The sequence below is a fragment of the Nocardia fodinahabitans genome (assembly GCF_052983615.1).
In genome coordinates this window covers 6,342,903-6,800,185 of sequence record NZ_JBRJJC010000001.1, presented here as the reverse complement: position 1 = coordinate 6,800,185, position 457,283 = coordinate 6,342,903, and the positions used below count along the sequence as shown (strand labels likewise).

436 protein-coding genes, 1 tRNA gene, 19 pseudogenes and 1 riboswitch (2 of these 457 cut by a window edge) are annotated in these 457,283 nt (G+C 69.0%); of the genes and pseudogenes, 212 read left to right on the top strand and 244 right to left on the bottom strand.

What is annotated here, in order from left to right; genetic code table 11:
* On the bottom strand, positions 1–34 hold the beginning of the coding sequence (locus NV348_RS32135) for a Vgb family protein (protein WP_447150236.1). The gene continues 815 nt to the left of window position 1, outside the view; the window shows 34 of its 849 coding nt (coding positions 1–34); it begins with the start codon at positions 32–34; the stop codon falls past the left edge of the window.
* Complete coding sequence (locus tag NV348_RS32130) at positions 27–1,505, bottom strand: ABC-F family ATP-binding cassette domain-containing protein (RefSeq protein WP_447150235.1); 1,479 nt, start codon at positions 1,503–1,505, stop codon at positions 27–29. Before NV348_RS32130 ends, NV348_RS32135 begins: the two co-directional genes overlap by 8 nt.
* 73 nt (positions 1,506–1,578) lie before the next feature.
* On the opposite strand from NV348_RS32130, the gene NV348_RS32125 reads away from it, so the two are divergent.
* Positions 1,579–2,181 (top strand): TetR/AcrR family transcriptional regulator, encoded by a 603-nt coding sequence (locus tag NV348_RS32125; protein ID WP_447150234.1) that lies wholly within the window; start codon positions 1,579–1,581, stop codon positions 2,179–2,181.
* A 67-nt stretch (positions 2,182–2,248) separates the two neighbouring features.
* On the opposite strand, the gene gcvP is transcribed toward NV348_RS32125, so the two are convergent.
* From gcvP to NV348_RS32090, 7 genes are all read right to left on the bottom strand, one after another.
* Positions 2,249–5,059 (bottom strand): aminomethyl-transferring glycine dehydrogenase, encoded by a 2,811-nt coding sequence (gene gcvP, locus NV348_RS32120; protein WP_447150233.1) that lies wholly within the window; start codon positions 5,057–5,059, stop codon positions 2,249–2,251.
* Between the two features lie 158 nt (positions 5,060–5,217).
* A riboswitch (glycine riboswitch) is annotated at positions 5,218–5,316 on the bottom strand.
* Positions 5,317–5,522: 206 nt separating this feature from the next.
* Positions 5,523–6,080 (bottom strand): MerR family transcriptional regulator, encoded by a 558-nt coding sequence (locus tag NV348_RS32115; RefSeq protein WP_218716388.1) that lies wholly within the window; start codon positions 6,078–6,080, stop codon positions 5,523–5,525.
* Positions 6,081–6,249: 169 nt separating this feature from the next.
* Positions 6,250–6,723, bottom strand: coding sequence for a bifunctional nuclease family protein (locus NV348_RS32110; RefSeq protein WP_019046780.1), 474 nt, complete (start codon positions 6,721–6,723; stop codon positions 6,250–6,252).
* Between the two features lie 154 nt (positions 6,724–6,877).
* Positions 6,878–7,669 carry a transcriptional regulator FtsR gene (ftsR, locus tag NV348_RS32105; RefSeq protein ID WP_447150232.1) on the bottom strand — a complete coding sequence of 264 codons (792 nt, stop codon included), beginning with the start codon at positions 7,667–7,669 and terminating at the stop codon, positions 6,878–6,880.
* A gap of 70 nt (positions 7,670–7,739) precedes the next feature.
* Positions 7,740–8,225 carry an oxoglutarate dehydrogenase inhibitor Odhl gene (odhI, locus tag NV348_RS32100; RefSeq protein WP_110041099.1) on the bottom strand — a complete coding sequence of 162 codons (486 nt, stop codon included), beginning with the start codon at positions 8,223–8,225 and terminating at the stop codon, positions 7,740–7,742.
* 178 nt (positions 8,226–8,403) lie between these two features.
* Complete coding sequence (gcvH, locus tag NV348_RS32095) at positions 8,404–8,802, bottom strand: glycine cleavage system protein GcvH (protein WP_447150231.1); 399 nt, start codon at positions 8,800–8,802, stop codon at positions 8,404–8,406.
* Between the two features lie 42 nt (positions 8,803–8,844).
* Positions 8,845–9,480 carry a CDP-alcohol phosphatidyltransferase family protein gene (locus NV348_RS32090; protein ID WP_447150230.1) on the bottom strand — a complete coding sequence of 212 codons (636 nt, stop codon included), beginning with the start codon at positions 9,478–9,480 and terminating at the stop codon, positions 8,845–8,847.
* Between the two features lie 122 nt (positions 9,481–9,602).
* On the opposite strand from NV348_RS32090, the gene NV348_RS32085 reads away from it, so the two are divergent.
* The 3 genes from NV348_RS32085 (at position 9,603) to NV348_RS32075 (ending at position 12,623) form a co-directional block, all read left to right on the top strand.
* Entirely contained in the window at positions 9,603–10,991 is a 1,389-nt protein-coding gene (locus tag NV348_RS32085; protein ID WP_447150229.1) for a DUF2252 domain-containing protein, read from the top strand.
* 112 nt (positions 10,992–11,103) lie between these two features.
* The gene (locus NV348_RS32080) at positions 11,104–11,982 is read left to right on the top strand and encodes a nuclease-related domain-containing protein (RefSeq protein WP_447150228.1); all 879 of its coding nucleotides are present in this window, start codon (positions 11,104–11,106) and stop codon (positions 11,980–11,982) included.
* 32 nt (positions 11,983–12,014) lie between these two features.
* Positions 12,015–12,623, top strand: a complete 609-nt coding sequence (locus tag NV348_RS32075) for a phosphatase PAP2 family protein (protein WP_447150227.1) — start codon at positions 12,015–12,017, stop codon at positions 12,621–12,623.
* Here the strand turns inward: NV348_RS32075 and NV348_RS32070 are convergent.
* The 4 genes from NV348_RS32070 to NV348_RS32055 form a co-directional block, all read right to left on the bottom strand.
* The gene (locus tag NV348_RS32070; protein WP_447150226.1) at positions 12,620–14,551 is read right to left on the bottom strand and encodes an acyl-CoA dehydrogenase family protein; all 1,932 of its coding nucleotides are present in this window, start codon (positions 14,549–14,551) and stop codon (positions 12,620–12,622) included. The genes NV348_RS32075 and NV348_RS32070 overlap by 4 nt on opposite strands.
* Before the next feature lie 75 nt (positions 14,552–14,626).
* Complete coding sequence (locus tag NV348_RS32065) at positions 14,627–15,601, bottom strand: NAD-dependent epimerase/dehydratase family protein (RefSeq protein ID WP_447150225.1); 975 nt, start codon at positions 15,599–15,601, stop codon at positions 14,627–14,629.
* Complete coding sequence (locus NV348_RS32060) at positions 15,598–16,776, bottom strand: NADH:flavin oxidoreductase (RefSeq protein WP_447150224.1); 1,179 nt, start codon at positions 16,774–16,776, stop codon at positions 15,598–15,600. Before NV348_RS32060 ends, NV348_RS32065 begins: the two co-directional genes overlap by 4 nt.
* A complete protein-coding gene (locus NV348_RS32055; protein ID WP_447150223.1) occupies positions 16,773–17,354 on the bottom strand; it encodes a TetR family transcriptional regulator in 582 nt (193 codons plus the stop codon). Before NV348_RS32055 ends, NV348_RS32060 begins: the two co-directional genes overlap by 4 nt.
* Positions 17,355–17,472: 118 nt before the next feature.
* Between NV348_RS32055 and NV348_RS32050 the strand changes: the two genes are divergently transcribed.
* The 4 genes from NV348_RS32050 (at position 17,473) to NV348_RS32035 (ending at position 23,066) form a co-directional block, all read left to right on the top strand.
* Positions 17,473–18,120: a TetR/AcrR family transcriptional regulator gene (locus tag NV348_RS32050; RefSeq protein WP_447150222.1), complete on the top strand. Its 648-nt coding sequence runs from the start codon at positions 17,473–17,475 to the stop codon at positions 18,118–18,120.
* A gap of 3 nt (positions 18,121–18,123) precedes the next feature.
* Positions 18,124–19,059, top strand: a complete 936-nt coding sequence (locus NV348_RS32045) for an ABC transporter ATP-binding protein (protein ID WP_447150221.1) — start codon at positions 18,124–18,126, stop codon at positions 19,057–19,059.
* On the top strand, positions 19,056–20,687 hold the full coding sequence (locus NV348_RS32040; protein WP_447150220.1) for an ABC transporter permease: 1,632 nt from the start codon (positions 19,056–19,058) through the stop codon (positions 20,685–20,687). Before NV348_RS32045 ends, NV348_RS32040 begins: the two co-directional genes overlap by 4 nt.
* A 354-nt stretch (positions 20,688–21,041) precedes the next feature.
* Complete coding sequence (locus tag NV348_RS32035) at positions 21,042–23,066, top strand: SDR family oxidoreductase (protein WP_447150219.1); 2,025 nt, start codon at positions 21,042–21,044, stop codon at positions 23,064–23,066.
* A gap of 79 nt (positions 23,067–23,145) precedes the next feature.
* On the opposite strand, the gene NV348_RS32030 is transcribed toward NV348_RS32035, so the two are convergent.
* The 4 genes from NV348_RS32030 to NV348_RS32015 are packed head-to-tail and all read right to left on the bottom strand — an operon-like array spanning position 23,146 to position 25,908.
* Complete coding sequence (locus tag NV348_RS32030; protein WP_447150218.1) at positions 23,146–24,330, bottom strand: NAD(P)/FAD-dependent oxidoreductase; 1,185 nt, start codon at positions 24,328–24,330, stop codon at positions 23,146–23,148.
* On the bottom strand, positions 24,327–24,509 hold the full coding sequence (locus tag NV348_RS32025) for a rubredoxin (protein ID WP_447150217.1): 183 nt from the start codon (positions 24,507–24,509) through the stop codon (positions 24,327–24,329). The genes NV348_RS32030 and NV348_RS32025 overlap by 4 nt, the downstream gene beginning before the upstream one ends.
* Positions 24,506–24,682: a rubredoxin gene (locus NV348_RS32020; RefSeq protein ID WP_447150216.1), complete on the bottom strand. Its 177-nt coding sequence runs from the start codon at positions 24,680–24,682 to the stop codon at positions 24,506–24,508. The genes NV348_RS32025 and NV348_RS32020 overlap by 4 nt, the downstream gene beginning before the upstream one ends.
* Positions 24,682–25,908, bottom strand: coding sequence for an alkane 1-monooxygenase (locus NV348_RS32015; RefSeq protein WP_447150215.1), 1,227 nt, complete (start codon positions 25,906–25,908; stop codon positions 24,682–24,684). The genes NV348_RS32020 and NV348_RS32015 overlap by 1 nt, the downstream gene beginning before the upstream one ends.
* A 142-nt stretch (positions 25,909–26,050) precedes the next feature.
* On the opposite strand from NV348_RS32015, the gene NV348_RS32010 reads away from it, so the two are divergent.
* A complete protein-coding gene (locus tag NV348_RS32010; protein WP_447150214.1) occupies positions 26,051–26,653 on the top strand; it encodes a TetR/AcrR family transcriptional regulator in 603 nt (200 codons plus the stop codon).
* 18 nt (positions 26,654–26,671) lie between these two features.
* Here the strand turns inward: NV348_RS32010 and NV348_RS32005 are convergent, their stop codons facing one another.
* Positions 26,672–27,244 (bottom strand): cutinase family protein, encoded by a 573-nt coding sequence (locus tag NV348_RS32005; protein ID WP_447150213.1) that lies wholly within the window; start codon positions 27,242–27,244, stop codon positions 26,672–26,674.
* 274 nt (positions 27,245–27,518) lie between these two features.
* Positions 27,519–27,734, bottom strand: a complete 216-nt coding sequence (locus tag NV348_RS32000; protein WP_447150212.1) for a hypothetical protein — start codon at positions 27,732–27,734, stop codon at positions 27,519–27,521.
* 95 nt (positions 27,735–27,829) lie between these two features.
* Between NV348_RS32000 and NV348_RS31995 the strand changes: the two genes are divergently transcribed.
* Positions 27,830–29,524, top strand: a complete 1,695-nt coding sequence (locus NV348_RS31995; RefSeq protein ID WP_447150211.1) for an FAD-binding dehydrogenase — start codon at positions 27,830–27,832, stop codon at positions 29,522–29,524.
* 4 nt (positions 29,525–29,528) lie between these two features.
* Here NV348_RS31995 and NV348_RS31990 read toward each other — a convergent pair whose 3' ends face one another.
* From NV348_RS31990 to NV348_RS31935, 12 genes and pseudogenes are all read right to left on the bottom strand, one after another.
* A complete protein-coding gene (locus NV348_RS31990; RefSeq protein ID WP_447150210.1) occupies positions 29,529–30,359 on the bottom strand; it encodes an IclR family transcriptional regulator in 831 nt (276 codons plus the stop codon).
* Positions 30,360–30,412: 53 nt separating this feature from the next.
* The gene (locus NV348_RS31985) at positions 30,413–31,576 is read right to left on the bottom strand and encodes an Mrp/NBP35 family ATP-binding protein (protein WP_447150209.1); all 1,164 of its coding nucleotides are present in this window, start codon (positions 31,574–31,576) and stop codon (positions 30,413–30,415) included.
* An 11-nt stretch (positions 31,577–31,587) separates the two neighbouring features.
* Entirely contained in the window at positions 31,588–32,943 is a 1,356-nt protein-coding gene (locus NV348_RS31980; RefSeq protein ID WP_447150208.1) for an FAD-dependent oxidoreductase, read from the bottom strand.
* On the bottom strand, positions 32,940–33,275 hold the full coding sequence (fdxA, locus tag NV348_RS31975) for a ferredoxin (RefSeq protein ID WP_447150207.1): 336 nt from the start codon (positions 33,273–33,275) through the stop codon (positions 32,940–32,942). The genes NV348_RS31980 and fdxA overlap by 4 nt, the downstream gene beginning before the upstream one ends.
* Positions 33,272–34,027: an ABC transporter ATP-binding protein gene (locus tag NV348_RS31970; protein WP_447150206.1), complete on the bottom strand. Its 756-nt coding sequence runs from the start codon at positions 34,025–34,027 to the stop codon at positions 33,272–33,274. The genes fdxA and NV348_RS31970 overlap by 4 nt, the downstream gene beginning before the upstream one ends.
* Positions 34,024–34,887, bottom strand: a complete 864-nt coding sequence (locus tag NV348_RS31965) for an ABC transporter permease (protein WP_447150205.1) — start codon at positions 34,885–34,887, stop codon at positions 34,024–34,026. Before NV348_RS31965 ends, NV348_RS31970 begins: the two co-directional genes overlap by 4 nt.
* Positions 34,888–34,916: 29 nt before the next feature.
* Positions 34,917–36,338: an ABC transporter substrate-binding protein gene (locus NV348_RS31960; RefSeq protein WP_447150204.1), complete on the bottom strand. Its 1,422-nt coding sequence runs from the start codon at positions 36,336–36,338 to the stop codon at positions 34,917–34,919.
* Between the two features lie 21 nt (positions 36,339–36,359).
* Complete coding sequence (locus NV348_RS31955) at positions 36,360–36,587, bottom strand: 4Fe-4S dicluster domain-containing protein (protein WP_110038620.1); 228 nt, start codon at positions 36,585–36,587, stop codon at positions 36,360–36,362.
* Positions 36,587–39,252: pseudogene (locus NV348_RS31950) on the bottom strand (fumarate reductase/succinate dehydrogenase flavoprotein subunit). Before NV348_RS31950 ends, NV348_RS31955 begins: the two are co-directional and overlap by 1 nt.
* Positions 39,253–39,257: 5 nt before the next feature.
* A complete protein-coding gene (locus NV348_RS31945; protein WP_447150203.1) occupies positions 39,258–40,073 on the bottom strand; it encodes a GntR family transcriptional regulator in 816 nt (271 codons plus the stop codon).
* A 66-nt stretch (positions 40,074–40,139) separates the two neighbouring features.
* Entirely contained in the window at positions 40,140–41,123 is a 984-nt protein-coding gene (locus tag NV348_RS31940) for a LysR family transcriptional regulator (RefSeq protein WP_447150202.1), read from the bottom strand.
* Positions 41,124–41,159: 36 nt separating this feature from the next.
* Positions 41,160–41,765: a YdcF family protein gene (locus NV348_RS31935; RefSeq protein ID WP_447150201.1), complete on the bottom strand. Its 606-nt coding sequence runs from the start codon at positions 41,763–41,765 to the stop codon at positions 41,160–41,162.
* A 107-nt stretch (positions 41,766–41,872) separates the two neighbouring features.
* Here NV348_RS31935 and NV348_RS31930 point away from each other — a divergent pair, with 107 nt between their 5' ends.
* Positions 41,873–42,880, top strand: a complete 1,008-nt coding sequence (locus NV348_RS31930) for a YeiH family protein (protein ID WP_447150200.1) — start codon at positions 41,873–41,875, stop codon at positions 42,878–42,880.
* A 45-nt stretch (positions 42,881–42,925) separates the two neighbouring features.
* On the opposite strand, the pseudogene NV348_RS31925 reads toward NV348_RS31930, so the two are convergent.
* Positions 42,926–44,283 (bottom strand): annotated as a pseudogene (locus NV348_RS31925) (2-isopropylmalate synthase).
* A gap of 404 nt (positions 44,284–44,687) precedes the next feature.
* Between NV348_RS31925 and NV348_RS31920 the strand changes: the two are divergent.
* The 3 genes and pseudogenes from NV348_RS31920 (at position 44,688) to NV348_RS31910 (ending at position 46,291) form a co-directional block, all read left to right on the top strand.
* Positions 44,688–45,359: a FadR/GntR family transcriptional regulator gene (locus tag NV348_RS31920; RefSeq protein WP_447150199.1), complete on the top strand. Its 672-nt coding sequence runs from the start codon at positions 44,688–44,690 to the stop codon at positions 45,357–45,359.
* Positions 45,350–45,963: pseudogene (locus NV348_RS31915) on the top strand (ABC transporter ATP-binding protein); the annotation flags it as partial. The gene NV348_RS31920 and the pseudogene NV348_RS31915, both read left to right, overlap by 10 nt.
* A 64-nt stretch (positions 45,964–46,027) precedes the next feature.
* Positions 46,028–46,291: a hypothetical protein gene (locus NV348_RS31910; protein ID WP_447150198.1), complete on the top strand. Its 264-nt coding sequence runs from the start codon at positions 46,028–46,030 to the stop codon at positions 46,289–46,291.
* Here the strand turns inward: NV348_RS31910 and NV348_RS31905 are convergent.
* The gene (locus tag NV348_RS31905; protein WP_447150197.1) at positions 46,288–46,773 is read right to left on the bottom strand and encodes a hypothetical protein; all 486 of its coding nucleotides are present in this window, start codon (positions 46,771–46,773) and stop codon (positions 46,288–46,290) included. The genes NV348_RS31910 and NV348_RS31905 overlap by 4 nt on opposite strands.
* 110 nt (positions 46,774–46,883) lie before the next feature.
* On the opposite strand from NV348_RS31905, the gene NV348_RS31900 reads away from it, so the two are divergent.
* Both NV348_RS31900 and NV348_RS31895 read left to right on the top strand, forming a co-directional pair.
* On the top strand, positions 46,884–47,516 hold the full coding sequence (locus tag NV348_RS31900) for a maleylpyruvate isomerase family mycothiol-dependent enzyme (RefSeq protein ID WP_447150196.1): 633 nt from the start codon (positions 46,884–46,886) through the stop codon (positions 47,514–47,516).
* A 41-nt stretch (positions 47,517–47,557) separates the two neighbouring features.
* The gene (locus tag NV348_RS31895; protein WP_447150195.1) at positions 47,558–48,082 is read left to right on the top strand and encodes a DinB family protein; all 525 of its coding nucleotides are present in this window, start codon (positions 47,558–47,560) and stop codon (positions 48,080–48,082) included.
* A gap of 6 nt (positions 48,083–48,088) precedes the next feature.
* Here the strand turns inward: NV348_RS31895 and NV348_RS31890 are convergent, their stop codons facing one another.
* A complete protein-coding gene (locus tag NV348_RS31890; RefSeq protein ID WP_447150194.1) occupies positions 48,089–48,745 on the bottom strand; it encodes an HAD family hydrolase in 657 nt (218 codons plus the stop codon).
* A gap of 190 nt (positions 48,746–48,935) precedes the next feature.
* Between NV348_RS31890 and NV348_RS31885 the strand changes: the two genes are divergently transcribed.
* The gene (locus NV348_RS31885) at positions 48,936–49,610 is read left to right on the top strand and encodes a PaaI family thioesterase (protein WP_447150193.1); all 675 of its coding nucleotides are present in this window, start codon (positions 48,936–48,938) and stop codon (positions 49,608–49,610) included.
* A 183-nt stretch (positions 49,611–49,793) separates the two neighbouring features.
* The gene (locus tag NV348_RS31880; protein ID WP_447150192.1) at positions 49,794–51,047 is read left to right on the top strand and encodes a serine hydrolase; all 1,254 of its coding nucleotides are present in this window, start codon (positions 49,794–49,796) and stop codon (positions 51,045–51,047) included.
* 310 nt (positions 51,048–51,357) lie between these two features.
* Here NV348_RS31880 and NV348_RS31875 read toward each other — a convergent pair whose 3' ends face one another.
* Complete coding sequence (locus tag NV348_RS31875; RefSeq protein WP_447150191.1) at positions 51,358–51,765, bottom strand: NAD-dependent epimerase/dehydratase family protein; 408 nt, start codon at positions 51,763–51,765, stop codon at positions 51,358–51,360.
* A gap of 41 nt (positions 51,766–51,806) precedes the next feature.
* On the bottom strand, positions 51,807–52,088 hold the full coding sequence (locus NV348_RS31870; protein WP_019046714.1) for a hypothetical protein: 282 nt from the start codon (positions 52,086–52,088) through the stop codon (positions 51,807–51,809).
* Positions 52,089–52,385: 297 nt separating this feature from the next.
* Here NV348_RS31870 and NV348_RS31865 point away from each other — a divergent pair, with 297 nt between their 5' ends.
* Positions 52,386–52,532, top strand: a complete 147-nt coding sequence (locus tag NV348_RS31865; protein ID WP_447150190.1) for a hypothetical protein — start codon at positions 52,386–52,388, stop codon at positions 52,530–52,532.
* Positions 52,533–52,599: 67 nt separating this feature from the next.
* Here NV348_RS31865 and NV348_RS31860 read toward each other — a convergent pair whose 3' ends face one another.
* Together NV348_RS31860 and NV348_RS31855 are read right to left on the bottom strand one after the other, a co-directional pair.
* A complete protein-coding gene (locus NV348_RS31860) occupies positions 52,600–53,244 on the bottom strand; it encodes a response regulator (protein WP_447150189.1) in 645 nt (214 codons plus the stop codon).
* Positions 53,241–54,389: a sensor histidine kinase gene (locus NV348_RS31855; protein WP_447150188.1), complete on the bottom strand. Its 1,149-nt coding sequence runs from the start codon at positions 54,387–54,389 to the stop codon at positions 53,241–53,243. Before NV348_RS31855 ends, NV348_RS31860 begins: the two co-directional genes overlap by 4 nt.
* 108 nt (positions 54,390–54,497) lie before the next feature.
* Between NV348_RS31855 and NV348_RS31850 the strand changes: the two genes are divergently transcribed.
* From NV348_RS31850 to NV348_RS31840, 3 genes are all read left to right on the top strand, one after another.
* Positions 54,498–55,046, top strand: a complete 549-nt coding sequence (locus NV348_RS31850; protein ID WP_447150187.1) for a hypothetical protein — start codon at positions 54,498–54,500, stop codon at positions 55,044–55,046.
* Positions 55,047–55,269: 223 nt separating this feature from the next.
* On the top strand, positions 55,270–56,703 hold the full coding sequence (locus NV348_RS31845) for an MFS transporter (protein ID WP_447150186.1): 1,434 nt from the start codon (positions 55,270–55,272) through the stop codon (positions 56,701–56,703).
* Between the two features lie 181 nt (positions 56,704–56,884).
* Entirely contained in the window at positions 56,885–57,700 is an 816-nt protein-coding gene (locus NV348_RS31840; RefSeq protein ID WP_447150185.1) for a class I SAM-dependent methyltransferase, read from the top strand.
* Between the two features lie 3 nt (positions 57,701–57,703).
* Here NV348_RS31840 and NV348_RS31835 read toward each other — a convergent pair whose 3' ends face one another.
* Positions 57,704–58,711: a hypothetical protein gene (locus NV348_RS31835; protein ID WP_447150184.1), complete on the bottom strand. Its 1,008-nt coding sequence runs from the start codon at positions 58,709–58,711 to the stop codon at positions 57,704–57,706.
* 137 nt (positions 58,712–58,848) lie between these two features.
* Positions 58,849–60,264 carry an amino acid permease gene (locus tag NV348_RS31830; protein WP_447150183.1) on the bottom strand — a complete coding sequence of 472 codons (1,416 nt, stop codon included), beginning with the start codon at positions 60,262–60,264 and terminating at the stop codon, positions 58,849–58,851.
* 146 nt (positions 60,265–60,410) lie between these two features.
* Between NV348_RS31830 and NV348_RS31825 the strand changes: the two genes are divergently transcribed.
* The 3 genes from NV348_RS31825 (at position 60,411) to NV348_RS31815 (ending at position 63,077) form a co-directional block, all read left to right on the top strand.
* Complete coding sequence (locus NV348_RS31825; RefSeq protein ID WP_447150182.1) at positions 60,411–61,403, top strand: LLM class flavin-dependent oxidoreductase; 993 nt, start codon at positions 60,411–60,413, stop codon at positions 61,401–61,403.
* A gap of 312 nt (positions 61,404–61,715) precedes the next feature.
* Positions 61,716–62,321: a pyridoxamine 5'-phosphate oxidase family protein gene (locus tag NV348_RS31820; protein ID WP_447150181.1), complete on the top strand. Its 606-nt coding sequence runs from the start codon at positions 61,716–61,718 to the stop codon at positions 62,319–62,321.
* 9 nt (positions 62,322–62,330) lie between these two features.
* Positions 62,331–63,077, top strand: coding sequence for a M50 family metallopeptidase (locus NV348_RS31815; protein WP_447150180.1), 747 nt, complete (start codon positions 62,331–62,333; stop codon positions 63,075–63,077).
* Here NV348_RS31815 and NV348_RS31810 read toward each other — a convergent pair.
* Positions 63,068–63,550, bottom strand: a complete 483-nt coding sequence (locus tag NV348_RS31810) for a gluconokinase (RefSeq protein WP_447151202.1) — start codon at positions 63,548–63,550, stop codon at positions 63,068–63,070. The two genes, NV348_RS31815 and NV348_RS31810, sit on opposite strands and share 10 nt — an antisense overlap.
* 121 nt (positions 63,551–63,671) lie before the next feature.
* Positions 63,672–65,711, bottom strand: a complete 2,040-nt coding sequence (locus NV348_RS31805; protein ID WP_447150179.1) for a CocE/NonD family hydrolase — start codon at positions 65,709–65,711, stop codon at positions 63,672–63,674.
* Positions 65,712–65,964: 253 nt separating this feature from the next.
* On the opposite strand from NV348_RS31805, the gene NV348_RS31800 reads away from it, so the two are divergent.
* The gene (locus tag NV348_RS31800; RefSeq protein ID WP_447150178.1) at positions 65,965–66,765 is read left to right on the top strand and encodes a VOC family protein; all 801 of its coding nucleotides are present in this window, start codon (positions 65,965–65,967) and stop codon (positions 66,763–66,765) included.
* A gap of 255 nt (positions 66,766–67,020) precedes the next feature.
* A complete protein-coding gene (locus NV348_RS31795; protein ID WP_447150177.1) occupies positions 67,021–67,383 on the top strand; it encodes a cupin domain-containing protein in 363 nt (120 codons plus the stop codon).
* 3 nt (positions 67,384–67,386) lie between these two features.
* Here the strand turns inward: NV348_RS31795 and NV348_RS31790 are convergent, their stop codons facing one another.
* Both NV348_RS31790 and NV348_RS31785 read right to left on the bottom strand, forming a co-directional pair.
* The gene (locus NV348_RS31790; RefSeq protein ID WP_447150176.1) at positions 67,387–69,429 is read right to left on the bottom strand and encodes an alkyl/aryl-sulfatase; all 2,043 of its coding nucleotides are present in this window, start codon (positions 69,427–69,429) and stop codon (positions 67,387–67,389) included.
* Between the two features lie 84 nt (positions 69,430–69,513).
* A complete protein-coding gene (locus tag NV348_RS31785) occupies positions 69,514–71,136 on the bottom strand; it encodes a PucR family transcriptional regulator (protein WP_447150175.1) in 1,623 nt (540 codons plus the stop codon).
* Between the two features lie 134 nt (positions 71,137–71,270).
* Between NV348_RS31785 and pruA the strand changes: the two genes are divergently transcribed.
* The 4 genes from pruA to NV348_RS31765 all read left to right on the top strand — a co-directional run bounded on the left by pruA (position 71,271) and on the right by NV348_RS31765 (position 76,110).
* The gene (gene pruA, locus NV348_RS31780) at positions 71,271–72,923 is read left to right on the top strand and encodes an L-glutamate gamma-semialdehyde dehydrogenase (protein ID WP_447150174.1); all 1,653 of its coding nucleotides are present in this window, start codon (positions 71,271–71,273) and stop codon (positions 72,921–72,923) included.
* On the top strand, positions 72,923–73,885 hold the full coding sequence (locus NV348_RS31775; RefSeq protein ID WP_447150173.1) for a proline dehydrogenase family protein: 963 nt from the start codon (positions 72,923–72,925) through the stop codon (positions 73,883–73,885). The genes pruA and NV348_RS31775 overlap by 1 nt, the downstream gene beginning before the upstream one ends.
* 151 nt (positions 73,886–74,036) lie before the next feature.
* The gene (locus NV348_RS31770) at positions 74,037–75,464 is read left to right on the top strand and encodes an amino acid permease (RefSeq protein WP_447150172.1); all 1,428 of its coding nucleotides are present in this window, start codon (positions 74,037–74,039) and stop codon (positions 75,462–75,464) included.
* Between the two features lie 34 nt (positions 75,465–75,498).
* Positions 75,499–76,110 carry a TetR/AcrR family transcriptional regulator gene (locus NV348_RS31765; protein WP_447150171.1) on the top strand — a complete coding sequence of 204 codons (612 nt, stop codon included), beginning with the start codon at positions 75,499–75,501 and terminating at the stop codon, positions 76,108–76,110.
* On the opposite strand, the gene NV348_RS31760 is transcribed toward NV348_RS31765, so the two are convergent.
* Complete coding sequence (locus NV348_RS31760; RefSeq protein WP_447150170.1) at positions 76,093–78,159, bottom strand: AMP-binding protein; 2,067 nt, start codon at positions 78,157–78,159, stop codon at positions 76,093–76,095. The two genes, NV348_RS31765 and NV348_RS31760, sit on opposite strands and share 18 nt — an antisense overlap.
* Before the next feature lie 312 nt (positions 78,160–78,471).
* On the opposite strand from NV348_RS31760, the gene NV348_RS31755 reads away from it, so the two are divergent.
* Positions 78,472–81,054 carry an ATP-dependent Clp protease ATP-binding subunit gene (locus NV348_RS31755; protein ID WP_447150169.1) on the top strand — a complete coding sequence of 861 codons (2,583 nt, stop codon included), beginning with the start codon at positions 78,472–78,474 and terminating at the stop codon, positions 81,052–81,054.
* A gap of 54 nt (positions 81,055–81,108) precedes the next feature.
* Here NV348_RS31755 and NV348_RS31750 read toward each other — a convergent pair whose 3' ends face one another.
* The 6 genes from NV348_RS31750 to NV348_RS31725 all read right to left on the bottom strand — a co-directional run bounded on the left by NV348_RS31750 (position 81,109) and on the right by NV348_RS31725 (position 84,612).
* Positions 81,109–81,501 (bottom strand): hypothetical protein, encoded by a 393-nt coding sequence (locus tag NV348_RS31750; protein ID WP_447150168.1) that lies wholly within the window; start codon positions 81,499–81,501, stop codon positions 81,109–81,111.
* 120 nt (positions 81,502–81,621) lie between these two features.
* Positions 81,622–81,735, bottom strand: coding sequence for a carbohydrate-binding protein (locus NV348_RS31745; RefSeq protein WP_447151201.1), 114 nt, complete (start codon positions 81,733–81,735; stop codon positions 81,622–81,624).
* 11 nt (positions 81,736–81,746) lie between these two features.
* Positions 81,747–81,869, bottom strand: a complete 123-nt coding sequence (locus tag NV348_RS31740; protein WP_447151235.1) for a hypothetical protein — start codon at positions 81,867–81,869, stop codon at positions 81,747–81,749.
* 423 nt (positions 81,870–82,292) lie between these two features.
* Entirely contained in the window at positions 82,293–83,105 is an 813-nt protein-coding gene (locus tag NV348_RS31735; RefSeq protein ID WP_447150167.1) for an N-acetylmuramoyl-L-alanine amidase, read from the bottom strand.
* Positions 83,106–83,132: 27 nt separating this feature from the next.
* A complete protein-coding gene (locus NV348_RS31730) occupies positions 83,133–83,297 on the bottom strand; it encodes an SGNH/GDSL hydrolase family protein (RefSeq protein WP_447150166.1) in 165 nt (54 codons plus the stop codon).
* A 73-nt stretch (positions 83,298–83,370) separates the two neighbouring features.
* Positions 83,371–84,612 carry a cytochrome P450 gene (locus tag NV348_RS31725; RefSeq protein ID WP_447150165.1) on the bottom strand — a complete coding sequence of 414 codons (1,242 nt, stop codon included), beginning with the start codon at positions 84,610–84,612 and terminating at the stop codon, positions 83,371–83,373.
* A 122-nt stretch (positions 84,613–84,734) separates the two neighbouring features.
* Between NV348_RS31725 and NV348_RS31720 the strand changes: the two genes are divergently transcribed.
* The gene (locus NV348_RS31720) at positions 84,735–85,283 is read left to right on the top strand and encodes a TetR/AcrR family transcriptional regulator (protein WP_447150164.1); all 549 of its coding nucleotides are present in this window, start codon (positions 84,735–84,737) and stop codon (positions 85,281–85,283) included.
* A gap of 7 nt (positions 85,284–85,290) precedes the next feature.
* On the opposite strand, the gene NV348_RS31715 is transcribed toward NV348_RS31720, so the two are convergent.
* The 5 genes from NV348_RS31715 to NV348_RS31695 are packed head-to-tail and all read right to left on the bottom strand — an operon-like array spanning position 85,291 to position 89,199.
* The gene (locus NV348_RS31715) at positions 85,291–86,496 is read right to left on the bottom strand and encodes a cytochrome P450 family protein (RefSeq protein ID WP_447150163.1); all 1,206 of its coding nucleotides are present in this window, start codon (positions 86,494–86,496) and stop codon (positions 85,291–85,293) included.
* Positions 86,493–87,095 (bottom strand): GTP-binding protein, encoded by a 603-nt coding sequence (locus tag NV348_RS31710; RefSeq protein ID WP_447150162.1) that lies wholly within the window; start codon positions 87,093–87,095, stop codon positions 86,493–86,495. The genes NV348_RS31715 and NV348_RS31710 overlap by 4 nt, the downstream gene beginning before the upstream one ends.
* Positions 87,070–87,420, bottom strand: coding sequence for a DUF742 domain-containing protein (locus NV348_RS31705; protein WP_218717406.1), 351 nt, complete (start codon positions 87,418–87,420; stop codon positions 87,070–87,072). The genes NV348_RS31710 and NV348_RS31705 overlap by 26 nt, the downstream gene beginning before the upstream one ends.
* The gene (locus tag NV348_RS31700) at positions 87,420–87,830 is read right to left on the bottom strand and encodes a roadblock/LC7 domain-containing protein (RefSeq protein WP_447150161.1); all 411 of its coding nucleotides are present in this window, start codon (positions 87,828–87,830) and stop codon (positions 87,420–87,422) included. The genes NV348_RS31705 and NV348_RS31700 overlap by 1 nt, the downstream gene beginning before the upstream one ends.
* Positions 87,808–89,199 carry an ATP-binding protein gene (locus NV348_RS31695; protein WP_447150160.1) on the bottom strand — a complete coding sequence of 464 codons (1,392 nt, stop codon included), beginning with the start codon at positions 89,197–89,199 and terminating at the stop codon, positions 87,808–87,810. The genes NV348_RS31700 and NV348_RS31695 overlap by 23 nt, the downstream gene beginning before the upstream one ends.
* 287 nt (positions 89,200–89,486) lie before the next feature.
* Between NV348_RS31695 and NV348_RS31690 the strand changes: the two genes are divergently transcribed.
* Positions 89,487–89,918: a type II toxin-antitoxin system Rv0910 family toxin gene (locus tag NV348_RS31690; RefSeq protein ID WP_447150159.1), complete on the top strand. Its 432-nt coding sequence runs from the start codon at positions 89,487–89,489 to the stop codon at positions 89,916–89,918.
* A 118-nt stretch (positions 89,919–90,036) separates the two neighbouring features.
* On the opposite strand, the gene NV348_RS31685 is transcribed toward NV348_RS31690, so the two are convergent.
* Both NV348_RS31685 and dapA read right to left on the bottom strand, forming a co-directional pair.
* Positions 90,037–91,563 carry a DHA2 family efflux MFS transporter permease subunit gene (locus NV348_RS31685; protein ID WP_447150158.1) on the bottom strand — a complete coding sequence of 509 codons (1,527 nt, stop codon included), beginning with the start codon at positions 91,561–91,563 and terminating at the stop codon, positions 90,037–90,039.
* On the bottom strand, positions 91,560–92,486 hold the full coding sequence (gene dapA / locus NV348_RS31680; RefSeq protein ID WP_447150157.1) for a 4-hydroxy-tetrahydrodipicolinate synthase: 927 nt from the start codon (positions 92,484–92,486) through the stop codon (positions 91,560–91,562). Before dapA ends, NV348_RS31685 begins: the two co-directional genes overlap by 4 nt.
* Positions 92,487–92,556: 70 nt before the next feature.
* Between dapA and NV348_RS31675 the strand changes: the two genes are divergently transcribed.
* Entirely contained in the window at positions 92,557–93,450 is an 894-nt protein-coding gene (locus NV348_RS31675) for a LysR family transcriptional regulator (RefSeq protein WP_447150156.1), read from the top strand.
* Positions 93,451–93,538: 88 nt separating this feature from the next.
* Here NV348_RS31675 and NV348_RS31670 read toward each other — a convergent pair whose 3' ends face one another.
* Positions 93,539–94,285 carry a GntR family transcriptional regulator gene (locus tag NV348_RS31670; RefSeq protein WP_447150155.1) on the bottom strand — a complete coding sequence of 249 codons (747 nt, stop codon included), beginning with the start codon at positions 94,283–94,285 and terminating at the stop codon, positions 93,539–93,541.
* A 136-nt stretch (positions 94,286–94,421) separates the two neighbouring features.
* Here NV348_RS31670 and NV348_RS31665 point away from each other — a divergent pair, with 136 nt between their 5' ends.
* Genes NV348_RS31665 through NV348_RS31640 form a run of 6 tightly spaced genes read left to right on the top strand, consistent with a single transcriptional unit; the run spans position 94,422 to position 100,527 of the window.
* Positions 94,422–95,414, top strand: coding sequence for a BMP family protein (locus NV348_RS31665; protein WP_447150154.1), 993 nt, complete (start codon positions 94,422–94,424; stop codon positions 95,412–95,414).
* A gap of 5 nt (positions 95,415–95,419) precedes the next feature.
* Positions 95,420–96,979: an ABC transporter ATP-binding protein gene (locus NV348_RS31660; RefSeq protein WP_447150153.1), complete on the top strand. Its 1,560-nt coding sequence runs from the start codon at positions 95,420–95,422 to the stop codon at positions 96,977–96,979.
* Positions 96,976–98,121, top strand: a complete 1,146-nt coding sequence (locus NV348_RS31655) for an ABC transporter permease (protein ID WP_447150152.1) — start codon at positions 96,976–96,978, stop codon at positions 98,119–98,121. Before NV348_RS31660 ends, NV348_RS31655 begins: the two co-directional genes overlap by 4 nt.
* Positions 98,118–99,044: an ABC transporter permease gene (locus NV348_RS31650; RefSeq protein WP_447150151.1), complete on the top strand. Its 927-nt coding sequence runs from the start codon at positions 98,118–98,120 to the stop codon at positions 99,042–99,044. The genes NV348_RS31655 and NV348_RS31650 overlap by 4 nt, the downstream gene beginning before the upstream one ends.
* 29 nt (positions 99,045–99,073) lie before the next feature.
* Positions 99,074–100,054, top strand: a complete 981-nt coding sequence (locus tag NV348_RS31645) for an ornithine cyclodeaminase family protein (protein ID WP_447150150.1) — start codon at positions 99,074–99,076, stop codon at positions 100,052–100,054.
* Positions 100,051–100,527 carry a nucleoside deaminase gene (locus tag NV348_RS31640; RefSeq protein WP_447150149.1) on the top strand — a complete coding sequence of 159 codons (477 nt, stop codon included), beginning with the start codon at positions 100,051–100,053 and terminating at the stop codon, positions 100,525–100,527. The genes NV348_RS31645 and NV348_RS31640 overlap by 4 nt, the downstream gene beginning before the upstream one ends.
* Positions 100,528–100,565: 38 nt before the next feature.
* Here the strand turns inward: NV348_RS31640 and NV348_RS31635 are convergent, their stop codons facing one another.
* On the bottom strand, positions 100,566–101,921 hold the full coding sequence (locus tag NV348_RS31635; RefSeq protein WP_447150148.1) for an MFS transporter: 1,356 nt from the start codon (positions 101,919–101,921) through the stop codon (positions 100,566–100,568).
* A 75-nt stretch (positions 101,922–101,996) separates the two neighbouring features.
* Here NV348_RS31635 and NV348_RS31630 point away from each other — a divergent pair, with 75 nt between their 5' ends.
* Complete coding sequence (locus NV348_RS31630) at positions 101,997–102,233, top strand: hypothetical protein (RefSeq protein WP_447150147.1); 237 nt, start codon at positions 101,997–101,999, stop codon at positions 102,231–102,233.
* Here NV348_RS31630 and NV348_RS31625 read toward each other — a convergent pair.
* Both NV348_RS31625 and NV348_RS31620 read right to left on the bottom strand, forming a co-directional pair.
* Positions 102,217–103,503 carry an RNA polymerase sigma factor gene (locus tag NV348_RS31625; protein ID WP_447150146.1) on the bottom strand — a complete coding sequence of 429 codons (1,287 nt, stop codon included), beginning with the start codon at positions 103,501–103,503 and terminating at the stop codon, positions 102,217–102,219. The two genes, NV348_RS31630 and NV348_RS31625, sit on opposite strands and share 17 nt — an antisense overlap.
* An 11-nt stretch (positions 103,504–103,514) precedes the next feature.
* Positions 103,515–103,934 carry a YciI family protein gene (locus tag NV348_RS31620; protein WP_447150145.1) on the bottom strand — a complete coding sequence of 140 codons (420 nt, stop codon included), beginning with the start codon at positions 103,932–103,934 and terminating at the stop codon, positions 103,515–103,517.
* A 243-nt stretch (positions 103,935–104,177) separates the two neighbouring features.
* Here NV348_RS31620 and NV348_RS31615 point away from each other — a divergent pair, with 243 nt between their 5' ends.
* A complete protein-coding gene (locus tag NV348_RS31615; protein ID WP_447150144.1) occupies positions 104,178–104,957 on the top strand; it encodes a crotonase/enoyl-CoA hydratase family protein in 780 nt (259 codons plus the stop codon).
* A gap of 5 nt (positions 104,958–104,962) precedes the next feature.
* A complete protein-coding gene (locus NV348_RS31610; RefSeq protein WP_447150143.1) occupies positions 104,963–105,796 on the top strand; it encodes an SDR family oxidoreductase in 834 nt (277 codons plus the stop codon).
* On the opposite strand, the gene NV348_RS31605 is transcribed toward NV348_RS31610, so the two are convergent.
* Positions 105,762–106,382, bottom strand: a complete 621-nt coding sequence (locus NV348_RS31605; RefSeq protein ID WP_447151200.1) for a TetR/AcrR family transcriptional regulator — start codon at positions 106,380–106,382, stop codon at positions 105,762–105,764. The genes NV348_RS31610 and NV348_RS31605 overlap by 35 nt on opposite strands.
* A 134-nt stretch (positions 106,383–106,516) precedes the next feature.
* Between NV348_RS31605 and NV348_RS31600 the strand changes: the two genes are divergently transcribed.
* From NV348_RS31600 to NV348_RS31590, 3 genes are all read left to right on the top strand, one after another.
* Positions 106,517–107,443: a metal-dependent hydrolase gene (locus tag NV348_RS31600; protein WP_447150142.1), complete on the top strand. Its 927-nt coding sequence runs from the start codon at positions 106,517–106,519 to the stop codon at positions 107,441–107,443.
* Between the two features lie 10 nt (positions 107,444–107,453).
* Entirely contained in the window at positions 107,454–108,605 is a 1,152-nt protein-coding gene (locus NV348_RS31595) for a hypothetical protein (protein ID WP_447150141.1), read from the top strand.
* Between the two features lie 303 nt (positions 108,606–108,908).
* Positions 108,909–110,165, top strand: a complete 1,257-nt coding sequence (locus NV348_RS31590) for a TetR/AcrR family transcriptional regulator (protein ID WP_447150140.1) — start codon at positions 108,909–108,911, stop codon at positions 110,163–110,165.
* 52 nt (positions 110,166–110,217) lie between these two features.
* Here the strand turns inward: NV348_RS31590 and NV348_RS31585 are convergent, their stop codons facing one another.
* A complete protein-coding gene (locus NV348_RS31585; protein WP_357349925.1) occupies positions 110,218–111,363 on the bottom strand; it encodes an acyl-CoA dehydrogenase family protein in 1,146 nt (381 codons plus the stop codon).
* 38 nt (positions 111,364–111,401) lie between these two features.
* Positions 111,402–112,910 (bottom strand): aldehyde dehydrogenase family protein, encoded by a 1,509-nt coding sequence (locus NV348_RS31580; RefSeq protein WP_447150139.1) that lies wholly within the window; start codon positions 112,908–112,910, stop codon positions 111,402–111,404.
* A gap of 221 nt (positions 112,911–113,131) precedes the next feature.
* Here NV348_RS31580 and NV348_RS31575 point away from each other — a divergent pair, with 221 nt between their 5' ends.
* The 3 genes from NV348_RS31575 to fadD5 are packed head-to-tail and all read left to right on the top strand — an operon-like array spanning position 113,132 to position 116,515.
* Entirely contained in the window at positions 113,132–114,118 is a 987-nt protein-coding gene (locus NV348_RS31575) for an NAD(P)H-dependent flavin oxidoreductase (protein ID WP_447150138.1), read from the top strand.
* On the top strand, positions 114,115–114,921 hold the full coding sequence (locus NV348_RS31570; protein WP_447150137.1) for an enoyl-CoA hydratase-related protein: 807 nt from the start codon (positions 114,115–114,117) through the stop codon (positions 114,919–114,921). The genes NV348_RS31575 and NV348_RS31570 overlap by 4 nt, the downstream gene beginning before the upstream one ends.
* 19 nt (positions 114,922–114,940) lie before the next feature.
* Positions 114,941–116,515 carry a fatty-acid--CoA ligase FadD5 gene (fadD5, locus tag NV348_RS31565; protein ID WP_447150136.1) on the top strand — a complete coding sequence of 525 codons (1,575 nt, stop codon included), beginning with the start codon at positions 114,941–114,943 and terminating at the stop codon, positions 116,513–116,515.
* 74 nt (positions 116,516–116,589) lie between these two features.
* On the opposite strand, the gene NV348_RS31560 is transcribed toward fadD5, so the two are convergent.
* From NV348_RS31560 to NV348_RS31540, 5 genes are all read right to left on the bottom strand, one after another.
* Entirely contained in the window at positions 116,590–117,072 is a 483-nt protein-coding gene (locus NV348_RS31560) for a hypothetical protein (RefSeq protein WP_447150135.1), read from the bottom strand.
* The gene (locus tag NV348_RS31555; RefSeq protein WP_447150134.1) at positions 117,057–117,296 is read right to left on the bottom strand and encodes a hypothetical protein; all 240 of its coding nucleotides are present in this window, start codon (positions 117,294–117,296) and stop codon (positions 117,057–117,059) included. Before NV348_RS31555 ends, NV348_RS31560 begins: the two co-directional genes overlap by 16 nt.
* A gap of 101 nt (positions 117,297–117,397) precedes the next feature.
* Complete coding sequence (locus NV348_RS31550; protein WP_447150133.1) at positions 117,398–118,747, bottom strand: lipase family protein; 1,350 nt, start codon at positions 118,745–118,747, stop codon at positions 117,398–117,400.
* Positions 118,748–118,820: 73 nt separating this feature from the next.
* On the bottom strand, positions 118,821–119,807 hold the full coding sequence (locus NV348_RS31545) for an AurF N-oxygenase family protein (protein ID WP_447150132.1): 987 nt from the start codon (positions 119,805–119,807) through the stop codon (positions 118,821–118,823).
* Between the two features lie 98 nt (positions 119,808–119,905).
* Positions 119,906–120,766, bottom strand: coding sequence for an oxygenase MpaB family protein (locus NV348_RS31540; RefSeq protein ID WP_447150131.1), 861 nt, complete (start codon positions 120,764–120,766; stop codon positions 119,906–119,908).
* A gap of 156 nt (positions 120,767–120,922) precedes the next feature.
* Between NV348_RS31540 and NV348_RS31535 the strand changes: the two genes are divergently transcribed.
* Positions 120,923–121,687: an oxygenase MpaB family protein gene (locus NV348_RS31535; RefSeq protein ID WP_447150130.1), complete on the top strand. Its 765-nt coding sequence runs from the start codon at positions 120,923–120,925 to the stop codon at positions 121,685–121,687.
* A 47-nt stretch (positions 121,688–121,734) separates the two neighbouring features.
* Here NV348_RS31535 and NV348_RS31530 read toward each other — a convergent pair whose 3' ends face one another.
* Together NV348_RS31530 and NV348_RS31525 are read right to left on the bottom strand one after the other, a co-directional pair.
* On the bottom strand, positions 121,735–122,736 hold the full coding sequence (locus tag NV348_RS31530; RefSeq protein ID WP_447150129.1) for an oxygenase MpaB family protein: 1,002 nt from the start codon (positions 122,734–122,736) through the stop codon (positions 121,735–121,737).
* 5 nt (positions 122,737–122,741) lie between these two features.
* A complete protein-coding gene (locus tag NV348_RS31525) occupies positions 122,742–123,908 on the bottom strand; it encodes a thiolase family protein (RefSeq protein ID WP_447150128.1) in 1,167 nt (388 codons plus the stop codon).
* 473 nt (positions 123,909–124,381) lie between these two features.
* On the opposite strand from NV348_RS31525, the gene NV348_RS31520 reads away from it, so the two are divergent.
* The 12 genes from NV348_RS31520 to NV348_RS31465 are packed head-to-tail and all read left to right on the top strand — an operon-like array spanning position 124,382 to position 135,321.
* A complete protein-coding gene (locus NV348_RS31520; protein ID WP_447150127.1) occupies positions 124,382–124,606 on the top strand; it encodes a hypothetical protein in 225 nt (74 codons plus the stop codon).
* On the top strand, positions 124,606–124,791 hold the full coding sequence (locus NV348_RS31515) for a hypothetical protein (protein WP_447150126.1): 186 nt from the start codon (positions 124,606–124,608) through the stop codon (positions 124,789–124,791). The genes NV348_RS31520 and NV348_RS31515 overlap by 1 nt, the downstream gene beginning before the upstream one ends.
* Before the next feature lie 41 nt (positions 124,792–124,832).
* On the top strand, positions 124,833–125,705 hold the full coding sequence (locus tag NV348_RS31510; RefSeq protein WP_447150125.1) for an MlaE family ABC transporter permease: 873 nt from the start codon (positions 124,833–124,835) through the stop codon (positions 125,703–125,705).
* A gap of 1 nt (position 125,706) precedes the next feature.
* On the top strand, positions 125,707–126,570 hold the full coding sequence (locus NV348_RS31505; RefSeq protein ID WP_447150124.1) for an ABC transporter permease: 864 nt from the start codon (positions 125,707–125,709) through the stop codon (positions 126,568–126,570).
* Between the two features lie 9 nt (positions 126,571–126,579).
* Positions 126,580–128,004 carry an MlaD family protein gene (locus NV348_RS31500; RefSeq protein WP_447150123.1) on the top strand — a complete coding sequence of 475 codons (1,425 nt, stop codon included), beginning with the start codon at positions 126,580–126,582 and terminating at the stop codon, positions 128,002–128,004.
* Positions 128,001–129,026 (top strand): MCE family protein, encoded by a 1,026-nt coding sequence (locus tag NV348_RS31495; protein ID WP_447150122.1) that lies wholly within the window; start codon positions 128,001–128,003, stop codon positions 129,024–129,026. The genes NV348_RS31500 and NV348_RS31495 overlap by 4 nt, the downstream gene beginning before the upstream one ends.
* Positions 129,023–130,036: an MCE family protein gene (locus tag NV348_RS31490; protein ID WP_447150121.1), complete on the top strand. Its 1,014-nt coding sequence runs from the start codon at positions 129,023–129,025 to the stop codon at positions 130,034–130,036. Before NV348_RS31495 ends, NV348_RS31490 begins: the two co-directional genes overlap by 4 nt.
* A complete protein-coding gene (locus NV348_RS31485) occupies positions 130,036–131,136 on the top strand; it encodes an MCE family protein (protein WP_447150120.1) in 1,101 nt (366 codons plus the stop codon). The genes NV348_RS31490 and NV348_RS31485 overlap by 1 nt, the downstream gene beginning before the upstream one ends.
* Positions 131,133–132,245, top strand: a complete 1,113-nt coding sequence (locus tag NV348_RS31480) for an MCE family protein (protein ID WP_447150119.1) — start codon at positions 131,133–131,135, stop codon at positions 132,243–132,245. The genes NV348_RS31485 and NV348_RS31480 overlap by 4 nt, the downstream gene beginning before the upstream one ends.
* Entirely contained in the window at positions 132,242–133,426 is a 1,185-nt protein-coding gene (locus NV348_RS31475) for an MCE family protein (protein WP_447150118.1), read from the top strand. The genes NV348_RS31480 and NV348_RS31475 overlap by 4 nt, the downstream gene beginning before the upstream one ends.
* 12 nt (positions 133,427–133,438) lie before the next feature.
* A complete protein-coding gene (locus NV348_RS31470) occupies positions 133,439–134,053 on the top strand; it encodes an Rv1363c family protein (protein WP_447150117.1) in 615 nt (204 codons plus the stop codon).
* Positions 134,050–135,321, top strand: coding sequence for a TetR/AcrR family transcriptional regulator (locus tag NV348_RS31465; RefSeq protein ID WP_447150116.1), 1,272 nt, complete (start codon positions 134,050–134,052; stop codon positions 135,319–135,321). Before NV348_RS31470 ends, NV348_RS31465 begins: the two co-directional genes overlap by 4 nt.
* Before the next feature lie 29 nt (positions 135,322–135,350).
* On the opposite strand, the gene NV348_RS31460 is transcribed toward NV348_RS31465, so the two are convergent.
* A complete protein-coding gene (locus NV348_RS31460) occupies positions 135,351–135,695 on the bottom strand; it encodes a hypothetical protein (RefSeq protein ID WP_447150115.1) in 345 nt (114 codons plus the stop codon).
* A gap of 268 nt (positions 135,696–135,963) precedes the next feature.
* Positions 135,964–136,758: a TetR/AcrR family transcriptional regulator gene (locus tag NV348_RS31455; protein ID WP_447150114.1), complete on the bottom strand. Its 795-nt coding sequence runs from the start codon at positions 136,756–136,758 to the stop codon at positions 135,964–135,966.
* 53 nt (positions 136,759–136,811) lie between these two features.
* Here NV348_RS31455 and NV348_RS31450 point away from each other — a divergent pair, with 53 nt between their 5' ends.
* Positions 136,812–137,246 carry a hypothetical protein gene (locus tag NV348_RS31450; RefSeq protein ID WP_447150113.1) on the top strand — a complete coding sequence of 145 codons (435 nt, stop codon included), beginning with the start codon at positions 136,812–136,814 and terminating at the stop codon, positions 137,244–137,246.
* Positions 137,247–137,300: 54 nt separating this feature from the next.
* Positions 137,301–138,728: an amidase gene (locus NV348_RS31445; protein WP_447150112.1), complete on the top strand. Its 1,428-nt coding sequence runs from the start codon at positions 137,301–137,303 to the stop codon at positions 138,726–138,728.
* A gap of 6 nt (positions 138,729–138,734) precedes the next feature.
* On the opposite strand, the gene NV348_RS31440 is transcribed toward NV348_RS31445, so the two are convergent.
* The 7 genes from NV348_RS31440 to NV348_RS31410 form a co-directional block, all read right to left on the bottom strand.
* Positions 138,735–140,948, bottom strand: a complete 2,214-nt coding sequence (locus tag NV348_RS31440; protein WP_447150111.1) for an acyl-CoA dehydrogenase family protein — start codon at positions 140,946–140,948, stop codon at positions 138,735–138,737.
* A gap of 2 nt (positions 140,949–140,950) precedes the next feature.
* A complete protein-coding gene (locus NV348_RS31435; protein WP_447150110.1) occupies positions 140,951–141,829 on the bottom strand; it encodes an SDR family oxidoreductase in 879 nt (292 codons plus the stop codon).
* Positions 141,816–142,712: a MaoC/PaaZ C-terminal domain-containing protein gene (locus NV348_RS31430; RefSeq protein ID WP_447150109.1), complete on the bottom strand. Its 897-nt coding sequence runs from the start codon at positions 142,710–142,712 to the stop codon at positions 141,816–141,818. Before NV348_RS31430 ends, NV348_RS31435 begins: the two co-directional genes overlap by 14 nt.
* A complete protein-coding gene (locus tag NV348_RS31425) occupies positions 142,709–143,149 on the bottom strand; it encodes a type II toxin-antitoxin system Rv0910 family toxin (RefSeq protein ID WP_447150108.1) in 441 nt (146 codons plus the stop codon). The genes NV348_RS31430 and NV348_RS31425 overlap by 4 nt, the downstream gene beginning before the upstream one ends.
* A gap of 33 nt (positions 143,150–143,182) precedes the next feature.
* Entirely contained in the window at positions 143,183–144,373 is a 1,191-nt protein-coding gene (locus NV348_RS31420; RefSeq protein WP_447150107.1) for a lipid-transfer protein, read from the bottom strand.
* Between the two features lie 231 nt (positions 144,374–144,604).
* Positions 144,605–144,793 (bottom strand): hypothetical protein, encoded by a 189-nt coding sequence (locus NV348_RS31415; RefSeq protein ID WP_447150106.1) that lies wholly within the window; start codon positions 144,791–144,793, stop codon positions 144,605–144,607.
* 71 nt (positions 144,794–144,864) lie between these two features.
* Positions 144,865–145,086, bottom strand: coding sequence for a hypothetical protein (locus tag NV348_RS31410; protein WP_447150105.1), 222 nt, complete (start codon positions 145,084–145,086; stop codon positions 144,865–144,867).
* 260 nt (positions 145,087–145,346) lie between these two features.
* Here NV348_RS31410 and NV348_RS31405 point away from each other — a divergent pair, with 260 nt between their 5' ends.
* The 3 genes from NV348_RS31405 (at position 145,347) to NV348_RS31395 (ending at position 147,193) form a co-directional block, all read left to right on the top strand.
* Positions 145,347–145,547 (top strand): response regulator, encoded by a 201-nt coding sequence (locus NV348_RS31405; protein WP_447150104.1) that lies wholly within the window; start codon positions 145,347–145,349, stop codon positions 145,545–145,547.
* 450 nt (positions 145,548–145,997) lie between these two features.
* Positions 145,998–146,468, top strand: a complete 471-nt coding sequence (locus tag NV348_RS31400; protein ID WP_447150103.1) for a sensor histidine kinase — start codon at positions 145,998–146,000, stop codon at positions 146,466–146,468.
* A gap of 80 nt (positions 146,469–146,548) precedes the next feature.
* Positions 146,549–147,193, top strand: coding sequence for a dihydrofolate reductase family protein (locus NV348_RS31395; protein ID WP_447150102.1), 645 nt, complete (start codon positions 146,549–146,551; stop codon positions 147,191–147,193).
* A 139-nt stretch (positions 147,194–147,332) separates the two neighbouring features.
* On the opposite strand, the gene NV348_RS31390 is transcribed toward NV348_RS31395, so the two are convergent.
* Positions 147,333–148,541: a glycosyltransferase gene (locus tag NV348_RS31390; RefSeq protein WP_447150101.1), complete on the bottom strand. Its 1,209-nt coding sequence runs from the start codon at positions 148,539–148,541 to the stop codon at positions 147,333–147,335.
* Positions 148,542–148,554: 13 nt separating this feature from the next.
* Entirely contained in the window at positions 148,555–149,844 is a 1,290-nt protein-coding gene (locus NV348_RS31385) for a glycosyltransferase (protein WP_447150100.1), read from the bottom strand.
* Between the two features lie 41 nt (positions 149,845–149,885).
* Here NV348_RS31385 and NV348_RS31380 point away from each other — a divergent pair, with 41 nt between their 5' ends.
* Positions 149,886–150,890, top strand: coding sequence for a Gfo/Idh/MocA family protein (locus tag NV348_RS31380; protein WP_447150099.1), 1,005 nt, complete (start codon positions 149,886–149,888; stop codon positions 150,888–150,890).
* Here NV348_RS31380 and NV348_RS31375 read toward each other — a convergent pair.
* The 3 genes from NV348_RS31375 to NV348_RS31365 are packed head-to-tail and all read right to left on the bottom strand — an operon-like array spanning position 150,873 to position 164,433.
* Positions 150,873–151,925: an alpha/beta hydrolase gene (locus NV348_RS31375; protein WP_447150098.1), complete on the bottom strand. Its 1,053-nt coding sequence runs from the start codon at positions 151,923–151,925 to the stop codon at positions 150,873–150,875. The two genes, NV348_RS31380 and NV348_RS31375, sit on opposite strands and share 18 nt — an antisense overlap.
* The gene (locus NV348_RS31370) at positions 151,922–154,375 is read right to left on the bottom strand and encodes a thioester reductase domain-containing protein (protein WP_447150097.1); all 2,454 of its coding nucleotides are present in this window, start codon (positions 154,373–154,375) and stop codon (positions 151,922–151,924) included. Before NV348_RS31370 ends, NV348_RS31375 begins: the two co-directional genes overlap by 4 nt.
* A complete protein-coding gene (locus NV348_RS31365; protein ID WP_447150096.1) occupies positions 154,372–164,433 on the bottom strand; it encodes an HAD-IIIC family phosphatase in 10,062 nt (3,353 codons plus the stop codon). Before NV348_RS31365 ends, NV348_RS31370 begins: the two co-directional genes overlap by 4 nt.
* Positions 164,434–164,605: 172 nt before the next feature.
* Between NV348_RS31365 and NV348_RS31360 the strand changes: the two genes are divergently transcribed.
* The 4 genes and pseudogenes from NV348_RS31360 (at position 164,606) to NV348_RS31345 (ending at position 169,137) form a co-directional block, all read left to right on the top strand.
* Positions 164,606–165,934 carry a cytochrome P450 gene (locus tag NV348_RS31360; RefSeq protein WP_447150095.1) on the top strand — a complete coding sequence of 443 codons (1,329 nt, stop codon included), beginning with the start codon at positions 164,606–164,608 and terminating at the stop codon, positions 165,932–165,934.
* Between the two features lie 413 nt (positions 165,935–166,347).
* A pseudogene (locus NV348_RS31355) lies at positions 166,348–166,527 on the top strand (magnesium transporter); the annotation flags it as partial.
* A gap of 171 nt (positions 166,528–166,698) precedes the next feature.
* A complete protein-coding gene (locus tag NV348_RS31350; RefSeq protein ID WP_447151199.1) occupies positions 166,699–167,103 on the top strand; it encodes a hypothetical protein in 405 nt (134 codons plus the stop codon).
* Positions 167,104–167,541: 438 nt separating this feature from the next.
* A complete protein-coding gene (locus tag NV348_RS31345) occupies positions 167,542–169,137 on the top strand; it encodes an ABC-F family ATP-binding cassette domain-containing protein (protein ID WP_447150094.1) in 1,596 nt (531 codons plus the stop codon).
* 40 nt (positions 169,138–169,177) lie between these two features.
* Here the strand turns inward: NV348_RS31345 and NV348_RS31340 are convergent, their stop codons facing one another.
* Positions 169,178–169,318 (bottom strand): hypothetical protein, encoded by a 141-nt coding sequence (locus NV348_RS31340; RefSeq protein WP_447150093.1) that lies wholly within the window; start codon positions 169,316–169,318, stop codon positions 169,178–169,180.
* 25 nt (positions 169,319–169,343) lie between these two features.
* A complete protein-coding gene (locus NV348_RS31335; RefSeq protein ID WP_447150092.1) occupies positions 169,344–172,058 on the bottom strand; it encodes an ATP-binding protein in 2,715 nt (904 codons plus the stop codon).
* A 245-nt stretch (positions 172,059–172,303) separates the two neighbouring features.
* Here NV348_RS31335 and NV348_RS31330 point away from each other — a divergent pair, with 245 nt between their 5' ends.
* The 3 genes from NV348_RS31330 (at position 172,304) to NV348_RS31320 (ending at position 177,514) form a co-directional block, all read left to right on the top strand.
* A complete protein-coding gene (locus NV348_RS31330; RefSeq protein WP_447150091.1) occupies positions 172,304–173,527 on the top strand; it encodes a TetR/AcrR family transcriptional regulator in 1,224 nt (407 codons plus the stop codon).
* A 212-nt stretch (positions 173,528–173,739) separates the two neighbouring features.
* A complete protein-coding gene (locus tag NV348_RS31325; protein ID WP_447150090.1) occupies positions 173,740–175,569 on the top strand; it encodes an acyl-CoA dehydrogenase in 1,830 nt (609 codons plus the stop codon).
* Positions 175,570–175,717: 148 nt separating this feature from the next.
* Positions 175,718–177,514, top strand: a complete 1,797-nt coding sequence (locus NV348_RS31320; protein WP_447151198.1) for an acyl-CoA dehydrogenase — start codon at positions 175,718–175,720, stop codon at positions 177,512–177,514.
* Between the two features lie 7 nt (positions 177,515–177,521).
* On the opposite strand, the gene NV348_RS31315 is transcribed toward NV348_RS31320, so the two are convergent.
* Both NV348_RS31315 and NV348_RS31310 read right to left on the bottom strand, forming a co-directional pair.
* Entirely contained in the window at positions 177,522–178,181 is a 660-nt protein-coding gene (locus NV348_RS31315) for a LuxR C-terminal-related transcriptional regulator (RefSeq protein WP_447150089.1), read from the bottom strand.
* On the bottom strand, positions 178,178–179,575 hold the full coding sequence (locus NV348_RS31310; protein WP_447150088.1) for a sensor histidine kinase: 1,398 nt from the start codon (positions 179,573–179,575) through the stop codon (positions 178,178–178,180). Before NV348_RS31310 ends, NV348_RS31315 begins: the two co-directional genes overlap by 4 nt.
* 213 nt (positions 179,576–179,788) lie before the next feature.
* Here NV348_RS31310 and NV348_RS31305 point away from each other — a divergent pair, with 213 nt between their 5' ends.
* On the top strand, positions 179,789–180,673 hold the full coding sequence (locus NV348_RS31305; protein WP_447150087.1) for an alpha/beta fold hydrolase: 885 nt from the start codon (positions 179,789–179,791) through the stop codon (positions 180,671–180,673).
* Positions 180,674–180,729: 56 nt separating this feature from the next.
* Here NV348_RS31305 and NV348_RS31300 read toward each other — a convergent pair whose 3' ends face one another.
* From NV348_RS31300 to NV348_RS31290, 3 genes are all read right to left on the bottom strand, one after another.
* A complete protein-coding gene (locus NV348_RS31300) occupies positions 180,730–182,118 on the bottom strand; it encodes a WS/DGAT/MGAT family O-acyltransferase (RefSeq protein WP_447150086.1) in 1,389 nt (462 codons plus the stop codon).
* 190 nt (positions 182,119–182,308) lie between these two features.
* The gene (locus tag NV348_RS31295) at positions 182,309–182,563 is read right to left on the bottom strand and encodes a hypothetical protein (protein WP_447150085.1); all 255 of its coding nucleotides are present in this window, start codon (positions 182,561–182,563) and stop codon (positions 182,309–182,311) included.
* Between the two features lie 50 nt (positions 182,564–182,613).
* Positions 182,614–182,895 (bottom strand): hypothetical protein, encoded by a 282-nt coding sequence (locus tag NV348_RS31290; protein ID WP_447150084.1) that lies wholly within the window; start codon positions 182,893–182,895, stop codon positions 182,614–182,616.
* A gap of 156 nt (positions 182,896–183,051) precedes the next feature.
* Here NV348_RS31290 and NV348_RS31285 point away from each other — a divergent pair, with 156 nt between their 5' ends.
* Positions 183,052–183,765 carry a cutinase family protein gene (locus NV348_RS31285; RefSeq protein WP_447150083.1) on the top strand — a complete coding sequence of 238 codons (714 nt, stop codon included), beginning with the start codon at positions 183,052–183,054 and terminating at the stop codon, positions 183,763–183,765.
* Between the two features lie 31 nt (positions 183,766–183,796).
* Here NV348_RS31285 and NV348_RS31280 read toward each other — a convergent pair whose 3' ends face one another.
* The 4 genes from NV348_RS31280 to NV348_RS31265 all read right to left on the bottom strand — a co-directional run bounded on the left by NV348_RS31280 (position 183,797) and on the right by NV348_RS31265 (position 186,908).
* Complete coding sequence (locus tag NV348_RS31280) at positions 183,797–184,183, bottom strand: beta-sandwich lipoprotein (RefSeq protein WP_447150082.1); 387 nt, start codon at positions 184,181–184,183, stop codon at positions 183,797–183,799.
* A gap of 164 nt (positions 184,184–184,347) precedes the next feature.
* Positions 184,348–185,493 (bottom strand): TetR/AcrR family transcriptional regulator, encoded by a 1,146-nt coding sequence (locus tag NV348_RS31275; RefSeq protein ID WP_447150081.1) that lies wholly within the window; start codon positions 185,491–185,493, stop codon positions 184,348–184,350.
* A 17-nt stretch (positions 185,494–185,510) separates the two neighbouring features.
* Entirely contained in the window at positions 185,511–185,645 is a 135-nt protein-coding gene (locus tag NV348_RS31270) for a hypothetical protein (protein ID WP_447150080.1), read from the bottom strand.
* 87 nt (positions 185,646–185,732) lie between these two features.
* The gene (locus NV348_RS31265) at positions 185,733–186,908 is read right to left on the bottom strand and encodes a lipid-transfer protein (RefSeq protein WP_447150079.1); all 1,176 of its coding nucleotides are present in this window, start codon (positions 186,906–186,908) and stop codon (positions 185,733–185,735) included.
* Between the two features lie 127 nt (positions 186,909–187,035).
* Between NV348_RS31265 and NV348_RS31260 the strand changes: the two genes are divergently transcribed.
* The gene (locus tag NV348_RS31260) at positions 187,036–188,583 is read left to right on the top strand and encodes a long-chain-fatty-acid--CoA ligase (RefSeq protein WP_447150078.1); all 1,548 of its coding nucleotides are present in this window, start codon (positions 187,036–187,038) and stop codon (positions 188,581–188,583) included.
* A 143-nt stretch (positions 188,584–188,726) separates the two neighbouring features.
* Positions 188,727–189,887, top strand: coding sequence for a zinc-binding dehydrogenase (locus NV348_RS31255; RefSeq protein WP_447150077.1), 1,161 nt, complete (start codon positions 188,727–188,729; stop codon positions 189,885–189,887).
* A 946-nt stretch (positions 189,888–190,833) separates the two neighbouring features.
* On the opposite strand, the gene NV348_RS31250 is transcribed toward NV348_RS31255, so the two are convergent.
* Entirely contained in the window at positions 190,834–191,445 is a 612-nt protein-coding gene (locus NV348_RS31250; protein ID WP_447150076.1) for a hypothetical protein, read from the bottom strand.
* A gap of 113 nt (positions 191,446–191,558) precedes the next feature.
* The gene (locus NV348_RS31245; protein ID WP_447150075.1) at positions 191,559–192,203 is read right to left on the bottom strand and encodes an LppU/SCO3897 family protein; all 645 of its coding nucleotides are present in this window, start codon (positions 192,201–192,203) and stop codon (positions 191,559–191,561) included.
* A 271-nt stretch (positions 192,204–192,474) separates the two neighbouring features.
* On the opposite strand from NV348_RS31245, the gene NV348_RS31240 reads away from it, so the two are divergent.
* From NV348_RS31240 to NV348_RS31220, 5 genes are all read left to right on the top strand, one after another.
* Positions 192,475–193,083 (top strand): DUF8020 domain-containing protein, encoded by a 609-nt coding sequence (locus tag NV348_RS31240; RefSeq protein WP_447150074.1) that lies wholly within the window; start codon positions 192,475–192,477, stop codon positions 193,081–193,083.
* 122 nt (positions 193,084–193,205) lie between these two features.
* Positions 193,206–193,679: a hypothetical protein gene (locus NV348_RS31235; protein WP_447150073.1), complete on the top strand. Its 474-nt coding sequence runs from the start codon at positions 193,206–193,208 to the stop codon at positions 193,677–193,679.
* Positions 193,680–193,739: 60 nt separating this feature from the next.
* Positions 193,740–195,023, top strand: coding sequence for a class I SAM-dependent methyltransferase (locus tag NV348_RS31230; RefSeq protein ID WP_447150072.1), 1,284 nt, complete (start codon positions 193,740–193,742; stop codon positions 195,021–195,023).
* Between the two features lie 134 nt (positions 195,024–195,157).
* Positions 195,158–195,895 carry a VOC family protein gene (locus tag NV348_RS31225; protein WP_447150071.1) on the top strand — a complete coding sequence of 246 codons (738 nt, stop codon included), beginning with the start codon at positions 195,158–195,160 and terminating at the stop codon, positions 195,893–195,895.
* Positions 195,896–195,993: 98 nt separating this feature from the next.
* A complete protein-coding gene (locus NV348_RS31220) occupies positions 195,994–197,118 on the top strand; it encodes a serine hydrolase domain-containing protein (RefSeq protein ID WP_447150070.1) in 1,125 nt (374 codons plus the stop codon).
* A 21-nt stretch (positions 197,119–197,139) separates the two neighbouring features.
* Here the strand turns inward: NV348_RS31220 and NV348_RS31215 are convergent, their stop codons facing one another.
* A complete protein-coding gene (locus tag NV348_RS31215; protein WP_447150069.1) occupies positions 197,140–198,402 on the bottom strand; it encodes an APC family permease in 1,263 nt (420 codons plus the stop codon).
* Between the two features lie 72 nt (positions 198,403–198,474).
* On the opposite strand from NV348_RS31215, the gene NV348_RS31210 reads away from it, so the two are divergent.
* Both NV348_RS31210 and NV348_RS31205 read left to right on the top strand, forming a co-directional pair.
* Positions 198,475–199,236 carry an arsenate reductase/protein-tyrosine-phosphatase family protein gene (locus tag NV348_RS31210; protein ID WP_447150068.1) on the top strand — a complete coding sequence of 254 codons (762 nt, stop codon included), beginning with the start codon at positions 198,475–198,477 and terminating at the stop codon, positions 199,234–199,236.
* Positions 199,233–199,631 (top strand): VOC family protein, encoded by a 399-nt coding sequence (locus NV348_RS31205; protein ID WP_447150067.1) that lies wholly within the window; start codon positions 199,233–199,235, stop codon positions 199,629–199,631. Before NV348_RS31210 ends, NV348_RS31205 begins: the two co-directional genes overlap by 4 nt.
* Positions 199,632–199,651: 20 nt before the next feature.
* On the opposite strand, the gene NV348_RS31200 is transcribed toward NV348_RS31205, so the two are convergent.
* Together NV348_RS31200 and NV348_RS31195 are read right to left on the bottom strand one after the other, a co-directional pair.
* Positions 199,652–199,783 carry a hypothetical protein gene (locus NV348_RS31200; protein ID WP_447150066.1) on the bottom strand — a complete coding sequence of 44 codons (132 nt, stop codon included), beginning with the start codon at positions 199,781–199,783 and terminating at the stop codon, positions 199,652–199,654.
* A 50-nt stretch (positions 199,784–199,833) separates the two neighbouring features.
* A complete protein-coding gene (locus NV348_RS31195) occupies positions 199,834–200,733 on the bottom strand; it encodes a DUF5994 family protein (RefSeq protein WP_447150065.1) in 900 nt (299 codons plus the stop codon).
* 145 nt (positions 200,734–200,878) lie between these two features.
* On the opposite strand from NV348_RS31195, the gene NV348_RS31190 reads away from it, so the two are divergent.
* Positions 200,879–201,571 (top strand): TetR/AcrR family transcriptional regulator C-terminal domain-containing protein, encoded by a 693-nt coding sequence (locus NV348_RS31190; RefSeq protein WP_447150064.1) that lies wholly within the window; start codon positions 200,879–200,881, stop codon positions 201,569–201,571.
* Positions 201,572–201,668: 97 nt separating this feature from the next.
* Positions 201,669–202,856: a fatty acid desaturase family protein gene (locus NV348_RS31185; protein WP_447150063.1), complete on the top strand. Its 1,188-nt coding sequence runs from the start codon at positions 201,669–201,671 to the stop codon at positions 202,854–202,856.
* 20 nt (positions 202,857–202,876) lie between these two features.
* Here the strand turns inward: NV348_RS31185 and NV348_RS31180 are convergent, their stop codons facing one another.
* Entirely contained in the window at positions 202,877–203,632 is a 756-nt protein-coding gene (locus NV348_RS31180; RefSeq protein WP_447150062.1) for a hypothetical protein, read from the bottom strand.
* A 27-nt stretch (positions 203,633–203,659) separates the two neighbouring features.
* On the opposite strand from NV348_RS31180, the gene NV348_RS31175 reads away from it, so the two are divergent.
* Positions 203,660–206,875 (top strand): ATP-binding protein, encoded by a 3,216-nt coding sequence (locus tag NV348_RS31175; protein WP_447150061.1) that lies wholly within the window; start codon positions 203,660–203,662, stop codon positions 206,873–206,875.
* A gap of 106 nt (positions 206,876–206,981) precedes the next feature.
* On the opposite strand, the gene NV348_RS31170 is transcribed toward NV348_RS31175, so the two are convergent.
* The 5 genes from NV348_RS31170 to NV348_RS31150 form a co-directional block, all read right to left on the bottom strand.
* Positions 206,982–207,593: a hypothetical protein gene (locus NV348_RS31170; RefSeq protein ID WP_447150060.1), complete on the bottom strand. Its 612-nt coding sequence runs from the start codon at positions 207,591–207,593 to the stop codon at positions 206,982–206,984.
* A gap of 125 nt (positions 207,594–207,718) precedes the next feature.
* Positions 207,719–209,260 carry a molybdopterin-dependent oxidoreductase gene (locus NV348_RS31165; protein ID WP_447150059.1) on the bottom strand — a complete coding sequence of 514 codons (1,542 nt, stop codon included), beginning with the start codon at positions 209,258–209,260 and terminating at the stop codon, positions 207,719–207,721.
* 49 nt (positions 209,261–209,309) lie between these two features.
* Positions 209,310–210,044 carry an anti-sigma factor gene (locus NV348_RS31160; RefSeq protein ID WP_447150058.1) on the bottom strand — a complete coding sequence of 245 codons (735 nt, stop codon included), beginning with the start codon at positions 210,042–210,044 and terminating at the stop codon, positions 209,310–209,312.
* Positions 210,041–210,688 carry an ECF RNA polymerase sigma factor SigK gene (gene sigK, locus NV348_RS31155; RefSeq protein WP_447150057.1) on the bottom strand — a complete coding sequence of 216 codons (648 nt, stop codon included), beginning with the start codon at positions 210,686–210,688 and terminating at the stop codon, positions 210,041–210,043. Before sigK ends, NV348_RS31160 begins: the two co-directional genes overlap by 4 nt.
* 122 nt (positions 210,689–210,810) lie before the next feature.
* A complete protein-coding gene (locus NV348_RS31150) occupies positions 210,811–211,464 on the bottom strand; it encodes a fasciclin domain-containing protein (RefSeq protein WP_447151197.1) in 654 nt (217 codons plus the stop codon).
* 184 nt (positions 211,465–211,648) lie between these two features.
* Here NV348_RS31150 and NV348_RS31145 point away from each other — a divergent pair, with 184 nt between their 5' ends.
* Entirely contained in the window at positions 211,649–212,272 is a 624-nt protein-coding gene (locus NV348_RS31145) for a carbonic anhydrase (protein ID WP_447150056.1), read from the top strand.
* A gap of 99 nt (positions 212,273–212,371) precedes the next feature.
* Here the strand turns inward: NV348_RS31145 and NV348_RS31140 are convergent, their stop codons facing one another.
* On the bottom strand, positions 212,372–213,994 hold the full coding sequence (locus NV348_RS31140) for a sigma-54-dependent Fis family transcriptional regulator (protein ID WP_447150055.1): 1,623 nt from the start codon (positions 213,992–213,994) through the stop codon (positions 212,372–212,374).
* 153 nt (positions 213,995–214,147) lie between these two features.
* Between NV348_RS31140 and NV348_RS31135 the strand changes: the two genes are divergently transcribed.
* Both NV348_RS31135 and NV348_RS31130 read left to right on the top strand, forming a co-directional pair.
* Positions 214,148–215,263 (top strand): NDMA-dependent alcohol dehydrogenase, encoded by a 1,116-nt coding sequence (locus NV348_RS31135; protein ID WP_189028321.1) that lies wholly within the window; start codon positions 214,148–214,150, stop codon positions 215,261–215,263.
* Between the two features lie 15 nt (positions 215,264–215,278).
* The gene (locus NV348_RS31130) at positions 215,279–216,787 is read left to right on the top strand and encodes an aldehyde dehydrogenase family protein (protein WP_447150054.1); all 1,509 of its coding nucleotides are present in this window, start codon (positions 215,279–215,281) and stop codon (positions 216,785–216,787) included.
* A 70-nt stretch (positions 216,788–216,857) separates the two neighbouring features.
* Here NV348_RS31130 and NV348_RS31125 read toward each other — a convergent pair whose 3' ends face one another.
* Positions 216,858–217,199, bottom strand: coding sequence for an LGFP repeat-containing protein (locus tag NV348_RS31125; protein WP_447150053.1), 342 nt, complete (start codon positions 217,197–217,199; stop codon positions 216,858–216,860).
* A gap of 346 nt (positions 217,200–217,545) precedes the next feature.
* Between NV348_RS31125 and NV348_RS31120 the strand changes: the two are divergent.
* The 3 genes and pseudogenes from NV348_RS31120 to ilvD all read left to right on the top strand — a co-directional run.
* A pseudogene (locus NV348_RS31120) lies at positions 217,546–217,713 on the top strand (TetR/AcrR family transcriptional regulator); the annotation flags it as partial.
* 392 nt (positions 217,714–218,105) lie between these two features.
* A complete protein-coding gene (locus tag NV348_RS31115) occupies positions 218,106–218,618 on the top strand; it encodes a hypothetical protein (protein WP_447151234.1) in 513 nt (170 codons plus the stop codon).
* Between the two features lie 148 nt (positions 218,619–218,766).
* Positions 218,767–220,458: a dihydroxy-acid dehydratase gene (gene ilvD / locus NV348_RS31110; RefSeq protein WP_447150052.1), complete on the top strand. Its 1,692-nt coding sequence runs from the start codon at positions 218,767–218,769 to the stop codon at positions 220,456–220,458.
* 492 nt (positions 220,459–220,950) lie between these two features.
* On the opposite strand, the gene NV348_RS31105 is transcribed toward ilvD, so the two are convergent.
* Complete coding sequence (locus NV348_RS31105) at positions 220,951–221,892, bottom strand: ABC transporter substrate-binding protein (protein ID WP_447150051.1); 942 nt, start codon at positions 221,890–221,892, stop codon at positions 220,951–220,953.
* Positions 221,893–222,183: 291 nt separating this feature from the next.
* On the opposite strand from NV348_RS31105, the gene NV348_RS31100 reads away from it, so the two are divergent.
* Genes NV348_RS31100 through NV348_RS31090 form a run of 3 tightly spaced genes read left to right on the top strand, consistent with a single transcriptional unit; the run spans position 222,184 to position 224,850 of the window.
* The gene (locus NV348_RS31100) at positions 222,184–223,158 is read left to right on the top strand and encodes a 4Fe-4S binding protein (protein ID WP_447150050.1); all 975 of its coding nucleotides are present in this window, start codon (positions 222,184–222,186) and stop codon (positions 223,156–223,158) included.
* Entirely contained in the window at positions 223,155–224,264 is a 1,110-nt protein-coding gene (locus NV348_RS31095) for a 4Fe-4S binding protein (protein WP_447150049.1), read from the top strand. Before NV348_RS31100 ends, NV348_RS31095 begins: the two co-directional genes overlap by 4 nt.
* Positions 224,254–224,850: a cupin domain-containing protein gene (locus NV348_RS31090; RefSeq protein WP_447150048.1), complete on the top strand. Its 597-nt coding sequence runs from the start codon at positions 224,254–224,256 to the stop codon at positions 224,848–224,850. Before NV348_RS31095 ends, NV348_RS31090 begins: the two co-directional genes overlap by 11 nt.
* Positions 224,851–224,917: 67 nt before the next feature.
* Here NV348_RS31090 and NV348_RS31085 read toward each other — a convergent pair whose 3' ends face one another.
* The 20 genes and pseudogenes from NV348_RS31085 to NV348_RS30990 all read right to left on the bottom strand — a co-directional run.
* Positions 224,918–225,640: a DUF6390 family protein gene (locus NV348_RS31085; protein ID WP_447150047.1), complete on the bottom strand. Its 723-nt coding sequence runs from the start codon at positions 225,638–225,640 to the stop codon at positions 224,918–224,920.
* Between the two features lie 29 nt (positions 225,641–225,669).
* Positions 225,670–226,743, bottom strand: a complete 1,074-nt coding sequence (gene hypE / locus NV348_RS31080) for a hydrogenase expression/formation protein HypE (protein WP_447150046.1) — start codon at positions 226,741–226,743, stop codon at positions 225,670–225,672.
* Positions 226,736–227,848: a hydrogenase formation protein HypD gene (hypD, locus tag NV348_RS31075; protein WP_447150045.1), complete on the bottom strand. Its 1,113-nt coding sequence runs from the start codon at positions 227,846–227,848 to the stop codon at positions 226,736–226,738. The genes hypE and hypD overlap by 8 nt, the downstream gene beginning before the upstream one ends.
* On the bottom strand, positions 227,845–228,189 hold the full coding sequence (locus NV348_RS31070) for a HypC/HybG/HupF family hydrogenase formation chaperone (protein ID WP_063002942.1): 345 nt from the start codon (positions 228,187–228,189) through the stop codon (positions 227,845–227,847). The genes hypD and NV348_RS31070 overlap by 4 nt, the downstream gene beginning before the upstream one ends.
* Positions 228,190–228,206: 17 nt before the next feature.
* Complete coding sequence (gene hypF / locus NV348_RS31065; RefSeq protein ID WP_447150044.1) at positions 228,207–230,633, bottom strand: carbamoyltransferase HypF; 2,427 nt, start codon at positions 230,631–230,633, stop codon at positions 228,207–228,209.
* Positions 230,630–230,872 (bottom strand): HypC/HybG/HupF family hydrogenase formation chaperone, encoded by a 243-nt coding sequence (locus tag NV348_RS31060; RefSeq protein ID WP_447150043.1) that lies wholly within the window; start codon positions 230,870–230,872, stop codon positions 230,630–230,632. The genes hypF and NV348_RS31060 overlap by 4 nt, the downstream gene beginning before the upstream one ends.
* 3 nt (positions 230,873–230,875) lie before the next feature.
* Entirely contained in the window at positions 230,876–231,439 is a 564-nt protein-coding gene (locus tag NV348_RS31055) for a hydrogenase maturation protease (RefSeq protein ID WP_447150042.1), read from the bottom strand.
* Between the two features lies 1 nt (position 231,440).
* Positions 231,441–231,560, bottom strand: coding sequence for a DUF6893 family small protein (locus NV348_RS31050; protein WP_447150041.1), 120 nt, complete (start codon positions 231,558–231,560; stop codon positions 231,441–231,443).
* 13 nt (positions 231,561–231,573) lie between these two features.
* Entirely contained in the window at positions 231,574–232,908 is a 1,335-nt protein-coding gene (locus tag NV348_RS31045) for a hypothetical protein (RefSeq protein ID WP_447150040.1), read from the bottom strand.
* Positions 232,905–233,552 (bottom strand): DUF6084 family protein, encoded by a 648-nt coding sequence (locus NV348_RS31040; protein WP_447150039.1) that lies wholly within the window; start codon positions 233,550–233,552, stop codon positions 232,905–232,907. Before NV348_RS31040 ends, NV348_RS31045 begins: the two co-directional genes overlap by 4 nt.
* Positions 233,552–234,184: a DUF5947 family protein gene (locus tag NV348_RS31035; protein ID WP_447150038.1), complete on the bottom strand. Its 633-nt coding sequence runs from the start codon at positions 234,182–234,184 to the stop codon at positions 233,552–233,554. Before NV348_RS31035 ends, NV348_RS31040 begins: the two co-directional genes overlap by 1 nt.
* Positions 234,181–235,110, bottom strand: a complete 930-nt coding sequence (locus NV348_RS31030; RefSeq protein WP_447150037.1) for a NifU family protein — start codon at positions 235,108–235,110, stop codon at positions 234,181–234,183. Before NV348_RS31030 ends, NV348_RS31035 begins: the two co-directional genes overlap by 4 nt.
* A gap of 5 nt (positions 235,111–235,115) precedes the next feature.
* Entirely contained in the window at positions 235,116–236,912 is a 1,797-nt protein-coding gene (locus tag NV348_RS31025; protein ID WP_447150036.1) for a nickel-dependent hydrogenase large subunit, read from the bottom strand.
* A gap of 12 nt (positions 236,913–236,924) precedes the next feature.
* Entirely contained in the window at positions 236,925–237,980 is a 1,056-nt protein-coding gene (locus NV348_RS31020) for an NADH-quinone oxidoreductase subunit B family protein (RefSeq protein WP_447151196.1), read from the bottom strand.
* Between the two features lie 74 nt (positions 237,981–238,054).
* On the bottom strand, positions 238,055–238,891 hold the full coding sequence (gene hypB / locus NV348_RS31015) for a hydrogenase nickel incorporation protein HypB (protein WP_447150035.1): 837 nt from the start codon (positions 238,889–238,891) through the stop codon (positions 238,055–238,057).
* Positions 238,849–239,223, bottom strand: a complete 375-nt coding sequence (locus tag NV348_RS31010; RefSeq protein WP_447150034.1) for a hydrogenase maturation nickel metallochaperone HypA/HybF — start codon at positions 239,221–239,223, stop codon at positions 238,849–238,851. Before NV348_RS31010 ends, hypB begins: the two co-directional genes overlap by 43 nt.
* An 87-nt stretch (positions 239,224–239,310) precedes the next feature.
* Positions 239,311–240,030, bottom strand: a complete 720-nt coding sequence (locus tag NV348_RS31005; protein WP_447150033.1) for an energy-coupling factor ABC transporter ATP-binding protein — start codon at positions 240,028–240,030, stop codon at positions 239,311–239,313.
* The gene (cbiQ, locus tag NV348_RS31000) at positions 240,027–240,788 is read right to left on the bottom strand and encodes a cobalt ECF transporter T component CbiQ (protein WP_447150032.1); all 762 of its coding nucleotides are present in this window, start codon (positions 240,786–240,788) and stop codon (positions 240,027–240,029) included. Before cbiQ ends, NV348_RS31005 begins: the two co-directional genes overlap by 4 nt.
* Positions 240,789–241,205 (bottom strand): PDGLE domain-containing protein, encoded by a 417-nt coding sequence (locus NV348_RS30995; protein ID WP_447151195.1) that lies wholly within the window; start codon positions 241,203–241,205, stop codon positions 240,789–240,791.
* Between the two features lie 9 nt (positions 241,206–241,214).
* Positions 241,215–241,859 (bottom strand): annotated as a pseudogene (locus NV348_RS30990) (energy-coupling factor ABC transporter permease); the annotation flags it as partial.
* A gap of 122 nt (positions 241,860–241,981) precedes the next feature.
* Between NV348_RS30990 and NV348_RS30985 the strand changes: the two are divergent.
* Both NV348_RS30985 and NV348_RS30980 read left to right on the top strand, forming a co-directional pair.
* Positions 241,982–242,275 carry a low affinity iron permease family protein gene (locus tag NV348_RS30985; RefSeq protein WP_447150031.1) on the top strand — a complete coding sequence of 98 codons (294 nt, stop codon included), beginning with the start codon at positions 241,982–241,984 and terminating at the stop codon, positions 242,273–242,275.
* A 160-nt stretch (positions 242,276–242,435) separates the two neighbouring features.
* Positions 242,436–242,882 (top strand): NUDIX hydrolase, encoded by a 447-nt coding sequence (locus NV348_RS30980; RefSeq protein WP_447150030.1) that lies wholly within the window; start codon positions 242,436–242,438, stop codon positions 242,880–242,882.
* A gap of 45 nt (positions 242,883–242,927) precedes the next feature.
* On the opposite strand, the gene NV348_RS30975 is transcribed toward NV348_RS30980, so the two are convergent.
* Entirely contained in the window at positions 242,928–243,296 is a 369-nt protein-coding gene (locus tag NV348_RS30975; RefSeq protein ID WP_447150029.1) for a VOC family protein, read from the bottom strand.
* A 63-nt stretch (positions 243,297–243,359) separates the two neighbouring features.
* On the opposite strand from NV348_RS30975, the gene NV348_RS30970 reads away from it, so the two are divergent.
* Positions 243,360–243,818: a MarR family winged helix-turn-helix transcriptional regulator gene (locus tag NV348_RS30970; protein ID WP_447150028.1), complete on the top strand. Its 459-nt coding sequence runs from the start codon at positions 243,360–243,362 to the stop codon at positions 243,816–243,818.
* Positions 243,819–243,897: 79 nt separating this feature from the next.
* Positions 243,898–244,062, top strand: coding sequence for a hypothetical protein (locus NV348_RS30965; RefSeq protein WP_447150027.1), 165 nt, complete (start codon positions 243,898–243,900; stop codon positions 244,060–244,062).
* Between the two features lie 88 nt (positions 244,063–244,150).
* Here NV348_RS30965 and NV348_RS30960 read toward each other — a convergent pair whose 3' ends face one another.
* Positions 244,151–245,269 (bottom strand): winged helix-turn-helix transcriptional regulator, encoded by a 1,119-nt coding sequence (locus NV348_RS30960; RefSeq protein WP_447150026.1) that lies wholly within the window; start codon positions 245,267–245,269, stop codon positions 244,151–244,153.
* A gap of 76 nt (positions 245,270–245,345) precedes the next feature.
* Here NV348_RS30960 and NV348_RS30955 point away from each other — a divergent pair, with 76 nt between their 5' ends.
* A complete protein-coding gene (locus NV348_RS30955) occupies positions 245,346–246,593 on the top strand; it encodes an acetyl-CoA acetyltransferase (protein ID WP_447150025.1) in 1,248 nt (415 codons plus the stop codon).
* Positions 246,594–246,697: 104 nt separating this feature from the next.
* Here the strand turns inward: NV348_RS30955 and NV348_RS30950 are convergent, their stop codons facing one another.
* From NV348_RS30950 to NV348_RS30920, 7 genes are all read right to left on the bottom strand, one after another.
* Positions 246,698–248,176 carry a carotenoid oxygenase family protein gene (locus tag NV348_RS30950; RefSeq protein WP_447150024.1) on the bottom strand — a complete coding sequence of 493 codons (1,479 nt, stop codon included), beginning with the start codon at positions 248,174–248,176 and terminating at the stop codon, positions 246,698–246,700.
* Entirely contained in the window at positions 248,173–248,655 is a 483-nt protein-coding gene (locus tag NV348_RS30945) for a PaaI family thioesterase (RefSeq protein ID WP_447150023.1), read from the bottom strand. Before NV348_RS30945 ends, NV348_RS30950 begins: the two co-directional genes overlap by 4 nt.
* A gap of 31 nt (positions 248,656–248,686) precedes the next feature.
* Positions 248,687–250,426, bottom strand: coding sequence for a class I adenylate-forming enzyme family protein (locus tag NV348_RS30940; RefSeq protein WP_447150022.1), 1,740 nt, complete (start codon positions 250,424–250,426; stop codon positions 248,687–248,689).
* 34 nt (positions 250,427–250,460) lie between these two features.
* Complete coding sequence (locus NV348_RS30935; RefSeq protein ID WP_447151194.1) at positions 250,461–251,657, bottom strand: thiolase family protein; 1,197 nt, start codon at positions 251,655–251,657, stop codon at positions 250,461–250,463.
* Between the two features lie 2 nt (positions 251,658–251,659).
* A complete protein-coding gene (locus NV348_RS30930) occupies positions 251,660–253,321 on the bottom strand; it encodes an aldehyde dehydrogenase family protein (protein ID WP_447150021.1) in 1,662 nt (553 codons plus the stop codon).
* Positions 253,322–253,497: 176 nt separating this feature from the next.
* Positions 253,498–254,439, bottom strand: a complete 942-nt coding sequence (locus NV348_RS30925) for a winged helix-turn-helix transcriptional regulator (protein WP_447150020.1) — start codon at positions 254,437–254,439, stop codon at positions 253,498–253,500.
* 53 nt (positions 254,440–254,492) lie between these two features.
* Positions 254,493–255,686, bottom strand: a complete 1,194-nt coding sequence (locus NV348_RS30920) for a thiolase family protein (protein ID WP_447150019.1) — start codon at positions 255,684–255,686, stop codon at positions 254,493–254,495.
* 89 nt (positions 255,687–255,775) lie between these two features.
* Here NV348_RS30920 and NV348_RS30915 point away from each other — a divergent pair, with 89 nt between their 5' ends.
* Positions 255,776–257,332, top strand: coding sequence for a class I adenylate-forming enzyme family protein (locus NV348_RS30915; protein WP_447150018.1), 1,557 nt, complete (start codon positions 255,776–255,778; stop codon positions 257,330–257,332).
* A 41-nt stretch (positions 257,333–257,373) separates the two neighbouring features.
* Positions 257,374–258,339: an NAD(P)H-dependent flavin oxidoreductase gene (locus tag NV348_RS30910; protein WP_447150017.1), complete on the top strand. Its 966-nt coding sequence runs from the start codon at positions 257,374–257,376 to the stop codon at positions 258,337–258,339.
* 109 nt (positions 258,340–258,448) lie between these two features.
* Here NV348_RS30910 and NV348_RS30905 read toward each other — a convergent pair whose 3' ends face one another.
* Positions 258,449–259,828 (bottom strand): MBL fold metallo-hydrolase, encoded by a 1,380-nt coding sequence (locus NV348_RS30905; RefSeq protein WP_447151193.1) that lies wholly within the window; start codon positions 259,826–259,828, stop codon positions 258,449–258,451.
* Positions 259,829–260,062: 234 nt separating this feature from the next.
* Between NV348_RS30905 and NV348_RS30900 the strand changes: the two genes are divergently transcribed.
* From NV348_RS30900 to NV348_RS30875, 6 genes are all read left to right on the top strand, one after another.
* Complete coding sequence (locus tag NV348_RS30900; RefSeq protein WP_447150016.1) at positions 260,063–260,233, top strand: DUF8730 family Cys-rich protein; 171 nt, start codon at positions 260,063–260,065, stop codon at positions 260,231–260,233.
* A 151-nt stretch (positions 260,234–260,384) separates the two neighbouring features.
* Positions 260,385–262,571, top strand: coding sequence for an MMPL family transporter (locus tag NV348_RS30895; protein ID WP_447150015.1), 2,187 nt, complete (start codon positions 260,385–260,387; stop codon positions 262,569–262,571).
* 85 nt (positions 262,572–262,656) lie between these two features.
* Positions 262,657–262,926 (top strand): metal-sensitive transcriptional regulator, encoded by a 270-nt coding sequence (locus tag NV348_RS30890; RefSeq protein ID WP_447150014.1) that lies wholly within the window; start codon positions 262,657–262,659, stop codon positions 262,924–262,926.
* A 26-nt stretch (positions 262,927–262,952) separates the two neighbouring features.
* Positions 262,953–263,198: a YgaP family membrane protein gene (locus NV348_RS30885; RefSeq protein WP_447150013.1), complete on the top strand. Its 246-nt coding sequence runs from the start codon at positions 262,953–262,955 to the stop codon at positions 263,196–263,198.
* Positions 263,199–263,240: 42 nt separating this feature from the next.
* A complete protein-coding gene (locus NV348_RS30880) occupies positions 263,241–263,645 on the top strand; it encodes a DUF302 domain-containing protein (protein WP_447150012.1) in 405 nt (134 codons plus the stop codon).
* A 64-nt stretch (positions 263,646–263,709) separates the two neighbouring features.
* The gene (locus tag NV348_RS30875; protein WP_447150011.1) at positions 263,710–264,483 is read left to right on the top strand and encodes a sulfite exporter TauE/SafE family protein; all 774 of its coding nucleotides are present in this window, start codon (positions 263,710–263,712) and stop codon (positions 264,481–264,483) included.
* 64 nt (positions 264,484–264,547) lie between these two features.
* Here the strand turns inward: NV348_RS30875 and NV348_RS30870 are convergent, their stop codons facing one another.
* The gene (locus NV348_RS30870; protein ID WP_447150010.1) at positions 264,548–264,958 is read right to left on the bottom strand and encodes a hypothetical protein; all 411 of its coding nucleotides are present in this window, start codon (positions 264,956–264,958) and stop codon (positions 264,548–264,550) included.
* A gap of 340 nt (positions 264,959–265,298) precedes the next feature.
* Positions 265,299–265,490, bottom strand: a pseudogene (locus NV348_RS30865) (diiron oxygenase); the annotation flags it as partial.
* Positions 265,491–265,769: 279 nt separating this feature from the next.
* On the opposite strand from NV348_RS30865, the gene NV348_RS30860 reads away from it, so the two are divergent.
* The gene (locus NV348_RS30860) at positions 265,770–267,143 is read left to right on the top strand and encodes a cutinase family protein (RefSeq protein ID WP_447150009.1); all 1,374 of its coding nucleotides are present in this window, start codon (positions 265,770–265,772) and stop codon (positions 267,141–267,143) included.
* Between the two features lie 69 nt (positions 267,144–267,212).
* Here the strand turns inward: NV348_RS30860 and NV348_RS30855 are convergent, their stop codons facing one another.
* The 4 genes from NV348_RS30855 to NV348_RS30840 all read right to left on the bottom strand — a co-directional run bounded on the left by NV348_RS30855 (position 267,213) and on the right by NV348_RS30840 (position 270,431).
* The gene (locus tag NV348_RS30855; protein ID WP_358187256.1) at positions 267,213–267,425 is read right to left on the bottom strand and encodes a helix-turn-helix domain-containing protein; all 213 of its coding nucleotides are present in this window, start codon (positions 267,423–267,425) and stop codon (positions 267,213–267,215) included.
* Between the two features lie 199 nt (positions 267,426–267,624).
* Positions 267,625–268,599, bottom strand: a complete 975-nt coding sequence (locus tag NV348_RS30850; RefSeq protein WP_447150008.1) for an AraC family transcriptional regulator — start codon at positions 268,597–268,599, stop codon at positions 267,625–267,627.
* Positions 268,600–268,770: 171 nt separating this feature from the next.
* Positions 268,771–269,403: a GNAT family N-acetyltransferase gene (locus NV348_RS30845; protein ID WP_447150007.1), complete on the bottom strand. Its 633-nt coding sequence runs from the start codon at positions 269,401–269,403 to the stop codon at positions 268,771–268,773.
* Positions 269,400–270,431: a ThiF family adenylyltransferase gene (locus tag NV348_RS30840; RefSeq protein WP_447150006.1), complete on the bottom strand. Its 1,032-nt coding sequence runs from the start codon at positions 270,429–270,431 to the stop codon at positions 269,400–269,402. The genes NV348_RS30845 and NV348_RS30840 overlap by 4 nt, the downstream gene beginning before the upstream one ends.
* Positions 270,432–271,104: 673 nt before the next feature.
* On the opposite strand from NV348_RS30840, the gene NV348_RS30835 reads away from it, so the two are divergent.
* From NV348_RS30835 to NV348_RS30825, 3 genes are all read left to right on the top strand, one after another.
* The gene (locus tag NV348_RS30835) at positions 271,105–271,944 is read left to right on the top strand and encodes an SDR family oxidoreductase (protein WP_447150005.1); all 840 of its coding nucleotides are present in this window, start codon (positions 271,105–271,107) and stop codon (positions 271,942–271,944) included.
* 23 nt (positions 271,945–271,967) lie between these two features.
* Complete coding sequence (locus NV348_RS30830; RefSeq protein ID WP_447150004.1) at positions 271,968–274,115, top strand: catalase; 2,148 nt, start codon at positions 271,968–271,970, stop codon at positions 274,113–274,115.
* A 74-nt stretch (positions 274,116–274,189) separates the two neighbouring features.
* Complete coding sequence (locus NV348_RS30825) at positions 274,190–275,653, top strand: aminotransferase class I/II-fold pyridoxal phosphate-dependent enzyme (RefSeq protein WP_447150003.1); 1,464 nt, start codon at positions 274,190–274,192, stop codon at positions 275,651–275,653.
* Positions 275,654–275,672: 19 nt separating this feature from the next.
* Here the strand turns inward: NV348_RS30825 and NV348_RS30820 are convergent, their stop codons facing one another.
* Entirely contained in the window at positions 275,673–276,488 is an 816-nt protein-coding gene (locus NV348_RS30820) for an ANTAR domain-containing protein (protein WP_447150002.1), read from the bottom strand.
* On the bottom strand, positions 276,485–277,264 hold the full coding sequence (locus tag NV348_RS30815; protein WP_447150001.1) for a GAF and ANTAR domain-containing protein: 780 nt from the start codon (positions 277,262–277,264) through the stop codon (positions 276,485–276,487). The genes NV348_RS30820 and NV348_RS30815 overlap by 4 nt, the downstream gene beginning before the upstream one ends.
* A 280-nt stretch (positions 277,265–277,544) precedes the next feature.
* Between NV348_RS30815 and NV348_RS30810 the strand changes: the two genes are divergently transcribed.
* Complete coding sequence (locus NV348_RS30810) at positions 277,545–277,811, top strand: hypothetical protein (protein WP_447151192.1); 267 nt, start codon at positions 277,545–277,547, stop codon at positions 277,809–277,811.
* Between the two features lie 35 nt (positions 277,812–277,846).
* Here NV348_RS30810 and NV348_RS30805 read toward each other — a convergent pair whose 3' ends face one another.
* Positions 277,847–279,325 carry an FAD-dependent oxidoreductase gene (locus NV348_RS30805; RefSeq protein ID WP_447150000.1) on the bottom strand — a complete coding sequence of 493 codons (1,479 nt, stop codon included), beginning with the start codon at positions 279,323–279,325 and terminating at the stop codon, positions 277,847–277,849.
* Positions 279,326–279,559: 234 nt separating this feature from the next.
* Between NV348_RS30805 and NV348_RS30800 the strand changes: the two genes are divergently transcribed.
* Positions 279,560–280,048, top strand: coding sequence for a DUF6328 family protein (locus NV348_RS30800; protein WP_447149999.1), 489 nt, complete (start codon positions 279,560–279,562; stop codon positions 280,046–280,048).
* Positions 280,049–280,053: 5 nt separating this feature from the next.
* Here NV348_RS30800 and NV348_RS30795 read toward each other — a convergent pair whose 3' ends face one another.
* The gene (locus NV348_RS30795; RefSeq protein ID WP_447149998.1) at positions 280,054–280,401 is read right to left on the bottom strand and encodes a hypothetical protein; all 348 of its coding nucleotides are present in this window, start codon (positions 280,399–280,401) and stop codon (positions 280,054–280,056) included.
* A gap of 214 nt (positions 280,402–280,615) precedes the next feature.
* On the opposite strand from NV348_RS30795, the gene NV348_RS30790 reads away from it, so the two are divergent.
* Both NV348_RS30790 and NV348_RS30785 read left to right on the top strand, forming a co-directional pair.
* Positions 280,616–280,861 carry a CDGSH iron-sulfur domain-containing protein gene (locus NV348_RS30790; protein WP_447149997.1) on the top strand — a complete coding sequence of 82 codons (246 nt, stop codon included), beginning with the start codon at positions 280,616–280,618 and terminating at the stop codon, positions 280,859–280,861.
* A gap of 39 nt (positions 280,862–280,900) precedes the next feature.
* Positions 280,901–281,868, top strand: a pseudogene (locus NV348_RS30785) (iron-containing redox enzyme family protein).
* 250 nt (positions 281,869–282,118) lie between these two features.
* On the opposite strand, the gene NV348_RS30780 reads toward NV348_RS30785, so the two are convergent.
* On the bottom strand, positions 282,119–282,805 hold the full coding sequence (locus tag NV348_RS30780) for a PAS and ANTAR domain-containing protein (RefSeq protein ID WP_447149996.1): 687 nt from the start codon (positions 282,803–282,805) through the stop codon (positions 282,119–282,121).
* Positions 282,806–283,788: 983 nt separating this feature from the next.
* On the opposite strand from NV348_RS30780, the gene NV348_RS30775 reads away from it, so the two are divergent.
* Positions 283,789–284,325 (top strand): hypothetical protein, encoded by a 537-nt coding sequence (locus tag NV348_RS30775; RefSeq protein WP_447149995.1) that lies wholly within the window; start codon positions 283,789–283,791, stop codon positions 284,323–284,325.
* Between the two features lie 20 nt (positions 284,326–284,345).
* The gene (locus NV348_RS30770; protein WP_447149994.1) at positions 284,346–284,552 is read left to right on the top strand and encodes a hypothetical protein; all 207 of its coding nucleotides are present in this window, start codon (positions 284,346–284,348) and stop codon (positions 284,550–284,552) included.
* Positions 284,553–284,996: 444 nt separating this feature from the next.
* Here NV348_RS30770 and NV348_RS30765 read toward each other — a convergent pair whose 3' ends face one another.
* A complete protein-coding gene (locus NV348_RS30765) occupies positions 284,997–285,230 on the bottom strand; it encodes a metallothionein (RefSeq protein ID WP_447149993.1) in 234 nt (77 codons plus the stop codon).
* Positions 285,231–285,426: 196 nt separating this feature from the next.
* Here NV348_RS30765 and NV348_RS30760 point away from each other — a divergent pair, with 196 nt between their 5' ends.
* Both NV348_RS30760 and NV348_RS30755 read left to right on the top strand, forming a co-directional pair.
* Positions 285,427–285,759: a hypothetical protein gene (locus tag NV348_RS30760; protein ID WP_447149992.1), complete on the top strand. Its 333-nt coding sequence runs from the start codon at positions 285,427–285,429 to the stop codon at positions 285,757–285,759.
* A gap of 37 nt (positions 285,760–285,796) precedes the next feature.
* Positions 285,797–286,135, top strand: a complete 339-nt coding sequence (locus tag NV348_RS30755) for a hypothetical protein (protein WP_447149991.1) — start codon at positions 285,797–285,799, stop codon at positions 286,133–286,135.
* 433 nt (positions 286,136–286,568) lie between these two features.
* Here NV348_RS30755 and NV348_RS30750 read toward each other — a convergent pair whose 3' ends face one another.
* Positions 286,569–287,033, bottom strand: a complete 465-nt coding sequence (locus NV348_RS30750) for an STAS domain-containing protein (RefSeq protein WP_447149990.1) — start codon at positions 287,031–287,033, stop codon at positions 286,569–286,571.
* Between the two features lie 457 nt (positions 287,034–287,490).
* Between NV348_RS30750 and NV348_RS30745 the strand changes: the two genes are divergently transcribed.
* Positions 287,491–288,165 carry a HemK2/MTQ2 family protein methyltransferase gene (locus NV348_RS30745; RefSeq protein WP_447149989.1) on the top strand — a complete coding sequence of 225 codons (675 nt, stop codon included), beginning with the start codon at positions 287,491–287,493 and terminating at the stop codon, positions 288,163–288,165.
* Between the two features lie 239 nt (positions 288,166–288,404).
* Positions 288,405–288,857: an SRPBCC family protein gene (locus NV348_RS30740; protein ID WP_447149988.1), complete on the top strand. Its 453-nt coding sequence runs from the start codon at positions 288,405–288,407 to the stop codon at positions 288,855–288,857.
* 65 nt (positions 288,858–288,922) lie between these two features.
* Here NV348_RS30740 and NV348_RS30735 read toward each other — a convergent pair whose 3' ends face one another.
* Both NV348_RS30735 and NV348_RS30730 read right to left on the bottom strand, forming a co-directional pair.
* A complete protein-coding gene (locus NV348_RS30735; protein ID WP_447149987.1) occupies positions 288,923–289,153 on the bottom strand; it encodes a DUF6480 family protein in 231 nt (76 codons plus the stop codon).
* Between the two features lie 193 nt (positions 289,154–289,346).
* Positions 289,347–289,694, bottom strand: a pseudogene (locus NV348_RS30730) (DJ-1/PfpI family protein); the annotation flags it as partial.
* A 70-nt stretch (positions 289,695–289,764) separates the two neighbouring features.
* On the opposite strand from NV348_RS30730, the gene NV348_RS30725 reads away from it, so the two are divergent.
* A complete protein-coding gene (locus tag NV348_RS30725; protein ID WP_447149986.1) occupies positions 289,765–290,229 on the top strand; it encodes a CinA family protein in 465 nt (154 codons plus the stop codon).
* Between the two features lie 87 nt (positions 290,230–290,316).
* Here NV348_RS30725 and NV348_RS30720 read toward each other — a convergent pair whose 3' ends face one another.
* From NV348_RS30720 to NV348_RS30705, 4 genes and pseudogenes are all read right to left on the bottom strand, one after another.
* Positions 290,317–290,928: a UdgX family uracil-DNA binding protein gene (locus NV348_RS30720; protein WP_447149985.1), complete on the bottom strand. Its 612-nt coding sequence runs from the start codon at positions 290,926–290,928 to the stop codon at positions 290,317–290,319.
* 106 nt (positions 290,929–291,034) lie between these two features.
* Positions 291,035–291,486: pseudogene (locus NV348_RS30715) on the bottom strand (LLM class flavin-dependent oxidoreductase).
* A gap of 22 nt (positions 291,487–291,508) precedes the next feature.
* Positions 291,509–291,829, bottom strand: a complete 321-nt coding sequence (locus NV348_RS30710) for a plasmid stabilization protein (protein WP_447149984.1) — start codon at positions 291,827–291,829, stop codon at positions 291,509–291,511.
* A 126-nt stretch (positions 291,830–291,955) separates the two neighbouring features.
* Positions 291,956–292,915 carry a phosphodiesterase gene (locus NV348_RS30705; protein ID WP_447149983.1) on the bottom strand — a complete coding sequence of 320 codons (960 nt, stop codon included), beginning with the start codon at positions 292,913–292,915 and terminating at the stop codon, positions 291,956–291,958.
* Positions 292,916–293,102: 187 nt separating this feature from the next.
* Between NV348_RS30705 and NV348_RS30700 the strand changes: the two genes are divergently transcribed.
* The 3 genes from NV348_RS30700 to NV348_RS30690 all read left to right on the top strand — a co-directional run bounded on the left by NV348_RS30700 (position 293,103) and on the right by NV348_RS30690 (position 295,734).
* Entirely contained in the window at positions 293,103–294,101 is a 999-nt protein-coding gene (locus NV348_RS30700; protein ID WP_447149982.1) for an NADP-dependent oxidoreductase, read from the top strand.
* 25 nt (positions 294,102–294,126) lie between these two features.
* Positions 294,127–294,981 (top strand): alpha/beta fold hydrolase, encoded by an 855-nt coding sequence (locus tag NV348_RS30695; RefSeq protein WP_447149981.1) that lies wholly within the window; start codon positions 294,127–294,129, stop codon positions 294,979–294,981.
* A 111-nt stretch (positions 294,982–295,092) separates the two neighbouring features.
* Entirely contained in the window at positions 295,093–295,734 is a 642-nt protein-coding gene (locus NV348_RS30690; protein ID WP_447149980.1) for a TetR/AcrR family transcriptional regulator, read from the top strand.
* Here the strand turns inward: NV348_RS30690 and NV348_RS30685 are convergent.
* The 4 genes from NV348_RS30685 to NV348_RS30670 form a co-directional block, all read right to left on the bottom strand.
* Positions 295,728–296,024, bottom strand: a complete 297-nt coding sequence (locus NV348_RS30685; protein WP_447149979.1) for a hypothetical protein — start codon at positions 296,022–296,024, stop codon at positions 295,728–295,730. The two genes, NV348_RS30690 and NV348_RS30685, sit on opposite strands and share 7 nt — an antisense overlap.
* A gap of 62 nt (positions 296,025–296,086) precedes the next feature.
* A complete protein-coding gene (locus tag NV348_RS30680; RefSeq protein WP_447149978.1) occupies positions 296,087–297,328 on the bottom strand; it encodes an oxygenase MpaB family protein in 1,242 nt (413 codons plus the stop codon).
* Between the two features lie 381 nt (positions 297,329–297,709).
* A complete protein-coding gene (locus tag NV348_RS30675) occupies positions 297,710–298,054 on the bottom strand; it encodes a DUF6653 family protein (protein WP_495885076.1) in 345 nt (114 codons plus the stop codon).
* Positions 298,055–298,196: 142 nt separating this feature from the next.
* Complete coding sequence (locus tag NV348_RS30670; RefSeq protein ID WP_447149976.1) at positions 298,197–298,664, bottom strand: GbsR/MarR family transcriptional regulator; 468 nt, start codon at positions 298,662–298,664, stop codon at positions 298,197–298,199.
* A 73-nt stretch (positions 298,665–298,737) separates the two neighbouring features.
* Between NV348_RS30670 and NV348_RS30665 the strand changes: the two genes are divergently transcribed.
* The 7 genes from NV348_RS30665 (at position 298,738) to NV348_RS30635 (ending at position 305,713) form a co-directional block, all read left to right on the top strand.
* Entirely contained in the window at positions 298,738–299,655 is a 918-nt protein-coding gene (locus NV348_RS30665) for an ABC transporter ATP-binding protein (RefSeq protein ID WP_447149975.1), read from the top strand.
* A gap of 36 nt (positions 299,656–299,691) precedes the next feature.
* Positions 299,692–300,501 (top strand): ABC transporter permease subunit, encoded by an 810-nt coding sequence (locus tag NV348_RS30660; protein ID WP_447149974.1) that lies wholly within the window; start codon positions 299,692–299,694, stop codon positions 300,499–300,501.
* Between the two features lie 336 nt (positions 300,502–300,837).
* Entirely contained in the window at positions 300,838–302,148 is a 1,311-nt protein-coding gene (locus tag NV348_RS30655) for a TrkH family potassium uptake protein (RefSeq protein ID WP_447149973.1), read from the top strand.
* A complete protein-coding gene (locus NV348_RS30650; RefSeq protein WP_447149972.1) occupies positions 302,138–302,812 on the top strand; it encodes a potassium channel family protein in 675 nt (224 codons plus the stop codon). The genes NV348_RS30655 and NV348_RS30650 overlap by 11 nt, the downstream gene beginning before the upstream one ends.
* Positions 302,813–303,063: 251 nt before the next feature.
* Positions 303,064–304,368 carry a Na+/H+ antiporter NhaA gene (nhaA, locus tag NV348_RS30645; RefSeq protein WP_447149971.1) on the top strand — a complete coding sequence of 435 codons (1,305 nt, stop codon included), beginning with the start codon at positions 303,064–303,066 and terminating at the stop codon, positions 304,366–304,368.
* A gap of 52 nt (positions 304,369–304,420) precedes the next feature.
* Complete coding sequence (locus NV348_RS30640) at positions 304,421–304,975, top strand: TerD family protein (RefSeq protein ID WP_447149970.1); 555 nt, start codon at positions 304,421–304,423, stop codon at positions 304,973–304,975.
* Positions 304,976–305,137: 162 nt separating this feature from the next.
* Entirely contained in the window at positions 305,138–305,713 is a 576-nt protein-coding gene (locus tag NV348_RS30635; RefSeq protein WP_447149969.1) for a TerD family protein, read from the top strand.
* A gap of 88 nt (positions 305,714–305,801) precedes the next feature.
* Here the strand turns inward: NV348_RS30635 and NV348_RS30630 are convergent, their stop codons facing one another.
* Positions 305,802–306,200 carry a MerR family transcriptional regulator gene (locus NV348_RS30630; protein ID WP_447149968.1) on the bottom strand — a complete coding sequence of 133 codons (399 nt, stop codon included), beginning with the start codon at positions 306,198–306,200 and terminating at the stop codon, positions 305,802–305,804.
* Between the two features lie 352 nt (positions 306,201–306,552).
* Here NV348_RS30630 and NV348_RS30625 point away from each other — a divergent pair, with 352 nt between their 5' ends.
* The 3 genes and pseudogenes from NV348_RS30625 to NV348_RS30615 form a co-directional block, all read left to right on the top strand.
* Positions 306,553–307,917: a hemolysin family protein gene (locus NV348_RS30625; protein WP_447149967.1), complete on the top strand. Its 1,365-nt coding sequence runs from the start codon at positions 306,553–306,555 to the stop codon at positions 307,915–307,917.
* A complete protein-coding gene (locus tag NV348_RS30620; protein WP_447149966.1) occupies positions 307,910–308,926 on the top strand; it encodes a CNNM domain-containing protein in 1,017 nt (338 codons plus the stop codon). Before NV348_RS30625 ends, NV348_RS30620 begins: the two co-directional genes overlap by 8 nt.
* A gap of 27 nt (positions 308,927–308,953) precedes the next feature.
* Positions 308,954–309,658: pseudogene (locus tag NV348_RS30615) on the top strand (PP2C family protein-serine/threonine phosphatase); the annotation flags it as partial.
* Here NV348_RS30615 and NV348_RS30610 read toward each other — a convergent pair.
* Positions 309,642–311,117, bottom strand: coding sequence for a serine hydrolase domain-containing protein (locus tag NV348_RS30610; RefSeq protein WP_447149965.1), 1,476 nt, complete (start codon positions 311,115–311,117; stop codon positions 309,642–309,644). The pseudogene NV348_RS30615 and the gene NV348_RS30610 sit on opposite strands and share 17 nt — an antisense overlap.
* A gap of 35 nt (positions 311,118–311,152) precedes the next feature.
* Here NV348_RS30610 and NV348_RS30605 point away from each other — a divergent pair, with 35 nt between their 5' ends.
* From NV348_RS30605 to NV348_RS30595, 3 genes are all read left to right on the top strand, one after another.
* Positions 311,153–311,782, top strand: a complete 630-nt coding sequence (locus tag NV348_RS30605) for a TetR/AcrR family transcriptional regulator (protein WP_447149964.1) — start codon at positions 311,153–311,155, stop codon at positions 311,780–311,782.
* Between the two features lie 296 nt (positions 311,783–312,078).
* A complete protein-coding gene (locus tag NV348_RS30600; protein ID WP_447149963.1) occupies positions 312,079–312,948 on the top strand; it encodes an alpha/beta fold hydrolase in 870 nt (289 codons plus the stop codon).
* Positions 312,949–313,044: 96 nt separating this feature from the next.
* Positions 313,045–313,410: a DUF427 domain-containing protein gene (locus tag NV348_RS30595; protein WP_447149962.1), complete on the top strand. Its 366-nt coding sequence runs from the start codon at positions 313,045–313,047 to the stop codon at positions 313,408–313,410.
* 291 nt (positions 313,411–313,701) lie between these two features.
* Here NV348_RS30595 and NV348_RS30590 read toward each other — a convergent pair whose 3' ends face one another.
* Positions 313,702–314,262, bottom strand: coding sequence for a TetR/AcrR family transcriptional regulator (locus NV348_RS30590; protein ID WP_447149961.1), 561 nt, complete (start codon positions 314,260–314,262; stop codon positions 313,702–313,704).
* Positions 314,263–314,373: 111 nt separating this feature from the next.
* On the opposite strand from NV348_RS30590, the gene NV348_RS30585 reads away from it, so the two are divergent.
* Both NV348_RS30585 and NV348_RS30580 read left to right on the top strand, forming a co-directional pair.
* On the top strand, positions 314,374–314,808 hold the full coding sequence (locus NV348_RS30585) for a tautomerase family protein (RefSeq protein WP_447149960.1): 435 nt from the start codon (positions 314,374–314,376) through the stop codon (positions 314,806–314,808).
* A gap of 76 nt (positions 314,809–314,884) precedes the next feature.
* On the top strand, positions 314,885–315,436 hold the full coding sequence (locus tag NV348_RS30580; RefSeq protein ID WP_447149959.1) for a type 1 glutamine amidotransferase domain-containing protein: 552 nt from the start codon (positions 314,885–314,887) through the stop codon (positions 315,434–315,436).
* 244 nt (positions 315,437–315,680) lie between these two features.
* Here NV348_RS30580 and NV348_RS30575 read toward each other — a convergent pair whose 3' ends face one another.
* Both NV348_RS30575 and NV348_RS30570 read right to left on the bottom strand, forming a co-directional pair.
* Positions 315,681–316,262, bottom strand: coding sequence for a peroxiredoxin-like family protein (locus tag NV348_RS30575; protein WP_447149958.1), 582 nt, complete (start codon positions 316,260–316,262; stop codon positions 315,681–315,683).
* Between the two features lie 310 nt (positions 316,263–316,572).
* Positions 316,573–317,115, bottom strand: a complete 543-nt coding sequence (locus NV348_RS30570; RefSeq protein WP_447149957.1) for a hypothetical protein — start codon at positions 317,113–317,115, stop codon at positions 316,573–316,575.
* Between the two features lie 148 nt (positions 317,116–317,263).
* Between NV348_RS30570 and NV348_RS30565 the strand changes: the two genes are divergently transcribed.
* From NV348_RS30565 to NV348_RS30555, 3 genes are all read left to right on the top strand, one after another.
* Positions 317,264–317,995, top strand: coding sequence for a Crp/Fnr family transcriptional regulator (locus tag NV348_RS30565; protein ID WP_447149956.1), 732 nt, complete (start codon positions 317,264–317,266; stop codon positions 317,993–317,995).
* 263 nt (positions 317,996–318,258) lie between these two features.
* On the top strand, positions 318,259–318,804 hold the full coding sequence (locus NV348_RS30560) for a carboxymuconolactone decarboxylase family protein (RefSeq protein ID WP_447149955.1): 546 nt from the start codon (positions 318,259–318,261) through the stop codon (positions 318,802–318,804).
* Positions 318,805–319,011: 207 nt separating this feature from the next.
* Positions 319,012–319,347 (top strand): class I SAM-dependent methyltransferase, encoded by a 336-nt coding sequence (locus NV348_RS30555; RefSeq protein ID WP_447149954.1) that lies wholly within the window; start codon positions 319,012–319,014, stop codon positions 319,345–319,347.
* A 98-nt stretch (positions 319,348–319,445) separates the two neighbouring features.
* Here the strand turns inward: NV348_RS30555 and NV348_RS30550 are convergent, their stop codons facing one another.
* Positions 319,446–320,117: an ArsR/SmtB family transcription factor gene (locus tag NV348_RS30550; RefSeq protein WP_447149953.1), complete on the bottom strand. Its 672-nt coding sequence runs from the start codon at positions 320,115–320,117 to the stop codon at positions 319,446–319,448.
* 167 nt (positions 320,118–320,284) lie between these two features.
* On the opposite strand from NV348_RS30550, the gene NV348_RS30545 reads away from it, so the two are divergent.
* The 4 genes from NV348_RS30545 to NV348_RS30530 all read left to right on the top strand — a co-directional run bounded on the left by NV348_RS30545 (position 320,285) and on the right by NV348_RS30530 (position 325,221).
* Positions 320,285–321,652, top strand: a complete 1,368-nt coding sequence (locus NV348_RS30545) for an MBL fold metallo-hydrolase (protein ID WP_447149952.1) — start codon at positions 320,285–320,287, stop codon at positions 321,650–321,652.
* Positions 321,649–322,932: an MFS transporter gene (locus NV348_RS30540; RefSeq protein ID WP_447149951.1), complete on the top strand. Its 1,284-nt coding sequence runs from the start codon at positions 321,649–321,651 to the stop codon at positions 322,930–322,932. The genes NV348_RS30545 and NV348_RS30540 overlap by 4 nt, the downstream gene beginning before the upstream one ends.
* Before the next feature lie 362 nt (positions 322,933–323,294).
* Positions 323,295–324,812, top strand: a complete 1,518-nt coding sequence (locus NV348_RS30535) for a SulP family inorganic anion transporter (RefSeq protein WP_447149950.1) — start codon at positions 323,295–323,297, stop codon at positions 324,810–324,812.
* A gap of 1 nt (position 324,813) precedes the next feature.
* A complete protein-coding gene (locus NV348_RS30530; protein WP_447149949.1) occupies positions 324,814–325,221 on the top strand; it encodes a MerR family transcriptional regulator in 408 nt (135 codons plus the stop codon).
* Positions 325,222–325,635: 414 nt separating this feature from the next.
* Here NV348_RS30530 and NV348_RS30525 read toward each other — a convergent pair whose 3' ends face one another.
* Together NV348_RS30525 and NV348_RS30520 are read right to left on the bottom strand one after the other, a co-directional pair.
* On the bottom strand, positions 325,636–327,195 hold the full coding sequence (locus tag NV348_RS30525) for an FAD-dependent monooxygenase (protein WP_447149948.1): 1,560 nt from the start codon (positions 327,193–327,195) through the stop codon (positions 325,636–325,638).
* A gap of 36 nt (positions 327,196–327,231) precedes the next feature.
* Complete coding sequence (locus NV348_RS30520; RefSeq protein WP_447149947.1) at positions 327,232–328,017, bottom strand: glycoside hydrolase family 113 protein; 786 nt, start codon at positions 328,015–328,017, stop codon at positions 327,232–327,234.
* A 102-nt stretch (positions 328,018–328,119) separates the two neighbouring features.
* On the opposite strand from NV348_RS30520, the gene NV348_RS30515 reads away from it, so the two are divergent.
* On the top strand, positions 328,120–328,764 hold the full coding sequence (locus NV348_RS30515; protein ID WP_447149946.1) for a TetR/AcrR family transcriptional regulator: 645 nt from the start codon (positions 328,120–328,122) through the stop codon (positions 328,762–328,764).
* Between the two features lie 254 nt (positions 328,765–329,018).
* Here NV348_RS30515 and NV348_RS30510 read toward each other — a convergent pair.
* The 8 genes and pseudogenes from NV348_RS30510 to NV348_RS30475 form a co-directional block, all read right to left on the bottom strand.
* Positions 329,019–329,339, bottom strand: a pseudogene (locus tag NV348_RS30510) (ATP-binding protein); the annotation flags it as partial.
* 23 nt (positions 329,340–329,362) lie between these two features.
* Complete coding sequence (locus NV348_RS30505) at positions 329,363–329,893, bottom strand: hypothetical protein (protein ID WP_447149945.1); 531 nt, start codon at positions 329,891–329,893, stop codon at positions 329,363–329,365.
* A gap of 53 nt (positions 329,894–329,946) precedes the next feature.
* Positions 329,947–330,300: a MerR family transcriptional regulator gene (locus NV348_RS30500; RefSeq protein ID WP_447149252.1), complete on the bottom strand. Its 354-nt coding sequence runs from the start codon at positions 330,298–330,300 to the stop codon at positions 329,947–329,949.
* Positions 330,301–330,731: 431 nt separating this feature from the next.
* Positions 330,732–330,884 (bottom strand): hypothetical protein, encoded by a 153-nt coding sequence (locus NV348_RS30495; RefSeq protein ID WP_447149944.1) that lies wholly within the window; start codon positions 330,882–330,884, stop codon positions 330,732–330,734.
* A gap of 32 nt (positions 330,885–330,916) precedes the next feature.
* Entirely contained in the window at positions 330,917–331,300 is a 384-nt protein-coding gene (locus NV348_RS30490) for a cold-shock protein (RefSeq protein WP_447149943.1), read from the bottom strand.
* Positions 331,266–331,475 carry an Rv3202a family protein gene (locus tag NV348_RS30485; protein ID WP_447149942.1) on the bottom strand — a complete coding sequence of 70 codons (210 nt, stop codon included), beginning with the start codon at positions 331,473–331,475 and terminating at the stop codon, positions 331,266–331,268. Before NV348_RS30485 ends, NV348_RS30490 begins: the two co-directional genes overlap by 35 nt.
* A 183-nt stretch (positions 331,476–331,658) precedes the next feature.
* The gene (locus NV348_RS30480) at positions 331,659–331,928 is read right to left on the bottom strand and encodes a hypothetical protein (RefSeq protein ID WP_447149941.1); all 270 of its coding nucleotides are present in this window, start codon (positions 331,926–331,928) and stop codon (positions 331,659–331,661) included.
* 20 nt (positions 331,929–331,948) lie between these two features.
* Positions 331,949–332,368 carry an Hsp20/alpha crystallin family protein gene (locus NV348_RS30475; RefSeq protein ID WP_447149940.1) on the bottom strand — a complete coding sequence of 140 codons (420 nt, stop codon included), beginning with the start codon at positions 332,366–332,368 and terminating at the stop codon, positions 331,949–331,951.
* 156 nt (positions 332,369–332,524) lie between these two features.
* Between NV348_RS30475 and NV348_RS30470 the strand changes: the two genes are divergently transcribed.
* Together NV348_RS30470 and NV348_RS30465 are read left to right on the top strand one after the other, a co-directional pair.
* Positions 332,525–332,830 carry a MerR family transcriptional regulator gene (locus NV348_RS30470; protein WP_447151191.1) on the top strand — a complete coding sequence of 102 codons (306 nt, stop codon included), beginning with the start codon at positions 332,525–332,527 and terminating at the stop codon, positions 332,828–332,830.
* 247 nt (positions 332,831–333,077) lie between these two features.
* Positions 333,078–333,698, top strand: a complete 621-nt coding sequence (locus tag NV348_RS30465) for a CBS domain-containing protein (RefSeq protein WP_447149939.1) — start codon at positions 333,078–333,080, stop codon at positions 333,696–333,698.
* A gap of 43 nt (positions 333,699–333,741) precedes the next feature.
* Here NV348_RS30465 and NV348_RS30460 read toward each other — a convergent pair whose 3' ends face one another.
* From NV348_RS30460 to NV348_RS30430, 7 genes and pseudogenes are all read right to left on the bottom strand, one after another.
* The gene (locus NV348_RS30460) at positions 333,742–333,996 is read right to left on the bottom strand and encodes an acyl carrier protein (protein ID WP_447149938.1); all 255 of its coding nucleotides are present in this window, start codon (positions 333,994–333,996) and stop codon (positions 333,742–333,744) included.
* Between the two features lie 21 nt (positions 333,997–334,017).
* Positions 334,018–335,418, bottom strand: a complete 1,401-nt coding sequence (locus NV348_RS30455; RefSeq protein WP_447149937.1) for a dihydrolipoamide acetyltransferase family protein — start codon at positions 335,416–335,418, stop codon at positions 334,018–334,020.
* Positions 335,418–336,392 (bottom strand): alpha-ketoacid dehydrogenase subunit beta, encoded by a 975-nt coding sequence (locus tag NV348_RS30450; RefSeq protein WP_447149936.1) that lies wholly within the window; start codon positions 336,390–336,392, stop codon positions 335,418–335,420. Before NV348_RS30450 ends, NV348_RS30455 begins: the two co-directional genes overlap by 1 nt.
* Positions 336,389–337,316: pseudogene (pdhA, locus tag NV348_RS30445) on the bottom strand (pyruvate dehydrogenase (acetyl-transferring) E1 component subunit alpha). The gene NV348_RS30450 and the pseudogene pdhA overlap by 4 nt, the downstream one beginning before the upstream one ends.
* A 53-nt stretch (positions 337,317–337,369) precedes the next feature.
* Positions 337,370–339,160 (bottom strand): acetate--CoA ligase, encoded by a 1,791-nt coding sequence (acsA, locus tag NV348_RS30440; RefSeq protein ID WP_447149935.1) that lies wholly within the window; start codon positions 339,158–339,160, stop codon positions 337,370–337,372.
* Between the two features lie 46 nt (positions 339,161–339,206).
* Positions 339,207–339,467, bottom strand: a complete 261-nt coding sequence (locus NV348_RS30435) for a DUF1918 domain-containing protein (protein ID WP_447149934.1) — start codon at positions 339,465–339,467, stop codon at positions 339,207–339,209.
* An 86-nt stretch (positions 339,468–339,553) separates the two neighbouring features.
* Positions 339,554–339,982, bottom strand: coding sequence for an Hsp20/alpha crystallin family protein (locus NV348_RS30430; RefSeq protein ID WP_447149933.1), 429 nt, complete (start codon positions 339,980–339,982; stop codon positions 339,554–339,556).
* Positions 339,983–340,253: 271 nt separating this feature from the next.
* Between NV348_RS30430 and NV348_RS30425 the strand changes: the two genes are divergently transcribed.
* The 4 genes from NV348_RS30425 to NV348_RS30410 all read left to right on the top strand — a co-directional run bounded on the left by NV348_RS30425 (position 340,254) and on the right by NV348_RS30410 (position 344,669).
* A complete protein-coding gene (locus NV348_RS30425; protein ID WP_447149932.1) occupies positions 340,254–340,967 on the top strand; it encodes a dienelactone hydrolase family protein in 714 nt (237 codons plus the stop codon).
* Positions 340,968–341,019: 52 nt separating this feature from the next.
* Positions 341,020–341,403: a hypothetical protein gene (locus tag NV348_RS30420; protein ID WP_447149931.1), complete on the top strand. Its 384-nt coding sequence runs from the start codon at positions 341,020–341,022 to the stop codon at positions 341,401–341,403.
* A gap of 14 nt (positions 341,404–341,417) precedes the next feature.
* Complete coding sequence (locus NV348_RS30415) at positions 341,418–343,487, top strand: NAD(+) synthase (RefSeq protein ID WP_447149930.1); 2,070 nt, start codon at positions 341,418–341,420, stop codon at positions 343,485–343,487.
* Positions 343,488–343,619: 132 nt separating this feature from the next.
* A complete protein-coding gene (locus tag NV348_RS30410; RefSeq protein WP_447149929.1) occupies positions 343,620–344,669 on the top strand; it encodes an Acg family FMN-binding oxidoreductase in 1,050 nt (349 codons plus the stop codon).
* Positions 344,670–344,797: 128 nt separating this feature from the next.
* Here the strand turns inward: NV348_RS30410 and NV348_RS30405 are convergent.
* Positions 344,798–345,454: pseudogene (locus NV348_RS30405) on the bottom strand (DUF4389 domain-containing protein); the annotation flags it as partial.
* A gap of 279 nt (positions 345,455–345,733) precedes the next feature.
* Here NV348_RS30405 and NV348_RS30400 point away from each other — a divergent pair.
* Complete coding sequence (locus NV348_RS30400; protein WP_447149928.1) at positions 345,734–346,012, top strand: hypothetical protein; 279 nt, start codon at positions 345,734–345,736, stop codon at positions 346,010–346,012.
* Positions 346,013–346,721: 709 nt separating this feature from the next.
* Here the strand turns inward: NV348_RS30400 and NV348_RS30395 are convergent.
* Positions 346,722–347,267: a carboxymuconolactone decarboxylase family protein gene (locus tag NV348_RS30395; RefSeq protein WP_447149927.1), complete on the bottom strand. Its 546-nt coding sequence runs from the start codon at positions 347,265–347,267 to the stop codon at positions 346,722–346,724.
* 118 nt (positions 347,268–347,385) lie between these two features.
* Between NV348_RS30395 and NV348_RS30390 the strand changes: the two genes are divergently transcribed.
* Positions 347,386–347,937: a TetR/AcrR family transcriptional regulator gene (locus NV348_RS30390; protein ID WP_447149926.1), complete on the top strand. Its 552-nt coding sequence runs from the start codon at positions 347,386–347,388 to the stop codon at positions 347,935–347,937.
* Between the two features lie 214 nt (positions 347,938–348,151).
* Here NV348_RS30390 and NV348_RS30385 read toward each other — a convergent pair whose 3' ends face one another.
* Entirely contained in the window at positions 348,152–349,552 is a 1,401-nt protein-coding gene (locus NV348_RS30385) for an ammonium transporter (RefSeq protein ID WP_447151190.1), read from the bottom strand.
* A gap of 348 nt (positions 349,553–349,900) precedes the next feature.
* On the opposite strand from NV348_RS30385, the gene NV348_RS30380 reads away from it, so the two are divergent.
* A tRNA-Pro gene (locus tag NV348_RS30380) sits at positions 349,901–349,974 on the top strand.
* Positions 349,975–350,887: 913 nt separating this feature from the next.
* Here NV348_RS30380 and NV348_RS30375 read toward each other — a convergent pair.
* The 3 genes from NV348_RS30375 to NV348_RS30365 all read right to left on the bottom strand — a co-directional run bounded on the left by NV348_RS30375 (position 350,888) and on the right by NV348_RS30365 (position 352,396).
* Positions 350,888–351,424, bottom strand: a complete 537-nt coding sequence (locus NV348_RS30375; RefSeq protein ID WP_447149925.1) for an IS630 family transposase — start codon at positions 351,422–351,424, stop codon at positions 350,888–350,890.
* A gap of 5 nt (positions 351,425–351,429) precedes the next feature.
* Positions 351,430–351,990 (bottom strand): helix-turn-helix domain-containing protein, encoded by a 561-nt coding sequence (locus NV348_RS30370; RefSeq protein WP_447149924.1) that lies wholly within the window; start codon positions 351,988–351,990, stop codon positions 351,430–351,432.
* A 175-nt stretch (positions 351,991–352,165) separates the two neighbouring features.
* The gene (locus NV348_RS30365) at positions 352,166–352,396 is read right to left on the bottom strand and encodes a DUF7336 domain-containing protein (protein WP_447149923.1); all 231 of its coding nucleotides are present in this window, start codon (positions 352,394–352,396) and stop codon (positions 352,166–352,168) included.
* Positions 352,397–352,992: 596 nt separating this feature from the next.
* Between NV348_RS30365 and NV348_RS30360 the strand changes: the two are divergent.
* Positions 352,993–353,381 (top strand): annotated as a pseudogene (locus tag NV348_RS30360) (ATP-binding protein); the annotation flags it as partial.
* Between the two features lie 97 nt (positions 353,382–353,478).
* Here the strand turns inward: NV348_RS30360 and NV348_RS30355 are convergent.
* Entirely contained in the window at positions 353,479–353,688 is a 210-nt protein-coding gene (locus tag NV348_RS30355; protein WP_447149922.1) for a hypothetical protein, read from the bottom strand.
* Between the two features lie 7 nt (positions 353,689–353,695).
* Positions 353,696–354,067: an HD domain-containing protein gene (locus tag NV348_RS30350; protein ID WP_447149921.1), complete on the bottom strand. Its 372-nt coding sequence runs from the start codon at positions 354,065–354,067 to the stop codon at positions 353,696–353,698.
* 166 nt (positions 354,068–354,233) lie between these two features.
* On the opposite strand from NV348_RS30350, the gene NV348_RS30345 reads away from it, so the two are divergent.
* From NV348_RS30345 to NV348_RS30330, 4 genes are all read left to right on the top strand, one after another.
* The gene (locus NV348_RS30345; RefSeq protein WP_447149920.1) at positions 354,234–354,440 is read left to right on the top strand and encodes a ribonucleotide reductase barrel domain-containing protein; all 207 of its coding nucleotides are present in this window, start codon (positions 354,234–354,236) and stop codon (positions 354,438–354,440) included.
* Between the two features lie 325 nt (positions 354,441–354,765).
* Positions 354,766–355,674 (top strand): universal stress protein, encoded by a 909-nt coding sequence (locus NV348_RS30340; protein ID WP_447149919.1) that lies wholly within the window; start codon positions 354,766–354,768, stop codon positions 355,672–355,674.
* A gap of 351 nt (positions 355,675–356,025) precedes the next feature.
* Entirely contained in the window at positions 356,026–357,045 is a 1,020-nt protein-coding gene (locus tag NV348_RS30335; RefSeq protein ID WP_447149918.1) for a universal stress protein, read from the top strand.
* Positions 356,927–357,376, top strand: a complete 450-nt coding sequence (locus NV348_RS30330) for a CBS domain-containing protein (RefSeq protein WP_447149917.1) — start codon at positions 356,927–356,929, stop codon at positions 357,374–357,376. The genes NV348_RS30335 and NV348_RS30330 overlap by 119 nt, the downstream gene beginning before the upstream one ends.
* A gap of 238 nt (positions 357,377–357,614) precedes the next feature.
* On the opposite strand, the gene NV348_RS30325 is transcribed toward NV348_RS30330, so the two are convergent.
* Positions 357,615–358,322 (bottom strand): PIG-L deacetylase family protein, encoded by a 708-nt coding sequence (locus NV348_RS30325; protein ID WP_447149916.1) that lies wholly within the window; start codon positions 358,320–358,322, stop codon positions 357,615–357,617.
* Positions 358,323–358,417: 95 nt separating this feature from the next.
* Between NV348_RS30325 and NV348_RS30320 the strand changes: the two genes are divergently transcribed.
* On the top strand, positions 358,418–359,596 hold the full coding sequence (locus NV348_RS30320; protein WP_447149915.1) for an acyl-CoA dehydrogenase family protein: 1,179 nt from the start codon (positions 358,418–358,420) through the stop codon (positions 359,594–359,596).
* A gap of 19 nt (positions 359,597–359,615) precedes the next feature.
* On the opposite strand, the gene NV348_RS30315 is transcribed toward NV348_RS30320, so the two are convergent.
* Positions 359,616–362,417, bottom strand: a complete 2,802-nt coding sequence (locus NV348_RS30315) for an ATP-binding protein (RefSeq protein ID WP_447149914.1) — start codon at positions 362,415–362,417, stop codon at positions 359,616–359,618.
* A 285-nt stretch (positions 362,418–362,702) separates the two neighbouring features.
* Between NV348_RS30315 and NV348_RS30310 the strand changes: the two genes are divergently transcribed.
* Both NV348_RS30310 and NV348_RS30305 read left to right on the top strand, forming a co-directional pair.
* Complete coding sequence (locus NV348_RS30310) at positions 362,703–363,359, top strand: 2OG-Fe dioxygenase family protein (RefSeq protein WP_447149913.1); 657 nt, start codon at positions 362,703–362,705, stop codon at positions 363,357–363,359.
* 88 nt (positions 363,360–363,447) lie between these two features.
* A complete protein-coding gene (locus NV348_RS30305; RefSeq protein ID WP_447149912.1) occupies positions 363,448–365,016 on the top strand; it encodes an MFS transporter in 1,569 nt (522 codons plus the stop codon).
* 285 nt (positions 365,017–365,301) lie between these two features.
* Here the strand turns inward: NV348_RS30305 and NV348_RS30300 are convergent, their stop codons facing one another.
* The 4 genes from NV348_RS30300 to NV348_RS30285 form a co-directional block, all read right to left on the bottom strand.
* On the bottom strand, positions 365,302–365,601 hold the full coding sequence (locus NV348_RS30300) for a hypothetical protein (protein ID WP_447149911.1): 300 nt from the start codon (positions 365,599–365,601) through the stop codon (positions 365,302–365,304).
* Entirely contained in the window at positions 365,598–366,071 is a 474-nt protein-coding gene (locus tag NV348_RS30295) for a hypothetical protein (protein ID WP_447149910.1), read from the bottom strand. The genes NV348_RS30300 and NV348_RS30295 overlap by 4 nt, the downstream gene beginning before the upstream one ends.
* Positions 366,068–366,385 carry a hypothetical protein gene (locus NV348_RS30290; RefSeq protein ID WP_447149909.1) on the bottom strand — a complete coding sequence of 106 codons (318 nt, stop codon included), beginning with the start codon at positions 366,383–366,385 and terminating at the stop codon, positions 366,068–366,070. Before NV348_RS30290 ends, NV348_RS30295 begins: the two co-directional genes overlap by 4 nt.
* A 69-nt stretch (positions 366,386–366,454) precedes the next feature.
* Positions 366,455–367,144: a DJ-1/PfpI family protein gene (locus NV348_RS30285; protein ID WP_447149908.1), complete on the bottom strand. Its 690-nt coding sequence runs from the start codon at positions 367,142–367,144 to the stop codon at positions 366,455–366,457.
* A gap of 198 nt (positions 367,145–367,342) precedes the next feature.
* On the opposite strand from NV348_RS30285, the gene NV348_RS30280 reads away from it, so the two are divergent.
* The 6 genes from NV348_RS30280 to NV348_RS30255 all read left to right on the top strand — a co-directional run bounded on the left by NV348_RS30280 (position 367,343) and on the right by NV348_RS30255 (position 371,754).
* A complete protein-coding gene (locus tag NV348_RS30280) occupies positions 367,343–368,281 on the top strand; it encodes a GlxA family transcriptional regulator (protein ID WP_447149907.1) in 939 nt (312 codons plus the stop codon).
* A gap of 644 nt (positions 368,282–368,925) precedes the next feature.
* Complete coding sequence (locus tag NV348_RS30275; RefSeq protein ID WP_447149906.1) at positions 368,926–369,552, top strand: helix-turn-helix transcriptional regulator; 627 nt, start codon at positions 368,926–368,928, stop codon at positions 369,550–369,552.
* A 66-nt stretch (positions 369,553–369,618) separates the two neighbouring features.
* The gene (locus tag NV348_RS30270; RefSeq protein WP_447149905.1) at positions 369,619–370,491 is read left to right on the top strand and encodes an alpha/beta hydrolase; all 873 of its coding nucleotides are present in this window, start codon (positions 369,619–369,621) and stop codon (positions 370,489–370,491) included.
* Positions 370,492–370,499: 8 nt separating this feature from the next.
* On the top strand, positions 370,500–370,817 hold the full coding sequence (locus NV348_RS30265; RefSeq protein WP_447149904.1) for a response regulator: 318 nt from the start codon (positions 370,500–370,502) through the stop codon (positions 370,815–370,817).
* 35 nt (positions 370,818–370,852) lie between these two features.
* Complete coding sequence (locus NV348_RS30260; protein WP_447149903.1) at positions 370,853–371,203, top strand: alpha/beta hydrolase family protein; 351 nt, start codon at positions 370,853–370,855, stop codon at positions 371,201–371,203.
* Complete coding sequence (locus NV348_RS30255) at positions 371,200–371,754, top strand: alpha/beta hydrolase family protein (protein WP_447149902.1); 555 nt, start codon at positions 371,200–371,202, stop codon at positions 371,752–371,754. The genes NV348_RS30260 and NV348_RS30255 overlap by 4 nt, the downstream gene beginning before the upstream one ends.
* Before the next feature lie 263 nt (positions 371,755–372,017).
* Here the strand turns inward: NV348_RS30255 and NV348_RS30250 are convergent, their stop codons facing one another.
* From NV348_RS30250 to NV348_RS30240, 3 genes and pseudogenes are all read right to left on the bottom strand, one after another.
* Positions 372,018–373,346, bottom strand: coding sequence for a DUF1254 domain-containing protein (locus NV348_RS30250; protein WP_447151189.1), 1,329 nt, complete (start codon positions 373,344–373,346; stop codon positions 372,018–372,020).
* Positions 373,347–373,598: 252 nt separating this feature from the next.
* The gene (locus tag NV348_RS30245; protein ID WP_447149901.1) at positions 373,599–374,570 is read right to left on the bottom strand and encodes an HAAS signaling domain-containing protein; all 972 of its coding nucleotides are present in this window, start codon (positions 374,568–374,570) and stop codon (positions 373,599–373,601) included.
* A 457-nt stretch (positions 374,571–375,027) separates the two neighbouring features.
* A pseudogene (locus NV348_RS30240) lies at positions 375,028–375,611 on the bottom strand (P-type ATPase actuator domain-containing protein); the annotation flags it as partial.
* A 580-nt stretch (positions 375,612–376,191) separates the two neighbouring features.
* Here NV348_RS30240 and NV348_RS30235 point away from each other — a divergent pair.
* Positions 376,192–379,356, top strand: coding sequence for an HAD-IA family hydrolase (locus NV348_RS30235; protein WP_447151188.1), 3,165 nt, complete (start codon positions 376,192–376,194; stop codon positions 379,354–379,356).
* A gap of 110 nt (positions 379,357–379,466) precedes the next feature.
* Here NV348_RS30235 and NV348_RS30230 read toward each other — a convergent pair whose 3' ends face one another.
* The 7 genes from NV348_RS30230 to NV348_RS30200 form a co-directional block, all read right to left on the bottom strand.
* Entirely contained in the window at positions 379,467–380,459 is a 993-nt protein-coding gene (locus NV348_RS30230; RefSeq protein WP_447149900.1) for a DUF4862 family protein, read from the bottom strand.
* Positions 380,456–381,160, bottom strand: a complete 705-nt coding sequence (locus NV348_RS30225) for a fumarylacetoacetate hydrolase family protein (RefSeq protein ID WP_447149899.1) — start codon at positions 381,158–381,160, stop codon at positions 380,456–380,458. Before NV348_RS30225 ends, NV348_RS30230 begins: the two co-directional genes overlap by 4 nt.
* A gap of 1 nt (position 381,161) precedes the next feature.
* The gene (locus tag NV348_RS30220; protein WP_447149898.1) at positions 381,162–381,911 is read right to left on the bottom strand and encodes an amino acid ABC transporter ATP-binding protein; all 750 of its coding nucleotides are present in this window, start codon (positions 381,909–381,911) and stop codon (positions 381,162–381,164) included.
* Positions 381,908–382,606, bottom strand: a complete 699-nt coding sequence (locus tag NV348_RS30215) for an amino acid ABC transporter permease (protein WP_447149897.1) — start codon at positions 382,604–382,606, stop codon at positions 381,908–381,910. Before NV348_RS30215 ends, NV348_RS30220 begins: the two co-directional genes overlap by 4 nt.
* Positions 382,607–382,612: 6 nt before the next feature.
* Positions 382,613–383,407, bottom strand: coding sequence for a transporter substrate-binding domain-containing protein (locus tag NV348_RS30210; protein ID WP_447149896.1), 795 nt, complete (start codon positions 383,405–383,407; stop codon positions 382,613–382,615).
* A 126-nt stretch (positions 383,408–383,533) separates the two neighbouring features.
* On the bottom strand, positions 383,534–384,940 hold the full coding sequence (locus NV348_RS30205) for an amidase (protein ID WP_447149895.1): 1,407 nt from the start codon (positions 384,938–384,940) through the stop codon (positions 383,534–383,536).
* Positions 384,937–385,596 (bottom strand): GntR family transcriptional regulator, encoded by a 660-nt coding sequence (locus NV348_RS30200; RefSeq protein ID WP_447149894.1) that lies wholly within the window; start codon positions 385,594–385,596, stop codon positions 384,937–384,939. Before NV348_RS30200 ends, NV348_RS30205 begins: the two co-directional genes overlap by 4 nt.
* 91 nt (positions 385,597–385,687) lie before the next feature.
* Here NV348_RS30200 and NV348_RS30195 point away from each other — a divergent pair, with 91 nt between their 5' ends.
* The 3 genes from NV348_RS30195 to NV348_RS30185 all read left to right on the top strand — a co-directional run bounded on the left by NV348_RS30195 (position 385,688) and on the right by NV348_RS30185 (position 388,241).
* Complete coding sequence (locus tag NV348_RS30195) at positions 385,688–386,677, top strand: bile acid:sodium symporter family protein (protein WP_447149893.1); 990 nt, start codon at positions 385,688–385,690, stop codon at positions 386,675–386,677.
* A gap of 187 nt (positions 386,678–386,864) precedes the next feature.
* Positions 386,865–387,245: a DUF5313 family protein gene (locus NV348_RS30190; protein WP_447149892.1), complete on the top strand. Its 381-nt coding sequence runs from the start codon at positions 386,865–386,867 to the stop codon at positions 387,243–387,245.
* 531 nt (positions 387,246–387,776) lie between these two features.
* Positions 387,777–388,241: a pyridoxamine 5'-phosphate oxidase family protein gene (locus NV348_RS30185; protein WP_447149891.1), complete on the top strand. Its 465-nt coding sequence runs from the start codon at positions 387,777–387,779 to the stop codon at positions 388,239–388,241.
* 46 nt (positions 388,242–388,287) lie between these two features.
* Here NV348_RS30185 and NV348_RS30180 read toward each other — a convergent pair whose 3' ends face one another.
* Positions 388,288–389,526: a PucR family transcriptional regulator gene (locus tag NV348_RS30180; protein ID WP_447149890.1), complete on the bottom strand. Its 1,239-nt coding sequence runs from the start codon at positions 389,524–389,526 to the stop codon at positions 388,288–388,290.
* Positions 389,527–389,667: 141 nt separating this feature from the next.
* Here NV348_RS30180 and NV348_RS30175 point away from each other — a divergent pair, with 141 nt between their 5' ends.
* Positions 389,668–391,194 (top strand): flavin-containing monooxygenase, encoded by a 1,527-nt coding sequence (locus tag NV348_RS30175; RefSeq protein WP_447149889.1) that lies wholly within the window; start codon positions 389,668–389,670, stop codon positions 391,192–391,194.
* An 83-nt stretch (positions 391,195–391,277) separates the two neighbouring features.
* Complete coding sequence (locus NV348_RS30170; RefSeq protein WP_447149888.1) at positions 391,278–391,817, top strand: nitroreductase family protein; 540 nt, start codon at positions 391,278–391,280, stop codon at positions 391,815–391,817.
* Between the two features lie 201 nt (positions 391,818–392,018).
* Here NV348_RS30170 and NV348_RS30165 read toward each other — a convergent pair whose 3' ends face one another.
* The gene (locus tag NV348_RS30165) at positions 392,019–393,194 is read right to left on the bottom strand and encodes a cytochrome P450 (RefSeq protein ID WP_447149887.1); all 1,176 of its coding nucleotides are present in this window, start codon (positions 393,192–393,194) and stop codon (positions 392,019–392,021) included.
* A 237-nt stretch (positions 393,195–393,431) separates the two neighbouring features.
* On the opposite strand from NV348_RS30165, the gene NV348_RS30160 reads away from it, so the two are divergent.
* From NV348_RS30160 to NV348_RS30140, 5 genes and pseudogenes are all read left to right on the top strand, one after another.
* Positions 393,432–394,616 carry an MFS transporter gene (locus NV348_RS30160; RefSeq protein ID WP_447149886.1) on the top strand — a complete coding sequence of 395 codons (1,185 nt, stop codon included), beginning with the start codon at positions 393,432–393,434 and terminating at the stop codon, positions 394,614–394,616.
* Positions 394,617–394,728: 112 nt separating this feature from the next.
* A complete protein-coding gene (locus NV348_RS30155; RefSeq protein WP_447149885.1) occupies positions 394,729–395,079 on the top strand; it encodes a histone-like nucleoid-structuring protein Lsr2 in 351 nt (116 codons plus the stop codon).
* 98 nt (positions 395,080–395,177) lie between these two features.
* Positions 395,178–395,333, top strand: a complete 156-nt coding sequence (locus tag NV348_RS30150) for a hypothetical protein (protein WP_447149884.1) — start codon at positions 395,178–395,180, stop codon at positions 395,331–395,333.
* 5 nt (positions 395,334–395,338) lie between these two features.
* Positions 395,339–395,761: pseudogene (locus NV348_RS30145) on the top strand (RNA polymerase sigma factor); the annotation flags it as partial.
* A 23-nt stretch (positions 395,762–395,784) separates the two neighbouring features.
* Positions 395,785–396,288: pseudogene (locus tag NV348_RS30140) on the top strand (methylated-DNA--[protein]-cysteine S-methyltransferase); the annotation flags it as partial.
* 28 nt (positions 396,289–396,316) lie between these two features.
* Here the strand turns inward: NV348_RS30140 and NV348_RS30135 are convergent.
* Positions 396,317–398,113: a hydroxysqualene dehydroxylase gene (locus NV348_RS30135; RefSeq protein ID WP_447149883.1), complete on the bottom strand. Its 1,797-nt coding sequence runs from the start codon at positions 398,111–398,113 to the stop codon at positions 396,317–396,319.
* A gap of 101 nt (positions 398,114–398,214) precedes the next feature.
* Here NV348_RS30135 and NV348_RS30130 point away from each other — a divergent pair, with 101 nt between their 5' ends.
* A complete protein-coding gene (locus NV348_RS30130; protein WP_447149882.1) occupies positions 398,215–398,895 on the top strand; it encodes a TetR/AcrR family transcriptional regulator in 681 nt (226 codons plus the stop codon).
* A gap of 27 nt (positions 398,896–398,922) precedes the next feature.
* Here the strand turns inward: NV348_RS30130 and NV348_RS30125 are convergent, their stop codons facing one another.
* Positions 398,923–400,983, bottom strand: coding sequence for an AMP-binding protein (locus NV348_RS30125; RefSeq protein WP_447149881.1), 2,061 nt, complete (start codon positions 400,981–400,983; stop codon positions 398,923–398,925).
* 418 nt (positions 400,984–401,401) lie between these two features.
* Between NV348_RS30125 and casI the strand changes: the two genes are divergently transcribed.
* Both casI and NV348_RS30115 read left to right on the top strand, forming a co-directional pair.
* The gene (gene casI / locus NV348_RS30120) at positions 401,402–403,066 is read left to right on the top strand and encodes a steroid-22-oyl-CoA synthetase (protein WP_447149880.1); all 1,665 of its coding nucleotides are present in this window, start codon (positions 401,402–401,404) and stop codon (positions 403,064–403,066) included.
* A gap of 429 nt (positions 403,067–403,495) precedes the next feature.
* Positions 403,496–403,765, top strand: coding sequence for a hypothetical protein (locus NV348_RS30115; RefSeq protein WP_447149879.1), 270 nt, complete (start codon positions 403,496–403,498; stop codon positions 403,763–403,765).
* Positions 403,766–403,774: 9 nt separating this feature from the next.
* Here the strand turns inward: NV348_RS30115 and NV348_RS30110 are convergent, their stop codons facing one another.
* Positions 403,775–404,536 carry a glucose 1-dehydrogenase gene (locus tag NV348_RS30110; protein ID WP_447149878.1) on the bottom strand — a complete coding sequence of 254 codons (762 nt, stop codon included), beginning with the start codon at positions 404,534–404,536 and terminating at the stop codon, positions 403,775–403,777.
* Positions 404,536–405,426 carry an SDR family NAD(P)-dependent oxidoreductase gene (locus tag NV348_RS30105; RefSeq protein WP_447149877.1) on the bottom strand — a complete coding sequence of 297 codons (891 nt, stop codon included), beginning with the start codon at positions 405,424–405,426 and terminating at the stop codon, positions 404,536–404,538. The genes NV348_RS30110 and NV348_RS30105 overlap by 1 nt, the downstream gene beginning before the upstream one ends.
* 193 nt (positions 405,427–405,619) lie before the next feature.
* On the opposite strand from NV348_RS30105, the gene NV348_RS30100 reads away from it, so the two are divergent.
* From NV348_RS30100 to NV348_RS30090, 3 genes are all read left to right on the top strand, one after another.
* On the top strand, positions 405,620–405,871 hold the full coding sequence (locus NV348_RS30100) for a hypothetical protein (protein ID WP_447149876.1): 252 nt from the start codon (positions 405,620–405,622) through the stop codon (positions 405,869–405,871).
* Between the two features lie 83 nt (positions 405,872–405,954).
* Entirely contained in the window at positions 405,955–406,650 is a 696-nt protein-coding gene (locus NV348_RS30095; RefSeq protein WP_447149875.1) for an LmeA family phospholipid-binding protein, read from the top strand.
* Positions 406,651–406,901: 251 nt separating this feature from the next.
* The gene (locus tag NV348_RS30090; RefSeq protein WP_447149874.1) at positions 406,902–407,888 is read left to right on the top strand and encodes an Acg family FMN-binding oxidoreductase; all 987 of its coding nucleotides are present in this window, start codon (positions 406,902–406,904) and stop codon (positions 407,886–407,888) included.
* Positions 407,889–407,940: 52 nt separating this feature from the next.
* On the opposite strand, the gene NV348_RS30085 is transcribed toward NV348_RS30090, so the two are convergent.
* Complete coding sequence (locus NV348_RS30085) at positions 407,941–408,336, bottom strand: RidA family protein (protein WP_447151187.1); 396 nt, start codon at positions 408,334–408,336, stop codon at positions 407,941–407,943.
* Between the two features lie 133 nt (positions 408,337–408,469).
* Here NV348_RS30085 and NV348_RS30080 point away from each other — a divergent pair, with 133 nt between their 5' ends.
* Both NV348_RS30080 and NV348_RS30075 read left to right on the top strand, forming a co-directional pair.
* Entirely contained in the window at positions 408,470–409,468 is a 999-nt protein-coding gene (locus tag NV348_RS30080; protein WP_447149873.1) for a helix-turn-helix transcriptional regulator, read from the top strand.
* 145 nt (positions 409,469–409,613) lie between these two features.
* Entirely contained in the window at positions 409,614–410,999 is a 1,386-nt protein-coding gene (locus NV348_RS30075; RefSeq protein WP_447149872.1) for a DUF1214 domain-containing protein, read from the top strand.
* A gap of 79 nt (positions 411,000–411,078) precedes the next feature.
* Here the strand turns inward: NV348_RS30075 and NV348_RS30070 are convergent, their stop codons facing one another.
* Complete coding sequence (locus NV348_RS30070) at positions 411,079–411,660, bottom strand: ASCH domain-containing protein (RefSeq protein ID WP_447149871.1); 582 nt, start codon at positions 411,658–411,660, stop codon at positions 411,079–411,081.
* An 80-nt stretch (positions 411,661–411,740) separates the two neighbouring features.
* On the opposite strand from NV348_RS30070, the gene NV348_RS30065 reads away from it, so the two are divergent.
* Complete coding sequence (locus NV348_RS30065) at positions 411,741–412,505, top strand: GTP pyrophosphokinase (RefSeq protein WP_447149870.1); 765 nt, start codon at positions 411,741–411,743, stop codon at positions 412,503–412,505.
* A gap of 68 nt (positions 412,506–412,573) precedes the next feature.
* On the opposite strand, the gene NV348_RS30060 is transcribed toward NV348_RS30065, so the two are convergent.
* Positions 412,574–413,488, bottom strand: a complete 915-nt coding sequence (locus NV348_RS30060) for a D-alanyl-D-alanine carboxypeptidase family protein (RefSeq protein WP_447149869.1) — start codon at positions 413,486–413,488, stop codon at positions 412,574–412,576.
* A 225-nt stretch (positions 413,489–413,713) separates the two neighbouring features.
* Between NV348_RS30060 and NV348_RS30055 the strand changes: the two genes are divergently transcribed.
* Positions 413,714–413,995 carry a hypothetical protein gene (locus NV348_RS30055; protein WP_447151186.1) on the top strand — a complete coding sequence of 94 codons (282 nt, stop codon included), beginning with the start codon at positions 413,714–413,716 and terminating at the stop codon, positions 413,993–413,995.
* A gap of 47 nt (positions 413,996–414,042) precedes the next feature.
* Positions 414,043–414,648 carry a class I SAM-dependent methyltransferase gene (locus NV348_RS30050; protein ID WP_447149868.1) on the top strand — a complete coding sequence of 202 codons (606 nt, stop codon included), beginning with the start codon at positions 414,043–414,045 and terminating at the stop codon, positions 414,646–414,648.
* A 68-nt stretch (positions 414,649–414,716) separates the two neighbouring features.
* Here NV348_RS30050 and NV348_RS30045 read toward each other — a convergent pair whose 3' ends face one another.
* Positions 414,717–416,090: an FAD-dependent oxidoreductase gene (locus tag NV348_RS30045; RefSeq protein ID WP_447149867.1), complete on the bottom strand. Its 1,374-nt coding sequence runs from the start codon at positions 416,088–416,090 to the stop codon at positions 414,717–414,719.
* A gap of 39 nt (positions 416,091–416,129) precedes the next feature.
* Positions 416,130–416,675 carry a hypothetical protein gene (locus NV348_RS30040; protein WP_447149866.1) on the bottom strand — a complete coding sequence of 182 codons (546 nt, stop codon included), beginning with the start codon at positions 416,673–416,675 and terminating at the stop codon, positions 416,130–416,132.
* Between the two features lie 537 nt (positions 416,676–417,212).
* Here NV348_RS30040 and NV348_RS30035 point away from each other — a divergent pair.
* Together NV348_RS30035 and NV348_RS30030 are read left to right on the top strand one after the other, a co-directional pair.
* Complete coding sequence (locus NV348_RS30035) at positions 417,213–417,761, top strand: dihydrofolate reductase family protein (RefSeq protein WP_447149865.1); 549 nt, start codon at positions 417,213–417,215, stop codon at positions 417,759–417,761.
* Between the two features lie 95 nt (positions 417,762–417,856).
* Positions 417,857–418,309: a MarR family transcriptional regulator gene (locus tag NV348_RS30030; RefSeq protein ID WP_447149864.1), complete on the top strand. Its 453-nt coding sequence runs from the start codon at positions 417,857–417,859 to the stop codon at positions 418,307–418,309.
* A 56-nt stretch (positions 418,310–418,365) separates the two neighbouring features.
* Here the strand turns inward: NV348_RS30030 and NV348_RS30025 are convergent, their stop codons facing one another.
* The gene (locus NV348_RS30025) at positions 418,366–418,533 is read right to left on the bottom strand and encodes a DUF4236 domain-containing protein (protein WP_218721039.1); all 168 of its coding nucleotides are present in this window, start codon (positions 418,531–418,533) and stop codon (positions 418,366–418,368) included.
* A gap of 141 nt (positions 418,534–418,674) precedes the next feature.
* Here NV348_RS30025 and NV348_RS30020 point away from each other — a divergent pair, with 141 nt between their 5' ends.
* Complete coding sequence (locus NV348_RS30020) at positions 418,675–419,142, top strand: hypothetical protein (RefSeq protein WP_447149863.1); 468 nt, start codon at positions 418,675–418,677, stop codon at positions 419,140–419,142.
* A 202-nt stretch (positions 419,143–419,344) separates the two neighbouring features.
* Positions 419,345–419,605 (top strand): hypothetical protein, encoded by a 261-nt coding sequence (locus NV348_RS30015; RefSeq protein ID WP_447149862.1) that lies wholly within the window; start codon positions 419,345–419,347, stop codon positions 419,603–419,605.
* A gap of 75 nt (positions 419,606–419,680) precedes the next feature.
* Here the strand turns inward: NV348_RS30015 and NV348_RS30010 are convergent, their stop codons facing one another.
* Positions 419,681–419,839, bottom strand: coding sequence for a hypothetical protein (locus NV348_RS30010; RefSeq protein WP_447149861.1), 159 nt, complete (start codon positions 419,837–419,839; stop codon positions 419,681–419,683).
* Between the two features lie 33 nt (positions 419,840–419,872).
* The gene (locus NV348_RS30005; RefSeq protein ID WP_447149860.1) at positions 419,873–420,703 is read right to left on the bottom strand and encodes a DNA/RNA non-specific endonuclease; all 831 of its coding nucleotides are present in this window, start codon (positions 420,701–420,703) and stop codon (positions 419,873–419,875) included.
* 275 nt (positions 420,704–420,978) lie between these two features.
* Between NV348_RS30005 and NV348_RS30000 the strand changes: the two genes are divergently transcribed.
* From NV348_RS30000 to NV348_RS29990, 3 genes are all read left to right on the top strand, one after another.
* Positions 420,979–421,182, top strand: coding sequence for a hypothetical protein (locus NV348_RS30000; RefSeq protein WP_447149859.1), 204 nt, complete (start codon positions 420,979–420,981; stop codon positions 421,180–421,182).
* A gap of 84 nt (positions 421,183–421,266) precedes the next feature.
* Positions 421,267–421,737 (top strand): RrF2 family transcriptional regulator, encoded by a 471-nt coding sequence (locus NV348_RS29995; RefSeq protein WP_447149858.1) that lies wholly within the window; start codon positions 421,267–421,269, stop codon positions 421,735–421,737.
* A complete protein-coding gene (locus NV348_RS29990; protein WP_447149857.1) occupies positions 421,737–422,963 on the top strand; it encodes a globin domain-containing protein in 1,227 nt (408 codons plus the stop codon). Before NV348_RS29995 ends, NV348_RS29990 begins: the two co-directional genes overlap by 1 nt.
* Before the next feature lie 599 nt (positions 422,964–423,562).
* On the opposite strand, the gene NV348_RS29985 is transcribed toward NV348_RS29990, so the two are convergent.
* From NV348_RS29985 to NV348_RS29975, 3 genes and pseudogenes are all read right to left on the bottom strand, one after another.
* On the bottom strand, positions 423,563–424,195 hold the full coding sequence (locus tag NV348_RS29985) for a maleylpyruvate isomerase family mycothiol-dependent enzyme (protein ID WP_447149856.1): 633 nt from the start codon (positions 424,193–424,195) through the stop codon (positions 423,563–423,565).
* Positions 424,196–424,492: 297 nt separating this feature from the next.
* The gene (locus NV348_RS29980; protein ID WP_447149855.1) at positions 424,493–429,958 is read right to left on the bottom strand and encodes an ATP-binding protein; all 5,466 of its coding nucleotides are present in this window, start codon (positions 429,956–429,958) and stop codon (positions 424,493–424,495) included.
* A 273-nt stretch (positions 429,959–430,231) separates the two neighbouring features.
* Positions 430,232–430,357: pseudogene (locus tag NV348_RS29975) on the bottom strand (LysE family translocator); the annotation flags it as partial.
* Positions 430,358–430,586: 229 nt separating this feature from the next.
* Here NV348_RS29975 and trxA point away from each other — a divergent pair.
* On the top strand, positions 430,587–430,913 hold the full coding sequence (gene trxA / locus NV348_RS29970) for a thioredoxin (RefSeq protein WP_447149854.1): 327 nt from the start codon (positions 430,587–430,589) through the stop codon (positions 430,911–430,913).
* Between the two features lie 6 nt (positions 430,914–430,919).
* Here trxA and NV348_RS29965 read toward each other — a convergent pair whose 3' ends face one another.
* A complete protein-coding gene (locus NV348_RS29965) occupies positions 430,920–431,510 on the bottom strand; it encodes a TetR/AcrR family transcriptional regulator (protein WP_447149853.1) in 591 nt (196 codons plus the stop codon).
* A 189-nt stretch (positions 431,511–431,699) separates the two neighbouring features.
* Between NV348_RS29965 and NV348_RS29960 the strand changes: the two genes are divergently transcribed.
* On the top strand, positions 431,700–432,710 hold the full coding sequence (locus NV348_RS29960) for a DUF6670 family protein (protein ID WP_447149852.1): 1,011 nt from the start codon (positions 431,700–431,702) through the stop codon (positions 432,708–432,710).
* A gap of 56 nt (positions 432,711–432,766) precedes the next feature.
* Here NV348_RS29960 and NV348_RS29955 read toward each other — a convergent pair whose 3' ends face one another.
* Genes NV348_RS29955 through NV348_RS29940 form a run of 4 tightly spaced genes read right to left on the bottom strand, consistent with a single transcriptional unit; the run spans position 432,767 to position 439,421 of the window.
* The gene (locus tag NV348_RS29955; protein WP_447149851.1) at positions 432,767–433,864 is read right to left on the bottom strand and encodes a PQQ-dependent sugar dehydrogenase; all 1,098 of its coding nucleotides are present in this window, start codon (positions 433,862–433,864) and stop codon (positions 432,767–432,769) included.
* 12 nt (positions 433,865–433,876) lie between these two features.
* Positions 433,877–436,459: a helix-turn-helix transcriptional regulator gene (locus NV348_RS29950; protein WP_447149850.1), complete on the bottom strand. Its 2,583-nt coding sequence runs from the start codon at positions 436,457–436,459 to the stop codon at positions 433,877–433,879.
* A gap of 53 nt (positions 436,460–436,512) precedes the next feature.
* Entirely contained in the window at positions 436,513–437,607 is a 1,095-nt protein-coding gene (locus NV348_RS29945) for a catalase family protein (RefSeq protein ID WP_447149849.1), read from the bottom strand.
* Positions 437,604–439,421 (bottom strand): peroxidase family protein, encoded by a 1,818-nt coding sequence (locus NV348_RS29940; protein ID WP_447149848.1) that lies wholly within the window; start codon positions 439,419–439,421, stop codon positions 437,604–437,606. Before NV348_RS29940 ends, NV348_RS29945 begins: the two co-directional genes overlap by 4 nt.
* Before the next feature lie 220 nt (positions 439,422–439,641).
* Between NV348_RS29940 and NV348_RS29935 the strand changes: the two genes are divergently transcribed.
* Positions 439,642–440,397: a hypothetical protein gene (locus NV348_RS29935; RefSeq protein WP_447149847.1), complete on the top strand. Its 756-nt coding sequence runs from the start codon at positions 439,642–439,644 to the stop codon at positions 440,395–440,397.
* Between the two features lie 4 nt (positions 440,398–440,401).
* Here the strand turns inward: NV348_RS29935 and NV348_RS29930 are convergent, their stop codons facing one another.
* The 3 genes from NV348_RS29930 to NV348_RS29920 form a co-directional block, all read right to left on the bottom strand.
* A complete protein-coding gene (locus NV348_RS29930) occupies positions 440,402–443,104 on the bottom strand; it encodes a patatin-like phospholipase domain-containing protein (protein WP_447149846.1) in 2,703 nt (900 codons plus the stop codon).
* On the bottom strand, positions 443,101–443,397 hold the full coding sequence (locus tag NV348_RS29925; protein ID WP_447149845.1) for a hypothetical protein: 297 nt from the start codon (positions 443,395–443,397) through the stop codon (positions 443,101–443,103). Before NV348_RS29925 ends, NV348_RS29930 begins: the two co-directional genes overlap by 4 nt.
* 214 nt (positions 443,398–443,611) lie before the next feature.
* Entirely contained in the window at positions 443,612–445,594 is a 1,983-nt protein-coding gene (locus tag NV348_RS29920; protein ID WP_447149844.1) for a trypsin-like serine peptidase, read from the bottom strand.
* Between the two features lie 182 nt (positions 445,595–445,776).
* Between NV348_RS29920 and NV348_RS29915 the strand changes: the two genes are divergently transcribed.
* Positions 445,777–446,190 carry a hypothetical protein gene (locus NV348_RS29915; RefSeq protein WP_447149843.1) on the top strand — a complete coding sequence of 138 codons (414 nt, stop codon included), beginning with the start codon at positions 445,777–445,779 and terminating at the stop codon, positions 446,188–446,190.
* 1 nt (position 446,191) lies between these two features.
* Here NV348_RS29915 and NV348_RS29910 read toward each other — a convergent pair whose 3' ends face one another.
* Together NV348_RS29910 and NV348_RS29905 are read right to left on the bottom strand one after the other, a co-directional pair.
* The gene (locus NV348_RS29910) at positions 446,192–446,620 is read right to left on the bottom strand and encodes a hypothetical protein (protein WP_447149842.1); all 429 of its coding nucleotides are present in this window, start codon (positions 446,618–446,620) and stop codon (positions 446,192–446,194) included.
* Positions 446,621–446,836: 216 nt separating this feature from the next.
* On the bottom strand, positions 446,837–448,015 hold the full coding sequence (locus NV348_RS29905; RefSeq protein ID WP_447149841.1) for a cytochrome P450: 1,179 nt from the start codon (positions 448,013–448,015) through the stop codon (positions 446,837–446,839).
* A 95-nt stretch (positions 448,016–448,110) separates the two neighbouring features.
* Between NV348_RS29905 and NV348_RS29900 the strand changes: the two genes are divergently transcribed.
* Positions 448,111–448,923, top strand: coding sequence for an SAM-dependent methyltransferase (locus tag NV348_RS29900; RefSeq protein ID WP_447149840.1), 813 nt, complete (start codon positions 448,111–448,113; stop codon positions 448,921–448,923).
* Here the strand turns inward: NV348_RS29900 and NV348_RS29895 are convergent.
* Both NV348_RS29895 and NV348_RS29890 read right to left on the bottom strand, forming a co-directional pair.
* Positions 448,920–449,765, bottom strand: coding sequence for an alpha/beta fold hydrolase (locus NV348_RS29895; RefSeq protein ID WP_447149839.1), 846 nt, complete (start codon positions 449,763–449,765; stop codon positions 448,920–448,922). The two genes, NV348_RS29900 and NV348_RS29895, sit on opposite strands and share 4 nt — an antisense overlap.
* 47 nt (positions 449,766–449,812) lie before the next feature.
* On the bottom strand, positions 449,813–451,282 hold the full coding sequence (locus NV348_RS29890; RefSeq protein ID WP_447151185.1) for a long-chain-fatty-acid--CoA ligase: 1,470 nt from the start codon (positions 451,280–451,282) through the stop codon (positions 449,813–449,815).
* Positions 451,283–451,395: 113 nt separating this feature from the next.
* Here NV348_RS29890 and NV348_RS29885 point away from each other — a divergent pair, with 113 nt between their 5' ends.
* Entirely contained in the window at positions 451,396–452,595 is a 1,200-nt protein-coding gene (locus NV348_RS29885; protein ID WP_447149838.1) for a PucR family transcriptional regulator, read from the top strand.
* 8 nt (positions 452,596–452,603) lie between these two features.
* Here NV348_RS29885 and NV348_RS29880 read toward each other — a convergent pair whose 3' ends face one another.
* Positions 452,604–455,072, bottom strand: coding sequence for a molybdopterin-dependent oxidoreductase (locus NV348_RS29880; protein WP_447149837.1), 2,469 nt, complete (start codon positions 455,070–455,072; stop codon positions 452,604–452,606).
* Between the two features lie 130 nt (positions 455,073–455,202).
* On the opposite strand from NV348_RS29880, the gene NV348_RS29875 reads away from it, so the two are divergent.
* Positions 455,203–455,820 carry a TetR/AcrR family transcriptional regulator gene (locus tag NV348_RS29875; protein ID WP_447149836.1) on the top strand — a complete coding sequence of 206 codons (618 nt, stop codon included), beginning with the start codon at positions 455,203–455,205 and terminating at the stop codon, positions 455,818–455,820.
* 72 nt (positions 455,821–455,892) lie between these two features.
* Here the strand turns inward: NV348_RS29875 and NV348_RS29870 are convergent, their stop codons facing one another.
* The 3 genes from NV348_RS29870 to NV348_RS29860 all read right to left on the bottom strand — a co-directional run.
* Entirely contained in the window at positions 455,893–456,270 is a 378-nt protein-coding gene (locus NV348_RS29870) for a DUF5313 family protein (protein ID WP_447149835.1), read from the bottom strand.
* Entirely contained in the window at positions 456,267–456,728 is a 462-nt protein-coding gene (locus NV348_RS29865; protein ID WP_447149834.1) for a MarR family winged helix-turn-helix transcriptional regulator, read from the bottom strand. Before NV348_RS29865 ends, NV348_RS29870 begins: the two co-directional genes overlap by 4 nt.
* 98 nt (positions 456,729–456,826) lie before the next feature.
* Positions 456,827–457,283: the 3' portion of a siderophore-interacting protein gene (locus NV348_RS29860; RefSeq protein ID WP_447149833.1), read on the bottom strand. Its footprint extends 419 nt past the window's final position; only the last 457 of its 876 coding nucleotides appear in the window; its start codon lies beyond the right edge, outside the window; its stop codon occupies positions 456,827–456,829.

Sequence of the window (457,283 nt, the reverse complement as noted above, 5' to 3'; positions counted from 1 at the left end):
CCGGCACCTCGATCACCTGCACGATGTCAGCCAAAGTCCTGAATTCCCTTCTGTATTCCCCGGAATCGCCGACGCAGCGCCCGGTCGTGCGAGACCACGACCACCGCGCCCCGGTAGTCGTGCAGCGCGCGTTCGATCTCGTCGACCACCGTGAGCGACAGGTGGTTGGTGGGCTCGTCGAGCAGCAGTAGATCGTGTTCGCCCGCGAGCACCCGCGCCAGGGACAGCCTGCGCCGCTGCCCCTCCGACAAGCTGCCGACGGGACGATCCAGCAGTTCCGGCGCGAACAGCCCGGTCGCCAGCAGCGCGGCCCGGCCGAAACCGTAGGCCTCGGTGACGCTGCGGTCCGGATCGAAGCGTTCCTCCTGACGCAGGTATCCCACCCGGCCCGGCGCCCCCGCGTGGATCGCGTCGAGCAACGTCGACTTTCCCGCGCCGTTGGGACCGTGGATGAGCAGCCGTCCCCGGGCGCCCAGCGTCACGGGACCGATGGTGAATTCCGCCGCCGACCCGGCCGTCGCGAACCGTCCGCGGAACCGCAGTGGTTCGGGCGGGCAGGGCACCGGGTGCTCCCGCAACCGGCGCAGGCGCTCGGCAGTCCGGCGCACCCGGGACGCGACCGAACTCTGGACCCGGCCGGCGTTGCGGTCGTAGGCCATCTTGTTGTTGTCCGTCATCGCCCGGCCGTGCGCCACCTGCAGGGCGGTCGTGGTCGCGAACTCCTCCAAGCGCCCGATCTCGGTGCGCCACTGCGCGTATGCCTGCTCCCAGCGCACCCGCGCCGCCGCCTTCTCGGACAGGAACCCGCTGTAGCCGCCGCCGAACCGGGTCAGGCCCCGGTCGGCCACCTCGATGATCGCGGTCGCCACGCGGTCGAGAAAGATCCGGTCGTGCGAGACCAGGACGACCGTGCCGCGGTGGGTGCGCAGCCGCTCCTCGAGCCAGGACAGCGCGCTCTCGTCGAGGTGATTGGTGGGCTCGTCGAGCAGCAGCACCTCCGGCGAGGCGGCGAGCAGGCAGGCCAGGCCGAGCCGGGCCCGCTCGCCGCCCGAGAGACTGTCCAGCCGCCGCGACCGGTCGATCCCGGCCAGCCCGAGCCCGTGCGTCGATGCCTCCACCCTGGCGTCGGCCGCGTAGCCGTCGCGCGCCTCGAAGCGGGTGAGCAGTTCGCCGTAGCGCTCCATGTCCTGCGCCTCGGCGGCGGCCTGCATGTCGCGCTCGAGCCCGCGTAGCTCCGCCAGCGCCGCTTCGACGGCCGCCTCGACGGTGTCGCCGGACAGGGTTTGCGCGAGGTGGCCGACGCCACCGTCGGCGGTGACGCTGATCGATCCGGCGTCGGCATGCTCGGCCCCGGCCAGCAGCCGCAGCAATGTCGACTTCCCTGATCCGTTCTCCCCGACGATGCCGACCCGCTCACCGGGCCGGATGGTCGCGGTGACCGCGTCCAGCACCGGCAGGTCCGCGTAGGACTTCGACACGCCCCGCAAGGTCAGTTGAGTGGTCAAACAGCGCTCCAATCGCAACTTGTGTAGCTTTAAATGTACAAACCTCCGCCAACTAACGCAACAGGAGTTGATTTTGGAACCGCAACGGCGCCCCGGTGGGCGAAGCGCGCGAGTGCGGGAAGCCGTCCTCGATGCGACGACGGCCGAGCTCGCCGAGCACGGCTACCAGGGTCTGACCGTCGACGCTGTCGCACAGCGAGCGGGGGTGCACAAGACCACCGTCTACCGGCGCTGGCGGAGCCCCGAGGGCCTGGTCGCCGACGCACTCGACCGGGCCGCGGGTCGCTCGTGGGCGATCCCGGACACCGGCAGCCTCACCGGCGACCTGCGCGCGCTCGCCGAGCTGCTGCGCACCGGTTTCACCGATCACGAATCAGGAACGGTGGCAACAGCTTTCGTCATCGCGGGCATGCAGAACCCGGTGGCTGCAGACGCCCTGCGGACGTTCTACGCGGCCCGGCACCGGGAGGCGGCGGTCATCATCGATCGGGCGGTCGCGCGAGGCGAACTCGCATCCGAGGTGGCCGGGACCGAGGTCGTCCGGTTCGCGGTGGCGCCCCTGTTCCACCGGCTGTTCGTCACCCACGAGCCGGTGACGGCCGCGCACGCGCGCCAGGCCGCCGACGCGGCGGTCGTGCTCGCCCGATCGGGCCTGCTGGCCGCGGCACCCGAATAGTCCCCGAACCGGTACAGACGACACGGGCCCCGCCGAACGGTGTCGGCGGGGCCCGTTTCCGGAGTTATCAGCCCTCGTACGCGTCCAGCGGCGGGCACGAGCAGACCAGGTTGCGGTCACCGAACGCGCCGTCGATGCGACGCACCGACGGCCACACCTTCGGGCGGGTGTGCCCGATGCCGCGCGGGTAGACCGCGACCTCGCGGCTGTAGGGGTGATCCCACTCGCCGACCAGGCTCGCCGCGGTGTGCGGTGCGCCGCGCAGCGGGTTGTCGGTCACCGGCCACACGCCGGCGCCGACCTGATCGATCTCGCCGCGGATGGCGATCATGGCCGCGATGAACTCGTCGAGTTCCTCGAGGTTCTCGCTCTCGGTGGGCTCCACCATCAGGGTGCCCGCCACCGGGAAGCTCATGGTGGGGGCGTGGAAGCCGTAGTCGGCCAGGCGCTTGGCCACGTCGTCGACGGTGACACCGGTCTGCTTGGTGATCTCGCGCAGATCGAGGATGCACTCGTGGGCGACCATGCCGTTCTCGCCGGTGTAGAGCACCGGGAAGTAGGCGTCGAGGCGGCGGGCGATGTAGTTGGCCGAGGCGATCGCGGTCAGCGTCGCCGCGCGCAGGCCCTGCGCGCCCATCATCCGGATGTAGGCCCAGGTGATCGGCAGGATCGAGGCCGAGCCGTAGTTCGCCGCCGACACCGCGTGCGAGCCCGCTTCGCGCGGGTCGCCGGGCAGGTACTGGGCCAGGTGCGAGCGCACCGCCACCGGGCCGACACCGGGACCGCCGCCACCGTGCGGGATGCAGAAGGTCTTGTGCAGGTTCAGGTGGCTGACGTCGCCGCCGAAGCGGCCCGGACGGGCCAGGCCGACCAGAGCGTTGAGGTTGGCACCGTCGACGTAGACCTGACCGCCGGCGTCGTGCACGAGCGCGCACAGCTCGGCGACCTCGTGCTCGTACACGCCGTGGGTGGACGGGTAGGTGATCATGATGCAGGCCAGCCGGTCGGCGTGGTCGGCGATCTTGGCGCGCAGGTCGTCGAGGTCGACATCGCCGTTCTCGCGGCATTTGACCACCTCGACCCGCATGCCGACCATGGCCGCCGAGGCCGCGTTGGTGCCGTGCGCGCTGGACGGGATCAGGCAGGTGTCACGGTGGTCGTCGCCGCGATCGAGGTGGTAGCGGCGGATCGCCAGCAGGCCCGCGTACTCGCCCTGGCTGCCGGCGTTGGGCTGCAGGCTCACCGCGTCGTAGCCGGTGATCTCCGACAGCCACTGCTCCAGGTCGCCGATCAGCTTCAGGATGCCGGGCACGTCCTCGGTGGGCGCGAACGGGTGCAGGCGGGCGAAGCCGGGCCAGGTAATGGCCTCCATCTCGGCGGTCGCGTTGAGCTTCATGGTGCAGGAACCGAGCGGAATCATGCTGCGGTCCAACGCGATGTCCTTGTCCGACAGCGAACGCAGGTAGCGCAGCATGGCGGTCTCGGTGTGGTGGCGGGTGAACGCCGGATGCGTCAGGTAGTCCGAGGTGCGGGTCTCGATCGCGGTGGGCTGGACACTGCTGCTCGCGTCGGGGGCCTGTGCGGTGCCGAAGGATTCGACGACGGCGGCCACGTGCGCGTCGGTGGTGGCCTCGTCGCAGGCGATCGCGACGTGGTCGGCGTCGACCAGGCGCAGGTTGATTCCCTGCGACTTCGCCTTGGCGACAACGGCTTCCGCGCCGCCGGGCACGTGTGCCAGCACGGTGTCGAAGAAGGTGTCGTGCACCAGCGCCGCGCCGATCCCGGACGCCACGGCCGCCGCGTGCGCGTGCACCCGGCGGGCGATGGCGCGCAGCCCGTTCGCACCGTGGTAGCTGGCGTACATGGCGGCGACGATGGCCAGCAGCACCTGCGCGGTACAGATGTTGGAGGTGGCCTTCTCACGGCGGATGTGCTGCTCCCGCGTCTGCAGGGCCAGGCGGTAGGCGGGGGCGCCGTCGGCGTCGACCGACACGCCGACCAGCCGGCCGGGCAGCTGCCGGGCGAAGGTGGTGCGCACGGCGAGGTAGCCGGCATGCGGGCCGCCGAAGCCCATCGGCACGCCGAAACGCTGGGTGGTGCCGAAGCACACGTCGGCGCCCTGCTCGCCGGGCGGGGTGATCAGGGTCAGGGCCAGCAGGTCGGCGCCCGCGGCGACCAGCGCGCCGCGCTCGTGGGCGGCACTGAACAGCGCGGTCCAGTCGGCGATCCGGCCGGACGCACCCGGGGTCTGCACGATGACGCCGAAGAAATCACCGTCGGGCAGCACGCCGGTCGACAGGTCGGCCTCGACAAGTTCGATGCCCAGCGGCTCGGCCCTGGTGCCGATGATGGTCTTGGTCTGCGGGAACAGGTCGGCGTCGAGGAGCAGCCGGTTCGACGTGGACTTGCCCGCGCGGCGCAGCAGCGTCATCGCCTCGGCGGCGGCGGTGGCCTCGTCGAGCATGGAGGCGTTGGCGACGTCCATGCCGGTCAGATCCGACACCATGGTCTGGAAGTTGAGCAGCGCCTCGAGGCGGCCCTGGCTGATCTCGGGCTGGTACGGGGTGTAAGCGGTGTACCACGCCGGGTTCTCCAGCAGGTTGCGCACCAGCACCGGCGGGGTGAGCGTGTCGTAGTAGCCCAGGCCGATCATCGAGGTGGCGACGGTGTTGGAGTGCGCCAGCGCGGCCAGTTCGGCGAGCACCTCGTGCTCGGTGCCGGGCGCGGGCAGGGCGCCGAGACCGGACTCGTCGAGGATGGTCGCGGGCAGCGCCGTGGTCGCGAGCGCGTCGAGGGACTCGACGCCGACGGTCGCGAGGATCCGGGCGAGTTCGTCGGAATCGGGTCCGATGTGGCGGTCGGCGAACGAACGGGTCACGGCAGCTCCAAGGTCGGGCGGGTCGACCAGGTGGTCGACGGGTACCAGCCCTCCCCCTCTGTCGTGGCGCCTGAGAGATTCGGTGACCCGACCGCGGACGGCCGTGCCCCTTTCCCCGTGGGCGGGCAGCCTGAAGCCACCGCTTTCCAGAGGCGTCGAATCACCGTGCGGTCCCTGTTGCCTGAGAGATTGACGGGGAGGTGCTGCTCCTTCGGCGCCCGGACTCTACGAACCCAAGACTCTCCCGCACGGCGGCGACGCTCACCCAGTCTAATGGCACGGCGAACCACCGCTGTCACGCACACGATGTAGTGCTCGTCACGCAAGCCACGATCACGCAAGCGCATGGGTAACTCACCGGGAACATCGAACCCGCACCCACATCACCGCCGGCCGCGTGCGCTCGCTGGCCCGCGCCTGAGTCCGCCCCGAAAACGCGGGGTGGCGGACCAAGCGCTCGTCACTAACCGGTCTTGCGGTTCTCCCGCACCTTGCGGCGGTAGGACAGTTCGTCCTCGGGTCGATCGGTGATCTCGGTGGCCCGCTCGGCCGGGAAGTCGGCGATCGCGCCGGTCAGTTCCCGCATGGCGCCGCTGACCGCGATCCCGAAGACACCCTGCCCGCCCTGCAGTAAATCGACGACCTCCTCGGGCGAGGTGCACTCGTACACCGTGGTCCCGTCGGAGAAGAGCGTGATCCCGGCCAGATCCTGCACGCCGCGGCTGCGCAGATGATCGACGGCGATCCGGATGTTCTGTAAAGAGACGCCCGCGTCCAGCAGCCGCTTCACGATCTTGAGGACCAGGATGTCCTTGAACGAGTACAGCCGCTGGCTACCCGACCCGGCGGCGCCACGGATCGACGGTACGACCAGCCCGGTCCGTGCCCAGTAGTCGAGCTGACGGTAGGTGATGCCCGCGACCTGACACGCGCTCGGCACCCGGTAGCCGACCAGATCGTCCGGAACCGAGTCGTCCGGGAACAAGCCAGGCTGCACCACATCCTGCGATTGCTCTTCCACTGACCACTCCTTGCTCTGCCGACGTTCTCGAGTACCGGAGTCACGACGGATGTTGCCCGACTTTCGAGGTTACTCCTGCCATTGTCGGACCTGCACCGTTGTCGCACCAAGCACCGCGCGCGGCGATTCCCTCGACCTCTACTTCAGGTCTAGAAGATCGGGATGTGAATCAGCTGTCCGTGGCTTTGAAGTCGTCGGGTGAGACGGACTCGAGGAATTCCTTGAACTTCTCCACCTCGTCCTCGCGCTCGTCGGGCATCACCAGCCCGGCCTCGGCGAGTACCGGTTCCTCGGCGAAGATCGGGCAGCCGACGCGCAGCGCGATGGCCACCGAGTCCGACGGCCGCGCCGAGACCCGCAGGTCGCCGTCGAAGACCAGATCGGCGTAGAAGGTGCCCTCCTGCAGATCGACGATCCGCACTTCCTTGAGGGTATGCCCGAGCTCGGTGATCAGAATCTTGATCAGATCGTGAGTGAGCGGACGGATCGGCGTGACGCCCTCCTGCTCGAGCACGATCGCGGTGGCCTCGGCCTGCCCGATCCAGATCGGCAGGTAGCGCTCGCCCGCCGCCTCCCGCAGCAGCAGCACGGGCTGGTTCTGTGGCTGCTCGACACGGATGCCGATGACGCGCATCTCGCTCATGAAGTCTGCCTCCCATACTCGCCGCCGGCCGGCAGGAGCACTGCCCAGCTCGCCGTACACACGAGTCTAGGCGAATTCCGGGCGGTGCAACGAGGACGCCCGAGCCGAAATCGGCGTGTTGCCGGGGTGATACCCGATCCGGCGCTCGGGTGTGTCAGTTACCGAGGGCGGCCCGCACGGCCGCCTTCACCAGTGCCGCGTGCAGATTCAGCGACAATGCCGCCAGTTCGCGGACGGTCTCCTCGGCGCGGGCGCGCGCGTCGGCGTCGCGGCTCTTGGCGATCGGCGCGGCGATCTGGGCGACCAGGGCCGCCTCGCGATCGGCGGCCAGCTTGAACGCGCGCAGATGCCGGGCCTCCAGCCCGAATTCGGCCATCGACTTGGCCGCGCGGGCCAGCGTCACCGCGTCGGATTCGAAGAAGCCGCCCGCACCGGGGACGATCAGTCCGGCGCGCAGCAGGTCGTCGAGAAAACGGTCGTCGATGCCCGCTTTGGCGAGCAGATCGCCCCGAGTGAGCCGGACCCCGACGTCGAAGCGCAATTCGTCCGGCGTGATCTCGCCGGGAACGACACCGAGCCTGCGGGGCTGGGCCGGACTGGGCTCGCCGTCGGTGTCCGCGCGCGCGGAGCCGGACAGCGACTGCCCGGCCTCCGCGGCGCTGTGGCGGGAGTGCGCCCTGGCGCGCGCTTCACGCACGCCCAGGGTCGCCGCACCACTGTCGATCGCTTCGAGCTGCTCCTTGATCACCTTCAGCGGCAGGTACTGATCGCGTTGCGCGGTCAGTACGAAGCGCAGCCGTTCGTAATCGGCCACCGAGAACCGCCGGTACCCCGACGGCGTTCGTTCCGGCCGGATCAGGCCCTCGGATTCGAGGAACCGGATCTTCGAGATGGTGATGTCAGGAAAATCTGGTCGCAGCAGGTCGAGCACGGAGCCGATCGACATTCCTCCGCGCGCCCACTGCGCCGCCCCCGTCACAGCACTGCGCCCCGCACGGACACCAGCACCGTAGGGGTCATCGCGACCCCGCGCCCGACGCCGACTCGTTCGCCTGCGCGCGCGGACCGGTCAGGAAGACCAGCCGGAACTTGCCGATCTGGACCTCGTCGCCGTTCTGCAGCTCCGAGGAGTCCACCGGCTCCCGATTGACGTAGGTGCCGTTGAGGCTGCCCACATCGACGACCTGGAACGAGTCGTCGTCCTGGCGGAACTCCGCGTGCCGGCGGCTGACGGTGACGTCGTCGAGAAAGATGTCACTGTCGGGATGGCGACCGGCCGAGGTGGTCGGCTGATCCAGCAGGAAGCGCGAGCCCGCGTTCGGGCCGCGCTTGACCACCAGGAGGGCCGCGCCGACCGGCAGGCCCTCGACGCCCTGCACCGGCTGTTCGCCGGTCGGCTCTCCGGAGCGCGACGCGTCGACCTCGTTGAGGAAGTCCGCGCGGAAGACCGACGTCGTCTCGGCCGCGGTCTCCCCGTAACCCGGGTCCCTGTTCTCGCTCACCGTTTCTCTCCTCCTCGAACCTGATTATCCATGCAAGCAGGTGCTGTATTCGGCGACACGACCGGCGCGATCACATCGCCAGGAAAAAATTCCCGGCGTCGATTCCCCGACGTATCCGCTTGGCTTTGACCGTACCCTGCCGGGGCGTGCCCGTGCAGGGAGAACTGTGAAGGCTTACTCAGCCCCCGATAACTCCTTGATAACCCGCCGCATCCAGCAGTTCACCGAGTGCGGAATCGAGGGTGGCCGCGTCGTCGAAGGCGAGTTCGAACAGCCAGCCCTCGTCGTACGGATCGCTGTTGAGCGTCTCCGGTGCCGAGACCAGATCCTCGTTCACCGCAACGACTTTGCCGCTCAGCGGGGCGTAGATGTCGGACACGCTCTTGGTCGACTCGACCTCGGCGACGCTCTCACCCGCGGTCACGTCCTTGTCGACGTCGGGCAGCTGTACGAACACGACGTCACCCAGCTGTGACTGGGCGTAGTCGGTGATGCCGACACGAACCGCCGTGGGGCCGGTCCGCCGCACCCATTCGTGCTCCTCGGTGTAGCGCAGATCCTCAGGGGTCCGGGTCACAGGACGTCCTTTCGTCGTCAACGTTGCACGCAACAGTATCGACTAGCTCCCGCGGTGCGGCACAGGCGGTATCGATCGCGCGACCGCGACCGCCAGCCCCGCGTAGAGCACCCCCGTCCAGACGTAGAGCGCGGTGCCCCAGATCAGCAGTGCCCAGCCGAATGCCCAGCCGAAACCTGCCCCTGCCCAGTCCATCTCCCCCGTGAGCAGCCACGGCAGGGCCGACATCAGCGCGAAGGTGGCCGCCTTGCCCAGGTAGATCACCTCGGGGGCGGGCAGGTCACGGCGCTTGTATACCGACAGGGTCACGGTGAGTACCAGATCGCGACCGATCAGGATCACGGCGATCCACCACGGGATCAGGCCGCGTGCGACGAACGCCACGAGCGTCGTCACGAGGTATAACCGGTCCACTAGCGGATCGAGCAGCGCGCCCAGCCGGGAGGACTGGTCGAGCAGGCGGGCCAGTTTGCCGTCGAGGAAATCGGTGACACCGCTCGCGATCAGCAGCGTGAACGCCCAGCCGTCCGCGTGGCGGACCAGCATCAACCACAGGAATATCGGGATACCGATCAGCCGGAGCAGGCTCAGCACGTTGGGCACGGTCAGGATGCGGTCGCTGAACACGCCACCGGTTTCGGTGTCGTTGGTGCCCGGCGTTCCCGATTCGGTTGCCACGCCCCTGCATACCGCACCGACCCCCGCTCGCGCCATCCGGCCACGCCGAAAACCCTCGGGCGTGTCCGGTTGCCGCGCGGTCGCGATGCCCACGGTCCCCCGACCCGCTAGCCTGGGCAGTTGTGTCCGACAGTGGTCCAGATCTGCGCTCCTACGTTTCCGCCGAGGACGCTCGCGAGCGCGGCCGCGCCGCGCGCGAGCGCGTGCCGGTCGATACGCGCGACCGGGCCGTCGCGAGCCCCGACCGGCCGACCGTGCTCGAGTTCGTCGAGGCGAGCAACCGGGGCCGGATCGAGCGGCTGGTCCCCCTGCGGATCGGCCGGATGGCCGCGTCCCCGTTCACCTTCTTCCGTGGCGCCGCCGGGCTGATGGCGGCCGACCTGGCCGCGGGTCCCGACAGCGGACTGGCCGCCCAGATCTGCGGCGATGCCCACGCCGCCAACTTCGGCCTCTACGGCACCCAGCGCGGCGAGATCGTCATGGACATCAACGATTTCGACGAGACCGTGCTCGGGCCCTGGGAATGGGACCTGGAGCGGCTGGCCGCCAGCCTGGTCCTGGCCGGGCGCGAGAGCGGCGCCGCCGAGGACGACTGCGTGCGGGCCGCGCGCGACGCCGCCCGTTTCTACCGGCAGACCGCCGCCGAGCTCGCCGAGATGCCGTTCATGCAGTCCTGGACCGCGCTGCCCGACGAGTCGATCCTGGGCAAGGCCAAGGCCGACGACCTGATCGACGACTTCAAGAAGGCCGCCAAGAAGGCCCGCAAGAACACCAGCGCCAAGGTCGTGGCGAAGTGGACCGAGCACCTCGACGATCACGAGACCGGCATCCGCAAGCACCGCTTCGTCAGCGATCCGCCGATCCTGACCCCGGTCGACGCCGCGGTCGCCGACGCTGTGATCGACGGCCTGGAGCGGTACGCGAGCACCATCCGCGAGTCGCGTCGCGCCCTGCTGGCGCGCTTCGCGGTCTCGGATGTGGCGTTCCGGATCGTCGGCACCGGCAGTGTCGGCCTGCACAGCTATGTGGCGCTGCTGCACGGCAACGACGGCGAGTCGCTGGTGCTGCAGGTCAAGCAGGCCAGGCCGTCCGCGCTGGCGCCCTTCCTGCCGCCGGTCGCGGCACGCCACGAAGGCGAGCGGATCGCGGCGGGCGCGCGCAGCGTGCAGTCCGAGACCGACATCCTGCTCGGCTGGACCACCGTCGACCTGGACGAGCCGCTGCCGTTCATCGTCCGCCAGTTCCGCAATCTCAAGGGCAGCATCGACCCGGCCGGGCTCTCCGCCGACGACCTCGACGACTACGGCAGGCTCGCGGGCGCACTGCTGGCCAGGGCGCACTCGCGCTCGCTGGACCCGCGCACCCTGGCCGGCTATTTCGAGGCCGACGACGAGGCGTTCGACGAGGCGGTGGCCGCCTACGCGGTACGTTATGCCGACCGGACCGAGGCCGATCACGCCGAGCTGGTCGCGGCCGTCGCGGCGGGCCGGATCGCCGCCGAACCGAGCTGAACACCAGCGGCATCCTGCCGGGCATCCACCGGTTGTCGAGCTACGATGTACGCCAACGGTTCTCGGCCCGCGGCGCCAACGACCCAGAAGGGCGGACTCCATGCTCGTGCGCGTGCAGAATGCGGCAGGCACCGATGCCGAGCTGGCACTGATCGATTGGCTGCGCACGTGGAAGGATCCGGCCAGCCCGCACGGCGTCGCCACGATCAACTGCGGCCTGTTCCACAACGACCGCCTGCACCAGCTCGACGCGGTGGTGTGGACGCCGACCAGTTGCGTGATCATCGAGGCCGAGACCTTCGCCGTGCCGCAGGACGGTGTGCTGGAGATCCCGCTCAACGGCCCGTGGATGGTCTCCGGTGAGCTCGCCCAGTTCACCGGCGGGGAAAAGTCGACGCCGCTGGAGCGCTCACGGGAACACACCTTCGCCCTGCAGGACTATCTCGCCGCGCGCGGACTCGGCCAGCGGGCGGTGCACGGGCTCGGTGTGATCGTGCCGCAGCCGGGCGCGCAGATCGACGTGCACCAGGGCTGGAACGATCCGAGCTTCGATGTGATAGTCACCGACGATCCGCACCGGCTCGAGCAGTACTTCGAGATGCTGGCCGCCAAGGAACACAATCTCTGGACGGCCAACGACATAGCCATCGCGTTCCGCGGCCTGGGCATCCTGCCGTACCTGCCCGCCCCGCAGGACCTGCTCAACGAGGGTTTCCTCGGCCCGATCGATGTGACGTTGTGGCACGGCGGCCCCACCCAGGCCCAGGCCGAGCAGTACGCCGAGGAACAGGCCCAACTCGAGCGCGAGCTGGCCTCGCGTGGCCTGGTGGCGCCCTGGTACAGCCCGTGGAAGCTCTACCCGCGCGTCGGCGGCGACCTGGACTTCGGTCGCGCGTTCCTGCGGATCACCCTGGCGATCGGCATGATCGTGGCGATCGCGTGGGTGCTGTGGTTCGTGGTGACCGCGGTGCTCACCTACGGCCCGGCCTGAGACATCGCCACGCGACGGCTATCGTCGCGTCGGTGATCGACCACGTTTCCCCGCGGACCGCCACCGTCATCCGTGCGACGGCCATCGGGGCGGGCGCCGTGCTCACCGCCGCGCTTCCGCTCACCTTCCCCGCCGATGACGGACCCTCCGGACTGGACTCGGCCGTCGCCGACCCGATCGCCGAGGTGGTCTCCCCCGGCCTCGCCGAGGTGCTGGTCGCGCCGAGCAACGCGCCGGTCGTGCTCGTCCTGTTGCTGGCGGCGGTCGGCTGGTTCGCGGTGCGGCGCCGGTGGTGGGCGGCACTCACCATGCTGGTGGTTCCCGAGCTCGCGCTGGCGATCAACACGGTGGTGCTGAAACCGCTGTGGGACAGGCAGATGCACGACTACCTGGCCTATCCGAGCGGCCATACTGTCCATTTGGTCGCTGTCGCAACGACTTTCGCGTGTCTGGTGACAACTCTCACAGCGCGGATCGCGGTCGCGGCGCTCACCGTCCTCGCGATCGTCGCGATCATCCCCGGCATGGTCGAACTCGGCTACCACCGCCCCACCGATGTCCTCGGTGGGGCGGCAGCGGCGGCCTCGATGGCGCTGACCCTGTGCTGGCTCGCCGGGACGCTGCGCGCCAGGGTGGGTTAGGACCGGTCGAAAACGCTGGCGTCGGACAGCATTTCGGCGCGCAGCATGCTCTCCGGCACGCCCATCGCCTCGACCAGCGTGAGCGCGTCCGGACGCAACCGGTCGACGAGTTCGTTCACGCCGCGGCGCACCGCCTTGGCCCGCTCCACCGACATGAACCGGTGCATGATGTACCAGGACAGGTTCTCCTCCAGCGTCGCGTACACGTAGAGGTCGCAGACGGTTTCGGCGAGCGCCTTGGCGTCGGGGTCATCGATGGCGGCGATCCCGTCGACGAATTCCTCGAGCACCAGCCGGTCGATGTGCGCGGCGCCGGCGGCGAGGATGTGGTCCTGGGCGTTGTTGAACGCTTCGAACGGGCCGGTGTCGGCGGCCCGGGCGCGCAGCCGGTGGGCGGCGGTCCGCAGCAGGTAGTCCTCGCGGTCGGCGAACAGCTGCAGCTGCACCGAGCGCTTGGACAGGTCGCCCTCGTCGACGGACTCGTCGGAGCGGTCACGCAGGGTCTGGATCAGCTGGCGCACGCCGGATCGCTTGCGTACCACGTCGCCGGCCATGGTGGCGGCGAACTTCACCCAGCCCAGTGCGTCGAGGTCGCGGACCTCGTCGGAGTAGGCGGTGAGCAGTTCCTTGGCGACGAGCTGGGTGAGGACGACATTGTCACCTTCGAAGGTGGTGAACACATCGGTGTCGGCCTTGAGCGTGACGAGCCGATTCTCGGTGAGATATCCCGCACCCCCGCAGGCTTCGCGACATTCCTGGATGGCCCGGGTGGCGTGCCGGGTCTGCGCGACCTTGAAGCCGGCGGCGCGCTTCTCCAGCGCGCGCTGGGCGCCGGGCTCGACGTCGCGGCCGCTCTGCACCAGATCCATCCGGCGCACCAGGTCGTTCTGGGCGAAGGCCAGCGCGAAGGACTTGGCGACCAGCGGCAGCAGCCTGCGCTGATGGCTGCGGTAGTCCATCAGCAGCGTTTCCGCGCCGGTGTCGGGGTCGGCGAACTGGCGCCGGGCCAGCGCGTAGCGCACCGCGATGCTCAGCGCCACGCGCGCGCCCGCCGCGGCCGCGCCGCCGACACTGACCCGCCCGCGCACCAACGTGCCCAGGGTGGTGAAGAAGCGGCGGCTGGGGTTCTCGATCTCCGACGAGTAGGTGCCGTCGGGCTCGACGTCGGCGTAGCGATTGAGCAGGTTCTCCCTGGGCACCCGGACCTGGTCGAACACGATGCGGCCGTTGTCCACGCCGGGCAGTCCGCCCTTGAGACCGTCGTCGTAGGTGGTCACACCGGGCAGGTCGGCGCCGAGTTCGTCGCGGATCGGGACGAGCAGGCAGTGCACGCCCTTGCTCTCGCCGCCGGTGATCAGCTGCGCGAACACCGCGGCCATGCGCGCGTGCACCGCCGCGCCGCCGATGTAGTCCTTGCGCGCCGACGGGGTCGGGGTGTGGATCACGAATTCCTGGGTGGCCGGGTCGTAGGTGGCCGTGGTCTCCAGATTGGCGACATCGCTGCCGTGGCCGGACTCGGTCATCGCGAAGCAGCCGAGCAGGTCGAGGGAGATCAGCCGCTTGATGTACTCGCGGTGCCGTTCGGTGCCCAGGTTCTCCACGGCGCCGCCGAACAGTCCCCACTGCACACCGGATTTCACCCACAGCGAGAGGTCGGCGTAGGCCAGCATCTCCAGGCCGATCACGGCTCCGCCCGGGTCGCCGGTGCCGCCGTTCTCGGTGCGGAATCCGCGATCGGGATAGCCCATGGTCGCGATGACCCGCATCTGGTCGAGCACGCGGGCCCTGGCGGCGTGGATGTCGAGTTCGGGATCGCCGATGAAGCGGTCGTCGGCGAGCTGGACTCGAGCCTGGTCTCTGACCGCGCGCCACGGTCCGTCCAGCGCTGCGCGGAGATGTTCTGCCGTCGTCGATGTGCCGGTAGCCATGTTTCGACCATAATCCGTGGACAGTGCCCGGCGGCGGATTCGCGTTCTCCCTCACATCGCGCCCACGCCCCGCCCTCAGCCGGTGAACATGTCCCGCATCGACGCCGCGGTGGGCCGCCAGGTCAGTCCGAGCTCGGTCAGCGCGGCCGAGTCGTCGGTCGGGGTGTCGGCAGTGAGCAGCCACGCCGCCTCGTAACCGAACGCGGCGTCGACCTCGACGAACCGCGAGGCGACATCGGCGGCTCGGCCCAGCGCCCGGAACATGCCGGGGCGCACCGGAATCCGGCGGATCCGGCGCCCGGAAGCGGCGGCGAGCAGGTCGATGGCCGCGTCGAACGGGACCTGGTGCCCGCCACACAGATACCGACGCGGACCCTGACCGGGGACCATCGCCGCCGCGTGCAGCTCGGCCACGTCGCGGACGTCGATCATCGCCATCCCGCCGTCGAGCCGGGGCGCGAATCCACTGCGCAGCATGGTGTTCCAGCCGCGCTCGGTGATGCCACGCGTGCCGGCGAGACCCGGTCCGATCACACTCGAGGGATAGGTGATCACCACCGGTGCGCCACTGCGCTGCAGGGCCCGCGCGACCCGGTCGGCGGCGGACTTGGTGCGACCGTAGGCGCTGCGCCCCGTCGCGGTGGGACTGTCCGGGGTCATGACCGGGTCCGGGCACGGGAACAGCGCGCTGTAGCTGGCCACGTGCACGATGGGGTCGAGTCCGGCCAGGGCCGCACGGCACAGGATCTCGGCGGTGGCGTCGACATTGACCTGCCACATCAACGGTTCGCGGCGGTCGTCGGTGGCCACGATGCCTGCCGCGTGCAGCACCGCGGCACAGCCGTCGAGCAGCGCGGTGATCGTGTCGCTGTCGCGCAGGTCGCCGCGCAGGACGGTGATGCGGTCGCGGTCCTGCGCGAACTCCGGCCACCATCGGTCCAGTGATTCGCCGGGGTGGACCAGCAGCTTGATCTCGTGGCCGTCCGCGAGCAGGGCGGCGACCGTGGGCGCGCCGAGATAACCGGTGCCTCCGGTGACGGCGATTCTCACGATCGGGTTCCCTCGGCGATCGGCAGCACACAGCGGGTGCCGGTGAAGATGGTCGGCATGCACTCGTTGCAGTGCGTGCAGGCGGCGGTGGTCGTGGTCTCGGCCGCGATCCGGCGGGGCAGGTCGGGTTCGCACAGCAGCGCCCGGCCCATCGCGACGAACTCGAAGCCCTCGGTGCGGGCGAGCCGCATGCCGTCGTAGTCGGTGATGCCCCCGAGCAGGACGAGTGGCATGCGCAGTGCCGAGCGGAACAGCCGGGCACGGTCGAGCAGGTAGGCGCTGCGGTACGGGTATTCGCGCAGAAATACCGGCCCGGCTACGCGCAGCCCCCAGCTCAGTGGTGGCCGGAAGGCGCGGGCGAAGGCCCGCCGGGGCGCGTCGCCGTGGAAGTACAGCATGGGGTTGAGCAGCGAGCTGCCCGCCGTCAGCTCGAGCGCGTCGAGCGTCCCGTCGGCTTCCAGCAGCTGCGCGACCTGCACGGACTCGGCCGGCCGCAGGCCACCGGCGACCCCGTCGTCCATATTGAGCTTGGCCAGCACGGCCAGGCGGCCACCGACCGCGCCTGCCACCCCCTCGGCGATCTCCCTGGCCAGTCGCGCCCGGTTGACCAGGCTGCCACCGTAGCCGTCGCGGCGCCGGTTGAGCAGCGGGCTCAGGAAGGCGCTCACCAGATAGTTGTGGCCGAAGTGGATTTCCACCGCGTCGAACCCGGCCTCCTCGGCCAGCAGCGCGCTGCGCACGTGCGCGGCGACCAGCTCCGCGATCCCGTCGGCGTCGGGGCGCCGGGTCATACTCATCCCGAGCGGGGAGAACAGCCTGCTCGGGGAGAGCGCGGGCACGCCATTGGACGCGGCGTTGGCCACCGGCCCGGCGTGCCCGATCTGTGCCGAGGCCGCGGCGCCCTCGGCGTGGATCGCGTCGGTGAGCCGCCGCAGCCCCGGTACCGCGTCGGGTCGCATCCAGATCTGATGCCGGTCGGTACGGCCCTCGGGCGCCACCGCGCAGTAGGCGACCGTGGACAGCCCGACACCGCCGGCGGCGATGCGGCGGTGGAACTCCACCAGGTCGTCGGTGACCAGTGCGTCCGGTGTCCGGCCTTCGAAGGTGGCGGCCTTGATCACGCGGTTGCGCAGGGTGATCGGGCCGAGGGTCGCCGGAGCGAAGATGTCGGTCATCGCGCACCCGGCCCCGCGAGTCCGGCCAGCACGAAATCGCGCAGCGTGCCGACGGTGCCCGCCGACGGCGGGTGCCCCGCGCCGAAGCGCATGATCAGCACCTCGAACGCGAGCAGCCAGCGCCGCTGCGCCTCGGCGGGATCCAGCTCAGGGAGGAACCCGACCCAGGTGTCGAGCTGGAACCAGTCTCCCGTCCAGCCCACTTCTCGCCGGCCGAGCACCAGCTCCGCGAGCAACCGCAGGTACAGCCGGCCGTGCGGCTGCGCGGCCAGCTCCGCCAGCGGCCCGATCACCGCGTCCACCACCTCGGCGAGCTCGGCCTCCCGCCGTGCCGCCGCGCCGAGCTGTTCGGCCCACAACGGCGCCAGCCGGTCCTCGAGCAGCGCGGCGACCAGCGCGTCCTTGCTGCCGAAGTGATAGTGCACCGCCGCCGGATTGGTCTCGGCGGCCGCGCACACCGCCCGCACCGAGACCTCCACCGAGGGCTGCGCCAGCAGCAGTTCCTCCGCGGCGGCGAGCAGCCGCTCCCGCGTCTCCACCGAGCGCGCGTCGCGGGCCTTCGTACCGATTGATGCCATACCGGCAGTCAACCAGATTTCCATCACTGCTTCAATCATTATTTCAAACAATGATTGACAAATCGCCCACGGAAAACGCTTGATCGCGGATTGAACGAGCGTTTAGTATCTTGAACATGTGTTCAGCCAACAGCCCGTACCGCAAGGATCCGCCGCCGATCTGACGACCATGGCCCGCATTCGCGATACCGCGATCGACCTGTTCGGCGAACAGGGTTTCGGCGTCGGTGTCCGGGCGATCGCGGCGGCGGCCGGCGTCTCACCCGGCCTGGTGAACCATCACTTCGGTTCCAAGGACGGCCTGCGGGCCGCCTGCGACGATCGCGTGCTCGAGCTCATCCGCGACGAGAAGCTCCGCGTCATCCGCTCGCAGGGTGCCGCCGCCATGCTCACCGCACTGGCCGAGATCGAGATGTACGCCCCGCTGGTCGCCTACATGCTGCGCAGCTTCCAGGCCGGCGGCTCGCTGGCCGAATCGCTGCTCGAGCACATGGTCGCCGACGCACAGGAGTACATGCAGGCCGCCGTCGAGGCGGGCCGGCTCAAACCCAGCCGCGACCCTGCGGCCCGGGCCAGATACATCGTGCTCTGCCACGTCGGAGCCACCAACCTCTATCTGCAGATGCGAATGCAGCGCGAGGGAAAGCTCGACTACCGCAAGGCGATCCGGGATCTGTCGGACCTGACCACCTTCCCGGCACTCGAGCTCTACACCCAAGGCATGCTGACCGATTCGACTCTGCTCGACAGCCTCATCGAGGAGTAGACGATGCCCTCCCCCACCACCGATCGGGTCATCGAAGCCCATGGCCTGCGGAAGACTTTCGGCCGATTCGCCGCGCTCGACGGACTGGACCTACAGGTCGGTCCCGGCGAGATCCACGGTTTCCTCGGCCCCAACGGCGCAGGCAAATCCACCACGATCCGGGTCCTGCTCGGCGTCCTGCGCGCCTCCGGCGGCGCGGCGGCGTTGTTCGGCCGCGACCCGTGGACCGACGCGGTCGCCCTGCACCAGCGGATCGCCTATGTGCCAGGCGATGTCACGCTCTGGCCGTCGCTGTCGGGCGGCGAGACGATCGATCTGCTCGCCCGGATGCGCGGCGGCCTCGACGAGACCCGCCGCGCCGAATTGATCGAGCGGTTCGAGCTGGACCCGACCAAGAAGGCCCGCACCTACTCCAAGGGCAACCGGCAGAAAGTCGCGCTCGTGTCGGCCTTTTCGGCGAACGCCGATCTGCTGATCCTCGACGAGCCGACCTCGGGCCTGGACCCGCTGATGGAGAAGATCTTCCAGGGCTGTGTGCGCGAGGCCGCCGCCCGCGGCGCGACGGTGCTGCTGTCGAGTCACATCCTGTCCGAGGTCGAGCATCTCTGCGATCGGGTGACGATCATCCGCGCGGGCCGCACGGTCGAATCCGGTTCGCTCGACCAGCTCCGGCACCTGAGCCGCACCGCGATCACGGCCGAATTGATCGGCGACCCGGGCGATGTCGGCGCGCTGCCCGGTGTCGAGGACGTCGAACGCGACGGCTCGACGCTGCGCTGCCAGGTCGACGCCGACCACCTCGGCCAGCTGATCCGGGTACTGGGCGACGCGGGCGTACGCAGCCTCACCAGCGCACCGCCGACGCTCGAGGATCTGTTCCTGCGGCACTACCACGTCGAGGCCGACGACGCGACCACCGGGGAGAAGGTGCGGGCATGACCACCATCGCAGTCTCCCCCGGGTTTCTCGGAACCAGCAGCACCGCAGGGGAATTCGCGGGCACCGGCCAGATGCTGCGCCTGTACCTGCGCCGCGACCGGATCATCGCGCCACTGTGGTCACTGCTGATCGGGCTGATGCCCGCAGTGCAGATCGTCTCGATCAAGGACCTCTACTCCACCCAGCAGCAGCTCGACAGTTTCGCCGCGACCACGGCGGCCAGCCCGGCGCTGCTGGCCATGTACGGTCCCGTGTTCAACTCCTCGCTCGGATCCATCGGCACCTGGAAGGCCGGGGCGATGTATTCGATGATCGCCATCGCCGCCGTGCTGACGGTCATCCGGCACACCAGGGTCGAGGAGGAGACCGGGCGCGCGGAACTCGTCGGTGCCACCAGCATCGGCCGTTTCGCCAGCCTCACCGGTGCGCTGCTGCTGACCGTCGGCGCATCGGCGGTGGCCGGAATCGCCTGCACCGCTTCGCTGCTCGCGACGGATCTGCCGGTCGCGGGGTCGGTGGCCTGGGGCGCGGCGCTGGCCGCGTCGGGCGTCGTCTGGGCCGCGGTGGCCGCGGCGGCCGCGCAGCTGAGCAACGGCGCGCGGATCGCACGCGGTGTCGCGCTGGGCGCGCTGGGCGCCGCGTTCGCGGTGCGCGCGGTCGGCGACGCCGGAAACGGTGTGCTGTCGTGGTTCTCGCCGGTGGGCTGGTGTCTGCAGATCCGCCCGTACGCGGAGGAACGCTGGTGGGTGCTGGTGCCGCTGGCCGCCGTCGCCCTCGGGGCGACCCTGCTCGCCTACCAGCTGCTGCGTACTCGCGATCTCGGTGGCGGTCTGCTGGCCGAACGTCCCGGTCCCGCCGTCGCGGGTGCCGTACTGTCGGGTCCGGTCGGGCTGGCGTGGCGGTTGCAGCGGGGGTCGATGCTGGCCTGGACGATCGGTTTCGGCCTGTACGGTCTGCTGATCGGTGGCGCGGTGAACAGCATCGGCGGGATGCTCGACGACAGCGGGACCCTGCAGGACTTGGTCACCTCGATGGGCGGTTCCACCGACCTCGAGAAGTCGTTCATCGCCTACGCGATCACCATGCTGGCCGCGGCCGCCGCCGCGTACTCGGTGTCGGCGGTGCTGCGTCTGCACGAGGAGGAGAACTCCGGCCGCGCCGAAAGCGTGCTGGCCGCGGCGGTCGGCCGGGTGCGGTACGCGGCGAGCCACCTGCTGTTCGCGCTGGCCGGGCCTGCTGTCACGCTGCTGGTGGCGGGTCTCGGTATCGGTGTCGTCTGGGGCGCCACCGACGGCGACATCGTCGGCAAACTCGGCGAATCACTGAGCGCCGTCGCGGTGCAGCTGCCCGCCGTCTGGGTGGTCACCGCGATCGCGCTGCTGCTGTTCGGCGTGATCCCGAAGTACGCGTCACTGGCCTGGGCGGTGCTGAGCGCGATGATCGTCATCGTGCTGCTCGGCGCACTGGGCACCTTCCCGCAGTGGCTGATGGACCTGGTGCCGTTCGTGCATCCGCCGAAGCTGCCGGGCGCGGCGTTCGACATCGTCCCGATCGGATGGCTACTGCTGGTCGCGGCGCTGGGAATCGCCGTGGGGCTGACCGCCTTCCGACGGCGCGACCTGCGCTGAGCCGGAGCCGGGGTGGCGCGCGTCGCGCACCACCCCGGTGGCCGCTACGCAGTCGATGCCGCCGAGCGGCCCGTTAGCGACAAGTTGTCCGAAACTCTCAGTTACTGAAATTATCTGTCACACATACCCTTTGACCTGCGACGATCGGTGACAATTCCCACACGGCGACCGAGCGCCACGAGCTTGCCCGGCTAGGTTACCGACGAGTACGGTGAGTGCCTGCCGGGACGACGATGTGCCCGGTTTCTCTCCAGCCACTTTGCTGCTGGATTTCGACACTTGATGCCCGCATCCACCGCCGCATGCCGGATCACTGTTGCACGACACCGTGTTTCGAGAATTTCAGGAGGGGCGATGGTTTCCTACATCGTGACAGGCGGTACCGGATTTCTGGGTCGGCGAGTGGTGCGGGGGCTACTCGCCGCCGACCCCACGGCGATCGTGCACGTCCTGGTGCGTGCCGAATCGCTGGCCAAGTTCACCGCGCTGACCGCGCAGCACCCCGACGGTGATCGGGTGTTCGCGCTGGTCGGCGACCTGACCGCCGATGGTCTCGGCCTCGGCGACGAACCGCCGCGCGCCGACCACGTGCTGCACCTGGGCGCGGTCTACGACATGACCGCCGACGAGGAGACCGCGCACGCGGCCAATGTCGCGGGCACCCGCTCGGTGATCGAGCTGGCGCGCAGGCTCGACGCCGTACTGCACCACGTGTCCTCGGTGGCCGTGGCGGGCGATCACCGCGGCAAGTTCTTCGAGGAGGATTTCGACCTCGGCCAGAACCTGACCTCGCCGTATCACCGCACCAAGTTCGCCGCCGAGAAGCTGGTCCGGGAGACCACCGACGTGCGCTGGCGGGTGTATCGCCCAGCCATCGTGGTCGGCGATTCGCGCACCGGCGAGATGGACAAGATCGACGGCCCCTACTACTTCTTCGCCGCGATCGACGCCCTCTCGGCGCTGCCCGCCGAATTGCCTTTGCCCCTCCCGGATCTGGGCGCCACCAACGTCGTTCCGGTCGACTACGTCGCCGAGGCGATGATCCGGCTGGTGCGCAAGGACGGGCTCGACGGGCGCACCTTCCACCTGGTCAACCCGCAACCGCAGCCCTTCGGCGAGATCTACCGCGCGCTGGCCACCGCCGCGGGCGGCCCGGTGGGGATCGGCACCGTCCCCGGCAGTGCCCGCGCGCTGTCCGGCCTCGGCCACGTGCCCGGCGCCCACGTGGTGCGCGACTTCCTGTTCGAGCAGGCAGGCATTCCCGCCGAGGTCGCACCCCACGTCGGCTTCACCGCCGAGTTCGTCGCCGAATCGACCCGGGCCCAGCTGCCCGGGCTGACGGTCCCGGCCTTCGACACCTACGCCCAGCGGCTGTGGGACTTCTGGCGGGCAAACCTCGACCCGCATCGCGGGCGCGTCCCGGCCGACGCCGACCGGCTCGCGGGCCGGATCGTGCTGATCACCGGCGCGTCCTCGGGCATCGGTTTGGCCACGGCGCACGCGGTCGCCGAGCGCGGCGCCACCGTGCTCATGGTGGCCCGGGGCGTCGAAGACCTCACCGCCGCAGCGGAATCCGTGCGGGCAAATGGCGGCACCGCCATCGCCTACCCGTGCGACATCACCGACGCGACGGCCGTCGACGACCTCGTGCGGCAGCTGCTGAGCGAGCACGGCCACGTCGACTACCTGATCAACAACGCGGGCCGGTCGATCCGTCGCTCGGTCGCCAACTCGGTGGACCGCATGCACGACTTCGAGCGCACGATGGCGGTGAACTACTTCGGCGCCGTGCGGCTGATCCTGGCGCTGCTGCCGTCGATGCGGGAGCGGCACTTCGGCCACATCGTCAATATCTCCTCCATCGCGGTGCAGACCAAGGTTCCCCGCTTCGCCGCCTATGCCGCCAGCAAGTCGGCGCTGGACAACTTCAGCGATATCGCCGCCGTCGAGAACCGTGGTGCCGGTGTCTCTTTCACGTCCATCCGGATGCCGCTGGTGCGCACCCCGATGATCGCCCCCACCGATCTCTACCGGGCACTGCCGCTGCCCGACCCCGAGCGCGCCGCTCGCATCGTGGTTCGCGCGATGCTGGAACGGCCCGACCGGATCGACACTCCGGTCGGCACCTTCTCGCAGGCAGTCGAGATGTTCCTGCCCTCGCTCAAGCGCAGCATCATGCACACCGGCTTCCGCCTGTTCGGCGAATCCACTGCCGCACAGGGAAAGCCGGTCCTGGCCGAGCCCGCGCCCGAGCCCGCGGAGCCGGCCGAGCCGAGCCGCAACGCACTCACCGTCCTGGCTCCGGTGCTCACCCCACTGATGGTGATGCCGGGCTCGGCGGCCCGGGTGAGCCGCATGCTGCCCGGCGTGCACTGGTAGGCACCCGCTGACGACACCGGGCCGCTCACGATCAGGTCGTGAGCGGCCCGGTTCGTCGCGGTGGCGACAGTTGTCCCGATCAGTGCGCGGGGACCGGCTCCGACGGCTGCCACGGCTCCCCCGCCGCGATCAGCGGACGGATCGCCCGCAGTTCGCGGGGCCTGCGCATGGCGACGGCGCCGACCGGCCGCTGCTCACGCAGGGCCACGGCCAGGAAGTCCTTGCCGTCGAGGTCGCCGTCGACGATCAGCTCGTCGTGCGGATGGAGCCACCCGGCGAACTGCATCGAGACACCGTGCTGATCGGTCCAGCCCCACGGGACTTCTGCCGGCGTGGCCGGGTGCCCGAGGATCGACAGCGCGGCCGCCGCACCGGCGGTCACCGCGGAGTTCCAGTGCTGGCCGCGTTCGAATTCGCCACGCAGCGGATGGAATCCGGTGGTGGCGTCGCCCGCGGCGAACACACCCGCCGCCGAGGTGCGGTAGTGCTGGTCGATGACGATGCCGTCGTTGACGGCGATCCCGGCGGCCTCGGCCAGCCCCGTCTCCGGGACCGAACCGACAGCGACCAGTGCGGCTGCGGCCGACCAGGTGCGCCCGTCCGCGGCGGTGGCCGTGACACCGGCACCGGCGTCGACGAGCTGGGTGGTCACCACGTCGTTCTCCACCACGACGCCGTGTTCCGCGTGGATCCGGCGCATCAGCTCGGACACGGCCGCAGGCACCACCCGATCCATCAGCGCGGGACCGGCGTTCAGCAGTGTCACCCGGGCACCCAGGCCACGGACGGTGGCGGCGACCTCGCATCCGATCAACCCACCTCCGATGATCAGCAGCGAGCCGCCCGCGGCGATCGCCGCCTGGAGCGCGGCGATGTCGGCGCGGGTGCGCAGGGTGTGCACCCGGGTCGACGCGGTGTCGATCGACCGCGCCCGAGCGCCGGTGGCCAGCAGCAGACTGTCGTAACCGAGCACCTCCCCGGTACCCAATCGCACTGTCGCACGGTCGGTGTCGACGGCGTCCACCCCGAACGCGGGGCGCAGATCGATCCGGTTGTCGATCCAGAACTTGACCGGCTTGAGCACCGCGCGATCGAACGAGCCGGTGCCTGCCAGCAGTTCCTTCGACACCGCGGGCCTGCGATAGGGCAGGTCCGGTTCGTCGCCGACGAGGACGATCTCCCCGGCGTAGCCCTCGCGCCGCAGCGTCTGGGCCGCGGTGGCACCGGCGACACCGGTACCGACGATGACGATCCGGCCGCTCATCCGCGACTCACCTCGAGCATCTCGAAGTCGGCCTTGGCGGCGCCGCAGTCCGGGCAGGACCAGTCGTCGGGGATGTCGTCCCAGCGGGTGCCGGCCTCGATGCCGTCCTCGGGCCAGCCGAGCGCCTCGTCGTACTCGAAACCACATTGCACGCACCGGAACAGCTTGTAGTCGCTCATCGCGACACCTCCTTGCTCGGTGCGAAATCCAGCTTCTCGCGGACACCGCAGTCCGGGCAGCACCAGTCGTCGGGAATCGCGGACCAGGCGGTGCCCGCCGGGAAACCCTCGCGGGGCGCGCCTGCGCTCTCGTCGTAGCGGTAGTCGCAGACCGGACAGGTGTAGGCGGCCATCAGCGCGCTCCGTACTTCGCCAGGACCTTGTCCCGCTTGGCGGGCTGGATGTTCACACGGGCGATGTCGCCGTCGTAGTGCGCGAGCACGCGCGGGTCCATCACCTTGCGCCACAGCGGCGTCAGGTAGGCCAGGCCGATCAGGCTGGCGTAGCCGCTGGGCAGTTCGGGCGCACCGTCCATGTGCCGCAGCGTCTGATAGCGCCGGGTCGGGTTGGCGTGGTGATCGCTGTGCCGCTGCAGGTGGTACAGGAAGATGTTGGTGACGATGTGGTCGGAGTTCCAGCTGTGCTCGGGAGTGCAGCGCTCGTAGCGGCCCGACGCGGACTTCTGCCGGAGCAGGCCGTAGTGCTCGAGGTAGTTCACCGTCTCCAGCAGTGAGAAGCCGTACACGGCCTGGATCAGCAGGAACGGCAGGATCACCGGGCCGAACACCGCGACCAGCGCCCCCCACAGCACCACCGTCATCAGCCAGGCGTTGAGCACGTCGTTGTGAATGCTGAACGGCCCCTTGCCGAGTCGCTCGAGGCGGGTGCGCTCGAGTTCCCACGCCGAGACCAGGCTGCCCCACACGCTGCGCGGCAGGAACGTCCAGAACGATTCGCCGAAGCGGGCGCTGGCCGGGTCCTCCGGTGTGGACACGCGCACGTGGTGACCGCGGTTGTGCTCGATGTAGAAGTGGCCGTACCCGGTCTGCGCGAGGGTGATCTTCGACAGCCAGCGCTCCAGCTCGTCCTTCTTGTGCCCGAGCTCGTGCGCGGTGTTGATCCCGATGCCGCCCATCGCGCCGATGGTGAAGGCCAGGCCGATCTTGGACACGAGGCCGAGACCGCCGTCGATGCCGAGCCAGGACAGATTGCCCGCCGTCCACAGGTAGCAGGCGAACACCAGGCTCACCAGCTGCAGGGGAATGTAGGCGTAGGTGCAGTACCGGTAGTACCGATCGTTCTCGAGCAGCTCCATCGCCTCTTCCGGCGGGTTCTTGCCGTCGGGGCCGAAGAAGCGATCCAGGATCGGCAGCAGCACGTAGAGCAGGATCGGCCCGAGCCACCACCAGACCGGCGCGACAGCGGTCCAGCCCAGCTGATCGAACGCCCAGACGAAGGCGACGGCCAGCAGCGTCGCGCTGGGCGCGATCAGGCCGAACAGCCAGAGGTAGCGCTTGGGGTCACGCCAGTGCAGTACCGCCGTCGACCCTTCGTGGTCGTCGATGCGAGATGTCGTCATTGTCATTCTCCTGATCGCCGAGACACAGGCTCGGTTGTTGCCGTCTTCGTTTACAACATAGCGCTATGTGTTCTCAGTGAATACACTCAATGAGGAATTGTCAATGAACGGGCAGATTCGATAGCACATGTACGATGATCGAGTGGCCGAATCGCCGAACTTCCACGCCGAGATGCGTCTGCTGTTGCGTGACCGCATGCTCGATGCCGCCCGCACCATGGTCGTCACCGAAGGGTGGGGCGCGGTCAACATGTCGCGCGTGGCCAAGGAGGTCGGCATCAGCAGGCCGGTCCTCTACAAGGAAATCGGCACCAAGCAGGCACTGGCCGACGCCCTGATCGAACGCGAGCTGGGCATCTACCTGGCCGGCATCGCCGAGACACTGGCCGAGCACCCCACCGACGCCATCACAGGCATGACCGCCGCCGCGGAATACGCGCTGCGCAACGCCGGGGACAACACCCTGATCAAGGCCGTACTCGCGGCCCGAACGGACGGCGACACCGCACTGCTGCCCGCGCTGATGAGCGATCCGGAGCCGGTGCTCGGCCGCGCGGTCGCCACGCTGACAGGCACCGTGCGCGAGCACTACCGGCTCGCCGAGCTGTCCGACGACGAGCTGACCTCGTTCGTCGAGATCATGGTCCGGCTGACCCTGAGTCATCTGTTCCAGCCGACCGGCAGCGTCGACCGCGCGGTGGCGCAGATCGGCACTGTCCTGTCCGGGGTACTGCCCGCCGTCTGACGACGACGGGCAACGGGCTCACAGCCGCGCGTCGACCTGTCCGACGGCGTTGGTGAAGGCCCAGCTGTAGGCCCCGTGCGCGGTCGGGAACACCCCGCCCGCGCAGACGGGATCGCCCGCGGTGCAATAGTTCGCCGTGCGGTCGGCGTACAGCGGCGCGACCGCGCCGCCGACGAGCCGCAGCGGGTCACCGAACAGCAGCACCGCGACCACCCGGGACGACAGTTCCGGTGGCAGCACCCACATTCCGGGCAGGATCATCATCGCGGGCGAGCCGAGGACGCCGTGCGTGACCGCCGCGCCCTGCGAGTACCCGACGAGCACGAAACGCTGGTCGGGGCAGGCCGCGGCCTGGGCGAGCACATGCGTCGTCATCGCCCTGGTGCCGTCGCTGACCGAGGAGGGCACCAGCAGATCCGCCGGGTACTCGACCCGGTGGGCGGTGGTGTCGACCGGTAGTTGCGCGCTCAGTACCGCGTAGAGCGGGTCGCCGACAACCGAGCCGAGATAGCCGGGTTCCTGTGTGCCACGGGCGACTACGACGTCGAGCGTGGCGCAACTCTGCGCCATCGCCGTCAGTCCCGGTGACATCGCTGTCCCGATCCCCGCGGCCAGTAGCAACACCGACAGCGCTCGCGCTGTCTGTCCTGCGACGTTACGAATTACCTTCCGGTTGGTCATGGCACCCACCCACTCACGCCGTTGTGAGAAATTTCGGAGATGAGCGATCACCGTCCACCGCAAAGGTATTCGGTGTGCTCAAGGGTGGGATACCCGCTGACCTGCATCGACTCGACGCGAACTCGGCATCTCTTGCGCCACGGTCGGGTCTCGGATCATCCTGCGGCGCAAGGCCGCAGGCCGGTCAGTGCTTCTTGGGCTTTTTCTTCTTCTTGGGCTTGTCGTGGTCGGGCTCCCATTCGTAGCCGGGGACGCCGCGCTCGCAGTAGGAGTTCTCGACGAGGACATCGCCCTGGTCACGCTCGCACCACCGCTCCGAACGCGAGCAGGAAGTTGTGCCGAGACCGGCGAGCACCGTGAACACGAGCAGGGCGGCACCGGTACGGGTTCGGACCTTCATGGATTCCCAGACCTCTCTCGAACGAAACGCCGCTGGTCAGGGCATTTTCCAACACTTGCCCCCGGCCACCGACGCACCAATGCTACGTTCCGTGGATGTCGAGCACAGTGTCAGAGCCCACCGACGACTTCACTCCCGACGCGATCGTCGTCGGCGCGGGCCTCGCCGGCCTGGTCGCCACGCACGAGCTGGTGCTGGCCGGCCGCAAGGTGCTGGTCGTCGACCAGGAGAATCGCGCCAACCTCGGCGGCCAGGCGTTCTGGTCGCTGGGCGGGTTGTTCTTCGTCGACAGCCCCGAGCAGCGCAGACTCGGCATCAAGGACTCCTACGAACTCGCACTGCAGGATTGGCTCGGCTCGGCCGGTTTCGATCGCGAGGACGAGGACCGGATGGCGCGCCAGTGGGCGCAGGCCTACGTCCGGTTCGCGACCGACGAGAAGCGGGATTACCTGCACGCCCTCGGTCTTCGCGTCACGCCGCTGGTCGGCTGGGCCGAGCGGGGCGGTGGGCTGGCCGACGGGCACGGCAACTCGGTACCCCGCTTCCATCTCACCTGGGGCACCGGCCCCGAGGTCGTGCGGGTCTTTCTCGAACCCGTGCTGGCCGGGGAGGCCCGCGGCCTGGTGCGGTTCGCGTTCCGGCACCGGGTCGACGAGCTGATCGTCACCGACGGCGCGGTCACCGGGATCAGCGGCAGCGTCCTGGCCCCCAGCGACACCGGGCGCGGGGTCGCCTCGAACCGGGAGCCGGTGGGCGAGTTCGCCTTCCACGCGCCATCGGTGCTGGTGAGTTCGGGCGGCATCGGGCACGCGCACGACCTGATCCGCCGCAACTGGCCGACCGACCGTCTCGGCCCGTGCCCGGAGACCATGATCTCCGGCGTGCCCGCCTATGTCGACGGCCGGATGCTGGGCATCTCCGAACAGGCGGGCGCGGCGCTGGTGAACCGGGACCGGATGTGGCACTACACCGAGGGCATCAACAACTGGGATCCGGTCTGGCCCGATCACGCGATCCGAATCATTCCCGGCCCGTCGTCGCTGTGGTTCGACGCCGACGGAATCCGCATGCCCGCACCGTGTTTCCCCGGTTTCGACACCAACGAGACCATGCGTCGGATCCTGTCGACCGGGCACGACTACTCCTGGTTCGTGCTCGACCAGACGATCATCGAGAAGGAGTTCGCGCTCTCGGGGTCGGAACAGAATCCCGACATCACGGGCAAGGATCTCAAGCTCACGCTGCGCAGCCGCGTCGCCAAGGGCGCGCCGGGTCCGGTGGAGGCGTTCAAGCGGCACGGCGTGGACTTCGTCGTCGCGAACTCGCTGACCGAACTCGTCGACGGTATGAACGCCATCGCGCGGGGACCGAAGCTGGACGCGGCCGCGCTGGAGCGCCAGATCGTGGCCAGGGACCGTGAGGTCGCCAACCCCTACACCAAGGACGCGCAGGTGTCCGCGATCAATAACGCCCGCAAGTACTTCGGGGACAAGGCGGGGCGCGTGGTCAAGCCGCACCGCATTCTCGATCCCGCGCACGGCCCGCTCATCGCGGTCCGGCTGAACATCCTCACCCGCAAGACGCTGGGCGGCTTGCAGACCGATCTGGACTCGCGGGTGCTGCGTCCGGACGGCGAGGTGTTCCCCGGGCTGTTCGCCGCCGGTGAGGTCGCCGGATTCGGCGGTGGCGGCGTGCACGGCTACAACGCCCTGGAGGGGACGTTCCTGGGCGGGTGCATCTTCTCGGGTCGCGCGGCGGGCCGGGCGATGGCGCGGCGGACCGACAGGTAGCGAGCTAGTGGGGGCGGCCGTGCCGGGGGCCGAGGGCGCGCGCCGCTTCCTTGGCGACCTCGGCCAGCGCCCGCGCGAGCCGCGCGGTGTCGAGGGCGCTGCGGTCGCCCTGCACCGTGCCCGACAACGAGATCGCGGCCAGCGCGACACCGCGGCCGCGGATCGGCACCGCGACACAGCCGACGCCGGGCAGCGACTCCTCGGTGTCGACGGCCACACCCTGCCGATTGCGGATCCGGGCGAGCTCACGATGCAATTCGGCGCGATCGATGATGGTGCGGGCGGTGCGCGGCGCGGTGACCCCGCGCAGCGAGGCCTCCGCGATGCCCGGTTCGAGCGTGGCCAGCAGCGCCTTGCCGACCGCCGTACAGTGCGCGGGCAGCCGACCGCCGACGCGGGTGGGGATGGCGACCTGGCTGCGTCCGCCCGTCCGGTCCAGGAACAGCACCTCACGCCCGTCGAGCACGGCGAGATGGCCGATCAGGCCGGTGCGCTGGCTCAGGTCGTAGAGCAGCGGACCGACGACTTCGCGCAGCTCGTTGTGCTCGGCGGCCAGCCCACCCAGCTCCAGCACGCGCAGCCCGAGCCGGTAGCCGCCGGGAGTGTGCGCGAGCCAGCGCAGGCGGATCATCTGGTCCAGAATCCGGTGCACCGTGGAGCGCGGCAGACCGGTGCGTTCGGCCAGGCCCAGCAGCGTGAGGGTGGGGGTGGTCGAGTCGAACGCGTCGAGGATCAGCGTCATCCGCTCGATCATCGACGTCGGCGGCCCGGCGGTCCGGCCCGATCCGGCCCACAGGTCCTCCGGCGCCGGCTCGGTCACGATCTCGACCGTCATTGATCCAACCTCCACAGTGTGTAGCGGATACAGACTAGAGCCGTCCGTGTCGCTTACGCACCATTTCGCTGTACCGAGCGGTTCATCGGGGTCAGGGCCAGCCGCCTGCCGGTGAGGGGCGCGCTGGTGGGGGCCAGGATCGCGGCGATCTCGGCGACCGCGCGGGCGGCTGCCGATTCCGGGGCCGTATCGGTGAACGGAGCGCCCTCGTCGCCCGCCGCGCAGACGCCGGGATCGAACGGGATCCGGCCGAGCACGGGGCAGTAGGTGTCGAGGAGGGTGCTCAGCGCCCGGCTCACGGCGGTGGCCCCGCCCGCGCCGAACAGGGTGTGCCTGATCCCGTCGGGAGTGTCGTACCAGGACATGTTCTCGATGATGCCCGCCACCCGCTGCCCGGTCTGGGCGGCGACGGCACCCGCCCGTTCGGCGATGCGGGCCGCCGTGCGCTGGGGTGTGGTGACGACCAGAAGCTGGGCGGCGGGCAGTAGCTGGGCGAGGGAGATCGCGATATCACCGGTGCCGGGCGGCATATCGATCAGGAGAACGTCGAGGTCGCCCCAGTAGACATCGTGCACGAACTGCTGCAACGCGCGATGCAGCATGGGGCCCCGCCAGACGATGGGTGTGTTGCCCTCGGCGAACATACCGATGGAGATCACCCGGATTCCGAAGGCGGTGGGCGGCATCATCATTCGCTCCACCAGCGTCGGACCGGTGGTGACGCCGAGCATGGCGGGGATCGAATGTCCGTGCACGTCGGCGTCCATGATGCCGACGCGCAGGCCGCGCCGGGCCAGCGCGATCGCCAGATTCACGGTGACGCTGGACTTCCCGACACCGCCTTTCCCGGAGACGACGCAGTACACCGTCGTCGGGGAATCCGGCGCGGCGAGCCCGCTCACCGTCTCCGATTCCGCCCCGCGCAGCTGGACGCGCAGCGCGCGGCGCTGGTCCTCGCTCATCACACCGAACTCGATGTCGACGCCGGTGACGCCGGGGAGCACGGTGACGGCGGCCCGGATGTCCTCGCTGATCGTCGCCCGCAGCGGGCAGCCGGCGACCGTCAGCAGGACACGGATGCCGACATGGCCGTTGGTGTCCACATCGACGGCCTCGACCATGTTCAGTTCCGTGAGAGGACGGCCGATCTCGGGATCGTGGACGTCGCCGAGAGCGGCGATGATCTGCGCTTCGGTAGGCGTGCTTCGCAAGGGCATGGGTGTGTCCTTCACCGGCAGAGGCTGGCGCGCAGCATGTCCGCGCGTTCGACGACCTTGACCCGATCACGGCCTTCCGGCTCACCCAGCGCGCGCTCGTGAGCGTCGAGGCGATACCAGCCCTCCCAGGTCGTGAACGGGATGCCCGCGCCCATGAGGAAAGCGAGGACCGCGCCGGAGTCGGGGTGGGCGGGGCGGGCCAGTGCCTGCCGGTCTTCGAGCAGGCAGGCGACGGTCTCGTTGGCGTCGCCCTTGGTGTGGCCGATGAGGCCCACCGGTCCCCGCTTGATCCACCCCGTCACGTACACGCCGGGCAGCGGTTCGCTGTCGGCGAGGACCCGGCCCGCCGCGTTGGGGATGGTGCCGGAGTCCACGTCGAACGGGAGATCGGGCACCTCGCCGGAGCGATACCCGACCGCGCGGTAGACGGCCTGGACGTCCCACCGCTTGAATACGCCGGTGCCCTTGACGTTGCCGGTGCCGTCGAGCTGAGTGCGCTCGGTCTCGAGCCCGACGACCTTGCCGTCCTCGCCGATGACCTCGGCCGGGGACTCGAAGAAGTGCAGGAACAGCTTGTGCGGGCGGTTGCCCTGGTCGCGGATCGCCCACTGCTCGAGGGTGTTGGCGACCATGTCGACCTGCTTGGAGTTGCGGCGGGCGGCTTCGGAGCCCTCGTCGTAGTCGATGTCCTCGGGATCGACGATGACCTCGATCGTCGGCGAGTGGTCGAGCTCGCGCAGCTCGAGCGGGGTGAACTTGGCCTGGGCGGGGCCGCGGCGTCCGAAGACGTGGACCTCGACGGCCTTGTTGGCCTTCAAACCCTTGTAGACGTTCGGCGGGATCTCGGTCGGCAGCAGCTCGTCACCGGTCTTGGCCAGCACGCGGGCCACGTCGAGGGCGACGTTGCCGACGCCGAGCACGGCGACCTTCTCCGCGTCCAGCGGCCACGACCGCGGCACGTCGGGGTGCCCGTCGTACCAGGAGACGAAGTCGGCGGCACCGTAGGAGCCGTCGAGGTCGATGCCGGGGATGGGCAGGGCGCGGTCGGCGTTGGCGCCGGTGGAGAAGATGACCGCGTCGTAGAACTGGCGCAGGTCGTCGAGGGTGATGTCGGTGCCGTAGTCGATGTTGCCGAGCAGGCGCACCTGGTCCTTGTCGAGGACCTTGTGCAGGGCGGTGATGATGCCCTTGATGCGCGGGTGATCGGGGGCGACGCCGTAGCGGATCAGACCGAAGGGCGCGGGCATGCGCTCGTAGAGGTCGATGCTGACATCGGCATCGGACTTCATCAATGCGTCGGCGGCGTAGATACCGGCCGGTCCGGCCCCGATGATCGCCACGCGCAGTGGAGGATTCGCGACCGTCATATCCGGTACTCCGCGACGAAGGGCGTATCGACGCCGAGATCACCGACCACGGCGGCACTGCCCGGCGACCCGAGCGCGGCGTCGCGACCGGGCAGCGGCACGTCGAAGAAGGCGGCATTGGCCGCGACGAAGCCCTCCTGCCCCGCCGGGATGTCCTCGGCGAGCGAGATCGCTTCGACGGGGCAGACAGGTTCGCACGCACCGCAATCCACGCACTCGGTGGGATGGATGTAGGCCATCCGGTCACCGGTGTAGATGCAGTCGACCGGGCATTCCTCCACGCAGGCGCGGTCGAGCACGTCCACGCAGGCGGCTCCGATGACGAAGGTCATGGCTGTAGTTCCTTCTCGTTCGGCTCGCCGAGCGCGGCGAGGATTTCGTAACGCAGACGGGCGAATTCGGGCTCGAAACGGGCGCCGGGCGCGCGGGGTGAGTCGATCTCGACGACCCGCTGGATGCGCGCCGGACGCGGGGTGAGCAGCACGATGCGATCGGCCAGCAGCAGCGCCTCGTCGACATCGTGGGTGACGAACAGCACCGTGGTCCGCCGCTGCTGCCACACCGAGATGAGCAGCCGCTGCATGTCGGCGCGGGTCTGCGCGTCCAGCGCGCCGAACGGCTCGTCCATCAACAGCACCCGTGGTTGCGCGGCCAGCGTCCGCGCCAGTTGCACCCGCTGTCGCATCCCGCCCGACAGCGCGCCGGGCAGATGATCACCGAAGTCGGTGAGCCCCACCAGGTTCAGCAGTTCCTGCGCCTCGCCGCGGCGATCCCGGCGGGCGACGCCCCGCAGCTTCAGCGCGAATTCGACATTGCGGCGGGCGGTGCGCCACGGCAGCAGCGCGTCCTCCTGGAACACCATCGAGCAGTGCTGTGCCGCCGCCCCGCCGTCGACCGAGACCGTGCCGCCGATCGGGGGCAGCAGGCCGGCCATGGCGCGCAGCACCGTGGACTTGCCGCAGCCCGAGGGGCCGAGCAGGACGACGATCTGTCCGGCCTCGATATCCAGATCCACCTCGGCGGCCAGGCTCGCACCGTAGGCGATGCGCAGACCGGCCAGCCGCACCGCGGCGCCGGCGCTCATCGCTGGGCCCTCGGCAGCCACCGGTTCACCCGGCGCCCCGCCAGTTCCACCAGCCAGGCGGTGAACCAGCCGAGCAGTCCGATGGTGAGCATGCCGACGATCACGCCCGGATAGTCCAGCAACCCGTAGGATTGCCAGGTGAAATAGCCGATCCCGAATTGTCCCGAGATCATCTCGGCGCTGATCACACAGATCCAGGCCACGCCCATCGCGACGGACAGGCCGGAGAAGATGCCCGGCAGCGCGCCGGGCAGCGCGATCTGGAAGAGGATGTCGATCCGGCGCGCGCCGAGGGTGTGCGCCGCCTCCTCCCACACGCGGGGCAGCGCGTGCATGGCGTGGATGGTGCTGACCGCCACCGGGAAGAACGCGGCGAAGAAGGTGATGAACACGATGCCCTGCTCCCCCGTCGGGAACAGCAGGATCGCCAGCGGCACCAGTGCGATCGCGGGGATCGGCCGGAAGACCTCCAGCACCGGCCGAACCAGGCCGCTGACCAGGGCCGAGCGGCCGACCGCCATCCCGACCAGGACGCCGGACACCGTTGCCAGGCCGAAGCCGGCCAGGATGCGCCGGGTACTGGCGACGATGTCGCGGTAGTAGCTCGCCGCGCCCAGCTGGGTGCGGAACGAGTCGAAAACCGCGGTGGGCGTAGGGATCTTGTCGAAGCGCAACCACAGCACCACCTGGTAGGTGGTGAGCAGGTGCCAGGCCAGCAGCAGCGCCAGCAACGGGACGGCGGTCAGTGCCGTCTTGCGCGCCCTGCGGGGAATCGTGAAACGGGTGGACGACTCCGCGCGGGGCGCGACGGTGTCGGGTGCCGCGACCGGGGCGGCGAGGGGTTCGGCGGAAACGGTCATGGTGAGCCTCCTGGTCTCACGTGACGGAACTAGCGGGCTTTCAGTGCTGCCTGGTAGTCGATGACCGCGGCGCCCGGATGGGCGGCGGCGTACTGCTGGGCGTCGGCGCGGATCGCGAACGGCAGCAACCGATCGTCCGGGGCCGCGGCGGGATCGCTGACCCAGGTCGCGGTCGCGGCGAACAGCCGTGTCCCGGTGCCGTGATCGGGGACGTAGGCGGCGCGCACCGTGCCGCCCTTGGCCGCGATCCGGCGCAGCAGACAGGTCGGGGTCCTGGCGACCGAGGTCGTCGCCGTATCGGCGAACCAGACTTCCGAGGCGGTCGCGAGCCCGTCGACGGCTCCCCCGCACACGCTGTCGGTCCCGGTGAGCGGCGACGGCGGGGCCACCGAAGCACGTGCGGTCTCGTAGTCGGCGCCGTAGACGGCCCGCACGTACCGATCGTCGACGAACTCGCCGAGGTTCAGATCCGAGAGCGCGCCCAGGCTTTTCAGGAACGGCAGCAGGGTGCCCAGCGCGTCGACCTGCTGCGGCTTGATCGTCGGGTCGAAACCGACCAGGCCGTTCGGACCGTTGTAGAGGTAGACGACCTCGGCGGGCAGACCGGTGCTCTCGGCGACCCGCTGCGCGGCCTCGAGCGGATGCTGGTTGAGGTAGTCGGTCGTTTTGCGCTGGGCGGTGAGAAACGCCGTGACGATGTCGGGGTGCTGGGTCCCGAACCGCTCGCTGGCGACGACGGCGTGAAAGGTCGGAATGCCCGCGCTGCCACCGTCGTAGAGCAGTCGGGCCTTGCCGTCGTACACGAGTTTCTGTGGCCACGGCACGAATTGGGCCAGTGCGGCGACCTGGTCGCCCTGCAGTGCCGAGGCACCGACGGCGGGGTCCTGGCCGAGCAGTTTCACATCGTCGAGGGTCATCCCCGCCGCCGACAAACCGGTGGCCAGCATGCCGTGGGCGGCCGAGCCGACACTGGTCGATACGATCTGCCCACGCAGATCGGCCAGGGTCGCCGCGGGCGAATCGAGCGGGACGACGATCTGGTTGAGCGAGCCGCGCAGGTTGTAGCCGGTGACCGCGATCAGCTCGGACTTCACATCGGCGTGATCGCGCGTCTTGGAGCCGTTGACCAGGATCGGCGCGTCGCCCATCGAGCCGATGTCGACCTGACCCGCGAGCATCTGCGCGGTCAGGGGCGGGCCGGCGGCGAAGTCCTTCCACTCCACCCGATAGGTCAGGCCGGTGGTCTTGCCCAATGCGGCGAGTTCGGCTTCGAAGGTGCCGCGGTCGCGCAGCAGCGTGCCCGCGGTCACGGTGTTGATGGTTTTGGACTGGTAGCCGATGTTCACGGTGACGGTCTTGCCGTCGTCACCGGCGCCGCAGCCGGTGGCCAGGGTGGCGGCCACGGCGGCGCCGAGCAGCAGCGCGGTCAGGCGTAAGCAGGTCGAGCTCATGATGGTGGATCCGTTCTTCTTCTAGCGCAACAGGAACGGGATGTTGACGGTGACGGCGCCGACCGGGCACCGTGCGGCGCACGGCCCGCAGTACCAGCACTCGTCGACGTGCATGTAGGCCTTGCCCGAATCCGGGTGGATGGCCAGGGAATCGAGGGGGCACATGTCGACGCACAGCGTGCAGCCGTCGATACAGGTGGCCTCGTCGACCGAGACGGGGACGTCGAGACGGGCATTGACCTGGGCCATCAGAGTTCCTTTCCAGAGTTGGCGATGCCGATGCGGGCGAAGGCGCGGACGTCGGCGTCCGGGTCGTCGAGTGCCCGTTGCAGCGCCGTGGTGATGTCGCGGCGTTCGGCGATCCGTTCGGCCAGTGCGCGCACCGCCGCCTTGCGGACGTCGAGATTGGGGTCGGAGACGGCCGACAGCAGTGGCGCCGCCGCGAGTTCGGGGTCGGCCGCGGCCAGGGCGACGGCCGCCGCCTGCCGGACCTGCCAGGCCGGATCGGTCATCGCCACGGTGGCGACGGCGGCGGCCTGGTCGTCGCAGCCGGTGCCGGCCAGGCTCGCCAGCGCGGCGGCCCGGACCAGCGGTTCCGGGTCGGCTGCCAGCGTCAGCAGGGTAACCGCGCCGCGTGGGTCGCCCACCGCGGCAAGACCTTTCGCGACCCCGATGCGGACGTTCTGGTCCTCGTCGGCCGCCGCGGTGGCGAGTTCGTCGATGGCGTCGACCGAGGTGAGTCCGCCGACGACGACGCGCCGGACCGCAGCGTTCGGATCGGCCAGCCAGCCGAGCAGTTCCCCGGCGGTCGCCCTGCGGTGCCGCCACAGCGCCTCGATCGCGGCCGAGCGCACCGCCGGTTCCGGCGCGGTGACGCAGTCCCGCAGTGCCGCATCGAATTCCGGTCCGGGTACCAGCACTTCGAGCAGTTCGGTGAGCAACCCGATCGCGGTGTGCCGCACGTCGACGTCGGCATCGGCGAGCGCGCCCGCGATGATCGGCGCCGCCGCTGCCCACGCCTCGGTGGTCTCGCTGAGCACCGACAGGGCCGTACGCCGCACCTCGGGGTCGGGGTCGGTCAGATACGGCGTGAGCTCGTCGAGTTCCGGGCACTCGTCGGCCAGGTCGAGCAGGGTCAGCAGGCGCGCGCTCATCGGGCGCCCCACGCGCCGACGAGTTCGGGAGCGGCGACGTCGGCGACGCCGTCGGGCCGGACGAAACCGGGGACCGGCACGATGTACGGGGCGACCGGGCGGGTACGGAACTCCATCGACCCGCTCGCGCCGCGATAGAGGTTGAGATGGCAGAACCATTCCGCGTCGTCGCGGGCGGGCCAGTCGGCGCGCTGATGGTAGAGCCCCCACCGGCTTTCGGTGCGGCGCAGCGAGGCGCGTGCCGCCATCTCGGCGCAGTCACGGATGAAGGTCACCTCGGCACAGCGCATCAGCTCGTGCGGTGTCTGCCCGCCCATGGCGGCGATCTCGGCATTCATCCGCTCGAAGGCGGCGACGCCGAGCGCGAGGTAGGACTGCGCTTTCGGCGGTTGCAGGTAGTCGTTGACGAAACGGCGCAGCTTGTACTCCACCTGCGGCTGCGGCGGGCCGTCGGGGTTGCGCAGCGGCCGGTAGATCAGTTCGTGGGCGGCCTCGATCTGGTCCGCGGGCAGTTCCGGATGCGTCGCGCCGCGGGCGAAGGCGCTGGCGTGCTCACCGGCGATGTCGCCGTAGACGAAGGCGCCGATCATGTAGTTGTGCGGGACCAGCGCCATGTCACCGGCCGCGTACAGGCCGGGGACGGTGGTCGCGGCGTGCTCGTCGACCCACACCCCCGAGGCCGAATGTCCACTGCACAACCCGATCTCGGAGATGTGCATTTCGATGTCGCCGGTGCGGTAATCGGTACCGCGACCCTCGTGGAACGTGCCACGGGTGGGCCGCTCGGTGGTGTGCAGAATGCCTTCGATCTCGCGGATCGTCGCGTCGGGCAGGTGGCTCAGCTTCAGGTAGATCGGGCCGCGCGCACTGTCGAGTTCCCGTTTGACCTCGGCCATCATCTGCCCGGACCAGTAGTCGCAGTCGACGAAACGATTACCCTCGGCATTGACCTGGTAGCCACCGAACGGATTCGCCACATACGCGCACGCCGGACCGTTGTAATCCTTGATCAGCGGGTTGATCTGGAAGCACTCGATGCCGGACAGTTCGGCGCCCGCGTGGTAGGCCATGGCGTAGCCGTCACCGGCGTTGGTGGGGTTCTCGTAGGTGCCGTACAGATAGCCCGAGGCGGGCAGGCCGAGCCGGCCGCACGCGCCCGCGGCGAGGATCACCGCGCCCGCGGAGATGGTGACGAACTCCCCGGTGCGCGTGTCGAACCCGACGGCGCCGACCGCGCGCCCGTCGACGGTGAGCACTCGTACCGGCATCACCCGATTGGAGATCGTCACCTTGGCGCGCACATCGCGGGCCCGCAGCGTGCGATAGAGCACCTTCTTCACATCCCGGCCCTCGGGCATCGGCAGCACGTAGGAGCCCGATCGGTGCACCTTGCGCACCGCGTACTCGCCGTGCTCGTCCTTCTCGAACTTGACGCCGTACCCCTCGAGGCGCTGCACCATCTCGAAACCGCGGGTGGCCGTCTCGTAGACGGTGCGCTGGTTGACGATCCCGTCATTGGCGACGGTGATGTCGGCGACGTAGTCCTCGGGGCTGGCCTTGCCGGGTACGACGGCGTTGTTGACACCGTCCATGCCCATGGCGAGCGCGCCGGAATGCCGCACGTGCGCCTTCTCCAGCAGCAGCACGTTCGCGCCGTGCCGGGCCGCGGTGAGCGCGGCCATCGTCCCGGCGGTGCCGCCGCCGACGATCAGGACGTCGCAGACGAGCTCGCGCCGGTCGGTAAGCGGTGGAATCTGCATGAGGATCAACCCCTTTCGTTGGAGTCGCGGGCGACAGTGCGCCGCGGGGTCACCGGGACGCGGTCCAGCCGGCCGGACAGGGAGAACCGGTCACCGCGATAGCGGATGTATTCGAGATCGACGGGCCGGCCGGAATCGGTGTAGGTGAGCCGTTCCAGGAACAGCAGCGGTGAACCGGCGCGCACCTGGAGCAGGCCGGCGACCGTCGGATCGGCGGCGACCGCTTCGATCGCGACCGCGGCCGAGCCCAGCGGCAACCCGAGTTCGGCTTCGAGCAGTCCGAACACGTCACAGCCGGTGAGGTCCTGGTCGAGCAGGGGGATGCCGACGTCGGCGGTCAGATAGCTGGCGTCCAGCGACAGCGGGGCACCGTCGAGGTAGCGCACCCGTTCCAGCGCGACGACCGGATCGCCCGCCTCCAGCTCGAGCCGTTCGGCGACCAGGGGCGTGGCGGGCACGACCTCGGCGAGCAGGACCCGGTTCACCACCCGTTCGCTGCGGGTCTCGAAGGTCTCGGCCAGCCCGCGCAGACGGTCCAGTCCCTGCACCGCCTTCTCTGCGACGACGAAGGTGCCCGCGCCCGGGACCCGGTCGATCAGGCCTTCGTCGCGGAGCAGGGCGAGCGCGTCGCGGACGATATTGCGGCTGGTGGCGAAGTCGGCGGCGAGCTGGGCCTCGGCGGGCAGCGGCCGGGTGCCGTAGACGCCGCTGCGGATGCGGGCGCGCAGCACGTCACGAATGCGTCGGGCCGGCGCGCTGCGGCGGCCCGTGCCGGGATCGGGAGGCCGGGGCCGCGCCGAGGAAAAAGGAGTGGCTGTCATGCGGCACATGTTCCGAAGGCCGCGTTACGGCGGACGCTTCGGGCAATTACCGGACAGTTACGCCAGTTACCGCTGCGGCCCCGAGCCCTCTACCTGCGGCGATGCACCCTTGTCCGGCAGTCCCACCACTGCCGAGCGGGCGACCTCGAGTTGCGCGGCCCGATCGACGAGCAGTTCGCCGGGGCCGGAGGGCGGGGTGTTGCGGCGCCAGATCGCCCGGAACTTGCGGGTCAGCCGGGCGGCATCGGCGGACGGCACGGCCACCAGCGCCCCGGTCGCCAGATCCGGTGCGGCGATCAGCCGGCTCAGCACGGCCGGGGCCATGCCGGCGCGGGCGGCCGCCACGATGGCGGCGGCCGAGCCCAGTTCCGCGGCCGGGCCCGCGGGTGTCGCTGCGGTACTGAGCAGGTCCCAGACGGTGTCGCGGGTGCCCGAGCCGGGCTCGCGCCACAGCAGGGCGGTGCCGGCGAGTTCGGCGAGCGCGACCGGGGTCGTCCGGTGCGCCCAGGGGTGATCCGGCGCGACCACCACGACCAGGTCGTCGGCGCCGAGCACGCGGCTGCCGAGCCCGGCGGGCGGATGCGGGCCCTCGACGAATCCCAGATCGGCGACGCCGTCGCGCACCAGTGCCGCGACCTGGGTGGAGTTGTCCACCTCCAGCGAGATCAGCACCTCGGGATGGTCGGTGCGCAGCGCCGCCAGCCAGTGCGGAATACGGTGGTCGGCAATCGTTTTCGACGCCGCGATGCGCAGCCGTGGGGCCGCCGCGGCGCGCAGGCGGTCGACATCGTCGACGAGATCGCGCACGGCGGCGAGCACGATGCGCGCGTGCTCGACGACGGCATGACCCGCGTCGGTCAGCGCCGAGCCGGTGGGGCCGCGGTCGAGCAGCTTGACCCGCATCCGCCGTTCGATGGCGCGGATCCGCATGCTCGCCGCGGGCTGGCTGATGCCGTGGCGGCGGGCGGCCGCGCCCAGACTGCCCAGCTCGGCCACCGACACCAGGAGGTCGAGGACTTCCAGGTCGGGGGTTCCGGGCGGCAGGGTCATGCGCCGATTATGAGCGACGCGGGCCGTCGCGCCGCATCAGGCACTGTCGTCGCCGTGTTCGGCCAGGTATCGGCCGCGCAGATTCTTGACCACTCCGTAGAGCGCGATCACCGGCTTCAGTGGCATCCACTCACCGAATCGGTACTCCCGACCCGGCACCAGCCGCACGGCCAGTTCCGGGCTCTGCTCCGCGAGATAGTCCCGACCCGTCGCGGCGTGGGTGGGCAGTGAGACGATCTTGATGCGGTCGACGTCCTTCAGGAACGGAACCGCGAAAGCGATGTTCTCCCAGGTGGATCGGCTCGATTCCTCGAGCACCAGCTCACCGCGATATCCGCGGGCGCCCGTGGCGTATCCGGCCATCAGCGCGGCCTCGGACACCGGGCCCGCGCACGCGCCGCCGCACAGGACGAGACGGGATTCGGTGGCCGCCGGGTCGATCGAGCGCAGGCCGGCGCGCACCCGCCACCGGTTCATCGCATTGGCCCGCGGACCCGCGTCGCGGTAACCGAGCACCACGACCGCCTCGGACCCCGGACCCGCCGCGCCGACGCGCCTGCGGGAGGCGCGCCAATTCGCCCACTCGCCCCACAGCATCACTGCGATCGCGGCGGTCAGCGCGAGCCGGGTTCGTGTCCGCATCTCTCCAGGAAAGCACACCCGCCGCGCCGACACCCATAAGCCTGCCTTATGGGCACCCAGGAAACCGGTCTCTACCTCGGAGTCTTCGGCGCGGCGAAGGTGGAGCAGTGAACCGAGTACGTACCTTCGCTCCCGGCCTGGCCCTCGCCGCGCTCCTGGCCACCGTGGCCATGCCGTTCGGCAAGGCCCTGCCGATGATCGGCGCGCCCGTGCTGGCGCTGGCCGCGGGCGCCGTCGCCGGGATGGTGCTGCGCCGCAAGGACGCGACGGGCGAAACGTTCGGCCCCGGCCTCGACGCCGCCCGGCAGCGGCTGCTGGGCGCGGCGATCGTGCTGCTCGGGCTCGGTCTGCCGCTGGGTTCGGTGATGAGCGTGGGCAAGGAGACGGCCGTCGTGCTGCTCGGCACGCTGCTCGTCGGCGCGGTGGCGGCGTTCTTCGTGGGCCGGATGCTGGCGGTCGACCGGGAATCGGCGACGCTGGTGGCGGTGGGTACCACGATCTGCGGCGCGTCCGCGATCGCCGCCGCCACCGCGGTACTGCGGCCGGACAAGCAGCGGGTCGCCTACGCGCTCGGCACCATCTTCGTCTTCAATGTCGCGGCGGTGCTGGTATATCCGCCGCTCGGCCGCGCGCTCGGTCTGTCGCAGGAGGCGTTCGGCCTGTGGGTGGGCACCGCGATCAACGACACCTCCTCGGTGCTGGCCGCCGGCGTCATCTTCGGCGCCGGCGCGGCGCATTTCGCGGTGATCGTGAAGCTGGTGCGCAGTCTCGCGATCGTCCCGCTGTGTATCGGCCTGCACGTCGGCCGTCGTCGTCTCGCCGCGGAGACCGGCGCCCCCGCGGGTTCGCTGCGCCAGGCGTTCCCGCTGTTCGTCGTGCTGTTCCTGGCCGCGTCGATCATCGCCGGTCTGGGCATCCTGCCCACCGCGTTGACCACGCCGCTGGCAGCCACCAGCGGCTGGCTGATCGCCGCGGTCCTGGCCGCCATCGGCACCTCGCTGAGCGTCGAGCGGCTGCGCAGCGCGGGCGTGCGGCCCTTGGTTCTCGGCGGCGTGCTGGGCCTGATCCTCGGCATCGCCAGCCTCGGCCTGATGTATCTCACCGGCTGGTGCTGAACGACATCGCGTGCGGCGGCTCGCGCCGCCCCACGCGATCGGCGGCTAGATCGTCGCGTTCACCGCGTTCGATACCGCGTCCAGGGACGCGGCGACCACCGAGGTACCGCGCCCGAAGGCCCAGCCGGTGCGCCCGGCCACACGGTATTCCAGATAGCTGACGGCGGCACTGTCCACACCTTCGTCCACGGAATGCTGCGTCCGGCCCAGGATCTCGACCGGATGGCCCGCCGCGGCGAGTGCCGCGGTGACCGCCTCGACCGGGCCGATGCCGTGATGCGCCGAGCACAGTTCGCGACCGCCGACGTCGAGCACGATCTCGGTGTCCCCGTCGGCGATACGCCATCGCGTCAGCACGATGCGCGGATCCGGCACCGTGTAGGCCTGTTCGAACAGGGTGAACAGTTCCTTCGCGGTGATCTCGGCGCCGGTGTCGTCGACGTGCAGCTGCACCCGCCGGGCCAGGTCGATCTGCAGGCGCCGTGGCAGGTCCAGCCCGTACCCGGTCTGCAGCAGGTAGGCGATGCCGCCCTTGCCGGACTGGGAGTTCACCCGGATCACCGCGTCGTAGGAGCGACCGATATCTGCCGGGTCGATCGGCAGATACGGCACCTGCCAGGGCATTTCGCGCTCGGCGACCCCGGCGCGTGCCGCCTGTTCGCGATGGTGCGCCAGGCCCTTGCGGATCGCGTCCTGGTGGGTGCCGGAGAAGGCGGTGTGGACGAGATCGCCGACGTAGGGATGCCGTTCGTGCACCGGCAGCCGGGTGCAGTACTCGACCGTGCGGCGGATCTCGTCGACATCGGAGAAGTCGATCATCGGGTCGACACCCTGGGCGTGCAGATTGAGCGCCAGGGTCGCGATGTCGACATTGCCGGTGCGCTCACCGTTGCCGAAGACGCAGCCCTCCACCCGCTGCGCGCCGGCCAGCACCGCCAGTTCGGCGCAGGCGATGCCGGTCCCCCGGTCGTTGTGCGGGTGCACCGACAGGACCACCCCGTCACGACGGGCCAGGTTCCGGTGCATGTACTCGATCTGGTCGGCGTACACGTTCGGCGTCGCGACCTCCACCGTCGCGGGCAGATTCAGCGTCACCGGCCGCTGCGGGCAGGCCTGCCACAGCGCGGTCACCGCGTCGCAGATCTCCAGCGCGAAGTCCGGTTCGGTCAGGTTGAACACCTCGGGCGAGAACTGGAATCGCACGTTCGGCAGGTCACCCGCCGTGCCGAGCACATCGCGGGCACCGGCCAGGATCAGCTCCCGCAACTGCTCGCGCCCCTTGCCCAGCACGACCTCCCGCCAGACCGGCGCGGTGGCGAGGCGGAAGGATAGCCGACCTCGATCTCCTTGTACCCCATGGCAACCAGCAATTCGAAGAACCGGCGCTTGCGGTGGGGATCCATCGGTTCGGCCAGCGCCTGATTGCCGTCGCGCAGATCGACGGGCACCCACAGCGGGGCGGTGGTGATCGTGGCATCGGGCCAGTCCCGCTCTCCGGCAGGCACTTCCACGCGCGCGTGGATATCGCGGTAGCGATGCGACGGCATGGCCGAGTGGCGCTGCCGATTCCACGCGGGCGCGTCGGCGCCGACAGCGCCGGTGGGGGTGATCAGGGTGGGGAAGGTGTTCATGACGGTTCTGCTTCCTGGCCGGGGGCCACGAGACGACGGCGACCGGCCACGACAGAGCCCCACGGCGGGGCGGCCGGTCGATCAGACCCCGCCGTGGCGGCGGAGGAGAAGCGCGGTGTGCGTCATGATGGGTAAACTTCTACCACAACTCCTCAGACAAGTAGAGAGGTTTTCTGGTGGTTGCACAGGTCAGGCGCCAGCCGCTGGCTGCTCAGGCGGCCGAACTTCTGCTCGCCCGGATCCGCGGGGGCGAGTGGCCGCTGGGTCACCGATTACCGGGTGAGACACTGCTCGCCGCCCAGCTCGGCGTCGGCCGGTCGACGCTGCGGGAGGCGATCCGGGAGCTGGCGGGCAAAGGCGTGCTCGACAGCAGGCAGGGCGCGGGCGTGTTCGTCACCGCGCTCGATGTCAGCGAGGACTGGGACGTCGTGCTGCGCGGCGCGACCATCGCGGCGGTGATCGAGGCCCGCATCGCGATCGAGGCCGAAGCGGCCGCGCTGGCGGCACAGCGGCGCACCCCCGCCGACGTCCGCGCCATCCGCCGCGCGCTGGCCGGTCGCCGCGCCGACAGCCAGACCGTGGCCGAGCACGTCGACGCCGATATGGCCTTCCACCGCGCCGTGATCGTCGCCGCCCACAACGATGTGCTGACCCAGCTGTTCGACAGCTTCCTGCCGCGCCTGCGCCTGGCCATGATCGACATGCTCGAGTTGCGGCCCGTCGCCTCCGAGCAGGCCGACCACGCCGCGCACGAACAGCTCGCCCAGGCCGTCGCCGACCGGAACCCCACGGCGGCAGCCACCTTCAGCCGCACCCACTTGTCCGCGCTCGAGGAGGCTTTCGCATGACCGGCGCGGTGCGGGTGCTCGGCGAGCAATTCGGCCGGGTGGAGCTCGGCTGCGCCGCTGCATCGGGCACGTCGATCCGCGGCATCCCCTGCGCTATGCGCTGACGGTTCGAGAGGTCGTGCTGACCGGCATCACCGGCACGATCGACACCCCGATGCGCTGGTCCCCCACCGCCGACGACCTGGCCCGCGCCGACGCGATCATCGACACCCTCGGCCTCACCGGCAAGACCGCCGACATCTGGCCGACGCTGTCGCAGGGTGAACGCGGCCGCACCCTCATCGCCCGCGCCCTGATCAGCGGCCCCCGCGTACTACTGCTCGACGAGCCCTCCACCGGACTCGACCTGGCCGCCCGCGAACAGCTCCTCACCACCATCGACTCGCTCGACCGCACCCACCCCGAGGTCGCCCCGGTTCTGGTCACCCACCATCTCGAGGAACTGCCGAGCAGCACCACCCACGCCCTGCTCATCGCCGGCGGCCGCACCGTCGCCACCGGCCGCGCCGCCGAGGTCATCACAACCGACCACATCTCCACCGCCTTCGCCCACCCCATCGAGGTGCGCTACGACGACGGCCGCTGGAGCGCCCGCGCCCGCTGACACCCACCCGCCGCGGCGGTTACGATCGCGGGACATCGCATGTCGGAACCGACAGGAGGATGTCATGAGGATCGGGTACCGGATCGTCGCCGTCGCGGGAGCCACCGCGGCACTGTTCTCGGTGGGCGCGGGCATCGCCGCCGCCGAGGAAGCCCCGCCGCCGAAATCACCCCTGGTCGAGTACATCGAGTCCTGGCCGCCGGCCCCGGCCGGCTGTGACCGGGTCTGGGACCCCATCGAGGACGCCGTCGAGGATTCCGTCCCGGCCTACGCCGAGGCCGCGTTCGACGCCTTCGACGACTGGTGCGAGGGCGAGGCGGACTACTAGTACCGGTCCAGGTCGACGTCCGGGTCGGCGGCGAGCAGTTCGTCGGCCCGGGCCAGCGTGCGGTCGAGGTCGTCGGTGACCGCATCCAGGACCGACATGCCGTCGAGCATCTCGGACAGTTCGGCGCGCAGCGCGTCGAGCTCGGCGATGGCGGGATCGACGGTGGTCCAGGCGACGGTGTCGCGCCACCATCGGTCCTGCTGCACCCAGGACCAGACGACATCGCGCACGAGCAGCGCGTCGGTGGTGAACAGCTGGCGGTGGTCGGCGCCGTCGGTGTGCTCGAGTTCGTAGGTGCCGTCGTCGAGAAGGCGTGCCTGGATCCGCTCGGTCGCGGTGCGGGTCAGCAGCAGGAACGGATGATCGGGGGCCGGGTCGGTGGCGGCGGTGCCGGGATCGGCGGGGTCTACGGCCCGTGGCGCGCCGGAGCCGTCGCCGAGGTGGACCACGACCGCCGGCGATTCGTCACGCTGCGCACCCATCCGGCCAGTGTGCCGGATCGAGGCCGGGCGGGAACAGGGGTACCGATGAATCGGCGCCGATCACGCCGTCTACATCGACGACGTGAAGTCTGTCGACAGGAGGTCACCCAGTGAGCGACACCGAGGTCAGGGCCGCGATCGCGGCGCAGCGCACCGAGACGGCGGAATTCCTCGCCGGCGTGGACGAGGCGATCTGGGACGCGCCCACCCTCTGCGCCGGGTGGCGGGTCCGCGAGGTCGCGGCGCACCTGAGCATGCCGTTCCGGATGTCCCTGCCGCGATTCGTGCTCGGCATGATCACCAGTCGCGGCAGCTTCGACCGGCTGGCCGACCGTGAGGCCAGAGCCGATGCCGAGCGGATGAGCACGGCCGAGCTCGTCGCCGCCATCCGGGACAACGCCACCCACCCGTGGAAGCCGCCGGGCGGCGCCGGATACGCGAGCGCGCTCAGCCACGATGTGATCCACGGCCTCGACATCACCGTCGCGCTCGGGCGGGCCGAGCCGGTGCCGCTGGACCGGATGCGGCTGGTGCTCGCCGCCCACAACCCGCGCTCGGTCGGCTACTTCGGCGTCGACCTCGACGGAATCGCCTTGGTAGCCACCGATCTCGACTTCCGGCACCGCGAAGGCGAAGAGCTGTCGGGCGCGGCGCAGGACCTGCTGCTCGTCCTGTGCGGGCGCACGCTCCCCGCGGGCCGGCTGCACGGCGCCGCGGCGGACCGGTTCACCGGCGACCGATAATCGGACTGCGCGCCGCCGCGCCGGGCTGTACCGTCAGCCGGATGACGTGGACAGCGCCCGAAGTCATCCCGGCACGCACGCTGGTCGGGGTGGCGGAACGTCCGATGTTGCAGTCCTGGTTGGACTTCCATCGCCAGTCCCTGCTCAACAAGTGCGGCGGGCTCGACGGCGAGCAGCTCGCGATCCGCTCGGTCCCGCCGTCCACGCTGTCACTGCTGGGGCTGATCCGGCATCTCACCGAGGTCGAGCGGGGCTGGTTCCGGGTGTCGGCCGCCGGGGAGTCCGTCGAACCGGTCTACGGGTCCGAAGCGGAGCCGGACGCCGATTTCGACGACCTCACCTCGCTGCCCGCGGAGGAGGCGTTCGCGGTCTTCCACGCCGAGGTCGCGGCCTGCGACGCGGCGGTCGCCGACCTGCCGCTCGATCATGTCTTCCACGTCCCGTGGCGGTCCGACGGCTACACCCTGCGCTGGGTGTACCTGCACATGATCGAGGAATACGCCCGGCACAACGGACACGCCGACCTGCTGCGGGAGCGGATCGACGGCGTCACCGGCAGCTTCTGAGCGGGCTCAGGCGGTCCCGGTGATCACCTCGGTGGTGAGCTGATCGAGATCGTCGATCACCACGGCGGCCAGCGCCAGCGCGTCGGGGACCGGCGGGAACTCCGGGCGGGGATCGGCGATGAGCCGCATGCCCGCCGCGTGCGCCGAACGCAGGCCGTTGGTCGAATCCTCCACGGCGGTGCAGCCGGCCGGATCGACACCGAGCCGCTGGGCGATGGTGAGGTACACATCGGGCGCGGGCTTGCCCCGGCCGACCTCCTCGGTCGACAGGATCGCGGAGAAGTACTCGAGCAGACCGGACTTCGCGAGCACCAGGTCGATCAGGGAGCGCGGCGACGAACTGGCCAGACCCAGCTTCCACTGATTCGCGCACCGCTGCACCGCCTCGACAGCGCCCGGCAGCAACGGCACGTGGTGGGCGTACTTGTCGGCCATCAGATCGATGACCTTGGTCGAGATGTCGTCGAGCGGCATGGCGACCCCGAGGTCGTCGCTCATGTACGCGGCCCACTCCTGGGTGCTCATGCCCATCATCTTGTGCTGTGAATCCGGTTGCCACCGGCCACCTTTGAGGTCGACATAGTCGTGCCGGACCTGTCCCCAGAGGGGCTCGGAATCGATCAGCACGCCGTCCATGTCGAACACTACCGCCGCGATACCCATGCGCTCAGCCTTTCGCCGTTCATCCGCCGGGCACCGCGGGCGCGCCGGCTCTCCGGTACGTACAGACCTGCTCGGTGATCGGCACCAGCCTAATAGAGGCGGTCCGGCCGCGGTGAGCCGTGTCACGAGCGCGCACGCAAGTGGGACACCGGACGCGAACATCCAGCTCCGCAGCGATAACGTGTTGCATATGGACGATACACAGGTCGGCAACTCGCTGCCGGACGCAGAGCACCACGAGGGCGGGTTCCGGCCGGTCGCCGAGCTGATCCAGCAGCGCAGGGAAGCCAAACTCGACCAGACCATCGGCGGCCCGCACTACGGCGAGCTGGTCGAACAGGTGCGTGAGCTGATGGACCGCGCGCGCCTGCTCAACCCGTCCGACGAGCTGGCCAAGGAGACCATCGCGACGCTCGAGCAGCTCAACGCGCGCCTGGACGCCGCGGTCGTGGACGAGTGGTCGGCGCCGAGCTGGACCCGCACCGACCTGCCCTCGCGCGGCAACATCACGCTGCCGCCGTACCTGGTGGACAGCGCCGACGTCGACGGTGTCACCGCCAGGCTGACCTTCCGCACCTTCCACCTGGGCGGCAACAACGCCGCGCACGGCGGTCACATCGGCGTCGCCTTCGACGACATCCTCGGCATGACCGCCGCGGTGCACACCAAGGCCGTCACCCGCACCGCCTCGCTCACCATCGATTACCGCTCGATCACTCCGCTCAACAAGGAGCTGACGGTCCGCGCGCGGGTGGAGCGCACCGACGGCCGCAAGGTGTACCTGCGGGCCACGATGCACGACGGCGAGCGCCTGTGCGCCGAGGCCCATGGACTGTTCATCCTCCTCAAGCCCGGCCAGCCCTGATCGACCCGGCCGCCGGGCGACATCGTGATCGACGTGATCCGAGTGCCGCCCGCATCGGCCGGGGTGGCGGGCGATCGGGCGCACATCACCGCTCCCCGCGGCCGTCGCCCGCGCCCGGGACGGCACCGGTGAGGTGCCCACGTCACAGTGTCGGGGATCCGCGGCGTCGATAGGCTGGGTCGCATGAGCGCACTCCCGGGCACGTTCGTGACGGTCGCCGAGGACCTGGACTCGGTGACAACGGTCGGTCATGAAGACGACCCCGCCGAGGCCGGCACGTCCGCCGAGGCGGTCGCGCGACTGTGGGACTCCGTGCGCGACTGGTACGCGATGGGGACCACACCGGCGATCCAGGTGTGCCTGCGGCGCAACGGCAAGATCGTGCTGAACCGGACGATCGGTCACGGGTGGGGCAATGCGCCGAGGGACTCCCCCGGCACCGAAAAGATCCTGGCGACCCCGGACACGCCGTTCTGCGGCTTCTCGACCGCGAAAGGTGTCGCCGCCACGGTGATGTCCATGCTCGTCGAACAGGGCGCCTTCGCGCTGAACGACCGTGTGTGCGAATACATTCCGGAGTTCTCCTCGCATCGCAAGGACCGGATCACCATCGGTGACGTGCTGTCGCATTCGGCGGGCGTCCCGTTCATCACGCCGCCGTACCGGGGCAGCGAGGTCGTTCCCGACGAGGATCTCGCCGTCGCGGCGCTCGCCGATCTCGTCCCGAGCTGGCCACCCGGCCGGTTCCGCGTCTACCACGCGCTGACCAGCGGGCTGATCCAGCGTCTGCTGGTCCAGCGGGCGACCGGCAAGCGGATGCGGGAGCATCTCGCCGAGCAGGTGCTGATCCCGTTCGGCTTCCGCTGGAACAACTTCGGCGTCGACCCGGCCGATCTCGACAAGGTCGTGCCGAGTGTGAAGACGGGTCCGCCACCGTCACGATTGTCGTTGTTCCTCGCCCGCAAGGCGCTGGGCGGACGGATGGACAAGGCGTCCAAGGCCGACAACGACGCGTTCCTCACCGCCGAACTCCCCTCCGGGAACCTGGTGACGACCGCCTTCGAATTGTCGCGCTTCTACGAAATCCTCACGCGGGGTGGCGAACTCGACGGCATCCGGATCATCGAACCCGCCACGCTGGTCGAGGCGATCCGACCGGCCGACCGGATGCCCGGTGCGGCGGGCCGGGTCAGCCGCGCGGGGTTCGAATCGGGCGGGCGTCGATCGAAATTCGGCCGCGACACCCGATTCCATTTCGGCCGCAGCGGTCTGACGACGCAGTACGGCTGGGCCGACCCCGAACGTGGGCTCGCTGGCGCGATCCTCACCAGCGGCAAGGCCCGGACCGACACGAACCGCCCCTGGCAGCTGGTCGCCCAGGTGTCCGACACCCTGCCGCGACTGGACCGCGCACCGGAGTGGCTGAACCTCCGGTGAGCACGGCGGTGATCGCCGGCGCGTCCCAGTTCGCGCAGCGTTCCACCGACCAGCCCCTGGCGAGGGCCAGGCGCTCCTAGGTATCTGTCGTGAGGTAGCTCCGACCAACATTTCGATCGTGCGGCGCACGTCGGGTTCGGCCGGCTTCGCCTGCTGTTCGGGACCGGCGCGCTCGGCATTACGCGCGTGGTCGGCGCACACCCGGCCGGCATCGGTGGACGCACCGTCCGGCCGGAGCGGTCGGGCAACTGCACGTCCAGCAGACGTGCGTGTGCGCGCTATCGCGGCTCGTCCGCCGGTTCGGCGACGATCACCGTGCCGGTCGGTGCGTCGAGCAGCCGCGTCCGGCGGGCGGCTGCCAGGCGATGCTCTGGGCGAGAAAGCGTTCCGCACCGGCGGCGGCCGCGGCGAGCAGATTCGCGGTGCCCTCGGTACGGATGCGCGCGTTCGCCTCGCCGGAGGTCGCCAGGTCGGCGACATCGTCGGGGAGGTCGGTGAGCTGGTGCATCCCCAGATCGGGCGCGAAATCGGTGACCGCCGCGGCGAGGCCGGGCGCGTCGTAGACGTCGCGCACGATCGGGTGGGCTCCGGTGGTGCGGATCGCCGCCGCCTTGCCGGGGGATCGCGTCAGGCCCGCTACCTCGTGGCCCGCGCCGATCAGCAACGGCAGCAAGCGCGCTCCGATGACGCCCGTGGCGCCGGCGAGAAAGATACGCACGCCCCGACTCCAGCCGGGGCGGTGCGCCACGGGGCCGGAGGTCAGGTCCCGATCACTGCGTTCATGATCGTGCCGGCGCTGGTGGCCACCGCGCCGCCCGCCATGGCGCTGGCGATCATCTTCGGCGACTGCAGACCGCCGCCGCTCCACTTCTCCCAGGCGAACCGGCCGCCGCCGTAGGTGATGGCGGTGACGCCGGACAGCAGGATCATCCAGGTGAAGTACCGGCCCAACTGCAAGATCTTCTCCGCCATCGGCGGGGCTTCCGGCGTGGGGTTGCCGACCTGCGCGAGAACAGCGCCGTCCAACACAGCCAGGATCATGCTCACGATCGTGCTCCTTCGTCGGATGTTCGTGGTGAAGCCGATGTCGAGAACTCGTGACGCGGTAGAACCCCAGATCCATTGAACATTCAACCTCAGGCCGCTTCGATGGCGTAGCCGACACTCCGCGACGACCATGACCGCCGTCACACCCGTCGGGCCGTGTCACCGTCGCGCCCTGCCCCTACTATCGACAGCGCGGGGCTTGTCCGGAATCGGCGCGACGAGGCGCTGACCACCACCTTCATCGCCGAGCACGCGCAGCGTGCCACGTCTACCGTACCGCGAGGAGGGCACATGACTTTCCTGATTTCCTTGATCGTCGCGTTTCTTCTGGTGACCGCAGCAGTGGTAGCGGCCTCCTACGCCACCGTTTCCCTGACCTATTGGTTTGAATCACGACGGATCCGTCACGACCGGACGGACCCACACCCCGTACGCTGATCACCGCCCCGCCGACCCGATGCCCCCGCGACCGACACCGGTCTGCGGGGGCATCGCCGTGGCACGGTCAGTACGGTTCCAGCCCCGCCTGAGTGGCGATCACCGCCGCTTGGACACGCGATTGCACACCGAGTTTGGTCAGCACCCGGGAGACGTGGGTCTTCACGGTGGCTTCGCCGATGTGCAGGCGGCTACCGATCTGCTGGTTCGACAGCCCGGCCCCCAGACCGGCGAGCACCTGTCGTTCGCGCTCGGTGAGGGCGGACAGGTCCGGCGGCGGCGCCTGTGTCGTCGCCCGGGGCAGCGCGGCGATGACCGCGCGGGTCACCTTCGGGTCGAGCACCGCGTCGCCGTCGGCGACGGCGAGGACGGCGCGCACCAACTCGTCGCCACCGACGGATTTGAGCAGGAAGCCGCTCGCCCCCGCCGCGAGCGCGCCCAGGACGTAGTCGTCGATGGCGAAGGTGGTGAGCACCAGGACCTTCGCGTTCGTCTCGGCGACGATCGCGGCGGTGGCCTCGAGCCCGTCGACGCGCGGCATACGCACGTCCATCAGCACCACGTCCGGACGCAGCGCGCGGGTCTGCCGGAGCGCGGCGACACCGTCGCCCGCCTCGCCGACAACCCGGATCTGCCCGGATGACTCGAGCAGCATGGTGATCCCGGCCCGGATCGTGGCGTGATCGTCGGCCACCACCACCGTCACCGTCATCGCTCCCCCAGCGGCAGCCGCGCGCGCACGCACCAGGTGCCGTCCTCGGCACCCGCGGTAAGGGTGCCGTCGATCGATTCGGCGCGGAAGATCATGTTGCGCAATCCGTTTCCTTCCCCCTCGGAGCGACCCGGCGGGATCGGATTCGCGGCCGTCACGACCACCCGGCCCGCGTCGCGGCGCACGTCGATGGCCAGTGGCGCGCCCGGCGCGTGCTTGGTCGCGTTCGCGATCGTCTCGCCCAGGATGCGGGTGAGCACCGCTTCCACGGCGGTCGACAGCGGCAGGTCGGGTTGGCGTCGCAGGGTCACCGTCCCGCCCGCCGCCTCGGCGGCATCGATCAGTCCGTCCAGGGAGGAGAGCCGGGCCGTGACGGCGGTGTCGCCGGGGGAGGTCAGCAGGTCGATCGTCGCGCGCATCTCGTCGAGCGCGGCCAGGCTGCCCGCGCGGATCGATTGCAGGACGGCGGTATCGCCGGGCTTCTTCTGCGCCACCTCGGCCAGGATCGCGACCGCCGAGAGGTGCCCGGCGACGGTGTCGTGCAGGTCCCGGGCGACCCGCCTGCGTTCGTCACCGAGCGCGGCCGATCGCTCGGCGTCGCGCGCCGCGAGTTCTGCTCTGGCCGCGTTGCGTTCGACACCGACCATGCGGCGCGAGGCCCGCACCGCCCGCGCGTACCCCACCGGTGACCAGGTGATCGCGACACCGATCAGGACGGTGTAGATGGCCGCCCTGAGCCCCAGCACGGTCAACGCCAGCAGGGCACCGCCCGCGGTCACCGCGAGCGCGAACCCGGCGACCACCGCGCCGAGCCGGTCCGATCCGGTGCTCACGGCCAGGTAGATCACATCCGACAGCGCGATCCACAGCGGCAACGACGGGCCGAGGACGAAGTCACCGGCGAGCAGGACGACCATCAGCCCGAAGGCCAGACCCGGTCTGCGTTGCGCGGTCAGCTGAATCGCGAAGGCCGCGCACAGTAGCGCCAGCTTCGCCGCGGGTGGATACAGATCGCGATCCGTCACCACCGGCCAGCCGCCGGCGACCCACAGCAGCACCCCGACCAGGAAGACCCCGACGGCGGCCGCGGTCGCGGTGTCGAACACCGCCACGAGCCGGGACAGGGACGGGCGGGCAGCGGGCATGCCTCATTTCAGCACACCGCGACCGCGCCTCGGGTCCCCCGAAAGGTGGACCACACCCGCGCCGTCAGCGGGACGACGGCGCACCGGCGTGCCCGGCACAGTGGGGAAATGGACGCATCGAACAACCCCGTACTGCTGACGATCGCCGCGTGCGAGATCGGTTTCTGGGTGCTGGTAGTGGGCGGTCTGCTGCTGCGCTATGTGGCGCGGCTGCGCCGCGCCGGCCTGGTGACGCTGGCACTGGTTCCGGTGCTGGACGTGGTCCTGGTGATCGCGGTGGCCATCGATCTGCACCGGGGCGGCGAGGTGAGTTTCGCGCACCGGCTGGCCGGCATCTATCTCGGCTGCACGGTGATGTTCGGGCATCGGATGATCGAGTGGCTCGACGCGCGCTTCGCCCACCGCTTCGCCGGTGGACCGGCGCCGGTGAAGGTGCCGAAGTACGGTCCCGAACGCACCCGCAAGGAGTGGGCCGACTTCGCGCGCTGGCTCGGCGCGGCGGCCATCGCCGGCGCGCTCACGCTGGCGCTGAGCTACACGGTGGCCGATGCGCAGCAGCGCGAGCAGCTCATGGGCATATTCGGCTCGCTGGGGGTGATCACCGTGATCTGGCTGCTCACCGGGCCGGTGTGGGTCACGGGGTCCAAGCGCGGCTGACCCGCACGACCGATGCCCCGGTACCGATTCGGAACCGGGGCATCGTCGGATCCGCTCCCGCAGCCACCACCGGAGGAGAGATGCGTGCGGAGGCGGCGGCCGATATCGCGCCGCTTCCCCCGCCGCCCCGGACTGATCGCGGTCCCCTGATGCCGTTCGGCCCACCCGAATTCGTGGGACGATACTGTGCATTTGTTTAGTTGAGCTCATGAAGGGAGCCGCGGTGGCGACCGATACCGCACGTCCCGCGGTCGGACTGCGCTCCGAGCGCGGCGCGATCCTGGCCTCGCTGATGATGTCGACGAGCCTGGTGGCGCTGGATTCGACGATCATCGCCACCGGCGTCCTGACCATCACCGCCGATCTCGGCGGATTCGCGATGTTCCCGTGGTTGTTCTCGATCTATCTACTCACCCAGGCCGTGACGGTGCCGATCTACGGCAAGATCGCCGACACGGTCGGCCGGAAACCGGTGATCTTGTTCGGGATCGCGGTGTTCGCACTGGGCTCGCTGCTGTGCGGACTCGCGACGAGCATGGTGGCGCTGATCGTGTTCCGGGCGATCCAGGGCATCGGCGCTGGTGCGATCCAGCCGATGACGATGGTCATCGCGTCCGATCTGTACACCCTGCCCGAGCGGGCCAAGGTGCAGGGCTATCTGGCCGGGGTGTGGGCCGGGTCGGCGGTGCTCGGTCCCCTGGTCGGTGGCGCCTTCGCCGATTTCGCCAGCTGGCGCTGGATCTTCCTGGTCAACCTGCCGTTGGCGGCACTCGCCGGGGTGATGCTGCTGCGCAACTTCACCGAGACGACCCCGCGCCGGGCGCGCGGGCAGGTCGACTATCTCGGCGCGGCCCTGCTCACACTCGGCGCGGGCGCGCTGATCCTCGCGCTGCTCGAGGGCGGCCAGTCGTGGGCGTGGAACTCCCCCGTGAGCCTGGCGTTGTTCGCCGGCAGCGCCGTCGTGCTCGGCGTCTTCGGGGTCGCCGAGCACCGCACCGCGAATCCGATTCTGCCGCTGTGGATCTTCACCCGCCGGGTGGTGGTCGCCGCGAGCGCGGTGTCGATGCTGATCGGCGCGATCGTGCTCGGGCTCACCTCCTACGTGCCGACCTTCGCCCAGGGCGTCCTCGGCACCACCGCCACCCTCGCCGGCCTCACCGTCGGCGCCTTGACGATCGGCTGGCCGATCACCGCCTCCCAGGCGGGCCGGTTCTATCTGCGATGGGGCTTCCGCACCACCGCGCTGATCGGCAGCGCGATCGCGGTCGCCGGCTGCGTGGCGCTGCTGCCGATCGGTGCGCAGGCGAGTCCGCTGCAGCTCGCGGGAGCGTGTTTCCTCATCGGGGCGGGCATGGGTCTGGTCGCCAATCCGACCCTGATCGCCGCCCAGACCGACGCCGCCTGGTCCGAACGCGGCGTCGTCACCTCGGCGACGATGTTCGCCCGCTCCATCGGCAGCGCGGTCGGCGTCGCCGTGTTCGGCGCCATCGTCAACGCCCAGGTGAGTGCGGTCGACCGCCCGGACCCCGGCGAACTCGCCGACGCGATCCACCTGGTCTTCGTCACCCTTCTCGCCATGTCGATCGTCCTGCTCGCCGCCGCGGCCACCATGCCGGGCGCACGGCCCACCACCACCGCCGACGTCCAGGTCGACTGATCCCGCTACGCCGCAAGAACATTCGGTCGCAGCACCGAACTCCTCGTGGCCGATAGACACGGCACGCCCTGGGACCGCGCCGATCGCCCTCTCGGAGCACACCGCGGCCGTTTTGCCGGAATCGCCGGCCGCCCGGAATCGATCGGACGCCACTGCCGGCGGAGCTGCGCTGCACCGCCGGGTGAGCGCCGGTAGGGTCGAGACGGTGTGGGGTATAGGGGATTCGACGGATCCGGCCGGGCAGGGGGCGAGTCGGGCGAGGTCGTTCGGGGCGCAGGCCGCGGTGTACGCCGAGCATCGGCCGGACTACGCGGCGGCCGCGATCCGGTGGGCATTGGGGCCGGTCGGGCGGACAGACCCGGTGGTCCTCGACCTGGGCGCGGGCACCGGCAAGCTGACCGACGGATTGCTGGCGGCCGGGGCGGCGGCCATCGCGGTCGAACCCGATGCGGCGATGCTCGCGGAGCTGGTGCGGCGGTATCCGTCGGTGAGCGCGCTCTCCGGCGCGGCGGAAGCGATTCCGCTGCCGGACGACTCAGTCGACGCGGTGGTCGCCGGGCAGGCGTTCCACTGGTTCGATCAGGAACGCGCGTTCCCCGAGATCGCGCGGGTACTGCGGCCCGGTGGGGTGTTCGCGGCGTTGTGGAATACCGACGACAACAGCACCGAGTGGGTGGCCGGGCTTCAGCGGGTCTCCCGGTCGGAGGTGTCGTTCATCCCGTCCGAGACCGAGGAGAAGCTCCCGGCGCATCCACTGTTGACGGCATTCGAGAAGGCGGAGTTCGCGCACGCACAGCGACGCACCGCCGAATCGCTGGTGACGACGATCGGCACCCATTCGCACACCGTGGTGATCTCCCTGGAGCAGCGGACCGCGCTGCTCGACCGCATCCGGGACTACCTGCTCGCGACACCGGAGACCGCGCAGGGCGAGTTCGACTTCCCGTTGCGTACCGAGGTGATCCGGGCGGTGCTGCGCGGATCACCCCGGCACTGAGCGTCAGCTCGCGCGTTCCTCCAGGCCACGCACCACGTCGACGACCTCGCCCGGCGCGAACTCGACGACGCGGCGTACCCGCGAATTCGCGACGGGCGCCAGGTCGACGACGATCGGCGCGCCCGCGCCCGCCTGGGCGATCGCGGTGATCCGGTCCTGGAGGAAGCCACTGTCGCCGACGCCGACGCGGATGACGTCGCCGACCGTGAGCGCCTCGGCACGGACCGGGCCGCCGAAGGCCGCGGTGGGATCGAAGGTGCCGCAGCGGGTGTGCCCGGTGGTCGCGCCGAGACCACGTTCGGCGATGGTCCACCACACCGGCGATTCCGGCTCGCCCACATCGACGCGCGCGTGCCAGGCCAGCACACGGTCGCGTTCGGCCTCGGCCGCCGCACGGGTCTCGTGCAGGGAGACCTGTCGGCGGACCGGGGCGTTGCGGGAGCGGGTGGTGCCCGCCGCGCCGTCGATCACCAGGATCCACCGGGCGCCGACGGCGTCGTCGCGGCGGGCCGAGACCCGTTTGGCCAGCGCGAGTCCCGGTGTCGCGCCCAGCTGATCGGCCGCCTCCTCGATGCTCGTGACGAGCCCGAGCGAACGCAGCAACTCGGCGGCCGACAACTCCGAGGTCCCCAGTTCCTGCGCCAGCGCCGTCATCGGAGTGCGCCGGCGCCAGCCGATCCGGGCGCAGTGTTCGTGCCGGGTGAACCACAGTCCACTGCGGGTGCGGCGGTGCTGATCGACCACCACCGCCCACCAATCCCATTCCGGCTCGGCCACCAGCCGACCGCGAATCCAGCGTTCGCGCTCAGCCGTCGGCACCCGTTCCTCGGGTGGCACGAAATTGCGGAGGGCGGCGCGCACCGCGGATTCGGTGCGCCCCACCGTCTTCGCGGTACGCGCCAGGTCGGCCCCCGCGCGCAGATCGTCGGCCAGGACCCGGTATTCCGATTCGCGCCAGGTGGTCCCATGCCTGCTCGGTGGCTGCAGATCGCCACGGTCGTCGTCACTCATCCCCGTGCCCCCGTTCTCGCACCGCCCGGCCACACTCGCGCCGGGCTCGTTTGTGTGACCCTTCGACGATACCGGTGGGGTATGACAGAAAATGCTTGTCTGCCAGCGGCTTTCCAGCAAACGAGGACGGGTCGCGGCTACCCGGTGTGCGCGGCGCCGCGGCGACCGAAGGCGTAGTAGCCCAGGCACACCAGCGCCGCCCAGACCGCGCCGACGACCAGCGCGGTACGCCCGCCGTCGGTCCACAGCAGCAGCACCACGACCAGACCGAGGAAGCCCAGGGCGGCCCAGGTGGTCACGGGCGCGCCGGGCAGCCGGTAGTCGCCGGCGGGCAGCTCCCCCGCCCGCACCTTGGCGCGATACTTCAGGTGGCACACCAGGATCACGCCCCACACGACGATGATGCCCACGGTGCTGACCGAGGTGATGTAGGCGAAGGCCTTGTCCGGCGAGATCAGGTTGACCACGACGCCGATCACCATCGCCGCCGCCGAAGCGCAGATGCCGGTGAACGGCACCGACTGCTTGCTCAGCTTCGCGAAACCACCGGGTGCCTCCTCACGCAGCGCCAGGCTGCGCAGCATCCGGCCGGTGGAGTAGATGCCGGAGTTGCACGACGACAGCGCCGCGGTGAGCAGGACGAAGTTGATGATGCCCGCGGCGGCGGGGATGCCGATCTGCTCGAACACCTCGACGAACGGGCTGCGGCCGGCGTGGAAGGTGCGCCAGCTCGCCACCGACATGATCACCACGAGCGCGCCGACATAGAACAGGCCGATGCGAAACGGCAAGGTGTTGATCGCCTTGCGCAGCGTGGCCTTGGGATCACGCGCCTCCCCCGCCGTCACGCCCACCAGTTCGACGCCCACGTAGGCGAACACGACGATCTGGAGCACCAGCAGGGTCTGACCGAAGCCGTTCGGGAACACGCCGCCGTCGGCCCACAGATTGGTCACCGTCGGGTTCGCGGCGTGACCGAAGCCGAACACCAGCACGCCGATGCCGATCAGGATCATCGCCAGGATCGCGGTGACCTTGATGGCCGAGAACCAGAACTCACCCTCGCCGAAGAGCCGGACCGAGATCAGGTTCGCGGCGAACAACACCGCCAGCACCACCAGCGCGGTCACCCACTGCGGGATGTCGAACCAGTACTGCACGTACTTGCCCGCGACGGTGATCTCGGCCATGCAGGTCGACACCCACACCGCCCAGTACGACCAGCCGGTCGCGAAACCGGCGAAGCGGCCGAGGAATTCGTGCGCGTACTCGGCGAAGCTGCCCGACACCGGCCGATAGGTCAGCAACTCACCGAGCGCGCGCATGATCACGAAGATCGCCAGGCCCGCGGCCAGGTAGGCCAGGATCAACGACGGGCCTGCCTGCTCGATGGCGGCGCCGGAGCCGTAGAACAGGCCGGTGCCGATCGCGCCGCCGATGGCGATCATCTGGATGGTGCGCGGGCTCAGCCCGCGCGCGTAGCCCTCCGATTCGGTCGTCGGAGCAGGCGCCTGCACGGCTGCGGTGGATAGCCCGGGGCCGTCAGCTGACATGGATCGTGTCCTTCCGTCGCGTCGATCAGTCCTGCACGCTACCGCCCGGCAATCGCGGTCCGAGCCACCCCCGACGGGGCGTGGAAATACCGGCCGCTCCGCGCGGGTTGCCCCTTGCGGGGGTTCGGTCACTATCGAGGAGGCTCATGAGCGCGGTCACGCTGTCGGTTCTGGATCTGGCGCCGGTGCAAGCCGATGTGAGCGCGGGCGATGCCTTGCACGCGACGACGCGGCTGGCCCAGCACGCCGAGGAACTGGGCTTTCGCCGATTCTGGGTGGCCGAGCACCACAACATGCCCGGCATCGCCAGCTCGGCGCCGGCGGTCGTGCTGGCTCATCTGGCCGCCTCGACCGCGCGCATCCGGGTCGGTTCGGGCGGGGTGATGCTGCCCAACCATCCGCCGCTGGTGGTGGCCGAACAGTTCGGCACGCTCGAGGCCCTGCATCCCGGTCGCATCGATCTGGGTATCGGCCGTGCGCCCGGCACCGATCCGGTCACCGCGCGCGCCCTGCGCCGCAGCGCCGAAGGGCTCGGTGGCGAGTCGTTCCCCCGCGAGCTCACCGCGCTGATCGGCTTCTTCCGCGGCGCCGACGCCGAAGGCATCGTCGCCAGCCCCGGCCGCGGCGCCGAACCGGCGGTGTGGCTGCTCGGCTCGAGCGGCTACAGCGCGCAAGTGGCGGCGGTGCTCGGGCTGCCGTTCGCCTTCGCCCATCACATCGCCCCGGACAACACGGCCGCGGCGCTCGCGCTCTATCGCGACAACTTCCGACCCTCGGATGTGCTGAGCGAGCCGTACACGATCGTGGCCGCGTCGGCGATCTGCGCCGACACCGATGCCGCGGCCGACCGGCTCGCCGCGCCGCGCGACCTCGCCTTCGCCCAGCTGCGCGCGGGTCGCCCGCAGGCGCTGGCCACGCCGGAGCAGGCCGCCGGCTTCCCCGGCAGCGACGCCGAGCGCCGCTTCGCCGAGCAGCGCAAGACCGGTCAGCTGCAGGGCTCGCCGGACACGGTGCGCGCGCAGGCGGCCGCGCTGCTCGCCGCCACCTCGCCCGACGAACTCATGCTCAACACCCTCGTCTACGACATCGACGCCAGGATCCGCTCGCTCGAGCTCAGCAGCAAGGCGATCAACGGCTGAGCCGAGTCCGGCTCACAGCAGCCGGAATCCCCTGGTGTGCAACGACTCCCGCAGGCGGTGGCGTCCGTTGAGCGACGCCACCGAGGCGAGGCGGGCCAGCACGCGCTCGGTCCACGAGAACGGCAGCCCCTGATCGGAGTAGATCTCGCCGATCTGCCCCTCGGCCGGGTCGGGATGGCCGACGACCAGGCCGAATACCGCGAAGACGTGGTCGGGCAGCCCCTCAGCGTGAGCCGAACGGCGGTCCTGGTCCGGCCGATCGATACAGTGATGCAGGGGAGCCCGCCGACGGGTGGGACGAGGAAGCGCGTCATGGGCAAGGTGTTCGACCGGATCGACGGCAAACTACGGACCTTCATCGGCGAGCAGCCGATGTTCTTCGTCGGCACCGCGCCCTCGACAGGCGGCCATGTCAATGTCTCCCCCAAGGGCTACCGCGACACCTTCGCGGTCATCGACGAGCACACCGTCGCCTATCTCGACCTGTTCGGCAGCGGCGCGGAAACCATCGCCCATCTGCGCGACAACGGCCGGATCACCGTGATGTTCTGCTCGTTCACCCGCACCGCCCGCATCCTGCGGCTGTTCGGCACCGGCCGGGTCGTGCGCTCCGACTCGGCCGAATTCACCACGCTGCGTGACCATTTCGGCACCGGCCACACCGGGATCCGCGCAATTGTCGCGGTGTCGGTGGAGCGGATCGCCGACTCCTGCGGCTGGTCGGTGCCCTACCTCGACCTGGTCGAGGAACGCTCGATCCTCGACCAGGCCCACACCCGCCGCACCGACGCCGATTTCGCCCGCCGCATCGCCGGTGACAACGCCACCAGCATCGACGGCCTGCCCGCGCTGGAACCGGATCATCCACTGCCGTCCCAGGTCACGCGCGGGCGCACGCCGCACGCCGTGGACGGCTAAAGTGCGGCGGTGAACACCGGATCCGCCAGCTCGCTGCTCGACCGTCTCCTCGCCACCCAACCCGCGCCCGCCTGGTGGCTGGTGCTCGCCACCGCCGCTGTCGCGCTCGTGCTGGTCGGCTACCGGCCGCTGTGGCGGCTCACCAGGGCCGCGGTCACCGTGGCGCACGAGGGCGGACACGCGCTGGTCGCCCTGCTCACCGGGCGCAGGCTGCACGCGATCACCCTGCACACCGACACCTCGGGCCTGACCGTGTCCAGCGGCAAGCCGACCGGTCCCGGCATGATCCTCACCGCGGCCGCGGGCTACCCGGCGCCCGCGCTGCTCGGGCTGGGGTACGCGGCGCTGCTCGGGTCCGGCCGGGTGACGCTGATGCTGTGGGCGACACTGCTCATGCTGGCCGCCGTTCTCGTCAAGGTCCGCAATATCTACGGGCTGCTGACCGTCGCCGTGCTCGGTGCACTGGTGTTCGGGGTGTCCTGGTTCGGCACCGACCTGATGCAGGCCGGGTTCGCATATCTGGCCGCCTGGTTCCTGCTGGCCGCCGCGGTCCGCCCGGTGATCGAACTGCAGCGCAGCCGCCGCAGGCAGCCCGGCCACACCGCCTCCGACGCCGACCAGCTCGCCCGGCTCACCCATCTGCCCGCACTGCTCTGGGTGGGGATCTTCACCGCGCTGTGCCTGGCCGCGCTGTGCGTCGGCGGAGCGCTGCTGCTGGCGCCGGTGCAGCAGCTGCACCCGCTGCTTCAGCGGTGAGCGGCGCGCCAGGCCTCGACGACCTCGGTGACGAGAATGGTCGGCGCCTCGAGCGCGTCGAGGGTGATCCCCACTTCGTCGGGTTGTAGCGGTTCCAAGGTGGCCAGCTGAGAATCGAGCAGGGCCGTCGGCATGAAGTGGCCGAGCCTGCCGGTCATCCGGCGCAGCAGTTCCTCGCGGCCCGCGGCCAGGTGCACGAAATAGGTGTGCGGGGCGCCGCGGCGCAGCCGGTCGCGGTAGGTGCGGCGCAGCGCCGAGCACGCGGCGACGCCGCCGGATTCCTGATGGTCACCCAGCCAGCCCGCGACGATGTCGAGCCACGGCGCGCGGTCCTCGTCGGTCAGCGGGATACCGGCCGCCATCTTCTCGATGTTCTCGATGGGATGGAAGTCGTCACCCTCGGCGTAGGGCACCGCGAGCCGTTCGGCGGCGAGCGCGCCGACCGTCGTCTTCCCGCACCCGGACACGCCCATCACCACGATGACGGGTTGCACCACACCGACCTCCTCGTCCGAGCCACTGCCCTACAGGCTCACACACCGGACCGGGACCGGGTCCGGGAAACGCCGAACCGGCCGTCGATCCGCTGCCGGTTCAGGGAATGGGGCGGTCGGTGGGCAGATTGACGAAGCTCGGCGCGGCCGGGTCGAGGCGCAGGTGCTGGGGTTCCATGCCGCTCGCGTTCAGCATCGGCCGGAACGGCAGCGCCTTGGGCGCGTTGCCCGCGTAGACATCGATGCGCAGCCGATGCCCGGGTGCCAGGACCGCCTGGGTCGGGATGACGGCGACATCGAGGTCGGTGGGCGCGCCGGGCACCACCGGCAGCAGATGGTCGACGGTGAGCGGGTTGAACGGCGCGGTGAGATCGCCGTTGACCGAGCGGGCGCTGCGCCGTTCGTCGATCGCGCGCATCGATGTCGTGAGCTGGCCGGTGGTCAGCACGGTCGAGGTACCGTCGGGCGCCACATCGTTGACGGTGACGTTCCAGAATCCGTCGGTCGTGTCGTGCACGGTGTTGAGCCGCACATTGATCGGACCCGAGATCACCGTCTGCTCGGTGAGCGGCGCGCTGGTGAAGGTGAGCCCGTTGCGTTCGGCGATCCGGGAGTCCTTCGCGCAGGTGTCCAGCGCCGCGCCCATTCCGGCCGAACCCTGCGCCGCGTCACGCGAACAGATCGTGCTCAGACCCGGTGCGACGGTGAGGTCGTCGGTGGTCGTCGGCCCGGTGGCGCTGAGCGATCCGTCGTACAGGCTGTCCTCGGTGCTGCCGCTGGGCGCGGCCGAGAAGTAGACCCGGCGGTGCGTGACACCCGGCATCGGGAACTCCGGCAGCGTGATCCAGCTGCCGCCCTGCTGCTTCACCGTGACCGGCCCGAACGTGTCGACGCCGCTGTCGATGTCCTTGAGCCACTTGTCGAACCAGGCCCGCTGCAGTACGTCCAGCCGCGGCGGCGCGCCCGGAACACCGGTGCCCGCACCGGGATTGGCGTGATAGGTGTCGCCGACGACGAGCTGTTTGCGTCCGGCGGGCAGCGGGATCTGCTCGTAGAGCTTGGTCGCGCTGTTGGCGAAGATGTCGTGCCAGCCGCCGTAGACGAAGGTCGGCACGGTGACCTGCTCGGGATGGCCCATGATCGCTTCGCGGAACGCGGAGGTGTCGTCGAGCGCGCCGTCGAGCGCGGGCGGCATGTTCGACAGCGACGGGGTGAGCAGTGACTGAGCGAGCAGGTCGAAATTGGTGGTCGGGTCGGCGAGCCGATCGTGGAACCAGGTCCAGTCGAAGGTGCCGTCGGCCATCGACGCGACATCGGGCACGAGTTTGAGCTGGTTCACCGAGTTCAGCCACAGCGGCAGGAAGGTGGTGCCGACGCCGCCACCGGGGGCGACCACGTCGCGCATCAGATCGCTGCCCGGTTCCACGGGGAAGATCGCCTGCAGCGCGGCGGGGGCGTTCTCGGCCGCGCGCAGCTGGTTGATGCCGGAGTAGGAGCCGCCGCTCATCCCGATCCGGCCGTTCGACCACGGCTGGTGGGCCGCCCAGTCGATCACCTCACGGGTGTCGAGCTGTTCGCGCGCCCCGAGGGTGTCCCATTTGCCTTGTGACAGGCCGGTTCCGCGCACATCGGCGACGACGACGGTGTACCCGCTGCTGATGAGCTTGCGGTCGACGCCGAGCATGGTCTGGATCATGCCGCCGTCGAGCGCCTGCATCAGGTCGCCGAACCCGCTGATCGGCGTGGCCGACAGGTTCAGCCTGCGCACGATGTCGACCGCCGTGGCCTGCAGGCCCGGGATGGCGGCAGCGGATTCGATCAGGCCCGTCATCAGTTTCGAGTAAGGCGTGAGGCTGACGATCGTCGGCAGCGGTTGCTGCTCGATCTCGCCCGCCGCGTTCGCGGGCCGGTAGACATCGGCCTTGAGCACGACGCCATCGCTCATGGTGATCTGCACGCCGCGCTCCACCCGCACCTCGGGATAGGCGCCCGGCCCGTCGTGCAGAGCCGTCCAGTGCGCCGCCGGCGGTTCGGCCGGTTCACCTGCCGCCGGTCCGCCGCCACACCCGAGCACGACTATCACCGCGAGGATCGTCACCAGCATCCGGACGAGCCCGCGTTCGGAACCTCTCACCGCCATTGTGTCGCTCCCCGACCGGTTCGTTCGTCTCCACTGTTGACCTAGCCACCACACGATCGAGCGCGGAAACTGTAACAGGGGTAACGACCTGAGCCGCCCAGCGTCGGCCCGCTCGGACTGTCGCAGTGAATACGCGTTGTTCCAGTTCAGCGCGCTGCGCGGGTATCGCGGCTGTCGGTGGCTGGTGGTTGACTGGCACCTGCCGGCGCGGTTCCGGCCGGCTTCCATCCATCGCCGAGGAGGACGTTCGACTATGCCGACACGTGACGAAGCTTGGCCGCAGGGCACGCCCTGCTGGATCGATTGCCAGGTCGACGACACCACCGCCGCCCGCGACTTCTACAGTGCCCTGTTCGGCTGGGACATCCAGGACGGGCCCGCCGACGCGGGTGGCTACCTGATGGCGATGCTCGACGGCAGGCCCGCCGCCGGCATCGGCCCGAAACCCGGCGGCATGCCGATGCCCTCGGCCTGGACCACCTATTTCGCGGCCGAACGCGCCGACGAGATCGCCGAGAAGGTGAGCAAGGCTGGCGGACAGGTGTTCATGCCGCCGTTCGACATCCTCGACGTAGGCCGCATGTTCATCGGCGCCGACCCGACCGGCGGGGTGTTCGGCGTCTGGGAGGCCAAGGCGCACACCGGCGCCAACGTGTTCAACCAGCACGGCGCCTACTGCTGGAACGAACTGCACACCGGCGGCTACGACCAGGCGCACGACTTCTACCACACCGTGTTCGGCTGGCACTACACCGAGATCGGCGACGGCGAGAACTTCGTCTACTCCACCTTCGCGCTCCCCGGCGAGACCCACACCATCGGCGGCATGATGGACGCGTCCGCGCTGTCGACGCCCACCTACTGGCTCACCTGGATCCAGGTCGACGGCGCCGACGCGGCGCTGGCGAAGGCCACCGAACTGGGCGCCTCGGTGATCATGGGCCCCGACGACAGCCCGTTCGGGCGGATGGGCATCCTGCAGGCGCCCCAGGGCGAGGTGTTCGGCGTCATCGATCCGGCCGAGGCCGTCGGCGAGGTCCCCACCGGCGCCTGACGACGGGTTCCGGGCATGCGCCATGCCATCGCGTGGCGCATGCCGTGGTCACCGATTCCACGCGGACTCGCCCGATACGCCACGACCCGGCGTCGCCCCGGCCGCGGGCGCGCGGCAGCTCAACGCACGTTCGCTTGCGCGCGGTCCCCCATCGGCGAACGATTAACTGTGCGGTGGCTGCCGTCGCGGGCCGAGCGCGCACGCGCCCCGGTGGACACGACTCATCGGTCACCTCCGACGACCCAGGAGCCGACGATGTCCACACTGACACGCAAGAGTTTCGACGCACCCGAGGAAACCAGACCCTTCGAGCAGGACAAAGGCCGGCTCGATCTCGTGGCCCTCGACAGCGGGCCGGTGGGCCGGGCCGTATTCGAACCGGGCTGGCGCTGGTCGCTGCACGTCAAGCCGATCGCCGGGACCGAGAGTTGCCAGGCACCGCACATGGGCTACTGCCTGTCCGGCCGGATAGTAGTGGCGATGGACGACGGCGAACAGCAGGAATTCGGGCCCGGTGACCTGATGCTGGTGCCGCCCGGCCACGACGCCTGGGTGGTCGGCGACGAACCCTGCGTGATGCTCGATTGGCAGGGCGTCGCCGACTACGCCAAGCGGTAGCCGCTACGGCGTCACGATGGCGAAGTTCGGGTCCGGCTTGTCGATCAGGCCGGGCAGCTTCGTCAGCGCGGTGACATCGCCCTCGATGACGATGTCACCGCTGAGCACTTCCTTCTTCAGATCGCCGCCGCCGACGAGACTGCGGATCAGCACGGGCCGGGTCAGGGTGAGCGTGGCGTCCGGCGCGGGCAGCTGATCACCGGGGAACCGGTCGTAGTGCACGAGCACGCCGTTGCGCAGTTCCACGCGGTGGATCCGGTTGCCCTCGTCGCTGATCCGCCAGTCGCTGGTGGTCCGCGCGTCCCAGGCCTTCGGCCCGTCGATGCGCAGCGCCATCGCGTCGAACACCTGCTCCACGCTCAGTGCCGCGGCCAGCGCCGCCGAATTCGCCGAGGTCGGGGTGCCGAAGGAGCCGTTGCGCAGTTCGTGGGCGCCGCTGAGGTAGAAATTGCGCCAGGTGGCGTTCTCGGCGCCGTAGGCGAGCTGTTCGAAAGCGCTCGCCTGCAGGGCTTTCGCGGAGTCGTTGCCGGGATCGGCGAAGATCGCGTAGTTCAGCAGCTGCACCGCCCAGCGGAAATCCGCGGCGTCGTAGGCCCGCTGCGCCTGGTGCAGTACGGCGGCGGTCCCGCCCATCGCGTCGACGTGGCGGCGGGCGTTCTCCACCGGCGGATGCTCCCAGAGATGGGCCGGGTTGCCGTCGAACCAGCCCATATAGCGCTGGTAGACGGCCTTCACATTGTGGCTGACCGAGCCGTAGTAGCCGTGCGCGGACCAGGAGGCGGTGAGCGCGGGCGGCATCGTCATCATCTCGGCGATCTCGGCGCCGACGTAGCCTTTGTTGAGCAGCCGCAGCGTCTGATCGTTGAGGTAGGCGTAGAGATCGCGTTGCAGCGACAGGAATTCGACGATCCGGTCGGTGCCCCAGATCGGCCAGTGGTGTGACGGGAACACCAGCTCGGAGCGGCGACCATACCGGTTGATCGAATCGGTGAGGTATTTCGCCCACACGTGCGGGTCGCGGACCAGTGCGCCGCGCAGCGTGACGATGTTGTGCATGGTGTGCGTGGCGTTCTCGGCCATACACAGGATGCGACGGTCGGGGAAGTAGATGTTCATCTCCGACGGCGCCTCGGTGCCCGGCGTGAGCTGGAAGACCATCCGCACGCCGTCGACCGTCTCCACCTGATCGGTGTGGGTGACATCGCGCGTTGGCGGGATCAGGCTGACCGTTCCGACGGAGTTGGTCTGCCCCAGACCCGAGCCGACCTGTCCCTTCGGCCCGCGCGGCAGGGCGGCGCCGTACATGTAGGCGGCGCGGCGGGCCATCGCGGTGCCAGTGTAGATGTTCTCGGCGACAGCGTGTTCCAGGAAGCCGACCGGGGCGATCACCGGACAGCGGCCCGCCGCGACGTCCTGCGGGGCCAGGACGCCATAGCTGCCGCCGAAGTGGTCGACGTGGGAGTGCGAGTAGATCAGGCCGGTGACCGGCCGGTCGCCACGGTGTGTGCGATACAGCGCCAGGCCCGCCGCCGCGGTTTCGGCCGAGACTAGCGGGTCGATGACCACGACGCCGGTGTCGCCCTCGATCAGCGTCATATTCGACAGATCGAGGCCGCGGATCTGATAGAAGCCGGGCGCGATCTCGTAGAGCCCCTGCTTCACGGTGAGCTGGGACTGCCGCCACAGACTCGGATTCACCGACTGTGGACAGGCGCCGGCCAGGAAGTCATAGGCGTCGGTGTCCCACACCACCTTTCCCGAGGCGTCGGTGACCTTGCCCGGTTCGAGGGAGGCGATCCAGCCGCGATCGGCGTCGGCGAAATCGGCGGTGTCGCCGAAGGGCAGGGAGTCGGCCAGCGCGCGATTGGCGTCGACGACCGCCTTCGTCGGGTCGGTCTGCGTTGTCGACGGCGTGATCGCGGCGCTGTCGTCGCCGCAGCCGGTGACCGTGAGGCCGACGGCCAGTGCGGCGGCCGCTCCGGCTCCGACGCCGAGCATGCCGCGTCGCGACACCTCGAACCGATCCGTGTTCGTCCCGTCCACCACTTCAACCTCACTCAGGTGATCACTTCCCGCCACGGGGGCGAGTGCGACCGGCGCCGCTATTGCAGCGTAACTGCAATAGCGGAGTTACGGTCGAGCAATCGGCACGGCGGCCAGCTGGATTTCGAGCAACAGCCGGTCGGCGGGGTCGGCCAGGTCGATACCGAGTACGGCCTCGGCCCGGCGCAACCGGTAGCGCAGCGTATTCGGGTGCACGCGTAGCGCGGCGGCCGCCGCGCTCACCTCGCCGTGTGCCCGCAGATAGGCCAGCACCGAGCCGCGCAGTTCGGCGGCGTGCTCGCGGTCGTAGGCGTCGAGCGCGGTCAGCCGGGGATCGTGCAGGTGCGGGCGATCCCGGACCAGCTCGACGATCTCGGCCAGCAGCACCGCAGTCCTGGCCTCGGCCAGGGTGGCGACCCGGCTGCCCGACGCCGCGGCCGCCGGGCTGTCCAGGACGCGATCGACTTCCGCGCGGGCGCCCGCGACCGCTGTCAGCCCGGCCACCGGCGCCGCGACGGCCGCGCGCACCACCAGCCCGCGCGCCTGTTCCAGTTGCGCGACGAGCTTGCGCAGCCAGGAGCCGACGGTGCGCTCGGAGTGGTAGGACGGCAGCAGCACATACACCCGGTCGCCGATCGCCTCGGTCACCGAGTCGTCCCGAAAAGCGCTGGCGTGCAGCCGGATCAGACCGCTCGACGCGGCCAGGTCGGCGACCGGACCGACCGGGGCGAAGCCGATCACCGCGGCGGGACCGGTCGTCGGCAGGTGCAGCGCGGCGGCGACGGACGGCACGTCGACGCCGTCACCGTGCGCGCCGAACAGCCTGCGCACCAGCAGGGCTTCGGTCGAGGGCGCCTCCAGCCCGCGCGCGATGATCCGCGCCGCGACCGCCGACGCGCCGCGCAGCACCTGCGCCGCGTCGGGGCGCAGCGGGCGGTCGCCCTGCTGCAGCCAGATGGTGCCGAGCATGCGCTCGGGGGTGCCGCGCCGGATGCCGACCACCAGCCTGCGCCGGATGTCGAGTTCGGGATGTTCGGGCACGTCGACGACCTCGTCGCTGCGCCGCACCCGGTCGAATACGCCCCATTCGCGCAGGATCCGCAGGTAGTCGCCCGGCCCCTCGCGGCCGAGGATGGACCGGATGCGCAATTGGTCGGCGGAGGCGTCGGACGCCGAGTACGCCAGCACGTGCGACTGGGGGTCCTCGATGGAGACCATCCCGCCGGTCTCCTTGGCGACCACCTGCGCGAGGCCGAACAGATCGGTGTCGGGGGCGAGCAGGTCGTGGTCGTCGGCGGCGGCGCGCTGGCCGGGCGAGCGGGCCAGCATCCGGCGCACCAGCGCGAACACCTGGTCCCAGCGGGCCTGCCGGTGCACGTGCACCAGGGCCAGGCCCGCCGCCGACGCCGCGACCCGTACGGCCGGAGAGTCGTTGGCGCTCTTGGTCATCAGGACACGCGGCCGCTGACCGGGAGCACGGGCGCCGACGCCGCGCAGCCACCACAGCGTGGCCTCGGCATCGACACCGACGAGCAGGTACACCTCCGGCAGCGGGCCCTCGGCCTCGAGCTGGTCGGGCAGATCGGCGGGCTCGGCGAGAGCGACCGAGCGGAGCGGGACCGACTCCCCCGCGGGCGCGTCGACGAGCGTGGCGACGGTGTGGTCGAGGGCGGCGAGCAGCTCGCCCAGTGTCGTGGCGTCATCCGGCATCGCGGGCCTCCCAGAGCTTTGTCCGATCGGATGAACAATGATCCGCTTCTTCGTCCGATCAGCCGATTATGCCGCCTCCCCGCGGGTGTTGACTACGTCACATCCCGCCACCACTCGACGCAGGAGCCGCCTTCATGGACGCCATCGCGACCACTCCGCCACCGGTCAACGAACCGGTCGGCACCTTCGCCCCGGGTACTCCGGAGCGCGCCCGGCTGCGCACCGCACTCGCCGAACTGTCCGCGACGCCCACCGAGATCCAGCACGTGATCGGCGGCCGCCACCTGCGCGGTGACGGCCCGAGCTTCGAGGTCGTCCAGCCGCACCGGCACGCCGCCGTGCTCGGCACCCTGCACGACGCGACCACCGCCGAAGCCGCCGCCGCGGTCGCGGCGGCCACTGCGGCGGCACCGGCCTGGCAGGCGATGCCGTTCGACGACCGGGCAGCGATCTTCCTGCGCGCCGCGGACCTGCTGGCCGGTCCGTGGCGCGAGACGATCTCGGCCGCGACGATGCTCGGCCAGTCCAAATCCGCCTATCAGGCCGAGATCGACGCGCCGTGCGAGCTGGTCGACTTCTGGCGTTTCAACGTCTCCTTCGCCCGCCAGATCCTGGCCGAACAGCCGATCTCGGCGCCCGGGGTGTGGAACCGGATGCAGTACCGGTCGCTGGAGGGTTTCGTCTACGCGGTCACGCCGTTCAACTTCACCGCCATCGCGGGCAACCTGCCGACCGCGCCCGCGCTCATGGGCAACACCGTGGTGTGGAAGCCGGCCCGCACCCAGGCCGTCGCCGCCTACCTGACCCTGCGCCTGCTCGAGGCGGCGGGACTGCCGGCCGGGGTGATCAACCTCGTCCACGGTGCGGGACCGGCCATCTCCGAGGTCGTGCTCGCCGATCCGCGCCTGGCGGGCGTGCACTTCACCGGTTCGACGGCCACCTTCCAGCACCTGTGGCGCGAGGTGGCGCAACGGATCGACCGGTATCGCACCTACCCGCGCCTGGTCGGTGAGACCGGCGGCAAGGACTTCGTGCTGGCCCACCCCTCGGCCGACCCCGCGGTGCTCACCACGGCGCTGCTGCGTGGCGCGTTCGACTACCAGGGGCAGAAATGCTCGGCCGCCTCGCGCGCGTACGTCCCGCGCTCGGTGTGGGCGGCGATGTCGGAGGACCTGATCGAACGGACGGCGGCGCTGCGCTACGGCGACGTCGCCGACTTCACGAATTTCGGTGGCGCCCTGATCGATCGACGCGCCTTCGACCGCAATACCGCCGCGCTGGAGCGGGCCAAGGCGACACCGGGGCTGACCGTGGTGGCCGGTGGCCACAGCGACGACAGTGTCGGCTGGTTCGTCGAACCGACCGTCGTCGTCGGTGACGATCCCGCCGACGAGATCTTCCACACCGAATACTTCGGCCCGATCCTGGCCGTGCACGTCTACGACGACCGCACCCCCGCCGGTTTCACCGCGGCCATGGACCTCGTCGACGGCGGCAGCGCCTACGGGCTGACCGGCTCGATCATCGCCGAGGACCGCGCCGCGATCGCCGCGGCCACCGACCGGCTCACCTTCGCGGCGGGCAATTTCTACATCAACGACAAACCGTCGGGTGCGGTCGTCGGCCAGCAGCCGTTCGGCGGCGGGCGCGCCTCGGGCACCAACGACAAGGCGGGCTCGGCGCAGAACCTGCTGCGCTGGACCTCGGCCCGCACCATCAAGGAGACCTTCACCCCGCCGACCGAGCACCGCTATCCCCATCAGGCACCCGAGACGGAGGCCCGCTGATGTCCGCCGTACTGCGCTCGACCCTGCTCGCCGCCGCCCGCTCGGCGCGCCTGGAACGTACCATCACCCGGCTGCCGGTCAGCCGGGACGTGGTGGCCCGCTTCGTCGCGGGCACCACCACCGCCCAGGCGGTGCGCGCGGCCGAAACCCTGCTCCGCTCCGGCCGTTTCGTCAGCATCGACTATCTCGGCGAGGACACCACCGACCTGGCGAGCGCGGAAGCGACAGTCGCGCAGTACCGCGCCCTCATCGCCGCGCTCGGCCGGCTCCCCCAGGCCGAGGTCGCGGCGGGCGCCGTTCGGCCGCTGGAGGTCTCGGTGAAGCTGTCGGCACTCGGCCAGGCCCTGCCCCGCGACGGCCACGCGATCGCCCGCGAGCACCTCCACCAGATCTGTGCCGCCGCCGAGGCCGCGGGCCTGTGGGTCACCGTCGACGCCGAGGACCACACCACCACCGACTCGACCCTCGAGATCGTGCGCGAGCTGCGCGCCGACTACCCGTGGCTGGGCACGGTCGTGCAGGCCTACCTGCGCCGCACCGAGGACGACTGCCGCGCGCTGGCGGGCCCCGGCTCGCGCATCCGGTTGTGCAAGGGCGCCTACGACGAACCCGAGTCGGTGGCCTTCCGCGACCGCGCCGAGGTCGATGCCTCCTACCTGCGCTGCCTGGCGATCCTGACCGCGGGCGCGGGGTACCCGATGATCGCCTCGCACGACCCTGCGGTGCTCGCCGCCGCCGGGGTGGCGGTGCAGTCGGCGCAGCGCAAGACCGAGGAGTACGAGTACCAGATGCTGTTCGGCATCCGCGCCGACGAACAGCAGCGACTCGCCGCCGCGGGCAACCACGTTCGCGTCTATGTCCCCTACGGTGACCAGTGGTACGGATACTTCATGCGCAGGCTGGCCGAACGGCCCGCCAACCTGGGGTTCTTCCTGCGCGCGCTGGTCGGCGGGCGCGGGTGAGGACCGGCTCTCGATTCGGGCACCACCGCTGAACAATATTCACTCTCGGCGCCTGCGGCCCCGGCGTGGCGGTGTACTCAGCTGAGCCTCCCGGCAGGAGGTCGGCTCGTACATCGCGACGCGGCGGTGTGCGCCGACGGAAGGAACGCGAATGTCTTTCGCAGAGTTGCGCGCCCAGATGCTGCGCCGCAAACCTCTCGTCGAAGTCGAGGACGAGATCCCGAGCGACGAGCGGCTCGCCAAATCGCTCGGCCTGTGGCAGCTGACCGCGATCGGCGTCGGCGGGATCATCGGCGCGGGCATCTTCACGCTGGCCGGTTCGGTCGCCCACTCGGTCACCGGTCCGGCGGTGCTGATCTCGTTCCTGATCGCCGGTGTGGCCAGCGCGGCGGCAGCGCTGTGCTATGCCGAGTTCGCGGGCATGGTGCCCAAGGCCGGCTCGGCCTACACCTACGGCTACGTCTCGCTCGGTGAGCTGGCGGGCTGGTTCATCGGCTGGGATCTGCTGCTCGAGTACATCGCGGTGGCGGCGGTGGTCGCGATCGGTGTGTCCGGCTATTTCGGGTTCCTGCTCGACCAGATCGGCCTGACCCTGCCCGAGTGGATGCTGGGCGCGCCCGACACCGGCGACGGACGCGTGGTCGACCTGTTCGCCGTGCTGTTCTGTCTGGGCACCGCATGGGTGCTTTCGCGGGGGATCGACAGCGTCGGCCGGTTCGAGACGGTCGCGGTCGGGATCAAGGTCGCGCTGGTCGTGCTCATCGTGGTGCTCGGCGTGTTCCACATCGACAGCGCGAACTACGACCCGTACTTCCCGTTCGGCGCGGGCGCGGTGTGGACCGGCGCGGCGACGGTGTTCTTCGCGGTGTTCGGCTACGACGCGATGAGTACCGCGGCCGAGGAATCGGTGGACGGGCGCAAGCACCTGCCCAAGGCGATCATCTATTCCCTCGGCATCGCCATGGTGCTCTACGTGCTGGCGACGCTGGTGCTCACGGGTATGCAGAAGTACACCGAGATCAGCCCGACCAGCGGTTTCTCCACCGCGTTCGAGGCGGTCGGGATGCCGGGCGTCGCCAACATCATCGCCGTGGGCGCGATCGTCGGCATCGTGACCGTGGTGCTGACGTTCATGCTCGGCGTCACCCGGGTGTGGTTCGCGATGAGCCGCGACGGCCTGCTGCCCGCGTGGTTCGCCAAGACCCACCCGACCCGCAAGGTCCCGACCAGGGTCACCTGGATCGTCGGCATCGGCGCGGCGATCCTGGCCGGCGTGCTGCCGATCAACACTGTCGCCGAGCTCACCAACATCGGCATCCTGATGGCCTTCATCGTGGTGTGTGTCGCGGTGATCGTGTTGCGGCGCACCAGACCCGATGCGCCGCGCTCGTTCCGGCTGCCGTTCATGCCGGTGATCCCGCTGGTCGGCATCGGGTTCTCGGCGTACCTGATCTACTCGCTGCCGTGGGAGACGTGGGTCCGGTTCCTGGTGTGGCTGCTGGTGGGTCTGGTCGTCTACTTCGGCTACTCGCGCACGCATTCGGTGATGAACCGGACGGCGGTGCCGCCGAGCGCGTAGCCCGGGCCCGGGCGGTCTGTGCTGTGATGGGCCGATGAGTTCAGGGCACGAGGTCGAGGCGGCGGGCGAGCGCGCGGCGCGCCCGCCGCGACGGCGCCGCGATCCGGAGAAGACCCGCGAGGCCATCATCGACGGACTGCTCGCCGCGCTCACCGACGGCGATTTCGCGCCGACCACCCGCGCGATCGCCACCAGGGCAGGCACCTCCGAGCGCAGCATCTTCGTGCACTTCGCCGATCGCGAGGCCCTGCTCGTCGCCGCGGTCGAGCGTCAGTCAGCGACGGTGGAGGCGTGTCTGATCACCCCTGATCCCACGCTGCCGCTCGACGATCGGATCGCGCTGGCGGTCCGGCAGAGCGCGGCGATCTTCGATCTGCAGCGCTCACCGCGCCTGCCCGGGCTGCAGGAATCCCGCTCGGTCGCCGCGATCGACGCGCGGATGCGGCGCACCGACGAACGCATCCGCGACACGCTCGCCGCCCTGTTCGCCCCCGAGCTGGCCGGTGACGACGAACTGCTCGACCTGATCGACGGTGCGCTGGCCTGGCCCGCCCACCACCATCTCCGGGACCGGCGCGGGCGGTCGCGGGAGCAGGCCGCGGCGGCGATCGAGCGGGCGGTACGGCGGCTACTCGCTCAGGGCTGACTCCGGGCGTACCAACACCCGTTTGAGGATCTTGCCGGTCTCCCCGCGCGGCAGCGCGGACAGGAACGTGACATCACGCGGCACCGAGAAGCGGCTGAGCCGGTTGCGGATATAGGTGCGGACCATGTCCGAATCCAGGCCCGCACCTTCGCGTTTCACCACGAACGCGGCCAGCCGCTGCCCGAATTCCCGATCGGGCACGCCGACCACGGCGACCTCGGTAACCTGCGGCAGATGGGCCAGCGCCTCCTCGACCGGCCGCGGGAAGACGTTCTCGCCGCCGGAGATGATCATCTCGTCGTCGCGGCCCGCGACGAACAACCGGCCCGCGGCGTCGAGATAGCCGAGGTCGCCGGTGTCGAGCATGCCGTCGGCCTCCTCCGGCGGCGCGGAGTTGACGTAGCCGTCGAAGAGCATGTGGTTGGCGACGAAGATGTGCCCGGTCGCTCCGACCGGCACCGGGCGCAGGTCGGGACCGAGTACGGCCACCCGGGTGCCCAGCGGCGGTCGGCCCGCGGTGGTCGGTGAGACCCGCAGGTCGGCGGGGGTGGCGACGCTGGCCCAGGACACCTCGGTCGAGCCGTACACGTTGTAGAGCACGTCGCCGAAGGTGTCGAGGAAGCGCAGCACGGTGGCCCCGGCCAGGGGCGCGCCACAGCTCACGACGTGGCGCAGACTGGACAGATCGAAGCTCGCGCGGATCTCGTCGGGCACGTCGAGCAGCCGCTCGACCATGGTCGGGACAACGATCAGCGTGGTGATCCGGTGCTCGACGATCGCGCGCAGGCAGGCGAGCGCGTCGAAACCGTCGGTGAGCACCACGGTCGCGCGCAGCGCCGTGCTGAGCTGCAGGCCAGCCAGGCCCCAGGTGTGGAACAGCGGCGCCGGAATGAGGACGACCTCCTCGACCCGCATCGGAATCCGCGACAGCAGCGCCGCGATGGTGCCGAAGCCCTTGGGGTGCGGGCGGCGCGCGCCCTTGGGCGAGCCGCTGGTGCCCGACGTGAGCACGATCAGCCTGCCGGGATGGGCGGGCACGGGAAAGTCGTTCTGCCCCAAGCCGATCAAGCCGTCGATGGTCGTGCGTTCCGGATCCGGCGGCTGGTCGTCGGTGGTGAACCGGGGCACATCGCTGTGCAGGTAGCGGATCAGGGTCTCCAGCGGCCCGTCGACGTAGACCGCGCTCAGCCGGTGCCGCTGCACGATCTCCTCGATCCGCCGCCCCGACAGCCCGGCGTTGAGCAGGGCCACGTCGACGCCGAGTTTGCCCGCCGCGACCATGGTTTCGACCATGCCCGCGTGATTGCGCGAGAGCAGGCCGATGGCGTCGCCGGCGCGCAGGCCGAGGCTGTACATCGCCCCGGCCAGTGCGGTGGACCTGGCGTCGACCTCGGCGAAGGTGCGCGTGCCGTGCGGGTCGATCAGCGCGAGCCGCGTCGGCGTGTGCGCCGCGCCCGCGGCGTAGCCGCCGGCCAGGTTGAAGCCCCACTTCGCCAGGGAGCGCAGCTGTTTCACGATCGAGAGGGGTTCCGGGCGCATCAGCCCGGTGGCCGCGATGCTGCGCACCACCCCGGTGTTGCGGCGCAGCACCGAGCGCTCGGCGTTGATCACGATCGAGGATCTGGTGCCCGCGATGATGTCGGCGGTCCGGCGCAGCCCCGCCTTCACCCAGTCGGTGACCGTGGCGTTGCTGCGCGCGCCGAGCATCGGGTGCACCCGGTCCGCGGCGAACAGGGTGATGTCGAGCCGGGTGCGCTGCTCGTCACCGCGCAGCCGGATCGAAGCGAAGCTGCCCAGCGCGGGGCTGCGCAGTTCGAAACTCTCGTACCAGCGCCCGATCTCGAGCACGAACTCATGGGTCTCGATCCCCGCGGTGGCCGAGCCCACCCGCACCTGCCAGACCACCGAACCATCGGGTCGCTCGACCCGTTCGCAGCTGCCGATGCCGGTGAACATCCGCGGGTAGCTCTGTGGGTCCAGCAGGACGTCCCACAGTGATTGACGCGCGATCGTGAAATCCGCGGTGACATCGATGACGTCGGTGACCAAACTCCGTGCTCTTCCCGTCGGCCTGTTCGACCAGTCGGTCGGCGGGCAAATATGAGCGCCGCGGTCGATACCGCCGCGCGGGTCGTCACGCTACCCGCCCGTGCCGCTCCTCGATCCAGAATCAGACAAAACCGGTAGTTCCGGACCGCTTCGGCCGGACTTTGGTTTGCGCGCCACACCCCGCGACAACGCAGATGTGAAACTGTCCAATCGCTTGCACCCCACCCGGGGATGCCGAAGTATTGCCAGCAGTACCGACCCGATCTGCAGGAGTCGCCGCGCGAGCGGCACGACGAGCGAAGAGGTGTGGACATGACAGCCAGCTGGCCAGGTAGTTCGATGAACTCGTTCGACGACATCTTCCAGCGATTCTTCGGCCCCGGGATGTCGGCCAAACCCCCCGTACAGCGCATCGACCTGGGCAGACTGATGACCGACAATGCCAAGTTGCTCATCGGTTCGGCGCGCGAGGCGGCGCAGGAATGGGGAAATCCGGAGATCACCCCCGAGCATCTGCTCTACGCCGCCACCGAATCCGAGCCGGGCCGCAGCATCGTCGCCGAGCTCAGCCTCGACCCCGACCAGGTTGCCGAGCAGATGCAGGACTTTCTCGACACCGGTTCGCCCAGCGAGAACGACCTCGCCGACATCACGCTCAGCCCCGGCACCAAGACGGCGCTGCGCGCCGCCCAGCGCCAGGCCGCCCAGAACGGCAGCAGCTACATCGGCCCCGAGCACATCCTGCTCGGCATCGCCTCGATCCCCGATTCGATGGCGGCGCAGGCGCTGATGGCGGGCATCGCCGCCACCCAGAGCGGCAACTCCGCCGGCCCGGCCACCACGGGCGCGCCCACCAAGCGCCGGCCGCAGACCGACACCCCGACGCTGGACGAGTACGGCCGCGATCTCACCGCGGAGGCCCGCGAAGGCCTCGTCGACCCGGTAGTCGGGCGGGCCGAGGAGATCGAGCAGACGATCGAGATCCTGTCGCGGCGGCGCAAGAACAACCCGGTGCTGATCGGTGATCCCGGTGTCGGCAAGACCGCCATCGTGGAGGGTCTGGCGCAGCGGATCGTCAACAACGACGTGCCGTCGACCCTCGCCGACCGCCGCGTCATCGCGCTCGATGTCGGCACCTTGGTGGCGGGCAGCAAGTATCGCGGTGAATTCGAGGAGCGGTTGACCAAGATCCTCGACGAGGTCCGCGCGCACAAGGACAAACTGATCGTCTTCATCGACGAGCTGCACACCATCGTCGGCGCCGGTAGCGGCGGCGAGGGCTCGATGGACGCGGGCAATCTGCTCAAGCCCGCGCTCGCCCGCGGTGAACTGCACGTCGTCGGCGCGACCACCATCGACGAGTACCGCAGGTACATCGAGAAGGACGCCGCGCTCGAGCGCCGGTTCCAGCCGGTGCTGGTGTCGGAACCCTCCGTCGAGGACACCATCGAGATCCTGCGTGGCCTGGCCGACGTCTACGAGGAGCACCACCAGGTGCGCTACTCCGACGAATCGCTGGTCGCGGCGGCCCAGCTCTCGGATCGCTACATCACCGACCGGTTCATGCCCGACAAGGCGATCGACCTGATCGACCAGGCCGGCGCGCGGGTCCGGCTGCGCTCGGGCACCCCCGACCCGGAGGTCAAGGCCAGAGACGAGGAGATCGCGCGGCTGTACCGGGAGAAGGACGCCGCGGTCGACGACGAGGACTACGAGAAGGCCAACGCCATCAAGGCCGATATCGCGGCCAAGGAGGAGGAGCTCGAGGAATCCGGGGTGCGCTCCGGCGAACCCGAGGTCGCGGTCGTCGACATCGCCGAGGTGATCTCGCGGCAGACCGGCATCCCCGTCGCCGACCTGACCGCCGAGGAGAAGCAGCGCCTGCTCCAGCTCGAGGAGGTGCTGCACAAGCGGGTCATCGGGCAGGACGAGGCAATCGTCGCGGTGGCCGAGGCGGTGCGCCGGGCCAGGGCCGGGCTCAAGGATCCGAACCGGCCGATCGGCTCGTTCCTGTTCCTCGGCCCGACCGGTGTCGGCAAGACCGAACTGGCGAAGGCACTGGCGGAGGCCGTCTTCGGGGACGAGGACCGGCTGATCCGCTTCGACATGAGCGAGTTCCAGGAGAAGCACACGGTCTCCCGGCTCGTCGGCGCGCCGCCCGGATACGTCGGCTACGACGACGCCGCCCAGCTCACCGACAAGGTGCGCAGGCAGCCGTACTCGGTGATCCTGTTCGACGAGGTCGAGAAGGCGCACCCCGATGTGTTCAATGTGCTGCTGCAGCTGCTCGACGACGGCCGGGTCACCGATTCCAAGGGCCGCACCGTCGATTTCAAGAACACCATCGTGATCATGACCTCCAACATCGGCTCCGATCTGATTCTGAAGGCGCCCGAGGGCGACCTGGATTCGATCGTTCCCGAGCTGGAAGAGCGCCTGCGCCAGCACTTCCGGCCCGAGTTCCTCAACCGCATCGACGAACAGATCGTGTTCCACCGGCTCGACAAATCGCAGCTGGAACGGATCGTGAACCTGATTCTGGACAAGACCCGGCGCATGCTGGCCGCCCAGGACATCGGGCTCGAGATCAGCGATTCGGCGGTGGACTGGCTCGGCGAGCGGGGTTTCCAGCCCGAGTTCGGCGCCCGGCCGTTGCGCCGCACGGTGCAGAAGGAACTCGACAACCGGATCTCGCGCCTGCTGCTCGACGGTGGGCTCGACCCCGGCGCCACGGTGCGGGTCGACACCGCCGACGATGATCTGGTCGTCACCGCCCAGGCCCCGGCGAACACCGCCGGTACCAACGGGTCCGGGCCGAAGCCGCAGGCGAAGAAGCCGGCCAAGAAGTCGGCGAAGAAGGGCGAGGACAAGAAGCTCACCTCGTCGAAGAAGTAGCGGAAACGACGATGGCCCGGTCCGCGCGGACCGGGCCATCGTCGTTGTCGCGGGTCAGCCGCCGGTGACCACGCAGGATTCACCGAAGCGGTAGCCCTTGCCGACGTGCACGTCGGCGCCGCGGCCGACCCCGCCCTGCAGGGCCGCCAGACTGTGCGGACCGCTGCTCGACGGAATCCAGTCGATGCTGGCCGTGCCGTCGAGCGGGACGACCACGGCCAGCAGGGTGCCGTTGTCGTAGAAGGAGACAGGTTCGAGGCCGACGCTGAGCCGGGCCACCAGGTGATGGGTGCACCCGGTGCCATAATTGGTTGCCATCCCGAAGCTGAGTCCGGGATCGACCGTCAATTGCGAGACCACCGCGGAGGCCGACGGAGAGCCCACCGTCATGGCCAGCAACGCCGTCCCGGTGGCCGCGATGGCGAAGGCGAATTTCCTGTCACTCATATCTCACGTCCTTGTGCTGCGGGGCCGGCCGAACGCGAGGCCGGCGAGTCGAGTCAATCCTCACCCCATCGCACGACCGATGGTGGGAGAACACACGAAACGTTTCCCGGCCCGGAGCCGCTACACCCGTGACCAGAGGGCGGGCGCGTTCGGCGGCGTCCAATTCGGGTCGTGCACGGTGTGCGCCTGCCGGCAGCTGTAGGTGACGCCCTGGTAGGTGACCTTGTCACCGATCGCGAAGGTGGTTATTCCTGCCTGCTGGCCGGACCGGTGACCCAGCCGTGGGCATCGGCGTTCGCGGTGGGGGCCGACAGGTGGCGAGCGGCCAGGACCATGGCTCCGGCGACCGACAGAATTCGGCTTCGCACTATCAATACTCCTCGGAAACGCACACGGAGGACGGCAGGGGCCGGCGTGCCGTCCGGGGGAATCATGTCGAGCGATGTCACGAACACTCCGATATCGAACTGTGACTGGGACAGTAGGGCGACGAAGATCACTCGTCAAGCATCGGAATAGCGAAAAATGGGGCTACTCGCAGGCATTCGACAGCACGGCACACTCGATGCGAATACAGCGAATAATTCCGGATTCGAACCGATCGGTTCGCATATCTGGCAATCATTCGGTTATCAGCCCTGCTCCGGGCTTTCGAGGAGTTTGCCGGAAGTTGCCGAAATGTCATCCGGTTGACAACAAGGACACTTACCGATAGCCACGGACACCGCCGGGCGACCGGCCTGGCGAACGTTGCGCGACTTCCTCGAAATTCGTCCGGCGGGCGGTATCGCTCAGCCGAGGAAGGCCAGGATCCCGGCGGTGATGAGCTCGGCGTAACGGGCCCGGCCGGCCGGCGTCTCGATGAGTGCGGCATCGATGTCGGAGCGCATGTTGCCGCATTCGACCAGCGCGGACGGGCGCTGCGCGAGATTGAGCCCGGCCAGATCGGCCCGCGGGTCGAGCCCGGCCGAGCCGACATAGGTCGAGGGCACCGCGCCGCCGTGCACCATCGCATCCCGCAAGGCCGTCGCCAGCCGCACGCCGGCCTCGGCCTGGACCGGATTCAGCGGCGGGTCGGAATAGGCGATGTGGAAGCCGTGCGCGTCCGCGCCGGTATTGCCGTCGGCGTGGATGGAGACCACCGCGTCGGCCGCCGCGTCGTTCCCGATCGCGGCCCGCCGGTCGACGCAGGGTCCGACGCCGGTGTCGTCGTCGCGGGTCAGGATCACCCGCACGCCCCGCGCGCTGAGCGCGTCGCGCACCCGCTGGGTGACGTCCCAGGTGAACTCGTGCTCGGTGTATCCGCTCGCCGCGGCGGTGCCGGTGGTGTTGCAGGCCTTGGCCCCGCCCCGGCCGTCGGGCACCTGCGCGGTGATCTGCCCGAGGTTCGCGGCATTGCCGCCGTTGTGCCCGGGATCGAGCACGACCGTGCGGCCGGCCACCGGCGGCACCACCGACGACACCGGTGACGCGGACGGGATCGCCTGGGTGGGGACGGGTTTCGTCACGGACTCGACCGCCGTCGGCGCGGGAGTCGACCCCGGGGTGGTGGCGCACCCGGCGAGCAGCACGGTGGCCGGGAGCAGCAGCAGTGTGGTGCGCACACCGTCACGCTGCCATACGCGTCCGAGTCAACGCGGCAGGGCGGCGATATGTGGTCGGGGTACGTCGACCCACGCGGTGTACCCCGCGCCGTTCAGATGGAGGCGGTCACGGGTGAATTCCGGTCGCAGGCTGCCGGTTTCGTCGGCGAGCGCGGACCACAGGTCGACATAGACAGCGACGTGGGAGGTCACCACGTCGATCGTCGTCCGGCCACAACCGCGGCGCGGCTGCCGGCGGCGGGCATCACGATCACGCACCGTCCGATCAGCCCCGGAGCACGACGCGCATCGGCAGGCTCGCGTGCCGCCGGACGAACAGGCTCCGCACCCAGCGCGGCGGCGCTTCCTCGAGGAGGGTGAATTGTTCGGTGCGCTCGAGCAGCAGGGTGATCGCGGCGGTCGCCTCGAGCCGGGCCAGCGCCGACCCGATGCAGAAGTGCGCGCCCGCGCCGAAGGCCGCGTGCGCCCGGCCGCGCGGTCGGGCCAGGTCGACGACGTCCGGTGCGCCGAACACGGCCGGATCGCGATCGGCCGCGCCCCACAGCAACAGCAGGTGACTACCCGCGGGCAGCGGGACCCCGGCCAGCTCGGTATCGGCGACGACGTGCCGGTGGTGACCACGGAAGGGTGACTCGACCCGCAGCGCCTCGTCCAGGAAGGCGGGCACCAGCTCGGGACGCTCCCGCACCGTGTGTTGCAGGTCGAGGTCGGTGGCCAGCAGCCGCGCCGCCGAGGCGATCAGCCCCGCGGTCGACTCGCCGCCCGCACCGATCAGCTGGACCACGATCAGCACCGCTTGCTGTTCGTCGATCCGGCCCGCCGCCACGGCCGCGGCGAGCACATCGATCAGCGCCTCCGGCGCATCCTGATCAGCGACCCGCGCCGTCGCGGCGTGCACTGCCCGGTAGGCGTAGTGAGCCAGTTCGGCGGCCGAGGTGACCAGGTCGGTCATCCGGCCGTCGGCGACGACGCCGCCCAGCATCTCGGTGGAGTCGTAGGCCCACGACAGCAGTTGCGGCACATCGGCGCGGGGGAATCCGACGAGTTCGGCGATCAGCGCCAGCGGCAGCCGGTCGGCGATGCCGGTGGCCCAGTCGATCCGGTCGCCGTCGAGTTCCTCGGCCCACAGCTGTTCGGTCAGCTCGGTGACCACGGGGCCCAGGGTCCGGACGCGCTTGGCCAGGGCCGGGCCGACGATGCCGCGGTGCGCGGAATGCACCGCGCCGTCGGCGGTCGCGAGCACGTGCACGGCCTCGCCGGTGGCGTCGAGGTCGAAGGTGACCGGCACCGCGCCCGGCTGGGCGACCAGCACGGCCGTCAGATGGGAGGAGAAGTCCTGTGTCCGCGCGGTCGCCTCGGTGACGGCGGACCACGACGCGACGAGGTAGAAGTCGGTGCCGGGCACCCGATGGACCGGTGCGTGCGCACGCAGCGCGTCATAGAGGGGATAGGGGTTGTCGAGCACTGCCGCGTCGAAGAGATCGATCGCCCCGAGGTCCGTGGTCATCGTCGTCGCCTTTCTGATCAGGATGTCGGCGCTCACGGTCCCCCGAGGTGATGAAGTGGTCAAGAACCGTCTCATGCTGAGACAATGAAGCCGTCTCGTCTCGAGACAGCGAAGGAGGCCGGATGACCACCGACTGGCTGGCGGGCGGCGACCGCCGCGCCGTCGCGATCGACCGGATCGAACGGGCCGCGCTCACCCTGTTCCTCGAACGCGGCATCGACGAGGTCACCGCCGACGACATCGCCGCCGCGGCGGGGTGCTCCCGCGCCACGATGTATCGCCACGTCGGCGGGAAGCCGCGCCTGGTCCGCGCGGTCATGGTGCGAGCGGCGGGCACCGTCGCCGCCCGTGTCGAGGCGGCGGTCGATCAGGTACCGGCTCGACGACGCCCGGTCGAGGCGATCCTGGCCGCCGTCGCGGCGATCCGCGCCGATCCCGTGCTTCGGCAGTGGCTGGTCCGGCACCGCTCCCCCGATACCGACGAATTCCTGGCCGACGCACCGGAACTGGGCCGGATCGCGACCGCGCTCACCCGCATCGCCCCCGACGACGCGGCGGCGGGCTGGATCGTGCGGGTCGTGCTCTCGCTGCTCACCTGGCCGCTGCCCGACGCCGCGGCCGAACGTCAGCTGGTCGAACGCTTCGTCGGCCCGGCCCTGCGCCCGCGCTGAGCGCGGGTCACGGCATCGGCAGCGGTGGCGTCTTCGGGAACTCGACCGGCAGCGCGGCCAGCGAACGATGGAACGGGCCGGGCCGCCACACCAGTTCCTCGGCGGGCACGGCCAGCCGCAGTTCCGGCAGGGCGTCGAGCAATTGGTCGATCGCGTCCTGCACGATCAGGTACGCCACCGACTTGGCCGGGCAGCCGTGCGGGCCCGCGCTCCACGCCAGGTGCGCCCGGTTGTCGACCACATCGCGCCCGGCGATGGCCGGATCGTTGTTGCAGGCCGACATGCTGATCACGACCGGCTCGTTGGCGGGCAGCCACATGTCGTCGACCAGGATCGGCTGGCGCGGGTAGGTCATGCAGAAGTTGGCCAACGGCGGGTCGGTGAAGAGCACCTCGTCGAGCGCGTCGCGGGTGGACAGACTGCCACCGAGGACGTCGCCGGCGAAGCGGTCGTCGGTGAGCATCAGCCGCAGCGTGTTGACCACCAGATTCAGCATCGGCTCGATGCCTGCGCCGTAGAGCACCAGCAGCTGGTGCACCATCTCCTCGTCGGTGAGCGCGGCCGGGTGGTGCAGCAGCCGGGTGGCGACGTCGTCGCCCGGCTCGCGCTGGCGCAGCGCGACCAGGTCGGTCAGGGCGGAGGCGAGCAGGTTGTTGCCCGCCTCGGCGTCGTCGCCCTCGAAGATCTGCGCCATGCCGGTGGCCACCTGCTGACCGATCTCGGGCGTGCAGCCCAGCATCGAGTTCAGCGCCTGGAACACCAGCGGAAACGCGTACTGGCTCAGCAGGTCCGCCGCGCCGGTCGAACAGAAACTGTTGATCAGCGGGATCGCGAACTGCTCGATCGTGGCGTGCATCGAGTACAGATCCACGCCCGCGATGCCGGCGACATTGGCCTGCCGGTACCTGAGGTGTTCGGCACCGGTGGTGCGCAGCGCGGCCGGGCGGAACTGCAGCATCGGCAGCACCGGGCAGTCCTGCGGGATATTGCGCTGCCACATCCGCGGGTCGGCCGGGAAGTGCTCGGGATCGTTGAGGATCCGGACCGCCGTGTGATACCCGATGACCAGGGTCGCGCGGATACCCGGCGACAACTCGACCGGCACCACCGAACCGAACCGGCGCCGCATCTCCCGGTAGGCCGCCTGGGGATCGGCGGCGAACTCGGGGGCGTACATCGGTACCCGCTCGTCGGCCGAGAGGTCCACTGTCATGATGCTGTTGCTTCCTGCCTGCGGAACAGATACTCCGCCAACGTGATCAGCGCGCGCAGACCGTGGTCGCGGCGCCGGGCGTCGACCGCGACGACCGGCGTCTCCGGCGCCAGATCGAGCGCCTCACGCACTTCTTCGAGCGGGTAGCGGCGGAAGCCCTCGAACTCGTTGACCGCCACCGCGTACGGCACCCCGCGCTGTTCCAGCGCCGAGAGCACGTCGTCGGCCTTCTCGATGCGCCGGGTGTCGACGAGCACCAGCGCGCCCAGCGCGCCGCGGGCCAGCTCCTCCCACAGCGGGGCGAAGCGTTCCTGGCCGGGCGTGCCGAACAGGTACAGCGCCAGTTGCGGATTCAGGGTGAGCCTGCCGAAATCCAGGGCGACGGTGGTCTGCACCTTGCTGCCGAGCCCGGCCATGTCGTCGACGCCGATGCTGGCCTCGGTGATGGTCTCCTCGGTGCGCAGCGGCCGGATCTCCGACACCCCGCACACGAAGGTCGTCTTGCCGACGCCGAAATTGCCCGCGACCAGAATCTTCACCGATCGCGTCACGGTCTCCGCGACGTAGTCGACCTCACCCCGCGATGGCACGGAGACCATGCAGCACCTCCTTGATCAACGCGAGTTCCGGCTTCACTTCGGCCGGAGTCGGGCATTGCAGATGACCGCTGTCGAGCAGATCGGACACGATGATCTTCACGACCGACGCGGGCAGATCCAGATACGCCGACAGCTCCGCGATCGAGAGCGCGCCGCGGCGGCTGGTGAGCGCGAGGACCCGGCGCTCGTCGGGACGGTGATCGGGCCGCGCGTCGGCGACCGAGCGGACCAGGGTCACCAGGTCCAGTTCATGGGCGGCCCGAACCCGGCCACCGGTGCGCACATACGATCTGACCAGGTCGGGATCGCGCCTGCCCCGGCTCATTACCTGCCACCGTGCCGCGGCGCACTGCCGATCTCGTGGCCGACGCGTGAGGCGAGCTCGTTCATCCGGTGCGCCACCAGCGCGACATCGACGTCGGCGGTGGTGGCGACGCCTAGCAGGGCGCCGGAACCGGCGGCGGTGATCATCACCATGCCCTCGTCGTACTCGGTCATGTTCTGGCGCACCGTGTTCGCGGGACCACCGCAGAACTCGCCGAGCGCCTTGCCGAGCGAGCGCAGGCCGGAGGCGGCCGCGGCGAAGCGTTCGGCGTCGTCCTTGGCCACGCCACGGGAGTGCGCGATCCGCAGGCCGTCCTCGGAGAGCAGGACCGCGAAGCGGACGCCGGGGATCTCCAGATCCTCGAGCAGCCACGCCAATCGGTTCGTGCTATCGGCTACCGGTGTGCTCATCGGCTGTTCCTTCCGTGGTTCGCTCGGCCGCAGCGAGGCGACCGCTGCGGGAGCCGCTGTGCCAGGCAGCGGCGAGGTCGGGGCGAGCCTGCCCCGCTTCTTCGGTGGGTACTCCCGCCGAATCCGGCGCGACCGGCCTGCGGCGGCGCTTGGGTAGTCCCCCACTGGTGATCTCGTGTACCTCGGCGTGCGGCGCGTCGACCTCGACCAGCGTCGGCACGGGCACCGGAAGATGCGCGGGCGCGGCGAGTTCCGGTTCCGGCAGCCGCGGCGCGGCACCGCTGACCAGCAGCGCCGACGGCACGTAGACCATCGCCCGCATGCCGCCGAAGATGTTCGGCCCGTCGACGTGGACGGAGAACCCGTAGCGCCGCGCGAGCGCCGCGATACCGGGGAAACCGACCTTCGGCGCCGGGCCGAGATCGTGGATGTCGACGGCGCGTTCGCCGCTGAGCACCTGCCGCGCGTCCTCGAGCTGCTCCGGGCTCATCCGCATGCCGGCGTCGTCGATGATCACGGTGACGCCGTGATGCCCCTCCTGGAAGCCGACCTCGACGAACGACGACGGCGGCGAATACCGCAGCGCGTTGTCGAGCAGCGTGGCCAGGGTATGCACGAGCGGTTCGACCGCGCGGCTGATCACCACCCGGTCGGACTGCCCCGAGCGCACCCGCAGGTATTCCCGGACGCGTCCGGTGGCGCCGCCCGCCACGTCGGTGAGCGACTGCTGCGGCCAGCGCCTGCCGGGCAGACCGCCGGAGACGATCACGTAGGACTGCGCCTGCCGGATCATCTGCTGGACGGTGTGGTCGATCCTGGTCAGCGTCTCGTAGATCGCGTCGTCGCGGTGCTCACGCAGCGCCGCGCTCACCACCTGGCCGAGGTCGGTACCCAGGCTCACCACGGAGGTTCCGAACGAGCGCACCGCGGCACTGGTGGCGGCCCGCGAGGTGGCCGACAGGTCGGCGCGCGCCGCCTCCTGCGCGGCCTGCACCTCGCTGGTGCGCCGCTGCTCGCCGTAGCGTTCGACCATCGCCCTGGTCTCCTCGGCGACCACCCGCAGGTCCTCCGCGTGGCCGGTGGCGATCATCTGCAGCACCTGGCCGACCTGCGTCTCCTGCAGCTCCGCGGGCAGATCGATGGCGACCGCGGGGATCTCGTGCCTGCGCACGGCTGTGGTGATCGCCGGGAGCGTCGTCTGCGCCAGCTGGATCAGCGCGTTCTCACACGCGACACGCTCGCGGATGGCAGCGTCGGCCCGCAGTCGTTGCTGGCGCTCGTTGCGCATGGCGAACACCGTCACGGCCAGCGCCAGCAGTAACAGCGGCGCTCCGATGACGAGTAACAGCACCGCGATTCCTGAGTTCATCAGATCTTTCGTCGTCGTCGACCACATCACGCCCTGGCCGGTGGGCCCTCACCGGCCCGCCCGGGGAGGCATTCGCCCCGGGAGAGCGCGGTGGGCTCGGATATCCGATCCACACGCTCCGCTTCCAGCGACCCGCACACAGTAGCAGCACCATGATCGAGTCCGGCGCGGATCGTCCTGTCCGGCATCAGAATTCCCACCCACTTACCTGGGCACTTGATCTATTCTGGTTTGCTATGCCCCGGTCCGGTCGAGGCGGAACCTCGGGTACCGGATACCATCCGGGCGTGGCGAAACTGAAGCTCTCCGTCGATGTCCCCGTCCCACCGGACCAGGCGTGGGCGCACGCCTCCGACCTGCCCGCGCTCGGCGACTGGCTGACCATCCACGAGGCGTGGCGCGGCACCCTGCCCGAGGATCTCACCCCCGGCACCGTGCTCGTCGGCATCGCGCGCGTGAAGGGATTCCGCAACAAGGTCACCTGGTCCGTGCGCACCGCCGAGCCCCCGCGCCGGCTCGCGCTCACCGGCGCCGGCATCGGCGGCACCAAGTTCGGCCTGACCATGCTGGTCGAGCCGAAAGGCACCGGCTCGAAGGTCGGCGTGGACATCGACCTCGGCGGCGCACCACTGTTCGGCCCGATCGGTTCGGCCGTGGCCAAGGCGCTGCGCGGCGATATCGAACGCTCGCTCGAGGCATTCGTGAAGCTCTACGGCTGAGTTCCGCCGGTCGATCGGCTGGTGCGGGTGCTGCACGAGATCGCCGGTCGGCGCTGAGACAATGCGAAAGCCCGGGTGGAACATCGTGTCCCACCCGGGCTTTCGTGTCGTCGGCCGATCAGACCATGATCGACGCCTCGGCGTCGACCGGGGCGTCCGGCTTGGTCCGCGGCAGGAAGAACGCCGGGATCAGGGTCAGGCCGGCGAGGATCACCGTCACCCAGTAGGTGTTGCTGAACGCCTCGGCGGCCAGGTCGAGGCCCTGCTGGATCACCTCGGGCGGGAACTGGGCCGCGAGTTCGGGCTTGGCGTTGGAGGCGATGCCGATCTGGGTCTCGGGGTGATCGTCGAGCTGGGCGGCCAGCACGACCGACATCATCGCGGTGCCGATCGAGGCCGCGGTCTGGTTGATGATGTTCATCAACGTCGAACCGCGCGCGACCTGGGCGTGCGAGAGCGTCTGGATGGCGGCCGTCATCACCGGCATCATGGTGCAGCCCATGCCCAGACCCATCACGAACAGCGCGCCGCCGATCATCAGGTAGGACGTGTCGGCCTCGAGCTGGGTGAACCCGGCCAGGCCGATGGTGATGAAGGTGATGCCGAACAGCACGATCTTGCCCGGTCCGATCTTGTCGACCAGGAAGCCGGCGATCGGCATCGTCAACATGGCGCCGATACCCTGTGGCGCCATCAGCAGACCGGAGTCGAACGCCGTCTCACCGCGCACCTGCTGCAGGTAGTTGGGCAGCAGGAAGCCGGCGCCGAAGAACGCCGTCGCGAACAGCGACATGGTCAGCACCGAGAAGCGCAGCGACAGGTTGCGGAACAGGCGCAGGTCGATCAGCGGATGCTCGGTGCGCAAGGCGTGGAACACGAACGCCACCAGCAGTACCGCGCCGATGATCGCCGGGACGAGCACGCGCGCGGCGAGCACCGTGCCCTTCTCCGGGATGGAGGAGACGCCGAACAGGAACAGCGCCAGGCCGGGCGAGGCCAGCAGCATGCCGACGAAGTCGAACGATTCCGACGGCTTGGGCTGGTCGGGCGCGAACACGATGTAGGCCAGCACCAACGCGACCAGGCCCAGCGGCAGGTTGATGAGGAAGATCCAGTGCCAGCTGAAGGAGTCGATCAGCCAGCCGCCGAGGATGGGGCCGCAGATCGGGCCGAGCAGCATGGGCACACCGAGAACCGCCATCACGCGGCCGATCCGCTGCGGGCCCGCGGCGTGGGTCATGATCGTCATGCCCAGCGGCATGAGCATGCCGCCGCCGATGCCCTGGATGACGCGGAACGCCACCAGCGACTCGATACTCCACGCCATCGAACACAGCACCGACCCGAGGATGAAGAAGGTCAGCGCCGCCATATAGAGGCGTTTGGTGCCGAAGCGGTCGGCTGCCCAGCCCGTCATCGGGATGACCGAGGCCAGTGCCAGGGTGTAGCCGGTCATGGTCCAGGCGACGACCTCGACGGAGGCGTTGAAGTCCGCCATGAACGTCGGAATCGCCACGGTGACCACGGTGATGTCGAGGATCGACATCACCGCGCCGAGTACGACGACGCCCGCCACTTTGAGTACGGCGGCGTCCAGCTTGTCGGAGGTGGGATCGGCGGCGCCGATATCCGGAGGTTTCGTCACCGCTTGAGCCTGGCACTTTTCACCGCCGAAGACCAGTGAAATCTTGCCGCCGCCTCCGACGCCCGCAGCGCGGCGATCGTGGATTCGGACGAAGCGGGCAGCAGCGGCAATCGGACCGCCGCACTGGGGATCTGCCCCCACTCGGCGAGCACCGCTTTGATCACTGTCGGGTTCGGTTCGGCGAACAGTGCGGCGCCGAGCGCGTCGAGGTGGTGGCCGAGGGCGCGGCCCCGCGTGACATCACCGGCGAGCCAGGCGGCGACCAGCTCGGCGTAGGCGGACGGCGCGATGTTCGCCGCTGCCAGAATGCCGCCCTGGGCGCCGAGGGCCAGCAGCGCCGAGGCGAACCGGTCGTCCCCGCACAGCACCGTCGTCGTCGACCCGGCGCGCGCCATCAGCTCGACACTGGCCGCGTCGACACCGCCGACGGAGTGCTTGAATCCGGCGACGTTCGGGATGTCCGCGAGCCGCACGAGCGTGTCACCGCTGAGCGGGCGCGCGGTGCGATACGGCACGTCGTAGACGTACAGCGGGGCCGGACTGGCCGCCGCCAGCGCGGTGAAGTGCGCGACCACGCCCTCCTCGCTGGGCCGGACGTAGTAGGGCACCACCGCGAGCACTCCGGCCACCGGATGCCGCAGCGCGCCCACGGCGCGGACCGACTCCGCGGTGGCATTGCCACCCGCGCAGACGATCAGCGGCGCGTCCCGTTCGGCGCACACGGCCGCGCAGAGGTCGAGCACGCGCTCGCGCTCGCCGGCGGTGAGTGCGGAGGGCTCGGCGGTGGTGCCCAGCGCGACCAGTCCGGTCGCGCCCGCGTCGAGGACACGGTGCGCGTGCGCTGCCAGCGCGTCGGGCGCGAGGTCACCGTCGGTGGTGAACGGCGTGATCATGGGGACGAACAGCCCCTGCAGCGATGTCATGGGTCCATCGTCGAGCCATCGATACATCAGGTCCAGTTCACATTCATGACGATGAACGTAAGCTGTGCTGATGCTGGACGTTCGTAAGCTCCGCCTGCTGCGCGAACTCGCCCATCGCGGCACCATCGCCGCGGTCGCCGAGGCGCTCAGCTACACGCCCTCGGCGGTCTCCCAACAGCTCACCGCGCTCGAACGGGAGGCGGGTGTCGCCCTGCTCGAGCGCACGGGCCGACGCGTCGCGCTCACCCCGGCCGCCCAGCTGCTCGTCGGCCACACCGAGACCATCCTCGCCGCGCTCGAACGCGCCGACGCCGAATTGGCCGGGGCCCGAGACGAACTCGTCGGCACCCTGCGCATCGGCGCCTTCCCCACCGCCGCCCGCACCCTGCTCTCCCCCGCGCTGGTCACCCTGAGCACCGACCATCCCCGGCTGGAACTCACGGTCACCGAGATCGACCCCGCCGAGGTCCCCGACGCCCTGCGCGCGGGCACCCTCGACATCGCCCTCACCCACGACTACGACCTGGTGCCGGCCACCGCGGACCCCGCCATCCACACCGAGCCCCTGCACACCGAAACCGTCTACCTCGCCACCCGATACCCGCCGTCCGACGGCGATCCCCTGCGTGACCACCGCGAATCCCCGTGGATCGCGGGAACACCCGGCACCCTGTGCCACACGGTCACCCTCCGTGCCTGCCAGGCAACGGGTTTCACACCACGCATCCGCCACCATGCCGACGACTTCACCACCGTGCTGGCCCTGGTCGCCGCGGACGCGGGCACCGCGATCGTCCCCGCCCTCGCCCTGCACTCTCCACCCGAGGACATCGCGCTCACCCCGCTGACCACCCGCCGCCACACCCACCTCGCCTACCGCCACGGCATGACCCACCACCCCGCCATCACCGCCGCCCGCATCGCCCTGCGCGCCACGGCCGACAAGGCTCAGCGCGACCGGTGACCGCCCTCAGAAGCGCTGCCGCGCGGGCCCGCCCGCTGATGATCTTCGGCGGATGCAGCTCGGTGGCGATGGTCAGCGCGACGGCACCTCAGGCGGTTTTCTCGCGGTGGGTGCTCCGCTGGCGGGTGCGGGTCGCCGTGACCGGGTCGATGGCGGGCATGGACCACTGGGCCGAGAGGGCGAGGCTGGGTTCGCGGCCCGAGGCCACGTGCCGGTAGGCGATCTCGGCGGCGGCGTCGGGGTCGCCCGCGGCGATCGCGGCGTAGAGGGCTTCGTGTTCCTCGCACTGGGTGCCGGGGTCACGTTCCTTGGTGAGGTGGAACAGCCAGCGGACGCGGGATGCCAAGGGGCGCAGCAACGATTGCAGTAGCGGGTTGCCGGAGACCTCGACGATGAGCGCGTGGAAGCCGGCGTTGGCGGCGGCGATCGCGGCCTGGTCACCGGCGGCGGTGGCCCGGCGCGCGGCCTGGAGCTGTTCGCGCAGCGCGGTGAGGTCGGCGGGTTCGGCGCGTTCGGCGGCCAGGCGGGCCGCGAGGACCTCCAGGCTCTCGCGGACGTCGAACAGGTCGCGCACATCGGTGACGGTGAACGGCGCGACGATCGCCCCCTGCCGCGGCACGATGACGACCAGACCCTCGCGCTCGAGCATCTGCAGCGCCTCGCGCAGCGGGATCCGGGAGATCTCCAGCTCGGTCGCGAGATCGCGTTCGACCAGCCGCTGGCCCGGGCTCAGCCGCAGGTCGATGATCCGGTCGCGCAGTTCCTCATAGGCCCGATCCCGCAGCGATTTCTTCGCCGGTTCCTCCGCCACCGCACCATCCTTCCGCGCTCGCACGTCCACCACGGTAGTACCGCCGGCCACCAGCGACCGTTTCTTACGTTTCGGTAATCCGCCCGTCATCTGTGGGCACCAGGCTGACACTTAACGGTATACCGCTAAGTGAGCGGTTCGTTCGATCAAGGAGTACCCCGTGCACAAGTCCACTCGGCGCGCGATCGCCGTCGGCTCGGCCGCCTTCGCCGCCGCCGCCCTGCTGTCGGCCTGCGGATCCTCCGATTCCGCCGCTTCGGGCGGCAAGCTGAAGGTCGGCGTGTTCTTCCCCGGCTCACTCTCCGACACCGGCTTCATGCAGTCGGGCTATCTCGGGTACCAGCGCGTCGCCGACAAGCTCGGCGACAAGGTGGAGCTCAGCAAGGTCGAACAGGTCGCCGCCAGCGACTACCAGCAGGCCCTGGTCCGCTTCGCCTCCACCAACGACCTGGTGATCTCCCTCGGCGGCCAGACCGACGCCGACGTGCGCAAGGTCGCCCCGCAGTTCCCGAACGTGAAGTTCGTCGAGATCGGCGGTCCCGCCGACGCCGCGCCGATGGCCAACCTCGCCTACTACGACCCGCAGCAGGCCGAGGCCGAATTCCTCAGCGGCGCGGTGTCTGCGGCAGGCGCGAAATCCGGCGCGGTCGCCTTCGTCGGCGGCGTGGAGCTGCCCGCGATCGTCAACGCCGCCAACGCCTTCGGCAACGGCGCCCGCTTCGCCAAGCCCGACGTGAAGGTGCTCACCCCGCAGTACGTCGGCGACTTCAACGATCCCGCGAAGGCCAAGCAGGCCGCCCTGGCCGACTACGGTGCGGGCGCGGGCGCGCTGGGCCAGATCGTCAACCTCGGCAAGGCGGGCATGGAGCAGGCCGCGGCCCAGTCCGGCGCGGCCATGGTCGGCGGCCCGATCCCCGGCGATTGCACCAATCCGGTCTACCTGGGCTACGTGCACACCGACATCGGCGCCGAGGTCGAATACGCCGTGAACGCCGCACTGGACAACTCTTGGAAGGCCGACAACGTGCGCTTCGGGCTCACCTCGCCCAACGACGGCACCGACTTCGTGTTGTGCAGCAAGGACGCCGCGGTCGCCGACGCGCTCGCCAAGGCGAAGACGGCCCTGTCCACCGGCGCGGTCGAGCCGTACTGATCCCGATGAGCGCTTCCGCACTGACCCTGCAGGGATTGGGTAAGAGCTTCGGTGACGTGCAGGCCCTGCACGATGTGGACGTCACCGTCGAATCCGGCACCGTCCATTGCGTTCTCGGCGAGAACGGCGCGGGCAAGTCGACGCTGTGCAACCTGGTCTTCGGCGGCTACCGGCCCGACACGGGCCGGATGATGCTGGGCGGCACCGAGTTCCGGCCCGACTCCCCCGCCGCCGCGATGGCCGCGGGGGTGGCCATGGTGCACCAGCACTTCAGCCTGGTCACCACCATGACCGTCGCGGAGAACCTGCTGCTCACCCAGCGGGGCGTGCGGATGCGCCGGGCGGAACTGACCGACCGCCTCGACGAGATCGCGCGGCGCTACCGGCTGCGCATCGATCTCGATCAGCGGGTGGCGACCATGCCGGTCGGCGCGCGGCAGAAGGTCGAGATCGTCAAGGCCCTGCTGCGCGATCCGTCGCTGATCCTGCTCGACGAACCGACCGGCGTGCTCGATCCGGCCGAGATCGACGCGCTGATCGACACCTGCCGCGCCGTCGCCGCCGACGGCAAGGCGGTGGTGCTGGTGACGCACAAGCTCGGTGAGGTCGCCCGGGTCGCCGACGCCGCGACCGTGCTGCGCCGCGGCACGGTGGCCGGTGGCGGGCGGATGTCGACTACCAGCATCGCCCAGCTGCTCACCGCCATGGTCGGGCGCACCGCCGCCGATCTGGACCCGACCGTGGCCGCCACGCTCGGCCTGGACACCGCGACCGCACCCGTGCCGCGCGCGGCGGCGGCCGATCTCGGCGATGCCGCGCCGGTGCTCGTGGTCGACGGCGTCAGCGCAACGCGCCCCGACGGCAGCGTCGCGCTGGACGAGGTGCGGCTCGCGGTGCGCCCTGGCGAGATCGTCGGCATCGCGGGCGTCGAGGGCAACGGCCAGAGCGAACTCGTCGCCGTGCTGGCGGGCGGTGTCGCGGCCACCGGCGGCACCGTCACCCTCGACGGCATCGACATCACCGCCGCGCGCCCGGCCATCCGCACCGGACTCGGGCTCGGGGTCGTCCCCGAGGACCGTCACCGTGACGCGATGGTCGCCGACATGACGCTCGCCGAGAACCTGTTCCTCGGACAGCTCGGCCGCTTCCGCCGGTTCGGCCTGCTCGACAAGCGCGCCATGGGCCGGGCGGCACAGGCCGAACTCGAACGGTTCGACGTGCGCGCGGCGGGACCCTGGGTGCGGATGGGATCGCTCTCGGGTGGCAATCAGCAGAAGGTGGTGCTGGCCCGCGAGCTGTCCACCGCGAACCTGCGGTGCCTGGTGGCCGCCCAGCCCACGCGCGGATTGGACATCGGCGCGGTCGATTTCGTGCTGACCCAGCTGCGCCGGGCCGCCGCCGACGGCTGCGCCGTGCTCGTGGTGTCCAGCGAGGTGCCCGAACTGCTCGCCCTGTGCGATCGCGTGTTCGTCGCTTATCGCGGCGCGCTCGCCGGACCGGTCGAGACATCCGATCCGGCCGCGCCCCAACAGATCAGCGAACTCATGATGGGAGTCGCGGCATGACCGCAGCACTCGCGCACCGCATCCCCCTGCGCCGGTGGGCGCAGCAACCGGTTGTCGTGGCCGTGGCCGCGATGCTCGCCGCCGGGGTGATCGGGCTGATCCTGGCCGCGGCCGCCGGCGCCGCACCCGCAGCGACGATGACCGCGCTGTGGGAGGGCATGTTCGGCAGCGACTACGCGATCGGCGCCTCCCTCAATGTCGCGGCCACCCTGATGCTGGTGGCGGTCGGCTTCACCATCGCGCACCGGGCCGGACTGGTGAATGTGGGTGGCGAGGGCCAGATCTGCGCGGGCGGGATCGCCGCCACCGCGATCGGCACCACCCTCACCGGCGTGCCCGCTGCGATCACCCTGCCCGCGGTCATCGTGGGCGCGGGTGCGGCGGGCTGGCTGTGGGCCGCCATCGCGGCCTACCTGCGGGTGCGGCGCGGCACCAGCGAGATCATCACCACGCTGCTGCTCAACTTCGTCGGCATGGCGATGGTGCTGCTGGTGGTGCACGAGCCGGCGCTGCTGCGGCAGCCGGTGACGTCCTCGGAGACGCTGCCGCAGTCCGAGCCGCTCACGCCGGCGGCACATCTGCCGCTGCTCGGCATCGAGCGCTCCCCCGCGACGATCGCCCTGTGGATCGCGGTGGCGGCGGCGGTCGGCGCGGCGATCCTGGTGCGCCACACCGCACTCGGCACCCGGCTGCGGGCGGTCGGGCTCAACCCCGACGCGGCGGCCAGGCTCGGCTTGCCGGTGCAGCGACTGCGATTCCTGAGCCTGTCGGCCGCGGGCGCGTTCGCCGGCATCGCGGGCGGATTGCTCGTCGCCACCGCGCCGTTCGTGCTCGCTGAAGGCTTCTCCTCCGGGTACGGCTTCTCCGGCCTGGTCGTCGGTCTGCTGGCCCGTGGCTCGCTGTCCGCCGTCGTCGCGGTGTCGCTGCTGCTCGGCTTCCTCGTCTCCGGCGGGATCAATCTGCAGCTGGCGGCGAACGTGCCCGCCTCGACCATCTCGGTCGTGGAGTCGCTGATGATCGTGTTCATCGCGGGCGCGGCCCTGTGGACCCGATCGTCGCGCAAGTCCGAACCCGCCCCGCCCCCACCGGTTTCCCCGATCGATACCGCCGATTCCACCGACCTGGCAGGAGCGCCGCGATGAGTCTCGACACAGTCACCGACATCGCCACCAGCGGTATCGGTTTCACCCTGCCCATCCTGGTCGCCGCCGGCGGCGAACTGGTCAGCGAACGCGCGGGCGTGCTCAATCTGAGCCTCGAGGCGATGATGCTCACCGGTGCGTTCGCCGGTGTGCTCGGCGCCGTCACCACCGGTTCGCCGGTGCTCGGAGCACTCACCGCCGTGGTCGCCGCACTGATCTTCGGTGTAGCGCAGGCGATCTGGAGCATCGGTCTGCGGGCCGACCAGATCGTCGTCGGCATCGCCGGCAACGCGCTGGCCCTCGGCGCGACCACCTACGGCGCGCGGCTACTGCTGGCCGACGGCAAGGGCCACACGGTTCCCGGCTTCGACCCACTGCGGATTCCCCTGCTGCACCGGATCCCGGTGATCGGTCCCGCCCTGTTCGGCCAGACCGCGCTCGGCTACCTGTGCATCGCCGTCGTCGTCGCCCTCGCGATCGTGTTCTCCCGCCGCACCAAGCTCGGCCTGGTGATCGACGCCATCGGCGAGGACGCCGTCGCCGCCGACCGCACCGGCCTGTCCGTGCGGGCCGTCCGCTACGGCTGCGTGCTGCTGGCCGCGGTCGCCGCGGGCCTGGGCGGTGCGCAGCTGGCGCTGTCGGAGGTGCATTCGTTCAGCGACAACATGACCGGCGGCATCGGCTATCTCGCCGTGGTCGCGGTGATCGCGGGCCGCTGGCGCGCGCTCGGCGTGATCTGGGCGTCGGTGTTCTTCGGCATCGCGCAGGCGCTGCAGTTCGCGCTGCCCGCGCTGGGTGTCGACGTGCCCTTCGCGCTGCTGGTGATGCTGCCCTACCTGATCGCGATCGTCGCCGTCAGCGGCCTGGTCGGCAACAGCCGCTCGCCGCGCGACCTGACCGTCGCCTTCGCCCGAACTTCCTGACCCGTCCCCGCTTTCGAGGAGCACCTGCGTTGACTCTGATCCTGTCGCATTCCGATGTGGCCGCCGTCCTCGACCGCGCCGAGGTGCTGGCCGCGGTCGAACGCGCGCACGCCGACCTCGCGCTCGGCACCGCGCTGGTCCCCGCGCCCCCCGCCGTGACGCTCGGCGGCGCGGCCTTCGTGCCGATGGTCGCCGCCGCCGCATCCGCCGGCGCCGCCGCGGTCAAGCTGCTGGCCGATCTGCCCGCGAACCGCGAGCGCGGACTTCCGGTACAGCGCTCGGCGATCCTGGTGACCTCGGCCGCCGACGGTGGCTGCGAAGCGCTCATCGACGGGCGCCTCGTGACCGCCGTCCGCACGGCCGCCGCCAGCGCCGTGGCGACGAAATACCTGGCGCGCCGGGACAGTTCGGTTCTCGGACTGATCGGGGCAGGCGGGCTGGCCGTCGAGCACACCCGCGCGATCGCTTTGGTGCGCACGCTGGACACGGTGCTGGTCTGGTCGCGATCGATCGAGACCGTCGAACGGTTCCGCGCGGCCATCGCCGACCTCGGACTCGAGGTGCGGGCGCAGCCCTCGCCGGAGGCGGTCACCCGCGCGGCCGACATCCTGTGCACCCTCACGCCGTCGCGGGAGCCGATCGTGCGCGGCGCGTGGTTCGGCGACGGGCTGCACGTCAACGCGGTCGGCGCACCACCGCGGGCCGATCACCGGGAGGTCGACGGCGCTGCCATGCGCCGCGCGAGCGTCGTCGTGGACTCGGTCGGAACCACGCTCACCAAGTCCGGTGACACGCTGCTGGCCATCGCCGAGGGCGCGATCACCGAGGCGGCGGTGGGTACCGAGCTGGGTGAGGTCGTCGCGGGGCTGACACCGGGCCGCACCGGCGATAGTGACATCACCCTGTTCAACTCGGTCGGCATCGGCCTGCAGGACCTGGCCGCCGCCCGCCTGCTCATCGACAAGGCTCGCGCCAACGGCATCGGAACGGAAGTGGACCTCAGCGCATGACCGCACTCACCGAGAACGACCGCACCCACCTGCGTCGCGCCATCGAGCTCGCCGGACAGGCCGCAGCGCGCGGTGACCGCCCGTTCGGCGCGGTCGCCGTCGACCGCGACGGTCGCGTCGTCGCCGAGGGCGAGAACGCGGTGGGTAGCAGCGGCGACGTCACCACGCACGCCGAGCTGGTCGCGATCACCACGGCCACCGCCGCGGGCAAGGCCGAGGCGTTGCGCGGCGCCACCGTCTACGCCAGTGGTGAACCGTGTCCGATGTGCGCGGCCGCGATGGTCTGGGCGCAGGTCGGGCGGATCGTATTCGCCGCGGCGGCCGCCGAGTTCGGGCAGATCCTGTCGGGCGGGCCGAGTTTCGGGCTGACCTGCGCCGACCTGGTCGCCACCTCGAACGTGCCGGTGCTGGTCAGCGGACCGCACCTGGGTGCGGAAGCGCTCGCTGTCTTCCACGCCGCCGCGGCCCGATGAGCCGGGTGCCGGTCGCCACCACGGCGACCGGCATCGCCTCAGCGGACCGGGACGGGATCGTCGCCCAGGTCGCGCTGTTCCTCGATCGCTTCCGGGGTCCCCGGCACCTGGGTGCCACGCAGCGAGACACCCTTGGTCTCGATGAGGAACCAGGCGGCGATCAAGCCGACCAGGCAGGCGCCGAACATGTAGTACGCGGGGAACAGGTGATCGCCGGTGGCATCGATGAACGCCTGGTTGATCACCGGCGCGGTACCGCCGAACAGCGAGGTGGCCACGTTGTAGCCGATCGCCACCCCCGCGAAGCGCACGATCGTCGGGAACATGGCCGGGAAGGTCGCCGAGATGGTCGCCAGCTGCGGGGCGTAGAGCAGCCCCAGGATCGCGAAACCGACGATCGCGCCGGTCAGCGAGCTGCCGATCAGCTTGTACACCGGGATGACCATGATCATCAGCGCCGCACACGAGAACAGCCACATCGGCCTGCGGCCCACCCGGTCCGAGAGCGCGCCGAGGAACGGCAGAGTCACCAGCATGACGATCTGGCCGATCAACGGCACCAGCAGCGCGTCGGATTCCGCCATGCCGAGGGTATTGCCGAGATAGGTCGGCGTGTAGCTCAGCAGCGAGTAATTCACGACATTGAGCGCGATCACCAAACCGAACAGGGTCAGCACCGGGCGCAGATATTTGGTCACCAGGTCGCGATAGACACCGACGGTTTCCTCGGTCTCGTCGTTGCGTTCGACCTCACGGAAGACCGGCGTGTCCTCCACCCGGTTCCGCAGGTACATACCCACCAAACCGAGCGGCGCGGCGATGAGGAACGGAATTCGCCAGCCCCACGATTCCATGGCCGGATCGTCGAGCACATTCACCAGCAGCAGGGCGACCAGATTACCGAGCGTGAAACCGGCCAGCGTGCCGACTTCCAGGAAACTGCCATAGAATCCGCGCTTGCGATCGGGTGCGTATTCGGCCATGAACGTCGCGGCGCCACCGTATTCACCGCCCGCCGACAGGCCCTGCAGCATCCGCAGCAGGTAGAGCAGGATCGGCGCGCCGATCCCGAGGACCTCGTAGCTGGGGATCAGACCGACGGCCAGGGTCGACGCCGCCATCAGCACGATGGTCGTCGCCAGTACCCGCTTGCGCCCGATCCGGTCGCCGAGCGGACCCCAGATCATGCCGCCGATCGGGCGGATCAGAAAGGAAACCGCGAATCCGAGCAGCGTGTAGACGACACTCGAGCCCTCGCCGTCTCCGGGAAAAAGGGACGCGGCGATATAGGTCGCCAGATAGGCGTAGACGCCGTAGTCGAACCATTCGACCGCATTGCCGATCGCCGAAGCACCGATCGCGCGATGCAGCACCGATTTCGATTCCTGTGACATCTACACAAACCTCTCGTCGTCGCCTCTACGGGCTACCCGACGATTAGCCGAACAAACTTTACGACTGTGCGACGATTGTGTCCCGAGGCGAGCCCGGATCAGCTCGTCGAGATACTGGCGATCATCGCCGAGCACCGGGGCGACATGAGCGGTTTCGAGGTCGTGATCGCCGCCGCCGACGATCACGAGCGTGACGCGGATGTGCGCGCCGGCGCGACCTGGTGGTTGACAGCTGCCGATGACCTGCTCGCGCGCCGAGGCGCTGACGGCGGTCCGGCGCGGTCCGGGCTGGGACTCAGCCGAGAGCGGTGAGTTTACCTGCGAGAACCGCCTTTTCACGTTCGTTCCCGCACAGGCGGATCGCCTCGGTGAGCGCTTTCCGTGCCTCGTCGGTGCGGCCGAGGCGGGTGAGCAGTTCGCCCCGCACACTCGGCAGCAGGTGCGACTGCGCCAGTGTGCCCCCGGCGGCCAGTTCGTCGACGATCGGCAGCGCGGCCGCGGGCCCCTCGGCCATCGATACCGCCACCGCCCGGTTCAGGGCCACTACCGGTGAGGGCGCGAGCCGGCCCAGCGCCTCGTAGAGCAGCACCACCCGCTCCCAGTTCGTCGACTCGACCGACGGTGCGACGGCGTGACATTCGGCGATCGCGGCCTGCAGTCCGTAGGCCCCGAGTCCGCGACCGACCTGCGCGGCCTTGGCCAGCGCCGCCCGGCCACGCCGGATCGCGGAGTGGTCCCAGCGGCGGCGGTCCTGCTGCTCGAGCAGCACCGGCTCGCCGTCGGGCCCGGTCCGGGCGGGAAACCGCGCCGCCGTCAGCTCCAGCAGCGCGAGCAGCCCGTACACCTCGGGGTCGCCGGGCATCAGCCGTGCGAGTACCCGGGCCAGCCGCTGCGCCTCGCCCGCCAGGTCGAAGCGGATGAGGTCCTCGCCCGCGCTGGCCGAGGACCCCTCGGTGAAGATCAGGTAGATCACCCCGAGCACCGAGCCGAGGCGCGCGCCGCGCTCGGCGGCGGGCGGCACCTCGAACGCGACCTCGGCCGCGCCGAGTGTCTTCTTCGCCCTGGTGATCCTGGCCTGCACGGTCGCGGTCGGTACCAGGCAGGCCTTCGCGATCTCGTCGCTGGTCAGACCGCCGACCACGCGCAAGGTCAGCGCCAGCCGCGCCTCCCGCGAGAGCACCGGGTGGCAGGAGATGAACATCAGCGCCAGCACGTCGTCGTCGATCTGGTCGGGATCCCAGAGCACCGCGTCGGCCGCGCGGACCGGGTCGGCCGCCTCGCCGCCGGTCAGTACGCCACCCTCACCGAGATTTCCGGCGAGGGTGGCGTACCGGTCGTCGAGCGCGGAGCGCCGCCGGTAGGTGTCGATCGCACGGCGGCGGCCGACGGTGAGCAGCCAGCCGGCCGGTTGCCGCGGCACACCGTCGCGCGGCCAGGTCACCAGTGCCTCGGCGAGCGCCTCCTGCGCGAGATCCTCGGCCATCGCGAAATCGCCGGTGTAGCGGGCGAGCGCGCCGACGATTCGAGCCGATTCGATCCGCCAGACCGCGGCGACCGCCTCCCGGCCGGTGTGCTGGGTCATCGTCGTCCGGTTCAGAGCTGACCGGTGTCCTCGCGCCAGGCCCGCTCCTTCAGGATCCATTTGTTGTCCTGCGGGAATTCGTCGATGCTGGGGACGCGGCGGATCTCGGTCTTGATGCCGGGACCGGTCATCGGCATCCGCTTGGCCCATTCCACCGCCTCCTCCTTGGAGGCGACATTGAGGATGTAGTAACCGCCGAACAGTTCCTTGGTCTCGCCGTAAGGACCGTCGGTGACGATCGGGGGTTCCGAGGCGTAGTCGACGACCACCGTCTCGGCAGCGTCGTCGAGGCCCTCGGCGGCGACGAGCACGCCGGCCCGGATCAGTTCGTCGTTGAACTTGCCCATGGTTTCCAGCATCTCGTTGAAGTCGAGCTCGGCCGCCCTGGCCCAGGCGTCGTCGGTCGCGCGCATGATCAGCATGTACTTCATGGTCTGTCTCCTCGGGTAGGCGTGGACCCGGTGTGGGCCCTTGTTCATCCCTAGGTCGAACGGGCTACGGCACCGATCGACAACCGACCAAAAATTCCTTCCCCGAGTTTTCCACAGTCTCCGGTGACCGCGCGAGAACCGGTGAGTAGCCCGATCCGGGGACCCATCGCGCCCCGGCGTGATACATCTCGAGGGGACCTGTCACGCGACACAGCGGACAGGCAGAGAGTCTAGGAGTCCATCGTGAGCGCAGTCCTCGTCGAGCAACGCGAGCATGTGCTGGTCGTCGTCATCAACCGGCCGCAGGCCATGAACGCGGTCGACGCCGAGGTCAGCGCAGGGGTGGGTGCGGCGCTCGAGCAGGCCGAGGCCGATCCGCAGATCCGCGCGGTCGTGCTCACCGGCGCGGGCGAGCGCGCCTTCTGCGCCGGCGCCGACCTGAAGGCGATCGGTCGCGGCGAGAACATCCTGGCGCCGGGCAACGAACAGTGGAACCTGGCCGGATTCGTCCGGCACCCGATCAGCAAGCCGACCATCGCCGCGGTCAACGGCTTCGCGCTCGGCGGCGGCACCGAACTCGTCCTCGCCAGCGACCTCGCCGTCGCCGCCGAGACAGCAACCTTCGGCCTGCCCGAGGTCGCCCGCGGCCTGTTCGCCGCCGCCGGTGGCGCGTTCCGGCTGCCCGAGCAGCTGCCGCGCAAGGTCGCCATGGAGATGATCCTGACCGGCGAGCCGATCACCGCCGCCAGGGCGCTGGAGCTCGGGCTGGTCAACCGGGTCGTCCCGGCCGAACTGGTGCTCGACACCGCGCTGGAGCTGGCGGGCCGGATCGCCCAGAACGCGCCGCTGGCGGTGCAGGCGAGCAAGCGGGTCGCCCTCGGTCTGGTCGACGGCAAGCTCGCCGACGACGCCGCCTGGGATCTGAGCAACCGCGAGATCATGGGCGTCGCGCGCACCGAAGACGTGCGCGAGGGCACCCTCGCCTTCGCCGAGAAGCGCAAGCCCAACTGGCAGGCACGCTGACCGCGATGCGGATCCTGGTCCTCGGCGCCTCGGGCTTCGTCGGCGGCGCGTTGTACGCGCAACTCGGCGCGCGGCACGATGTCGTCGGGACCAGCCGCGGCGGATCCGGGCTGGTCCGGCTGGATCTCGCCGACGCCGAAGCGGTCCGCGCGCTCGTCGCGGACCGCGTCGACGTGGTGATCCACACCGCGGGCATCGTGGATCTGGCTGCCGCCCAACATGATCCGGACGCCGCCTACGCGGCCAATGTGGCGCCGATGGCCGCCCTGCTCGACGCGGTCGACGACGCCGGCGCCAAGCTCGTGTACCTGTCGACCGACAATGTCTTCGACGGCACCCGCGACACCTACGACGAAACCGCCCTGCGCACCCCGATCAACGTCTACGGCTGCACCAAGGCCGCGGCCGAACAGCGGGTGCTGGCCCGCGCCGGACACCTCGTCGTCCGGCTCCCCCTCGTCTACGGTCGCAGCCCGCGCTCGGACAAATTCCTCGCCCGCTTCGCCGCCCCCTCGGTCGAAGCGCGCACCGATATCGTGGGCACTCCGCTGTATCTCCCCAGCCTGGCGCCCCTGCTCGAGCAACTCCTCGACGAGTCCGGCGTGGTCCACCTCGCAGGCCCGGAGACGGTGAGCCGCTACGAACTCCTGACCCGGGTGCGCGACCGTCTCGGCGCCCCCGCGCGCATCGTGCCCACCGACCACGATTCCGGGCCCGCGGACTGCCCGCGCCCCCGCCGGCTGGTCCTGCGCAGCGTCCGGCACACACTCACCGGGCCCGATATCGACACGGCCCTGGCCGATCTCATCGGCCCGGCGCCGGCGCCGTCTGGGCGCTGATCGCGGTCCCCATCCACCGGCGCAGGTAGCGCCGCAGTTCGTCGTCGGCGCGCGGCGGATCGCCCGGGGAGAGGAAGAACGACTGCATCGTGCGCAGCGCGTATTCGACGAGGTCGCGCAGGGCCGGTTCGTCGTATCCGTGTGCGGCCCAGTCGACGTCGAAGCGCCGGATCATCGTCATGCCGAAGGCCTGCGCCTCGTCGGAGGTGAGGCTGTCGGTGTGCAGGTTCGAGTACGAACTCGACAGCATGATGCCCAGGTGCGGGGTCCGGCGGACCTCGGTGAGGGTGTAGACGACGGCCTCGATCATCGCGTCGGCCGGGTCGCCGAGTCCGGTGACGTGCGCGGTCAGCCGGTCGAGGAAGCCGTCCACCGAGGCGATGGCCGCGGCCGTCATCAGCGCGTCGGCGCTGGGGAAATACCGGTAGACGGTCTGGCGGATGACGCCGAGCGATTCCGCGACGTCGGCGATGCTGATCTCCGCGCCGGTCCGGCCGATGAGATCTACGGCGGCGGCGACGATCCGGCGCGACGCCTCGGCATCGTCCGCCGGCGGACTGCCACCCCATCCACGTCTGCGCGCCACCGGGTGGACGCTAGCACAACCCCAGGTCAGCGCGAATTCCGCGAAAGTGATCATACACACGACAGTCCATTCGTATGATTACCTCAAACCACCCGAGCGGCTCGCGCACGCCCGAGACAACGAGGTACTCCACCGTGACCGAACTTCATGTCCGCAAAATGGACTTCGCCTTCGCCGACTACGATGTGCCGTTCCTGTGGAACCCGCAGAATCCGGCCTTCTCCTCGATGGCCAACGCCGTCTCGTTCCTGGCCATCGGCTTCGAGAAGATGATCGTGCAGCTGATCACGCAGGCGAAGCCGCAGATCACCGACCCCGAGGTGGCCGAGGAGGCCGACGCGTTCATGCGGCAGGAGGGTCAGCATTCGACCGCCCACCGCCAGCACGTGAAGGCGCTGATCCGCCGCTACCCCGGCCTGCAGCAGACCCTCGACGCGGTGATCGCCGAGTTCGACAAGCTCACCGCGAGCACCCCGGTCAAGTACCGCCTGGCCTACACCGCCGATCTCGAGGCCACCTTCACCCCGGTGTTCAAGCTGATGCTCGACAACGACTCGACCCTGTTCGCCCCCGGCGACGATCGGGTGGCCTCGCTGTTCATCTGGCATTTCGTCGAGGAGGTCGAGCACCGCAGTTCGGCGCTGATCATCTTCAACTCCGTGGTGAACAGCGAGCTGTACCGGATGCGGGTGGCCCCCTCGATCTTCCGGCACGTCCTGCAGGTGATCCGGGTGGCCTGCGAAGGCTTCAACGAGCATGTGCCGCTGGTGGATCGGCAGGTCGACGCGCTGTCGATGTTCGCCAACTACCGGCGCGGGCAGACCCTGCGCCGGTTGCTGCCCGGGCTGCGGCCCGCCGACAACGGCACCATGCCGCGCGCGTTCGACGATCTCGGCATGGGTGAACAGCTCGTCGCCCTGGGCGGCATCATCCGCAGCCAGATGCCCCGGCACAATCCCGCGCACGAGAACCTGCCCGCGCTGGCCGACGAGTGGTTCCGCCGCTACGACGAGGGCTACGACGTCACCCGCTGGTACACCGCCGATTCCGTGAGTTCCTAGGAGCACCCCGATGGCCGAGCACTGCTCCCCCACCTTCGCCGACCTCGCCACCCAGCTGGGCTTCTCCTGCGAGGAGGCCGGCGGGCTCGTCGAGTTCCGCAGTCCGTTCGCCCTGGAGAACTGGACGCTGCCCGTTCTCGAGATCACCATCGTGCTCGGCGCGGTGCTCGCGCTCGTGTACGCGATCGCGCGCCTGCGCCGCCACGGCGACCCCACCGATCTGGTGGTGTGGTTCGGCGCGACCGCCTACCTGTTCGTGATCGAGCCGCCGCTGTACTTCCCCGCCGCGTTCGGCATCGAGGACCACGTCGACACGATGTTCGCGCACAACGTGTTCACCGTCGACTTCCTGTGGGGCAGGCTGCCGATCTACATCGTGGCGATCTATCCGCTGATGGCCACGCTGGCCTTCGGGATCGTCCGGATGCTCGGTGTCTTCCGGCGCTACGGCGTCCTCGTCGGGGCGACCTGCGTGGGTTTCGTGCACCACGCGTTCTACGAGATCTTCGACCATCTCGGGCCGCAGCTGCGGTGGTGGGAGTGGTCGATCGACAATCCCCTCAACCAGCCGATGTTCGACTCGGTACCGGTGGGCAGCGTCGTGGTGTTCGCGGCGCTGTGGCCGATGTCGCTGGCGTTCTGCGTGCAGTACTTCGTCGGGCGACACGTCGACCAGGGCCGCGATTTCTCCGGTGTCGAATTGGTCTGGCGCACAGTCGTGATCGGCCTGCTGGCCTCGGTCGGCACCTTCCTGCTGCCGCTTCCCGCGACGGTGCTCGGCGCGGGCAGCACCACGGTGCGCGGCGTGGTCTACGCACTGGAGCTGATCGCTCTCTCGGTGGTGGCGGCGGTCGTGCTGGTACGCCGGTGGCGTGAGCTGCGCCGGGGCGAGACGACGGAACCGCGCTACACGAACCCGTTCGTCCAGCGCTACGCCATCGTGTACCTGGTCGTCATGGCCGGTCTCTGGCTCGCCGCGCTGCCCGCGTTCTTCGACGCGGTGAACGGGGAAACCGCCGACGGCGATCCCATCGGCAACCTCTGGTACACGCTGGCCTGCTTCGTCATCGCGAGCCTGTCGATCGTGGCGACGTTCACGCTGCCGCGCCCCACCCCCGACGCGCCCGCACCCGCGGTCGAGAACACGGCGGTGACCAACTAGGTCTGTCCGATCGACGAAGGCCCGCCCGCGGCGTCGGCACCGCGGGCGAACCTTCCCGCATCGGCATCACCCTCGCGGAGGCCGAACCGAGAAGGTCACGATGCTCGACATCGAGCGGCACGGCACCAAGGTGGTCACCACCGCTGCGCGCGCATTTCGGCCGGGTGCTGATCTGGTTCGTGGTGTCGACGCCGTTCTCGGCCGTCCGGTTGTCCCGCGACACCACCCGCGCCGCCGTCGATCAGACACGCGGTGGGCCGACCACGGGTCCGGGCGACACGCGCGGCTCCGTACGATCGATCCATGAGCGTCACCGACCATACCGAGCAGCGGGCCGAGACGAAGACGCCCGAGGCCGGTACGCAGACGGCTGCGCCGGAGCGGGTGGTGCGGCGGCGGCCGAAGAACCGGCGCGCCCAGATCGCGGCGGAAGCGGCCACCGCGTTCGGTGCGCACGGATATCACGGTGTGAGCATGGAGGACATCGCCGGTCGGCTCGGGATCAGTTCGGCGGCGCTGTATCGGCACTACCGCAGCAAGTACGCGCTGTTCCGCGAGGAGCTGTTCCGGCTGGCCGAGGTGACCGTGCAGGCGGTGACCCTGCCCCCGGACGCCGACGCCTGGACACCCCGGGAACGCCTCGATCACGTCATCGACGCCATCATCGCCAAGACCATCGGCAACCGGTCGACCACGGCGCTGGTCCGCTGGGAGCGCCGCTATCTCGACGACGAGGACCGCCGGGCGCTCGACGACAAGTTCGCCGAGGCCGTTCGCCTGCTCGGCGACATCGTCCGTGAGGTGCACCCCGGACTCGCCCGCGGCGATGTCGCGGTCCGCTCGGTGGCGGTGTTCAGTGTGGTCAGCAGCATCGGCGATCACCACGCGACCCTGCCGACCCGGCTGCTCACGCCCCTACTCGCCGGAACCTGCCGAGCGCTGATCGACGTCGAATTGCCCGCACCCGAGCCCGCGCTGCCCTCGGCGGAGCCGGAGCCCGGTTCGCCGTTCATGCACGAAGTGCTGCTGACGAAGTCGGTCGAGCTGTTCCACGAGCGCGGCTACCAGAACGTCAGTGTGGAGGACATCGCCACCGCCGCCGACCTGGCCACCGCCTCGGCCGTGTACCGCTACTACCGCAGCAAGAGCGACCTGCTCGCCGCCGCGTTCCGCCGCGCGGCCGACATCGTCTCGGGCGCGATCGGCCCGATGGTCGCGGCGTCGGCCACCCCCGCCGACGCCCTGTCGGGCCTGATCGACCTGTACGTCGAGGGCTCCTTCGCGGAACGGGCGCTGACCTACGTGTACTACGCCGAATTCGGCAATGTCGCCGCCGAGGACCGGGTCACCCTGCACCACATCCAGCAGCTCGTCATCGCCGAATGGACCAAACTCCTGGTCGGGGTCCGCCCCGAGCTCTCCGACGCCGAGGCCCGCATCCTCGTCCACGCCGGCTTCGCCCTGGTCGTCGACCTCGGCCGCGCCTTCGGCGACGACGGCATCGCCCCCCGCAACCGAGTCACCACCCTGCACCGCACCACCCTGTTCGGCCACGCCTGACCCCTCGCCGCCGCCGGAGAGAGGGAGCGGCGGCGAGGGGGTCGGTGAACCGCTACAGACCCAGGGTGCGGCCGATGATGTCGCGCTGGATCTCGCTGGTACCACCGAAAATGGTCGACACGAGCGCACCGCGGACGTGCTTCTCCATGTCGAATTCGCGGGCGTAGCCGTAGCCGCCCATCATCTGCATGCCTTCCAGCGCCACCCGCTTGCTGACCTCGGTAGCCTTCAACTTCGCCATCGACGCCTCCCGGGCCAGCACCTTGGTCGGGTTCGCGTCGGCTTCCTTGGCCACGCTGTAGATCAGCAGCTTGGTGCATTCGATCTCGGTGGCCAGATCGGCGAGGCGGTGCCGCAGCGACTGGAACGAGCCGACCGGCCGGCCGAACTGCTTGCGCTGGGTGACGAAGGCGATCGTGTCCTCGAACGCGCGCTCGGCGGCGCCCAGGCTCATGGCCGCGAGGATGAGCCGCTCGAAGTTGAGCCCGGTCATCAGCTGACGCCAGCCGTTGCCCTCCTCACCGACCACCGCGTCTTCGGGCAGCACGCAGTCGGTGAAGTACAGGTCGTTGGTCTCCTTCTGATTGCCCATCAGTTCGATCGGCGAGATCTGCAGACCGGGGGTGTCGGCGGGCACGTGGAACATCGTCATGCCCTCGTGCTTGCCGCCCTCCTTCGAGGTGCGGGCCACGAGCAGGATGTTCTCGGAGATGTGGGCGTTGGAACACCAGGTCTTCTGGCCGTTGATCAGCCAGCCGTCGGCGGTCTTGACCGCCTTGGTCGACAGGTTGCCCACATCCGAACCCGCCTCGGGCTCCGACATCGAGATCGACTGCGACGCACCGCGCACGATGCCGCGCAGCACATTGTCCTTCTGCGCCTCGGTGCCGAACTTGGCGTAGGCGCCACCGGTGATCAGGGTCGGGCCGATCGCGCCGATCGGCAGCATCCCGCGCAGCGATTCCTCGAGCAGGATGCACATGTCGACCATCGAGGCATCCGAGCCGCCGTACTCCTCGGGCACCGTCAAACCCAGCCAGCCGAGCTCGGCCATCTTCGCGTACACGCCGGGGTTGTGCTGTTCCCGGTCGTGATCGGTCAGCGCGTCACGCTGTTCCCGGGTCCCCGCCTCGCGCTTGGCGAACGCGGCAACGGCCGCGGCGAAATCCTTCTGTTCCGGGCTGAATTCGACGCCCATACTGTCCCTCTTCTTTCCGTACCGATCGATGGATGGGTCTACTTGGCTCGTCCGAAGCGGCGAGCGGTGAGCTTGCGCACCGTCGACAGCGTCGACTCGGTGCGGGCGAACGAGAGCAGCGCCATGCCGGGAATCACGAAGCGCTGCCGGGCGATCGAATGCGGCCGGGTGAACCCGAGCAGGCCGGCGGCGCCGTGGATGCGGCCGATCCCGGACTCACCGACGCCGCCGAACGGCAGCGCCGGGATCGCCGCGTAGGCAGCCGGGCTGTTCACCGAGGTCGCGCCGGCACGCAACCGCCGGGCGATCTCCATGCCGCGCTTGCGCGAGAACACCGACGAGGCGAGCCCGTACGCCGAGGCGTTGGCCAACTCGATCGCCTCCTCGACAGTGCGCACCGAGCGCACGGTGAGCGTGGGTCCGAAGGTCTCCTCCCGGACCGCGATCGAGTCCTCCGGCACATCGAGCAGCACGATCGGGCCGACGAACGGCGCCTCGATCGATTCCGGCCCGCCCACGAGGGCGGTGCCGCCCTCGGCCAGCGCGTCCTCGACATGTCTGCTGATCACGTCGACCTGGCTCGGCAGCGTCATCGGACCGTAGGAGGCGTCCTTGCCGGAGCCCGGCCTGAGGTCGGTGACCCGCTCGGTCAGCTCGGCCAGGAACTCGTCGAGTACGGAGGCGACGACGTAGCAGCGCTCGGTGCCCACACAGGTCTGCCCGGAATTGGCCATCGCCGACCAGGCGATCGCGTCGGCGGCGGCCGCGAGGTCGGCGTCCTCGGCGACGATCGCGGCGTCCTTGCCGCCGCATTCCAGCACGACCGGGGTGAGCCGCGCGGCGGCGGCCGCCATGATCCGCTTGCCCGTCGCGGTCGACCCGGTGAACGCGATCATGTCGACGCCCGACTCGACCAGCGCGCGGCCGGTCTCCCCCGGGCCGGACACCACACTCAGAATGCCCTCGGGCAGCGCGGGATTCGCCGCGGCGAACGCGTCGGCGTACCAGTGGCCGACGCCGGTGGTCAGCTCGCTGGGCTTGAAGACGACGGTATTGCCCGCGGCCAGCGCGTAGGCGATCGAGCCGTTCGGCGTGTACACCGGGTAATTCCACGGCCCGATCACGCCCACCACACCGTGCGGTCGCTGCTCGATCACGGCCTCGTGGTTGGCCATCATCATCCCGGGCCACACCTTCTTCGGCCCCAGGACCTTGCGCGCGTTCACCGCGGCCCAGTTCAGGTGTTCGACGGCGGTGACCACCTCGAGGTAGGCGTCGTCGGCGGTCTTGCCGTTCTCGGCGCTGATCAGCGCGCAGAACTCGTCGACATGGACGACGAGGTGGGCAGCCCACCGTTGTAAGGCCCGCTTCCGCTCCGTGAACCCGAGTTCACGCCAGGTCTGCGCTGCCACGCGAGCGCGCTCGACCGCGGCGACGACCGCGGCGGCGTCGTCGACCGGCCAGCTGCCGACCGGTTCGCCGGTGGCCGGGTTGGCAGTGGCGATCATTGTCGCAGAAATAGGTGCGGTAGTGGGGGTTTCGGTCATCCTCGACCATCCTTCAGCCAACTCGGTGGTCATCCTGCGGCCGGACGGCCGAGCAGGACACTCCTGGGATGCAACGGGGCGGCGCGGACTGTTGACAGGTCCCGCCGACCGCCGTTAAGTTAATCACAATTCTCGTTAAGTTAATCATGGTTCTCGTCGGTTGCAAAGCACTCCCAGCGGACTGCGAGCGACGGGAACGTCGAATCCGGAGGGAGGGCGCGATGTTGCGCACCCGATTCACCGAGGCTTTCGGTGTCGAGCACCCGATCGTGCAGGGCGGGATGATGTGGGTCGGCCGAGCCGAGCTCGCCGCGGCCGTGTCGAACGCGGGCGGCCTTGGCATCGTCACCGGCCTGACCCAGCCCACACCGCAGGCGCTGCGCGAGGAGATCGCCCGCACCAGGGACCTCACCGACAAGCCGTTCGGGGTGAATCTGACGATCCTGCCGTCCATCACGCCGCCGCCGTACGAGGAGTACCGGCAGGCGATCATCGACGGCGGTGTGCCCATCGTGGAGATCGCGGGCGGCAATCCGGCCACCCACCTGCCCTTCCTCAAGGACGCCGGGATCAAGGTGCTGCACAAGTGCACCAGCGTCAAGCACGCACTCAAGGCGCAGCAGGTCGGCGTCGACGGCGTGAGCATCGACGGCTTCGAATGCGCCGGTCACCCCGGCGAGAACGACACCCCCGGCCTGGTCCTGATCCCCGCCGCCGCGCGGGAGCTCGAGATCCCGATGATCGCCTCGGGCGGTATCGCCGATGCGCGCGGCCTGGTCGCCGCGATGGCGCTGGGCGCCGACGGCGTCAACATGGGCACCCGGTTCCTGTGCACTGTCGAGTCGCCGATCGCGCACGCGGTCAAGGAGCAGATCGTCGCCAACACCGAGCTCGACACCAAGCTGATCTTCCGCACCATGAACAACACCGCCCGGGTCGCCGACAACGCTGTCAGCCGCCAGGTCGTCGAGATCGAGCGCGGCGGCGGCACTTTCGCCGATGTGCGCGAGCTGGTCGCGGGCGCGCGGGGCCGCAAGGTCTACGAGGAGGGCGATGTCGACGCCGGCATCTGGAGCGTCGGCCAGTGTCAGGGCCTGATCCACGACATCCCTACCTGTGGCGACCTGGTCGCGCGCATCGTGCGCGAGGCCGAGGACCTGATCGCGGGCCGGCTGGCCGGCACGATCGTCGAGGCGGTCGCCCGATGAGCGAGAGCCTGCACGTCGACGCCGAGCACGGTGTCCTGCGCATCACGATCGATCGCCAGGCCAGGATGAACGCGATCGACCTCGCGACCATGGCCGAACTGTCCGCGGCGATCACGGCAGCCGCCACGGAGCCGACCACCCGGGTCATCGTGCTGACCGGCGCGGGCAAGGCGTTCTGCACCGGCGCCGACCTCGCCGCGGCGGCCGCCGCGGGCGGCAACGAGGCGTCGCCGGAGCTGGTCATGGACACCGCCAACGGCGTGATCCGCGCGATCGTCGACTCCCCCCTGCCGGTGATCGCGCAGGTCAACGGGCCCGCCGCCGGGGTGGGCGCCTCGATCGCGCTGGCCGCCGATCTCGTCTACGCCGCCGACGACACCTACCTGCTACTGCCGTTCACCTCCATCGGCCTGATGCCCGACGGCGGCGCGACGGCGATGGTGGCGGCGGCGATGGGCCGGGCGCGGGCCGCGGAGCTGGCGTTGCTCGGCGCCCGCCTGCCCGCCACCGAGGCCGCCACGGCCGGCCTGATCACCGGCAGCGTGCCCGCCGCGGATCTCACCGACCACGTCGACGCGGTGGCCGCGAAGCTGGCGACGGGTCCCCGGCGGGCGCTCGAGCTCACCAAGGCCGCGATCAACGCCGCGACGCTGTCCGAGCTCGACGGGGCGCTCGCGCGAGAAAAGCACGGCCAGACCGAACTACTCACCTCCGCCGACTTCCTGGAGGGGATGACCGCGATGCTGACCCGCCGCGCCCCGAATTTCGCCGGCGCTCCCCGCCCGATCGCCGACCCGGCCTAGTTCCCTCGAGGAGACGACGATGTCCACTGCCGCAGAACCGATGCGCTCGCGACGCAATCACTGGATGAACCAGATCGCGATCCACGCCACCGCCATCCCGGAGGCGCCCGCGCTGCGCTACCTCGGCGAGACGACCACTTGGCGTGAGCTGCACGAAAGGGTGCAGAAACTCGCCGACGCCCTGGCCCGGCGCGGTGTCGGTGCCGGCGATCGGGTGCTGATCCTGATGCTCAACAACACCGAGTACATCGAATCGGTGTTCGCCATCAACACGCTCGGCGCCATCGCGGTCCCGGTGAACTTCCGGCTCACCCCGCCCGAGATCGCCTACCTGGTCACCGACAGCGGCGCCGCGACGATCATCACCGAGGCGATGTTCGCCCCGCTGGTCACCGCGGTCGCGGCGCAGACCGGCGGGCTCGACACCCGCGTCGTGGTCGGCGTCGGCACCTGTGAGGGCATGCTCGGCTACGACGACCTGCTCGCCGAGGAAGGCGAGCCGCACGAGCCGCTCGACGTGCCCGAGGACACCGCCGCGCTGATCATGTACACCTCCGGTACCACCGGAAACCCCAAGGGCGCGGTGCTGACCCACCTCAACATGAATGCCCAGGCACTCACCTGTATCCGCGCCATGCGCTACAGCCCCGACGACATCGCGTTCTGCGCGTCACCGCTGTTCCACATCGCCGGGTTGGGTTCGATCGCTTCCTGTTTCGTCCTCGGTTCGCTGACGGTGATCCATCCGCTCAAGGCCTTCGACGCCACCGAGGTCCTCGATGCCTGGGAGCGGGAACGGGCCACCTCGGTGTTCCTGGTCCCGGCCCAGTGGCAGATCGTGTGCGCCGATCCCTCGGTGCCACAGCGTGATCTGCGCCTGCGGGTGATCAGCTGGGGCGCCGCGCCCGCCTCGGACACGGTCCTGCGCGCCATGGCCGAGACCTTCCCGGACGCGCTCAATGTGGCCGTCTTCGGGCAGACCGAGATGTCACCGATCACCTGTGTGCTCGACGGCGAGGACGCGATCCGCAAGCTCGGCTCGGTCGGCAAGCCGATCCCGACCATCGCCACCCGGATCGTGGACGACGAGATGAACGATGTCGCGCCCGGCGAGATCGGCGAAATCGTCTATCGCGGACCGACCTTGATGCGCGAGTACTGGAACAATCCGCGTGCCACCGCCGACGCGTTCGCCGGGGGCTGGTTCCACTCCGGAGATCTGGTCCGCCGGGACGAGGAGGGGTTCGTCTACGTCGTCGACCGCAAGAAGGACATGATCATCTCCGGCGGCGAGAACATCTACTGTGCCGAGGTCGAGAATGTGCTCTTCAGCCATCCCCGCATCCGCGAGGCCGCGGTGATCGGCCGGGCCGACGACAAGTGGGGCGAGGTGCCGGTGGCGATCGTCGCCGTCGAGGATGCCGAGGCGATCGGCCTCGCCGATCTCGAGGCGCATCTCAACGCCCACCTGGCCCGCTACAAGCACCCGAAGGACCTCGTCGTGGTGGACACCCTGCCGCGCAATGCCGGCGGCAAGGTCGTCAAGCACGAACTGCGCAAGCTGCACGGTTCGGCGCCCGTCGCCAGCAGCTGAGGGAACCTGGCGAAGGTCCCGGTGGACTCCGTGCGACGAGTCCGCCGGGGCCGTTCGGCCGGGTGGGTCCGCGGTCAGCTGCCGAGGAATTCCTCGATCGCCGGCCAGGTGGTGTCGGCGGCGGCCGGACCGGCGAGCAGGCCCAGGTGACCGCCGGGGACGTCCACGAAGCGGGTTTCGGCAGCATTGGGCAGGATGTCGAGCCCGCGCCGCACGGCACGGGCGGGCACGACCAGGTCGGCACGGCTGCCGACCAGCAGCACCCGGCAGGTGACCTTGGCCAGCCCGATCACCAGGTCCGAGCGCAGCCGGATCGACCCGCGGGCCAGTTCGTTGCGCAGGACCAGGCTGCGGTAGATCTGCCAGTACGAGCGGCCGGGATAGCCGGGCATGCTGGACATGAAGCGATCGGTGGCTTCCATCCGGGCCAGCGCCTCGGTGTCCAAGGCGTTGCGGAGCAGGAACATCGGCCGGGCGAGCTCGCGGTCGATGGCCTGCAACCGGAAGCCGAGCTGAACGAACTCCTCGGGAATCCCACCCATCAGTCGGGTGGCCACGGCCATCTCGCGGCCGCCGGTGACCCGGCCGGCCCACCGAAAGGCATCAGCATCGGGGTACGAGCCTGATCGATCGGGGTGGCCAGGCCGGTGATCGAGCCGATCGGCAGGTCGGGGTGGGCCGCTGCGGTGAGCAGCGCCATCGCGCCGCCGAGCGACCAGCCGATGAGGTCGACGGCGCGGGCCGCGACGACTCGAGCCCGCCCCCGAACGACACCGACCACACATTGCGCACTGCGCGCCGCGCGTCCGCCAGGATCCCCGGCACCACAGAACCCCTCACTCACCCGCTACCGCCGCACGGCGGTCGTCACCTGTCGATTCGTCACGCCGCGTGGCGATCCGCACCTGCCCGCGTACCGGCGGCGGGCCGGGTCGCCGGATCGGTGAGCGGCCGCCCGAACAGCACCTGCGCGGCCGCCCGGACGAACCCGGCCAGGCCGTGACGGCCCGCGGGCAGCCCGAGCACGCTCCACACCGTGCGGGTCTGCGACGGTGTCGCGGGCACGCCGGCGAACCGGTCGCCGAGCCAGTTCAGGCTCAGCGGCGTCGACAACGCCAGCAGCGTGATGTGCTCGCTGAGCCGGTCGCGTAGGTAGGTGACGTGCGCGCCGTGGGCGCGATAACGGGCCACCAGGGCGTCGATATCGGCGGTCGCGATGATCTGGTCGTGCACCGCCTGCACGACGAGCAGCGGCACCGACGGTGCCCGGGTGCCCAGTTCGGCATCGGCGAACACCGCCACCAGCTCCTCGAGCGCGAGCAGTTCGGCGATCGGCATGGCCGTGTGCCGGTCGACGCTGTAGCGCGCCAGGCGCAGCACCGACGCGCCGGTGCTCGAGCGGGCGGCCCGTTCGAGCACGGCGTGCCCCGCCTCGCTGACGTGCTCGCCGAGGACGGCGTCGAAGGCCGGATACACCCGGCGCAGCGCGGCCACGACCAGTGTCGGCAGGCCGGCGTGCAGGCTGCCGTTGAGCCGGTGGAAAGTCGAGAGCAGATCACCCACCGGGGAGCCGAGGACCGCGCCGACGATGTCGAGCTCCGGCGCGTAGGTGGGCGCCATCTCCGCCGCCCACGAGGTCGCCAGACCCCCGCCGGAGTACCCCCACAGTCCCACCTGCGCCTGCGGGTCCAGGCCGAGCGGCGCGAAGGACAGCGCGGCGCGGACGCCGTCGAGCGCGCGGTAGCCGGGCTCGCGCGGGGCGCCCCAGGCGCCGAGCATCCCTTCGTGGTCCGGGATGGAGATGGCCCAGCCCCGGCTCAGCGCGTCGGCGAAACACAGCAGCTCGACGTGGGCGAACGTCCCGATCGCGCGGGAGCCGCGCTGGAGCGCGTAGGACGGGAACCCACGCGTGGACACGGCGTCGATCGCGCACTGGAACGACAGCAGCGGTCTCGCGGGTCCGGCGCCGCCGGCCGGGGCGATCACCGTCGTCACCGCGGCCTCGGGTCGTCCGTTCAGGTCGGTGGTGCGATACAGCAACTGCCACGCGGACACCTTCAGCGGGATCAACCCGAAGGCGGCGAGCTCGACCGGACGCGACCGCAGGATCGTGCCCTCGGCGAGCTGCTCGAATCCGGCCCGTGGCTGATAGAACGGGTCGTTGTCAGGCAGGACGGCCCAGGCAGGGGCCGTCCAGAACTCGGCGCGCGATCGGGTGGGGTCGGCAGTCAACGGTGTACTCCAGAGAACGGTGTGGAAGGCGGGCCGGTCACGCTGACCGGCCCGTCGGGGCGGATCGTCGTGGTCACGCGGCCCTGCGGGCCGGCTCGCTGCGATAGCGCGACGCCGCGCCGTCGATGCCGAGCAGGCGCCAGGTGAGCTTGGCGACCGGGTTCATCAGTCCGGTGCCGACAGCCAGCGCACGCACGTCACCGAAGACGTCCCGCTTGGTGGCCTGCGACTCGGCGCTGCCCCAGTACGCCTCGCGCATCACCTCGTCCGGGATGCCGAACTTGTCCACGAATTCCTTCGGCGGCGTCGCGATCATCGACAGCATCACCCGCATGGCGATCGGGAAGGCCACCGACAGCACGGTTTTCGTGATCGGATTCATCCCGGGCACATTGCGGCGCAGGTATTCGTGCGCGAACGAGATGTGCCGCGCCTCCTCGGCGACATGGATCTGCATGACCCGCTGCACCATCGGATGCATGTCCACACCACCGCGCAGCAGCGACTTCTGCAGATGATCGATCGGCTCCTCGCCGCCCAGAATCATCGTGAAGAACAGTTCGGGGAAGTACTTCACCGCGGGCCAGATGATCATGGTCAGTTTGCGGTCGATGCTGCCCATACCGACCACATCGCGATAGCCGATCCGGTTGATCATCTCCTGGAACATCATCGTGTGGTTGCACTCTTCGGCCGCCTCGTGGGTGACGTAGCGGAACTCCGGATCACCGTTGGGCACCGAGATCAGGTACTGCATCAGCCCACGGATCAGCAGCTGCTCGAAATCCAGGCCGACCTTGGCGATTCCCGCCTGACGCCACATCCCCATCGCGATCTGCTTGTCGACGGGCTGGGCTTTGTACCAGGGATGGCGGCCCAGCGGGTCCTCGTCGGGCATGATCCAGCGCGGATCGTCGGAGTGGACGGCGAACTCCGGTGAGTCCCAGTCGATGTCGACATACGGGTCGAAATGCTTGGTCACAGATCCCTCGGACAGACTGCGCAGGATCTCGTGGTATCCGGGCTCACCCGGACGCTTGGCGGCGGTGGACAACGTCATCGGTGTCTCCTCAGTAGGTGCTGCCTCCAGTTTAGTGGTACCGGCAGTACCATACAAGGGTTGGCGCTACTTCGCGTTACACCTACCTTGCCACCCCGCTAGACGAGCGCTTTCCCCGCCGCCCTGCGCTGACGCATATCGACGACCAGCCGCGGGAACGGCTGGCATCGCCAACCCTGCGGCAGCACCGCGAGCACGCGCCCGAAACTCCGCATGATCAGCTCGAACGCGCGCTGACGACGCGGGCTCCAGACCAATCCGAGGCTGTCGCGGAAGCGCTGCGGGAGATACCCCGTGACGAAGAACCGATTGATCCGCCGCCCGGCGATCCGGATGATCCAGGGCTGTGGCCCCAGATCGACGACGTTGTCGAGCAGGTACCCACGAACCTCGGCATCGAGCGCGAGCTCACCGAGCATCGAGTCCCAGTAACGGTCGAAGGCGGCACGATCCGCGGGCCACATCTCCGCCGGCATCTGCAGCGTCGTCCCGAACCGCGCCGAGTCCTGGTACAGCTCGTCGGCGAAGGTCTCGTCCAGCTCGCCGAACAGCAGCTCGAGGCTGTCGCGGGTACCGCGGTAGATGCACGCGGCGACCCACAGCTGCAGCCGTGGATCGAAGGCGTTGTACTTCACCGGCCCGCCCGGCCGGTTGCGCACCTGTCGATGCGAAGTGCCGACCGCCTCCCGGAACACGGCCCGGTCCTCGTCGGTGCCGAGCATCGCCACCGCGAGGTAGGTCAAGGTCGTCTTGGCGCGCTTGCCCGGATTCGTCGCATAGCTCCCGGATTCGACCGTGCTCTCCACCACTCCCCGGCCGACCGGAAGCAGGCTCAGCTGCATCACGACATTGGCGGGACCGCCGAGGATCGCACCGGCGCCGATCAGGTAGCGACGCCTGCGCTCGGCATCGTCGTCGACGGGATGCTGCGGCTGCGCTGCCGCGCGGGGCTGTGACACGACCAACCTCCAAGAGAGTGAGAGATCTTCACATTCAGACTCTCATCATCGCGGCCAGTTGCACAAGACAGGTCCAGAATCACATGTCACATACATGAGGCTTCGCACGCGATATGCCTACTCGGCTAGCAGAATATATAGTAACTTAATGCTCGCATGACGACCGAGGGGGTATTCATGACCGGGCAGGCCGGACCGCTACTACGGCGTCACCTCGGCGATCGGCGATTCCTGTTGACGCTGCCGCGCGCGGTCGGACTGCAGGTACTGCACCCCGTCATCGCGACCGGGCTGCTCGACCACGCACCGAACCGCCTGTGGGAACACAAGAAGCGCACCGTCTCGCAGCTGATCTATCTGGCGCACTCGGGCCGGGCGGCGGACTCGGTGATCCGCTTCGCCCACGAACACGTGAAGGGCGTCGACGACCACGGACAGCGGTACCACGCGCTGCACCCCGAGGTCTTCCTGTTCCAGCACGCCACCTACGTCGAGACGCTGATGACCGCCGCCGACCTCTTCGGTCCCGCGCTCTCCGCCGACGACCGCGACCAGCTCTACCGGGAGACCCGCGCCTGGTACCGCACCTACGGCGTCAGCGATCGGCTGCTCCCCCGCACCCGGCCGGAGTTCGCCGAGTACTTCGCCGACGCCTGCGCGACCCAGCTGCGCGTCGGCCCCGCCGCGCACGAATTCCGCGATCAGGTCCTGCGACCTGATGCCTGGATCGTCCGGTATCTGCCCGTCGGCGCCGCCCGGGCGATGCAACATCCACGCGCGCTCGCGCTGTTCGACGTCCGGCCGACACCGGCCGACACCGCCGCCCTGCGTGCCGTCGCGCTCACCGCGCGCACCGGATTCACCATGGCGCCCCAGCGAATTCGCTCTGTGTCACAGGCCAGAGCGCGGACCGTGCGATGACCGGGGCCGCCGGCTCGTCGAGCCGGCGGCCCCCTCCCTCCGGCGGGTCAGATGATCGCCTTGTGCTTACGGATCCGGCGCCGCACGTCGGCCATCATCGCGTTGGTGCCGGAGAACCGGATGAACCGCGGGATGAACCGATTGACGAATCCGACGAACAGGAACAGATTCTCGAACCGCCGCTGATCCGAGGCGCTCCACCGCACGCCCATCTGCTCCTGGAAATGCGGCGGCAGGAACCCCGCCGTCAGGAACCTCAGCAGCCCACCCAGCAGCAGACGCAGCGACCAGTGGATCATCCGCAGGTGCAGCAGGTCGTCGATATAGGTACGGAAGTCGTCGTCGCAGACCACCTCTCGACACGCCTGGACCCAATACTCGTCGAACTCGGCGTGGGTCTTGGGCCACATGTCGGGATGGACCTGCAGAGTCGTGCCGAAAGTGTCGGCGCCCTGGTAGAACTGCTCGAGCTCCGCCTCGGTCATCTTGCCGCACAGCAGCTGATGGGTGTCCTCGTAGCCGATGTAGATCGCCGCCGCCACGTACAGCTGCAGATTGCGGTCGAAGGCGTTGTACTTCACCTTCGAGTTCGGCCCCGATCGCACCTGCCGGTGGGCGACGTTCACCGCCTCGCGCATCGCCCGCTTCTCCTCGTCGGAGCCGAGCACCGCGACCGCCAGATAGGACGCGGTGGTTCGCAACCGCTTCCACGGGTGCACCATCAGCGCCCCCGACTCGACCGGGCTCTCCATCACCCCCGCCGCGACCCCGCGATGGGCGAACTGCATCGCGACGTTCGCGGCCGCACCGGCGAACGCCCAGAAGTCGAGCGCGTCGGCCAGTTGCGCGGGCCGCTTGCGCGGCGAACGGTGGCTGTCGGGCAGCGGGATCCGCACCTGCGCGAGCGTCAGCGGCGCGTGTGACGCCGAATCCGGCTCGGACAGTGGGCTTTTGCCCAGACCGGGGACGTGGCCCGGCCCCTCGGCCACGTACCTCTCGCTGGTCGGATCGTCGTAGTCGGGTTCGCCGGACTTCGCTGCCGTGTTCATCGCTGTCACAGCCGTTCGATGATCGTCGCGTTGGCCATGCCACCCGCCTCGCACATCGTCTGCAACCCGTAGCGACCGCCGGTCTGCTCGAGATGGTTGACCATGGTGGCGAGCAGCCGCGTGCCCGATCCGCCGAGCGGATGCCCCAGCGCGATCGCGCCGCCGCGCGGATTCACCCGGTCCGGATCCGCGCCGAGCTCGTGCTGCCACACCAGCGGAACCGGCGCGAACGCCTCGTTGACCTCGAAGGTGTCGATGTCGTCGACCGTGAGCGAGACCCGCTCGAGCGCCTTGCGGGTCGCCGGGACGACCGCGGTCAGCATGAGCGTCGGATCGTCACCGGCCACCGCGAACGAATGGAACCGCGCGCGCGGGGTCAGTCCCAGCCTGGCCGCGGCCCGCTCGCTCATGATGAGCGCGGCCGAGGCGCCGTCGGTCAGCGGCGAGGAGTTGCCCGGCGTCACCGACCAGGAGATCTCCGGAAACCGTTCCAGCGCGGCGGGATCGGTGAAGGCGGGCCGCAGGTTCGCCAGCGCTTCGACGGTGGTGCCGGGCCGGATCGTCTCGTCCACGTCGAGGACACCGGCGGAGGACAGCTCCGCGTCGAAACCACCCGCCGCCGCGGTGGCCGCCGCCAGCCGGTGCGAGCGCGCCGCGAACTCGTCGAGGGTGGTGCGATCCAGTTTCCAGCGGGCGGCCAGGATTTCGGCGGCGATGCCCTGGCCGATCAGGCCGGCCGGGTAGCGCACCGCGAGCGGGCCGCGCAGCGCGTCCTTGCCCTGCGCGTTGGAGAACATCGGCGCCCGGCTCATCGACTCCACGCCGCAGGCGATCGCGATGTCGTACGCGCCGCCGAGCACGCCCTGGGCCGCGAAGTGCACGGCCTGCTGGCTCGAGCCACACTGCCGGTCGACCGTGGTGGCGGGCACGGATTCCGGAAAGTCCGCCGCCAGCACGGCGGTGCGGGTGATGTTGCTCGACTGCTCACCGCTCTGCGTGACGCACCCCCCGATCACATCGTCGACCAGGGCGGGGTCGATCCCGGTCCGGTCGACCAGTTCGGCCAGCACGCCGGCGAGCAGGGTCGCCGGGTGGACCGAGGACAAGCCGCCGCCGGGCTTTCCCCGCCCGGACGGCGTTCGGACAACATCGACGATGACCGCGGACATCATGATCCTCCTGCGCAACCGCCGACCGTCGGCGGCCTCAACGCTCTAAGTTAATCATGATTCCGCCAGATTTCATCGATATTTCAACTGCTTCATGCGTCGTAGACGTCAATCGGCGAGTCATGTTACCGTCAATTCCGCATCGTGCGACTGCGGCCGGGGGCGCGATGCGGAGATCGCATCGGCGCCGGGCGACGAAGCCGTGGCGCCGATGCGGCCACCGATCCGAGCGGTCGGCGAACCCCGAAAACCTTACCGACGATTTTGCTCACAATCGCCAGAATCCGTAGTAACTTAACGGAGGAGATCAACGCATAGCACCGCGACCACTGCGGATATGCCGTGCATTCACTGGAATATCAGCCACAGAAGTACCAGTCGAGTCCAGAATGCTCGGCAACATCATCGGACCGTCAGCGACGTCGGCCACCAGCCGTCGCTGCCACCGGTCCCGCGGAAAGGAACACCGGTACCCCATGTTGCGACGGCTCGACAGGCTACTGAGCTACGAGATGAAGGTCTCCGAGTTCCTCGGCACCCTGATCATCATCGGCATCCCGTACGGACTCGTCGGCGTCGTCTGGACGCTGACCCACACCGCGCACCTGCGCGATCTCCACGGCGTCGACCTGGTCATCTCGTTCCTCGGATCGATCGTCTGCTGGCCGGTGCTCACCTTCGCGAATGTGACGATGACCTGATGATGGCGCTGGTCTGGGTCATCGACATCGTGGTGACCGTCGTCAAGATCCTGGGTGGCCGCACGCAGGTCAATCCCGTTCTCCGCGTGGGTATGTGGATCACGCTGCTGTGCGTGGTCGCGGTCGGTCTCGCCGCGGGCGCCGGCTTCCTCGTCCTGCTCGAACGCTGGCTGAGCACGCTCTGAACCGCCGCGCCCCGGCGCGGCAAGAAAGGATTCGGTGCGGCGTGACCTCCACCGAGCACTCCCCGGCGGGCATCGCGCCGCCGGAACCCTCCGAGGTCGGCCGGATCGCCGACAGTGTGACCGGCCTGTGGCAACGCCACCCGCAGCAGTCGGTCGAGACGCTGGGCAGGCAGGTCCTGCTCGGCCGGGCCGCGATCGCCCAGCTGTTCCTGTCGCTGGTGCAGCGGCGATTCCCGTTCCAGGAATTCATCCGGCAGTGCGCCTTCATGGCCAATGTCTCCGCCGTGCCGACGGTGTTCGTCGCGATCCCGGTCGCGGTCGTCGTCTCCATCCAGGTCGGCGCGCTCGTCAACCAGGTCGGCGCGACCACCTTCATCGGCGCGGTGGCCGGGCTCGGCATCATCCGCCAGGGTGCGCCGCTGGTCACCTCGCTGATGATCGCGGGCGCGGTCGGCTCGGCCATCTGCGCCGATCTCGGCTCGCGCACCATCCGCGAGGAGATCGACGCCATGAAGGTGATGGGCGTCGATCCGGTGCGCCGGCTGGTCGCCCCGCGGCTGGCGGCGGCCGTGCTGGTCAGCATGCTGCTGTGTGGGTTCATCGTGTTCGTCGGCTTCGCCACCGCCTACCTGTTCAACGTCTACGCCCAGCACGGCACCCCCGGCTCGTTCATCAGCTCGTTCGCGTCCTTCGCGGTCGCCAACGATCTGCTGGTCGCGCTCGTGAAAGCGGCGATCTTCGGCGCGCTCACCTCGATCATCGCCTGCGATATCGGGCTGCACACCAAGGGCGGACCCGGTGGCGTCGCCAACTCGGTCAACTCGGCGGTGGTCTCCTCGGCGCTGATGCTGTTCGCCACCAACATCATCGTCACCCAGCTGTACAACACGCTGTTCCCCGCGAAGGTGGTGTGAGATGGCCGCCGAGTACCTCCCGCCCGCGCTGCGCCCGGTGCGCGCCGTCGGCGCGGCCGCCAAGATTCCCGTCCAGGCCAATCAGCGGCTCGGGCACCAGGCGATCGTCTTCTTCCAGGCCTTGATCGCCGTCCCGTTCACCCTGCGGCACTACCGCAAGGAGGTCGCGCGCCTGGTCGCCGATGTCGGCTGGGGCAACGGCTCGCTGATCGTGGGCGGTGGCACCGTCGGTGTCGTCATCGTGCTGTGCGCGTTCGGCGGCATCACTGTCGGCATGGAGTCCTACTCCGCGCTGAACCTGCTCACCATGGGTCCGCTGACCGGGGCCATCTCCGGCTTCGCCACTACGCGCGAGATCGCCCCCATCCTGGCCACGCTCGCCTTCGCCATCCAGTCGGGCTGCCGGTTCACCGCCCAGCTCGGCTCGATGCGGATCTCCGAGGAGATCGACGCGCTGGAATCGATCGCGATCCGGCCGCTGCCGTACCTGGTGACCACCCGGATGATCGCGGCCACGGTCACCATCGTCCCGCTCTACACGCTGGGCCTGGCGGTGGCCTACCTGGCGACCAAGCTGTCGGTGCTGTTCCTCGGCGGCACCACCGCGGGCACCTACGACCACTACTTCTTCCAGTTCCTGGTCGGCGGTGACGTGTTCTTCTCGCTGTTCAAGGTGGTGGTGTTCGTCCTGATCGCCGCCTTCATCCAGTGCTACTACGGCTTCGTCGCCGCCGGTGGCCCCGAAGGTGTCGGGGTCGCGGCGGGACGGGCGATCAAGATGGTCATCGTCGTGATGGTCTTCACCAATCTCTTTCTCACCCTTGCTATCTGGGGCATCGACCCCGGATTCCGGATCTCGGGATAGGTCGATCGGATGATTCTCGATCCCAGTGGACGCGGGCCGACCGGTCGTCAGTTGACCGTCGCGGGCCTGGCCATGGTGTCCGCGGTCGCGGCCGCGCTGTACCTGCTCGGACTGCGCTACAACGGCGCGTTCGAAGACACGGTCATCGTCGGCGCCGAGCTGACCAGCACCGGCGACGGCCTGCCACAGCGGGCCGATGTGAAGTACCGCGGCATGGTCGTCGGCATGGTCGGCGACGTGGCGATGGTCGCCAAGGGCGAACGCCAGCACGCCACCTTCGAATTGAAACCCGGTATCGCCGAGACGATCCCGGATACGGTGACCGCGCGGGTGGTCCCCGACAACATCTTCGGCGTCTCCTCGATCCAGCTGGTCGACAACGGCGCCGCCGGCGGCACGCTGCGCAGTGGTCACACGATCCACGAGGACACCAGCGCCGAGACCATCCAGCTGCAGTCCACGCTCAACACCCTGCGCGACGTGCTGGCCACCATCCAGCCCGAGAAGCTCGGCCGGGTGCTGGCGACACTGTCCGCGGCACTCGACCCGGGCTCGCGGGTCCCCGGCTCCACGGTCGAGCGCCTCGATACCTGGCTCACCTCGATCCGCCAGATTCCCGAGATCGGTGACCTGCTCGGCAATTTCGGCCAGGCGGCCACCGCGCTGAGCCAGTCGGCGCCCGAGCTGGTAGGTGTGCTGGCCGACTCGGTGACCTCGGCGCGCACCCTCAACGAGCACCGCACCCAGCTGGTCGAGCTGCTCACCCAGGGCAATTCCGCGGTCGAGGCCGTCAACAGCCTCTTCGCCGCCAATCCCGATTCCGGCAAGGAGCTGGTGTCGGGCTTGGACGGCTTGCTCGGCGGGATCGCCAAGGACCCGGGGGCACTGCAGTCCGCCGCGGCCAATCTCAATGTCTCGCTGGCCAAACTGCAGCAGACCTTCACCTTCGGCCCGCGCAAGCAGATGGCGTGGCGCATGGATGTCTCGTTCACCCCGTTCCAGCAGTACACCGCCGAGGACTGCCCGCGCTACGGCGAGATGACCGGACCGCGGTGTGGCGGACCGAGCGTGCCCACGGTCGCACCGCCGCAGGAATATCCGGCCCAGCTGCTGCCGCGGCGCCTCGAAGCGGCGGGCCCGGCTCCGGTGCTGCCGTCGGTGCCGATCCCGGGACTGCCCGCGCTGCCGAACATCTCGGTCCCGGCGCTGCCCGGCCTGCCGACAATTCCCGGCCTGCCCGCCATCCCGGGGATCACCGCGCCCGCCGCGGCGACCGATCAGCCACCGGCCGCGCAGCCGCGCAGTCTCACCGGCGTGGCCGCGGTATCGGCACTGGTCGGCGGGCGGCCGAACGTCACCCAGCTGCTGCTGCTCGGTTCGATCATCGGCACCGTCCCCCTCGTTCCCGACACCGAAGGTGGCCTGCGCCAGTGAAATACACCAAGCCACTGGTCGGCTTCAGCTTCTTCGTGGTGCTGACCACCGTGCTCACCTACACCATCTGGTCCACCCTGCAACGCGGCGTCGCGGGCGACACCAGCTCGTACTCCGCGGTGTTCACCGACGTCCTCGGGCTGCGGGTGGGTGACGACGTCCGCATGGCCGGTGTCCGGGTCGGCCGCGTCGACAAGATCGACTTCACGCCCGAGTACACCGCGAAGGTCGACTTCCGCATCGAGTCGCGGCAGCACCTGACCGACACGACGAAAGCCCTGGTCCGGTACCAGAATCTGATCGGCCAGCGCTACCTCGCGCTGGCACCGGGTGATGGTGCGGGCGCGGTCGTCCCCGTGGGTGCGCAGATCCCCCTGGATCGCACCGAGCCCTCGTTCGACGTCTCGACGCTGCTGTCCGGATTCGAGCCGCTGTTCAGTGTCCTGCAACCCGACCAGATCAACTCGCTGTCCGACACGCTCATCCAGGCATTGCAGGGCAACGAGGTGTCCCTGGCGGCGCTGATCACCCAGGCCGCGCAATTGGCGAACACCTTCGGTGAGCGCGACCAGATCCTCGGCGATGTCCTGAGCAACCTCAGCTCGGTCCTGGCCGGCCTGGCCAAGCGCAGCGGCGAACTGGAAACCCTGATCACCCAGACCCGCAGCCTGATGGACGGGTTGTATGCCGAAGGGCAGTCGTTGAAGAGCTCCGTGGAACGCGTCGCGGGCGCGACGAACTCGCTGGTCTCGCTGATCGGCGAGGTCAAGCCCGGCCTGGGCGCCGCGCAACGCGACGCCACCACCGGCGTGATGATGCTGCTCTACAACGGCGCGGCGCTGGACCGCGGCGCCGTCGAGCTGCCCGACTTCCTCAACGGCGTCGCCCGCTTCACCAGCTACGGCGCCTACGGCAACGCCTACATCTGCCGGCGGCTCGACGTCTCGCTGTGGGGCGTGGTGCTGCCCGAAGGCCTGTTCTCCCAGGTCGGCGGCAACTCGCAGTCGGGGGTGTGCCGATGATGCGGGCGCGAGTTCCGGAGTTCTGGCGGCGCAACAGATACCTGCGCCTCGGGTTGTCCGCGGCGCTGGCGGTGGTGCTGCTGCTCGGCGGGTCGAGCCTGCTGGCCCAGATCCGCCTGGGCGACAAGACGATCGACGCCGAATTCGCCCAGGCGGCGGGCTTGCGGCCCGGCGCGACCGTCGACATCGCCGGCATCGAGGTCGGCGCCGTCCAGGCGGTGCGGCTGGTGAACGATCGGGTGGAGGTCGCGCTGCGGATCCGCGGGGACATCCGGCTCGGCCCCGACGCGCGCGCCGCGATCAAGATGTCGACGATCCTCGGGCGCCTGCACATCGAGCTGACACCGGGAAACGGAAAGGGTTTGCCCGGCAACAGGATCGCGCTCGACCACACCTCGGTGCCGTACAACCTGAGCAAGGTCGTGCAGGATCCGAAGTACACCTCCTCGTTCGAGCGGATCGAACGGATCGACGCGACCAAGCTGCGCACCGCGCTCGATGTGCTCAACACCCAGCTCGGTGACTCCCCCGCGCTGGCGGTGCAGGCCCTCGACAGCATCGGCGCGCTGGCCCAGGTGATCAACAGCAGGCGCGACGAGGTCGACACCCTCCTGAAGAGCATGGACCAGGTCTCCCAGCTGGTCTCGGACAATCGCAACAGTGTGCTCCTGCTGCTGACCAGGGGTGAGGCGATCGGTGCCGCCGTCCAGCAGCGCCAGACCCTGCTCACCCAGCTGCTCGACAATGTCGCCGCGATGTCGAAACTGCTGCAGGACATGGGCATCGAGAACAACGGCGAGCTGGGTCCGCTGATCCAGAACCTCAACACCATGGCCGACGGGTTGACCAAGAACAAGGAGAACCTGGACCGGCTCTACGAGATCGCCCCGGTCGCGTTGCGCCAGTTCAACAATGTGGTCGGCAACGGTCCCTACGGCGAGATCTGGGCGCCTTGGATCTTCCCGGACAACTGGCTGTGCTTCGCGCAAGCCGTACAGGGGTGCAACTGATGAATACACGACACACGAGCAAGCTGGCGGCGGTGTGCCTGACCGCGCTGCTCGCCTCGGGCTGCGCGCTGCTGCCCGACAGCGTGACCGGGCTGGGCGATCGGATGGTGAGCCGGCAGAAGCGGATCAGCGCCGACTTCGAGAACGTGGCCGGGTTGTACCCGGGCAACGAGGTCGCGGTGCTCGGTGTTCCGGTCGGCGTCGTCGATTCGGTGACCCCGCGCGGCAGCTATGTGGAGGTGGTGATGTCGGTCGACCGGGACGTGCGGATCCCGGCCGAAGCGATGGCCGCGCTGGTGTCCCCGCAGCTGATCACCAACCGGCACGTCGAACTCGCCCCCGCCTACACCGGGACGGGTCCCGAACTCGCCGACGGCGCGCATCTGCCGCTGGCGCGCACCAGGACACCGGTCGAACTCGACCGCATCCTGGCCAACTTCGATCAGCTCGGCGAGGCGCTCAAAGGTGGCAGCGAGACCGGGCCGATGGCGAGCCGGGTCCTGTTCCCGCTACTCGACGGCAACGGCGACCGGCTGCGCGAAACCCTCGACGAACTCTCCGCCGCGTTCGAGGTGACCTTCGCCAACAAGGACCAGATCGCCAACACCATCGTGAAGCTGAGCGAGATCACCCAGATCATCGCCGAGAACGACCAGACCGTCCGGGATTTCAGCGGCCGGATCACCGAGCTGATCGCGCTGTTCGGCCAGCAGTCCCCCGGCTTGCAGGCGGTGCTGACCCAGCTCGACGATTTCATCACCAACACCTCCTCGGTGCTGGGCCAGAATCAGGACCAGCTCGCGGGCGCACTCACCAAGTTCGTGGCCATCGCCGCCCAGATGCGGGCCAACGCCCGCAATCTCACCGAGGTCGTCGATGTCGCGCCGCTGCTGTTCCAGAACGTCGACAACGCGGTCAGCCGGGAACGCCAGGCGCTGCGCCTGCACGGCCTGCTCGACAAGATCGTGCTCGACAGCGAGGCGTTGTCGCTGTTCTGCGAGCGCGTCCAAATGCGCCTCGACGGCTGCCGCACCGGAAAGATCGCCGATATGGGCCCGGATTTCGGGTTGACCGCCGCGCTGTTGGGACTGACGAAATGAATCTCCGCTCGGCCCTGGCTGCCACCGTGTGCGCCGCCGCCGTCGCCTCGACGGGCACCGCGTGCTCGATGACCGTGGCCGACCTGCCCATGCCGGAACCCGGTATCGGCGGGCCCGGCTACACCCTGCACGCCACCTTCCGCGACGCGCTGAACCTGCCCGATCGGGCGCACGTCAAGATCGGTGGCACCGATATCGGTGTCGTCACCGGCATTTCGACGACATCGTTCCTGGCCGATGTCGAGATGCAGATCCGCGCGGACATCCGGCTGCCCCAGGGCACCACCGCGGAGTTGCGGCAGGCAACGCCGCTGGGCGACATCTTCGTCGCCATGACGCTGCCCAGTGCCGAGGCGGCCGGGCCGCCGCTGGACGAGGGCGCGACCATCGGCGCCGAGCTCACCGCCTCGGCGGCCTCGGTGGAACAGCTGATGATCTCGATCTCGATGCTGCTCAACGGCGGTGGGCTCAATCAGGCGGCGCGCGTCACCGCCGAGCTCGACTCGATCTTCGCGGGCAAGGCGCCACAGCTGCGGCACCTGGTCGGCGAGATGACCTCGGTCATCACCGCGCTCAACCAGCGCACCGGCGACCTCGACGCCACGCTCGGCGGGTTGTCGGTGCTGACCGGCGAATTAGCCAGGCGCAAAACCGAACTCGGTGCCGCCGCCGACAGTTTCCCGCAGCTGATCGGCCTGTTCGCCGAGAACAATCAGGCCATCGTCGATCTGATCAACCGGGTCGCGGTCACCATGGACGCGCTCGGCGATTTCAGCGCGACCAACGGGCCGCAGTTCGTCAGCCTCTTCCAGAGCATCCAGAACCTCATGAACGGCTTCACCCAGATGGGCGACGACCTCACCGGCACGCTGAACGGGTTCCACGCGCTGTACCCGTCGCTGACCGACAGCCTGCGCGGCCCGAACCTCGCCGTGGCGGCCACCCTGTCCTATCTCGACGTCGGCGCGCTCACCGATCCCACCGGCAGCCGCTGGCCCGAGGCCGGTGACGTGCCCGCGTTCCTCGGCAGCCTCGCCGAGGTCATCGCCAAGGTGATCGGCCGGGTCACCAGCACACCGCAGGCGCCGCAGCAGGAGGGACCCCGATGAATCCACCCCTGTGGCAGTGGCTGGTCCGCTATCGCGTCGCGGTCGCCAATGCCGGACTGGTCGTGGTGCTGGTCCTGGGCAGCCTCTACCTGGGCGGCGCGGTCCTGCGGTTCGACCCGACCAGCACCCGCTACGACGTCACCGTGGAATTGGCGACCTCGGGCGGCCTCACCACGGGCAGCGACGTGACCTTCCGTGGCGTGCGCGTCGGACGCGTCGGCGAGGTGCGCGTCGCGGGCGACGGGATCGCCGCGGTCGCCGAGATCGACGGGAACACCCGGATTCCGGTGGGCGGCACCGTCGCTGTCGCCCGGTTGTCCGCGGCGGGTGAGCAGTACCTGGACTTCCGTCCCGCCGGTGAGTCCGGGCCGTTCCTGGCCGACGGCGCGGTCATGCGCCGGGCCGACACCGCGGTGCCGGTCCAGATGCAGTCGGTGCTGGGCAATCTGAGCGGGCTCGTCGGCGGGATGAATCCCGAACGACTCAATGTCATCGTCGACGAACTCGACAAAGCGCTGGCCGGCGGCCCGGACGGCTTGCGCAACATGATCTCCGGGCTCAGCCGCGCCATGGCGGGCCTCACCGATCTGCTCCCGCAGACCGAGCAGCTCATCCGCAATCTCGAGGTCATCGCCGCGACGACCTCGCACGCCCAGCCCGACCTCGGCACGCTCACCACCGCGGGCAGCGCGCTGTTCCGCCAGTTCACCGCAGCCGACGCGGAACTGCGGCATCTGCTCGAACAGGGCCCGGGACAGCTCGCCACCCTCGGCGGCTTCATCTCCCGCACGCAGAACCCGATGACCGATCTGGTGACGAACCTGGTCGCCATCACCCGCGCCGCCAAGCTGCGCCAGCCCGCCATCGAAGTGCTCTTCCCGTCGCTGAGCCGCTTCGCCGAGGCGGTCGGCGTACCCGCCCACGACAACATGTATTTCACGATGGTCGATCCCTGGCCGCGCCCGACCTGCGACTACGACACCGTGCCCGTGGTGGCCACCACACCGACCACCGACACCAGGGTGCGGCTCTACAACTACTGCGTCACCGACAATCCGGCGCTGCAGATCCGCGGCTCGGCCAACGCGCCGCGGCCCGCCGGTCCCGACAACGGCTCGGGTCCCCCGCCCGGCGCCACCGGCAACGAGCTGTCCCAGCCCTCGGTCCCGGCACCTCGATAAGGAGTCACCGCGATGAGCAACGAACCCAACCCCACCGACGAGTCCCCCGCCGACGACACGATCGTGGCCGCAGCATCATCCACCGCTGCGGCCACCAGGTGGTCGTCCCGGTGGCGGGCGATGGACCGTCGGCAGCTCGGCCTGCGCGGCGCCGCGGCCGTCCTGCTCGGCGCCTCGCTGGCGGCCTCGGTGTTCCTGTTCTTCGAGAACCGGAGCACCAAGGACCTGCTGGCGGCACAGCAGCAGGCGCGCGAGGCCGCGTGCCACTACGGTCCGGTCCTGGCCGATTACGACAGCAAGCAGCTCGACTCCTACTTCGCGGCGGTCCTCGACGGCTCGACCGGCGACTGGAAGAAGCAGTTCGAGGCCACCAGCGGCGAACTGCGCGAGGTCCTCACCCAGGGCGAGGTCACCTCGAAGGTCACCGACACCCAGTGCGCGATCCGCACCGGCGACGAGAACTCCGCCGAGGCGATCGTGGTGATCGGCCAGACCATCTCCAGCCTGGGCACCGAGCACAAGCCCAAGCCGGGCCAGCTGTCCATGGTGCTGCGCCTGCACAACGACAACGGCCGATGGCTGGTCGAGAAGGTGAATTCCCCGCTGACGACGGCGCCCACGCAGTGACCGAACCCGGCGCGCTATCCCCCCGGCACCGTGGCACGTCCGCGCGCGCCGGCGCCCCGGCCTCGGACGCGCCCGCGCGCACGGTCCGGCGCAGGCCGAAGAACCGGCGGGCGCAGATCGCCGCGGAATCGGCGGCGGCGTTCGGCGCGCACGGCTATCACGGCGTGAGCATGGACGACATCGCCCGCAGGCTCGACATCAGTTCGACCGCCCTGTACCGGCACTTCCCGAGCAAGTACGCGCTGTTCCGCGCCGAACTGCTCCGGCTGTCCGGGTTGGCGCTGCGCGCCGTCGAACTTCCCGAGGACGCGGCGGGCTGGTCACCGCGCCGGCGCCTCGAGCATGTGCTCGCCGCCATCGTGGCCGCGACCATCGCCAACCGGCCCACCGCCGCCCTGGCCCGCTGGGAACGCCGCTACCTGGAGCCCGAGGACCACCAGGAGTTCAGCGATCAATTCGCCGCGGCCATCGCGAGCTTGCGGGCGCGCATCGGCGAGGTCAGACCGGATCTCGACGGGCACGATCGCGCGGTGCGCGCGGTGTCGATCTTCGCCGTGATCAGCAGCATCGGCGATCACCATGCGACGGTCCCGGCGAAAACCCTCGCCGCCCTGCTCGGTTCGCTGAGCTGGGCCGTGATCGATGCCGACCTGACCGGCCCGCGGACCGGGACGCGGGTGCGCCGGACCGGTGAGCGACCGCCGCCGTTCAAGCACGAGTTGCTGCTGCACCGGGCGGTCGAGCTGTTCCACGAGCACGGGTACCCGAACGTCAGCGTGGAGGACATCGCCGCGGCCGCCGAGCTGTCGTCGGCGTCGGCGGTCTACCGCTACCACCGCAGCAAGAGCGATCTGCTGGTGGCGGCGTTCCGCCGGGCGGCCGACCGGGTGTCGGCGGCGATCCGGCCCGCGACCGCCGCCGCGGGCTCACCGGCCGAGGCGCTGGGCACGCTGATCGAGCTGTATGTGTCGGGGTCGTTCGACGAGCGCGCGCTGACCTTCGTCTACTACGCGGAATTCCGGCACGTGGACCAGACCGAGCAGGTGACGCTGCGCCATCTCCAGCAGCTGATCGTCACCGAGTGGGCGCGGCTGGCGGTCGCGGCGCGACCGGAATTGTCATTGGGCGAGGCGCGCATCCTGGTGCACGCCGCCTTCAGCCTGGTCGTCGATCTGGGACGCACTTTCGGCGACGACGGAATCTGCCCGCGGGACACCGTGATCGCCCTGCTGGAAGCGGTTGTGCTGGGTCGGCCACTGCCGCACTAGACCGACCTCGCCGGTACGGAGCCCGGCGGTCATCGCCGGGCCTCGATCGCGGCCTCGACGCGGCCTTCGAACGCGTCGAGCACTTCGACATAGGCCGCAGGTACGCCGACCCGCATCACCAGGCCGGTTTCGGTGGTGTCGAAGTCGAAGGTGAACAACGAGCAGCAGGCCGATTCCCGTGCCGCGAGATCCCGGCCGACCGTCTCGGCGGCGGTGGCCAGGACCAGGTCAAGCCGCGTCGGCGAGGGGCGGGCCGTGCCGTGGACCGACTCGGCGAAGAACCGGTCGAACTCGGCGACCCGGATCGGTTGTTCCAGGGTCGGTAGCGTGCACGCGTCCGGTACCCAGCTGCCCTGAGCTGGTGAGTTCGTCATGATTCCACGGTAAGCCCGTACCCGGGTACAGGATGCAAGTCCCGAAACCAGCTACGGCGGGCCACTGCGTCGCCACCATCGGCGGCGGCCGAAGTATTCATTCGTCAACGAGCACCCCCCGATTCGACACGGCCGTGCGGCAGCGGGGCCTGCCGATGGGCCTCTACTACTGCGGCGGCATGAACCGGACCTTCCAGACCACGCCGGTGCGTGGTGACGCGCACGAGCGAACTGGTCGCCGTGGTCCGGGTGGCCACCGAAGGGTGAGTCAGCCCTCGGCCTGCGGTGCCACGAGATCGGCCATGGGCGTGAGCGGGTTGAGCATCACGCCGACCTTGCGCAGACTGCTGTCCACGATCGCCCAGATGGCCTCCTGGAGATAGGACGACAGCTCGGCGGCGTCCATCGGCTGCATGGAGCGGCTCAGCCAGCGGTTCACGCTGCCGTCGACGAAGCCGACCAGGCCGAAGGCCATCGGCTCGGCGATCGTCACCGGGGCGGACTGGGCGCGCAGCGCGTTCTCGAACACCTCACGGACGGTGCCGGCGATGGCGATCTTGGTGCCGGAGACGATCGGCGAGTTGGGCCGCTTCTCGGCCGCCGACCCGGCACCGAGGAAATAGTGCAGGCGCGGATTGGCGGCGATCCAGCCCACGTAGGTGTCGACCGAGCGCGCGATGGCCTCGGCCACGGTGCCTTCGGGGTTCAGGGTCGGGGCGAGCACGGCCATCAGGTCGTCGACGATGCGGGCCCGCAACTGTTCGTCGAGGTCCTGGCGGTCCTTGAACAGCCGGTACAGCACCGACCGCGGCACCTCCGCGAGATCGGCGATCTCCTGCACCCCCACCGAGGCGCCCTGTGCCTGCACGGCCGTCAGCGCCGCCGTGAGAATCCGGTCACGACGCTCGGCGCGATGCCGGTCCCACCGACTGTCCCGTCCATCGGCGCGCTGTGCGGTCACTGTCCTCCCATCGGGCACCGGATCGGGGCGATCCGGCCAGGACAGTATCCCAGCCGGGTCCGGCACCCGGCCGACGCGGACTCGGGACAGATCAGCTGCCATCGGCGATCCTGGTCTGGTCGGGGACGAACACCGACGGAGAGGACCCGATCGATATGACGACCGCGTGGGCCGTGATCGCCGCGGCGACGTTCTGCTGGCTGGGCATGGTGCTGGCCATCTCGTTCCTGGAGACGCCACTGAAGTTCCGGGCGCCCGGGGTGACCGTGCCGATCGGGCTGGGCATCGGCAGGCTGGTCTTCCGCGCGCTCAATATCGCCGAACTCGTGCTCGCCACAACGATTCTCGTCGCGATCCTCGCCGATTCCCCCGGCACCGCGGCGACCCGGACGCTGACGGTGGCGATGGTCGTGTTCGCCGTGCAGGTCGCGGTCGTGCGCCCGCGCCTGGCCCGCCGCAGCGACGCCGTACTCGCCGGCGCCGACGCACCGCGATCGCGCAGCCACCACGCCTACATCGCGCTCGAGGTCGCGAAGGTCATCGCCCTGCTCGTCGGCGGCATCCTCGTTCTGGCCCACAGCGTGCTCTGACCGGACTCCCGACAGCCGGAGGTCGGGTTGACACGATACGTAATACTGTAACGCATGAGCTCCAGCCCGATCGGGACGACGATCACCGACGAGTCCGCCCTCGGGCTGGCTGCCGCGATCCGGACCGGTGAGCTGAGCGCCCGCGCCGTCGTCGATGCCCATATCGCCGTGCTCGAACGGTTCAACCCGGCCACGAACGCCGTCGTCGTCGAGCGCTACGCGACCGCGCGCGCCGAGGCCGACGCGGCCGACGCGCATCTCGCGACCGGCCCCGCGACGCTGCCGCCACTGTTCGGTGTGCCGATCACGGTCAAGGAGTCGCTGGCCGTGGCCGGGCTGCCCAATACAGCGGGGGTGCTGGCGCGCAGGCACATCCGCCCGTCGGCGAACGCGACGGTGGTGCAGCGCGTGCTGGACGCGGGCGCGATCGTGCTCGGGTTGACCAACACGTCCGAGGGCTGCATGTGGATCGAGTCCGACAACCGCGTCTACGGCCGCACCAGCAATGTCCACGACCGGACGCGCACCGCGGGTGGATCTTCCGGCGGTGAGGGCGCGGCGGTCGGCAGTGGTGGGTCGCCGCTGGGTTTGGCGACCGACACGCTCGGGTCCATCCGCATTCCCGCGTTCTGCAACGGCGTCTTCGGGCACCGGCCGTCGACCGGCCTGCTGCCGACCACCGGCGCGTGGCCCCCGCCCTACGGCGTCGCCGCGCTGTGCGCGAACGGCCTGATCGCCCGCCGCGCCGAGGATCTGCTGCCGCTGCTGCGCATCATGGCCGGTCCGGACGACATCGACCCGCTGGTGCGCGAGAGGGAGCTCGGCGATCCGACGACCATCTCCCTGCGTGGGGTGCGGGTCGTGCTGCTCGACGGGGCGTTCGCCCCCGGTGTCGGCCGGGAAGTGCTGGCGGCGCGCGATCGAGCGGCCGCCGCATTGGAGAGCGCGGGCGCCGAGATCGTCCGGGTCCGGACGCGGTCGCTGCGGATGATCGGGCTGTTCACCACGATGGTGCTCGCGAAGGAGACCGGTATCAGTTTCGCCGAGATCATGCGCGGGGAGGGCGCCGACATCCTGGCGCCCCGCCGGCTCGGCGACCACACCCTGCCCACCCGGCTGCTCGCGCTCGGCGAACTGCTCGCCGCCCGCGTACCCGCCGGGCCGGCGCGCCGCATCACCGGCGCCGCTCACGAGGCCGCCGCCGAGATCGCGGAGACGATCGGCGACGGTCTGCTGCATCCCACGCTCACCTCCGTCGCGCCGCGCCACGGCCGCACCACCGGGCAGCCGTGGCGCACCGACGCGGTCGCCCCGTTCAGTCTCGCCGGCCTGCCGGTGACGCAGGTTCCGCTGGGCCGGGGCGCGCAGGGTCTGCCGCTGGGTGTGCAGGTGGTCGCGGGTGCGGGCCGCGACCACCTGTCGATCGCCGCGGCGCTCACCCTCCAGGACGCCTTCGGCGGCTGGGTGCGGCCGCGTCGGTGACCGCGCTCAGGCGGTCACCGACGCGTCCCGGGGCAGTCCGAGCATCCGCTCACCGATGACATTGAGCTGCACTTCGGTCGTGCCACCGTAGATGGTGGTGGCGCGGCCGGCGATCAGCTGTTCCAACGCGTGATCGCTGCGCTCACCGGGCACCGAGACGACGCCGGCGACGCCGAGTTCGGCGACGACGAACTCCGAGATCGCCTGTCCCAGGCCCATTCCCAGTAGCTTGCCGACGCTGGATGTGGTGGACACGTCGATGCCGGAGAGCTGCTCGAGCACCACCCTCGACCCGATCACGTCCACCGCCCGGCTCTCGGCCATCAACTCGCCGACGTGGTACCGAGCCACCGGCGAGAGCTCCCGGCCGATCGCGAACCGCAGCAGGTCGGCGTCGGTGGCGTAGGCCTCCATCTTCTGGCTCAGCGCCACCCGCTCACCGGCCAGCGTCGTGCGGGCCACGTGCCAGCCGTCGTCGACCGCCCCGACCACGTTCTCGTCGGGGATGAACACGTCGTCGAGGAAAACCTCGTTGAACAGTGCCGATCCGGTCATCTCCCGCAGCGGCCGCACGGTGATGCCCGGCGTCGACATGTCGAGCACGAAGTAGGTGATGCCCTCGTGCTTGGGTTTGTCCGGGCTGGTGCGGGCGATCAGCATCGCCCAGTCCGCGAACTGCGCGACCGTGGTCCAGATCTTCTGGCCGGAGATCCGCCAGCCGCCGTCGACCTTGGTCGCCTTGGTGGTCAGGCTCGCCAGGTCCGAACCCGCGCCCGGCTCGCTGAACAGCTGGCACCACACCAGTTCGCCGCGCAGCGTCGGCACGACCAGTTCCCGCTGCTGCCGTTCGTCACCGTGCGGGACGATCGCGCCGACCGCCCAGGTGCCCATCAGCAGCTGCGGCATCGGAATTCCCGAGGCCTTGATCTCCTGCGAGATCACCACCTGTTCGAGCGGTGTGGCCGACCGTCCGTAGGGGCGCGGCAGATGCGGCAGGTTCCAGCCACCGTCACCGAGGGCGACCAGTTGCTCGTCCTCGTCGTCGATCCCGGCGATCACCGCGAGTTCCGCTCGGATCGCGGCCCTGATCCGCTCGGCCTCGGCGGGCAGTTCCAGCTCGCTGGACAGCGTCGCCCCGGACAGCGCGTACCCGGCGACCGTCTCGGCCCGTTCGTCCCTGGCGCCGAGCTGTCCCCGCAGCGCGAGCGCGCGCCGGTAGTACAGGTGCGCGTCGTGCTCCCAGGTGAACCCGATGCCGCCGTGGACCTGGATGCAGTCCTGGGCGACCTGGACCGCGGCGTCGGGAATGACCAGCGCGGCGATCGCGGCCGCGTAGTCGGCGTTCTCGTCGTCCCGGTCGAGAGCTGACGCGGCGTCCCACAGCACCGCCCGCGCCTTCTCCAGCGCGATACCCATGTGCGCGCACTTGTGCTTGACGCCCTGGAACTGCCCGATCGGCCTGCCGAACTGCACGCGGGTCTTGGCGTATTCCGACGCGGTCGAGACACACCACGACATCACTCCGACCGCCTCGGCGCCCAGCACGACCGCCGCCACCGAGCGCACCCGCGCCGACGACACCGCGAGCACGCGCTCGGCGGGCACCTCGACCGAATCCGCGTGCAGCCGGGCCGCTCCGCGCAGCACGTCCACGGAGTCCTGCGCGCTCACGGTCAGGTCGACGTTCTCGAAGGCCACCCACCGCCGCGCGCCGTCGACGGTGACCGGCGCGATGATCACCTCCGCGGACACCGCTCCGGTCACGCCATCGGCGGTCCCGTCCACGGTCAGCGCACCAGCACGCAGTACACCCGTCAGTCCCGACGACAGCGCGACCGCACCCGTGCGCGACCCGTCGGTCAGTCCGGGCAGCTGCGCCCGCGCCCACGCCCCGCCGTCCTGCGCGAGCACCGCGCTGGTCAGCACGGTCGGCACGAACGGACCGGTGTGCACGCCGCGGCCGAGCGGCTCGAGCGCGACGGCCAGGGTCAGCAGACCCGCGCCCTGTCCGCCCAGTTCCTCGGACACGTGCAGGCTCAGCAGATCCTGGGCGACGAGCGCGTCCCAGTACGGCAACTGCTTGCCCGCCTCGGTGGATTCGACTGCCGCGCGGACGATCTCGGCGGTGATGGTGCGCTCGACGAAACCGCTGATCGCGTCGGCCAGCGCCCGGTGGTCCTCGCTGACGCCGACGCCGAGCTCATAGCTGTTGCGTGCCATGACTAGCTGGTCTCCTTCAGCCGGGCGGCGACCTCGTCGATGGTCCACGGACCGTCGGTCTCGACCGTGCGCACGTCGTGCCAGCCGGCCAGTTCGACGATCGCGCCGCCCTGCACCGCGAAGACCTTGCCGGTGAGCGGGCAGCCGGCCTCGGCCAGGTGCGCGACCAGCGGCGAGATGTTGGCGGGGGCGAAGGCGTCGAACTCGCCTTCGGGCACCTCGGCGGCGAACAGCGCACCCATGCCCGGGGTCGCCAGCGTCAGCCGGGTGCGCGCGATCGGGGCGATCGCGTTGACCCGCACGCCGTAGCGCTCGAGTTCGTCGGCGGCGACCAGCGTCAACGCGGCGATGCCCGCCTTCGCGGCGCCGTAGTTGCCCTGGCCCGCATTGGGCATGAACGTGCCCGAGGCCGAGGCGGTGTTGATCACCGACGCCGCGACCGGGACGCCGGCCTTGGCCTGTGCCTTCCAGTACGCCGCGGCGTGGTGGAGGGTGGCGGCGTGGCCCTTGAGGTGCACGGCGATGACCGCGTCCCACTGGGACTCCGCCATGCCCGCGATGAACGCGTCGCGCAGGATGCCCGCGTTGTTGACCAGCACATCGAGCGAGCCGTACGCACTGATCGCCTGGTCGACAAGGGCTTTCGCGCCTTCCCAGGTAGCGATGTCGTCGGTGTTGGCCACCGCCCGGCCCCCGGCGGCGACGATCTCGTCGACCACCTGCTGAGCCGGGCCTGCGTCGCTGCCGGAACCGTCGTTGGCGCCGCCGAGATCGTTGACCACGACCTGCGCGCCCTCGCGGGCGAACAGCAGCGCGTGTTCGCGGCCGATACCGCGTCCGGCGCCGGTGACGACTGCGACGCGACCGTCAAGCTTTCCCATGAGTCTCTGTCTCCTCGTTGATTTCGACGCGGCCGTCGGTGATCGCGATCTGCCCGGCGGCTTCGGTCTCGAAGGCGTAGGCGGCGACACCCGGCGCGGAGTCGGTGCGCCACAGGGTCGTGGTGATGTCCTGGCCCGGCAGCACCGGCTTGGCGAAGCGCACGGCGAGGCGGCGCAGGCGCGCGGTGTCACCGCCGGCGAGTTCGGTCAGCGCCCCCCAGGACGTGAACGCCATGGTGCACAGACCGTGGTTGATGATGCCGGGAAGCCCGGCCATGCGGGCGATCTCATCGTCGAGGTGGATCGGCATGGGATCACCGGAGGCGGGCGAGTAGCGGAAGGTCTGGTCCTGGTCGATGTGCGCGGTGACCCGCGCGACCGGGTCCCCGGCCCGATCGGCGTCGGTGATCCGGTGATCGGGAGCGGGCTCCCCCTCGCCGGGACCGGCGTCGACCTTGCGGAAGAACGCGGTCATCCACTGCTCGTTGACGAGTTCGCCTGCCGCGTCCCGGGTTTCGGCGTAGACGACCACGGTCGACCCGTTGGGCTTGCCGACGTAGCCGATCGGCTTGGCCCGCACCACCAGTTCGTCACCGGACCGGATCGGCCGGTGGAACCGGAAGTCCTGCTCGCCGTGGACCAGCTTCATCAGCAGTTCCACCGGCGCCACCGACAGAGCGGCGGGCGCCATCGAGGTGAACACCGGGACCACCGCGAACACCGGCGGGGCGATGTCGCCACTGCGGTGCGCGTCGATCGGATCATTGGTCGCCGCAGCGTATTCCGCGATCCGCGCGGCGGTGACCGTGAAGCGCTCCGCGTCGGTCCATTCCCCCAGGCCGGAGCCGTCGAAGACGACTCCGGCCGACTCCGAGGTGGTCACGCGGCCGAGCCGACGAGCTCGGTGAACTTCGCCATCGACTCCTTCAGGTCGGCCGCGGCGTGCTTGGCGACGGCCTTGCCGATCGGGCCGACGATCATCGTGCCCTTGAAGCTGGCGTCGAACGCGGCGCTCGAGCCGGTGGCCGTCGGCTCCACCCGCAGCGCGAATTCGACGGTGACACCGGCCATGCCGGTGCCGGTGATCTCGAGGTACTTGTTCGGGTCCACCGCGGCCACGGTCCACTCGATCTTGTTGGCCATGTTCATCACCGACACGACCTCGATGAAGCGGGACCCGGCGACCAGCTCGGCCGGGAGTTCGCTGCGCCAGCCCTGGTGGATGGTCAGCCAGTCCGCCCAGTTCGCCAGATCGCTCAGGCGTGCCCACGCTTGTTCGGGGGTGACGGGAAGATCGGTGGAAACGGTCACAGATGCCATGGGGTTACTCCTCGTGATTCGTGGGGGGATGGATCAGCGGACGGCCGGGCGGTAGGCGGTCACCACGACCGCGCCGCCGAGACCGATGTTGTGCTGCAAGGCGATTCGCGCGCCGTCGACCTGGCGGGCGTCGGCGGTGCCACGCAGCTGCCAGGTGAGCTCGCTGCACTGGGCCAGGCCGGTCGCGCCGAGCGGATGACCCTTGGAGATGAGGCCACCGGACGGGTTGACGACCCAGGTGCCGCCGTAGGTGGTGGCGTTGTCGTCGACGAGGCGACCGCCCTCGCCCGGCGCGCACAGGCCCAGCGCCTCGTAGGTCAGCAGTTCGTTGGTGGAGAAGCAGTCGTGCAGTTCGATGACGTCGACGTCCTCGGGGCCGATGCGCGCCTGCTCGTAGACCTTCAGCGCCGCGGTGCGCGACATATCGGACCCGACCAGGTTGATCGCGGTCGGATCGGTGAAGGTGGACTGGAGGTCGGTGACCATGGCCTGCCCGACCATCTCCACCGCGCGATCGGCCAGCCCGTGCCGATCGACGAAGTCCTCGCCGGCGAGGATCACCGCGCCGGAGCCGTCGGAGGTCGGCGAGCATTGCAGCTTGGTGAGCGGGCCGTAGATCGGCTTGGCCGCGAGGACTTCCTCGAGGCTGTATTCCTTCTGGAACTGCGCGTACGGGTTGTTCACCGAGTGCTTGTGGTTCTTCACGCCGATCCGAGCGAACTGCTCGGCGGTGGTGCCGTAGCGCTGCATGTGCTCCGTGCCCGCGGCGCCGAACATGTACGGCGCGGGCGGCATCGCGAACTCCTGCAGCTCGGCCAGCGCCAGCAGATGCCGCATCATCGGCTGCTCCCGGTCGTCGAAAGTCGAACCGAGCGAGCCCTTCTGCATCTTCTCGAAGCCCAGCGCGAGCGTGCACTCCGCCAGCCCGCCGCGGATCGCCTGCGCCGCGAGATACAGCGCCGTCGACCCGGTCGAACAGTTGTTGTTCACATTCACCACCGGGATGCCGGTGAGACCGAGCTCGTAGACCGCGCGCTGACCCGAGGTGGACTCGCCGTACACATAGCCGACATAGGCCTGCTCGACCAGCCGGTACTCGATCCCGGCGTCGGCGAGCGCCTTGGTCCCCGCCTCCCTGGCCATGTCGGGGTAGTCCCACTCCAGTTCGCCCGGCTTCTCGAACTTCGTCATTCCGACGCCGACGACGAACACCTTCTGTGTCATGTACGCACTCCTGTGTGCCGCGCGTCCCCGGTATATGGGACACGGTGTCCCTGTAATTTAGGTTGGACACGACGTCCAGGTCAATACCTCGAACGACAGAAGGTTGTGAGATGCCGAAGCGGCAGGTCACCCGCGAACAGCACTGACCTGCACAGACTTAATGAGTCATTTGTCCCGGATACTTGGACACGGCGCGACAAGCCCTCGAGAGCGAGGGCGAAGACGACAGAGCTAGTCGACCAGCGGGTCGACGGGGATACCCTCGACCGCGCGCAGCCGCTCGGCGAAGCCGATCAGAATCTCGTGCGACTCGGCCGACAGGCCGTCGACCAGGGCGATGAAGCGATCGAAGCAGGGATCGGAGAACGGCCTGCGCAGGCCGACGACGACCCGGGCACCGACCGGAACACTCGACGACATCCGCACTCCCTGGACACAGCAGTGAACCTCGCCCGACCGCCTGCTGCCCCGACGATCGAGCCGAAGGAAAACTAACATAGCTGAGCGTTTGCGGATACCGCAGCGGCGGCGTCGCGTTCCACCGTATCTCGGGCCGGCGGCACGCGGGTGAGGTGCGGCTTGTTCACCAGGCACAGGCCGACGACGATCATCGCCGTCACCCCGCTGAACAGCGTGTGCGCAACGTCGTAGCGGATCTCCGAGCCCGCGGTGGGCGAAACAGATCGGCCCTCGATGTCTCGGGGAGTCGACATCGAGGGCCGCCGCGAGCGGGTTGACCTGCGTCAGTAGGTGTACAGGTCCCAGCCGCCGATGACCTCGACGCACTCCCACTGCGCGCCACCGGTGCACGGACTTCATGGTCATGGGTGTTCCTTTCGTACCGACCCGGTCGGATCCGGGCCGGGATCAGAGAACCAGAGCGCGCGTGAGGATTTCATGAGGCGCGAGGATGAGCTTTCGTGATGCCGCGATGACGCGGTGTCGGCCGGGGGTTGCCTTACGCTCGCTTCTCGTGCGTGTGCTGGTGGTGGAGGACGACGAAGGTTTGGGCCAGGAGATCGCGACGGGGCTGCGGGGCGCCGGTTTCGCGGTCGACCTGGTGCATCTGCTCGTCGATGCCGATCTGAACATCTCGGTGAACAGCTACGACGTACTCGTCGTCGACCGTGGCATGCCCGATGGTGACGGCCTGCAGTTGCTGGGCGGTGCATGATCGTGCTCGGCCTGGTGGCCGCGGTGATCGACGCGCGTTCCCGGGACCAGGCCCTCGACAGCGCCCTCGATCGGGTGCTCACCGGGCTGGCGCCACGGATCTATCTCGACGACGACGAGTCGGTCGACACCTCCGATCTGCCCAGCGATCAGCTCGTCGGCGGTGAGATCGCCATTCTGGTACTGACACCGGACGGCACCGGCGGCTGGACCGTCCACTACGGCCACCTGCGCTCCCACATGCCGGCCGAATCGGGGATCGCGGCCACCGCCGACGCCGCGACGCGCGCGGCGGGCGACACGGTCTACCGGGATTCGATCGACAGCGCGGGCCGCCGGGTCCGCTTGGCGTCGGCCGTCTTCGGCTACCGCGCCGGGCAGACGCACGCAGGCCGAGGCCGAGCAGGTACTGGCCGATGTCCACGCGCTCGGCGCCAAGATGGAGCGGGTGGTGACCGGCCTGCTCGCCCGGGCCCGCATGCAGTCCGGGGTCACCACGATGGAGCGCGTGCAGCTGCTCGACCAGCTCACCGAGTCGGTCGTCGACGAGTTCGACAATCCCCGCCTGGTCCTCCAGCCGAATCCGACCGTGGTGGTGGGTGATCCGCAGCTACTAGGACTGACGATCCGCAATCTGGTCGAGAACGCGCTCACCCACGGCGCGGTCAATCCGCGAGCGCCGGTGGAGATCTACGTCGGGGAAGGCCGGGTCTGCGTCCGCGACCATGGCACCGGTCTGGCACCGCGGCTGTCGTCGAACCCGTTCGACCGTGGCGTCACGGCGGGTCGCGGCAGCGGCATCGGCCTGGCACTGGTGGCCTGGATCGCCGATTTGCACGGCGGCACCGCCACCATCGAACCGGTGGCGGGCGGCGGAACCCTCGCGACGCTGGTACTTCCGCCGCCCACCGCGACGCTCTGACGACCCGCGGTCGCGGCCGACTGTCACCGGCGAGCGCTAGGTTCGGCAAGGTACTTCTATCGCCGATGGAGAGGGCTTCGATGACACCGCTGGTTCGCGTTCAGAACTTCTCGATCTCCCGTGACGGCTACGGTGCGGGCGAGGGGCAGAGCCTCGAGCACCCGTTCGGCCACGCCGATCCCGCCGACTTCATGTCCTGGGCGGGCGCCACCGCGCACTGGGTCAACCGGACCGACCCCGGTGGTTCCTACGGCCTGGACGACTACATCACCCGCGACTACGCGAACAATATCGGCGCCGAGATCATGGGGCGCAACAAGTTCGGCCCGCTGCGCGGCCCCTGGGAGAACTACGACTGGCAGGGCTGGTGGGGCGACGAACCGCCGTTCCACACCCCGGTCTTCGTGCTGACCCACCACTCGCGACCGTCGTTCACCCTGTCCGACACCACGTTCCACTTCCTCGATGCGTCGCCGAAGGATGCCCTCGCGCAGGCCATGGCCGCCGCCGACGGCAAGGACGTCCGGATCGGCGGCGGTGTCGCGACCATCCGGGCGTTCCTCGAGGCCGACCTGATCGACACGATGCATGTGGTCGTCGCCCCGGTCGAAGTCGGTCGCGGTGAACGATTCTGGACCGGGCCCGACGACTACGCCGACCGCTTCCACCTCGAGCAGGTGCCGAGTCCGAGCGGCGTGGTGCACCACTTCTTCTGGCGCCGCTGAGCTCCCGAGACGTATTCGGCGACGACGGCCGACCTGGTGTTCACCAACCTCGCCGCGGGCAACGTGCTGGCCTGCCGAACCTACGCCGACGACGACGCGCTCACCTTCCGGTTCGGTGACCGACAGCCGGTCCGCGCGGTCATCGCAGCGCCGCCACGGCGGCACGGTAGACCGACAGGAGGCGGTCGAGATGACGGGATTGGCGTGGTTCCTCCGCGTGCACGGCCAGTACCTCACGCATCGCCGCCAGACGCGCCCGGTCCACGGCGAGGGCGGTGAGGACATCGGCGAACGCATCCACGGTCGGATCGGCCGTACGCACGCCGCCACCCTCGGGCACGGTTTCGGACAATTCGGGATCGCAGTACACGATCGGCAGACCCATCGCGACCGCTTCCAGCAGCACCATCCCCTGGGTGTCGCAATCGGAGGTGAGCAGCAGGACGTCGTGCGCGCGCATCGCGGCCAGGCACTCGGCCTGGTCTACCTCACCGCGCAAGCGCACCCGCTCCCCCGCCCCGGCTCCCGCCGCACCGACCCGGTCGGCGAGTGGGCCGCTGCCGTAGACGTCCAGCGTGCAGTGTTCGGCCAGCCGCACGGCCTCGATCGCTTCGATGGGGCGCTTCTCCGCCGATAGCCGGCCACACCACAGGACACGCAGCGGCGTTCCGGTGTCGGGCGCCGCGTGATCCGATCGCCGGACGCGATCGAGCAGTGCGTCGTCGATACCGTTGGATACCACATGGATCGGGCGGTCGACGCCTCTGGCGGCCAGCCTGCGGGCGAAGTGGCCGGTCGGCACGACCACCCGATCGGCCGACTGTGCCTGGGCCAGTAGTGGTCGCCAGGCGAGCCGCGCGGTCCGGCTGTCGCCGACGTGGCGTTGTTCGCCGCGCAGTGGGACGAAGCAGCCGTGCACGACCCGCATGGTCAACGCCGCGGGATACGGTGACGGCGCGTACTTCTCGATCATCGTGTCGTCGCGGCTCTGCATGCTCTGGACGACCGGGACACCGTGGCGGCGGGCGGCGCGCACCCCGGCGATGCCGACACCGTAGGTGGTCAGCGCGTGGACGACGTCGATCGGCCCGCGCCCGGCGAACGCCGCGTCGAGCAGGCGCCGGTTGGCCCGGGTCGGCAAGACCACGGGCAGACCGTTGTTCATCGACAACGGCACCGTGTGGAGCAGGACCGTGTCGTCGCCGGTGTTCCTGGAACCCGGTGCGGGCGCGGTGAAGACAGTCACCTGATGGCCGCGACCACGGAGTCCGTCGCACAGGGATCGCTGGGCGGTCTGCACACCGCCGAGCGTGTCCGGGTGGAAGTCGGTGAAGATCGCGATATGCACGCGGTCGCCCGGCTCAGGCCGTCGCCGCGACGGCGAGGCGTTCCACCGCGTCCGCGGCCGCGCCCACACCGTTCTCGGCGGAGACCGCGCGACCCAGTTCCGCTGCCCGGCGGCCTGCTTCGGGTGTCAGGGTGCGGACGAGGGCATCGTGCAGCCGGTCCGCGGTGAGCGCGGGATACGGGAAGTCTGCGCCGATGCCGAGCTCGGTGATGCGCCAGCCGTAGTAGAACTGGTCGCTGTGTACTCCGATGACCACCGCGGGCAGACCGGCGCGCAGCACGTCGTGGGTATTGCCGCTGCCGCCGTGGTGGACGACCGCCCGGCAGCGCGGCAGCACCCGGTCGTAGTCGAAGGAGTCCAGCACGAACAGGTTCCGGTCATAGCCGATACCGCGCGGGTACCCCTCGCCCTTGACCGTCACCAGGGCGCGGACGCCGAGGCGACGGCACACCTCGGCGATCAGATCGCAGCTGCCGCCGGGGTCGAGGATCGGCATGCCGGTCAGGCAGAAGTAGACCGGCGGCTCGCCCTCGTCGAGCCACGCGGTCAGGACCGGGTCGAGGTCGGCCTCGCCCCAGGCGCCGCGCAGCCGGGGTGGCAGGATCGGCGCGCCGACGATGGTCGAGCGCTCGGGCCAGTCGGCGGGCTTGGGCAGCAGCACGGGACTGACCATGTGCACCAGGGGAATCCCGTCCTCGCGCATGCGGCGGAACGGATTGCGCGGCGCGCCCGACAGTTCCATCAGTTCCCTGACCCGCCGGTCCACCCGCCGATAGGCCACCCCGTAGGCGAACTCGAACCCCGAGTAGCTGGCCAGCCGCAGCCACCGCGACGCGAACATCTTCTTGACCATGAACGACGACGGGAACTCCCGCGTCCGCTCGAGCGGGTACGGCAGACAGCCGACGACCCGCTGGCCCGTCTTCTCGCCCCGTTCCATCGCCCACGGCAGCGTGGAGGCGCACGAGACGATCACCTCGGCGTCCTCGCACGCCTCGGTGAGCACCTGGTGCATCCGTTCACCGCGCTCGCCCGCCATGATCTCGACCGTGTCGAGCATGATCCGCACGAACGGCAGCGTCTTGCCCGAGGACAGTGCCCGTTTGGCCGCGGGCGATTCCAGCAGTTCGGCGGAGTTGAACGGGATGACGTGCGGTGTGAAGCCCGATCGCCGCACTACGTCGGCGTAGTTCTCGGTGGCGGTGATCGTCACCTCGTGGCCGCGGGCGGCGAATTCGGCGGCGAGGGCGAGATAGGGCTGGTGATCGCCCCGGGTTCCCGCGGTCAGCAGAGCGATACGCATACTCTCGACTTCCGTTCGTGATCTGTTGTTACCGTCAGCTCGTGACCGAAGATTCGCGCCCTGCGCTCCGTATCGGCATTCTCGGCGCCGCCACCATCGCTCCCGCGGCGATCGTGGGTCCGGCCGAGCGCAATCCGGAAGTCGCCGTCACGGCGGTGGCCGCCCGCGACCGTGCGCGGGCCGCGCGGTTCGCCGGAAAGCACCGGATCGCGCGAGTCTTCGGCGACTATCAGGAGTTGGTGGACGCACCGGAGATCGACGCCGTCTACATTCCGCTGCCGAACGGTCTGCACGGGCGCTGGACCCGCGCCGCGGTGGCGGCGGGCAAACACGTGCTGTGCGAGAAGCCGTTCACCGCGAATGCCGACGAGGCGCGCGAGATCGCCGCACTGGCACGCGATTCCGGTCGCGTGGTGATGGAGGCGTTCCACTACCGCTATCACCCGCTGATCCGGGCCGCCGAGGAGATCATCGCGTCCGGCGAGTTGGGCACGCTGCGGCGGGTGGAGACCGCGCTGTCGTTTCCGCTGCCGAAGTTCTCCGACATCCGCTACGACTACGACCTCGCCGGTGGCGCGCTGATGGATGCGGGCTGCTACGCCGTGCACATGGCCCGCGTCCTCGGTGGTCCGGATCCCGACGTCGTCGCCGCGCGGGCGAAGCTGCACGACGACTCCCGCATCGATCGGGCGATGACGGCCGAGTTGCGGTTCCCGGCCGGGCACACCGGGCGCATCCGCTGCTCGATGTGGTCCTCGGACGTGCTGCGGATCAGCGCGACGGTCGTCGGCGACCGCGGTCGGATGCGCCTGCTCAATCCGGTGCTGCCGCACTACGGGCACCTGCTCACCGTCCGCTCCGACCGGGGCAGGCGGGTGCGCCGCTTCCCGCATCGCGCGTCCTACGACTACCAACTCGACGCCTTCGCCGATGCCGTGCTGCGCGGGGCGCCGGTGGCCACCACACCGGACGACGCGATCACCACCATGTCCGTCATCGATGCCATCTACCGTTCGGCCGGCCTGCCACTACGCCTGCCCAGCTGAGCGCTCGTCGAGGAAGTCGACGATGTGCCCGAACACGTCCAATGCGGCGCCGCGGCCGATGAAGGTGTCCAGGTGCCCGTACGACGGGATCTCGGTGTAGCGCACATCGAGACCCGGGTTGCGCGCCGCGAGCACCTCGTGGCAGAGCCGGTTGGAATCGAGCCAGGCCGCGTTGCGGCTGCCCGCCAGCAGCAGGACCGGGCAGTCGATGCGGTCGGCGTGGTCGAGCGCGTTCTCTGGCAGCGCCCGATAGCGGTCGTCGTCGAGGTTCCAGCGGACGACGGCGTGGGCCAGTTCCATCTGCCGCAGGTGTGGCAGCACCGACAGCGGGATCGCGCCGAACAGCTCGGCCAGCCGGTCGTGGGTGCGCGGGTCGAGGTGATCGTGGGCGAAGAGCTCGGCCCCCATTCCCCAGCCGTGGTGGACCATCCGGCAGGTCGGGTCCGGGCAGTCGCCCTTGCGCGAGAGCGCCGCGTAGAGCAGGGTGCGCCGCGACCACAGCCCGACCTTGCGGAAGTCGGATTCGAGGTGGCCGACGCGGGAGCCGAGCAGTTCGCTGCCGACCAGCACCCGCACCCGCGTCGACGTGCTGACTTTCGGGGTGAGGAAAACACCCTGGGCGACGACACCGGCCAACCCGGGCAGCAAGCCGGCGGTCAGGCTCTGCGCCAGCGCCAGCGCGCCGACGCAATGCGCCACCGCGAACAGCGGCTGGTCGCCGATCCGCTCCCGGATCAGGGCGACCGCGGCGGGGAGGTCGTAGAGCGCGACGTCGTCGAGGGTGTACGGCGGGCCGGAGACGTTGTAGGGCAGGCGGCTGCTACCACGCCAGTCGAGCAGCCACGACTGGTAGCCCGCGTCGGCGAGGACGTCGGCGAGATTGCGGATCTCGGTCAGCGCGAACATCTCCGAGGACACCCCGTGCCCGTGCACCAGCAGCACCGCGGGCGCGCCGTCGGGGCCGACGCGGCGCAGTCGCAGGTCGAGGCCGTCGGCGGTGCGGACGGTGATCGTCTCGGGTTCGGTGGTGGTCATCGGCGGCGCTCCTTCCGCAGGGCGCGGCGCAGGTCGAGCAGGTCGATACCGACGCGCAGCATGGGCTCTACGAGGCTCCTGCCGAGTTGCCCGCCGAACCAGCTCAGCCACAGCATCTTCGCCAGCCGCCGTTGCCGCTCGGGCAGGCGCGGGTCGATCTCGATACCGTCGATCTGGTCGGGCAGGTAGGTGTGCATCGGGACGGCGACCTCGCCGGTGAAGCTGCCGGGTTCGCCGGTGCGGCCGATCTCGATCACCTGGGTGCCGAGCTGGCGGACGAATCGGCGCCGGGCGGCGGCGAACTTGTGGCCGGTCCACCACCAGGTGCCGCCGGACGAATCACGCAGTGTCAGTTGGTAATGCATGATCGGGTGTCGCAGCTCGTCGGGCAGTGGGATGCCGTCGTGCGGGCGGACCGTGGCGGTGCCGTCGACGCGCAGTGGCTCGTCGTGCAGGGCGGGGCAGGTGAGTTCGCCGGTGACATCGAGCGTGCGCGCCGCGAAGACCTGTGCGCTGTTCGCCACCGAGAGGGTCAGCCGCAGGTCACACGGGAGTTCCGCGGATTCGCCTGTCCGGGTGATGGTTCCGTTGAGCGTCTCGTGGAACCGCAGGTAGGGCTGCGCCTCGGCCTGCGCCATGGCCGCCATGGCGGTGAGCATCCGGGCCCGTGCCGGGCCCGCGGTGCTGGGTGCGGGCAATCCGTGGGCGGCGACGAACGCCTCGGTCCGGGCCGCGGTGGCGGGCGGGGTGTTCACCATGGCCGCCAGCTGCCGCCGGGCCACCGGGCTCTGCAACACCTGGGCCAGCGGCTCCAGTTCCGACGCCCCTTCGTCCTCGATCGCCCGCACCACGTCCGCGCACCACTGGGCCCAGTCCTGCACGCGGACGCCCATGCCGCCCAGCGTGGTCTCCGCCATGATCTGGTCGAGCGAGGTGGGCGGTCCGGTGAGGTGATAGGTCTGGCCCCACGCATCCGGTGTGAGGACGATCTGCGCGGCGACGCGACTGACCCAATCCACCGGCGCCGCGTTCAGGTACCGGAATCCGGGCACGGTGCGGAACCTCAGCAGGGCCGCGGTGATCCCGGTGTTGAGGTCGCGCGGATTGTGCGCCCCGGTCTCGGGGTGACTACCGATCCCGCCCGGACGCAGCACGGTCACCGTCAGGCCGTGCTCGCCCGCCCGCCGTAGCAGGGCCTCCGCGGCCCATTTGGACCGGTCGTAGCCGATGGGCAGGGCGGCGACATTCGCGGTCGGGGCGTCCTCGGCCAGCGTGGTGGCGGTCGAGCCGTTGAACACCGCCAGCGACGAGATGTGGTGCACCGGTTTGGATCGCGTGGTGCAGGCCAGCTCGGCCAGGGTGAGCGGACCGTGCACGTTCGTTCCGCGCAGCGACGGATAGCCGCGCAGGAAGTCGACCGCGGCGCCCGCGTTGACGATCGCATCGACGTCGGCGGCCAGGGTTTCCCAGCGCGCGGCGGTGAGGCCGAGCCGGGGCATACGCAGGTCCCCGGCCAACGGGGTCACCCGGCGCAGGATCTCCCGTGACCACGGCAGGGCGTAGCCCCGCAGGGCGTGCTCGAGCCGCTGTGCCGCGGCGGCATCGTCGGCGGCGCGGACCAGGCAGACGACGTGGGCGTCGCTGTGCCGCAACAGGTCCAGCAGCAGGTGACTGCCGAGGAATCCGGTCGCGCCGGTCAGCAGGATCCGGTTCGGGACCACGGGCTCTGCTCCGGCGACCACCGGCAGGCGGTCGGCACCGGCCAGGTCGGCGAAGATCAGGCCCAGATCGTCGGTGTCGGAAATATCCTCGGACGTGGGCCGCTCCACGTTCGACGGTTCGACGGATTCGGTGAACGTCATGGGCCGGTCGGCTGTTTCGCCCAGCCACCGCTGCGCCAGTCGTCGCGGTCGCGCATCGAAGAACACCGTGTCGAGGTCGAGGTGGATGTCGAGGTCGCGTGCCAAGGCGGCGACCAGTTCGACGGCCGCGATGGACGTGCCGCCCGCGTCGAAGAAGTCGGTATCGACGCCGACCGGTGAATCGGCGAAACGGGCGGCCAAGGCGGCGATCGCGAGGGCCAGCTCCTCGACGTCGGTGCGGGGCACCAGGGCACTGCGTACCGAAACGATCCGATCCGTGGTCTCGGGGCCGGTCGACCCCGAGACACCGGACGCCGTCGCGCCGGCGCTACCGTCGGACTCCGCAATGCCCGGCCCGGTCACGCCGCTACCGTCGGACTTCGCGATGCCGGGCCCGGTCAAGCGACTGCTGCCCGCCTCGGCGGCCTGAGGGCGGTCGGCCCCCGGCCCGTCACCACTGCGGACGCCGACACGAGCCAGCAATGCGGCAACATCCATTCCCGCTGCGCCGCTGTCGATCGACTCTCCGCGAGCGCGGCGGTCGACAGCAGGGTTGCGGGCCCCGGTCATTTCGTCCCGACTCGTCATTCGGTCACCTCTCCGGCGGGCACCGGAGTGTGCCAGGAACGGAACTCGCGCAGCCGATCCGGTGTCGTCGACACCTTCTGCGCGTCGTCGTGGGCGTCGTGCCCGTGTAGGCGCGCGGCCAGGCGGCGAGCGGGGGTGTTGCGGGCGGTGTTGTCGACCGTCATGCGGACAGTCGAACAGCCGAGGGCCTCGGCCCGGTCGGCGACCCACCGCAGCAGCCGCTCCTCCACGCCGCGACCGAGGGCCCGGCAGCTGAGCTGCCAGCCGGTGACGCGCAGACTGTCGCCGTCCACGCGCAGCGCGAGCACGGAGATCAACCCGTAATCGCCGAACCGGTCGCGCGCGGTGGCCGTCCACACTTCGCCCTCGGTGCGCCAACGGTCCAGGTCGTCGCCGGTGACGGCGGCGAGGGTGAACTGGGTGGTCCGGCGCACGAGCTGGTGTGCCCGGACGGCGGAGTCGTCGGTGAGCGCCTCGATCTCCACCTCCAGGTCGAGCTCGTCGAGGAACTGCTCGAATTCGACGGCGGCGCGCACGGTGTCGCGTTCGGATTCCTGGCGGTAGAACTCGGCCCGGCCCCGGTCCTCGCCGGTCGTCGCGAGCGGAACGAGCGGCCACAGGCGGGTGAGGAAGGGCCGGAGTTGGTCGGCGGGCGGGCAGGTCACGGCGAGGACTTCGGGGAGCTCGGCGCGCATGCGCGCGATCTCCACGGGGTTGTCGTCGAGATAGCAGAAGGTGTCGAGTCCCAGCCGCAGTGTGTCGGCGACGGCGGCCAAGCGCCCCGGCTTGGCATCCCACCCGGTGGCTACGGCGGCGAAGTCCGCGCGGCGCAGCGGACTGTCCGGGCGTTCGAGGATCGCGCGGACGATGTCGTCGTCGTTGTTGCTCACCAGCACCAGCAGGGTGCCCGCGTCGCGCCATTGCCGCAGCCTGGCCGCCAAGGCCAGCTGCGGCGAATCGAAACGCACTCCCGCGGCACCGGTTTCGCCTGCCGTTCCGCTCCACAGCGTGTCGTCACCGTCCACGGCGATGACCTTCGGCGCGGGTTCACCCACCGCGGTGACGGTAGCGACCAGGGTCAGCGCCACGGCCGCCTGGAATTCCTGGGTGAACGGCAGATGCGCCAGGATCTCGGTCCGCTCGTCGAACGGGGCGTCCACCGCATGGAATCGCCCCCACTCCGCGTGATCGAGCAGCGCGACGCCGGGAATCTCCCGCAGCCGTTCGACGACACCGCGCTCCCACTCCGAGAACCGCGGTGCCGACCGCAGCGACGGCAGGATGCCGACGATGACCGGCCGTTGCCTTCGCGCGACGACCTCCCCGATCGCTCGGGGGAATTCGGTGGCCAGCTCGCCCAGCACATCGTCACCGAGATCGCCGAAGCGTTCCAGGTCCGCGGCCCGGGTCAGCACGATCCCGACCTCGGTCGACGGCTGCGCGAACACGCCCGACGGGTCACGCAGACACGACAGCACCTGGTGATAGGGCGCTTCGGCGACGGTGAGCGCCACCTCCGTGGACGCGGCCGCGAGCAGTTCGGGTAGCCGGCCCAGCGCGAACGTCGCGGCGACCGCGACCTGCGTGCCGGACTTCGCCTGCTGCCCAGCACTTTCCGACGCGGCGGGCGCGCCGGGATCGGCGACGGCCGCCGCGACGACCTCGAGGTAGTACCTGCCGAATTCGGCGCAGGTCCGCGCGTCGATGATGTCGGTGTTGTAGGTGAACCACACCTGATCGGTGTCCGGCAGCACCGCGATCATCAGATCGAGATCCGAGAACCCGGTACTCACCGGGACGATCTCGGCGGCGGCCACCGCGGAATTGGCACGCAGATAGTTGAAGTAGACCTCCACCATCGGCGCGTTGTCGCGGTACAACCCCTCCCCGGCCAGGGCGGCCAGAACCTCGGCGAAGCCAACGCCCGGCGCGAGCAGCGTGCGCAGCCGCTCGCCGGTGCGCCGCAGCACGTCGGCGACGCGATCGCCGGCGGCCACCTCGGCCGGAAACGGCACGGGCACCCCGAAGTATCCGACGGCATCGGTCGCGTCCGCGTGCATGCGGGTGTCCACCGGTACCGCGAGCGCGAATCGATCGACCTGTTGGCGCCGGGCCAGGGCGACGGTCAGCGCGCCCAGGAACAGCGCGGCCGGGGTGATGCCGAGCTCGCGCGCCCGATCGGCCACCTGATCGTGCAGCCCGTCCGGCAGGTCGAGCGCCGAGGCGCCGGCGCCGTAGGTGCGCTCGGCCGGACGGGGCCGGGCGAGCGTGAGGTCGAGTCGCCGCGCCCCGGCGAAGGCCGCGCCCCAGCGCGCGACGGCGGTGTCGTCGCGGCGGCTCGGTTGGGCGGCGAGCAACTGGTGCAGGTCCCGGTTGGTGACGGTGTCGCCGAGCGGGACGCCGGACAGTTCCGTCGCGAGTTCGCCCGCGACCAGCAGCATCGATTGCACATCGCTCATGCCGTGGTGCGCACCGAAGAGCAGCACCTGGCCGGCCGGTCCGGCGTCGAGCAGTTCGAAACGCCACAGCGGACCGGTCGCCGGATCGAACGGCAGCGCCATCAGGGCGCGGAAATGGTGTTCGGCGACAGCGTCGTCGAGATGGTCCAGCGCACGCCACCCCACCGGCACCTCGGCGTCGCGGTGGATCGCCAGTTCCCGGCCGGTGGCCTCGCTGGGCCGAATCGTCGTGCGCAAGGCGGCGTGCCTGCGGGCGAGCCGGCCGACAGCGGACTCCAGCTGTGCCCGGGTGACCGGTGCCGGCACCCGGACGGCGACGCCACCGGTCTGGGCGGCACTCGGGATGCCGAGTTGTTCGGTGCGCAGCAGCCGCATCATGTCCCGGGTCACCGGCAGCACCTCGACCTCGGGCACTTCGGCCGTGACGGCGGCGGTGTGGTCTCCGGCCCGGCGGCCGACCTCGTCCACGAGGTAGCCCGCGAGGTCGGTCAGGTTCTGTTCGGCGAGGATGGTGCCCAGCGGCACCGCGATCCCGGTGTGCTCGCGCACCTTGTTCCGGAGTTCCACCGCCATCAGCGAATCGAGGCCGAGACTCTGGAAGGACATCCCGGCCTCGACCGTCTCGGTGCCGCTGTGTCCGAGCACTTCGCCCGTCCACCCGGCCAGCGCGGCCGTGGCGGTGGTGAGGGCTTCCGCGCGAGGCGCGGTGCGCAGATCGTCGGCCAGGCGCGAACTCACCACGGCATCGACCGTCGCACGATCCGCCACCGCACGGCGGGATGCCCGCCGCACCAGCCCGCGCAGCAGCGGCGGTACCGCTGAGGATCTGCGCAGGACGGCGGTGTCGAGCAGGAGCGGCACCAGTAACGGATCACCCTGTGCGAGCGCGGCATCGAAGCACGCCATCCCGTCGGGCACAGCGAAGGCGCGAACTCCGGCGCGGGCGATGCGCGCGATATCGGCACGGGCCAAGTGGTCGTGCATGTCGACCTCCCAGGCGCCCCAGGCCAGGGCCTGCGCGGGCAGGCCGAGCGACCGGCGATGCGCGGCGAGCGCGTCGAGATAGGCGTTCGCGGCCGCGTAGTTGGCCTGGCCGGGCGTGCCGAACAGGCCGCCCGCGGCGGAGAACAGGACGAACATCGACAGCGGGTGATCCGCGGTGAGTTCGTGCAGGTGGTGCGCCGCATCGACTTTCGGGCGCAGGACCGCGGTCAGCTGCCCCGGGGTGAGCGTGCCGACAGTGGCGTCGTCGAGGACGCACGCCGCGTGCACGACCCCGGCCAGCCGCAGCCCGTCCAGCAGGTCCGCCAGCGCGGCCCGGTCGGTGATGTCACAGGCGGCGAATCGCACCCGCACACCCCGCTGTTCGAGGTCGGCGCGCAAGTCCGCGCCACCGGGGCCCTCGATGCCGCGGCGGCTGACCAGGATCAGGTTCCGCGCACCATAGGCGTCGGCCAGGTGGCGAGCCAGTGCCGAGCCGAGGCGTCCCGGCGCACCGGTGATCAGCACCGCGCCGTCGTCCAGGGTGATCCGGCGCGGCGGCGTGGTCCCGGTGGACTCCGGCAGCCGGGTCAGCCTCGGCACGAACGCGTGACCGTCGCGCACGGCGAACTGCTGTTCACCGGTGCCGAGGAGCGCCGGGTAGTCGAGATCCGGATCGGTCGAATCGACCAGGACGATCCGGCCGGGGTTCTCCGATTGTGCCGAGCGGACCAGGCCCCAGACCACCGCACCGGCCGGGTCCGGACTCACGGACCGGGTACCGCGCCGAACGCCGAACGCCGGCGGATTCTCGACAACAGCGCCGCGTGTGCGGACCACGAGGGTGGACCGCTCGAATCGGTTGTCGCCGAGGAACTTCTGGAGCTCGGTCAGCACCTGCTGGGCCATCGTGTGGACCGCTGCGGGCGATCGCCCCTCGGGTACGGCGAGCACGACCGTATCGCCGATGGCAGGCCACTCGACCACGTCCGATGGCCTCGTCGCGGTGGGCAGTGCGAGCGGCGTCCAGGTCAGGCGGAACAGGCGGCGCAACGCCGCCGCCGGTGACGCACCCTGCCACCGGGTCACCTCGACCGGACGCGACAGCAGCGACCCCACCGACACGACCGCACGGCCGGTCCGATCCGTCGCGGACACCGCGACGGTGTCGGACCCCGACCGGGTCAGGCGCACCCGCAGCGCGGTCGCGCCGGTCGCCGACAGCACGACATCGGACCAGACGAAAGGCAGCAGCGCGTGCTCGCCGTCGCTCACGAACAGCGCGGTGGCGTGCAGGGCGGCGTCGAGCAGGGCCGGATGGATGCCGAACCCGGCCGCGTCGCTGTGCGCCTGCTCGGGCAGTTCGACTTCGACGAAGAGGTCGTCGTCGCGTCGCCAGGCCGCCCGCACCGCCCGGAACACCGGACCGTACCGATGACCTCGATCGAACAGCCGGTCGTAGAGTTCGGTGACATCGACGGACTCCGCACCGACCGGCGGCCATACCTGCGAATCCTTCTGCGCGGACGGCACTCCCGGATCCTCACCGAGCAGCCCGTCGGCGTGCAGCGTCCACTGCGCGTCCGGATCGTGCTCGTCGCGGGCGTAGACGCGCACGGTGCGCCGGTGCTCGGCGTCCGCGCCACCGACGACCACCTGGATCTGCACCGCGGCGCGGTCGGGGACCAGCAGCGGCGCGCGCAACACCAGTTCCCCCACGACCGGGCAGTCCACCTCGTCACCGGCGCGCACCGCCCATTCGATCAGCGCCGCACCGGGCACCAGGACCGCGGCCGGACCCGCGTGATCGGCGACCCACGGATGCAGCGCACGGGACAGCCGTCCGGTCAGGGTGACGCCACCCGAATCCGGCTGCGCGACAACGGCACCGAGTACCGGATGCGCGATGTCGTCGAGGCCGATCGCGCCCGTGTCGCGATGGCCGCTCTCGGTCCAGAATCGCCGCTCGTCGAAAGCGTAGGTGGGCAGGTCGATCCGGCTCGTGCCGGGAGCCAGGCGGCTCCAGTCGAGATCGTGCCCGGCGGCATAGAGCGCCGCCTGCGAGCGGGCCAGCGCCCTCGGCCCGTCCTGATCCCGCACCAGCGACCCGACGGCGATCACGTCCCGCCCCAGTTCCTCCGATACGGTCCGCACCGCCGCGGTCAGCGACGGATGCGCACCCAGCTCGACGAAGTAGCGGAAGCCCTCGCCGATCATCCGTTCGATGGTGGCGGCGAAGCGGACCGTCTCGCGCGCGTTCCGGTACCAGTAGTCCGGCCCCGTCGGCGCGGTGGTCACCGGTTCGCCCGTCACCGTCGAATACCACGGGATGGCGGGCACTTCCGCGATCACGTCGGCCAGCTGCGCGGTCAGCGCCGAGCGGATCTCCTCGATGATCCGGCAGTGCCCGGCCAGCCCCGGCCCCGATGCGCCGAGCCGGGTGTAGATGCCCGCCCCGTCGAGTTCGGCGAGCAGCTCCGTCACGGCGGCCTGCTCACCGGCCACGATGGTCGAGCGCCGGACATTGACCGCCGCGATCGACACCCGGCCGTCGTAGGCGCGCAGCCGCGAGGCCACCTCGGCTTCGGGCAGGCCGATCATCGCCATCGCCGCCGGCTCGTCGATGGCCTGCATCAGGCGACTGCGGGTGACGACGATCCGCGCGGCATCGTCCAGGTCGAGCGCGCCCGCGCAATACGCGGCGGCGATCTCGCCCTGGCTGTGCCCGAGCACGGCATCGGGAGCGACGCCCGCCGCCCGCCAGGTGGCGGCCAGCGCGGCCATGGTCGCGAACAGCAGCGGCTGCACGACGGGGAAATCGAAGAGGTCGGCGGCGGTCAGGCCGGCCAGCCGGTCCGTCAGGGACCAGCCGAGGTGCGCACCGAATGCCTTGTCGCACAGCCCGAATTCCGCACGGAACTCGGCGGAGTCGTCGAGCAGATCCCGCGCCATGCCGACCCACTGCATGCCCTGCCCGGGGAAGACGAAGGCGGTTTTCGCGGTGGTCAGCACCGGACCGGCCCCGACGACGACATTCGCCGAAGCCCGGCTCTCGACCATGTCCCGCAGCGCGCCGATCATCTCGTCCCGATCGGCAGCCACCAGCACGGCCCTGCGCTCGAATTGACTGCGTTCGGTAACGAGAGCGCGCGAGACGGGCCCCGGTTCGGCGGCGGGATCGGCCAGCACGAGCTCGAGCAGCCGCTCGGCCTGCCCGTGCAGTGATCGTTCACTGCGCGCCGAGATCGGCAGCAGCGCAACCGAAGTCTCGATGCCGGAGGCGACAGGCGCGGGTACCGGCGCGGGCTCCTCGAGAATCAGGTGCGCGTTCGTGCCGCTCAGCCCGAACGCGCTCACCCCGGCCCGGCGCGGCCGGTCACCGCGCCGCCACGGCGCCGTCTGCCCGTGGACCGTGACGCCGCTGCGCTCCCAATCGACATGGGGTGAGGGCACATTCACGTTCAAGGTGGCCGGAATGCGCTCGTGTTCGAGCGCGAGTACCAGCTTGATGACGCTCGCCACGCCCGCCGCGGCCTGGGTGTGGCCGAGATTCGACTTCAGCGACCCGACCCCCAGCGGCCGCTGCGGATCACGCCCGGGTCCGTACACCCGGGCCAGGGCGCGCGCCTCGATCGGATCACCCAGGGCGGTACCCGTGCCGTGCGCTTCCACATAGTCGATGTCGTGCGGCGTCAGCCCCGACACGCGCAACGCCGAGCGCAGCACCTGTTCCTGCGCAGCGCCATTGGGCGCGCTCAGGCCCTGACTGCGGCCGTCCTGATTGACCGCGGACCCGCGCACCACCGCCAGTACCCGGTCACCGTCGCGGCGGGCGTCGCTCAGTCGTTTCAGCAGGACCATGCCCGCGCCTTCCGCCCACACCGTTCCGTCGGCATCGGCGGAGAACGGCGCACACCGGCCGGTCGGGGACAGCACTCCCAATCGGCACAGCTCGATGTGGGCGACCGGCGACATGAGCAGGGTGGTGCCGCCCGCCAACGCCAGGTCGCACTCGCCCGCCCGGAGCGCCTGCATCGCCAGGTGCATCGCCACGATCGAGGAGGAGCACGCCGTATCGAGGGTGACGGCGGGACCGTGCAACCCCAGCGTGTAGGAGATCCTCCCCGAGGCGACGCTGGGCGACAGACCCGTTCCCACCTGGCCGTTCAGCTGCTCGGGTGCGGGGTCGGCCAGATACCCGGTGCTGTACACACCCAGGTAGACGCCGGTGGCGCTGCCGTGCAGGGTTCGGGGATCACGCCCCGACCGTTCGATGGCTTCCCAGGCGAGTTGCAGCATCACTCGCTGCTGCGGGTCCATGACCGCGGCTTCGCGCGGGCCGATACCGAAGAACGCGGCGTCGAAACGGTCTATCCCGTCGACATATCCGCCGCGGAACGTGTACGCCGTGCCGGTCGCGGTGATGTCCGGGTTGTACAGACCGTCGATGTCCCAGCGGCCCGGTGGCACCTCGCCCAGCCCGTCGGCCCGGCCGTCCAGCAACCGCCACAGCGCCTCGGGGGAATCGACGGCGCCGGGGAACCGGCACGACATGGCGATGATCGCGATCCTGTCGTCGTCGGCGGCGTCGTCGCTCGCCGCCGCTTCGACAGCCGGGGCCGGGGCCGGCGCGTCCTGCGTGGGCGCGGCCAGCACGGTCGCGACACCGTCGATCGTGGGATGGTCGAAGAAGAGATTGGTGTCGATGAAGCGACCCGCGAAATCCGACAGATCGACGACGAGTTCCACCAGATCGGCCGAACCCAAACCGAATTCGACGAGTGGACGGTGCACGTCGACCCGGTCGGGATCCAGGGCCGCCTGGCGGGCGATCGCGGTCACGAGCCAGTCCCGCACCGCCTCCGCGGACAGGTCCGAGGCGGGCTCGGCGGCCACGGGCTCCGCTTCGACATCCGCGATCTCGTCTTCCGGCGAGCGCACGGGACCGGCCAGCAGCGTCAGCAGTTCACCGGACAGATAGGCCGCCCGGCATGCCGAGCGCTGGATCTTCCCGCTGCTGGTCTTGAAGACGGTGCCCGGCCGGATCAACAGGACCGCGGCCAGGGTGAGTCCGTGCTCGGTCGCCACCGCGCCCCGCACAGCGCCTTCGATCGCGGACAGTTCGGCGGGGTCGGTGTCGCGGACCTCCGCAACGACGACCGGCTGCTCGCCGTCGAGGTCGACGGAGAAGGCCGCCACGCACCCCGCCCGGACACCGGCGTGCGCCGCCTCGACGGTGGCCTCGATGTCCTGCGGATAGTGGTTCCGCCCGTCGACGATCACCAGATCCTTGCGCCTGCCGGTCACGAAAAGCTCACCGCTGGAAAGGAATCCGAGATCGCCGGTGCGCAGGAACTTCTCGTCGCGCCCGGCGAGCTCCGCACCGAAGACCTCGGCGGTGGCTGCCTCGTCCCGGAAGTACCCGGCCGCGACGCTGTCCCCGGCCACCCAGATCTCGCCTTCCTCGCCCTCGGCGCGCTCGGTTCCGCGGTCCGGATCCACGATGCACAGCGAGATCCCCGGCACCGGGCGACCCACACCGACGAGTTCGCCACCGCGCGTGGGACTTCCCGCGGCGGGCACGATCGTCGGCTCGGCCGTCGTGGCCGGTGCGGTGACGATCAGGGTCGCCTCGGCCAGGCCGTAGACCGGCTGCTGGGCCGTCGCGCGGAATCCGGCGCGCGCGAAGGTGTCGGCGAAGCGGCGCACCGTGCCCGCCCGCACCGGTTCGGAACCGTTGAACGCGACCCGCCACGAGCTCAGGTCCAGGTCGTCGAGCTGCTCGGGCGCGATCCGCCGTAGGCACAGTTCGTAGGCGAAATTGGGGCCACCGCTGGTGTGCGCGCGGTAGGTGGAGATCGCGCGCAGCCACCGTTCGGGTCGCTGCAAGAAATGCAACGGCGACATCAGCACCGAATGCGCACCTCGATACACCGTGTGCAGCAGCGGCGCGATGAGTCCCATGTCGTGGTACATCGGCAGCCAGCTGGCGAACAGCGCGCCGTCGTGGTCCGCGATCCGGTCGTGCCCGAGCCCGGCGGTCAGCGCGGCCTGATTGTGCAGGAGGTTGGCATGGGTGAGGACCACGCCGCGCGGTGCGCTGGTCGAGCCGGAGGTGTACTGCAGGAACGCCACCGAGTCCGGTCCCAGTTCGGGTTCGCGCCAGCGCAGGGCGGCCGCGCTGGGCAGATCGTCGGTCGACAGCCACGGCACACCGGTCAATTCCGGGATCTGAGCACCCAGTGCCGCCGCTTCGGCGAGGATCCGGCGCGGCGCCAGCACGATGTCGACCTCGGCGTGCGCCACCATCCGCCGCAAGCGCCGCAGCGACCGGTTCTCCCACTCCGGCAGCGGCGCGGGCACCGCGACCACACCGGCGACCAGGCAACCGAAGAACGCCTCGGCGAACTCGGGCCCGGCCGGGTAGAGCAGCAGCGCGCGCCGCGGCGCGGAATCCTGTAGCACGGCGCCGATCGCCCTGGCCCGAATCCCCAGTTCGGCATAGGACAATTCGCGCACGACACCATCGACGTCACCATTGTCCAGGAACCGATACACCACCTCGGCCGGTCGATTCTCGACCTGGGCGAACAATGTCTCGACGAAAGTGTTGAGCACGAACTACTTCCTCTGACCGTGGAACCCACTGACTGCGCCCACAATAGCGGCCGTGCGAACGCGCGGTGGGAGTCGTGAACATCGACCGCACCATGGTGAGCCCCGATAATTGGGGGCATCGAATTTCCGGCACCGCTTGGCACAACGGCATTTTCACGGTGAGGATGGCGGAGTGTCACAGACCCCGATCTCGCTGCGCGACCTGCCCCGACTACCCCTGCGCCGACTCGGCGAGCTGGGCACACTGCTGCGTCCGGGCACGCACAGTTCCCCACTGCGGGAATTCGGCGCGCGGTTCGTCGTCGATCCGCCCGGATTTCCCACGATGTTGATCACCCACGAACCCGGTGATGTGCGCGCGCTGTTCGCCAATCACGACGACTTCTCCATCGGCCAGGTGCTGAGCCGCTTCTCGAGTCACGACGTGATGTTCGGCAAACAGACGATGATCTTCCTCGACGGCGCAGAGCACCGTCGCGAACGCAAGCATTTCGCGCCGCCGTTCCAAACCGCCGCGCTGCGTTCCTACGAGGACCTGATGGTCGAGGTGGTCGAGCGGGAACTGCCGAACTGGCCGGTGGGTGAGTCGTTCGAATTCCTGACCGCCGGCTACGACCTCGCCATCGGTGTGCTGCTCGGCGTCGTCTTCGGCGATGTCGCACCCGAGCGGCGCGACCGGCTGAAGAACGCGGTCAGCGCGTGGTTCGGTGAGATCGAGAGCCGCGGGTTCCTCGCGGTCACCCTGATCACCCCGTTCATCGGCGGCCTGACCATCCCCTACCCGCCGCTGCGCCGCGCCCAGCGCGAGGTCGACGCCGTCATCGTCGAGGAGATCACCGCGCGCCGCGCCGACCCCGAACGCGGGACCGGCCGCCGTGACGTGCTGTCGCGCTATATCGGCACCGACCTCGACCAGCACGACGACCCCGCCCTGGCCCGCAATATGCGCGGCATCCTGCTCGGCGCCTACGAGACCACCGCCATCACCCTCGGCTGGATCGCCGCCATGCTGGCCGCCCATCCCGCCGCCATGGCCGAGGTCGATACCGCCGTCGACACCGGCGACGGCGCGCGCCTCGACGACTACCTCGACGCCGTGGTCGCCGAGGTGATGCGGCTGCGCCCGGTCTCACCGTTCACCGGGCGACGGGCCTTGCGCGACACCGAGATCAACGGCATAACCATTCCGAAGGGCGCGATCGTCATCGTGCCGATCCTGCTGATCCACGAATCCGAGCACCACTACCCGGACCCGATGACCTTCCGTCCCGAGCGCTTCCTCGACCAGCGCCCGAGCACCAGCACCTGGCTCACCTTCGGCGCCGGCGCCCACCGCTGCCTGGGCGCGCAGTTCGCCCTGGCCGAGGCGCGCATCCTGTTCCGCACCGTGCTCGAACATCGCCGCATCGCCCCGATCGCGGGTCCGATCGAACCGCCACGGCGCTTTCACACCGGCCTGAGTCCCGCTGACAACGCGCGCATCACCCTGCTCCCCCGCTGACGGCGGCGACGGCCCACCACATTAGTGTTGCCGAAAGTGTGCTGGCCGTCCGTCGGCGGCGGCGATCTCCGATGAAGGGACTGTTGTGAACCGCACCCTGCTCGTCACTTCCGTGCTCGCTCTCGCGTTCCTCGGGGCCGGTTGCTCACGCGATTCCGACCCGGTGCCGACCACCACGACAACCCCGCCCCCCAGCACCCCCACCGATACCACCAGCACCGTCCCGCTCCCGACCGGTACCAACCGCAGAGAAGGCGACTCCTACGACCCCACCGACCCCAACAGCGTCTGTTTCGGCGCCAAGCCCGAATTCCCCCGCCCCTACCCAGGCTGCCCCGGTTACGACCCGAGCCTGCCTCACGGATAGCCGTCGCGGTCCTCGACGGGCAGGGCGTCTCCGCAGGATCGGTGCGGTGTCATCAGCCCCGCAGTTCCGGTTTCGGTGTTCCCGCCCCACCCCCGAGCAGGACGTACCGAGACCGGCGGTGCCGACCGCACGGGCGATCGTCGATTGCGGTGTCTACGTGGCCGGGCACCGCCTGCCCGGCCGGTTCGCCCCGGCCTCGGCGCTGGCGGAGGTGCGACGCCGGGGCTCTGACGATCGCCACGGTGGCAGCCGGACGCGATGTCAGTGGTGGTGTCAGGTGGGCGTCAGGTCGATGTCAGGTGGCCCGGCGAGAGTTGTGCACATCGAACACAACGACCGGCACCGACACCGACACCGATTCAGTCGGCGCCACCACCGATTTCGAGGAGCACACACCATGTCTGTCACCACCACCCTGACCGACCAGGACAACAGCACCCTGCGCACCGCCGCCTACGGCGCCGTCTCGCTGATGGCCGCCGCCGGCGCGCCGCACAAGGCGATCTCGCACGGCTCGATCGCCCTGACCTCGGCGACCGGGCTGGTCGGGCACGTACTCGCCGCCGAGTCCAAAGACATCCACCTGCACGGTAAGTCCGTCGCCGCACTCGCCGACCAGGTGCTGCCGAGCCTCACCGCAGCCATGCGCCTGCTCGGTGAGCAGCACCCGGCCGAGGCCGATAACTTCCGCGACACCGTCCTGACCGCCACCGAATCGGCCGCCCGGTTCGCCGAGGGTCAGCCCAGCCCCGCCGTCGGCGCGATGCTCCGCAAGATCACCGCCGCCCTCGACGCCGCCTGACGGAGGCGGGACCGGTCGGCCGCGGAATGCTGACGACCGTCCGGGAACGCAGTCGGCGCGAGCGTGGCGGCCGAGGTCAGGCGGATCCACCACCGAGGTCCTGCCCGCCGCACGGTCACCATCAACGGCCCGCCGGTCGGTGTCGACGGCCTCTTCGGGGGCTTCACAGCCAGCGGGATCGGCCGCGAATGGTGTGGTCGATCTGGGCCGGTACCCCTGGTACCAGGCGATCACGGTCTGATCTCGCTGGTAAAGTGGTCGCGTGCTCATCGAGGAAGTCGACAGAATCTAGCCGCCCGGCCGAAGGCGGCGCCTCCTCGCACACAATTTCGCCTTCGCCAGGCTCCGCAACGTTTCCGAACTCCCGCGCCACGGTCGAACCCGTCACGGCGCGAACTTGCGGCCGCTCGTTCACGAGCAGGAAAGAGTCGACGATTCATGTCCACATCACTGCCCTCTGCGATCACCCTGCAGAATCTGTCCTTCGAATGGCCCGACGGCACCGTCGCGCTCTCGGACCTCAACGGGACCATCACCACCGGGCGCACCGGCCTGGTCGGCCGCAACGGCGCCGACAAATCGACGCTGTTGCGGCTGATCGCCGGAATCCTGACACCGACGTCCGGGCGGATCGACACCACCGGCGCGGTGAGCTACCTCCCCCAGACGCTCACCCTCGGCCGCGACGCGACGATCGCGCAATTGCTCGGCATCGCGAGCAAGATCGCCGCCTTGCGCGCGATCGAAGCCGGCGAGACCGGCGACGAGCAGTTCGAGACGATCGGCGACGATTGGGATATCGAATCCCGCGCCGACGAGGCGCTCCACGAGATCGGTTTCAGCGCCGCCGATCTGGACCGCCGCGTCGACGAGATCTCCGGCGGGGAAGCTGTACTCGTCGCGATCACGGGGCTCCGGATCCAACGCTCACCCATCACCCTGCTCGATGAGCCGACCAACAACCTCGACCGCGAAACCCGGGAGAAGCTGGCCGGATTCGTGGATTCGTGGCCGGGCACGCTCATCGTGGTGAGCCACGATCTGGAATTGCTCGAACGGATGGACGCCACCGCGGAACTGCGTGGCGCCACCCTCGAGGTATTCGGCGGGCCCTACAGTGCGTGGCAACAGTACGTCGAGCAGGAGCAGGCCGCGGCGGTGCAGGCCGCGCGGACCGCCGAACAGGCGTTGAAGGTCGAGAAACGGCAGCGGATCGAGGCCGAGACCAAGCTCGCCCGACGCGAGCGCACGGCCAGATCGACGCAGCGGGACGGCGGTATCCCACGGATACTCGCGGGCAACCGGGCCAGTCGGGCGCAAGGCTCGGCCGGGGCCGTGCGCACGACCGCGGCGGCGAAGGTCCGCGCGGCCCAGGACACGCTGGATGCCGCCGCGGCACGGGTCCGCCGCGACGAGCACATCCATCTCGAACTGCCCGACCCCGACGTGCCACGCAGCAGGCGCATCGCCGAACTGGCCGATGGCGACCGGCGCATCGTGCTCCAGGGCCCGGAACGCGTGGCCCTGGTCGGCCGCAACGGCGCGGGTAAGTCGACCCTGGTCGAGGACCTGCTCACGGGCCGCCGCGCGGAACGGGCAACCCTGCACACCGATCGCGTGGGCTATCTGCCGCAACGCCTGGACAACCTCGACGAGCAGGCCAGCGCGCTCGACAACGTCCATGCCGTCGCCACCACCACCCCACCTGCCACGATCCGAAACCATCTGGCCCGCTTGCTGATCCGTGGCGCAAGCGTGGAACGGCCGGTCTCGACGCTGTCGGGCGGTGAGCGTTTCCGGGTGTCGCTGGCCCGCTTGTTGTTCGCCGACCCGCCTGCCCAGCTGCTGATTCTGGACGAACCGACCAACAATCTCGATATCGCGAGCATTGATCAATTGGTCGATGCGCTCGCCGACTATCGCGGCGCGCTCCTGGTGATCAGCCATGACTACCGGTTCCTGCGCAGGCTCGGGATCGACACTGTCCTCGAGCTCGAGCCGGACGGCCGTATCCAGCAGCGCGGGTCTCTGTAGACCGCGATCCGGCTCCGGGCACCCGGAGCCGGATCGCGTCTCACAGCCGGTCGGCGTCGATCACCGCCTGGGCGAACGGACGCGGCACTTCCTGCGGGACGTTGTGCCCGACGCCGACGCGGTACGCCTTCCCGTCCTCGGCCGGGCCGTCGAAGCCACTGCTGATCGTGCCGGCGGGCACCGTGCCGGCGGGCCCGGCCGGTCGATCAACCAGCCGTTTCGTCCGAGGTGGGCAGCAGCGCCGCGAGGTCGCCCCGCGCACTGATGCCGAGTTTCGGGAAGATGCGGTGGAGGTGGGTGCTGACGGTTCGGTGCGACAGGTACAGGCGCTGCCCGATCTCCCGGTTGGTCAGACCCTGTGCCGCCAGTTGCGCGATGCTCAACTCGTGTGGAGTGAGCCGTTCCCGCGCATCCGGGTCGCGATTCGGGCTCGATTCGCCGGCGCTGCGCAGCTCCAGCCGGGCCCGTTCACTCCAGGCGGCGAACCCCAGGGCGTCGAAGATCTCGCGGGCCGTGCGCAGATGGGTCCGCGATTCCACGACCCGGCGCTGCCGCCGCAGCCACTCGCCATAGGCCAGATGCAGGCGCCCTCGCTCGGCGGGCCACCCGGTGAGATCCGCGGCCAGCGCGACGGCGAACAACTCCGCGGCGGAATCACCGGCGAGAACCGCTCGCGCGTACCGCATTCCGATTTGCAGCGCGGGCGAGGACGTGGACGCCGCCACCGGTTCCATCTCGCCCAGCAGCACGACCATGGCATCGGTGCGCCCGGCGCGGACCGCGGCCTCGGTGAGTTCGGTGAGAAAGCACGTGCGCAGCGCCACCGAGTACGACGGGTCGCGCGGATCGTGGATGCGAGCCAGATCGGTGAATGCGTCATCGAACCGCCCTTCACCGAGTGCGACGAGCCCACGGGTGAGCTGCACTGTCGCCAGTACCGGGCGTGCCCTCGCGGCCAGGCCGGTCTGTTCGGCTTTCGCCGCGAGCGCGAGAGCCTGCTGGTAATCCCCTCGTAGAGCGGCGATTTCGGCGTTGACAGCGGTCACGACGGCATGCATGAAAGGCTGCCCGGTCTCCAGCGCGAAGGTCGCGGCTTCGGCGGCGATCGGCGCGGCGGCGGCGAGATCGCCGAGGCGCGTCAGGCTCCATGCCTGGATGGCCAGCGCCCGGGTCAGCAGCCCGAGCTGTCCGGCGGCGCGGAATCCGGGTGCCGCTGCGGCGGCGAAGGATGCCGCGAGGCCGAAAGCGCCGACCTGATAGGCCGCGCTGCTGAGAAAATGGTCGACCTCCGTATCGCGTCCCGCCACCGCGGCCAGCGCCCGCAGATGGCCGAGGACCTGTTCGCCACGCTCGACGGGGGCCACGATCGAGTCGATCGCCAGTTTGCGCGGATCCCCGTCGGGGAGGCCGAAGGTGTCGGCGACCGCGAGCACCGCGCGCCGCGTTTCGGGGCCGGGTTCGGACCAGAAGCACCGCGCGGCCGCTCCCCACAGGATCCTCAGTGCGGAATCCGGGAACCCGTCGGCGGCTACCGACGCCGCCAGTGCTGCCAGTTCATCTATGCGGGAAGGACTTTCGCGCATCCCGTCGTCGAACCCGCTGAGCAGCCAATTCGCCGTTGCCGTCTGCCCCGCCGAGAGCGGCAGCGTGCGCGCGGCGGCGACCAGCCGTTCGGTCGTGTCACGGCGGCCCGAGTCGACGGCCAACTCGGCCGCACGCAGCAGGCGATCCGCGCGGCGGCCCGGCGTGGCGCTGAGCGCCGCGGCCCGTTCCAGCGCCGCGACCGCTCCCCCACGGTGCCTCGACCGCTCGGCGGCGTCCTCCAGCGCCGCGGCCACCTCCTCGTCGGCACCGGCCGTGCCCGCCGCCCGATGCCACACCTGGCGGTCCGGCGACTCCCCGAGCAGGTCGGCCAGCGCCAGGTGAGCGCGGTGGCGTTGCTCGGCGGTCGCCGCCGCCACGAGCGCCGAGCGGACCAGCGGGTGACGGAAAGTCACTGTCCCGGAGTGGATATCGATCAGCTTGGCGGTCACCGCAGGAGCGAGGATCTCGGCTCCGACGCCGGATCCCAGGAGGATGCCGGTGGCAGCGACGATTTCGCTGAGCGCGGTGGAATCGTCGAGCGCCGCGACGAGCAGGGCCGCGCGGGTGCCCTCGGGCAGCGCCGCGCCGCGTGTCGAGAACGCCCGTTCGAGGCGTTCGGTCAACGGCAGGGTCGGCACCGATTCGACGAGATCTCCGACAGCCTCGGGTAGTTCGGTGAGCGCGAGCGGGTTGCCGTGCGCCTCGGCGAGTACCCGGTGGCGTACCGGGGCGGCCAGTTCCGGTGCGATGCTGTCGAGTAGTGCCTGCGCGTCGTCCGCGCGCAAGGGACCGAGGTGCATGGCCGCCAGCTCGGCATCACGCAGCGGCGAGTGCGCGCCATCGCGCACGGTCGCCAGCAGCACGACAGGTTCGGCGTCGATGCGGCGCGCGACGAAGGCCAGGACCTCGGCGCTGGCGGAATCGAGCCAGTGCACGTCCTCGGCGACGACCAGTAGCGGTTGCTCGACCGCGAGATCGGCCAGCAGCGTCAACGCGGCGAGCCCCACCAGGTGCGGGCTCGGTTCGCCGAGGACATCCGACATGCCCAAAGCGGTTGTCAGTGCGTCGAACTGGCGCGCGGGCAGCGCATCGTAGGCCCGCCGCAGGGGATACAGCAACCGATGCAGCCCGGCATAGGCGAGGCCGCACTCGGCTTGCACGCCCGTGGTCCGCAGCACGCGCAACCCAGCGGATGCCGCGGCTGCGATCGTCTCGTCGAGCAGCGCCGACTTCCCGATCCCGGGCTCCCCCTCGATCAGGATGCCGCTCCGGTCGCCGGGCGCGTCTACGAGAGCCGTCAGCTCCTTCAGCTCGGTGTCTCGCCCGAACATCGGCATGGGTGACGCACTCCTTTCGGCCCGGTGACGGCCGACTGGACCGGTTGCCACTTTACCGAGTGCGTCCTCGCGCCGCGTCCAGGAAAGCGGGCGGAGCTTTCCTCCTGTTCCGCCCGACAGGGTGGTGGCAGCGCAGGATCGCGTGCACCGTCGAGACCTGGCGACCACGGCCGGCGGCCGCGCCCAGATGCCACCCCTGAACGCAGAGCGCGGCGTCGGAGCCGGTTGCGGGCACACTGAAGGGGATGACATCCGAGGTGACCACCCCCCGCACGCGACCGCGCAACCGTCGCACGATCATCCTCGACGCCGCGTTCGACGCGTTCGCGCACGACGGATATCACGACACCTCGATGGCGATGGTCGCCGCGAGGGTGGGAATTTCGCCCGGGGCCCTCTACCGGCACTTCGACAGCAAGCAGCATCTCCTCGGCCGATGCCTGCTCGCCGGATTGGACGACGCGCTGGCCCGGCTCGCGACCGCATCCCGGCGCTCCCCCGCCGACGACGCGGTGGTCGTAGAACTGGTCCAGGTGGCGCTCGACCGCCGCGGCCTGCCCCGGTTGTGGCAGCTCGAATTCCGTCACCTGCACCCCACCGACCGGATCGCCGTGCTCCTGCGGGCCGCCCGGCTGACGGAGTTCCTGCGCCGCACCCTGCGGACGCAACGACCCGGTCTGCGACCCGCGGAGGTGGAGCTGCTGAGCTGGGCGGCCTTCTCGGTCGCGGCGAGCCCGGCCTACCACCGGCTCGAGCTGCCCCCGCCGGTGGCAGCGCGGGTTCTCGTCGCGACCGTGCGCGCGGTCCTGGCCATCGAACTCCCCACGAACGGGGCGGGTGCCACCCATGTTCGCGCGCACTGGGCGGCCAGCGACCGTCCCGGACTCGACCGCACGGTGCGCCGCGAACGGCTACTCGCCGAAGCCGCCCGTCTGTTCACCGACCACGGCTTTCCCTGCGTGAGCATCGACGACATCGGCGCGGCCGTCGGAATCACCGGACCCGCCGTCTACCACTACTTCGACAGCAAGGCTCAACTGCTCGACGAGATCGTGCGCAGGCACGACGAGTGGGTCCACCTGATGGTCTCCCGTGCCCTGACGCACGGCCGGGATCCCGGAGCGGCGCTGCGGACCCTCACCCGCAACTTCGCCCGGTTCGGCGTCGACGAACCCGACTTGCTCGCCATCACGGTCAGCCAGACCCGATACCTGCCGACGGCGGCCGAACGCCGGTACCGGCGGGTCCGTCAGGACGGCATCGGCCGCTGGGCCCGCATGCTGCAGACATTGCGGCCCGAACTGACGCCACCCGTGGCGCGCATGCTCATTCGCGCGGCAACCACGGTGGTCATCGAAGCCGTCCGCAATCCACGGCTGGCCGCGCGGCCGGATCTGGTCGAGGTACTGGTCGCGATGGCCGACCGCATCCAGGCCGTCCCGCTCGAGCCCACCCGACCCGGAAAGTGATTCACGCCACTCACGGACCGTTCCTTTGTGAGCGCTGATGGCCGGTCACCAGCCACTGGTCCCCGGCACCCGCGCCGCTCCCATTTTAGTCCCCGTTCACTTATCGTTGCCCACCGCGAAGCCGTGCCGCACAGTGTGCCGCGGGAGCCGCACCGCCGCTTCCCACTCCTCTTGGACGCGTCGCGTCCCCGGCCACCGAGAAGGCAACGTTCGTGAGTCATTACAAGAGCAACGTGCGAGACCTCGAGTTCAACCTGTTCGAGGTGTACGGACTCGAAACCATCCTCGCCGCAGGCACTTTCGGTGATATGGATGCCGACACCGCGCGCTCGGTGCTCAGCGAGGCGGCCCGGCTCGCCGAGGGCCCGGTCGCGGCGCCCTATGCCGACGCCGACCGCAACCCGCCCACGTTCGACCCGACTACGCATACGGTGTCGCTGCCGGAATCGTTCAAGCGCGCCGTCCGCGCCTGGTACGACGCGGAGTGGTGGCGGCTGGGCAAGTCCGAGGCGCTCGGCGGTGTCGCGGCCCCGGCGATCCTGGAGTGGGCGGTCACCGAGTTCGTTCTCGGCGCCCAGCCCGCCGCGCACATGTACAGCATGGGCCCGGTGATGGCCGACATCCTCGACCGCGTCGGCAACGACCTGCAGCGCGCATGGGCCCGCATCATCGTCGAGCGCGGCTGGGGCGCGACGATGGTGCTGACCGAACCCGACGCCGGTTCCGACGTCGGCGCGGGCCGGACCAAAGCGATCGCGCAGGAGGACGGCTCCTGGCACATCGAGGGCGTCAAGCGCTTCATCACCTCCGCCGACTCCGACGATCTGTTCGGCAACATCGTGCACCTGGTCCTCGCCCGTCCGGAAGGCGCCGGTCCCGGCACCAAGGGCCTGTCGCTGTTCTTCGTGCCGAAGTTCCACTTCGACTCCGCCACCGGCGAACTCGGTGACCGCAATGGCGTGTTCGTCACCAACGTCGAGCACAAGATGGGCCTGAAGGCCTCGGCCACCTGCGAGCTCACCTTCGGCGGCCACGGCGTGCCGGCCAAGGGCTGGCTGGTGGGTGACGCGCACAACGGCATCGCGCAGATGTTCGAGGTCATCGAGAACGCCCGCATGATGGTCGGCACCAAGGCCATCGCGACCCTGTCGACCGGCTACCTGAACGCCCTCGAGTACGCCAAGACCCGCGTCCAGGGCGCCGACCTGACCCGGATGGCCGACAAGAGCGCGCCCCGTGTCACGATCCTGCACCACCCCGACGTACGACGCTCGCTGCTGATGCAGAAGGCCTATGCCGAGGGCCTGCGTTCGGTGTACCTGTTCACCGCCGCGCACCAGGATCCGGCAGTCGCACAGCAGGTTTCGGGCGCCGACGCCGAACTCGCCGCGCGGGTGAACGACCTGCTGCTCCCGATCGTCAAGGGTGTCGGCTCCGAGCGCGCCTACCAGTACCTGACCGACTCGCTGCAGACCTTCGGTGGCTCCGGCTTCCTGCAGGACTACCCGATCGAGCAGTACATCCGCGACGCGAAGATCGACTCGCTGTACGAGGGCACCACCGCCATCCAGGCGCAGGACTTCTTCTTCCGCAAGATCGCCCGCGACCGCGGCGTGGCCCTGGCCCACGTGGCAGGCCAGATCCAGAAGTTCATCGACGCCGACTCCGCCAACGAGCGCATCAAGGGCGAGCGCAAGCTGCTCGCCACCGCGCTCGAGGACGTCCAGACCATGGCCGCCACCCTGACCGGCCACCTGATCGGCGCCCAGGAGCAGCCGACCGAGCTGTACAAGGTCGGCCTGGGTTCAGTTCGCTTCCTGATGGCCGTCGGTGACCTGTTCATCGGCTGGCGCCTGCTGGTCAACGCCGAGGTCGCCCTGCGGGCCCTCGACGGCGGGACCGGTGAGCGGGACTTCTACGAGGGCAAGGTGGCCGTCGCCGCGTTCTTCGCGCGCGAGGTCCTGCCCCGGCTGACCGCCGATCGCGCGGTCGTGGCCGGGCTGACCGACGACGCCATGGCCATCGCCGAAGCCGCGTTCTGACCCGCGGCGGCCCGCGGCGAGACACCACGTCTCGCCGCGGCGCCGACCTCGCGGCGGGTTTCCCCGGAACCGCTGACCGATCGTCGGTAGCTTGGTGCCGACAGCACAGGGGCTGCCGTCCGAGGCGGCCGCCCCGGAGAGGACGACCGTGCGCTCGACCCTGATCTCCCGCCGGGATCTGGACTTCCTGCTCTACGAATGGCTGCGCGTGGAGGACCTGACCGCGTCCCCGCGGTTCGCCGAGCATTCGAAGCAGACCTTCGACGGTTTCCTGGAGCTGTGCGAGGACCTCGCGACCCGCTACTTCGCCCCGCACAACAAGCGCAACGACAGCCACGAACCCACCTTCGACGGCACGACGGTCACCATGATCCCGGAGGTGGGCGCCGCGGTCGAAGCGTTCACCAAGGCCAACCTCATCGGCGCGAGCATGGACGAGGCCCTCGGCGGGCTGCAACTGCCCGCGACCGTGCAGGCCGCGGGCATGAGCTGGTTCCAGGCCGCCAACGTCGGCACCACGGCTTATGTGTTCCTGACCATCGGCAACGCGAATCTGATCGCGGCGCACGGCAGCGCCGAGCAGATCGAGCGGTTCGTCCGCCCCATGATCGAGGGAACGGCCACCGGCACCATGTGCCTGTCCGAACCCCAGGCGGGGAGTTCGCTGGCCGATATCGTCACCCGCGCCGAGCCGCAGGACGACGGCAGCTACCGGCTGTTCGGGTCGAAGATGTGGATCTCCGGCGGAGATCACGAACTGACCGAGAACATCGTGCACCTGGTGCTGGCGAAGATCCCCGGCGGGCCCGCGGGCACCAAGGGGATCTCGCTGTTCATCGTGCCGAAGTTCCTCGTCGCCGCGGACGGGTCCCGCGGCGAGCGCAACGACGTCGTCCTGGCCGGGCTCAATCACAAGATGGGCTATCGGGGCACCACCAACACCGTGCTCAACTTCGGCGAGGGCCGCCACACTCCGGACGGAGCGCCCGGTGCGGTCGGTTATCTCGTCGGCGAGCCGCACCGTGGCCTGTCCTACATGTTCACGATGATGAACGAGGCCCGGCTCGGGGTCGGCCTCGGCGCCACCGCGCTCGGCTACACCGGCTACCTCAAATCCGTCGAGTACGCCCGCACCCGGCATCAGGGCCGCGCCCTCACGACCAGGGACCCGGCCACCGCGCAGATCCCGATCATCGACCATCCCGACGTGAAGCGAATGTTGCTGGCGCAGAAGGCCTACAGCGAGGGCGCGCTGGCGCTGCTGCTGTACTGCCACCGGCTCGTCGATCTCGAACGCACCGCCACCGATCCCGACGCCGCCCGCGCGTACACCCGGCTGCTGGAGATCCTCACCGGCGTCGCCAAGAGCTGGCCCGCGCAGTGGTGCCTGGAAGCCAACAATCTGGCGATCCAGGTCCACGGCGGCTACGGCTACACCCGCGAATACGACGTCGAACAGCACTACCGCGACAACCGGCTCAACCCGATCCACGAGGGCACCCACGGCATCCAGGGCCTGGACCTGCTCGGCCGCAAGGTCATCCAGCACGACGGCGCCTCGCTGCTGCTGCTCAGCGAACACATCGCGGCCACCGTGACCGCGGCCCGCGCGGCGGGCGGACAACCCGGCGACCACGCCGAGCGACTCGACGCCGCCTGGCAGCGACTGCTCGCCGTCACCGCCGCCATGTTCGCCGCGGGCGACCCGGCCGCGGCCATGGCCAACGCCGCCGTCTACCTCGAGGCGTTCGGGCACCTCGTGGTCGCCTGGATCTGGCTCGAGCAGGAGGTGGCGACCCTCGGCAAGGACGGCGATTTCTACGACGGCAAGCGCGCCGCGGCCCGCTACTACTTCCGCTACGAACTGCCCAAGACCGCACCGCAACTGGACCTGCTCGCCGCGCTGGACCGCACGACTCTCGACACCGAGGGGAACTGGTTCTGAGCGGCCCTCACCCACGCAGGCGCAGGACCGCGAGCACTCTGCGGTGATGGGTGTCCGAGGGCGGCAGGTCGAGTTTGGTGAAGATATTGCCGATGTGCTTCTCGACCGCGCGCTCGGTGACGGTGAGGGCGGCGGCGATCGCGTTGTTGGTCAGACCCTGGGCCATCAGTTCGAGCACCTCGCGCTCGCGGGGTGTGAGCCGGGTCAGCGAATCCTGCTGCCGGGACGCGCCCATCAGCTGTTTCACCACTTCCGGGTCGAGCGCGGTGCCGCCGGTCGCGACGCGGTGCAGCGCATCCACGAAGTCGGCGACATCGGCGACCCGGTCCTTGAGCAGATAGCCGACTCCGCCGGCCCCGGCGGCGAGAAGTTCTGTCGCGTACCGGGTTTCGATCCACTGGGAGAAGACGAGCACGCCGACGCCGGGGTACGCCCGGCGCAGTTCGATCGCGGCCAGCAGCCCCTCGTCGGTGAACGTCGGCGGCATCCGCACATCCACCACCGCGACATCGGGCCGCCGGGCGCCGACAACCTCGCTCAGCGACGTGGCATCGCCGACCATCGCCACCACCTCGTGGCCGCGTTCGGTCAGCAGCCCGGCCAGCCCGTCCCGCAGGATGGCGCTGTCCTCGGCGATCACCACCCGCAGCGATCCGGGCGCGCTCACCGGGGACCCGCCATCGGCAACACCATGGTCACCACGGTAGGCCCACCGGCGGGGCTGTCGACGGTGAGTGTGCCGTCGACCGCACGGGCGCGGGCGGCGAGACCGGCCAGCCCGCTGCCGCCCGCCGCATCGGAGCCGGCGGGAAGCGCACCACCGATTCCGTTGTCGCGCATGGTGATCGCCAGGGTGCGCAGACTGTGCGGCAACACCGTGACGGCAACCTCCGTCGCCCGTGCGTGTTTGACGACGTTGGTGAGCAGTTCGGCGACCGAGAAGTAGGCGATGGCCTCGATCGCGGGGCTCGGCCGTCGCGGCAGGTGGACGCGCAGTTCGACCGGCACCGCGCAGCGGGCGGTGAGCGTCTCCAGGGCGGGACCGAGGCCGAGCTCGAGCGCGGGCGGATGGATGCCACGGACCAGTTCACGGAGCTCGGTCAGCGCTTCCTTGGCACCGGCGCGGGCCTCGGCGATGAGATCGCGGGGATCCCCGCCGCCGGCCAGGCGTTCCTCGGCCCGGCCGAGGGCCATCGCGATGGTGACCAGCCGCGCCTGGGTGCCGTCGTGCAGGTCGCGTTCGACCCGCCGCAGGGTGGCGGCGGCATCGTCGACCGCGGCCCGCCTGCTGGCGCGCAGCTCGGCCAGTTGCCGGTCTCGTGGCGTCGCCGCCAGCACCTGCGTGATCAGCAGTCCGTGCACCCAGCAAACGCCACGGATCAGCCACGGCAGCGCGAAACACAGGGCGATGCCGATGGCGGACATGGCCAGCACCCGCGGCCAGGTGTCGACATAGACGGAACCGAACTGCACCAGGCTGTGCCGCTCCACGCCGCTCTCGTCCACCTGGACCGGATCGAACAACAGCCACGGAATCGGGGAGATCGCCGTGAAGACGACCATCGCGGTCACAACGAGCACCACATAGCCGACCGCCACGCCGAGCACGGACTGGGCGAGCAGGAACAGCGTGGCGCGCCAGCTCACCCGATCGGTGAACGCGCTCTTCAGAAATCCGATCAGGCCCGGCGCGCGGACGAAAACCGGCGGCGCCTCGACCCGGACACCGAGCAGTTCCCGGCCGAGCGACCGGTAGATCCGCCCCCACACTCGGCCGCCGAGCAGGATCACTGCCAGCAGCGGGATGCCGACGAGGAAGATCGACGCGTACAGCCCGCCGCCGAACCCGAAGAACAGGTAGCACACGGCCACGCAGCCGAGCACGAACGACAGGATGAGATAGCCGAGCTCCTTCCAGGTCCTGAGCTGGAAGGGTGCCCGCGCGAGGGTGGCGAGCAGCCCACCACGGGGGCCCGGGTCCACCCCTGGGCCGTCTGTCACCTCGGTTTGCTCGCCGGAAACGCTGATGATCAGGGTCGGCTCGGCTGGTGTGTGGGTCATGACTCCCATGGTTGTCGTGGCGGCCCGAGTTCTCGATGGAGCTGCCCACCGGGTTCGTGGTGTAGCCAGCTACACCTTCTTTCTACTCTGCGGCCCCCGCGGCACGGGCCGCACGCGGAAGTGTCGGCGCAGGTCGGGTGAGACACCCGGAGTCCACGCGCCGATATGGCATCATCAACTAGAACGGGTTCTAGAAATTCCGAGGAGGTCTTCGTGGGAACTGCGCGATCGGTGCGGACGGGGCCCTTCGTCGTGCCCGCCGTCGACGAGATCCCCGGCGGCCGGATGCTCGACCTCCCGGGGCGGGGCCGGACCTACGTCGTGGACATCCCGGGACCAGCGGGCGCACCGGTCCTGATCCTGCTGCACGGCACCGCCTGCACAGCGGCACTGAACTGGTTTCCGGCGCTGGAGACGCTGAGCGCGCGGTATCGCGTGGTGCTGTTCGATCAGCGCTGGCATGGGCGCGGGATCCAGTCGGCGCGGTTCCGACTCGACGACTGCGCCGACGACGTGGTCGCGGTCGCCGACGCGCTCGGCCTGGATCGCTTTGCCTGCGTCGGCTATTCCCTCGGCGGTATCGTCTCCCTGCTCACCGCCTACCGGCATCCGGACCGGGTCGCCGGGCTGGTGCTCTGCGCGACTCCGTATCGCTTCCAGGAGAAGTGGCGCGAGCGGGCGTTCCATCGCGGTTTCGCCACCGTCGCCGAGGCACTGGGCGACTATCCGTACCGCCGGGCCCGGCGGTTGACGCGCGCTCTGCCGGAGCTGCCGCCCGCGCTGGTACCCGGGCGCCTACGGCAATGGGCGGTGGACGAATTCCGCAGTACGAGCGGATGGGCGCTGGCGCCGGTGCTGGCCGAGATCGGAACCTTCGACGCCACCGCGTGGCTGTCGGAGCTGCGGATGCCGACCGCGGTGGTCATCACGACCAAGGACCGGGCGATCCCGGTGTACCGGCAGATCGAACTCGCGGCCGCGATTCCCGGATCGAGTGTTCATCCGGTCGCGGCGGGTCATGCGGCGTGCGCTGTCGCGCCGGATCGGTTCGTTCCGGTACTGGCCGATGCGTGCCGGGCGGTGTCCGCGCGGCGGTAGTCGACGACCCTGTCCGACGCCGATGGCGAACAGGGCGGTCCTTCGGGGGCGGGTGGTCAGCCCCGGGCGCGGGCCGCGGCCAGCAGTTCGTCGATCACGGCAGGCACCGCCTCGGCCAGCGCGTCGACATCGGGGACCAGATCACGGCAGGCGATGAAGCCGAAATCGAGGTCACCACAGTTCGACAGCACGGTGACGGTGAGCCCGGCGCCGTGGAAGACCGGCCCGAACGGGTACATGCCGTCCACCCGGACACCGAGGAAGTACAGCGGCATCGGCGGACCGGGCACATTCGAGACCACCAGGTTGTGCACCACCGGGTGCCGTTCGGCCAGCTTCAGCGACGAATAGACGCGCGACGCGAGGCGGAAGGTGTTGGGCGGGGCGTACTTCGACCAGTCCTGCAGGAAATCCGCGCCGATCAGATCGTGTTCGGCTTTGGCGTCACGGTTGGCGACGGCCAGCATTTCCAGCCGCTCGACCGGATCGGCGATATCGGTGCCGAGGCGGCAGAACAGGGTGGAGACCTTGTTGATGCCCTCGGTGTGCCGGGTGGATTCGTGCACCGACACCGGCACCGAGGCGACCAGGGAGCGATCGGGCAGCTCGCCCCGATCCGCCAGATAGCGGCGCAGCACGCCGCCGACCACGGTCAGCACGACATCGTTCACCTTCACCCCGAACGCGGCCTTGATCTCCTTGATCACGCCCAGATCCGTCTTGGTGAACGAGACCGACCGCGACCCGGTGACGGCCTGGTTGAACGGTGTGCGTGGCGCCGAGAACGGAAGCGCCATCCCCGCTTCGTTGTTCCGCCGCCGCTGCGCGAAACCCGCGACCATACCGAGGGTTTTGGGAACCATGCCGAGCATCCCGGCCTTGGCCGGAAAGCGGACCGCCGCGCGCGCGATGAGCTCGAGATCGCCGGGCACCGGTTCCGGTTGCCACGGTTCGGGTTCCGGTCGGCTGAGCCCCGGCTCCAGATCGCACAGGTGCATCATCATGTTCGTGCCGGTGATGCCGTCGACGGCCGAATGGTGGTACTTGCAGACGACCGCCACCTTGCCGTCGTCGAGCCCCTCCACCACCGACATCTCCCACAGCGGCCGATGCTGATCCATCGGCCGGCTGGCGACCTCACCGATCAGCGCGGCCAGACCCGCCAGCCCGCCCGGTTCCGGCAGCTCGACGCGCCGGATGTGGTTGTCGATGTCGAAGTCGGCGTCGTCGACCCACAGCGGATGGTCGAGGTTGAACGGCACCGGGTGGACCCGGCGGCGCATGTGCGGAATGAGGGGCAATCGCCTGCGGAGTTCGTCGCGGAGATGGTCGAATGAGTACGGCCCGTCGGCCGGGTCGAGAATCAGCAGGGCGCAAACGTGTAGATGCTGGGTATCGGTCTCCAGATAGAGGAAACTGGCATCCAATCCAGTAAGTCGTTCCATAGCCGAACCCTACTAGAACACGTTCTAGTTTTGCGGCCACACAGGACCGAAATAGACGACGCTCACAGTGCCGGCGCCGAGACGGCGACAGTCGGGTAGGCGACGACCGCCAGGCGATCGACCGTGCGCGGCCCGAGGACGCCGTCTGCCTCGCGGGTGCGGGCAGACGGCGCGCGGTGCCCGAAGCCGGTCAGAAGTCGGTGCTGCCGGCGGTCAGGTCGAGCAGCGCCTGACACAGGGGATTGTGCGTCGTGCTGTCGCCGTCGGCGAAGCAGGCGCCGAACAGCACGAAGCCGAGCGGCCAGGCCAACAGCATCTGGGCAGATCCCGACGCGGACCCGGTCTGCGTATCGGCGACGGGCGCGAGGACTACCGGGGCAGCCTGCGCTGGGGCCAGGGTGAGACCGGCGGAGAGCGCGACCGCGACAAAGGATGTGGTGAGCATTCGGCTCATGAGGGAGTGCCTCCGGATCTTATGGGTGAATGTACTCGAGTTCAGGCGGGGTCGGATTCGGAGCTGCCGCTGCCGATCTCGTAGATCAGGGCACAGACCGGCCCGTTCGGTTCGGCATCGCAGAGCAGGATGTAGAGCGCGCCGAGCGGGAAGGTGATCAGCGGCGCCAGCGAGGATCCGGAGTCGCCGGAACCCGACGCGGATCCGGAATCAGCGATCGGAGCGACAGGGGCCGGAGCAGCTTGCGCCGACCCCAGGGATGCGCCGACGGTTGCACCCGAAAAAGCAACGACGGCAAGGGTTTTGGCGAGTAGATGATTCATGGCTACCTCCTATGAATGTGCTCGCCGACATTAGTCGACTCCCACCAATGTGAAATACCCAAGTTTTACTGTCTGTCGCCCCGAGGTCGATCCGTGAGAACGTGCGGAAACCCGGTCCGCCCCCCACGCGGCCCGGCGGCGCAATACAGTGAGCGGATGCGTGGACGATCCCGAATCCTGCTGCGTTCGGCGGCGACTGTCGCGGCGGCACTGGCCATGACCGCCCTCCCGACCGCGGCCGCCGCACCGCCCGCCGGCCCGGCCGGTTGCGCGGAGCTCCGGGTCGTCACCGTCCGGGGCACCCTCGAACCGCAGATCGGCAGCCTGCTCCTGACGCCCCTGGGCAAGCGGATCGCCCAGGAGTCCGGTCGCAGCGCCACGGTGACCGAATTGGAGTATCCGGCCTCGATGGCTCCGGACAGCGCCGTGCGCGGCGTCGAGAACCTGACCGCGCTGCTGAACACGACCGCCGCCGCCTGCCCCGACCAGCAGCTGGTCCTGCTCGGCTACTCGCAGGGTGCCCGCGTCATCGGCAACACCCTCAGCGCGCGAACCGCGGTGACGGACCAGGCGGCCGCGCGCATCGACGCCATCGCCCTGTTCGGCAGCCCGGTGTTCAACGGCAGCGAACCCTACAACCGCGGCAGCTTCGACCCCGCCCTGTCCGGCCTTGCTCCCCTAGCCACGGGCGCCCTCGCCGAGTTCGCCGACCGCCTGCGCGACTTCTGCCACGCGGGCGACCGCGTCTGCCAGGGCGGCAACCCGGCAGCCGGATTCGGAAATGCCCTGAGCTACGGCCATTTCGCGTACTTCGTCAACGACAATCGCGACCAGGCCGCGGCGTTCATCCGCGACCGGCTCGGCGCGTAACCCGTCGACACGATTACCGCGGTGGTCGGCCTCAAGGACGGTCGACGTCGGCAAGAATGGTCTCGGGCTTGAAGATCACCTTGTAGTGATAGCGGCTCACCTCGGCGGATTCGAGCTGCTCCACGAAGTAGCTCACATTGTCCGAGAGTCCGAGAAAGTGCTTCTTGTATTCGTCGTCACCGGTCTTGCAGGTGACTTCGAGCTGGTTGTTCTCGTCCTTGATCGAGCACTTGCCCTCGATGGACAGCAGGTACTTGTCGGTGATCCCGTTGAAGAAGACCACCCGCCGGTCGATCTTGAACTGGTCCGATTCCTTGGACAGGTTCTTGGACACCACATCGGCGTCACTCGAACACCCGGTCGCGACGATGGCGCCCGCGGCGAGCGCCACGGCAGCGGCGATGAGTTTCGGCTGCATTTCCTACCCCCTGTTTCACGAGAAGCTCCGACGAGCATCCCGAACTCCTTCTTTCGAAGATATACGACCGCAACACCTTTGGGCCGCGCTCCGGCGGTCGATCGATTCAGCTGATCGCGGAGCCGCACTGCCCGGAGGCGAACGCGGCGCGGTAGCCGACCCGGCTATTCCGGAAGGCCGAGGGCGGCAACGGCGATCGTGGCCAGCGGGACGCTCAGCAGGCGGGCATCGGAGAACGTGCTGTCCCTGGCGATGTCGTTCATCGCCATGAGGGCGGCTTGCACCGTGACCAGGGCTTGTTCGCGGGTAAGGGTGGGGCGTGCCGCACGGCACAGCCTGACCCATTCGCTGACGTAGTCGCGCTGGGCTTGCACCAGCGGTTCCGCCTGGGCGCCGAGGCTGCGCACTTCGGTGACCAGGATGTCGACCAGGGCCGGGTGGCGCAGGGTGAAGTCGGCGTAGACCGTGACCAGCGCGCGCAGCGCGGCGGCTTCCTCGGCGGCGCCCAGTAGCGCGTCGTCCAGGGTGACCTGGAGATAGCCGTTGGCACGGTGCAGTGCGACCTCGAGGATCTCCAGTTTGCTGGTGAAATGGTTGTAGACGCTCGAGGTGGACAGGCCGACGGCCTCGCCGATCTCCTCCATCCCGGTGCTGGCATAGGTCTGATCGGCGAAGATGCGCAGCGCGGCGCGCAGGATCTGTTCGCGCTTGCTGCCGCGCGAGAGCCCCGCCGGCGGTGGAACTGTCAGTGGCACAGGCACTTCCACTTCGACATTCAGCACCGCCGCGGCGATGCCGACGAGCGTCGCCCGGAATTCGTCGACGGGCAGCGTGGTGCTGTGGAAAGCCGGGCTGAGCAGCGCGGCCAGCGCCGTTCGCGCGCGCAGCCGCGCGCCGGGACCGGGGGCGTCGCCGGTTGTCGCCACCGTGAAGGCCTCGCACAACTGCTGGAAACGGGCGGCGAGGTCCAGGCGCTGTGGGCGCGGGAGGTGGCGTGCCTCGCGCACCCACAGCAGCGGCGCCGTGCGTCGGCCGACCGCGAAATCGGCGACCGCGGACAGCACATCGGGGCTGTCGAGCGTGCTCGCGAACCCGTCGAGCGCCTGCTCGATGGCGGCCCGCAGCAGGTCGTCCTTGCCGGCGAAGTGCCGGTAGAGCGCCGAGGGCCCGACACCGACCGCGGCCGCGACATCGCTCATCGCGATGTTCTCGAAACCGCTGTCGGCGAACAGCGACGCGGCCGCGTCGACGATCAGTTCGCGACGGTTGGCCGGGCGTTTGCGGCGCACGGCGGCGGACGGTGAGGACACCACGGGGATGCTACCGCTCAGCCCAGACGCAGCGATCGACCGATGATCTCCTTCATGATCTCGCTCGTGCCGCCGAGCTCGGCGATGCCGGTGAACAGTTCGCGCGGGACGATCCCCGCCCTTTCCCACTCCGGATAGCCGGGAAGGTCCATCGTGGATCCTCTCTCAGACGGTGTATCCGCCGCCGCAGACCAGGGTCTGGGCGCTGATGTAGTCGGATTCGGGGCGGCACTGTGCCGTCAGCCGACCTTCTCGTACAGGGTGACCACGGCGGCGCCGCCGAGGCCGATGTTGTGTTGCAGTGCCACGGTCACGTCGTCGACCTGCCTTGCTTCGGCCTGCCCGCGCAATTGCCAAGTGAGCTCGGCACATTGAGCGAGGCCGGTCGCGCCGAGCGGATGCCCCTTCGACAGCAGTCCGCCCGAGGGGTTGGTGACCACGCGGCCGCCGTAGGTGTTGTCGCCGTCACGGATGAACTTCTCGGCGGTGCCCTCGGGGGTCAAGCGCAGCGCTTCGTAGCTGAGGAGTTCATTGGCGGTGAAGCAGTCGTGCAGTTCGACCACCCGGATGTCGGCGGGGTCGACACCCGCGGCCTCGTAGACCTGGTCGGCCGCGCGCCGGGCCATGTCGTAGCCGACGAGCTTGGGCAGGTCGTCGAAGGTGTCGGGGGTATCGGTCGTCATCGCCTGCGCGGTGATCGCGACGTCGGTCCGCAGGCCGTGTCGTCGCGCGAAATCCGCGCTGGTGATGATCGCGGCGGCCGCGCCGCAGGTGGGTGGGCAGCACTGCAACCTGGTCAGCGGCCCGAAGATCGGTGGCGATTCGAGCACCTGCTCGACGGTCACCTCGTCGCGGAACACCGCGAACGGATTGTTCTTCGCGTGTGCGCGCGCCTTGACCGAGATCATCGCGAAGGTCGACGGGTCGGTGCCGTGCTTCTCGGCGTATGCGGCGCCCGCTCCGCCGAACAACTGCGCGGCGAACGGGGCGTCGCTCGGGCCGTTGTGCTGGTGTGCCACCGCCATGAAGTCGACGAACGGGCTCGGCCGGTCGGGCCACTTCATGGCGAGTGCGCCGCGCTCCATCTGCTCGAAGCCGAAGGCGAGCACGCAGTCGGCGGCGCCACTGGCGACGGCCTGGCGCGCCAGCCACAACGCCGACGACCCGGTCGAACAGTTGTTGTTGACATTGACCACCGGGATCCCGGTCATCCCCACGCCGTAGAGCGCGCGCTGGCCACTGGTCGAGTCGCCGTAGACGTATCCCGCGTAGGCCTGTTGCACCTGGTCGATCCCGATTCCGGCATCACGCAGCGCGTTGCGGACCGCGCCCGCGGCCAGGACGTCGTAGGGCTCGCTCCTGCTCGGCGTCGAGAACGGCACCATCCCGACTCCGGCAACCTGCACCCGCTGCATCACACCACCACCTGTCTCAGCGAATCAATATTCACTTCATGGTTGCACGACCCTTGACATTCCTTCAAGGGTCGCCACAATGTTATGCAGATCACACGGATCAAGATTCACAATAGAGGAGTTGGCCGTGCACATCACGCAATCACTGCACGCGGCGCTGCAACGCGATCCCGACCGGACCGCCACCATCTGCGGAATCCGCCGCCGCGCGGTCGCCGAATCGGTCGATCGCATCGCGCGGCTGGCGGGGGCACTGCGCGGGCTCGGGGTCGGATCCGGTGATCGCGTCGGGATCTACGCCCTCAACAGCGACCGCTACCACGAACTGCTGATGGCGGTGCCGTGGGCGGACGCGGTGGTCAACCCGGTCAACATCCGCTGGAGCACGGCCGAGGTCGCCTACTCGCTCGTCGATTGCGGCACCGACGTCCTCGTGGTCGACGACGCCTTCGCCGGTGCCGTCGACGCTCTCCGCGCCGAAGCGCCGAACCTGCGCACGGTCGTCTTCGCCGGCGACGGTCCGACCCCCGCCGGCATGCTCGCCTACGAGGAGCTCATCGCCGCCACCGCGCCGATTCCCGACGCCCGCCGCGGCGACGACGACCTCTACGGCGTCTTCTACACCGGCGGCACCACCGGTTTCCCCAAGGGCGTGATGCTGTCGCACCGGGCCTGCCTCACCTCGGCCATGGGCAGCCTGGTCACCACGGACATCCTCACCCGGGGCGGGATGCTGCTGCATGCCGCGCCGATGTTCCATTTAGCCGATATCGCGGCGTGGAATATCGGTAATCTGACCGGCGCGACCCACGTGATCGTGCCGTCGTTCACCCCGACGGCCACCCTCGACGCCATCGTCACCCACCGGGTGACCGACGCGCTGCTGGTACCGACGATGATCCAGCTGCTCGTCGACTCCCCCGGCGCCGCCGACGCCGACCTGTCCAGCCTGCGGCGCGTGCTGTACGGCGCCTCCCCGATCTCGGAAACGGTGATGGCCAAGGCGCGCACCGTGTTCGCCAATGCCCGGTTCACCCAGGCCTACGGGATGACCGAGCTCGCGCCGGTCGCCACCCTGCTCACCGCACAGGACCACGACGATCCCGCGCTGACCCGATCGTGCGGGCGCGCGGCGGTCCACGCCGAGGTCCGCATCGTCGGCGAGGACGACAGCGAACTCGCGCGCGGCGAGATCGGCGAGATCGTGGTCCGCGGCGATCATGTGATGTCCGGCTACTGGAACCGGACGGACGAGACGGCGGCGGCGCTGCGTGGGGGCTGGATGCACACCGGCGACGCCGGCTACATGAACGACCGCGGCTACGTCTTCGTCGTCGACCGGCTCAAGGACATGATCGTCACCGGCGGCGAGAACGTCTATTCGGTCGAGGTCGAGAACGCGGTGGCCAAGCACCCCGCCGTCGCCCAGGTCGCCGTGATCGGTGTTCCCGACCACGACTGGGGCGAGCGGGTGCACGCGGTGGTCGTCCTCGCGCCCGGGCAGACCGCGGCCGAGGCCGATATCCGCGAGTTCTGTCGCCAACACATCGCCGGCTACAAGCTGCCGCGGAGCGTGGAATTCCTCGACGCGCTACCGGTTTCCGGGGCAGGCAAGGTCCTCAAGCGCGATCTGCGCAAGCTGCATTGGGAAGGTGCCGATCGCGCCGTTCACTAGGCACAACGGTGGTCCGGGCGGGCGAAACCGGCCGGGGCGATCACCCGCTCCGGCCGGCCACGGACAGCTACCATGGCGATCGGGACCGGCGACTCGATACGGGCGACCCCGGTGATGACCCAGCACCCGCCTAGGAGGCACTCATGCGTGCGACGGTGGTCAGCAAAGGCGAATTTCGCGTCGAGGAGCTGCCTGCGCCCGAACCCGGGCCGGGCCAGGTGCTCGTCTCGGTGACCCGCTGCGGCATCTGCGGATCGGACCTGCACGCTCGCGTCTACTGCGACGAACTCGCCGATCTGGCCGCCGCCACCGGCTACGGCGGCTTCATGCGTTCGGACCAGCGGATCGTCCTCGGGCACGAGTTCACCGGCGAGATCGTCGAGTACGGGCCGCGCACCCACCGGCGATGGAAGCCCGGCACACCCGTGGTGGCGATGCCGATTCTGCGCAGAGACCGCGAACCGGAGCTCACCGGGCTGTCCGCCCACGCCCCCGGCGGGTATGCCGAACAGGTGCTGACGCAGGAATCGGTGACATTCGAGGTCCCCAACGGACTCGCACCCGAGCACGCCGCCCTCACCGAGCCGATGGCGGTGGGCTGGCACGCCGTCCGCAAGAGCCGGATCGCCAAGGGACAGACCGCGTTCGTCATCGGCTGCGGCCCGATCGGGCTGGCCGTCATCACCATGCTGAAGGCGGCGGGCGTGCGCACCGTGGTCGCGAGCGACTTCTCGCCGCGCCGCCGGGAGCTGGCCCGCGCCTGCGGCGCCGATGTCGTGGTCGACCCGGCCACCGAATCCGCCTGGGAAGCGGCGCCCGAGCCGCCCCGTATCGCCGGCGCCGCGGACATGCTGAACCTGGGCTTCGACATCATGGAACGCGTGCGCCGGATCCCGAAAGTCCCGTGGTGGTACCTGTTTCGCGCGGCGCACACCCTCGATCGCGGCCCGGCCGGTCCCGTCGTCTTCGAATGCGTCGGCGTGCCCGGCATCATCGACCAGATCCTGACCGCCGCGCCGCCGTCGACCCGGGTCGTGGTCGTGGGGGTGTGCATGCAGCAGGACGCGTTCCACCCCGCCAACGCCATCAACAAGGAGATCGAGCTGCGGTTCGTCCTCGGCTACGACCCCGGCGAGTTCCGCGACACCCTCCATATGATCGCCGACGGCACCGTCGATCCCAGCCCGCTGATCACCGGCACGGTCGGGCTCGAGGGTGTCGACGCAGCCTTCACCGCGCTGGGATCCCCGGACCACCACGCCAAGATCCTGATCGATCCGCGCAGCGATAATGTTGCGCCCTGAGGGCGGAGCCGTGGGTCGACCGCCAGCCACGGTGGATTGAAACGCACATAGTTCACGGCGCGGCGTGGCAGGGCTTGTTCACCGCGAGCGCGGGCCCCTCCGACTTCACGGCCGACTCCGCTGACCCGCTAGCACGGGAGCCGGGTGGCCGAAGCGGCTACCGACCAGGATTGTCGGGAGTTGCGGCATCGGCGTCGCCGCCCGGCTTCCGCTCACCAGGCCCGATCCTGCGCGGCCTCATCGCCGGCCGAGGCCCGCCGGCCGAAGCATCCGTACCGGTGCGTTTCCGACGCGACGCGCCGAAGTCGATGACATTCCGTTCTCGCTCGACGTTCCCGCCCGGCGGCGCCACGGGCCGCCCCGCCGCATCGGCCGGCCAGGAACCCGTCTCACCCTGCAGCTCCGCGCGAGTCACGGGCCGGGTGGGAGCCGGGTCGTACACAGTCTCCGGCGACCACGGTTGATGCCGAGCGTCGCCGGCATCCTCTCGACCTCGCCGCGGCCGCCGCGGCAGCCGAACAACGTTCGACGCCCCGCCCTCGGCCGCGCCCGACCCACCGTCGGCGGCCTTCGTCTCTGCCCACTTCCGACGCAGCTGCTCCACCGCATCGAATCGATTCCCACCAGGCCCCGACCCGGCTTCCTGGTCCGACATCGAACTAACCGCGGACAGGCGTCGCGACACCCATCGATCCCACAGCGGCCGACACTCCGAACTTCCTCTCGGGTCTATCCTTCACCTTCACATTCTGCATCACAGCACCCATGATCCGTCTTCGACCCGTCCCCGCGGCGATCGCAGCACGCCGCCGCCGTCAGCAGTGGCGCAGCCCGCTGACGACCGCCCGCTCCCCAGCTCGTTTGCCTGACCAGGACATATCCGGTCCGAAGCACCGCTCGCGGAGCTCGATGGAGTCGGCTACCCGACTCCGGGTACCTGGGCTGTCTATGCCCGGCTCTTCGGTGGCGGCGGAGGAGTCCGCGCCTCGCTGCGGTATTGGTCCCACCAGTGGGGTCCTTCGTTCTGCGAGGCGTCGGGGTCTCTCGGCGGCAGCGATGGGCTGGGGATGCCGAGGGCCCGCAGCCGCCAATCGTCCTCCCGGATCGCGGCCACGATACGGACGGGAACGACTGCCGTGAGCAGCAGGTAGTTGCCCACACAGATCATCAGGCAGACCGGCGGAATGGCGACCACGGTCGCGATCCCGAAGGTTCCCAGCTCGATCGGACCCCGGGAGATGGCGACCACGTTTCCGAGGATGCTCGCCAGCACGGCGGCGACGAGCAGCAGCTCGTAGACCCGCACCAAGGACGTGGCCTTCTCGTCACGGATACCCACCAGCGTGATGAAGGTACAGGCGACCAGCGCGACGGTGAGACCGGCGACCACCGGCCACAGCCATGTCAGGTCCTCGGGTACTCCCGCCACCTGGGCGAGTGTGGAGGTGAAGGTGAACGACGCGATCGCCGCGGCGACCACCAGTACTAGCCCTAGGCCCACAAGCAGCTTCGGCACGGTGAACGGAACAGGTCGAGGGAAAGGGTCCGTGTGGTCCATCAGGCTCCATCCTACGGGCTACGGCCACCAAACATGCAGGCCCTCAACAGAGTACGGCCACCCGCGCGGTAGACGCCGTACGGTCACGAGCCCGATGCGGTCTCTGCCATCGCTCAGCGTGAGCTGACGCAGACGACGTAGCGGCGTTGGCCGTAGACCACACCGCGGTCGCCGGCCGTGCAGACGTTCACGTCCGTGGTGTCGTGCCGGATCTCGAGGACGCGGACCCGACCGGGAACGTCGGCAGCGCATTCCACGTGTTCGACCGCGCCGCCGGACAGGTCGATGCAGCCGCCGACCGTCCAATCGATGTCCAGGCAGAGGGTCTCCTCGACGCCGCCCGGGAGGGTGCGAGATTGTGAGCGGTCGACGTCGCCCGGGCAGTGACCGCCCGCCGACGCCAATTCCGTCACCTTGTAGCGCGAATTGGCACTGCCACACGCGGCCTGCTGAATATCGGCCGGGCCCGCACCCACATCCACACAATCACCGACGCTCAGGTCCACGCGGGGAATCCGGGTCGCGGATTTGCTCAGCGTGGAGGCGACACCGCCGGATAGCTCGAGAATAGTACCCAGCGGCTGAGTTCCCGAAACCTCGGTCAGCGAAGTAGTTGCGGGAGAATCATTGTCGGGCGGTCCGGACACCCGCGCACCGAAACCGGCGATGACCGAAAGCGCGCCGTAGAAGGTCCCGGCCAGGGCAAACACCGCCACCGCCGACACGCCAGCCACGGCCAAGTTCTTCCGACGCGCCATCTGTGTTGTTCCTACTCATCCGCTGGACGTCCCGACCGACGCCCCACTCGCTGAGGAGTTCTTACACGGCCGCACACGAACGTGTCGAATTGTGAATCTGCGCAGTTTTACAGCGGAAAGCTGGTCCAGCGCCCAATTCGGGACGGATAACTCTCCGACGAAAAAGGGTGCTAGGGTCTGCCCGATCTCACTGGCGGACACCAAGGTTCGTGCCATGCCGCGGCACGCTGGTCGACCGCGCAGTCTTCGTCATGCGTAAAGGAAATCCCTGATGAAACTCGGTCACCTCCCCGCGACCGCGCTCCTGGTCGGCACCGCCGTCTGGATCACCGCTGGTGCCGCCACCGCGCAGCCGGTGGCACCGGCTCCCCAGGCCATCGCGTCCGGGATCGACCAGTCCGTGCACTACGAAGCCACCCTCACCGAGTTCTCCCGCGTGCTGACCACCACCGTCACCGGCGGCGCTTTCACCACCACCGACGACAACACCGCGGTCACCCTCACCTCGGATGCGGGCGCCGTCGTCACCCGCATCCCGCTCACCTACCAGATCTCCGGCGCGACAATGCGGGTCACGCAGACGATCTCCGACAACGGTCGCCACCTCGTCCTCACCCCGCAGGCGAACGCCACCGAGATCGGTGAGATGCAGACCATCAGCCCGATGTCCCAGCTGACGAACGAGATCAACCGCAACGTGGTCGGCGTCGTCGCCGGTGGCCTCCTCGGCGGCCTCATCGGCACGGTCCTGGGCTTCGGCTTCCTCAGCATCATCACCGGCCCCGTCGGCCTGGTGCTCGGCGCGATCGCCGGCGGCTACGCCATGGGCGGCCAGCCCTTCCTCGACGCCGTCACCGCCGTCGTCAGCGGTCAACCCTGACCCACCCCCGCTCGTGGATGATCCACGCGGCCACTGCGGACCGAATCGAACCGTGATCCTGGCGGTCCGGTTCGATTCGCCCTGTGTGCGGTGGCAGCAACGGATGCTGTTGACTGTGGCGGGTGAGCGTTCTTCCCGAAGCGGTCGAGGTCGATGGCACCACGTTCGACCGCGTGGATGCGCCCGAAGGGATCGCCTGCTGGACCGCCTGTCTCGACGATCGTGCCGAGACCATCGCGGTGAGCTTGATGATCGAACCCGCGGCAGCCCCCGGTGACGCTGCGGTGCGGGCTGCCGCGCTCGTCCTCACCGAGATCGACCGACTCGTCGCGGCCGGCGCCCACTTCCTGCGCGAACAGCTGCGATCTCCGGAACACGAACTCACGCGGGAAGAATCGGCCCTCCTGGAACGCGAAGTCTTGCCGTTCGCGGGAGCGGAGATCGTCGTCTGGGCGGACGGCACCTGGATGCTTCGCTTCGCCGAGTCCCCGCTACGGATGGCGGACCCCTTCGGCATCGGCGTCACCTTCGACGGCGACGTTCCTCGTGCGGTCGAGGACCTCTCGAGCGCCGAGCCGGTGGACGAGCAGGAATGAGCTGAGCCTGTGCCCGCGTCGCTGCCATCACAGCAGCGCTGGGCGGGTCATAGTGGTCGAATGGGTAACCAGACCACGGTCGCTGCCGCGTTCGAACCTCTGCTGCGAGCCACTTTGGGCCCACACCCGGCGTTGGGGTTCGAATTCTGGGACGGCAGCGCGATCCACCCCGATGGCGCGGGCCCCGGCACGATGCGCGTGCGATCCGCGGCGGCGCTGCGGCACCTGATCTGGGCGCCCGGCGAACTCGGCCTGGCGCGGGCCTTCGTCTCCGGCACAGTGGATCTCGACGGCGACATCTTCACGATCCTGCGCGCCCTCCAGTCCACCGCGCCGAACGACGCCCGCCTCGGCCTCGGCGCGGCCTGGCAGGCGATCGGCGCGGCACGGCAACTCGGCGCGCTCGGTCGCCGCCCGCAGCCGCCCGCGGAGGAGGCGCGACCGCGGCGCGGACCGTTGCACACCAAGGGTCGCGATGCGGCGGCGATCAGCCATCACTACGACGTCGGCAACGATTTCTACCGGCTGGTCCTCGGCCCGAGCATGACCTACTCCTGCGCGCGGTTCGTGCCGGACGACGACGGCTCGCTGGCGGACGCCCAGCGCGCCAAACACGATCTGGTCTGCCGCAAGCTGGGTTTGCCCGAGCGGTCGGGTATGCGCCTGCTCGACGTGGGCTGCGGCTGGGGATCCATGGCGATGCACGCGGCGTCGACTTACGGGGCGCAGGTCGTCGGCGTCACGATCAGCAGCGCTCAGGTCGAGCTCGCTCGCCGGCGGGTCGCCGACGCGGGGCTGTCGGGCAGTGTCGAGATCAGGCTCGCCGACTATCGGGACCTGCGCGGCGAGACATTCGACGCCATCTCCTCGATCGGCATGTTCGAACATGTCGGCTCCCCGCGCGCCGCCGAATACTTCGACACCCTGCGCGCGCTGCTCCACCCGCGCGGACGGCTGCTCAACCACGCCATTTCCTCCCCGGGCGGCTCCACCATGCAGAAGCGATCCTTCATCGGGCGCTACGTCTTCCCGGACGGCGAACTCGTCGATGTGGGCGAAGTCGTCCTGGCCATGGAGCGCGCCGGATTCGAAGTTCGTGACGTGGAAGCCTTGCGCGAGCACTACGCGCGCACCCTCCGTCAGTGGGTCGCGAACCTGGAAAACGGTTGGGAACAGGCGGTGTCACTCGTCGGCGAAGGGCGAGCCCGAATCTGGCGACTCTATATGGCCGCCTCCGCGCTGGGCTTCGAGGACGGCGGCCTCGGGCTTCACCAGGTGCTCGGCGTCGTGCCGGAGGCGACGGGATACGCCGATATGCCCGCGACACGGCGGGTGTGGGGATAGACCTCAGCCCGCCGCGGTCGTCGAGCTCGGCATGCCGCTGCCGATATCGCGCCCCGCCGTCGTGCCGGTCAGTTCTTGACGGGAGCGGGATCGAATCCGGTGAGCAAGCCGTGACCGGGCATAGGATCGGCCGCATGGCTACGCGGCTCGTTCAGATCCATATGAAGGCTCTCGATGACGTTGCGCTCGGCGGGTTCTGGGCGGAGGCGCTCGGCTGGGGTACGGGCAGCGAGGAGCCCGGGGTGACCAATCTCGAGCCCGTCGGTTTCGTCTATCCCGATCCCGCCGCGGTCTGCATCGACATCGTTGTCGATCCGGATCCCAAGACGGTCAAGAACCGCGTGCACCTCGACCTGGCCACCAGCTCCGCCACCCAGCAGGCGGAGCTGGTCGCGCGCCTCCGTTCGATCGGCGCGACACCCGCGGACGTGGGCCAGGGCGACGTGCCGTGGACGGTCCTCGCCGACCCGGAGGGCAACGAATTCTGTGTGCTGGAGCCTCGACCGGTCTACCAGGGCACCGGTCCGATCGCCGCGGTGGTCGTCGACTGCGTCGATCCGCGGGCCATGGCCCGGTTCTGGGGCGAGGCGATGGACTGGACCGTGCACGAGATGTCCGACGACTACGCGACGCTGCGGTCCGCCGCGGGTGCCGGCCCCTATCTCGAGTTCCTCCGCACGACCGAGCCGAAGACCGTACGCAATCGCGTCCACCTCGACCTGCGGCCCTACCCCGGCGACGACCACGCGGCGGAGGTGAACCGGCTCCGAGCCCTGGGCGCCACCGACCTCGACATCGGCCAGGGTGACGTGCCGTGGACGGTCCTCGCCGACCCGGAGGGCAACGAGTTCTGCGTGCTCACCCCGGCGTAGCAATCATCGAAACACATTGGGAGAGAGACTTGTTCGTCCGTCACGAACGCCGACGCACGTCGGCTCGGCGCCATCGGTCGACCGTCACCGTCGCGGCGGTGATCGCGGCCTTGGTGTTCAGCGCGCCGGCGTGCGCGCCGCCGGCCGACGAACGCACGGCAGACCTCCAGCGAGATCTGGAGGCGATCACCGCGCTCGGCGTCAGCGGCGCGCAGGCCACCGCGGTGGACAGCACGGGTCGAAACTCGGTAGTCGTCAGCGGCGTGGCCGAGGTCGGCACGAATCGGCCGGTGCCGGGCGACGGCTACTTCCGGATCGCCAGTGCCACCAAGCCGATCGTCGCCACCGTGGTTCTTCAACTCGTCGGTGAGGGAAAGCTGTCGCTGGAAGACAGTGTGGAGCAGCATCTGCCAGCGGTCGTCAGGGGTACCGGGGCCGGACACGCGATCGATGGCCGCGCGATCACGATCCGTCATCTCCTGCAGAACACCAGCGGATTACTCGACGACTACCCCGGCTTCGATTCGAAAGAACAGTATGTGGCACACCGTTTCGATGTCTACTCCCGGGAAGAGTTGATACAGCGGTCCATGGCGGTAACTCCCGCCTTCGCTCCCGGCGCGGGATGGGCATATTCGAATACGAATTTCCTCCTGGCCGAGACGATCATCGAGAAGATCACCGGCAACAGCTGGCAGGACGAGGTCGACCGCCGAATCCTCCACCCACTGGACATGCGACATTCGGTATGGCCACGCGGACGTACGACACTGCCCGACCCCCATGCGCGCGCCTACTCGGTGTTCACCGGTAGCGGCGAATTCGTCGACACCACCGAAATCCTCGACGGCACCGAGAATTTGATCTCCACCGCCGCCGACATGAACACCTTCTACCGGGCCCTGCTCGGCGGCGAACTGCTGCGCCCCGCGTATCTGGAGCAGATGAAGACGACGGTGGCGATCGATGCGAAGATCGAAACTCTCTGGCCTGGTGGGCAATACGGCCTGGGTTTGGTCAGGCGGCCGCTCGCCTGCGGCGGCGAGTACTGGAGCCACGGCGGCGGCGATGCCGGGTTCATCACCACCGACGGTGTCACCTCGGACGGAAAACGCAGCATCGTCATCTCGCAGACCACAGCACTGCAAGACAAGGTGATCGAGCAGGAGCAGAAAGCGAGCGAAACGGTCGCCCACGCGCTCTGCGGCGAAGCGCCACGATGAAGCGCGTACTCCGCCACCGGTTCACCGACGCAGGGTCTGAGAGACACGACGGCGCACGGCGTAGATCACGATGCCGAGCACGACGACTCCCGTCCCCGCCAGCACGGATGCGGTAGGCAGCGTACAGGCCAGGATCGAGCAGCCGAGCAGCCCGACGACCGGAACCCAGCGCGGCGGGCGGCCTTCGGACGGGGTCAGCGTCCACGCGGCCGCGTTGGCCACGGCGTAGTAGAGCAGTACGCCGAACGAGGAGAAGCCGATCGCGGCCCGGATGTCGGTCGTGGCCGCGGCGACGGCGACGATCACACCGACCACCACCTCGGCGCGGTGCGGCACCGCGAATCGCGGATGTACCGCCGCCAGTCCGTGGGGCAGGTGGCGGTCACGGGCCATCGCCAGCGTCGTGCGCGATACACCGAGAATCAAGGCCAGCAGCGAGCCGAGCGCCGCCACGACGGCACCGACCCGCACCACCGGTTCGAGCCAGCCGGCACCGGCGACCCGCACGACGTCGGACAACGGTGCGCTCGCCTGCGCCAACCCGCTCGGCCCCAGCACGATCAACGCCGCGATCACGACGAGCGCGTATACCACCAGCGTGATGGCCAGCGCCAGCGGAATCGCCCGGGGAATCGTGCGCGCCGGATCGCGGACCTCCTCGCCCAGGGTCGCGATCCGCGCGTATCCGGCGAACGCGAAGAACAGCAGGCCCGCCGCCTGCAACACCCCGACCACGGTGACATCGGAGCCCAGTTCCAGCCGCGCGATCTCGGCGGACCCGGACGTGAACGCCGCGACCACGACCGCGGCCAGCACCGCCAGCACGATCGCGACGATCACCCGGTTCAGCAGCGCCGATTTCTGGACACCGCGGTAGTTCACCGTCGTCACCGCCACGACCGCGCCGACGGCCACGGCGTGCGCGTGCGCCGGCCACGCGTACGTGCCGACGGTCAGCGCCATCGCCGCGCACGATGCGGTCTTGCCGACCACGAAACACCAGCCGGCCAGGTAGCCCCAGAATTCGCCGAGCCGTTCGCGCCCATACACATACGTGCCACCGGAGGCCGGATAGCGGGCAGCCAGCCGCGCCGAGGAGGTCGCGTTGCAGTACGCGACCACCGCGGCCACCGCGAGCCCCACCAGCAACCACGACCCGGCCGAGCGTGCGGCCGGCGCCAGGGCCGCGAAGATCCCGGCTCCGATCATGGCACCGAGCCCGATCATGACCGCGTCGGTCACTCCCAGACTTCGGCGCAGCCCGGTCGGCGTTGTATCGGACACCCTGCTCCCGTCTCAGCACTTCCGTCGATATCCATCAAATCCATTTGATGGGTTTGGTGATATCCTTGATCGGTGACGTCGACTCGTCAAGCTGTTCCACCGTTTGTTCATCTGGCCGCCCATCCGGTGCGATGGCAGTTGCTCAGGGAACTGACGGGCAGCGACTATCGCGTCCGAGAGCTCGCGGCCCGCCTGGACGAGCCACAGAACCTGGTCTCCTACCATTTGCGGCTACTGCGCGAGGGTGGACTGGTCACCACCACGCGCAGCAGCCATGACGGCCGCGACAGCTACAACCACCTGGACCTGGACCGCTGTGCCGAGCTGCTCGCCGACACGGGCACCGCCTTGCACCCCGCGCTGGATCTGCGGCCGAACCCACCGGTTTTCGATCCGCCGTCGGCACCGGCGGTGCTGTTCGTCTGCACCGGCAACAGTGCCCGCTCGGTGATCGCCGAAACCCTGCTCCGTCATCGCAGCGACCACCGGGTGGATGCCGTCAGCGCGGGCAGCCGCCCGAAACCGGCCATGCACCCCTACACGGTCCGGGTATTGCGCGACGAGTTCGGCATCGACATCAGCGGACGGTCCCCTCGTCCGCTGTCCGAGGTCGCCGACATCCGATTCGACGCGGTGATCACCCTGTGTGACAAGGCCCGCGAGGTCTGCCCGGATTTCGCCGACGACCCCCGCCGCAGTCATTGGAGCATCCCCGATCCGGCGGCAGCGGGCGAGCACTACCCGTTGTTCCAGGCCACAGCGACCGAGATCGACACCCGCGTCCGCTACCTGCTGCCGACCCTCACCGTCCCCGCGAAAGGAAGCGCGTCATGACACCATCCACCGAATACGTCGGCGTCCGCTATCTGGTCGACGACGTCCCCGCGGCCATCGAGTTCTACACCGGCACACTCGGTTTCACCGTCAACATCGATGCCGCACCCGCCTTCGCCGACGTCGTCCGAGGATCGTTGCGACTCCTGCTGTCCGGCCCGGCCAGTTCCGGCGCGCGGGCCACTCCCCCCGAGATCACTACCCCCGGCGCCAACCGTATCCATCTCGTCGTCGACGACCTGGACGCCGAGATCGCCCGCCTGCGCGACATCGGCGTCGAATTCCGCACCGGCACCGTCACCGGACCCGGCGGAAGCCAAATACTGCTCACCGACCCCGCAGGCAACCTGATCGAACTGTTCCAGCCCGCCGCTCCCCAGCCGAGGATCGGCTGAGCTGTCGACGCACTATCGATTCAGGCCGGGGAGCCGCCGTCCATGACATCGATCCACCAGGACTGCAGGGGGCTCGGATCGGGCCAGTGCACGCACGGTGTCTCGGGGGCGGGTTCGGGGCGCGTGGGATCCGCGTCGAGATCGTCGTTCATGACGGAGGTCTCTCGGTAGTGCCGCAGCGACGGCTGAGCGCGCATGCGCGTCAGCCGCCCTCGGGCGAATGGTGGCCGACTCGGCCGACGGCGTGCAGGATCTGGGCGTTCGCGACGTCGGCCGGGGTGTCCGCCGCGATCACCAGCAGGGTGAGGTGGACGCCGTTCACCCCGACGAAGTGCATGGTGTCGGGAAGCTGGCCGATGTCGGGGACCCGCAGGTCGACGCCGTCGGGGTGGTCGATGCGGCGCTGGTTGCGGCTGGTCACGTTCCAGTCGAAGCTGATTCGCGCCGTCCGGCCGAGGCGGGGTGTGAGGGCACTGATCAAATCGTGGAGTTCGGCGGTGAGGTTCGCCGTCCGCGGCCACCAGGCGCCGTCGAAAAGCTCGGTGTGACTTTCGCTGCCGCGCAACAGTAGTCGCGGGGTTCTGGTCGGAACGCTGAACGGCTGCTGGTCGTTGTCCGCCGCGCCCATCGCCTGATGGTTGGTGATGTGACGTGGACTGTCCGTGTCCTCGGGTTCGGCAGCGGGGTCGGCTTCGGCCGCGGCCATCAGGGACTCGTGGGCGACCCGCTCGTCGGTGTCGGCGGGGATCACCTGCAGCACGAGCATGCTCGCGTCGCGCCCGAACACATACATCGTGTTCCACACCTCGAAGTGGTAGGAATCCAGCCGGACGGTCTCCCCCTCGATCGTGATCCGCGCGGGTGCCGCCGCCCAGCACGACGGGTCGTACACGACACGCCAGACCGGGCCCAGCCGCACACCGAGCACCGCGAGCAGGTCGGGGAGTTCGGCGGCCAGATCGTCCGAGCGCGGCCACCAGGCGCCGTCGATGTAGCGGTCGCCCGCGGACCGTGACCGCATCCGCAACCGCGGCGTGTAGAGCGGGGGAACCTGGTGACGGGCGGGTGCCGCGGCGGGCTGACGAGTTTCGCGAACACGCATGACGATCGGTCCTTTCAGCCGGGATCCGAGGAATCGGTATCAGCTCCGGGGACCTGTTACACCTCCAGTAGACGCGTGAATCCCCCGGTTGTCAACGCTGTAGGTCTACACTGGCAGCGACAACCGAGTAGACGGAGGTGCCCTCATGGCCGAGGATTCGACTGATGGCGCCCGCCGCCCCACCGGTGCGGTGACCAGGGATTCCGTGCTCGCCGCGGCGCTCATGATCGTCGATCGCGACGGCATCGAAGCGCTCTCGATGCGCCGCCTGGCCGAGGCGGTCGGCCGGGACCCGATGGTGATCTATCGCCATCTGCCCAACAAGGCCGCCGTGCTCGACGGCGTGGCCGAGATGGTGTTCGAACAGCTGATGGTCGACGCGGACGACCCCGACTGGGCGGCACAATTGCGCGCGGTCGCCCGCGCGTTCCGCGCACTGGCACTCGCCCACCCGAATGTCGTCCCACTGCTGGTCACCCGGCCGTTGTCGACCCCGCTGGGCATGCGTCCGATCGCGGTGGTCCGGCCCCTCGAGCACATCCTGCGGCTGCTCACCCGCGCCGGTTTCACCGGTCCTGACGCACTGCACGTCTATCGCGCCCTGTTCGGCTTCCTCTACGGTCACGTCCTCAACGAGCTCCAGGAGGTCGTCGAACGCCCCGAGGAATCCGACGAGGTCCTGCGCCTGGGCCTGCACCGCCTGCCGATCACCGAATTCCCCCTGGTACGCGAGCTCGCCCCGACCCTGGCGGCGTACGACGGCGCCGCCGAACTCGAGCGCGGCCTGGACATCCTGCTCACCGGCCTGACCGCGACCCTGCCCTCCCCCGCGGGCTGATCGCCCGGCCACCTTCACCTCTACGCGGTGCGTCTACACCGTAGATATCCACTGTAGGAATCCGTAGGATCGATGCTACGACCAGGCGAGGACCCCCATGGCCATTACCGAAGTCGCGGTCTACGCGCACCTGAGCAAAGCCGATGTCGAGGCGCTCGGCGAGGAACTCGACGCGATCCGGCGCGACATCGAGGAGCGGCGCGGCACTTCCGACGCCGACTACATCCGGCGCACGATCGCGTTCCAGCGAATCCTCGACGCGAGTGCGCGGCTGCTCCTGGCAGGCACCGGCTCGCGCCTGGGCTGGCTCGTCGGCACCTCGGCGCTGGCCGCGGCCAAGAGCATCGAGAACATGGAGATCGGCCACAATGTGTCGCACGGCCAATGGGATTGGATGAACGATCCCGAAATCCATTCCCGCACCTGGGAATGGGACATGGCCGGAGTGTCGTCGCAATGGCGGTACTCGCACAACTACCGCCACCACATGTTCACGAACGTGGTCGGTATGGACGACGACGTCGGATTCGGCGTGATCCGGGTGACCAGGGACCAGCAGTGGCGACCACGCCTGCTCCTGCAACCGCTGCAGAACCTGTTCCTGGCAGCCACTTTCGAGTGGGGCATCGCCCTGCACGGCCTGTATTCCGAACGCGACCGCGCCGCGACCGCCGCCGAGAAGACCGCGCACACCAAGGCTCTGGTCCGCAAGATCGGCAGGCAGACGGCCAAGGACTACCTGTTCTTCCCGATCCTCAGCCGACGGCGCTGGCGCCGCACCCTCACCGCCGACATCGCCGCCAACGCACTGCGCAACCTCTGGGCCTATGTCGTGATCTTCTGCGGCCACTTCCCCGACGGCGCCGAGAAATTCACCCCGGCCGCGATCGAGCACGAAACCCACGGCGAGTGGTATCTGCGCCAGATGCTCGGTACCGCCAACTTCGACGCGGGCCCGATCCTGGCCTTCCTCAGCGGCCACCTCTCGCATCAGATCGAGCACCACCTCTTCCCCGATCTCCCCAGCAACCGCTACGCCGAGATCGCGGTCCGGGTGCGCGCGCTGTGTGACAAGTACGACCTGCCCTACACCACCGGCCCGCTACCCCGGCAGTACCTGCTCACCCTGCGCACGATCAACAAGCTCGCCCTCCCCGACTCGTTCCTGCTGGCGACCACCGACGACGCCCCCGAAACCGCGTCCGAACGCAAGTTCCCCACCGCGGCACCCACCGAGCCGGGAACGATCCGGCGTGGCCTGCGCACCGCGCTGCGCTCGAGGTAGTGCGCCACGGATCGGCCCGATCACGCGGTCCGCTGGTGATCCGGCGATGACAGGCCGCGCGTGTGCTTCGCCCACCGGCGCAATCCGCCCGGCCGGCGCAACATCAGGACACCGATGGCGACGACGGCGATGCCGCGCGGCGCTTCGTAGATGAATCCGGACAGTCCCTGAGTGGCGGGGATCGGGAGGAAGAACCCGACCATGCCGAGCAGCGTGAGCACCGCGATCCAGCGGGGAACCGTGTTGTTGCGCAGCATGCTCGCGCCCAGCAGACCCATCCCGGCGAGCATGACCAGACCGCCGAGCGTGTTGAACAGTGCGAACGCGGTCGAGTCGATCATGTTGTCGTCGGCGGCGATCAGGTGCGCGGTGTCGGGGTCGGACGCGAACGGGTAGGCGACGAACAGCTCGACGGTGAGATGACCGGTCGCGGTGACGATATTGCCGACCAGGTAGCAGACCGTGCCGATGAATCCGGCCGTGCCGAGTCTCGGCCGCAGCCACACGTACATTCCGGGCAGGCCGAGGACCAGCAGGACGGTTCCCAGGCCGAGCAGGATCTGCGCGATTGGAGTGCCCGGGCTGGTGAGCGCCTCGACCGAATGGCCCTTGCCCGCGACGATCGGATGCAGCGTGCCGCCCGCGATGCACAGGGCGCCGCCGACGGTCAGCGCGGCACCGCACATTCGCAGTACAGTCTGGCGAGAGGGGCCGCCGACGACGGTCCGATCTTCGCTGGTGGCCGGGGTTGGCAGGAGTGCTTGCATGTGTGTCATGAGCCAAGAGTCGACGAGGGCGCTGGTGTGACGCTGGTGCGCGGCCGGTCCGGCGACGACCTGCCCGCCATCGCGGTGCTCGGGCCGCTGGAGGTGCGCGGCTCGGACGGCACCCGCATCATCATCCCGGCGCGTAAACACGCCGACCTCCTGGTCATCCTCGCGGCTGAGCGCACCACCCGCAGCGCGCGCTATCTGTGCGAACTGCTGTGGCGGGGAAGCCCGCCCGAGAGCGCCCTGGTCACCTTGCAGGGCTACGTGTCGCGATTGCGCCGGGCCCTGCGGCCACTTCCCGAATTCCGGATCGAGACGGGCCCGAACGGCTACGTGCTGCGGTGCGGCGGGTCGGGCACCGATCTGGATCTGCTCGACGTGCTGTCCAGGGACGCTCGGGCGGCACACGCCGACGGTGACGTCCGGCGAACCGTCGATCTGCTCGAACGCGCGTTGCGCCTGTGGCGCGGCGATGCGCTCGCCGATGTGGACGACGTCGCCGAACTCGCTCCCGAACGGGCGCGTCTGGATGAGCTGCGATCGGAGCTCATCGAATTGTGCGCCGAGGGATTGATCGTGCTGGGTCGCGCCCGGCACGCGGTCACACTGCTCACCGACGAACGCGAGCGGCATCCGCATCGGGAAGGCACGGCACGGCTGCTGGCGCTGGCGCTGCGCGACTGCGGACGGACCTCGGAGGCGCTCGACGTTCTCGCCCGGTTGCGCCGGTCGCTGCGCGACGATCTCGGGCTCGATCCCGCGCCCGACACCCTCCGGGTCGAGAACGAAATCCGCCATCCGGCAACGCCGTCGACGGCCCCGGTGTCGGGGCGGTCCGCCCTCGTCGGACGTGACGACGTCGCCGCAGTCCTCGATCGCGCCCGAAACCGGTCGCAGCAGGGACTGACCGTCGTGACGGTGCGCGGCGCTCCTGGAATCGGTAAGACGGCCGTCGTCGACGATACTGTGCGACGCCACGGCGATGTGGCCTTCTTCACCGCGGGCATCAGCGGGGTGGGCGCTTCCGCTCTGGCGACGCTGATGCCGTGGCTGGATCAGGCCGCGCTGGCGGGGCGCGCCGTCCCCGACATTCCGACGCCGCGCTCGCTCGCCACATTGTTCGCGGACGTGGCCCGGGAGACCGGCCGAATGGTCGCGATCATCGATGACGTGCAGTGGGCCGACCCCGACTCGGTGCGGATGATCGCGGCGGCCATGCGGGTGCTGCGCGCTCATCCCGTCTTGCTGCTGCTCACGATCCGGCCCGAGCCGCTGCCGGCCGAGGTGGGCGCCGCGGTCCGGCTGCTCCAATCCGCGGGCGCCCATGTCGCGGTGGACCTGCCGCCGTTGTCCGACGCGGCCGTGGACGCGTTGGTGCGCGCCGATCCGGGTTCGGCCGGTCCCGAGGTACGCGCCCAGATCGTCGAGTTGAGCGGCGGCAGCCCCTTCGTCGCGGCACAACTGTGCGATCTCGTTCGGGCCGGCCGCCTCTTGGACGTCGGCGGCGCCGCGACCGAGATCACGGCGGCGAAGCTGGGCGCGGTATCGCCGTCGGCGCGAGCGCTCGCCGAGGTGCTGGCCGTCCTCGGTCCGCAGGCTTCGATCGGACTGGTCGCCGCCGCCGACGGTGCGCCACGGTTCGATGATCGGATCGGTGAGCTCGTCGCCGCGCGGGTCGTCTCGGTCGAGGACGGCACCGTCGCGTTCGGGCACGAACTCGTGCGCTCCGCCGTGCTCGCCACGATCGGTGAGGTACGGACGGCGCTGTTGCACAGGCGGATCGCGGACGCGCTGGCCGACCTGCGACCCGGTGCGCTCACGGCGCAGGCACGGCATCGCAGCGCCGCCGCACTCGATTCGCTGGATGCCACCGCGGCGCACGCCTGTGTCGCCGCGGCCCGGGACGCGCTGCGGCGGGACGCGGCCACCGAGTGCGCCGAACTCGCCGCTCGCGGGGTCCGGCACGCGGATCCCGGCGATGCGGAGTTGTTGATCGAGTTCGATCGGCTTGCGGGACAGGCGCACAACCGTCTCGGACACTACGACGCGGCCGCCGCGTGTTTCGACCGCGCCGGTCGGCGATGCGGTGAACGCGGCGACTGGTCCGGGCTGGCGCGGACCGCGCTGCTGGCCGCACCGCGTGGCGTAGCCGGCTACTTCTCCGGATACGGTGTGGTGCAAGCGGGTTCGTCGGGGCTGCGGGCGCAGGCCCTGGCTCATCGCCTCGATCTCGACGCCGACCTGGTCGCCGAGGTGGAAGCGGTCGAGGCCACCGACCGCGCGATTCACGGTATCGCGGGCGATCTCGACGCCCTGGCCGATGCGCGGGCGCGCAGTGCGCCGGGGCGTCGATCATGGCCACAGGTACTGCTGGCCGAGTTCGTGTGCACCTGGGACCCGACAACTGTCGCCGACCGGCACGAGATCGCCGAGGAACTAGAGGAGCTCGCGGGCCACGACCGCACGGCGCGGGCGACGGCGGTCCATCTGCGCCGTGTCTGTGCCCTCGAGGCGGGCGATCTGCGGCTGGTCCGCCGACTGTCGGCCGAGTTCGCCCGGCTCGCCGCCGACGGCGGCACCGACCTCGCGGCCACCCAGCTGTGGTGGCAGGTGATGCTCGCCGTGCTGCGTGGCGACTACCGGCAGTCTCGGGCGCTGATGACGCACTTCGCCGACGATCTGGGCACGGTCGACGATCGGGCGCGGCTGCTCGCCGAGGCCTCGATGCTGACGAGCGGTTCGATCGAGCTGTGGCACCGCGGACGCCTCAGCGAGGTACTGGCCGACGCGGACCGCATGGCCGAGGACTTCGACGAGGACTTCGCGCTCGTGGTCGCGATGGCCGCGGCGGAGATCGGTGACCACGATCGGGCGATGTCGTCGATCGAGTCCGTCATCGCCCAACTGGGGAGGTGGCACGGCCCGCGCGTCGTCGTGCGTGTGCCGTTGCTCGTCGAGGCGCTGCTCGCGGTCGGTCAGCGCGCGCCGCGGCTTCGCGACCGGGTCGTCGAGCTCGCCGCCGAACTCGAACCGCTGACCCGGGGGTGGGGTGAGACGTTGATCGTGCAGTGGCCGGGACTGGTGTGTCTCGGACCGTCGGGGCTCTACCGCGGTACCGCACGCGGGATCCTCGGTCTCCGGGGCGCGCGCGATGAGGTGGTCGCCGCGCAGCACCGGGCGCGCGCACTCGGCGCGCGCCCCTATGAGTCGCGCGCCGCGGATCGCCTGACACGGTGGCCGTTCGGCTGAGCCGTCACCACCCTTGCGCACCGCCCGTGGGCAGACGATCCGCCGGGCGGGTAGCGCGGTGCAGGTAGCAGACCGTCGAGCTCGCCGACCGGCTGCCTGGGGCACGTCATCCCCCACGGGTATACCGGGAAACAGCACCCACGGTGGAATGGCTCGCGGCTCGGTCGGCCGGCGTCGGCCAGTCACGCGGTATTCCGAGGAGGGCGCTCACCCAGCGGATCGCCGACATCACCGCGTGGAGGTCGTCGAATCCCTGTCCGAAGGCCTCGGTGCGATCGTCGATGCGGAAGGGGCACAGGCACGTGTGCGGGCGGTGGGGGTCGCGGCGAGGGCGCCCGATCACGATCACCACCGGACCGGCGGCGGTGTCGACGGCCCGTGCGCCCAGGGGCGGGCCGAATGCACGGGCGTTCGCCGTGCAGGCGCCGCCGACGCGTGGTCGGTCGGTCAGGGGTTCGCGCAGCCGATGCGGATCGGCCGGGTTGTCCGGCGAGACGAATCTGCCTGTCGCACTGTGGATATCGATCAGGGCGGCGTACACCGCAGCGAGTCTGTCCGGCCCGCGGACTCGATGGGTGCGTGTGCCCGCGACGCGATAGGTGCAGTGCCAGTCCTGCGTTGTGGTGTCCTGCCGGGGGTCGGCGATCTCCACTCCGAATTCGTGGTCGCCGTCGCGGACGGTACTCGCCACGATTACTTCGCCCAGGTCGCTGTTCACAGTTTCCTCCTGATGGGTCCGTGGGATGACCAGCGCACAGTCACGCCGCCCGACCGGATGTGCCGTAGTGCGCAGGGAGTTCGCTCCGCACCCGCCCGGAGATGGGTGATCGTGGTGGTCCGGAATCAGCGCACCGTCACCACCCGGGTGTGCCGCCCGGTGGCGCCGTCGGGGAACGGCGCGGTGCGGGCCTCGGTCTGGACGTTGCCCGTGCCGTCGACGGCACGGACGCGCAGCGTGTGCGTGCCGGGCGCGGCATCCCACGTCCAGGTCCACTGCCGCCAGGTGTCGATCGAGTAGGCCGTGGCGAGCGTGGCCTGCCGCCACGGGCCGTCGTCCACCTGCACCTCGACGGCGGCGATCCCGCGTCCTTGCGCCCAGGCGACACCGGCCACGGTCACCGGCCCGGCGGCGAGGGTCGCGAACGCGGCGGGGACATCGATCCGCGACGCGGTCTTGATGGGCGCCCGCTCCGACCAGCCACGCTCGGTCCAATACGCACGGGCCCGGTCGAAGCGGGTGAGCTCCAGGTCGACGACCCATTTGGTGGCCGACACGTAACCGTAGAGACCGGGCACGATCATCCGCACCGGATAGCCGTGCGCGACGGGCAGCGCAGCGCCGTTCATGGCCACCGCGAGCAGGGCGTCCGGATTGCCCAGGACCGCGTCGAGCGGGGTGCCTGCGGTGAAGCCGTCCACGCTGCGCGACAGGACCATGTCGGCGTCGGGCGCCGGACCCGCCTCCGCCAGCAGGTCGGCGAGGCGATAGCCGGTCCAGGTGGCCGTTCCGGCGAGCGTGCCGCCGACCTCGTTCGACACGCAGGTGAGTGTGATCAAGGATTCGACGGCGCGGCGAGCGCTCAATGTGTCGAAGTCCAGCACGATCTCCCGGTCCACCATCCCGTGCACGCGCAGCCGCCACTGCGCGCGCGTCAGCGACGGCAGTTGCAGCGCCGTGTCGATGCGGTAGAACTCCGCGGCCGGCGTGACGAACCGGGTCAGGCCGGGCACCGGAAGATCCATCTCCGGCAGTACCGGCGATGCCGGGTCGGCGACGCGCGGTGGCACGAACGCCGCACGGTCGGCTCCGATATCGCGCAGCCGGCCACCGATGATCCGGCCCGCCGCTCCCGCTGCCGCCGCCCCGGCGGTCACCCCCGCGACGGCCAGCAGGAAGCCACGCCGGCTGAGACCGTCACCAGGTGGCCGATGGACCGGAACGACGAAAAGCAGGCCGAGCGTGGCGATTCCCGCCGCCGTTCCCACCAGCGCGGGAACCGCGAAGGCCGGGCCCGCGGTCGGCCGCAGTACCGCGAGAACCGTGACAGCGGCACCCAGCACACCCAAGACCGTGGCACCCGATACGGGGCTGCGGCGGGCGAGCAGCCCGATCAGCGCGGCGGCCGCCGCCATGACCGCGGCCATCGTGATCGCCAGTGCCAGTTTGTCGTTCGTACCGAACCAGCGGATAGCGCTGTCTTTCAACCATTTCGGTGTGTGATCGACGACGGTGGCACCGAGGACGTAGAACGGGGAGGCGGCCGGATCGATGAACACCGCGACGAGGTGCCCGACGCCGACCACCGTCGTCGCGGCGGCCGTCGCCGCGAGCGCGGCCGTGGCGCGGCCCAGTGGCCGATGGGTGAACGCGGTGCGGCGGACCATGCTGTCACTCCTGAGGTATCGAGTGCCGGCGCGGCCCGCCGCGGGCGGGTCAGCCGACTGTCATGCTGACGATCGGTGGTGTGGTCGGCCCGGCCGAACCACCGGCGGGTTCGACCGTCACCGCGAGGGTGTCGGCGGCGTCGACGGCGGTGACCACCGAGGCGGGGCCGTCCATGACCGCCACCGAGCGGGGTGCGCCGCCCGCGGGCACGCGCCACAGCTGGTACGCCCGGTCGGCGGGCAGCGCGGGCATGTCGCTGAACGACACCGCCGCGGCACCCAGCGCCGCGGACTGATGCACCGTCATCGCGCCGCCACCGGTGATCGCGACCGACGACTCCCGGCTGTCGGGCTCCTCGACCACCTGCTGCGCGGTGATCGCGCCGGTGTCGTCGTTCGCATGGTCGATCACGACCGCGATCCCGGTGCCGATACCGACCGCGACGACCGCGGCCGCGGCGACGGTCAGCCAGCGCAGGCGCCAGCGCTTGCCGAGCGGGTCCCGGCGGGCGAGCGGACGCACCTGCGGATCGAGCTGGTCCAGTGCCCGCAGTAGCGCGGATTCGAGCCGGGCCGGCGGCGGCACCGAGTCCGACACGGTCAACGCGGCCATGGTCTCGCGGATACGATGCACGGCGGCGAGGAACTCCTGCGCGCGCTCGGGGTCCGCCGTGGCGAGCTCATCGTCGATGGCGCGCCGCTGCCGGGGATCGAGCGCGTCGAGGGCGTACGGGTAGGCGTCGTCGAGCCAAGGCCGAGGGGTCCGCCGATCTGTCTCGCTCATCGGGAATTCCCTCCGGTCAAACAGTTTTCGAGTCGCTTCAAGCCGTCTCTGATCCGGCTCTTCACCGTCGGCAACGGCACGTCCAGGGTCTCGGAGACCTCGGCGTAGGTGCGCCCGCTGTAATAGGCCAGCGCGACGGCCTCACGCTGCAGGTAGGTCATCGTTTCGAGACAGTCCTGGACCGACTGCTCGTCGAGTCGCTGGGTGACCTCCTCGGCCACGATGTCGTGGTCACGGCCGAGGTGGGTGTGGCCGAACACCAGGTCGCGGCTGGTCGCCGATTGTTCGGCGCGCACCCGGTCGACCGCGCGACGGTGGGTCAGCATCATCAGCCAGCCGATCGGGCTGGCCTTGCCGACGTCGTACTCCCCCGCCAGCGACCAGACCTGCAGAAATACTTCCTGCGCGATGTCCTCGGCGGCGCCGTGGTTGCGCACCACCCGCAGCGCGAGCCCGAACACCCGGGGACTGGTGGCACGGTAGAACTCGGCGAACGCCGTCCGGTCCCCGGACGCGATCTCGCCGAGCAGGATCACCAGCCGGGCTTGCACGGCGTGGTCGGGTTTGGCGGGCGCCGGGCAGGCGGGCGCCGGATCGGTCACCACGCGCAACCGGATCGGTGAGGAGCCCGGGTGGTTCGTCATCGTGTGGTCCCTGCGTGCATCAGCATGAGAGGGACTTCGGCCAGCCCCGCGGTACGGATGGGCGCCGCCGAAGACTTTCTCCCGCAACTCTACGGTTCCCGGCGGCGTGACCATCGTGGACCTCACGCCGCGGGCGGCATGAGCACGCTGTCGATCATGTAGACCGTCGCGTTCGCCGTGCGCACACCACCGCAGACCACGGACGCGTCGCCGACCTTCAGGCTGTCGCCCGAGCCGGTCACCGTGACCTCGGAGCCCTCGACGGTCTGGTGCGTGCCCGCGACGTCCTGCGGCGCGAGCTGACCCGGCACCACGTGGTAGGTCAGGATCTGGGTGAGCGTGGCCGAATCGGTCTTCAACGACTCGACGGTGGCCGGATCGATCTTCGCGAACGCGGAATCGACGGGCGCGAAGACGGTGAACTGGCCCCCGTTGAGGGTGTCGACCAGGTTGACCTGCGGGTTGAGTTCGCCCGACACCGCCGCCACGAGTGTGGTGAGCATCGGGTTGTTTGACGCGGCGACGGCCACCGGGTCCTGAGCCATCCCGCTCACCGAGCCGGGGCCGCTGGGGACCTGGGCGGCGTACTCGGCACATCCGGGGCCGACGAGACCCGACGCGCCGGATCCGTTCGCCGCGGACGTGGTCATCGCCGCGGAGGTGGTCGTCGCCGAAGTGGTCGCCGAAGTGGTCGAATCGTCGTCGGAACAGGCCGAGGCGCCGAGTACCGAGCCGAGAAGTGCTGCCGCCACGAGTGTGCTGCGCAGAGTTCGCATGGTCATTCCGTCGCTTCCGAGAGGGCGGCGAGATGCCGCGCTGAGGTGGACGCAACGGAGTTCGGCCAGCCCGCCCGGCCGGATGGCTCCGGATCGACAGCCAGTTCACCGGGCGCGTGGCGGGGAGACGCAGCAGCCGGGGGTCCTTGTCACCACGCATCGCAATTCGGGCAATATGGGTGTTATGCCGCATTCGAATCCTGTTGCCGCGTGGAAGTCCCTGCGTGCTGGAAATGACCGTTTCGTCACCGATACCCTGCAGCACCCCAGCCAGGGCGCCGCGGATCGCGCCAAGCTGGCGGGTGGCCAGCAGCCCTCGGCGATCCTGTTCGGGTGTGGCGACTCCCGGGTCGCCGCCGAGATCATCTTCGACCGCGGGCTCGGGGACATGTTCGTCGTGCGCACCGCGGGTCATGTGGTGGACAGTTCGGTGCTCGGCTCGATCGAATACGGCGTCGCGGTGCTGCAGGTGCCGCTGATCGTGGTCCTCGGCCACGACTCGTGTGGCGCGGTGGCCGCGACGATCGATGCGCTCGACAACGGGACGGTGCCGGGCGGGTTCATCCGCAGCGTCGTCGAACGCGTCACGCCGTCGATCCTGCTCGGGCGCCGGGAAGGCCTGACCAACGTCGACGACCTGGAGGCCCGCCATGTGGCGGAAACCGCGCGCCTGCTCATGCAGCGTTCGTCGACCATCTCCGACCGCGTCGACGCCGGCGAGCTGGCCATCGCCTGTGTGACCTACAACCTCGCCGACGGGCGCGCCCAGCTGCGCAGCGTCATCGGCGATATCGGCGAAGTCGCCTGACTCTCGGTGATCTCGACTGTGGCGCCGCACACACAGTGTGTCGGTGCGGCGTAGCGGCTGCCATGGATGAGCCGGGTACAGCGCAGCCGGGTGCCGCCGTCAGTAGACGGTGATGCGCAGCGCGCGCATCTTCGCGTAGAGCGTCGTTCGCGAAATTCCGAGGGCCTGCGCTGTCTTGACCTTGTTGCCGTCGAACGTGCGCAGGGCCTCGACGATGACGTCGCGTTCGGCGCGATCGATGGGCATCAGTTGCCGGGTCGGCTGCTGCGCGCGGTAGGCCTCGGGTAGGTCGTTGAGCACGACCGCGCCGGTGCGCCGGTGCCGGATGACCTCGGTGATCACCGCGCGCAATTCGCGCAGATTGCCGGGCCAGTGGTGTGCGGACAGCGCCGACAATGCCCCCGGCGTGAAATACAGCGAGCTGTCCGCGCCCGCCTCGCGCAGCATCGCCGCGACCAGCGCCGGGATCTCACCGCGGCGGTTGCTCAGTGGCCCGAGTTCGATGCGGTCGGTGCATTCCGCGGCCAGCGCGGCAGCGCGGCCGGTGAGGGTTTCCACCGCTCCGGTGACCAGCACGACGCGCGGCACCTGCCGATCGGCGACATGGGTGGCGACGAGATCGATCAGATCGTCGGGCAACAGGTCCAGGCCGTCGATACAGACGGTGCCCTGCCGGGCGCGGACCAGCGCGGCGAAGTCGCGGGCGAACACGTCGCTGCCGTCGAGCAGGGCGTTGGCGGCGGTCAGGACGGTGACCGGTTGCTCGGTGGCGTGTTCGCGCGCGGTGCGCGAGCGCCCGGAACCCGGTGGGCCGGCGACCAGCAGCGGATCGCCGGGCTCGAGCGCTCGACGGGAGTAGGCGATGCTCGCCCGCTCCAGCGGTTCGACATTGAGCAACGTTCCCCCGGCCGGGCCACCGACCCGGGTCGCTTCGACACGCACCGCCATCCCGGATTCCAGCGTCAGATCGAAGACCGAACTGCGGCGTACATCCGGTGCCATCATCCGCAGCAACGCGAAGTCGGTGGCGCCGAGCAGATCGGCGGCGGCCTGGTTGGACATGAGCAGGTCACGGCCGATGGCCAGCACCGCGCGGCGGCGCGTGCCTGCGGCCTGGAACGCCGCGAGCAGTTCCTTGTCCGAGATGCGGGAACCGTCGAGCAGCCGCTGCTCGATATCGGCGACCGCGCGGGCGACCAGCGGCGGCAGCAGCGGGCTGGCTTCCTGGACAACCGCCGACAGGTCGAGCACGCCCTCGATCCGACGGGTGGTGGGGTGAAAGATGGGGTGTCCGTAGCAGCTCATGCGCCGCAGCGGAACGGCGAAGTGCTCGTCGCCGTTGACGGCGATGCTGGTGCGGGTCTCCAGGGCCACACCCGGCGCGGTGGTGCCGACCGCCTCTTCGAGCAGAGACGCGCCGACGTCGACGCCCAGATCGTCGAAGACCTGCCGGGCGCTGCGATTACCGCACCACTGGTGCGCGACGCGGCCTTCCCGGTCGACCACGATCGTGGTGAAGTTGGTGCCCTCGAGTCGATGGTTGAGGTCGTCGAGCACGACCGCGGCCGCGGCCATGAGCGGACTGGCTTCGTCGATATCGACATAGCTGATCGTGTCCAATGCCGAGCCCGGCTCGAGTCCGGCCATCGTCGCTCGATGCCAGGACGCGGCGATCGGTTCCCGCCTGACTTCACTCCCGACCTGATCCACCACCTCGACCACTCCATTCACCTCGGGTTCGCCTGCGCCAACCGTAGCAATCGTGACCGGGGTCACGGTTGTCCAATTTCTGAACAGTCACGGGAGCTCCCCGTTGCGAATGTGGTTCCCGTCACTCCAGACGGGGCGCATCAATGAGGATCAGGAGAACCCGCCATGAAGACCAAGGCCGCGGTCGTCTACCAGCCCGGCAAGCCGATCGAGATCGAAGAGCTCGAACTCGACAAGCCTCGCGAGGGAGAGGTACTCATCCGGTACCTCTACGGCGGGCTGTGCCATTCCGATGTCCATATCGCCCACGGCGACCTCGAAGCGCGGCTGCCGATGGTGCTCGGCCATGAGGGCGCGGGCATCATCGAAGAGGTCGGGCCCGGCGTGACCCGGGTCGCGCCCGGCGATCACGTGGTGTGCTCGTTCATCCCGAACTGCGGCACCTGTCGCTACTGCTCCAATGGTCAGCAGTCCATCTGCGATATGGGTGCCACGATCCTCGAGGGCTATCTGCCCGGTGGCCGCTTCCCGCTGCGGGGACCGGCCGGTGAATACGGCGCGATGTGCATGCTCGGCACGTTCAGCCAGTACGGGGTCATCCACCAGAACTCCTGCGTCAAGGTCGACGATGACCTGCCGCTGGACAAGGCCGTGCTGGTCGGCTGCGGCGTGCCCAGCGGGTGGGGGTCGGCGGTCAACACCGCCGAGGTCAAGCCCGGTGATGTCGTGGTCGTCTTCGGCATCGGCGGGCTCGGCATCAACGCGGTGCAGGGCGCACGCTTCGCCGGCGCGCGCTACGTCGTCGCGGTCGACCCGCTGCACAACAAGCGCGAACGAGCCCTCGAACTCGGCGCCACGCACGCGTTCGCCGACGCCGGTGACGCGCTGGCCACGATCAACGACCTGACCCGCGGACAGGGCGCCGACGCCGCGATCCTGATCCCGGACCTGATGACCGCCGAGATCGTCCGCGCCGGCTTCGATGCCGTCGGCAAGGGCGGCAAGGTCGTACTGACCGGGCTCAACAAGCTCGACGAGATCAACATCCAGCTCCCCGGATCGATCATGACGTTGTTCCGGAAGGAACTGCGCGGCAGCCTCTTCGGCGACTGCAACCCGACCGTCGACATCCCCAAGATCCTGGGGCTCTACCAGAGCGGCGATCTGAAGCTCGACGAGCTCATCACCCGTACCTACACCCTCGACCAGGTCAATCAGGGCTACGACGACCTGCTCAACGGCCAGAACATCCGCGGCGTGCTCGTGCACGACCATTCCTGATCCGGAGGCAACACGATGACCGAAGTACTCGAGCCCACCACCACCCCGGTGCTGCCGCAGGTGCGTGACTGGCTGTCCACGCCGAAGCAGTTGTTCATCGGTGGCCGCTGGGTCGACGCGGCCTCGGGCCGCACGTTCGAGACCCGTGACCCGGCCACCGGGCAGGTGCTGACCGAGGTCGCCCACGCCGAGGCCGTCGATGTCGATCGCGCGGTGCGCGCGGCACGGACCGCGTTCGAAGGCGAGTGGTCACTGTGGACGCCGGCCCAGCGCCAGCGTCTGCTGTTCCGCGCCGGTGAGGCGATCTACGCCCATGCCGAGGAACTGGCCCAGCTGGAATCGCTCGACAACGGCAAGTCCGCCGCAGTCGCCCAGGCCGTCGACATCACCTGGGTCGCCGAGCTTTTCGAGTATTACGCCGGCTGGGCCACCAAGATCGAAGGCCGCACCATCCCGGTATCGGTGCCGTGGGCACCCGGCACCCAGTGGCACGCCTACACTCTGCGCGAGCCGATCGGCGTGTGCGGGGCGATCGTCCCGTGGAACTTCCCGCTGCTGATGGCCGCGTTCAAGATTCCCGTCGCCTTGGCGACCGGCAACACCGTCGTGCTCAAGCCCGCCGAGGACACCCCGCTCACCGCGCTGCGCCTGGCCGAGATCCTGGCCGAGGTCGGGCTGCCCGACGGCGTGCTCAACGTGGTCACCGGCTACGGCGACGCCGGTGCCGCGCTGGCCGCCCACGACGACGTCGACAAGATCGCCTTCACCGGTTCCACCGAGGTCGGCAAGCTCATCGTCGACGCCGCCAAGGGCAACCTGAAGAAGGTCAGCCTCGAGCTCGGCGGGAAGAGCCCGCAGGTCGTTTTCGCCGACGCCGACCTGGACCTGGCGATCCCCGGCACGGCCTCGGGGTTCCTGTTCAACCAGGGCCAGACCTGCACCAGCGGCACCCGGTTGCTGGTGGAGGACAAGATCTTCGACGAGTTCACCCGGGGCGTCGCGGAGGTCGCCGCGGCCAGCAAGATCGGCGCGGGCCTGGATCCGGCCACCGAGGTCGGCCCGCTGGTGTCGCAGACCCAGCTCGACCGGGTCCTCGGCTATGTCGATGCCGGGTTGCGCGCGGGGGCACGGGCACTGACGGGCGGGCGCCGCCACGGCGAGAGCGGCTACTTCGTCGAACCTACGGTATTCGTCGACGTCGAGTCCTCGTTCAGCGTCTACCGCGAGGAGATCTTCGGCCCGGTCGTGGTGGCGACCCCGTTCAACGCCGAAGAGGGCGTGGCCGCGGCAGCCAACGACACGCCCTACGGACTGGCCGCCTCGGTGTGGACCAGGGATGTGTCCAAGGCCCATCGCACCGCGCGCCAGATCAAGGCGGGCACGGTATGGATCAACGCGCACAACGCCTTCGACGCCGCGCTGCCCTTCGGCGGCTACAAGCAGTCCGGCTGGGGCCGCGAGCTGGGCACGGCGGCGATCGAGGCCTACACCGAGCAGAAGTCGATCAACACCTTCCTCGGCTGACCGTCGGTAGCTGACAGCACGGTGGGCACCGCCTCGCAGATCGGTGCCCACCGTGACGACTGTGCCGGTGTCAGTTCGCGTTCACGGTCACCGCGTCGTCGGCGATCGAGTAGCTGATCGACCCGTTCTCGAAGTAGCTGATCTTGCCGCCCTCGATGTCCTGCTCATCGGAGGTCGGGTAACCGAGACGGCCACCCGCGCCACCCTCGGCCTCCCACGCCTGACGGATCGCACCGTAGACGGTCTTGGTTCCCGTCGCGAGGTTGAAGTAGATGACACCGCCGGCGAACTCCTGGTACTTGCCGCCGTTCGCGGCGTCCAGTTCCTCGGTGATCGGCTCGCCCAGCGGACTCGAAGCGCCACCCGCTTCGTTGTAGTGGTCGCCGATCGTGCCCTTGACTTCGAATGCCATCCCACAAACCCTTTCGTACGGATACCAACTGGCGATTGCCAGCGGCGACGCTATCGCATAGCGACCGACCCGTACAGAGCTTCGTTCGGCGACAGAACCGCCGTACACACGGCATTCTCCGCGAGGAGTTCACCCTCGACGGAGGGCATCCAAGGCGTCATCAGCTACCGACCAGCATCAATCCAATCGACCGGTCTCCGAGCTAGCGTTCTCCCGCCGAAATCAATACCCACCCACCGCGACTCCACACCTCGACACGCCGCCAACCCCGCCGATGTGAACATGTCATCAATCCGATGAGTCGACCTCCGGGAAGTCCGCAGGGAACAGCGCGACGCCGAGGGATGTGCCTCTCCCCCGCTTTCATCGCCTCCCGTCCGACAGGCAGCGCGCCATCATCGACGGGGCGAAGGCCGAGTTCGCTCAGCATGGTCCGGAAGCCGCGTCGTACAACACGATCATCGCGACCGTGGGGATCTCGAAAACCTCCGCGTACCAGTACTTCGACGGCAAGGACGATTTGCTCGGACTGGTGCTGGCAGACGTCGCGGACCGCCTGAAACTCCAGCTGGGAACGTGGCAACCGGCCACCTCGGCGACGGCGTTCTGGAGCGGTCTACGCCGGGATTCGGCCGGTCTGACACGCTTCCTCGAGGAGAATCCGCTCGATCGCAGTCTCGCCGACGCCGCGCTGGCCCGGGTTCGGCCCGACGACGACAAATGCCTGGCTGACCGACGTCATCGGCAACGGGATCGACCTCGGCATCGTTCGCACCGACATCGACCGCGACCTCCTCACCGCGGCCACTGCCGCGGTGCTCCGCGCGGGCGACCACTGGGCGCTCGCGGGCGGTGCGGATCCCGATCAGATCTTCGATCTGCTCGCGGGATTGTGGGAGCCTCGACATGCGCACTGATCTGCGAGCCGATTGGACGATCCCCGCGACGTCACCCGGGTGGGCCGGCCGCATCGAACAGTTCATGGGCCCCGGCAAGACCCGGTCGGAGTCGGCGGTCGAGTACGTCGGCGGCGCCGTCTGTGTTCTGCTGCTCCTGACCTACTGCCGGCCAGAGCTTTCCGACCGGAGCATCGCCGAACGCGTGGTGCTCGTCCTCGTCGTTCTCGACCTCGTCGGGGGCGTGCTCACCAACGCCACGAACTCCGCGAAACGCTGGTACCACCGGACACGGTCGTCGCGGGGTCGTCTGGCCTTCGTCGCGGCCCACACCCTGCATCTCGCCGTCGTCGGGCTGTGGCTCCTCGGCGATCCGGCGTGGTTCCTCGGCAATACCGTGCTGCTGATCGGGTCCGCGCTGCTGGTGTGGTTCATCCCGCTCTTCTTTCTCAAACTGCTGATCTGCCACCTGATCCCGGAGATCCCCGTCGCGACCGGAGAACGTCCCGGCCCGACCGAGTGAGCTCGACATCGAATCACAGTGCGGTGTTGCCTGTTCAGCCGCCGATTGCTGCGGAGTGTGCACTGCCACCGCAAACTGCCCTACCAGGACCAAAGAGGCAGTGCGTGCCTCGGCGCGATAACCCGCCCGCGGCTCGTAGGCTGGGATGATGGCAGATCACACCGACCGGTCGATCGACATCAAGCCCCGCTCGCGGGATGTCACCGATGGACTCGAGAAAACCGCTGCCCGGGGCATGCTCCGCGCGGTCGGGATGGGTGATGAGGACTGGGCCAAACCGCAGATCGGTGTCGCGTCCAGCTGGAACGAGATCACCCCCTGCAATCTGTCCCTCGACCGGCTGGCCAAGGCGGTCAAGGAGGGCGTCCACGCCGGGGGTGGCTATCCACTCGAGTTCGGCACGATCTCGGTGTCCGACGGTATCTCCATGGGCCACGAGGGCATGCACTTCTCGCTGGTCAGCCGCGAGATCATCGCCGACTCGGTCGAGACCGTGATGATGGCCGAGCGGCTCGACGGGTCGGTGCTGCTCGCCGGGTGCGACAAGAGCCTGCCCGGCATGCTGATGGCGGCCGCGCGGCTGGACCTGGCGAGTGTCTTCCTCTACGCGGGGTCAACCCTGCCGGGCAATGTCGACGGCCGCGACGTCACGATCATCGACGCGTTCGAGGCTGTCGGCGCGTGCATCAAGGGCCTGATCACCCGTGAGGAGGTCGATCGCATCGAGCGGGCGATCTGTCCGGGCGAAGGCGCATGCGGCGGCATGTACACGGCCAACACCATGGCCTCGGTGGCCGAGGCGCTGGGGATGAGCCTGCCCGGCTCGGCCGCCCCGCCCGCCCCCGACCGGCGCCGTGACGAGTACGCCCGCAAATCCGGCGAGGCCGTGGTCGAGCTGCTGCGCCAAGGGATCACCGCGCGCGACATCATGACGATGGAGGCGTTCGAGAACGCCATCACGATCGTCATGGCGCTGGGCGGGTCGACCAATGCCGTGCTGCATCTGCTGGCCATCGCTCGCGAAGCCGGCGTCGGCCTCACGCTCGCCGACTTCAACCGCGTCGGCGAGAAGGTGCCGCACCTGGGCGATCTCAAGCCGTTCGGCCGCTACGTCATGAACGATGTCGACAAGGTCGGCGGCATCCCGGTCGTGCTGAAGGCGCTACTGGACGCGGGCCTGCTGCACGGCGATGTCATGACCGTCACCGGCAAGACGATGGCCGAGAATCTGGCCTCGATCGAGCTCGGCCTCGACGGTGACGTCATCCGCCGCCTCGATCGGCCGATCCACCGGACCGGCGGACTCACCATCCTGCACGGCTCCCTCGCTCCCGAAGGCGCCGTGGTGAAGAGCGCCGGCTTCGACTCCGACGTCTTCCGGGGGACGGCACGCGTCTTCGACGGGGAACGCGCCGCGATGGACGCGCTCGAGAACGGCACGATCGTGGCCGGTGACGTGGTCGTCATCCGCTACGAGGGCCCCAAGGGCGGCCCGGGCATGCGCGAGATGCTCGCCATCACCGGTGCGATCAAGGGCGCCGGCCTGGGCAAAGATGTCCTGCTCCTCACCGACGGCCGCTTCTCCGGCGGCACCACGGGACTGTGCGTCGGCCACGTCGCTCCCGAAGCCGTCGACGGCGGCCCGATCGCCTTCGTCCGCGACGGCGACCCGATCGCCCTCGACGTCGCCAACCACATCCTCGATGTCGAGGTCGACGAGGCCGAACTGACGGCCCGCAAGATCGGCTGGGAGCCGCTGCCGACCAAGTACACCTCCGGCGTCCTGGCCAAGTACCGCAAGCTGGTCAGCTCAGCCGCCCACGGCGCTGTCACCGGCTGACCACCGGAGCCCGTTCCGCTGCTCGATCGGACCCGCATGCCGACATGGTCGAGTTCGTCGACAACCCGGTCTGAGCCTACGGTCGTGCGGCAACTCGCCGAGCCTTGCTCCGAACGGCGGTCAGTACGACCCTGCCGCCCCGGGGACCTCCGCCGGGGCCGGCGCGGCCAGGAAGACGGGAAACTGGTTACCGGGGACCGGATCGACGGTCGATGCGGTTGCGTCGCTGGGCCGTTCAGCACTGAACAACGGCCCCGGCATACTGTCGGTGGCGCGCGGACCTGAGTCGGACATCGTTGGTTCCCCCTGATTGTGGTGGCTAAAAAGACGGGTTCCGACGAGCCTAGCCGTCATCGCCGACACTCCCCGCACGCCACCATCCTTCGACACGACCACCTGCCGGGTTGGGGGTACGGCGTCCGCAGGCGAAGACCGGAAATCGAAACGGCCTGACGGTCTCAGAGGGTGGGCCAGAATCCCACGTCCGGCCAGTCAGAGCACTTTTCGCGACTCCCGTATCGTGGCCGCCAGCCGTTCCAGCAGGGGCGCGGTGGCGGCGTGGGAGAACCGGAAGATCGGCGACCATGACGCGACCTGTCCGGCCGCGACCGCGGGCAGGCCCCGCCACACCGGCCGGCCGGTGAGCGTGTCCGGCGGCAAGCTGGTGGATCGGTCGTCGAGCAGGATCAGATCCGCCGGGTACCGGTCCGCCATCTCCCAGCTCAGCGACTGGAAGTAGCCACCGAGGTCCACCTGATCGGGAACAACGAATTCGACGCCGAGCTCGGTGAAGTAACGCAGGTCGGCCGAGGCACGTGGATCGGAGACGTAGAACAGCTCCGGAGACGCCGAGGCGGCGAGCACCCGCAGACCGGGGCGCGACGCCACGGCATCTCGCACCGCCTGCGACGCGGCGGCGAACCGCCGCTCCGCCGCGACGACCGCGGGGACGGCGGTATCGGCACCGAGTGCCTCGGCCAGCGCCCGGTATCGCGCGATGATCTCGGACAGACTCCGACCGGAGACCTCCATGGCGACAACATCCGGGTTCGCTGACTCGATCTTGGTCAGGTTGTCGTCCGGGACATACCACAGCCGGCCCGGCACATAGGAATCGGTGACGAGCAGGTCGGGCTCCAGTGTCGCGTACTTCTCGATGTCGAACTCACCCCACCCGTCCCCGACGACAGTCACCGAGGCTGGATCGAGGTCACCCAGCAAGTGCGGTGCGTGGGCTTCGCCGAAGATGCCCACTATGCGCTCGCGCACCCCGTAATCGACCAGCGCACCCGCCGAACCGGTGAACGCGACCACCCGGCGCGGTATCCCGCCCGCGCGCACAGTACCGCCACGACCATCGGGAAACTCCCAGCTCCCCGCACCGTCGCGCGAGTTTTCCGCGCCACCACCGCACGCCGCCAGGCCCGCACTCACCCCGGCCAACCCCGCCACCGCGAACAATCGCCGACGACTGAGAGCACGATCGTGCCGATTCCCGTTCGCGATGACGATCCTCCTCCGCGCGTGGCTACTGGTTCGCAATCACTAGACCATACAAAATAAGGCAAGGCAAACCTCACTAACTCTGTCAACACTCGGCTATCGCCTCCAACACGATCCGATGACCCGGCCCGGTCCAGCGTGACCGGCGGGTCGCACGACGAAATACCGGCCCACCGATGAATTCCCGGGTCGGGCGGCGTCTGTATCTCTGGGAGGTACGACATGACCCGAACAGTGGATGCGGCCGAACTACGGCAGATGTGCCTGGATGCCGGAGCTGACGACGTCGGCTTCGTGGCGCTGGACACCCCTGGATTGGAAGGGGAGGTCGACTATGTGCGCGAAGCGCTGCCGAGCACGCGGTCGCTGATCGCGGTCTGTGTGCGGTTGGCGCGGGACAACTTTCGCAGCCGGGCGGCCAGTATGGTCAATACCGAGATCGACACCGCGATACCGGTGCTCGACCGGATCGGCCACAAGATCTGTATCGCGTTGCAGGACCGTGGATTTCGTGCAATGTACCCGTCGGTGACCTTTCCCGTCGAAGCGCACCGGCTGCCCAGCCGGGGCTGGACGGTGTCACACAAGCCGGTGGCGGTGGCGGCGGGTTTGGGGCACATGGGAATTCATCGCTGCGTGATCCATCCGAAGTTCGGCAGTTTCGTCGGGCTCGGCACCGTGCTGACCGACGCGCCGATTGCGCCGTATTCCCAGCCGCTGGACTGGAATCCGTGCCTGGGCTGCAATCTGTGCGTGGCCGCGTGCCCGGTGGGCGCGATACACACCGACGGTAGTTTCGACTTCAACAGTTGCTACACCCACACCTACAACCAGTTCGTGAACAACTTCGCCGACTGGGTCGAAACCATGGCCGACAGCGCCGACGCCGATGATTACGGCCGGCGCGTGAGCCCGAGCGAGACCACCATGCAGTCCCGCCGCCAGTATCGTTCCGGCTACTGCGTCTCGGTGTGCCCCGCCGGCGAGGACGTGATCGGGCCGTATCTGGACGACCGCAAGGGCCACCTGCAGCTGGTGCTGCGCCCGGTGCAGCGCAAGCCCGAGAACGTCTACGTCAGCCCCGGATCGAACGCGGAAGCGCACGCGCGCAAGAGATACAAGCAGAAGACCGTGCGCTACGTGGATACGGGGATCATGCCGCCCGATGGTGTCGACGCCGGGCCGGAGCCGTCGTGAACGACGCCGAGCGGTCGTGGAATCCGCTGCACGTTCCGGTCCAGCGGGGCTCGCGCGAGCGGCCGCATCCGACGGTCGCGGCTGCCAGAGCCGAACAGGCGCCCGCCGAGCCGCCCGCGGACCTCGATGCCGACTGGCTGCGTGAGATATGCCTGGCCGCGGGCGTCGACGATGTCGGATTCACGGCACTGGCAACCCCAGGTCTCGAGGGCGAACGCGACTACGTCCTCGAGGCACTGCCCGGAACCCGCGCCCTGATCGGATTCTGCCTGCGCACCAGCCGCGACAACCTGCAGAGCAGATCGGCCAGCGCCGCCAACCGTGATGTCGCCACCACCCAGGAGCTGGCGCACGAAGCCGCGCGGCACATCTGCCTGGAATTGCAGCGCCGCGGCGTGCGCGCGCTCTATCCGGCGTCCGGATTCCCGGCCGAGATCCACCGGTTCCCCAACCGCAGCTGGGTGGTCTCCCACAAGCTGGTGGCGGTGGCCGCCGGACTGGGGCAGATGGGGTTGCACCGCAACGTCATTCACCCGAAGTTCGGGACCTTCGTCGTGCTCGGCACGATTCTGATCGACCGGCCGGTCTCCCGGTACTCGCAGCCGGTCCTGTCGAATCCGTGCATAGATTGCGGGCTGTGCGTGACCACGTGCCCGGTCGGGGCGATTCATGCCGACGGGGAATTCGACTTCGACGCCTGCTACACGCACAACAATCATCATGAGCTGTCCAACTTCGCGGGCTGGGTCGAGGACGTGGTGGACAGCGCGGATGCGGCCGACTACCGGCGCCGCGTCACACCGAGCGAGACCCTGTCCGTGTGGCAGAGCCTGTCGTTCCAACCGCAGTTCCGCGCCGGATACTGCGTCGCGGTGTGCCCGGCCGGTACCGACGTGCTCGGCGGTTTCCTCGCCGACGCGGACGGGCACGCTCGCGACGTGGTGGCGCCGCTGATGCGCAAGCCGGAGTATGTGTACGTCGACCCCGGGTCGGCCGCCGAAGCGCATGTCCAGTCCACCTTTCCGCACAAGACGGTGCGGCATCCCCGCCGGGTGACGGTGCCCGAGCCCGAGATCGATCCGGTGCCGGAGCGTCATGACCCGTGACGGCGAGCTGCGGCGGGATCTGCCGATCTTCGAGATCTACGCGGGCGAGGGCGGCGCGCGCCTCGAGATTCATCCCTGGTTCTTCGTGGCCGGGCGGCAGTATCTCGGCATGACCCGGGTACTGCCGCCGGGCACCGGGCGTGGGCCCGCGCATGTGCACACCGGTGTCGTCCAGCGTTCGTTCCTGCTGGCCGGCGCGCAGGCCGGCTTTCGGACCGGCGGGCGGACCCGCAGGCTGGCGCCCGGCGACGACCTGATCGTCGAACCCGGCGTGCCCCACATCGATCCGTACAACGACACCGACGCGCCCATCGTCGTCCGCAGCCTCTACACGCCGGGGCCGGTGTGGCTGCTGTCGTACGCCAGAACCCTCGGGCAGGCACTGCGGGACGGAAACGTGAACTCGCAGCAGGAACTCCGGCTACCGCATCTGCTGATGATGCTGGGAACACCCGGTTCGGTGACCTTCGCGGCGAGAATTCCGCTCGGGGTACAGCGGCGGATCCTGCTGCCGGCCGCCACCCGTTTCGCACAGCACCGGGGTCACGCCCCGGCAGCGGGCTTACGCCCCCACATCTTCGGTTGACCGGTGGCGACCGTGTCGGTGGACTCGACCTGCTCGACGGAAAGACCGCCACGGCGCTCGACCATGACTACCGCTGCGCGGTACGCGCGGTGCCTGCCAACCGGTGATTGGTCACCTGCAGTTGCCGTGCTGTGCTGGTGGCCAGCGCCCGCGTCTGAGCGGAATCGAGCCGGCCGCACACGCGCCCCCAATGCAGCGCGACCTGGTCACCGACGGCCACCTCGGTCGCGAGGTGATCGGCGTCCAGCTCGGCGCGCTGGAGCGCCGGCGCGGACAATCGCAGCAGCGGGCCGTCCAGGACCAGCCGCCGGCAGCGGACAGACACCGCGCCGGTGTCCCGGGCCGCCACGGTCCCCCAGGTGATGCGACAGCTGTCCAGGATGCGGATCGGGTGCTCGTCGGCGCCGCGGCCGAGCAGCCGGGTCCAGGGATACACGCCGAAGACGTGGAATCCGTGGTTGGCGGCGGCTTCCTCGGCGAGGTCGGCAGTCAGGTGCGACCAGTAGTGTCCGGCCATCGGCGCGATGATCGTGAGCAGTTCGGTGGTGAACGCGCCCGCGTCGAGGTCGGCGCCGATCCCGCCACCGAGCCAATAGGATTCGACGAGGCGACCGTCGAGCGGATCGGTGATGCCGGTCAGTCTCGACATGGCCCGCAGGTAGGGCCAGGCCCCGGAGAACTGCCGGGCCAGGGCGCGGATGTCGGCGGCCGATCCGTTGTGCAGCGCCCGCGCGTCGGCGGGACCGCAGTAGCCGAGCCGGTTGGGCGCATAGGCGTAGCGGGCGAACATCTCGGTCCCGTCGATGATCGCGCCTCCTGTCAGCAGATCCGTGGCAGTTGTTCGCCGGCGGGCAGATCCACCACGCGGGTGCCGCCCAGGGCGGTGCGGGCGACCACCATGCCCGGATGGTCCTCGACGCAGACACCGATCGCTTCGGCGCGAGCACCCAGCGGATGCTCCCGCATCGCGGCCAGTACCCGATCGGCGTCCTCGGGGGCGACGAAGGCGATCAGCTTGCCCTCGTTGGCCACATACATCGGATCGAGCCCGAGCAACCCACACGCGTCGCGGACCGCGTCGGGCACGGGCAGCTTCCGTTCCTCCAGGGCCACCCCGACTTTCGCGACGCCCGCGATCTCGTTGAGCGTCGCCGCGACCCCGCCGCGCGTCGGGTCGCGCAGCACGTGCACATCGGCGCCGGTGGCCAGCATCGCGGCGACCAGGCCGTTGAGCGGCGCGGTGTCGCTGCAGACGGTGGTGCCGAACTCGAGGCCTTCGCGGCAGCTCATCACCGCGACGCCGTGCACTCCGATGTCACCGCTGACGAGCACGACGTCACCGGGACGGGCCCGCTGCGGACGGATGTCGATGCCCTCGTCGATGATGCCGATACCCGCGGTGTTGATGAAGATCCCGTCGCCGTGACCGGAATCCACCACCTTGGTGTCGCCGGTGACCAGCGTGACTCCCGCCGCGAGGGCGGCTGTGCCGACGGCCTCGGCGACCCGGGCGATCTCGGCGAGCGCGGTGCCTTCTTCGAGGATGAACGCCGTGGACAGCACCATCGGCCGCGCGCCCGCCATGGCCAGGTCGTTGACGGTGCCGTTGACGGCCAGATCCCCGATCGACCCACCGGGGAACGCCAGCGGTTTCACGACGAAGGAGTCGGTCGAGAACGCCAACCGCACGCCGCCGACGGCGAGCACCGCCGAATCCCCCATGCCCGCTTCGGCGGCGGAGCCGAACGCGGGCAGGAACAGGTGCTCGATCAGCTCACCCGACATCGCGCCCCCGCCGCCGTGGCCCATCACGATGGTCGGTGAGTCGCGCAGCGGCATGGGGCACACCCAGCTGTCCATATCGAGCCTCGCCGCCGCGTTGTCCTCACGCATGAGCCACCTCCGCGGGCAAATCCAGGCGCCGGTACAGGTAGTAGGCCGCGCAGGCGCCTTCGGAGGAGACCATGGTGGCCCCCAAGGGGTTTCGCGGTGTGCACTGCTTGCCGAAGGCTGCGCATTCGTGTGGCTTGATCAGTCCCTGCAACACCTCGCCGGAGCGGCAGATCGAGGACTCCGCGGTGTGCAGGTCGGTGACCGCGAACCGGTGCTCGGCGTCGTAGGCGCGGTAGCGTTCCGACAGGCGCCAGCCACTGTCCGGGATGACGCCGATGCCGCGCCAGGCGCGGTCGGTGACTTCGAAGACGTCGTTGAGCATCGTCTTGGCGGCCGGGTTGCCTTCGGCGCGCACCGCGCGCGGATAGGCGTTCTCGAGTTCGTGTCGGCCGTCCTCGAGCTGGGTCACGGTGCGCCGGATGCCTTCCAGGATGTCGAGGGGCTCGAAGCCGGTGACCACCATCGGCACCCCGTACTTGTCGGCCAGCGGCGGGTACTCCTCGGTGCCCATGACACTGCAGACGTGTCCGGCGGCCAGGAAGCCCTGCACCCGGCAGCTCGGCGATTCCATGATCGCGGCGATGGCCGGTGGGACGAGCACGTGCGAGACCAGCAGCGAGAAGTTCTCGATGCCCAGCCGTTCGGCCTGATACACGGTCATCGCGTTGGCCGGCGCGGTGGTCTCGAAGCCGATGCCGAAGAACACCACCTGCCGGTCGGGGTTCTGCCGGGCGATGGTCAGCGCGTCCAGTGGCGAGTACACCACCCGCACGTCGCCGCCCTCGCTCTTGACCCGGAACAGGTCGCGTTCGCTGCCCGGGACCCGGAGCATGTCGCCGAAGGAGCAGAAGATCACCCCGGGCTGCGCGGCGATCTCGAGCGCCTTGTCGATCACCTCGAGCGGGGTGACGCACACGGGGCAGCCGGGCCCGTGGATCATCTCGATCTCGTTGGGCAGCAGCTGGTCGATACCGTGACGGATGATCGAATGCGTCTGTCCGCCGCAGACTTCCATGATGGCCCACCGCTGCGAGGTGGCCGCGCGGATCTGGTCGAGCAACTTCTTCGCCAGCTCGGGGTTGCTGAATTCGTCGAGATACTTCATGACGTCACCTCCGTGTCGTCGCCGGCGCCGGAGTCGGTCGCTGCCGGTTCTGCCGTGGGATCGGGGAGTCCGGACTGTTTGGCGGCGAGGGCGAACCCGTCGCCGAACTCCTCGTTGAGCACACCGAGGTGCTCGAATTCGGCCAGCGTGCGCAACGCCGATTCCTCGTCGAGGCGCTGGATGGCGAAGCCGACGTGGACCACCACGTAGTCGCCGATCGCCGCGTCCGGAATGTATTCCAGGCACACGTCTTTGTGCACGCCGCCGAAGTCGACGACCGACATCATGGTGCCGTCGCGTTCGTGCAGGCTGAGCACCTTTCCCGGGACTGCCAGGCACATCGCTGCTCTCCTTTCGCTCAACCCGCACCGGCGGCGAGTAGTTGCCCGAACGCGAGACCACCGTCGTTGGGCGGCAGTCGGCGATGGGTGATGACGTGGAAACCGTTGTCGCGCAGTGCAGTGCGTGCTGCCGAGAGCAGCAGCGCGTTCTGGAACACCCCACCCGAGAGCGCGACGGTCGTCGGGGAGGGTGCGAACTCCAGAGCGAGGTCGAGAACCAGCGCGGCCACCGCGTGATGGAAGCGGGCGGCGATCACGGCGGCCGGGACGCCGTGCGCGGCGTCGGTGACCACCGCGGCCACGACCGGGGCCGGGTCGATCACGGCCGGGTCGGCGGCGTGATCGAGGCCGAACCGGTAGGTGCGGGCCCCGGCGTCGGCGCCGCGCGCGAGAGCCTCCAGTTCGATCGCTGCCTGGGCTTCGTAGTCGACGGTGTGGCGGACTCCGGCCAGCGAGGACACGGCGTCGAAGAGCCGTCCCATGCTCGAGGTCGGGGTGCACCCGAAGCCGGAGCCGAATTGGTGCGCGAGCACCGCGCGTTCGTCGGCGGGGCAGGCCGCGACCGAGGCGATCGTGTCCGACCAGTCCAGGCGCGCGGACCACAGGTGCGCCAGCGCCATCCGGTAGGGCCGGTGCACGCTGACGTCCCCACCCGCCAGCGGCACATACTTCAGGTGCGCGAGCCGCCGGTAGCCCTTGTAGCCGGCGGCCAGGACTTCACCGCCCCAGATGGCGCCGTCGGGTCCGAATCCCGTGCCGTCGAACGCGATCCCGGTGACCGTCTCCGAGGCACCGAGTCCGTGTTCGCCCATGACCGCCGCGATGTGCGCGTGGTGATGCTGCACGGTGTGTACCGGGCGGCCTGCGGCGTGCGTGCGCGCCCAGGTGGTGGATCGGTAGCGCGGGTGCGCGTCGGCGACGAGCTGGGTGGGCCGGACTCCGGTCAGTTCCGCGAGGTGCTCGGCGGCGGAGCCGAAGGCGCGCAGGGTGGCCAGGTCGTCCATGTCGCCGATGTGCTGACTGAGCCACGCGTAGCGGCCGTCGCCGACCGCGCAGGTGTTCTTCAGGTCCGCGCCGACAGCGAGCGTCGGCGGCACCGGGACGGGCAGGGTCAGCGGGAGTGGCGCGTAGCCGCGCGAGCGGCGCAGGGGCAGTTCGGCGCCGTCGACCAGGCGCACCACCGAGTCGTCACAGGGAGTGAGGATGCGGCGGTCGTGCATCAACCAGCCGTCGGCGAGCCCGGCCAGGCGGGTGCGGGCGTCCTCGTCGTCGAAACAGATCGGTTCGCCACCGAGATTGCCGGAGGTCATCACGAGCACCCGTGGGCCGGGCCGGTCACCCGACAGGCCGAACAGCAGCAGGTGCAGCGGCGTATAGGCGAGCATCACGCCCAGGTCGGGGTTACGGGGCGCGACCGAGGGCGCCAGGTCGATGGTGTCGCGGTCGCACACGACGCCCGAGTCGGCCTCGGACGCCGCCACGGCGGGAAGGGACGTGCGCGCGAGCAGGACGATGGGGCGTTGGGGGCCGGTGAGCAGTACCGCGGCGGTGTCGTCGACCTCCGCGATCGCACGCGCGGTGGCGAGGTCGGCAACCATGACGGCGAAAGGCTTGTCGCCGCGCCGCTTTCGGCCCCGCAAGGTGGCGACGGCGCGCTCGTTCGTGGCATCGCAGGCGAGGTGGTAACCGCCGATGCCTTTGACAGCGAGAATCCCGCCCTCGCGCAACAGGTTTCGCGCCGAGTCCAGTGGCTGATCAGGCCCGGTGATGAGGTGCGCGGTGCTGTCGGTACCGGTAGGCGGGCCGTCGGGGGTGGCCGTCGGGTGGGGGGCGAGGTCGGCGACCGCCGGTGGGACGGAAGGGCCGCGGTAGGTCAGGCGGGGGCCGCAGTCCGGGCAGGCGATGGGTTGGGCGTGGAACCGGCGGTTGGTGGGGTCGGCGTACTCGGCGGCGCACTCGGCGCACATCGGGAAGTCGGCCATCGAGGTGCTGGGCCGGTCGTAGGGCAGTTCGGCGATGATGGTGAATCGGGGGCCGCAGTTGGTGCAGTTGATGAAGGGGTGGCGGTAGCGGCGGTCGGTGGGATCGGCGAGTTCGGCGGCGCAGTCGGCGCAGATCGCGACGTCGGGTGAGGCCAGGGTGCGGCCGCCGCCGTCGCGGGTGGTGTCGGCGATGCGGAATCCGGTGCCGCCGCGGAGCGCAACGGAGCTCTGGTCGACCGATTCGACGACGGCCAGCGGCGGTGGGTGCTCGCGCAGTCGTCGCGCGAACTCGTCCAGATCGGCGGGGGCGCCTTCGATCTCGATGCGCACCCCGGAGCTGTCGTTGGCCACCGACCCGGACAGCGACAGTTCGGCGGCGGTGGTGTAGACGAAGGGACGGAAGCCGACGCCCTGCACCACCCCGCGAACCACGAGGTGGCGGCGTTGCCGGTCGGCGGTCACGGCTGTTCGCCTCGTCCGAGCAGGTTCAATCCGGCCAGTGCGGTGGCGGCGCCTGCCTCGTCGGTCTTCTCGACCGCCAGCCCCATGTGGATGATCACCCAGTCGCCGGGCTGCACCGGGTCCTCCTCCAGCAGGCCGATGTTCACCTTGCGGTCCTCGCCGGAGACCGTGACCAGGGCGAGCTGGCCGTGGTAACCGTCGAGGATCTCCACGACCTGTCCGGGAATGCCGAGGCACATGGGTCAGCCCTCCGATCGGTTCGACGGAGCGAGCGGCTCACCCGGGTCCGCGGTCGAATCACCCGGATTCACGGCGCCCGTGTGCGGGTCGTCGTCGGATGTCCGCGCACCCGCGGCCAGCAACGTGAGCACGTCGGCGACCGCCATCACCGCCGGGTCCACTGCGGCAAGGACCGGTTCGGACAGTCCGATGCCCTCCTCGACCGAGCCGACCTGGCAGCCGACGACGACGGTCGGCGGCAGGGTGCCGCCGAGAGCGCGCACACTCGCGAACACCGCGTCGGGGTTCATGGCGTGCGCGTCCAGTTGCGCCGCACCGGCGGCGTCGGGTTCGGCGTGGAAGACCGACAGCGCGCCGGGGGTGCCGCGGTCGGGAATCGCGTCGACGAGCACCAGCGCGTCCCAGGGGTCGAGCAGGTCGTAGGCCAGGTGCATCCCGCGGATGCCGTAGTCGACCACGCGCACGGACTCGCCGTGCGGCGGGAGCCGTCGCACCACTTCGGGCCCGAAGCCGTCGTCGCCGAGGAAGATGTTGCCGATCCCGGCGACGAGCACCCGTGCCGTCATCTCACATCCGGCGCATCTTCAGGTAGCGCTGCAGGTCCGGTATCGAGCGGACGCCGAGGATCGCGGCGGCGGCAGCTACCACTGCCGCGGCGGCGACCGCGATCATTCCTATGGTGGCCATGGCTGACCTTCTCTCATTCTCGTGGGCTGTCGAGCGGTTCGATCTCCTCCGGGGCGAAATACAGGTAGCGGCCGTACCATTCGTGCAGTTCGGCGGCGGGGTCGTCCTCGATGACCACGCCGACGTGCGCCTGCCCGTCGACGTCGGAGTGCACGGTGACGACCCGGGCGATCCTGCCGTCGTAGAACAGGTCGTGGGCATCGGCACGCCGCGACGGATGCAGGCGGACCCGGCTGCCGTTGCGGACCCGCACCGCGCCGACCATGACCGCGTCGACATCGGGCCGAACGGCGCTGTCGGCCACCGGATCCCACCAGTCGGCGCCGTCGGGCACCTCCGGAATCAGGGCGGCGGGTTCGGCGGGCGGATCCCGCAGGACCCCGTGCAACTGCTGCAAGGCCTCGGGGGTCATGGCGTCGCAGCGGTCGATGATCCGGGCGGCCCGCTGGTCGGTTGCGCGGGCGTCGGCCTTCTCCTGATCGGTCATGGTCATCACCCGCAGGGTGAGGATCTCGTCGATCTCGGTGGAGTCGAACAGCGGCCCTTCGCTCTGCTCGGCGATCTCGGGGTGGTCGTAGAGAATGATCGGCGAGATCAGCACGATGCTGTCGTCACCGGGCGGTCCGGCCAGCACCGGGAAGCAGCGGTGCTGAACACAGCGCGCCACGGCGGCTTCGGCATCGGCCGGCGGTTCGAGCAGCGAGACGAACCGGCCGTCGTCGATGTCGGCGATGATGTGCGCGCCCAGCAGGGAGCGGGCGACGGCCTCGTGCTGATCGGCCGCGGGGGCACCGGTGTTGCGCAGGGTGACGCTCAGGCGGGTCCATCGGCCGTCGGGTTCCACCGTCAGCTGGACCTCACCGTCGAGGTGCTCGCGGCTGCGGACCAGCCGACCGGCCGGTGACCCGTCGGAACCGGGGATCACCTCGAGCTCGGTTCCGGCCGGAATCGACAGGCGCGCCGTCGAATCGGTCAGCCGCAGCGGACCGATCCGCTGCTCGCATTCCACCGCCTCGTCCCAGCTGATCAACGATCGGCCGTCGACGACGAGCTCGGCGACCGGGGCTCCCCCGGCGTCCTCGACCGTGCGGCGCTGCAGGTGCAGGAACCGGACGGTCAGGGTGATCGAGGCGTGCTCGCCCGCGTCGAGCAGACACTGCGCCGACAGTTCCGCATCCTCACCGAGGCCGGCCGCGGCGGCACCGGCGGGGCCGAGGACGCCGAATTGCCACCGTGACTGGTTCTTGGCCGAGTTCGCGCGGTACGGGTACAGCAGGTAGCCCTCGTAGAGCACCGCGTCGGCGACCGCGCGTGCCCTGGCCCGTGACCTCGTCGGCTCGGCGCTCATGAGCTGTCCTGGGCGGTGTCGAGCAGCCGGGTCACCGCGTCGTCGAAGCCGAGCAGCCCGTGACCGGACTTGTAGGCGGCGATCGCGTCGAGGGTGTCGCGGCGCAGGCGCAGCCAGCCCGAGTTCGGGAAGTGCGCGGCCATCAGGTCGTCCCACACCGAGACCGGCATGTCGACCTTGTCCTCGCGGTCCCACGGGATCTGCTGCACGGCGAAACCCGTGGCGCCGCGGATGAACACGGTGCCACTGAACAGGAAGATCAGGGGCACCGTTCCCTCGCGCAGGGCGTGCAGGTACTTGGACCCGCTCACCTCGAAGTCGTAGGTGCACGGCATCGGCAGGTCGACCTGGGCGCCGCCGTGGAATCCGGGAACCATGGTGGCGCAGTGCATCCAGAGGAAGGAACGCTGGGTGTCCCGCCAGCGTTCGCGTGGCCCGAACAGGTCGACCAGGCCCGCGCTCTCCTCGTCGGTGTAGCCGCGCCGGTGCGGTTCGATCCGCACCTGTGCGCGTAAGGCGATGGCGTGCACCGGTTCCTCGCCGAGCGCCGCGATCCCGACGCGCGCCGTCAGCGTCGGCGTCACGGCATAGGGCTCGGGTGCGATGCCGAGTACCGCGAAGGTCGTCGAGTAGGCCGGGCACATCACACACCGCCCGGACGGGCACGCGCCGACACCGCGGCGAAGAACTCGTCGAGATACCGGTGCACGTCCTGGCCGCCGTCGAACCCGCGCCACAGCAACCGCATCCGGCCCACGAACTCGTAGCAGGCGTCGATGGGCAACAGCAGGCAGGCGGCCTCGGCGGTGCCGCGCTCGGGGACCCGGATCATCAGCGCCTCGACATCGGGAACGGCCACATCGATCTCCGGGTGCCGGTCGAGCACCGTGCGCCACTGGTCGAGGGGCAGTTCGGATTCGGTGGCGCCCAACGGTCCCGGATAGAACGCCACGGTACGACCCAGCGCGGAATTGTCGAAGAAGAACGCCAGACCGACCGGGATGTCGAGCGCGTCCCACTCGCCGTGGCTGATGGTGAACTCCGGGAAGCGCAGGTACCGGTCGGGCACCGCCCGGTACCGCAGGGTGGCGTTCTGATCGGTGAACAGCAGGTAGCAGCCCCGGCACACGCACAGCAGCTGGCGGCCTTCGACGTTCACCACGTGCTGGTGCTCGGCGGCGATGGACTCCGCGCACATCTCGCACCGCTCGCCCGCCGCGACGGCGGGCTTGCGGTCGACGGTGAGGCGCCGCAGCACCCCCAACGGAGAACTCACCCGGCCACCCCCACCGGAACAGCCACCGACAGTTCGCCGGCCCGCACCAGCACCGGCAGCGGTTCCAGATGGCCGTCGCCGTCGACCCGGGCACCGGCGTGGACGGCGTCGTAGCGCGCACGACAGGTCGGGCAGCGCAGGACCGCGTCACCGACCGGGAATCCGACCCGGCGCTGCAGCGCGGCACCGGCCAGGGAGTTGTCACACGACGGGCAGTGGTCGCGGTAGACGAACAGCTCGTCACCGACCCGGCAGGCGAGCACCGCGTGCCCGCCGATGGCGAAGCCGCCGACCTCGCCTGCACCGAGCTCACCCAGCTCCGGGACGGCGATCCAGGTCCCGTGGTGCTCGGTCACCGGGTGGGCCCCGGCGTGTACCCGCGCGAACAGCGAGTCGGCGGCGATCAGCGCGTCGGTCGATTCCGGTTGCGCGGCAGCCACTTCGATCGACTCGATCTCCGGCGCCGCGGCCTGCACCGCGTCCTGGACCGCCAGTTCCAGGGTCACCGAGGACGAGGGGCAGGTGCGGCAGCTACCGGACAGCTCGAGCCGCACGACGCCGTCGGCCACCCCCAGCAGCTCGACATCGCCACCGTGGGACCCGAGGTACGGCCGCACGCTGTCGAGCGCCGCGCGGACGCGGGTGTGCACGTCGTGCGGATGCAGGCCGTGCACCAGCAGCAGACTCGCGACGAGGTCGTCGGCGGCCAGCCGAGCGCGCACGTCGTCGTCGACGAGCGCGAGGACCCGGGCCAGCCCGGCGCCGTAGAGGTCGGCAACCTCACGCACCAGTTGCTCGGCGCGCTCACGGGCGACGACGCCGCCCGCCGAACTCGCGTCGAGCAGGGTCTCGATCCGCTCGCCTGCGCCGCGCCATCGGTCTCGGTCGATCGCTGCCTCGTCGTGCTCCCCCGGCCGATCCGGCATCACCGTTACTCCCCGGTGAGTGTCTGGGTGGGCGAGTGGAGTTTCTCCAGCGTCTTGCCGTTGCCGAGATACATGTGTACCCCGCACGGCAGGCACGGATCGAAGCTGCGCACGGTGCGCATGATGTCGATGCCCTTGAAGTGCTCGCGGTCGTTCTCCTCGAAGATCGGCTGGCCCTGCACCGCGTCCTCATACGGGCCCGGCGTGCCGAAACTGTCGCGGGGGTTGGCATTCCACGGCGTCGGCGGATAGGGGTGGTAGTTGGCGATCTTGCCGTCCCTGATCACCATGTGATGGGACAGCACGCCGCGCACCGCCTCGGTGAACCCGCAGCCGATGCCCTCCTCCGGCACCTCGAAGTGCTCCCAGGTCTTGGTCCGCCCCGCCCTGATCTCCACCAGCGCCTGCTCCGCGAAGTGCAGCGCACTGGCCGCGGCGTAGGCCTGGAAGTAGGTGCGGGCGCGATTACGTTCGATGGTGTTGCTGCCGAACGCGGGGATCGTCCATTCGAAGCTGACCGGGCCCTTCAACGCGGTCTTGGGCAGATTGATCTGGACACTGTGCCCGGTCGACTTCACGTAGCCGATGTCGACGAGCCCGGCCAGCGCCGTCGACCACAGCCGGGCCAGCGGCCCGCCGCCGGTGTCGAGGGCCAGATGGTCGGTGCCGTCGAACCAGCGCGGCGACATCACCCAGCTGTACTTGTCGTCCATGTCGCGCTTCTGCGGCTTGGGGTTGGTGTGCTGATTCCAGGGGTGACGCCGGTCGACCGGATTGCCGAGCGGGTCGGTCTTCACGAACATCTCCTGGTCGGTCCAGTCGTCGTAATACGAACTGCCCAACAGGATCCGGATGCCGAGATTGATGTCGACCAGCGACGTGGTCACCAGTTTCCCGTCGACGACCACGCCGGGGGTGACGAACATCCGCCTGCCCCACTCCTCCATGTCCCTGTACTCGAAATTGCACACCTCCGGGTCCTGAAACGAACCCCAGCACCCCAGCAGGGTGCGCCGCAATCCGACCTGTTCATATCCCGGGAGCGCCTCGTAGAAGAAGTCGAAGAGGTCGTCGTGCATCGGCACGACCTTCTTCATGAATTCGACGTAGCGCATCAGGCGCGTCATGTAGTCGGTCATCAGCTGGATCGTCGCCACGGTTCCCACGCCGCCGGGATACAGCGTCGACGGGTGCACATGCCTGCCCTCCATCAGGCAGAACATCTCCCGGGTGTAGCGGCTGACCTGCAGCGCCTCCCGGTAGAACTCGCCGGTGAACGGATTGAGCGCACGCATGATGTCGGCGATGGTGCGATAGCCGTGCTCGTCCGAATGCGGCGCGAGCGTCTTCTCGGCCTGCGCCAGGACGCCGGGATTGGTCTCGGCGACCATCTTCTCGCAGAAATCCACGCCGACCAGATTCTCCTGGAAGATGTTGTGGTCGAACATGTATTCCGCGGCCTCACCGAGATTGACGATCCACTCGCCCAGGTGCGGCGGTTTCACCCCGTAGGCCATGTTCTGGGCGTAGCACGAACAGGTGGCGTGATTGTCGCCGCAGATACCGCAGATGCGGCTGGTGATGAAATGCGCGTCGCGGGGATCCTTGCCGCGCATGAAGATCGAGTAGCCGCGGAAGATGGACGAGGTGCTGTGACACTCGACCACTTCCCGATTCTCGAAATCGATCTTGGTATAGATTCCCAGGCTGCCGACGATGCGGGTGATCGGATCCCACGCCATTTCGACGAGGCTGTCGGGATCGATCCGCTTGTGTGACGGCTCGGGGATGATGGCAGTCATTCCAATCGCCTCCTACCAGGTGCGGGTGGCGCCGGATTCCAGTTTCTCGCCCTTGTGCCGCCAACGCGGCTCCTTGTCCACCGTGCGTCCGGTGATGTGGCGCAGGCTGCGGATCACCGACCCGTACAGCCCGGATGCCGTCGAGGAGATCTTCCCACCGGGCGGCTCGTCCATGAACGGCATGAATTTGTCCGGGAATCCCGGCATGGTGCAGCCGATGCAGATGCCGCCCACGTTCGGGCAGCCACCGACGCCGTTGATCCAGCCCCGCTTGGGGACGTTGCATTTGACCACCGGGCCCCAACATCCCAGTTTCACAATGCATTTCGGGGAGCCGTACTCGTCGGCGAAGTCGCCTTCCTCGTAGTAGCCTGCCCGATCACAGCCTTCGTGGACGGTGGCGCCGAACAACCATTTCGGGCGCAGCGCCTCGTCGAGCGGGATCATCGGCGCCTGTCCGGTGGCCATGTAGAGCAGGTAGGTCAGTGTCTCGGACATGTTGTCGGGATGGGCCGGGCAACCGGGCACACACACGATCGGGATTCCGGCCTTGGATTTCCAGTCCCAGCCGAGGTAGTCCGGCACACCCATCGCGCCGGTGGGATTACCCGCCATGGCGTGGATGCCGCCGTAGGTGGCACAGGTGCCGACCGCGACCACCGCGGTGGCCTTCGGGGCCAGCCGATCGAGCCACTCGCTGGTCGTCATCGGCTGACCGGTGGCGGGATCGTTGCCGAAACCGCACCAGTAGCCGTCCTCGTGGAGCTGTTCGTTCGGGATGGAGCCTTCCACGACGAGCACGAACGGCTCGAGTTCACCGCGGTCGGCTTTGAAGAACCATTCGAGGAAATCGTCGGCGCCGCCGGTGGGACCGCATTCGAAATCGATCAGCGGCCAGTGCACCGCGATCTGCGGGAGCCCGGGAAGTGCGCCGAGCGCGATCTCTTCGATACTGGGCTGTGTCGCGGCTGTCAGCGCGACCGAATCACCGTCACAACTGAGGCCTGCGTTGATCCACAGCACGTGGATCAGGGCCTGTTCTGCTTTGATTGCTTCCTGGGTGGGCATGGGCTGTGCCACTTTCTGAAGCGGGGGCATCGCGGGCCTGTGAGGGCTTACGATGTGATCCTGATCACGCCAGTCTAGGTCGCCGGTGAGTGATCATCAATAGTTGCCGAGCGCTGCGACCGGAGCCAGTCGTACCACTGCGCCATGCCGGAACCGCTGGTCACCGACAGTGGCAGGATCTGCGCGTGCGGGTTGATCGACGTCGCGTATTCCCGGCATTTGTCCAGGTCGAAGTCGACATAAGCCAGCAAGTCGATCTTGTTCACGAGGACCAGGGACGCCGCGGCGAACATGTGCGGATATTTCAGCGGCTTGTCGGTGCCCTCGGTCACCGAGATCACCACGACTTTGCCGCGCTCGCCGAGGTCGAACAGCGCCGGGCACACCAGATTGCCGACGTTCTCGACGAACAGCAGCGTGCCGGGCGCGGGGTCGAGGGACTCGAGCGCGCGGTAGGTCATCTCGGCGTCGAGATGACAGCCCGCGCCGGTATTGATCTGCACGACCCGGCAGCCCGTCGCCCCGATCCGCTCGGCGTCGAGCAAGGTCGCCTGGTCGCCCTCGATCACCGCGATCGGCACCTCGGTGAACTCGCGGATCGTGCGCTCGAGCAGCGTGGTCTTGCCCGCGCCGGGCGAGCTGGTCATGTTCAGCGCCAGAATGTCGCGGGCGGCGAGCCAGTCGCGGTTGCGCTGGGCCAATCGGTCGTTCTTGGCCAGGACTTTCTGCTCGAGGGTGACGGTCTCGGTCACCGGCAGATGCACGTGATCGCCGCCGTGCTCATGGCTGTGCCGGTGCTCGTGCTCGTGCGCGTGCTCGTGCTCGTGCTCGTGCTCGTGCTCGTGCTCGTGCTCGTGCGGGAGGGTGATCACCGCGGCGTTGTCGTCGCCACATCCACAGGTTGCGCACATTCTCGGCTCACTTCCATCGAGCGGATTCGGAGTTCGTGCCCGGCGCTGATCTCGACATCGGCGCTGCCGCACTCGCACAGGGCGATCGGTTCGAGCATGGTGAACTCGGCGCCGCAGCTTCGGCAGGCCGCACGGCCGGGCACCACGTCGATCTCGAGGCGCGCGCCCTCGGCGAGAGTTCCCTCGGCGGCGAGTTCGAAGCAGAACCGCATCGCCTCCGGAACGACCGCGCACAGCACGCCCACTTCCAGGAGCACGCTGTACACCCGCGCTCCCGCCGCGTGTTCGCACACGGCGTCGATGACACTCTGGGTGATCGCCATCTCGTGCATCGCAGTCTCGGCTCGTCGAGGGAGGAACCCACCGATCAGGCTACTCCTCGGCAACCCGCCGACGCGATGGTCGCGCGGAGGACGAGCTCAGCTGAGCCGGTGTTCGGCGAGCAGCGCGGCATCGCCGAGGATGTCGGCGGCCGGGCCGTTCGCGACGACTTCGCCGGCGTCGAGGATGACGACCCGATCGCAGATCCGTTGCGCGTAGGGGAGATCGTGGGTCACCACGAGCATGGTGGTCGGCAGCGACAACAGGATCTCGGCCAGTTCGCGACGTGCTACCGGATCGAGGTTGGCCGCCGGCTCGTCGAGGACGAGAACCTCCGGCCGGCACGACAGCACCGTGGCCAGCGCGGCACGGCGGCGTTCCCCGAGCGACAGATGCGCCGGTGCGCGCCCGGCCCGATCCGTCATCCCCACCGCGGCGAGCGCCTCCCTGACCTGTTCGGCGAGGGCGTCGCCGCGGACACCGAAGTTGGCGGGCCCGAACGCGACGTCCTGCTCCACGGTCGGCATGAACAGCTGGTCGTCGGGGTCCTGGAACACCACCCCGACGCGTTGCCGAATGGCGCGCACACTGTCGCGGTCCAGCTTCACACCGCCGATGTGCACCTCCCCCGATGTCGCGGTCAGCACCCCGTTCAGGTGCAGCATCAGCGTGGATTTCCCCGCGCCGTTGGGCCCGAGGACGGCCACCCGCTCCCCCGGCGCGATCTGCAGATTCACCCCGTTCAGCGCGCCGGTTCCGTCGGGATAGGCGAAGGTCAGGTCGACCACACGCACCGCCGGTGTCGTCGGTTCGGTCACCGCACCATCCAAGCACCGGCACAGACGGCGATCGCGGCGGCCGCGGGCAGACAGCCGAGCAGCCATTGCCTGCGGGTGGCAGGCGGGGTACCGATATCGGGCACGGTGCCGTCGAATCCGCGTGACAGCATCGCCAGGTGGACTCGTTCACCGCGTTCGTAGGATCGCAGGAACAGGGTGCCCGCGCCGCGTGCGGTGGCACCGGCTTGCCGCAATGTGCGCGGGTCGTCGCCGCGCGAGATCCGCGCCAGCCGCATGCGCGCCGCCTCGGCCACCAGCACGTCGACATAGCGCAGCATCAGGACCACGATCATGACGATCGTGCCGGGCACACGTAGCCGCGTCAGCCCTTCGGGCAACGCGCGCACGCTCGTCGTCGCGGCCAAGGTCAATGAGATGCCCACGCCGAGAGTGCCTTTCGCGATGATGCCCCACGCGGCACAGAGGCCGGTCACCGACAGCGACAGCCCGAGGACCTCGGTGCGGGGTTGTCCGGCGGCGAACGGCAGCAGGATCGCCAGCACGACGAACGGCAACTCGATGAGCAGGCGAGGTGCGATCCAGCGCAGCGGGATTCCACACCACCGCCACAGCGCTACCACACCCAGGGCATAGCAGCCGAAGGGCCACAACAACTCCCGTGGGGTGGCCACGACCGCGAACACCGAGACCACCGCGCAGACGATCTTCACCTCGGTCGGCGCCCGATGCACCGGTGAACTTCCCGCCAGATACAGCAGGCGGACCGGGCCGCTCACCTACTCCGGCTCCGCAGCCGAGCGCGCCGCGGCAGCGCGGGCCGCCGGACGCGATCCGCCGCGCCCGATCCGGATCGTGCGGACCAGCGCGAACAACACGGCGAAGGCGGCCGCGACACCGACGACGCCCGCCAGACCGGCCAACTCGTTGTTGCCGTCGATCGCGTAGTCCGCCAGTGGCGAACCGGCGAATCGGTGTTCCTCGGCGCTCTGCGCGATGCACTCACCGTGCAGTTCCTCGGCCCCGTTCACCTCGACCGTGGTGCACCCGCGCAGCGTGGTGGAATCGAGCCCGTCGGGCTGCGTGCTCGCGGCGTAGGACAGCACGCCGGCGACGAGCACCGCCGCCGCGGCGAACGCCCACAGGAATCCGGTGAAGGACAACCGCGCCCGAGCGGGAGACGCTTCGCTGGACACCGGTCCCGCGGCGCGCAGCACATAGACCAGGTCCGGTCGTGCGTTGACCACCGCTACCACGGTGATCGCGGTGATGATGCCTTCGCCGATCCCGATCAGCGCGTGAGTGACCACCATGTACCCCGCGACGGCGCCGACCGTGGAGCCCGCGGCGCCGCCGATCGCGTACTCGACGACGAAACCCATCGCGGCGCACAGGGTTCCGATGAGCGCGGCGACGAAGGCCACGATGCCCGTGGCGGTATCGGTCCGTCGGCGAAGCAGCGCGATCCCGCTGCGGGCGACCAGATATCCGGCGCCGACACCGATCAGTGCCATGTTGGTGATATTGGTGCCGAGTGCGGTCAACCCGCCGTCGGCGAACAGCAGCGCCTGGACGACCAGCACGATCGCCACGCACAACGCCCCGAGATACGGCCCGACCAGAATGGCGGCCAGCGCTCCACCCAGCAGGTGCCCACTCACGCCGGGCAGGATCGGGAAGTTCACCATCTGCACCGCGAAGATGAACGCGGCCACCAGGCCGGCCATCGGCGCCGCACGCTCATCGAGTTCGGCCCGCGCTCGCCAGCCCGCGAACCCGAGCCCCACTGCCGCGATCCCCACGAAGATCAGCGATGTCGGCGCATCGACGATCCCATCGCTCATATGCATTGCCACGATGCTGCCGTTCACCCAACAGAACACTACGCGCTTTACCTGTCCAAGTGAACAGATGAAGGAATGTCCGCCGGTCGGCCTGGATGCGACAGGGGTGGGGATGCGACTAGAATCCGATGATCGAGCGCCGCAGCGAGGCCGCGCGCAGCCGTGGTGGACGTGACCGCCGATCGCCCTTCGACCGGTTCGTCGAGCAGGCCGAGCTGCGGGTGAGTCAGGCTCCGTTCTTCTTCGTCTGCGCCGGAATCGTCGCGGCGTGGCTGATCAGCGCACCGTGGTGGACGGACCTCAAAACGTGGCAGGTTGCCATTCACACCGTTGCGAGCGTTTTCACGCTGCTGCTGGTGGTGCTGCTCGAAAACGCCGGCCGCCGCGCGAGCGAGGCCGCGCAGGAGAAGCTCGCCCGATAGCGACACGTCACCAACCGATGACAGCTACGCATAGCCAGCGACCGCGCGCCCGATTCGCCCACGCCCGAAGGGCCCGGCACGTACCGTAATCACCGCCACGTTCGTCGAATCCGGCGGCGGGGTGATGATTGCTGGTTGGAGTCGAAAGTCGGTGAGTCCTATGGTATCTGAGTCGGAGTTCGAAGAACTGTCTCGCCGAGCCGAGCTCGACGGTACCGCACCACGAGTCGGCGCAATCATCGATCGCGGTGGACAGGTGCTACTACTCGCGCGCCATGACACCGGCCCGATCAAGGTCCCCCTGAAGCTTCCCGGCACCACCGTGCTGCCGCGGGAACCCCTCGCCGATGCGGTCGTCCGTGGCGTGCACGAGGAAACAGGCCTGGTCGTCACCGGGATTCGCCACCACGTCGGGGATTTCGACTACCTGTCCCCCGACGCGCACCCGGTTCGCCGCCTGCATTTCGCGGTGGACGTCGCGGCGACCGATCGAATCCACCTCACCGCCCATGCCCGGTACGTCTGGGCACCGCTCGACGGTGAGCTGCCCGTGACGTCCTCCATCCGCCGCATCCTCGAGACCTACCGGAATCTCGTCCACGGCTGACCTCCCGAACGGAACCGATCCGACCGTGCCTGATCGTCTCGCCGATCAGGCACGGTCGTGGAGCGTGATCCGGTAGCCGTCGGGGTCGGCGAAGGTGAATGTCCGGCCGAACGGGCCATCGATCGGCGCGGAGACGATGGTGTGACCGTCGGCGACCAGCGCATCGTGAATGGCCTGGACGTCTGTGGCGTGCAGCCAGATCGCGGCACCGATGCCGGGCTGAGCCGCGGAAGCGAGATCGGTGCCGGGAACGATGTCGCGGAGCGCGAACGCGATCGGCTTCGTCTCGAACACGACAGCGTGCGGCGGTCCGGCCTGCGAACGGACCAGACCGAGGTACTGCTCGTAGAACGCCTGCGACGCGTCGAGATCGCGCGCTTGAAGCGAGAGGAAGTCGGGGCCGGTGACGGGCATGGTGATGCTCCTTCTCTTCGTGTCAGTTATCTGACACAAGCCATCCTATGTCAGGATACTGACATGAGTCGATACGGTGTCGGCGTCGATCTGGAGACGTCACTGGGCTACCTGCTGAAAGAGGCATCGAGCGCCCTGCGCGCCGCTATGGAGGAGGTGCTGCGGCCGCTCGGAATGAGCGTGACGCACTACTCCTGCCTCGAGCTGCTGGCCCAACGACCGGGCCTGTCGAACTCCGAGCTCGCGCGGGGCGCGTTCGTTACCCGGCAGACGATGAACGTGCTGCTCCAGAGCCTGGAACGGGACGGCTACGTGACCAGGCCCGCGGCGGCACCCGTCGGGAAGGCTCTTCCCGCCCGCCTCACACCCCGCGGCCGCCGGAGCCTCGAGAAGGCGAGTGCGGCGGTCCGGTCCGTCGAGGTCACAATGCTGGCCGGCATGACCGAAACCCAGCAGTCCGACGCGTTCCGGGCCCTGCGGAGCATGATCCATTCCCTGCGCGAGGGCAACGACAGCACCTAAGCCGATTCCCCGGCGCACGGAACGAAGCCTTCCCGACCGACTGCGCACGTGTCGAAGACACTGCTCGGCCAGTGGCTCGATGCAGCGCTTCGCGCTGACGATGAACAGCGGCTACACCGATGCCGAGGCGACGCCGGAGGACATCCAGGCGAACCTCGACGCGATCCTCGATGACGCCAGCAGCAAGCCGGTCGGCATCATCGGCACGGCACACGAAGGTTCGGTTCTCGACCTGTTCGACTGAGCCCGCCCGACACCGACCTCCTCTGGCCCGCCGCATCCCGGGGAGGTCGAGCCCGTGCTCACCCACGCGCCGTGCGGATGAGAGCGGGCTACGTCGGCCGCCGGAACTCGGTGTCGGCACGATGCAGCACGGCATTACAGGCGTTGCAGGTGTATCGGGGTTCGAGCAGGTGCTCCCCCGCGCTGTGCACGATGGTCAGGCCGGACCGGCCGTCCTCGGACAGATGCCGCGCCGCCCACGCGTTCAATGCGGCGAACACCGGAAAGAAGTCGAGGCTCTTGGGTGTCGTGCGGTACTCCTGCCGCCGCGCGCCGTCGACGATCGGTGTGCGGACCAGCATTCCGTTGTCGACGAAATACGCCAGGCGGTCGGTCAGGGTGACCGGCGAGATCGATCCGAGCCGGTCCTGGAAGTCGCCGAAGCGGCGATTGCCCTCGAGGGCGGCGGCCAGCAGGAAGGTCGACCACCGATCGGCGAGCACGCTGCTGGAGTCCATTCCCGGCGCGTCGCCCTTCGCCGTACGCCGGGACCGGCGATCGGCGACATCGACCAGAAGCGGCGCGTCCACCTCGGTCCGTACGTCGCGGGCGGTCACGCCGATCGCCTGACATCCACCGCACCCGAACACCGGGGTGATGACGTACCCACAGGTGCGGTGGCGAAGCTGAGTGACCGGCCGATCGGGTGCCCACGGGGCCCAGTGGCGGTCCCAATTCCACAGCGCGACAAAGGCAAGCCACAGATCGTCGCCGAGCTCGGTGAGGCGGTACTCGTTGCGCGGCGGCGCGGTCGAATACGGATGCGCGTCGAGGATCCCGTCGTCGATCAGCCGACCCAGACGCTGCGACAGAACGGCGTCGGAGATCCCCAGCTCGTCACGCAGTTGCGCGAAACGCTCGGCGCCGGCGAAGACGGCCCGCACGATCTGCAGATTCCATCTGTCGCCCGCGATGAGCAGGGCGTGCCCCAACGCGGACGATGCCGGAGGAGCCGAGGGCGCCACGGCTCGGGGCGGGACTGTGGGCATGTCGCCCATCATCGCAAACAGGACCGGACCGGGCGCCACGGCGGTGCCGCCCGCAGCGCGATTCCGGTTGCTTCTTATTAAGTAGTGATTTCGCGCGCTTGCACTCCATTCGAAGACCACACCACCGAGATCATCCACTAGTTGCACCACTTCCGGGTGATCGTCAGGCCACAATCCCACACCCGCACAGTGACTCTGCATCTTGTAGTAATAACCAGCCGTGACTAGCCTGAGGAGGGTCAACAAGGAGGAACAGATGACGAATCCCGTGTACGTACTCGGCGGCGCCCAGACCGACTTCGCCAGGAATTGGACGAAGGAGGGACTCGGCCTGGTCGACATGTTCGCCGAGACCGTGCCCGCCGCCCTGGCCGACGCACGAGTCGACGACCACGAGGTCGACGTCGTCCACGTGAGCAACCTGGCCGGCGAACTCTTCGCCGGCCAGGCCCAGCTCGGCGGCATGGTGGTCGCGGCGGTGCCGGGGCTCGACGGGTTGCCGAGCACACGGCACGAAGCGGCGTGCGCCTCGGGCAGCACCGCCGTCCTCGCCGCGTGCGCGGACATCGAGTCGGGCCGATACGACGTCGCGCTGGTGGTCGGGGTCGAGCTGATGCGCAACGTGTCCGCGCAGACGGCCGCCGAATACCTGGGGACCGCGGCGTGGGCGGGGCGGGAGGCGCTGGAGGTGAAGTATCCGTGGCCCGCGCTCTTCGCCGACATCGCGGTGGAGTACGACCGTCGCTACGGTCTCGACCACGCGCATCTCGGCCGTTTCGCCGAGATCGCGTTCGGCAACGGGTCCCGCAATGGTCTCGCGCAGACCCGGGACTGGGACTTCCCCGCGGGATCCTTCGACGAGAACGACGAGGTGAACCCCATCGTCGAGGGAATGCTCCGCAAAACCGACTGCGGCCGCATCACCGACGGCGCCGCCGCGGTCGTGCTGGCCGGGCCGAAGTTCGCGCGGGCGTGGGCACAGCGGACCGGAGCGGACCTGGACCAGGAGGCGACGATCGCCGGATTCGGCCACCGCACCGCGACTCTGCTGCTCGCGGACAAGCTCGCCCAGAGCACCGACCAGGACTATCTCTTCCCGCACCTGCGCGGAGCCGTCGAGGACGCCTACCGGCGCGCGGGGATCTCGGGCGTCGCGGAGCTGGATGTCGCCGAGATCCACGACTGCTTCACCATCAACGGGCTGGTCACCCTCGAGCACATCGGGCTGGCCGATCCCGGCAAGGGCGGCGAGGCGGTGATGGACGGCTCGATCGAACTCGGCGGGCGGCTGCCGGTGAACCCCAGCGGTGGGCTGATGTCGCACGGGCACCCGGTGGGCGCCACCGGCGTCCGCATGGTGCTCGACGCGGCTCGTCAGGTCACCGGCCGGGCGGGGGATCACCAGGTCGACAACGCCCGGCACGCCCTCACCGTCAACATCGGTGGATCGTTCACGACCGCGGTGTCCACGGTCGTCACCCGGGGCACCCGGACGCCCGCTTAGCCGCAGACGACGAAAGTCTCCTGGGCGGAGCGGGTTTCGCCCGCTCGCCCAGGAGACTTTCGGATCGCCCTCGGCCCGCCGATGCGGACCGAGGGCTTCGACCACTACCCGCGGGCCTCGGCCAGTTGATCGGCGCGCACCCAGGTGGCATGGAAGCCGGAGGGAACCCGGCGCGGCAACAGCACCCGCGCGATCGGTCCCGCCGCGACGTCCTCGGCGTCGAAGATATTGATCTCGCCCCGGTCCTCGGCCTCGTCGTTGACGAAACAGACCAGATAGCCGTCGGTCTCGCCCGTCGATCCGTCGCGCGGCGCGAACGGCGCCTCCGAACCCCAACGCCCGGAACCGAATTTGTGCTCTTCCTTGGCGCCCGTCTGCGAATCGAAGCGCACGAGTCCGTCGAACAGCAGGGTCGGTTCGTTGCCGAGGCTCATGCTGTACGAGTACCGGTGCGAGCGGCCCATGACCCGCGAATCCACGCTGGGGAACTCGATATTGGCGTTGTCGAGCTCGGCCTCGATGGTGGCGCCGGTGCGCAGGTTGAAGCGGTATCGGTAGAGCTGCGCGTCGAGTCGCATGTACGCGAGCATGTTCGACAGCGGCGACGCGAACGTCGTCTGGTGCTGCGGGTTCTTCACCCGGCACACATCCATGATGATCTCCTCGCCCACTTCCCACGCGTTGACGACGTGGTAGATGTAGCAGGGCTTCACCTCGAACCAGCGCACCTCGCTGCCCTGTCCGTGCCGGGGAATGACCGCGAATCGAGCGGGCAGCTCCTGGTCGTAGAAGATCCGGTACTTGCCCGCCCGGCGCGCGTCGTGGTCCTGCACCAGCGGCAGGTCCATGAGGATCGAGTAGTTGTCGGTGATCCCGATATCGTGCGGCAGTCGCGGACCCGGCAGGTCGATCTGGGTCAGGTGCGTCTGGCGACCGTCGGCGCCGATGATGCCGTAGCGCAGGAAGTCCTGGTCGGGGCCGTAATCGAACCAGATCAGTTCGCCGGTGGCCTCGTCGACCTTCGGGTGCGCCATCATGTCACCCGCGAGGGTGCCCAGGAAGTCCTGTGCGCCGAGGGTTTCCAGCGACAACGGGTCGACGGCGTAGGGCGTTCCGCAGAGGTACCAGGTCGCCAGGACCTGGCCACGGTGATAGATGACGTCGGTGTTGGCGGAATCCTTGATCCCGAGACCGTGTCCGTTGCCCCACGGATTGTTCTGGGGGTTCTCCATGAGTCCGGTCCACAGGGCGCGGCCCGCCTCGGACTCCTCGTGGAAGGCCTTGGTCCGGACATACCGATTGCGGTATCGCACCTTTCCGTTCTCGAAGTGCGCGGCGTGAATCATGCCGTCGCCGTCGAACATGTGATAGCGACCCGGCGCCTCGAACTGCCGGTTCGGGCCGTTGCGGAGATACACGCCGTTGAGGTCGGCGGGGATCTCACCGATGACGGTGAGATCGTCGAGGGTGAGCTCGTCGTGGACGGGCGCGAAGACGCCGAGGGTGTACGGATTGTCGGTGGCGTCGACCGGGCGAGCGACGGCGATGGGGTCGCCGTTCGCGCGGGGCTGGGTGGATGTCATGCCTGCTCCGTTTCAGTGTTGTTGTGGCGCTGTGGCGCTGTGGGGTAGAGCACCAGCTGGGTGCAGCGGAAGAGGGCGATCGCCCGTCCCACGTCGTCGCGGACGGTGGCGTCCCACACCTGGGTGCGCCGCCCGCCGTGGACGAGCGTCGCGTCGACGGTGACCGTCCCCGACCGTGCGGTGCCGAGGTAGTTGGTCTTGAGTTCGAGAGTCGTGAAGCCGGACGCTCCGGCGGGAAGCGCCAGCCGCGCGCCGACACCGCACACCGTGTCGGCCAAGGCGACGACGGTGGCCGCGTGCAGATATCCGTTCGGCGCCAGCAGCGCCTCGCGAACGGGCAGTTCGCCGGTGACCGCCGCGGCCGTGGCCGCGCGCACGCGCATGCCGACCAGGCCGGGAAACCGCCCGTCCAGCATCGCGTTCAGCTCGTCGACGAGGGGCCGGACCGACCCGGTCGGCGTCTCGCGTGGGCTGCCCACCGGTGCACGGTCCTCGACCGAGGATCCCATGTCAGCCGACATTCTCGATCGAGTTGCGGATGTCGCGCCGTTGCAGCTTGCCGATCGGGTTCCGGGGCAGCTCGTCGACCGTGACGATCCGCTCCGGCAGCTTGAACGACGCCACCTCCTTCGCCCGCAGGAAGCTCACCAGGTCCTCGAGTTCGACCCCGGCCGCGGTCGCGGGAACCACGACCGCGCAGCACTTCTCGCCGAGCACGTCGTCGGGGTACCCGACGACCGCCACGTCGGCGACCGCGGGATGGTCGATCAGGATCCCTTCGATCTCGGCCGGAGCGATGTTCATCCCGCCGCGGATGATGATCTCCTTGCTGCGGTCGACGAACCGGAGGTACTCGCCGTTGTCGCCGCACAGCTCGAAGATGTCCCCGCTGCAGAGGTAGCCGTCGTCGTCGAACGGGCTCGACGCGGCGGTTCCCGCGAGGTAGCCGGCGAAGATCGTCGGGCCCTGCAGGCGGAGTTCGCCGCGTCCGCCGACCTCGGTGACCTGCTCACCGGTCGCGAGATCCACCAGCCGCACCGAGGTGCGCTCGGCGACCTCGGTGACCCAAGTACGCTCCGGCGCACCATAATTCGGCAGGTACTCGGCGCGGATCATCGGGTCCGGCGTGTCGGACGGGGCACCGAGCAGGCACACGCCCTCGTTCGACCCGAAGAAGTTGAGCACCTCCACGCCGAGCGAGTACTGCCAGTCGCGCACGACGCCCGGCGGCAGCGGAGCGCCGCCCGACCCCACCCGGCGTAGCGCCGACAGGTCGTGCGCGGCGCGCAGGTCCTCGCGCTGCAGCAGCATGGTGAGGATCGCGGGCGGCATGCTCGTGTGGGTGACCCGGTAGCGCTGGAGCTGATCGAGATACACGGCCATGTCGAGCGGGTGGTGCAGCACCAGGTGGCCACCGCCGAGCAACCACGGCAGCAGCGAGGTCGCGAACCCGGCCATGTTCACCATCGGGAACGGGTTGAGCATGACCGAGGCGAGGTCCGTCTCCAGACCGTCCTGCACCGCCTGCCCCACCGCGATCCAGTCACCGTGGCAGCGGGGCACGCCCTTGGGCGCGGCCTCGGTTCCGCTGGTCCAGCAGATGGTGATGCAGTCGTTCACCGATCGGGGCAGTGCCCCGTAGGCACGGCGCACAGCCTCGCGCGATTCCTCGGTGGCGGGAGCCGCGTCCAGGGGCCTGCCTGCGTTCGACACAGCTGCGCCGAAGGTGAACACGGTGCGCAGCGAGGGCAGTTCACCGATCAGGCTGAGTGCCTCTTCGGACGGCGCCCGGTCACCGAGGCTGGTGACGGTGACCACCGCGACAGCCGAGGCGGATTCGACGATCCGGGTCAGTTCGTGCCGTCGATACGAGGCGGGCATGGGGGCCGCGATCGCGCCCAGGCGCCACAGCGCGAAGTAGGTCGCGGTCAGCGCGACGGAGTTGGGCATCAGCACCGCGACGACATCGCCGGGACCGACACCCGATTCGTGCAGCTGGGCGGCGAGGTCGTCGACGCGGGCGTCGAGTTCCCGCCAGGTCAGCTCCTCGGGCTCGAGCCCACACAGCTCGGGCAGGTTCGTCGGATCGGTCACCGCGCAGGCCTCCCCGCGGGCGCGGACGTGGCCGTCGAGGAGATCGAGCACGGTCAGTGGTGACCACCACCGGCGTTCCAGGTAGTCCGCGACACGGTGATCGGGATGGCAGGGGCGTAAGCGGTTGGCGGCGATGCCGTCCGGGATGGCGTTCATGGTGTCTCTTTCGTGCGGTGATCTGGGTGGCCGGTCAACGGAGTCGGCGGACGACGACGGCGGCGCCGAGCCCGAGCGCCGCCGGGATGGTCACGAGGGCGTATTCGCCGTCGATGCGGGCGAGCTGGTCGAGGGCGTTGACGAGGAGAGCTCCGCCACCCGCGCCCAGCGGATGGCCGGTGGCGAGCGATCCGCCGAGTGGATTGACCCGGTGCGGATCGAGCCCCAGTTCCCGGGTCATCACCAGGACCGACGCGGCGAAGGACTCGTTGGCCTCGATCACGTCGAGCTGTCCCGCGGTGATCCCCGCCTTCTCGATGGCGCGCCGCGAGGCGGCGACCGATGCCGTGAGCAGCGGTGAGCGCACGGCGGCCTGGGCTACGCCGACCACCTCACCGATCGGCTCGCTGCCGATCCGATCGCGCGCGTCGGCGGATCCGAACACCGCCAACGCCGCACCGTCGGCCATCTGCGGAGCGGTGGCGGCGGTGTGCAGCCCACCCGTCGGCCGCGCGACCGCGGGCAGGCGCATCGCGACTCTGCTCCACGACGGGTCCTCGCCGAAGAGTGGCGCGAGTTCGCCGAGGGATTCGAGGCTGACGTCGGGTCGGGGGCCCTCGTCCGAGTCGAGGATCGTGGTGTCGCCCGATCGGACCGCGATCACCGAACGGGACGGCGGAGCCGCGGCGGCGCGCTGGTGCGAGGTGACCGCGTAGGCGTCGAGATCGGTTCGGGTCAAACCGTATTCGGCCGCGGTGAGGTCCGCGGAGACCCCGATGGTGACGTAGCCGGTGCGGTCGCCGAGTTCCTCGTCGCCGACGAAGGCGGGCCGGTCGGACAGCATCGGCACCCGTGACATCGACTCGACGCCACCGACGACGACGACATCGGCGATACCCGAGGCCACCTTGGCCGCGGCGGACTCGATCGCGTCCAGTCCCGAGCAGCACAGTCGCGAGACCACGCCCGCGCCGACATGGTCGGGCCAGCCCGCCCAGAGCACGCCTGCCCTGGCGACATTGCCGCCCTGTTCACCGACCGCCGTGCTGGTGCCGACGATGACATCGTCGACCGTGTCGGTGGGGAGGCCGCGATCCCGCAGGGCGGACAGCAGCTGGGCGAGGAGTTCGTGCGCGGGTACGTCGGCGAAGGTGCCGCCCTGGCGGCGGACCCGGGCCTTCGGTGTGCGGACCGCGTCGTAGATGTAGACGCCGGAGGAGAACTGGGACATGGTCACGCCCCCTCGACCTGGCGGCGGTCCTGGACGACGCGGAAGCGCCCGGCGACGAACGACTCGTCGGTGAGGGTCGCGTTGCCTGCGGGGTTGAGCCCGGTGACGTGGTAGTCGCTGTAGGCGGCCGCGAACTGCATCGGCATCGAGGACACCAGATTCGCCGAGAGGGAGGCGCCCGCATCGGCGTAGGCGTCGGCCACCTCGTCGACGACGGCGTCGTCGGTGCAGTAGAGGTACGAGCTGATCGCGCCGTGGCCGCGGACGCTCGCGGTCGCGTGCGCCACGGCGGACGCGGTGTCGGCGCAGTCGACGAGGAACGCGACCGGACCGAACTGCTCGCCCTCGGGAAGCGTGTCCCCCCGACGGGGGTCGACCCGGACGACCAGTGGGGTCACCGCCCTGGCCTGGGGATAGTCGGGGTGGACGTACGGTACCGGCCTGCGCAGCAAGGTACCGCTCGCCTCGGCCGCGTCGGCGAGCGCGGTGATCGAGTGCAGCGTCGCGTCGGACTGCAGCGCGCCGCAGACGGCGGCGGCGCGGCGCGGCGCGCCCGCCAGGTCGTCGATCGCGGACAGCAGCGCGGCGACGACGTCGTCCCGGGCGATCACGCCCGCGTCCGTGCGCACGCCCGCGTCGGGGATGTAGATGTTCTGCGGCGTGGTGCACATCTGGCCGCTGAAGAGCGAGAGACCGCCGGCGAGCGTGCGCATCGCCGCGGACAGATCGGAGACGGAGTCGAGGACGACGGTGTTGACGCCCGCGGTCTCGGTGAACACCAGGGTGTTCGGGACGTTGCGTTCCAGCCACGACCCGAAGGCGGGACTGCCGGTGAAATCGACGATCCGCACCTCGGGGCTGGTGGCGAGCTGTCCGGCGACGGGAGCCTCGGCGGTGTCGACGACCAGCTGGACGGCGTCGGCGGGCAACTGCGCTTCGGCCAGCACCTCGCGGATCACGCCGACCGCGAGCGCGGTCGCGAGGACCGAGCGGGGGTGCGGCTTGACGAGGACCGGGTTTCCCGTCGCGAGGTTGGCGAGGATCGCCGGGTAGGCATTCCAGGCGGGGAACGAGGCGCAGGCGATGACGAGCGCGGTACCGAGCGGGCGGGTGCGGAATCGCTTGCGCAGAGTCACGTCCGACTTGCCGAACCGCTGCTGCCAGGTCACCTGTCCGGGTACCCGGGTCATGGCCGACCAAGCCATCGCCACCGCTTCCAGACCGCGGTCGAGGGCGTTGGTCCCGCTGCCGCTACAGGCCATGTTCAGGCTCTGCCCGGTGGTGTGCGCGGTGACCGCCGCGAAATCCTGGCCGCGCCGGTGGATCCGGTGCAGCGCCTCCAGGCACACGCCGACCCGGCGCTCGATGTCGGCGTCGCGGAGGGCGCGGGCGGCGGCCGCCGCGCCGGCGAGCGCCTGGTCGACCGACGGCGCGTGGTAGCCGACGTTGAGCGCCTTCCCGGTGTACGGCGAGATCTCGTCGGCGGTGATCACCGAGTCGGTGGGCGACGAGAGCGTCAGGGTGGCACCGTCGAACGTGGCGAGGACGGCATCGGCCTGCGCGACGTCGGGCGGGGCGATGGGCGCGTACCCGGTCCAGGCGACGCGGGTGCGGTTGGCCTCCGCCGCCGCCCGCAGCAGTTCGAGGTGGGTTTCGAAGAACATCGGCGCTCGTTCCTGTGTCAACAGATGTGTGGCGAGATCAGTCAGCGATCGGGAGTGCGGAGTCAGGCGTCCGCTTTGTCCGATCAAACTACTGTTATTGAAGTGAAGCAGGACACAGCATGAATTGTCAACGGTCGACGAAGACCGGACCGTCCGAGAGGGAGTGAGCGCTCCGGCTAGCGCGGGAGCCGAGTGCCGAACGGGAAAGGTTCGAAGTGCACGGAAGTACGTTCCATCTCGACCTCACAGCCGCGGCAGCGCAGCGCTGGGACCAGCCACGAACCGCAGTCGGGGTGGCGGAGTTTCGGGCCGAGCGGGAGCGCGTCGGGATGCGCGAGCTGCGTCCACGACAGCAGGAAAGCGAAGATCGGGAACAGCCCACGGCCGCGCGGGGTCAGCACGTATTCGCGCCCGTTACCGCGCTCGCTCCGGGCGAGAATCTGCATCTCGGACAGCCGTCCCAGCCGCTCGGTGAGGGTCGTCGGCGAGATGCTCAGGATGGACTGGAATTCCCCGAAGCGGCGCACCCCGGACAGCGCCAAGCCGGTGACCATGGCGCTCCAGCGGTCGCCGATCGCCTCCATGACCTCGGTGAACTGCAGGTCGGCGCGGCTCACGGACGGGGCATTGCGGGTCGATCGCCGTCGCCCGCTGCGCGCCACCAGCACCAGCGATTCCCGGTCGAGTTCGAGCTGGGCATCCCGGGTGCCGACGGTGCGGCCGCAGTGCCCGCACATCATCGCCGGTGGCCCCCGATGGCCGCAGTCGATGTGCACCAGCTCGGGTTGCAGTACCCCTTCGGGGGACCACTCCCGCTGCCACGCCCAGACGCTGGCCAGGATCTCCCACGTCGCCATGCCGAGCTCGGTCAGCAGGTAGTCGTGACGGTCGCCGCCGTTCGGCTGCGGCCTGCGCTCCATCAGACCCGCCTCGACCAGCGCGTTCAGGCGTGCGGTCAGCATGGCGGGCGGGGCGCCGGTGCGGTCGATCCACTGGCTGAAGCGGCGCGCGTGATCGACGAAGGCCTCGCGCAGGATGGCCAGGGTCAATCGGTCGCCGAGCAGGTCGATCGTCTGGGCGACCGGGCTCTGCGGAGCGGTGGTCCCGGATTCGGTCACCTCATCCACCTCCCGGTCCCGCCCGTGACGATCGCCTCCCGCGCATCGTTTGCTCAGGCCTCCAACACAATAGCGATGCCCTGCCCCACACCGATGCAGGCCGCCGCCACACCGATGCCGCCGCCGAGCCGACGCAGGTGGCGCAGGCAATCGACCACCATCCGGGCCGCCGACGCGCCGAGCGGATGACCGAGGGCGATGGCGCCGCCGAAGGGATTGACCCGATCGACCGCGATGCCGGGGAGTTCCCGCAGGCACGACAGGACCATCGCGGCGAATGCCTCGTTGAGCTCGAGCACCCGGACATCGGCGAGCTCGAGCCCCGCGCGGTCCAGCGCTTTCGCGATGGCGGCCACCGGCGCGAGCGCGAACTTGTCGGGCTCGGCGCCGACCACCGCCGAGCTCAGCACCCGGCCGAGCGGTTCCACACCGAGTTCGTCGGCGACGGCTCCGGTGCCGATCAGCGCCGCGACCGCGCCGTCGCTGATCGGCGACGAATTCCCGGCGGTGACGCTGCCGTCGCGCGAGAAGGCCGGACGCAGCGCGGCCAGGGTCGCCGCGTCGGTCACCCGGATCGGTTCGTCGCGGTCGAGGTCCGGGTGTGGCGTGACGAAGCCGTCGTGCACGCCGGCCGCCCACGCCCGGCCCGCCAGCTCATGGGACCGCAGCGCCCATTCGTCCTGCTCGGCGCGCCCGACGCCCAGCTGCTCCGCCACCAATTCCGCCGACCTGCCGAGCGTCTCGACCCAGGCCGCGGGGAAACGCGGGTTGGGCATGCGCCACCCGACGGTGGTGGGGATCAGTTCCATCCGCCGTGGAAACGCGGAGTCCACCGGCGGGAGCACGTACGGCGCGCGGCTCATGCTCTCCGAGCCGCCCGCGATCACGATCTCGGCGTCACCGACGGCGACCCGCCTGCCCGCGGACAACACCGCCTCGGCGCCGGAGCCGCACAGCCGGTTGACCGACACACCCGGGATCGTGTGCGGGAGCCCCGCGAGCAGCACCGCCATCCGCGCGACATTGCGGTTGTCCTCGCCCGCGCCGTTGGCGTTTCCCCAGACGACGTCGTCGATCCGGCCGGGATCGAGGGTCGGATGCCTGCGGACCAGGTCGGCGATCGGCAGCGCGGCCAGATCGTCGGCCCGGACGTGGGAGAGCGCGCCGCGGACCGCGCCGAACGGCGTCCGGACCGCGTCGATCACCCACGGTGCGCGTCGGTCGGCGAGGGAATGGCGTTCGGTCATGGGACTCCTCCTGGGTGATCGGCACGGCCCTTGCGGAAATTCGCCCGCCGTTGTCTACTTCAATAACTGTAGCGAATGGAAGGAGCCTCATGTCGATAGCCGACGTGGTTCGTACCGCGGCCGATCAGTACGGACCCGCGACCGCGATCGAGGACAGCCACGGGACTCGGACGTTCACCGAACTGTCGGACCGGGCACACGCGCTGGCGGGGGGCCTGCACGGCCTCGGCCTCGCGGCGGGCAGCCGGGTCGTCGTCCTGCTCGGCAACTCTGTGGCGGCCGTCGAAGTGGACCTCGCGCTGGCGATCGGCGGCTTCGTCCGGGTGTCGCTGAACCCGCGGGTGGGCCCGGCGGATTGGGAACGCGTCGTCGGGGACTGCGCGCCGGCGGCCCTGATCGTCGACCCACGGATCGACGGGGCGGCGGAGTTCGCCGCGCGCACGACGTCGACCGTGATCACCGTCGACCCGATCGCGTCGGCCGGACCTTCGCTCGACGAGCTGGCGACCGGTGCCGCCGACCACGCCGGGTTGCCGACGCCGGAGCCGGATTCGCTGTGCGCGCTGCACTATTCGTCCGGGACCACCGGCATCCCGAAGGGCGCCGAGCGGACGCACGCGAACCGGCTGGCATCGCTCGCCGCGATGCGCGACCAGGTGCTCGCCGGCACCCTCGACGGAGCCGACCCCGCGGTGTTCCTGCACGCGGGCCCCGTCATTCACACCAGCGGGCTGTTCGTGTTGCCGTTCCTCGAGGCGGGCGGCCGCCAGGTACTCCTCGATCACATCGGCCCCGCGGGTCTCATCGATGCCGTCGAGGCACACGCCGCGACCCATACCGCCCTGGTGCCCACGGTCATCGCCCGGTTGCTCGACTTCGAGGACGACCGGCTGTCGGTGCTGCGGCGCCTGCGCATGCTCGCGTACGCGGGCGCCCCGATGCCGGTCGAGCACATCCGGCAGGCGTACCACCGCATCACGCCCGCCCTCGTCCAGTACTACGGAATGGTCGAGGCGATCCCACCGCTGACGGTGCTGACCGCGGCCGACCATCGCCGCGGCGTGATCGGCGACGCCGAACTGCTCGGGTCGGTGGGGCGAGCCTGCCCGGCCGCGGCCATCGTGTTCGGTACCCACGATGACCCGCTCCCCGACGACGAGATCGGCGAGCTCGTCGTCGCCGGACCCGCGGTCAGCCCCGGCTATCACAACGCGGGCACGCGAACGGATCTGGGCAAGAGCCACGTCGACGGACACCTGTACTCCGGCGACCTCGGCTACCGGGACCCGGACGGCTACATCCACCTGACCGGCCGCAGCAAGGACATGATCATCACCGGCGGGTACAACGTCTATCCCCGCGAGGTGGAAGAGGCGATCTCCGCGATCCCCGGGGTCGACGACGTCGTTGTCGTCGGGCTGCCCGACGAGGTGTGGGGGCAACGCATCGTCGCCGCGTACACCTCGGCGGCAAGCGCGCGTGTCGAAGGCGACGTCGTGCTGGCGGAGAGCCGGACCCGGCTGCCCGACTACAAACGCCCCAAGGCCGCGCACCGCGTCGACCAGCTGCCACTGACCGCGCTGGGCAAGGTCGATCGGGCAGCGGCGGCAACGCTGCTCGGCACCCTCGTCCGCGCCGCATCATGAACTCACCCAAGCACTTACCGCTCCGCGACAGAGGAAACACCATGACCGACTCGTTCCTGTCCACCCTGCGCCTGCCGGTCGTCGCGGCGCCGATGTTCCTGGTGTCCGGCCCGGAGCTGGTCACCGCGGCCTGCACCGCGGGCGTCGTCGGATCGTTCCCGACGCAGAACTGCCGCACCGCGGCCGACCTCGACACCTGGATGGGAACGATCACCGATGCGCTCCGCGCGGCAGCGGCCACCGAGGGCCCGGTCGCCCCGTGGGCGGCGAATGTGATCACCCACAGCAGCAATGCCCGCCTCGCCGACGACCTGCGCCTCATCGCCGAATACCAGCCGCAGATCGTGATCACCGCCCTCGGATCCCCGAAGCCCGTGATGGACATCGTCAAGGGATACGGCGGCACGGTGATCGCCGACGTGGTCAACCTGCGCCTCGCACACAAGGCCGCGGCCGCGGGCGTCGACGGCATGGCCTGCGTGTCGGCGGGCGCGGGTGGCCACACCGGCCACCTGTCGCCCTTCGCGTTCACCTCCGCCGTGCGCGAGTTCTTCGACGGGATGATCATCATCGGCGGCGGCATCAGCGACGGTCACGGTGTCGCCGGCGCGATCACCGCGGGCGCCGACCTGGTCTACATGGGAACCCGGTTCCTGGCGGCGGCGGAGAGCATGGCCGCCGACGGGTACAAGCAGATGGTCGTCGACCACGGGCCCGATGACCTCGTGATCAGCTCCGCGATCACCGGCACCCCGGCCTCCTGGCTCAAGCCCAGCCTCGTCGCCTGCGGTCTGGACCCCGACAACCTGACCCCGCCGACCGGGGAGAAGAACTACACCGCGGGCGCGGAGTCGATGAAGCGATGGAAGGACGTCTGGGCGGCAGGCCAAGGGCTGCAGCCGATCCGCGCGATCGAACCGGTGCGCACCATCGTCGAGCGGATCGAAGCGGAGTACGTCGCGGCGCTGCGGCGGTCGAGCCGGATGATCGCGACCGCCACGCACTGAGATCGGGTCGACCGCGACCCTGCGTCAGGGTCGCGGTCCTGTCGTATGACAGCAGCAGCCCGTTGTCGTCGGCCCTGGTCGAGACGGACAGGGCCGACGCCGCCGGATTTCAGACCGCCGCGTGGTGATCAGCCCACTCGTTGTAACCACCGACCAGGTCGCTGACCTGCTCGATGCCCAGTGAGCGGAGCAGAGACGCCGCGACACTCGAACGCCATCCGCCCGCGCAGTGCACGACGATCGGCACGCCGGTGGGCAGCTCCGAGACCCGGGAACGCAAGTGCGCCAACGGGATCGGCAACGCTTCGGGGATGAAGCCGAACTCCCGCTCGCCAGGGTTGCGAATATCGACAAGGGTCACCGCGCCGTCGGCGAGCGATCGCCGCAGTTCCTCGACCGTCGTCCTCGGCGCCGCCTGCACGAGATCCGCCAGCGCCGTGGGGAACGTTCCGTCACGGTCGACGGTGAGGTATCCGACCGCCTCGTCGGACCCGATTCGCGACAGTCGCAGCGCCGCGTCCTGTTCCTCACCGGGATAGGTGACCAGCACGATCCGGTCGCCGATCTCGGCCACCATGCCACCGGTCTCGGCGAACCGGCCGTCGAAGCCGACATTCACCGATCCGCGCAGGTGCGCGACGGCGAAGTCGTCGGGGGTCCGGGCATCGAGAACGCGAGTGCCGGAGGCCAACTCGGCGCGGACCTGCTGCGCGGTGAACTCCGGGATGACGCGATGACGGTCCAGCACCGCCCGGTTGCCCTTGTTGAGCGCGGCGTCGACGTGGAAGTACTCCGGGACCGCCGGCTGACCGTCGGTGATCAGGGCGACGAATGATTCCTCGCTCATCGGCTGCACCGACGGATTGGTCCTGCGCTGTTCCCCGATCGTCGAGGTCAGCGCCGCGGAGAGGTTCTTACCGCACGAGGAGCCCGCACCGTGGGCGGGCATGACGACCACCGAGTCCGGCAGGGGCAACAGCGTCTCATGGATGGTCCGGTACATGGCCCGCGCGAGATCGGCGGTCGAGCCGTCGCCGAGGTTGACCAGGTCGGGTCGGCCGACGTCGCCGATGAAGAGTGAGTCACCGGTCAGCACCGCCGTCGGCCGCGCCTTCGGGGTTTCGCGCACCAGCAGGCTGATCGATTCCCACGTGTGCCCGGGAGTGGACAGCACCTCCAGCTCGACCTCCCCCAGCGAGACGCGCTCGCCGTGCGCGAGCCGGCGAATCGGATAGTCGGTTTCGGCCGCTGCACCGAAGCCGATCCACGCGCCGGTGGCCTCGAGCAGTTCGAGGTGACCGGAGACGAAGTCCGCGTGGAAGTGCGTGTTGATCACGCCTTCGATCGTCAGTCCGAACCGCCGCGCGTCGTCGAGATACTCGGTGATGTCGCGCCGCGGATCGACGACAACGGCCCGGCCGGTGCTCTCGTCGCCGATCAGGTACGAGGCATGGGACAGGCATTCGATGTAGTACTGCTCGAGAATCATCGCGCTTCCTCCGTTCCGGGACGACACGGTTTCGATGCCGCTATGGACACTCTGGCATATACCCCCTAGGGTATGCAAGTACCCCTGGGGGTATATGCGAAGATGGACCGCGCCGTCACCCGATCGTCGGAAGGCAACCGAACCGGCCCACCTCCTGTGACCATCCACACCTCGCCAGAGGATACCCCCAGGGGTATTGTTGCCCAAGATCCCCATATCTCCGAGGAGGAGTTCATGTGTTACCCAGTCACCTGCTCGACCTGTAAGAAGACCACGTGGGGCGGCTGCGGATCGCACGTCGACAGCGTGATGAAATCGGTTCCCGCATCCCGGCGCTGCACCTGCGAGGCGACACCCCGCAGCACCGGCAGCCTCGGCATCTTCGGCCGCATCCTCGGCCGCTGAGCAGACGCGTCGAGCGCACACTGCGCCGCGCGGGCGCGTGACAGCGGCGGCACCCTTCCGCCACGTCGCCATCGCCGACACCCCCCTCCGCAGATCCGCCCGGGCGCGCCGCGCCCGAAAATATACCCCCTCCCGTATAAGGAGACTCGCAATGAGCAGCAGGAACACGTACGTCGACGAGCAGCCGCCGACGCGATGGAAACACGAGCACGGATCCGCCCCGCCGACGATGCCGGGTGGTGTGCTGGCCCGCCTGGGAGCACAGATGGCCACGCACGCGAAGTGGGTTTTCGGCGTGTGGCTGATCGCCCTGGTCGCCCTCGGCGCCGCGGCGCCGAGCGTGTTCAGTTCACTGGCGGGCGCCGGCTGGCAGGCCAACGGCTCGGAATCGGTTCAGGTCCGTGAGCTGGCACAGCAGCACTTCGGCGGCAACTCCTCCGCCGCGGTGCAGGTGGTCGTGCATTCGGATTCGCGCATGGTTTCCGATCCCGCGATGCAGCAGGTACTCGCCGAGGCAACCGCCATCTTCCAGGGCGACGACCGCTTCGGTGCCGTGATCGCCCCCCAGCCCGGGATGACGATCAGCCCGGACGGCCACACCGGCGTCTTGATCGCCGGCGCGAACGCGAGCACCGACGAGATGGTCAAGGCGGTCGACGACCTCGGAGGCCGGCTCACCGCACTGTCGACCGATGGCGTCGAGGTCTACCCCACCGGTGCCTCCGCGCTCTGGAGCGACTTCAACAAGGCCAACCACGACGCCATGATCAAGGCGGAGATGTTCTCCTGGCCGGTGACGCTGGCGATCATGGTGCTCGCGTTCGGCTCGCTCGTCGCCGCGGGCCTGCCACTGCTGCTGACCCTGGCCGGTCTGGTGGCGTCGGCCGGCGGCCTGGTGCTGCTCAACTCCGCGACCCCGATCTCGGTGTGGGCCATGAACTTCGCCATGATGTTCGCCCTGGCACTCGGTATCGACTACGCCCTGTTCATCGTCGCGCGGTTCCGTGACGCGCTGCGAAAGGCCGGAGACACCCGCGCCGCCGTCGCCGAGACGATGGACACCGCGGGCAAGGCTGTGGTGCTGTCGGGCCTGACCGTGCTGGTGAGTCTGTCCGCCGTGTTGCTCGTCCCCGCACCCGCGGTGCGGACCATGGCCGTGGGCATCATGCTCGCCGTCGCTTTCGTTCTCGCCGCCACGCTGACCTTGCTTCCGGCAGTGCTGGGCAAGCTCGGGCCGAAGATCAACGCCGGTTCACTGCCCTACGCCGCACGCCAGCAGCACCGGTCGCCGCGGTTCGAGTCCTGGGGCAATCTGCTGCACCGGCACCCGTGGCCCTTCGCCATCGGGTCCCTCCTGGTGCTGACCGCGCTATCGATCCCGGTGCTGGGCCTGAAGGTGGCCATGCCCTCGATCCAGGTCGTGCCCACCGACTCTTCGGTGCGCCAGGGCTACGAGCTGATCCAGGCCCAGATGGGCGAGGGAGCACCCGGCATGTTCCAGATCATCTCCCCCGCCGCCGATGCCGAGGCGACCGCCGTCGCCGCCCGGGCGACCGAGGGTATCGCCATGGTCACCCCGCCGATGCCCAGCGCAGACGGCTCCGGCTACGTGATGCTGCAGGCGATCCCGGATGTGGACCCCTCCGACCAGGCGATGGGCGCGATCCTCGACCAGCTGCGTGCGGACCTGCCGTCGCACGCCCTCGTCGGCGGGGCACCGGCGGAGAACCTCGACCTCCAGCAGGCCCTCGACGACTATCTGCCGGTGATCATCGGTGTCATCCTCGTGCTCGGCTTCGTGCTACTGCTGGTCGCGCTGCAGGCGCCACTCATCGCGATCCTCGGGACAGTGGTGAGCCTGCTCTCGACGGCGGCGGCGTTCGGCGTGGCCAAGCTGATCTTCCAGGACGGGCACGGAGCGAGCCTGCTCGGCTTCACCCCGCAGGGCTTCCTGGACGGGTGGGGCCCGGTGTTCTTCTTCGCGATGATCTTCGCCATCGCCATGGACTACACGGTGTTCCTGCTCGCGACCGCGAAGGAGCACTATGAGGAATCGGGCGACCCGAAGGTCGCACACGTCATGGGGCTGGCCCACTCGGGCCGAATCATCGCGGCCGCCGCGGCGGTGATGGTGGCGGTGTTCTTCACCTTCGCGCTCGCGGAACCGTTGCCGCCCAAGGAGATGGGAATCATCCTCGGCGTGGCCGTGCTGCTCGACGCGGTGTTCATCCGGCTGATCCTGCTGCCGGTGCTGCTGCGCCTGACCGGCCATGCCGCCTGGTGGTCGCCGGCCTGGCTGCGCCGCGCACTACCGAAGATCAGCTTCTCGCACGGCTGAGTCGACCGGGTATGTGTGGTGCGGGTTACCGCACCACACATACCCCCTAGGGTATAGTTGGGGTACGTTCGAGAAAGGAATCGCCATGGTGGGAAACGACGAGAGTATCGCGCTGGTACTCAACCGGCTGCGCCGCGCACACGGGCAGCTCGCAGGGGTGATCGCGATGATCGAGAACGGTCGCGACTGTAAAGACGTCGTCACCCAGCTCGCGGCGGTCTCGCGGGCACTGGACAAGGCCGGGTTCAAGATCGTCGCCAGCGGACTGCGCGAATGCCTGGCCGGCGAGTCCTCCGAGGGCAAGGAGCCCATGAGCGAAGCCGAGCTGGAAAAGCTCTTCCTGGCACTGGCATGACGGATCGACAAGAAAGGGTGAAGCCCGTGCGAAAACTCCCTCGCCATCAGGGCTGGACCGTCGAACGAGTGGTGCCACTCATGGCCGGGGTCATCGTGCTGGCAAGCGTGGCCTCCGCGCTCGCTTTCACACCCTGGTGGTTGTTGCTCACCGGATTCGTCGGCGTGAATCTTGTCTTCTACGCACTGGCAGGCTGGTGCCCCGCCAGCCTGATCATGGAGAAAGCCGGACTCGAACGCGCCAGCTGCCGGGTCCAGACCACCTCCGTCTAGCACCCGCCACAAGTCTCGACCAACGAGAACGGAGACCCACCGATGAACCTGGCATTGTCTACCACTTTGGAGACGTCATTCGCGGACGCCGTTGCCCGAACCCGAGCGGCGTTGCAGGAACAAGGATTCGGCGTACTCACCGAGATCGACATGCAGGCCACCTTGAAGGCCAAACTCGACGCCGACATGGAGCGGTACCTGATACTCGGCGCCTGCAACCCCCCGCTCGCGCACCGGGCTGTCGAGGTGAACCGGCAAATCGGACTGCTCTTGCCGTGCAACGTGATCGTGCGTGAGGACCCTGCCAGGGAAGGCACGGTCCTGGTCGAGGCGATGAACCCGCAGCTGCTCGTGCAGGTCACCGACGAACCCGCTCTCGCATCGATCGCCGATGATGCCGGTCGCCGCCTGCAGTCGGCGATCGATGCACTCACCGCCGGAGACTGACCGCGGCGATCACGAAAAACCCTGACGATGACAGCACAGCACCTCGGTACGGAAGGAGTCGCCGGTGACGATTCTCGTCTCCGCCATGCTCGGTGTTGTCATCGGTGTCCTGCTCGGCCTGCTCGGCGGCGGCGGGTCGATCCTCGCCGTTCCCGGGCTCGTCTACGGCCTGGGGATCCCGCTCGCGCAGGCGGTGCCGATGTCACTGCTCGTGGTCGGCGTTTCCGCGCTGGTCGGCGCCCTCCCCAAGATCCGATCCGGCCAGGTCCAGTGGCGGGTCGCGGGCGTGTTCGCCGTGACCGGACTGCCGGCCGCGTTCGCCGGTAGCGCGGTCAATCGATACCTTCCCCCAGCGCTGACTCTCGCCGGATTCGCCATAGTGATGGTCGCCGCCGGAGCCCGGATGCTCGCGAGTGGGGAGGGCATCGGTACCGCCTGCCGAGTGGACGGATCAACCGTCGATTGGCGTCGATGCGCCTCCCGCGCGGTGCCGGTCGGCCTCGGTGTCGGATTCCTGACCGGACTGTTCGGGGTCGGCGGCGGATTTCTCATCGTCCCCGCCCTCGTCCTTTTGCTCGGCATCGAGATGTCCGTGGCAATCGGCACGTCCCTGGTGATCGTCACCGCCAATTCGGGCTCCGGGCTGCTCGCCTACCTCGGCAACCTCAGCCTCGACTGGCGGATCGCCGCGACCTTCACCGCTACCGCCATCGGCGGCTCGCTCGTCGCGGCCCGCTTCGGACAGCGAGTCGATGTCTCCCGGCTACAGCGGTGGTTCGCCTTTCTGATCTTCGCAGTGGCGGCCTTCGTCCTCATCGAAGTGCTCTTCCTGCGATAGCGGCCGCACACGGGAGTGCGTCGACACCGCGGCGCACTCACACCACGGGTCGGCCTGCGCGTCTTCAGCGATGAGGGGAGCCGCGGCGCGTGCCGAGCAGCTCCGAATGGTCCGCGTCAGACGAATGCGCGGGCGAAGAGCTGAGGCCGCTCAGGAACATATGCGTTTCGAAGATGATGCGGTCGAGCTCGGTGACTACTTGGGTCATGGCTTCATCTACAGCCGCTACGTCATCAGGCCCCTGCTCGATGATGGTTCGGACCGTGTCACAGATGCCGTCGAGGTGCTGAACCAGACGATCGTTGAGCAAATCGGCCTCGGCACCGCGGTGTGCAAGGTGGCCGGTGTCGTGTCCGACTCGGCCCGGCTGCCCCCTCACCGCTGGAGCTGCGCTCGTGGGTGTCATCGCGTTCTCCCTTGCGTGGTCGCCCTGCAGGGGCTTGTGGAACGGAGAGACAAGCTGATCCCTGATCATCTCGAAGCCCCTACCCCTGAACTGAATGACCCACTCAGTACACGCTTGGTCGCTAACGATGTCAACGATAGAGACCTACAACGTAGAGTGAGCGTCCCATGCCGCTGTCACGTCTGCTCGGCGCACGTTGTCGGCCGTTTCGCAGGCGAGCGATCATCCCCGATACAACTCCCAGCAGATCCAGAGGCACCGGCGAGTGAGCCGGTCCGCGCGATCGGGGCGATCGCGTCGGCTCGCCCGCCGAACGCTCGGGACTGTCGGCGGCCACCGGGTTCAGCGCCGCGATCGCGGGCTCAGGCGGCCCGGTGGACGGAACAGTCGGGCTCGCCGCGGTCTCGCGACACCCGCCCTCCGACACCGTGGACGATCGAGGGATCCGGACGCGCAGATATTCCCCGGCAAAGGAGATGTGCCGGGCTTCTTCGGCGATATGGATCTCCATGGTCCGCAGCACGGCCGGGGGAATGGCCGAGCCTGCGCGAATGAGGGCCTTCTGGTAGTGGTCGATCGGCTCCTCCCCCGCCAGAATGCCGAAACTCCGGCGCCCCGTTCGGTAGCGCCATGATGTGGTGCATCATGGCCCGGATCAGCATGGTGGGCCGAGGACGGGGCCAGGCGCATCGGGATGCAGACCGGGCTCGACCGCGACACCCGCCGCCCTGCGTCCCCCGGCGCCAAATCTGAAATGAAACTGTATCTGAAAGTGCCGACGAAACCGGCGGCGAGTGGCGACAATTGGCCACGACGGTTCGGCACGCTTCAGGACCTGCGCGCCGTCACGAATCTCCTTCGGCAACAGAGGAATTGGACGATGAACAGGGTTTCGAGATCCGCCGCGGCGACGTTGGTTGCCGCCGTCGTCGCGGTCGGGACTGCGGCGGTCGGCGTCGCGCGGGCCGAAACGCCCGGCGCGCAGCCCTGCACCCCGTACACCGCAATCTTCGGGCCGGGAACCTGGGAGACCACGCCGGACGCCGATCCCGAGGTGCCCGTCGGCATGCTCCGCCCCGTCGGAGATGGCCTGCAACGGCAGTTCGGCCGTGACATCACGGTGCTCTATGTCCCCTATGCCGCAAGCGCTTTCGACCAGGGCCTGAGCTACGCGGAATCCTTGAGCACCCTGGAATCCCGCTTGGGCCAGATGCTGCGTGGCCTGTGCAACTCGACGCGGGTCGTCCTCGCCGGCTACAGCCAGGGCGCGGACGGCATCGGCGATCTCGCCACCGAAATCGGCCATGGCGACGGTCCTATCGGCGCCGATCGAGTGGTCGGTGTCGGACTACTGGCCGATCCGCATCGCGATCCGGATACCACACCCTCCCTGGGAAATCCGCAGCCCGGCTACGGCATCGCCGGAGCGCGAAGCCGGGATTTCGGTGCCTTGACCGAACGGGTTCGCACCCTGTGCGCCGACGGCGACCTCTACTGCTCCCTCGATGCCGCCACCTCCCCATTCCTCGCCGTGCTGGGCAGGGTCCTGAGCGGTGATCCCGCACCGATCGCGAACTACCTCCCCGCCACGGCCGATCCCAGCAGCCTGATCGCGCAAGCCGTCACCATGGGCGCCGGCTGGACCGCCACCGCGGCGAACCTGCCTTCCATTCTCGACAACCTCACCCGCCTCCCGGAGTTCATCGCAGCAGGTGACATTCGCGGTGCGCACCGGACCGCGAATGCCTTGAACGTCGCCCTGGCCCCGATGGTCCAGGCCGCGGCGGGTGTGGACCGCGTCCTGGTGGCCCAGGTCCTCCGCGCAGCCGCCGCCGTCGACCCCTCGGGTTGGACCGCAGGCGTCAGCGTGATCGCCGACGCTCTCCTGCACATCGATTTTCTGAGCATCGCCGACAGGGTCGGTCAGATTCAGGAAATCCTCTGGCGTGCGGTCGAATCCCTCGATCGCAACGACCCCATCGCCGCCGCCGCCGACCTGACGACCTTGGCCGCCACCGGCGCCGACCTCACCGGCGCCGTACTCGGCCCCGTCGCCGCCGGCATCCGGGCCGACCTCCACGCGACCACCCGAACCCTGCTCAGCATCACGGACCCCGCCACCGTGGAGGAACTCGTCCAACTGGGCCGCCAAGGCGTGGACATGGCCAACTTCTACGCCTCCGAGGCCCACGTCGACTACAACGACGACGTCCACATCCTCCTGAGCTACCTGAGCTCCCAGGTCGTTTCGTAGCCCCGTCAGCCCGTGGGCTCGCTGTTGCGTCGGCTCGATCCGGATCGAGCCGACGCAACAGCATTCACATCAGCACGACACCGCGTTTCCGACCGAGTTGTCGAGACGCACCCCCAGAACTCTCGACAACTCGCCGACACTGTCGGCACTGGGTGTCACCACATCGCGTTCCCAACGGCTGATCTGGTTTCCGTCCGCAATTCCGATCCAGTCGGCCAACTCCGCCTGCGTGAAGCCGGAGGCCATCCTCGCCGCCCGAATGGCTTTGCCGATCGTGGACATGGTCTCCCCTCTCTCTCGATCCCTCGGCGCGGACTGCATCGGCGCGGGTGCCCATCGGCGAACACTCACACTCCTGAAGCGGTCTCGCGCAGCCACATTCGAACGATATCGGCGAATCAGCCTGCGAAGGAGGCTGTGACTGCACGGCAACTGACTGTGCACGCACAAACTTTCGCGCCGCCGGGCGCGGAACCCCCGGCTACTTCGGTGGGTTGTCCGCATCGGTGGCGCTGCGGCGCCAGTCACGTGGCGTCATCCCGAATGCTTCACGGAATCGCCGGGTGAAGTGGGCGGCGTCGCGGAAACCCACGGCACCGGCCACCGCAGCGACGGACCGGTGCGCATAGCCGATATCGATCAGCATGTCGCGGGCCCGGACCAGGCGTTGCTCGATGATCCATTGCTCGAGGCTGATACCCGACTGCGCGCATACCTTGTACAGGTGCCGAACGGAGATGTTGTTGGCGGCGGCGATATCCGGGATCTTCAAGGCCGAATCGGACAGGTGGGTCCGCACGTACCCGAGGATCTGCTCGATCAGCAGTTGCTCCGGGATGGCGGCGCCGTCACCCGGCCCGCGGCCGGCCGCCGAGATCAGTAGCGCCCGAACCATTTCCAGGCACGCCTCACCCACCGAGGCGGCCCCCGGATCGGCTTCGAGCTGGTCGGCGATCCCCACGAGATGCTGGATCTGCGCCGTGACCATCGGGTACAGCGGCGATGCCGCCAGGCGCCCGTGAGCCGCGACGACCGTTTCCGCGGAAATACCGAGGCGCTCCCTGGACAGCTGCAGGCACAGCGTTCCGCCGAGTCCGTGCCAGCCGGAGGCGAACGCGGTGGCCAGGTCGATCACTTCGCAGGAACCGGGTTCGATCAGCGTTTGCGCACCGAACTGTTCGTGCTTGCGGACCTGTCCGTTCTGCACGGTGACCGTCAGGGTGTCGCTGGGCGAGGAGCGCTCGTGCCGATTGGTTCGGCAGACCTGGTGACCGGATACCTCCGAGCGGGTGAGCGCGATCGGACCCAGCATCCAGGCCTGGTGCCGGCTGACCACTTCGGCCGGCGAATCCCACATCCGCAGGTTCGCCCCGATATCGGCTTCCATCAGGATTGCGGTGACCGCCTCCCGCCGGTCGGCCGGCGTGAAGTAGTCGGAGTCGATCAGCACTGCCATCGGTGATCTCCACTTCGGATCTCGCCGGCGGTGGAGTCCCTCCCGTCGCCGGCCGCTGCGCGTTTCGGGTGGTGGCAATCGGGGCAAAGGTGATTGCCAGGGCCTGTAGTCGGCGATGCTATCGCGCCGTGGCGCGCCCGGAGCCCGATTCGGCAGGGTTGCGCACCGACTTCACCGACCCGCGGAGACGTGTTCCCTTGCCGCGGTAGCCCGTAACGCCAGGATTCGGCGTTCGGCAGCGGTCGCCGTCGCAGCCCATTCCGGCCGCAACGCCGCATACGTGCACACATCGCGCCACCGACCCTGGGTTCGGTACAGCTGCCGCAGCCGCGCCTCCGGCGTCAAGCCCACTCCCGCCATCACCGTGTCCATCACCGGATGATCGTGCCGGTGCCCCGCCCATACCCGGTGAATCCCGAGCGGCCCGAAGGCGAATGCCGCCATCAGCCGCCCCGCCTCGATACCACCGGCGCGCAGCGCCCCTTCCGGAACCACGACCAGACCGCCGATCATCGCGTTGCTGCCGAAATCCTCCACCAGCAGGCCGATGGTGCCGACCATGGTGTCCTCGTCCGGTGCCGTGATCGCCAGCGTGTACTTGCGCCGCGGACTCTCGCCGCGGGAACGCAGGGCGGCGTCGAACGACGCCGCGGCCGCCCGGACACCCATGCTGTCGGTGCCCATATACCTGGTCAAGTGCGGGTCGGTGAAGATCCGCTGATAGACGCCCAGATCACCGGCACGGAGATCGCGCAACCGCAGCCGCGTGCCGACCAGTTCCACATTGCGGAGATCGATCGTCAACGGACTTCCTCCATGGCCCACACCAATTCCGGAGCAGCGGGTGGACAGACCGCGGGTATGAGCTCGTCGAGGTCGATATAGGTTCGCCCCGACGGGATCAGCTCACCGAGCAGGATCCGGCGAGCCGTGTCCGCCACCAAGGCGCCCCCGAGCATCACCCCGGAGGCGAGCTGCGGCCAGCTGGACAGACTCCGGCCGATCTCACCGACAGCATCCCGCATCGCCGGACTCAGCCGCGGCTCATCGACCACTGCCAGCAGGAACGACAGCCGCTCGCCCCGGTTCATCCGCGCGACATCGGACGAGGTCGACCCGTCGGCGCGGCCGTGGAACAGCGGGCGATGGGGTTCGAGATCGAAACGCTCCACATCCAGCATGCCGCGATCGTTGGTGTCCATCAGAACCGGGATCCCTCGGCGCCGCGCGTATTCACGGGCAGCGACTTTCGCCCACGCCGTGTCGCACTCCTCCACCAGCAGATCCAGTGGCCGGGTGCCGCCCACGCCATCGACGAACGGCCCGATCGACTCCTCGGTCAACCCGTCGGTGAATACCTCGATGTCGAGATAGGGGTCGATCTCGAACATCTGACGCGCCGCCAGCACCGCCTTGGATACCCCGAGATCACCCACCCCGGCCCGCAGCCGGTTCAGATTCGACAGCCCGACGGTGTCGAAGTCGGCCAATCGGAACGATCCGCCGACCCCTTCCATCGCCAGCGTCACCGCCGCGCTGTTGCCCACCGACAGACCGACCACACCGATCCGCCGCCCGCGCAGGTCTCGCTGCTGCGCCCGGTCGACCTTGTTGCGATTCCGATCGGTCCGCAGCCGCTGGAAACCCTCGCGCGGCAGCACATGCACCAACCGGCCGTTCCACGGATAGAACACCCACGTTCCCCACCGCCACAACGGAGTCCCACCACGGATCCGGCGACGGGACGCCGCCAGCGAGTCCGTCGAATGCGCGACAGCAGGCTCCTCGCACCGGATCAGTTCGTCGAGCTGATCTTCGATCGTGTCGTGCACCGCTCTGACAGAACTCGATGCTGCCAGCGCCTCCAGGTCACACAATCCTTCCGGGCTCGACGCATCGAGCAGCACGGGACGGAAATGCGATGTTGCAGCGCCGGGCGTGAGTACCGCCGGACGCCGAACCGAGCGATGCGGAACCATGTGTGCACGAACCTCCGACCCTCGTGAGGCGAACGGACACCCGCTCGTCTCTGTCGACCTGGACGCGCAAAGAATACATACAGCACACCTTCAGCAAACCAACCTCCGGTCCACCGGCATGGCGCGGCCATACCGCAGCCAAACTGGGACTATGACCAGGAGAGCCGGACCCGAAAGGAGACCTTTTCCATCGCCCTTCCGGCGGTCTCGCAATAGTCCCGCAAGCATTGATTCGAGGAGGGCGAGGGATCCGCGATACCGCCACCGCACTGCCCCCTTCGGACAGCGGTGAAAGGCTGTCCGGGGCTCAGTGCGGGTCGTTGCCGGTCGACTCCGGTTGGTCCGGCGGCTTACCGGTACGCCTGCGAGACAGCAGGACAACCGCGACGACAACGACCAGCGCGACGATTACCAGAAGTTCCATACGGCGCGCGTACCCGCATGCTGCGCGACCAATCGCTGTTTACCCTCGGCAAATCGCGGTATCGCCCCGAAGACGGCCGTCGTCCAGCGGAGGGTTTCGATCATGGGATTTCCCGAACAACAGCAGAAAGTACCCGGCGTCCAGGCGCAGATGTCACCGGTTCCCGACTGCGGGGAGAACAGCTATCGCGGCTCGGGGAAATTGACCGGTAAGGCAGCGGTGATCACTGGTGGCGACAGCGGGATCGGTCGAGCGGTGGCGATCGCTTTCGCCCGCGAGGGTGCCGATGTGCTGATCTCTTACCTCGATGAGGATCGTGATGCCGAGGAAGTCGCCGGCTGGGTATCCGAGGCGGGTCAGCGCGCCGTCCTGGTGCCCGGTGATCTCTCCGACCCCGCGCATTGTCGTGCCGTCGTGGAACGAGCGGTCTCAGAATTCGGCACCATCGATGTATTGGTCAGCAATGCCGCCTATCAGATGACCCACACCGATCTGTCGGAGATCAGTGACGAGGAGTTCGCCTACACGTTCGCGCTGAATGTCGGCGCGTATTTCCATCTCGTCCAGGCCGCGGTTCCGCATATGCGGCCCGGGTCGTCGATCATCGGCAGTTCCTCGGTCAATTCCGACATGCCCAATCCGACACTGGCACCCTACGCCGCCACCAAAGCGGCGATCGCGAATCTGTCCGCGAGCCTGGCGCAGTTGCTGGGCGACAAAGGGATCCGGGTCAACAGCGTGGCACCCGGCCCGATCTGGACGCCGCTGATCCCCTCCACCATGCCGCCGGAGAAGGTCGCGACATTCGGAGACGACACCCCGCTGGGCAGAGCCGGGCAGCCGGCGGAACTCGCCCCGGCCTATGTCCTGCTCGCCGCCGACGACGGCAGCTATATCTCCGGCGCCCGGCTGGCGGTCACCGGCGGCAGGCCCATTCTCTGAGCAGACCGACGAAGGGACGACACATGAGCGCGCACGACATTCCCCGGGAATTCACCCAGCCACCGACTCCACCCGACGAAGACGCTGCGACACCGTGCGAACAAGCGGGCCCGGCCGCGGACCAGGAAGGCCCGGCGCTGCGCAGTCCCACGGGCGCCTCGATCCCCGGCAGCGCATCCGTGCGCGCACAGCAGGGCGGCGCGCTGACCACCGCGCAGGGCCTCGGCGTCGCCGATACCGATCACGCGCGCAAAGCCGGTCCACGCGGGCCCGTGCTCCTCCAGGACATCCATCTGCGCGAGAAGATCACTCACTTCGACCACGAACGGATCCCCGAGCGGGTCGTGCACGCACGCGGAGTGGGGGCTCACGGTGTGTTCGTTGCCAACGGCGCCGCCGCATCGCTGACCCGCGCGCGGTTCCTGTCCGCCGACGCGCGCACACCGGTGTTCGTTCGATTCTCCACGGTGCTCGGCTCGCGCGGTTCGGCCGACACAGTGCGCGACACCCGGGGTTTCGCGGTGAAGTTCTACACCGACGAAGGGGTCTACGACCTGGTCGGCAACAACATTCCGGTGTTCTTCATCCAGGAGGCGATCAAGTTCCCCGACGTCATCCACGCCGGAAAGCCGCAGCCGGATCGGGAAATACCGCAAGCGCAATCCGCGCACGACACCTTCTGGGACTTCGTCAGTCTGCACACCGAGGCAACCGCGCACACCTTCTGGAATATGTCCGACCGGGCGCTGCCGCGCTCACTGCGCATGATGGAGGGATTCGGTATCCACACCTTCCGGCTGGTCGCCGCCGACGGCACGACCAGCCTGGTGAAGTTCCACTGGAAGCCGCGACTCGGGGTGCATTCGATGCTGTGGGAAGAAACCCAGCTCACGGCCGGGTTCGATCCCGATTTCCACCGCCGGGATCTGGCCGAGGCCATCGAAGCGGGAAACACCCCGGAATGGGACCTGGGCGTGCAGGTGTTCCCGGACACGCCCCAGCACCTGTTCGAGGGCACCGATCTGCTGGATCCGACGAAGATCGTGCCGGAGGAACTCGCGCCGGTCCAGATCATCGGAACACTGCGGCTCACCGCCAACCCGGTGAACTTCTTCGCCGAGACCGAGCAGGTCGCCTTCTGCCCCAGTCATCTGGTGCCGGGTATCGAGGTCACCGACGACCCCCTGCTGCAGGGCAGGCTGTTCTCCTATCTGGACACCCAGATCAGCAGGCTCGGCGGACCGAATTTCGCGCAATTGCCGATCAACACACCGCACACCGAGGTCAACGACCTGTTCCGGGACGGCATGCACCAGCACGCCGTGCACCCCGGCATCGCGCCGTACAAACCGAACTCGCTGGGCGGCGGCTGCCCCTACGCGGCGAGCCTGGCGGAGCATGCCTACGTCGAATCACCGACGCCCATCCCGCCGCCCACCGCCACGTTACGGACGTCGGCGAACAGCCCCGACGCCGTGTCCTTCGCCGACCATTACTCGCAGCCGCGAATGTTCTATCGCAGTCTCACCACGGGCGAGCAACAACATCTCGCCGACGCGTTCGCTTTCGAACTCGGCAAATGTTCGGTTCCGGCGATCCGGAAACGTGCCCTGCAGATGCTGGCCAACGTCGACGACCAGCTCGCCGACTACGTCGCGGGCCGGCTCGGACTGTCGGCACCTGCCCGCACTGCCGATCGCGTCGAGCTGGCGCCGAGCCCCGCATTGTCGCAGCGGCGCGGCCCTTATCCGGTCGACGGACGCACTGTAGCGCTGGTGGTGGACGACACGATCGCGGCCGAGGCGCTCGACGAGGTCCGTGCCGCGCTCCTGCGGGCTCACGTCCGGCCGCTGGTGGTCGCCGCGCACGACGGCGACGTCGCCGGCATACCGGTGGATCGAAGCTTCGCCACCATGCGCTCGATCGAATTCGACGGCGCGATGCTGTTGGCGGGCCCGCTCGATCCCCGGGTCGATCTGCTGCTCGCGGAGCTGTGGCGACACGGCAAGGCGATCGCGGCAGTCGGCACGGCGGCGTCGCTGTTGCAGCGCATCGGCGCCGACCCACGCTCTCCCGGCGTGACGGTCGACGACGCGGTCGCTGCCACCGTGGGCCTGCTGACCGACTTGGCCGAACACCGCGCGTGGGCCCGGATCGAGGCGGCGTCGTGACCCGGCGACCCGCGCACAACCGCCGTTACCCCACGCTCCCAGCCAGGGGGCCGAACACCTAGGAGGCCGGCCCCATGGACCACACCACCGCCCCGCTGCTCGCCGCGGTCGCCGAGTACCACAATCTCGGCCGTTACGGATTCACCCCGCCCGCGCACCGGCAGGGCCGGGGCGTGGACGACCGGGTGCGAGCCGCGCTCGGCGCCGACGCTTTCCGCAGCGACATCCTCGCCTCCCCTGGGCTCGACGACCGGCTCGCGCGCGGCAGTCTCCTGGCCGACGCCGAGGAACTCATGGCCGACGCGGTCGGCGCCGACGCGACGTTCTTCTCCACCTGCGACAGCTCCCTGTCGGTCAAAGCAGCGATGATGGCGGTCGCCGGCGGCCATGACGGTGGTCTGTTGGTGGCCCGAGACAGCCACAAATCCATTGTCGCCGGACTGATCTTCTCCGGGGTACGCCCACGCTGGATCGCCCCACGATGGGATGCCGACCGCCATTTCTCGCACCCGCCGTCACCGGAGCAGGTCGAGCAAGCCTGGCGCGAACATCCCGACGCCGCGGGCGCATTGATCGTCAGCCCCAGCCCCTATGGGACCTGTGCCGACATCCGCGGTATCGCCCAGGTGTGTCACGCACGCGGCAAACCGCTGATCGTCGACGAAGCGTGGGGCGCCCACCTGCCCTTTCACCCCGATCTGCCCACCTGGGCGATGGACGTCGGTGCCGACGTCTGCGTGGTGAGCGTGCACAAGATGGGGATGGGATTCGAGCAGGGTTCGGTATTCCATCTGCAGGGCGATCTCGTCGACCCGGTGCGATTGCGCAGCTGCGCCGACTTGTTGATGACCACCAGTCCCAATGTCTTGATCTACGCCGCGCTCGATGGCTGGCGCAGGCAGATGGTCGAGTTCGGCCACACGCTGCTCGACGAGGCGTTGAGTTCGGCGCGGCGGGTGCGCGCCGAACTCGCCGGGATCAATCAGTTCACGGTCATGCACGACGAACTCCTCGGTGTCGAGGCCTCCCACGATCTGGATCTGCTCCAGGTCCTCGTGGATGTCTCCGAGACCGGTGCCGGCGGCTACGAGGCCGCGGACTGGCTGCGCGAGCATCGCAACCTCGATCTGGGCCTGAGCGATCACCGGCGGGTACTGGCAACCATCTCCCAGTCGGACAACACGACGATGGTCGACGCGCTCATCGACGGCCTCGCGCTGTGGCGCGCCGGGCTCGATCATCCGACCCCACCGCGGATTCGGTTGCCCTCCCCCGAAGAACTTCAGCTCGAGACCGTGCTGCTGCCGCGCGACGCGTTCTTCGCGCCGGCCGAGTCCGTCCCCGCCGAGCATGCGGTGGGCCGGATCGCGGCCGAGCAGCTCACGCCCTATCCGCCGGGTATTCCCGCGGTCGTGCCGGGCGAGCGGATCGGTTCGGCGGTCGTGGACTACCTCCGTAGCGGGGTCGCGGCCGGCATGAACGTGCCCGACGCCGCCGACCGGCAGGTGCGCAGCATCCGTGTCGTCCGCACGAGCTGACCGCGGCTGCCGCCGTGGTTCAGGGTGTCGCCTTGTCCCTTTTCGCCGTGTCGGGAGATCCGCCGATGTGCCGGGGCGGGAGCAGATCGGCGGGAAAATGCAGTGCGGGCGCGGTGCCGAGGTCGGCGGGGTAGGACTTCTGGGCGGCCACGATCGACCTGGCGTGTGCCGTCGCCGTGGTCCGATGGGCGCGGGCCAGCCGGCGCAGCTGGGCACGCGCGGCGTCGAGATCGAGGTCGAAGTATTCGGCGAGGATACCGACCGCGGTCGCGACCACCGCCGTCCCGTCGAGCACCGCGGCGACGGTGTCGGCGGTGGTGATGGCCCTGCCGTGTTCGGTACCCATGGACAATGCGATCGCGGTCAAGTCGGCCAGGATCTGCCCGAAGTCGTTGGGCCGGATTCCCCACGGTTCGTCGGCGTGGATCACCACCGATCCCAGCGGAACGCTCATGGCCTTGATCGGGAACGCACGCATCGACCGCAGGCCCGCCGCGCGGGCCCGCCGCCGGTAGTTCGGCCAGCGGTTCTCGGTGATGTCCTCAGCGTCGAGGTCGGCGATCATCGCGACCGCGCCGTCGCGGGCGCTCGCCAGGCCGGGACCGCTGATGTGCAGGCTCGGGTCGGCGACGGCGTCCTCGCGCGTCGACTCCGCCACGATCTGGACGCCGGTCCCGTCCGTGCGGCTGTCGGTCAGGACCACCGCCGCCGAGACCACGCCGAAGCATCGCCGGGCATGCTCGGCGACGGCATGCAACAGGGTGGGCACGTCGAAATCGGTGGCCAGGGTCGCGGTCAGATCCGCGATCGCGAGCCGGGTCTGCGCGGTATTCATCGTCCCTGCCCTTCGCGGGAGTCACGCTGGTCGCGCAGCGACAGTCTGCGGGCCACGATATCGGCGGCAACCGCGCCGATCGACCGTTCGTTCGCGTAACTATACGCACGCAGTCGTGCCAGTCCCTCTTCTGCCGAGACGGCCAATTGGACCGCGACCATCCCGGCTGCGTTGAAGATCACGGCTCGGGAGAACTCGTCACTCATCGTGTCGATGCCCGCGCCGGCAAGCGTCACCTCCGCCGCGTCGGCCGCGGCCAACCGGGTCAGATCGGTGCCGATCATGTGGCCGATGGCCGCCGCGCACGCGACACCGGATTCCTGCTCGACCCGGCCCAGCGAACCGCCCGTTCCGCGGTACAGCTCCAGCACACCGACTGTCGACCCACCGCTGGACACCGGGAACGCGAACAGTGCGCGCACGGCCAGCGCCATCACCTCGACGGTGAACACCGGCCATTGCGCGGTCGCGGGTGGTGCGGCCAGGTCCGGCCAGAGCTGGCCCTCGCCACGGATGTAGGCATCGATACACGGCCCCTCGCCGATCACGAATTGGAGTTCGTCGAGGTGCTGGGCGGTGGCATCGGTGGCATAGACGATTTCGCGGGCTTGGGAGGTTCGGCTGAGCAGTGCGACCGCCGCGCCGTCGACACCCGTGAGCCGGACCGCCGCCGAACAGATCGCACCGATCCCACCGAACAGCGAACCGTCGCCGCCGGTGTCGCGCCGGTCGGTGTCATGTGGTTCGCCGTGCCGATCCCGGAATGCGTCCTCCACCGAACCCTCCGATCTCCTGACCTCCACGCTACCGCGCGGCACTCCTGGGGCCGCGCGTCCGCGCTCGGGTGAAGGCAAGCGCCTGTTTAGAAGACGGCCGGCGAGGTACCGCGACGGTGTGGCCGCCGGTCGGCCGCGTAAGCGGATCAAGCATTCGTCGGAGGAGGAATCCATGGTTTCCCGGGACATCATCGCTCAGTGGCGTCAGGACATCACGACCGCCGACAACGCCGGTGACGAAGCCGCCGCACAGCGACTGCACGGCGAACTGTCGGCGGCGCTGGCTCGGTCCACGACCGTCGAATCCGGCCGGCATACCGGGACCAAGGACAAGGACTACAACCTCGTCTGGTTCGTCGAAACCTCGCTCGACAACGCCCTGCGAATGGAGCAGTACGCCCACGACGCCGAACGGGCGGGCGACAACGACGTGGCCGAGTTCTTCCGCCGAGCGCAACACGAGAGCCGCAAGGGCGCCGAACGGGCGAAGGTTCTGCTGGAACGCCGGTTGATCGGCGACACCGCCAACACTCGGTATCTCGGCTGACACCCGGGTGCGGCCACGCGCCCACCGGTGACAACTCAGCGTGGCAGGGGTGTGGTCGCCGGGCCCTCCAGCACGGCGCCGTCGGGACCGAAGCGGGAGCCGTGTAACGGGCAGTCCCAGGTCTTTTCGGCGTCGTTCCAGTTCACGATGCCGCGCAAGTGCGGGCACACCGCCGACACGGCGTGGGTCTCACCATCGACTGTGCACACCGCGGTCGGCTGTAGGCCGCGGCGTTCGACTCGGCCCTCGCCCTCGCCGGGTGCGGCCCCGTCGGCGGCAGCCGTCGAGCGCAGCCACCCGGTCGTCAGGTGACCCACGACCGCCGCATTGGCCTGTACACCGGCGCACAACGACTTCACCGGGCCGGTACGCCAGCCCTCGTAGACGTGTGCCCACCCGGGTCGCCGCCCGTTCACCCTGCCGGACAGTGCGAGCGCGGCGGCGACACCGTTGGTCATGCCCCACTTGGCGAAACCACTCGCGCAGAGCACGTTCTCGGCGCCAGGCCGCACCGTACCGACAGTGGGCAGTTCGGTGATCGGGTGGTAGTCCTGAGCCGACCAGCGCTCGAGCAGGCTGGCGCCGGGAAACCAGCGATTCGCCCAATCCAGCAGTTGGGCAACATGGTCGGCTTCGGAAGCAGCGCGGCCGACATCGTGGCCGTTGCCGCCGACCAGCAGTACCTCGCCATTGTTCGTCGGGCACCAACGCATCGAACGGATCGGCCGCCCCGCACTGATGAACATTTCCTGGGCCACCGGTCCGGGCACCTCGAACGCGGCCAGGTAGGACCGCTGGGCCACCAGCTGTCCGGCGAGTCCGCCACGGTCGAAGATGGGCGACCCGGTGGCCACGATCGCGTACTTCGCCGATACCTCGCCATGGTCGGTGGTGACGACGACGCCGCCGCGGCGCCGCTGAAGTCGTTGTGCACGAGTCGATTCGAAGATCTGGCTGCCGTGCGACTCGATGTCGGCGGCCAGTGCGGCAAGCACCGCGACCGGGTCCACCTGCGCCTGTTCCGCCAGCCGCACCCCGCCGTGGACGGGAAAGGGCGCTGCGAGGTCATCGATCAGCCGGGTGGGCAAGCCGACCGCGCGGGTGGCCTCGTACTCGGCGCGCACCGCGGCGTTTTCGGCCGCATGCTGTGCGTAGGTGATCGCGGGGACACGCGGAGCAGCGATCTCGTGCTCGGCACAGAACTCGAGCAACCAGTCGAAACCGGCCTGATTGGCGGTCACGTACCGCGCCAGCACCTCGACCCCGTGCCGCTCCGCGATCGTCTGGGCCCTGGTCCCCTGCAACAGCGAGACCTTCGCGGTGGAGGCGCCCGTCGTGACGGCACCGATCTGACGCGCCTCGAGCACCGCGACCGCACGGCCCTGCTCGGCAAGGAGCAGGGCCGTGGTCAGACCGACGATACCGGCGCCGATGACGACCGTGTCGACGTCGATGTCATCGGTGAGAGGCAGTCGGGAAGGCATCTGCGCATCGGTGAACCAGAAGGATGTCATGGTGATCGCGTACCCCGGCACACCGAACGAAACGGCCGAATCGCCTTCGGCACCCGGTTCACACCGCGGGTGAGGCCGCCTCCTCGACCCGGTCCACCGCACTGCCGTGCGGTGGCGCGCCCGGCTCGCGTCGGCGACGAGGAACTGGGCAAAACCTGCGATTACGCTCGGATCGACCGGGTATTGCGCCCTGAGAGGTACGCACGCGGGACCAGGATGACAGGAGGAACACCGATGGACGACTCTTCCTGGAATCTCGATGTCCGTGGCGAGACCGACACGCAACGACTGGACCGCAACTGGGCATCGTTGCTGCAGGAATTGCGCGTCGTGCAAACCGGCGTCCAGCTCCTGACCGGCTTTCTGATCGTCTTGCCGTTCCAGCCACGATTCGAATCGACCAGCACTTCGATTCAGGTGCTGTACCTGGTCGTCCTCACGGCGTCGATCGGTGCGACCGCCATGTTGATCGCCCCGGTCGCAGCTCATCGAATACTGTTCCGGCGCCATCAGCTCGGGTGGCTGGTGTCCACATCGCATCGCCTCGCGCTCGGCGGCCTCACGCTGCTCGGTGTCGCGCTGGTCGGTGTATCGGTTCTGCTCTTCGATGTCGTGGCGGGGCCGGTCGCGGGCGTGGCGGCAGGCGTGGTCTTCGGCGCGGTGTTCATCGGAACGTGGTTCGTCCGGCCCTGGCTCGAGCGCGGCCGATCGGCGCGCCGATGATTCCGTCAGCCCGCGATCGACGATGCCCCGATTCCGCCATAGGCCGTCATGAGGAGGAAAAGGAACCAGCCGGCACCCTGCCAGACCTGCCAGTTCAGGCCACGACGCCACTGCCCGATGGTGCGCACGAACGCACCGACACCGCCGAGCAGCAGGATCGTCATGGGTCCCGCGAGTATCGCCGCTTGCGCGGTACCGTCGCAGAACGTGGTCGCGGCGGCTGCGCACTCGTTCCGCCGGTCCGCCCACACGGCGGCGACCGCGCAGAACAGCGCCGCGAGCGTAATGACCGCCGCCGCGTAGCGCATGGCCTGCTTGCCTGGCCGGTCGTCCATCGTGCGCTTGTCGCCCATTGTCATCACCTCATCTCGCGGTTTGCCCGGAGAACCGGCCACAAACAAGAACATCAGGTGTGTGCACGCCGGACCCGGTTGGGAACGACGAAAACGGCTATCGCTCGAAGGAGCGAACATGGACCCGGATCTGCGGTGTGCGCGCGCAGCCTCACCGCGATCGTCCACGGTGGATCGTATCCGGGCAGAGACAACAAGGAGTGGGTGGTGATCCGTGTCGACCGAACATTGTCTGCCGTCATCGCAGACCGCCGCTGAGCCGCGGCGGGTTGTGCTCGTCGAGGGCGGCCCCGCGCTCATCGACGGGCCCGTCGACCTCGTGACAACCGACGGGAGGGTCGTGCACTGCGACCGATTCCGGGTCGCGTTGTGCCTGTGCCACCGCTCCTCGATATACCCGCTCTGCGATACGAGCCATCGACGCAGGCATCGCGGCGAGCGACCGGACCGAACGCGATGACCGCCGCACTCGCACCGCGACGCCCACTGCCGCGCCCCCGTGGTGAGATGTCCGCCGGGATCGTCGAATTACTCACGCGCCCACCGGGTTCCACACCGCCCACGGCCGGGCGACCTGGATCCCTACGACGACGACTCGGCGCTGGCCCTGCACACCTGCTACGAACTGCATTACCAGGGGTTCGCCGACGTCGATCCCCGGTGGGAATGGGATCCTGGGCTACTGGGGCTGCGCGGCTGTCTGGAACAGCAATTGCTCGCGGCACTGCGCGCCGATGTCGACGGCGGTGACGACGTCGACGCCGAGCTCGATCGACTGCTAGAACCGACACGTGACGACGAAGGCATCGCCGGATTCCTCGCCGAGCGCGGCACGGCGGATCACCTGCGCGAATACTTCGTCCACCGCTCGATCTACCACCACATCGAGGCCGACCCGTATGCCTGGGTGATCCCGCGACTGCGCGGGCAAGCGAAGGCGGCGCTGGTCGCGGTCGAATTCGACGAGTTCGGCGGTGGCCGGGGCGAGCGGGTGCACGCGCGGCTGTTCGCCGACCTGCTCGCCGGCGCGGTCTCGACCCGCGCTACCTGCACTATCTCGATATCGTCCCTGCCCCGATGGTGGTCCTGGTCGACATGATGTCGCTGTTCGGCCTGCACCGTGACCTGCGCGCGGCGTCTGTCGGGCATTTCGCGACCACCGAGATCACCTCGTCGCCGGCGTCGCGGCGGCTCGCCGACATCACCCGGTCCCTGCTCCCCCATCCCGCGTGTGTCCGTTTCTACACCGAGCATGTGGAGGCCGACGCGGTACACGAACAGGTGATGCGCCGCGAGGTGATCGCCGATCTGCTGCGTGCCGAGCCGGACGAGGCACGACAGGTCGTGTTCGGGATACAGGCCACGAATCTGCTGGAACACCGCTTCACCGAGCATGTACTCGGAGACTGGAACGCGAACCGAACCTCCCTGCTGAGCCCTCTGGAGCAGGAAAAGAGCACGGTTTGACGAGCACCGGGGCGGGCATCACCGAATTGTGGAGTCGGCCGATCGGATGCATACGGGGCGCCGACGTCCACACATTTCGGTAGCCGGTGTCGACACCGCACACCGCGGGAGCGAGCCGAACCGGCGCACAGAAATCGGCGACCAGCTACTGGCGCGACTGCCCGAGTGGGGAGTCGAGCAAGTCATCGGGGCGGAATACGCCATATACGACCTCGCCCAGCAGAGCCACGTGTGAGTTGAGCGCGCGGGGCTACCCGAGCGGATCGGCTTCGGGCTGCTGGTGCACGGTGAGCAGCACATGGTCCAACCGGGTCCGCAGCTTCACCTCGTCGCCGGAAACGGACGGCAGCTCGGCCACCACACGTTCGGCGATGATCCGCAGCTTGACGTTGGTCTCCTGCGAGCGCCAGCGCAGGACACGGAAGGCCTGGTCGGCGTTGATGCCATAGGCCAGCATCAACGCGCCCTTCGCCTGTTCGATGACAACACGAGCCTCCAGCAGGCGGGGCAGCGTGTTGTCGATGATCTCGCGCCGGTACTCGTTCGCGGTTTCCGAGACGTCGATGTAGTAGCCCTCGGTCCCGATCACCGCACCGGACTCGTCGAGCATCAGATCCGACACCACGAGCACCTCGTGCACCCGTCCGTGGGTATCGATGATGCGGTGTCGGCTGGAGAATGCCGCACCGTCCTCGACCGAGGTGATCATCGCCTCGACGCGGCCACGGTCCTCGGGGTGCTTATGCGATAACAGCAGCTCGGTCGTGGGCACGGTCCCTGGCGGGTAGCCGTGCATCTGCGCGACTTCGTCGGACCACTCCCACTGATGCATATCGAACCGGTACCGGAACCGACCGACGACGAGGGGATCCCCCACTCCCACCACTCGCTCGACGCGAGCACGCTCGGTCTCGGTAGTCTCCGCTCGATCGGTCATACCTGGATTATCCACCGCACCGATCGACCGGCAGGTCACCATTGGCCGACACAATCAGTCGGGCGGTCCACCGGCGACAGGCGATCCGAGACCAACGATGTCGTCGCGCCGCCGCGGACGCCACGTCGGAATGGACCCGGAATCGCTGGGCGGCCCAGGCCGGCCGCGCGCAGCTGCGGAGACGGCTGGTCATACTCTCCTGTGTCCGCGCTCCTCGGAGCAAAACACTGGATATTTCGCGTAGATGCCGAGAACATCGAGCGGGTCGAGTCGAAAGTCGATGATCTGCGGACCTTTCTGGTCCCGCCGGATCACCAGGAGGAGGTGCCCGGCGACTGACGCGTCCTCGGATCGCCGTCGATTTCGGTACTGCGCAACGCTTCGGCGACCGCCTCTAGCCGCCACTGCGCGCGCGGAGACAGCCCGGCCGCGCATCGGCACAGCCTGCGCAGACCCGGATCCGCCAGCGCGAGAACGAGACGGTGGTCGTGCAGAACCGCAGGCGCACCGGGTTCGCCGTCAACGCCTTTCGCCGATCCGGCGAGGTATCGAGGTGGGTTCGGAAACTGCACTGGTGCCTCCTCGGGATGTCCCGCCCACCGCGCTCGACCAACCGCTCGGGAGTACGCCGCCGCGTGGACGCGTTCTGATTTCCCGACGAGTTCCCCGCGTCGGTGCTGTCAAACAGGGCTGTTGCCCCGAGCCGAGGACGAACTGGATCTCGTCCGATTCGGGTGGGCGCAGCCGGGTAAGCGCCCCCTGTGACCGATAAGACCATTCGACAAATCGCGGAAAGGCGCGGGCCATTCGCGGTCGTGTACATGGATGCGTCACACGACTCCGAGGATGCCACGCAACAATGGGAACAGCGGCGACAGTCCATCAGCACTCGTCTGCGAGCGGCCGGGGCAGATGCGGACATGATCGCGCTGTTCGATCAGGCTATGGCCGAAGGTCCGCCTGCCCGGGGCCGGTGCGGGCGGGTGCTGATCATCGATGGCAGCGCGGTGCACCTCGACGAGTACCTGCCGGAACCGCCCGCTCAGGAAGTAGTGCGGGTCTCCCCGCTGCCGTATCTGGTGCCGCTGCTGCGTGACCACGTGGAGTTGGTGCCGCCTGGCGAGCACGACGCCGCTGTCCGTGAGGTCGTGGCAGCAGCCGCTCGTCACGATATCGAGAGGGTGCGCGACACCGTCACCGCCGAGATCGCCCGTGCCGAAGGGTTCGCTGTGTCCGGATTGGTCGCGACCGCGGAGGCGCTGCGCATGGCCAGGGTCGATCGGTTGCTGATCGACCCGGACCGGCTCGGCGACCGCACCGTCCTGGTCGGTGCCGATCGGGCCCAGGTCAGCGTCGCCCTCGACGCACCCGCCGGCTGGACCGGCAGCACCGCGCCTCGTCAGACCTGCCGCGCCGACGAAGCTCTCCCGGTGGCGGCCATCCTGACCGGCGCCGAGGTCATCGTCTCCGGCGGAGTGCCGTCCGAAGACGGTGTCGCCGCCCTGGTCCGGCACCGCTGACATCGAGAAAGGAGGCAGCCATGACGATCGAACGGGGCAACACCAAACATGGTCCCGCCCGCGACGACGAGCTCGCACACGAGCTGGACGAAACCATCAAGGGCACCCTGCCCGGCACGGCCGAGGAATGGCGGGACGCGGAACCACCCGATGCCTCGGCGACCGGCAACGGACCGGGCCCCGAGACAAACCGGGTACAGCCGGGCGACCACCAGGCGAGGAGGTGAGATGTCGTGTGTATGGAGATGATGCGGATGCTCCGCGATATGTGGAACATGATGTTCCCGAGCATGCCGATGTGACAGTGCCGCTCCAGGACGTCGAAGCGGACGTTCGTGCCCTTCGTCGTCGAGAACGCCGCGCACCCGCGGCTGCCGTCGGTGCGCGGCGTCGATAACCACCACTTCCAGGAGCTGATCATGACACCGATCGAAGCCACCCAGCCTCCGCCGCCAGCGCCCTTCCCGCCCGGACCCGCCCCGGACCCGCCCCCGCCGGGGCCCTCCGACCCGATCCCATCGCGGCCCGAGCCGGGTGAGCCGATACCCCCGATTCCCACGCCGCAACCCCCGCTGCCAGATCCCTCGGCGGGGCGTCAGCCGCCCACAAGATCGCATCTCCAGGCCGAGGAGGCCCTGGAGCCGAGCGACACGTAGCGGATCGGCCGTTCTTTACGCGCTGTCGACCAATGCGTCGTGGCCCGCCGTCCTGGCGCAGTTCGCGCAGCAATACACGGCGCCCGCGGTTTCCAGTCCATGGCCGAGGACGCGGCACCCACAGTGCGCACAGCTGGGCGCGATTTTCGACGCAGCGCATTCGATACTGTCGAACGCCCAGCTCTCGCCGTCGCGGCTGACAGTGAACGCATGGTCGTAGTCATTGCCGCAGGTATCGCAGATTGCCATGATGATCCTCTCTCGTCGGGTTACATCGCAGCGATACCCGGTCCGCCGAGTCCGAATCGACAGTCAGGGCCACACTCGACAGTGCCCGATCCTCCATGGCTGGAATGTCCTTTCCGCGCGTCGCGCACCGCCGATTGATCCTCGATCCACGGGGTATGGCCCGCACATACCCAGTCCCACTCGAAGGGAGTTGTCGATGGCTTATCCGAATCCGCGCCCAGGTTCCGTGCCGGAGCGCGCCGACCGTGCCGACGGTGAATTCCCCGATCACGCCCGCACGACCCGCAGCCACGCAGGCGAGGGTCTCGCAGACGGTTACAACTTTCCCGGAATCGTCCTGTCCGCGTTGGGCGTCATCGCGCTCGGCCTGTGCTTGACCGCCACCGGGTATGGGTTCACCGGATGGGCGGTCATCGGCGCCGTCGCGGCCGTGGTACTCCTCGGCGCGGGAGCTACCTGGCTCCTGGTCGAGCATCGGCGCATCAAAGCCAAGGAGGGGCTGGGGCTCACCGAACCCCGGGGACATTGACAACCCGCGACGGCCGGCAGACGTGAGAGGAGACGCCATGGCGAACACCCGGACCGGACCGCCCAGCATCCAGCACACCCGATCCGTGCCCGAGCTGAAGGACAAGGTGCACGAGACGACCGAGGCGGCCAAGCGACGGATCACCGACGCGAAGTTCCAGACCCTGCACACCGCGGACCAGACGCGGGACAAGGCAGAACAGGCAATCGACAAGGCCGAGCAGTCCGCCGCGAGGATCGAATCCTCGATTCCGCCACCGGTTGCCGCACAGGGCAGGCGAGCCGCCGATGTCGCCCGACGGCCCGTGATACCGGTGGCAGTCGCGGCGGTGGCCGGGATCGCGGTCTGGCTGTTCCTACGGCGCCGCCGGTCCTGACGACCACCACAGACCGCCGCCGGGAACGGGATGGACACCCTCCCGACCGGCCGGCGAGCGGTTGCCGGGGCCAGCGCGTCCTCTCCGGGCGCTGTCCCAGACCACGGTCCCGGCAACCGCTGTCCACAGCGTCAGCGTGCCTCGAAACGAACCACACCGTGCGGACTGATCATGTTGGTCGTTTCACCGCCGATGCCGTCGATCACGCCACGGATCTACTGCTGGGCCTGTCGGAACCGTCGCGGGATGCTCTCCGACCGCTGTGGCGGCGGGAAACGGGTGCGATGACGTGCTCACCCATGACCTGGTCCCACCACGATTGCAGCGGGCTGGGATCGGGCCAGGACACGACGAGGTCGTCCTCAGGTGCTGGTGGACGATCGAGCGGGTGCGACATGACGGTTCTCGATTGCAGCGGGAAGCCCGGCGGGCTTCAGGAACGGATAGACGGGGTCGGGGCGAACCACGGCCGTCGTCGTCGTGATCGTCCCTCGGTTGGTCCGCGCTGAGGGCGTGCGCTGATCGCAGGAAGGCAGGGTGGATCGGTCTTGGTCGCGGCCAGCGCTTCACCGCGGTCGGCGTAGACCGGCAGCCACTCGGCCAGGCCGGTAACCGCTACGACGCGCCCGGCGACCGCGTAGGGTCGCGCGTCGACCACGCTGATCTCCACGAGACGTCGATGCGCGAAGTGGGTGAGTTCGGCCATCGCCAGAATCGCGCGCAGCGATGGGAACTCGACGCCGCTGAGGTCCACGATCAGATGCTTGCCACCGTCGATCGCGGTCACGCTGATCGCCGACTCCAGCAGCCGCCGCCAACGGGTGAGTGTGTGGGCGTCGATGGTGCCGCGCACGGCCAAGATGGTGGTGTGCCCGCGCAGTTCGGTGTCGGCGCTCAAACGTTGACGCGCCCGCGGTGACTCCGCGGGTATCGAATTCAACCAGGGATGTGAATGGCGGGTGGAGTTCATCGAGTACTCGATTCCTCGGCACCGGCAGACCTGCTACCGCCCCGGTTCGCTCCTGTGACGCTCAAGATCGACCGGTAGCACCCATTTCAGCACAATCTTCTCGAGCCCGCATCGACGATGCGACAAGTGGGACTGTTTGTGTAGGTGAGACGTGGTGTGACGGTTTCTTGACCGAAACAGATCCCGGTTTCGGGGTAGCCGAGCCCGGCCGTCGAATCGAGGTCCCACGACGTCGCTGCACGAGCAAGTCGCGGTCCGGCACGCGCATCGCCATCGGCTCGGCGACACGCTGATTGCGTGCTCGCGGTGGGGGCATTCGGTCGGCAGAACCACTTCGTTCAACCCCGAGGAGAACCGAGATGACAATCATCCACAGGACGCTCGAATGCGCCTGATCCGAGTACCAGGGGTCTACCGTCCGCGCGCCGACAGCTGGCTGCTGTGCCGCGCACTGGGTGACCTGCCGAGCATTCGCGGGGCCCGCGTGCTCGACGCGTGCGCGGGCACCGGGGTAGTGACCGTGGCCGCCGCGGCGGCGGGCGCGCGCAGCCTCACCGCCGTCGATCTGTCGCTGCCCGCGCTGATCTCGACGTGGCTGAACTGCCGACTGCGGGGTATCGCGGTCGACCTGCGTCACGGCGACTTCAGTGTCGCCTCACGCTTGCCGCGATTCGACGTCGTGCTGGCAAACCCGCCGTATGTCCCGGCGGCAGACACCAGCGCACACGGCGCCGCCCTGGCCTGGGACGCCGGCCCCGACGGCCGCAGCGTGCTCGACCGCCTCTGCTCGACATTGCCCGATCTGCTCACCGAACGCGGGGTCGGGTTGATCGTGCACTCGGCGATCAGCAACCCGGACCGGAGTCTCTCGCAGCTGCGCGCCCGCGGCGCCGACGCCCAGGTGGTCCTCGCCGGTCAGGTGCCGTTCGGCCCGGTCATGCGTGCCCGTGCCGCGTGGCTGAGGGACAGCGGCTACATCGCGCCCGGACAGGACATCGAGGAGGTGGTGGTGATCCGTGTCGACCGAACATCGTCTGCCATCGTCGGGGACCGCAGCTGAGCGACAGGGAACGTTCAGCATGCCGATCGACCCGGTCCGGCTCGCGATCCGCGCCGATAAGTCCGCACAGTGAACACGCACATCCGAATGACACGGGCAGACCAGCGATGTTCGGCGAGATCGGCCTCGCCGCGATCGTGGGCAACGAGGATGCCGCGCACCTGGCGAACCTGCTACCTGCGCAGAAATATCCGGCCGGCTGACACCCGGCCCACCACAACCGAGTAAAGGAGAGACCAATGGTCCAGGTGACGCGCGTGATACCGGTTTCGGACGAGGCGGTGTTCGCCGTGCTCGCCGACGGCTGGTCGTATGCGAGCTGGGTTGTCGGCGCCTCGCACATCCGGCAGGTAGACGAAGACTGGCCGCGGGTGGGCGCACGCATTCACCACAGTGTCGGCCCGTGGCCGCTGACCATCCAGGACACCACCAGCGTTCGCGCCATCGATCCACCGCACAGTATCGAACTCGACGCGAGGATGTGGCCGCTCGGCGCGGCCGTCATCCGGCTCGAGCTGCGTTCCACCGGGCCCTCTTCGTGCGAGATCGCGATGCACGAACGAGCGACCCGTGGTCCCGGTCGGCTCGTCCCACCGCGCATCCAGGCACTGCTGCTCGCCCCACGCAACCGGGAATCACTGGCGCGACTCGCTGACCTCGCGCTCGGCGCCCGCCCGACCCCGCAGGGCTAGGTCGATCATCCGTTGGATAGTGAGGTCGGACGACGACCTCACGAAGCCGGGCAGTTCGGCCCGCACTACAACACGAGCAACAACACGGCGATCGCCGCCACGACGAACACGGCCACGATCACACCGGTCACCAGCATCGCCGCCACGCCCGTCGGTGGGAACCGACGTCGGGTACGAGGCTCGGGAGCCGATAGTCCCGAGGTCTGTGCCGTCTCCGGCGGCGTCGACCCCGGCGGCACTCCGCCACCCGGTTCCAGATCGGGAATGCGCGCGGGGTCGGGATCCATCGAAGTCATGTCACTACCTGCTCTCGCCGGATCGAGGTCGTCCCTGCCGCTCGAAGCGGCCACATCCACGCCGTACCCCGTTCCGCGATGCTCAATCCGAGGCCGCCATCGGCTCGTCATGGTCCCGAGACGCAACAGGAGTCGATCTCGCCGACATCGGCATCGACCGGAAGGTGGTAGCCGGCGAGGTCGGCATGGATGGTCAGTGCTTGCCCTCGGCGAATTCCTCGACGATCTTGGCGCAGAAGGCCGGCAGATCGGACGGGTTGCGGCTCGACACGAGGCCGTTGTCGACGACCACTTCCGTGTCGACAACGGTGCCGCCCGCATTGCGGATGTCGGTGCGCACGCTGGGATACGCGGTGAGGGTGCGGCCGCGCACCGCGTCGGCCTCGACGAGGGTCCATGGGCCGTGGCAGATCACGCCGATCGGTTTGCCGGTGGCCACGAATTCCTTCACGAAGCCGACCGCGGACGGATCCTGGCGCAGTCTGTCGGGATCGGTGGTGCCGCCGGGCAGCAGCAGCGCGTCATAGTCGTCGGGACTCACTGGCGTGTCGCGCCGTCGGAACTAGGCTGGCGATCGGACCGACATCCCGACCCGACTGGCGAAGGAGACCATGATCGCGATCGCAGACCAGCTCGCTGATCTGGCCGAACGAAATGGGCTGACGGTAGCCGTCGCCGAATCGTTGACCGCGGGCAAGGTCGCCGCCGCGCTGGGCGCCGCACCGAATTCCGCCGTGTGGTTCCGCGGCGGCATCGTCGCCTATTCCACCGAGGTCAAACAGCGCGTACTCCACGTTCCCGATGTTCCGGTGGTCTCCGAAACCGCCGCAACGGCCATGGCCGAGGGCGTCCGGGCCCTGATGGACGCCGATATCGCTGTCGCCACCACCGGCGTCGGCGGCCCGGGACCACAGGACGGGGAACCCGCCGGATCGGTGTGGTTCTGCGTTGTCTCGCGCAGTGACGTGCGGACAAGCCATCGGCAACTCGACGGCGATCCGCCGGAGGTTCTCGATCAAACGGTGCGGTTCGCGGTCGAACTGGTGCTGTCGATGGCGAAAACGATCGCACAATGACTCGCCTGGATGAACGTCGGCGGTGAAACGCGGCGGCGTGCCGATGGCTCGGTGCTCGCTTCGCACACCTGATCCGCCGCGGCCCTTTCACCGGATCTCGAACACCTTCGCCAGGTCGTCGACGAATTCGGGGTAGGACCGTGTGCGGTCGGTCGCCCGCAGCACCGCGGACGGATGAACAGTCACGCCCACCCGGAAGTGGTCGAGGTGCACGGTGTGCCCGCGCAGTGCGGTGACCTCGGCGTGCGGGCCGAGGACCGCGCGGGTGGCGATCGCGCCGAGGCAGACCACCAGGTCGGGGGCGACCAGGTCGAGTTCGGTGATCAGCCAGGGGGCGCACGCGACGATTTCGGCGCGACGGGGTTGCTGATGGATGCGTCGTTTGCCGCGCTGTTCGAAGCGGAAGTGTTTGACCGCGTTGGTGAGATACAGCGCGGAACGGTCGACGCCGAGGTCGTCGAGTGCGCGGTCGAGCAGGCGGCCGGCCGGACCGACGAAGGGGTGGCCGTCGAGGTCCTCGTCGTTGCCGGGTTGCTCGCCGACCAGGACCGTGCTCGCGTGCGACGCGCCCTCCCCGAAGACGGTCTGCGTGGCGTCGCGATAGAGGTCGCAGCCATGACACCGGTCCGCCGCGGCGCGAACCGCGTCCAGGTCATCGGTGTCCGGAATGTACTCGGCGGCACCGGGATAGGCCGTCATGGCGCCACCGTCTCGGGCCGGCAGTCCTTCGCCGCGACGACGAAGGTGTCGCCGGTGCGTTCACGCCACCCGGACGTGCGGACTCGCATCACCGTCCCTGCCTCTCTCAGACCTCCGCGCGCAGCAGATCGTTCAGCTCACCGTGGAAGAAATCGAGGAACGCGTCCATGTCGGGTCCGGCGTTCATCAGCACCACCCGGTCATAGCCAGCCTCGACCGCCTCGCGCACCGCGTCGACCCAGTGTTTCGGATCGCTGCCGCACACCATGGCGTCGAGCATGTCCTCCACGCGCACAGTGGTCGTGGCGGCGGCGAAGTTCGCCGGATTGGGCAGCTCGCTCAGCACCTGCTCGTTGAGCCGTTCTCCCGACCCGATACCGAGGGTGAACCGCCCGTCGGAGAGCAGCGCGGTCGTCGCTGCGGCCTGGGCGATGATCGCGGGGTGATAGCGGATCATCGGGCAGGTCACTCCGGTAGCCAGGCTTCGGCCCGAACCGCCTGGCGCACCAGTTCGTTCGGGTCGAAGGCCTCGGCCGCCAGTTTGAATCCGATCTGCATGGCGAGCCCTTTCGCAGCGGGGTCAGGCGCGACCGAGCGCGTGGGCCAGTTCCCGCTTGTTCATCTTCGAGCGGCCGTCGATATTGCGGCGGCGGGCTTCCTCGTAGAGCTGATCGCGGGTCTTCTCGCTCCCCTGGGGCTGCTGCCCACCGCGCTTCTGGGACGAACCCGAGGAAGACTTGCTGCCCGATCCCTTCGTCTCCCCGTGCCGGGACCGCGTCTTGTTGACCGTGGCCGCGGCGATCTCCTCGGCACGCTTCTCACTACGCCCCCGGTCGCGCTCGGACTTCTTGATGTCCTTGTACTGCCGTTCGCGTTTCGCACTCCACGTTTGCTGCGGCATGACACACCTCCTGGGTTCGGGACGACTTTCCGTTTGCCGCCTACCCGGCGATCTGCCCGGCAAACCGGGAAACCGCCGGCGGATCGATATCATCGGATCGTCCCCGCCGCCGACACCACGTTCCGCTCAGGTCCGGGGCTGTGACCCCTCGTCGTCGCGGCCGCGCCGACTTCCGAGGTAGGCGCTCTCGCGGAGCCGGTTGACCACGTCCGGGACCAGCGCCACCTCGGCGGGATGGTTGAGGACCGGATCGAAGAAATCGGTGCGGTGCTCACCCGGTTCGGCTCGGCGCAGATCCAGCTCACCGATGGTCTCGGCGGGACCGCCGAGACCATCGGCGGTGAGGGTGTAGCGAATCACCTGGTCGTCGACGTAGTCACCGATTGCCTGCAGGGATGCCGTGTTCGGTAGCGCCTCTGCGTCGAGTGGCTCGGCGAACAGCCACGCCGGTGCCGCGTCGGCGAATCGGTACGGCAGCAGCGAGCCGAAACAGGCGGTGGACCAGCTGCGCGCCGGAGTGAACACGAATCGGCCGAGGGTGCCGCGGCCGGTGGTCGCCAACGCGAAGTCCCACGGGTGATCGTCGCGGTCGAGCACCCGAAACGCCAACCCGAGGACATCGGGCACCCCGACCGGACTGCCGAATCCCTTCGACAGTCGCGCGATGACCGCCCGATCGCCCGCACCGAACCATGGCTCGTACTTCCGCGCGGGCCGAAATCGCCCGGCGAGGCGGATTCCCCGCGGATGAAAGACCCGCGCGTGCCGCACGCTCGCCGCCGTACGAAAGACCGCCGCGACGACGGCGTTCGGGAGGTCGGCGAGCCCGCCTGTGCCGATCAGCGGCGCTGCCGTGCGATCATCGCCGTCGGGTACGGCCCCACGAGACTGCGGGGCAGCAGGGTCGGGGAACGCGCGTTTGCTGTAGTCGGATCGGATGTCGGTCTCGGCGTCGTCGCCGGAGAGCGGTTCCGGTTCTCGCCAGTCCTCGACCCGGCCCGTGCCTCTGAGGGCCTTGTCCAGTTCGTCGGCCAGCTCCTCGTCGTGAGCGGGCCCATGCTTGGTGTTTCCTCGTTCGATATCCAATTCGACCTCCTCGTATGGCCGTCGGCGACGCCGCCGCGAACAGCGGCACCACCTCGCGCATACCCGATGCCGCGCTGCCGAACCGATCGCCGAGAGTCTGTCCCGAACAGTTGACAAGTAGAATGAGTGCACTCATTATTGAGTTAACTCATTTATTGCCCGACTCCGACCAGGCGAGGTAGACACCATGCGAGCGTTCGTCATCAATCGGTACAACGGGCCGGTGCAAGAAGCGGATGTCCCCGAGCCTGTCGTCGGCGATCATGACGTGCTCGTAGCGGTCGAGGCCGCCGGGCTGAACGTCCTCGACGAGAAGATCCGGGCAGGCGAGTTCAAGCGGATCCTGCCGTACGAACTGCCACAGATCCTCGGCAACGACCTCGCGGGCACAGTCATCGGCGTCGGCGCCGAAGTGCGTGATTTCGCCCCCGGCGAGCAGGTGTACGCCCGTCCGGACAAGAACCGGATCGGCACCTTCGCCGAGCGCATCGCGATCGCCGAGACCGATCTGGCCCCCAAGCCGACATCGATCAGCGTCGAGGAAGCCGCCGCACTCCCGCTGGTGGCCCTCACCGCGTGGCAGGCTCTCGTCGAGCGAGGAAACCTGCAGGCGGGGCAACGGGTCCTCATCCACGCCGGAGCGGGCGGAGTCGGGTCGATCGCGATCCAGCTCGCCAAACACCTCGGCGCCACGGTCGCCACCACGGTCAGCACGGTCAACGTCGAGTTCGTGCGCGAGCTCGGGGCCGACGTCGTCATCGACTACCGCGGTCAAGATTTCGAGCAGCTACTCGACGGATACGACCTGGTGCTGGACAGCGTCGGCGGCAAGAACCTCGAGAAGTCGCTGCGCGTACTGCGCCCCGGCGGCACGGCGATCGGGATCGCCGGTCCGCCCGACCCCGCATTCGCCCGCGAACTCGGCGCCAATCTCGTTCTGCGCCTGGCCATTGCCGCTCTCAGCAGCGGAATCCGCCGCCAGGCCACACGGCTCGGCGTGCGGTACGAGTTCCTCTTCATGCGGGCCGACGGTGCCCAGCTTCGCCGTATCGCCGCCCTCGTCGACGACGGGGCCCTGCGCCCGGTCGTCGGCCGGGTCTTCGATTTCGACCAGACCCCGCAGGCACTCCAGTCGCTCAACGACCCCGGGACCCGCGGTAAGTCCGTCCTCAGAATGCCCGGCTGATCGAACAAGGAAGCAGGACAACAGCATGAGCACGCACAGGGAAGTCATCACCTACTACCAGGACGCGCCCACCCACACCGTCGACGCAGGCGGAGTCACCTACGCCTACCGAGAACTGGGACCACGAGGCGGCATCCCCGTCGTCTTCTTCATCCATCTCGCCGCGACGCTGGACAACTGGGATCCCCGGATCATCGACCCCATCGCCAAGGGGCGTCACGTGATCGCGTTCGACAATCGTGGAGTCGGGGCGTCCACGGGCACGGTGCCCGACAGCGTCGAGGCGATGGCCGACGATGCCTACGCCTTCATCACCGCACTCGGGTTCGGCAAGATCGACGTCTTCTCCTTCTCTCTCGGCGGCTTCGTCGCCCAGGCCCTCGTGCTGAAGCACCCCGAGCTCGTCCGCAAACTCGTCCTCACCGGCACCGGGCCCCGGGGCGGCAAGGACATCGACAAGGTCGCCGGCACCACATACCGGGACATGCTGCGCGCGGCGCTGACTCGGTCCGACCCCAAGGAGTTCCTGTTCTTCAACCGCGACGCCACCGGTAAGTCGGCCGCGCGCGCATTCGTCGCGCGCCTCGCCGAGCGCACCGTCGACCGCGACGCACCCATCAGGGTCACGGCCTTCCGGACGCAACTGAAGGCGATCAAGAAGTGGGGACGCTCCTCCCCCGACGATCTCTCCGCGATCACCCACTCCACGCTGATCGCCAACGGCGACAACGACCGCATGGTGCCCTCGATCCTGTCCGAGGACCTGCACCGGCGCATCGCCGACAGCGAGCTGATCATCTACCCCGACGCCGGCCACGGCGGGATCTTCCCGTTCCACGAGAAGTTCGCCCCCGTCGCGGTCGAGTTCCTCGCCCGCTGAACACCGCACCGACCGACGCACCGGCACTGCGCGACAACGGGGTCGGTGTCACCGGCACGCGAGAACAGTGCCAGAATATCGAGCCACACCAGTAGCGAAGGACTCGGACCCGTGCCCTCTGTTCCCCGACCAGCCGGACGGCGCGAGCGGAACAAGCAGCAGAAGCTCGACCGGATCACCGCCGCCGCCCGGGAGCTCTTCGCCGAGCGCGGCGTCGACGAAGTCACCACCCAGGAGATCGCCGACAGGGCCGACATCGGCGCGGGCACCCTGTTCCTCTACGTCAAGAACAAGGGCGAACTCCTGCTGCTCGTGCAGAACGCCACCTACACCGAGGCGATCGCACGCGGCACGTCGGCGGCCGAGCACCTTCCCGACATCCTCGACGCGGTGATGGCCATCGTCGGCAGCATCGTGGAGTGCAACCGCAAACAAGTCGACAACGGACGAACTTACCTGCGCGAGATCGTCTTCGGCGATTCCGGGGAACCCCACCATCACGACGCGCTCGTCCTGACCCTGCAAACCGAAGCGGCGATCGCCCACGTGCTCCAGCGGGACCAGCGCACCAGCCCCGCCGACGCCGCGACACTCGCGCACATCGTCTCCGCGATCATGTTCGTCACCATGGCGGCGACGATCAACATCACCCACCCGATAGATGAGATCGTCCAGCAGATCAGCGACCAGATCCGGGTGCTGCTCGACCGCGGTGACCGCGGCGTGGCCGCCCTCCGCGGGCGCGATCAGTAACGGGTTGGGCTACAAGGGTTGGCTGATCCCGCACCGACGGCGAGGTCGCACACGCCTCCGGTGATCATCTGGATCGGCGTGATCCCCATCAGCACGATGATCCCGATGAGATCACCCCGCTGAGCGAGCTCGACCGCGGATTGCGCCGCCCTGGACGCAGAGTCGATGACCGCCGAGCCGGTCCCTGCATCGGCGACCGAACCGGTGGGCTGAGCTGTCGCGTTCGGCGCGACGCCGAGAACGGCCGCTGACGTGAGCGCGGCACTGGCGAGGAAGATCGTTGGACGCATGCTGCGCCTCCTTGGTGGTGGGATCGAAACAGCGGGATTCGCCGGGTCCGACAGGACCCGGGTCAGCGATGGGGCCTGCTCATGTCACGGTTCATCGTCGGTATCTCGATGCTGATCGGCATGCGCAGCTCGGACAGGTAGATCAGGGCCGCCTTGCGCAGGAACTCGTCGAGCAGCCAGTACGGATCGCCGATCGGGGGGACCGCGGTGAGCAGACCTTCGCGGACAGCGATGAACGGGCCCCAGCTGAACCGCAGCAACGGATCCCAGACGGGTTCACGGGGAATGGCCAGTCCGTCGGCGATCGTGTCACCGAGCAGGAAGCGGGTGAACGCGCCGAGCACCGGCTTGCTCAGAATGGCGAAGTCGATATTGGCGCCCAGCCCCAGCAGCCGGTCGGCGAGCTTGACGCCTTCGGGAGTCACCGCGAGGATCGGGTCGAGGACCTGCGCGGCTTGGCTGTTGGACTCCGGCCAGGAGTTCGGGATGTACTCGTCGCGGACCCCGAGTAGATGCGCGGCCACCTGCCAGGAGTGCAGGAAGCCCTCGGACTCGTTCGCCGGCATCGGCACGTTCCACGAGAGCAGGTATTTCATGACCGTGGTGGCCAGGCTGTGCCAGGTGACCATGATGTCGTTCTGGCTGATCGGAATGTCCTCCTCGGCGGAGTGCACCCAGTGCGGCGACTGCGGCAGCAGGTGCCGCACCGCGGCGTGCACCAGGCGGGTCTTGACGCACGTGACGATCATTTCCCCGTCGGGGGCATAGGAATTCGCGGTGCCGATGTCGTAGCCGAGCTTGGCGGTCTTGGTGATGCGGTCCTTGAGATCGTGCCCGCCCTTGGAGTAGTAGACCGCCTTGGCCTCCTTGGGAATGACGGTGCTCATCATGCCGCTGGCGAATCCGTAGAGCACGCCGAGGTAGAGCCCCCGCTTCTTGTTGAACTGGATCGCCGCGTCGAGCTTGCCGGGGTCGGTCCACGGCGGCAGCCGGCGCGCGGACTCCATGAAATCCCGGAGATCGGCGGGCAATCCGGTCGGCAGCGGTTGTCCGTTGGTCTTCCAGGTTCGTAGTAGTTCGTTGACCCGGGGAACCTCACCCCGGTCGATCAGCCCGGGGACCACGGCATCGGCTTCCGGATCCCACACCGTCATCGGGTCGACGCCCGCGCCTGCGCCGGCGATGGATCCCTCCGGTGACCAGGTCCACGGTTCCGAGCGTGCGGGCGTGGCGAAGGCGAAGGCGCCCACCGCCCCCAACATGCCGCCGACCTTCAATGCACTACGCCTGTTCATTGCGTCCATGACGCCACTCCTCGTTGAGTACCAAGCCATCCATCCGCCGAAGCACGATGAGCCAGCACCCACCCCATATCAACGGAATCAAGAGTAACTTATCATCGCGTCGAAACCGAGGGTGCGCATTCCGTTCAACAGCACCCAACAGGGCAAACTTTTGCTCTATCCACGGACAAATACCCAACTTCTTCAGGCAACACGGCAGGTGAGCCAGCTGACGAGACAGGCAATCCAGCGGCTCCATATGCCGAAACGGCAAATAACTTATTCCACCATGACCGCAAGGGGACCCCGTCGGGGCAACGGCTTCCCGCGGCCGGCACGCAGTTCGGCACCGCAGGCCTCGTGCGTCAGCACTCCTGTAGACAGAAGCCACCGCTTGACCTATTACCCTCCGGCCCGGTGCGTTTCGTAGTAGCGAGCCATGAGCTCCCAGTACACGAGCAACAACAGCATCGCCGCACCGGTCCCGACGGCAGCGGGAACTGGACGCCGATGCCACGCCCCGACCAGCCCGACCAGCCCCACCCCGGTAGCCGCCGCGTCAACCGCCAAGCCCGCGTCCCGGGGATGGTCGGCAAGCCACAGTTCCTCCCCGAGAATCGCTTTCGTCGGCCAAGCCGGCCGACCTGCCGGTTCCGGGAAGATCACCGGGTTCACGGCAAACCACACACCGACGGCGGCGGCATGCGACCAGCTTCGCTTCCACACCGGAACCAGGAGCAGAGGCATCGTCGCCCAGCGAGACCACGCGCTCCACGGGTTCGAATGCCGGGCGAAGACCGTTCGGCGAACACGGGTGAATGCCCTTCCGGACTCCATCTGCGGTGCACTCCTGTCAGTTTCGACCGGCGTGGTCCGGCCCCGAGCCGTCTCAGGTCCGACTCTTGCTTCGATCCCGCCATCGTTCGATGAGAGCGGGCATCTCCTGCTCCATGTAGCTGTAGAAGTCCTGCATCTCGCGGAGGCGCGCGGAGGTGACCGATTCGCCCTGTAGCGCGTCGAGCCCCTCCTGAGCCGCGTTCTTCATGACCTCGAGCATGACGTTCTGCTGCGAGAACAGCTGCGCCCAGACACCTTTCGGAAACCGATAGTGCTCGCGGCGGCTGCCCGGAGCGGGCACCCGCTCCACCATCCCCGACTGTGACAGCTGTTTGATCGCCGTCGACACCGCACCCGTGCTGATCGAGAGCCGTTCGCACAGATCGGCGGCCGTCATCGTCTCCTGCTCGGTGTAGAGCAGTGCGGTCATCACGCGCGCTGTCGTCTTCTGCATGCCGCCCTGGGACATGGTCAGTGCCAGCCGCTCGGCGGCATCGCGAAGTCGCAGATCAGAATCCATGCCCACATAGTACAGACAACTTCAAATATTCTGAATCTTCACAAATCTCTGAACACTTGATACTGTTCGAGACATGAGCAACGCCATCGAAATCCGGGAACTCACCAAGACCTACGGCACACGGCGAGGACTCACCGGCCTGAACCTCGATGTCCGATCCGGTGAGGTGTTCGGTTACCTCGGCCCCAACGGAGCAGGCAAGTCGACCACCATCCGGCTCCTCCTGGACCTGATCCGCCCCACCGCCGGAACGGCGTCGGTCCTCGGACTCGACCCCAGGGCGAACGGCGTTGCCCTGCGGCGCCGCATCGGATATCTGGCGGGCGACTTCGTCGTCGACGGGCGCCAGAAGGTGCGAGATTGCCTGCGTTTCCTGGCCGACCTGCGCGGTGGCGTCCCGCAGCCGCGGATCGACGAACTCTGCGAGCGGCTCGGGCTCGACCCCACCGCCACCATCAAGAGCCTCTCCAAAGGCAACCGCCAGAAGGTCGGCTTGGTCCAGGCCTTCATGCACACTCCCGAACTTCTGATCCTGGACGAACCGACCTCGGGCCTGGATCCCCTCGTCCAACAGACCTTCCTCGATCTGGTCGCCGAGGCCGCCGGCAACGGCCAGACGGTCTTCATGTCCAGCCACATCATGGACGAGGTCGAAGCCGTCGCCGACCGGGTCGGCATTCTGCGTGACGGCGCACTGGTCGCCCTCGACACCGTCGCCGACCTGCGCGCCGCCGCTCTCCGGCACATCGAAATCGGCTTCGGCCACCCGGTCACCATCGAGGAGTTCCGCACGGTCCCCGGCCTGGTCGATCCGCACCTGGACGCCACCGGCTCGGTCCTGCGGGCCGGACTGTCGGGATCACCCGATGCCGTGGTCAAAGCCGCCGCCCGCCACACCGTACTGACGTTGACCACCACCGAACCGCACCTCGACGAGATCTTCCACCGCCACTACGCCGCCGCCGCGGCCGCACCCCAGCCCGCGGCCTGAGAGGAACACATGTCTGCCACCGCCGCGATCGGGCCCATGATCGAACCCGCAGTCGCCACCGCCCGCACCGTCGTCTTCACCAAAACCCTGCGAGACTCCCGCCGCGGCCTGCTCGGCTGGACGGTCGGCATCACCGTCGCCGCGGTCGTCTACGCCGGCTTCTACCCGCAGATGGCCGCCAACGGCGCGGCCCAGACCGAGAACCTGCCCGAAGGGCTACGCGATGCCTTGAATATGAACGACATCTCTTCTGCCGCCGGCTACCTCGGTTCCACGGTGTTCGGGCTCATCGTGCCCCTGCTGGCGATGTTCTTCGGTGCTGCCGTCGGCGCCCGGGTCTCGGCCGCCGACGAAGAATCCGGCACCCTCGATCTGCTGCTCGCGCACCCGCTCACCCGTACCTCGCTCATCGTGCAGCGCTTCGCCGCCCTCATCGCCGCTGCGACCGGCATCGGGGTCGTCGTGCTGCTGGCGATGCTCGCCATCCGCGGCTCTGCCGAACTCACCTCGGTCAGCGTCGGCCAGTTCGCCGCGCAGTGTGTCCACCTGGTCCTGCTCACCGTCTGCTTCGGCGCACTGGCCACCGCGATCGGAGCCGTCACCGGCCACCGCGGCACCGTCTTCGCACTCACTGCGGTCGTCGGCGTCGCGGCCTGGGCCGCGCACACCTTCGCCGACACGATCGGACTCGGCTGGGCCGCCTCTCTGTCGCCGTTCCACTACTACATCGACAGCGAACCCCTGCGCAACGGCATCGGTGTCAGCGGCGTCGCCGTCCTGGCCGCCGCGTCCCTCATCCTGGTCGCCGCCGGGACCTACCGATTCACTCAGCGCGACCTCGGCTGAGCGCACAACCACGACTACGTCGCCGGGCGCGAGGGTTTTGACGACTCTCGCGGCCCGGTGCCCACATTTTTGACGGAATCCATACGGCCGCGTGTAGACAGCTCCGCACGCAACACCATTAGGCTGGCCCATCGTGATTTCTCCGCCGGCGTCGAGAGCCGCCTCAGCCCCCACGAGAGGCTGAGCACCATCAATCGATCCGAACAGCGCACCGACTCCCGGACAGCCGCGTCTCGCCATAGCAGCCCGCCGTCACGTCGAGCACCGGCTCGTGGAAGTCGTGCTGCGCGGGAGCTGGTCGGGCGGCTCCTCCCCAGCCCACGGCATCCGGCCCGATTGGTCGTCTTCGGCTTCGGCGCCGCGACACTGATCGGCACGCTGCTGCTGATGTTGCCGGTGGCCGCCGAATCCAGGACCGTGACCGCGCCGGTGACAGCGCTGTTCACCGCGGTCTCGGCGGTGTGCGTCACCGGGCTCGTCGTGGTCGACACCGAAAGCCACTGGTCGCTGTTCGGGGAGCTGGTCATCCTCGGCCTGATCCAGATCGGCGGCCTGGGAATCATGACCCTGGCGTCGCTGCTCGGGTTGCTGGTCGCCCGGCGCATGGGCCTGCGGATGCAGCTGATCGCCCAGTCCGAAACGAAGACGCTGCGTCTCGGGGAAAGCCGTCGCGTCGTGATCGGTGTCATCCGGATGAGCCTGGCGGTCGAGGCCGTCACCGCGCTCGTCCTGAGCCTGCGTTTCATCTTCGGCTACGACCAAGGTGGGTGGCGTGGCGTCTACCTCGGGGTCTTCCACGCGATCTCGGCATACAACAATGCCGGCTTCGGGCTCTACCAGGACAGCCTGGTGGGATTCGCGACCGATCCGTGGATCATCGTTCCCATCACCGCCGCCCTCGTCATCGGTGGACTCGGGTTCCCGGTTGTCTTCGAGGTCACCCGGTCGCTTCGCCGTCGCGGTCGGCACCGGCACTGGTCACTGCACACCAGACTCACGCTCATCACCTACTTCGCGCTCGGTGTCGTCGGCATCGTCGCCGTGATCGCGTTCGAGTGGTCCAATCCCGGTACCCTCGGCCCACTCGGCTGGGTGCACAAGGTCCTCGTCGGCGGCTTCCACGGATTGTCACCACGGACCGCGGGCTTCAATTCGGTCGACGTCGGCGCGATGCACTCCTCCACCTTGCTGGTCAACGACGTCCTGATGTTCATCGGTGGCGGCAGCGCGGGCACCGCGGGCGGGATCAAAGTCACCACCTTCGCCCTGCTGGCGTTCGTCATCTTCGCCGAAGTCCGCGGGGAGCCGTCGGTGCACGTGCTCAACCGCCGCCTCGCCGCACCCGTGCAACGGCAAGCGATCACTGTCGCGCTGCTCGGTGTCGGTGCGGTCGTCGTCGGCACTCTCACCCTGCTGACGATCACCGGGATGGACCTCGACGCCGTGCTGTTCGAAGTCATCTCGGCCTTCGGCACCGTCGGCCTGTCCACGGGCATCACCGCCGATATCCCCGACTCCGGACTGATCGTGCTCATCGCTTTGATGTTCCTCGGCCGCCTCGGCCCCATCACCCTGGCTACCGCGCTCGCCCTGCGTGACCGCGGCCGCCGCTACGAACTACCGGAGGAGCGTCCCATTGTTGGGTAGATCGCCACGAAAACAGGGCACCCGCGTCGTCGTCATCGGCCTCGGCCGTTTCGGCAGCGCACTGGCCCGCGAACTCGTCACCCACGGCTCGGAAGTGCTGGCGATCGACTCCAATCCCCATCTGGTGCAGATGTATTCCGATGAGCTGACCCATGTCGCGGTCGCCGACACCACCGACATGGACGCCCTCGAACAGCTCGGTGTGCCGGACTTTCCGCACGCCGTGGTCAGCATCGGCTCCAATATGGAGGCCAGCATCCTCACCACCTCGCTGCTCGCCGACTGCCGGATACCCAAGATCTGGGCCAAAGCGACCAGCCGCCAGCACGGCCAGATCCTCGAACGCGTCGGCGCCCACCATGTCGTGCTCCCCGAACACGACATGGGCGAACGAGTCGCCCACCTGGTCACCGGCCGCATGATCGACTACATCGAGTTCGACACCGACTACGCCATGGCCAAAACCACCGCACCACGCTCCGCGGTCGGAAAGACCCTCACCGAGAGCGGGCTACGCCAGCACTTCGACGTCACCGTCGTCGCGATCAAACACCGCGGGGACGAATTCACCTACGCTACTGCCGATACCGTGGTCGCCGAGGGAGACCAACTCATCGTGTCGGGCCGTATCGAAGAAGTAGAACGCTTCGCCGACCTGGCCTGACCGGGACGCCCGTGCACGGCGGTACGCGGGCGGGCCGCCGGAGATCAACGGCCCGCCCTGCTCCCCGGTTGCGGTGAGTGCCGTCTTTACGGCATCTTTACGGGTAGGTGCGCCGGGAAGTCTGGTCGGCAACCCGGCTCGAACTCCGTCGAGCGGGGTTCGATCGACGACGGGTACCCACACGTGCTACCACAGCTCGAATTCCCCCCCATCGCGGAACAACCCACCGTTGCGCGGCCGGTGGCGAATCGATGACTCCCGCGGCGGAGCGCAAGCTTCTCACCCCGGGCAGCTGGCCGGAATCCCGGCGTATCGCCTCGGTCCTGCGCCGCGAGACCGTCGGCGGCGTGCTGTTGATGATCGCCGCCGTGGTCGCCCTCGTCTGGGCCAACACGCCATGGGCGGGCGCCTACACCGCGTTACGCGACTTCCAGCTCGGCCCCACCGCGCTGCATCTGAACCTGTCGTTGAGCGAGTGGGCCGCCGACGGGCTGCTCGCGATCTTCTTCTTCGTCGTCGGACTCGAACTCAAACGCGAGTTCGTCGCCGGTGACCTGCGTGATCCGCGCCGCGCGGCGCTCCCGGTGGTCGCCGCGGTCGGCGGCATGGCGGCCCCGGCGATCATCTACGTTCTGATCAACCGGGGCGGCGCCGAAGGCACGCTCGACGGGTGGGCCATCCCGACCGCGACCGATATCGCCTTCGCATTGGCCGTGCTCGCGGTGATCAACACCCATCTACCCGCCGCACTGCGTACGTTCCTGCTCACCCTCGCCGTGGTCGACGATCTGCTCGCGGTCACCGTCATCGCCATCTTCTACACCAGCGAACTCCACCTGCCCTATCTGGCGGCGGCCGTCGTGCCGATCGCGTTGTTCGCGCTCGCTGTACAGCGCCGCATCAGCTCGCCCTGGCTGCTGATCCCCCTTGCGCTGATCACGTGGTGGCTGGTGCACCTGTCCGGCGTCCATGCCACCGTCGCCGGCGTACTCCTCGGCTTCACCGTCCCGGTCCTGGCCCGCAGTGGCGCGGCCGATGAGCACGGGCCCGCCGAACGGTTCGAACACCGGATCCGGCCGCTCTCCGCAGGATTCGCGGTTCCGGTGTTCGCGTTCTTCGCCGCCGGAGTCACCATCGGCGGAATGTCCGGGCTCACCGACTCCCTGGGCGACCGGGTCACCATCGGCATCATCGTCGGGCTCGTGGCGGGCAAGTTGATCGGCATCACCGCCACGACCTATCTGACCGCGAAACTGACCCGCGCCGAACTGGATTCGGAACTGTCGTGGATCGACGTCGCCGGTGTCGCACTACTCGGCGGAATCGGATTCACCGTCTCACTACTCGTCGGTGAACTGGCCTTCGCCGGTGACCACCTGCGCGGCGACCACGTCCGCATCGGTGTGCTGTTCGGCACCGTCACCGCCGCGATCGCGGCCACCGTCGTGCTGCGCGCCCGCAACCGCGTTTACCGCGCACTCGCCGAGGTGGAGTCGCGCGACGACGACGGAGACGGCATCCCCGACATCTACCAACGCCCGCCGACCACGGACTGATGATCCCGCCCGATCACCGCCGACCCTTCGACCGCTCGCCGAGGAGCATCGTATGACTGGAGCACTCCCCCACACCGGCCGAGGTTCGCTGCGCCACATCACCATGGGCTTGGGCTGGGACCCGGTTCGAGCGACCGGCCTGTTCAGTCGGCGCGGCAAGGACATCGATCTCAACGCCGCAGCACTGGCGTTCGCCGGAAACCGATTCGTCGACATCGCATTTCACGAACAGCTCACCTCACGCGACGGAGCGATCCGCCATCTCGGGGACAGCGTCACCGGCGACGGGGACGGCGACAACGAGGTCATCGTCGTCGATCTGACGCGGCTGAGCCCGCAGGTCACCACGATCGTGTTCCTCGTGACCTGCTACACCGGGCAAGGATTCGACCGGATCGAGAACGGCTTCTGTCGCGTCACCGACAACGTCACCGGCAACGAGCTGGCCCGCCTCGACCTGGCCTACGGCGCCCGGACGCATACGGGCCTGGTCCTCGGCAAACTCCATCGCCCCCAGACAGATTGGGCCTTCACCAGGATCGGCGAGCCGATTTGGGCCCAGCATGTGGTCGACGCCATTCCCCAGCTCTCCGGCCACCTCGACTGATGACTACTACAACCCCTCGATCTCGGACATCAATTCGACTGCCTGACAGCAACTTTCACCGGGCGGCGCCGACGCCCACTCCGGCCAATCCTACAGTGGCACGTGCTAGTGTGCGCATGGTCGGCACCTCTCGTGCCGCGACGTTCGATGGGAGATATCGGTATGGGTGTCAGTTTGTCCAAGGGCGGCAACGTTTCACTGACCAAGGCGGCGCCGAACCTCACCGCGGTGGCTGTCGGCCTCGGCTGGGACCTGCGCACGACCACCGGGACGGACTTCGATCTCGATGCCAGCGCGATCGCGCTCGGCGCCGACAAGAAGGTGGTGTCGAGTGGGCATTTCGTCTTCTTCAACAACCTGAAGTCGCCCGAAGGCGCGATCGAGCACGCCGGTGACAACCGGACCGGCGAGGGCGACGGTGACGACGAAGCGATCAACGTCGATCTGGCCGCTACCCCCGCGACGATCGAGTCCATCGTCTTTCCGGTGTCGATCTACGACGCGGTGAACCGCAGCCAGTCCTTCGGACAGGTCCGCAACGCCTACATCCGCGTGGTGGATCGCAGCAACGGCGAGGAGCTGGCTCGCTACGACCTGTCCGAGGACGCGTCCACCGAGACGGCGATGGTCTTCGGCGAGCTGTACCGCAACGGCGCGGAGTGGAAGTTCCGCGCCATCGGCCAGGGCTACACCTCCGGACTGGAAGGCATCGCCCGCGATTTCGGCGTCAACCTCTGACCGGCGGCCCTGCCCTCTCCAGATCCGATGAGGGCAGGGTTTCCTCGACGTCCGATGGCCAGCTCACCCCGAACCGCGCAGCGGCGTGTCACAGGATGGGAAGGTCGGGCGGAATCTGCAAAGCGATGTAGATGAGGGTGTGGACTCGGTTCGCGATGACCGCGAGCAGTCCCTGCATTCCCTCGGGTGCCGCTTCGGCGACGGCGTGGAAAGTCTTCAGGTCGTCGTCGATCCGTTCGAGGATCGGTCCGACGTCGCCACTGCGGCCGGTGAGCGCGGTCGCGATATCTTCCAGCGAGATACCTTGGCCTTCCAGGCTTTTGACGAGCTGAATCCGGGCAGCGTCGGCGGGGTCGTAGAGGCGGAAGTTCCCCGCGCTCCGTTCGGCGGGAGTGATCAGGCCGAGGCTGGTGTAATAGTCGACCGTTCGGATCGACACCTCGGCCCGTGCGGCCAGCTCACCGATCCGGATCGGCGCATCGGTCATGTCGGCGCCCTCCTTCTCCGCTGCGCGGCATCCGCTCGAGACGCCCGTCAGCCTATCTGTTGTCCTTGCCCTCGGATACACGGCGACCACCTCCGTCGCCGGGGTGGCGGCCGCGTCGATCCGCCGGGCTTCTCGATCATGCCGTCCGCCTCGAGAACGACCGAAGAGCGCGGTGCTGTCCGGACTTTCGTGGCGCCGTCGAGGATGTCGACGTGACCGGTAACCCTACAGTGACACGTGCTAGTCTGTCGCGCATGCCGGATGGTGAACCAGACGAGGAGAGCTCTCGCTCGACTCACGGGGTCGAACCGATCGACAGACGATGGGCTGAACGCCTCGGCCGAGTCACTCGATGCTGACGATCCTGAGCGTCCTCGCCGGCATCGCGGTTGTCCTGCTGATCACCGCGCTGACCGGGTATTTCGTTGCCCAGGAATTCGCCTATATGGCGGTGGACCGCTCTCGGCTCAAAGCACGCGCCGAATCCGGCGACACCGCCGCCGCACGGGCATTGACCGTCACTCGCCGGACCTCGTTCATGTTGTCGGGTGCCCAGCTGGGGATCACCGTCACCGGACTGCTCGTCGGTTATGTCGCCGAGCCGCTGATCGGACGCGGACTGGGCGAACTGCTCGGCGGGATCGGCGTGCCGACCGCCGTCGGCATCGCGGTGGGCACCGTCGGGGCGATCGCGTTCTCGACGGTGGTGCAGATGCTGTTCGGGGAACTGTTCCCGAAGAATCTCGCGATCGCCCGGCCGGAGCCGGTCGCCCGCTGGCTGGCTCGCTCGACCACGGCGTACCTGCGGGTATTCGGCTGGCTGATCTGGTTGTTCGACCAGTCCGCGAACCTGTTGCTGCGGGTACTGCGGATCGAGCCGGTCCACGATGTGGAGCACTCGGCCACACCGCGCGACCTCGAACACATCGTCGCCGCCTCCCGTGATGCCGGCGAGCTGCCGCGGGAGTTGTCGACATTGCTCGACCGCATCCTCGACTTCCCGTCCGAGACCGCCGAGCACGCGATGATTCCCCGCTCCCAGGTCGACACCGTCGGCGTCGACGAACCCGTCACGCAGGTGCTGGCCCGGATGGCGACCGGACACACCCGATACCCGGTGACCGGCTCGAGCAGCGACGATCTGCGCGGCGTCATCCACCTGCACGACCTGCTCGGAGTCTCGCCGACCGGAACGGCGCATCAGTGGATGCGACCGGCGCTGCTGGTTCCCGAGTCGCTGTCGTTGCCCGAGGTCATCGCTCGACTCGGGGCAGCGAAGGAAGAAATGGCGTTGGTCGTCGACGAATACGGCGGCTTCGCCGGCATCGTCACCGTCGAAGACATCGCCGAGGAACTGGTCGGCGAGATCGCGGACGAACACGACACCGGTGCCGGCGCCGAGGTCATCGCCGAGGGCGAAGGCTGGCTCGTCGCCGGGGACCTGCACCTCGACGAGGCCGAACGTCTGCTCGACCTGGATCTGCCCCAAGGTGACTACGAAACCATCGCCGGGCTCGTCATCAGTACCTTCGGCGGTCTGCCGAAAGTCGGTGACCGGGTCGACATCATGATCGCGCCCAGCGGGGCGGACTATCTCAGCGACCAGTCCCCCACCTACCGCGCAGTCATCGCCGAGGTCCGTACGGTCGGCAAGCATGTGCCGTCGTCGGTCCTGCTGACCGTCCGATCCGAGCGAGGCGACGACAACGATGAGTAATCCCTGGGTTGTCGTCGCCGTGACGATCCTGCTGATCGCGGCCAGCGCGTTCTTCGTCGCTGTCGAGTTCGCCCTGATCGCTGCCCGCAAACACCGCCTCGAGGACGCCGCACCGAACAGCCGGGCCGCCCGCGCCGCGCTGCGCAGCTCGGCGGAGCTGCCGGTGCTGCTCGCCGGTTCCCAGCTCGGCATCACGGTGTGCACGCTGGCGCTGGGCGCGGTCACCAAACCTGCTGTCCACCATTGGATCACCCCGCTCATCGAGCATCTCGGGGCCCCGCTGTGGGTCGCCGACGTCGCGGGGTTCGTGCTGGCCCTGATCGTGGTCACGTTCCTGCATCTGGTGGTCGGCGAGATGGCACCGAAGTCGTGGGCGATCGCGCATCCGGAGAAGTCGGCCACGCTGCTGGCGCTGCCGATGCAGCTGTTCATGACCCTCACCCGACCCATCCTGATCGCCCTCAATCGTGCGGCGAACTGGTGCCTGCGCAAGGTCGGTGTCACCCCGGTCGACGAGGTCGACGCGGGCCAGGACCCGGTGGCCCTGCGTCATCTGGTCGAGCACTCGGCCACGGTCGGCACCCTCGACGAGCGGTACCGCGGAAACCTCACCAGCGCACTGGAACTGGAGCAACTGACCGTCGGTGACATCGTCCGCCCGAACGCCACGCCGAGTGCGGTGAGCCCGCAGGCCGATACCGAGGCCATCCAGACGATGTCCCGGAGCACCGGGCACCTGCGGCTGCTGGTTCGCGACAACGACGGAGCCCGCGGCGTCGTCCACGTCCGCGACAGCCTCACTGTGAGCCCCGCAACCACAGCGCAGCAGCTGATGCGCCCGGTCCTGGAACTGGCCACGACCGTCCCGGTGTACGAAGCACTGCGGACGATGCGCGAAACCCGCAACCACCTCGCCCTCGTCACCGCCCCTGGCAGCAGTGAGCTGCTCGGTCTGCTCACGATCACCGATCTCCTCGAACGGTTGCTGCAGTCGACAACAGCCGCCTGATCCACCCGCCCGACGGAAGGTGTCCTCGTGAGCACGCAGCTGACCTGCGCCACGCGCACGCATCGCGGCTTGGTCCGCGACGGCAATGAAGACAGTGTCCATGCCGGTCCTCGATTGCTGGCACTGGCCGACGGCATGGGCGGCCACGCGGCCGGCGAAGTGGCCTCCGGGTTGATGATCGCCGCACTCGCACCGCTCGACGACGACCTCGACGGCGACCTGCTCGACCGCCTCGAGCAGGCGCTGCTGCGCGGCAACGACGCCATCGCGCGCAAGGCCGCGGAGTCCGCCGATCGTGCAGGCATGGGCACAACCCTGACCGCGATGCTGTTCGACGGCACCCGCTACGGGCTGGCCCACGTCGGGGACTCCCGCGCCTACCGGCTGCGCCACGGCGAGCTGTCCCAGATCACCCGCGACGACACCTTCGTCCAGGCCCTCGTCGACGCCGGGCACATCACCGCCGAGCAAGCCAGGACCCACCCGCGCCGGTCGCTGATCATGCAGGCCCTCACCGGCGGATCCGTCACACCCACCTTGGTTTCCGGCGACGCCGAACTCGGCGACCGATACCTGCTGTGCTCCGACGGCCTCTCCGACGTCGTCACCGAAGCACGGATCGCCGAGTTCCTGCGCAGCGCGACCTCGGTCGAGGAGTGCGCCGATCAGCTCATCGAGTCGGCACTGCTCGGCGGCGGACCCGACAACGTCACCGTCATCGTCGCCGATATTCGGTGAGCGACGGGCACTCCGCGCCCAGGCCATTGGGCCCGATGTCGCCTGCGCTGCACCTGCGCGCGGCGACAGCGATCCGCAGGGCCGTCAGCAGCGCCGCGAGCCCGAGGATCGCGAAGACAAGGGTGGCGATGTCCGGAGTCCACAGAAAGAGCTGGGACAGTCCGATACCCGCGCGCATGGGCAGCACGATGCCGAAGCCGACCAGGACCGCGCCGGGGACGAGCAGCCACACCGCGAGGTTCGCCGCGATTCGCCGCCGTGACGACGCGATCGGACGAGCGAGCAGCCACAGGGCACGAACCACAGCCGCGATGCCCGCCACCAGCAACGCGACGAGCGCGGCGAGGATCGCCCGATAGGTGTGGTCGGCAGAAGGTGCCGACGGCGCGAGCCCGAGCGCTCGTTCCGCGAGGCCGAATCCGATCTCGAGCAGCGCGGATTCCTGGAAAGTGCCGTACACGTTCGCGGTGAAGACGATGGCCTGCTCGGGCAACACGATGACCTGGGCGGAGTATCCGGGCGCCGCTCCGCCGTGCCAGACCATCGGGACGTCGGTGCCCTCGAGGGTCCAGCGACGCCAGCCCAGACCGTAGCTCTTGCCGGTGCCGGTCGGGACCGCGCCGTCGAGGCCGACATCGTCACCGAGACTCGCCCTCGCGAACGCGGCGAGGTCGGTGAGCGTGCCGCCGAGGTAGCCGTAGCCCGCGCCGGCAGGGTCGATGGGCACATCGAACGATATCGGCCGACCGAAGACATAGCGGTGACCGGCAGGCAGGGACGCGCTCGCCTGCTCGGCAGTCGTCACGGTCGTGTGCATACCGATCGGATCCAAGACCCGCTCGGTCAGCACCTCGGCGAACGGGCGGTCGGTGACCGCTTCGACTACAGCGGCGAGCAACAGGTAGTTCGTACTCGAATAGCGGTGTACGGCACCGGGTTCACCGGCCAGCGTCTCGCCGGAGAGTTCGGCGAGCACGTCGCCCGGCCTGCGGTTGGGGTCGGTGCGGTCGGTGTGCCGCGTCGAGGTCGGCAAGCCGCTGGTCTGGTTCAGCAACTGCCGCACAGTGATTCGGTCCGAGCGCGCCCTGTCCCTGGTGCGCAGCGAAGGTAGGTAGGTCACGACGGGTGCGTCGAGGCGTAGCTCGCCGGTCTCGACCATCGACGCGATCAGCCGGGCGGTCACGGGTTTGGCCACCGATCCCCACAGAAAGGGCGTCGCCGCGGTGACGTCCGCGCCCGCTCCGTCGACACCGAAGGTCGCGCTGTGCCGGATTCCCGCGCGGTCGACCACCGCATAGGCGGCTCCGGGGATTCCGGTCGCGGCCATCCGTTCCCGAATGAACGTGTCCCACCGACCGGGCGAGCCGTCAGCGAGCGGAGGCGGCACCCGTGCGCACCCCACCAGCGCCAACAGGGAGAGCAGCAGCACCAACCATCGTTTCAATATGGCCATATTGAAACGATAACCATACGGGTATATTGTTGTCCATGCCCAGAGTCGCCGACCACGATCAACGACGCGCGGTGGTGGCGCGCGCCTTCCAACGCTTGCTGGCAGCGGAGGGGCTACCTCGGGTCACCTTCAGCAAAGTGGCGACCGAAGCGGGCATTTCGGTGGGGCTGATTCAGCACTACTTCTCCACCAAGGATGAGCTGCTGCGCTTTGCGTACGACGATTGCCTGCGCCGCAGTGCCGACCGGGTCGCCGAGCACATCCGAGACGGCGAAGCAGCCGGGCAGCCGATCTCGTCGATGCTGCGAGCAGGCTTGGCCGAGTTGCTACCGCTGGATACCGAACGGATCGTGGAATACCGGGTCGAACGCAGCCTGTGGAACCTGTCGCTGAACGATCCCGTCCTGGCCGAAGCCGCGCGGGGAGCCCATCGCGAGCTGCACGGCCGGATCGCGACCGCGATCGACAACGGCAAGGAATGCGGTGAGGTGCGCACCGAGGTCGACAGCTCCGCCGCCGCCTCGATGATCACCGCTACCACGCGTGGCCTGGCCGACACACTGTCGATCGAAGCACCGGTCGACACCGACGAGTTGATCGACGCGGTGCTGCTACCGGTGATCTCGATCGTCTTCACCGGCCGCTGCCGACGCTTCGACCACTGACCGAGCCCCGGGGGTTTCGGCGGGGTTCACCCCTTGACGACTTGGGTACCGCCCGCGAAGTTGTCGTGCCAGCCCTGCTTCGTCGAGCTCGAGCTCACCGTGACGGCGATGCCGACGGCCGCGATGAACCAGAGCCAGGCAGCCAGAGGGGAACGCCTCCACCGGATCCGAACGGCGGCGCCGAGCAGGATGCGGTTCGGCCGACTGACCTGCGGCGTCCGCTGTCACCGAGTCGGGCGGCAGTCAGGTGTCGGATTTCCCGCTCCGGCCCACTCGGGGAACGTAGTGTCGGTGCGATGATGCCGAGTGAGGTTCGTGACTGGCACGATCGCGGGGAGCTGGTGCGATCCCGATCGGGGTCGATCTTCGTCCGAAGCGAGCCCGGCGAGGGCGCCACTGTGCTGCTCCTGCACGGGTACCCCTCGAGCTCCTATGATTTCCGCCGGATCGTCGGACAGTTGGGTGGTCGGCCATGGATCACGCTGGACTTTCTCGGGTTCGGGTTGTCGGACAAGCCCCGGCCGCATCGGTACAGCCTCTTCGAGCAAGCCGACATCGTCGAAGAAATACTCGGCGCGACCGGAACAGGGTCGGTGGTCGTGGTGGCACACGACATGGGCACCTCGGTCACCACCGAACTACTCGCCCGCGATCTGGAAGGTTCACTGTCGTTCTCGCTCGACCGCGCGGTGTTGAGCAACGGCAGCGTGATCCTGGACAAGGCCACCCTGCGACCGATTCAGAAGATTCTGCGTGGACCCCTCGGCCCGGTCGCGGCACGGTTGGCCAATCGGCGAGTGTTCGCCCGCGAGTTCTCGAAACTCTTCTCCGCCGGACACCCGGTTTCCGCTGACGAAGTGGCCGCGCAGTGGGCGCTGCTGTCGGCGGCGGATGGTCACCGGATCGCGCATCTGCTCACCGCGTATCTGCCGGAGCGCATCACCTACGCCGACCGCTGGCACGGGGCGGTCAGAGACTGGGACAAACCTCTCGGCTTCCTGTGGGGCACCGCGGACCCGGTCGCCACCTCGGCGGTCCTCGACGGACTGTGCGAGCTCAGACCCGCCGCGCCGGTCATCGAGCTGGCCGGGGTCGGCCACTATCCCCAGATCGAGGACCCGGACGCTTTCGCCGTCGGCGCTCGCACTCTGCTCGGAATCGACTGATCCCACCACCTGTGTTACCGGGCTGACAGTTCGCTACCGGGAGGCGCAGTGGGGGCGTTTCATCGAGGGAGAAACCGGAACAGGAGGTCAGCGGGCATGATGCGCGCAATGTGGAACGGGGTGGTGCTCGCGGAGGCACCACGAACGGTGCGGGTGGAAGGCAACGACTACTTCCCGCCGGAGTCGCTGCACCGGGAGTACTTCTCCGACAGTCCGACCCGCACCCTGTGCCCGTGGAAGGGCATGGCCGGCTATTACCACGTGACCGCCGGTGGCGAGGTCAATCCGAACGCGGCCTGGTACTACCGCAGGCCGAGTCCGCTGGCACGGTCGATCAAGGACCACGTCGCGTTCTGGAACGGGGTGCAGGTCGTCGGCGAGCCGGAACCCACCACCGACCGGAGCACGCCTGGCCGGCTGGACCGTTTTCGGCACCGCGTCCGCAGCGCGTTCACCGGGTAGTCGGCAGCCTCGCCGCTGCCGATGTAGCGCATCGGCATCACCGGCGGCCTGGTCGGCACGGCGTGCCGTGTCGGCCCACTGCTCTCGCCCTGATCGGCGCGGTGAGCGCCGCGACCACGCCGAGCTGCGCTGACCCACCCGTTGCTGCCGAGGTCGTCGATGCCGCCGCCAGCTCGACGCCGCGACGGGCTCGCCGAAATCTACTGCTGCGAGCCGCAATTCGCGCATCACAACGAGTCCGGCAGACCCTGCTACGGCGCCGGCCCGCACTCTCCGGCCGAGGCTGTGCGGTCACGCGCCCGGGGTAACCGCCATCGCCGCTCGGGCGGCCCGGTCGAAGGGACCGGTGCCGCGCTCGGCCCGGCACAGTACCTGCGCGCCTTCGAGTAGGCCGATCAGCAGACATGCCAGATCAGCCGCCGCGTCCGGTGCCATACCCGCGCCGGCGAGCGCGGCCGTGAGCCGATCGATCCACGCGGCGAAAGTCGTTGCGGCGATGCGGCACAACTCGTCACCGTCTTTGCCCGCCGGCACGGTGACGGCCGCGATCGCACACCCGCTGCCGCGCGCCGCCTCCGCCATCACGGGCCGGGCGAACTCCACGAAGGACGCCACGACGGCGCGGGGGTCCGGCCCGGCCAGCTCCGCCATGCGCGATGCGATGTCCTGCCCGTGCAGCCTGGCGGCCTCGGCCACCAATTCGGTCTTCCCGCCGGGGAAATGGTGATAGATCGCCCCGCGCGCGGCACCACTCTCGGCGAGCACAGCCGTGAACGACATGCCCGCCAAACCGTTGCGGCGCAGGCTGTCCACAGCCGCGTCGATCATGCGGTCCCGGGTCGGTCTGGTCATCTCCAGCAACTCCTCCGTTTGACTAGTACGGCCATCCTAGTACAAGATGGAATCGCTAGTACGTACGTACTAGCGATTCCGATCCCTCCGAACAGACAAGGACACGTCTCCGTGCCTTTCACCGTCATCGCGCCCCGCGGAGTTCTCACCGAAACCGGCGAACGCCACTTGATCCCGCAGCTGATCGATGCCCTCATCGAGAGCAGCGGACTGACCGGCAATACCTTCTTCACCCCGGTCGTCGGCGGCCACCTGCACCTCCTCGACCCCGAACACGTCCATACCGGCGGTGTGAATCGCCCCGTCCTGCTCATCGAGCTCAAGCTGCCCGGCATCGGCCTGCCCACCCCCCAGGACCGTGCCGCCTTCATCACCACCGCGACCTCGATCGCCGCCGACCACGTCGTACCCGGCCACTCCCCCGACGACATCTGGATCAACATCAGCTACGCCGCCGAGAGCGGGTGGGGAATCGGAGGAGTCGCCTACAGCAACGACGCGCTGATCGCGGCGATCATCGCCGCTGAGCCCGCGCCCGCCGACTGAGCCCCAGGATCTGCTTCCCACCCGGTGCCGCCCGCTCCCGCGCGGGCGGCACCACCCCTCCGACGAAAGACCTCTCATGACAACAGTTCTCAACGGTAAGACGATCGCATTCCTGTCCGCCAACGAAGGCGTCGAACAGGTCGAGCTGCAGCACCCGCGGAATGCCCTGCGCGCCCTGGGCGCCCACACCGTGCTACTCGCCCCGGAACCGGGATTCGTACAAGCGTTCCATCATCTCGATCGCGCCGACCGCTTCGCCGTCGACCTGTGCACCAGCGACGCCGACGCCGCGGACTACCATGCGCTGGTCCTGCCCGGCGGTGTCGCGAATCCCGATATCCTGCGCCGAGATTCGGCAACGCACCACCTGTTGCGCGAAGGACACCACGCGCATATCCCCGTCGCCGCGATCTGCCACGGCCCGTGGACACTCATCGACGCCGGGCTCGTCGCCGGCCGCACTATCGCCGCGTGGCCGAGCCTGGCCACCGACCTCACCAATGCCGGAGCGGTGTGGACGCCCGAACGTGTCCACACCGACGGCACCCTCATCACCGCGCAGGGGCTCGACGACCTCGAAGAATTCACCCGGCGACTGGTATCCGCGCTGACGCAGGGCGTCAGTTGACGATTGAACTCAGCCGGGCAAGCACAGTCGGCCCGCTGCGGGAAATCCCTGGGCGGCTGGTCCCGACACGACGAGCCGGCCCGCAACAGATCCAGCATCCCCCACACCCCGGCGATTTCGGCGAAGTTGCGACCCCGGTGGGCCTCGGACTTCGGTAGCAGCAGCTCGAGCAACTCCCGCTGCTTGTCCGTCAGCACCTGATACCGATCACCCCCAACGTGGTGACGGCGACCTTGATGCTTGATCAGCCCTGCCGCAGGACTGATGGATCACTGCCATCGGGTGGCACACTCCAGCGGTTCGCCAGCTCCACGATCTCGTCGACAGACCATTGATCATCGGCGTGGCGACCGTACTTTCGGGCTACCACACACCCATCGGAGGCGATCAGGAAATCGGCGGGCAGACCGAGATGATCCTCTCCGCTGCCGAGCGCGGCCCCCGGCGACCGCTGCAGAACCGCGCCGAGGGCCGCGGCGGACCACACTCGCGGATTCACCACTGCCCGTAGCGCCGACTCCACTCCATACTCCGCGTACAGCACGCGATCGGGGTCTGCCACCACCGCGAACGGCAGGTCGGACCGGTAGCGCTGCAAAGCCTCGGCAGTCGAATGGAAGACGACGACCTCCTCGATACCCGCCGCGATGATCTCGTCGTGGCGCGCCACGACCGATCGCAGATGCAGGTGGCAGATCGGACAGCCAGCGAACCGGCGGAACTGCAGGTGGACCAGCCGGTCGGCCTGGGGCACCGTGACCGTCCGACCGTCGATCCCGGTCAGGAGCTGCGGTGATATCCGGTCACCGACATCGATACGCGTCATGTCCGCCACGGTATCCGGCTGGGCCCCGCCGGAACGCCCAACTGTCATCCTGCTGACGCTGTGCGAGCACCCGCCGTCAACCGACCGCACGGCGGAGCGCCGCCATGACCCGGTCCGGCGTCGGCAGATCCAGTCGGCCGGGGAACCGTCGCCTGGCCGTGCCATCACCTCGACACCATCGACCCGGACCGTCGGTGACGGGTAGTCGCCGATCCGATGCACGACGCCGACTGAGATGCCGAGCTGGGCCGAACAGCGCAGAACCGGCTGTTCGGCCCCGCCGGGAGGCCGGATGTCGCCGCGGCAGCGGTCAGCGGGTGCGCGGCCAGGCCGCGAGGAGCAGTCCCAGCGTGGCTCCGAACAGCAGGTGTTCGCCCAGGAAGGTCGGATAGCCGACCATGCTCGCCATGTCGCGGATCGGATCGCCACCACCGAAGACCGCCGCCGCCAGCGGCAACCCGATCCAAGTGCTCACCGCGAAAACGACTGCGCCCCAAGCGAGGGCGGCGGCGATCAATACGATGCCGTGCAGCCGGGCCAGCAGGGCGAGCACCGCGAACGCCGCGCCGTACATCGCGCCGACCATCATGTGGATCACCGCGCCGAGCACGGCGGGCCCGAAGTCGAAGGTGAAGGTCGAACCGGAACCCGCCGCCATCATCGACGCCATCATCGCGTCGGGCGCGATGATGGTCGAGGCGATGTGATAGAGCGGGGTGAAGAACCCGGTGTGCTGGTACGTGGCGGCCGCGATCATCGCGTACATTGCCATCACCAGCGACGCCACGATGCCGGCGACGGCGCCGCGCGCGGCTGCCGTACCAAGTGCGTGCGTGCCGATACTCGAAGACATCGGACTGCTCGAAGCCGAAGTTGCCATGACAGAACCTCTCGTTGAACACGATTGTGTGGTTCTCAGCCAATCGCGTTCCGCTGTCGCGCCGAGGACAATTGTCAGCGGGATGACAAGTTCACCCCAACCCACGATCAGGAGTCCGGCCATGACCCCCGTCAACCGCACCTTCGACCACCTCATCCGCGCGATCGGCGGTGAGTCGTTCACCGACGACCAGCTGCGGCACGCGGCGTGGTTCGCGCGGTGTGTCGGCCGCGGCGCCGCCGCGCCCCTGCACCCCGGCGACCTCACTGCGCTCGCCGATCGGATCGAGCTGGAGTCCTTTCCCGCCGGGTCCCTCGTTTTCGCGGCCGGGTCGCAACCGGGCGGGGTGTGGATCGTGCGCCAAGGGCAGCTGGAGCTGTCGGTCGGCTCGGGCAGGCGGCGGGCGGTCGTCGATGTGCTGCGGCCAGGGGACGTCGACGGTGACATCGCGCTGCTGCTGGAGATGCCGCTGGCCTACACCGCGCGCACTCTCACCGAGTCGAGTTGCCTGTTCCTGTCCGACAGTTCGTTCGAGGCCCTGCTCGCCAGCCATCCCGCGATCGCCCGGCGCTGGCTTTCCAGTGTCGCGCAACGTGTTTCCACTGGACAAGCGCGACTGATCAACATTCTCGGCCGCGCACTGCCGGTCCAGGTGGCCCAGCTACTGCTCGATGAAGCCGTCGACGGATCGGTCCAGCTGGCCCAGCGCACTCTCGCTGCGATGCTCGGTGTGCAACGTCCATCGCTGAACAAGATCCTCAAAGAGTTCGAACGCGACGGGTTGATCCGCGTCGGCTACGCGGTGATCGAGATCATCGACGCCGAAGCCCTCGGCCTTGTCGCGAGGCGGTAGTCGAGCACGATACCGGTCCCGGATGCACCCAGCGCCCCTTCCGTTCGACAGCTCTGGCGCCGAGTGTCCCCCACCCGACGCTCTCGGTCCGGTGGCGGCAACCAGTCGTGGACGTAGGTTTTGTTCAGCGCACCACAGGATCTCGCCTCCGGGAGAAACTTCTCCATCGAGTCGGGAATGCCCACCATCCTCTAACCGTTCATATCAATATCATCGGTTAGTACTCCGGTGCGTGAAAACCAACCGCGACAGAAGGATTCACCATGTCCCGCTTGCCCCTGATCCAGCCCGACACCGCCACCGGCAAAGCCGCCGACCTGCTGGCCGGTGTACAGAAGGCGCTCGGCGTCACCCCCAACATGACCAAGGCGATGGTCAACAGCCCAGCCGTCCTCGAGGCCTACCTCGGCTTCTCCTCCGCCTTGGCCGGCGGCACACTGTCGGCGGGCGATCGTGAACGCATCGCCCTGCTGGTAGCCGAGGAAAACGGCTGTGACTATTGCCTTTCCGCGCACACCTACATCGGTGAGAACGTCGCCGAACTCGCGCAGCCGGAGATCTCCGCCGCTCGCCACGGCCAATCGGCCGACCCGAAATCCGCAGCGGCACTCGCGCTCGCCGTTGCTGTCGTCCGGGCCCGAGGCGGAATCGAGGACGCCGACATCAAGACCGCCCGCGAGGCCGGCCTGACCGACGCCGAGATCACCGAAGTCATCGCCGCGGTCGCGCTCAACGTGTTCACCAATTACCTGAACAAGGCCATCGACACCGACATCGACTGGCCCGTCGTGCGCCACCACCAGCACTGACACCCCGAAGCCCAGCGGCGGTAGCCACGACCTCACCGGCTACCGCCGCCGGCCAGAACATGACCGGCCCACCGACCTGACACCAAAACCCCACAGCCGAAACGGCATTCGGCGTCGCCACAGCCACGCAGCGCAACCGCGATACACCCATCCCGCCCGCGATCACAGTCAGCGGTGCCTGGACACGGCCGAACACGGACTCAGCATGTGGGTGCGGAGCCGGTCGACGACGATGTCGAGGTCTGGAGGAAGGGGGACGCCGGACATATTGCGGCTGACAATGATTCGTTCGAAGCGGTCGCAGCGAGCCTGGTGCTGTGCACGGTGCCCGACCAGCAGGCTGCCCTGGCCGAGATCTTCCGAGTCCTCGAGCCGGGCGGAGTCCTGCTGTTCTTCGAGCACGTCCGATCCGAGTCGGCGCGGATGCGGCGAATGCAACGCGTCGTCGACGCCACGGTCTGGCCCCTGCTCAACGGCAGCAACAGTTTTCGGCGCGTCGTCGCGGTCGGAGGAGTAGCGGCCATCCCGGTCGGGCGCGCGTGATTCGGGTTCGACGGAGGTCGGGCGCGAATCGAGTGCGGACAAGATCGGTGAAGGTGGCGGCGACATGGAATCCACCCGCCGGAGGCCGCTTCGCGGTATCAGGCCGGCGCGGGAGCGAGGGGCAGTTCGGCCAGGCGCCATTCGAGCATGCCGTCGTGGAGCCGGATCGCCCGGCGCCCGTGGTCGGTGAGCAGCCGCACGGCGTCGTAGGCCAGTACGCAGTACTCGCCGCGGCAGTAGACGACGATTTCACTGTCGGCGGGGATTTCGGCGATGCGCTCGGCCAGCTGGTCGACGGGGATATTGACCGCGGCGGGAATATGGCCTGCGCGGTACTCCGGCACGGGGCGCACATCCAGGACGACGAGCTGTCCGGATTCGGCGCGGGCGAGCAGTTCCTCGCGGGTCATCTCCTGTCCGTCGGCGGGGCCGAGGTAGGACTCGCGGGCCGGCGCCACGGCGGGCTGGTGGGCCTCGGCGACCTTGCGCAGCAACGCGAACAGTTGCGCGACGTCCTCGCCGGCAAGGCGGTAGTGGATGCGCACACCGTCGCGGCGGGTCGCGACGAAACCGGCCTGCTTGAGCGTCTGCAAGTGCGCCGAGGCGGTCGTGAGGTTCAGCCCGGCCGCAACGGCGAGCGATTCGACAGTCCGCTCACCCTGGGCGAGCAGATCCAGCAACTCGAGACGCTTACCGCTGGCGAGCGCCTTGCCGCTGGTAGCGAACGCCTCGTACAGCGCCGCCTTCGCGGCGGGACGGTCACCACTCACAACTCCTCCAATCATCTGTGGAATATCGTACGCGCCAGCATGGCAGCGAGCGTGTCGACGCAGGCCGTCGGCCGCGCGGTTGTATTCCATGAAACCATGGAATACGCTCCTATGATATTCCATGGCGCATTGGAATAAGCCCGAGAACGGCGACCCAGGAGTACGCGATGCTCACCGACTTCACCCTGATCCCCGTCATCGATGAGGGGCTCGGCAATTCCACCTATCTGCTCGACCTCGGCGACGGCCGCGCCTTGGTCATCGACCCCGAACGCGACGTGCGCCAGGTCCGCGCCGAAGCGCGACGCCACGGCCTGCGGATCGCCTACGCGGTGGAAACCCACCTGCACGCGGACTTCATCTCCGGCGTGCGGGAACTGGCCGACACCGAGGGTGCCATTGTCATCGCCCCCGAGGTCGGTCCCCGCGGATTCGACGTCACCTCGCTCGGCGACGGCGAGACGGTCACCGTGGGCGAATTCGTCCTCGAAGCGCTCGCGACCCCGGGGCACTCGCCCGAACACCTGTCCTACCTGCTGCGCGACGCAGATCAGCGACTCCAAGGCGTGTTCACCGGCGGCTCGCTCATGGTCGGCACCGCCGGGCGCACCGACCTGGTCAGCCCCGACCAGACCATCCCGCTCGCCCGCGCCCAGTACCACTCGCTGCAGCGGCTGATGGAGCTGCCCGACGACACCCCGGTCTGGCCCACCCACGGGGCGGGCTCGTTCTGCTCGGCTGCCATCGGCACCGAACGCGTCAGCACCGTCGGCCGGGAGCGGGCGACCAATCCACTGCTGCAGGTCGACGGCGAGGACGCCTTCGTCGATGCCCTGCTCGCCTCACTCGGAACCTTCCCCGATTACTTCCTGCGCCTGGGCGAGATCAACCACCGGGGGCCCACTGTCCTCGGTGACACCTCCACTCCGACCCCTTTGACCAGCGACCAGGTCAGCGAGCTCGTCGCCGGCGGCGCGCAGGTCGTGGATACCCGCTCCGCGGCCGCCTTCGCCGCCGGCCACATCCCGGGAGCACTGTCGATCACCTTGCGCCCGGTCTTCGCGACCTGGCTGGGATGGCTCGTCGAATCCGACCAGCCCGTGATCATCGTCCGCGACCGTTTCCAAGACGCCGTCGATATCGCCTGGGAGGCAGCCAAAGTGGGCTTCGATACCCTCGCCGGCGAACTCGACGGCGGGATGACGACCTGGACCGGGCCGGTCGAGAAGGCGGCGCTGCTCGCCGCACACCAGCTCGCCGCGCACCCCGCACCCACGGTGCTCGACATCCGCCAGCGCGGCGAATACACCGCCGGGCACATCCCGGCCGCCCGCAACATCGAACTCGGCACGCTCTCCTCGCATCTGGCCGACGTCCCGCCCGGGCCGGTGACGGTGATGTGTGGACACGGCGAACGTGCCATGACCGCGGCCAGCATCCTGGAACGCGGCGGCCGCAACGACATCCGGATCCTGGACGGCTCACCTGCCGACTACGCCGCCACGCTCGGCCAGGACCTGGCGGCCGGAGCATGAGTCTGCGCCCCGGCGTGCGCACCCCGGTCCTGGGACTGCGAGAAAACGCCGCCCAGTTCACCCTGCTGATCGCGATCAACGCCCTCGTCGGTGGCATGGTCGGCCAGCAGCAGACCGTGCTCCCACTACTGGCCGAGTCCGAATTCGGGCTCAGCGGCTACACTTTCATCTTCACCTACGTGGCCGCGTTCGGGATCACCAAAGCGATCGCGAACTATTTCGCCGGCACCTTCTCCGACCGCTACGGTCGCAAGCCCGTTCTGCTGATCGGCTGGCTGTTCGCGATACCGGTGCCGCTGATGCTCATCGCCGCACCCAACTGGGGATGGGTCGTCGCGGCCAACGTGCTCCTCGGCATCAACCAGGGCCTGACCTGGTCGACCACGGTGGTGATGAAGATCGACCTGGTCGGACCGGCCCGGCGCGGTCTGGCGATGGGCCTCAACGAAGCCGCGGGGTACGGCGCGGTCGCGATCAGTTCCCTGCTCGCCGGCTATCTCGCCGAACGCTACGGGCTGCGCCCGGCGCCGTTTCTGCTCGGCCTCGCCTACGCCGCACTGGCGCTGGCGATCTCGGGATTGTTCATCCGCGAGACCCGCGACTACGCCCGCCTGGAAGCCGCCGGACACACTCCACGCGCTGACGGCCTGCACGACCACCTACACGCGGATCTGACCGATCGCCAGATCGTGATGGCGACCAGCCTTTCCGAGCCCGCGCTGTCCTCGGCCAGCCTCGCCGGGCTGGTCAACAACCTCAACTTCGGCCTGTCGTGGGGACTGTTCCCGCTGCTGTTCGCCACCGCCGACCTGTCCGTCGGCCAGATCGGGCTGCTGTTCGCCCTCTACCCCGGAGTGTGGGGCGCCGGACAACTCGTCACCGGAGCACTGTCGGACCGGTGGGGACGCAAACACCTCATCACCGGCGGTATGAGCCTCCAAGCCGCCGCGCTGGCGGTCGTCGCCACCTCCGACGGGTTCACCGGATGGGCTGTCGGCGCGATCCTGCTCGGCGCCGGAACGGCGATGGTCTACCCGACGCTGCTCGCGGTGATCGGCGATGTCGCCCATCCGCTGTGGCGGGGGCGCGCGGTCGGGGTCTACCGGGTCTGGCGCGACCTCGGCTACGCCGTCGGCGCGATCCTGGGCGGCATCGTCGCCGATCTCCTCGGCTTGCACGCCGCGGTCTGGGCCGCCGCCGCGGTCAGCGCCGCCGCCGCGGTGGCTGTCGGCGTCCGGATGTACGAAACACACCCGCCGGCACATCGGCAACCGTCCTGAGCCACTCCGGTACCGCCAAAGACCTAGTGATCCTGGGCGATCACCGAACGCCTCGCTCGGCGCCCGTCGTCGGTGGGTGAGCTCGCCGAGTCCACGCGCTCGAAACCACCGACGAGCAGGTAGATGCGAGATACGACACGATTCATCTTCCCCGGTTGCCACCCTACCCTCCCGTGAGGGTAGAGTTCTGCTCGCTGAGCGGTAGCTGATGTCGAGGTGTCCGGCTGTGTGGCCGACGCGATCAGCTCGTCACCCATGATGGGTCACCGACTCGCACTCCCGACGACTTTCACCCTGGCGGCCGATTTCGCGTTCGCCGCGTGTGCTCGCGTGCGCGTGATCCCATGGATTGGAGTTCCCCGATGGTGTCGACGACACATCGACCATCCGACGAGGGTTCGGTGCTGGCGGCGTTGCGCAGCCCGAACCGACTGCGGACCGAGGTGCTGGCTGGATTGGTGGTCGCGCTGGCGCTGATCCCGGAGGCGATCTCGTTCTCGATCATCGCCGGTGTCGACCCGAGCGTCGGCCTGTTCGCCTCGTTCACAATGGCGGTCACCATCGCGATCGTCGGTGGTCGCCGGGCGATGATCTCGGCCGCGACCGGCGCGGTCGCGCTGGTGGTCGCCCCAGTGGTCGCACAGCATGGCCTGAACTATCTGATCGCCACGGTCCTCCTGGCCGGTGTGTTGCAGATCGTGCTCAGCGTGGTCGGTGTCGCGCGACTGATGCGGTTCATTCCGCGCAGTGTGATGGTCGGCTTCGTCAACGCCCTGGCCATCTTGATCTTCGCAGCGCAGATCCCGCATCTGCTCGGGGTGCCGTGGCTGGTGTATCCGATGGTCGCGATCGGCATCGTGATCATGGTGTTCTTGCCCAAGCTGTCGACTGTGGTTCCCGCTCCGCTGGTGGCGATCGTGCTGCTCACCGCGGCCACCATCGTGTTCTCGCTCAACGTGCCCAACGTCGGTGACGAGGGCGAGCTGCCGTCGAGCCTGCCGAGCTGGCTGATCCCGGACGTCCCGTTCACCCTCGACACGCTGAAGATCATCGCACCCTACGCGCTGGCGATGGCCCTGGTCGGCCTGCTCGAATCGCTGATGACGGCCAAACTGGTCGACGACATCACCGACACACACTCCGACAAGACCCGCGAAGGCTGGGGCCAGGGCGTGGCCAACATCGTCACCGGCTTCTTCGGTGGCATGGGCGGTTGCGCGATGATCGGCCAGACCATGATCAACGTGAAGTCCTCCGGGGCCCGCACCCGCATCTCGACGTTCCTGGCCGGCGTGTTCCTGCTGATCCTGGTCGTCGGACTCGGTGACGTGGTCGCGTTGATCCCGATGGCGGCACTGGTCGCGGTGATGATCATGGTCTCGGTCGGCACCATGGACTGGCACTCGATCGCCCCGAAAACACTGCGGCGCATGCCGATCGCGGAGACCACGGTCATGTTGGTCACCGTCGCGGTCACCGTGGCGACCCACAATCTCGCCTACGGGGTGATCGCCGGTGTGCTGACCGCGATGGTCGCCTTCGCTCATCGAGTCGCGCACTTCACCGAGGTCGACAAGGTTTCCGAGTCCGATGCCGATCATGACGGCGCGATCGACACCCGCGTGTACAAGGTGCGCGGTGAGTTGTTCTTCGCCTCGAGCAACGACCTGGTCTACCAGTTCGACTACGTGGACGATCCGGCCAATATCGTCATCGACATGTCGGATGCACACATCTGGGACGCCTCGACCGTGGCCACCCTGGACGCGATCACCACCAAATACGCCGCCAAGGGCAAGAACGTGGAGATCATCGGGCTCAACGCGGCCTCGGAAGCCCGTCACGACCGATTGTCCGGGCACCTGGTCGGCGGGCACTGACATGGGCGCCGACACCAGCGGCTACCTGCAGATCGGGCAGGTAGCCGAGCGGACCGAGCTCTCGCTCAAGTCGATCCGCCATTGGGACGAGGTCGGGCTGGTCCAACCCTCGGCCCGCTCGGGTGGCGGGTTTCGCCTCTACACCGAGGCCGATGTCGATCGGATGCTGGTCATCCGCCGCATGAAGCCGCTCGGCTTCACCCTGGCGGAGATGAAGCAGTTGCTCGACGCGATCGACGTGCTCGACGACGCCTCGGCCGACCCTGCCGCGCGCGCGGTGGCACAGGCGGATCTGCTCGCTTTCCGGGACAAGGCCGCCGACAGCGCGGAACGGCTGCGCCGCCATCTGGCCTACGCCGAGGAGTTCACCGACCTGCTCACCACACGCTCCTCGGAATCCCCGGCATGATCCGACTGCTCATCGCCGAATAGCGAGTCCGCCTGCGGTCCGGCCGTGGTCGCGGTCGTGCGCGGCCCGCCTGATACGACACTTCGTCCCTGCCGCGCTCGTCGATCAGCCGGGCACAGCGGCGTTCGACGGTGTGCCGCTGCGACGCCTGGTTGTGCCAGTGAATACCGGCGTCGTTTGTCGGCGAATATCGACGTCACGCGGGAGCAGACCGAGGTGATCGTGACGAGGAAAAGTGACGTCACTGCCGCGTGCCCGACGTAGTCTCGGAATGAGACGATCCGCCGGCGTAGGTCGATGGCTGCAGCGAGCAGATCGCTGTGAGTCGGCCCCGGAATCCTGAAGCTCGCCCCCGCCCCAAAGTAGCTTCGGGGACTGCGTGATTCGACGGCTACGAGGTGTCGACCTCGACGGTCAGGTGCGAGCGGGGTCGGTGGGGCGGAGCCAGCGTTGCAGAGCCGCGCGGAGCTCCTGTCGGTCCGCGGCGTCCGGGTGGGGTGACGCGGTGGCCCAGGCGACGTAGCCGTCCGAGCGGAGGAGCAGGGCGGTGGGCGATCCGGGTTGAGGGCGCGCGGCGACGACGTCGAGTTGGTCGTGCCATTCGGGAACCGTTTCCGCCAGGCCCGTGTCGCCGGTCAGGTCGAGGAGCAGTGGCCGTGCGGTCCTGGTCAGCTCGGCCAGCCGGACTGGCCCGTTCGGGGTGTGCAGTTGCATGTCCGGGGCGAACCGGCCGATGAGCGGGTGGGTGTCGGGTCCGCCCATGTCGTAGCGGATGTCGGTGCCTGCGGTGAGGGCGGCGAGACGCTGCACGGTGTTCTGGTCGCGCAGTAGTTCGGTGAACAGGGTGCGCAGGGCGGTGACATCGCTGCCCGGGGCGATCAGCGCGGATTGTGCTTGGGCATAGGTGACCATGCGGGAGGCGGCTTGCCGGCGTTCGGTTTCGTAGGTGTCCAGCAGCCCGGCCGGGGCGTTGCCGAGGATGGCGGCGGCGAGTTTCCAGCCGAGGTTGGCTGCGTCCTGCAGACCGAGGTTGAGTCCCGGGCCGCCTCCTGCGGTGTAGATGTGGGCGGCGTCGCCGATGAGGAACACGCGGCGGTCTCGGAATCGGTCGGCGATTCGGGTGTTGCCACCGCTGAGTCGGCGCAGTACGTGCGGGCCCTGACCGGAGAGTTGACCCAGTGGCAGCTCGGCGGCGAGTACTCGACCAACGCTCGCCTGGAGCTCGTCGAGGCTCATGGGAGCGTCGGTTTCGGGCTGGTCCCACTCTGTGGTGCTGATCAGTGGCGGCTGCCCGGGAAACGGTGCGTAGGAGAAACCTCCGCGTTCGGTGCGTAGCGGCAGGAACGGCTGGACGGTCCCGTAGCCGGGCACACTCAACGCACCGGTTGTCGGGTCCACCCAGTCGGACGGGATGGTTGCATGTGCGGCCCGGCTGGTCGTGCGGTCGTAGCTGACACCGGGGAATCCGATGCCGGACAGCTTGCGGGTGAGACTGTGCGCCCCGTCCGCGCCGACGAGATAACGGGTCCGCAGCTGGTAGGTTCCGTCCGGGCCCGCGACGTCCACGGTGACAGCACCGTCATCCTGCGCCAGGCCGACGACCTCGTGTCCGCGCCGGATCTGCGTGCCGAGCTCGACAGCACGCTGTTCCAGAACCTGCGTGATGCGGCGCTGCGGGGCGGCCAGACCGTAGATCGGGCTGTCGTCGAGCAGGCTCAGATCGAGCGCCATCGCGGCGAACATAAAGTAGGTGGAGTTCGGCTGCGGCGGTGCCGCACTGCCGCTGAGCTGCTCATACAAGCCCCGCCGGTCCACCAGTTGCACGACCTGGCCAAGCAGGCCATTGGCTTTCGGTTCCTCGCTCGGTTCGGCCAGCCGCTCCAACACGAGAGGCCGGACCCCAGCCAAGCTCAGCTCGCAGGCCAGCATCAGCCCGTTGGGGCCACCTCCGCTGATCACAACATCGACGCTCACGAGTGCATTTCTCCTTCTGTTCGAGCCACGACGTAGTCAGCCGCGGTAGTACTCGCCAAGGGCGGTGAAGGCCGCCTTGGATTCCCAGGGCAGGCCGGGATAGGTGTCTCCACGGCGGTTCTCCAGGACTTTGACGATGCCGAGGCTGGCCAGGTCGAGGTCGTCACGGGGGTCGCCCCCGCGACGGTGCGGGAAGCTATCGCGGACGAACTCGCCGGTCAGCCGGAGGGGCGCACCGGTGTCCTCGCTGTACTCGACCACCTCCAGCACGCGACCGCCCCGCTCGCCCGCGTCGCGGTAGGCGGCGGTGCCGAACTCCGTGATCGCGACCGGCTTTCCCTGCGCGACGAGAGTGCGGACGCCTGCGGCGAATTGGTCGGCGACCTCGGCCGACCGGTAGAGATCCATGCCGATGATGTCGAAAAGCTCCCAGTCGACGCGCTCGAGCGGGATGGCGGCATAGGTGACTTTGCCGCCGAAACGTTCGCGGACGACCCTCACAGCGGTGGCGAGGAAGTCGTTGACCCGCGTGCTGAGCTCACCGATCCGCTCGGCGCAGTCGGCAAACAGCGACAGCATCTCCTCCGCGGTCAACTCGAGCGGGTAGGGCGAGAACCAGACCTCCAGGCCGAGGTCGGCGGCGACGGTCGTGGCACGTTCCAGCCGCTCGGAATCACCACCGACGACACGGACCGCGGTGCCGTGCAGGTCGTCTCGGATGATGCGCAGCTCACGCTCGACCTCGTCCAGGTCGAAGCGCACACGAGAGAGCGCACCGTTGCTGATGAAGCCGGTGTCGTAGCTGATGCCCTTGCTTCTCATCGATCGGTTCCTTAGGGCTGAGGGTATGGCCGCCAGGCTAAAGCCAAAACATGCGTGCACGCAAATTTGCGCGCACGCACTCGATGGTGAGATGCTGAGACCGTGACACAACGGCGAGGGTTGCGCGAACAAAAAAAGCAGGCCACCCGGGAGGCATTGCGTGAGGCGGCGCTTCGGCTGGCGCTCGAGCGCGGGCCGGACAACGTGCGCGTCGACGACATCGCCGAGGCCGCCGGCGTCTCACCACGGACCTACAACAACTACTTCTCCAGTCGCGAACAGGCGATCGTCGCCGCTGTCACCACCGAGCGGGAAACACGGGTCGCGGCGGCGGTGAAAGCCCGGCCGGCCACCGTGCGTCTCGCCGACGCCGTCATCGACTCGATCGTGGATCAGTACACGACACAGAGCGAGTCCGGGCGCGACACGCTGCTGCTGATCACCACCCGCCCCGCACTGCGTGACGCATTTGTCCACGCCTCCACCGCGATCGAACAGCCCCTCACCGACGCGATCGCCGAACGCCTCGGAGGCACAGACCCGCATACCGCCCACGTGCTCGCGGCCGGCGTGGCCGCCGCGGTTCGTGTCGCCCTCGAACAATGGCTGCAGACCATCACTTCTCCGGCGGCCAGCGGACTCGTCGTACCGTCCGGCGCGTTGCCGGAACTACTGCGCACCTCACTCGCTCTACTCGCACCCGCACTCGATGCCGCCGAGAAACGATCAGACCGCCGACATCAGTGAACTCCGCGCCCGCCAACGGTAAGGGGACGCCCTGCACAGCCCCATCCGTGCAGCGTGTTTCATAGGCGGTCACCTATGAAACACCCACCCGGCAGCAAGAGCAGACGAATCACGCAGTCCCCCCGAATCCACGTTGGGGTTGGGGCCAGCTTCAGGATTCCGGGGGCGAGTCAACGTGTTCGAGAATTGCGACGACCGCTGGTGACGCCGCGAAATTTATGCCTCGAGCTGGGATCTATCGGTGAATTGTGACGTCAGCGTGCTGTGGCTGCGGCCTGGGCCGTGCGGGCGAGACGGTAGGAATCGGTGCCGGTTTCGATGATGTGGCCGCCGAAGGTGAGCCGATCGACGATCGCGGCGCAGAGCCGCGGGTCGGTGAATGCCTTCGTCCAGCCGGAGAACGACTCGTTGGAGGCGATGGCCACGGAGTTCTTCTCCTCGCGTTCGGTGAGGACCTGGAACAGCAGTTCCGCCCCGCGGCGGTCGAGTTCCATGTAGCCGAGCTCGTCGATGCAGAGCAGATCGACGCGTCCGTAGCGGGCGATCGTCTTGGTCAGCTGCTTGTCCTTCGATGCGGCGCGACCGTAGAGCTCCATGCTCAGCCGCTGCGAGCGAACGCGCCCGGCTTGTCGCCGATCACCACGCACAGCGGCTGGGTCAGGAAGACCTCGACGCAGTCGTAGGCGTCCCCATCGGCCAGCGCGGCCTGACGACCGAAGTTGAAGCTGGTCTTGCCGCCGCGGGCCTGGCCGCGATCGGTCTTGTAGTAGTCGTTGGCCTCGAGGACATCGATATCGGTGACGCCGGCCTGCTTGGCCGCCGCGACCGACGGCGGCAGCAGATCGTTGATCACCTGGGCTTGGCCGCGCGCCTCGGCGGTGCGCTGCGCGGCGATCGCCTCGAGCATCCCCATCGGGTTGTACTCCGAGAAGCCCTCACGCATCAGCCGGCCGACATTGCTGCCGACGACGGTGCCCAGCGCCTCGATCCGGCGGTCGATCTCGGTGGCCGCCACCACGAAGCCCGCCTGGGCCAGCGCCGTGCCGTCGATGTTGCCCGAGGTCTGCGCCTTACAGCTGCCGGTGGGGTGGGCCGAGACGGTACCTTCGTCTTGAACGATCCCTCCCACGCACGGACGGTGGACTGCGCCGTGAATCGACCTCGTACAACGGTTTCGGACCGTCAGTCCTCGCCGCGGTTGTCGAGTTCGCGCCGCAGGTCGGTGTTGATGAGCTGGGCCTCGGCGAGCTGATCCTCGAGGATCACGATCCGGCACGACGCCTCCAGCGCGTTACCGGCATCGACGAGTTCGCGCACGCGCGCGGCGATGCGCAGTTGATAGCGCGAGTAGCGGCGGTGCCCACCCGCCGAGCGTTGCGGGGTCAGCAGCCGGGCGGCGTCGAGGCCGCGCAGGAACGCCTGGGTGACGCCGAGGATCTCCGCGGCGCGGCCCATGCTGTAGGCGGGGTAGGTGTCGTCGTCGAGTTTGTCCGCGGCGCTGGGACCGTCGGCGGGATCGATGTTCGGGTGCTGCACGAGGCCTCTCGGGTTCAACGCCGGAAGGCCCCGGCGCTGGGCGCCGGGGCCTTGGATTTACGACTGAGGGATTGATTTCACTGCACCGGCCGGGGAGGCCGATCTGAGACACCGCATCCGAGTTCTCCCGGGATGCGGGACTGGTAAATGACTGCTCAGTGGCCACCACCTCCAAGATCGTCGGTTCTACCTGCGGTACTGCCTGCGGTTCACGGTCTTCGTCCCCTCCGGCGGTCCGGCCGGGTGCACCGGATTCTCTTCTCCGCCGGAGGGGACGGTCGAACTGTCGTCCCGGGCAGTTCACCTGCCCGGCCATCTGATCTCTCAACCGGAACGACACCGACTGTATATCCCTGCATCGAGAATGTCTACACCCGACACAACAGATTTTTTCCACTAGCGGGAGTCGGTGCCGAGCGGTCGATCTGATGTCACACGCGGGCGGTCACCGCGGTCGGCGGGGGCACGCCGTCCATGATCTCGGTCCACCACGTATCCAGGGGGCTGGGTTCAGGCCAGCAGATCACACTCGGCTCGACAGCTGCGGACGTGTCCTTTCGGGCGGCGGCGTTCTCGGTGGGCATGGATCTACCTCGCAGTTGATCGGGACATGGAGTCAGGCGGCCCGCGCGCGCCGGCAGCGGGGTCGGTGCGACCACGACAGCGACCGGGCGCGGCCCCACCGCAGCGGGGTCGGCTCGGCGGTCTCGACGACGGGTTCGTCGTAGGTCAGGACCCGGACGGCTTCGGGCCCGCGGGCGGTGTCGGCCACGGCGAAGACCACGCGTTGTCCGGCGCGCAATGTCTTGTAGCCAGGCGCCTCGATGGCGGTGTAGTCGCAGAACACGGCGGGCCCACCCCGGTCCGGGGTCAGGAATCCGAACCCCTTCTCGGCGTCGAACCAGTCGACCCAGCCCGGCTGCCAGGACGTGGAGTCGGTGGCAGGATGCCGGTGCGGGTCCGGATCAGTAGGCGAGGCAAGAGATGTCGTCGTCGACACAGGGAACACTCCATGCTTGGTCGATACGGTCGGACAGGTCAGCGGTGTCGATGCCGTGGGCCGACTCGCCGGCGTGCACCGCGGTGACATCGAGACCCAGCTCGCGGTCGGCGTCGAAGACGAAGGCCTCCTGATCGGCGCGGTCGGCCGGCGAGGCGGTCGGTAGGACGGTCATCGGGTCCTCCTCGAAATCTCTGTCGGACGGGGCTGGAGCCGGTGGCCGAACCCCCGCCAGGGTTCGGCCACCGGACTCGAGGGGAGTCGGATCGAGCTCACTGGAAGAGTTTTTCGGGGATCGGTCGATACCCATCACCTCACTTTCGATACCGGATCGGTCGAAAATCAGTGGACGCGCCCGCTATCCGAGCGGCGGAGGGCTGCGCTGGGTGGCCGCTACCCGCGCCGCCGGCCACCCACTCGATCGCAGACCCGGCGCCACGGGAGATGCCGGGCGGTGCCGCGGCGGCTCACGCCGACGGGACTGACACCATCGCACCCGGGCGCCGATGGCGTCGATCTCGGCGACCAGGGCCGCGTAGTCGGGATCGAGCGCCACCAGCTCGGTGTCGTACCACCACACTCGCCCGAGGCCGGTGTCGTTGTCGCTGTTGATGATCGAGGCTGACATCGTCGACCTCCATCACCGGCTCAGGCGTCGATGGCCTGACGTTCGCTGTCTCGGGCGATTTCGATCTTGCGGGGCTTGGCCTTCTCCGCGACCGGAATCGACAGGCGCAGAACCCCATTGCGGTAGTCGGCGCGGATCTGGTCGGTATCGAGGCTCTCGCCGAGGAACAACTGGCGGCTGAACACCCCGCGCGGGCGTTCCGCGGCGATCATCGACCGATTCGCGTCCAGACCCGGCCGGGAGGCTCGCACGGTCACCACATTGCGTTCGACATCGAGGTCGAGGGAATCCGGGTCGATCCCGGGCAGATCGAACTCGACGACGAACTCGTCGCCGTCGCGCCAGGCGTCCATCGGCATCGCCGCCGGCTGCGCTGCTGTGCCGAACACCTGCTGGGTCCACCGGTCCAGATCACGGAAAGGATCGGTGCGCATCAACATGGTCGCCACCTCCAACTCACTCCATTCTCGGTAGGATTGTCATCAGATAACCTCTGTCATCCGACATAGATATTATTTAGCACTCGACCCAGATGAGTGCAAGTACCAGAACCAAGTAATCTGATGGAGAAGCACAGAATCGAGGTGAGGACGCAGATGGTCTCCCCGCACGACCCCATACCGGCAGCACAGGCGGTGTATGCGATCTCCGTAGCCGCGGAGCTGGCAGGCATCGGAGTCCAGACCCTGCGCCTCTACGAACAACACGGCCTGCTCACCCCCGCTCGCAGCGCCGGCGGCACCCGCCGCTACAGCGGCGACGACCTCACCCGCCTACACCGCATCACCACCCTCACCAGCGAAGGCATCAACCTGACCGCAGTGGCTCGCATCCTCGAACTCGAAGACACCGTGGCCACCCTGCGCGCCGAACGCGATCGACTACGCGCCCGATCGAAGTAGTCCCGCCGACAGCACCCCGGCCGGTCGCCGGGCCCGACGGCGCCACCATGTTCAGCATCGCGTCCAGTTACCTACGGCTGATTCGCCGGGGCCTTTCGCCACTAGCTGTGCGGCGGGGCGTGGACTGAGATGGCAGATAGGAGGTTCGAAACGAGCACATCCGTGCTGGGACGACCAGCACGACAACTCAGCCCATTCATCAGGGTCGCCGAACTCGGCACCTGGTTCGTTCCTGGAGGTGAATCTCGTGTATGCCCGCGATATTCTCAGCCGGCCGGTTGTCACAGTCCGACCCGACACACCGTTACCCGACGCTATTCCCCTGCTGACCGAAGGCGGGTTCGCCGCACTGCCGGTCGTCGACGACCAGGACCGCGTGATCGGCATACTGTCCGAAAGCAATGCGCTGGCCGCCAGCATCGCGGGCGAGACCGCGAGCGTGGAGGCAGTGATGACGGTCCCGGTCGAGGTGGTCAGGCCGAGTACGGACATCTCCACCATCGCCGCCCGGATGCTCGCCAGAAGCCTGCGGTCGATGCCGGTGGTCGAGGCCGGCGTGCTCGTCGGCATCGTCGCTCGCCGCGACCTGCTGCGCGCCCTTGTTCGCGATACCGCAGCGGTGGAAACCGACATCCGCGCCCTGCTCGACAACTATGTCGGCAGCAGACGGCAATGGTCGGTGGAGATCGCCGAGGGCCGAGCGATCATCCGGGGACGCTTCGCGGATGCGGACGAGCAGCGCACCATCTCCGAGCTCGTACTCACTGTCAACGGCGTCGACGACGTCGAGATCATCGCAGACCCCGCGCCCTCGACGATGCCGCTCACGGAATGGCTGCAGCAGCGCGCCGACGAATCGACCGTCTAGCCCACCTCACCGATGCCCGGTGGGACGCGCGCAACACAGACGTTCAGGCTCGTGTCGCGAGAAACTCGACGCACGTGCCGATGGTCGCCAAGTTCGGATAGTCGATCTCGTCGATGCGGAGACCCGTCGCCGTCGTGAGCCGCTCGACGAAAGTCAAGAAATCCAGGGAATCCAGGTCGAGGGTGGTGCGCAAAGGAGCATCGGTGGGCAGGGCCGCCAGATCTGCGGCTGTCGCGAAGCCGCGTAGCGCGCTTCGAACGGTCGCCTCCGCCGTTTCGCGAGACAACGTATCGGACATGTCGTTCACACCTCTCTGAGTTCACAACTGCTCCGGGCGTTGCAGCAGGTCGCCGAGCGTGTTGAGAAAGCGCGCACCCACCGCGCCATCGCTCGCGCGATGGTCGGCGGACAGGGTTGTCGTCACCTGTGGGCGGACTCCCAGCAGCCCATTCACCGCGCATGGTCGCTCGCTGACGGCTCCGAGGCCGACGATCGCCACTTGTGGTGGGGGAATCACCCCGAATACCGTGTCCACGCCCAGGTCGCCCAGATTCGTGACGGTGATGCTCGCCGGCGCGGCATCCGAGGACAGCAGCCGTGCCGAACGTGCCCGGTCGACGGCGCCGCGCAGCCGAACCATGAGCTCACGGAGCGGGATCGTGTCGGCGGCGACGATCGTGGGAGCGATCAGGCCACCCCCGCGCAGGGAGACGATGACACCGAGGTCGACGGACCCGGATGGGCGGAACCCGCCGTCGAACCAGTGGCCGTTGACCTCGGGCACGGCGCGCGCGGCCAGCGCCACCGCACGCAACTGCACCGCCGCCATGATCATCCGATCCTGCACGGGCGCGGCCTCGTTCACTGCGTGCAACCACGTGGTCGCGGCATCGAGATCTACGGTGGCGGAGAGATAGTAGTGCGGGATGGTCTGCTTGGACCGTGCCATCGCAGTGCTGACAGCTCGGCGCATCGCGGCCCGATCCCGCGGCCCGTTGCTCGACCGCGGGGGCGTGGCATCCTCGGCAGCGATCACCGGCTTCCCGCCACCAGGCGTCGCCTCCTCGACATCGCGGGAGCTGATCGCGCCGCCGGGTCCGGTGCCGTGCAGAGCGGAGAGATCGATACCGCGTCGGGTTGCCAGGTCACGGGCACGTCCGGAGGCGCGAGTATGGGTCGACGGATGCGCACCATCGTCGGTCGAGTGGGATTCGGGCGCGTGCGCCCGCCGAGGCGCCCCGGACGTGTCGGTGGGGGCACTGCCCTGCGCGGCGACAGCGCTCTCGATGTCACCGCGCAGGACGCGTCCCTCCGGCCCGGAACCGTGCACACTCGACAGGTCGATACCCGCCTCCTGCGCCAACCGCTGAACCAGCGGAGTGGCCCGCGCCTGGTCGATCGGTGTCGTGCTGATGACCGCCCGCGGCGCGGTGTCGCGTGCGGCCTGCTCCCGGGAGGAAGGAAGCTCGGTGGCAGGGTGGTCGGCTACCGGTCGAATCGTCGCAAGTACGGTGCCTACCGGCACGGTGGTGCCTTCCGGCACGAGCAGTTGCCCGATGGTGCCGTCTTCGAAGCATTCCACCTCGATCGCGGCCTTGGTGGTATCGACCTCCGCGACGATATCGCCCTTGTGCACGACATCGCCGGGGCCGACGCGCCATTCCAGCAAGGTGCCCTCTTCCATATCCGCCCCCAGCGACGGCATGCGGAACTCGGCCATCACTCCACCACCTCACGCACCGTGGTGACCACGTCGGACACCTGGGGTAACGCGGCTCGCTCCAAGTGTTCGGCATAGGGGATCGGAACCTCGGCCGTGCACACGCGGCGCACGGGGGCATCGAGCTCGTAGTAGGCGTCCTCCGCGGCGCGAGCGGCGATCTCGGCGGCGATCCCCACACTGCGCCATCCCTCATCGACGATGACGAGTCGATGAGTGCGGCCCAGCGATTCCAGCAATGTCGCCTCGTCCAGCGGTCGCAGGACCCGCAGATCTATGACCTCGGCATCGATGCCGTCGGCAGCCACTTCTTCCGCGGCTGCCTCGGCCACCCGCAGCGCGCCACCGTAAGCCACCACGGTGACCTCTGAGCCACGGCGCGTGATCCGTGCCCGCGTGGTATCGGTCGCGCCTGCGCTCTCGTCGAGATCCGCCTGGCTGTTGTACAGGGCGATCGGCTCGAAGATCACCACGGGGTCCGGGTCTTGCAGCGCTGTCCACAGCATGCCGCGGGCGTCGGCGACCGTCGCGGCCGAGACCACGCGAAGCCCGGGAATGTGGGCGTAGAAGGATTCCAGGCTGTGTGAATGCTGGGCGGCCAGCTGCCGTCCCGCGCCGGTGGCCATACGGATGACCAGTGGGACCGACAGCTGTCCGCCGGACATGTGGCGCAGCGTGGCCGCGTTGTTGAGGATCTGGTCCAGGGCCAGGAGGCTGAAATTCACGGTCATGATCTCGACGACGGGCCGCAAACCCCCGAGTGCCGCGCCGATACCGGCGCCGACGAAGCCCGACTCGCTCAACGGGGTGTCCCTGACCCGGTCCGGGCCGAATTCGTCGAGCAGACCCCGGCTGACGCCGAAGCAACCGCCGTAGGCGCCGACGTCCTCCCCCATCAGGAAGACCCGTTCGTCTCGGATGAGGGCCTCACGCAACGCTTCCCGGACAGCGTCCCGATAAGTCGTCGTTGTCATGCCGACTCCGTGTATACGTAGCGCGTCAGATCTTCGACCGGTTCGATGGGGGCAGCGTCGGCCACGGCGACGGCGGCATCGATTTCGTCGTCGGCGGCCCGCTGGAGCGATTCGAGGTCGTCGTCACGTAGATCACCCGCGTCGCGTAGGCGGGCGAACAGCGCGGGAATCGGATCCCGCCGGACCCATTGTGCGATCTCGGCCTTGTCGCGATAGCGGTCCGCGTCGTACAGCGAATGCGCGCGAAAGCGGTAGGTGCGCAACTCGAGAAAACACGGTCCGCCGCCTCCCCGGATAGTGGCCACGGCCCGGTCGGTCGCGGCAGCTACCGCGCAGGCATCCATGCCGTCGACCGGCCATGCGGGCAGGCCGTAGGAAGCTGCGCGCAGGGCCAAGTCGGTGACAGCGTGTTCGCGGGCGAGGGCCGTGCCCATCGCGTATCGGTTGTTCTCGCACGCGAACAGCACGGGAAGCCGCCACAGCGCGGCCAGGTTCAGCGATTCGTGGAACTCGCCCTCGGCCATCGCCCCGTCACCGAACAGGCACACTGTCACGCCGGGTCGTTCTCGGACGGCGTCCGCCAGGGCCAGGCCCACCGCGATCGGCAGGCCGCCCGGCGACGATGGCGTTGCCGCCGTAGAAGCGACGTTCGGCATCGAACAGGTGCATCGATCCGCCGTGCCCGCGGCTACAACCGCTCACGCGGCCGTACATCTCGGCCATGATCGCGCTCATCGGGACACCACGGGCGAGCGCGTGCCCGTGCTCGCGATAGGTCGAGACAACCGCGTCCTCCGGCCTGAGGGAACTGAGCACGCCCGCCGCGACCGCCTCCTCACCGATGTACAGGTGGAGAAAACCTCGAATGGTTCCTTCGCTGTAGAGCTGGACGCAGCGTTCCTCGAATCGGCGGATGCGGACCATCTGACGCAGCAGATCGATGCGCTGCGCGCTGTCCGGCGGGTAGTCGGTGCGGGTCACGGCGCATCCTCCAAGGTCGAGACATCGCCCTCGGGCAGGCCGAGTTCGCGCGCCTTCAGCAGCCGCCGCATGACCTTTCCGCTGCGAGTGTGTGGAAGGCCGGCAACGAATTCGACCTGCTTGGGCGCCACCGCGCCGAGCGCGCGCCTGCCGAACGCAGTCAGTTCGGATCGCAACTCCTCCGACGGACGAACACCGGACCGCAGCAACACGAATGCCTTGACCACTTCTCCGGCGACGGGATCAGGCGTGCCGATGACACCGGCTTCGGCGACCGCGGGATGCTGCATCAGGGCGCTCTCGACCTCGAACGGCCCGACCAGGTGTCCGGCCGACTTGATCACATCGTCGGCGCGCCCGACGAACCAGTAGTAGCCCGCACCGTCACGGCGAGCCAGATCGCCGCTGAGATACCACCCGTCGACAAAACATCGCTGATACCGCTCAGGCTGGTCCCAGTAGGCACGGAACATCGACGGCCAGCCCGCGCGCAACGCGAGCTCGCCGATCTCGCCCACTCCGGCGACATCGATCGTGCCGTCACGGACCAGCACACGCCCATTCGCACCACGTCGCACCACGGCCGCCTCGATACCGGGCAGCGGTCGGCCCATCGATCCGGGTCTCACCTGCGCGGCAGCGAAGTTGGCGATCATGATCGCGCCCGTCTCGGTCTGCCACCAGTTGTCGTGCACGGGATGGCCGAGGACCCGCTCACCCCACACCACCACCTCTGGGTTCAGCGGCTCCCCCACACTGGCGATGAACCGCAGACTCCCCAAGTCGGTGCCTTCGGGCAAAGTATCTCCGCTCCGCATGAGCATGCGCAGCGCGGTAGGCGCCGTGTACCACACCGATACTCGCTGGTCCGTCAGAATTCGGTACCACCGCCGGGCATCGAACTCGCTCTCGTCGCTGATCAGGGTGACGCCCAGACACAGGGGCGCGATGACGCCGTAGGACATCCCGGTGACCCAGCCGGGATCTGCCGTGCACCAGAAGATGTCCCCGTCCTGCAGATCCAAGGCGAACCGTGCGGTCACGATGTGCGCGAGCACCGCACCGTGGACGTGCAGTGCCCCTTTGGGTTGTCCCGTCGTACCGCTGGTGAAATGCAGCAGGGCGGGGTCGTCGGCGGTGGTAGGTGTGATCTCGAAGTCCGGGTCGGCCGCGGCCATGGCAGCGGGCAGGTCGACGCCCCCGGCCCCGCCATCGGTGAGCAGCACCGTCCGGAGGGCGGGCACCGCGTCCCGGATCGGCGCCACCTTGCGCCGATAGAGCAGCTCGGAGGTGATCAACGCCGCGGCGCCCGCGATGTCGAGCCGCTGTCGGACAGGCTCCGGACCGAACGCCGAGAACATCGGCGCGACCACACATCCGGCCTTCAAGATGCCCAGGACCGCGACATAGAGTTCGGGACAACGGCCCAGCAGTACTCCGACCCGTTCGCCGCGCTGAATCCCCTGTGCCCGCAATACATTCGCGAACCGGCTGCTCGCCTCGGCCAGCTCGGCGTAGCTCGATTCCACCACGCCGCCGTCGGCGCGCAGCCAGCGCAACGCGATCGAGTGTGCTCTGGGACCCGCGGCATGCCTGTCGACAGCCTCGTAGGCGATGTTGAGACCGCCGCCCGGCAGCCCGGCGAGCTGCGAGCGCGCCGCGTCCCAGGAGAACTCGCGACAGGTCGATTCGTAGTCGCGCAGATTCGCCCGACCAGATCGCGAGCCCCGTGTGCTCGTCGATCCGACGGCGATCGTGTCGGTGCGCGGGGTGCCGGGTTCGGTCATGTCCGTCCTTTCATCCTCGCCTCGACGGAGGGATCGGCGCCCTCGCTCAGACCGGATGGCTCGGCTGATGCTGCATCGAGGAGAATCGCGCGGCCGCGACCTCCTCCTGTGCCCGCAATTCGGACCCGGTGAGCACATAAGCGTCGGGCCCGGGAAAGGTCAGCGCCCGATGACCGTCATCGGTCCAATGCACCAGGTAGGGCGGCGACCCGTCTGGTGAGTGGACCTCTTCGATCAGCCCCCGCCGGACGGCGCCACCGACGGTGTGTCCCTCGACAACGAGCCAGTCACCTGGTTTCGCATGCATAACGTGCCTCCTTGCTTATCGGACGGTTTCTCACCCCGGAGCCCGAGACGACGCGTGTTCCCGACCGTCACTCGGGTGATCTGCTGTTACCCGCCCGATTCGACGGCGATATGACGTTCTTGGGCCTTCTCGGGCTCGGTCACCGGGATCGAGACGGTGAGGATGCCTTGGTCGTACTTGGCGGAGATGTCGTCTTCGGCCGCACCGGCGGGCAGGGCGATCGAGCGGGTGAACGAGCCGTATCCGAACTCGGTGCGACCTTTGGTCTCCTTGCGCTCACTACGCTCGGCCGTGATGGTCAGCACGCCCTCGCGCACGGTGACGGCGATATCCTTCGCCGGATCGACACCAGGGAGTTCCGCTCGCAGCAGGTACTTGTCGTCGGAGATCTCCTCCTCGACCTTGATGAGCCGGCCTTCGAAGAGCGGGCGAAGGTTCTCGACCGGCGGGAACCCGGTCAGCCAGTCGTTCACCGCAGGAAACAGGCGGTGCCGGTGGGCAGGCAGATTACTCATGTTCGGCTCCTCGGTTGTTGTCTCGGATACCTCGATCCGATCAAAATCCGGGGGTGCGGGCCTAGAGCCCGCAGGCCCTGCCTGGATGGTCGTTTGTCACTGCGAGACCGCACACTGTTCGTACTCGGGTGCGGTGAACCCGATCGACTCCCCCCTTCGTCCGGTGCCCGCCATTCGAGGGCCGTGCGACTCATGGGTTGGCGACCTGTGGCACTTTTCGCGACCACGTGCGCGGATCGAGACTGACTGGCATCGGATCCAGGAGGAAAAGGTGACTCTCGCTCACAATGTCGATCCTGTCCTCGCATATGACCTCGAAGTGACGATCGACGCCGCAGGAATAGACCTACTCGGACGGCTACGGGTGCCACCGCAGGCACTCGGAGTGGTCGTCGTCGCGCACGGCAGCGGGAGCACCCGAAGCGACCGACGCAATGTCGTCCTCGCCCAGTCCCTGGCAAGCCACCGACTCGCCTCGGTGACCGTCGACCTGCTGTCGCCGACCGAACACCACAACATCGACAGGATCTTCGACGTCCGTCTGCTCGGCAGCCGATTGACCGCAACCCGGCGCTGGCTGTGGACGACAGTGTGCCGCGAACTCCCTGTCGGCTACTTCGGCCTCGGCTCGGACGCGCCAGTGGCGCTGTGGGCTGCCGCCGAACCGCACAGCCGGATCGAGGCCGTTGTCATCAGAGGCGGGCGCCCGGATCTGGCAGGTGCCCGGCTGGCCCGAATCACCGCTCCGACGCTGTTGCTGATCGGCGGCGGAGATCGACAAGTGCTGGCACACAACCGTTCCGCGGCCGCGAGCATGCGCTGCGAACACCGCGTCACAGACATGTCCGCGCCCGGGCGCCGGCCGACCGGCAGCCAACTCGCCCAATGGGAGTCCTATCTGTCGGCGATGTGGTTCACCGAGCACCTGCGCCCACCAGACCCTGCCAAGTCGAAGACACCGCGAACCGGCGGCAGAGATGACTGATGTATCCGATCCGCCGGAATCCCCGGCAGACCCAGCGAAAGGAAAGGATTCCATGAACACCGACAGGGCCTCGAGCCCCTCCGAACGCCACCGGGTCGCCCGCCTCGCGGTCGCCGAACTCGGCGCCGACCGCGACAACCGCACACTCCTGCGCGTACGTTGCGGTCGCAGCCACCACGTCGCCGCCGTGTTCGACACCTCCGCGGGCGCCGTGTACGAATCACTCGTCGGTCCGCATGCGCACGGACAGCGGGATTTCGTCGACGAACCACACCACGGCGCCACGCACGGGACCCGCTATATCGATCTGCTGAACGGCGGACCGCTCATCGACGACCAACTCCCGGCCTCCTGTGAGTGCGGCAGCTATCACCTGTCCCGAACCGAGGTACGCCGCGCGATGGACGAAGGCAAACACACCTTGCAGCTGCATTGACGGAGTGGGACGTCGTGACGGAGGAATGGCCTTTTCGGAGCCTGTATCGCCATGGTTTCGCCCGCGTCGCGGTCGCTGTTCCGACAGTCGGTGTGGCGGATCCGGCCTATAACGCCGAGCACACACTGCGCTTGGCCCGGCAGGCAGCCGACGATGACGTCGTTGTCACGGTCTTCCCGGAATTGGGTCTGTCCAGCTACACCGCCGACGATCTATTCCACCAGGACGCATTGGACACCGCTGTGCGGTCGGCTTTGGAACGGCTGATCGCGCTGAGTTCCGACATCGCCACCGTCATGGTGGTAGGTGCGCCGATACGCGCGCACGGCCGCCTGTTCAATTGCGCTGTTGCCATCAACGGCGGGCAGGTAGTGGGAGTGGTACCGAAGAGCTACCTGCCGAACTTTCAGGAATTCTACGAAAAACGGCAGTTCGCCGCCGCCCGCGACGCGGTCGACGACCACCTCGACATCGCCGGGCAGCGCGTACCGTTCGGGGCGGACTTGTTGTTCGAGGCGTCGAATCTCGACGGGTTCGTGTTGCACCTGGAGATCTGTCAGGACAGCTGGGTTCCGGCGCCGCCCAGCGTCTTCGCGGCATTGTCCGGCGCGACCGTCCTGGCCAACCTATCGGCCAGCAACATCGTGGTCGGCAAGGCGGAGTACCGGCGCGAGCTCTGCGTGGCGACCTCGGCCCGCAACGTCGCCGCCTACCTCTACACCTCCGCCGGGCATGGCGAGTCCACCACCGATATGGCGTGGGACGGCCAGGCGATGATCTGCGAAAACGGGAACGTGCTCGCGGAGGGCACCCGATTCGGCACCGAACCGCAACTGGTCAGCGCCGATATCGATCTACAGCGCCTCGCCGCGGATCGCTTGCGCATGACCAGCTTCACCGACAACGCCACCGACCACCGAGAACGCGTGCGGCGGTTCCGGCGCATCCCGATCGCCCTGCCGATCCCCGACACCGCGCCCGTGCTTCGACGCGACATCCCACGATTCCCCTACGTCCCCGTCGACCCACACAGCCGGGACGAACGGTGTGCCGAGGTGCACCACATCCAGGTCGCAGGGCTGAGCACCCGGATGGCCGCGACCGGATCACAGCACCCGGTCATCGGAGTCTCCGGCGGCCTCGATTCCACACTCGCGCTGATCGTCGCGATCCGGACCATGGATCGGCTGGGGCTGCCGCGGTCGAATGTGCTGGCTTACACCATGCCGGGCTTCGCCACGAGTACCGCGACGCTGGAGAACGCACGCCGGTTGATGCGGGCTCTCGGAGCTACCGCTCACGAAATCGATATCACCGGCTCCGCCCGGCAGATGCTGCGCGACCTGGGACACCCCGCGGCCGATGGCACAGCACAGTACGACATCACCTACGAAAACGTGCAGGCCGGCGAACGCACCGCACACCTGTTCCGGTTGGCGAACATGCACCGCGGCTTGGTAGTCGGCACCGGCGATCTCAGCGAGCTCGCGCTGGGGTGGTGCACTTTCGGTGTCGGCGATCAGATGGCGCACTACAGCGTGAATGCCTCGGTACCGAAGACCCTCATCGAACACCTGATTTCCTGGAACGCCGAGCGCGGCGATCTCGGCCCGGACGCCAGTGCGGTTCTCCGGTCCGTGCTCGACACACGAATTTCGCCGGAATTGGTCCCGGTGCCGGAAGGCGCGCCGATACAGAGCTCCGAAGACGTGGTCGGTCCCTACGAACTGCAGGATTTCCATCTCTATCAGCTGTTGCGTTTCGGCGCTCGTCCGAGCCGAGTCGCCTATCTCGCCTATCAGGCGTGGGGCGATCGCACGCGAGGACGATGGCCCGATGCCATTCCCGAGCAGCACCGCCACGAATACGACCTGCCCGCGATCAAGTACTGGCTCGCGGAGTTTCTGCGCCGGTTCATCCAGACCAGCCAATTCAAACGGTCGACCTTGCCCAACGCGCCCAAAGTGGGCTCGGGCGGTTCCCTGTCCCCCCGCGGGGATTGGCGTGCTCCCAGCGATGCCTCGGCGAAGGCATGGCTCGATGAGCTGGACCGCAACGTCCCCGTTCACCTCCCCGGCCATTGACCCGCCGATGAACCGGGCGCCGTCGCGACGGCTGCGCCCGGTGTTCGCCACGACAGCACTCGGGTCCAATGGCGCAGGTGTCCGGGGCGAATGGCACTGATGCCCGCGCGCACGCGCACCTACCGTCGAGCTATGGACAACGTACCGACCGGAGAGACTGTCGACGAGGCCGTTCGTGTTGCCGGACGCGCTCCGTCACTGCACAACACCCAGCCCTGGCGGTGGTCCTTCGACGGGCAGACGATGCGCCTCTTTTCCGTACCCGAGCGCATGTTGCCCTCGACAGACACCTCGGGCAGACAGATGCTGCTCAGCTGTGGCATCGCCTTGGACCACTTCCGGGTGGCGATGGCCGCCGCGGGCTGGCGGTCGAGCATCACCAGATTCCCCGACCCGAATCGACGAGTCCACCTCGCGACCATCTCCTTCCAGCGAGCCGACTTCGTCACCGACGCCGATCTGACCCGCGCGGACGCGATTTCCCGGCGCCGGACCGATCGACGGCCGTTCCTGGCGCCACCGGCATGGACCGATGTCGAATCCGTACTGCGTGCCTCGTTCTCTCCTGCCGATGCCGTGCTGGATGTTCTCGCCGACGACAGCCGCCCAGCACTCGCCCATGCTGCGCGAGCGAGCGCGGCGATCCGCCGCTACGACGCCGGGTACCAGGCAGAACTGCACTGGTGGACAGGACATGAGTTCGCCGCCGAGGGGGTTCCACCGCAAGCGCTGCCCACCCCGGAGGATCACCGACGAGTGGGCGTCGATCGCAGCTTTCCGGCGTTTCCGGATTCCGCACCGGAGTCGGGCCCCGACGTCGATCATTCGATGGTGCTGGTCCTGACCACCGACGGTGACTCCCCCGAGGAGGTCCTCCGCTGCGGCGAGGTCGTCTCGACCCTGCTACTCGAGTGCACGCTCCTGGGACTGGCTACCTGCCCACTGACCAACCTCACCGAACTCCCCCACGGCCGGGCCGCTATCGACGAGTTGACCGGGCGTGCCGGAAAACCACAGATCCTGATTCGTACGGGCGTAGTGGCCACCACACCATCGGGGGAACCGATGACACCTCGGCTTCCCCTGGCAGAAATCCTCGAAACAACTTCCACGGCAATATCTTCCGAGCCGCGACCCGCAAGCGGCACTGCTTCCACCGCTCACGCGGAGGACGAGCTCTGACCAGGACACCCCCACTCACGACCACCCGGTAGCGATCAAGACCTCTGCCCGAGTTGCGACGTACCCTAGACCGCGCGGCACGCCCGGGTGAAGCTCGCTTCCACTGATGCGGCAGTTCCCGCCGTCGACTACACGGTCGGCACCGGGTCTGAACCGACTGGCTCGCGCGGGCCCTGGTCGAGCCGGAACGGCGGATATTCGTCCCGCATCAGCCCCGCGTACGCGACGACCCGATACAGCCACCGGTTGATGCCGAGCACGAAATCGAAAAGCCGATGTGGATACCTCGCGGTGAACAGCAGGATCACCGCCGCGATCACGACCAGGACCCCGAGCAGCGGAATAGTGGTGACACCGGTTTCGCTACCGAATCCGACACTGCCGCCGGTCATCGCGAGTGCGATCGCATAGTGCGGAATCGCCAGCAGCCACCATTTGAACAGCACCAGCGACCGGGACAAGCGCTCCGGATACGCGACATGGAAGTCAGCGGGATAATCGGTCGAGCGCAGCGTGAACGGTGGATACCGATCGGTTCCCAACGCCGCGAAGGAATAGAACTGGACTCGCCACGACCACCGGACGACCCCGACGTTGAAGTCGAAAAGCGACCTCGGGTACCGGCCCGTGACAAGGATCGCGACGCCGGCCACCACTGTGAGCAGGAAGAACGCGACCCACAGGAAGAACAAGACGACGACATGCGGAATCACCAGGATCCACTTGACCAGCCACAGCCAGCGCGACAGCGGCTCATCCAGATCCCCCCGCAATCGCACCGGATAGGGGTTCTCAGGAGCTTCCATCATGACGTCCTCGAATCGCGATACAGAAATCGGGTACCCCGCCGGACCCCAATCCTGACGCCCCTGGCACTGGATCGTTAGGGGATATGGTCCACGACCGGCAGCCGAATTGCCCTTTCCAACATCCATCACGGTCTCGCGTGCCGCGATAAATCATCCGATCACGCCGCACCCGCTGATAGGTTGCGTGCCATGTCAGCCTCCGACGCCCCCGAATCTGTCGAAGACCTCGGTCCCCCGCGCCGTACCACACAGCGCATGATCGGTGGTATCGCCCTGATCCTTGTGGCGGGAGTCCTGCTGGTCGGCGGAATCCAGGCGATTGTCGACCCGGCCGCCGTGGTCGCCGGGTCATCGCGCTCCGCGCGCAGTCCGGACACCGACGCCGAGGCGAAGATCGGCGGGTTGCTGCTGTGCTTCTTCGGGATCACGGTGCTCGGCTTCGGCATCGGTTTGGCCACCAGCAAGAAGGCGCCGAGGGGTCGACAGTCTTCGAGATCGTCACTCGCATCCGGTGGTTCTGTCGGTGATTTGTGACGTCATCTATCGGTGGATGCCGACATCGGTCTCAGTCCGAAGGTGTTCGTATCGCCGAATTTTGACGTCGTGATCTTGGTTGCGGCGCGAGAATGCGTGTGCTTCATCCCGAACCGTGCGTGGGAAGGTCACAGATGCCCCGTCGATCAAAGGTCGAGCTATACGCGGCGATCCGGCGGGACGAACGAGCTGGGATGTCAGGTCGAGCGTCGCAGGCCGAGTACCGGGGTGGGGTGGCGCTTCCTGACCTGCCGAGAGGAAACAACGGTGAACGGCTTTGCCCGAGAACGACATCCGCAGTGTGGCCAGGCACACCACCACGAGTTCGCCACGCAGCCGGATAGTGACATCACCGAAGTCGACCTCAGCCTCTTCACCGGGGGCGGTGAGTCTGCCGGATGAACACCTCAGCGGGCCCATGACCAGCCTCGGCACTGATCTTCGGTTTGCGCTCAGCCACGTAGTCCCCGACCGTTTGGTATGAGACGCCAACCATGCCGTGCTCGTCGACGAGCCGGGCGAACAGGCGCTTGACCGTCGAGTCAATCGAAACCGGCACCGACTCCTACCGCCTCGCCCGCACAAGCCGCCGCTAGGTGATGTCGAAACTCACCGAGAGATCCCAGGTGAGGCCACCTTTCTGCAACACTGTGCAGCAGTCCACGGTGGCCCACCCAGGGTCTTCGACGACCCGGATATCGGGTGACCGTCAGGCAGTGACCGCCGACAGCGGCGTCACCAGCGGCCACTCGACGTCAACTCCGAGAGCTTCGTTGACGTAGTTCGTGAAAATGTTGCGCGCGACGTTGGCGACCACCTCCACGATCTGCTCATCCGACAGCCCCGCCGACCGTGCAGCCTCGAATTCGGCCTCATCGATATGGCCTCGACGCTCCACGACGGCCAGCGCCAGCCGCAAGATCGCCGCGCTGCGCGCATCCTCGCTCTCGCCGCGACGTGCGGCCTGGATCTCGGCCTCGTCGAGCTTGACGACATTGCGCGAGACGGCACTGTGAGCCGACAGGCAGTAGGAGCAACCATTGGCCTCGGCAACTGCCAAGGCGATCCGCTCCTGATCAGGCGCACTCAGCACCCCGGCCTTCAACGCACCGAACATACCGAGGAACCCACGCAGCGCTGCCGGGCTGTTCGCCAGCGCTTTCGCCATGTTCGGCACCACACCCATGGTGGTGCGCGTGGCCGTCAACTGCTCGGCGGCAGCACCGGTCGCGGTAGAGGGATCGATCAGATTCACACGAGACATGGCGTCCCCACCTTCCAAATCGAACCGAACCGTTCAGTTCGATCGAGTGAAACCTAAGCCAGTCCGCCTCCGCTGTCAAACGAACTAGTTCGTTCGATAGGGTGGTGTGGTGACGACCTCGACTCGCCCCCCATCCGTGCAGCAGCGACTCCTCGACACCGCCGATGCGATGTTCTACGCCGAGGGGATCCGCGCTGTCGCCATCGACCGGGTCATCGCCGAGAGTGGAGTCTCGAAATCGACCATGTACGTGCACTTCCGCACCAAGGAAGACCTCGTGCAGGCATACCTGCGCCGCCGCACCGACAATTGGCGCGCTCGCGTCGAAGCCGAAGTCGCCCACCGCGCGACCGATCCCGCCGAGCAGGCATTGACCGTCTTCGACCTGTTCGACGAGATGTTCCATACCCCCGGCTACCGCGGCTGCCCCTTCGTCAACGCCGCCGCCGAATACCCCCACCACGACGGAATCCGCGAGACGATTGCCTATCACCGCAACTGGATCAACGGCCTGTTTCCGAAGATCCTCGGCGACCGCTGCGATCCCGAGCTGGCAGCCAGCCTTGTTCAGCTCCTCGACGGCGCAATCGCCGCCGCCCATCTCGACGGCGACCTCGACTCCGCACAGCGCGCACGCCGCACCGCCGAGCGGATCCTCTGACGACGAGTCCCGAACTGAAGTCGGCACGCCGGGCCGGCACCGACGTCAAAATTGACCGATGCGGCCTCGTAGTGCCCGCCTGACGGCAGAATTCATCAACAAACGACGTCAGGATTTGCTGGCATAACCACATCCGGCAATACAGGATCAATCCGCTCCAGTTCAGTGGCTCCTTCGCGAAGCGATCGTACCGAGGCACTCGCCCAACCTGCGATCACCATAAGTGGTCGTTGGGCCGCGAGGCGGGGCGGGGATCAGGGAGGCGTTGGGGCCGGGACAGCGTCCGAGCCTGTACAGGAGTAGGAGCCAGGGTGCCGGACGGCATGCTCAGGCTGTAGGCGGACTCGGCATGTTCGGATTCGTCGATGCCCTCGGCCTCGGCCCCGGAGTCGACTCGCAGGCCGATGAGCCTGTCGACTATCCACGCCAGCAGCAGGGTCGCCACGAAGGAGTAGGCCATGACGGCCACCGAAGCGATGGCCTGGCGCTGCAGCTGGACGAACCCGCCACCATAGAGAAGACCGTTGCCGCCTGCGGAGTTGACCGAGGCATCGGCGAACAGGCCGACCATCAGCGTGCCCACCAATCCGCCGACCAGGTGGACTCCGACCACGTCGAGGGAATCGTCGTAGCCGAAGGCGTATTTCAGGCTGACGGCGAGTGCGCAGCAGATGCCCGCGACCACGCCGATGCCCAGGGCGCCGACAGCTCCGACGAAGCCGCACGCGGGGGTGATGGCGACCAGGCCCGCGACCGCGCCCGAGGAAGCGCCGACGGTGGTGGGTCTACCGTCTCGGAGTTGTTCGACGACGATCCACGCGAACGACGCGGCGCCCGCCGCGATGGTGGTGTTGGTAAATGCCAAGGCGGCGAGATCGCCTGCGGCCAGAGCAGATCCGGCGTTGAAGCCATACCAGCCGAACCACAGCAGGGACGCACCGAGCAGAGTGAACGGCACATTGTGTGGACGTGCGACGCTGCGCGGCCAGCCATGGCGCTTGCCGACCACGAGCGCCAACGCCAGCGCCCCCGCGCCCGCGTTGATGTGCACCGCGGTGCCGCCCGCGAAATCGAACGCTCCCAGCCGGTTCGCGATCCAACCGCCGACATCCGGGGATGTGCCGGAGGAGCCGGTGTCGGTGAATCCGGTGACATGGAAAACCCAATGCGCGACCGGGAAATACACGACCGTGACCCACAGGACCACGAACAATATCCACGACCAGAACCGGGCCCGACCGGCGATCGCACCGGTGATCAGCGCCGTCGTGATGACCGCGAACATCAACTGGAACATCACGAACGCCATGGTCGGGATCTGGTGGCCCACAGGCCCGGACAACGTCCCCTGGGTCGTGCGCAGCAGCGCATGCGACATGTCGCCCACGAGCCCGTAATAGGCGTCGTCGCCGAATGCTTCGCTGTAGCCGTAGAGCAGCCACAGCGTCGACACCACACCCAGACAGCTGAAGTTCATCATCAGCATGTTGAGCACACTCTTGCTGCCCACCATGCCGCCGTAGAAGAACGCCAGTCCCGGTGTCATCAACATGACCAGCGCGGCGCAGGCCAGCACCCACGCGGTATCTCCCGAATTCACACTCGTACCTCTTATCCAACGGGATTCCGGCACAGCATCGAGAAGCGCTGTTTCCCAGGACAACCCGCGGTGTTTCGTGTCGATGAATTCAGCGGACCGGGTCGGGCAGGTCACCGCGCGCCCACAACTCGCGGCCGATGACCTCACCCGGTCCTCGGGCAGGACCCGGTAGTCCGGGTGCACACATCGGGCCGGACCTCCGTGGCCGGCGCCGACGATCCGGACCGAGCCGCCCGATCTGCACGCGGCCTGTCGCCGCATCCCCAGCGGAGAACGCCCGAAAAACAGCCATCTACCAGCCGATTAGTTCCTACACAGAGTGGTGCGGTAATCTTTTCGAGCACCCGGCGACGGGGGCAAGAACGGGCTGTGGCGCAGCTTGGTAGCGCACCTGACTGGGGGTCAGGTGGTCGCAGGTTCAAATCCTGTCAGCCCGACAGTGAAAACCCCCTCTGACCTCGGTCGGAGGGGGTTTTCTTGTGGCCCGGTACTTGACGTGGTTCGGCGAAATCACACAGAAACCCCACACTTTTGGGCCGGCCAGCCCGCTGGACCACCCCGCAGACCACCGGGGTTTGATCGTTTTCGGCACACTGGACACTATTGTGTCAGAAATCACAATCAAGGATCCGGGGCCCTGTCGTCCCCTCGCCGGGTCAGGAACATCCCCCTGGTCCGCGATCGGACCGCCGACGGGAGCCACCCGCAATCGGCTACCCCGACTGTCCGAGTGGTGAGTGCCCCGACATTGCCGTCCCGGCGTGCAGGGCCCGACTCGCCGCAGCCGAGACCGCGTGACTGTGCAAGATCGACACCGGGCCGTGGTCACCGCCGAGCGATTCCCATAAGGTCGCCACCTACTCACGCGAATTCCGAGCGAGATCGGTCGAATCAGCACCTCCAACCCACTAGCGCAGCTCACCGCCGGGCCGGATCGAGACCTGTGAACCTCGGCAAGGACGTCGAATTGTGGCGGCAGCCCACGCAACAGGCCACCGCCAACCGCCGCGCAAGCAGCCCTCGTGTCATCTGCCCAGGGAAGCGCGCGAAGCCCTACGTGCACCGGACGTTACGTCGACGCGGTGCCCGCGCGTTTTCGGATACACTCGACTGCAGGAAGAGCTACTGATCGCAACACATTAGTGAGCGACGCATGCCTTCCTCTCCCCCATCGCCTGACACGGCGAATTCTGCTACCCCTCTGCCCGACGGCGAGATTTGGCTCACCAGCCCAGATCTCGCCGCGCGCTGGCAAATCCCACTCAAGACCATCGCCTCCTGGGCCTCCGCAGGCACCGGACCCCGCTACAGCCACCTCGGCCGACACCGTCGATACCGGCTAGTGCCGCGTCAAGCAACGTCGGGTAGGTAATCCGGCCGCCGGATCTTCGAGCCGACCGCGAAGTCGCGGATAGGTCCGGCGTGCTGGTTACGCCAGCGGATGTAGTCACCGATCGCCGCGTCCTGCTCGGCGTGGCTGCGGTGGTCGGTCCCGTTCAACGCGAAGTACCGCAGCGCGGCGAACTCGCACTCGATGCGGTTCAGCCACGACGAATACGTCGGCAAGAACACCAACTCGACGTCGTTGTCCGCGCACCACGCCCGGACCTCGGCTCGCTTGTGGACCGAGCAGTTGTCGCAGGTCAGATACAGTTTCTCGCCCGGCCAGCGAGCCCGCAACGACTTCAGAAACGACAGGAACTCCATCCATCGTTTCCGGTCCCGGATCCGGTAGTACAACTGGCCACTTGCCAGGTCCAGGGCACCGAACATGTGCCGGACACCCTGGGCGCGGTGGTAGGTCGCCCGCAACCGCTTGGGCCGACCAGCGGCGAACCAGCCACGGCCCGCTCGTGGGAGCAGATTCAACGGCCCGAACTCGTCCACGCAGATCACCCGCCCGTCTTGTCGTAGAGGTCGAGCACCCGGCTCATCTTGGCGACGAATTCCGGGTTGTTGCTGGACTTCCACGTTTTGGTGGACTGCCACGACACCCTGCCAGCCTTCAGGATCACGCGCAGCGTCTCCCGGCTGACGTCGGCGATCCCGTTGAGCCGCAACACTTCCACCAGCTTCGACAGGCTCCACACACTGAACGGCCAGCCCAGATCACGGGGGCAGCACCGGGCGATCTGAGTGATCCGATCACGTGTCGCTCGATCGGTCTTCGCCGGCCTGCCCCCGCTCCATTTTGGGTCGAGTGCCTCGAATCCATGGGCGTTGAAGTCGTGGATCACTTGCCGCACATAGGATTCCGACACCTGCATCAGCTTCGCGATCAGCCCGACCGGCTGATGCTGGGCCGAGGCCATCACCACCACGGCCCGCCGCATCCGGACCGGCACTGTGCTGCGCCGGGCGATCTGGGCGAGTTTGCGGCCTTCCTCCGGGGTTACCGCTCTGACGAACACACCGGCTTGCGAGCCACCGGCACCACCTCCGTCAGGCAGCATCTCCGTTCACCGGCCACGGATCAACCCGCCACCTCGAGCTGTTACCGCATCAACCTTTCCGGACGCGGCACTAGGCCAGAACGGCCGGGCTGGGGTAGTGTACATGATCGAGCACATTTCTCAGGGGATACATTGAGAGGCGCGGTGTCGGACTCTCCGGAGATAGTCGCTTTATTTAAACTTCGTCGGTGCCGACATCGTATCCTTCTGCCCAATAGTCCTTGCCGATTTCGTACTTTCGGATCACGAAGCCCTCGGGATGATCCCGAAATCCTTCCTCGCCTCGGAGCTGGTCGATCGCTGCCTGCGCATCCGCCTCCGTGGCGAAAACTCCGATATCTTTGACCTCGTCCTGATTCGCGTTGGACAGCCGGTATTCGTGTTTGAGTATGAATGCGAAACTCATCGAGACCTCTCGTATGCGACCTCATGGATCATGCGGTGAAGAACCCTTCGGTCCAATGCAATTCGTTTATCTGATGTCGCAGTATATGGAAGTCCGCTGGACGGTCTCGAAATCCTGGCAATTTAGCTGCTCGGTCGACCGCACGTTTCGCGTCTTCCTCGGTCAGATACAAGCCTATGGTCCGCTGCCGGTCATCGAAGTCCGACAGGTCATACCAGTGCTCGACCGAATATAGGTGGTCCACTATTCACGCCCTTCTCGTGCTATTTCGGCTTACCTTTCGGCTTCGGATCCTGCCAACCCCTGTCCCCGTATTTCTTGATCTTGTTGCACTCGGAGCCCGGGCCGGTCTTGTTCGTATCCCAGCCTCCTTTGCCATACTTTTCGTCCATCAGCCTACGCGCATAGTCCTTGCCACCCTCCCCGACGCGAGGAGGTTTACCCTTCGCCCAACCCGGAGGATCGTTCGCGCGATCCTTTCCGCTTCCCGGCTTCGGGACCTTGTACGGGATTTCGCCCGGCTTTTCGGCTGGCGGGTTGTCGGTGAACCATTTGTCGAGCAGTTCACGGATTCGTTCGTCGAGGTTGCTGATAGCCTGTTGATCGCGTTGGGCACCGAAGCCGCGATGCAGGGCTTCCGGGTCAAATACACCCTCGCGACGAAGCTGGTCAACGAGCTCGTCGAGGCCGCCGACGACAAAATCCTGTCCAAAACGATCGCCCGCTACGGTCGCGTCGACCTGCTCTGCATCGACGAACTCGGCTACATGGAACTCGACCGCCGCGGCGCCGAGCTGTTGTTTCAGGTCCTCACCGAACGCGAGGAGAAGAACTCGGTCGCGATCGCGTCCAACGACAGCTACTCAGGGTGGACGAAAACCTTCACTGCGCCGCGATCGTCGACCGACTCACCTTCGGCGGCCACATCGTTGAAACCGGCACCGCCTCTTACCGTCTCGCTCATACCCGCGCCGCCAAGGGCTGAAGCGAATCTCATTCACCCGATCCGCTGGACTCGAAAAGCGACTCTATAAGGAAGGCGCGCGAGAGGAAATCGTTCGGATGACGCCAGGGGCCGAGGGTCAAGCGCTGACCGGATAGCTTGCTTGAAAGGCGAGCCTTCGGTCGGCGTCTGCGGCGATCCGGTCGAGCTCATCGTCGAGGGTCATGAAAACCTGCCACGACTGTTGACCGTCGATGGCAGCAAGATGCTGCACCACCAACTGCTCGAGCTCGGAAACGCGTTTGGCCTTCCACACCTTGTCGGCCAGACTGACAAGCAGGTCCTCCATACCGACATCAGGCCCGGTCCACGAACCATGGGTCCGTGCGGGCCGAATCCTCGTGAAAGCCTTGCGCCAGGAGAAGATCATAACCAGCCTGTTCATGAGCCGAGCCTGGTCCTGACAGCTCTTCGGGATGGACGACCTTGCCGATGTCATGTGTTGCCGCGCCGAACAGCATTACATCCCGGTCGAACCTCACATCACGGTGAAATTGGCCAACCCAGTCGGCCAATTGCCAAGCCACCTCGTGAACCGCCCGCAAGTGAGCACCCAGCCGAGGCGGGGCCTCAAGGCTTCCGAGGAGAACCTCGACTCTCTCTGGCAGCGACCTGAGCCCCGCATACCCGGAGTCGGTCAGGGCGCGCTGCAGCAGAACGGAGCTCATTTCGGACATGGTAGTCCGGGCAGCTCGATGCTCATCGGGGCCGGAACCAATCGGACACGCCGACAGAGCGATGCCCAATTTCGCGATCAGAAATCGGTCGCAGCAGGCCGGACCGATGCCAAAATTCGCGACCAACTGACGTCATATTCCACGACCGAAGCCAGCCGTGCAGCACCACACCGACGCAGCGGTGGCCGAGACCATCAATCTGCGTGCCGACGCCTCCGTCACCGACGTCCGCCATCTCTTCCGGGAGGCATGGAAAGCCGGAGTCAAGGGCATCACCGTGTACCGATCCGGCAGCAGGCCCGGACAGATACTGCACACTGCCGAGCCGGCCGGTGCACGCCGGATCGGAATCGACCGGCCGTAGTGCCGATATCTCAGTGCTGTGTGCCCCCGAAGCCGAGGAGGGATGCTGCTGGTCGACCGATCAGGACCAATGCCCGCTCCGAGCCGGGACCTTCGACCGTATCGGGGTGCCCACTTCCCGACGGACGCTGGGAACAGACAACGAATTCGAGCGGATCGGGGTACCGGGATGGCCGAGTCCGTCACCCAGGCCATGTTCCACGCCTCGGCGTCGTCGAGAACGAGCGGGCACCGACGAGGACTCCACCTGTCCCATGACCTGCGCATCCACTACGTGACGGCCACCCGCCCCGCTCGGGCGGTTGCCCCGAGAACAGGAGACGAGCATGACCGAACACAGCGACAACCCCCACCTGGCGGCCTCGGCCACGGTCGTCGTCGGGATCGACGGATCCGACGGATCGACCACCGCCGTGCGCTGGGCGGCCCGTACCGCCGCGGATCGCGACCGCGCCCTGCATGTCGTGCACTGCGCCAACCCGATCGCCGATCGGACGCCACGCAGCGCCTACGACGCATTCATCCACGCCACCATGCAGGACATCCGGCTGACCGCCGAGCGGATGCTGGCCGCCGCCCGGGAGGACGCGCTCACCGTGGCGCCCTCGCTCACGGTCACCACCGAGGTCGCGACCGGCAATCCCTCGCGCACCCTGATCGATGCCTCGGCGCACGCGCATCTGGTGGTCCTCGGCGTAGGGGCCTCGGCCGGCTCGATCGCCCACCTGGGCTCGACACTGCTGGCGGTGACCGCGCACGCGCGCGGCGCGGTCGTCATCGTGCGCGGGCCCGACCCGGATCGCCGCACCGGCCCTGTCGTGGTCGGTGTCGACGGCAGCAGTGTCGGTGAGCCTGCCATCGGCGTCGCGTTCGCCGAAGCCTCGCTGCGCGGCAGTGAGCTCGTCGCGGTGCACGCCTGGAGCGATCTGTCGCAAGGACATTTCGCTGGCATCGACTACCTGGAGATGCCGGTCGACGACTTCACCGTCGCCGAGGAAGCGCTGCTGGCCGAGCGCCTGGCGGGATGGTCGGAACGATTCCCCGATGTCGTCGTGCGCCGCGAGATCGAGCTGTTCGGTCCGCGCGAGAAGCTGGCGCACTGGTCACAGACCGCGCAGCTGCTCGTCGTGGGCAGTCGCGGTCGCGGCGGCTTCCGTGGGCTGCTGCTCGGTTCGACCAGCAACTGGCTCGTTCAACACGCCGAGTGCCCGGTGATGGTGGTCCACCACGATTGACCCCACGGCGGGAACGGCCACGGTGAGATCCACTGCCATGTCCGGGCATAGCCACGACCGCCGCAGCCCCGGAGTTACCGCGAGCCCGGCAGTGCGCAACCACACGAGGCCGAATGTCATCGGATCAGGACAGTGGTCCTCGGCGTGCGGGACCTTCGCCCCTGACCGGTACCTGGGCCCGCCCGCCACGCTGGTGTTCATGATCTCGACCTCGCTGCACCGGCCCGACCCCCGTCGATCCGTGCTGTGCCAGGGACATGACCGGACCGTCCCGTGCCGGCGAGATCGAACGAGCGACCGCGTGGGCGGCGCGACTCGGCGCGAGCGCGCCCCCCACACGGCGGGCCGGCGATGAACGCGCAGGCCCACCACGGCATCCCGCCGCGAGTCGGCCCCGCCCCTGTCGTGGCGGGCATCGACGGATCGGCGACGGCGGTCCGCGCCGCGCAGTGGGCCGCTGTCGCCGCCGGGGCCCCGCACGTTCCGTTGCAGTTGGTCCATGTCGTCCGTCGTCGCGCACTCCTGTCCCGCGATTCCGAGATCCTGACCGAGGCGCGCCGTGCGGTCAGCGATCGGTGGGCACAGACCTCGCACACGCCGGCACCCGAAGTCACCGAGCCGACCCTTCACGGAGATCCAGCGGCCGGACTGATCGGTCTCTCCACGACCGCGTCCGAAGTCGTGGTCGGTAGCGTCGGCCACAGTTCTGCCGCGCAAGTACTGCTCGGTTCGGTGGCGTCCTCGCTCGCGTCGGCGGCGCACAGCCCCGTGACGATCGTTCGCCCTCTCCGGTGCGCGGCAGCGGCGATCGGCCCGGTCCTGGTCGTCGTCGAACCGGAAGGCCCTGGCGCCGCCGGCGCTCTGGCAGCGGCCATGCGCGCCGCGCGGGAGCGGGCCACCGACGTGGTGCTAGTCGAACTCACCCGACCTGGCCCGCGCGCGTCGCCGGCAACCGGTGAGGACGTCGAGAGCCTGGTGGCCGATCTGCGTCTCCGGTTTCCGTCCGTCCGGACCAGCGTGCTCAGCTACTTCGGTCACGCGCGGACCGCGCTCGAACGATTCGGCAGCACTGCGCAATTGGTCGTCGTTCCGCGTGATCACCGGACGCTGTGGCCACCCCTGCACAGCATGGCGCGTGCCGCGCTGTGGCACACGCGCTGCGCGGTATCCATCATCCCCGACCCGACCGAGTCCTCGCCCGAATCGGTCGACGGATCGTCCACACGAAGAACACCGAACCAGGAGAAACGACATGACAACAACCGATACGGTCATGCACGCCGACGTCGCGTTCATCAGCGTGCGCGACACGATGGAAGACGCTGCCCGCCGCATGCGTCAGCTCGATATCGGCGCACTGCCGATCTGTGACGGCGAAGGACACCCGGTCGGCATCATCACCGACCGCGACATCGTCATCAAGGTCATCGCCCTCGGCGAGAACCCGAAGACCACCACCGCGGGCGAACTGGCCCAGGGCGACGACCTGGTCACCGTCGATACCGGCGTCGACATCGAGCACGCCCTCGCCGTCATGGAGCAGCACCAGATCCGCCGCCTTCCGGTCACCGAACTGGGCAAACTGGTCGGCATCATCACCGAAGCCGACCTCGCGCGCCGCCTCCCGGACCAGACGGTCGGCGAATTCGTCGACGCGATCTGTGCCAAGCACCTGCCGACGACACCCGACAGCGAGGTCTGAGAAGCCGACCACCACGGCGATTCGGCGCACTCGCGCCCAGCATGCCTCCCACCTCGCGCAACGTCGTCGGTATCGAGCAGCACGTCGGACTCGCTACCTCGCCTCCCAGGTGTTGCGACGGGCGGCGCCGTCGCGAGCGACCCTGCTCGTCGGCCCGGGGTCCTGGGACGGTCCAATGCCCTGCCACGGCCGGCACCCGCCCGGTCGCGGCGCGAGGCGAGCCGTGGTCGGCCCGTTGTCATTGCGCCATGTCGAAAGTCTCCTCGGCGATGAGTTCGTGCAGCATGGCCTCGTCCACGGAGGCGATCAGCGCCCCCGTCTGGGTCGACATCGCGCGCAGCGCGGCAACCTTGCGGTCGAGCGCGATGCCGCCCAACGTCAGGTTCAGCGGGATCTCGACGCTGGGCACGCCGACGGGTCGCCTCGGGCTCATATACATGTTCCACTCCTCGTAGAGGGGCATGAACCGTGCGAGTTTCTCCGCCGACGGCACCGCGTACAACAACCTGCCCGGTCGACCCGCCGCATGCCAAGCACGGGTGACCCACCGGTGCACAGCGATGTGATCGAGGTGAAACGTCATTCCGTCGGCCCCGAACGTGAGAACTGTGTCGGGTCGTACCTCGGCGAGGATGTCTGCGGCCCACGCAATCCCGGCCGGATCGTGCAGCGGGAACTCGCCGTCGGGAAAGTCGTCGACACGGTGTTCTACGACCCCGAGGACAGCCATGGCGGCAGCCGCTTCCCACCGGCGGACACGACCGAGGCGGTGCGGCGGCCACGTGACCGCGTCGTCGGTACCCCGCTCCCCCGCCGACGCGGTCACGCACACGACCCGCTGACCGTTGTCGCGCGCGGCCGCCATGACCCCGGCGGCGAGGTAGGTCTCGTCGTCGGGGTGCGCCCAGATCGACAGGATGGTTCCCAGTTCTTCGATAGCGATCATGCCGACATCGTGTGCGAACGCCCTGTCACGGGGCTGTCGCGCCCATGACAGGGCGCGACAGCCCGCTGACAGGGCACCGCCGCACAGTGGCTCGCATGACTCAGACGATCATCGATACCCGCACCATCCCGACCGACATGCTGGAGCGTTTCAGAGCTCGCGCCGCCACGCACGACCGCGCCAACAGCTACTTCGGCGACGACCTCGCCGAGCTTCGCGGCCTCGGCTACCTGGCGGCGGCGGTACCCGCCGAACGGGGCGGCTGGGGCCTGGATCTGGCCCAGCTCGCCGCGAGCCAGCGCCGCCTCGCCCGGTATGCCCCGGCAACGGCCCTGGCGATGTCCATGCACTCGTACTGGATCGGGATCGCCCAGGAAATGGCGCGGGCCGGCGATCATTCACTCGACTGGATCTACGCCGAGGCGGTGGCGGGCGAGGTGTTCGCGGCCGGACATGCCGAGGCGGGCAACGATATTCCGGTCCTGCTCTCGACGTGTCAGGCACGCCGGGTCGACGGCGGCTACCGGCTGACCGGACGCAAGCAGTTCGGATCGAACGGGCCGGCCTGGAAGTGGCTCGGCGCGCACGCCCTCGACGCCGATGCCGCGGGCGGGCCTGCGGTGGTGCACGCCTTCGTGCAACGCGACTCCGAGGGGGTGACCGTGGTCGAGAACTGGGACACCCTCGGCATGCGCGCCACACAAAGCCACGACACGCAACTGACCGAGGTCTTCGTACCCGACCTCCGGATCGGTTGTGTGATGCCCGCGGGCGATGCCGAGCACCCGTTCCTGACGGGGATGACGATGTGGCCGCTGGCGCTGATCGGGGCGGTCTACCTCGGAATCGCCGACCGCGCCGTGGAACTGGCGGTCGCGAACGCGCGCCGGAAGCAGTCGATGGCGATCGAACGCGGCGCCTACGCCTACAACCCCTTCGTGCAGCATCAGATCGCGTCGATGTATCTGGAGCTCGATGCCGCCGACGCGGTGCTGACCCAGTTCACCACCGACTGGGTCGCCGGGGCCGATCACGGAGCCGACTGGGCGCCCAAGGTGTACTCGATGAAGTGGCGGTCGGTCGAGACCGCCAAACGGGTGGTCGACACAGCACTCGATGTGGTCGGTGGTGCGGGCATGTTCGCGGGGCACGAACTGGAACGTCTCTACCGCGACGTGCGTTGCGGCGGTTTCCATCCGGGCAATGACGCGCTGACCCACGAAATGGTCGGCAAAGCGGTGCTCGGCATTCTCGACGAGCAACCACGCTGGTGAACCGACGGCCCGCAGCCGGTCACGGCTGCGGGCCGAGTGCCACCATGATGTAGTCGATCAGGGCGACGTTGTCCAGACTCGCCCCGACACGACGAGCTTCGTCGAACCCGTCGGCACCCAGGGCCGCGCGCAGCCGCTGCGACAGCTGATCGAGCACCTCGCGATCCGAACCGAGCGGCTCCTCGGCGGTGGCGGCGCGGATCGCCCCGTCCAGGACCGCTGCCTGTTCGGGTCGGCCCAGCTGATCGAGCAGGAGCGCGATCGAGCGCGCCATCACCCACTGGGTCGACCACATACCCGCCCGCTGCCATCCGCGGATCAAAATCGGGTAGGCCGCGGCCGCGTCGGCGGTGCGACCCGAACGTACATCGAGAGAGGCCAGGGACGCGCCCGCGACGCCGGTGACGAAAGTGCAGCTGGTGGTCTCCGCCATCCGCACGGCACGGTCCAGCAATTCACGCGCGCGATCCTGGTCGGTGCCGATGACGGCCTCGCCCGCGCAATAGAGCGCGTACGCCAGCGTAGGCGACGCATCACCGCCGATGTCGGCGACGAGTTCGGCGGATCGCCGGTCGACTGTGGGGTCACCGGCGTAGCCGAGCAGCATGATCCAGGTCGCTATATCCATGTTCGGCGACATCCGGCCCGGAATGACGGCGGCGCGGTGATACCAGTCGGCCGACTCAGCGAAACGGCCCGAGAACAGATCACACACGCCGTACGCACCATAGGCGTTGTACGGCGGGTCGTCGCAGACGCTCAGCGCCCGATCGGCGCGCTCATAGGCACCCGGCAGATCACCCGCCATCCACCGCGCGTAGGACGCCGCGGCCAGCACTTCGGCGGCCAGGTGGCCGGTGGCGTGGGGATCGGCGGACATCACCGCTTCGGACCAGCCGAGGACGTCGGGGCGCAATCGGAGCAGGCCGTAGTCCATCAACGCGGCGACGATCCGGGCCGCGCGTTGGGGGTCGCCGCGCTCGAGGAGCCAGTGCAGCGCGCGCTGGAGCTCGGTGATCGCGTCGTCGATCCGGCTGATGGCGGTGGCCGAATGCGCCAGCTCCCGACCGGTCATCTCCACCCAGTCCACGAAGTAGGCGGCGTGACGGGCGCCTGCGTGGTCGACCTCGCCCGCGCGTTCGGTGCGGCCGAATGTTCTCAGCGTCTCGAGGATCGCATAGCGACGACCGGGTACCCGCTGCACCAGCGATCGCTCGGTGAGTTCGGTCAGCCGGTCGGCGGTCGGGCCGAGCTCGGCCCCGCACACCGCCGCCGCCGCCACGACATCGAAGGGGCCCGAGAAGACCGACAAGCTCGTAAACGCCTCCCGCAGTGGCCGATCGAGCAGATCCACCGACCAGGACACTGCCGCGGCGAGCGACCCGTGTCTGGTCGCGGTGCGGTAACCCGCAGACAGGAAGTCGAATTGACGATCGAGGCCCGCCGCGATCTCACCCACATCATGCGAATACATCCGGGCCGCGGCGAGTTCGATGGCCAGGGGCAGCCCGTCGAGCCGCGACACGATGACGCCGATCTGCCGCTCGGCGGCGGTATCGAGACGGAGTCCGCCGGTGACCGAGGTGGCCCGCTGAATGAAGAGCTCGACCGCGGGGGATGTTCGGTCGCCGATCGCCAGCGGCGGCACCCGGCGCACCTGCTCCCCGGCGACACGCAACCGTTCGCGGCTGGTGGCGATCAGCCGGAGGCGCGGACACCGGCGCAGCAGCAGATCCGCCAGCGTGGCGATCGGTTCGATCACGTGCTCGCAGTTGTCGAGCAGCAACAGCATCTCGCTGGTGCCGATCACATCGGCGAGACGGTCACCGAGAGGGATACCGGGACGCACGTCGATCGCGAGCGCCGCGGCGACGGCCCCGACGGCGCCCTCGGCGTCGGCCCCGGCCAGTTCACACCACACCACCGGCCGGTCGGTGTACCCGCGTCCCAGTTCGAGCATCAGCCGGGTCTTGCCGACACCACCCGGCCCGGTGAGGGTCACCAACCGTGCCTCGGCGATCAGGGTCTGTACCTCGACCAGCAATCCCGCGCGCCCGATCAGCGCGGTGACCGACATCGGAAGCGGTGCCGGCGCTGTCGCTGCCGTGTCACCGACGAGCAGGCGTTGGTAGCGTTGCCGGAGCTGTTCCGACGGCTCCGTGCCGAGTTCCTCGGCCAGCAGTCGCCGGAACTCGTCGTAGACCCGGAGCGCGTCCGCGGGCCTGCCCGTGACGACCAGCGTGTCGATCAGCACGGCGCGCAGGGGTTCGCGCAGCGGATGCTCGTCGACCATGGTGCGCAGCCGGGCGGCCAAGCCGTCGGTCCGACCGTGGTCGAGATCGCGGATCGCCTCGGATTCGTGGGCTCGCAGCCGAAGTTCTTCCAGGCGAGCCGATTCCGCGCGCGCCTCATCCACCATATCGAGTTCGGGATAGGCGGGACCGATCCAGCGCGCCAAGATCTCCGCGGCTGATTCACCGGCGTCGAGTATCCGGGCCAGCTCGTCGGTATCCACCGCGATCCGGCCTGGAGCCAGGCAGTATCCGTTCCCTGCCGACTCGATGACATCCGGCAGCACTCGGCGCAACCGAGAGACATGGTTGTGCAACGCCGCCGCCGGGTTGTCGGGTCTGCCGCCCGGCCACAACAGTTCCACGGCCGCGTCGGCCGAGACCACCGTCCCGCGCCGCAGCACCAGTAGCGCCAGCAATCGCCGGGGCAGCACCCCGTTCGGTGTCACCTCCGCGCCGCCGGGCGCCCACACTCGCAGCGGTCCGAGCACCGCGCAGCGGTAGCGCTCGGACCTGCCTTCGTCACGCACCGGACAAGCCTACGACCGACGGTGCCGGACGCCGAGTTCCCGGGCGAACCCGAACAGCCACGAATCCGTCTGCGGTTGGTGATCCGACCCGTTTCACCTGCGGGCACGGGGGTACTCGCCCATCGCACGCCCGGAGGAAGGCAGGCCATCGTGATCAGAACGGCCGGCAGGTCACAGTCGGCAGAGGCCGGGATGACAGCGGCCGGGCCATCCGCCGACCGGCCGCCCGCGGACCGTCGGCTGGACGAGGCCCGAGCGGCGCTCGTTTCTGTCGGCGCTCATGTCATGCCCGCTGCCGTCACGGCAGCCTGCCTCGATGTCTCGGGAACGCAGTGGGCGAATTTCGGTCGCCACTGGAACTCACTGTGCGTGGACAGTTACGCCGCCGAGCGAGGAGCGTGCCGGCTGCGCCGGTACGGAAGGTTCGAGTTCACCGCGCCGACAGGGCCGATGAGACTGCTGCCACAGGAATCATTCGTGCAACCCGACGACAGCAATCCGCTCTACCTCGACGTCGATCGCACGTTCGAGCCGTTGACCGATTCCTTCGTAGCCGACCCGATGCTGCGGGCGGTGCTGCGACTGCTCGGGCAGTCGGCGACGGCCCTGGACACCCCGGCATCGTGGCTGGTGAAGGTGCATCCTTTTCGGGTCGTGGCGTCGGCGGACGGGCAGGGACAGCCCACCCCCGAAGGTCTGCACCGGGACGGCGTCACCCTGGTGTCATCGCTACTGGTCAGCCGACGCAACGCGACCGGCGGGCAGAGTTCGGTGTTCGATTCCGCCGGACGACCGCTGCTGACCACGACGCTCAGTGAGCCGGGAACGTTGTTGCTGGGCGACGACCGCCGCACCCTCCACAGTGTGTCGCCGATTCGTCCGTCGGACCCGAGCCATCCCGCGTATCGAGATGTGCTGGTGGTGACGTTCGCGCCGGGCTGAACCCGACGGCCGGATCGGCGTGCGTAGTCGACCGGCGGGTTTTCGCGTCATCGGAGAGCCGCAGACAACCAGCGCAGGAGGTGCCGCGATGGCCGAGGTCCGATCGAGAAGCGAGGCGGCGCCGCTGCCTCTCATCCTCGCGCTCGCCATCGCCTTCACGGTCACAGTCGTCGACCCCCTGATATTCAGCCTGAATCTGCCGCAGGTCAGCCGCGCGCTGGAGGTGCCATCGCAACTGGTCGGGCTGCTCGGCGGAGCGTCGACGCTGGTGATGGCCGCCGCTGTGCTCGCCGCGGGCAATCTCGGGGACGCTTTCGGACTCAAACGCCTGCTGATGCTCGGACTGGTCGTCGTGACGGTGGTCGACCTGCTCTCCATTTTCTCGCCCGGATACGGCTTCCTCCTGGTGATGCGCCTTCTGAACGGTCTGGGGATGACCGCTCTGCTCGGCGTGCCGCTGGCGTTGCTGAAGACATCGGTGTCGTCGAAGAAGCGGCCAGCCGCCATCGGTGTCTTCATGGCGATAGAAATGGTGCTGTGTGGGTCGATCCCCGCGGTGACCGGGTGGGCGGTGGCCGCCGTCGGCTGGCGGGTGCTGTTCGTGGTCGCGCCGCTGCTGTGCCTTTCCTCGCTGTGGCTGACCGCCCGGTATGTGCCCGAGGCACCCGTGCAGCAGCGCGGCCATCTCGACGTGGTCGGTGTCGGCCTGGTCGGCGCAGCCCTGCTGGCGCTGGTCGTCGGCCTCGCGGCGGCGCAGAACGGCATCACCCGGCCGACGACGCTGCTGCCGCTGGCGATCAGCGTGGCAGCGGCGGTCCTTTTCGTACGTCATGAACGTCGGGTCCCCGAACCAGCCCTGGACCTGGCATTGTTTCGCAGCCGCCCGTTCAGCGTGGCACTCGCGGCAACCCTCACGCTGAACTTCCTCGTCGCCGGGCTCGGCATCGCCCTGGGGCAGTTCGGCAGCGTGGTGCTTTCGCTGTCTCCGGAGTCCATCGGCCTGCTGTACCTGCCCGGGACGTTGCTGATCGCCGGCGCGGTGGTCTTGGCCGGACGTCTGGTCGGCAAGTACAGCCCACGACCGGTGATGGTCGTCGGCCTGGCCCTGATGACGATGAGCGGGCTGCTGATGGCGGGCACCGTCAGCCCGACCATGGCGATCTGGCTACTCGTGTCGGCCATCTGGTTGTGCAACCTCGGTTCGCTGGTCACCTCTGCATCGGTGTCGGAGGCGGTCCTCGCCGAAGCGCCTTCGGGGCATTCCGGCGCGGTGGCGTCCGCGCAGTTGGCGTTCGGGATGACCGGCTACGCGTTCGGACCCACCATCTACCTGCTGCTCCTGCACTTCTTCTTCAGGAAGGAGTGGCTCGCAGATGCCGAGGCTCGCGGGCTTACCGCGACCGATGCCGAGCGAACCGTGGACGCGGTACGTGGCAGCCTGGCACTCAGCCCGGGCAGCGCCGGATACGACCCGAACCTGATCCGGCACGCCTCCGGCCTGGACCTCGGGGAGGATTTCGCGGACGCGCTGCGGCTCACGATATTGACAGTCAGCGTCCTGCCGCTCGCGGTGGCGGTGGCGGCCCTGCTGTTGATGCCCCGCCGCAAACGGGCTCCGCGGTCGGGCACGCCGCCACCGTCGACTACCAGCACCTGAGTCCCCAGCGCGACGGGCCGGCTTGGACCTGCTTTCCGCTGTCCAGGCGGCACCTTTCTATGTGTCGGCCACGACTTCCGCGACGATGACTTCTACCAACCTGCCGAGATCGCAGAGCTTCTCAAGGACAACTGGACAATTTGTGTCAACGAAACTCGCCCACGAGTCGTCCCCCGAGGGGCACACACCACACGTGCGATACCGTCTTGCGGGAACAACGCCTGGCGCACAACACTGCCGACTTGATCAGAGGCTCGGTGCCGACGTTCAGCGATGACACAAGCGTCATGAGGGGATGACGTCTTCCGTCTGACGGGTCGCAGCGCCGCGGTCGAGCTGTCGCAGGGCGAGCAGTCCGCCGGCGCCCGGAACGAGGGCCAGGACCTTAACGGCGGCCGGGGCCTGCTCGAGGCGCCAGGTGGTGATCACGACGAACAGGTAGGCGCAGCCGTGGGTCGGGCCCAGCAAGGATGAGATGGGCTCGAGGTGGACGGTGAACACGTTGGCCAGCATCACGATCAGCGAGATCAGCTCGGCGTGCGCCGCGATGCGCAGATGGCGCGGAGGATGAAGGTGCATGGTCATACTCCCGTGGTGGAGCCGGGACGGATGATCATCAGTACGGTGACCGTGGCCCAGAGCAGGTTGAAGATGCCGGTGAGCATGGCGAGGCGGCCCGGCGTCAAGGCGCTTGGCACCGGCGACGAGGTGGAACCTCCCGCCGCGGCCAGGGCGCGGTCCTGGGCGGGCAGGATCAGCAGCGCCAGCACGCCGGCGGCCGTGGCGGTCAGCAGGATCGAGATGATCAGCCAGGCGTCACCGAGGACGCCGAGACTGCTGGCCGTGGCGAAGCCGAAGATGGGAACCGCGATGCCGATGCCCGCGTAGACCCGGCAGATGCGGTGCAGCGTCCGCAGGGTGGGGTGGGCGTCGCTGTCACCGGGGTCGCCGACGGCGCGGCGCAGCGTCGCGGGGAACATGCTCGCGGCGACGGTGACCGGACCGATGGCGATGATGGCGGCCAGGACGTGCACGGACAGAAGGAACTTGGTCACGCCTGGTGCTCCGGGGTGGTCTGGCGTTCGCCGGTGACCTTCGAGGACGGGAGGCGGCCGGCCTTGGAAGTACCCCGGAGGGTGTCACCGTCGACCGTCACGTCGAAGGACAGGTTCAGCCGCATGGGCTTGGTGATGGCCTGCTTCCAGGTCAGCCGGTCACCGTCGAGGGAGATATCGGTGAGTCGTACGTCCTCGCCGGCGCCGTGGACGACGCCGGTGAGGACGCCGTCCTGCTCGCGGAGTTCGACCACGGCATTGATCTTGCCGACGGGGGTGGAGATGGACATATTCCAGGTGCCTACGACGGACATGCTGATGTGATTCCTGACTGTGCGATGGAGATGGTGAGCGGAGCAGCTGATCTGCGAGAGGCCGGCTGCTCAGAAGGTGGTGGGCGTCAGACCCTGGGCGCGCCAGACGGTGCCACGCCGCTCGTGGGCGAAGAGTTCCTCGACGGCGTGCGCGATGCGGGGGCCCAGCTCGCGTTCGAGCAGGTACAGGCCCAGATCGAGCCCGGAGGTGACGCCCGCGCCGGTGATCAGGTCGCCGTCGTCCACGATCCGGGCCGCGACCGCGTGGGCGCCGGTGGCGTCCAGCATGTCCAGGCCCATGTGGTGGGTGGTGGCGTGGCGTCCCTCCAGCAGGCCGGCCATGGCCAGGACCAGCGAGCCGCCGCAGACGGTGGCGACTGTGATATCCGGGTCTTTCATCGCCTGCGCGAGGAGCACGGGCAGCTCGGTGGTCAGAGTCCGGCCCAGCAGCACCGGGATGAACTCGTCCTGCTTCCATTCCCCGGCGCCCACTTCTTCTGCCGGGATTTCGCCGGGTTCGCCCACGCGCCCGGAAGCGCCGGGCACCACAAGCATGTCCGCGCGCTCCAGATCGAGGGTGCCGGCGGCGCGCAGCGCCAGTCCTCCGGTGCCGCTGACCACCTCGCGAGAGCCCTCCGCGGTGACGAGTTCGACGGTTATCGCGCCGTCCGACGCCGCGCCGCCGGCGTACAGCACTTCGTAGGGGGCGATGACGTCGAGTGGGTCGAAGCCGTCGAACAGGACAATCTGGATGTGCATGGGATGATTCCCTCGGGGTCGATTTCCGTCGGACACTCCGAAGTCAACAGGCTGCCGCCACAATCGCCCAGTGGCACTAGTGACAGGTTTCAACGGAATAACGCCAGCACCTTCTCAGTGTGGTTGAGCTGGGATGATATTGAGTTTCCGAGGAATTGGCCTAGGGCACTCAATCCGATGGGGAGGTAAGTTCTCGCCATGCATACCGTTGCCGTTCTCGCGCTGGATCGGGTGATCCCGTTCGACCTGTCCACCCCGATCGAGGTCTTCTCACGGACCTGCCTGCCCGACGGGCGACCCGGCTACCAGGTCCGGGTCTGCGCCGAGCGCGACGAGATCGACGCCGGAGCCTTCACCCTTCGTGCTCCCTGGGGCCTGGCGGGCCTCCAGGGCGCGGACACGATCATCGTGCCGGGCGTCACCGATCCCACTGCCTCGCTCCCGCCCGCCGTCTGCGAGGCGCTGCGGTCGGCCGCTGCTGACGGCACCCGCATCGCCTCCATCTGCGCGGGTACCTTCCCGCTGGCTGCCACCGGTCTCCTCGACGGGCTGCGCGTCACAACCCACTGGCGTGCAGCCGGGCTTCTGGCCGCACGCCACCCCGACATCGAGGTCGATCCGGACGTTCTCTATGTCGACAACGGTCAGTTCCTCACCTCGGCCGGCGCCGCCGCGGGTATGGACCTGTGCCTGCACATGATTCGCCGTGACTACGGCTCGGCCGTCGCCGCCCACGCCGCCCGCCTGTCGGTGATGCCTCTCGAACGCGAGGGCGGACAAGCGCAGTTCATCGTCCACGACCACGTCCCCACACCGCAGGGCTCCGAGCTGGAGGCGCTGCTTGCCTGGCTCCAGGAGAACCTGGCCCGTGACCTCACCCTCGCCGACATCGCGAAGCGGGCCGGGACCAGCACCCGAACCCTGATCCGGCGCTTCCGCGGCCAGACCGGGACGACCCCGCTCCAATGGCTTCAGCGAGCCCGCATCCGCCAGGCACAGCACCTTCTCGAAACCACAGAGCACTCCGTCGAACGCATCAGCAGCCAGGTCGGCTTCGGCTCATCCACCGCGTTCCGTGACCGATTCAAGCGCACCACTGGCGTCAGCCCGCAGACCTATCGGCGCACGTTCAGCTGAACTGGTGACTCGGAGCCGCTGTCGATTCGGCATTGGTCGCTACGCTCTCCGAGATCAGCGCCCACCGTTCCTCGCTTCGCCGATTCCCATTGATCTCGCCGAATTTTGGGCGGATTTGAAATTCCGAGCCGCCGCGACTGCCAGCCGGTGCGGTTACGGCGCACCATATTGTTGCAGGTGGAGGCAGCCATCGTGTAGCAGACAATCTGCCTTAACCAGCATATTCGGTGTATTTTCCGCCGATGAGGTAGCCCACCTGGTAGTCGGAGAGGTCCGTGTTCTGCTGTCCCTCCGGGCTGTCTCGGCTTGATGTCCGCCGGGTTGCGAGAGGTGGGACGCCGGGGTCGGGTGATGGCGCGTCGGTCGTTGGAGTGTGAAGCTGCCGAGCTGCCGGACTGCTGCGCTCTGACAACTGTGGTGACAAGGCTCGGGGCAGGTCGTGGTCAAGATAGTTGGCGATAGTTTGGCCCTGTCCCGCCGACGACAGCGCTCCCGTGCCGCGTATATTTCAGCCGATGCACGCGGCGGACGAGCGACAACCATTGATCCCACGGTGGTCTGGCATAGGGCGCTTGCGTCCCGGTGTGCTCGAGATCGAGGGTTCGCTGGGAAGTCTGCCGGGACATTCTCACCACTCCGTCCAGGTGGCCATCGCCCACCACGGGACGTTCGTCATCGAGGATCGCCAAGGCCGTCAGCGACGGACGAACGCGGCGATCGTTCCCGCCGATCAGCCGCACGCGTTCAGCGCCGCCGGTGCCTGGGGCGTCGTGGCGCACGTCGAGCCTCAGTCTTCCCTGGGTGCCGAGCTGATCGAGCTGGTCGACGATCCGTCCCACGCTCGCGCTTGGCATCACGCGGGGCAGACCCTGATGAAGGGGCACAGCGCGTACGTGGAGGGGCGCCTGCGCTCTCCCGGAACCGCCTCGCACCCGCTTCATCCGGGAGTCGCCGCCGCGCGCACCCGCCTGCAGACCGAGCTGGACTCACGACCCATCCGGCTTCGTGACCTCGCCGCGGCCGTTCATCTGTCGGAGAGCCGGCTGTCCCATCTCTTCGCCCAGGACCTCGGAATAACCTTCCGGGCCTACGTCAGATGGCTCCGGCTGCTCCGGGCTACCGCAGCGGTGGCGCAGGGCCGGTCGCTCACCGATGCGGCTCACCTGGCGGGGTTCACCGACAGTTCCCACCTCACGAGGACGTGTCGCCAGACCTTCGGCGGCCCTCCAACCGCGTTCACCACGATCCGTTGGGAGATCCTGCCGATCTAGCAGATTGGTCCAATCCTGGACAACGGGGAAGCGGCGAGGCTCGAGCAGACCAGAAAGGAACTGCTCGTGACCACATCACCCACCTTCGACTCCTTCACACCGGACGGCGGCGGCCCCCGACTCACCTCACTTCACTGGGCCCCGAGCGGGCCTCCGCGAGCGAGTGTCGTCATCATGCACGGTCTCGGCGAGCACGCCGCCCGCTACGACAGCACGGCTCGGTTGTTCACCGCGGCTGGTTTCGCCGTGCTTGCCATGGACTACGAAGGATTCGGGCGATCCGAAGGACGCCGCGGCGACGTCCGATACCAGTCGACGGCGCGGGCCGTCGACCATCTCATCGCACACGAGCGTGAGCGAACGGGCGCACCGGTCGTGCTGTACGGCCACAGCCTGGGCGGGCTCTACGCGTTCCTCTACGCGGCGGACCGGCCGGGGATGGACGTGGCCGCGGTGGTGGTGACCGGACCCGCTTTCGACTCGAAACTGCGGAACCAGCGGATCAAGTTGGCCGTGGTCAGGAGCCTCGGCCGCATCTTCGCCACCCTGACAGTGCCGAACGGGCTGCGGTTCGAGCGGGTCAATCGCGACCCCGAGGTCGTCACCGAACGGCACGCCGATCCCTTGGTCCATGGGCGAGCGACCGCACGCTTCGCGATCGACGTCCTGGCGCAGATGGATCGGGTGGAATCGGCTGCCGCCCGAGTCGCCGTGCCACTGCTCGTGGTTCACGGAGACGCCGATCTGATCAATCCGGTCTCCGCCAGCCGCCAGGTGGTCGACCTCGTGCCATCGGCGACGCTGAGGACCTGTCCCGGCGTTTACCACGGGTTGGAGGATGAGCCCGAGGGACCGGTCATCCTGGCCGAGATCATCGCATGGATCGACCAGACGCTTCGCGGCGAGAAGCCCGACGCCAAGGAGGCCTCCCCTCGATGAGTATCCGCGTGGTATTGGTCGACGACCAGGCGCTCATCCGGAAGGGATTCCGAATGATCCTCGAGGAAACCGACGACATCGACATCGTCGGAGAGGCGGAGAACGGATTCGACGCAGTCCGGTTGGCCGCCGAACTCGACCCGGTCGGCTCGATGTGGATCGCGCGGCGGTGGCCGGTCACTCATTGGGTGGTACTGAAACATGTAGAGAGCCTGCGGATCCCAGCCGAGGCATCGCGCGTGTACCTGGATGCCGTGCTCCGCGGACAGGGCGATGGGCTCACGAACACACTCGCCGAGCTCGGAACGCTGGAAGGGCCGTCATAGGTGCGGCGCAGTATGGACAACCCAGGAACGGATCCATGAAAACGATCGACACAGGTCTGCGGACGGGCCCCTCGCGGAGGCCGGCATTCGAAACCATTCGCGCCGCGCTGCAGCGGTTCGTCGGGCACGTCATCTCACCGGTCCGTCTCGCTGCCCCGGTCGCCCTGGTGGTGCTGGTATCGGGCCTGGGCCCGCTGAGCGGCCCGGAGGCACACGCGTCCGCGGTGACCCAGCGCAGTTACACCAATGCCGCGGGCACACGCGACTACTACCTACACGTTCCACCCGGGGACACGGCGGGCAAGCCGCTGATGATCTACCTGCACGGCTGCACCGATCCGCAGGCGCAGCTGGCCGGAACCGGATTCGCGCTGGCGCGGGTTTGATCGACGAGCTCGGCATCGATCGCGACCGGGTCTATGCCGGCGGATACTCTGCCGGCGGCGGCCTGAGCACCGTCATGGCCGCCACCTATCCGGACCTGTACGCCGCCATCGCGCCGATGGCGGGCGGACCATACGGGATGAGCCCGCAGCCGCCGTACGCGGACCTCACCGGCGCCGGCATCGTCGAGACGATGGGTTACCGCGCCCGCCCGGTACCCGCCTTCTTCCTGCAAGACCTGGCCGACCAGACCAGCCTCTACCCGATCGGGCGCGCCAACATCCTGCAATGGCTCGATGCCGATCGGCGTGCGGGCGACCTCACCCTCGCGGACACCCCAACCGCCGTCGCCACCACCGCCGACCCGGTGCCCGCGACCATCGAGCACTACTCACTTCACGGCTGCGAGCTTGCCCAATTCGTCACACCGATCGGACCGGACCATATCGGCGGCGGGCTACTGATGCAATCGAGCAATGGCCTGGCCCTGCAACGCAGGATGATGGATTTCCTCCTGGCGCACCGACTTACCGGCCCGCAACGAGCCTGCTGAACTCGGCCGTCCTACCCCACTGATCACTACATCTCGACCTTGCCATACCACCGCGGGCCGACGGCTGATCGTCTTCGGGCCCCTCAATCGCCGACACCCGGAGTCCCGAATGCTGCCCGGCGGTCGGCCAGGACGTCGTCGGTGACGGTTCAGCTGCGGACCCGTTGCGCCGGACTCATCTTGATCGCGTCGGCGGAATAGATGATTCGTAGTCAGATAGCGGGGTGCATCAACCCCGGGGCGATTCAGCCTCCCTTTTCGGCTCAGTCGCGTACGACGGCGGGAACGAGGTACGTCTGGTCGAGAATCGCGCTACTCGGCTCGTACATTCTCAGGATCGGCCGGAAATCGCCGGCCGGGGCGGGGAGCCAGTTGGCGCGCGCCGTCTCCTCGGTGGGTTCATCATGACTGATCGTGATGATGAGCGATCCGTCGTCCTCGTATCGGATACCGGGGGTACGGTCCCCGATCGAGTAGCGCCCGATCGGGTTCTCGACGAGGTAGTAGTTGGGCACGTCGTACATCGTGAGCGACCAGAACGCTTCGACCGGCGGGGGCGGGTTCAGCGTGAGCGTGTAGGTGTGTTTGCCCGTGAGTTGGTCGCCGCGGTCGTCGACGTAGGTGGCGATGTAGGCGGCTTCGAACGATTGATTGCCCCACAGGCCGCCGAGGGCCGCGCCCGCACGCTGCACGATTCGGCGCTCGGGATCGGCGATCTTGAAGGTGGGCTCATCCACTGAGCCCACCTCGAAGTAGTCGAGGTTGTAGTCGAACGAGTGGTAGGTGAGGTTCCAGCCGTTCACGACCGCGTTCCCGCCACCCGACGCGACGAGCTCCTCGAGCTGGGCCTTGCCCTTGGCGTATCCGGCCTCGATCGCCGCGTCCAGCTGCGGGTCGGTGCCGTACGGCGTCGAGCCGATCGCGAGAAGCCCGAGCGACTCGAAGCCGACGAGCGTGTCCGCGTCTCTCGGTGCAGGGAGGAACGCCTGGCTCCAGACCCTGAGCTTGTCGAAGAACTGCAGGGCTTCGCTCAGCGTCGTGTCGTACTCGGGAAGCCCCTCGGGTGCGCCGATCGTGATCGGGGTGAGCGTCGTGGCGTCCTGCAACGCATGCACGACTGGGAGGTCCTCGTCACCGGCAACCGCCCAACGGCCAACGATCGACGCGGTGCGAGTCGGGACACGCACGACCGTCTCGCCCACGCTTGGCTCGCCGTCCCAATCGGCGGGGACGAGGAGATAGGTGGCTGCCCTCGTGCCGGTCGCTCGGTGGCCGATGTACGCGAAGTTGTCCGTCCACGCCGACACGAACTGCAGTACGTAGTACCGGCCCGCCGTATCCGGAATTTCCAACCGCACCGGTCCGGCACCGAGGTCGAGCTGAGCCATCGAATACACCGTGTCGTTGTTGATGGTGACGAACGTGTCATCCGGACCCGCCAGCGACCGTGCATGACTGAACTGATTCCAGGGTGCCGCCGCGTTCTTGCCGATCCCGGTCGTCACGTATCGCTCCACCTGATCGAGATTGAACACGAGCGGGAAGCCGAAGAGGTATGCCCTGGCCGCAAGGTCTTCGAGAGGAACTGACATGTTCCTATCCTCGCGCATAAGGCTGACAATCCCCGGTAAGGCGCAGCGGCACATCACTCATCCGTCGCGGCGGATCGGAACCGCGACACTACGAATACGACGATGGCGGCAATCGGCTGAAGTGGTGGCCTGGTCTGCGCACGCAGTACAACCCGGTCGCGGGTAAGACTGTCCCGATCCGCGATCTCACCGACCGGACGCTGTTCGTCGAGGCCATCGAGAGTGGCCGCAGATTTGCCACGATGCGCCGGATCAGCGGGCGTCCAGGCGGTCCTGACGGTGACCGAGATATTTGCGCGCGGCGGTGACAATTCCGGTGGCGCAGACCAACATGACCGCGATAGCACCGATCCCGATCCCGATGTCGATGGCCTTGCCCACATCACCGTTTTCACCGCGAAGCTCGGCGAGGAAAACGTCGGAGAAATAGGGCCGGTGGGTCAGGACGGCGGCTGCGGTCACGATGGCGAGCAGATCGGCCGCGATCGACAGCGCGGTGACCGGCAACGTCCAGGCACGAACGAGTAGTTGCGCGCCGGCGACCGCGATCCACAGCACGGCAACCACCACCACTACAGGCAGCAGCCGGCTCACCACACCGGAATCGAGTCCCTCTGCGATCTCGGTGAGGAACGGCGGTGCCAGCGCCGGAAAGAAGCACAACGCGACGGCCAGCACGGTGATCGCGAACACTAGATCACCGATGGCGTCGCCGAGCGGGATCTCTCGCCCGTGTGGCACCGGTGGAAGGTCGTCGGGCCGCCATTCGCGCAGCACCACGCCCGGCGCGACGCGCTCGATCACCGCGAAAACGACAGTCACCCAGAACGCCGCATACACCGCGCCCGCGAACGCGGACGTCAGCCCCTCCTGGAGTACCTCGAAGACGGTGGGCGCGGTTTCTCCGCCGAGCGATGCCGTCAGCAGGCTCACGCCGCCCACGACGATCGCCATCGCCCGCATAGCGGGCCAGAGAACCCGAAGATAGGTGTCGTAGAGGTGGGGCCCGATCAGCTGACGCGGCGCGCCGCGGAATCGTCGGGCTTGATCCTCGGGCGGACCCAGCTGGGCGAGTACTTCGCGTACCTGCCCCGAGGCCGCCTCCTCGGCGATTCTGGTCCGGAATTCCACGCCGGCCTTGCCGCGGCTGGGGCGCGGGATGTGGGCAAGTACCGCGTAGACATAGCGGTCGATCAAGTCCCTGTCGGACAATTCGTCGGCCACACTTACTCCCCTGATCCAGGCGTATCACTCCGGCGCGTGCCCAGGACGTGTCGTCGAGCGCGCATTCCCCAGTATCAGCGACCCGTCGAGGTCACGCCGCCGGAGCGACGCGGCCGAGGACCGAATCCCCCGCTGGAGACGACCTTTGGTCCCATGACGAAGAGCAGTGCGACTCTCATTTCACATTGAGGTCCGGCAGGCGGATCGACGCGGACATCATCGTCCCCGCGACCGGACTGCGACTGTTGCCCTTCGGCGGCATCCGGTTGAGCAAGGACGGGGAGCCCATCGACGTGGGCCGGACCATGGCGTCGAAGGGAATGATGCTCGGCGGCGGACGCGCTACCCGAACCGCGAATCTCGTCGACGCACTCGCCGCCAAGAGCTACAGGCCTCGTCGCGAGTCGAGCTGTCACGCTCACCCTGGTTGGTCGCGCGCCGGTGGAGCGAGCTGATCCGTGGTGCCGCCCAACGTCTCCACCGCGGGCAACCGACGAATCACCGCGCGTCGCCGCGCCATTCGCGCAACGCCGATGGCCAGAGTGATCGTGACCGCCGCCGGTAGTCCTTCGGGATAGCGCCCACCGCGAGTGCGATCGCGGCGGTGAAGGTCTCGACCGCGTCCTGCCCTCGCAGCAGACCGACGCCGAACGTCAGCGTGGCCAGGGCGAGGATACCCGCAGTGAGGATCTTGCTGAACTCGGCGAGCTTCCTCGTCAGAGGCGTGTCCAGCGTCTCCGCCGCACCGACCAGCCGATGGATCTCACCCAGCTCGGTCTCTGCTCCGGTGTCCACCACCAATCCGGCTCCGCTTCCGGTGGTGACCAACGTCCCCGAGAAGGCCATATTGCGCTGATCCGCGACCGAGATCGGCCCCGGCAGCACCCCGTCGTCTTTCACCGTCGGCGCGGACTCACCGGTCAGCGCCGACTCGTTCACCCACAGCTCGGTGGAGCGGATGAGCCGCAGATCTGCGGGTACCTTGTCGCCCGCCTCGAGGAGCACCAGGTCCCCCGGCACGAGTTCATCGGACGGGACGGTCCGCCGGCGAGCGCGTCCGGCAGATTCGACCGTTCAGATGGAGGGCCGTGCGGCCCAGCGGACGTGGACTTCCGGCACTTCACGCCCTTCCGGGGACATTTCATGCTGAGACTGCCGCACAAGGAGGTACCCGTGTCGCTCGCCCGCAGCGAAGACCCCGCTCTCGATACGGCGTCTTACCCAGGACCTGCGCCCTCCACCAGCACCGGACAGGCGCCGATAGTGCGGTGGCCCGAGCCGAGCCCACTCCAGGGATGGTGGGACGAGGTCATGAGCCCGGCCGGGAGGGAACCGCCCCCGTGGGAGCAGCCGCTCGCCTGAGCCTCGAGGGTACGGCGCATCGACGTCCACCACGATGAGCGCTTGCGGGCTCCGCTCGCCTATCTGCTGACCTTTCGGGTGGGACTCGCGGACCAAAGGCACTTTCGTGCCGTCGTCGGCGACGCGCACGATCACAAGCGTGCACACAGCTGACCCAGTCGAAGAACCGCTCCGCCGGGCGGGATCGGAGGCGATCGCCCGAACCGAGGTGCCGACGCACGCTCGAACCGCCAACGGCTACCTCGCCGTCGTCTTCGACATGGACGGCGTGGTCACCGACACGGCAACGGTTCACGCACTCGCCTGGAAGGCCCTTTTCGACGAGGTCCTGCCGACGCTCGGCAGCGCCGACCTGCCGCCGTTCGACCCCGATAGCGACTACCGCGATCTGGTCGACGGTCGCAGCCGCGAAGAGGGCGTCCGACGATTCCTGGCGGCGCGCGGCATCGAGATAGCACCCGGCACACTCGACGACGGACCTGATCAGATGACCGTATCCGGACTCGCCGCACGCAAGCAGTCCGTGTTCGCCGACCTACTGGCCCACACGGGAGTACGTGTCTTCGCCGACGCCGCGCGCCTGCTCACGGGCCTACGGGCCGCGGGAGTGCGCACGGCCCTGGTGACCGCGAGTCGCAACAGCGCCGCCGTCCTGGCCGCCGCCGGCATCGCCGACATGTTCACCGTCGTCGTCGACGGTACCGATGCCCTGCGGCTCGGCCTGCCGAGTAAACCGGACCCCGCGATGTTCCTCGAAGCCGCCCGCCGCCTGGACTTCGACCCGAACGAGATCATCGTGCTCGAAGACGCCACCGCCGGTGTCCAGGCGGCCGACACCGGCGGATTCGGGCTCGTCATCGGCGTCGACCGCATGGGTACCGGCGCTGCGCTCAACTCGGCGGGAGCGGATATCGTCGTCACCGATCTCACCGATCTGCCCCTGGTTCCCCGCCCGGGTATTCCACCGAGGCCCCAGCCACGCTGGTGTGGCGGCGCGACGACCGCCGGGCCCGGTGGATGGAATCTGTTCTACGACGACTACGACCCCACCCAGGAAGGCACCCGGGAAGCACTGTGTACCACCGGCAACGGCTACTGGGCTTCGCGCGGGGCGATCCCGGGCTCCATCGTGGATGGCGTCCACTACCCGGGCACCTATCTCGCCGGCGTCTACAACCGCACCGTCTCACAGATCGCTGATCAGGCGATGGAAACCGAACACCTGGTCAACACCCCCGACTGGACCTACCTCGCCGTCAGGACGGCTGACGGAACGGCGTTGACACCCGGGGCGCCGCAGATGCTGAGCCACCATCAGAACCTGGACCTCCGTGCGGGCGTGTTGACCACCATCGACCGCTACCGTGACGACGCGGGTCGGCGCACCCGGATCACCAGCCGACGGTTCCATTCGGTGGCCGACAAACACTTGGCGGCCATGGAACTCACCATCGAAGCCGAGAACTGGTCCGGGTCGGTAGTTGTCACCTCCGCGATCAACGGCCACGTGGGGAATCGCAATGTGGCGGCGGACCGGGCACTGGCCCCCGACCACCTCGTGCCAGGCACCCGCCAGGAGCTGAATGCCGAAACCGTGCTCTACGAAGCGATCACCAACCAATCCTCGATCACGATCGCGACGGCGATTCGGACGCACATCGCCGGCACCGCCGACATCGACCGCGCCACGCTGACCGACGACCATCTCGTCGGTCACGAACTCGTCATACCACTCCGACCCGCGGTCGCGGCCACGGTCGAGAAGGTCGCGGCAGTGGCCACCTCACGGGACCGCGCGCTGTCGACCCCAGCGATCGAGGTCGGTGTCCGGATCGCGCGAGCACCTGACATCGCCACGTTGCTGGCGGCACATGTGGCGGGCTGGGCGCAGCTGTGGGATCGCTTCGGAATCGATCTCGGCGACGGCCAGGATGACCGGCTCGCGTTGAATCTGCACGTATTCCACGTCTTACAGGCGACCATCGCCGCCCATCCCGACATCGATGCGGGTCTCCCAGCACGAGGACTCCACGGCGAGGCCTATCGAGGACACATCTTCTGGGATGAGCTGTTCGTATACCCGACGCTGACCCTGCGCCGCCCCGAACTCACCCGCTCCTTCTTGCAGTACCGGCATCGCAGGCTCGATCGCGCCCGCGACGCCGCCCGCGCGGCGGGACTGCCCGGGGCCCTGTACCCATGGCAGAGCGGCAGTGACGGCCGCGAGGAAACACCGACCGAACTGTTCAATCCACGCAACGGCCGATGGATGCCGGACAACTCGCGCCGGCAGCGGCACGTCGGCCTCGCGATCGCCTACAGCGTCTGGCAGTACTACCAGACCACTGCCGATCTCCGATTCCTGATCGATCACGGTGCGGAGATGCTGATCGAGGTCGCGCGGCTGTTCAGTGCGCTCGCCGTTCACGACACCAGAGACGACCGATTCGACATCGACGGCGTCATGGGGCCCGACGAATTCCACGACGGGTATCCGGACGCTCCCGGACAGGGTATCCGCAACAACGCGTATACCAATGTGCTCGCCTCCTGGGTACTGCGACGGGCTCGCGAGGTCCTTGCGCTGCTCGACGGTGTGGATTGCGGTCCGTTGTGGGAGCGGTTGCAGCTCACCGCCGAGGAGCCGGTGCGCTGGGACCGGGTCAGTCGCTGCCTGCGCGTGCCGTTCCATCGGGACGGCGTCATCAGTCAGTTCGAGGGCTACGAGGATCTCCCCGAATTCGACTGGGAGACTTACCGTGCCACGTATGGCCACATCGAACGTCTCGACCTGATCCTGCAGGCGGAGGGCGACACGACCAACCGCTACAAGGTTTCCAAGCAGGCCGACGTTCTGATGCTGTTCTACCTGTTCTCCGCCGAGGAGCTCCGCGACGGGTTCGAGCACCTCGGTTACGCGCTACCGCCCGAACTCATCCCCCGCACGGTCGACTACTACATCGCCCGCACCAGCCACGGCTCCACTTTGAGCCGCCTCGCGCACGCGTGGGTGCTTGCTCGGACCGACCGCACGAGATCGTGGGGCTTGTTCGCTCAGGCCCTGCGCGCCGACCTGGCCGACACACAGCGGGGCACCACCCGGGAGGGCATCCATATCGGCGCCATGGCGGGCACCGCCGACATGGTGCTGCGCTGCTACAGCGGCATCGAGACCCGGCGCGACACACTGCGGCTGCACCCGGTGCTCCCCGCCGAACTCGACAGCACCGAGTTCACGGTCTCCTACCGCGGACAACCCATCACCATCACCGTCACCCACAGCCGGATCGCGCTGCGCCTGCATCCCAGCGCCGCGCCGCCCATCCGCCTGTGCGTCGAGGATGTGGAGCGCACCCTGGGGCCCGGGCAGATCTGGGATATGCCGCTGCCCCGCGAATCCGCGGTCGTCCCGGCCAAGGACTGAGGTCGAGCGCGGAGGCGGGACCGCGGAGACGAAGGCGCCTGGTCGGTCGGCTGGGCCCGGGGAGTCGACCGCACCGGCCGAGTCCGTGCTGGTGGCGCATCCCGGCGATCTCAGGTCTGCCGGGAAGTGGAAGAGTCACTGATCGGGCACGGAACACGCTCCGCCTCGGCAGTCGACTGTCGCACGAGCTGAACCGTTCGGGCGATCGTGCTGATCCGGGTCGCCAGGTCCGCTCCGGCGGCGGCCGAGACCTTGATCCCGCGCAGGAACGGACCCGGCCCCGCCGCCCGGAGCGCGAAGACCACGGCGTCGGCAGTCAACACCGAGGCCGGACAGATCGGGGCAGGCGGGACGTGGGTGTCGTCCCAGGCGTCCCCGTACGGTGTCGCCACGGGGGCACACCCGGAAACGGTGAACCCGGCGAGCGTACCGGCCGACCGCGCCATGGCGAGATGTTCCTCAGCACCGCCGCGCGTGCGCCGTTCGACAACCGAACGTCCCCAGTTCACCCCGATGCCGATGGCGTGACCGGTCCGCCGCCGCGCGGCCAGGACCGCCGATATCTCACCGTCGAGCTGGAGGAACCCTTTCACCGCACGCCGCCCCACTGTCGGCGCATCGCAGTGTTCGACGATCAACCGCGCGCCATCCCAACCGAATTCGGTGATTTCTGCCAAGGATTCGGCCAGGGCGAACTCCGACGACAGACCCGCCCGCGCGCGTGGTGCCGAGTACACCGTCACCGCGCGCACCACCGGCGCGCCGGCCGCGTCATTGCAGCGACGCACCGTGGCGGCGGCGCGGGCCGCGCGGGCGATCGCAGCGGCACGCCCGGACGGGTCGGTGGAGGCGAGTCCGTATGCCCGGTTACCGGCCAGGTGATGCATGGTGTCGGGGATTGTCGTGACCGTGTAGGAACGGCGGGGGTCGACCCGACGGGGCATCCAGTCCTCGGTTCGCCGATGAAAGCAACCCGGGTACGGGAGTTCGAATCCGGCGACACCGTCCACACCCGCGATCGCGTCGAGGAACTCGGCGTGCGCACCCGAATCCCAGTCGGGCGGCGAGGTCACGTAGGCGCTGACGATCCAGCCCGCTGTCATCCCCCGATCACCGGGCTGCGCAAGGTGCCGAGGCCTGGCGCACTCACTTCGACCGTCTGGCCGGGACGGATCAGCAGCCGCTCATCCGGTGCGACGGGCGTGCCGGTCAAGATGATGTCGCCCGGATACAGTGTCATGAACCCGGAGCAGAACATGATCAGTTCGGCGGGCGAGAACCACATCCTGCCGACCCTCCCCCGCTGCACCACCTCCCCGTCGATGCGGGTGGTGAGTTCCAGCTCCGCCAGATCCGGCAGCTGATCCAGCGGCGTGAGGTCGGGCCCGAGCGGGCAGAACGAGTCCGAACTCTTCCCGCGGGTGGATTGTCCATCGGCGGCCTGGATATCTCGCGCGGACACATCGTTGGCCAGACACACCCCCGCGAGTGCGGCCAGCGCTGCCTCTCGGCTACGCGCAAAGCGCACGGTGGCGCCGATGACCAGGGCCAGCTCTCCTTCGCAGACCACCGCCTGAGACGCCGCCGGCGACACCACGATCGGGTCACCGTGCCCGATGACGCTGTTGGCGAACTTGCCGAACACCAAGGGAACTCGGTCGGGCTCACGGTGACCGTCCTCCCCGTCGGACCGGTAGTTGTTCCCGATCCCGATGAGCGAACCCGGCAGCTCGCTCCCGTCCGGCAACAGACACCGAGGACGCGAACCCTCGTGTGGCGATCCGAAATTCAATGGAGTTCGCATGTCAGTGGCTGAGCCGGGCGGCGTAGGACTGCAGTCGGGGGTGCCCGAACACCTCATTCGGCGGTCCTTCGGCGACGATGCCGCCGTTCTCCATGAAGATCACCCGGTCGGCGACCTCCCTGGCGAATTTCATCTCGTGGGTGACGATCATCATCGTCATCCCCGAGCGGGCGAGGGTGGTCATCAGTTCGAGGACCTCGCCGACCAGTTCCGGGTCCAGGGCGGACGTCGGTTCGTCGAACAGGATCGCCTTGGGCTCCATCATCAACGCTCGGCAGATCGCGACTCGCTGTTGCTGCCCGCCCGACAGATCCGAAGGGTAGGCGTGCGCCTTGTCCCCGAGACCGACCGACTTCAGCCTCGCGAGGGCGGCGGCCACCGCCTCCTCGCGGCGGCGGCCGTTGACCACGACCGCGCCTTCCAGCAGGTTGCCGAGTACGGTCCGGTGCGGCCACAGGTTGAACTGCTGGAACACCATCGCGATTTCGCGGCGTAGCCAGGTCAGCCGGAACTGGTCGAGTAGACCGAGTTTGCCGCGGGCGTTCGGCGTGTAGCGCACCGTCCGCCCGCCGATGTCGATCTGCCCGCTGTCCGGCACTTCCAGCATGTTGACGCAGCGAAGCAGCGTGCTCTTGCCGGACCCGCTGGGGCCGATGATGGCGACGACTTCCCCGGGCAGCACTTTCAGGCTCAGCTCGCGCAACACCGTGGTGGTGCCGTAACTCTTGGTCAGGCCGGAGATCTCGATCATGCGGTGGCTCCCACGGTCATGCGCTCGGACGCGGCCTTGCCCATCTTGCGTCCGGTGCGGCGTTCGACGATGACCTGCAGCGCCATCAGCAGGCTGGTCATCGCCATGTACAGGACTGCGACCACACCGAGGGTCTCGGTGACGTTGTAGGTCGCGTTGTAGGCCTTCTGCCCCTGCAGCATCAGGTCGGGCACCGTGATCACCGAAACCTGTGCCGACTCCTTGAGCATGATGACGCAGTTGTTGATGTAGGGCGGCGTCATCAAGCGCAGGGCCTCCGGTGCGGTGACCCGCCGGAATTTCTGGAGTGGGTTCATCCCGATCGATTCGGCGGCTTCCAGGTGTCCGCGGTCGACCGCGGACAGCCCGGCCCGGATGATCTCGGCGAAGAACGACGCCGAGTTCAGGCTCATCGCGATCAGGCCCGCGGTGAAGGCGTCGAACACCAGCCCGAAAGGCTGGGTGTAGTAGAAGAAGAACAACGACAGCATCAGCGGCAGGCCCCGGAAGAACCAGACGTAGGTCGCCGCGAACCAGCGCAGCACCGGGAATCTGGACAACCGTGCCATCGCCAGCAGATAGCCGAGCACGGTGGCACCGGCGATCGCCGCCAGCACGATGGTCAGCGTGGTGAGCGCGCCTTCGAGCAGGAACGGCAGATACTCCCGCGCGACGGATCCGGGTTCGTAGTTCATCGCCGGTTACGCCTTGGGCAGGTCGATGGGGTGGCCGAACCATTTCTGTTGCAGGCGTTGCAGCGTGCCGTCGGTCCACATCGCCGCGATGGCCGCGTCGAACTTCGTCTTCAATCCGGCCTTGTCGTCCTTCGGCAGGCCGACACCGGCGGGCATCATCGCGTGCACCTGCCCGACGATCTTCAACTCCGCGCCCTTGGGCGAGTTCTTGATGAAGTCCTCGGCGGCGATCCGGCCAGCGGCGAACACGTCGACCCGGCCGGCGGCGACGTCGGCGAATCCCTCCGGGGCGCCGGGGTATTCCTTCAGCTCGGCGTAGCCGCCGACCTTCTCGATCACGGTCTGGGTGGCCGATCCGCCGATCACGCCGACGACCAGGCCGCCGAGCTGGGTGATCTCCTTCACGGCCGTGTTGCCCGCTGTGACGACAGCCACGGTGCCGTCGGCCAGATAGGGCTCAGAGAAGGTGATCGACTGTTTGCGCTGGTCTGTCATGGTCAGCCCGGACATCACCGCGTCGAATTTGCCCGCGTTGAGTCCCGGCAACAGACCGGAGAGCTGGCCCGACACGAATTCGACGTCGTAGCCCGCCCGCTGGGTGATCTCTTTGCCCACCTCGATGTCGTAGCCGGTGAGTTCGCCTGCCTCGGAGAAGGTGATCGGGCGGAACGTCCCGCTGGTCGCGAAGACCAGTTTCGGCTTTCCCGATGCGGGCTCGTCGGCGCCACCGCATGCCGTGGCGACCAGGGACAGCACTGCCAGTGCGGTGGCCGTGGCCACCTTGTTCTTCCATCGGAACATCCGCTACTCCACGTGATCGATGAGTTCGAGCAGCACTGAAACTAGGGAGCGCGTGTGACGGCGAACGACGCCGAGTATGTCCGAAGTGTAAAATTGTCTTCTGTAGACAGATTGTGGCATACCAAGCTAGACGGTGAGCCGTTCCAGCTCCGCGGCGAACGCGAGAGCCCACCGATCCCGTCCCGGCGCGGCGATGACCTGCACCGACAGCGGTAGCCCTGCCGCGGTCAGGCCGACGGGCAGCGAGACGACGGGCGCGCCGGTGAGCGAGACCGCCCGGCACTGCCCCATGAGCTCCCAGCCCTCGAGCACACGGCCGTCGATGTCGAGGCGACCCTCGACATCGCACGCGGGGCCACCGGCCACCGGGAGCAGCACGATGTCGTGGTCGGCGAAGATCGTCAGCGCGGCCGACCGGGCAGCTTCGGCGGCTCGCACGGCATGGGCGATGTCGGCGGGTGCCGAGCGCAGCGTGTCTTCGATCGTGCGCCGGTTCGCCGTGGTGATCAGGTCGGCGACACCGCCGATCGCGGCGGCGTGATCGAGCATCGGCTCGACCGAGCGCAGCTGGTTGTAGGCAGGAAGACAATCGGCGAAGAGCCGGGGAACCCGGGTCACCCGATGACCGTCCGCCGAGACCGCCGAGACGAGTTCACCCAGGACATGGACGAATTCAGCGCGGACAGGCCCCAGCGCGGCGCCGTCGTCCCAGGCCACCCGCAGTCGACCGCGCCCCGTCCACGCGGGCCACCCAGCATGCGCATCGGTGCCGGATGTCATCAGATCGAAGGCGAGGGCCAGGTCTCGAACCGAGCGGGCGAGTGGGCCGATCGTTTGCAGCCGGCCCTGCATACCGGTCGGTGCCGCGTCCGGGTCGCGCCCCATGTCGCCGTGCGCTCCGGGTAGTTGCCCATGCGGCGCAAGCAGACCCGCGGTCGGACGCAACGCGGCGATGCCGACACACTGCGCGGGCCAGCGCAACGAGCCACCGAAATCCGTGCCGACGCCCAGCGCCGAGATGCCCGCAGCCACGGCGGCGGCCTCACCGCCACTGGATCCGCCGGGAGACAACTCGGGGTAGCGGGGATTCCCGGTGATGCCGGCCAGCGGACTGACGCAGGTCGCGCCGAAGGCGAATTCGGGGCAGTTGGTCTTGCCGATCAGGACGGCGTCGGCGTCCAGGAGGCGTTGCACCACCGGCGATGTGACAGTGGCGACCGAATCGGCGAACGCTGTCGACGCCGCGGTTGCGGGAAGCCCGGCGACAGCGATGACATCTTTGACACTGATCGGCACGCCGGCCAAGGTGCCGACGCGATCCCCCGCCGCCCGGCGCGCGTCGACACCCGCCGCGAACCGCTCGGCGCCGGCCCAGTCCTCGGTGACGAACGCGTTCACCGAGCGCGCTGCGTCGGCCGCGTCGCGGGCGCGGCCGAGCACCTCCATCGCCGTGGCCGAACCGGATCGAACAGCCTCGGCCACCGCGGTGGCGTCGTCGAAACCCGCGTTGAGCCGACCGAGCAGCGAGGTCATTCGGTGACGCCGTCGACCGCGCGGCTCAGGTAGTCGCGTTCGCCGTGTTCTTCGAAGTCCTTGGCGATCCGCTCTCGGTCACCGGAGCGCAAGCTCTCCAGCAGTCGTTCGTGGCGTTCGCACCCGTGGGCAAGGTCGCCCGCCGACTTCGCCTCGGTGGCGAGGTTCGCAGCCATCGACAGCTGCATCTGCCCCATCAGCGCCCGATAGGCGTCGAGCAGTCGCGAATGCCCGGTCGCCGCGACCACGCCGAGGTGGAAGTCGATATTGCACTGGACTACAGCGTGGTGGTCGTTATCGGCGGCGGCTGCGCGCATGCGGGCCATCACCTCGTCCAGGGGTGCGAAGACGGCCCGGTCGTAGTCGGCGATGATCAGGTCGAGCGCGAACAGTTCCAGCGCGCGGCGCAGGGTGTAGATCTCCTCGACGTCGCGCTCGGTCATCTCGACCACGCGATACCCGCGCCGTGGAGTCTGCTTGAGCAGTCCTTCGCCCTCCAGAATCCGCAGCGCCTCCCGCAGCGGTGGGCGGGAAATCTCGAGCTGCTCAGCCAGCGGGGGCTCGTGCACCCGCGCTCCGGGCGTAAGCTGCCCGGTCACGATCATTCGCCGGATATCCGCTGTCGCCATCGCGACCAGGCTTTCCTGAACCACCATGCCCTCAGACTACTGTCTACAGAAGTCAATCAGCCGATTCTTAACCGGTGATTAACTCGAGCGAGGAGCGAACTGTCTACAGTAGACGTTTGTGACCCGCTCCTTACCCCGTTGGCTCGATCCGTTCGTCGCGCTGCTGCTACTGACCCTCGTCGTTGCCGCGTCGGCGCCACCGGTCGGCCGGTTCGCCGAGTTCCTCGCCGATGCGCGCGGGGCGATCGTCGCGATCGTCTTCCTCTCCGCCGGCCTTCGAATTTCGCCGGCCGCCACCTGGAAAGGACTCAAGGCCTGGCGACTGCACGGACTGATCCTGGCTGTGACGTTCGTGTTCCTGCCGATGCTGGCCACGGTGTTCGCGCTCGTCGCGGCCCAGTTCGTCAGCAGGGAGCTGGCGACCGGGCTGCTGTTCCTCGGGGCGTTGCCGTCTGTTGTACAGACCTCGGTGACGTTCGTATCCATGGCACGGGGGAACACCGCGGCGGCCATCTGCGCCGCCTCGCTGTCGAACCTCGTCGGCGTGGTCGCCACGCCACTACTGGTGGTGCTGACGATCGGGTCCTACGCGGGGATCGGCATCGGACAGGTCGCCGAAGTACTGGTGCAGATCTTGTTGCCGTTCACACTCGGGCAGATGCTGCACAGCAAGCTCGGGACCTGGGTGAACAAGCACGCCGGTACGGTCCGGTGGATCGATCGCGGCGCGGTGCTGATGATCGTGTATTCGGCTTTCGGCGCGGCCGTCGCCGGCGGCGTGTGGCAGCGACTGCCGACAGCACAGCTGGCTGTGGTGTCGGCGCTGTGCGCCGCTCTGCTGGCGATCGCGCTCGCGACAACCTATTTCGGGTCGGGTGCCCTGGGTTTCGACCGCACCGATCGCAGCGTCATCACCTTCTGCGGATCGGAGAAGAGCCTCACCACCGGATTGCCGATGTCGGCGATCCTGTTCAGCGGCACGCTCGCGGGCGTGGTGATCATTCCGGTGATCGTCTATCACCAACTGCAGCTCGTCGCGTGTTCGCTGATCGCCCGCAGACTCGGCGACCATGTTCCCGAGGCCGACGCCGCGATGCCGACGGCCTGACCGGGGACGCGAGTTTCATCAGGTTTGCAGCACAGAGCCCGCCCTGGTCAAATGATTGCAATGTTTCTAAACTAAGCATTTAAAAAGGCAACGGTGTCGCCTCGACCGCAGCGGGCAACTGTTAGCCCGCACAGAAGCAGCCATCGCCACTGCGCGCCGACGTCCGCAATACACCAGGAGAACCTCGATGAGTACCGCCCGGACAACACCGAACATCGTCGAACGCTTGCGCTATGTCACCGGCGGTACCCTGCCGGAATCGATGCATGACTGGGTTGTCGACGACATCACGGGGCCGGGCGCCACGCGCCGATACCTCACCCGCATCCTCATCCCCGTCATCCCACCGCTGTGTGTGTTCCTCCTCATTCCGGGTCCGCTGTGGATAGGGCTGGCGATGATGGGTCTGCTGTATCTGCCTCTGATCTACTTCACTACCGCCTTGATGTATGTCTACCGGCGCCACCGACTCATCAAGCACGGCCTCGATCCGGCCCTGGCCGATGCGCGCGACCGCGACAAGGCCGCCGACGAACGCGCGGCCTACGAACGCCGGCACGGCCGCTGACTCGCGGACACCAGAAGAGTCCGCCCGGTCCGAGGGCACGGGCTCTTCTCCCGGGCGATCGCCCGATCCCGCTGTTCATCGAACTCGGGGATCCTCACCTGCTCGAGGTCGTCGAGATGGCCCGCCAAACGCTCGCGGGCCAGCTTCGCGCCGGCGACAGGTGGTTCGTACTCGAAGAGCGTTGTGTGACAACAGGTTGGCCCGACAGTGTTGGCCAACCCGCGTCGGTGTGCGGGCGGGTCGAGAAGGGAACCGGCGCTGAGACCTGCCCTCCGCTGTTCCGGCCACGGCGACCGCGATACCGCCGAGACCGGCGATAGCATGACGTAGTCATCCGGCGCTGCTGTTCGTGGGCGCGGTGTGCAAGCAGCGAGGTCGCTACCGCCAGGCGGCGGTAACCGGCCGCCCGCATGACGGTCGTCGAGCTCCTTTCCTCGACCGGGCTGATCAGCAGGCGCCGCAGGCACCGGACGGAGAGGCGCTTCGGAGGACGAGCGGACAGGCCGATGTCCACGACAGGAAGGCGTAGAGATGGGAAGCGACAACCCGAACGTCAAGGAACTCGCCGTCAACGAATGCTGGGCGCTACTCCGCACCGAGGAAATAGGCCGCCTCGCCGTGTGGGTGGATGACCATCCGGACATTTTCCCTCTCAACTACGCGGTCGATCACGGCACCGTGGTGTTTCGATCCGCGCGAGGCACGAAGGTGTCCGCCGCGTTGTCGGATGCGCACGTCGCGATGGAAGTCGACGGCTACATCGCCGAGTCGCACGAAGCCTGGAGCGTGGTGATCAAGGGGCGAGCCGAAGGGATCCGTGAGATCGGCGACCTGATGGACACCGTGGATCTCCCCCTCTTTCCGTGGCAGGCCGGGACAAAGAACTTCTTCGTCCGGCTCGTGCCCACCGTGGTGACCGGTCGCCGGTTTCCTGTGGTCGACCCCGACGCTTGGCGAACCCCCTTCTCGAGCGTGCGACGGTCTTCTCTGGAGTAAGCGGGGGTTACCGTCTGCCGTGGTCGCGACGGCCCAGGTCGGCAGGTCATCGTGTCCAGCGGAGTACCTCGAGGGCCGCGCCGACGGCGATCGTGTTGGTCGCCAGCGGGCGGGGCAGCAGTTCGTCGACGCGGGCCAGGCGGCGCACGACCGTGCTGCGGTGGGTGTAGAGCTGCTCGGCGGTGCGGGTGATGCTGCATTGCTGTTCGAGGTAGGTGGTGACGGCTTCGATGACGTCGGGTTCGGCGGCGGCCAGGTCGCCGAGGGTGTCGGCGATGAATTCGTCGGCGCGGAGGGGGTCGGTGGTCAGGACGGCGACCAGTTGGACGTCCTCGTGGCGGGCTACGTGCCGGTGCGAGGTGAGCCTGGTCAGCATGCGCTGGGTTTCGAGGGCGTCGAGGTGGCTGCGCCGGAATCCGGGGATGCCGATGCCGGGTCTGCCGATGGCGATGCGGACGTCCGGTGCGTCGGCGAGCCCCGCGGTCACCGGTGCCAGATCCGGCGCCGTGTCGACCGGCAGCCACAGCCACAGTGCGGCGGCGCCGGCCACGACGGTGAGCCGGTGCCCGGCGCCGCCGACGCGGAGCAGCAGTTCCGCGGCCGCTTCGAGCTGGTCGCTCGCGCCGGGCGAGGTCGCCCAGAGCACGGCCGCGGTGTGCGGACCGGTCAGTCGGTAGCCGAGTTGGCGTTCGGCCTCGCCGCGCCGGATCGGCGCGCCCTCGAGCAGCAGCGATACGGTCGCGCGCCGTTCGGCGTTGGTGCCGCGGGTGAGGTCCTCGCGTTCGGCCTTCATCTGCTGGGTGACGGCGGCGACGGTGTCCTCGACGTAGGTCGAGATCGACAGCGACGCCAGTTCCAGTAGCTCGCGTAGCTGAGCGGGGTCGTCGGTCAGGCCGAAGCAGATCTCCATGCAGCGGTTCCAGACGACGCTGTAGCTGGTGCGATAGGCGTCGAGGGAGGTCTCGTCCAGGCCGCGCCGGACCAGGTCCCGGGCCGCGGAGAGGGCTTCGGGGCCCAGATTCGGCGTGACCCGGCGACCGGGGTGCTGCACATTGGACCAGGCCCAGTGGGTGATGTTGGCCAGGTTCGCACGGCGCACCGCCGCCGCGAGGACCGGGTCCTCGGCGATCCGGCGCATCCGCTCGCCGGCGAGCGAGGCCGCGTGCAGATCTTCGAGCCACTCCCCCGACGGGTGCAGCGCCGACTCGGCCGCCTGCCGGATGAGAGCGACGATCTCCGGACCGGGCTGAGGCCAGTGCAGATCGCGTGCATCATTTTGCCGCATCAACCGATGATGCTGCGCTGTTATGTCGTAGCGCAAGACCGTCGATCTGCCCGACCCTGGAGAGCACGCCCCGGCGCAGTTCCGCCCGGCGCCGCCCTGCACCTCCGCACACGCGCAGCGGAGCCGGACCGAGGAGCCGCCTTGACACCCACTCCGACCACCGAACCGGCACCGGCCGGCGCCGAGCACGTCGACGTCCTGATCATCGGTGCCGGGATCTCCGGCCTCGGCGCAGGCCGATACCTGCGAACCCTGCTGCCGCACAAGACCTTCACCATCCTCGAAGCCCGCGCCGGCCTCGGCGGCACCTGGGATCTGTTCCGCTACCCCGGCATCCGCTCGGACTCCGACCTGCACACCTTCGGCTACGAGTTCAAACCCTGGCGCGACGAGCAATCCATCGCCGACGGTGCACGCATCCTGGACTACCTGCGCGAAACCGCCACCGAGAACGGGCTCGACGCGAACATCCGCTACCACCACAAGGTCGTCAGCGGTTCCTGGTCGTCGGCGCAGGCGCGCTGGACCGTGCAGGTCGAACGCACCGATACCGGCGAACGCCACGAGCTGACCGCCGACTGGATCTTCTCCGCCGCGGGCTACTACCGCTACGACGAGGGATTCACCCCCGAGTTCACCGGCCGGGACCGGTTCCAGGGCACCATCGTGCATCCGCAGCTGTGGCCCGAGGACCTCGACTACACGGGCAAGCGCGTCGTGGTGATCGGCAGTGGCGCGACGGCGGTGACCATGGTGCCCGCGATGGCGGCATCCGCGGCGCACGTGACGATGCTGCAGCGCACCCCGACCTACATTCTGCCGGTGCCGCGGAAGGACCCGATCGCGAACGCGATGAAGCGGGTGCTCGGCGACGAACGTGGCTACGCCCTGACCCGCCGCAAGAACATCGCCCAGCAGAAACTCGTCTGGAGCCTGTCGCAGAAGTACCCGGACGTGATGCGGCGGATCATCCGGTGGACGAACGCCAGGCAACTGCCGGAGGGCTATCCGGTCGACGAGCACTTCAACCCGCCCTACAACCCGTGGGAGCAGCGGCTGTGCACCGTGCCCGACGGTGACCTGTTCAAGGCCATCAGGGGCGGCGGGGCGTCGGTGGTCACCGATCGCATCGATACCTTCACCGAGAACGGCATCCTGCTGGCCTCGGGCCGGGAACTCGACGCGGACATCATCGTTACCGCGACCGGCCTGAACGTGCAGGCGTTCGGCGGCATCCCGGTGACCGTCGACGGCCGCGCGGTCGAGGTGGCGGACACGGTGGCCTACAAGGGCCTGATGCTCTCGGGTGTACCGAATCTCGCGTACGCCATCGGCTACACGAACTCCTCGTGGACGTTGAAGATCGGCCTGCTGTGTGAGCACTTCTGCCGCCTGCTGGCCCACATGGACGACAACGACTACCGGATCGCCCGCGCCGAGGTCGCGGACCCGTCGATGCCGACCCGTCCCTTCCTCGATTTCGCCGCGGGCTACATCCAGCGGGCAGTGGACCTGTTGCCCAGCCAGGGCGACCGGATGCCGTGGCGGACGTCGATGAACTACCAGGACGATGTGAAGCTCCTGCGCGAGGCCGCCGTTCTCGACCCCGAACTGCATTTCGAGACCGTGCACCGGCCGGCCCGGCCCACGGCGCCGGTCCCCGCATGATCGCTCAGGACGGCGGGTAGGCGCGGGATCGTCGCGCGGTGACGACGGGCATAGGAGCGGGCGGAATCGGGTTGGCAGTGAACGTGTCTTCTGAACCGACCCGCCTGCATCCCCTGCTGGCCGACCGCTACAGCCCCCGCGCGTTCGACCCGGCGGGAACCGTCGACGACGCGACCCTCGAATTGCTGCTCGAGGCCGCGCGCTGGGCACCCTCGGCGGGCAACTCGCAACCGTGGAGCTTCTATCCGGCCCGGCCTGGCGAGGTCGAGCACAAGCGACTCACCCAGCATCTGGCACCGAGTTCGGCACGCTGGGCGCCCGACGCGGGACTGCTGATCGTCACGCTCGCCCGGCGTTTCGTCGACGACTCCGACCTGCCCTACTCGGAATTCGCCGACTACGACCTCGGTCAAGCCGTCGCCCACCTGACCGTGCAAGCCCAAGCCCTCGGCCTGTCCAGCCACCAGTTCCGCGCCTTCGACCGTGACGCGATCACCGCCGAACTCGCCCCGAAGCCTGGCTGGGTCGTCATGTCGATGATCGCGGTCGGCCGCGCCGCCGACACCGCGAGCGCCCGCACCCGGCACGAGATCGCCCACCTGCGCGCCGCACCCTGGCAGTGAGTCGGCCCGCCTCGACAGGTAGTCGCGATCTTGCTCGGTTGTCGGGAAAGTACATGTTGTCGGCCCGCCCGATCTCGACACAGTCCAGGCGGAATGCATGCAGCGGACCGAGGCAGCCGTGGTCATCGGCCCCAGCGTGCACGCACTCTGGCTGCAGACCCTGGGCGACCGGACTGAGCGGCACACCCGGGCTCGACGAGGTCAGCGCGTGACGCGGTCGAAGTGGAGGTGGAGTTCGCGAGGGGCGCCGATGCTGATGCCGACCGAGCGTTCGATTTCGGTGCCGGGGGCCAGGCGGAAGCCGGTGAGGCGGTCCAGGAGGCGGGTGATGCCGATGTCGAGTTGCATGCGGGCGAAGTGGCGGCCAACGCAGCGGTGGATGCCGATGCCGAAGGCCAAGTGTGGGTTGTGGTTACGGTCGAAGTCGAGGTGTTCGGGGTTGTCGAAGCGAACGGCGTCGCGGTTGGCGGAGCGCCAGTGCACCGCGATTCGATCGCCCTCGACCAGGGGGACGCCGAGCAGATCATTGTCTTCCGCGACGACTCTGCCCATCACGCTCACCGTCGAGGTGTAGCGCAGGATCTCGTCGAGATCGCGGGTGGCCCAGTCGGGTTCGCGCAAGCGTGCTTCCAGGCCGGGGACTTCGGTGAGGTATTCGGCGATGTAGGCCAGTGCCCCGCGGGTGGTGTCGAGACCGCCCAGCAGGAGCACGGTGACCACCCCGAGTCGTTCCGCCATGGTGAGGGGACGACCGCCCTCGACCGTGGCGTCGACGATGGACTGCAGCAGATCCTCGCGGGGTGCCGCTTCCCGCTCCGCCATGAGCTCCGCAGCCAATCCCGCGACCGCGGCGAAACTTTCGGGGGTGTTCTGCACCGATACCTGGGTGACGGCGTCGACCGCGCGGGCCAGACGCTCCTCGTTGTCGTCGTCGAGCACGATCTTGGCCAACGCACCGGCGGTGAACGGGATCGCGAACTCGCTGACGAACTCGACCTGCCCGCGGTCGGCGAACCGGTCGATCAGATCGTCCGCGAGCTGCCGCACCACGGGCTCGTACCGTCGGAGCGCAGGCTTCGAGAACGGGCCGTTCAGAAACGCCCGGAAGTCGCGGTGCAGCGGCGGATCCACATCGATGGGTGGCAACGCGACCGGAACCGTGGTCAGTCCGGGCATGGCCGAACTGAAGATCTTCGGATGCGCGGCCACCGTCACGAGATCCTCGTACCGCGTCACCACATGCATGCCACCGCCGAACCCGGTGTGCACGACCGGACAGTGCTCGCGCGCCCACGCGAGTTCCTCGTCCAACCGCGCGCAGTGGCCCTCATCGAACCAGTCGAGATGATCGAAAAACCTTTGGCGGCTTGCGGTCACGACAAACCCCTTCCCACCCCGAACCAGCGACCCCACCGATGGTGCGCTCGGCACAGCCACCACGTCAACCCCGGTCATTTCAGCGGGTGAAGGTAGCAGAGGCAGCGCAGTCATGGGGTCGTCGCTGGAGCCACGGCCCGATGATCGGCGAAAGCTTGTCAGCGATAGGAGCTTTCGGCCCGCCGAGGCAGCGCGGCGGGTGCGCCCGAGACTGAGGAGCATGCTGGTTGGACCACGATGAGCACGAGAACCGAAGTCGACGCGCGGTCCGAGGCAGGGCCGCGGAACCTGACCCTCGCCCACCTGCTGGTCCTCGCTGTCGGCACCTTCACTCTGAGTGTCGACGGCTACGTGCTGTCCGGGCTGATCCCGGAAGTCGCCGCCGATCTACACGTCTCGATCAGCACGGCGGGGCAGCTGACAGCCCTGTTCGCGATCGTCTACGCGGCCGGATCGCCGGTGATCGCCGCGCTGACGGGCAGCTGGGATCGCCGGGTGCTGCTGGCGGGCGGGATGGTCGTGTTCGTCGCCGGTCTGGTGCTACAGGCCGCGGGACCGAATTTCCCGGCCGTGGCCGCCGGCCGCGTTGTCGCGGCGCTGGGAGCGGCGGCGTATCAGGCTAACGCGTTCAGCACCGCGGGACTGCTGAGCGACGACGCGCATCGCGCGCGGTCGCTGGCCGTGGTGGCGGGTGGCGGATCGCTCGCGCTGGTCGCGGGGCTCCCGTTCGGCATTCTGGCGGGTCAAGCCTGGGGGTGGCGGGCAGCCGTGTGGATTCTGGTGGTACCCACGGTGATCGCGTTGTGCGCGGTGGCGCTGCTGCCGGTCGCGCACGCACCGAGGCTGTCGCTGCGCGACCGGCTGCGGGTGCTGACCGACGGGCGGGTACGGGGAATCCTGCTCGGCACCGTAGCGGTGATCGTGCCCGCGTTCCTCCTCATCGCCTACCTGCCCGCGGTCCTGGAGGTGTCCGGCACGCTGGTCGCGCCGGCGATGCTGGCCTTCGGCTGCGGGCAGGTCGTCGGCACCACCGTCGTACCGCGACTCATCCGCTTGCGCGGTGCGCCGGGCACGCTCGTTCTCGGTGCTGGCGGGGTGGCGGCCTTCGCGGTCGTGCTGGCCGCTGCCAGGACGACCACGCCCGGCGCGGTGGTGGCGATGATCGGGCTCGGTGTCAGCGTCGGCATCGCGATCGTGCCGCAGCAGCACCGTTTGTTCGCTCTCGTGCCCGCTGTCGCGCCGATCGCGATGGGCCTCAACGGGTCCGCGGTCTACCTCGCCGTCGCGCTCGGCGCAGGTCTGGGTGGCGGCGTGCTGGCCCTGGTCGGAGTGATCGCGCTCGCCCCGACGGCGGCCGTTCTCGGCCTGCTCGCCGTCATCGTGAGCTTTGTCGTCCGTCCCGAGGACGAAAGCCGGAGGTAGACATTCGTGGTGTCCGGGTAGCGAGCTGACCGGAATTGTGGGGCGATCGAGGCGGTTGTCGGGCTCGCATTACGATCACTGAGGACACAGCCCTTCACCGAACAGGATCCTCATGGCGCGCAAAGTCGTTGTCACCCTCGTCGATGATTTCGACGGCGCCTCCGCCGCCGACGAAACCGTATCGTTCGGAATCGACGGTGCGAGCTACGAGATCGACCTGTCCGAAACGAATGCGGCCAAGCTCCGCGATCTGTTCGATCAGTGGATCCCGGCGGCCCGCCGCACCGGGCGGATCAAGGCCGGCGGTCGCCGATCCGAGACGACCACCGCGGCCGCCGCTCCGGCGCGACGCAACGACCTGACCGCGATCAGGACCTGGGCCAGCGACAATGGTCACTCGGTCTCGGCGCGCGGCCGGATTGCCGCCGATATCATCGCCGCTTACGAAGAGGCGACCGCCTAACACACCGCGGCCCGAGGGCCCACCGATTCCGATCGATATTCGGATCTCACGTTTTCCCGATGCGCGACGTCTTCACGGTGACAGCGAAAGGAAAACAGATGAATACCCGACATCTCGTAGTCGATACCGGCGTCCTCGGGCCGATCGCCCTGGTCGCGTCCGGCACCGCCGTGACCGACGCGGCCGGTGACGAATTCCAGCAGTCCGCCCTGCTCGAGGAACCGGCCGAAGTCGGCGCCGGTCGCCAGTTCTGACCAGGGTGCCCGTGAAGCAGCCCTTCGAGAAGATCGCCACCCGGCACGGTCCCACCGTGTTGCGGGTGTGCCGGGTCGTCCTCGGCGCCCACGATGCCGAGGACGCCTGGTCGGAGACATTCCTGGCCGCGATGCGCGCCTACCCGGACCTGCCCGAGGACGCGAATGTCGAAGCGTGGCTGGTGCGCATCGCCCATCGCAAGGCGATCGACGTGGTGCGCGCGGCACACCGCAATCCGCTGCGCGTGGACCGGATGCCCGACGCGCCGACCGCTGTCGTCGACACCGACGACAGCGATGTGTGGACCGTGGTGGGCGGGCTGCCCACCAAACAGCGCCAGGTGATCGCCTACCGCTATGTCGCGGGGTTGAGCTATGCCGAGATCGCCGAGGTCCTCGGCGGCAATGTCGACGCCGCACGGCGAGCCGCGGCCGACGGTTCGAAGACCCTTACACCACCATCGATTCCCCGGTCGGCGAGTTGCTCCTCGCCGCGACCCCACGAGGTTTGGTGCGGGTGGCCTATGCCGGTGAGGACCACGACCGGGTCCTCGAGGTGCTGGCGCAGAAACTGAGCCCGCGTATCCTGCGGTCCCCGCGACGGCTCGACGACGCCGCGCGCGAGCTCGGTGAGTACTTCGACCGCCGCCGCCGGGCCTTCGACCTGCCGCTGGATCTGTCGTTGTCGCACGGCTTCCGGCAACTGGTGCAGCGGCACCTGCCCGAGATCGCGTACGGCCAGACCCGCAGCTACCGCGAGGCGTGTCACGCGGCGGGGCAGCAGAAATCGACCGCGACGCTGTTGCCGCGCGGACACGGCTATCTGTTCACCACTCGCGATCGTCCCGTCCGCTCCGCGCGTGGCTGGTCGGCCGCCCCGGTCCGGCACGGAGTCTCGGCGGTCCGTTCCGGGCACCGGACAACGCTGGCGCTGGTCTTCCACGACGCGGCATGACCACACCGCTGCCGTACGTCCTGCTCGATCATCCGAGATCGAACAGGTTCGGCTGACCCGCGTGGAAGCGGGCGGCATCGGCCAGCCGCAACGGCTCGAACGCCGGAATCGACTCCCTGGTGTACAGCCGGGCCGGGGTCGCCGCCGAGCCCGCCGCCGTGAGCAGCGCGTTCGCGGCGGTGCGGCCCGCTTCGTTCGCGCCTTCCATGGTGGCCAGGTCGAAGTTGGTCTGCACGTAGTCGGCGGCCAGGAACAGGTTGGGGACGCGGGTCCGGGCGGTCGGCCGGTTGTCCCAGGAGCCGATCGTGTTCACCAGCAGCGGTTCGTCATTGGTGTTCTCGCTGCCGTTCCAGACGATACCGGGGTCGATCATCCATTCGCGGACGATGCCGTCGGGCAACTGGATCCGGCCGTCGTCGTTGAGGGCGGCGGTCAGCTGAGCCCAGGTCTCCTGGTAGATCTCCTGGTGGGTGCAGTATTTCGCGGGCTTGCCGAACAGGATGCCCGGGGTGTCCCAGTCGGCGATGTCGATGGTGAGGCCGTCGGCGACGGCGCCGTCACCGTAGACGGCGGGATAGTCGACGTCCCAGAACGCGCGCTGGGTGTAGGAGGTCAGCCGCCACGGCGCGTCGAGGTAGATGTTGTAGCCCTTGCCGAGGTCGAGCTGCTCGCTGACGAACATCTGCATGCCGTTCATCCAGTCCAGGCTCAGCGCATCCATCCTGCCCAGTGCCGGATCCAGGTCCCGCAGCTCGGGTGTCCAGAGCGCGCGGGCCCGGTCGGTCGGCACGGCGCAGACGTACCAGTCGGCCTCGAGCTGGGCGGATCCACCGTGCGCACGCCGGATCCGGGCGCCGCCGATCCGCCCGTCCGCGACGACGAACTCCTCGAGCGCCTCCCCCGGCCGGAACCGGACACCCATGCCTTCCAGCAGCGTGATCCACGGATCCAGCCAGGCCTCGTTGGTCGGCCCGTTGAGCACCTCGTAGACCTTCGGCCCGCCGGTGAGCTCCCGCATGAGCGCGATGAAGAAGCCCTCCATCATGTTTCCCATGGTGCGGGTGCTGGCCACGTACTCCTTGGCGGCCACCAGCGCCCGGGTCAGGCCGGTCGCGGCGAGTGCCTGGAACTGCGCGGATCTGCTGCCCGCGCCGATGAAATCCCACCAGCTGACGTGCTCCCACTGCCCGAAGCGGCGTTCCTCGCTCGAGGTCAGGTAGGTGACCACGCGCCCCGCCATGTGGATGGCCTCGGGGAGCGGAACCAGGTTGTTCTTCAGGAACACCTCGGTCAGGATCCGTTGCAGCCCCATCGGTGTGAGCGCTTCGGCCGGGTCGAAGTAGAAACCGAACATCAGCGGGAAGCCGTCGGGCAGGTTGCCCGAGCGGGGGTAGCGCGGGTCGGTGACCGAGAACGGGATCAGGTTGTCGTACACGGTCTTCCGCGTGCCCGGTACCGGAATGCGGCGCATGGTGTCGTGTACGTGGTGGTAGAACGAGGTGAACCCGCGCGCGCCGTGTTCGCCCGGCAGTGCCGCCCGGCCCCCGGTTCCCGTGCCTGCCATCGGGATCGTCCGCGACTTCCCACCGAGTTCCTTGCGGTCGAAGACCGTCACCGCGAAGCCGCGTTCGGCCAGTTCGTGGGCCGCGGTCAGTCCACCGATCCCCGCGCCGAAGATCGCGACGGTGTTGCCGGCCGGACTGTTTCGCCTGCGCGGACTCGCCTGCGCGGTCCCGGTCGCCAGCCCAGCGCTCGCGGCCACCGCGGCGGCACCGCGCAGCACTGTCCGTCGGCTGACCCGGTGATCCTGATGTCGAGCTGCCATTGATCGACCCCGTTCTCCATCTGACGATCGCGATCGTCACATGCTGACACAGAGTCGGCTCGCATGGGAGACAATGCCGACATGACGATGACGGTGACGCGGTGAGCACCCCGGCGCGGCCGGGCCGCGCCTACGGCGGAATGGGTGCCGCGGAACGCGCCGCCGCCCGGCGGGAGAAGCTGCTCGCCGCCGGGCTCGCGCTGTTCGGCACCCACGGCTATGCCGCGACCGGTGTGAAGGCGCTGTGCCGTGAGGCCGGGCTCACCGACCGTTACTTCTACGAATCCTTCACCGACACCAGGGAATTGTTCGCCGCGGTCTTCGACGGCGTCATCGACGAGCTGTACCGATCGGTGTCGGCGGCCGTCGAGGCGACGCCCGCGCGAGGCACCGACAAGCTGCGCGCCGGCATCGGCACCTACCTCACGGCGCTGGATCGCGATCCGCGCAAGCTCCGGGTCGTCTTCGTCGAACCGGCGGGCGCGGGCGCCGAAGACCGTATGCGTGAGGCACTCTGGCGGTTCGCCCGGCTGGTCGCGGCGACCGGCACCAGTGCCCGGCCCGAGGAGCACCCGCCCACGGAGGTGATGGACATCTTCGCGCTCTCGGTGGTCGGGACGCTGGAGCGGGTCATCGTCGAGAAGCACAGCGGGCGGCTGGACGTGCCGATCGCGGACCTGATCGACTACTGTGCCGCGTTCGCCGCCACGTCCCTGCGGGCGATCTACAGCGGCCGGATCTCCGTGCCCGGCATCGCGGGTGGTGACGGCCGGCCGAGCTGACCACGCTCGCCGCAACGGCGCACCGGATCAGCCCGCCAGCCACTCCGGATCGACCAGCAGCCGCTTGAGTACCTTGCCGGTCTCCCCGCGCGGCAGCGCGTTGAGGAAGGTGACATCGCGCGGCACGGAGAAGCGGCTGAGCCGGTTGCGCACGTACGCGCGCACCATGTCCGAGTCGAGCCCCGACCCCTCGTGTTTGACCAGAAACGCGGCCAACCGCTGACCGAACTCGCGATCCGGCACACCGACCACCGCGACATCGGTGACCTGCGGCAGATACGACAGCGCCTCCTCGACCGGGCGGGGGAAGACGTTCTCGCCACCGGAGATGATCATCTCGTCGTCGCGCCCGGCCACGAACAGCCTGCCTTCGGCGTCGAGATAGCCGAGGTCACCGGTGTCCAGCATGCCGTCGGACTCCTCCGGCGGCGCGTCGCTGACATAGCCGTCGAACAGCATGTGATTGCCCACGAAGATCCGTCCGATCATGCCGACCGGCACGGGCACGCGATCGGGGTCGAGGATGGCGATGCGGGTGCCCAGCGGCGGCCGACCGGCCGTGGTGGGCGCGGCCCGCAGCTCCTCCGGTCCGGCCACACTGGCCCAGGAGACCTCGGTCGAGCCGTAGAGGTTGTAGAGCACGTCGCCGTAGTCGGTCAGGAAGCGGTCCACCGTGATCGCCGCCAGCGGCGCACCACAGCTGATCACGTGCCGCAGGCTGCTCAGGTCGTAGCGGGTGCGAATCGTCTCGGGGAGGTCGACCAGGCGCTGCACCATCGTCGGCACCGCGATCAGGGTCTGGACCCGGTGTTCGGCGACGCGGCGCAGGCATTCCTCGGCATCGAAGCCCTGGGTCAGCACCACGGTCGCGCGCACGGCGGTGCTCAATTGCAGCGCGGACAACCCCCAGGTGTGGAACAGCGGCGCGGGGATCATCATCGTGCTGCCCACATGGATCGGAATCCGCGACAGCAGCGCGACGACGGTGTCGAAACCCTTCGCGTGCGGCCGGCGCGCCCCCTTCGGGATGCCGTTGGTTCCCGAGGTGAGCACGATCTGGCGGCCGGACACGGTCGGCACCGGAAACTGGGTGCGGCGCAGGGCGATCAGGTCCTCGATCGTGGTCTGATCCGGGTGCGCGGGTAGGTCGTCGGTGACGAAGCGGGGCAGATCGCGGTGCAGGTACTGCACGAGGTGCGCCAACCCGGTGTCGACGAACAGCGCCGAGAGGCGGTGCCGCTGCACGATCTCCTCGATGCGCCGTCCGGACAACCCGGCGTTGAGCAGCGCGACGTCGACCCCGAGCTTGCCCGCCGCGACCATGGTTTCGACCATGCCGCAATGATTTCCGGCCAGCAGGCCGACCGCGTCGCCCGCCCGCAGGCCGACCTCGTACATCGCGCCTGCCAGCGCGGTCGTGCGCTTGTCCGTCTCCTCGAAGGTCACCGTGCTGCCGTCGTCGAGCAGCGCGAGCTGGTCGGGGCTGTGCGCGGCGCCGGCGGCGTATCCGCCCGCCAGATTGAATCCCCACCGGTACAGCGACCGCAGTTGCCTGGCCGAGGTCAGCGGTGGCGCGATCAGCCCCGAGTTCACCCACCATCGCGCGATTTCGGATTTGCGCCGGATCGGGGCCCGGTCGCCGTTGGCCACCACCGAGGTCCGCGCCCCGCGCACCAGGTCGACCGCCCGGCGCAGACCGTCTTTGACCCACCCGATGATCGTGGTGTTGGTCGCGCCTTTCAGCGCCGGATGCAGACGCGGTGCCGCGAACACGGTCACGCTCACCGAGGTGCGCTCGTCGGCACCGGTGAGCCGGACCATGGCGAAGCTGCCGGTCTCCGGATTGTGCAGTTCGAAGCTCTCGTACCAGCGACCGATCGTCAGGGCCAGGCCCACCGTCCGGACGCCGAGGGCCGCGTCACCGACCCGCACCTGCCATACGGTGCCGCCATCGGGGTGCAGTATCCGCTCGCACCCGCCGATCCCGGTCCACAGACGCGGATAGCTCTGCGGCTCCAGCAGCACATCCCACAGCGGCCGGCGCGGGACGGCGAAGTCCACGACCACATCGACGACGTCACTCGGCATTTCATCGCGCTTCCGCCGGCCCGGCCACGCTGCCGGGAAGTGCCTCGTCACCGCGGCCCCCGTGCCACGGCGGTGCCCGATCGGCAGGCACTGCACCAGAACCCATCGTGGCGTGCCCGCCCGTGGGCGAATGAAATATCTCCCGATTCTTGCGACCGAACGAAACGAGACCGGTCGCGTTGGTGACAGTGACCAAACTTTCGAGGCCGACGGCGGCGATCACGGCCACCGTGGTGTGCGCGCCGAGACCGGCGGCGTCGGCCTGCAAGCCCCCGCCTCCTACCCGGACGCGCCGCGGTGCACAGCTGTCCGTGCCATCCAGCGGGACAGGCGGGGTGGAAACCCGCGACGAACCGGCATGCTGGCACTCTGTTCGACAGTCAGCCAGTGGAGGTGCCGAATGGGTGCGATGACGACGATGACGGAGCGACCGGACCCGCCCCGGGCGGACATCGCGACCATGCTGCTCGACCGGCTCGGCGATCAGCGCCTCGGCCTGCGTACCCGCGACACCGACTGGACCTGGGACGCGGTCCTCCGCGAGTCGGCCGCCCGCGCGGAACTGGCCCGCGCGCTGCGCCGCGACGGCCCGTTCCACCTCGGCGTGCTGCTCGACAATGTGCCCGATTTCGTCTTCTGGCTCGGCGCGGCGGCTCTGGCCGGCGCGACGGTCGCCGGCCTCAATCCGACCCGTGGCAACGCTCAGCTGGCCGAGGACATCCGGTATGTCGACTGCCAGCTGATCGTCACCGACGCGGCGGGGATGGCGCGGCTGCGGCAGCTCGATCTCGGTCTCGCCGAGGACCGGTTCCTGCTGGTCGACAGCCCGGACTACGCCGACCGCATCGACGCCCACCGGGTCGAGCCCACGGCGGTGGGCGGGCCGACGGATCTGCTGCTGTTGTTGTTCACCTCCGGCACCACCGGGACCTCGAAGGCGGTGCGGTGCACCCAGCGCCGCCTCGCGGTGGTCGCGTACGCGGCGGCGGCGAAGTTCGGGCACATCCGCGACGACGTGGACTACTGCTGCATGCCGCTGTTCCACGGCAATGCGATCATGGTGCTCTGGGCGCCGGCGCTGTCGGTCGGCGCGACGGTCTGCCTGACCCCGAAATTCTCGGCGTCGCAGTTCCTTCCGGATGTGCGGTACTTCGGCGCGACCTTCTTCACCTATGTCGGCAAGGCGCTGGGGTACCTGCTCGCCACCCCCGAAACCGCGGTGGATTCCGACAATCCGCTGGTCCGCGGTTTCGGGACGGAGGCGTCGGTCGCCGACCAAAACGAGTTCCGGCGCCGCTTCCGCGCGGAACTGCACGAGGGCTACGGCTCCAGCGAGGGGCCGAGCCTGGCCGCGCTGGATCCAGCCGCACCACCCGCCGCGCTCGGCAAACCCGCGCATCCCGGTGTCGCGGTGGTGGATCCGGAGACGCTGCGGGAGTGCGCGCGGGCCGAGCTCGATGAGTACGGCCGGGTCCGCAACCCCGACGAGGCCATCGGCGAGATGATCGACAAGGCGGGCGCGCTCGTCTTCGAGGGCTACTACAAGAACGAGGTCGCCGACGCCGACCGGATCCGCAACGGCTGGTACTGGACAGGCGATCTCGGCTACATCGACACCGACGGTTTCCTGTATTTCGCGGGCCGCAAGGGTGATTGGCTGCGCGTCGACGGCGAGAACACCTCGACGCTCCTGATCGAACAGGTACTGCGCCGGCACCCCGCCGTCATCGCCGCCGCGGTGTTCGGGGTGCCTGATCCCCGCTCCGGCGATCAGGTCATGGCCGCGGTCGAAGTCGCCGACCCGGCCGCCTTCGATCTCGACGATTTCACCGAATTCCTCCGCAACCAGGATGATCTCGGTAGCAAGGGCATGCCGCGATTCGTGCGGGTCTCGGCGAATCTGCCGGTGACCGGTTCGAACAAGGTACTCAAGCGCGAACTCCAGGATCAGGGCTGGAGCACCGACGAACCGGTCCACCGATGGGCAGGCCGCGGCCGACCGCGGTATCACCGGATGACAGACGCGGACCGAGCGGAACTAGAAGCGGAGTTCGCCGCGCACGGCAGGCAGCGCATGCTGTGATCACATGCCGAAAATCGCTGGCGTGCTGTGATTCAATGGCCTGGTGATGACGACAGCGGCCGCCCTCGGAGCGGCCGCATCCCGTCCTCGCGTCGGACCAGCGGTCCGCGCCGGTCGGCGGCCCCGACGAGAACGGGGTACCGACAATGACATTCGATCACACCCGCAACCAGCCCTTCGGCGGCTTCCTGATCAGTTCCCGCTCGCTGGGCGAGTACCGGGCGATGTTCGCCCTCACCGACACCGACCTGCGCCGCCGCCTCCTGGACTGTCCCGGCGGTGCGGCCGGGTTCACCGCCGCGGTCCGCGGGTTCGGCGGTGACGTGACGGCCTGCGACCTCGCCTACGCGGCGGACGGTACGGCCGAGGTCGCCGCCGCCACCGCGCCGTCTACCCGATCTCCCCTTCGGCGACAACGCCTTCGACCTCGTGCTCAGCTCGCACCTGCTGTTCAGCTACGCCGCCGACCTGGACTACGAGTTCCATCTCGCCGCGGTCGGTGAACTGCTCCGGGTGGGCACCGAGGCGCGGATCTTCCCGCTGGTCCCGATCGGGACCGACGAGCGCTACCGCGATCTCGACCGTCTCCTCGCCGATCTTCGCGAGCGCGGGATCGAGGGAAGGATCGTGGACGCCGGGTACGAATTCCAGGCGGGTGCCGATCAGATGCTGTTGTGCTGCAAGGCTATTCGGAGCTGACCGATCGGGCTAGCCGTTGACGCGGACGACCGGCGGGCCCGCGGTCCAGCCGCCGTCGACGGCCAGCTCGGCACCGGTCGTGTAGGAGGCGGCGTCGCTGAGCAGGTAGGTGACGGCGCCGGCGAGTTCCTCGGGGCGTCCGACGCGGCCCAGCGGCGCGTTCGGGAAACCGCCGTCCGCGACGCTGATGCCGGTCGGCGCCGTCATCGGGGTGAGCACCATGCCGGGGTGGACCGAGTTCACCCGGATCCGGTCGCTCGCGAGTTCGACCGCGGCCACCTTGGTCAGCCCGCGCACGCCCCACTTGGCCGCGCCGTAGGCGCCCGTGTGCGCCAGGCCGACGAGTCCGGCGGCCGAGGAGATGTTGACGATGGAGCCGCCACCGGCCGCCCGCAGCGCGGGCACCACCGCGTGGATGCCCATGTTGACCGACACCAGATTCACCTGGATCACCCGCTGGAAGGTCTCCAGCGGCTCCTCGACCAGCGGGACACCCGAGGCGGTCACGCCGGCATTGTTGACCAGCCCGGTCAACGATCCGAACGCCTCGACCGCGGTGTCGACCGCGTGCTGCCAGGAGGCCGGGTCGGTGACGTCGAGGTGCACGAATCGGGCGCGCTCCCCCAGTTCCGCCGCGACGGCGGCGCCGTCGGCGTCCAGCAGGTCGCCGATCACGACGCTGCCGCCCGCGGCGACGATCCCGTGCGCGAAGGCCGCGCCCAGACCGCGCGCACCACCGGTGACCAGCACTACCTTGCCCGAAAGATCCATCACTGTTCCTTTTCTTCTCGGATGCCGAAGACCGCGCCGCCGCCGAAGGCCGCGCGATGCGAGACCGGCTGTCCACCATCGATATCGGTGATGCCGTAGGCGAGCGCCGCTTCGGCCGTGATCACCGTGCTGCCGCTGCGGTCGCCGATCGCGGGATCGGTGGCCAGCGCCAGCACGACCCGCCCGACGAATTCGGGCGTCTCCGCGCCCGCGATCGGGAAACCCTCGATGTCCTCGACACCCAGGGCCAGCACCTGCTCGGTGCGCACGATCCCGGGCCACAGCGACAGGGTGCTCACGCCGGTGCCGCGCAGTTCCACCGCCATATCGCAGGCCATCTTGTCCAGGCCCGCCTTCGACATCCCGTACAGCACCGAATGCAGGTAGCCGCGGGTGCCGAAGGAGGAAATATTGGCGATGACGCCGCTGCCGCGCGCGACCATGAGCCGCGCCGCCTCGACCGAGGCGACGTAGTGCGCGCGCAAGCCGACGCCGATCAGCGAATCCCAATCGCCGACCGGTCGCCGCCAGAACGGGTCGCTGAACCCGGCGAAACCGTCGGGGTTGGCCCAGACATTGTTGACCAGCAGGTCGAGCCCGTCCTGTGCGGCGGCGATCCGGGCGAAGACGGCGGCGATCTGCGCGTCGTCCCGGTGATCGCACCGCACGGCGATGCCGGTGCCACCGCGGGCGCTCACCTCGGCGGCGGCCACCTCCAGCGGCCCACCGTCACCCGCGCTGCCCCGGCCGGTCAGATACACGGTCCACCCGGCGGTGCCGAGCGCCAGCGCGATACCTTTGCCGACCCCGCGACTGGCCCCGGTCACCAGGGCGATCTTGGGCACGGCCGACGCGTTCGCCAGGCCGTCGGAGTGCGGTGTTGCTGTCATGTCGCTCACCGTAGGGCCGGGCCGGCAAGCCCGCCTGCGGCCCTTCCCGCTCATCGGGAACGGCGTCCGGTCCGGTTGCCTGGGGTTTCCTGCGTGCCCCCGGCGGGTAACAAGAGTCCGATACTCGCTCGCGATCCCAGCGGCGAGACGCGGTTTCCGCGACGGACACAACTGGAGACACACAGTGTTAGGTTTGCTCGGCGGCAGTCGCCGCAAGAACTCGACCGAGAGTTGCCCCGGCGCCGCCACCTCGGCCGGACTGCTGCAGTCGGGCGATGTGGTCATCACCCCGCGACGCAGCTTCCGGGTGATCAGCACGAGCTTGGTGGGCGGCGCCCATCACGCCGGGCGGGTGATCGCCGACACGATCGACCTGGTCAACGGCCGTCTCCGGGTGATCGAATTCCCCAGCACCGAGACCGTGGTGACCGTCCGGGCGACCTAGGGGTTCCCACTCATCGGTGTCGCCCTGCCCGCACTCGGCCACGATCCACAGCATGATGGTGGGATGGCCGAAAGGGTGAGCGTATGCGCGCAGTGCTGATACTGATCGTCGTCTTGGGGATCGGGCTGGTCGTCGGCGACCGCGTCGCAGTCGTGTTGGCGCAGAACGAGATCGGCCGCGCGATCGCCGCGGAGTACAACCTTCCGCAGCCACCGGAGGTCGACATCAGGGGTGTCCCGTTCCTGACCCAGGCCATCGACGGCACCTACCGCGATATCGACATCCGCGTCGGCGACTGGAGTGGGCAGAACATCTCCGTCCACGATCTCGATGTCGTGCTCACCGACGTCTCCGCGCCGCTCGCCGACGTTCTCGGTAACCGCACCTCGAACCTCGTCGCCGCCACGGCGACCGCGACGGCCGTGGTCCCCTACGACGTCGTGCAGGGTTTCGCGCCCGCGGGCGTGGAATCGATCTCCGACAGCCCCGAGGGACTGCGCGTCACCGGAAACTTCCCCGTCGCGGGCCTCTCGGTTCCAGCGACCGTCTTCGTCACCGTCGCCCCCACCGAGGCGGGCATCGAAGTCACCCCGGTCTCGGTCCAGTCCGCGATCGGCGGCCCGGCCATCCCCCTGTCCATGCTCCGCCGAACTCTCACCTTCACCGTCCCCCTCCAGCAACTCCCCCTCGGCGCCCGCCTCACCGCCATCCAGCCCGCCCCCGACGGCCTCCACGCCACCGCCGTCGCCCACGACGTCCACTTCACCGACCTGCCGTAGGCGCTTCGGGCAGCGAAACGTCCGACACGGGCCTGCAATTGTTTTTGTTACGCAACCGATAACCCGCGCTGATATCTCCCCGGTCAGCTCGATAAGTGGCCGGGGAGTACGGACCATGTGAGGGGGGATTTGAAACACTATGGGTTCGCTCATTCGGTGACCTCGAATTATGGTCGATTGCGGCGCGTCTTCCGACACTGGACGACCGGGTGAGAAGTGTGTGCCGCAATCCCGTCAGGAGGGATCGTGAAATGACACCGTTGCTATTCGATGTGGATACGATTACCGCCGCTCTGGAACTCGCGGTCAAGGCGCCGTCGGTGCACAACACGCAGCCGTGGCGCTGGCAGGTCGGGGACGGACGGATCGACCTGTTCAGCGATCCCGCTCGGCGATTGCCGGTGGAAGACCCGAACGGGCATGCCATGGTCATCAGTTGCGGCGCAGCCCTCCATCATTTGCGAGTGGCGCTCGCGGTCACGGGGTGGTCGGCGAGTCCCGATTACCTGCCCGATCCGGATGATCCGACGCATCTGGCCACCGTCACCGTTTCGCCCAGGCCACCCTCGGACACCGATATCCAGCTCGCCGCCGCGATTCTGCTCCGGAAATCCGAGCGTCGCCGATTCGCGCCGTTGCCGATCCCGGCGGGTGCCTTGCGCGGTTTGTCCTCGACGGTCGTCGAATTCGGCGCGGTCGCCCGGAATATCCCCGAACAGATGCTGCCGTTGCTGGACGAGCCGATGCGGGCCGCGGCGGCGCGCCACCGGGCCGACGCCGCCTATCTGCGCGAACTCGCGTCGTGGAGCGGGCGCACCGGTCACGACGACGGAGTACCGTCGCACACCACGGTGCTGCCGCGTCGCACCGATTCCATCCCCCTCCGCGAGTTCAGCGACCCCGGCATCGACGAACCCACCGACAGCCCCGACCATGCCAGCTGGGTCGTGATCGGCACCACGGCCGACGACCGCCGCGCACAGCTCCGGGCAGGCGAGGCGACCAGCGCCCTGCTACTCGGTGCCACCAGCCTGGGTCTGTCGACCTGCATCCAATCCGAGCCGCTGGGCATCCCCGACCTCCGCGACACGATCCGCCGCACCCTGCTACACGACTGCGCACACCCCCAGGTCGTCGTGCGCGTCGGCCGCTTGCACCACACCGCCGCCCCGGTCTCCGCGAGCCCGCGCCGCCCACTCGCGGAAGTACTGGAACCGCTGGCTCGCCACGTCGCCTGACGGGCTCGGGTGTGCCGCCGAGCGGATCCGCTCGGCGGCCCGGTTCGCCGGCTCAGTCGACGGCGGTTGCCTCGAGCTCGACCAGCTGCCCTGGAATCGCCAGCCGGGTGACGCCGAGCATGGTGGTGGCCGGTGCCACCGCGGCCGCACCCAGCCGTGCCGCCAGCACGCCGTAGTGCCCGAACAGCAGGTCCACATCGGTGGTGTAGACGTTGAGCCGGACGAGATTCGCGAGCGACATACCCGCCGCGGCGAGCACGGCCTCCAGATTGTCGAGGCTCAGCGCCAGCTGCGCGGCCATGTCGCCGTCGTGCTGGGGCGTGCCGTCGCCGCTCATCGCGGTCTGCCCGGAGCAATACAGAGTGCGGGTGTGCCCGGCGACGAGTTCGCCCTGGTCGAATCCCAGGGCCACCGACCACGTCACCGGGTTGATCGCAGTTCGTTCCAGTACCACTTCAGCTCCATTCGATTCGTCGAAGTACCGACGTCCGCGGCCTGGTGGCTGCTGTCTGCGACGCCGTGGTCGTAACCCTCGCAGGCAATCACGACATCCTGTGTCGTGTATTCGGTAGAGTTCTTCGGTGCGCGCAGACCGGTTGGTGTCGCTGGTGTTGTTGCTGCGTCAACGCGGTCGCCTCACCGCGACCGAGCTCGCCGACGAGCTGGAGGTGTCGACCCGCACGGTATTGCGCGACATCGAGGCGCTGTCGGCGGCCGGTGTCCCGGTCTACGCCGAACGCGGCAGGCACGGCGGCTTCGCCCTGCTCCCCGGCTTCCGAACCGAGCTCACCGGGTTGAACCACGACGAGGCGCTGGCCCTGCTGGTCGCCGGATCACGGCGCGGCGCACAGGCTTTCGGGCTCGGTTCGGCGCTGGCCGCGGCCATGCTCAAGGTGGTCGACGCGCTGCCGGACAACTACCGCGACACCGCGGCCGACGTGGCACAGCGACTGCTCATCGATCCGGAGACGGATCTGCTGTCGCGCAGGCTGGTCGACGACGAGATACCCGGCGACATCTCGGCCGAGGTCCGCCGCGCGGTGTTCGCCGGCCACAAGCTGCGCATCCACTACGCGGCGGTCGACCAGGCCCCGAGCTGGCGGACGGTGGACCCGATCGGCATCGTCATCGTGCGCGACCAGGCCTATCTGCTGGCAACCAGGTCCGGCGCGGACCGCACCTACCGGCTCTCGCGAGTGCTGGCGGCCCAGGAGCTGCCCGAACCGGCACAGCGACCGGACCGGGTCGATCTGGACCGGGCCTGGCAGGATCGCAGCACCCGGTTCCGCACCGGCGGTGACCAGCTCGCCGTACTGGTCCGGGTACAGCCCGCGCGGCGGGAGGAGCTGGTGACCACCGCGCTGGCCGTGTGCACCGAGGAACCCGACGACGGCTGGCTCCGGCTGGAAGTGACCTTCCAGGACGCCCGGCACGCCGAGTGGGCACTGTGGCAGCTCGGTACGGACGCGGAGGCACTGGCCCCGGTGTCGTTACGCACCTCCCTGCGTGCGCGCGCGACCGCCATCGCCACCCGATACGGCGAGCCGTCGGCGCCAGAAACGTGCGTTGAGCAGGACTGACCACATGAGCAGACGGATCGCACCCGTCGACCGGCCGGTTCCGGCGCCAGGTGCGCGGTTCATCCGTTTCGGGTGAAGCGAGCCGGTGCGCGTCTGCCTAACGTCGGCGAAGAGGGGCCGATGCTGTCGACGAAAGAGGTCGGGCATGACTGCACCGCAGTACATTCGTGGCGGTTTTCCCAGCCCGGACGCTGTCCGCCGCGCCTATGACGAACTGGATTACCACCGGGCGCTGGCGATGTACCGATTCTTCTTCCCCACTGTCTCGCTGGAGGCGACGTGGCGCGAGAATCTCGCGGCGGGGGCCGTGCCGAATCGGGTGATGGCGCTGCTGGTCGGCAGCCCGGATCAGTATGTCTTCACCGCCAATTCCGATACGCCCTATGCCGGGCTCACCATCGATCTGTCGGACGGCCCGATGGTCGTCGAGGTGCCGCCGGGCACGATCATGGGCACCGCGAACGACCTCAATCAGCTCTGGGTGCTCGACCTGGGTCTGCCGGGACCGGCGGGCGCCGAGGGCGGCAAGCATGTGCTGCTGCCGCCCGGGTTCGACGGCCCGGTGCCGGACGGCGTTTTCACCGGCACCGCGACAACGATCCGGGTGCTCGTGCTCGTGCGCGCGCTGCCGCACGGCGGCGAGGTCGACCCCGCGATCGCGCTCATGAAGCAGGTGAAGGTGTATCCGCTCGGCAGCGACGCCGAGTCGAATCCGCTGGAGTGGGTGGATCTTTCGGAGCAGAAGGGGCTCGACTTCACCCCGGTGCGGTGGGAGGAGACGATGGACTACTGGCGAATCCTGCACGAGATCCTGCACTCCGAGCCGCCCAACCCCGACTATCGCTACCAGTACGGCGAACTCGCGGCGCTCGGCATACTCCGCGACGCCCCGTTCACACCCGACCGGCGGATGACAGCCATCCTCACCGACGCGGCCCGCCGGGGGCATCTGCACCTGTGCGTGCAATCGTTCGCCGATCGCAGGCCGGACCGGCTCGTGTGGCCCGACAGCCGCTGGGAGTGGGCCGCCCTGCGGTCGGAGAACGGCACCTTCGACGCCGCGGGCTACACCGACCTGTACGCGCGCGAAAAGTGGTTCTACCAGGCCCAGTTCGAGTCACCGGCGATGTTCGCGCGCGGTCCCGGCGCCGGCTCGCTGTACTGGCTCGGCCTGCGCGACACCGCGGGGGCCTACCTCGAGGGGGCAGGCTACTACAGCCTCACCGTCGCGCAACCGGTCCCGGCGACACTGTTCTGGTCGATCACCGCCTACGACGCGCGCACCCGCAGCGAACTGCGCGCCCCACAGAACCGGCCCGCGCTGCGCTCCCTGTACGAACTCGCCGATGTCGACACGACCGCGCCGCTGACCCTCTACTTCGGGCCGACTCCGCCACCGAACACCCCGGCCGATCGCTGGATCCAAACCACCCCGGGCACCGGCTGGTTCACCTATTTCCGTATCTACGGCCCCGACGGGCCGGCATTCGACGGCACCTGGCGCCTGCCGGATTTCCGGCGCCACGGCTGACCGATCGTCAGCGGGCCCGCGGCGTCCCCACGATGATGTCGGGCGGCGCGCCGACCAGCAGCATCGGCGGATCTTCCCCTCACCGCCCGGTCGCGCGCAGATACGCCTGTCCCCACGGAGAGATCTCGTACCCGACCTCCAGGCTGCGGGTGAGACCGAGGTTCTTCAGTTTGCGGACATCGAGCTTCAACGATTCCCTGTCCCGGCCGAGCAGCTCGGCCAGATCACCTGCCCGCCGGCCACGGTGGTCGGCGACAGCGCCCAGGACCGCGGCCGTCCACGGCCCACGGCGGCTCGCCTTGTCCAGCCGCGCCAGTGCCGCGGCGATCTCGGCTACCTCGCGCGCGTCCGGATCGGCACGCCCGCTCAGTGCCACCCGGTCATCGGGCCCCAGATAACGCACCGCGATCCGGAAGACGGGATAGTGCGCCGCGCCGCGAAACGCCGCCAGCACGGCGTCGGGGTCCGGCTCGCCCGCCGCTCGCGCGTCCTCGTCGGTGATGTCACCGGCTTCGATCTGGTCCACCCCGACGATCCCGACGGTGCCCGCTGATGTGCGCAGTGTTGCACCCACGCGCACCCGTGGACGGGCCCAGCGACGGAAAACCTGGGTCACGTCCCCGGACGCGATCCCGCGCGCGACGCGATCGGTGAGCATCATGGTGCGCTCGACCCTACTCGGGGCCGTCAGCCCGCCGGGCCTCGCAGCGCACCGTGGCGGTGCAGGCACAATGGAGGGCGATGAAACCCTGGCAGCTCGACCCCAACGCCGACGACGGCCCGCCCGGGAACGGAGCGCACGCCACCGTCGAAGACATCCGAGTCCTGCGCGAACAGTTCGTCGACTTCATGCTCGGCTACAAGTTCGCGATCGACGAGATCACCACCAAGATCAATATCCTGCGCGAGGACTTCAACAACACCCACGAGTACAACCCGATCGAGCACGTCGGCTCCCGGCTCAAGTCGCCCGAGAGTGTGCTGGAGAAGGTGCAGCGCAAGAACTACGCGATGAACCTGGCCGCGATCAGGGAGAACGTGCTCGATATCGCCGGCGTGCGGGTGGTGTGCAGCTTCATCTCCGATATCGTCACGATCCGGGACATGCTGGCCGGTCAGGAGGACATCACCGTCCTCGAGGAGCGCGACTACATCACCCACCGCAAGCCGAACGGCTACCAGAGCCTGCACCTGATCGTCTCGATCCCGGTGTTCCGCTCCGACCGCACCCAGCGGGTACCGGTCGAGATCCAGATCCGCACCATCGCGATGGACTTCTGGGCCAGCCTCGAGCACAAGATCTACTACAAGTACCGGGGCGGGGTGCCGCCGAATCTGCGCAGCGACCTCGCCCAGGCCGCCGAGGTGGCGACGCAGCTCGACGAGAAGATGGAGGCCCTGCACCGGCAGATCGACCGTACGGCCAGACCCCGGACGAGCCCGGCCGAGTCCGTCGACCTCAGCGTCCTCTACAACGCCTTCACCACCGGCACCCCGCACCACTGAGCGCGCCGTGAGCGTCACGCCGGACAGTGCGGGAACACCCACCGTCCGGCATCGGTGCGCTGCTGCCGTCAGGCCGGTTGCAGGACGCGCATGATCGGGTCGTAGGCCCAGTTCAGCAGGCGCTCGGCGTCCTCCTTGGCGGCGGCGCTGCTGTGCGGCGAGCTGTGCAGCACCACGCCGATCACCGGAATGCCCGCCCGGACCGTCTCGAACAGCAGGCAGTGGCCGGCGGCGTTCGTGTTGCCGGTCTTGATGCCGATGGTGCCGGGGTACTCCTGCAGCAGCCGGTTCGTGGTCTCCCAGTGGTGCTCGCGGTTCGCCGGTCCGGCGGGCACGTGGAAGTCGCGGGCGGCGACGATCTCGCGGAACACCGGCAGGCTCATCGCGCGCACGCCCATCGCGACGAGGTCCACCGGAGTCGAATGGGTGGAGTCGTCGGTGGGGTTGGGCAAGCCGCTGGGATCGGTGAATTGCGTTCCCGCCAGGCCCAGCAGGCGCGCGGTGTCGTTCATCTTGGCGATGAACGCGTCCTGCCCTGGCCCGAAGGACTCGGCGACCGCGTACGCGGCGTCACAGCCCGACGGCAGCAGCAGCGCGTACAGGAGCTGCCGGGCGGTGAGCACCTCACCGGGCGCCAGGCCCGCGGTGCTCCCGTTGTGCCTGGCGCAGTACGCGACGGCCTCGTTCGGCACCGTCACGGGCCGCTCGAGGTCGTTGCCCGCGATCACGACGATGGCCGTCATCACTTTCGTGATGCTGGCGATCGGGACCGGGGTGTGCGCGTTGCGCGACCACACCACCGTTCCGGTGAGACCGTCGGCCAGCGCCGCGCCGGTGGCCTGCACGCCCTCCGGCCCGACCGTCCAGGGCAGCTGGTCGAGGGCGGCGCTGCCGGACGGCGCGGCACCCGCGACCCCGTGACCAGCGGCGACGACCAGAACTCCAGCGATGACAGCGTGCAACATCCCGGCAAATGTCCGCATGGCGACATTCTGTCCCACAACCGCGCCGACTCGTGGGATTTGACCACTGACTTTCCGCGTCGGCGTGATTCGTCCGCCGCGACACTCCGCAACGGTTGACTGTCCGGGCGCCGGGCTGCACTGTTGATAGCACTGAGCGTCGCGCGTGTCGGTGGTTCCACAGGGTCGGCCCTGTTCACAGGGGGTATCAGCGAGCTACTCGGAAACGGGAAGGACGCGATGACGATGAACGGTCGCCGGAATCGCCGGAATCGGGAGATTCGCGAGGTTCGAGAGATCCACGCTCGGCCGACGCATCAGATCGCCAAATTCTTCCTGTCGACGCTGCTGCTGGTCTGGTTCGGGCTCGGCCTGCTGGCGGCCTCGCAACGCGAGTACTTCGCGAACCCGCCGACCGACTGCGGTGGCCTGGGCACGATCGCCGTCACCGTACTCGCGGGCCCGCTCAATTATCTGGGAGCCAATCCCAGGATCTCCTCGTGCCAGCTGCCGGAGCCGAGCCGATGACCGCCACCGGCTAGGGTCGAGCGGGTCGACCCGAGGAGGATCCGAGCATGAGCGCGTCGTCGAGTAAGCGCACCCCCAGCGGCTGGGACGAGCTCGTCGCCGCCGACCCGGCGCATTCGACCTGGTACGTGGAGCGATTCCGCACCCTCGCGGCCGCGGGCGAGGACATCGTCGGCGAAGCGCGGCTGATCGACGCGATGCTCGGGCGCGGCCGGCGGGTGCTCGACGCGGGCTGCGGGGCGGGCCGGATCGGCGGCTACCTGCACGAGGCCGGACACACCGTGGTCGGTGTCGACGGTGATCCGGTCCTCATCGAGGCGGCGCGCTCGGATCATCCGGGCCCGACCTGGCTGGTCGGCGACCTCGCCGAACTGGATCTGCCCATCCGCGACTTCGACGTGATCGTGTGCGCGGGCAATGTGATGACGTTCCTCGCCCCGACCACGCGGTCGGCGGTGCTGACGGCGTTCGCCCGGCATCGCGGGCCGGGCGGCCGGGTGGTCATCGGATTCGGCGCGGACCGTGGCTACGAGTTCAGCCAGTTCCTGGCCGATGCCGAATCCGCCGGTCTCACCGTCGATCTGCTGCTGTCGACGTGGGATCTGCGCCCGTTCGCCGCCGACTCGGACTTCCTGGTGGCCGTGTTCTCCTGACTCGCGGTCAGGCGTCGGCCGGCGCGGGCTCGCCGGTGAATTCCTGGCGACGCAGTCCGGCTGAGGGGCTACCCGCCGCGCACCACCGCGCGGGTCGCGGCGCGCGCGGCGACCAGGATGGGATCCCAGACCGGCGAGAACGGTGGCGCGTAGCCGAGATCGAGCGCGATCACCTGCTCCACCGTCATCCGCGCGGTGAGCGCGACGGCCGCGGTATCGATGCGCTTGGCGGCGCCGTCGCGGCCGACGATCTGCACGCCGAGCAAGCGGCCGGTACGGCGTTCGGCGAGCATCTTCACCGTCATCGGTGCCGCGCCGGGGAAATAGCCGGCACGGCCGGTGGATTCGATGGTGACGGCGTGGAACTGCAGGCCCGCGCGTTCGGCGTCCTGCTCCCGCAATCCGGTGCGCGCCACCTCGAGATCGCACACCCGGCTGATCGCAGTACCGACGACACCGGGGAACGTGGCGTAACCGCCGCCGACACCCGATCCGATGACCTGGCCGTGTTTGTTGGCGTGCGTGCCCAGCGGCACATAGCGCGACATGCCCGACACCAAGTCGAGCACTTCGACGCAGTCCCCACCGGCCCAGATCTCGTCGTACCCGCGCACCCGCTGGGCGAGGTCGGTGAGCAGGCCGCCGTACTCCCCCAGCGGCAGGCCGGCGCGGCGGGCGAGATCGGTGGCCGGGCGCACACCGATTCCGAGGACCACCACGTCGGCCGGATACTCGGTGTCGACGGTCGCCACCGCGCGAACCCGGCCGTCCGCACCGGTCGGCACACCGGTCACCTCGGCGTCAGGCACGACCCGAATCCCCATCCCCTCCATGGCCTTCCGCACCAGGGCGCCCATGTCGGGGTCGAGGGAGGACATCGGTTCGGCGCCCCGGGTCACCATCGTGACCCGGAATCCGCGGGTGACCAGCGCCTCGGCCATCTCGACGCCGATGTACCCGGCACCGACGACCACCGCTTCGCGCCCCGGCGCCGCCACCAGCCCATCGATGAGAGCCTGGCCGTCGTCGAGGGTCTGCACGCCGTACACGCCGTCGGCATCGATACCGGGCAGCGGCGGACGGACCGGTGTCGCACCGGTCGCCAGGACGAGTTTGTCGTAGTCCGTCCAGGACTGCGCTCCGGTGCCGAGATCACGCGCGAGCACCCGGCGACCGGCCGGATCGATCTCGATCGCCTCGGTGCGCAGGCGCAGGTCGATCCCGCGATCGCGGTGCTCGGCGGGTGAGCGGGCGATCAGGTCGTCGACATCGTCGACGTCCCCGCTCACCCAGTAGGGAATGCCGCACGCCGAATACGAGGCGTGAAACCCCTTCTCGAACACCACGATCTCGAGTTCGTCATCGCCCCGCAGCCTGCGGGCCTGCGACGCGGCGGCCATTCCCGTCGCGTCGCCACCGATGACCACCACACGTTCGCCCATGCCGTCCACGGTACGGGCGCGACGTGCGGTGATCGGCAGTCACACCAGCTCGGGCACCCGCAGGTGCGCGAATCCCAGCCGGAACTCCGCCACGTCGACGATCTGGGCACCCATGACCCGGGTCGCCATCGCCCTGATCCGATCCGCGTGCTCACGGCTGCTGTCGAGCTCCTCGCGGCTCGCCCACACGGTCGAGCCCACGCCGCGGCCGGTGGCCCGGTCGACGAACAGGCTGGCGCTGCGGAAACCCTCGAGCTTCTCGAACTCCGGCAGTAGTTGCGCCTTGAACGTCTCGATCGCGCCGTCGACAGCGGACGGATCGACCTGCACCCAGGTGCACCGGGTGCACGCGTTCGGGCCGGCCAGGTGATCGCGGTGCATGACCGCTACTTCCCATTCCTCGACCTTCTCCACCGGGCCGTTCAGCGCCTGGGCCATGCCGTCCCGCAACATCTGGACGCGTGGCCGACTGGCCTGCATCATCTCCTCGGATTCCCATGCGGTCGTCGCGATACAGCGTCCCGTCGCTCTGTCCACCATCAGCGACAGACCGACCCAGCCCTCTACTTCGGGCAGTTTCCGCATGAGGTCATTGCGGAGGTATGCGATCCCGGCGTCGATCGACGACGGCTGGGCCGCGATTGTGCTTGAACGTGCGTACACGAGCCACCTCCTACCTGGGTAAAGGCGGCGCCCCGGTGGGCACCACCGGACATACCCACTGTCCTCCACGCCCACCCTCGGCACAATGCTTATTTTCCGCCACATTCGGGTAGTCGCAGCTATTGACAGCGGCAGAATCCGGAGAAGACTGGATGTACACCGGAACACCGGAAAAAGGCCGCGCAGCCGACGGAGACGTCTGTCGACGGTGGTGACATTTTCCCAGGCTCCGGCCAGGCCCCCGGCAAGCCGATCGGAAACCAGGGCAGTCAGCGACGACTGAGGTTCATGGTGTCGATCAACGCTACCGGGGACTGTTCTGTCCGGGGGTCCCTCGCCGCTGCTGAGCACGGTTTCCGTTCGCCCGCGCGCCACCGTAAACAAACCGTAAGGCGGTTCCGGCAAGGTAGTTTTCGACAGCGAAACACCGCTGACGACAACCACCGAAGGGACACCATCATGGGCAGCATCGCAGTACACGAATTCATCGCTCTCGACGGCATGTACGACGACCCGTCGTTCACCGTCGCCTACGGATTCGATCCGAAGATGGGCGAAACCCTCGGCGCGATCACCGGCGACGCCACCGCGATCCTGCTCGGCCGCAACACCTTCGAGATGTTCGCCCCCGCCTGGTCGACCCGCACGGTCGAGGACGACCCGGGTGCCCCGTTCTTCAACGAGACCACCAAGTACATCGTCGGGTCGCAGGAACCGAAGGTCGAGTGGTCCAACAGCGTCCGCCTCGGCGCCTACGACGCCGACGTGATCCGCAAGCTCAAGGACGAGACCGAAGGCACGATCTACATCAGCGGCAGCGGCACGCTGGTCCGCGCGCTGCTGCGCGACGGCCTCGTCGACCACCTGCACCTGTTCGTGTACCCCATCGCGCTGGGCACCGGCGAGCGGTTCTGGGTCGACGGCGAGCAGACCCCCCTCGCGCTGCTCTCGACCGACGTCTACGACAACGGCGTCATCCACCTCGACTACGGCCCGGCCGCGAGCTGAGCACCCCGTCCGCTGCGGTGGTTCCGGGGGATCGCTCCCCCGGTCCCGGCCGATCGGTAGCCGTCGAGGCCGTTTTGTTCGTAAAGTTCACGAGTATGACCACGCCTTTGCCGCACGCCCGCGCTCTCGCCGGTGATCTCTCCCTGTCCACCGTCCGACTCGCGCGGCGCCTGCGCGGCCGTCGCGCCGATCCGCACATCTCCCTGACCCAACTCTCGGCGCTGTCCACGCTGGCCCGAGAAGGCGCGATGACACCCGGAACCCTGGCGGGCCGGGAGTGCGTACAGCCACCGTCGATGACCCGCGTCATCGCCTCCCTCACCGAGATGAACCTGGTCGAGCGATCTCCGCATCCGACCGACGGACGCCAGATCATCATCGCCGCTTCACAATCCGGCCTCGACCTGCTCTCCGACGAGGCTCAGGCCCGGGAGGAATGGCTGACCGACCAGCTGTCCAAGCTCTCCGACGAGGACATCACCGTCCTCTCCCACGCGGTCGCCATCATGACTCAGATCGTCAGCGAGCGAACATCTCTCGCCGGCTGACGACAACGACCTCACCGCACCGCACGGATGGGTGATCCGGCGGTCGGGTGGTTCGGTCAGCGCTGGCGCCAGCTCAGCGGACCCGGCAGGTCGACGCTGTTCTTCCTGGTGCGCGAGTTCCAGGTCCACGGGCCGATCTTGATGCTCCACGAGGACAGACCGGATTCGGTGAAGTTGAATTTCAGCGGGCCGAACGACTTGCGCTGACGGAATCTGATGGGCATGCGAAGCCTTCCTGAGATCGCCCCCAGGATAACCGATCAGGGTAGGTCGCACCGGACCTCGCGGCCCGTCACCCGCGCTCGCTACGCTGGCACTCGCTCGCGCACGGACGTGCGCACCGACCCGCGAGGAGAACCCGCGCCATGTGGCCGACCGAGTGGCCCGCACCGGCCCGCAAGATCGCGACCGCGATCGAGGCCGCCCTGCTCGCGGCGCAGGCCGCCGACGAACCGGGATTCGGTTCCGCCACCGGCGATCTCGCCGAGCTGCCGTCCGACCAGGTGGGCGCGGTGCTGGCAGCGATCGTCCGAGAGCTGCTGGAGATCGCGCATCCGGACGGTCTCACCGGGGACGATGTGCGCGACGTCCTCGAAGCGGTGGTGCGACGGTCGATGGTCTGGCTGCCCCGGCTGGACGCGGCCGCAGTCGTCAGCGCGCTGACCGGGGCGCTCGGCATCGACGAGGGCGAGGATGGCCCGCAGACCGATCCCCAGCCCGCGGCGATTCTGCTGATCGACTATCTGGCCACCGCCGCGCGAGTGCCCGCCCAGCAGTCGGTACTGCGCGCCATCAACGAGATAGCCAGGGCCGAAACCGTCGAAATGCCTTGAGCGACAAGGCCGATAGGTCCGGTCACCGTGGAACCGATCCAGACCGGGCAGCAGGGCGACGGTGAACGAGGTCAGGCCGCAGCCGCGGCGCACCCGAAGCCTGAGTGGACTTGCCGGTACCTCCGTTACCGGATAGCGTAGTGATGTCAGTGCACAACTGTTCACTCAATATTCCGGCGGGGTGGCGACGATGAGGTTGCTGGTGTCAACGGTAGTAGGCGGATGGGTCGAGACGGCCGCGCAGGATCTGGCGGCGTTCGGCGAGCTCGCCCGGGAGGTGGGTGCCGCGGTGGCCGCGCATCAGCGCGAAATCCGGCGCACGGCTACCGATTCGGGTCGCGACCTGGTGCAGGAGGGACGTTCGCTGGCTTTCGACATCGCCGACCTGGCGGATGCGGCCAAGCGCGCTCGATCGGATCGGCGGCGCGGCGATCACCGCGGCCGGTCGGGGCGGAAGTGGTGACAGCGTTGGCCGTGATCGGCGGGCTCTGTGCACTGGCCGTGGGCTCGCTGGTGTCCGGATACGCCGTGGTGGTGATCAGCTACTGGCTGGAACTGCAACGCCATCCCCCGGAGGCGGGAACCCGGCCCGGCGCCCACCCCGGACGAGGCTGCGCACCACGACCAGCGTGTCCGGGCCCGGCAGCAGCACGAGGACGACCGCGGCGAGAGTGAAGGACAGGACCGCACCAACCATCGCTCCATCGTAGAAGCGGGTGCGCCGCCGCCGTCACCAGGCGATGTCGGCGGTGGAGGTCAATGGAGCGGGCGGTGCCGCCGACTCGGCGACCGCCAGGGTGTCGGCGGCCCGCACAGCGTCCGGGAAGCGGAGCCGGGTGCGCTGCTCCAGCGCGGCCACCGCCACCTGGAAGACCCGGAACTCGTCGAGTTCGAGGGCTTCGAGCTGGTCGAGGCGCTGGGTCAGCAGGAAGGCCCGGCACTTCAGCCGGCCGCCCTCCACGAAGCAGATCAGCTTCCAGTATTCGCGGGGCAGCGCCACGCCACGGTGGACGCGGTCGTCGGCGGCGAATACCGGTCCGCCGAACACGCTCACCCTCAGGTCGTCGATGTCGACGTCGGCGAATGCGGCGTCCTCGAGCTGCCCCCACACACCGTTGCGGCTGCTCTGATTGAAGTCGTTCATCTGCGGCGTGATGTTGGTGTAGAAGAACGAGTCGACATTGGCCTTCTCGGCGTCGGGCATGCTCCCCCACAGCAGATCCGCGCGCCGCGCGAGGTGCCCGCGATCGAGCCGATTGCGTTGGTAGAGCTCGTTTCCCACCTGCGCCTGGGCAGGCAGACGCGAATCCTTGACGAACTCGATGCCGGTCCGGTCGATGCGCTTCATCGACGCGCCGTCGATATTCCACGCCACCCAGCGGGCGAAGCGCCGCGAGGCGCTCAGCACCAGCGAGAAGTGGGTGTACGGAATGACCGCGGACCCGTCGAGGCGCACCGCGTCGCCATCGAGCTCGGCGTCGAGCTCGGGTACCTCGATCCTGGTGGCGAGGAAGCCGGGTTCGTAGCCGGTCCGGGGCACGGCTTCGCTCGCCGGACTCACGGCTGTCGACGGTAGGTGGGTGGCAGTCATGGCGATCACTTCCCGAGACCTGGCTGTGCGGTGGATGTGCACGCCATCGTCGTCGCCCGGGATCGGTGACCTCACGAGTAATCGACTACCCGCATCGGAATGGTCGACGGCTCTCGCCGGCGCGTCCTCGCGGCCGGACGAGTACCTCGCCGCTCGATCCTGGCTCGATCGCGCCGTACCCGACCGGCTGACGGCCGACGCGCCCGCCTCGCCGGCCCCGGAAGCGAACCGCGTTGGTGTTCGCCATGGCCCAGTTCCCGGAAGACCCTTGGTGGCCTGATCGGGAGTGCTGCTCATCGCTGAGCGGCGCCTTTCCGTCACTGACGCGCGCCTCGGCACTGGGCGCCGACACCGATCAGGTCTTCACCGAGGTGTCGGCCTCGGCGACAGCGAGCTGTCCCGGCTACGAGCCGCCGGTGTCATCGCCGCGGGCCGACACCGCGCTGTGACGGCAATTACGCAGCGCCGTGCGTAATCGAAGACACCGCTGATCAGGGCGAATACCGGGTTCGCCGGGCGGTAGCGTCGATGCCATGCAGCTGACCGCGTCGACCGATATCGGGATGCGCACCGTGATGCGTCTGGCCGCGGCCGACCAGCACGGCGACCGGGTGACGATCAAGGCGATCGCCCACCAGGTCGGTGCCTCCGAACGCACCGTGTCCACCGTGGTGGCCCGGCTCGTCGAGATCGGTGTGATCGCGACGACCCGCGGCCGTGGCGGTGGGTTGGTGCTCACCGGCACCGCGCGCTCGACCCGGCTCGGGACGTTGATCCGGCAACTGGAACAACGCCCCGAGGTCGTCGACTGCGCGGGGCCACCGTCGTGCCCGATGATCGCGGGATGCCGTCTGCGCCATGTGCTGGCACAGGCCGCCGAGGCGTTCTATCACGAGCTCGACCGGTTCACGGTGGCCGATCTCGTCGCCGGTTCGGCCGGGCAGCTGCTGCCGTTGCGCGCGCGGACATCGCGGCGCGCGCCCGCTGATGCCGAGGAGTCCTGATGACCGCACCCACCCGCTCGCACCCCGAACTCGCTCCGGCGCAGGCCGAGATCGTGCGCGCGACGCTCCCGGTGATCGCCGCCGCTGTCGACGAGATCACCACCGTCTTCTATCGGACCCTGTTCGGCGATCACCCCGAGCTGCTGCGTGACCTGTTCAACCGCGGCAATCAGGCCCAGGGCAGCCAGCCCCGCGCGCTCGCCGCCTCCATCGCCACCTTCGCGACCTACCTCGTCGACCCCGCGCTGCCGCACCCGTCGGCGATGCTGGCCAGGATCGGGCACAAGCACGCGTCGCTGGGCATCACCGCCGACCAGTACCAGGTGGTGCACGACACGCTGTTCGCCGCGATCGTGGAGGTCCTCGGCGCCGACGTGGTCACCGCGCCGGTCGCCGACGCGTGGGACCGGGTGTACTGGCTGATGGCCGACGCGCTCATCGACCTGGAGAAGCAGCTCTACATCGAGGCGGGCGTGCAACCGGGGCAGGTGCTGCGTACCGTCACCGTGACCGAGCGCACCGACGATCCGGCGGGGGTCGCCGTCTTCCGGGTCCGTGCCGTCGATCCGGCCGAGGAACTCCCCGGATTCGTTGCGGGACAGTATGTCTCGGTGGGCGTTCGGCTGCCCGACGGCGCGCGTCAGCTGCGCCAGTACAGCCTGATCGAGGCGGGCGGGGACGGCACGCTGGCATTCGCGGTGAAGCGGGTCGCGGCAACGCCGGGCTGTCCGGCCGGTGAGGTGTCGACCTGGCTGCACGAGCGGATCACCGCGGGCGATGAGCTCGAGATCTCCCTGCCCTTCGGCGACCTGACCATCGACCCCGATGCCACCACACCGCTGGTGCTGATCTCCGCCGGCATCGGTGTGACCCCGATGGTGGGCATCCTCGAACATCTCGCCGCGCGTGACCCGGCCAGGCCGGTCCAGGTGCTGCACGCCGATCGCAGCGCCGAAACCCACCCTCTGCGCGCGCGGGTGCTCGCGCTCGTCGACCGCCTCGACCACGCCGACATCGCGTGCTGGTACGCCGAGCCGACCGACGGCGCGCATCGCGGCCGGATGGATCTGTCGGCGGTCACGATTCCCGACGATGCCGAGGTCTATGTCTGCGGCGGCGACGACTTCCTCGACGCGATCCGCGCGCAGGTGGCCGCCGCGGGCGTACCCGCCGAACGGTTGCACATCGAACAGTTCACGCCCACCGACTGGCGGCTCGGCGGGTGACCGATGTCCGCCCCGGCCCGAAAGCCGGGGCGGACAGGAGACGACATTGTCTCCGGCTACGGATCCCGGCAGGTGACGACCTCGCCCAGGGCGGGCGGTCCGGTAGCTGTTGGCCGGGTGATCGCCGTCGGCGTAGCCGAGAGATCCGGGCCGGCATCTTGCGGTCGGCCGGGATGCCGAAATACTCTCGGATGAAGCGGGACCCGCCGGTGATCGCGGCCTGCGGGACGGCGGCGGTCCACAAGATCGTCAGCGTCGCGGCCCACGCCGATCCGCCAGAGACTGGCCGGTAGTGCCGTCAACGGAACAGCGAAGCAGCGACCCTGGCCCACTGCGGAACCCCGCCACCGTGGTCACGTCTGCGCTGGCACGCGATTTCGGCCGTGACCGGACGCACACCGCGCCGGTGGCCGTGGCGCCGACGATGCCGGTCGCGGTGCCGGTGAGCACCGCCGGACTGATGTCCATCCGGGTCGCGACAGCCGTCGGGATCGACGGCCAGTGGATCACGAACATGGCGGAAGCACTGTGGGTTGGCGATCTTTGTCGCGTCGCCGGCCGTATCGGCAGCGACGGGAGTTCGCCGAGCGGGCGTACGCTCACGCGGGGTGCGTCCGGCCGGTCAGCGTCGCCGCGCCCGGACCGTCCAACTCCCCTACTTCGAGCGCCCTTCCGGACAGGGCGAGCAGCAGGGCCACGGCGGTGCCGCGGACCTGCGGACCGTCGCCGACGTCGAGATCGGCGTCGGTCGCCGTCAGGCGCAGGCCCTGCGCGCGCTCCTTGCCACCGCCGACCTTCACCGAGGTGCCGAGCTGATGCCGCACCGCCGTCACGACGGGCGCGACGGGGTAGTCCCGATGCAGGCCGAGCGGCCGCCGGATGTCCTCCCCGTGCACGAAGGCCTCGATCAACCGGGTCGCCTTCGGTGCCGGCGCACCGGTGGTCCGGTGGCTCGCCGCCCGGAACGCGGCCAGCGTCCGCACGGGATCCTCGGCCCGCTCCCGTGCCACGCCCGCGTCGTTGAAACGGTCGAAATCGAAACGGGCAGCGGCGAAGTGGATGAAGAACCCCAGCCGGGTGGTCTTCGCGTCGTCGGTCAGATGCGCCACGACATCGTGCACATCCCAGCCCGAACACAGCGACGGCGTCGACCACCGCTGCGTGGGCAGGTCCGTCAGGTCCGCGATCAGCGCAGCACGCTCGGCGTGCACCACCGCCCAGATCTCGTTCACGTCAGCCTCCGCTCCGTGGGCACCGACCTGCACAGTACCGCCGAACCGACCCCGCTCCGGTGTACCGGCCGACGAACAGAACTACCGCTTCGTCGACAAACTGCCGCCGCTGGGCGCGACCGTCGAGGAACGCCACGTGCCCACCCGGCGCCACACTTGGGACGCCTGGCAGGCACAGATGGGCAACGCGGAGCTGGCCGCGATGCCCGGCGATCCGATACCGTCCCCGCCACCAGCCGAAAACGCAGCCGCCCACCCTGGTTGGACCAGGGTGGGCGGCTCGTGTCGTCCCGAGAGCTACTTCGGCAGGCCCGTCTCGATCGCGGCGATGATGCGCGGACGCAGCTCGGTGACGCTGACGATGGCGTCGACCGAACCGACCTCGACGGCGCGCTGGATGTTGTGGACGCGGTCGAACTCCGCGGCCACATCGCCCAGCTTCTCCGCGCGCACCGAGGAGCGGATCTCGTCGAGTTCCGCGGTCAGGGTCGCGCGGTCGGTGCCGAACGCGTTGGCGGCCTGGGTCTCCAGATCGCGCACGCGCGGGTCGGCCGCGGTCCGGGAGTTGACCTCGCCCGCGAAGACGACCGCGGCGGCGGGGGCGCCACCGAGCACCGAGGCGAACGAGCCCTCCAACGCGAGCACGGTCATGTTCGGGTTCAGCGCCTTCGAGAACACCACGAACGCACCGCCGTGGTACCGCGAGATCACGGTGAACACGATCGGGCCCTCGAAGTTGACGATGGCGCGGCCGATCTCGGCACCGTACTCGAGCTGCAGCTTGCGCATCGACTCCGGCGAGCCGTCGAAGCCCGACAGGTTCGCCAGCACCACCAGCGGCCGGTTTCCGCTGGCCGCGTTGATGGCGCGGGCGGCCTTCTTCGACGACCGCGGGAACAGGGTGCCCGCGGTGTAGGTGTCGGGGCCGTCGGTCGACGGGAAACCGCGCCGCGGCACGTTGCGCGACTCGATGCCCAACAGGCACACCGGGATTCCGCCGAGGTGCGCGTCCTGCACCACCGCGGTCTCGGCGTCGGCCATGCCCGCCCAGCGTTCCAGCACCGGGTGGTCCTGGTCGGCCAGCGCGCGCATCACGGTCCGGATGTCGAAGGGCTTCTTGCGATCCGGGTTGGCGGCCGCGGAGAAGATCTCGCCGACGGTGGCGAAGGAGCTGTCGGCCAGCACGTGCGGGAAGCTGGAGATGTCCCGGTCGCTGGGGTCGACGGTCTGCGACCGGCGCGGCGACTGCTCGCCGGGCGCGACGTAGGTGTGGTCGTAGTGCGCCATCAGCACGTCGCGGGCGGCGGTCAGGTTCGGCGCCCAGTACTGCGCCTGGCCGTTGGGGCCCATCACGCGGTCGTAGCCGCCGATGCCGAAGTTGTCCTCGGCCGAGACACCGCCGGAGAAGTCCAGCGACTGCTTGCCGGTCAGCACCATCGCCGAGTCCGGCGTCATCACCAGCACGCCCTTGGTGTGCATGAGCATGGTGGCCTCGGCGTTCCAGTACGGCTGCGCGCCGACGTTGATGCCCGCGACCACGATGTTGATCTCGCCGCCGTCCTGGGTGAACTCGACGATCCGCTTGAGCGCGGCGGCGACCCAGTCCATGTTCTCCGTGCCGGATTCCATCGAGATCCGGGCGCCGGAGGACAGCGCGTACCACTCCAGCGGCACCTGCAGGCGTTCGGCGAGGTCGAGCGCGGCGATCACGCGGCGGCACTCGGGCTCCGAGAGCGCGCCCAGCGACTTGGTCGGGTCACCGAGCAGCAGCACGCGGGTGACGCCCTCGGGATGCTGGGTGGTCGGCGTGCTGACCACGCCGGCGACGATGGCCGCGGTGTTGCGGCCCTTCGGCCGGTCGACGGGGACCAGCGCGTGGTCGGCGTCGAGGTCGTACTCGGCGAAATCGCCCAGCACACCGGTCAATTCGTACGGGTACACGGTGTTGCGGCCCGCGGCGCGCAGCACCTTCTGGCGGTACTCGTCGAGCGGCTCGACCGGCTCGTCGGTCAGCTCGCCGACGGTCACCTCGGAACCGCCGGTCGCGCCGACCGTGATCCGGACGCCGACCTTGGTCAGCTCGCCGGTGTTCGGGTCACGCTGACGCGCGATGAGCAGGATCTCCTCCAGCCCGGCGCCACCGGCGGTCGGCAGCACGTGTCCGCCGATCGTGGCCAGCTCCTCGCTGGTGACATCCATCGGCGGCCAGATGTACATCACGATGCGGTTGGTGTTGAGCCGCTTGGCCGAAGGCCGCCGCGACTGCGCCCGGCGGATCGAGTCGACACAGGTGGCGATGGTGCTCTCCGCCGTGGGCAGGGCGAGCAGCCTGCCGTCGTGCTCGCGCAGCGCGGCCAGGTCGCGGACCTGAGCGAAGGCGATCAGGCGGTCGTCGGAGGGGTTGCCCTTGGCGACGCAGCGGAACAGGTAGACCTCTTCGTCGTCCGAGGACGGCAGGCGGGTCAGGTCGAACTTGCGCAGCCGCTCCATCTGCATGCGCTGTGCGATGTAGGGGTGCAGACCGCGGATCAGCCGCTCCTCCGCCATCCCGGTGGCCGAGGGACGGAAGGTGAAGTGGTGGTGCATGACCGCGCCGTTGCTGCCTGCCACCGTGGCGGTGATCCGGTGCACCTGCTGCGGCAGCTGGTACCCGCCGAGGACCTCCTGCAGGGCCGCGGCCATGGCGTCGAAGTCCTCGGGCTGGGCTTCCCAGCTGAGGTAGATGTCGGCGTCGATCGAGGCGGCGCCGTTGGCCAGCTCGCCGAGACCGCGCAGCGCGGTGCCGAGCTCATCGAAGCTCACCGCGGCCGAGACCAGGCTCGCGCCGTCGCGCTCGGCGACGACGAAGGACGTGCCGCCGACCTGCTCGGTGTGCACGCCGGTCAGACCCTTGTTGCCGTAGTAGCGGCGGGTCAGCACCTCGAGCAGCACGGTGTGCTCGGGCTTGTCGCGCTCGAGCCGCTGGCCGAGCAGCCGCACCAGCGGTTCGGTGCTGCGCACCATGTCGGCGATGCGGGTGGCGCGGTCGGCCGAGTCCGGGTTCGCGTCCAGGTAGGTCAGGTGCTTGCGGACGTTGGTGTAGACGCGGGCGCGGTTGCGGCGCAGCAGCGGCTGGCCGTACCAGCCGTAGACCAGGCCACGGGTGAGGTCGGCGATCACCGGGAAGCGCACCTGGGTGGCCGCGACCAGTCGCTCCAGCGCCAGGCCGACGGGCTCGCGCAGCACCTGGTCGGGCATCGGCTCGCGCAGCCACTCGCGCAGCAACGTGGTGATGACCTCGGCGGTGTCGGTCGGGCGCTGCTGGGCCAGGAAGATCCGGAACACCGCGGCCTCGAGATCGGGGGTCCGATCCAGCTCGGTGACGCCGTAGTGGCTCAGCGCCTGGGCGAGCTCGGCCTGGTACGCCTCGGGCAGGCCGGCCCGCTCGACGTCGAGGCTCTGCAGGTAGGTGTGGAAGTACTCGCGCGCGCTGTGCAGGTGACCGGCGCTGTGCTCGTCGTCGGCCGCGCGGTTGTGGCTCAGTTCGGCGAGATCGGCGAAGACCTGGACGAGTTCGAGTTCCTCGGCCAGCGGCCGGTGATCGCCTGCGACGGAATCACGGCGGGCCGCGAGGTATTCGTCGAGGACGCGGTGGTCGTCGTGCGGGTCGACGTCGAAGCCGAGCAGCAGGCTCCGCAGATCCTGCAGGCCGCGCGCCAGCCGCTCGTGCGGCTGCCGCGGGGTGGGCTCGGTGGGCAGGTCGAGTTCGACCGTCCCGACCGCTTCGGTCTCGCCTGATTCGTCGTCGTCGGCGAGGGGCTCCAGCCGCAGCAGCGGGGCACCGGTCTCGACCTGGGTACCGACCGAGACGGCGCATTCCTTGAGCCGGGCGCGGAACGGCGCGCGCAGCACCGTCTCCATCTTCATGCTCTCCAGCACGAGCACCGCGGCGCCTGCCTCGACCTCGGCACCGACCTCGAGCGGGGTGCCGACGACCAGGGCGGGCGCGGGCGAGCGGACGACGCCGCCCTCGTCCCGGCTGATCCGGTGGGTCACGCCGTCGACGTCGACCAGGTGGGTCGGTCCGTGGGTGCCGGTGATCAGGCGGTAGCGGGTGCCGTTGACGACGATCTGCCCGGTGTGCTGATCGAAACGCTCGAGATCGACATCGGCGGTGGTCAGTTCGGTACCGGCCTCGATGCCGACGCGGAACCGGTGCGCGCCGATGCGGGCCACGCGGACCCGGTAGCTCGCGCCGCGCAGCTTCAGGTCGAGCGGTCGGCCGCTCTCGTGCTGGACCTGCGGGCGGCCACCGGAGGCGGTGGACAGCAGGCGGTGCCGCTCGGCGCGCTCGTCGTCCTCGTAGGCGTCGATCGCGGCCGCGGCCAGTGCGATGGCGGAGTGCTGGTGGGTCACCAGGCGGCCTTCGCCGCGCACCCGGTCGATCCAGCCGGTGTCGGCGCTGGCGTCGATCACCTCGGGCTGGTCGAGCAGGTCCAGGACGAAGCTCTTGTTGGTCGCGCCGCCCTCGATGACCACCCGGGTCTGCGCCATGGCGCGGCGCAGCCTGCCGAGGGCCTCGTTGCGGTCGCGGCCGTAGGCGATGATCTTGGCGATCATCGAGTCGAAGTCGGCGGGGATGGTGTCGCCCTCGCTGACGCCGGTGTCCACGCGGATGCCGGGGCCCGCGGGCAGGTCGAGCCGCACGATGCGGCCGGGGGCGGGCGCGAAGTCGCGGTCGGGGTCCTCGGCGTTGAGCCGGGCCTCGATGGCGTGGCCGCGCTCGACCGGCGGGGTGCCCTCGAGCTTGACGCCGGAGGCCACCGACAGCTGCGCGTGCACGAGATCGACCCCGGTGGTGCACTCGGTGATCGGGTGCTCGACCTGCAGGCGGGTGTTGACCTCGAGGAACGCGAACAGCTGCTCACCCGGGTGGTACAGGAACTCGACGGTCGCCGCACCGCAGTAGCCGACCGCGACGGCGAGGCGCTCGGCGGAGGCCTTCAGCTCGCCGGTCTGCTCCGCGCTGAGCACGGGCGACGCGGATTCCTCGATGACCTTCTGATTGCGCCGCTGCACCGAGCAGTCGCGGACGCCGAGCGCCCACGCCGTGCCCTGACCGTCGGCGATCACCTGGACCTCGACGTGGCGGGCGCCGGTGACCAGCCGCTCCAGGAAGACCACGCCGCTGCCGAAGGCGCGCGCGGCTTCCTGCTTGGTGCGCTCGTAGGCGTCGACCAGTTCGGCCTCGTTGGTGATGACGCGGATGCCGCGCCCACCGCCACCGGCGGTCGCCTTGAGCATCAGCGGGTAGCCGATCTCGGCCGCGGCCTCGATGGCGTCCTCGACGGTGTCGACCGCGCCGCGGCTCCACGGCGCGACCGGGACCCCGACTTCCTCGGCGAGCAGCTTGGCGCCGATCTTGTCGCCCAGCTTGCGCATGGCCTCGGCGCTGGGGCCGATGAAGGTGACGCCGATGTGCTCGCACAGTTCGGCGAAGGCCGGATCCTCGGCGACGAAGCCCCAGCCGACCCAGGCCGCGTCGGCCTTGGTGGCCACCAGGGCCTGCTCGAGCACCTTGAGATCCAGGTACGGACGGGCCGCGGCCGGACCGAGGTCGTAGGCGACATCGGCGGCCCGGACGAACGTGGCGTTACGGTCGACGTCGGTGTACAGGGCGACCGTTTCGATCGGTAGCCCGCTCGCCGCTGCCAGATCACGGACGGCATGGATGAGCCGCATGGCGGCCTCTCCCCTGTTGACGATGGCGATGCGGCTGAACACTCGCCGACTCCTTTCCAATACCGAGTATGGGGCCCGGACGGGTACGAATTCGAACTCCGGTTCCAGGGCAGTGTGCACCTCTACTCCGTATATGTGAACAGCGTCCAAGGGTTACCCGCACGTATTGTTGGAGCCGGTCACGTCCCACCCCGGTCAGTGCGGGGTTCCCGGCGTGCCGCGGGCACGGCCCGGAGGCGGTACATCCAGTGTCCTCCGGATCGCACGACCGGCCGAAAGCCGCGCGCTACCCGGCGCGTCCCGCTCCCGTTCGCGTCACTTGACGGCGCCGGTGAGCGCGACGGAGGCGCCGAGCCCGATGATCATCGCCCCACCGGTGGCGCCGACCGCTTCCAGGCGGCGCGGCGAGCGGGCGAACCAGGTGCGCGCGGTGCCCGCGATCAGCGCCCGGCCGACCGCGAACAGCACCCCCGGCCCCGGCACGACGACGATGACGAAGGCCGCCGCGAGGAACGCGAGCAGATTCGGAAGCGGCACCATCCACCGACCGTACGGACCGATCAGCCTGCCCGGCAAAGGGTTTCCCGGCTCGGCCTTGCCTTGACCCCGGTGTCAATCCCTAGCGTGGCGGACGTGGGGCGGTGTGCCCCCGACGATCGAGGGAGAGACCATGACTCACACGGTGACCGCGGTAACGGATGCGACGTTCGCCGGCGCGGTGCTCGCGGCCGAGCGGCCGGTGCTGGTGGAGTTCACGGCGACGTGGTGCCCGCCGTGCAAGATGATCGAGCCGATGCTGCGCGAATTGGCCGGCGAGGAAGCGGACCGGATGACGGTGGTCCAGCTCGATGTGGACGCCAATCCACGCACGACCGCCGACTACGCCGTGCTGTCGATGCCGACGCTGATGCTGTTCCGCGACGGCAAGCCGGTGCGGACGGTCGTCGGCGCGCGATCGAAGCGGCGGCTGCTCGCCGACCTGGCCGGTGCGCTCTGACCCGGTTCAGAACAAAGCGCCCATGAGCCGGGTGCAGCGGGCGATCATCGCCTCGGCGCTTTCCTCCGGGTGCCGCAGCCACCAATTCACCAGCGCCGTCACCACGCCCATCCAGACATCGGTGAGCGCGGACAGGTCGGCGGCATCGGTGATGCCGCGTTCGGCGAGCAGGGCGGCGGCGCCGCGGTAGGCCTGCTCGGCGAGGCGTCGTTCGGCCCGGTGTGACGCCTCGGCCGCGATACCGTCCGGCGGATACGACCGGTCCAGGAGCACGTTCCAGTCGTGTGGACGGCGCGCCAGTACGGCGATGACGACTTCGAGCGTGTGCTCGGCCATTTCGATCCCCGGGGTGCCGTCGAAGACGGGCTCGATGGCGCCGCACACGGTATCGGCCGCCCGCTCGACGCACGCGGCGTAGAGGCCCTCCTTGCTGCGAAAGTAGTGGAACACCATGGGTTTCGAGACCCCGGCCGCCGTCGCCACCCCGCCCGGGGACAGCCCGGCGTAACCGACGCGGCTGATCTGCTCACCGGCGATGTCGAGAATCTGCCGTTCCCGCTCGGCGCGCGGCACACCCTTCGTTCCAGCGGTGCCCATCACGCCCTCCTTCCTCCGGTTGACCGTGCCCGGTCACCCGGTAATTTACCGCCTCCCCGGTAGCGGTCAATTGATCGGGCGACCATCTCGCGGGCATCGCTCCGATGGTTGACGTCGAATTGACCAAACGGTAATTTCCCTATTGGTCAGCTAGATGTCCGTTCAGCGAAAGGCGCCGATTCCATGGCGATGACGACTCCCCTGCTCCACGGCATTCAACGCACCGTGTCGGGCTCCCACGCGGTGAACGGCACCCCCTACGACCCGAACACGCCCTTCCACCCGCCGCGTGGGCGCTACCGCACCGTCCACTACGGCCTGATGTTCCCCGGCCTGCCCGCGCCGCTGAACTTCCTGGACTTCATCACCGTGATCGGGCAGCCGAAGGTGCGGGCGTTCCGCAACGCGCATCTGATCGAGACCTCCGCGGCCGACACCGCGAACCTGCTGGCGGGCACGGCGGTCCGGTTCCCCGGCCAGTTCCGCGGCTTCCAGGTGGCGCGCGACCTGGAACTGGCGCCGGATGCGAGCCTGATCCGGTTCGGCGAGGACTTCGCTCTGCGCGGCAGCTATCCGAATTTCCTGGTCACCTACCGTAATCCGGAATTCCGGGCAGATCTGCGGGTGCGCGCCACCGACAAGATCGCGCATTTCGCCAAGCTGCGCGGTGGGCTCTACGACCATTGGTCGCTGCTGTGCGAGTACGAGGGCACCGTCGACCATCAAGGCACCCGCTACGACCTGTCCGGGCTCAGCACGCTCGAATACGCCCGCGCCGTCGCGGTCGACCTGTTCATCGCCTACTTCACCTATCAGATCATCAATATCGACGCCGACACCCAGGTGCTGATGGTGGAAGTGCGTGGGCCACTGGGCGTTCCGTTCCAGCAGACCGTGTACGTGCGATCCCGCACCGACCACGGCGGCGCCTACGAGAACGGCTACCGGTACCGCGTCACCGAGTACGAACCCACGCCACGACGCACTCCCGAAGGCCGGGACATGACCCTGGCCACCGCGTTCACCTGGGCCGTCGACGACGACAACGGCGACCCCCTGATCCACATCGACGCCGTCGCCAACGACGACTACGTCTACGGCATGGCCGGCGGCTACGTCGGCAGCTACCGCTACACCGGCACCTTCCGCGGCCGTCCCGTCACCGGCACCGGCTACGTCGAACAGATCGGCACACCCTGAGCCCCTACCCCGACTCCGTACGACAGCTCGCTCGTCGCCGCACCGGGGAGCGGCGGTCAGCGGGCCGGGAAGCGCAGGATCCGGTCGTCGCCGGCGCGGATGTCGCCGCGGCCGTCGGTGTTGGAGGTGGTGAGCCAGAGGGCGCCGTCCGGGGCCACCGCGACGGTGCGCAGGCGGCCGTACGAATCCTGGAGGAAGGCGACCGGATTCGTCGCGTTGCCGTCGGACAGCGTTGCGGTCCAGAGTCTTTCACCACGGAGCGCGGCCAGGTAGAGGGTGTCGCCCGCGATGGCGATGCCGGAGGGCGAGGATTCGGCGGTCGACCAGGTGAGCAGTGGCTCGGTGAAGCCGCGGTCGGCGCCGCCCGCGCCTTCGACGGTGGGCCAGCCGTAGTTGTGGCCCGGTTCGATCCGGTTGAGCTCGTCCCAGCGGTTCTGCCCGAACTCGGCGGCGTAGAGGGTGCCGGTGCGGTCCCAGGCCAAGCCCTGCACGTTGCGGTGGCCGAGGCTCAGGACCGGTGATCCGGCGGTCGGATTGCCCGGCGCCGGTGCGCCTTCGGGCGTGAGCCGCAGGATCTTGCCGTTCGGACTCGCCGGGTCCTGTGATCGCGTGCTGTCGGCCGCGTCGCCGGTGCCGACGTACAGCATGCCGTCCGGCCCGAAAGCGATCCGGCCGCCGTTGTGGTTGCCCGCCTTCGCGATTCCGGTGAAGACGACCTCCGGCGCACCGCCCGGCCGGAAGCGCACGATGCGATTGTCCTCGGCCGCGGTGAAATACGCGTACACGTACCCGGTGTCGGCGTAGTCGGGCGCGACGGCGAGGCCGAGCAATCCGCCTTCACCGCGCGCGACCACACCGGCCACCTGATGCACGACCTCCGGCGCGCGGCCGCGCGTCACGCGCAGGACGCGGCCCGAATCCCGCTCGGCCACCACTGCGGCGCCGTCCGGCAGGAACGCCAGCCCCCACGGCACGTCGAGTCCGTGCGCGATCTCCTCGGCGGAACCGAGGGCGGGACTGCCGGCGGGAGTGCTCGGCGCGGTCGAGGTCACGGCGGCGGGCCCGCTCCGGTCCGGCTCGTCGCTCGCGCAGGCGGTGACCGCGAGGGCGACCAGCGCGGCGCCGAGGACAGCTCGTGGGCGACCGGTCGTCACCCCACCATGGTGTCAGATCAGCTTGGCGAGTTGGTCGCGGTCGGTGGCGTCGAGTTTGATGCACGCGCGGTAGATGTGCCCCTCGACGGTGCGGACCGAGACACAGAGCCGTTCGGCGATGGCCCGGTTGGACAGCCCACGGCCGATGAGCGCGGCGATCTCCCGCTCCCGTTCGGTGATCGGGAGGGGACGGGCGGCGGCCGTGATCGCCGGCGTGCAGGCGCCGTCGCAGCGGGCGGCGAGTGCGGCGGCGCGGGCCGCGGCCTGGGCGCTGGGACGGCGCCGGCCGGCGTGGTCGAAGATCGGGACGGCCTGGGCCGCAGCGTCGGCGGCGGCCAGCAGCAGCCCCGCGTTCTCGAACTCGACACTGACCGCGGCGAGCGCCTCGGTATCGCCGTGGGCCAGCGCGGCGGCGTGCCGGGCGTAGATTCCGGCTACCGGTCCCTGGACGCGAGCCGCGACGGCGGCCAGCCGGGTGGCGAGGGATCGGTCACCGAAGCGGGCGGCGTGGTGCAGCGCCTCGGCCTCCTGCGCGTACTGGCCGGTGCGGTGGGCCAGGTCGGCCGCCTTGCGGGCCAGGTCGATCGCGGCGTGCTGGCTGTGCTCTGCCGCGGCCACCCAGGCGCGCGCGATCATCCGCTGCGGCTCGTGCAGGGCCATGTGCGGACCGCTGTGCTCCTCGGCATCGGCGAGGACCCGTTCGGCCTGGTCGACCTCGCCCACCGCCGCGTAGGCACGGGCCAGCACCAGCCGGGCGGGCAACTGCCAGGGCAGAGTGCAATCGGCGTTGAGCGCGGCCAGCGCCTGTTCGAAGGCGGTGATCGCGTCCCGGAACCGGCCGCGGTAGGTCGCGACGACGCCGATCCCGATGCGGGCGATGGCCCAGCCGGCGAACTGGCCCGCCGAGGAGAACTCCCGGTACTCCGAGGCCCGCTGTTCGGCGCGGTCCAGGTCACCGATCATCGTCAGGGCCATCACGTCGCCGTAGCGCACCATCACCCGGATCAGGCCGTCGGTGGACTTCTGTTCGGTCGTGATCCGGGCCGCGATGGGCGCGAAGTCGGCGCCGCGGCCGACGAACGGCAACGCGAGACCGAGGGTGAACGCGGCGAAATCGACGGCTTGCCGGGGCGAGTCCGGATCGGCGAGCACCCGCTCCGCCTCCGCGACGCCGACGGCGAGCCGGTTCTCGTGCACCGCCATCGCCGCCCGGACCGCGTCGACCAGCAGCCGCAGCGACGGATGCTCGACGCGGGCGGCGACCAGGTCGATCAGCTGGTGGGCCCGGTCGACATCGCCGAGCGACCAGAACTGCAGGCTCGCCCGCGGCAGGCCCCACTGCACGACCTGCAGCGGATCGAGCCGGTCGGGGTCGAACCGGGCCAGGATCTCGTCGGCTTCGTGCGGCTTGCCCTGCCACAGCAGCGCCCGCGACAGCAGCTCGGCCGCGCGCAGGCCACCGCAGCGGTCGCAGGCGGCGCGGGCCAGACGCTCCCCCAGCGGCAGATTCGCCAGCGCGATCGCGTCCTTGGCGGCATTGATCAGCAGCACGATGTCGATCGGGTGATCGCTGTCGACGCACAGCTGTGCCAGCCGGATCCGTTCCGCCGGCGTGTCCAGCGTCCGGTCGCGCAATGTCTCGACGATGCGTCCGCGCCGCGTGCGGGCCGCGGCGGTGCCGATCCGGCGGCGGACCACCTCGCCGAGCAGCGGGTGACTGAACCGGACCTCGACCGAGCCGCCGTGGCGGCAGACCCGGATCAGGCCGCTGAGCTCGGCGGCGTCGACGGCGTCGACGCCGACCAGCTCGGTGAGGATGTCGATGTCGAGCGGCTCGTAGACCGACAGCATCCGCAGCGCGTCGAGCACCGGTTCGCTCGTCCTGGTCAGCCGCTCGTCGAGCAGGTCGACCAGCCCGGACGGCACGGCGGTCGGACCGCGCAGCTGCCAGACCCCGTTGACGTCGGTCAGCGTGCGCGCCTCGACCGCACCTTCGACCATGTTGCGCAGGAACAGCGGGTTGCCGCCCGAGGACTCCCACATAACGTCGGCGCTGAGCCCTTCCAAGGTCCCGCCCAGCACCGTCTCGACCAGGGCGGTGCATTGCGGCTTGGACAGCGGTGTCAGTTCGACACGCTCGAGGAAGCCGTCCTTCCACAGTGAGGTGATCGCGTCGGGCACGGGCTCGCCGGAGCGGACGGTGGCCACGATGCGCGCGCCGCGGTCGACGGCGATCTGGTGCACCAGGGTGGCGGAGAGGGTGTCGAGCAGGTGCGCGTCGTCGACGCCGATCACCGTATCCGGCTGGGTCAGTAGGTTTTCCCGCGCCGAGTGCAGCAGGGCGAGGGGATCGCGCGAGGCCGACGCGGCGATCCAGGGGGCGAAAGCGCCGAGCGGAATGGCCTGCGACGAGGCGGTGCACGCCACCCAGCGGACCGGGTCCGCGAGCACCGAGGTGACCAGCCGGGCCAGCGTGGTCTTGCCGATGCCCGCGGCGCCGACCACTATCACTCCGCCGGTGTTCCCAGTCGTCAAAGCCGTACGGACGGTGTCGAATTCGGCGGGGCGATCGAGCAGTTGCCACCATTCGCCCATACCCCGAAATTCTAGTTCGCGACCGGCTCCCCCACAACGAGCCCGGGCAGTGGTCATGGCGGCAATTCGGTCGCGTCGCGGGGCTCCAGCCGCGGCGCGTTGTTGACGTCGTGGCGATAATCGCTGGACGCCTCGTACACCCGTTTCTTGAGCCGGTTGATCGACCCGAGCGGGCGATGCGCGTCCAGGCCGCGCCAGGAGTTGAACGACAGCACGTCGTCGCCGTAGGCGCGGCGCTGCGGCGTGTAGGGGTCCTGGACGTCGAACCGGATGGTCGCGACGGTGCGATGCGGAGACGCCTCCTCCGGCCACGGCACGGTCGCGTCCTCGATCGGCATGGTCGCGGCGTCGGTGCACAGCTGCGCGCGCAGTTCGTAGGTGGCGCTGTGCGTGGCGAAGAAGTCGACGACGGCGTCCTGATGGGCATTGACCCCGGCCGTGGCGCTTACCGGTTGTCCTTGCAGCGCGGCGACTTCCGGCGACACCGGCAGGTAGAGCAGCTTGGCGACGTAGTCGCCGTAGCGCAGCGGTGCCGAGGTGTAGAAGGTCTCGCCGAGGATGTGGGTGTTGGGCGCGACGAACACGCCCAGATTCGGCGGCACCTGCGTGCCGATGCGCCGCAGCACGTGCTTGTCCAGGGCCGCGACGAGATCGCTGCCCGCACGAAGGACTTCGTCGGGCAGCCGGGCCAGCACCCAGGCGGTCGGCATGCCCTGGGTGAGATAGGCGTGCGCGTCGGCGAACAGGAACTCTCGGTGGGTCACCATGATGAAGTCCTGGGTGGTGGCCTCGTCGCCGGGCATCGCCCGCGGGCCGTGCACGCCGAGCACCTTGATGCCGAGGCCGCGCACGCCCCGCAGCTGATCGCTGCGGATCACCCCGGAGGTGCTCGACAGCCGGGCGATGACCGGGTACGTCGCCGGGGTGGCGAACAGGCCCTGCGCCAGCTCCGGCGGCAGCCCGGCCGGCACGGTCAGCTCGCCGCGCAGGATGCCGTGACTCTTGGCGTGCGCGTCGCGCAGTCCACGCTTGTACTTGCGGTAGGCGCGTTCGTTGTTGTCGCGCAGCACCGCGATGATCTTGTCGATGATCTGTTCTTCGTCGGGGCGCGGCTGTTCCAGGTCGTCGCGGAAGCGCAGGTAGGTCATCGCGGAGTCCTCCACGGCGCGAAGGGATTCGCGACGCCGTCGAGCGCGGGCGCCAGCGTGGGGAAATGACGCAGCAGCACGGTGCGCATGCTGTTGTCGCGCACCCAGGCCATGCCCGCCTCGGTGTAGATCTCGGACCGGAAGTCGGTGGTGAAGAACCGGTCGGCCGACAGCCGCCGCGACGCCATCAGCACGAAGATCCGGAAGGCGGTGTCGCTGAAGCCGAAACCGGGTGGCTTGGGCTCGGCGTACAGGCCGACCATCAAGTCGACGTCGTCGACGGTGCCGTAGATCTGTTCGAGTTCACGCGCCCACTGTGGATTGTCGGTCAGCTCGTCGAAGGAGGCGGCGGGCCGCAGCCGCAGCTGACGCCGGAACTCGTTGTAGCGCGGCACCCCTCGCTCGCGCACCCGCAGGATGTCGATGGTGGCGAGGTCGATCAGCGGGCGGCCCGGCCTGGCGAGTTCCTGCAGGTGGCGCGGGTAGTTGTGCAGCGTCAGCGCGCCGGGATGGGCGCGGCCGAAGGAGTAGAACAGGGTGTCCATCGGAGTCTCGGCGAGCCGCTCGCGGATATGGGCGACGCCCAGCTCGGGGAACGGATACTCGGCCAGCACCCGGTCGTCGGTGAGACTGCGCACCACGAGGTCGTCGGGGATCAGCGGGTGCATCCGGTACACCGAGACGAACTCCTCGGTCAGCGCGTACGGCACGCCGTGGTCCTCGACCGCGGAACCCGGTATGCCGGAGAGCACTTCGTTGCCGACGAGCCTGCCGAACCGGCGCGAGATCCGCTCGCCGAGGACACCGAACCAGTTGGCGCGCATAGCGGCGACGGTGGTGGGGTGGGCGATGATCGCCGGCGTCCAGTCGACGGTGTGGATCTTGGCGATCAGCGCGGCGTTGATCAGGCGCGCGGTGTCGTAGAGCTGCTGGTCGTCCAGGTCGGGGTAGCGCCGCGACAGGCGGCGGCAGATCGCGTTGTGCTCGCGCAGGAACAGCGAATGCAGCAGCGCCAGGCCGACCCAGGCATTGGCGGCCGCGTCCGAGAGCGCGAGCAGGCTCGCCGCGTCCAGCGGGGGCAGGCCGAGTTCGTCGACCACCAGTTCGCCGTTCTTGCCGGACCGCAGTGCGGCCGCGAATGCCGCTGTGCTGCCGTAGATCTGGGAGGCGTCCCACCAGTGCGAGTCCTCGGTGACATAGCTCGGCGGGTCGCCGGGTTCGGCGCCGGGAACGGACACGGTGCGCTGGATCGTCATCGGCCGTTCGGGCCAGGCGTCGTGCTCGTCGAGGGTCACCCGGAACGGCTCGCTGTCGGTGCGGGTGTGGCTGAACCAGTCGTGCACCTCGAACTGGATCCAGGCCGCGGCCAGCAGGTTCAGCGTGGTGGCGGGCTCGAAGCGGTCGCGGGCCAGCAGACGCAGGCTGACCTGGCGCGGGTTCGGTTCCTGGATCCGGGCGGAGTCCTCCGGGTGGCTGTCTTCGGGGGCGAAATTGCGCCCGAAGCGGCAGCCGACCGAGCCGGTGCGCGGATCGGCGGCGCTGTTGTACGAGCCGTCGATGGTGCGCGCGCCCCGGTGTTCCCCGGTCGTGTCCGGCGGCAACGGTCCGGCCGGATGCGGGCCGGTGTCGAAGAGATTGCGGGACCGCAGCTTGCTGCGCAGGCCGACCAGCACGGCCAGCCCGAGCGGCGCGGGTAACCGGAACCAGCCCACGCGCCGGTCGAGCGCCTCCGCGGCCTCGACGGCGGCGCGGGCGACGAACGACAGCTGGGGTGGCGACGATTGCGGCGGAATCGCCGGCTGTGCCTCGACCATCGAGAACCTCCACGTAGCGTGACTGGCTCGAACCGCGGTGTACGAGAAGTGGTCGAAGATCAGTTTCCGGCACGGGGTGACCTATGTCACGAGTAGTGCACTACTCAGGGCTCTGACCGGCCCGCCCCGGCGGCCGTGGTGACGCCCGCGACCCGGCCCGCGGCAATCGAGTAGCGAATTACGCGCGCCGCGGGACGGGTGCGTGGGTGAGGCTGCTCGGGTGAATACTCCGATCGAAATCAAGGTCAATCTCGACGGGGACCTCGTCGATGCCCAAACCCGGCTGGGGTGTACCAACGCCGCCGCGATCAGCCGGGACGTGTGGTTCGCCGAGCCACGCGTCCCCGGCGCCCGTGGCGGGCCCGCCTTGCTGGCGGGCCGGATCGCCATCCGGCTGCGCAGTGGCGACTACGACGACCTGACCGTCAAACTGCGGCCCTGCACTGCCGCCCAGCTGGTGGGCCGCTGGTCGACGCCGTTCACCGAGCCCGGGATGCAGTTCCGCGTCGAGGGCGACTGGTGTGGTGACCGCCGGGTGCTGTCGGCCTCGGTGGTGAGCAGGCGCCCGGCCGGCTCGCTGCGGGTGGCCGCCCTGTGCGGCGAGGATGTCACCGAGGCCCTCGATTCGGCCCAGCGCCAGTTCCTGGTCAGCTGCACGCCCCCCGGTGTCGTGGTCGATCATCTGCGCGCGATGGGCCCGGTCGCGTCGACGAAGTGGACGAACGTGGCCGTCGGGGAGCTGGCGGTCGACGCCGAGCGGTGGACCGTGGACGGCCTCGACCTGTTGGAACTGTCGCTGAGAGTGACTCCCGACCCGGGGGAATCCCCCACCACGCTGCACGCGCGCGCCCTCGACGTGCAGCACCGGTTCCATGCCGCGATCCGCGGCCACGGCCTCTCGATCTCGACCGAGATGACCAAGACCGAGCAGGTACTCACCACGCTGACCACCGCGGGATCGATCGTCGGCGAGTAGCGCGCTACGTCGGCCGCACCAGGAGCGGCTCGCCGGTCTCGCCGTCCGACTCCGGCGCTCCGGCGCGGCGTGCACCGCGCAGCCCGGCGAAGACCGGATCGTCGAGGGCCCGCGCGGTCACCTCGTGTCCGAGGGCACGGTAGGCCTCGAAATCCCATTCGCTGTAGAGCTGATCGCCGGTGGAGGTGTACGGGAAGTCCGGGTGTGCCCTGCTGTAGTTCTCGAGGTCCCAGCTCAGGTCGTCGATCAGCTGCGATCTGAGGTAGTAGATGTCGGTGGTGGCGCCGTCGAGATGCCGGGCGATTCCGTGCGCCCACGCCTTGTGGGCCCGCTTCCGCTCGCCGCGCAGCATGTGCCCCAGATCGATGCTGATCTCCACGCAGTGGTCCATTCGCGCCGTCGCGATGGCCTCGGCCAGCGCGCAGAACCGGTCGTCGGGACTGCCGCTGGCGTCGAGGACGAGCACCGCCGCGGGCCGCCTGCGCAGCGCCTCCACCAGTCCGAGGTTGTCGTAGTGCCCGCCGTCGGTGACGTAGAGCCAGCGGTCGTACAGCGACGGATTGCCGAACGCCTCGCGCAGCAGCCGGTACGGCCCCGGTTTGTCGGCCCAGCTGGACACCGCGGGCAACCCGGCGGCGAGCCTGCCCTGCGGGACAGGCTGCCAGTACGGGTTCGGCAGCCACACCCCCAGGCGGGCGTTGAGCAGGGCGAGCAGGATCCGCACCGGCCGGGTGCGGGCGCTCTCCCGGCCGGTGAGCGGGCTGAAGGCGGCGCCGCTGATCGCCATCGCGGCGGGCACCGTGACATCGCGATACCGGTAGTCGGCCAGCTGCTCGTAGGTCCCGGTCGGGCGCAGGCCGTCCTGGGTCAGGGCCCGATCACCGACGACGCCGATGCGGTCCGGATCGAAGACGAACGGCACGCAGCCGCGCCGGGTGGGCACGAACGCGACATCGTTGGCGTTGGCGGCCGCAGCGATGACCAGCCGCGGTCCGTGCCCGACCGGCGTGCCGTAGTCGGAGTACCGCAGCGCGGTGCTGTAGGGCAGCGGCACCGCCTGGTGGGAGCGCGGATCCTTGTCCACGAGAAAGGCTTTCGACAGCGCTTCCCGGTAGTAGGTGTGCAGCGAGGTGCGGTTGGCGTCGGTGAAGACCTTGATCGCGACGGCGATGCCGATCAGCCACCAGGCCAGTGTCCAGTTCGAGCGGGCCTGCGGATCGGTGGCGAAGACCGTCGTCCAGCGCAGCAGCGCGACGACGGCGACCGCGACGATCAGCGCGCTGCCCAGCCACGGGGCGACCGTCTTGCGCACCACCGTGAGCACGCGCCCGTACCAGCCGCTCGCCGCGTCGCCGGCGTGCAGGCCCTTCCAGGCCGAGCGCCCGAGCCCGATCACCGCGACCAGCGTGGCGGTGAAGGTGAGCGCGCCCTTTCCGCCCGGGTCGACGAGCCCGGCGAGCGCCGTGGTCGGCGCGTCGGCCGAGCCGTCCGTCAGCCTGCTCAGCGCGTACAGAGCGACCGGGACACCGACGAGCAGGACCGCCAGCGGCACCCCGGCGCCCAGCAGCAGCCGCGACGCCTTCGCGAAGAAGTTGCGCATCCGATCCGGCACCATGGTCAGCCGATCCCAGGCCTTCTCCACCACGAATGCCGCCAGGGCCAGCGCGAACGGGCCGAGCGCGATCGCCAGGTACCAGTACCCGCCGGCCGGAACCAGGTGGAGTTCCAGCCGGTCGCCGTCACGGGTGAGGACGTCGATGTCGTCGAGCAGCCAGCCCAGCCACCACGACACCGCCAGCAGCGCGATCCCGACCAGCGTCGCGTTCACGACGATGCCGTAGAGCAGGGAGAACACGGCGCGGAACTTGTCGGTGCCGCGCGGCATCAGGTAGCGCGTGCGGCGGCGCAGATAGGCCAGTTCCGAGGATTCGAGCGCGTACGGATCGGTGAAATTGCGGTGCAGGATATGCATGGCCGCGGCGATGTAACCGCCGCCGCTCACCCCGACCACGGCGGTCGCGCGCTGGTAGAGCCGCCGATCGCGCAGCACCTGCAGCGCGCCGAGACAGAACGAGGCGGACCGGATGCCGCCGCCGGAGCAGCAGATGATCAGCCCGTCGGGTGTGGTGGCGGCGGTCGGGGTCTGCGCGTAGTGGGGTTGCGACGGGTCGTCGCCGGCGAGCCGGTTCTTGGTGCCGCTGTACCAGATGACGGCGGTGATCACGAGGGCCACCAGCAGGAAGAACAGGTGCAGGCCCGCCTGGGTGCGCAGCAGCGTCACCGTGGTGCCGCCGCACGAGGCGGGCTCGCCGGTCAACCGGATCGCCAGCACGAGATCGGCCACGCCGTCGAGCGCGGACAGGATCAGCGAGCCCGCGAAGACCAGCTTCGCGAACCGGGTGTACTTCGTGTCCAGCCGCAGCGAATAGATGTAGACGTAGTACCGGTAGGTCGCCGTCGGCGCCGCGATCGCCATCATGGCGCCCACCAGCAGGGCCAGCAACCCCGCGGTGTGGCATTCCGCCGGCGTGCGCGCGCCGAGCGGAAACACCATCGTCGCCTGCACCGCCACGAGGAACACCACGATGCCGGTGGTGGACGCGAAGACCTTGCCCCGCCCGACCTGTTCGATGGTCGCCAAACCCGAGGTGACGTGGTCACCGCTGGCCCGCACGGGCGACCCGGTGTGCTGTTCCGCTGTGGTCATGGCCGGTCGGTGAGGTTGGCGTCCCAGCCGACGTGGTACCGCACCATCATGGTGCCGTCGGCGTACGGGACGACATCGAGAACCCGCATCGTCGCGGGTCCGGGGAACCCCGTTCCATGGGTACGGAGCGCCTTCTGGGCCCAGCCGAGGGAGGAGACGTCGGTCCGGTCGATTCCCCTCGTCCCGACGCCGTTGTCGGGATCATCGGCCGGACCTTTCGTCGCTTCGAACCACGCTTCACCGGTGTCCGGGCTGGCTGCCAGGACCGCGTCCTCGGTATCCGAATCGAACATCTCCGGTGTCCTTTCGAAACGTGGGGAGATTCCCACACCGATATCGTCGCGCACCCGGTACCCGCATCGAACGCGTAATGCACTACTCCATCTCCGCGGGGCGATTCGCCCGAGAGCAGTTCCATCAGCGGATCATGAATGCGATGCCGCCGGACCAGGTTTTCGAACCTGTTCACGATCAACGCCGACACCGCGTTCCTGGATCGGCGCCCGTTCACGCCGTGAGCGTGCGGCCGATCGTCGCCGCCACCGCCGCGTGCGCGAGGTACTCGGCGATATCGTGCGCCCGCTCCTTGGGGTTCTCGACGGGCAGATCCCGCAGCTCGGGTCCCCACGCCTGCCGCAGCGGGCAGCCGATGGCGATCGGGTCGCCGGCGTACCAGGTGTTGAGCCAGTCGCCGACCCGTTCCGGCCGGTGCGGGCCGCCGCTGAGCAGCTTGCCGTAGATCCCGTCCAGTCCCAGCGGACTGCCCGCGGTGACGAGCAGGCGCACGGTCAGCTCCCGGGGCAGCTGGGTGAGCAGATCCATCGCCACCACCGTGCCCAGACTGTGGCTGACCAGCACGAGCTCGTCGCTGGTCGGCATGTCGGCGAGCACGGTGTCGAGCACTCCTTTGCGGACCTTCTCGTCGTCGAGGTAGGCCGCGACGTCCCGGAAGATCGCCCCGATGAGCAGCGAGTCCAGCCCGCTGCGCGCGGCGATCCAGCCGAGCTGGTCGCGCACCCGGCCCAGGACGACCGAACCGAATCCGAAACGCTCCTCGGCCATCGGGTCGGCGGGTGCCTCCGCCGCGGTCGGCATCCCGAGGCGCTGGGCGGCCTCGGCGACCAGGCTCTCGTACAGCTCCGATCCGGTCTCGACGACCGCTTCGCGGGCGCCCAGGCTCGCGACGAGCTGGTCACCGTAGAACGGGAAGTGGACGTCGGCGGGATCGATCGGGCTCAGCTCCGCGAGGGTGAGGCCCTTGTTCAGGCCCGCGGTCCAGGCGCGTCGCAGCGCGGCCGGATCGCGGCCCTCCTGCCCGCGGCCGTGCAGGAACACCACGCTGCGTTTGCCACCGAACGCGGTCGGCCTGCCTCGGGTGCCGCGCACGATCGTCTCGGCCGCCGAATCCGGCTGTGGCGCAGTGGCTGTCGCGTCGACGACGACTGCTGCTGCCAGGCCCGCGGCGGGACCGAGTTCGTCGAGCAGCGCGCGCTGTGCGGGATCGAACGTGCGGGCGCCGAGATCGCGCAGCAGCACGCTCACGCGGACGCCTTCATTGGCGACCCAGTCGATCGCGTCGTCACCGTCGCCGCCCTGCCACGGCTGGGCGTCCTTGCGCAGCACCCGACCCTGGCCGTCCTTCTTGGGCACGCCGGCGTGGTGCACGGCGACGATCTCCCACTGATCGTTGAAGACCGGCGAACCGGAGTTCCCCGGTTCGGTGTCGGAGGTGTAGTGCAGGAAATCGTCGAGCTGCAGATCGAGCCGGTTGTCCCGGATCGAGATCTCCTTGAGCCTGCCCAGCGGGTGGCCGACGACGTTCATCGCCTCCCCGATCACGATCTTGCCCGGCTTGGCGATCAGCGGATTCCAGCCGAACGTGTCACCCGGGGCCGTACCATCGGCGCCCGGCGCCACCCGCACGAGGGTGTAGTCCAGATGCCGGTCGGTGACGAAGAAGTCGCCCGGCGCGAGATCGAAACGCACCGTCTGGGTCGGCACATTGTCGATGCCGGCTTCGGCCGCGAATTCGATCATCACCGATTCGGCGACGTCGACGCTGGGCAGCACGTGGTTGTTGGTGAGCAGCAGCTGCGGCGAGACCAGCGACCCGGTGCCGATCGGCACTCGACGGCCGTGGTCGGACAGCGAGATCCGGGCGACGGCGGCGGCCGCGCGGGTACCGCGGGTGAGGAAGTTGACGGCCTGCAGGTCGTTGGCGAAGCCGATGACCCGCTCCAGCGAGCGGATGCTGTCGAGCGGGTCCTGCCTGCCCAGTTCGATGACCGCCTGGGCGGGTACCTCACCGCCGGCCAGCAGCCGGTCGGCGCGGGCGAGGATCTGTTCCTCGGTGTCGACGACGTCGGATTCGGCCACCCGGCGTTTGCGGGTCACCTCGTCGCGCTCGGCCGCGCTGTCGGCGAACCGGCGCGCCGCGGCGGCCACCTGTTCGCACCGTGCGGTTGTACGGGTTTCGCTCTCGGTATCCATGGGTCACCTCGCCCGGGAAGGATGCAGCTGATCCCTCAGCGTGAGCGGGTGGCCCGGTGCCGGGCACGAGTAGCCGACCACTCGATTCCCGACCGCCGCGCACGGCACTTCGCGAAGGCCGCGAGCCCCTGCTCAGCGTGGCATCCTGAATACATCCGGATCGTCACGATCAGGGAGTTCTCATGATCACCAGCACATCGCGCGGACATCGTCCCCGCCGGCACATCGGCCTGGTACTCACCGTTCTCGCCGCGGCCGCGCTCGCCGCGTGCGGCACGAGTACCGAACCGGTCGACCCGACCCGCCCCACCCCCACCCAGGTGCCGGAAATCGGCACCGCGGCCGCCGATGAGCTGTGCGACATGATGCGCGCCGAGATCGGCAACTGGCAGCAGCAGGGGCCTGCCATCGCCCGGGTGTCCTACAACGGCACCGTGCACAACTGGGCGCTGCGCAACGGCGCCATCAACACCGCGATCACGCTCAACCGGGGCGCGATCGACACCGTCACCATCGAGCGCTGTCCGGACGTCCGTGACCAGGTGCTGGCCACCCTCGACATCAGCGATCTCGCCTCCGGTCTGGCCGGATTCTGACTCAGACCGTGGCGCCGGTGCCGAACCACTGCTCGGCGAGCTCCGCCGAGTCGGTGCCGAGCGCGTGCCCGATCGACTCCCAGGACGCGCCCGTCGCCCGGACGAAGCGGACGGCCTCGACGAGCCGCTGTCGCGCGGACTCCGAATCCTGGAAGGCCAGCCGCACCGGCATCAGCGCCCGCATCTCGAACTGATGGCACTCCCACTCCTCGAGCACCAGCCGGGTCAGGGCGGGGTCGAGCCGGTCGGACGGGCTGTGCAGGCGACGCTCGGCGGGAGCGTGGCCGAGTGGGTGCGCCGAGCGCCGCCATGGCTGCCCACGCCATCGGCCGCAGGAGCACTGCGCCCGCCAGCCGATCGGGTCGCGCGCGTCGTCGTCGGCGACGATGTCGACGACCCATCCGTGATGACACTCGAACACAGCATTCATACCGACTCCGATGTCGATTCCTACGACTCGGCCCACAGAATCCGACCGACTGGTGTGTGAGACTGGTCTTCCCAGGTACTCACCATCGACGTCTTCGCGGCACGGCGCAACCACCTCACCCCGATATTGGGAGCAATCACACAACCGCGAGACCGGGCGTGGGATCACCGGTACGATCCGGCCGCCGCGCAGGCAGCGCGGCGGCCGGACGCGAGATCAGCGCAGCGTGACCGTGGTCGGCAGCGCGGCGAAGCCGCGGTTGTTCGACGAGTGGATCCGCACGAGGTTGTCGGTGTCGATCTCGTAGTCGGCCACCGCGGCGACGATCTCCTGCAGCGCCACCCGCAGCTCCAGCTGGGCCAGATTCATACCCAGGCAGTGGTGACGGCCGGCGCCGAAGGCCAGCGAGGCACTGGTGTCGCGGTCCAGATCGAAGGTGTCGGGATCGGCGAAGATCGCCTCGTCGCGATGCGCCGAGCCGGTCAGCAGCAGGATCCGGGCCTGAGCGGGGATCTCGACGCCGTGCAGCTCGATCGGCGTGGTCGTGGTGCGCAGCTGGGACTGGGTGGCCGGGTCGTAGCGCATGGACTCCGCGATCCAGTCGTCGATGCGGCCGTCGAAAGCGGCGCGGCGCTGCTCGGGGTGCAGCGCGGCGCTGTGCCAGGCGTTGCCGAGGGTCAGCATGACCGTCTCGATGCCCGCCCCGACGAGCAGGATCAGCACCCCGACGATCTCCTCGGGAGTGAGCCGGTCGTCGCCGTCGGCGGCGTCGAGCAGACCCGAGAGCAGATCACCGGTCCGCTGCCGGCTGCGGGCGATGGTCAGCTCCGTGTAGTACCCGACCAGTGCCCCGATGGCGGCCATCGCCTCCGGGCGCAGATCGGTCGACTCGGCGTCGGTGTACATGATCTCCATGCCGAGCTTGCGCAGCAGCTCCCGGTCCTCCTCCGGCACGCCGACCAGCTCGGAGATCACGTCGGTCGGGAAGGGACCGGCGAAGTCGGCGATCAGGTCGAAGCTGCCGCCCTCGAGCAGCGGTCGCAGAGTGCGGCGGGCGATCTCGCGCAGCCGCGGCTCGAGGCTCTGCACCCGGCGCTGGGTGAACGCGCGGACGACGAGTTCGCGCATCCTGGTGTGCTTGGGCGGGTCCATCGCCACGAACGAGAAGAACTTCTCCGCCTGCGGTCCCCAGAACGCCGGTTCCATGCGCAGGCCGTTGGCGCTGGAGAAGCGATCGGAATCGCGCAACGCCGCCCGGACGTCGGCGTGCCGCGACAACGCCCAGAAGTCGTCGGTGTCGTTGCGGTAGACAGGGGACTCGCTGCGCAACCTGGCATAGTACGGATACGGATCGGCATGGACAGCGAAGTCGTAGGGGCTGAACTGCAGGGGCATGGCCGTGCCTTTCGCGGCGGCGGGACCAGCCACGCCACCACCGGTCTCGAGTCGGGCTGACAGGACGACCGTAGCCGAGAGAAAGGAAGTGCGCCGTGGACTTCGAAGCCGCCGCCGACCGGGTGGACGTCACCAAACCACACCCGGCCCGCCGGTACGACTACTGGCTGGGCGGCAGCGCTCATTTCGAAGCGGACCGCAGGTCGGCCGACGCCGTCGCGGAGGCGTTTCCCTCCATCCATTTCGCCGTCCTGGAGAACCGCGGTTTTCTTCGTCGCGCGATTCCCTACCTGGTGGAGACGGTGGGCTTCCGCCAGTTCCTCGACGTCGGCACCGGCCTGCCGACCGCGGGCAATGTCCACCAACTCGCGCAGGCGATCGCCCCGGAATCCCGGGTGGTCTACGTCGACAACGACCCGATCGTCCTCTACCACGCCCGCGACCTGCTGGTGAGCTCCCCGAGCGGCGCGACCGCCTATATCGACGCCGACCTGCGCGACCCCGCCTCGATCCTCGAGCACCCGGCCCTGCGCGGCACCCTCGACCTCGACCAGCCGGTGGCCCTGATGCTCTGCGCGGTGCTGCACTTCCTCACCGACGAGATGCGCCCCTACGACGTGGTGCGGGAGCTGTGCGCCGCGCTGCCCTCGGGCAGCTACCTCACCATGACCCACGCCACGAACGACCACCTGTCGGCCGAGGACCTCGAGGCGGCCATCGACGCCAACGAGCGCAGCGGCGTCCCGTTCCGGCTCCGCTCGACCGCCGAATTCACCCGCTTCTTCGACGGCCTGGAGCTCGTCTCGCCGGGCATCACCTCGGTGATCGATTGGCGGCCCACCGAATGGCGTCCGCATCCGCGCAAGGAAGCGGTCTCGATGCTGTGCGGGATGGCCCGGATCCCCTAGCTCCGGCGCGAGATCCACGCGATGAGTTCGTTCTCCACCTCGTCGCGGTTGATCTCGTTGAGGATCTCGTGGCGGGCGTTCGGATAGACGCGGTAGGTGACGTCGGTGAGCCCGGCGTCGCGATAGCGCTCGACCTGCAGCGCGCTCAGGCGCGCACCGACGGTGAGCGGGTCGCGGTCACCGACCATGACGTACAGCGGCAGGTCGGTCCTGATGCCGCGTGGCCGGGCGAGCCGTTCGGTGCCTGCCCGCGCCAGCAGCGCCATGTTCGCCGCGTCGATCTCGAAGCCGCACCACGGGTGGGCCAGATAGGCGTCGACCTGGGCCTCGTCGCGGCTGAGCCAGTCGGCGGTGGTGCGCACGGGCTGGAACTCCCGGTTGAACAGGCCGAGCAGATCGCCGTCGGCGGCGGCGATCTCGACGAACAGCTCGTCGACCGCGGTGGTGCCGCACAGCACGGCGGCGTCGACCAGCGCGTCGTGATCGAGCAGATACTGCTGGACCGCGAACGAGCCCAGACTGTGCCCGAACAACACCACGCGCCGCCCGGGATGGGTCTCGTGCAGGATCGCGGTGAGCGCGGCCATGTCATCGACCAGCAGGTTCCAGCCGTTGGCCCCGAGGTCACCGGGCGCGCCCGCCATGCTGTGGCCGTGTCCGCGATGGTCGGCCGCGTAGACGGCATAGCCCAGACCGGCGAGGCGTTCGGCGAGATGGCTGTAGCGCGCGGCGTATTCGCCCATGCCGTGCGCGATCTGGACCACGCCGGTGACGTCGTCCCCGGCCGGCAGCCAGGAGCGGACGTGGATGGTCGTGCCGTCGCTGCTGGGGTAGGTGAACATGGATCACTCCTGTGTGATGTGCGAACAGTGCTGTGCGAGATCGGGTTTCACGGCCGGGCGATGGCGCGTTTGAGGATCTTGCCGGTCGGCCCGGTCGGCAGCGCGTCGAGCAACCACACCTGGCGCGGGTACTTGTAGGCGGCGACCCGGTCCCGGACGAACTCCTGGATCTGCTCGCCGGTGCTGGTCGCGCCCTCGCGCAGGGCGACCGCGGCCACGATCTCCTCGCCCAGATGCGCGTCGGCGATGCCGATCACCGCCGCCTGGACGATCTCGGGATGCTCGTAGAGCACCTCCTCGATCTCGCGCGGGTAGACGTTGTAGCCGCCGCGAATGATCATGTCCTTCTTGCGGTCGACGATGTAGAGGTAGCCGTCGTCGTCGCGGCGGGCGAGGTCACCGGTGCGGAACCAGCCGTCGGGGATCGCGGCGGCGGTGTCGGCGGGGCGGCCCCAGTAGCCCAGCATCAGGTTGGGGCCGCGCACCGCGATCTCCCCGACGTCGTCGATCCGGTCGACGAGGTCGACCTCGACATCGCGGATCGGTGTACCGATCGAGCCCGGCTTACGCACCTGCCCCGCGTGGTTGAACGCGACGACCGGACTCGTCTCCGACAGGCCGTAGCCCTCGAGAATCACACAGCCGAAGCGCTGTTCGAAGCCGCGCAGCAACTCCACCGGCAGCGAGGCGCCGCCGGAGACACAGCGGCGCAAGGTCGACACGTCCGCCGCGGCCGCGCCCGGATCGTGCAGCAGCGCCGAATACATCGTCGGCACACCGGCGAACACGGTGACCCCATCGCGCGCGATCGTCTCGAAGACCGCGCCGGGCTCGAAGCGCGGCACCAGCGCCAGGCAGGCGCCGCTGCGGATCGCCGTGTTCATCGCGCAGGTCTGGCCGAAGGTGTGGAACAGCGGCAGGCACCCGAGGATCACGTCGTCGACGCCGATGTCGAGCACGGTCACGGCGTAGACGTCGGCGTTGTGGATCAGCCCGGCATGCGAGAGCGCGGCGCCTTTGGGCGTCCCGGTGGTGCCGGAGGTGTAGAGGATCACCGCGGGTTCGTCAGCGGCGACCGAGCGATCGTCGCGGCGAGGATCGTGCCCGGCGAGCAGTTCGGCCAGCCCGTCGGCATCGATCGTGAGCGCCGCCGTCTCCGCGTCCCGCGCGCCCTGCGGCCCCTCGCCCGGTCCACCGGCCCAGTCCAGCAGCAGCACCGCCGCCGAATCCCGCAGGTAATAGGCGACTTCGCGCGCTTTCAGCAGCGGGTTCATCGGCACCACGACCGCGCCCGCGCGCAGGATGCCGTAGTACAGCACGACGAACTCGGGCACATTCGGCAGCATCAGCGCCACTCGATCCCCGGCCGCGATGCCGCGATCGTGCAGGAACGCGGCGACGCGGGCGGTGCGTTCGTCGAGTTCGTCGTAGGTGAGCACGGTCGTGCCCGAGCGCAGCGCGGGACGGTTCGGGTGGCGCAGCGCGCTGCGCGTCAGGTTCTCGCTCAGAGCGGGCATCGACATGCGGAAAATGGTCGCACCGCTGTGACGCCGATCCCATGGATCGCCGGACAACATCGCCACGAAACCATTGTCCGCGGGAACAACGGCACCCCCGGTAAGCTGCGCAAATGGCTCGAACATCGCCGCCAGGCCCGATCGCCGACGTCGCCGCGGCGCTGCTCGCCCGCATCGACGACCTCGGGCTGCGCATGGCCCGGCGCTTCGTCGCCGAACTCGACACCTACCGCGACGAGAACCTGGTGCCGTTCGCGACCATCCACACCTCCTGCACCCGCAATCTGACGCTGATGGTGCAGCACTTCACCACCGACGAGCCGGTGGATCCCGAACCACCGAAGGAGACGGGCAGGCTGCGCGCCCAGCAGGGGGTGCCGCTGGCCGAGACCCTGCACGCCTTCCGGATCGGGTTCGAATTCCTGTGGTCGGAGCTGGTCGCCGAGGCCAGGCGGCATCCGGCGGTCACCGACGCCGTGCTGGTCGATCTGGGCGCCGAGGTGTGGGCGCTGGCAGGCGACTACTCCGTCGCCGTCGCCGCCGCGTATCGGGAGATGAGTTCGGAGCTCATGCTGCAACGCGAGCACGAGCGCTCGGTGCTGGTGGAGGCGCTGTTCACCGGTGTCATCGCCGATCCGGCCACGCTCGGCGAGGCCACCCGCATCCTCGGCCTGCCGCCGCGCGGCCGCTACGTCGTGGTGGCCGCGGAGGTCAGCGCCGCCGGCCGCGAGGCGCTCCCCGGCATCGAGTCGACCCTGCGCCACGCCCGGATCACCTCCGCCTGGCGGCTCCAGCCCGATCAGCAGATCGGCGTACTGGCGCTCACCGCGGACCGTGAGTCGGCCGCGCTGGCCGCGTTGCGCAAACACCGGGCCCGCATCGGCATGAGCCCACCGTACGAGTCGCTCACCGAGACGCCGCAGGCGTGGCACTTCGCGCGCCTGGCCCTGGTCGGTCTCGCCGATCGCGCCTCCGGTGTCGCCCGATTCGACGACAACCCCCTGGGCATGGTGGTCGCCGCCGCGCCGGTGGAGGCGGCGCACATGGTCGACATGCGCCTGCGCGAGGTACTGGCCCTCCCCCACGACGAACGCGGACGCCTGCTGGAAACCCTCGACACCTGGTTCGCCGCAGGCGGTTCCGCGACCGCCACCGGTGAACGGCTCTATCTGCACGCCAATACGGTGCGCTATCGCCTGCGGCGCGTCGAAAAGCTCACCGGCCGTTCGCTCACCGATCCCGCCGCGGTCCGCGATCTCGGTGCGGCACTGCAGGCGTGGAAGGTGCTGGCGACGGTACGCGCGCCGCGCTGAGCCGCGCGCTACAGCGCTTCCAGGCGCGCGGGCACGTGCTTGTGCCACGGCGTGCCCGCGAAGGCGTCCTTGTGGGCGGTACTGGTCAGTTCGTTCGGCGACACCCCCGCGCTGGTGACGGTGCCGTCGCCGGCCGGGAAGTCCAGGCCGTGCCCGTTGGGCAGGGCGATATTGCCCGCGCGCATCATGTCGCTGATCTCGACCGTCACGGTGGCCGTTCCGGTTTCGGTGACCAGGCGGGCCCGGTCACCGTCGGACACTCCGGCCGCCGCGGCGTCGTCGGCGCTGATCCGCAGATGGCCGTCGCGGTCGCGGCGGCGCCAATCCGGATTGCGGAAGATGGTGTTGGCGGTGAAGGACCGGCGTTCGCCCGCGGCGAGGACCAGCGGGAACTCCGGCGTCGTCCAGGCCGTGCGCGCGGTGGGTAGCGCGCGCACCTCGTCGAGCAGGGTGTCGACGTCGAGGGTGAACCGGCGATCCTCGCGTTTGACGTACTGCCACACGTCGTCCCAGGTGTCTTCGGTGAACACCACACCCGACGGCGCGGCGAGGATGGCGTCGAACAGCTTGTTCCCGGGCGTGAGGCCACCGCCGGTGAACCCCGCGCGACCGACCGCCGTCGGATTCGACAGCGCGCACAGCTGGCTCACGCCCCACAGCACCGCGGCCCCGCGCACCGTGGGATCGAGGGTGGCCCCGAGTGTTTCGTAGAGCAGGAACGGGACGACCTTGCCCAGCGCGGGGTCGGCGGCGACGGTCGCCAGGAAGCTCGCGCCGAAGGTGTCCCGGCCGGTCTCGGCCGCACGCCGCAGCCGGGTGATGGTCGCGTCGTCGACCACGCGCAGCCTGCGCAGCAGCCGCGCGTAGATCTCCGGTTCGGGCAGCGTGCCCGCGAGTGGTTCCAGCAGCGGCTTGCGGAGGTGGAAGACGTTGCGGGGGAACTCGAAATTGAAGAACGTGGCCTCGGGCTTCTCGAACTGGCTCGCGGCGGGCAGCACGTAATCGGCCTGCCTGGCCGTCTCGGTGAACGCCACATCGATCACCACCGAGAGCTCGGTGGCTCGCATCGCGGCCCGGAACCGCCGCGAGTCCGGCAGCGAATGCGCCGGGTTCGACGAGTCGATCCACAAGGCGCGGAACCGTTTCGGGTGATCGGTGAGGATCTCGTCGGCGATCGAATTGCACGGCACCAGCCCGCCGATGATCTTCGCCCCGGTGACCGGCGTGACCCGACCGCCGCCACCACCGCCGCCGCCTGCGAGCAGGCCGCCTGCCAGCGGCACCACCGCGTCGAGCAGCGCGGACGCGCCCGCCTCGACGCCGGGCCGCAGAGCGCCGATCCTGGCCAGCGCGGGCACAACCGTCCCGACAGCGCCCGCGACCGCGGTGACCGTACGGGACATCGCCTTCCTGCGCAGTGTGTCCAGCGCGCTCGGAGGCTTGCGTGGGCCCGATGGCGTCCCCGATCCACCCGCCAGCAGCGCGAACGACGAGTGCAGGAACATCGTCCCGGGTCGTCCGAAGTTGCCGGTGACGATCCACAGCAGTTTGTTCAGGTAGGAGACCAGCGTGGAGTTGGGCGCCTGCTGGATGCCCAGATCCTCGTAGACACACACGCTCGACGCGGTCGCGATCCGGCGGGCGGCGGCCCTGAGCCGGTCGGCATCGACGCCGCTGATCGTGGCGAACGCGGGAATGTCGATGTCCAGGAACGCCGCGCGCACCTCGTCGTAGCCGACGGTGTGCGCGGCGACGAACTCGGCGTCGACCAGATCCTCCTGGATGATCACCGCGACCAAGGCCGCCATCAGCCAGGCGTCGCGACCGGGTGCCACCTGCAGATGGAAGTCGGCCATGGCCGCGGTCTCGCTGACGCGCGGGTCGATCACCACCATCGAGCGCGCCGGATCGCCCGCGACCTGCTTGAGGATCGGGCGCGCCCGCGGGAAACTGTGCGACTGCCAGGGATTCTTGCCGACGAAGACCAGCACCTCGGCATGCTCGAAATCGCCCTTGGTGTGGCCGCCGTAGAGACGCCCGTCGACCCAGATCTCGCCGGTCTTCTCCTGCGCCAGCGCATTCGAGTGATAGCCCGAGCCGAGCGCGCCCCGCAGCGCGAGCGCGTTGGCCGAGCCGAGGTGATTGCCCTGTCCCCCACCGCCGTAGAAGAAGATCGTGTCGCCGCCGTGCTCGTCGCGCAGTGCGGCCAGGCGCGCGGCGATCTCGTCGAGCGCGGTGTCCCAGTCGATCTCGCGGTAGCTGCCGTCGGCCTGCCGCTTCAGCGGGGTGGTCAGACGGTGCGGGCCGTTCTGGTACAGATCCAGACGCATCGCCTTCTCACAGGTGTAGCCCGCCGACGCGGGGTGCGTCTTGTCGCCGCGGATCTTCGCCAGCCTGCGTCCGTCCAATTCGACGGTGATGCCGCAGTTGCATTCACACAGGACGCACGCGGTCGCTTTCGGCTGCGTTTCCACCATGGGGACATCCTTCGCCGCGGTGACAGAGATCGCCGTCACACCCGAGTAGTATGCTATGCAACATAACATAGTGACCGGGCGCTTACCATGACAGTTGCCCGACCCGAGATCGCCGAAGGAGACCGTCCCCGTGGGAGCCCGCACCAACACCCGGCAGAAGATGCTCTACAGCGCCGTGGAACTCCTGCGCGAACGCGGTGCGGCCGGGGTGACCGTCGACGCCGTGCTCGCCCGCAGCGGCGCACCGCGCGGGTCGGTCTACCACCACTTCCCCGGTGGCCGGGCCCAGATCATGACCGAGTCGCTGGCCCTCGCCGGTGACACGATCGGCACGATCATCGATCAGGCGGCGGCGCGCGGATCGCGCACGGCGCTGCGCAGCATCGGCGAGTTCTGGACCTCGATCCTGCGCACCTCCGACTTCGAGGCGGGCTGCCCGGTGGTCTCGGTCGCGGTGGGCGGCTCCTCCGAGGACCGGCATCTGCGACCGGAGATCGCCGAGATCCTGCGCCGCTGGCATCGCGCGCTGGACGCGGCCCTCGCCGCCGACGGCGTCGACCCGGTGCGCGCGGGCCGCCTGGCCACGATGGCGATCGCGGCCGTGGAGGGTGCGGTCATCCTGTGCCGCGTCGACCGCTCCACCGAGCCGCTCGACGAGGTGCTCGCCGAGCTCGAGACCATGCTCGGCGCCGCCACCGGTCGCCCGCTCTCACAGGTCGAGGACGAGAGTTCCACCGTCGCACCATGATACGCAGGCGAGGGTCTTGCCCTCGGCCCGCTCGGCGCCGGTGAGCACGGTGTCGCGATGGTCGAGGTTCGCTCAGCCGCGCGGGTGGCGGCTCTCGTAGGCGGCGCGCTCGGCCTCGGCGCGGCGGCGCTCGGCCTCGTCGGCCAGTTCGGGGTCGAAACCGTGGCTGACCAGGCGGTGGCGCCGGTAGACGTAGACCAGGGCGACGGTGAAGTAGACCAGCGGCAGGTAGAGCAGGGCCATCATCGACAGCCCTATCCAGAGGGGACCCGGGACCAGCAGGAACAGGCACAGGATCGGCAGAACGGGGAGCAGGAAACGCATCAGGTAGCGGCGGGTGGCGCCGGGGCCGGTCAGGTCGGCCAGGACCCAGTCCGACATCGAGGGCGGCAGCGTGCCGCCGGTGATGTAGCGCACGCGCTGCCAGAGATTGGGGGTCGAGGCGGTCATAGATGCTCCCTCACGTCCGATGCGCGCCGCGCGGCCGCGTTGACCCGGCCGAGGACATCGCGTAATTCTTCCAGATCCGCCAGGCTCACGCCGAGCCGGTCGACGACGGCGGGCGGGATCTCCTCGGCCCGCCGACGCAGGTCACAGCCCGCGTCGGTGAGGTCGATGTGCAACGTTCGCTCGTCGTGCGGATCGCGGCGACGGGTGATGAGGCCGGCCGATTCCAGCCGCTTGAGCAGCGGCGACAGCGTCGCCGAGTCGAGCTGGATCGCCTCGGCGACCGCTTTCACCGACATCGGCGCCTCGCCCCACAGGGCCAGCATCACCAAGTATTGCGGATGCGTCAGGCCGAGCGGTTCGAGCAGTGGGCGGTAGACCGCCAGCACCGATCGGTTGGCCACCGCCAGGGCGAAACACACCTGCCGATCGAGCCGCAACGGGTCGTCGAGCTCCTGCATCGTCCACCACCTTCCTTCGTCCGCACACTATTATGCCACTAATAGTTAGTGCGATAACTATTAGTGGCATCACAGACCGTGCGGCCGACGGCCGGGGATCAGTCCTCGTCGACGAGCGGTTCCCCGGCGGCGGCACGGCGCACCTTCTCGCGGCCGTTGTCCTCCTCGGTGCGACCCTGCCGCCAGTAGCCGGTGAAGGTGATGGCGCCCTTGTCGATGCCGCGCTCGCGCACGAGATTGCGGCGGGTGAGTTTCACCAGCTCGGCCTCGCCGGAGATCCACGCATAGGATGCGCCCGTGGGGAATTCGGCGGCGCACACCGCGTCCACCACAGCCGCGCCGTGCGGGCGCGCACCGCGGTGCACCCAGTGGATGCGCACCTCGCCGCGCGTCGCGAACCGCTGCTCGTCGGCAGGGCCGGCGACCTCGATGAACGCGCGGACCGGTGCGCCGGGCTCGAGGCGCTCGATGATCGCGCCGATGGCCGGAATCGCGGTCTCGTCGCCGATCAGCAACTGCCAGGCGGGATCCGGCGGCGGAGTGTAGAGCGCGTGC

Bases quoted from the DNA above. Each gene is read 5' to 3' on its own strand.
- NV348_RS30340 (WP_447149919.1), top strand. From the start codon at position 354,766: ATGACCGAACACAGCGACAACCCCCACCTGGCGGCCTCGGCCACGGTC.
- NV348_RS30760 (WP_447149992.1), top strand. From the start codon at position 285,427: ATGGCTTATCCGAATCCGCGCCCAGGTTCCGTGCCGGAGCGCGCCGAC.
- NV348_RS32055 (WP_447150223.1), bottom strand. From the start codon at position 17,354: ATGGCATCAATCGGTACGAAGGCCCGCGACGCGCGCTCGGTGGAGACG.
- NV348_RS29995 (WP_447149858.1), top strand. From the start codon at position 421,267: ATGCAGCTGACCGCGTCGACCGATATCGGGATGCGCACCGTGATGCGT.
- NV348_RS30935 (WP_447151194.1), bottom strand. From the start codon at position 251,657: ATGTCCCAGTTCTCCTCCGGCGTCTACATCTACGACGCGGTCCGCACA.
- NV348_RS31525 (WP_447150128.1), bottom strand. From the start codon at position 123,908: ATGATGTCCGCGGTCATCGTCGATGTTGTCCGAACGCCGTCCGGGCGG.
- NV348_RS30560 (WP_447149955.1), top strand. From the start codon at position 318,259: ATGTCCCGCTTGCCCCTGATCCAGCCCGACACCGCCACCGGCAAAGCC.
- NV348_RS30605 (WP_447149964.1), top strand. From the start codon at position 311,153: ATGCCCAGAGTCGCCGACCACGATCAACGACGCGCGGTGGTGGCGCGC.
- NV348_RS30495 (WP_447149944.1), bottom strand. From the start codon at position 330,884: ATGCCCACCGAGAACGCCGCCGCCCGAAAGGACACGTCCGCAGCTGTC.
- NV348_RS29945 (WP_447149849.1), bottom strand. From the start codon at position 437,607: ATGACCTACCTGCGCTTCCGCGACGACCTGGAACAGCCGCGCCCCGAC.
- NV348_RS30900 (WP_447150016.1), top strand. From the start codon at position 260,063: ATGTGTTACCCAGTCACCTGCTCGACCTGTAAGAAGACCACGTGGGGC.
- NV348_RS30480 (WP_447149941.1), bottom strand. From the start codon at position 331,928: ATGTCAGCCTCGATCATCAACAGCGACAACGACACCGGCCTCGGGCGA.
- NV348_RS31280 (WP_447150082.1), bottom strand. From the start codon at position 184,183: ATGCAGCCGAAACTCATCGCCGCTGCCGTGGCGCTCGCCGCGGGCGCC.
- NV348_RS30695 (WP_447149981.1), top strand. From the start codon at position 294,127: ATGAGCACGCACAGGGAAGTCATCACCTACTACCAGGACGCGCCCACC.
- NV348_RS30665 (WP_447149975.1), top strand. From the start codon at position 298,738: ATGAGCAACGCCATCGAAATCCGGGAACTCACCAAGACCTACGGCACA.
- NV348_RS31800 (WP_447150178.1), top strand. From the start codon at position 65,965: ATGCCGACACGTGACGAAGCTTGGCCGCAGGGCACGCCCTGCTGGATC.
- NV348_RS31910 (WP_447150198.1), top strand. From the start codon at position 46,028: ATGAGGATCGGGTACCGGATCGTCGCCGTCGCGGGAGCCACCGCGGCA.
- NV348_RS30755 (WP_447149991.1), top strand. From the start codon at position 285,797: ATGGCGAACACCCGGACCGGACCGCCCAGCATCCAGCACACCCGATCC.
- NV348_RS30915 (WP_447150018.1), top strand. From the start codon at position 255,776: ATGTCGATAGCCGACGTGGTTCGTACCGCGGCCGATCAGTACGGACCC.
- NV348_RS31865 (WP_447150190.1), top strand. From the start codon at position 52,386: ATGACTTTCCTGATTTCCTTGATCGTCGCGTTTCTTCTGGTGACCGCA.
- NV348_RS30230 (WP_447149900.1), bottom strand. From the start codon at position 380,459: ATGACAGCGGGCTGGATCGTCAGCGCCTACGTGACCTCGCCGCCCGAC.
- NV348_RS32040 (WP_447150220.1), top strand. From the start codon at position 19,056: ATGACCACCATCGCAGTCTCCCCCGGGTTTCTCGGAACCAGCAGCACC.
- ftsR (WP_447150232.1), bottom strand. From the start codon at position 7,669: ATGTCGATCGGCTCCGTGCTCGACCTGCTGCGACCAGATTTTCCTGAC.
- NV348_RS31180 (WP_447150062.1), bottom strand. From the start codon at position 203,632: ATGACACACATGCAAGCACTCCTGCCAACCCCGGCCACCAGCGAAGAT.
- NV348_RS30000 (WP_447149859.1), top strand. From the start codon at position 420,979: ATGGCCCAGTTCCCGGAAGACCCTTGGTGGCCTGATCGGGAGTGCTGC.
- NV348_RS30400 (WP_447149928.1), top strand. From the start codon at position 345,734: ATGATCGGTGGTATCGCCCTGATCCTTGTGGCGGGAGTCCTGCTGGTC.
- NV348_RS30320 (WP_447149915.1), top strand. From the start codon at position 358,418: ATGACTCAGACGATCATCGATACCCGCACCATCCCGACCGACATGCTG.
- NV348_RS31225 (WP_447150071.1), top strand. From the start codon at position 195,158: ATGGCTACGCGGCTCGTTCAGATCCATATGAAGGCTCTCGATGACGTT.
- NV348_RS30135 (WP_447149883.1), bottom strand. From the start codon at position 398,113: ATGGCAGCTCGACATCAGGATCACCGGGTCAGCCGACGGACAGTGCTG.
- NV348_RS31135 (WP_189028321.1), top strand. From the start codon at position 214,148: ATGAAGACCAAGGCCGCGGTCGTCTACCAGCCCGGCAAGCCGATCGAG.
- NV348_RS30070 (WP_447149871.1), bottom strand. From the start codon at position 411,660: ATGATGCTCACCGATCGCGTCGCGCGCGGGATCGCGTCCGGGGACGTG.
- NV348_RS31050 (WP_447150041.1), bottom strand. From the start codon at position 231,560: ATGGCCACCATAGGAATGATCGCGGTCGCCGCCGCGGCAGTGGTAGCT.
- NV348_RS31795 (WP_447150177.1), top strand. From the start codon at position 67,021: ATGTCCACACTGACACGCAAGAGTTTCGACGCACCCGAGGAAACCAGA.
- NV348_RS31715 (WP_447150163.1), bottom strand. From the start codon at position 86,496: ATGACAGTGGACCTCTCGGCCGACGAGCGGGTACCGATGTACGCCCCC.
- NV348_RS31420 (WP_447150107.1), bottom strand. From the start codon at position 144,373: ATGACACAGAAGGTGTTCGTCGTCGGCGTCGGAATGACGAAGTTCGAG.
- NV348_RS30535 (WP_447149950.1), top strand. From the start codon at position 323,295: ATGGTGTCGACGACACATCGACCATCCGACGAGGGTTCGGTGCTGGCG.
- NV348_RS31895 (WP_447150195.1), top strand. From the start codon at position 47,558: ATGACGTGGACAGCGCCCGAAGTCATCCCGGCACGCACGCTGGTCGGG.
- NV348_RS30640 (WP_447149970.1), top strand. From the start codon at position 304,421: ATGACTGGAGCACTCCCCCACACCGGCCGAGGTTCGCTGCGCCACATC.
- pruA (WP_447150174.1), top strand. From the start codon at position 71,271: ATGGACGCCATCGCGACCACTCCGCCACCGGTCAACGAACCGGTCGGC.
- NV348_RS31160 (WP_447150058.1), bottom strand. From the start codon at position 210,044: ATGAGCGAGACAGATCGGCGGACCCCTCGGCCTTGGCTCGACGACGCC.
- NV348_RS31855 (WP_447150188.1), bottom strand. From the start codon at position 54,389: ATGCCCGCTGCCCGCCCGTCCCTGTCCCGGCTCGTGGCGGTGTTCGAC.
- NV348_RS30200 (WP_447149894.1), bottom strand. From the start codon at position 385,596: ATGGTGGTTCAGGAAAGCCTGGTCGCGATGGCGACAGCGGATATCCGG.
- NV348_RS30680 (WP_447149978.1), bottom strand. From the start codon at position 297,328: ATGGACGCAATGAACAGGCGTAGTGCATTGAAGGTCGGCGGCATGTTG.
- NV348_RS31985 (WP_447150209.1), bottom strand. From the start codon at position 31,576: ATGCCCTTGCGAAGCACGCCTACCGAAGCGCAGATCATCGCCGCTCTC.
- NV348_RS30570 (WP_447149957.1), bottom strand. From the start codon at position 317,115: ATGTCTTCGAGTATCGGCACGCACGCACTTGGTACGGCAGCCGCGCGC.
- NV348_RS32060 (WP_447150224.1), bottom strand. From the start codon at position 16,776: ATGACCGACATCTTCGCTCCGGCGACCCTCGGCCCGATCACCCTGCGC.
- NV348_RS31425 (WP_447150108.1), bottom strand. From the start codon at position 143,149: ATGGCATCTGTGACCGTTTCCACCGATCTTCCCGTCACCCCCGAACAA.
- NV348_RS30600 (WP_447149963.1), top strand. From the start codon at position 312,079: ATGATGCCGAGTGAGGTTCGTGACTGGCACGATCGCGGGGAGCTGGTG.
- NV348_RS31905 (WP_447150197.1), bottom strand. From the start codon at position 46,773: ATGGGTGCGCAGCGTGACGAATCGCCGGCGGTCGTGGTCCACCTCGGC.
- NV348_RS29880 (WP_447149837.1), bottom strand. From the start codon at position 455,072: ATGGTGGAAACGCAGCCGAAAGCGACCGCGTGCGTCCTGTGTGAATGC.
- NV348_RS30205 (WP_447149895.1), bottom strand. From the start codon at position 384,940: ATGACCTCGCTGCTCGGTCGGCTCAACGCGGGTTTCGACGACGCCACC.
- NV348_RS31150 (WP_447151197.1), bottom strand. From the start codon at position 211,464: ATGCGAACTCTGCGCAGCACACTCGTGGCGGCAGCACTTCTCGGCTCG.
- NV348_RS31165 (WP_447150059.1), bottom strand. From the start codon at position 209,260: ATGGTCCGCCGCACCGCGTTCACCCATCGGCCACTGGGCCGCGCCACG.
- fdxA (WP_447150207.1), bottom strand. From the start codon at position 33,275: ATGACCTTCGTCATCGGAGCCGCCTGCGTGGACGTGCTCGACCGCGCC.
- NV348_RS30580 (WP_447149959.1), top strand. From the start codon at position 314,885: ATGACAACAGTTCTCAACGGTAAGACGATCGCATTCCTGTCCGCCAAC.
- NV348_RS30430 (WP_447149933.1), bottom strand. From the start codon at position 339,982: ATGAGTAATCTGCCTGCCCACCGGCACCGCCTGTTTCCTGCGGTGAAC.
- NV348_RS31825 (WP_447150182.1), top strand. From the start codon at position 60,411: ATGAGCGCGGTCACGCTGTCGGTTCTGGATCTGGCGCCGGTGCAAGCC.
- NV348_RS29950 (WP_447149850.1), bottom strand. From the start codon at position 436,459: ATGGGCGAATGGTGGCAACTGCTCGATCGCCCCGCCGAATTCGACACC.
- NV348_RS30190 (WP_447149892.1), top strand. From the start codon at position 386,865: ATGAGTACCGCCCGGACAACACCGAACATCGTCGAACGCTTGCGCTAT.
- NV348_RS29865 (WP_447149834.1), bottom strand. From the start codon at position 456,728: ATGCAGGAGCTCGACGACCCGTTGCGGCTCGATCGGCAGGTGTGTTTC.
- NV348_RS30595 (WP_447149962.1), top strand. From the start codon at position 313,045: ATGATGCGCGCAATGTGGAACGGGGTGGTGCTCGCGGAGGCACCACGA.
- NV348_RS31265 (WP_447150079.1), bottom strand. From the start codon at position 186,908: ATGCAGCGGGTGCAGGTTGCCGGAGTCGGGATGGTGCCGTTCTCGACG.
- NV348_RS31710 (WP_447150162.1), bottom strand. From the start codon at position 87,095: ATGGTCTCCGTGCCATCGCGGGGTGAGGTCGACTACGTCGCGGAGACC.
- NV348_RS31345 (WP_447150094.1), top strand. From the start codon at position 167,542: ATGTCCACATCACTGCCCTCTGCGATCACCCTGCAGAATCTGTCCTTC.
- NV348_RS30215 (WP_447149897.1), bottom strand. From the start codon at position 382,606: ATGAACTACGAACCCGGATCCGTCGCGCGGGAGTATCTGCCGTTCCTG.
- NV348_RS31245 (WP_447150075.1), bottom strand. From the start codon at position 192,203: ATGGCGCGTCGGAAGAACTTGGCCGTGGCTGGCGTGTCGGCGGTGGCG.
- NV348_RS31515 (WP_447150126.1), top strand. From the start codon at position 124,606: ATGATGGCGCTGGTCTGGGTCATCGACATCGTGGTGACCGTCGTCAAG.
- NV348_RS30460 (WP_447149938.1), bottom strand. From the start codon at position 333,996: ATGTCCGATACGTTGTCTCGCGAAACGGCGGAGGCGACCGTTCGAAGC.
- NV348_RS30045 (WP_447149867.1), bottom strand. From the start codon at position 416,090: ATGGGCGAACGTGTGGTGGTCATCGGTGGCGACGCGACGGGAATGGCC.
- NV348_RS30860 (WP_447150009.1), top strand. From the start codon at position 265,770: ATGAACAGGGTTTCGAGATCCGCCGCGGCGACGTTGGTTGCCGCCGTC.
- NV348_RS30470 (WP_447151191.1), top strand. From the start codon at position 332,525: ATGGTCTCCCCGCACGACCCCATACCGGCAGCACAGGCGGTGTATGCG.
- NV348_RS30905 (WP_447151193.1), bottom strand. From the start codon at position 259,828: ATGATTCTCGAGCAGTACTACATCGAATGCCTGTCCCATGCCTCGTAC.
- NV348_RS30250 (WP_447151189.1), bottom strand. From the start codon at position 373,346: ATGTCAGTTCCTCTCGAAGACCTTGCGGCCAGGGCATACCTCTTCGGC.
- NV348_RS31775 (WP_447150173.1), top strand. From the start codon at position 72,923: ATGTCCGCCGTACTGCGCTCGACCCTGCTCGCCGCCGCCCGCTCGGCG.
- NV348_RS30030 (WP_447149864.1), top strand. From the start codon at position 417,857: ATGACCACGCCTTTGCCGCACGCCCGCGCTCTCGCCGGTGATCTCTCC.
- NV348_RS31025 (WP_447150036.1), bottom strand. From the start codon at position 236,912: ATGACTGCCATCATCCCCGAGCCGTCACACAAGCGGATCGATCCCGAC.
- NV348_RS31475 (WP_447150118.1), top strand. From the start codon at position 132,242: ATGAATCCACCCCTGTGGCAGTGGCTGGTCCGCTATCGCGTCGCGGTC.
- NV348_RS31535 (WP_447150130.1), top strand. From the start codon at position 120,923: ATGACGACCGAGGGGGTATTCATGACCGGGCAGGCCGGACCGCTACTA.
- NV348_RS30060 (WP_447149869.1), bottom strand. From the start codon at position 413,488: ATGCGGACATTTGCCGGGATGTTGCACGCTGTCATCGCTGGAGTTCTG.
- NV348_RS31190 (WP_447150064.1), top strand. From the start codon at position 200,879: ATGGCCGAGGATTCGACTGATGGCGCCCGCCGCCCCACCGGTGCGGTG.
- casI (WP_447149880.1), top strand. From the start codon at position 401,402: ATGACGGAGCGACCGGACCCGCCCCGGGCGGACATCGCGACCATGCTG.
- NV348_RS30870 (WP_447150010.1), bottom strand. From the start codon at position 264,958: ATGATCAGGGATCAGCTTGTCTCTCCGTTCCACAAGCCCCTGCAGGGC.
- NV348_RS30700 (WP_447149982.1), top strand. From the start codon at position 293,103: ATGCGAGCGTTCGTCATCAATCGGTACAACGGGCCGGTGCAAGAAGCG.
- NV348_RS29910 (WP_447149842.1), bottom strand. From the start codon at position 446,620: ATGAATGCTGTGTTCGAGTGTCATCACGGATGGGTCGTCGACATCGTC.
- NV348_RS31770 (WP_447150172.1), top strand. From the start codon at position 74,037: ATGTCTTTCGCAGAGTTGCGCGCCCAGATGCTGCGCCGCAAACCTCTC.
- NV348_RS30475 (WP_447149940.1), bottom strand. From the start codon at position 332,368: ATGTTGATGCGCACCGATCCTTTCCGTGATCTGGACCGGTGGACCCAG.
- NV348_RS32005 (WP_447150213.1), bottom strand. From the start codon at position 27,244: ATGTCACCGGGACTGACGGCGATGGCGCAGAGTTGCGCCACGCTCGAC.
- NV348_RS31835 (WP_447150184.1), bottom strand. From the start codon at position 58,711: ATGAGTGACGACGACCGTGGCGATCTGCAGCCACCGAGCAGGCATGGG.
- NV348_RS30670 (WP_447149976.1), bottom strand. From the start codon at position 298,664: ATGGATTCTGATCTGCGACTTCGCGATGCCGCCGAGCGGCTGGCACTG.
- NV348_RS30035 (WP_447149865.1), top strand. From the start codon at position 417,213: ATGGGCAGCATCGCAGTACACGAATTCATCGCTCTCGACGGCATGTAC.
- NV348_RS31660 (WP_447150153.1), top strand. From the start codon at position 95,420: ATGAGCGCTTCCGCACTGACCCTGCAGGGATTGGGTAAGAGCTTCGGT.
- NV348_RS31375 (WP_447150098.1), bottom strand. From the start codon at position 151,925: ATGACCACCACCGAACCCGAGACGATCACCGTCCGCACCGCCGACGGC.
- NV348_RS30065 (WP_447149870.1), top strand. From the start codon at position 411,741: ATGAAACCCTGGCAGCTCGACCCCAACGCCGACGACGGCCCGCCCGGG.
- NV348_RS31590 (WP_447150140.1), top strand. From the start codon at position 108,909: ATGAGCGTCACCGACCATACCGAGCAGCGGGCCGAGACGAAGACGCCC.
- NV348_RS31805 (WP_447150179.1), bottom strand. From the start codon at position 65,711: ATGGCGGTGAGAGGTTCCGAACGCGGGCTCGTCCGGATGCTGGTGACG.
- NV348_RS30280 (WP_447149907.1), top strand. From the start codon at position 367,343: ATGCATACCGTTGCCGTTCTCGCGCTGGATCGGGTGATCCCGTTCGAC.
- NV348_RS30210 (WP_447149896.1), bottom strand. From the start codon at position 383,407: ATGTTCCGATGGAAGAACAAGGTGGCCACGGCCACCGCACTGGCAGTG.
- NV348_RS31705 (WP_218717406.1), bottom strand. From the start codon at position 87,420: ATGAGCCGGGGCAGGCGCGATCCCGACCTGGTCAGATCGTATGTGCGC.
- NV348_RS29925 (WP_447149845.1), bottom strand. From the start codon at position 443,397: ATGTTCGATTCGGATACCGAGGACGCGGTCCTGGCAGCCAGCCCGGAC.
- NV348_RS30095 (WP_447149875.1), top strand. From the start codon at position 405,955: ATGCGCGCAGTGCTGATACTGATCGTCGTCTTGGGGATCGGGCTGGTC.
- NV348_RS31450 (WP_447150113.1), top strand. From the start codon at position 136,812: ATGACGACCGCGTGGGCCGTGATCGCCGCGGCGACGTTCTGCTGGCTG.
- NV348_RS30780 (WP_447149996.1), bottom strand. From the start codon at position 282,805: ATGACCGATCGAGCGGAGACTACCGAGACCGAGCGTGCTCGCGTCGAG.
- NV348_RS31200 (WP_447150066.1), bottom strand. From the start codon at position 199,783: ATGAACGACGATCTCGACGCGGATCCCACGCGCCCCGAACCCGCCCCC.
- NV348_RS31655 (WP_447150152.1), top strand. From the start codon at position 96,976: ATGACCGCAGCACTCGCGCACCGCATCCCCCTGCGCCGGTGGGCGCAG.
- NV348_RS30355 (WP_447149922.1), bottom strand. From the start codon at position 353,688: ATGGAGGACCTGCTTGTCAGTCTGGCCGACAAGGTGTGGAAGGCCAAA.
- NV348_RS31370 (WP_447150097.1), bottom strand. From the start codon at position 154,375: ATGACGAGTCGGGACGAAATGACCGGGGCCCGCAACCCTGCTGTCGAC.
- NV348_RS30910 (WP_447150017.1), top strand. From the start codon at position 257,374: ATGACCGACTCGTTCCTGTCCACCCTGCGCCTGCCGGTCGTCGCGGCG.
- NV348_RS31010 (WP_447150034.1), bottom strand. From the start codon at position 239,223: ATGCACGAGATGGCGATCACCCAGAGTGTCATCGACGCCGTGTGCGAA.
- NV348_RS31250 (WP_447150076.1), bottom strand. From the start codon at position 191,445: ATGGACCACACGGACCCTTTCCCTCGACCTGTTCCGTTCACCGTGCCG.
- NV348_RS31435 (WP_447150110.1), bottom strand. From the start codon at position 141,829: ATGGGAAAGCTTGACGGTCGCGTCGCAGTCGTCACCGGCGCCGGACGC.
- NV348_RS30800 (WP_447149999.1), top strand. From the start codon at position 279,560: ATGGACGACTCTTCCTGGAATCTCGATGTCCGTGGCGAGACCGACACG.
- NV348_RS31530 (WP_447150129.1), bottom strand. From the start codon at position 122,736: ATGAACACGGCAGCGAAGTCCGGCGAACCCGACTACGACGATCCGACC.
- NV348_RS31230 (WP_447150072.1), top strand. From the start codon at position 193,740: ATGGGTAACCAGACCACGGTCGCTGCCGCGTTCGAACCTCTGCTGCGA.
- NV348_RS31940 (WP_447150202.1), bottom strand. From the start codon at position 41,123: ATGACCCTGCCGCCCGGAACCCCCGACCTGGAAGTCCTCGACCTCCTG.
- NV348_RS31830 (WP_447150183.1), bottom strand. From the start codon at position 60,264: ATGTCAGCTGACGGCCCCGGGCTATCCACCGCAGCCGTGCAGGCGCCT.
- NV348_RS30150 (WP_447149884.1), top strand. From the start codon at position 395,178: ATGAATACCCGACATCTCGTAGTCGATACCGGCGTCCTCGGGCCGATC.
- NV348_RS31970 (WP_447150206.1), bottom strand. From the start codon at position 34,027: ATGAGCGCCGGCGCCGCGGTGCGGCTGGCCGGTCTGCGCATCGCCTAC.
- NV348_RS29915 (WP_447149843.1), top strand. From the start codon at position 445,777: ATGATCACCAGCACATCGCGCGGACATCGTCCCCGCCGGCACATCGGC.
- NV348_RS30625 (WP_447149967.1), top strand. From the start codon at position 306,553: ATGCTGACGATCCTGAGCGTCCTCGCCGGCATCGCGGTTGTCCTGCTG.
- NV348_RS30325 (WP_447149916.1), bottom strand. From the start codon at position 358,322: ATGATCGCTATCGAAGAACTGGGAACCATCCTGTCGATCTGGGCGCAC.
- NV348_RS31240 (WP_447150074.1), top strand. From the start codon at position 192,475: ATGAAACTCGGTCACCTCCCCGCGACCGCGCTCCTGGTCGGCACCGCC.
- NV348_RS31880 (WP_447150192.1), top strand. From the start codon at position 49,794: ATGAGCGCACTCCCGGGCACGTTCGTGACGGTCGCCGAGGACCTGGAC.
- NV348_RS31980 (WP_447150208.1), bottom strand. From the start codon at position 32,943: ATGACGGTCGCGAATCCTCCACTGCGCGTGGCGATCATCGGGGCCGGA.
- NV348_RS31485 (WP_447150120.1), top strand. From the start codon at position 130,036: ATGAATACACGACACACGAGCAAGCTGGCGGCGGTGTGCCTGACCGCG.
- NV348_RS30745 (WP_447149989.1), top strand. From the start codon at position 287,491: ATGCGCCTGATCCGAGTACCAGGGGTCTACCGTCCGCGCGCCGACAGC.
- NV348_RS30180 (WP_447149890.1), bottom strand. From the start codon at position 389,526: ATGCGGCAAAATGATGCACGCGATCTGCACTGGCCTCAGCCCGGTCCG.
- NV348_RS30125 (WP_447149881.1), bottom strand. From the start codon at position 400,983: ATGCCGAGTGACGTCGTCGATGTGGTCGTGGACTTCGCCGTCCCGCGC.
- NV348_RS30090 (WP_447149874.1), top strand. From the start codon at position 406,902: ATGACACCGTTGCTATTCGATGTGGATACGATTACCGCCGCTCTGGAA.
- NV348_RS31595 (WP_447150141.1), top strand. From the start codon at position 107,454: ATGGCCGAGCACTGCTCCCCCACCTTCGCCGACCTCGCCACCCAGCTG.
- NV348_RS32015 (WP_447150215.1), bottom strand. From the start codon at position 25,908: ATGACGACATCTCGCATCGACGACCACGAAGGGTCGACGGCGGTACTG.
- NV348_RS29905 (WP_447149841.1), bottom strand. From the start codon at position 448,015: ATGCCCCTGCAGTTCAGCCCCTACGACTTCGCTGTCCATGCCGATCCG.
- NV348_RS31415 (WP_447150106.1), bottom strand. From the start codon at position 144,793: ATGTCGTCGAGTGTTCCGGTCGGTGCCCGGGTCGTCGTCGGCCTGCGC.
- NV348_RS30660 (WP_447149974.1), top strand. From the start codon at position 299,692: ATGATCGAACCCGCAGTCGCCACCGCCCGCACCGTCGTCTTCACCAAA.
- NV348_RS30955 (WP_447150025.1), top strand. From the start codon at position 245,346: ATGACGAATCCCGTGTACGTACTCGGCGGCGCCCAGACCGACTTCGCC.
- NV348_RS30685 (WP_447149979.1), bottom strand. From the start codon at position 296,024: ATGCGTCCAACGATCTTCCTCGCCAGTGCCGCGCTCACGTCAGCGGCC.
- NV348_RS31750 (WP_447150168.1), bottom strand. From the start codon at position 81,501: ATGAGTGACAGGAAATTCGCCTTCGCCATCGCGGCCACCGGGACGGCG.
- NV348_RS30975 (WP_447150029.1), bottom strand. From the start codon at position 243,296: ATGCCCGTCACCGGCCCCGACTTCCTCTCGCTTCAAGCGCGCGATCTC.
- NV348_RS31765 (WP_447150171.1), top strand. From the start codon at position 75,499: ATGAGTTCAGGGCACGAGGTCGAGGCGGCGGGCGAGCGCGCGGCGCGC.
- NV348_RS31470 (WP_447150117.1), top strand. From the start codon at position 133,439: ATGAGCAACGAACCCAACCCCACCGACGAGTCCCCCGCCGACGACACG.
- NV348_RS30020 (WP_447149863.1), top strand. From the start codon at position 418,675: ATGTGGCCGACCGAGTGGCCCGCACCGGCCCGCAAGATCGCGACCGCG.
- NV348_RS30985 (WP_447150031.1), top strand. From the start codon at position 241,982: ATGATCGAGCGCCGCAGCGAGGCCGCGCGCAGCCGTGGTGGACGTGAC.
- NV348_RS31585 (WP_357349925.1), bottom strand. From the start codon at position 111,363: ATGGGCGTCGAATTCAGCCCGGAACAGAAGGATTTCGCCGCGGCCGTT.
- NV348_RS30835 (WP_447150005.1), top strand. From the start codon at position 271,105: ATGGGATTTCCCGAACAACAGCAGAAAGTACCCGGCGTCCAGGCGCAG.
- NV348_RS31145 (WP_447150056.1), top strand. From the start codon at position 211,649: ATGCCGCATTCGAATCCTGTTGCCGCGTGGAAGTCCCTGCGTGCTGGA.
- NV348_RS31335 (WP_447150092.1), bottom strand. From the start codon at position 172,058: ATGCCGATGTTCGGGCGAGACACCGAGCTGAAGGAGCTGACGGCTCTC.
- NV348_RS29930 (WP_447149846.1), bottom strand. From the start codon at position 443,104: ATGACCACAGCGGAACAGCACACCGGGTCGCCCGTGCGGGCCAGCGGT.
- NV348_RS30980 (WP_447150030.1), top strand. From the start codon at position 242,436: ATGGTATCTGAGTCGGAGTTCGAAGAACTGTCTCGCCGAGCCGAGCTC.
- NV348_RS31610 (WP_447150143.1), top strand. From the start codon at position 104,963: ATGCGGATCCTGGTCCTCGGCGCCTCGGGCTTCGTCGGCGGCGCGTTG.
- NV348_RS31205 (WP_447150067.1), top strand. From the start codon at position 199,233: ATGACACCATCCACCGAATACGTCGGCGTCCGCTATCTGGTCGACGAC.
- NV348_RS30575 (WP_447149958.1), bottom strand. From the start codon at position 316,262: ATGACGCGTATCGATGTCGGTGACCGGATATCACCGCAGCTCCTGACC.
- NV348_RS31060 (WP_447150043.1), bottom strand. From the start codon at position 230,872: ATGTGCCTCGGCATTCCCGGACAGGTCGTGGAGATCCTCGACGGTTAC.
- NV348_RS31100 (WP_447150050.1), top strand. From the start codon at position 222,184: ATGACCCGAACAGTGGATGCGGCCGAACTACGGCAGATGTGCCTGGAT.
- NV348_RS30055 (WP_447151186.1), top strand. From the start codon at position 413,714: ATGAACGGTCGCCGGAATCGCCGGAATCGGGAGATTCGCGAGGTTCGA.
- NV348_RS30965 (WP_447150027.1), top strand. From the start codon at position 243,898: ATGCAGCGCTTCGCGCTGACGATGAACAGCGGCTACACCGATGCCGAG.
- NV348_RS32045 (WP_447150221.1), top strand. From the start codon at position 18,124: ATGCCCTCCCCCACCACCGATCGGGTCATCGAAGCCCATGGCCTGCGG.
- NV348_RS31410 (WP_447150105.1), bottom strand. From the start codon at position 145,086: ATGTCGACTCCCCGAGACATCGAGGGCCGATCTGTTTCGCCCACCGCG.
- NV348_RS30040 (WP_447149866.1), bottom strand. From the start codon at position 416,675: ATGCGGAAACTGCCCGAAGTAGAGGGCTGGGTCGGTCTGTCGCTGATG.
- NV348_RS31860 (WP_447150189.1), bottom strand. From the start codon at position 53,244: ATGACGGTGACGGTGGTGGTGGCCGACGATCACGCCACGATCCGGGCC.
- NV348_RS29960 (WP_447149852.1), top strand. From the start codon at position 431,700: ATGACGACTCCCCTGCTCCACGGCATTCAACGCACCGTGTCGGGCTCC.
- NV348_RS31960 (WP_447150204.1), bottom strand. From the start codon at position 36,338: ATGAGCTCGACCTGCTTACGCCTGACCGCGCTGCTGCTCGGCGCCGCC.
- NV348_RS31090 (WP_447150048.1), top strand. From the start codon at position 224,254: ATGACCCGTGACGGCGAGCTGCGGCGGGATCTGCCGATCTTCGAGATC.
- NV348_RS30290 (WP_447149909.1), bottom strand. From the start codon at position 366,385: ATGTCCGTCGTAGGCACCTGGAATATGTCCATCTCCACCCCCGTCGGC.
- NV348_RS30855 (WP_358187256.1), bottom strand. From the start codon at position 267,425: ATGTCCACGATCGGCAAAGCCATTCGGGCGGCGAGGATGGCCTCCGGC.
- NV348_RS31885 (WP_447150193.1), top strand. From the start codon at position 48,936: ATGGACGATACACAGGTCGGCAACTCGCTGCCGGACGCAGAGCACCAC.
- NV348_RS30110 (WP_447149878.1), bottom strand. From the start codon at position 404,536: ATGGATCTTTCGGGCAAGGTAGTGCTGGTCACCGGTGGTGCGCGCGGT.
- NV348_RS31945 (WP_447150203.1), bottom strand. From the start codon at position 40,073: ATGACAGCCACTCCTTTTTCCTCGGCGCGGCCCCGGCCTCCCGATCCC.
- NV348_RS31620 (WP_447150145.1), bottom strand. From the start codon at position 103,934: ATGAAGTACATGCTGATCATGCGCGCGACCGACGACGCCTGGGCCAGG.
- NV348_RS30185 (WP_447149891.1), top strand. From the start codon at position 387,777: ATGGGAAGCGACAACCCGAACGTCAAGGAACTCGCCGTCAACGAATGC.
- NV348_RS30025 (WP_218721039.1), bottom strand. From the start codon at position 418,533: ATGCCCATCAGATTCCGTCAGCGCAAGTCGTTCGGCCCGCTGAAATTC.
- NV348_RS30105 (WP_447149877.1), bottom strand. From the start codon at position 405,426: ATGACAGCAACACCGCACTCCGACGGCCTGGCGAACGCGTCGGCCGTG.
- dapA (WP_447150157.1), bottom strand. From the start codon at position 92,486: ATGACATCGCTGCAGGGGCTGTTCGTCCCCATGATCACGCCGTTCACC.
- NV348_RS31020 (WP_447151196.1), bottom strand. From the start codon at position 237,980: ATGCCCACCCAGGAAGCAATCAAAGCAGAACAGGCCCTGATCCACGTG.
- NV348_RS30285 (WP_447149908.1), bottom strand. From the start codon at position 367,144: ATGCACATCCAGATTGTCCTGTTCGACGGCTTCGACCCACTCGACGTC.
- NV348_RS30010 (WP_447149861.1), bottom strand. From the start codon at position 419,839: ATGGTTGGTGCGGTCCTGTCCTTCACTCTCGCCGCGGTCGTCCTCGTG.
- NV348_RS31445 (WP_447150112.1), top strand. From the start codon at position 137,301: ATGAGCTCCAGCCCGATCGGGACGACGATCACCGACGAGTCCGCCCTC.
- NV348_RS30735 (WP_447149987.1), bottom strand. From the start codon at position 289,153: ATGACTTCGATGGATCCCGACCCCGCGCGCATTCCCGATCTGGAACCG.
- NV348_RS32070 (WP_447150226.1), bottom strand. From the start codon at position 14,551: ATGGCTACCGGCACATCGACGACGGCAGAACATCTCCGCGCAGCGCTG.
- NV348_RS30850 (WP_447150008.1), bottom strand. From the start codon at position 268,599: ATGGCAGTGCTGATCGACTCCGACTACTTCACGCCGGCCGACCGGCGG.
- NV348_RS31580 (WP_447150139.1), bottom strand. From the start codon at position 112,910: ATGACCGAAACCCCCACTACCGCACCTATTTCTGCGACAATGATCGCC.
- NV348_RS31255 (WP_447150077.1), top strand. From the start codon at position 188,727: ATGCGTGCGACGGTGGTCAGCAAAGGCGAATTTCGCGTCGAGGAGCTG.
- nhaA (WP_447149971.1), top strand. From the start codon at position 303,064: ATGACTCCCGCGGCGGAGCGCAAGCTTCTCACCCCGGGCAGCTGGCCG.
- NV348_RS31505 (WP_447150124.1), top strand. From the start codon at position 125,707: ATGGCCGCCGAGTACCTCCCGCCCGCGCTGCGCCCGGTGCGCGCCGTC.
- NV348_RS30635 (WP_447149969.1), top strand. From the start codon at position 305,138: ATGGGTGTCAGTTTGTCCAAGGGCGGCAACGTTTCACTGACCAAGGCG.
- NV348_RS30725 (WP_447149986.1), top strand. From the start codon at position 289,765: ATGATCGCGATCGCAGACCAGCTCGCTGATCTGGCCGAACGAAATGGG.
- NV348_RS30890 (WP_447150014.1), top strand. From the start codon at position 262,657: ATGGTGGGAAACGACGAGAGTATCGCGCTGGTACTCAACCGGCTGCGC.
- sigK (WP_447150057.1), bottom strand. From the start codon at position 210,688: ATGACGAACCACCCGGGCTCCTCACCGATCCGGTTGCGCGTGGTGACC.
- NV348_RS30795 (WP_447149998.1), bottom strand. From the start codon at position 280,401: ATGGGCGACAAGCGCACGATGGACGACCGGCCAGGCAAGCAGGCCATG.
- NV348_RS31755 (WP_447150169.1), top strand. From the start codon at position 78,472: ATGACAGCCAGCTGGCCAGGTAGTTCGATGAACTCGTTCGACGACATC.
- NV348_RS30050 (WP_447149868.1), top strand. From the start codon at position 414,043: ATGAGCGCGTCGTCGAGTAAGCGCACCCCCAGCGGCTGGGACGAGCTC.
- NV348_RS31115 (WP_447151234.1), top strand. From the start codon at position 218,106: ATGCGCACTGATCTGCGAGCCGATTGGACGATCCCCGCGACGTCACCC.
- NV348_RS31130 (WP_447150054.1), top strand. From the start codon at position 215,279: ATGACCGAAGTACTCGAGCCCACCACCACCCCGGTGCTGCCGCAGGTG.
- NV348_RS30820 (WP_447150002.1), bottom strand. From the start codon at position 276,488: ATGAATACCGCGCAGACCCGGCTCGCGATCGCGGATCTGACCGCGACC.
- NV348_RS31070 (WP_063002942.1), bottom strand. From the start codon at position 228,189: ATGTGCCTGGCAGTCCCGGGAAAGGTGCTCAGCCTGCACGAACGCGAC.
- NV348_RS30160 (WP_447149886.1), top strand. From the start codon at position 393,432: ATGAGCACGAGAACCGAAGTCGACGCGCGGTCCGAGGCAGGGCCGCGG.
- NV348_RS30930 (WP_447150021.1), bottom strand. From the start codon at position 253,321: ATGTTCTTCGAAACCCACCTCGAACTGCTGCGGGCGGCGGCGGAGGCC.
- NV348_RS30420 (WP_447149931.1), top strand. From the start codon at position 341,020: ATGAACACCGACAGGGCCTCGAGCCCCTCCGAACGCCACCGGGTCGCC.
- NV348_RS30520 (WP_447149947.1), bottom strand. From the start codon at position 328,017: ATGAGAAGCAAGGGCATCAGCTACGACACCGGCTTCATCAGCAACGGT.
- NV348_RS31640 (WP_447150149.1), top strand. From the start codon at position 100,051: ATGACCGCACTCACCGAGAACGACCGCACCCACCTGCGTCGCGCCATC.
- NV348_RS30450 (WP_447149936.1), bottom strand. From the start codon at position 336,392: ATGACAACGACGACTTATCGGGACGCTGTCCGGGAAGCGTTGCGTGAG.
- NV348_RS29990 (WP_447149857.1), top strand. From the start codon at position 421,737: ATGACCGCACCCACCCGCTCGCACCCCGAACTCGCTCCGGCGCAGGCC.
- NV348_RS31295 (WP_447150085.1), bottom strand. From the start codon at position 182,563: ATGCTCACCACATCCTTTGTCGCGGTCGCGCTCTCCGCCGGTCTCACC.
- NV348_RS31030 (WP_447150037.1), bottom strand. From the start codon at position 235,110: ATGCCGGATCGGCCGGGGGAGCACGACGAGGCAGCGATCGACCGAGAC.
- NV348_RS30675 (WP_495885076.1), bottom strand. From the start codon at position 298,054: ATGCCTCTGCTCCTGGTTCCGGTGTGGAAGCGAAGCTGGTCGCATGCC.
- NV348_RS31785 (WP_447150175.1), bottom strand. From the start codon at position 71,136: ATGCCGGATGACGCCACGACACTGGGCGAGCTGCTCGCCGCCCTCGAC.
- NV348_RS30260 (WP_447149903.1), top strand. From the start codon at position 370,853: ATGAAAACGATCGACACAGGTCTGCGGACGGGCCCCTCGCGGAGGCCG.
- NV348_RS30880 (WP_447150012.1), top strand. From the start codon at position 263,241: ATGAACCTGGCATTGTCTACCACTTTGGAGACGTCATTCGCGGACGCC.
- NV348_RS29920 (WP_447149844.1), bottom strand. From the start codon at position 445,594: ATGGATACCGAGAGCGAAACCCGTACAACCGCACGGTGCGAACAGGTG.
- NV348_RS29890 (WP_447151185.1), bottom strand. From the start codon at position 451,282: ATGCCCGCTCTGAGCGAGAACCTGACGCGCAGCGCGCTGCGCCACCCG.
- NV348_RS30630 (WP_447149968.1), bottom strand. From the start codon at position 306,200: ATGACCGATGCGCCGATCCGGATCGGTGAGCTGGCCGCACGGGCCGAG.
- NV348_RS29895 (WP_447149839.1), bottom strand. From the start codon at position 449,765: ATGTTCACCTACCCCAGCAGCGACGGCACGACCATCCACGTCCGCTCC.
- NV348_RS31055 (WP_447150042.1), bottom strand. From the start codon at position 231,439: ATGACGGCACGGGTGCTCGTCGCCGGGATCGGCAACATCTTCCTCGGC.
- NV348_RS30350 (WP_447149921.1), bottom strand. From the start codon at position 354,067: ATGAGCTCCGTTCTGCTGCAGCGCGCCCTGACCGACTCCGGGTATGCG.
- NV348_RS31995 (WP_447150211.1), top strand. From the start codon at position 27,830: ATGTCGAGCACAGTGTCAGAGCCCACCGACGACTTCACTCCCGACGCG.
- NV348_RS30950 (WP_447150024.1), bottom strand. From the start codon at position 248,176: ATGACATCCACCCAGCCCCGCGCGAACGGCGACCCCATCGCCGTCGCT.
- NV348_RS31725 (WP_447150165.1), bottom strand. From the start codon at position 84,612: ATGACCACGGACCTCGGGGCGATCGATCTCTTCGACGCGGCAGTGCTC.
- hypB (WP_447150035.1), bottom strand. From the start codon at position 238,891: ATGTGCGCAACCTGTGGATGTGGCGACGACAACGCCGCGGTGATCACC.
- NV348_RS30565 (WP_447149956.1), top strand. From the start codon at position 317,264: ATGACCCCCGTCAACCGCACCTTCGACCACCTCATCCGCGCGATCGGC.
- NV348_RS31300 (WP_447150086.1), bottom strand. From the start codon at position 182,118: ATGGAACGACTTACTGGATTGGATGCCAGTTTCCTCTATCTGGAGACC.
- NV348_RS31570 (WP_447150137.1), top strand. From the start codon at position 114,115: ATGAGCGAGAGCCTGCACGTCGACGCCGAGCACGGTGTCCTGCGCATC.
- NV348_RS30545 (WP_447149952.1), top strand. From the start codon at position 320,285: ATGCTCACCGACTTCACCCTGATCCCCGTCATCGATGAGGGGCTCGGC.
- NV348_RS30970 (WP_447150028.1), top strand. From the start codon at position 243,360: ATGAGTCGATACGGTGTCGGCGTCGATCTGGAGACGTCACTGGGCTAC.
- NV348_RS30335 (WP_447149918.1), top strand. From the start codon at position 356,026: ATGAACGCGCAGGCCCACCACGGCATCCCGCCGCGAGTCGGCCCCGCC.
- NV348_RS30710 (WP_447149984.1), bottom strand. From the start codon at position 291,829: ATGCCGCAGCAAACGTGGAGTGCGAAACGCGAACGGCAGTACAAGGAC.
- hypD (WP_447150045.1), bottom strand. From the start codon at position 227,848: ATGAAGTATCTCGACGAATTCAGCAACCCCGAGCTGGCGAAGAAGTTG.
- NV348_RS30895 (WP_447150015.1), top strand. From the start codon at position 260,385: ATGAGCAGCAGGAACACGTACGTCGACGAGCAGCCGCCGACGCGATGG.
- NV348_RS30410 (WP_447149929.1), top strand. From the start codon at position 343,620: ATGGACAACGTACCGACCGGAGAGACTGTCGACGAGGCCGTTCGTGTT.
- fadD5 (WP_447150136.1), top strand. From the start codon at position 114,941: ATGTCCACTGCCGCAGAACCGATGCGCTCGCGACGCAATCACTGGATG.
- NV348_RS30530 (WP_447149949.1), top strand. From the start codon at position 324,814: ATGGGCGCCGACACCAGCGGCTACCTGCAGATCGGGCAGGTAGCCGAG.
- acsA (WP_447149935.1), bottom strand. From the start codon at position 339,160: ATGACCGAACCCGGCACCCCGCGCACCGACACGATCGCCGTCGGATCG.
- NV348_RS31955 (WP_110038620.1), bottom strand. From the start codon at position 36,587: ATGGCCCAGGTCAATGCCCGTCTCGACGTCCCCGTCTCGGTCGACGAG.
- NV348_RS31635 (WP_447150148.1), bottom strand. From the start codon at position 101,921: ATGTCACAGGAATCGAAATCGGTGCTGCATCGCGCGATCGGTGCTTCG.
- hypE (WP_447150046.1), bottom strand. From the start codon at position 226,743: ATGCGTGAGGACAACGCGGCGGCGAGGCTCGATATGGACAGCTGGGTG.
- NV348_RS31575 (WP_447150138.1), top strand. From the start codon at position 113,132: ATGTTGCGCACCCGATTCACCGAGGCTTTCGGTGTCGAGCACCCGATC.
- NV348_RS30720 (WP_447149985.1), bottom strand. From the start codon at position 290,928: ATGACGGCCTATCCCGGTGCCGCCGAGTACATTCCGGACACCGATGAC.
- NV348_RS31385 (WP_447150100.1), bottom strand. From the start codon at position 149,844: ATGCGTATCGCTCTGCTGACCGCGGGAACCCGGGGCGATCACCAGCCC.
- NV348_RS32020 (WP_447150216.1), bottom strand. From the start codon at position 24,682: ATGGCCGCCTACACCTGTCCGGTCTGCGACTACCGCTACGACGAGAGC.
- NV348_RS31490 (WP_447150121.1), top strand. From the start codon at position 129,023: ATGATGCGGGCGCGAGTTCCGGAGTTCTGGCGGCGCAACAGATACCTG.
- NV348_RS31395 (WP_447150102.1), top strand. From the start codon at position 146,549: ATGACACCGCTGGTTCGCGTTCAGAACTTCTCGATCTCCCGTGACGGC.
- NV348_RS30310 (WP_447149913.1), top strand. From the start codon at position 362,703: ATGCCCGCTGCCGTCACGGCAGCCTGCCTCGATGTCTCGGGAACGCAG.
- NV348_RS30590 (WP_447149961.1), bottom strand. From the start codon at position 314,262: ATGACCAGACCGACCCGGGACCGCATGATCGACGCGGCTGTGGACAGC.
- NV348_RS31285 (WP_447150083.1), top strand. From the start codon at position 183,052: ATGCGTGGACGATCCCGAATCCTGCTGCGTTCGGCGGCGACTGTCGCG.
- NV348_RS29940 (WP_447149848.1), bottom strand. From the start codon at position 439,421: ATGGTCGAGGCACAGCCGGCGATTCCGCCGCAATCGTCGCCACCCCAG.
- NV348_RS31695 (WP_447150160.1), bottom strand. From the start codon at position 89,199: ATGAACTCAGGAATCGCGGTGCTGTTACTCGTCATCGGAGCGCCGCTG.
- NV348_RS30620 (WP_447149966.1), top strand. From the start codon at position 307,910: ATGAGTAATCCCTGGGTTGTCGTCGCCGTGACGATCCTGCTGATCGCG.
- NV348_RS31460 (WP_447150115.1), bottom strand. From the start codon at position 135,695: ATGACGAACTCACCAGCTCAGGGCAGCTGGGTACCGGACGCGTGCACG.
- NV348_RS30155 (WP_447149885.1), top strand. From the start codon at position 394,729: ATGGCGCGCAAAGTCGTTGTCACCCTCGTCGATGATTTCGACGGCGCC.
- NV348_RS30225 (WP_447149899.1), bottom strand. From the start codon at position 381,160: ATGCGAACTCCATTGAATTTCGGATCGCCACACGAGGGTTCGCGTCCT.
- NV348_RS31520 (WP_447150127.1), top strand. From the start codon at position 124,382: ATGTTGCGACGGCTCGACAGGCTACTGAGCTACGAGATGAAGGTCTCC.
- NV348_RS30300 (WP_447149911.1), bottom strand. From the start codon at position 365,601: ATGACCATGCACCTTCATCCTCCGCGCCATCTGCGCATCGCGGCGCAC.
- NV348_RS30830 (WP_447150004.1), top strand. From the start codon at position 271,968: ATGAGCGCGCACGACATTCCCCGGGAATTCACCCAGCCACCGACTCCA.
- NV348_RS32000 (WP_447150212.1), bottom strand. From the start codon at position 27,734: ATGAAGGTCCGAACCCGTACCGGTGCCGCCCTGCTCGTGTTCACGGTG.
- NV348_RS31545 (WP_447150132.1), bottom strand. From the start codon at position 119,807: ATGACGTTGTCCACCGCCGCCAAGCGTCCGGGTGAGCCCGGATACCAC.
- NV348_RS32110 (WP_019046780.1), bottom strand. From the start codon at position 6,723: ATGAGCGAGATGCGCGTCATCGGCATCCGTGTCGAGCAGCCACAGAAC.
- NV348_RS30540 (WP_447149951.1), top strand. From the start codon at position 321,649: ATGAGTCTGCGCCCCGGCGTGCGCACCCCGGTCCTGGGACTGCGAGAA.
- NV348_RS30370 (WP_447149924.1), bottom strand. From the start codon at position 351,990: ATGCTGCCTGACGGAGGTGGTGCCGGTGGCTCGCAAGCCGGTGTGTTC.
- NV348_RS30435 (WP_447149934.1), bottom strand. From the start codon at position 339,467: ATGCATGCGAAACCAGGTGACTGGCTCGTTGTCGAGGGACACACCGTC.
- NV348_RS32035 (WP_447150219.1), top strand. From the start codon at position 21,042: ATGGTTTCCTACATCGTGACAGGCGGTACCGGATTTCTGGGTCGGCGA.
- NV348_RS31810 (WP_447151202.1), bottom strand. From the start codon at position 63,550: ATGGGCGTGTCCGGGTGCGGGAAGACGACGGTCGGCGCGCTCGCCGCC.
- NV348_RS30365 (WP_447149923.1), bottom strand. From the start codon at position 352,396: ATGAGTTTCGCATTCATACTCAAACACGAATACCGGCTGTCCAACGCG.
- NV348_RS29870 (WP_447149835.1), bottom strand. From the start codon at position 456,270: ATGACCGCCTCGACCCCCAATCTCTGGCAGCGCGTGCGCTACATCACC.
- NV348_RS31480 (WP_447150119.1), top strand. From the start codon at position 131,133: ATGAATCTCCGCTCGGCCCTGGCTGCCACCGTGTGCGCCGCCGCCGTC.
- NV348_RS31965 (WP_447150205.1), bottom strand. From the start codon at position 34,887: ATGACCGTTTCCGCCGAACCCCTCGCCGCCCCGGTCGCGGCACCCGAC.
- NV348_RS30740 (WP_447149988.1), top strand. From the start codon at position 288,405: ATGGTCCAGGTGACGCGCGTGATACCGGTTTCGGACGAGGCGGTGTTC.
- NV348_RS30940 (WP_447150022.1), bottom strand. From the start codon at position 250,426: ATGAACGCCATCCCGGACGGCATCGCCGCCAACCGCTTACGCCCCTGC.
- NV348_RS31675 (WP_447150156.1), top strand. From the start codon at position 92,557: ATGCTGGACGTTCGTAAGCTCCGCCTGCTGCGCGAACTCGCCCATCGC.
- NV348_RS30305 (WP_447149912.1), top strand. From the start codon at position 363,448: ATGGCCGAGGTCCGATCGAGAAGCGAGGCGGCGCCGCTGCCTCTCATC.
- NV348_RS30920 (WP_447150019.1), bottom strand. From the start codon at position 255,686: ATGACCGAACGCCATTCCCTCGCCGACCGACGCGCACCGTGGGTGATC.
- NV348_RS31085 (WP_447150047.1), bottom strand. From the start codon at position 225,640: ATGTTCGCCCGCTACGCCTATGCGCCCAACCGGCTCGGCTACTGCGGT.
- NV348_RS30330 (WP_447149917.1), top strand. From the start codon at position 356,927: ATGACAACAACCGATACGGTCATGCACGCCGACGTCGCGTTCATCAGC.
- NV348_RS31850 (WP_447150187.1), top strand. From the start codon at position 54,498: ATGGACGCATCGAACAACCCCGTACTGCTGACGATCGCCGCGTGCGAG.
- NV348_RS31310 (WP_447150088.1), bottom strand. From the start codon at position 179,575: ATGACCCACACACCAGCCGAGCCGACCCTGATCATCAGCGTTTCCGGC.
- NV348_RS30220 (WP_447149898.1), bottom strand. From the start codon at position 381,911: ATGATCGAGATCTCCGGCCTGACCAAGAGTTACGGCACCACCACGGTG.
- NV348_RS31870 (WP_019046714.1), bottom strand. From the start codon at position 52,088: ATGATCCTGGCTGTGTTGGACGGCGCTGTTCTCGCGCAGGTCGGCAAC.
- NV348_RS32025 (WP_447150217.1), bottom strand. From the start codon at position 24,509: ATGAGCGACTACAAGCTGTTCCGGTGCGTGCAATGTGGTTTCGAGTAC.
- NV348_RS29965 (WP_447149853.1), bottom strand. From the start codon at position 431,510: ATGGGCACCGCTGGAACGAAGGGTGTGCCGCGCGCCGAGCGGGAACGG.
- NV348_RS31700 (WP_447150161.1), bottom strand. From the start codon at position 87,830: ATGAGCACACCGGTAGCCGATAGCACGAACCGATTGGCGTGGCTGCTC.
- NV348_RS31125 (WP_447150053.1), bottom strand. From the start codon at position 217,199: ATGGCATTCGAAGTCAAGGGCACGATCGGCGACCACTACAACGAAGCG.
- NV348_RS31500 (WP_447150123.1), top strand. From the start codon at position 126,580: ATGATTCTCGATCCCAGTGGACGCGGGCCGACCGGTCGTCAGTTGACC.
- NV348_RS31625 (WP_447150146.1), bottom strand. From the start codon at position 103,503: ATGACCCAGCACACCGGCCGGGAGGCGGTCGCCGCGGTCTGGCGGATC.
- NV348_RS30235 (WP_447151188.1), top strand. From the start codon at position 376,192: ATGGACGGCGTGGTCACCGACACGGCAACGGTTCACGCACTCGCCTGG.
- ilvD (WP_447150052.1), top strand. From the start codon at position 218,767: ATGGCAGATCACACCGACCGGTCGATCGACATCAAGCCCCGCTCGCGG.
- NV348_RS31195 (WP_447150065.1), bottom strand. From the start codon at position 200,733: ATGCGTGTTCGCGAAACTCGTCAGCCCGCCGCGGCACCCGCCCGTCAC.
- NV348_RS31290 (WP_447150084.1), bottom strand. From the start codon at position 182,895: ATGAATCATCTACTCGCCAAAACCCTTGCCGTCGTTGCTTTTTCGGGT.
- NV348_RS30485 (WP_447149942.1), bottom strand. From the start codon at position 331,475: ATGACCGTCCTACCGACCGCCTCGCCGGCCGACCGCGCCGATCAGGAG.
- NV348_RS30765 (WP_447149993.1), bottom strand. From the start codon at position 285,230: ATGGCAATCTGCGATACCTGCGGCAATGACTACGACCATGCGTTCACT.
- NV348_RS31330 (WP_447150091.1), top strand. From the start codon at position 172,304: ATGACATCCGAGGTGACCACCCCCCGCACGCGACCGCGCAACCGTCGC.
- NV348_RS31440 (WP_447150111.1), bottom strand. From the start codon at position 140,948: ATGGCACGCAACAGCTATGAGCTCGGCGTCGGCGTCAGCGAGGACCAC.
- NV348_RS30075 (WP_447149872.1), top strand. From the start codon at position 409,614: ATGACTGCACCGCAGTACATTCGTGGCGGTTTTCCCAGCCCGGACGCT.
- NV348_RS31040 (WP_447150039.1), bottom strand. From the start codon at position 233,552: ATGTGCCCGGCCTACTCGACGACCTTCGCGGTACTCGGCATCGCACCC.
- NV348_RS30455 (WP_447149937.1), bottom strand. From the start codon at position 335,418: ATGGCCGAGTTCCGCATGCCGTCGCTGGGGGCGGATATGGAAGAGGGC.
- NV348_RS29885 (WP_447149838.1), top strand. From the start codon at position 451,396: ATGGCTCGAACATCGCCGCCAGGCCCGATCGCCGACGTCGCCGCGGCG.
- NV348_RS31650 (WP_447150151.1), top strand. From the start codon at position 98,118: ATGAGTCTCGACACAGTCACCGACATCGCCACCAGCGGTATCGGTTTC.
- NV348_RS30805 (WP_447150000.1), bottom strand. From the start codon at position 279,325: ATGACATCCTTCTGGTTCACCGATGCGCAGATGCCTTCCCGACTGCCT.
- NV348_RS31185 (WP_447150063.1), top strand. From the start codon at position 201,669: ATGGCCATTACCGAAGTCGCGGTCTACGCGCACCTGAGCAAAGCCGAT.
- NV348_RS31270 (WP_447150080.1), bottom strand. From the start codon at position 185,645: ATGGACCTTCCCGGCTATCCGGAGTGGGAAAGGGCGGGGATCGTCCCG.
- NV348_RS31990 (WP_447150210.1), bottom strand. From the start codon at position 30,359: ATGACGGTCGAGATCGTGACCGAGCCGGCGCCGGAGGACCTGTGGGCC.
- trxA (WP_447149854.1), top strand. From the start codon at position 430,587: ATGACTCACACGGTGACCGCGGTAACGGATGCGACGTTCGCCGGCGCG.
- NV348_RS31820 (WP_447150181.1), top strand. From the start codon at position 61,716: ATGGGCAAGGTGTTCGACCGGATCGACGGCAAACTACGGACCTTCATC.
- NV348_RS31890 (WP_447150194.1), bottom strand. From the start codon at position 48,745: ATGGGTATCGCGGCGGTAGTGTTCGACATGGACGGCGTGCTGATCGAT.
- NV348_RS30610 (WP_447149965.1), bottom strand. From the start codon at position 311,117: ATGGCCATATTGAAACGATGGTTGGTGCTGCTGCTCTCCCTGTTGGCG.
- NV348_RS30825 (WP_447150003.1), top strand. From the start codon at position 274,190: ATGGACCACACCACCGCCCCGCTGCTCGCCGCGGTCGCCGAGTACCAC.
- NV348_RS31935 (WP_447150201.1), bottom strand. From the start codon at position 41,765: ATGCGGACACGAACCCGGCTCGCGCTGACCGCCGCGATCGCAGTGATG.
- NV348_RS31720 (WP_447150164.1), top strand. From the start codon at position 84,735: ATGACCACCGACTGGCTGGCGGGCGGCGACCGCCGCGCCGTCGCGATC.
- NV348_RS30770 (WP_447149994.1), top strand. From the start codon at position 284,346: ATGACGATCGAACGGGGCAACACCAAACATGGTCCCGCCCGCGACGAC.
- NV348_RS31455 (WP_447150114.1), bottom strand. From the start codon at position 136,758: ATGGCAGCTGATCTGTCCCGAGTCCGCGTCGGCCGGGTGCCGGACCCG.
- NV348_RS32030 (WP_447150218.1), bottom strand. From the start codon at position 24,330: ATGAGCGGCCGGATCGTCATCGTCGGTACCGGTGTCGCCGGTGCCACC.
- NV348_RS31045 (WP_447150040.1), bottom strand. From the start codon at position 232,908: ATGAGCGCCGAGCCGACGAGGTCACGGGCCAGGGCACGCGCGGTCGCC.
- NV348_RS31350 (WP_447151199.1), top strand. From the start codon at position 166,699: ATGTCTGTCACCACCACCCTGACCGACCAGGACAACAGCACCCTGCGC.